General features: G+C 66.0%; 432 protein-coding genes, 5 tRNA genes, 2 pseudogenes and 1 riboswitch (1 of these 440 only partly in view). Of the genes and pseudogenes, 232 read left to right on the top strand and 207 right to left on the bottom strand.

Annotation, left to right across the window (positions count from 1 at the left end):
* From P0Y59_19800 to P0Y59_19790, 3 genes are all read left to right on the top strand, one after another.
* On the top strand, positions 1-1,012 hold the 3' portion of the coding sequence (locus tag P0Y59_19800; protein WEJ99159.1) for an efflux RND transporter periplasmic adaptor subunit. It extends 152 nt beyond the left edge of the window; 1,012 of the gene's 1,164 nt are visible here — the last part of the coding sequence; its start codon lies beyond the left edge, outside the window; its stop codon occupies positions 1,010-1,012.
* Positions 1,005-2,459, top strand: coding sequence for an efflux transporter outer membrane subunit (locus P0Y59_19795; GenBank protein WEJ99158.1), 1,455 nt, complete (start codon positions 1,005-1,007; stop codon positions 2,457-2,459). The genes P0Y59_19800 and P0Y59_19795 overlap by 8 nt, the downstream gene beginning before the upstream one ends.
* 360 nt (positions 2,460-2,819) lie before the next feature.
* Positions 2,820-4,142, top strand: a complete 1,323-nt coding sequence (locus P0Y59_19790; protein ID WEK02628.1) for a cation:proton antiporter — start codon at positions 2,820-2,822, stop codon at positions 4,140-4,142.
* 57 nt (positions 4,143-4,199) lie between these two features.
* Here the strand turns inward: P0Y59_19790 and P0Y59_19785 are convergent, their stop codons facing one another.
* From P0Y59_19785 to P0Y59_19765, 5 genes are all read right to left on the bottom strand, one after another.
* Complete coding sequence (locus P0Y59_19785; GenBank protein WEJ99157.1) at positions 4,200-5,081, bottom strand: phytanoyl-CoA dioxygenase family protein; 882 nt, start codon at positions 5,079-5,081, stop codon at positions 4,200-4,202.
* A 193-nt stretch (positions 5,082-5,274) separates the two neighbouring features.
* Entirely contained in the window at positions 5,275-5,634 is a 360-nt protein-coding gene (locus P0Y59_19780) for a hypothetical protein (GenBank protein ID WEJ99156.1), read from the bottom strand.
* Positions 5,635-5,899: 265 nt separating this feature from the next.
* Positions 5,900-6,784: an HlyD family efflux transporter periplasmic adaptor subunit gene (locus tag P0Y59_19775; protein ID WEJ99155.1), complete on the bottom strand. Its 885-nt coding sequence runs from the start codon at positions 6,782-6,784 to the stop codon at positions 5,900-5,902.
* 15 nt (positions 6,785-6,799) lie between these two features.
* Complete coding sequence (locus P0Y59_19770) at positions 6,800-7,510, bottom strand: ABC transporter ATP-binding protein (protein WEJ99154.1); 711 nt, start codon at positions 7,508-7,510, stop codon at positions 6,800-6,802.
* Between the two features lie 1,147 nt (positions 7,511-8,657).
* Positions 8,658-9,797 carry a radical SAM protein gene (locus P0Y59_19765; protein ID WEJ99153.1) on the bottom strand — a complete coding sequence of 380 codons (1,140 nt, stop codon included), beginning with the start codon at positions 9,795-9,797 and terminating at the stop codon, positions 8,658-8,660.
* Positions 9,798-10,083: 286 nt separating this feature from the next.
* Between P0Y59_19765 and P0Y59_19760 the strand changes: the two genes are divergently transcribed.
* From P0Y59_19760 to P0Y59_19715, 10 genes are all read left to right on the top strand, one after another.
* A complete protein-coding gene (locus tag P0Y59_19760; GenBank protein ID WEJ99152.1) occupies positions 10,084-10,812 on the top strand; it encodes a hypothetical protein in 729 nt (242 codons plus the stop codon).
* Positions 10,813-10,835: 23 nt separating this feature from the next.
* Entirely contained in the window at positions 10,836-12,869 is a 2,034-nt protein-coding gene (locus P0Y59_19755; GenBank protein WEJ99151.1) for a beta-ketoacyl synthase N-terminal-like domain-containing protein, read from the top strand.
* A 14-nt stretch (positions 12,870-12,883) separates the two neighbouring features.
* Entirely contained in the window at positions 12,884-16,048 is a 3,165-nt protein-coding gene (locus tag P0Y59_19750; protein ID WEK02627.1) for an LLM class flavin-dependent oxidoreductase, read from the top strand.
* Complete coding sequence (locus P0Y59_19745) at positions 16,045-19,473, top strand: amino acid adenylation domain-containing protein (protein WEJ99150.1); 3,429 nt, start codon at positions 16,045-16,047, stop codon at positions 19,471-19,473. Before P0Y59_19750 ends, P0Y59_19745 begins: the two co-directional genes overlap by 4 nt.
* The gene (locus tag P0Y59_19740) at positions 19,463-29,089 is read left to right on the top strand and encodes a condensation domain-containing protein (GenBank protein WEJ99149.1); all 9,627 of its coding nucleotides are present in this window, start codon (positions 19,463-19,465) and stop codon (positions 29,087-29,089) included. The genes P0Y59_19745 and P0Y59_19740 overlap by 11 nt, the downstream gene beginning before the upstream one ends.
* A complete protein-coding gene (locus P0Y59_19735) occupies positions 29,086-30,033 on the top strand; it encodes a TauD/TfdA family dioxygenase (GenBank protein WEJ99148.1) in 948 nt (315 codons plus the stop codon). Before P0Y59_19740 ends, P0Y59_19735 begins: the two co-directional genes overlap by 4 nt.
* The gene (locus P0Y59_19730) at positions 30,011-31,036 is read left to right on the top strand and encodes a phytanoyl-CoA dioxygenase family protein (protein WEJ99147.1); all 1,026 of its coding nucleotides are present in this window, start codon (positions 30,011-30,013) and stop codon (positions 31,034-31,036) included. The genes P0Y59_19735 and P0Y59_19730 overlap by 23 nt, the downstream gene beginning before the upstream one ends.
* Positions 31,033-32,622: an efflux transporter outer membrane subunit gene (locus tag P0Y59_19725; GenBank protein ID WEJ99146.1), complete on the top strand. Its 1,590-nt coding sequence runs from the start codon at positions 31,033-31,035 to the stop codon at positions 32,620-32,622. Before P0Y59_19730 ends, P0Y59_19725 begins: the two co-directional genes overlap by 4 nt.
* Complete coding sequence (locus P0Y59_19720) at positions 32,619-33,326, top strand: 4'-phosphopantetheinyl transferase superfamily protein (GenBank protein ID WEJ99145.1); 708 nt, start codon at positions 32,619-32,621, stop codon at positions 33,324-33,326. Before P0Y59_19725 ends, P0Y59_19720 begins: the two co-directional genes overlap by 4 nt.
* A gap of 154 nt (positions 33,327-33,480) precedes the next feature.
* On the top strand, positions 33,481-35,289 hold the full coding sequence (locus P0Y59_19715) for an ABC transporter ATP-binding protein/permease (GenBank protein WEJ99144.1): 1,809 nt from the start codon (positions 33,481-33,483) through the stop codon (positions 35,287-35,289).
* 36 nt (positions 35,290-35,325) lie between these two features.
* On the opposite strand, the gene P0Y59_19710 is transcribed toward P0Y59_19715, so the two are convergent.
* On the bottom strand, positions 35,326-36,747 hold the full coding sequence (locus P0Y59_19710; protein WEJ99143.1) for a sensor histidine kinase: 1,422 nt from the start codon (positions 36,745-36,747) through the stop codon (positions 35,326-35,328).
* On the bottom strand, positions 36,740-37,411 hold the full coding sequence (locus tag P0Y59_19705) for a response regulator transcription factor (GenBank protein ID WEJ99142.1): 672 nt from the start codon (positions 37,409-37,411) through the stop codon (positions 36,740-36,742). The genes P0Y59_19710 and P0Y59_19705 overlap by 8 nt, the downstream gene beginning before the upstream one ends.
* Positions 37,412-37,554: 143 nt before the next feature.
* On the opposite strand from P0Y59_19705, the gene P0Y59_19700 reads away from it, so the two are divergent.
* The 3 genes from P0Y59_19700 to P0Y59_19690 are packed head-to-tail and all read left to right on the top strand — an operon-like array spanning position 37,555 to position 42,985.
* Entirely contained in the window at positions 37,555-38,601 is a 1,047-nt protein-coding gene (locus P0Y59_19700; GenBank protein WEJ99141.1) for an efflux RND transporter periplasmic adaptor subunit, read from the top strand.
* A gap of 5 nt (positions 38,602-38,606) precedes the next feature.
* Entirely contained in the window at positions 38,607-41,696 is a 3,090-nt protein-coding gene (locus P0Y59_19695; GenBank protein WEJ99140.1) for a CusA/CzcA family heavy metal efflux RND transporter, read from the top strand.
* A complete protein-coding gene (locus P0Y59_19690) occupies positions 41,693-42,985 on the top strand; it encodes a TolC family protein (GenBank protein WEJ99139.1) in 1,293 nt (430 codons plus the stop codon). Before P0Y59_19695 ends, P0Y59_19690 begins: the two co-directional genes overlap by 4 nt.
* Positions 42,986-43,145: 160 nt before the next feature.
* Here the strand turns inward: P0Y59_19690 and P0Y59_19685 are convergent, their stop codons facing one another.
* Positions 43,146-43,325, bottom strand: a complete 180-nt coding sequence (locus P0Y59_19685) for a hypothetical protein (protein ID WEK02683.1) — start codon at positions 43,323-43,325, stop codon at positions 43,146-43,148.
* Between the two features lie 23 nt (positions 43,326-43,348).
* Between P0Y59_19685 and P0Y59_19680 the strand changes: the two are divergent.
* Positions 43,349-43,696, top strand: a pseudogene (locus P0Y59_19680) (amidohydrolase family protein).
* A 299-nt stretch (positions 43,697-43,995) separates the two neighbouring features.
* Here P0Y59_19680 and P0Y59_19675 read toward each other — a convergent pair.
* Positions 43,996-44,070, bottom strand: a tRNA-Thr gene (locus P0Y59_19675).
* Positions 44,071-44,285: 215 nt separating this feature from the next.
* Positions 44,286-46,082: an aminopeptidase P family protein gene (locus tag P0Y59_19670; protein ID WEJ99138.1), complete on the bottom strand. Its 1,797-nt coding sequence runs from the start codon at positions 46,080-46,082 to the stop codon at positions 44,286-44,288.
* 303 nt (positions 46,083-46,385) lie between these two features.
* Here P0Y59_19670 and P0Y59_19665 point away from each other — a divergent pair, with 303 nt between their 5' ends.
* From P0Y59_19665 to P0Y59_19650, 4 genes are read left to right on the top strand one after another with little or no spacing between them, the layout of a single operon-like run.
* Positions 46,386-46,673, top strand: a complete 288-nt coding sequence (locus tag P0Y59_19665) for a hypothetical protein (protein WEJ99137.1) — start codon at positions 46,386-46,388, stop codon at positions 46,671-46,673.
* Between the two features lie 27 nt (positions 46,674-46,700).
* Entirely contained in the window at positions 46,701-47,633 is a 933-nt protein-coding gene (locus P0Y59_19660) for a hypothetical protein (protein ID WEJ99136.1), read from the top strand.
* Positions 47,634-47,664: 31 nt separating this feature from the next.
* Complete coding sequence (locus P0Y59_19655; protein WEJ99135.1) at positions 47,665-49,725, top strand: S9 family peptidase; 2,061 nt, start codon at positions 47,665-47,667, stop codon at positions 49,723-49,725.
* Positions 49,725-50,114 (top strand): acyl-CoA thioesterase, encoded by a 390-nt coding sequence (locus tag P0Y59_19650; protein ID WEJ99134.1) that lies wholly within the window; start codon positions 49,725-49,727, stop codon positions 50,112-50,114. The genes P0Y59_19655 and P0Y59_19650 overlap by 1 nt, the downstream gene beginning before the upstream one ends.
* A gap of 26 nt (positions 50,115-50,140) precedes the next feature.
* Here the strand turns inward: P0Y59_19650 and ppc are convergent, their stop codons facing one another.
* Positions 50,141-52,816, bottom strand: a complete 2,676-nt coding sequence (gene ppc / locus P0Y59_19645) for a phosphoenolpyruvate carboxylase (GenBank protein ID WEJ99133.1) — start codon at positions 52,814-52,816, stop codon at positions 50,141-50,143.
* 89 nt (positions 52,817-52,905) lie between these two features.
* Positions 52,906-53,472 carry an HNH endonuclease gene (locus P0Y59_19640; GenBank protein ID WEJ99132.1) on the bottom strand — a complete coding sequence of 189 codons (567 nt, stop codon included), beginning with the start codon at positions 53,470-53,472 and terminating at the stop codon, positions 52,906-52,908.
* Between the two features lie 94 nt (positions 53,473-53,566).
* Here P0Y59_19640 and gluQRS point away from each other — a divergent pair, with 94 nt between their 5' ends.
* The 7 genes from gluQRS to P0Y59_19605 all read left to right on the top strand — a co-directional run bounded on the left by gluQRS (position 53,567) and on the right by P0Y59_19605 (position 59,137).
* Complete coding sequence (gene gluQRS / locus P0Y59_19635; GenBank protein WEJ99131.1) at positions 53,567-54,469, top strand: tRNA glutamyl-Q(34) synthetase GluQRS; 903 nt, start codon at positions 53,567-53,569, stop codon at positions 54,467-54,469.
* Positions 54,470-54,478: 9 nt separating this feature from the next.
* Entirely contained in the window at positions 54,479-54,712 is a 234-nt protein-coding gene (locus P0Y59_19630; GenBank protein WEJ99130.1) for a twin transmembrane helix small protein, read from the top strand.
* A gap of 19 nt (positions 54,713-54,731) precedes the next feature.
* Complete coding sequence (locus P0Y59_19625; protein ID WEJ99129.1) at positions 54,732-55,316, top strand: cob(I)yrinic acid a,c-diamide adenosyltransferase; 585 nt, start codon at positions 54,732-54,734, stop codon at positions 55,314-55,316.
* Between the two features lie 43 nt (positions 55,317-55,359).
* Complete coding sequence (gene egtB, locus P0Y59_19620) at positions 55,360-56,619, top strand: ergothioneine biosynthesis protein EgtB (protein WEJ99128.1); 1,260 nt, start codon at positions 55,360-55,362, stop codon at positions 56,617-56,619.
* Positions 56,619-57,596: an L-histidine N(alpha)-methyltransferase gene (gene egtD / locus P0Y59_19615; GenBank protein WEJ99127.1), complete on the top strand. Its 978-nt coding sequence runs from the start codon at positions 56,619-56,621 to the stop codon at positions 57,594-57,596. Before egtB ends, egtD begins: the two co-directional genes overlap by 1 nt.
* A 160-nt stretch (positions 57,597-57,756) precedes the next feature.
* Positions 57,757-58,626, top strand: a complete 870-nt coding sequence (locus P0Y59_19610; GenBank protein ID WEJ99126.1) for a 3-hydroxybutyryl-CoA dehydrogenase — start codon at positions 57,757-57,759, stop codon at positions 58,624-58,626.
* A gap of 28 nt (positions 58,627-58,654) precedes the next feature.
* Entirely contained in the window at positions 58,655-59,137 is a 483-nt protein-coding gene (locus P0Y59_19605; protein WEJ99125.1) for a hypothetical protein, read from the top strand.
* A gap of 7 nt (positions 59,138-59,144) precedes the next feature.
* On the opposite strand, the gene P0Y59_19600 is transcribed toward P0Y59_19605, so the two are convergent.
* Positions 59,145-59,600, bottom strand: a complete 456-nt coding sequence (locus P0Y59_19600) for a hypothetical protein (protein ID WEJ99124.1) — start codon at positions 59,598-59,600, stop codon at positions 59,145-59,147.
* The gene (locus tag P0Y59_19595) at positions 59,593-60,180 is read right to left on the bottom strand and encodes an NAD(P)H-dependent oxidoreductase (protein ID WEJ99123.1); all 588 of its coding nucleotides are present in this window, start codon (positions 60,178-60,180) and stop codon (positions 59,593-59,595) included. Before P0Y59_19595 ends, P0Y59_19600 begins: the two co-directional genes overlap by 8 nt.
* A gap of 196 nt (positions 60,181-60,376) precedes the next feature.
* On the opposite strand from P0Y59_19595, the gene P0Y59_19590 reads away from it, so the two are divergent.
* The 3 genes from P0Y59_19590 to P0Y59_19580 all read left to right on the top strand — a co-directional run bounded on the left by P0Y59_19590 (position 60,377) and on the right by P0Y59_19580 (position 64,523).
* Positions 60,377-62,488: a PBP1A family penicillin-binding protein gene (locus P0Y59_19590; protein WEJ99122.1), complete on the top strand. Its 2,112-nt coding sequence runs from the start codon at positions 60,377-60,379 to the stop codon at positions 62,486-62,488.
* A gap of 42 nt (positions 62,489-62,530) precedes the next feature.
* Entirely contained in the window at positions 62,531-63,532 is a 1,002-nt protein-coding gene (locus P0Y59_19585; GenBank protein WEK02626.1) for a low specificity L-threonine aldolase, read from the top strand.
* Between the two features lie 73 nt (positions 63,533-63,605).
* A complete protein-coding gene (locus P0Y59_19580) occupies positions 63,606-64,523 on the top strand; it encodes a DMT family transporter (protein ID WEJ99121.1) in 918 nt (305 codons plus the stop codon).
* Here P0Y59_19580 and P0Y59_19575 read toward each other — a convergent pair.
* Both P0Y59_19575 and P0Y59_19570 read right to left on the bottom strand, forming a co-directional pair.
* Positions 64,433-65,272 carry an NAD(P)-dependent oxidoreductase gene (locus P0Y59_19575; GenBank protein WEK02625.1) on the bottom strand — a complete coding sequence of 280 codons (840 nt, stop codon included), beginning with the start codon at positions 65,270-65,272 and terminating at the stop codon, positions 64,433-64,435. The genes P0Y59_19580 and P0Y59_19575 overlap by 91 nt on opposite strands.
* Positions 65,269-66,945, bottom strand: a complete 1,677-nt coding sequence (locus tag P0Y59_19570) for a M28 family metallopeptidase (GenBank protein WEJ99120.1) — start codon at positions 66,943-66,945, stop codon at positions 65,269-65,271. The genes P0Y59_19575 and P0Y59_19570 overlap by 4 nt, the downstream gene beginning before the upstream one ends.
* A 125-nt stretch (positions 66,946-67,070) precedes the next feature.
* Here P0Y59_19570 and pepN point away from each other — a divergent pair, with 125 nt between their 5' ends.
* Positions 67,071-69,668: an aminopeptidase N gene (pepN, locus tag P0Y59_19565; protein ID WEJ99119.1), complete on the top strand. Its 2,598-nt coding sequence runs from the start codon at positions 67,071-67,073 to the stop codon at positions 69,666-69,668.
* Positions 69,669-69,674: 6 nt separating this feature from the next.
* On the opposite strand, the gene P0Y59_19560 is transcribed toward pepN, so the two are convergent.
* From P0Y59_19560 to P0Y59_19550, 3 genes are read right to left on the bottom strand one after another with little or no spacing between them, the layout of a single operon-like run.
* Complete coding sequence (locus tag P0Y59_19560; GenBank protein ID WEJ99118.1) at positions 69,675-70,421, bottom strand: DUF72 domain-containing protein; 747 nt, start codon at positions 70,419-70,421, stop codon at positions 69,675-69,677.
* Positions 70,402-70,773: a tRNA-binding protein gene (locus P0Y59_19555; GenBank protein WEJ99117.1), complete on the bottom strand. Its 372-nt coding sequence runs from the start codon at positions 70,771-70,773 to the stop codon at positions 70,402-70,404. Before P0Y59_19555 ends, P0Y59_19560 begins: the two co-directional genes overlap by 20 nt.
* Positions 70,773-71,450 carry a glutathione S-transferase family protein gene (locus P0Y59_19550; GenBank protein ID WEJ99116.1) on the bottom strand — a complete coding sequence of 226 codons (678 nt, stop codon included), beginning with the start codon at positions 71,448-71,450 and terminating at the stop codon, positions 70,773-70,775. The genes P0Y59_19555 and P0Y59_19550 overlap by 1 nt, the downstream gene beginning before the upstream one ends.
* A gap of 41 nt (positions 71,451-71,491) precedes the next feature.
* Between P0Y59_19550 and P0Y59_19545 the strand changes: the two genes are divergently transcribed.
* On the top strand, positions 71,492-71,848 hold the full coding sequence (locus P0Y59_19545; protein ID WEJ99115.1) for a hypothetical protein: 357 nt from the start codon (positions 71,492-71,494) through the stop codon (positions 71,846-71,848).
* A gap of 66 nt (positions 71,849-71,914) precedes the next feature.
* Here P0Y59_19545 and gltB read toward each other — a convergent pair whose 3' ends face one another.
* The 5 genes from gltB to P0Y59_19520 all read right to left on the bottom strand — a co-directional run bounded on the left by gltB (position 71,915) and on the right by P0Y59_19520 (position 80,418).
* A complete protein-coding gene (gene gltB, locus P0Y59_19540; protein ID WEJ99114.1) occupies positions 71,915-76,432 on the bottom strand; it encodes a glutamate synthase large subunit in 4,518 nt (1,505 codons plus the stop codon).
* On the bottom strand, positions 76,422-77,015 hold the full coding sequence (locus P0Y59_19535) for a DUF2059 domain-containing protein (protein WEJ99113.1): 594 nt from the start codon (positions 77,013-77,015) through the stop codon (positions 76,422-76,424). The genes gltB and P0Y59_19535 overlap by 11 nt, the downstream gene beginning before the upstream one ends.
* A gap of 2 nt (positions 77,016-77,017) precedes the next feature.
* On the bottom strand, positions 77,018-78,460 hold the full coding sequence (locus P0Y59_19530; protein WEJ99112.1) for an NAD(P)-dependent oxidoreductase: 1,443 nt from the start codon (positions 78,458-78,460) through the stop codon (positions 77,018-77,020).
* Positions 78,461-78,622: 162 nt separating this feature from the next.
* Positions 78,623-79,432 (bottom strand): undecaprenyl-diphosphate phosphatase, encoded by an 810-nt coding sequence (locus P0Y59_19525; GenBank protein WEJ99111.1) that lies wholly within the window; start codon positions 79,430-79,432, stop codon positions 78,623-78,625.
* Positions 79,433-79,485: 53 nt separating this feature from the next.
* Complete coding sequence (locus P0Y59_19520) at positions 79,486-80,418, bottom strand: complex I NDUFA9 subunit family protein (GenBank protein ID WEJ99110.1); 933 nt, start codon at positions 80,416-80,418, stop codon at positions 79,486-79,488.
* 98 nt (positions 80,419-80,516) lie between these two features.
* Between P0Y59_19520 and P0Y59_19515 the strand changes: the two genes are divergently transcribed.
* Positions 80,517-80,603 (top strand) — tRNA-Leu (locus P0Y59_19515).
* A 521-nt stretch (positions 80,604-81,124) separates the two neighbouring features.
* Here P0Y59_19515 and P0Y59_19510 read toward each other — a convergent pair.
* From P0Y59_19510 to P0Y59_19500, 3 genes are all read right to left on the bottom strand, one after another.
* Complete coding sequence (locus P0Y59_19510) at positions 81,125-81,592, bottom strand: RidA family protein (protein ID WEJ99109.1); 468 nt, start codon at positions 81,590-81,592, stop codon at positions 81,125-81,127.
* An 86-nt stretch (positions 81,593-81,678) separates the two neighbouring features.
* Positions 81,679-82,302, bottom strand: a complete 624-nt coding sequence (locus P0Y59_19505; protein ID WEJ99108.1) for an HAD family hydrolase — start codon at positions 82,300-82,302, stop codon at positions 81,679-81,681.
* Positions 82,299-82,571 (bottom strand): DUF3572 family protein, encoded by a 273-nt coding sequence (locus tag P0Y59_19500; GenBank protein ID WEJ99107.1) that lies wholly within the window; start codon positions 82,569-82,571, stop codon positions 82,299-82,301. Before P0Y59_19500 ends, P0Y59_19505 begins: the two co-directional genes overlap by 4 nt.
* Positions 82,572-82,610: 39 nt before the next feature.
* Between P0Y59_19500 and P0Y59_19495 the strand changes: the two genes are divergently transcribed.
* Positions 82,611-82,973, top strand: a complete 363-nt coding sequence (locus P0Y59_19495; GenBank protein WEJ99106.1) for a response regulator — start codon at positions 82,611-82,613, stop codon at positions 82,971-82,973.
* A 95-nt stretch (positions 82,974-83,068) separates the two neighbouring features.
* Here the strand turns inward: P0Y59_19495 and rpmG are convergent, their stop codons facing one another.
* Complete coding sequence (gene rpmG, locus P0Y59_19490; GenBank protein ID WEJ99105.1) at positions 83,069-83,236, bottom strand: 50S ribosomal protein L33; 168 nt, start codon at positions 83,234-83,236, stop codon at positions 83,069-83,071.
* Between the two features lie 165 nt (positions 83,237-83,401).
* Here rpmG and P0Y59_19485 point away from each other — a divergent pair, with 165 nt between their 5' ends.
* From P0Y59_19485 to P0Y59_19470, 4 genes are all read left to right on the top strand, one after another.
* Positions 83,402-83,725 carry a hypothetical protein gene (locus P0Y59_19485; protein ID WEJ99104.1) on the top strand — a complete coding sequence of 108 codons (324 nt, stop codon included), beginning with the start codon at positions 83,402-83,404 and terminating at the stop codon, positions 83,723-83,725.
* A gap of 21 nt (positions 83,726-83,746) precedes the next feature.
* Positions 83,747-84,301: a TMEM165/GDT1 family protein gene (locus P0Y59_19480; protein ID WEJ99103.1), complete on the top strand. Its 555-nt coding sequence runs from the start codon at positions 83,747-83,749 to the stop codon at positions 84,299-84,301.
* A gap of 99 nt (positions 84,302-84,400) precedes the next feature.
* On the top strand, positions 84,401-84,898 hold the full coding sequence (locus tag P0Y59_19475; protein WEJ99102.1) for a DNA starvation/stationary phase protection protein: 498 nt from the start codon (positions 84,401-84,403) through the stop codon (positions 84,896-84,898).
* A gap of 57 nt (positions 84,899-84,955) precedes the next feature.
* Positions 84,956-85,141, top strand: coding sequence for a DUF1328 domain-containing protein (locus P0Y59_19470; GenBank protein ID WEJ99101.1), 186 nt, complete (start codon positions 84,956-84,958; stop codon positions 85,139-85,141).
* On the opposite strand, the gene P0Y59_19465 is transcribed toward P0Y59_19470, so the two are convergent.
* Positions 85,122-85,970: a metallophosphoesterase gene (locus P0Y59_19465; GenBank protein ID WEJ99100.1), complete on the bottom strand. Its 849-nt coding sequence runs from the start codon at positions 85,968-85,970 to the stop codon at positions 85,122-85,124. The genes P0Y59_19470 and P0Y59_19465 overlap by 20 nt on opposite strands.
* 64 nt (positions 85,971-86,034) lie before the next feature.
* Between P0Y59_19465 and P0Y59_19460 the strand changes: the two genes are divergently transcribed.
* Together P0Y59_19460 and P0Y59_19455 are read left to right on the top strand one after the other, a co-directional pair.
* Entirely contained in the window at positions 86,035-87,630 is a 1,596-nt protein-coding gene (locus tag P0Y59_19460) for a cisplatin damage response ATP-dependent DNA ligase (GenBank protein WEJ99099.1), read from the top strand.
* Between the two features lie 77 nt (positions 87,631-87,707).
* On the top strand, positions 87,708-88,541 hold the full coding sequence (locus tag P0Y59_19455; protein ID WEJ99098.1) for a DMT family transporter: 834 nt from the start codon (positions 87,708-87,710) through the stop codon (positions 88,539-88,541).
* Here P0Y59_19455 and P0Y59_19450 read toward each other — a convergent pair whose 3' ends face one another.
* Entirely contained in the window at positions 88,542-89,048 is a 507-nt protein-coding gene (locus tag P0Y59_19450) for a thioredoxin family protein (GenBank protein WEJ99097.1), read from the bottom strand.
* Between the two features lie 141 nt (positions 89,049-89,189).
* Positions 89,190-90,005, bottom strand: a complete 816-nt coding sequence (locus P0Y59_19445) for a cold-shock protein (protein ID WEJ99096.1) — start codon at positions 90,003-90,005, stop codon at positions 89,190-89,192.
* A gap of 199 nt (positions 90,006-90,204) precedes the next feature.
* On the opposite strand from P0Y59_19445, the gene P0Y59_19440 reads away from it, so the two are divergent.
* From P0Y59_19440 to P0Y59_19405, 8 genes are all read left to right on the top strand, one after another.
* Positions 90,205-90,999, top strand: a complete 795-nt coding sequence (locus P0Y59_19440; GenBank protein WEJ99095.1) for a TerC family protein — start codon at positions 90,205-90,207, stop codon at positions 90,997-90,999.
* Positions 91,000-91,030: 31 nt separating this feature from the next.
* A complete protein-coding gene (locus P0Y59_19435) occupies positions 91,031-91,651 on the top strand; it encodes a ribonuclease D (GenBank protein ID WEJ99094.1) in 621 nt (206 codons plus the stop codon).
* Positions 91,644-92,282 (top strand): LPS export ABC transporter periplasmic protein LptC, encoded by a 639-nt coding sequence (gene lptC, locus P0Y59_19430; GenBank protein WEJ99093.1) that lies wholly within the window; start codon positions 91,644-91,646, stop codon positions 92,280-92,282. The genes P0Y59_19435 and lptC overlap by 8 nt, the downstream gene beginning before the upstream one ends.
* Positions 92,283-92,288: 6 nt before the next feature.
* Positions 92,289-92,849, top strand: coding sequence for an LptA/OstA family protein (locus tag P0Y59_19425; GenBank protein ID WEJ99092.1), 561 nt, complete (start codon positions 92,289-92,291; stop codon positions 92,847-92,849).
* Positions 92,850-93,008: 159 nt separating this feature from the next.
* Positions 93,009-93,785: an LPS export ABC transporter ATP-binding protein gene (gene lptB / locus P0Y59_19420; GenBank protein ID WEJ99091.1), complete on the top strand. Its 777-nt coding sequence runs from the start codon at positions 93,009-93,011 to the stop codon at positions 93,783-93,785.
* Between the two features lie 4 nt (positions 93,786-93,789).
* Entirely contained in the window at positions 93,790-95,289 is a 1,500-nt protein-coding gene (rpoN, locus tag P0Y59_19415) for an RNA polymerase factor sigma-54 (GenBank protein WEJ99090.1), read from the top strand.
* Positions 95,289-95,582 carry a putative quinol monooxygenase gene (locus tag P0Y59_19410; GenBank protein ID WEJ99089.1) on the top strand — a complete coding sequence of 98 codons (294 nt, stop codon included), beginning with the start codon at positions 95,289-95,291 and terminating at the stop codon, positions 95,580-95,582. Before rpoN ends, P0Y59_19410 begins: the two co-directional genes overlap by 1 nt.
* Positions 95,583-95,635: 53 nt before the next feature.
* Positions 95,636-96,043: a hypothetical protein gene (locus P0Y59_19405; GenBank protein ID WEJ99088.1), complete on the top strand. Its 408-nt coding sequence runs from the start codon at positions 95,636-95,638 to the stop codon at positions 96,041-96,043.
* A gap of 23 nt (positions 96,044-96,066) precedes the next feature.
* Here the strand turns inward: P0Y59_19405 and P0Y59_19400 are convergent, their stop codons facing one another.
* A complete protein-coding gene (locus P0Y59_19400) occupies positions 96,067-97,065 on the bottom strand; it encodes a ligase-associated DNA damage response exonuclease (protein ID WEJ99087.1) in 999 nt (332 codons plus the stop codon).
* A 251-nt stretch (positions 97,066-97,316) separates the two neighbouring features.
* Between P0Y59_19400 and P0Y59_19395 the strand changes: the two genes are divergently transcribed.
* From P0Y59_19395 to P0Y59_19380, 4 genes are all read left to right on the top strand, one after another.
* A complete protein-coding gene (locus P0Y59_19395) occupies positions 97,317-99,731 on the top strand; it encodes a ligase-associated DNA damage response DEXH box helicase (protein WEJ99086.1) in 2,415 nt (804 codons plus the stop codon).
* Positions 99,732-99,864: 133 nt separating this feature from the next.
* Complete coding sequence (locus P0Y59_19390; GenBank protein WEJ99085.1) at positions 99,865-100,731, top strand: retroviral-like aspartic protease family protein; 867 nt, start codon at positions 99,865-99,867, stop codon at positions 100,729-100,731.
* On the top strand, positions 100,721-101,644 hold the full coding sequence (locus P0Y59_19385) for an aspartyl protease family protein (protein WEJ99084.1): 924 nt from the start codon (positions 100,721-100,723) through the stop codon (positions 101,642-101,644). Before P0Y59_19390 ends, P0Y59_19385 begins: the two co-directional genes overlap by 11 nt.
* A gap of 101 nt (positions 101,645-101,745) precedes the next feature.
* Positions 101,746-103,116 (top strand): M20/M25/M40 family metallo-hydrolase, encoded by a 1,371-nt coding sequence (locus tag P0Y59_19380; protein WEJ99083.1) that lies wholly within the window; start codon positions 101,746-101,748, stop codon positions 103,114-103,116.
* A 90-nt stretch (positions 103,117-103,206) separates the two neighbouring features.
* On the opposite strand, the gene P0Y59_19375 is transcribed toward P0Y59_19380, so the two are convergent.
* The gene (locus P0Y59_19375) at positions 103,207-105,090 is read right to left on the bottom strand and encodes a potassium transporter Kup (protein WEJ99082.1); all 1,884 of its coding nucleotides are present in this window, start codon (positions 105,088-105,090) and stop codon (positions 103,207-103,209) included.
* A 171-nt stretch (positions 105,091-105,261) separates the two neighbouring features.
* On the opposite strand from P0Y59_19375, the gene pdeM reads away from it, so the two are divergent.
* Positions 105,262-105,921, top strand: a complete 660-nt coding sequence (gene pdeM / locus P0Y59_19370) for a ligase-associated DNA damage response endonuclease PdeM (GenBank protein ID WEJ99081.1) — start codon at positions 105,262-105,264, stop codon at positions 105,919-105,921.
* Between the two features lie 4 nt (positions 105,922-105,925).
* Here pdeM and msrA read toward each other — a convergent pair whose 3' ends face one another.
* From msrA to pabB, 4 genes are all read right to left on the bottom strand, one after another.
* Positions 105,926-106,591 carry a peptide-methionine (S)-S-oxide reductase MsrA gene (msrA, locus tag P0Y59_19365; protein WEJ99080.1) on the bottom strand — a complete coding sequence of 222 codons (666 nt, stop codon included), beginning with the start codon at positions 106,589-106,591 and terminating at the stop codon, positions 105,926-105,928.
* Positions 106,592-106,655: 64 nt separating this feature from the next.
* The gene (locus tag P0Y59_19360; protein ID WEJ99079.1) at positions 106,656-106,799 is read right to left on the bottom strand and encodes a hypothetical protein; all 144 of its coding nucleotides are present in this window, start codon (positions 106,797-106,799) and stop codon (positions 106,656-106,658) included.
* Positions 106,800-106,901: 102 nt separating this feature from the next.
* A complete protein-coding gene (locus P0Y59_19355; protein WEJ99078.1) occupies positions 106,902-108,101 on the bottom strand; it encodes a pyridoxal phosphate-dependent aminotransferase in 1,200 nt (399 codons plus the stop codon).
* A 32-nt stretch (positions 108,102-108,133) separates the two neighbouring features.
* Positions 108,134-109,927 (bottom strand): aminodeoxychorismate synthase component I, encoded by a 1,794-nt coding sequence (gene pabB / locus P0Y59_19350; protein ID WEJ99077.1) that lies wholly within the window; start codon positions 109,925-109,927, stop codon positions 108,134-108,136.
* 83 nt (positions 109,928-110,010) lie between these two features.
* On the opposite strand from pabB, the gene P0Y59_19345 reads away from it, so the two are divergent.
* Complete coding sequence (locus P0Y59_19345; protein WEJ99076.1) at positions 110,011-110,670, top strand: MBL fold metallo-hydrolase; 660 nt, start codon at positions 110,011-110,013, stop codon at positions 110,668-110,670.
* Positions 110,671-110,679: 9 nt separating this feature from the next.
* Here P0Y59_19345 and P0Y59_19340 read toward each other — a convergent pair whose 3' ends face one another.
* Complete coding sequence (locus tag P0Y59_19340) at positions 110,680-111,120, bottom strand: MAPEG family protein (GenBank protein WEJ99075.1); 441 nt, start codon at positions 111,118-111,120, stop codon at positions 110,680-110,682.
* A gap of 204 nt (positions 111,121-111,324) precedes the next feature.
* Here P0Y59_19340 and rpmF point away from each other — a divergent pair, with 204 nt between their 5' ends.
* From rpmF to P0Y59_19315, 5 genes are all read left to right on the top strand, one after another.
* On the top strand, positions 111,325-111,504 hold the full coding sequence (gene rpmF, locus P0Y59_19335) for a 50S ribosomal protein L32 (protein WEJ99074.1): 180 nt from the start codon (positions 111,325-111,327) through the stop codon (positions 111,502-111,504).
* Between the two features lie 29 nt (positions 111,505-111,533).
* Positions 111,534-112,565 carry a phosphate acyltransferase PlsX gene (gene plsX, locus P0Y59_19330; GenBank protein ID WEJ99073.1) on the top strand — a complete coding sequence of 344 codons (1,032 nt, stop codon included), beginning with the start codon at positions 111,534-111,536 and terminating at the stop codon, positions 112,563-112,565.
* Positions 112,562-113,536, top strand: coding sequence for a ketoacyl-ACP synthase III (locus P0Y59_19325; GenBank protein WEJ99072.1), 975 nt, complete (start codon positions 112,562-112,564; stop codon positions 113,534-113,536). Before plsX ends, P0Y59_19325 begins: the two co-directional genes overlap by 4 nt.
* 115 nt (positions 113,537-113,651) lie before the next feature.
* Entirely contained in the window at positions 113,652-113,951 is a 300-nt protein-coding gene (locus P0Y59_19320; protein WEJ99071.1) for an integration host factor subunit alpha, read from the top strand.
* Between the two features lie 7 nt (positions 113,952-113,958).
* On the top strand, positions 113,959-114,360 hold the full coding sequence (locus P0Y59_19315) for a MerR family transcriptional regulator (protein WEJ99070.1): 402 nt from the start codon (positions 113,959-113,961) through the stop codon (positions 114,358-114,360).
* 325 nt (positions 114,361-114,685) lie between these two features.
* On the opposite strand, the gene P0Y59_19310 is transcribed toward P0Y59_19315, so the two are convergent.
* Entirely contained in the window at positions 114,686-115,345 is a 660-nt protein-coding gene (locus P0Y59_19310) for a TetR/AcrR family transcriptional regulator (protein WEJ99069.1), read from the bottom strand.
* Positions 115,346-115,469: 124 nt separating this feature from the next.
* Between P0Y59_19310 and P0Y59_19305 the strand changes: the two genes are divergently transcribed.
* Together P0Y59_19305 and P0Y59_19300 are read left to right on the top strand one after the other, a co-directional pair.
* Positions 115,470-117,815, top strand: coding sequence for a TonB-dependent receptor (locus tag P0Y59_19305; GenBank protein ID WEJ99068.1), 2,346 nt, complete (start codon positions 115,470-115,472; stop codon positions 117,813-117,815).
* A gap of 125 nt (positions 117,816-117,940) precedes the next feature.
* Positions 117,941-119,185 (top strand): MFS transporter, encoded by a 1,245-nt coding sequence (locus P0Y59_19300; protein WEJ99067.1) that lies wholly within the window; start codon positions 117,941-117,943, stop codon positions 119,183-119,185.
* A gap of 126 nt (positions 119,186-119,311) precedes the next feature.
* Here P0Y59_19300 and P0Y59_19295 read toward each other — a convergent pair whose 3' ends face one another.
* The 6 genes from P0Y59_19295 to rpmI form a co-directional block, all read right to left on the bottom strand.
* Positions 119,312-120,883: a peptide chain release factor 3 gene (locus tag P0Y59_19295; GenBank protein WEJ99066.1), complete on the bottom strand. Its 1,572-nt coding sequence runs from the start codon at positions 120,881-120,883 to the stop codon at positions 119,312-119,314.
* A 17-nt stretch (positions 120,884-120,900) separates the two neighbouring features.
* Positions 120,901-121,776, bottom strand: a complete 876-nt coding sequence (locus tag P0Y59_19290) for an aldose 1-epimerase family protein (protein ID WEJ99065.1) — start codon at positions 121,774-121,776, stop codon at positions 120,901-120,903.
* 223 nt (positions 121,777-121,999) lie between these two features.
* Positions 122,000-124,375: a phenylalanine--tRNA ligase subunit beta gene (gene pheT, locus P0Y59_19285; protein WEJ99064.1), complete on the bottom strand. Its 2,376-nt coding sequence runs from the start codon at positions 124,373-124,375 to the stop codon at positions 122,000-122,002.
* Positions 124,372-125,526 (bottom strand): phenylalanine--tRNA ligase subunit alpha, encoded by a 1,155-nt coding sequence (gene pheS / locus P0Y59_19280; GenBank protein WEK02624.1) that lies wholly within the window; start codon positions 125,524-125,526, stop codon positions 124,372-124,374. The genes pheT and pheS overlap by 4 nt, the downstream gene beginning before the upstream one ends.
* 96 nt (positions 125,527-125,622) lie before the next feature.
* A complete protein-coding gene (gene rplT / locus P0Y59_19275; protein WEJ99063.1) occupies positions 125,623-125,988 on the bottom strand; it encodes a 50S ribosomal protein L20 in 366 nt (121 codons plus the stop codon).
* Positions 125,989-126,005: 17 nt separating this feature from the next.
* Complete coding sequence (gene rpmI / locus P0Y59_19270; GenBank protein ID WEJ99062.1) at positions 126,006-126,209, bottom strand: 50S ribosomal protein L35; 204 nt, start codon at positions 126,207-126,209, stop codon at positions 126,006-126,008.
* 157 nt (positions 126,210-126,366) lie between these two features.
* On the opposite strand from rpmI, the gene P0Y59_19265 reads away from it, so the two are divergent.
* Positions 126,367-128,544: an AsmA family protein gene (locus P0Y59_19265; protein WEJ99061.1), complete on the top strand. Its 2,178-nt coding sequence runs from the start codon at positions 126,367-126,369 to the stop codon at positions 128,542-128,544.
* 16 nt (positions 128,545-128,560) lie between these two features.
* Here the strand turns inward: P0Y59_19265 and hisN are convergent, their stop codons facing one another.
* The gene (gene hisN / locus P0Y59_19260; protein WEJ99060.1) at positions 128,561-129,343 is read right to left on the bottom strand and encodes a histidinol-phosphatase; all 783 of its coding nucleotides are present in this window, start codon (positions 129,341-129,343) and stop codon (positions 128,561-128,563) included.
* Between the two features lie 473 nt (positions 129,344-129,816).
* Between hisN and P0Y59_19255 the strand changes: the two genes are divergently transcribed.
* The 3 genes from P0Y59_19255 (at position 129,817) to P0Y59_19245 (ending at position 131,793) form a co-directional block, all read left to right on the top strand.
* A complete protein-coding gene (locus P0Y59_19255; protein WEJ99059.1) occupies positions 129,817-130,842 on the top strand; it encodes a GGDEF domain-containing protein in 1,026 nt (341 codons plus the stop codon).
* 510 nt (positions 130,843-131,352) lie between these two features.
* Complete coding sequence (locus P0Y59_19250) at positions 131,353-131,481, top strand: hypothetical protein (GenBank protein ID WEJ99058.1); 129 nt, start codon at positions 131,353-131,355, stop codon at positions 131,479-131,481.
* 3 nt (positions 131,482-131,484) lie between these two features.
* On the top strand, positions 131,485-131,793 hold the full coding sequence (locus P0Y59_19245; protein ID WEJ99057.1) for an alkylphosphonate utilization protein: 309 nt from the start codon (positions 131,485-131,487) through the stop codon (positions 131,791-131,793).
* Between the two features lie 38 nt (positions 131,794-131,831).
* Here P0Y59_19245 and P0Y59_19240 read toward each other — a convergent pair whose 3' ends face one another.
* On the bottom strand, positions 131,832-132,359 hold the full coding sequence (locus P0Y59_19240) for a ferritin-like domain-containing protein (protein WEJ99056.1): 528 nt from the start codon (positions 132,357-132,359) through the stop codon (positions 131,832-131,834).
* Between the two features lie 177 nt (positions 132,360-132,536).
* Between P0Y59_19240 and P0Y59_19235 the strand changes: the two genes are divergently transcribed.
* A complete protein-coding gene (locus P0Y59_19235) occupies positions 132,537-133,220 on the top strand; it encodes an endonuclease III (protein WEJ99055.1) in 684 nt (227 codons plus the stop codon).
* Between the two features lie 32 nt (positions 133,221-133,252).
* Positions 133,253-133,954 carry a uracil-DNA glycosylase gene (gene ung, locus P0Y59_19230; GenBank protein ID WEJ99054.1) on the top strand — a complete coding sequence of 234 codons (702 nt, stop codon included), beginning with the start codon at positions 133,253-133,255 and terminating at the stop codon, positions 133,952-133,954.
* Here the strand turns inward: ung and P0Y59_19225 are convergent.
* From P0Y59_19225 to P0Y59_19205, 5 genes are all read right to left on the bottom strand, one after another.
* Entirely contained in the window at positions 133,844-134,476 is a 633-nt protein-coding gene (locus tag P0Y59_19225) for a hypothetical protein (protein WEJ99053.1), read from the bottom strand. The two genes, ung and P0Y59_19225, sit on opposite strands and share 111 nt — an antisense overlap.
* A gap of 86 nt (positions 134,477-134,562) precedes the next feature.
* The gene (locus tag P0Y59_19220; GenBank protein ID WEJ99052.1) at positions 134,563-135,060 is read right to left on the bottom strand and encodes a nuclear transport factor 2 family protein; all 498 of its coding nucleotides are present in this window, start codon (positions 135,058-135,060) and stop codon (positions 134,563-134,565) included.
* A 106-nt stretch (positions 135,061-135,166) separates the two neighbouring features.
* Positions 135,167-135,574, bottom strand: a complete 408-nt coding sequence (locus P0Y59_19215; protein ID WEJ99051.1) for a VOC family protein — start codon at positions 135,572-135,574, stop codon at positions 135,167-135,169.
* A gap of 243 nt (positions 135,575-135,817) precedes the next feature.
* Complete coding sequence (locus tag P0Y59_19210) at positions 135,818-137,314, bottom strand: tyrosinase family protein (GenBank protein ID WEJ99050.1); 1,497 nt, start codon at positions 137,312-137,314, stop codon at positions 135,818-135,820.
* Between the two features lie 158 nt (positions 137,315-137,472).
* Positions 137,473-137,925, bottom strand: coding sequence for a D-Ala-D-Ala carboxypeptidase family metallohydrolase (locus P0Y59_19205; GenBank protein WEJ99049.1), 453 nt, complete (start codon positions 137,923-137,925; stop codon positions 137,473-137,475).
* Positions 137,926-138,623: 698 nt separating this feature from the next.
* Between P0Y59_19205 and P0Y59_19200 the strand changes: the two genes are divergently transcribed.
* Entirely contained in the window at positions 138,624-139,010 is a 387-nt protein-coding gene (locus P0Y59_19200) for a hypothetical protein (protein WEJ99048.1), read from the top strand.
* Between the two features lie 60 nt (positions 139,011-139,070).
* On the opposite strand, the gene P0Y59_19195 is transcribed toward P0Y59_19200, so the two are convergent.
* Both P0Y59_19195 and P0Y59_19190 read right to left on the bottom strand, forming a co-directional pair.
* A complete protein-coding gene (locus P0Y59_19195; GenBank protein WEJ99047.1) occupies positions 139,071-139,388 on the bottom strand; it encodes a hypothetical protein in 318 nt (105 codons plus the stop codon).
* A 140-nt stretch (positions 139,389-139,528) separates the two neighbouring features.
* Positions 139,529-140,014, bottom strand: a complete 486-nt coding sequence (locus tag P0Y59_19190; GenBank protein WEJ99046.1) for a hypothetical protein — start codon at positions 140,012-140,014, stop codon at positions 139,529-139,531.
* 254 nt (positions 140,015-140,268) lie between these two features.
* On the opposite strand from P0Y59_19190, the gene P0Y59_19185 reads away from it, so the two are divergent.
* Together P0Y59_19185 and P0Y59_19180 are read left to right on the top strand one after the other, a co-directional pair.
* Complete coding sequence (locus P0Y59_19185) at positions 140,269-140,949, top strand: hypothetical protein (GenBank protein ID WEJ99045.1); 681 nt, start codon at positions 140,269-140,271, stop codon at positions 140,947-140,949.
* Between the two features lie 123 nt (positions 140,950-141,072).
* Positions 141,073-141,726: a hypothetical protein gene (locus tag P0Y59_19180; GenBank protein ID WEJ99044.1), complete on the top strand. Its 654-nt coding sequence runs from the start codon at positions 141,073-141,075 to the stop codon at positions 141,724-141,726.
* Between the two features lie 84 nt (positions 141,727-141,810).
* Here the strand turns inward: P0Y59_19180 and P0Y59_19175 are convergent, their stop codons facing one another.
* The 9 genes from P0Y59_19175 to P0Y59_19135 form a co-directional block, all read right to left on the bottom strand.
* Positions 141,811-142,230 (bottom strand): ferredoxin, encoded by a 420-nt coding sequence (locus P0Y59_19175; protein ID WEJ99043.1) that lies wholly within the window; start codon positions 142,228-142,230, stop codon positions 141,811-141,813.
* Positions 142,231-142,235: 5 nt separating this feature from the next.
* Positions 142,236-144,131: a phosphomethylpyrimidine synthase ThiC gene (gene thiC / locus P0Y59_19170; protein ID WEJ99042.1), complete on the bottom strand. Its 1,896-nt coding sequence runs from the start codon at positions 144,129-144,131 to the stop codon at positions 142,236-142,238.
* 10 nt (positions 144,132-144,141) lie between these two features.
* A complete protein-coding gene (locus tag P0Y59_19165) occupies positions 144,142-144,546 on the bottom strand; it encodes a DUF2065 domain-containing protein (protein WEJ99041.1) in 405 nt (134 codons plus the stop codon).
* A gap of 45 nt (positions 144,547-144,591) precedes the next feature.
* Positions 144,592-144,693: riboswitch (TPP riboswitch) on the bottom strand.
* A 93-nt stretch (positions 144,694-144,786) separates the two neighbouring features.
* On the bottom strand, positions 144,787-145,782 hold the full coding sequence (locus P0Y59_19160; protein ID WEJ99040.1) for a ferritin-like domain-containing protein: 996 nt from the start codon (positions 145,780-145,782) through the stop codon (positions 144,787-144,789).
* 33 nt (positions 145,783-145,815) lie between these two features.
* The gene (locus P0Y59_19155; protein ID WEJ99039.1) at positions 145,816-146,808 is read right to left on the bottom strand and encodes a ferritin-like domain-containing protein; all 993 of its coding nucleotides are present in this window, start codon (positions 146,806-146,808) and stop codon (positions 145,816-145,818) included.
* A gap of 180 nt (positions 146,809-146,988) precedes the next feature.
* Positions 146,989-147,867, bottom strand: coding sequence for a MipA/OmpV family protein (locus P0Y59_19150; GenBank protein WEJ99038.1), 879 nt, complete (start codon positions 147,865-147,867; stop codon positions 146,989-146,991).
* 70 nt (positions 147,868-147,937) lie between these two features.
* Positions 147,938-148,312 (bottom strand): DUF2141 domain-containing protein, encoded by a 375-nt coding sequence (locus P0Y59_19145; protein ID WEJ99037.1) that lies wholly within the window; start codon positions 148,310-148,312, stop codon positions 147,938-147,940.
* Positions 148,299-149,120 (bottom strand): sterol desaturase family protein, encoded by an 822-nt coding sequence (locus P0Y59_19140; protein ID WEJ99036.1) that lies wholly within the window; start codon positions 149,118-149,120, stop codon positions 148,299-148,301. The genes P0Y59_19145 and P0Y59_19140 overlap by 14 nt, the downstream gene beginning before the upstream one ends.
* A gap of 39 nt (positions 149,121-149,159) precedes the next feature.
* On the bottom strand, positions 149,160-149,738 hold the full coding sequence (locus P0Y59_19135) for a TetR/AcrR family transcriptional regulator (protein WEJ99035.1): 579 nt from the start codon (positions 149,736-149,738) through the stop codon (positions 149,160-149,162).
* An 88-nt stretch (positions 149,739-149,826) separates the two neighbouring features.
* Here P0Y59_19135 and P0Y59_19130 point away from each other — a divergent pair, with 88 nt between their 5' ends.
* From P0Y59_19130 to P0Y59_19105, 6 genes are all read left to right on the top strand, one after another.
* A complete protein-coding gene (locus P0Y59_19130; protein WEJ99034.1) occupies positions 149,827-150,441 on the top strand; it encodes a glutathione binding-like protein in 615 nt (204 codons plus the stop codon).
* A 54-nt stretch (positions 150,442-150,495) separates the two neighbouring features.
* Positions 150,496-151,686 carry a lycopene beta-cyclase CrtY gene (gene crtY / locus P0Y59_19125; protein WEJ99033.1) on the top strand — a complete coding sequence of 397 codons (1,191 nt, stop codon included), beginning with the start codon at positions 150,496-150,498 and terminating at the stop codon, positions 151,684-151,686.
* Entirely contained in the window at positions 151,683-153,167 is a 1,485-nt protein-coding gene (locus P0Y59_19120) for a phytoene desaturase (protein ID WEJ99032.1), read from the top strand. The genes crtY and P0Y59_19120 overlap by 4 nt, the downstream gene beginning before the upstream one ends.
* A 145-nt stretch (positions 153,168-153,312) precedes the next feature.
* Entirely contained in the window at positions 153,313-153,894 is a 582-nt protein-coding gene (locus P0Y59_19115; GenBank protein WEJ99031.1) for a TIGR00730 family Rossman fold protein, read from the top strand.
* On the top strand, positions 153,891-154,838 hold the full coding sequence (locus tag P0Y59_19110) for a phytoene/squalene synthase family protein (GenBank protein ID WEJ99030.1): 948 nt from the start codon (positions 153,891-153,893) through the stop codon (positions 154,836-154,838). The genes P0Y59_19115 and P0Y59_19110 overlap by 4 nt, the downstream gene beginning before the upstream one ends.
* A 49-nt stretch (positions 154,839-154,887) precedes the next feature.
* Entirely contained in the window at positions 154,888-155,103 is a 216-nt protein-coding gene (locus P0Y59_19105) for a hypothetical protein (GenBank protein WEJ99029.1), read from the top strand.
* Here the strand turns inward: P0Y59_19105 and P0Y59_19100 are convergent.
* Both P0Y59_19100 and P0Y59_19095 read right to left on the bottom strand, forming a co-directional pair.
* Positions 155,092-155,502: a hypothetical protein gene (locus P0Y59_19100; protein WEJ99028.1), complete on the bottom strand. Its 411-nt coding sequence runs from the start codon at positions 155,500-155,502 to the stop codon at positions 155,092-155,094. The genes P0Y59_19105 and P0Y59_19100 overlap by 12 nt on opposite strands.
* Before the next feature lie 55 nt (positions 155,503-155,557).
* Complete coding sequence (locus P0Y59_19095) at positions 155,558-155,788, bottom strand: hypothetical protein (protein ID WEJ99027.1); 231 nt, start codon at positions 155,786-155,788, stop codon at positions 155,558-155,560.
* A 95-nt stretch (positions 155,789-155,883) separates the two neighbouring features.
* Here P0Y59_19095 and P0Y59_19090 point away from each other — a divergent pair, with 95 nt between their 5' ends.
* Positions 155,884-157,701, top strand: a complete 1,818-nt coding sequence (locus P0Y59_19090) for an ABC transporter ATP-binding protein/permease (GenBank protein ID WEJ99026.1) — start codon at positions 155,884-155,886, stop codon at positions 157,699-157,701.
* Positions 157,702-157,704: 3 nt separating this feature from the next.
* Here P0Y59_19090 and P0Y59_19085 read toward each other — a convergent pair whose 3' ends face one another.
* Positions 157,705-157,992: a GNAT family N-acetyltransferase gene (locus P0Y59_19085; GenBank protein WEJ99025.1), complete on the bottom strand. Its 288-nt coding sequence runs from the start codon at positions 157,990-157,992 to the stop codon at positions 157,705-157,707.
* A 121-nt stretch (positions 157,993-158,113) separates the two neighbouring features.
* Here P0Y59_19085 and recQ point away from each other — a divergent pair, with 121 nt between their 5' ends.
* The 6 genes from recQ to P0Y59_19055 all read left to right on the top strand — a co-directional run bounded on the left by recQ (position 158,114) and on the right by P0Y59_19055 (position 163,554).
* Positions 158,114-159,883: a DNA helicase RecQ gene (gene recQ, locus P0Y59_19080; GenBank protein ID WEJ99024.1), complete on the top strand. Its 1,770-nt coding sequence runs from the start codon at positions 158,114-158,116 to the stop codon at positions 159,881-159,883.
* A gap of 126 nt (positions 159,884-160,009) precedes the next feature.
* On the top strand, positions 160,010-160,441 hold the full coding sequence (locus tag P0Y59_19075) for a TIGR01244 family sulfur transferase (GenBank protein ID WEJ99023.1): 432 nt from the start codon (positions 160,010-160,012) through the stop codon (positions 160,439-160,441).
* Positions 160,438-160,827: a hypothetical protein gene (locus tag P0Y59_19070; GenBank protein ID WEJ99022.1), complete on the top strand. Its 390-nt coding sequence runs from the start codon at positions 160,438-160,440 to the stop codon at positions 160,825-160,827. The genes P0Y59_19075 and P0Y59_19070 overlap by 4 nt, the downstream gene beginning before the upstream one ends.
* 9 nt (positions 160,828-160,836) lie before the next feature.
* Positions 160,837-161,802: a sterol desaturase family protein gene (locus P0Y59_19065; GenBank protein WEJ99021.1), complete on the top strand. Its 966-nt coding sequence runs from the start codon at positions 160,837-160,839 to the stop codon at positions 161,800-161,802.
* Positions 161,736-163,325 carry an FAD-dependent oxidoreductase gene (locus P0Y59_19060; protein ID WEJ99020.1) on the top strand — a complete coding sequence of 530 codons (1,590 nt, stop codon included), beginning with the start codon at positions 161,736-161,738 and terminating at the stop codon, positions 163,323-163,325. The genes P0Y59_19065 and P0Y59_19060 overlap by 67 nt, the downstream gene beginning before the upstream one ends.
* Positions 163,326-163,377: 52 nt before the next feature.
* The gene (locus P0Y59_19055) at positions 163,378-163,554 is read left to right on the top strand and encodes a hypothetical protein (GenBank protein WEJ99019.1); all 177 of its coding nucleotides are present in this window, start codon (positions 163,378-163,380) and stop codon (positions 163,552-163,554) included.
* A gap of 95 nt (positions 163,555-163,649) precedes the next feature.
* On the opposite strand, the gene P0Y59_19050 is transcribed toward P0Y59_19055, so the two are convergent.
* From P0Y59_19050 to P0Y59_19020, 7 genes are all read right to left on the bottom strand, one after another.
* Entirely contained in the window at positions 163,650-165,005 is a 1,356-nt protein-coding gene (locus P0Y59_19050; GenBank protein WEJ99018.1) for an ammonium transporter, read from the bottom strand.
* Positions 165,006-165,019: 14 nt separating this feature from the next.
* A complete protein-coding gene (locus P0Y59_19045; protein WEJ99017.1) occupies positions 165,020-165,358 on the bottom strand; it encodes a P-II family nitrogen regulator in 339 nt (112 codons plus the stop codon).
* Between the two features lie 145 nt (positions 165,359-165,503).
* Positions 165,504-165,707, bottom strand: coding sequence for a DUF2007 domain-containing protein (locus tag P0Y59_19040; GenBank protein ID WEJ99016.1), 204 nt, complete (start codon positions 165,705-165,707; stop codon positions 165,504-165,506).
* Entirely contained in the window at positions 165,707-166,258 is a 552-nt protein-coding gene (locus P0Y59_19035; GenBank protein ID WEJ99015.1) for a pyridoxamine 5'-phosphate oxidase family protein, read from the bottom strand. The genes P0Y59_19040 and P0Y59_19035 overlap by 1 nt, the downstream gene beginning before the upstream one ends.
* A gap of 45 nt (positions 166,259-166,303) precedes the next feature.
* A complete protein-coding gene (locus tag P0Y59_19030) occupies positions 166,304-167,236 on the bottom strand; it encodes a DUF5996 family protein (GenBank protein WEJ99014.1) in 933 nt (310 codons plus the stop codon).
* A 40-nt stretch (positions 167,237-167,276) separates the two neighbouring features.
* Entirely contained in the window at positions 167,277-168,707 is a 1,431-nt protein-coding gene (gene tldD / locus P0Y59_19025; GenBank protein ID WEJ99013.1) for a metalloprotease TldD, read from the bottom strand.
* Positions 168,708-168,726: 19 nt separating this feature from the next.
* A complete protein-coding gene (locus P0Y59_19020; GenBank protein ID WEJ99012.1) occupies positions 168,727-168,960 on the bottom strand; it encodes a zinc-finger domain-containing protein in 234 nt (77 codons plus the stop codon).
* Positions 168,961-169,064: 104 nt separating this feature from the next.
* Between P0Y59_19020 and P0Y59_19015 the strand changes: the two genes are divergently transcribed.
* The 5 genes from P0Y59_19015 (at position 169,065) to P0Y59_18995 (ending at position 177,417) form a co-directional block, all read left to right on the top strand.
* Positions 169,065-169,988 carry an ABC transporter ATP-binding protein gene (locus P0Y59_19015; GenBank protein WEJ99011.1) on the top strand — a complete coding sequence of 308 codons (924 nt, stop codon included), beginning with the start codon at positions 169,065-169,067 and terminating at the stop codon, positions 169,986-169,988.
* 96 nt (positions 169,989-170,084) lie between these two features.
* Positions 170,085-171,671: an L-aspartate oxidase gene (gene nadB / locus P0Y59_19010; GenBank protein WEJ99010.1), complete on the top strand. Its 1,587-nt coding sequence runs from the start codon at positions 170,085-170,087 to the stop codon at positions 171,669-171,671.
* 280 nt (positions 171,672-171,951) lie between these two features.
* Entirely contained in the window at positions 171,952-173,055 is a 1,104-nt protein-coding gene (gene bla / locus P0Y59_19005; GenBank protein WEJ99009.1) for a class A beta-lactamase, read from the top strand.
* 91 nt (positions 173,056-173,146) lie between these two features.
* On the top strand, positions 173,147-175,900 hold the full coding sequence (gene polA, locus P0Y59_19000) for a DNA polymerase I (GenBank protein ID WEJ99008.1): 2,754 nt from the start codon (positions 173,147-173,149) through the stop codon (positions 175,898-175,900).
* On the top strand, positions 175,897-177,417 hold the full coding sequence (locus tag P0Y59_18995) for a lipopolysaccharide biosynthesis protein (protein WEJ99007.1): 1,521 nt from the start codon (positions 175,897-175,899) through the stop codon (positions 177,415-177,417). The genes polA and P0Y59_18995 overlap by 4 nt, the downstream gene beginning before the upstream one ends.
* A 31-nt stretch (positions 177,418-177,448) precedes the next feature.
* Here the strand turns inward: P0Y59_18995 and purH are convergent, their stop codons facing one another.
* Genes purH through P0Y59_18975 form a run of 4 tightly spaced genes read right to left on the bottom strand, consistent with a single transcriptional unit; the run spans position 177,449 to position 182,815 of the window.
* Entirely contained in the window at positions 177,449-179,032 is a 1,584-nt protein-coding gene (gene purH, locus P0Y59_18990) for a bifunctional phosphoribosylaminoimidazolecarboxamide formyltransferase/IMP cyclohydrolase (protein WEJ99006.1), read from the bottom strand.
* Positions 179,033-179,073: 41 nt separating this feature from the next.
* Positions 179,074-180,807, bottom strand: coding sequence for a heparinase II/III family protein (locus P0Y59_18985; protein ID WEJ99005.1), 1,734 nt, complete (start codon positions 180,805-180,807; stop codon positions 179,074-179,076).
* Positions 180,804-181,466, bottom strand: coding sequence for a ribulose-phosphate 3-epimerase (gene rpe / locus P0Y59_18980; protein WEJ99004.1), 663 nt, complete (start codon positions 181,464-181,466; stop codon positions 180,804-180,806). Before rpe ends, P0Y59_18985 begins: the two co-directional genes overlap by 4 nt.
* Positions 181,467-181,507: 41 nt before the next feature.
* Positions 181,508-182,815 (bottom strand): transcription antitermination factor NusB, encoded by a 1,308-nt coding sequence (locus tag P0Y59_18975; GenBank protein WEJ99003.1) that lies wholly within the window; start codon positions 182,813-182,815, stop codon positions 181,508-181,510.
* A 63-nt stretch (positions 182,816-182,878) separates the two neighbouring features.
* On the opposite strand from P0Y59_18975, the gene P0Y59_18970 reads away from it, so the two are divergent.
* Positions 182,879-183,046: a DUF1674 domain-containing protein gene (locus tag P0Y59_18970; protein ID WEJ99002.1), complete on the top strand. Its 168-nt coding sequence runs from the start codon at positions 182,879-182,881 to the stop codon at positions 183,044-183,046.
* 328 nt (positions 183,047-183,374) lie between these two features.
* On the opposite strand, the gene P0Y59_18965 is transcribed toward P0Y59_18970, so the two are convergent.
* The 3 genes from P0Y59_18965 to tsaD are packed head-to-tail and all read right to left on the bottom strand — an operon-like array spanning position 183,375 to position 185,913.
* Positions 183,375-183,908: a DUF1697 domain-containing protein gene (locus tag P0Y59_18965; protein WEJ99001.1), complete on the bottom strand. Its 534-nt coding sequence runs from the start codon at positions 183,906-183,908 to the stop codon at positions 183,375-183,377.
* Positions 183,905-184,882: an NAD(P)-dependent glycerol-3-phosphate dehydrogenase gene (locus tag P0Y59_18960; GenBank protein ID WEJ99000.1), complete on the bottom strand. Its 978-nt coding sequence runs from the start codon at positions 184,880-184,882 to the stop codon at positions 183,905-183,907. Before P0Y59_18960 ends, P0Y59_18965 begins: the two co-directional genes overlap by 4 nt.
* Entirely contained in the window at positions 184,879-185,913 is a 1,035-nt protein-coding gene (gene tsaD / locus P0Y59_18955; GenBank protein WEJ98999.1) for a tRNA (adenosine(37)-N6)-threonylcarbamoyltransferase complex transferase subunit TsaD, read from the bottom strand. The genes P0Y59_18960 and tsaD overlap by 4 nt, the downstream gene beginning before the upstream one ends.
* 108 nt (positions 185,914-186,021) lie before the next feature.
* On the opposite strand from tsaD, the gene hemC reads away from it, so the two are divergent.
* From hemC to P0Y59_18940, 3 genes are read left to right on the top strand one after another with little or no spacing between them, the layout of a single operon-like run.
* A complete protein-coding gene (gene hemC / locus P0Y59_18950; GenBank protein WEJ98998.1) occupies positions 186,022-186,942 on the top strand; it encodes a hydroxymethylbilane synthase in 921 nt (306 codons plus the stop codon).
* The gene (locus P0Y59_18945; protein WEJ98997.1) at positions 186,939-187,610 is read left to right on the top strand and encodes a uroporphyrinogen-III synthase; all 672 of its coding nucleotides are present in this window, start codon (positions 186,939-186,941) and stop codon (positions 187,608-187,610) included. Before hemC ends, P0Y59_18945 begins: the two co-directional genes overlap by 4 nt.
* 22 nt (positions 187,611-187,632) lie before the next feature.
* Positions 187,633-188,496 carry a hypothetical protein gene (locus P0Y59_18940; GenBank protein WEJ98996.1) on the top strand — a complete coding sequence of 288 codons (864 nt, stop codon included), beginning with the start codon at positions 187,633-187,635 and terminating at the stop codon, positions 188,494-188,496.
* Positions 188,497-188,506: 10 nt separating this feature from the next.
* Here the strand turns inward: P0Y59_18940 and P0Y59_18935 are convergent, their stop codons facing one another.
* Positions 188,507-189,319: a DUF72 domain-containing protein gene (locus tag P0Y59_18935; protein ID WEJ98995.1), complete on the bottom strand. Its 813-nt coding sequence runs from the start codon at positions 189,317-189,319 to the stop codon at positions 188,507-188,509.
* Positions 189,320-189,418: 99 nt separating this feature from the next.
* On the opposite strand from P0Y59_18935, the gene P0Y59_18930 reads away from it, so the two are divergent.
* Positions 189,419-191,074: an FAD-dependent oxidoreductase gene (locus P0Y59_18930; GenBank protein WEJ98994.1), complete on the top strand. Its 1,656-nt coding sequence runs from the start codon at positions 189,419-189,421 to the stop codon at positions 191,072-191,074.
* Positions 191,075-191,081: 7 nt separating this feature from the next.
* On the opposite strand, the gene P0Y59_18925 is transcribed toward P0Y59_18930, so the two are convergent.
* Positions 191,082-191,267: a KTSC domain-containing protein gene (locus P0Y59_18925; GenBank protein ID WEJ98993.1), complete on the bottom strand. Its 186-nt coding sequence runs from the start codon at positions 191,265-191,267 to the stop codon at positions 191,082-191,084.
* A 182-nt stretch (positions 191,268-191,449) separates the two neighbouring features.
* Between P0Y59_18925 and P0Y59_18920 the strand changes: the two genes are divergently transcribed.
* Together P0Y59_18920 and P0Y59_18915 are read left to right on the top strand one after the other, a co-directional pair.
* Positions 191,450-191,740 carry a CsbD family protein gene (locus P0Y59_18920; protein ID WEJ98992.1) on the top strand — a complete coding sequence of 97 codons (291 nt, stop codon included), beginning with the start codon at positions 191,450-191,452 and terminating at the stop codon, positions 191,738-191,740.
* Between the two features lie 87 nt (positions 191,741-191,827).
* Entirely contained in the window at positions 191,828-192,379 is a 552-nt protein-coding gene (locus P0Y59_18915; protein ID WEJ98991.1) for a methylated-DNA--[protein]-cysteine S-methyltransferase, read from the top strand.
* Between the two features lie 61 nt (positions 192,380-192,440).
* Here the strand turns inward: P0Y59_18915 and P0Y59_18910 are convergent.
* A tRNA-Gly gene (locus P0Y59_18910) sits at positions 192,441-192,515 on the bottom strand.
* A gap of 174 nt (positions 192,516-192,689) precedes the next feature.
* Here P0Y59_18910 and P0Y59_18905 point away from each other — a divergent pair.
* From P0Y59_18905 to P0Y59_18895, 3 genes and pseudogenes are all read left to right on the top strand, one after another.
* A pseudogene (locus P0Y59_18905) lies at positions 192,690-193,593 on the top strand (tetratricopeptide repeat protein).
* On the top strand, positions 193,590-194,228 hold the full coding sequence (locus P0Y59_18900; GenBank protein WEJ98990.1) for an LON peptidase substrate-binding domain-containing protein: 639 nt from the start codon (positions 193,590-193,592) through the stop codon (positions 194,226-194,228). The pseudogene P0Y59_18905 and the gene P0Y59_18900 overlap by 4 nt, the downstream one beginning before the upstream one ends.
* Positions 194,225-194,620, top strand: a complete 396-nt coding sequence (locus P0Y59_18895; protein ID WEJ98989.1) for a hypothetical protein — start codon at positions 194,225-194,227, stop codon at positions 194,618-194,620. Before P0Y59_18900 ends, P0Y59_18895 begins: the two co-directional genes overlap by 4 nt.
* Here P0Y59_18895 and P0Y59_18890 read toward each other — a convergent pair.
* Positions 194,617-195,834: a UbiH/UbiF/VisC/COQ6 family ubiquinone biosynthesis hydroxylase gene (locus P0Y59_18890; GenBank protein ID WEJ98988.1), complete on the bottom strand. Its 1,218-nt coding sequence runs from the start codon at positions 195,832-195,834 to the stop codon at positions 194,617-194,619. The genes P0Y59_18895 and P0Y59_18890 overlap by 4 nt on opposite strands.
* A gap of 112 nt (positions 195,835-195,946) precedes the next feature.
* Here P0Y59_18890 and P0Y59_18885 point away from each other — a divergent pair, with 112 nt between their 5' ends.
* The 4 genes from P0Y59_18885 (at position 195,947) to ribA (ending at position 200,963) form a co-directional block, all read left to right on the top strand.
* On the top strand, positions 195,947-198,241 hold the full coding sequence (locus tag P0Y59_18885; GenBank protein ID WEJ98987.1) for a DNA translocase FtsK 4TM domain-containing protein: 2,295 nt from the start codon (positions 195,947-195,949) through the stop codon (positions 198,239-198,241).
* Between the two features lie 67 nt (positions 198,242-198,308).
* The gene (locus P0Y59_18880; protein ID WEJ98986.1) at positions 198,309-198,923 is read left to right on the top strand and encodes an outer membrane lipoprotein carrier protein LolA; all 615 of its coding nucleotides are present in this window, start codon (positions 198,309-198,311) and stop codon (positions 198,921-198,923) included.
* A 196-nt stretch (positions 198,924-199,119) separates the two neighbouring features.
* Positions 199,120-199,908, top strand: coding sequence for an exodeoxyribonuclease III (locus tag P0Y59_18875; protein ID WEJ98985.1), 789 nt, complete (start codon positions 199,120-199,122; stop codon positions 199,906-199,908).
* Positions 199,905-200,963: a GTP cyclohydrolase II gene (gene ribA, locus P0Y59_18870; protein WEJ98984.1), complete on the top strand. Its 1,059-nt coding sequence runs from the start codon at positions 199,905-199,907 to the stop codon at positions 200,961-200,963. The genes P0Y59_18875 and ribA overlap by 4 nt, the downstream gene beginning before the upstream one ends.
* 51 nt (positions 200,964-201,014) lie before the next feature.
* Here the strand turns inward: ribA and P0Y59_18865 are convergent, their stop codons facing one another.
* A complete protein-coding gene (locus tag P0Y59_18865; protein WEJ98983.1) occupies positions 201,015-201,677 on the bottom strand; it encodes an HAD family phosphatase in 663 nt (220 codons plus the stop codon).
* The gene (locus tag P0Y59_18860; protein WEJ98982.1) at positions 201,674-202,342 is read right to left on the bottom strand and encodes a YggS family pyridoxal phosphate-dependent enzyme; all 669 of its coding nucleotides are present in this window, start codon (positions 202,340-202,342) and stop codon (positions 201,674-201,676) included. Before P0Y59_18860 ends, P0Y59_18865 begins: the two co-directional genes overlap by 4 nt.
* 22 nt (positions 202,343-202,364) lie before the next feature.
* Here P0Y59_18860 and P0Y59_18855 point away from each other — a divergent pair, with 22 nt between their 5' ends.
* Positions 202,365-202,931 carry a thiamine phosphate synthase gene (locus P0Y59_18855; protein ID WEJ98981.1) on the top strand — a complete coding sequence of 189 codons (567 nt, stop codon included), beginning with the start codon at positions 202,365-202,367 and terminating at the stop codon, positions 202,929-202,931.
* On the opposite strand, the gene P0Y59_18850 is transcribed toward P0Y59_18855, so the two are convergent.
* Positions 202,904-203,611, bottom strand: coding sequence for a hypothetical protein (locus tag P0Y59_18850; protein WEJ98980.1), 708 nt, complete (start codon positions 203,609-203,611; stop codon positions 202,904-202,906). The genes P0Y59_18855 and P0Y59_18850 overlap by 28 nt on opposite strands.
* A 225-nt stretch (positions 203,612-203,836) precedes the next feature.
* Here P0Y59_18850 and P0Y59_18845 point away from each other — a divergent pair, with 225 nt between their 5' ends.
* Genes P0Y59_18845 through P0Y59_18830 form a run of 4 tightly spaced genes read left to right on the top strand, consistent with a single transcriptional unit; the run spans position 203,837 to position 208,337 of the window.
* Positions 203,837-204,274, top strand: a complete 438-nt coding sequence (locus tag P0Y59_18845) for a DUF3576 domain-containing protein (GenBank protein ID WEJ98979.1) — start codon at positions 203,837-203,839, stop codon at positions 204,272-204,274.
* A 13-nt stretch (positions 204,275-204,287) separates the two neighbouring features.
* Complete coding sequence (gene leuS, locus P0Y59_18840; GenBank protein WEJ98978.1) at positions 204,288-206,813, top strand: leucine--tRNA ligase; 2,526 nt, start codon at positions 204,288-204,290, stop codon at positions 206,811-206,813.
* Positions 206,810-207,313, top strand: coding sequence for an LPS assembly lipoprotein LptE (lptE, locus tag P0Y59_18835; protein WEJ98977.1), 504 nt, complete (start codon positions 206,810-206,812; stop codon positions 207,311-207,313). The genes leuS and lptE overlap by 4 nt, the downstream gene beginning before the upstream one ends.
* A 10-nt stretch (positions 207,314-207,323) precedes the next feature.
* A complete protein-coding gene (locus P0Y59_18830) occupies positions 207,324-208,337 on the top strand; it encodes a DNA polymerase III subunit delta (GenBank protein WEJ98976.1) in 1,014 nt (337 codons plus the stop codon).
* Positions 208,338-208,377: 40 nt separating this feature from the next.
* Here the strand turns inward: P0Y59_18830 and P0Y59_18825 are convergent, their stop codons facing one another.
* Genes P0Y59_18825 through P0Y59_18800 form a run of 6 tightly spaced genes read right to left on the bottom strand, consistent with a single transcriptional unit; the run spans position 208,378 to position 214,101 of the window.
* Entirely contained in the window at positions 208,378-209,286 is a 909-nt protein-coding gene (locus P0Y59_18825) for a ParB/RepB/Spo0J family partition protein (GenBank protein ID WEJ98975.1), read from the bottom strand.
* On the bottom strand, positions 209,283-210,083 hold the full coding sequence (locus P0Y59_18820; GenBank protein WEJ98974.1) for a ParA family protein: 801 nt from the start codon (positions 210,081-210,083) through the stop codon (positions 209,283-209,285). The genes P0Y59_18825 and P0Y59_18820 overlap by 4 nt, the downstream gene beginning before the upstream one ends.
* On the bottom strand, positions 210,080-210,694 hold the full coding sequence (gene rsmG, locus P0Y59_18815; protein WEJ98973.1) for a 16S rRNA (guanine(527)-N(7))-methyltransferase RsmG: 615 nt from the start codon (positions 210,692-210,694) through the stop codon (positions 210,080-210,082). The genes P0Y59_18820 and rsmG overlap by 4 nt, the downstream gene beginning before the upstream one ends.
* Positions 210,691-212,532 (bottom strand): tRNA uridine-5-carboxymethylaminomethyl(34) synthesis enzyme MnmG, encoded by a 1,842-nt coding sequence (mnmG, locus tag P0Y59_18810; protein WEJ98972.1) that lies wholly within the window; start codon positions 212,530-212,532, stop codon positions 210,691-210,693. Before mnmG ends, rsmG begins: the two co-directional genes overlap by 4 nt.
* Before the next feature lie 55 nt (positions 212,533-212,587).
* A complete protein-coding gene (gene mnmE, locus P0Y59_18805) occupies positions 212,588-213,868 on the bottom strand; it encodes a tRNA uridine-5-carboxymethylaminomethyl(34) synthesis GTPase MnmE (GenBank protein WEJ98971.1) in 1,281 nt (426 codons plus the stop codon).
* A gap of 8 nt (positions 213,869-213,876) precedes the next feature.
* Complete coding sequence (locus P0Y59_18800; protein WEJ98970.1) at positions 213,877-214,101, bottom strand: DUF6489 family protein; 225 nt, start codon at positions 214,099-214,101, stop codon at positions 213,877-213,879.
* Positions 214,102-214,238: 137 nt separating this feature from the next.
* Between P0Y59_18800 and P0Y59_18795 the strand changes: the two genes are divergently transcribed.
* Complete coding sequence (locus P0Y59_18795) at positions 214,239-214,940, top strand: dienelactone hydrolase family protein (protein WEJ98969.1); 702 nt, start codon at positions 214,239-214,241, stop codon at positions 214,938-214,940.
* An 8-nt stretch (positions 214,941-214,948) separates the two neighbouring features.
* On the opposite strand, the gene P0Y59_18790 is transcribed toward P0Y59_18795, so the two are convergent.
* The 5 genes from P0Y59_18790 to hemE form a co-directional block, all read right to left on the bottom strand.
* Complete coding sequence (locus P0Y59_18790) at positions 214,949-215,596, bottom strand: YjbE family putative metal transport protein (GenBank protein WEJ98968.1); 648 nt, start codon at positions 215,594-215,596, stop codon at positions 214,949-214,951.
* The gene (locus P0Y59_18785; GenBank protein ID WEJ98967.1) at positions 215,593-215,955 is read right to left on the bottom strand and encodes an antibiotic biosynthesis monooxygenase; all 363 of its coding nucleotides are present in this window, start codon (positions 215,953-215,955) and stop codon (positions 215,593-215,595) included. Before P0Y59_18785 ends, P0Y59_18790 begins: the two co-directional genes overlap by 4 nt.
* 42 nt (positions 215,956-215,997) lie before the next feature.
* Positions 215,998-217,254 (bottom strand): transcription termination factor Rho, encoded by a 1,257-nt coding sequence (gene rho, locus P0Y59_18780; GenBank protein WEJ98966.1) that lies wholly within the window; start codon positions 217,252-217,254, stop codon positions 215,998-216,000.
* A 152-nt stretch (positions 217,255-217,406) separates the two neighbouring features.
* Complete coding sequence (locus P0Y59_18775) at positions 217,407-217,859, bottom strand: CopD family protein (protein WEJ98965.1); 453 nt, start codon at positions 217,857-217,859, stop codon at positions 217,407-217,409.
* Positions 217,856-218,881, bottom strand: a complete 1,026-nt coding sequence (gene hemE / locus P0Y59_18770) for a uroporphyrinogen decarboxylase (protein ID WEJ98964.1) — start codon at positions 218,879-218,881, stop codon at positions 217,856-217,858. Before hemE ends, P0Y59_18775 begins: the two co-directional genes overlap by 4 nt.
* Positions 218,882-219,205: 324 nt before the next feature.
* On the opposite strand from hemE, the gene P0Y59_18765 reads away from it, so the two are divergent.
* The 11 genes from P0Y59_18765 to P0Y59_18715 all read left to right on the top strand — a co-directional run bounded on the left by P0Y59_18765 (position 219,206) and on the right by P0Y59_18715 (position 226,079).
* The gene (locus P0Y59_18765) at positions 219,206-220,018 is read left to right on the top strand and encodes a kinase/pyrophosphorylase (protein ID WEK02623.1); all 813 of its coding nucleotides are present in this window, start codon (positions 219,206-219,208) and stop codon (positions 220,016-220,018) included.
* Complete coding sequence (locus P0Y59_18760; protein WEJ98963.1) at positions 220,015-220,611, top strand: Maf family protein; 597 nt, start codon at positions 220,015-220,017, stop codon at positions 220,609-220,611. Before P0Y59_18765 ends, P0Y59_18760 begins: the two co-directional genes overlap by 4 nt.
* On the top strand, positions 220,608-221,420 hold the full coding sequence (locus tag P0Y59_18755) for a shikimate dehydrogenase (GenBank protein WEJ98962.1): 813 nt from the start codon (positions 220,608-220,610) through the stop codon (positions 221,418-221,420). Before P0Y59_18760 ends, P0Y59_18755 begins: the two co-directional genes overlap by 4 nt.
* A 7-nt stretch (positions 221,421-221,427) precedes the next feature.
* On the top strand, positions 221,428-222,012 hold the full coding sequence (gene coaE, locus P0Y59_18750) for a dephospho-CoA kinase (GenBank protein WEJ98961.1): 585 nt from the start codon (positions 221,428-221,430) through the stop codon (positions 222,010-222,012).
* Positions 222,013-222,029: 17 nt separating this feature from the next.
* Positions 222,030-222,722 (top strand): DNA polymerase III subunit epsilon, encoded by a 693-nt coding sequence (gene dnaQ / locus P0Y59_18745; protein ID WEJ98960.1) that lies wholly within the window; start codon positions 222,030-222,032, stop codon positions 222,720-222,722.
* A gap of 51 nt (positions 222,723-222,773) precedes the next feature.
* Positions 222,774-223,361: a ribosome-associated translation inhibitor RaiA gene (gene raiA, locus P0Y59_18740; protein WEJ98959.1), complete on the top strand. Its 588-nt coding sequence runs from the start codon at positions 222,774-222,776 to the stop codon at positions 223,359-223,361.
* A 72-nt stretch (positions 223,362-223,433) separates the two neighbouring features.
* Positions 223,434-223,901: a PTS sugar transporter subunit IIA gene (locus P0Y59_18735; protein ID WEJ98958.1), complete on the top strand. Its 468-nt coding sequence runs from the start codon at positions 223,434-223,436 to the stop codon at positions 223,899-223,901.
* The gene (locus tag P0Y59_18730) at positions 223,888-224,358 is read left to right on the top strand and encodes a PaaI family thioesterase (protein WEJ98957.1); all 471 of its coding nucleotides are present in this window, start codon (positions 223,888-223,890) and stop codon (positions 224,356-224,358) included. Before P0Y59_18735 ends, P0Y59_18730 begins: the two co-directional genes overlap by 14 nt.
* A 10-nt stretch (positions 224,359-224,368) precedes the next feature.
* Positions 224,369-224,710, top strand: a complete 342-nt coding sequence (locus P0Y59_18725; protein ID WEJ98956.1) for a DUF1491 family protein — start codon at positions 224,369-224,371, stop codon at positions 224,708-224,710.
* 155 nt (positions 224,711-224,865) lie between these two features.
* Positions 224,866-225,516, top strand: a complete 651-nt coding sequence (locus P0Y59_18720; protein ID WEJ98955.1) for a cell wall hydrolase — start codon at positions 224,866-224,868, stop codon at positions 225,514-225,516.
* 68 nt (positions 225,517-225,584) lie between these two features.
* Positions 225,585-226,079: an MmcB family DNA repair protein gene (locus P0Y59_18715; protein WEJ98954.1), complete on the top strand. Its 495-nt coding sequence runs from the start codon at positions 225,585-225,587 to the stop codon at positions 226,077-226,079.
* Here the strand turns inward: P0Y59_18715 and P0Y59_18710 are convergent.
* Positions 226,071-226,679, bottom strand: a complete 609-nt coding sequence (locus P0Y59_18710) for an ankyrin repeat domain-containing protein (protein WEJ98953.1) — start codon at positions 226,677-226,679, stop codon at positions 226,071-226,073. The two genes, P0Y59_18715 and P0Y59_18710, sit on opposite strands and share 9 nt — an antisense overlap.
* 100 nt (positions 226,680-226,779) lie before the next feature.
* On the opposite strand from P0Y59_18710, the gene P0Y59_18705 reads away from it, so the two are divergent.
* From P0Y59_18705 to P0Y59_18695, 3 genes are read left to right on the top strand one after another with little or no spacing between them, the layout of a single operon-like run.
* Positions 226,780-227,397, top strand: a complete 618-nt coding sequence (locus tag P0Y59_18705) for an SCO family protein (protein WEJ98952.1) — start codon at positions 226,780-226,782, stop codon at positions 227,395-227,397.
* On the top strand, positions 227,394-227,828 hold the full coding sequence (locus P0Y59_18700; protein ID WEJ98951.1) for a YcgN family cysteine cluster protein: 435 nt from the start codon (positions 227,394-227,396) through the stop codon (positions 227,826-227,828). Before P0Y59_18705 ends, P0Y59_18700 begins: the two co-directional genes overlap by 4 nt.
* Entirely contained in the window at positions 227,825-228,511 is a 687-nt protein-coding gene (locus P0Y59_18695) for a SprT family zinc-dependent metalloprotease (protein WEJ98950.1), read from the top strand. The genes P0Y59_18700 and P0Y59_18695 overlap by 4 nt, the downstream gene beginning before the upstream one ends.
* Here P0Y59_18695 and P0Y59_18690 read toward each other — a convergent pair.
* From P0Y59_18690 to P0Y59_18665, 6 genes are all read right to left on the bottom strand, one after another.
* A complete protein-coding gene (locus P0Y59_18690; protein ID WEJ98949.1) occupies positions 228,487-230,562 on the bottom strand; it encodes a PBP1A family penicillin-binding protein in 2,076 nt (691 codons plus the stop codon). The genes P0Y59_18695 and P0Y59_18690 overlap by 25 nt on opposite strands.
* Positions 230,563-230,717: 155 nt before the next feature.
* Positions 230,718-231,140, bottom strand: coding sequence for a peptide-methionine (R)-S-oxide reductase MsrB (gene msrB / locus P0Y59_18685; GenBank protein WEJ98948.1), 423 nt, complete (start codon positions 231,138-231,140; stop codon positions 230,718-230,720).
* 5 nt (positions 231,141-231,145) lie between these two features.
* Positions 231,146-232,276 carry an FAD-dependent monooxygenase gene (locus tag P0Y59_18680; protein ID WEJ98947.1) on the bottom strand — a complete coding sequence of 377 codons (1,131 nt, stop codon included), beginning with the start codon at positions 232,274-232,276 and terminating at the stop codon, positions 231,146-231,148.
* Positions 232,255-232,941, bottom strand: coding sequence for a methyltransferase domain-containing protein (locus P0Y59_18675; GenBank protein WEJ98946.1), 687 nt, complete (start codon positions 232,939-232,941; stop codon positions 232,255-232,257). Before P0Y59_18675 ends, P0Y59_18680 begins: the two co-directional genes overlap by 22 nt.
* A complete protein-coding gene (locus tag P0Y59_18670; GenBank protein ID WEJ98945.1) occupies positions 232,938-234,014 on the bottom strand; it encodes a type III polyketide synthase in 1,077 nt (358 codons plus the stop codon). The genes P0Y59_18675 and P0Y59_18670 overlap by 4 nt, the downstream gene beginning before the upstream one ends.
* A gap of 145 nt (positions 234,015-234,159) precedes the next feature.
* Positions 234,160-234,246 (bottom strand) — tRNA-Leu (locus P0Y59_18665).
* Between the two features lie 115 nt (positions 234,247-234,361).
* On the opposite strand from P0Y59_18665, the gene P0Y59_18660 reads away from it, so the two are divergent.
* Complete coding sequence (locus P0Y59_18660; protein WEJ98944.1) at positions 234,362-235,750, top strand: MATE family efflux transporter; 1,389 nt, start codon at positions 234,362-234,364, stop codon at positions 235,748-235,750.
* Here P0Y59_18660 and P0Y59_18655 read toward each other — a convergent pair.
* Positions 235,701-236,438, bottom strand: a complete 738-nt coding sequence (locus P0Y59_18655) for a DUF3426 domain-containing protein (protein WEJ98943.1) — start codon at positions 236,436-236,438, stop codon at positions 235,701-235,703. The genes P0Y59_18660 and P0Y59_18655 overlap by 50 nt on opposite strands.
* 176 nt (positions 236,439-236,614) lie before the next feature.
* Between P0Y59_18655 and ftsE the strand changes: the two genes are divergently transcribed.
* Genes ftsE through P0Y59_18635 form a run of 4 tightly spaced genes read left to right on the top strand, consistent with a single transcriptional unit; the run spans position 236,615 to position 239,431 of the window.
* Positions 236,615-237,325 (top strand): cell division ATP-binding protein FtsE, encoded by a 711-nt coding sequence (ftsE, locus tag P0Y59_18650; GenBank protein ID WEJ98942.1) that lies wholly within the window; start codon positions 236,615-236,617, stop codon positions 237,323-237,325.
* Entirely contained in the window at positions 237,322-238,215 is an 894-nt protein-coding gene (locus tag P0Y59_18645; GenBank protein WEJ98941.1) for a permease, read from the top strand. The genes ftsE and P0Y59_18645 overlap by 4 nt, the downstream gene beginning before the upstream one ends.
* Positions 238,212-238,748, top strand: coding sequence for a YdcF family protein (locus tag P0Y59_18640; GenBank protein ID WEJ98940.1), 537 nt, complete (start codon positions 238,212-238,214; stop codon positions 238,746-238,748). The genes P0Y59_18645 and P0Y59_18640 overlap by 4 nt, the downstream gene beginning before the upstream one ends.
* On the top strand, positions 238,745-239,431 hold the full coding sequence (locus P0Y59_18635; GenBank protein WEJ98939.1) for a lysophospholipid acyltransferase family protein: 687 nt from the start codon (positions 238,745-238,747) through the stop codon (positions 239,429-239,431). The genes P0Y59_18640 and P0Y59_18635 overlap by 4 nt, the downstream gene beginning before the upstream one ends.
* Before the next feature lie 2 nt (positions 239,432-239,433).
* On the opposite strand, the gene P0Y59_18630 is transcribed toward P0Y59_18635, so the two are convergent.
* Entirely contained in the window at positions 239,434-240,342 is a 909-nt protein-coding gene (locus tag P0Y59_18630; GenBank protein WEK02622.1) for a prephenate/arogenate dehydrogenase family protein, read from the bottom strand.
* A gap of 90 nt (positions 240,343-240,432) precedes the next feature.
* Here P0Y59_18630 and P0Y59_18625 point away from each other — a divergent pair, with 90 nt between their 5' ends.
* The 4 genes from P0Y59_18625 to P0Y59_18610 all read left to right on the top strand — a co-directional run bounded on the left by P0Y59_18625 (position 240,433) and on the right by P0Y59_18610 (position 244,375).
* The gene (locus tag P0Y59_18625) at positions 240,433-241,986 is read left to right on the top strand and encodes an FAD-dependent oxidoreductase (protein WEJ98938.1); all 1,554 of its coding nucleotides are present in this window, start codon (positions 240,433-240,435) and stop codon (positions 241,984-241,986) included.
* Between the two features lie 32 nt (positions 241,987-242,018).
* Positions 242,019-243,137: a homoserine O-acetyltransferase gene (locus P0Y59_18620; protein ID WEJ98937.1), complete on the top strand. Its 1,119-nt coding sequence runs from the start codon at positions 242,019-242,021 to the stop codon at positions 243,135-243,137.
* Positions 243,138-243,315: 178 nt separating this feature from the next.
* Positions 243,316-243,903 carry a methionine biosynthesis protein MetW gene (gene metW / locus P0Y59_18615; protein ID WEJ98936.1) on the top strand — a complete coding sequence of 196 codons (588 nt, stop codon included), beginning with the start codon at positions 243,316-243,318 and terminating at the stop codon, positions 243,901-243,903.
* Positions 243,904-243,964: 61 nt separating this feature from the next.
* Positions 243,965-244,375, top strand: a complete 411-nt coding sequence (locus tag P0Y59_18610; GenBank protein ID WEJ98935.1) for a response regulator — start codon at positions 243,965-243,967, stop codon at positions 244,373-244,375.
* Here the strand turns inward: P0Y59_18610 and P0Y59_18605 are convergent.
* The 6 genes from P0Y59_18605 to P0Y59_18580 form a co-directional block, all read right to left on the bottom strand.
* Positions 244,362-245,909, bottom strand: coding sequence for a PAS domain-containing protein (locus P0Y59_18605; protein ID WEJ98934.1), 1,548 nt, complete (start codon positions 245,907-245,909; stop codon positions 244,362-244,364). The genes P0Y59_18610 and P0Y59_18605 overlap by 14 nt on opposite strands.
* 23 nt (positions 245,910-245,932) lie before the next feature.
* The gene (gene ssb, locus P0Y59_18600) at positions 245,933-246,502 is read right to left on the bottom strand and encodes a single-stranded DNA-binding protein (GenBank protein WEJ98933.1); all 570 of its coding nucleotides are present in this window, start codon (positions 246,500-246,502) and stop codon (positions 245,933-245,935) included.
* A gap of 11 nt (positions 246,503-246,513) precedes the next feature.
* Positions 246,514-248,373 (bottom strand): ferrous iron transporter B, encoded by a 1,860-nt coding sequence (locus P0Y59_18595; GenBank protein WEJ98932.1) that lies wholly within the window; start codon positions 248,371-248,373, stop codon positions 246,514-246,516.
* 13 nt (positions 248,374-248,386) lie between these two features.
* Positions 248,387-248,635 carry a FeoA family protein gene (locus tag P0Y59_18590; GenBank protein WEK02621.1) on the bottom strand — a complete coding sequence of 83 codons (249 nt, stop codon included), beginning with the start codon at positions 248,633-248,635 and terminating at the stop codon, positions 248,387-248,389.
* Positions 248,636-248,707: 72 nt separating this feature from the next.
* Positions 248,708-249,370, bottom strand: a complete 663-nt coding sequence (locus P0Y59_18585) for a COQ9 family protein (protein WEJ98931.1) — start codon at positions 249,368-249,370, stop codon at positions 248,708-248,710.
* Positions 249,371-249,388: 18 nt separating this feature from the next.
* On the bottom strand, positions 249,389-250,318 hold the full coding sequence (locus P0Y59_18580) for a DMT family transporter (protein WEJ98930.1): 930 nt from the start codon (positions 250,316-250,318) through the stop codon (positions 249,389-249,391).
* A gap of 57 nt (positions 250,319-250,375) precedes the next feature.
* On the opposite strand from P0Y59_18580, the gene P0Y59_18575 reads away from it, so the two are divergent.
* Positions 250,376-251,464 carry an alkene reductase gene (locus tag P0Y59_18575; GenBank protein WEJ98929.1) on the top strand — a complete coding sequence of 363 codons (1,089 nt, stop codon included), beginning with the start codon at positions 250,376-250,378 and terminating at the stop codon, positions 251,462-251,464.
* A 106-nt stretch (positions 251,465-251,570) separates the two neighbouring features.
* On the opposite strand, the gene P0Y59_18570 is transcribed toward P0Y59_18575, so the two are convergent.
* The 10 genes from P0Y59_18570 to P0Y59_18525 form a co-directional block, all read right to left on the bottom strand.
* Complete coding sequence (locus P0Y59_18570; protein WEJ98928.1) at positions 251,571-252,956, bottom strand: cytochrome P450; 1,386 nt, start codon at positions 252,954-252,956, stop codon at positions 251,571-251,573.
* 46 nt (positions 252,957-253,002) lie between these two features.
* Complete coding sequence (locus tag P0Y59_18565; GenBank protein ID WEJ98927.1) at positions 253,003-253,539, bottom strand: hypothetical protein; 537 nt, start codon at positions 253,537-253,539, stop codon at positions 253,003-253,005.
* Positions 253,540-253,546: 7 nt separating this feature from the next.
* Positions 253,547-253,966 carry a 6,7-dimethyl-8-ribityllumazine synthase gene (gene ribH / locus P0Y59_18560; protein WEJ98926.1) on the bottom strand — a complete coding sequence of 140 codons (420 nt, stop codon included), beginning with the start codon at positions 253,964-253,966 and terminating at the stop codon, positions 253,547-253,549.
* Entirely contained in the window at positions 253,966-255,117 is a 1,152-nt protein-coding gene (ribB, locus tag P0Y59_18555) for a 3,4-dihydroxy-2-butanone-4-phosphate synthase (protein WEK02620.1), read from the bottom strand. Before ribB ends, ribH begins: the two co-directional genes overlap by 1 nt.
* A complete protein-coding gene (locus P0Y59_18550; GenBank protein ID WEJ98925.1) occupies positions 255,101-255,709 on the bottom strand; it encodes a riboflavin synthase in 609 nt (202 codons plus the stop codon). The genes ribB and P0Y59_18550 overlap by 17 nt, the downstream gene beginning before the upstream one ends.
* A gap of 19 nt (positions 255,710-255,728) precedes the next feature.
* Positions 255,729-256,718: a bifunctional diaminohydroxyphosphoribosylaminopyrimidine deaminase/5-amino-6-(5-phosphoribosylamino)uracil reductase RibD gene (ribD, locus tag P0Y59_18545; protein WEJ98924.1), complete on the bottom strand. Its 990-nt coding sequence runs from the start codon at positions 256,716-256,718 to the stop codon at positions 255,729-255,731.
* A 20-nt stretch (positions 256,719-256,738) separates the two neighbouring features.
* Positions 256,739-257,086, bottom strand: a complete 348-nt coding sequence (locus P0Y59_18540) for a hypothetical protein (protein WEJ98923.1) — start codon at positions 257,084-257,086, stop codon at positions 256,739-256,741.
* A gap of 97 nt (positions 257,087-257,183) precedes the next feature.
* Positions 257,184-257,855 (bottom strand): energy transducer TonB, encoded by a 672-nt coding sequence (locus tag P0Y59_18535; protein ID WEJ98922.1) that lies wholly within the window; start codon positions 257,853-257,855, stop codon positions 257,184-257,186.
* Positions 257,856-258,002: 147 nt separating this feature from the next.
* The gene (gltX, locus tag P0Y59_18530; protein WEJ98921.1) at positions 258,003-259,328 is read right to left on the bottom strand and encodes a glutamate--tRNA ligase; all 1,326 of its coding nucleotides are present in this window, start codon (positions 259,326-259,328) and stop codon (positions 258,003-258,005) included.
* A gap of 83 nt (positions 259,329-259,411) precedes the next feature.
* Positions 259,412-259,936, bottom strand: coding sequence for a YcxB family protein (locus P0Y59_18525; GenBank protein ID WEJ98920.1), 525 nt, complete (start codon positions 259,934-259,936; stop codon positions 259,412-259,414).
* A 76-nt stretch (positions 259,937-260,012) separates the two neighbouring features.
* Here P0Y59_18525 and P0Y59_18520 point away from each other — a divergent pair, with 76 nt between their 5' ends.
* Positions 260,013-260,948: a ribose-phosphate pyrophosphokinase gene (locus P0Y59_18520; protein ID WEJ98919.1), complete on the top strand. Its 936-nt coding sequence runs from the start codon at positions 260,013-260,015 to the stop codon at positions 260,946-260,948.
* 221 nt (positions 260,949-261,169) lie between these two features.
* Here P0Y59_18520 and P0Y59_18515 read toward each other — a convergent pair whose 3' ends face one another.
* From P0Y59_18515 to P0Y59_18500, 4 genes are all read right to left on the bottom strand, one after another.
* Positions 261,170-261,883, bottom strand: coding sequence for a hypothetical protein (locus tag P0Y59_18515; GenBank protein WEJ98918.1), 714 nt, complete (start codon positions 261,881-261,883; stop codon positions 261,170-261,172).
* A 25-nt stretch (positions 261,884-261,908) separates the two neighbouring features.
* Positions 261,909-262,319, bottom strand: coding sequence for a hypothetical protein (locus P0Y59_18510; GenBank protein WEJ98917.1), 411 nt, complete (start codon positions 262,317-262,319; stop codon positions 261,909-261,911).
* Between the two features lie 148 nt (positions 262,320-262,467).
* Complete coding sequence (locus P0Y59_18505; protein ID WEJ98916.1) at positions 262,468-263,184, bottom strand: sulfite exporter TauE/SafE family protein; 717 nt, start codon at positions 263,182-263,184, stop codon at positions 262,468-262,470.
* 33 nt (positions 263,185-263,217) lie between these two features.
* A complete protein-coding gene (locus P0Y59_18500) occupies positions 263,218-263,733 on the bottom strand; it encodes a sterol desaturase family protein (protein ID WEJ98915.1) in 516 nt (171 codons plus the stop codon).
* A 50-nt stretch (positions 263,734-263,783) separates the two neighbouring features.
* Here P0Y59_18500 and P0Y59_18495 point away from each other — a divergent pair, with 50 nt between their 5' ends.
* From P0Y59_18495 to P0Y59_18475, 5 genes are all read left to right on the top strand, one after another.
* On the top strand, positions 263,784-264,101 hold the full coding sequence (locus P0Y59_18495) for a hypothetical protein (protein WEJ98914.1): 318 nt from the start codon (positions 263,784-263,786) through the stop codon (positions 264,099-264,101).
* 79 nt (positions 264,102-264,180) lie between these two features.
* Complete coding sequence (gene sucC, locus P0Y59_18490; GenBank protein WEJ98913.1) at positions 264,181-265,380, top strand: ADP-forming succinate--CoA ligase subunit beta; 1,200 nt, start codon at positions 264,181-264,183, stop codon at positions 265,378-265,380.
* A 60-nt stretch (positions 265,381-265,440) separates the two neighbouring features.
* The gene (locus P0Y59_18485) at positions 265,441-266,187 is read left to right on the top strand and encodes an electron transfer flavoprotein subunit beta/FixA family protein (GenBank protein ID WEJ98912.1); all 747 of its coding nucleotides are present in this window, start codon (positions 265,441-265,443) and stop codon (positions 266,185-266,187) included.
* Positions 266,184-267,113: an electron transfer flavoprotein subunit alpha/FixB family protein gene (locus P0Y59_18480; GenBank protein ID WEJ98911.1), complete on the top strand. Its 930-nt coding sequence runs from the start codon at positions 266,184-266,186 to the stop codon at positions 267,111-267,113. Before P0Y59_18485 ends, P0Y59_18480 begins: the two co-directional genes overlap by 4 nt.
* A 134-nt stretch (positions 267,114-267,247) precedes the next feature.
* On the top strand, positions 267,248-267,793 hold the full coding sequence (locus tag P0Y59_18475) for an AAA family ATPase (GenBank protein ID WEJ98910.1): 546 nt from the start codon (positions 267,248-267,250) through the stop codon (positions 267,791-267,793).
* A gap of 110 nt (positions 267,794-267,903) precedes the next feature.
* Here the strand turns inward: P0Y59_18475 and P0Y59_18470 are convergent, their stop codons facing one another.
* On the bottom strand, positions 267,904-268,662 hold the full coding sequence (locus tag P0Y59_18470; GenBank protein WEJ98909.1) for a methyltransferase: 759 nt from the start codon (positions 268,660-268,662) through the stop codon (positions 267,904-267,906).
* Between the two features lie 31 nt (positions 268,663-268,693).
* Positions 268,694-269,443 carry a methyltransferase gene (locus tag P0Y59_18465; GenBank protein ID WEJ98908.1) on the bottom strand — a complete coding sequence of 250 codons (750 nt, stop codon included), beginning with the start codon at positions 269,441-269,443 and terminating at the stop codon, positions 268,694-268,696.
* Between the two features lie 856 nt (positions 269,444-270,299).
* On the opposite strand from P0Y59_18465, the gene P0Y59_18460 reads away from it, so the two are divergent.
* Entirely contained in the window at positions 270,300-271,466 is a 1,167-nt protein-coding gene (locus P0Y59_18460; GenBank protein WEJ98907.1) for a serine hydrolase, read from the top strand.
* A 232-nt stretch (positions 271,467-271,698) separates the two neighbouring features.
* The gene (locus tag P0Y59_18455) at positions 271,699-271,944 is read left to right on the top strand and encodes a hypothetical protein (GenBank protein WEJ98906.1); all 246 of its coding nucleotides are present in this window, start codon (positions 271,699-271,701) and stop codon (positions 271,942-271,944) included.
* 220 nt (positions 271,945-272,164) lie between these two features.
* Here P0Y59_18455 and gyrB read toward each other — a convergent pair whose 3' ends face one another.
* From gyrB to recF, 3 genes are all read right to left on the bottom strand, one after another.
* Positions 272,165-274,654, bottom strand: coding sequence for a DNA topoisomerase (ATP-hydrolyzing) subunit B (gyrB, locus tag P0Y59_18450; GenBank protein ID WEJ98905.1), 2,490 nt, complete (start codon positions 274,652-274,654; stop codon positions 272,165-272,167).
* Between the two features lie 105 nt (positions 274,655-274,759).
* Entirely contained in the window at positions 274,760-275,536 is a 777-nt protein-coding gene (locus P0Y59_18445) for an OmpA family protein (protein ID WEJ98904.1), read from the bottom strand.
* Between the two features lie 84 nt (positions 275,537-275,620).
* Complete coding sequence (gene recF / locus P0Y59_18440) at positions 275,621-276,691, bottom strand: DNA replication/repair protein RecF (protein WEJ98903.1); 1,071 nt, start codon at positions 276,689-276,691, stop codon at positions 275,621-275,623.
* 116 nt (positions 276,692-276,807) lie between these two features.
* Between recF and P0Y59_18435 the strand changes: the two genes are divergently transcribed.
* Positions 276,808-277,374: a carboxymuconolactone decarboxylase family protein gene (locus P0Y59_18435; GenBank protein ID WEJ98902.1), complete on the top strand. Its 567-nt coding sequence runs from the start codon at positions 276,808-276,810 to the stop codon at positions 277,372-277,374.
* Here the strand turns inward: P0Y59_18435 and P0Y59_18430 are convergent, their stop codons facing one another.
* Positions 277,375-278,163, bottom strand: coding sequence for a Coq4 family protein (locus P0Y59_18430; GenBank protein WEJ98901.1), 789 nt, complete (start codon positions 278,161-278,163; stop codon positions 277,375-277,377).
* A 138-nt stretch (positions 278,164-278,301) separates the two neighbouring features.
* The gene (locus P0Y59_18425; GenBank protein WEJ98900.1) at positions 278,302-279,246 is read right to left on the bottom strand and encodes a LysR substrate-binding domain-containing protein; all 945 of its coding nucleotides are present in this window, start codon (positions 279,244-279,246) and stop codon (positions 278,302-278,304) included.
* On the opposite strand from P0Y59_18425, the gene P0Y59_18420 reads away from it, so the two are divergent.
* On the top strand, positions 279,237-279,680 hold the full coding sequence (locus tag P0Y59_18420; GenBank protein WEJ98899.1) for a UrcA family protein: 444 nt from the start codon (positions 279,237-279,239) through the stop codon (positions 279,678-279,680). The genes P0Y59_18425 and P0Y59_18420 overlap by 10 nt on opposite strands.
* 341 nt (positions 279,681-280,021) lie before the next feature.
* Here P0Y59_18420 and dnaN read toward each other — a convergent pair whose 3' ends face one another.
* Together dnaN and P0Y59_18410 are read right to left on the bottom strand one after the other, a co-directional pair.
* A complete protein-coding gene (gene dnaN / locus P0Y59_18415; GenBank protein WEJ98898.1) occupies positions 280,022-281,134 on the bottom strand; it encodes a DNA polymerase III subunit beta in 1,113 nt (370 codons plus the stop codon).
* Positions 281,135-281,278: 144 nt separating this feature from the next.
* Entirely contained in the window at positions 281,279-281,884 is a 606-nt protein-coding gene (locus tag P0Y59_18410) for an outer membrane beta-barrel protein (GenBank protein ID WEJ98897.1), read from the bottom strand.
* Between the two features lie 324 nt (positions 281,885-282,208).
* Between P0Y59_18410 and P0Y59_18405 the strand changes: the two genes are divergently transcribed.
* Together P0Y59_18405 and P0Y59_18400 are read left to right on the top strand one after the other, a co-directional pair.
* Positions 282,209-282,838 carry a histidine phosphatase family protein gene (locus P0Y59_18405; GenBank protein ID WEJ98896.1) on the top strand — a complete coding sequence of 210 codons (630 nt, stop codon included), beginning with the start codon at positions 282,209-282,211 and terminating at the stop codon, positions 282,836-282,838.
* On the top strand, positions 282,835-283,326 hold the full coding sequence (locus P0Y59_18400; protein ID WEJ98895.1) for a hypothetical protein: 492 nt from the start codon (positions 282,835-282,837) through the stop codon (positions 283,324-283,326). The genes P0Y59_18405 and P0Y59_18400 overlap by 4 nt, the downstream gene beginning before the upstream one ends.
* Here the strand turns inward: P0Y59_18400 and P0Y59_18395 are convergent.
* Positions 283,263-284,192: a LysR family transcriptional regulator gene (locus P0Y59_18395; protein ID WEJ98894.1), complete on the bottom strand. Its 930-nt coding sequence runs from the start codon at positions 284,190-284,192 to the stop codon at positions 283,263-283,265. The genes P0Y59_18400 and P0Y59_18395 overlap by 64 nt on opposite strands.
* 91 nt (positions 284,193-284,283) lie before the next feature.
* On the opposite strand from P0Y59_18395, the gene P0Y59_18390 reads away from it, so the two are divergent.
* From P0Y59_18390 to P0Y59_18345, 10 genes are all read left to right on the top strand, one after another.
* Positions 284,284-285,291 (top strand): NAD(P)H-binding protein, encoded by a 1,008-nt coding sequence (locus P0Y59_18390; GenBank protein ID WEJ98893.1) that lies wholly within the window; start codon positions 284,284-284,286, stop codon positions 285,289-285,291.
* Positions 285,284-286,492 (top strand): 23S rRNA (adenine(2503)-C(2))-methyltransferase RlmN, encoded by a 1,209-nt coding sequence (gene rlmN / locus P0Y59_18385; GenBank protein WEJ98892.1) that lies wholly within the window; start codon positions 285,284-285,286, stop codon positions 286,490-286,492. Before P0Y59_18390 ends, rlmN begins: the two co-directional genes overlap by 8 nt.
* Entirely contained in the window at positions 286,485-287,243 is a 759-nt protein-coding gene (locus tag P0Y59_18380; GenBank protein WEJ98891.1) for a sulfite exporter TauE/SafE family protein, read from the top strand. The genes rlmN and P0Y59_18380 overlap by 8 nt, the downstream gene beginning before the upstream one ends.
* Positions 287,244-287,551: 308 nt before the next feature.
* A complete protein-coding gene (locus P0Y59_18375; protein WEJ98890.1) occupies positions 287,552-288,301 on the top strand; it encodes a cytochrome b/b6 domain-containing protein in 750 nt (249 codons plus the stop codon).
* 10 nt (positions 288,302-288,311) lie between these two features.
* On the top strand, positions 288,312-289,073 hold the full coding sequence (locus tag P0Y59_18370; protein ID WEJ98889.1) for a molybdopterin-dependent oxidoreductase: 762 nt from the start codon (positions 288,312-288,314) through the stop codon (positions 289,071-289,073).
* An 18-nt stretch (positions 289,074-289,091) separates the two neighbouring features.
* Complete coding sequence (locus P0Y59_18365; protein ID WEJ98888.1) at positions 289,092-290,327, top strand: cyclopropane-fatty-acyl-phospholipid synthase; 1,236 nt, start codon at positions 289,092-289,094, stop codon at positions 290,325-290,327.
* Positions 290,328-290,393: 66 nt separating this feature from the next.
* Positions 290,394-291,722, top strand: a complete 1,329-nt coding sequence (locus tag P0Y59_18360; protein WEJ98887.1) for an MATE family efflux transporter — start codon at positions 290,394-290,396, stop codon at positions 291,720-291,722.
* A gap of 41 nt (positions 291,723-291,763) precedes the next feature.
* A complete protein-coding gene (locus P0Y59_18355; GenBank protein ID WEJ98886.1) occupies positions 291,764-292,984 on the top strand; it encodes an argininosuccinate synthase in 1,221 nt (406 codons plus the stop codon).
* 82 nt (positions 292,985-293,066) lie between these two features.
* Positions 293,067-294,824 carry a hypothetical protein gene (locus tag P0Y59_18350; protein ID WEJ98885.1) on the top strand — a complete coding sequence of 586 codons (1,758 nt, stop codon included), beginning with the start codon at positions 293,067-293,069 and terminating at the stop codon, positions 294,822-294,824.
* Between the two features lie 9 nt (positions 294,825-294,833).
* Complete coding sequence (locus tag P0Y59_18345; GenBank protein WEJ98884.1) at positions 294,834-296,540, top strand: hypothetical protein; 1,707 nt, start codon at positions 294,834-294,836, stop codon at positions 296,538-296,540.
* Here P0Y59_18345 and P0Y59_18340 read toward each other — a convergent pair.
* From P0Y59_18340 to flgB, 15 genes are all read right to left on the bottom strand, one after another.
* Positions 296,434-297,579, bottom strand: coding sequence for a GNAT family N-acetyltransferase (locus P0Y59_18340; GenBank protein WEJ98883.1), 1,146 nt, complete (start codon positions 297,577-297,579; stop codon positions 296,434-296,436). The two genes, P0Y59_18345 and P0Y59_18340, sit on opposite strands and share 107 nt — an antisense overlap.
* Before the next feature lie 5 nt (positions 297,580-297,584).
* Entirely contained in the window at positions 297,585-298,985 is a 1,401-nt protein-coding gene (locus tag P0Y59_18335) for a glycosyltransferase family 39 protein (GenBank protein WEJ98882.1), read from the bottom strand.
* Positions 298,982-299,887 carry a flagellar motor protein MotB gene (locus tag P0Y59_18330; GenBank protein WEJ98881.1) on the bottom strand — a complete coding sequence of 302 codons (906 nt, stop codon included), beginning with the start codon at positions 299,885-299,887 and terminating at the stop codon, positions 298,982-298,984. Before P0Y59_18330 ends, P0Y59_18335 begins: the two co-directional genes overlap by 4 nt.
* A 3-nt stretch (positions 299,888-299,890) precedes the next feature.
* Positions 299,891-300,754 carry a flagellar motor stator protein MotA gene (motA, locus tag P0Y59_18325; GenBank protein ID WEJ98880.1) on the bottom strand — a complete coding sequence of 288 codons (864 nt, stop codon included), beginning with the start codon at positions 300,752-300,754 and terminating at the stop codon, positions 299,891-299,893.
* Positions 300,755-300,858: 104 nt separating this feature from the next.
* Positions 300,859-301,770 (bottom strand): flagellar hook-associated protein FlgL, encoded by a 912-nt coding sequence (flgL, locus tag P0Y59_18320; protein WEJ98879.1) that lies wholly within the window; start codon positions 301,768-301,770, stop codon positions 300,859-300,861.
* 8 nt (positions 301,771-301,778) lie between these two features.
* A complete protein-coding gene (flgK, locus tag P0Y59_18315; protein ID WEJ98878.1) occupies positions 301,779-303,125 on the bottom strand; it encodes a flagellar hook-associated protein FlgK in 1,347 nt (448 codons plus the stop codon).
* Complete coding sequence (locus P0Y59_18310) at positions 303,122-303,478, bottom strand: rod-binding protein (GenBank protein ID WEJ98877.1); 357 nt, start codon at positions 303,476-303,478, stop codon at positions 303,122-303,124. Before P0Y59_18310 ends, flgK begins: the two co-directional genes overlap by 4 nt.
* Positions 303,475-304,581 carry a flagellar basal body P-ring protein FlgI gene (locus tag P0Y59_18305; protein ID WEJ98876.1) on the bottom strand — a complete coding sequence of 369 codons (1,107 nt, stop codon included), beginning with the start codon at positions 304,579-304,581 and terminating at the stop codon, positions 303,475-303,477. Before P0Y59_18305 ends, P0Y59_18310 begins: the two co-directional genes overlap by 4 nt.
* A 113-nt stretch (positions 304,582-304,694) precedes the next feature.
* Positions 304,695-305,384 carry a flagellar basal body L-ring protein FlgH gene (locus tag P0Y59_18300; protein WEJ98875.1) on the bottom strand — a complete coding sequence of 230 codons (690 nt, stop codon included), beginning with the start codon at positions 305,382-305,384 and terminating at the stop codon, positions 304,695-304,697.
* 11 nt (positions 305,385-305,395) lie between these two features.
* Positions 305,396-306,184, bottom strand: coding sequence for a flagellar basal-body rod protein FlgG (gene flgG, locus P0Y59_18295; GenBank protein ID WEJ98874.1), 789 nt, complete (start codon positions 306,182-306,184; stop codon positions 305,396-305,398).
* Positions 306,185-306,196: 12 nt separating this feature from the next.
* Positions 306,197-306,940, bottom strand: coding sequence for a flagellar basal body rod protein FlgF (gene flgF, locus P0Y59_18290; GenBank protein WEJ98873.1), 744 nt, complete (start codon positions 306,938-306,940; stop codon positions 306,197-306,199).
* A gap of 26 nt (positions 306,941-306,966) precedes the next feature.
* Positions 306,967-308,229: a flagellar hook protein FlgE gene (locus tag P0Y59_18285; protein ID WEJ98872.1), complete on the bottom strand. Its 1,263-nt coding sequence runs from the start codon at positions 308,227-308,229 to the stop codon at positions 306,967-306,969.
* A gap of 24 nt (positions 308,230-308,253) precedes the next feature.
* Entirely contained in the window at positions 308,254-308,934 is a 681-nt protein-coding gene (locus tag P0Y59_18280; GenBank protein ID WEJ98871.1) for a flagellar hook capping FlgD N-terminal domain-containing protein, read from the bottom strand.
* Positions 308,935-308,936: 2 nt separating this feature from the next.
* Entirely contained in the window at positions 308,937-309,347 is a 411-nt protein-coding gene (flgC, locus tag P0Y59_18275) for a flagellar basal body rod protein FlgC (protein ID WEJ98870.1), read from the bottom strand.
* A gap of 1 nt (position 309,348) precedes the next feature.
* Complete coding sequence (flgB, locus tag P0Y59_18270) at positions 309,349-309,702, bottom strand: flagellar basal body rod protein FlgB (GenBank protein ID WEJ98869.1); 354 nt, start codon at positions 309,700-309,702, stop codon at positions 309,349-309,351.
* Positions 309,703-309,927: 225 nt separating this feature from the next.
* On the opposite strand from flgB, the gene P0Y59_18265 reads away from it, so the two are divergent.
* The 8 genes from P0Y59_18265 to P0Y59_18230 all read left to right on the top strand — a co-directional run bounded on the left by P0Y59_18265 (position 309,928) and on the right by P0Y59_18230 (position 316,320).
* Positions 309,928-310,626 carry a MotA/TolQ/ExbB proton channel family protein gene (locus P0Y59_18265; GenBank protein ID WEJ98868.1) on the top strand — a complete coding sequence of 233 codons (699 nt, stop codon included), beginning with the start codon at positions 309,928-309,930 and terminating at the stop codon, positions 310,624-310,626.
* Positions 310,623-311,156, top strand: coding sequence for a flagellar motor protein MotB (locus P0Y59_18260; GenBank protein WEJ98867.1), 534 nt, complete (start codon positions 310,623-310,625; stop codon positions 311,154-311,156). Before P0Y59_18265 ends, P0Y59_18260 begins: the two co-directional genes overlap by 4 nt.
* 44 nt (positions 311,157-311,200) lie before the next feature.
* Positions 311,201-311,746 carry a flagella basal body P-ring formation protein FlgA gene (locus P0Y59_18255; GenBank protein WEJ98866.1) on the top strand — a complete coding sequence of 182 codons (546 nt, stop codon included), beginning with the start codon at positions 311,201-311,203 and terminating at the stop codon, positions 311,744-311,746.
* 67 nt (positions 311,747-311,813) lie between these two features.
* Positions 311,814-312,101, top strand: a complete 288-nt coding sequence (locus P0Y59_18250) for a flagellar biosynthesis anti-sigma factor FlgM (GenBank protein WEJ98865.1) — start codon at positions 311,814-311,816, stop codon at positions 312,099-312,101.
* Positions 312,088-312,417 (top strand): flagellar protein FlgN, encoded by a 330-nt coding sequence (locus tag P0Y59_18245; GenBank protein ID WEJ98864.1) that lies wholly within the window; start codon positions 312,088-312,090, stop codon positions 312,415-312,417. Before P0Y59_18250 ends, P0Y59_18245 begins: the two co-directional genes overlap by 14 nt.
* Positions 312,418-312,610: 193 nt before the next feature.
* Positions 312,611-313,483 carry a lytic transglycosylase domain-containing protein gene (locus P0Y59_18240; GenBank protein ID WEJ98863.1) on the top strand — a complete coding sequence of 291 codons (873 nt, stop codon included), beginning with the start codon at positions 312,611-312,613 and terminating at the stop codon, positions 313,481-313,483.
* Positions 313,484-313,486: 3 nt separating this feature from the next.
* Complete coding sequence (flhA, locus tag P0Y59_18235; protein WEJ98862.1) at positions 313,487-315,568, top strand: flagellar biosynthesis protein FlhA; 2,082 nt, start codon at positions 313,487-313,489, stop codon at positions 315,566-315,568.
* Positions 315,565-316,320: a FliA/WhiG family RNA polymerase sigma factor gene (locus tag P0Y59_18230; GenBank protein WEJ98861.1), complete on the top strand. Its 756-nt coding sequence runs from the start codon at positions 315,565-315,567 to the stop codon at positions 316,318-316,320. The genes flhA and P0Y59_18230 overlap by 4 nt, the downstream gene beginning before the upstream one ends.
* On the opposite strand, the gene P0Y59_18225 is transcribed toward P0Y59_18230, so the two are convergent.
* Together P0Y59_18225 and P0Y59_18220 are read right to left on the bottom strand one after the other, a co-directional pair.
* A complete protein-coding gene (locus P0Y59_18225) occupies positions 316,292-316,657 on the bottom strand; it encodes an antibiotic biosynthesis monooxygenase (GenBank protein WEJ98860.1) in 366 nt (121 codons plus the stop codon). The genes P0Y59_18230 and P0Y59_18225 overlap by 29 nt on opposite strands.
* Positions 316,654-316,962 carry an NIPSNAP family protein gene (locus P0Y59_18220; protein WEJ98859.1) on the bottom strand — a complete coding sequence of 103 codons (309 nt, stop codon included), beginning with the start codon at positions 316,960-316,962 and terminating at the stop codon, positions 316,654-316,656. Before P0Y59_18220 ends, P0Y59_18225 begins: the two co-directional genes overlap by 4 nt.
* Positions 316,963-317,033: 71 nt before the next feature.
* Between P0Y59_18220 and P0Y59_18215 the strand changes: the two genes are divergently transcribed.
* A complete protein-coding gene (locus P0Y59_18215; protein WEJ98858.1) occupies positions 317,034-317,711 on the top strand; it encodes a winged helix-turn-helix domain-containing protein in 678 nt (225 codons plus the stop codon).
* Between the two features lie 123 nt (positions 317,712-317,834).
* Here P0Y59_18215 and P0Y59_18210 read toward each other — a convergent pair whose 3' ends face one another.
* A complete protein-coding gene (locus P0Y59_18210; protein ID WEJ98857.1) occupies positions 317,835-318,644 on the bottom strand; it encodes a flagellin in 810 nt (269 codons plus the stop codon).
* A gap of 249 nt (positions 318,645-318,893) precedes the next feature.
* On the opposite strand from P0Y59_18210, the gene P0Y59_18205 reads away from it, so the two are divergent.
* The 19 genes from P0Y59_18205 to P0Y59_18115 all read left to right on the top strand — a co-directional run bounded on the left by P0Y59_18205 (position 318,894) and on the right by P0Y59_18115 (position 334,812).
* A complete protein-coding gene (locus P0Y59_18205) occupies positions 318,894-320,198 on the top strand; it encodes a sigma-54 dependent transcriptional regulator (GenBank protein WEJ98856.1) in 1,305 nt (434 codons plus the stop codon).
* Positions 320,195-320,566, top strand: a complete 372-nt coding sequence (gene fliE, locus P0Y59_18200) for a flagellar hook-basal body complex protein FliE (protein ID WEJ98855.1) — start codon at positions 320,195-320,197, stop codon at positions 320,564-320,566. The genes P0Y59_18205 and fliE overlap by 4 nt, the downstream gene beginning before the upstream one ends.
* A 3-nt stretch (positions 320,567-320,569) precedes the next feature.
* Positions 320,570-322,300, top strand: coding sequence for a flagellar basal-body MS-ring/collar protein FliF (gene fliF, locus P0Y59_18195; protein WEJ98854.1), 1,731 nt, complete (start codon positions 320,570-320,572; stop codon positions 322,298-322,300).
* Positions 322,297-323,304 carry a flagellar motor switch protein FliG gene (fliG, locus tag P0Y59_18190; GenBank protein ID WEJ98853.1) on the top strand — a complete coding sequence of 336 codons (1,008 nt, stop codon included), beginning with the start codon at positions 322,297-322,299 and terminating at the stop codon, positions 323,302-323,304. The genes fliF and fliG overlap by 4 nt, the downstream gene beginning before the upstream one ends.
* Positions 323,297-324,040, top strand: coding sequence for a FliH/SctL family protein (locus P0Y59_18185; GenBank protein WEJ98852.1), 744 nt, complete (start codon positions 323,297-323,299; stop codon positions 324,038-324,040). Before fliG ends, P0Y59_18185 begins: the two co-directional genes overlap by 8 nt.
* Positions 324,034-325,362, top strand: a complete 1,329-nt coding sequence (locus tag P0Y59_18180) for a FliI/YscN family ATPase (GenBank protein ID WEJ98851.1) — start codon at positions 324,034-324,036, stop codon at positions 325,360-325,362. Before P0Y59_18185 ends, P0Y59_18180 begins: the two co-directional genes overlap by 7 nt.
* Entirely contained in the window at positions 325,355-325,774 is a 420-nt protein-coding gene (locus P0Y59_18175) for a hypothetical protein (GenBank protein WEJ98850.1), read from the top strand. The genes P0Y59_18180 and P0Y59_18175 overlap by 8 nt, the downstream gene beginning before the upstream one ends.
* Before the next feature lie 38 nt (positions 325,775-325,812).
* On the top strand, positions 325,813-326,937 hold the full coding sequence (locus tag P0Y59_18170) for a flagellar hook-length control protein FliK (protein WEJ98849.1): 1,125 nt from the start codon (positions 325,813-325,815) through the stop codon (positions 326,935-326,937).
* 18 nt (positions 326,938-326,955) lie between these two features.
* Positions 326,956-327,564 carry a flagellar basal body-associated FliL family protein gene (locus P0Y59_18165; protein ID WEJ98848.1) on the top strand — a complete coding sequence of 203 codons (609 nt, stop codon included), beginning with the start codon at positions 326,956-326,958 and terminating at the stop codon, positions 327,562-327,564.
* A gap of 60 nt (positions 327,565-327,624) precedes the next feature.
* Complete coding sequence (locus tag P0Y59_18160; GenBank protein ID WEJ98847.1) at positions 327,625-328,515, top strand: flagellar motor switch protein FliM; 891 nt, start codon at positions 327,625-327,627, stop codon at positions 328,513-328,515.
* Positions 328,512-328,802: a flagellar motor switch protein FliN gene (gene fliN / locus P0Y59_18155; GenBank protein ID WEJ98846.1), complete on the top strand. Its 291-nt coding sequence runs from the start codon at positions 328,512-328,514 to the stop codon at positions 328,800-328,802. The genes P0Y59_18160 and fliN overlap by 4 nt, the downstream gene beginning before the upstream one ends.
* A gap of 6 nt (positions 328,803-328,808) precedes the next feature.
* Entirely contained in the window at positions 328,809-329,063 is a 255-nt protein-coding gene (locus P0Y59_18150; GenBank protein ID WEJ98845.1) for a flagellar biosynthetic protein FliO, read from the top strand.
* Positions 329,060-329,926: a flagellar type III secretion system pore protein FliP gene (fliP, locus tag P0Y59_18145; protein WEJ98844.1), complete on the top strand. Its 867-nt coding sequence runs from the start codon at positions 329,060-329,062 to the stop codon at positions 329,924-329,926. Before P0Y59_18150 ends, fliP begins: the two co-directional genes overlap by 4 nt.
* A gap of 5 nt (positions 329,927-329,931) precedes the next feature.
* Positions 329,932-330,201 (top strand): flagellar biosynthetic protein FliQ, encoded by a 270-nt coding sequence (locus P0Y59_18140; GenBank protein WEJ98843.1) that lies wholly within the window; start codon positions 329,932-329,934, stop codon positions 330,199-330,201.
* Positions 330,202-330,339: 138 nt separating this feature from the next.
* A complete protein-coding gene (fliR, locus tag P0Y59_18135) occupies positions 330,340-331,113 on the top strand; it encodes a flagellar biosynthetic protein FliR (GenBank protein ID WEJ98842.1) in 774 nt (257 codons plus the stop codon).
* Positions 331,113-332,240 carry a flagellar type III secretion system protein FlhB gene (locus P0Y59_18130; protein WEJ98841.1) on the top strand — a complete coding sequence of 376 codons (1,128 nt, stop codon included), beginning with the start codon at positions 331,113-331,115 and terminating at the stop codon, positions 332,238-332,240. Before fliR ends, P0Y59_18130 begins: the two co-directional genes overlap by 1 nt.
* A 52-nt stretch (positions 332,241-332,292) precedes the next feature.
* Positions 332,293-333,729: a flagellar filament capping protein FliD gene (fliD, locus tag P0Y59_18125; GenBank protein WEJ98840.1), complete on the top strand. Its 1,437-nt coding sequence runs from the start codon at positions 332,293-332,295 to the stop codon at positions 333,727-333,729.
* On the top strand, positions 333,726-334,124 hold the full coding sequence (fliS, locus tag P0Y59_18120; GenBank protein WEJ98839.1) for a flagellar export chaperone FliS: 399 nt from the start codon (positions 333,726-333,728) through the stop codon (positions 334,122-334,124). The genes fliD and fliS overlap by 4 nt, the downstream gene beginning before the upstream one ends.
* Before the next feature lie 91 nt (positions 334,125-334,215).
* Positions 334,216-334,812 carry a response regulator gene (locus P0Y59_18115; protein WEJ98838.1) on the top strand — a complete coding sequence of 199 codons (597 nt, stop codon included), beginning with the start codon at positions 334,216-334,218 and terminating at the stop codon, positions 334,810-334,812.
* Between the two features lie 2 nt (positions 334,813-334,814).
* Here P0Y59_18115 and P0Y59_18110 read toward each other — a convergent pair whose 3' ends face one another.
* Genes P0Y59_18110 through argH form a run of 5 tightly spaced genes read right to left on the bottom strand, consistent with a single transcriptional unit; the run spans position 334,815 to position 339,420 of the window.
* Positions 334,815-335,771, bottom strand: coding sequence for a zinc transporter ZntB (locus tag P0Y59_18110; GenBank protein WEJ98837.1), 957 nt, complete (start codon positions 335,769-335,771; stop codon positions 334,815-334,817).
* Positions 335,768-336,550: an NAD(P)-dependent oxidoreductase gene (locus tag P0Y59_18105; GenBank protein ID WEJ98836.1), complete on the bottom strand. Its 783-nt coding sequence runs from the start codon at positions 336,548-336,550 to the stop codon at positions 335,768-335,770. The genes P0Y59_18110 and P0Y59_18105 overlap by 4 nt, the downstream gene beginning before the upstream one ends.
* Positions 336,535-337,797, bottom strand: a complete 1,263-nt coding sequence (lysA, locus tag P0Y59_18100) for a diaminopimelate decarboxylase (protein ID WEJ98835.1) — start codon at positions 337,795-337,797, stop codon at positions 336,535-336,537. Before lysA ends, P0Y59_18105 begins: the two co-directional genes overlap by 16 nt.
* Before the next feature lie 4 nt (positions 337,798-337,801).
* Positions 337,802-338,053, bottom strand: a complete 252-nt coding sequence (locus tag P0Y59_18095; protein WEJ98834.1) for a hypothetical protein — start codon at positions 338,051-338,053, stop codon at positions 337,802-337,804.
* Positions 338,050-339,420 carry an argininosuccinate lyase gene (gene argH / locus P0Y59_18090; protein WEK02619.1) on the bottom strand — a complete coding sequence of 457 codons (1,371 nt, stop codon included), beginning with the start codon at positions 339,418-339,420 and terminating at the stop codon, positions 338,050-338,052. The genes P0Y59_18095 and argH overlap by 4 nt, the downstream gene beginning before the upstream one ends.
* Positions 339,421-339,439: 19 nt before the next feature.
* On the opposite strand from argH, the gene P0Y59_18085 reads away from it, so the two are divergent.
* The 7 genes from P0Y59_18085 (at position 339,440) to P0Y59_18055 (ending at position 349,647) form a co-directional block, all read left to right on the top strand.
* Positions 339,440-340,024 carry a TlpA disulfide reductase family protein gene (locus P0Y59_18085; protein WEJ98833.1) on the top strand — a complete coding sequence of 195 codons (585 nt, stop codon included), beginning with the start codon at positions 339,440-339,442 and terminating at the stop codon, positions 340,022-340,024.
* Positions 340,025-340,365: 341 nt separating this feature from the next.
* The gene (locus P0Y59_18080) at positions 340,366-343,440 is read left to right on the top strand and encodes a TonB-dependent receptor (protein ID WEJ98832.1); all 3,075 of its coding nucleotides are present in this window, start codon (positions 340,366-340,368) and stop codon (positions 343,438-343,440) included.
* A 263-nt stretch (positions 343,441-343,703) separates the two neighbouring features.
* On the top strand, positions 343,704-345,080 hold the full coding sequence (locus P0Y59_18075) for an amidohydrolase family protein (GenBank protein ID WEJ98831.1): 1,377 nt from the start codon (positions 343,704-343,706) through the stop codon (positions 345,078-345,080).
* Positions 345,077-346,369: an MFS transporter gene (locus P0Y59_18070; GenBank protein WEJ98830.1), complete on the top strand. Its 1,293-nt coding sequence runs from the start codon at positions 345,077-345,079 to the stop codon at positions 346,367-346,369. The genes P0Y59_18075 and P0Y59_18070 overlap by 4 nt, the downstream gene beginning before the upstream one ends.
* Positions 346,370-346,456: 87 nt before the next feature.
* Positions 346,457-346,846 (top strand): cytochrome c family protein, encoded by a 390-nt coding sequence (locus P0Y59_18065; protein WEJ98829.1) that lies wholly within the window; start codon positions 346,457-346,459, stop codon positions 346,844-346,846.
* Between the two features lie 75 nt (positions 346,847-346,921).
* Positions 346,922-348,160 (top strand): iron-containing alcohol dehydrogenase, encoded by a 1,239-nt coding sequence (locus P0Y59_18060; protein ID WEJ98828.1) that lies wholly within the window; start codon positions 346,922-346,924, stop codon positions 348,158-348,160.
* Positions 348,160-349,647 (top strand): NAD-dependent succinate-semialdehyde dehydrogenase, encoded by a 1,488-nt coding sequence (locus tag P0Y59_18055; protein ID WEJ98827.1) that lies wholly within the window; start codon positions 348,160-348,162, stop codon positions 349,645-349,647. The genes P0Y59_18060 and P0Y59_18055 overlap by 1 nt, the downstream gene beginning before the upstream one ends.
* Positions 349,648-349,735: 88 nt before the next feature.
* Here P0Y59_18055 and P0Y59_18050 read toward each other — a convergent pair whose 3' ends face one another.
* The 4 genes from P0Y59_18050 to P0Y59_18035 all read right to left on the bottom strand — a co-directional run bounded on the left by P0Y59_18050 (position 349,736) and on the right by P0Y59_18035 (position 353,591).
* On the bottom strand, positions 349,736-350,515 hold the full coding sequence (locus P0Y59_18050; GenBank protein ID WEJ98826.1) for an enoyl-CoA hydratase: 780 nt from the start codon (positions 350,513-350,515) through the stop codon (positions 349,736-349,738).
* Positions 350,512-351,702, bottom strand: a complete 1,191-nt coding sequence (locus P0Y59_18045) for a CoA transferase (protein ID WEJ98825.1) — start codon at positions 351,700-351,702, stop codon at positions 350,512-350,514. The genes P0Y59_18050 and P0Y59_18045 overlap by 4 nt, the downstream gene beginning before the upstream one ends.
* Before the next feature lie 69 nt (positions 351,703-351,771).
* Positions 351,772-353,025 (bottom strand): MFS transporter, encoded by a 1,254-nt coding sequence (locus tag P0Y59_18040; protein ID WEJ98824.1) that lies wholly within the window; start codon positions 353,023-353,025, stop codon positions 351,772-351,774.
* 134 nt (positions 353,026-353,159) lie between these two features.
* Positions 353,160-353,591: a hypothetical protein gene (locus P0Y59_18035; protein WEJ98823.1), complete on the bottom strand. Its 432-nt coding sequence runs from the start codon at positions 353,589-353,591 to the stop codon at positions 353,160-353,162.
* Here P0Y59_18035 and P0Y59_18030 point away from each other — a divergent pair.
* The 8 genes from P0Y59_18030 (at position 353,544) to P0Y59_17995 (ending at position 361,823) form a co-directional block, all read left to right on the top strand.
* Positions 353,544-354,182, top strand: a complete 639-nt coding sequence (locus tag P0Y59_18030) for a cupin domain-containing protein (GenBank protein ID WEJ98822.1) — start codon at positions 353,544-353,546, stop codon at positions 354,180-354,182. The two genes, P0Y59_18035 and P0Y59_18030, sit on opposite strands and share 48 nt — an antisense overlap.
* Positions 354,179-356,089: a pyrroloquinoline quinone-dependent dehydrogenase gene (locus P0Y59_18025; protein ID WEJ98821.1), complete on the top strand. Its 1,911-nt coding sequence runs from the start codon at positions 354,179-354,181 to the stop codon at positions 356,087-356,089. The genes P0Y59_18030 and P0Y59_18025 overlap by 4 nt, the downstream gene beginning before the upstream one ends.
* A 26-nt stretch (positions 356,090-356,115) precedes the next feature.
* Positions 356,116-356,463, top strand: coding sequence for a hypothetical protein (locus tag P0Y59_18020; protein WEJ98820.1), 348 nt, complete (start codon positions 356,116-356,118; stop codon positions 356,461-356,463).
* Between the two features lie 57 nt (positions 356,464-356,520).
* The gene (locus tag P0Y59_18015) at positions 356,521-357,537 is read left to right on the top strand and encodes an SMP-30/gluconolactonase/LRE family protein (GenBank protein WEJ98819.1); all 1,017 of its coding nucleotides are present in this window, start codon (positions 356,521-356,523) and stop codon (positions 357,535-357,537) included.
* Positions 357,538-357,775: 238 nt separating this feature from the next.
* Positions 357,776-359,878: a PQQ-binding-like beta-propeller repeat protein gene (locus P0Y59_18010; protein WEJ98818.1), complete on the top strand. Its 2,103-nt coding sequence runs from the start codon at positions 357,776-357,778 to the stop codon at positions 359,876-359,878.
* A complete protein-coding gene (locus P0Y59_18005) occupies positions 359,875-360,375 on the top strand; it encodes a cytochrome c (protein WEJ98817.1) in 501 nt (166 codons plus the stop codon). The genes P0Y59_18010 and P0Y59_18005 overlap by 4 nt, the downstream gene beginning before the upstream one ends.
* Positions 360,376-360,552: 177 nt before the next feature.
* Complete coding sequence (locus P0Y59_18000) at positions 360,553-361,293, top strand: GntR family transcriptional regulator (GenBank protein WEJ98816.1); 741 nt, start codon at positions 360,553-360,555, stop codon at positions 361,291-361,293.
* Between the two features lie 371 nt (positions 361,294-361,664).
* Positions 361,665-361,823 (top strand): hypothetical protein, encoded by a 159-nt coding sequence (locus tag P0Y59_17995; GenBank protein ID WEJ98815.1) that lies wholly within the window; start codon positions 361,665-361,667, stop codon positions 361,821-361,823.
* 242 nt (positions 361,824-362,065) lie between these two features.
* On the opposite strand, the gene P0Y59_17990 is transcribed toward P0Y59_17995, so the two are convergent.
* On the bottom strand, positions 362,066-362,599 hold the full coding sequence (locus P0Y59_17990) for a hypothetical protein (protein ID WEJ98814.1): 534 nt from the start codon (positions 362,597-362,599) through the stop codon (positions 362,066-362,068).
* A gap of 428 nt (positions 362,600-363,027) precedes the next feature.
* Entirely contained in the window at positions 363,028-365,127 is a 2,100-nt protein-coding gene (locus tag P0Y59_17985; GenBank protein ID WEJ98813.1) for a phospholipase C, phosphocholine-specific, read from the bottom strand.
* Positions 365,128-365,425: 298 nt separating this feature from the next.
* On the opposite strand from P0Y59_17985, the gene P0Y59_17980 reads away from it, so the two are divergent.
* The 5 genes from P0Y59_17980 (at position 365,426) to P0Y59_17960 (ending at position 372,431) form a co-directional block, all read left to right on the top strand.
* Positions 365,426-368,227, top strand: coding sequence for a TonB-dependent receptor (locus P0Y59_17980; protein ID WEJ98812.1), 2,802 nt, complete (start codon positions 365,426-365,428; stop codon positions 368,225-368,227).
* 75 nt (positions 368,228-368,302) lie between these two features.
* Positions 368,303-368,941 (top strand): sulfotransferase family 2 domain-containing protein, encoded by a 639-nt coding sequence (locus tag P0Y59_17975; protein WEJ98811.1) that lies wholly within the window; start codon positions 368,303-368,305, stop codon positions 368,939-368,941.
* The gene (locus P0Y59_17970; protein WEJ98810.1) at positions 368,941-369,579 is read left to right on the top strand and encodes an aspartyl/asparaginyl beta-hydroxylase domain-containing protein; all 639 of its coding nucleotides are present in this window, start codon (positions 368,941-368,943) and stop codon (positions 369,577-369,579) included. The genes P0Y59_17975 and P0Y59_17970 overlap by 1 nt, the downstream gene beginning before the upstream one ends.
* Positions 369,576-371,483: a sulfotransferase gene (locus P0Y59_17965; GenBank protein WEJ98809.1), complete on the top strand. Its 1,908-nt coding sequence runs from the start codon at positions 369,576-369,578 to the stop codon at positions 371,481-371,483. Before P0Y59_17970 ends, P0Y59_17965 begins: the two co-directional genes overlap by 4 nt.
* A 3-nt stretch (positions 371,484-371,486) precedes the next feature.
* A complete protein-coding gene (locus P0Y59_17960) occupies positions 371,487-372,431 on the top strand; it encodes an aspartyl/asparaginyl beta-hydroxylase domain-containing protein (GenBank protein WEJ98808.1) in 945 nt (314 codons plus the stop codon).
* Here the strand turns inward: P0Y59_17960 and P0Y59_17955 are convergent.
* The 5 genes from P0Y59_17955 to P0Y59_17935 all read right to left on the bottom strand — a co-directional run bounded on the left by P0Y59_17955 (position 372,428) and on the right by P0Y59_17935 (position 378,580).
* Positions 372,428-373,213 carry a phosphonoacetaldehyde hydrolase gene (locus P0Y59_17955; GenBank protein ID WEJ98807.1) on the bottom strand — a complete coding sequence of 262 codons (786 nt, stop codon included), beginning with the start codon at positions 373,211-373,213 and terminating at the stop codon, positions 372,428-372,430. The genes P0Y59_17960 and P0Y59_17955 overlap by 4 nt on opposite strands.
* On the bottom strand, positions 373,213-374,325 hold the full coding sequence (locus P0Y59_17950) for a TIGR03364 family FAD-dependent oxidoreductase (protein ID WEJ98806.1): 1,113 nt from the start codon (positions 374,323-374,325) through the stop codon (positions 373,213-373,215). The genes P0Y59_17955 and P0Y59_17950 overlap by 1 nt, the downstream gene beginning before the upstream one ends.
* The gene (locus P0Y59_17945) at positions 374,312-375,559 is read right to left on the bottom strand and encodes a DUF5690 family protein (protein ID WEJ98805.1); all 1,248 of its coding nucleotides are present in this window, start codon (positions 375,557-375,559) and stop codon (positions 374,312-374,314) included. Before P0Y59_17945 ends, P0Y59_17950 begins: the two co-directional genes overlap by 14 nt.
* Positions 375,560-375,674: 115 nt before the next feature.
* Entirely contained in the window at positions 375,675-376,433 is a 759-nt protein-coding gene (locus tag P0Y59_17940; GenBank protein ID WEJ98804.1) for a phosphatase PAP2 family protein, read from the bottom strand.
* A 5-nt stretch (positions 376,434-376,438) separates the two neighbouring features.
* Complete coding sequence (locus P0Y59_17935; GenBank protein ID WEJ98803.1) at positions 376,439-378,580, bottom strand: phospholipase C, phosphocholine-specific; 2,142 nt, start codon at positions 378,578-378,580, stop codon at positions 376,439-376,441.
* Positions 378,581-378,727: 147 nt separating this feature from the next.
* Between P0Y59_17935 and P0Y59_17930 the strand changes: the two genes are divergently transcribed.
* The 3 genes from P0Y59_17930 to P0Y59_17920 all read left to right on the top strand — a co-directional run bounded on the left by P0Y59_17930 (position 378,728) and on the right by P0Y59_17920 (position 380,459).
* Positions 378,728-379,282 (top strand): phosphohydrolase, encoded by a 555-nt coding sequence (locus tag P0Y59_17930; GenBank protein ID WEJ98802.1) that lies wholly within the window; start codon positions 378,728-378,730, stop codon positions 379,280-379,282.
* Between the two features lie 215 nt (positions 379,283-379,497).
* Complete coding sequence (locus tag P0Y59_17925; protein WEJ98801.1) at positions 379,498-380,256, top strand: UTRA domain-containing protein; 759 nt, start codon at positions 379,498-379,500, stop codon at positions 380,254-380,256.
* A gap of 23 nt (positions 380,257-380,279) precedes the next feature.
* Entirely contained in the window at positions 380,280-380,459 is a 180-nt protein-coding gene (locus P0Y59_17920; GenBank protein WEJ98800.1) for a GntR family transcriptional regulator, read from the top strand.
* Positions 380,460-380,484: 25 nt separating this feature from the next.
* On the opposite strand, the gene P0Y59_17915 is transcribed toward P0Y59_17920, so the two are convergent.
* The 3 genes from P0Y59_17915 to P0Y59_17905 all read right to left on the bottom strand — a co-directional run bounded on the left by P0Y59_17915 (position 380,485) and on the right by P0Y59_17905 (position 386,290).
* Positions 380,485-382,185, bottom strand: a complete 1,701-nt coding sequence (locus P0Y59_17915; GenBank protein ID WEJ98799.1) for a POTRA domain-containing protein — start codon at positions 382,183-382,185, stop codon at positions 380,485-380,487.
* A 142-nt stretch (positions 382,186-382,327) separates the two neighbouring features.
* Positions 382,328-382,492: a hypothetical protein gene (locus tag P0Y59_17910; protein ID WEJ98798.1), complete on the bottom strand. Its 165-nt coding sequence runs from the start codon at positions 382,490-382,492 to the stop codon at positions 382,328-382,330.
* 27 nt (positions 382,493-382,519) lie between these two features.
* Positions 382,520-386,290: a GLUG motif-containing protein gene (locus P0Y59_17905; protein WEJ98797.1), complete on the bottom strand. Its 3,771-nt coding sequence runs from the start codon at positions 386,288-386,290 to the stop codon at positions 382,520-382,522.
* Between the two features lie 447 nt (positions 386,291-386,737).
* On the opposite strand from P0Y59_17905, the gene P0Y59_17900 reads away from it, so the two are divergent.
* On the top strand, positions 386,738-387,652 hold the full coding sequence (locus tag P0Y59_17900) for a hypothetical protein (GenBank protein ID WEJ98796.1): 915 nt from the start codon (positions 386,738-386,740) through the stop codon (positions 387,650-387,652).
* A gap of 187 nt (positions 387,653-387,839) precedes the next feature.
* Here the strand turns inward: P0Y59_17900 and P0Y59_17895 are convergent.
* Positions 387,840-387,913, bottom strand: a tRNA-Gln gene (locus P0Y59_17895).
* A gap of 157 nt (positions 387,914-388,070) precedes the next feature.
* Between P0Y59_17895 and P0Y59_17890 the strand changes: the two genes are divergently transcribed.
* Both P0Y59_17890 and P0Y59_17885 read left to right on the top strand, forming a co-directional pair.
* Positions 388,071-389,126, top strand: coding sequence for a Ppx/GppA phosphatase family protein (locus tag P0Y59_17890; GenBank protein ID WEJ98795.1), 1,056 nt, complete (start codon positions 388,071-388,073; stop codon positions 389,124-389,126).
* A 10-nt stretch (positions 389,127-389,136) separates the two neighbouring features.
* Positions 389,137-389,832, top strand: coding sequence for an RlmE family RNA methyltransferase (locus P0Y59_17885; protein ID WEJ98794.1), 696 nt, complete (start codon positions 389,137-389,139; stop codon positions 389,830-389,832).
* A 141-nt stretch (positions 389,833-389,973) separates the two neighbouring features.
* Here P0Y59_17885 and rpoZ read toward each other — a convergent pair whose 3' ends face one another.
* Complete coding sequence (rpoZ, locus tag P0Y59_17880) at positions 389,974-390,318, bottom strand: DNA-directed RNA polymerase subunit omega (GenBank protein WEJ98793.1); 345 nt, start codon at positions 390,316-390,318, stop codon at positions 389,974-389,976.
* Positions 390,319-390,433: 115 nt separating this feature from the next.
* Here rpoZ and P0Y59_17875 point away from each other — a divergent pair, with 115 nt between their 5' ends.
* Positions 390,434-391,609 (top strand): phosphatidylserine/phosphatidylglycerophosphate/cardiolipin synthase family protein, encoded by a 1,176-nt coding sequence (locus P0Y59_17875; protein WEJ98792.1) that lies wholly within the window; start codon positions 390,434-390,436, stop codon positions 391,607-391,609.
* A gap of 3 nt (positions 391,610-391,612) precedes the next feature.
* On the opposite strand, the gene P0Y59_17870 is transcribed toward P0Y59_17875, so the two are convergent.
* Complete coding sequence (locus P0Y59_17870; GenBank protein ID WEJ98791.1) at positions 391,613-392,227, bottom strand: methyltransferase; 615 nt, start codon at positions 392,225-392,227, stop codon at positions 391,613-391,615.
* A gap of 137 nt (positions 392,228-392,364) precedes the next feature.
* Between P0Y59_17870 and P0Y59_17865 the strand changes: the two genes are divergently transcribed.
* Complete coding sequence (locus P0Y59_17865; protein WEJ98790.1) at positions 392,365-392,712, top strand: antibiotic biosynthesis monooxygenase; 348 nt, start codon at positions 392,365-392,367, stop codon at positions 392,710-392,712.
* 44 nt (positions 392,713-392,756) lie between these two features.
* A complete protein-coding gene (locus P0Y59_17860) occupies positions 392,757-394,037 on the top strand; it encodes an MFS transporter (GenBank protein ID WEK02618.1) in 1,281 nt (426 codons plus the stop codon).
* 50 nt (positions 394,038-394,087) lie between these two features.
* On the opposite strand, the gene P0Y59_17855 is transcribed toward P0Y59_17860, so the two are convergent.
* The gene (locus P0Y59_17855) at positions 394,088-396,382 is read right to left on the bottom strand and encodes a CDC48 family AAA ATPase (GenBank protein ID WEJ98789.1); all 2,295 of its coding nucleotides are present in this window, start codon (positions 396,380-396,382) and stop codon (positions 394,088-394,090) included.
* A 345-nt stretch (positions 396,383-396,727) separates the two neighbouring features.
* Here P0Y59_17855 and P0Y59_17850 point away from each other — a divergent pair, with 345 nt between their 5' ends.
* Complete coding sequence (locus P0Y59_17850) at positions 396,728-397,618, top strand: LysR substrate-binding domain-containing protein (protein ID WEJ98788.1); 891 nt, start codon at positions 396,728-396,730, stop codon at positions 397,616-397,618.
* Between the two features lie 105 nt (positions 397,619-397,723).
* On the opposite strand, the gene P0Y59_17845 is transcribed toward P0Y59_17850, so the two are convergent.
* Positions 397,724-398,179 carry a peptidylprolyl isomerase gene (locus P0Y59_17845; protein ID WEJ98787.1) on the bottom strand — a complete coding sequence of 152 codons (456 nt, stop codon included), beginning with the start codon at positions 398,177-398,179 and terminating at the stop codon, positions 397,724-397,726.
* Between the two features lie 197 nt (positions 398,180-398,376).
* On the opposite strand from P0Y59_17845, the gene mgtE reads away from it, so the two are divergent.
* From mgtE to P0Y59_17830, 3 genes are all read left to right on the top strand, one after another.
* Positions 398,377-399,783 (top strand): magnesium transporter, encoded by a 1,407-nt coding sequence (mgtE, locus tag P0Y59_17840; protein ID WEJ98786.1) that lies wholly within the window; start codon positions 398,377-398,379, stop codon positions 399,781-399,783.
* A gap of 24 nt (positions 399,784-399,807) precedes the next feature.
* Positions 399,808-400,212 carry a DUF1489 domain-containing protein gene (locus P0Y59_17835; GenBank protein WEJ98785.1) on the top strand — a complete coding sequence of 135 codons (405 nt, stop codon included), beginning with the start codon at positions 399,808-399,810 and terminating at the stop codon, positions 400,210-400,212.
* Between the two features lie 1,077 nt (positions 400,213-401,289).
* A protein-coding gene (locus P0Y59_17830) for an IS630 family transposase (GenBank protein WEJ98784.1) occupies positions 401,290-402,232 on the top strand; the annotation gives its coding sequence in 2 pieces (ribosomal slippage) (positions 401,290-401,625 and positions 401,627-402,232; 942 coding nt in all).
* 219 nt (positions 402,233-402,451) lie between these two features.
* On the opposite strand, the gene P0Y59_17825 is transcribed toward P0Y59_17830, so the two are convergent.
* The 6 genes from P0Y59_17825 to P0Y59_17800 all read right to left on the bottom strand — a co-directional run bounded on the left by P0Y59_17825 (position 402,452) and on the right by P0Y59_17800 (position 408,100).
* Complete coding sequence (locus P0Y59_17825; GenBank protein WEJ98783.1) at positions 402,452-403,162, bottom strand: DUF2807 domain-containing protein; 711 nt, start codon at positions 403,160-403,162, stop codon at positions 402,452-402,454.
* 40 nt (positions 403,163-403,202) lie between these two features.
* A complete protein-coding gene (locus P0Y59_17820) occupies positions 403,203-403,952 on the bottom strand; it encodes a DUF2807 domain-containing protein (protein ID WEJ98782.1) in 750 nt (249 codons plus the stop codon).
* 127 nt (positions 403,953-404,079) lie between these two features.
* Positions 404,080-404,613, bottom strand: a complete 534-nt coding sequence (locus P0Y59_17815) for a CarD family transcriptional regulator (protein WEJ98781.1) — start codon at positions 404,611-404,613, stop codon at positions 404,080-404,082.
* Between the two features lie 229 nt (positions 404,614-404,842).
* Entirely contained in the window at positions 404,843-405,184 is a 342-nt protein-coding gene (locus tag P0Y59_17810; GenBank protein WEJ98780.1) for a ferredoxin family protein, read from the bottom strand.
* Positions 405,185-405,255: 71 nt separating this feature from the next.
* A complete protein-coding gene (locus P0Y59_17805) occupies positions 405,256-405,591 on the bottom strand; it encodes a S4 domain-containing protein (GenBank protein WEJ98779.1) in 336 nt (111 codons plus the stop codon).
* Positions 405,584-408,100, bottom strand: coding sequence for a helicase-related protein (locus tag P0Y59_17800; protein WEJ98778.1), 2,517 nt, complete (start codon positions 408,098-408,100; stop codon positions 405,584-405,586). Before P0Y59_17800 ends, P0Y59_17805 begins: the two co-directional genes overlap by 8 nt.
* Positions 408,101-408,350: 250 nt before the next feature.
* Here P0Y59_17800 and P0Y59_17795 point away from each other — a divergent pair, with 250 nt between their 5' ends.
* Complete coding sequence (locus P0Y59_17795) at positions 408,351-409,820, top strand: M23 family metallopeptidase (GenBank protein WEJ98777.1); 1,470 nt, start codon at positions 408,351-408,353, stop codon at positions 409,818-409,820.
* A 32-nt stretch (positions 409,821-409,852) separates the two neighbouring features.
* Here the strand turns inward: P0Y59_17795 and P0Y59_17790 are convergent, their stop codons facing one another.
* Complete coding sequence (locus P0Y59_17790) at positions 409,853-410,866, bottom strand: AraC family transcriptional regulator (protein WEJ98776.1); 1,014 nt, start codon at positions 410,864-410,866, stop codon at positions 409,853-409,855.
* Positions 410,867-410,949: 83 nt separating this feature from the next.
* Between P0Y59_17790 and P0Y59_17785 the strand changes: the two genes are divergently transcribed.
* Positions 410,950-411,762, top strand: a complete 813-nt coding sequence (locus P0Y59_17785; protein WEJ98775.1) for a DUF2306 domain-containing protein — start codon at positions 410,950-410,952, stop codon at positions 411,760-411,762.
* Positions 411,763-411,775: 13 nt separating this feature from the next.
* Here P0Y59_17785 and P0Y59_17780 read toward each other — a convergent pair whose 3' ends face one another.
* A complete protein-coding gene (locus P0Y59_17780; GenBank protein ID WEJ98774.1) occupies positions 411,776-413,449 on the bottom strand; it encodes a DUF87 domain-containing protein in 1,674 nt (557 codons plus the stop codon).
* 285 nt (positions 413,450-413,734) lie between these two features.
* Here P0Y59_17780 and P0Y59_17775 point away from each other — a divergent pair, with 285 nt between their 5' ends.
* Positions 413,735-415,255: a serine hydrolase gene (locus tag P0Y59_17775; GenBank protein ID WEJ98773.1), complete on the top strand. Its 1,521-nt coding sequence runs from the start codon at positions 413,735-413,737 to the stop codon at positions 415,253-415,255.
* Positions 415,256-415,328: 73 nt separating this feature from the next.
* Here P0Y59_17775 and P0Y59_17770 read toward each other — a convergent pair whose 3' ends face one another.
* Both P0Y59_17770 and P0Y59_17765 read right to left on the bottom strand, forming a co-directional pair.
* Entirely contained in the window at positions 415,329-416,048 is a 720-nt protein-coding gene (locus tag P0Y59_17770) for a TIGR02186 family protein (protein ID WEK02617.1), read from the bottom strand.
* A gap of 56 nt (positions 416,049-416,104) precedes the next feature.
* Positions 416,105-417,019 carry a sulfite exporter TauE/SafE family protein gene (locus tag P0Y59_17765; protein WEJ98772.1) on the bottom strand — a complete coding sequence of 305 codons (915 nt, stop codon included), beginning with the start codon at positions 417,017-417,019 and terminating at the stop codon, positions 416,105-416,107.
* Positions 417,020-417,207: 188 nt separating this feature from the next.
* Here P0Y59_17765 and P0Y59_17760 point away from each other — a divergent pair, with 188 nt between their 5' ends.
* Both P0Y59_17760 and pbpC read left to right on the top strand, forming a co-directional pair.
* The gene (locus tag P0Y59_17760) at positions 417,208-423,006 is read left to right on the top strand and encodes an MG2 domain-containing protein (GenBank protein WEJ98771.1); all 5,799 of its coding nucleotides are present in this window, start codon (positions 417,208-417,210) and stop codon (positions 423,004-423,006) included.
* Positions 423,007-423,141: 135 nt separating this feature from the next.
* The gene (gene pbpC, locus P0Y59_17755) at positions 423,142-425,238 is read left to right on the top strand and encodes a penicillin-binding protein 1C (protein ID WEK02616.1); all 2,097 of its coding nucleotides are present in this window, start codon (positions 423,142-423,144) and stop codon (positions 425,236-425,238) included.
* A gap of 70 nt (positions 425,239-425,308) precedes the next feature.
* Here pbpC and P0Y59_17750 read toward each other — a convergent pair whose 3' ends face one another.
* Together P0Y59_17750 and bamE are read right to left on the bottom strand one after the other, a co-directional pair.
* Positions 425,309-425,815: an RcnB family protein gene (locus P0Y59_17750; GenBank protein WEJ98770.1), complete on the bottom strand. Its 507-nt coding sequence runs from the start codon at positions 425,813-425,815 to the stop codon at positions 425,309-425,311.
* 162 nt (positions 425,816-425,977) lie between these two features.
* Complete coding sequence (gene bamE, locus P0Y59_17745) at positions 425,978-426,472, bottom strand: outer membrane protein assembly factor BamE (protein ID WEJ98769.1); 495 nt, start codon at positions 426,470-426,472, stop codon at positions 425,978-425,980.
* Between the two features lie 114 nt (positions 426,473-426,586).
* Between bamE and P0Y59_17740 the strand changes: the two genes are divergently transcribed.
* Together P0Y59_17740 and P0Y59_17735 are read left to right on the top strand one after the other, a co-directional pair.
* Positions 426,587-427,093, top strand: a complete 507-nt coding sequence (locus tag P0Y59_17740) for a ubiquinol-cytochrome C chaperone family protein (GenBank protein WEJ98768.1) — start codon at positions 426,587-426,589, stop codon at positions 427,091-427,093.
* On the top strand, positions 427,090-427,629 hold the full coding sequence (locus tag P0Y59_17735; GenBank protein ID WEJ98767.1) for a DUF177 domain-containing protein: 540 nt from the start codon (positions 427,090-427,092) through the stop codon (positions 427,627-427,629). The genes P0Y59_17740 and P0Y59_17735 overlap by 4 nt, the downstream gene beginning before the upstream one ends.
* Here P0Y59_17735 and P0Y59_17730 read toward each other — a convergent pair.
* Both P0Y59_17730 and P0Y59_17725 read right to left on the bottom strand, forming a co-directional pair.
* The gene (locus tag P0Y59_17730; GenBank protein ID WEJ98766.1) at positions 427,620-428,162 is read right to left on the bottom strand and encodes a histidine phosphatase family protein; all 543 of its coding nucleotides are present in this window, start codon (positions 428,160-428,162) and stop codon (positions 427,620-427,622) included. The two genes, P0Y59_17735 and P0Y59_17730, sit on opposite strands and share 10 nt — an antisense overlap.
* A 17-nt stretch (positions 428,163-428,179) precedes the next feature.
* Positions 428,180-430,882 (bottom strand): ATP-dependent DNA helicase, encoded by a 2,703-nt coding sequence (locus P0Y59_17725; GenBank protein ID WEJ98765.1) that lies wholly within the window; start codon positions 430,880-430,882, stop codon positions 428,180-428,182.
* A 258-nt stretch (positions 430,883-431,140) separates the two neighbouring features.
* Between P0Y59_17725 and P0Y59_17720 the strand changes: the two genes are divergently transcribed.
* Both P0Y59_17720 and P0Y59_17715 read left to right on the top strand, forming a co-directional pair.
* On the top strand, positions 431,141-432,724 hold the full coding sequence (locus P0Y59_17720) for a lysine--tRNA ligase (GenBank protein ID WEJ98764.1): 1,584 nt from the start codon (positions 431,141-431,143) through the stop codon (positions 432,722-432,724).
* Positions 432,725-432,735: 11 nt separating this feature from the next.
* Positions 432,736-433,218, top strand: a complete 483-nt coding sequence (locus tag P0Y59_17715) for a GNAT family N-acetyltransferase (protein WEJ98763.1) — start codon at positions 432,736-432,738, stop codon at positions 433,216-433,218.
* A gap of 188 nt (positions 433,219-433,406) precedes the next feature.
* On the opposite strand, the gene P0Y59_17710 is transcribed toward P0Y59_17715, so the two are convergent.
* Positions 433,407-434,300 carry an SPFH domain-containing protein gene (locus P0Y59_17710; GenBank protein WEJ98762.1) on the bottom strand — a complete coding sequence of 298 codons (894 nt, stop codon included), beginning with the start codon at positions 434,298-434,300 and terminating at the stop codon, positions 433,407-433,409.
* Complete coding sequence (locus P0Y59_17705) at positions 434,281-434,586, bottom strand: hypothetical protein (GenBank protein ID WEJ98761.1); 306 nt, start codon at positions 434,584-434,586, stop codon at positions 434,281-434,283. The genes P0Y59_17710 and P0Y59_17705 overlap by 20 nt, the downstream gene beginning before the upstream one ends.
* 103 nt (positions 434,587-434,689) lie before the next feature.
* On the opposite strand from P0Y59_17705, the gene nhaA reads away from it, so the two are divergent.
* On the top strand, positions 434,690-435,898 hold the full coding sequence (nhaA, locus tag P0Y59_17700; protein WEJ98760.1) for a Na+/H+ antiporter NhaA: 1,209 nt from the start codon (positions 434,690-434,692) through the stop codon (positions 435,896-435,898).
* Positions 435,899-436,205: 307 nt separating this feature from the next.
* Positions 436,206-437,216 (top strand): histone deacetylase family protein, encoded by a 1,011-nt coding sequence (locus tag P0Y59_17695; protein WEJ98759.1) that lies wholly within the window; start codon positions 436,206-436,208, stop codon positions 437,214-437,216.
* 1 nt (position 437,217) lies between these two features.
* On the opposite strand, the gene P0Y59_17690 is transcribed toward P0Y59_17695, so the two are convergent.
* The 6 genes from P0Y59_17690 to P0Y59_17665 all read right to left on the bottom strand — a co-directional run bounded on the left by P0Y59_17690 (position 437,218) and on the right by P0Y59_17665 (position 442,574).
* On the bottom strand, positions 437,218-437,664 hold the full coding sequence (locus P0Y59_17690; GenBank protein WEJ98758.1) for a response regulator: 447 nt from the start codon (positions 437,662-437,664) through the stop codon (positions 437,218-437,220).
* Positions 437,665-439,128, bottom strand: coding sequence for an ATP-binding protein (locus tag P0Y59_17685; GenBank protein ID WEJ98757.1), 1,464 nt, complete (start codon positions 439,126-439,128; stop codon positions 437,665-437,667).
* A 111-nt stretch (positions 439,129-439,239) separates the two neighbouring features.
* Positions 439,240-440,001, bottom strand: coding sequence for a 3'-5' exonuclease (locus tag P0Y59_17680; protein WEJ98756.1), 762 nt, complete (start codon positions 439,999-440,001; stop codon positions 439,240-439,242).
* A 75-nt stretch (positions 440,002-440,076) separates the two neighbouring features.
* On the bottom strand, positions 440,077-441,459 hold the full coding sequence (locus P0Y59_17675; protein ID WEJ98755.1) for a phosphomannomutase/phosphoglucomutase: 1,383 nt from the start codon (positions 441,457-441,459) through the stop codon (positions 440,077-440,079).
* A 66-nt stretch (positions 441,460-441,525) separates the two neighbouring features.
* Positions 441,526-441,780 carry a DnaJ domain-containing protein gene (locus P0Y59_17670; protein WEJ98754.1) on the bottom strand — a complete coding sequence of 85 codons (255 nt, stop codon included), beginning with the start codon at positions 441,778-441,780 and terminating at the stop codon, positions 441,526-441,528.
* The gene (locus P0Y59_17665; protein ID WEJ98753.1) at positions 441,780-442,574 is read right to left on the bottom strand and encodes a division plane positioning ATPase MipZ; all 795 of its coding nucleotides are present in this window, start codon (positions 442,572-442,574) and stop codon (positions 441,780-441,782) included. The genes P0Y59_17670 and P0Y59_17665 overlap by 1 nt, the downstream gene beginning before the upstream one ends.
* A gap of 101 nt (positions 442,575-442,675) precedes the next feature.
* Here P0Y59_17665 and panC point away from each other — a divergent pair, with 101 nt between their 5' ends.
* The 3 genes from panC (at position 442,676) to P0Y59_17650 (ending at position 444,368) form a co-directional block, all read left to right on the top strand.
* Complete coding sequence (gene panC / locus P0Y59_17660; protein WEJ98752.1) at positions 442,676-443,509, top strand: pantoate--beta-alanine ligase; 834 nt, start codon at positions 442,676-442,678, stop codon at positions 443,507-443,509.
* A gap of 88 nt (positions 443,510-443,597) precedes the next feature.
* Positions 443,598-443,894, top strand: a complete 297-nt coding sequence (locus tag P0Y59_17655) for a hypothetical protein (protein ID WEJ98751.1) — start codon at positions 443,598-443,600, stop codon at positions 443,892-443,894.
* Between the two features lie 69 nt (positions 443,895-443,963).
* Positions 443,964-444,368, top strand: coding sequence for an MAPEG family protein (locus P0Y59_17650; GenBank protein WEJ98750.1), 405 nt, complete (start codon positions 443,964-443,966; stop codon positions 444,366-444,368).
* A gap of 5 nt (positions 444,369-444,373) precedes the next feature.
* Here the strand turns inward: P0Y59_17650 and P0Y59_17645 are convergent, their stop codons facing one another.
* The 4 genes from P0Y59_17645 to plsY form a co-directional block, all read right to left on the bottom strand.
* Positions 444,374-444,820: a GNAT family N-acetyltransferase gene (locus P0Y59_17645; protein WEJ98749.1), complete on the bottom strand. Its 447-nt coding sequence runs from the start codon at positions 444,818-444,820 to the stop codon at positions 444,374-444,376.
* Between the two features lie 6 nt (positions 444,821-444,826).
* Positions 444,827-447,421: a type I DNA topoisomerase gene (gene topA, locus P0Y59_17640; GenBank protein WEJ98748.1), complete on the bottom strand. Its 2,595-nt coding sequence runs from the start codon at positions 447,419-447,421 to the stop codon at positions 444,827-444,829.
* Between the two features lie 141 nt (positions 447,422-447,562).
* Positions 447,563-448,657, bottom strand: a complete 1,095-nt coding sequence (gene dprA, locus P0Y59_17635) for a DNA-processing protein DprA (GenBank protein WEJ98747.1) — start codon at positions 448,655-448,657, stop codon at positions 447,563-447,565.
* The gene (gene plsY, locus P0Y59_17630) at positions 448,650-449,234 is read right to left on the bottom strand and encodes a glycerol-3-phosphate 1-O-acyltransferase PlsY (protein WEK02615.1); all 585 of its coding nucleotides are present in this window, start codon (positions 449,232-449,234) and stop codon (positions 448,650-448,652) included. Before plsY ends, dprA begins: the two co-directional genes overlap by 8 nt.
* A gap of 158 nt (positions 449,235-449,392) precedes the next feature.
* Between plsY and murI the strand changes: the two genes are divergently transcribed.
* Positions 449,393-450,187: a glutamate racemase gene (gene murI / locus P0Y59_17625; GenBank protein WEJ98746.1), complete on the top strand. Its 795-nt coding sequence runs from the start codon at positions 449,393-449,395 to the stop codon at positions 450,185-450,187.
* On the opposite strand, the gene P0Y59_17620 is transcribed toward murI, so the two are convergent.
* Complete coding sequence (locus P0Y59_17620) at positions 450,165-450,362, bottom strand: hypothetical protein (GenBank protein WEJ98745.1); 198 nt, start codon at positions 450,360-450,362, stop codon at positions 450,165-450,167. The genes murI and P0Y59_17620 overlap by 23 nt on opposite strands.
* Before the next feature lie 215 nt (positions 450,363-450,577).
* On the opposite strand from P0Y59_17620, the gene hemA reads away from it, so the two are divergent.
* Positions 450,578-451,822: a 5-aminolevulinate synthase gene (gene hemA / locus P0Y59_17615; protein WEJ98744.1), complete on the top strand. Its 1,245-nt coding sequence runs from the start codon at positions 450,578-450,580 to the stop codon at positions 451,820-451,822.
* A 335-nt stretch (positions 451,823-452,157) separates the two neighbouring features.
* Here hemA and P0Y59_17610 read toward each other — a convergent pair whose 3' ends face one another.
* On the bottom strand, positions 452,158-454,170 hold the full coding sequence (locus P0Y59_17610; GenBank protein WEJ98743.1) for a peptide MFS transporter: 2,013 nt from the start codon (positions 454,168-454,170) through the stop codon (positions 452,158-452,160).
* Positions 454,171-454,180: the final 10 nt, after the last annotated feature.

Here is a 454,180-nt window from a genome sequence, read left to right as displayed (position 1 = left end):
CCGATCGATCCCAACAGTCCATCTGGTGCCGGCGACCGCATCGTCGGCCTCCAACGCGTTGACGCTGCCGGGGACGATGGAGGCTTGGGAAGCGGCCAAGCTTTATGCTCGCGCGCCCGGTTATGTGAAGGCATGGTACCGCGATATCGGCGCGATGGTTCCTGCCGGAGCTCCGCTCGGCCTTGTCGACACGCCGGAGCTGGACGAGCAGATTCTGCAGGCCCGTGCCGACCTCACCAGCGCGCGTGCGGCAACCACGCTGTCCCGGGACACCGCCGCGCGCTGGAACGACCTCCTGACCACCAACTCGGTGTCGAGACAGGAAGCCGACGAGAAGAATGGCGACCTCGCCGTCAAGCGGGCCGCGGTACAGGCAGCCCAGGCCAATCTCGGCCGATTGCTTGCGCAAAAGGCTTTCGCCACGGTGCGCGCGCCCTTCGCCGGCGTCATCACCGCCCGCGCCGCCGATATCGGTGACCTAGTCGGCCCCGGCGCGACGAACCAGCAGCCTCTCTTCGCGCTGGCGAGCATCGGCCGTATCCGGATCTATGTCAGCGTACCGCAGGCCTATTCGGCGACGATGACCCCGGGGCTGACCGCGACGATGATGCTTCCGGAATTTCCGGAACGCCACTTCACCGCGCGGATCGTGGGTGATGCGCATGCCATCAATCCGCAGTCGGGCACGCTGCAGGTGCAACTGGTTGCCGACAATCCGGGCGGTGCGCTGAAGCCCGGCGGCTATGCACAGGTACAGTTCGAGGTGCCCGGAGGGGGCGGTGCGGCCCAGATCCCGTCGACCGCGCTGATCTTCCGGGCACAGGGGACACAGGTCGCCCTGGTCGGTCCTGACGGGCGGGTGCGATTGCAGGCGGTGACACTTGGTCGCGACCTTGGCGCGACCGTGGAGGTCAAGGCGGGTCTTCTGGCTGGCGCGAAGGTCATCGACAATCCACCGGACTCGGTCGCCAACGGCGAACTGGTTCGGGTGGGAACGACGCATCATGCCTGAGCGCGCATGGTCTGCAATTGCCCTGGCCGTACTGGGCGGTCTGGCCGGATGTTCGATGGCACCAGCTTACCGGCCCCCTGCCATCGCGGCACCACCGGCGTTCAAGGAGGCGGGCGCGTGGCTGCCCGCCGATCCGGCAAGCGGGCGTCCACAGGACGCGTGGTGGACATCCTTTGGTGACCCGGCACTCGACCGGCTCGAACAGCAACTGGTGGCGGGCAATCCGACCCTTGCGGGCGCCCTTGGCCGTTATGACGCAGCGCGGGCCTATCTCGCCCAGGCAAGGTCGAGCCTGTTGCCGACGATCGGTCTCGGGAGCGAGTTCGATCGCGATCGTCAGTCGAACGACCGACCGCTGCGTAGCGCCACCCAGCCAGACTTCTACTCCGCCGACACGATCAGCGGCAGTGTCGGCTACGAACTCGACCTGTGGGGCCGCGTCCGCAACAGCGTCGCCGCCGGCAAGGCGGAAGCCGCAGCCAGCGCTGACGATGTCGCGGCCATTCGGCTCAATCTCGGCGGCGAGCTTGCCAGCGCCTATATCGCGCTTCGCGGCCAGGATCAGCAGATCGCCCTGCTGGCGAGCACGGTCGAAGATTATGGCCAGGCGGACGCCCTGACGCAGCGGCGCTTCCGGGGCGGCATCGCATCCGGGGTCGATACCGGTCGGTCGGGATCGCAGTTGGCCGAGGCCGAGGCCCAGCTTGCCGACGTCCGCGCGCAACGGGCGTTGACCGAACACGCCATCGCAAGCCTGGTCGGCGCGCCCGCGTCGGGCTTCGCGATTGAGCCGGCACCGGACAGCCTGACGATGCCCGTCACGCCGATCGGCGTTCCTTCGACGCTGCTGCAGCGTCGTCCGGATGTGGCGGCGGCGGAACGGCGGATGATCGCCGCCAATGCCGAGATCGGCGTTGCGCGCGCGGCTTTTTTCCCGTCGATCTCGCTCGGTGGCCAGGGTGGATTTCAGAGCACCGCTCTTTCCGGCCTCATCAGCGCGCCGAACCTGTTCTGGTCAGTCGGCCCAACTATGGTCGCCAGCCTCTTCGACGGCGGTCGAAGGCGAGCGCAGGTGGCAGTTGCACAGGCGAACTGGACCCTGGCAACGGCACGGTATCGCGCGAGTGCCCTGAAGGCATTTCAGGACGTCGAGGACAGCCTGTCGCAACTGCATCTGCTCGGTGAGGAGAACGCGGCCGAGCAACGTGCTTCGGCAAAGGCGACCCAGGTCGAAACCCTGTCGCTCAACCGCTATGTGAAGGGGGCTGTGACCTATCTCGATGTCGTGACGGCACAGGCAACCGCGCTGCGGGTTCGCCGCGCGGCGATCGACCTCTCGACGCGCCGGTTGCAGGCGAGCGTGCAGCTCGTGAGGGCGGTTGGCGGCGGGTGGGACGAAGCCGCGCCCGCCCCCGCGCAACCCAACACGACAAGTCGCTCGCGGTAGATCCGGCAGGTAGCGAAAATCGATCCGATGTGGATGACCACCATCGGATCCGCCACCTCGCCCGCACGCCCTCGAGGTTCGCTCAATATCAGAAGCGAACCCCTAAATCGTCGGATCAGGTATGGAAACTCGCCTCGGGGCGGCCGCCATGTCGGCCACTCACCCGGACCGTCCCTCGGAACGGTGCTCCGCGTTGACGGGCTCCTGATTCCGGCAAGGACGCTGTTGGGCTTTGAGGTCTATGTGGCGATGCTGACTTCTGCGTCGGCTTGTCGGGATAGGTCCGCGAATGCAAAACAACGGAAAGGAAATCTCCGCCGGGTTAATCTTGCCGGTCGGCGTCAAACTGCTAATGAAGATATGCTAGGAAGGAAAAGATCTTTGACGCCTGCAGAACTGAGCATCACCTTCTTCATTCAGCTGTTCGTGATTGTTGCGGTAGCGCGCGTGGTGGGCTGGTTCTGTCAGCGCTTCCTCGGTCAGCCACAGGTTGTCGGCGAGATGATCGCCGGCGTTCTGCTTGGGCCCTCGCTCCTAGGATTGGTGCTGCCGGATCTCAGCGCGCTGCTTTTCCCCGCTCAGTCGAAGCCGATCCTCTTCGTCATCGCCCAGCTGGGAATCGGTCTCTATATGTTCCTCGTCGGACTCGGGTTCGACCGCGACCATTTCCGCAGCAACCTTGGCAGTGCCGGCGCGATTTCTTTGTCGGGGGTTACCGCGCCTTTCGTGATGGCAATGGGACTGGCGCCATGGCTCCTGAGCGAAGGGCTGTTCGCGCCCCGCATATCGCGGGCCGAGGCGACGTTGTTCCTGGGCGCCTGTATGGCAATCACGGCTTTTCCGATGCTGGCACGCATCATTCACGAACGTGGCATCTCGCGATCCCCGCTCGGCACGCTGTCGTTATCGGCGGGAGCTATCGACGACGCCTGCGCCTGGGCCGTGCTGGCGGTCGTGCTCGCGACGCTCGGCGCGGGCGCGGGCGTCGCGATCAAGGCGATCGGCGGCGCACTGGCCTTTGCGGCGTTCATGGTTCTTGCCGGGCCGCGGCTGTTCGCCCGTTTCGCACCGGCAGTCGAGGCGCGGGGCGGGGTCGACAACGGGTTGCTCGGCGCGGTGCTGATGCTGTTTCTGCTGTCCGCCTTCGCGATGGATTCGGCGGGAATGCATGCCGTGTTCGGCGGGTTTCTACTGGGCACGGCCATGCCGCGCGGCCGTTTCGTCCGGGAAATCCGTGCCAAGCTGGAGCCGGTCACCACCGTCCTGCTCGTGCCGGTTTTTTTCACCTATTCCGGGCTCAACACCAAACTCGATGTGATGAGCGATCCCGCGCTGTTCGTGATCGCCGTGGCAATACTTGGGGCGTCGATCTCGGCGAAGTTCGGCGCCTGTTGGGCGGCGGCGCGGCTTACCGGTCAGGACAATCGCACCGCGCTCGGCATCGGCGCGCTGATGAACGCACGCGGACTGATGGAGCTTATCATCATCAATATCGGCCTTCAGCAAGGACTGATCGGGGTCGAACTGTTTTCGATCCTGGCGCTGATGGCGGTCGTGACCACCTTCATGGCCTCGCCACTGTTCGAGCTGGTCTATGGACGGCAAGCGCGCGCAGCTGGCCAGTTGGGCCAGCTGGTCGACGACGCGGAGCCGCCGACAAAGGTCCCTGCGACCAATCGATAGCTCCGCAGTTCCGCGACCTACGACAGGTGCCAGCTGCCTTTCATCGCGGGTTTTTCCTCAGGTATAGACAAGACGGAGGAGCAGCCGGTCAGCCGACTCCGGGGTCGTCGCGCGATGATAGGTGGAGTTGTCCATCAAGAACCCGCTTCCCGCCTTGCCCTCTATCATCGTCTCGTTCTCGCTTCCATAATATCGCTGCAGCACTTCCACCGGTTGCGAATAGCTGAACAGCATGGGCCAGGTTTTTTTCTTATGCGAGTGCTTGAACATCACGTGTGCTCCTGACGTTCGATCGGTGTCGGTGATGTAGAAAGCGACCATTATGAAGTTGTGGCCGTGAAGATCGAAGTGATAGTCGATCGCATTTCCCTGCCTCATCTGCTCTTCCGGGCTGAGCTTCGTCGCGAAGCTCCAATACAGCTCCAGGTCGCTTAGTCGTTTGGGCGAATATCCCAGATACCGGCTGACGATCTCAAGGATCAGGGGATCGTTGACAATCCGGGAGACGCACTCATGCTTGAGAAGCTGGCGCTTTCTTCGTTTGTAAGCCGTGCCGAGGGTCACCATCTCACCGTCTGCCAGACGCCCGCCCTCCGCCACCTCGGATTTGAGGAACGGTCTCGACCGAACCGAGTTCTGCAACGGGAGCCGACCTGCCAGACTATGGATCTCCGCGACCAGATCCGCGGGAAGATCGAGGCCCAGCGAAACGCCTTCTTTTCGAAGCTCTTCGACGCTGCGATCTGCATCGAAGCCGTGGAAGATGCTATCATGCCGTGGCCGGAACGACGTTTCGCGCTCGCGGTCCCATTCCCGACCGAACAGACCGGCAGATTGGCGGAGGCGCTGCACGCGGCTGTAGGCGATACGATAGGTTCGGAAGCGGGCCAGCACGAACATCGGACCGATCCGGAAGATTCGCCGGATGATCGTGTTCATCCGGATGGCCAGCTTGGCCTTATGCTTACGCCATGACCTGGGTAGCATGGTCACCTCAATACGATCGCCGTATGCGAAGTCGATTGCCGCAGAAGAGCGACGGCCGCAAACCCGCTTCGCCGCTCTCCAGGACAATGCTCATTACATGGCGTGCCTATGGCGCGCCGCGGATCACCCACGAATGGAGCGCGAATTACCCACGAACGGCTATCCTATGATCTTGAGCGAGGCGCGCAGTGTTCGGCAACACCAGGTCCAATCGTTCCACCTCGGAGAAAAGCCTCATTATGTCGATCTCACAATCGATCTCGGTCAGCGGCAGTTCGGCGTTGCGCTCCAGGCACGCGTTCACTGCATCGGCGTCGGTGCCATCGATATCGACATAATGGAGTTTGCCAGCCAGGCGACCATTCTTGCTCGCCCCGCCAATGCTGATCTTTGCAGGCCAGCCTTTTGCCGGCATCTTCGCATCGATGAAATCCAGGATGTTCAAATCGCCAAAACCGGACACCTCCACGGTGCCGGTTTTTCCTGCTTTCGAGGAACCAGTCATTTGCCTCTCCTCTGTTATCGGAATCACACTAAGGATGCCGCAGGTTCAGTGCGGCCACACCACACGTCGGCCAAGAACAGACGCTCAATTTTGGGAGATTAGCCTATTCTCTCCAGAACTCTATCACTATACCTGCAACAGCAGCCTGATGCAATAAGACGACCTCGTTAGACTGGACCGACCCTGGCCGGCGATACGCGAACTCTCTGCTCACCGTCCTTTACCGATCCGTGTCTCCCACTGGCGCCTCGGCCGTGCCTGCGGATCATTCGAACCGCACGAGCACGCGCTGGCCGATCAGCAGATCCGTGCTCCTGGTCTGGACGATCACCTCGACCACACGTTCATCGGTGAGCTGGCTGGCCTGATCCGATTGCAGGCGACGCGCTCCGAATATCGGCGCGATCCGCTTTACCGTGCCGGAGATGCTGGCCGACCGCTCGTTCTCCGGCGAGATTTTGACTGCCTGCCCGGCGCGGATGGATCGCAAGGCCGTTTCGGTGACTTCGGCGCGCACGATGCGCGGCGTGTTCGGGACGATCGTGAAGAGGACCGATACGTTGAGGGTCGAGACCCCCGTACCTACCGATGCGAAGCTCTGTGCAACGGTTCCGTCGGCCGGGGATCTGACCAGCCTCTGATCGCGCTCGAAAACCGCTCTGCGCATAGCCGCGCGCGCCTTGGCCAGCGCGGCTTCCGATTCGCGCACGCGCAGCCGGGCCAGATTTGCGTCATCCCTTGCCAGGTCGGCGGTGACGCCGGCCACGGCGCGCTTGCCCCGCAGGCTGTCCAGTCTGGAATATTCGCGAGCCTTGGCCGTCGCTTCCAGCCTCGCCTGGTCGAGCTTCGTCCTGGCAAGCGCGATGTCGGCCTCGCTTTCGGTGACGGCGATCGCCTGTCCGTCGAATTCGAGCTGCGCCAGGGGCTGGCCTTTGGTTACCCTTTCGCCCTCCTGGACATAGATGGCGGAGACGGTTCCCGGCGTCTTGGCGGCCGCCGCGATCAATCCACCTTCGACATCGACGCGGCCATTGGCCACGGCGGCCGACCGGCCCATGGTCTTGGCCGGCACGAAAGTCTCTTCACCAGGCACCTCGTTCGAGCAGGCGCCGAGAATGCAGAGTGCCGGGAGGATCGCGAAAGCTCTCATTCTCCGACAGTGGCTTCAGGCGGGAAAGCGCTTGGTTTGAACGACTCGGCCGTCGGCCATTTCCACGATCCGGTCGGCGCTTTGCTGAAGCTTGGTATCATGGGTGACGACTATTACGGCGGCGTTGCGGTTGCGCGATGCAACGCGCAGCAATTCGATGATCCGGGCGGCATTTTCCGAGTCCAGGGCCGAACTCGGTTCGTCTGCGAAGACCAGGCTCGGCTCCTTCACCAATGCGCGCGCGATCGCCACCCGCTGCTTCTCGCCGCCGGACATCTCCGCCGGACGGAGGGCGAGCTTGCCGCTCAGGCCGACTTCGTCCAGCGCCGCGCGCGCGCGCTCGCGTGCCTCTGTCCGGCTGAAGCCGAGATACCGTACGACGAGTGCGACCTGTTCGACGGCATTCAAGGCGGGGAACAAATTGAAGCCCTGAAAGACGAAACCGCAATGTCGAAGGCGAAAGGCATCGATGCGGCTAGGCGGCATGCGCCAGAGGTCTTCGCCAAGCGCATTCACTTCACCGCTATCCGGCCTCAGCAGCCCGGACACCGCCGCCAACAGCGTCGATTTGCCCGACCCGGAGGGGCCAATCACCATCGTCATCTCTCCGGCCATGGCCTCGAAGTCGACCCCGGAAAGCACGACGGTACGCTCTCCGCCCGTCGTGTAGGACTTCTGCAGGCCGGTTGCCCGGATGGCAGGCTGCCGATCGGAATTGGCGGTCATCTCAGCAATTCCGCAGGGTCCGATCGTTTTAGCAGCTGGATCGACATAACGGCGGCAATGACGGCGATGACCAGCGACACCACGAAGATGATGAAAAACGGCCAGACGGGATAGGCCATCGGCAAACCTATCCGCTTGGCGATCAGCGACACCGCCAGGAAAATCGCCACCGCTGCAAGATATCCGAACGCAACCAACCAGAGGCTGAGCTCGATCACGATCAACCGCAAAGCGTTCATCGGCACCCCGAGCGCCAGCAGTGCTCCGAACTCGGCGAGCCGCGCGGCGATCGCTCCCTTGAGCGTCTGCCAGGCGATGACGGACCCGACGAGCGCGCCGAAGCTTACCAGGAATATCAGGACGATGCCGAGAATGCCGCCGTTCAAGAACAGGTCGGACTGATTGGCCTGCGCCAGTTCATCCTTTTCCCACGCGCGCACCGCCCCGTCGACCTGGCGCTCGATCCGTTCACCCACGGTCCTGACGTCCGTGCCCTGAGCCACTCTGACCAGCAACGCGTTGACGTGCAGGTCCGCAGGATTGAGCAGCCCGATCTCCTCCGCTGTACGGCGCGAAGCGAACACGATCGCCCTGCCGTTGGCGTTGGGGAATCCGTCCGCAATTCCGGCGACGGTCACGACCCGGCCGTTGATCGCCGCCTTGCCGCCGAGCCTGGCATCGAGCTTGCGGAAACTGGTCCGGTCGATGGCGACGGTCAGCGGCATTTGCAGCCCGGCGATCGTCCGCTCGCTGAACGATTTCGGCATCGTCAGCGAGCCGGGCGCGACATCGATCGCTGCGACCAGAACGCCGGTCCGCGATCCGCCCTGCTCGATCCCCTCGTCGGAGACGGCGCTCCAATCGGCGCCGTGCACGGGAAGGTCGGCCACCTCCGTCACACCGGACGCCGTCAGAATGGCGGGCAGCAAGCGCTTGGGTATGTCGCCTGCATCGAACCAGCTTTTCGCGTTCCGGTCCAGCACGACAAGATCGGCAGGGGTCGAGTTCGTCAGCCGCGAATACGATTCCGAGACGCCGCTGAACAGACCAGTGAAACAGATGATCAAGGCGCAGCAAAACGCTATGGAAAGTATCGCCGCAGAGTAACGCCGCCACTCGAAGGTGATCATGCGCAAGGCGAGTGTCATCAAATCCCCAAGCTCGCATATTCGCGTTGCTGCAGGCCGGCGGATCCCGCCCGATCGCCGGAATGGGCTTTTGACCGCGCATGGATCCGCGGCAGCATCTCGCTGAATTCTCCTGCCGGGATCAATCCGCACGCCCCATAGAACACCGTCATTGTCGACAGCCAGGAGAAGAAATCCGCGTGGCTGGCGAGGTGCTTCTCCATCGCCATGCCGATCCAGGAGAGATGTGCCCAGACGTCGAAGCACGTGCTGCAATCACGCGAATCACCGACGCAGCACCGCCGCGGTTCGCCAAGATCGGGGCCATAGGCGTTGAAGAAAGGGTTGTAGCTCTTGCCGTTGCGCAGGCGGCCAGCATTCTGCGGAGCATCAACCGACACGCTGCCGCACACGTCATAGCCCCAGGATTCGCCCAGCATCCTGCCGCTGGTCACGACCTCATTTATATAGCGCGACATGCAGATCGCCTGAGGATGGCGATCGATCATCCGGTCGACGAAGCGATACGCCGGATCGAAACCGCCGGCGTGGCTCAGATCGTCCCCAAGACCCTGGAGATCGCCATAAAAGTTGAATGCGACCAGCTGGCCATTGGCCACGCAGGCATCCACGACTTCCACGGTTTCTGCCGGCGGTTTCGCAGGCAGGGTAATGTACCAGCGCGCCCGGTCGTCGCCGGCGAAATTTTTCAAAGCGCGGTCGAAGATGTCGATCTTTCCATAGCCGCGCAGTTCGCGATCGGTGGCCCGGTCGCCCCACATCGAAACGGCGATCGTAATGTCTTCCAGCCCTTCGCGCGGAATCGAACGCAGGCCGTTGGTGACGACCATGATCCGAAACGCTTTGGCCAGTTTCCTCAGACGATCGGGGCGCAGGCTCGGCTCGCCGCCGATGACGGTTACGAAGTTGATACCCCTGGATTTCTCACGCTGGATGAATTCGGCCAATGTGTCGTCGTCGGCCTCCCCGACATCATCCAAGGCTTCGGCGAAGAAATAGCATCCTTTGCACCGAAGATTGCAGATATGCGTTATATCAACCGAAATGGATCTAACGGGCCCCGCCGCCTTAGTTGCGGCCCACATCCGCGCGGTCAAAGGGTCTTTCAGATACCCATCAATTGTTGCGCGGATCGACAAAAATGCCTCTAATGAAGAACAGTAATTGCAAAGCACGGCATACGCGTACGCCTGGAGTACCGCAACGGAAATTTGGACGCAGCAACGCTATCAGATGAAAAGATGATTCGCGCGCGCGTGCGCGAAGTAAACAGGCACCCTGAGGCTACGGGCAGCCACCAAAACTCTCTGCCAACCCTTTTTGCATCGGAATCTCGTCCTAAAAACGGTTGAGAGCTGACTGGATCCTTGTTACCTCAATGAAACCCACGTGATGGGTTTATCTCACCAAGCCAGGAGAGAATTTATGAGAATCAAGGTCAAAAGAAGTGTTTCCGTCTACGAGGAGCACAGAAAGCCTTTCCTCACGCTCCTTCTGAACGCGTGCGAGGGTGCCCGTGAAGCCGTGGGCGTAAATCCCCGGCCGTACGTGAAGGCGGAGAGCGACGGCAAGACGTTCGACGTGATCATCACCACCGAATTCGACAGCATGGCCGAGTATGAAGAGAAGTTCCTTCATCAGCTGCTAAAGAACGACAGTTTCCTCGATGGTGCGGAATCCGCGGTCGGCATGATTGTCGATAATCCGCGCGACGAAATGTATGTCCGCCTGGAGCCAAACGACTATTTCATGCATCGCAAGGGCGAGTTCGAGCTCGAGAGGTTGGGCGACAGCGCACCGACCGAGCAGAAGAAGTATCTCGTCGAACGGATGTTCCGCGCGAAACCCGGTAAACTGCGCGAGATCATGGCACTAAACTTCAAGTTGATGGAAGAAGAATTCAAGAAAACCGGTGTTATGCCGAAATATTACTGCACCCGCTTCACCGCTGGTCGTATCGGCGCTTCCGAGCAGGAGCGGATGTTCAACGACGCGAACGAGCTGGACCGGCAAGTGCTCGATTACGATGACAAGTTCGATCATTCGTTGCTGAACAGCCCGATCGAAGATACCTATTATCGTCGGGTGGACGCCGAACTCATCGAGAGTTTCCAGAAGGAAAAGAAACCGGAAATTCTCGTTCCGCACATCTGATAGTCGAGCCGTAATCCGCTTTCATGCCTCAGGAAATTGCAATCATCGGGATGGCATGCAAGGCTCCGAAGGCCAATAGCTATCAGGATTTCTGGCAGTTGCTCGTGGCTGGTGAAACAGCCACGGGCGGCTGGCCGGAAGATAGGCGCCACCTGTCGCGGCTCTGGTCCGGGCCGGATGCCGGTTTCGCGGGCAAGGTACGGAATTTCACCAATTCCATGCGCGGCGGCTATCTGGACGATGTCGACATGTTCGACGCGCGTCTGTTCGGCATCTCGCCACGTGAAGCCCGTCTCATGGATCCGCAGCACCGATTGCTGATGGAGCAGAGCTGGCAGGCCCTGCTCGATGCCGCGATCGATCCGCGCACGCTTGCGGGATCGCAAACCGGCGTCTTCTTCGGATTGTGCTCCTACGATTACGGCTTGATCGGTCACGAGATGCCGGACCGGGTCAGCCCGTATTCGGCGCTGGGCGTGGCGCATTGCATTGCCTCCAATCACGTTTCCTATTCGCTCGGGTTCCACGGGCCCAGCATCACCGTTGATGCAGCCTGCGCCGCCTCGGCCATGGCAATCCATCTGGGGGTGCAGTCGCTGCTCAGCGGAGAATGCGACTTGGTGCTCGCCGGAGGGGCGAACCTGGTGCTCTCTCCGGTCGTGAACGTCAGCTTCGAAATGGCGGAAATGCTCTCTTCCCAGGGTCGCTGCGCCACCTTCGATCGCGCTGCGGACGGCTACGTCCGGGGCGAGGCGATCGGCGTGATCGCGCTCAAGCGCCTGGAGGATGCCGGCAACGACCCGATCCACGCGGTGATCAGCGCGACCGCGTCCAATCAGGACGGAAGGACCAGCTCGATCACCGTCCCTTCCGGCGCGGCGCAAGAGGCCTTGCTGCGCAGGTGCTATGACAAGGCCGGCGTCACGCCCGATGCGGTGACCTTCGTCGAGGCGCACGGCACGGGCACGCCCGTCGGCGATCCCATCGAGGCGAACGCGCTTTCGCGGGTCTTTTCCGGCCGCGAGACACCGTGCAGGATCGCGTCGCTAAAGGCGAATTTCGGACATGCCGAAGCCGCGGCCGGGATGCTCTCGACGATCAAGACCGCGCTGGCCCTGCAGAACCGCTTCCTGCCTCCGCATGTCGGTGCCACCGCTCCGATCACACCCTTCACTGACGCGGGGGCATCGATTGCCCTTGTCACGGACGGCGAGCGGCTGCACGCCGCCGCCGGTTCGCCGATCTTCGCCGGGATCAGCGCGTTCGGCTTCGGTGGGACCAACGTCCATCTGCTGTTACGAAGCCACGAGGCGGAGGGCGATTGGCAACCGCCTGCCGGTGACGGGCCGGCGACGATAACATTGTCGGCACATAGCGTGGACGCCCTCGATCAAGCGAGGGGATCTTGGGCGGACTATTTCGCGTCGCTCGACGCACGGGATTTCCAGCTCGCCGCCGCGATGACGCGGCGCGCATGCGGCGGGGAACGCTTTCGGATCGAGGTGGCGGCCACGTCCGCCCTGGAAGCCGCCGCGGCGCTCCGCGACGCCCCGATCGCTTCGAACCCGCCCGATACGAAGGACGAATTCTGCGACCTGCCGATCCGCCGGCGGCCGGCCAGCCCCCCTCCGGCCTATCCGTTCATGCGCAAGCGCTACTGGGCCTATGACTACGACAAAGCCCCAAGCTCGAACGGTAGGGAACCCGCAGACTCCGCGTCGGCAGCCAGCGCTGCGTTTCCGGAGGCGATGGCGCTCGATTTCAGCGCCGATTACATCGCCAATCATCGCATCGCGCAGACGGTTATAGTGCCGGGTGCATCGATCATGATGGCGATACGCAGCGCGCTCCTGCCCTATTGCAACGGAGATGCCCTGGAAATTCGGGACATGCGTTTCCGTTCGGCAATCATCGTCGATCCGGCTGCTGCTGCCGAAGGCTCCAGCACGACCCTGCGGCTCGCGAAGGAGGCCGACGATACCTACCGCGTCACCGTCGTCAGCGACGCAGACGGCGTGGTCCGCGCGGAAGGCTTGGCAGTCAGAAAGGCGCTGTGATGGACTTCAGCATCATGTTCTTCTCGGGCGGCGCCAACGATGATCTAGCGGCGGGCCGTTACGAGCAAATCCAGCAGGCTGCGCGTCTTGCCGACCAGGCCGGTTTGAAACGGATCTGGCTGCCCGAACGCCATTTCGTGCAGTTTGGCGCGCTTCATCCCAATCCAGCGCTGCTCGCCGCCCATCTTTCGGGCATTACCAACACTATCCGGCTTGCCGCCGGCAGCGTCGTTGCGCCGCTCCACGATCCGATCAGGATCGCGGAGGAATGGTCGATGGTGGATAACCTCTCCGGCGGTCGGGTGGATGTCGCCCTCGCATCCGGCTGGCTGCGATCCGATTTCGTTCTGGCCCCCGAATGCTATGCCACGCGCAAAAGCGAATTCCGCAAGCGCGTCCGCCAGGTGCGGGAATTGTGGAGCGGTGCAAGCTTGACCCGGCAGGTCGAAGGCCGCAGCCATTCCGTCGCCATTCGCCCGGCCCCGTTGCAACCGTCGCTTCCGCTCTGGATAACGGCGGCCAGATCGATCGACACCTTCCGGTACGCCGGCTCGGTCGGCGCGAATGTCCTGACGTATCTCGTCGATCTGGGTTTCGAAGGATTGGAACCCGCCATTGCGGCTTATCGCAAGGCCCGCGAAGAGAACGGCTACGAACCGGACGAGGGCGTCGTGACCGTCATGGTCCATTGCTGCCTCGGCAACGACAGCGCCGAAGTCCGGCGAGCCGTTGCCGGCCCCTATCGCAAGTATCTGTTCGACAATCGCGAGCTGATGTTGCAGCTTGATCGCCCGGCCGATGCCATCGACGACAAGACCTTTGGCGAGATGGCCGATATCCAGTTCGAGCGGGTATTCGAAAACCTCTCCCTGATCGGATCGTTCAACGCCGCGCACCGGACCCTCGACCGCTTGGCGGCGATCGGTATCGGCGAAGTCGCCTGCCTGATCGATTTCGTGGAAGAGGATTCCATGACGATCGATGCGGTGACGGACATCGCCTCGCTCCGGCAATCCTATTGCGAACGCGTGCCCGAGCCGATGGCCGGCGGCGGCCCGGACCTGATCGCCGAACGGAGCCAGTTCTACGATTATATCGGTACGCTTGGCGGGTTTTATGGGGATGAGTTTCGCCTGGTCGAACGGGTTCGGCTCGATGGCGATCGCGCAGAAACCGAGTTGCTGGTCGAAGATGCGAGCGAACAGGGCAAGGCCATTCTGGTCGACGCCGTCATCTCCACGGCGCATGCGTTCGCGTTGCGGCCCGGCCTGCGCGCCGCAAGCGTCCCGCTTGCCATGCCCGCAGGTGTCGGCTCGATGTCGATCGGAGATGTCGAGCCCGGCGTCCTGACGGTCGTCACCGACGCACGAGGCCGCGAAGGAGACATCGATTATTTCGATGCCGTCGCCCGCGACGGGCAAGGCCGGGCGGTCGTGCAACTCGGCCGCATCGCATTCAACCGGTTCAAGTTGCCGCCGAGCGATCCGCGCGTGGTCGCGGCCAGAAAGGTCGCGCACAGGATCGCGTGGCATGAAGCGGCACCGACGGCTGCCGCGCCGAAATCGATGTCATTCATCGTCCACGCGTCGGAGCCGTCAGGCGCGTCGGCCTGGATCGAGGCATTCCGCACTGCCGGGTTCGAAGCCGCGCGGACGGGCGATGAAAGGAGCCGGCGCGCAGACGGTGCGCAGGAATGGCATATTTTCGTGGCCCAGACGCCCACCGACGGTGCCGATGCCGGACTGGCTCAGGCCGTCACCCTCGAAATTGCCAACTGGACGAGCGCGCTGCCGAAGCAGGGACGCGGCATCAAATGGGCGGTGCTGACGCGTTCGGCCCAGGCCGTCCTGAAAGATGACGGGCTTCCCGACCCGGTAGCGGCTGCGGCTTGGTCCGCCGCCGCCTCGCTCACGCAGTTCGGGGGGCAGACACCGCAAGGCGTACTCGACGTCGATGATACGGATGAGCGCACGGCGCTGGCGATAGCAGCCAGCCTCGCCAGCGAAACATTGCCGGCCGCGATTCGCGGCGGCCGCGTTTTCCGGATGGAGCTGGAGCCGTTCGGGGAGTCGTCCGGCTCCGCTAAGCCGGCTGGGGATCTGCTCGCGGGCGGTCGGGCGGTCGTGCTGGGCGGCAGCGGCGCACTCGGACGCAAGCTCGTCTCGTGGCTGGAAGAGGAAGGGGCTTCGGCCATTACGAGCGTTTCCAGAAACGGGATGCGCGGCCCCAGGGCGGGTATCGCTCGTGTGGCGGTGAAGGACTGCCGCGCGAACGTCGCTGTGGACCCGATCGAGGACGCATTGCGGGACTGCGGCCAGGACCCCGACGCTTTCGACACCATCTTTCACCTGGCGGGAGTCGACCGATCAGAAGGGGACGGCGTCACCCAGGAGAGCATCGCATCGGCCTTCGCCCCCAAATTGGGCGCGATCGAGAACCTGCGCGGTCTGCTCGATCACGCCAAGAGACCGCTGCACATCATTCTGTTTTCGAGCCTGGCGGCGTTGCGCGGGTCGCAGGGGCAGGTCGCTTATTCGGCCGCCAACGCGGCAGCGGCCGCTGCGCTCAGACGGATGGTTCGCGACACGCCGCATCGCGCGACGATCGTCCATTTCGGCCCATGGTCTGGCGCGGGCATGGCCGCTGCGCCGGAACTCGACGCGATCTTCGAATTGAAGGGGATCGAGCGCCTGGCCCCGGAAAACGCCCTGCGGGCGCTCGGGCTGGTGCTGTCCGGCGGCCATGACGAAGTCGTGATCGCCCAGTTTCCCGAACAGCGCGCGGGATCGGCACCGGCCGCAGCGGATCTGGCCGGACCGACACAGGAGGGACAGCGGAGCAAGGATCTGGACACGCTTCACCACATCCCCCCGAAAGAACGCAGGGCGGTGTTGGTTTCGCGTCTGCAAGTCCTGATCGCGAAGGCTTTGGAAACCGAAATCGACGAAGTCGGCGCCCGAACCAATCTTTACGATCTCGGCTTCGATTCGCTGATGGCGGTAGAACTGCGCAACAAGCTGTCCGAAGTATATGACATCGAGGTCGGACTGGTGGTCTTGATGGATGCGCAAACCATCGACAGCGTCGTCGATCGCTTGATGCCGATCGTCGAAAGGGCGCTGGACCAGGCAGTTCCGGAAAAACGCGAATCGCTGACAGAGGAAGCGGAAACTCTGTGAACGCCGCCCACGCGATCCTGCAACTCGACACTGCCGGCATCGACCTTGGCGTTCTCGGCGATGATCTGGTTCTCATCGGAAATACGAAATCGCTTCCGGACCCGCTCCGGACGGAATTGTCGTTGCACAAGACGAAACTCCGCCATGAACTGAACGGACTGCGCGCGCCGTCCCTCCGCGGCGAGGCCTGCGTTGAGCGGTGCCGATTCTACCTGCCGTCGCATGGGCAGCAGCGCCTGTCCTTTCTGGACGCGTTGTATCCGAATAGCGCCGCCTATATCGTTTCAGCCTCCGTTTTCTTCCGCGGCGTGACCGATCAGAACCGCCTGGTCGATGCGCTGCGCAATGTGGTGGGTCGGCACGACGCACTCTATACGCACCTGATCCGAACGGACGACATCGATCTCGCCGCGATCGACCGCAATGTGCCGATCGATCTGCCGCTGATGGACCTGTCGGACCACCCCGACCAGGCGGAGAGGCTGAGCGCCCTTCGCGAAACTATCTCGACCACCCCCTTCGATCTGACCGATCCGCCGCTGTGGCGCTGGCTGCTGGTCCGTACGGGCGAGAGCTCATTCAACCTTATCGTCGCGATCCATCATTTCATCAGCGACGGTTGGTCCCTGGCAGCGGCGTTCCGGGAGCTCGCCACCGAATATCGCCTTGGCGCGGCCAGAAGCGAGGCGCCTTCGGCAGGCTATTCGCTCTTTGCGCGCCAGCAGCGCAGGCGATTGGCCGAGCCGGATATCCCCGCCCTGATCGAAGACGCGCGCAATGCGCTCTCGGCTTGTCGCCTCGAAAGCTCGACCTTCGATGGAAAAGTCCGTCCCGAGCTGGACAGTGATCGGGCCGGCAGGCTGACGTTCAGTCTTTCGCCCGAAGTCACCCGGGCCGTGCGAGCGCTCGCCGGCGAGCTCTCGCTGACCGTCTCAAGCATTCTCGCGGCGATGTTCGCGCTCACCATCGACCGTTTCACCGAGGGGGGCCCCTTCGCGCTTGGCATCGCAGCCTCCAACCGTCCCGGCAGCAGGTTCGAGAATATATTCGGCTTCTTCGTCAACTGGCTTGCGGTTCCGGTCGATTGCGGCAGGCAGGAGACCCTCGCTTCGCTCATCAAGCGCTTCCACGAGGACAAGCTCGCCGCGATCGACCGCGTCTGCATCCCGTTTGACGAGATCGCGCGAACGTCGGGCGCGTCGCGTACGCCGTTCCTCCATCCAGTATTCCAGTTCATGTTCGTGTCCCATGTTCCGGCGCGGGCGGTTTCGCTTCCCGGAATCGAGGTCTCCCTTCTCCCGCTCCCCAACGGCAGAGCCAAGCTCGATCTCACGATGTTCCTCACCGACAGTCTGGCTGCTGTTTCGGTGGAAGGCGAAGGAGAGCTTTTTCTCGAGGTCGAATACAACGCCCAGCTGTTCAATCCCGACCTGATCGATCGTTTCTCGCAGGATTTTCGGTCACTGGTAGAAACGGCCGCCGCGGCAGGCGACACGACTTTGGCGCAGCTTGCGCCGCGACGGCAACCTTCCATCGCAAAAGGCAGGATCGTCAAAACCGCGCCCGATGTGGTGGCGATGTTCGAGCGCGTCGTCGCCCGAACCCCCCACGCGCCGGCGGTCCTTTATTCGGGAGAATCCCTGACTTACCGCGATTTGCGGGACCGCGCCGCCCAGATCGCTGCCGGGCTCCTGCAACTGGATTGCGGCGAGCGTAGGATCGCCCTCCTCGTCCAGCGTGGTTTCGAACTGCCGGCCGCGCTGATCGGATCGGCGATGGCGAATGCTACGTTCGTGACGCTCGATCCCGAGGCTCCGCCCGAGCGGAATCGGCGGATCATCGCGGATGCGAAACCGGGACTGATGTTATATTCCGGCGACTGCGCCGGCGATGTCGCAGCGCTGGCGCCGGATACGGTTTGCCGAGCCATCGAGGATTTCGGTTTCTCCCCCGCCGGTGGTGACCCGTTCGACACGCGCGTCTGTCGGCCGGATCACGCGGCCTATCTGCTGTACACCTCCGGCAGCTCGGGCGTGCCGAAGGGGGCCCTGATCCCGCACCGCGCCGTCGCGAATTTCGCGGCATGGATGGGCGACGCCCTGAACCTGTCGCAAGCGGATCGGGTGCTGGCGAAGACACCGATCAGTTTCGACGCATTCTTGCGCGAAACGCTGATGTCGCTGTGCCACGGAACGTGCGTCGTCACGGCCGATGGCCGTCAGGCGCTCGACGTGAACGCGCTCGTCGAGCTGATCGACGACAACGCCGTGACGGTCCTGCACGCGACCCCCACTCTCTACGACGAGTTGCTCGGGATAGCGGAAGGACAGGGGAGCTCGGCCTTGCGTTCCCTCTCGCGCGTGATGTGCGGCGGAGAAGCCTTGCCGCGGACGCTGGTCGAACGGCATTTCCGCTTGCTGCCCGATTGCAGGCTGTTCAACGTCTATGGACCGACGGAGTGCACAGTCGACGTCACCTGCAAGGAGATCCGGCCCGAGACCGGCGCGAGGGTCACGCTGGGACGCCCGATCGACAATTGCATGATCATCATCGCCGACGAGCAGCTGGAGCCGGTAGAGCGTGGCAGAAGCGGAGAGATCGTGATCGCCGGCACGCCGGTCGGTCTCGGTTATCTCGGCGCCGCGGCCGGGTCCGCCTTTCTTGATCCTTTCCCGCATTCCGGCGGGCAGCGGGCATATCGTACCGGCGACATGGGCCGCATGCTGCCCGACGGGGAAATCGAATATCTCGGCCGCCGCGACCGCCAGATCAAAGTCCGCGGCATGCGGATCGAGTGCGGCGAGGTCGAGCAGCAGATCGAGGCGCATCCGGTGGTGGAGCGATGCGTGGTGGTCGCAAGCGACGGTGCCGGCCAGGGCGCCGAACTCCTCGCAGCCGTCCGGCTCGTCCCCGGTGCGCGCCAGGACGCGCGGACGTTGACGCGGCTCATGCGGTCCTACCTGTCCGACTATCTGCCGCTGGCGATGATCCCGAACCTCGTCGCGCCGATGGCGGCGTTTCCGCGCACCGCGCACGGCAAGCTCGATGCGAGCGCGCTCGCGCGCGAGCTGAGAGCGTGCCGCGAGGACGCGAACGCACGCACGCACGCCCCTTCGCAACCGAACGCGATCGAAACCGAAATCATCGCGATGGCGGAGGCCTTGCTGGGACAGACGGGCATTGCCGTTCACGACAATTTCTTCGATCGCGGCGGGCATTCGCTCAACGCCATAAGATTGATCAACCAGGCCAATAAGCGTTTCGGCACCACGCTGACCGTCAAGGAGCTCTTCAACGAGCCGACGATTTCCGCGCTCGCCGCCGCGATCGCGGCAAGCGCCGGCCGGGAGACGGGCGCGGGCCCGGTCATTCGTCCGATCCGTCGTCGGCGGCGTCCGTCGGCAATGTTGACCGATGCTGACTGACGCGACGCGGGAACGCCCCGATGCCGGTGAGGCGCCCGGGTCGGGCGCGTTGCGCGCGCGCGTATCGCGCGAACAGCGGCGGCTATGGTTCCTGGCGGCCAAGCATCCCGAGGAAGCCACCTACAACATGGCGTATCGGCTCGATTTCAAGGGGCCGCTGGATGCCGCCCGGATCGAGCGGGCGATCGCCATGCTGCAGGATCGGCACGAGACGCTCCGTACGCGCTTCATCTTCGACGGCGAACAACCGCTCCAGGTGATCGAGGAAAAGGCGCCGGCTGCATTCGAAAAAGTGAGTGCGCCGGGGCGGACCTCGCAGGAGCGCCAGACCGCTGCTGCGCAGCTCGCCGCCGAATTCGCGGCCGAGCAAATTCCGCTCGATCAGGCGCCGCTCTTCCACTGCCGCCTGATCCGCATCGAACGGGATCATCACGCGCTCGTCTTCGTGATGCATCACATCGTGGGGGACGGATGGTCGCATTCGGTCCTCACCCACGATTTCTGCGAAGCCTATGAGTTGCTCGGGACGGGCGATGCCGGCCCGCTCGCGCCGCTTTCCCTGCAATTCGCCGACTTCGCGGAGTTCCAGAGCGAGTCGGCGTCGGCCGAACAGGTGCATTTCTGGATCGATCGGGTCGCCGGCCTGCCGCCGCTGGATCTTCCTATCGGCGCCCCGGCCTCGCGGCGCCGACCGGCCCGCCACCTGAGCTGGCTCGCTGGGCCGGCCGACACGCGCCTGCTGAGAGAATTCGTGAGAAGCCGCAAAATGCTGCTTTCCGCAGTGCTGCTCACGGCCTTCGAGCGCGCGCTCGGCCTGATGAGCGGCCAGAACGACTTCTTTCTCGGCACCGTGGTGGCCAATCGGAGAAATCCCGACGTCGCCGACATGATCGGCTTCTTCGCCAACACTGTCCTCCTTCCCGCACATCACGTGCTCGATCGCCCGGCGGAAATGCAGCTGGCGGACAATCAGTCGCTCATGATCGAGCTGCAGGACAATCAGGAAGCCCCGCTCGATGAAGTCATCGACGGGTTGCATCTGGAGCGGCACGAGCATGAAGACGCGCCGATCCAGGCGCTCTTCGTCCTGCAGAACGCGCCCTATCAAGGCATCCGGATCAGCGATGTCACGATCGAGCTCGAACGGCTGCGCGTCGGCGAAGCGAAAGTCCCGGTGACGCTGTTCGTGACCGAGGGCATCGAATCGGTCGAGTTCGAGATCGAATACGACCCGGCCCGGGTCGGCGCGGCATTCGCCCGGGATCTGCTGGCGCTGTTCCGCGAGGAATTGTCGGCGCTCGCCGGTACCGGCATCGCCGAGCAGGACCGCGGTAGCAGGATCGTCAGCGGCCGGGTCCGGCCCGAAAATCTCGACCGGACGATCGTAGACCTGATCTGGAACCAGGCCCGGAAACAGCCGCAGGCGGTGGCGCTCAGCCACGGGGAAGCGGAGCTGACCTATCGCGAGCTGACGATGCGGGCCGACGCCCTGGCCACGGCTTTGTCGATCCGCGGAATAGCGCCCCAGTCGCGGATCGCCACCTGCCTGCCGCGCGGGATCGAGCTTTACGTCAGCCTGATCGGCATCATGCGCGCCGCCATGATCTGGGCGCCGATCGATCCCGACGCCCCGCCCGCCTATCGCGCCGCGGTTCTCGATGCGCTGAAACCGGCGCTGGTCATCGGCGAAGAGGTCCCCGCGGAGCATGAAACGTGCGCGTTCGAAGCCTTGACCGCGAGCGGCCGTGAGCATCCCGCTGCCGCCTTCCCGTCTCTCGATCACACGGCCTATGCCATTTCGACGTCGGGCACGAGCGGCACGCCCAAAACGGTTCTGGTCGGGCATGCGGGCCTGGCCAATATCAGCCGCTGGGTCGCCGATACCCTGGAATTGACCGCGGCGGATGTCGGCATCTGGAAGACCACGATGATGTTCGACGCGGTGTGCCGCGAGCTGTTTCCGATCATGATCGCAGGCGGCCGCTTGGCGATCGCGCCGCCCGATGCCGAGCGCGATATGGAATTGCTCGGTGAGCACATCGCGAGGCACGGGGCGACGACGCTCCATTGCGTGCCGACGCAATTGCGCGCGATCATCGATCTACGCCCGCTTCCCGACACCGTGAGAGCGGTCATGTCGGGCGGCGAGCCCCTGCCGACCGACCTCGCGCACCGCCTGATCGCCGAAGCCGGAATCGCCCTGTACAACGTCTATGGGCCGACCGAGGCGACCGTCGACGTGACGTGCCACCAGGTCACCGGCACCGAAAACGGCACGAATGTCCCGATCGGCGTTCCGGTCGACAATGTCCGCTTGGCGCTGACCTGCGGCGAGCGCTTGCTGCCCATCACGGCGCGGGGCGAGATCGCGATCGGCGGATGTGCCGTCGCCAAGGGGTATCTCGGCGGCGAGGGGGGCGGGTTCGGTTCGCTCGCCGGACTTGGGCGCTCCTACAGGACGGGCGATCTGGGGACTTTCGACGCGAGCGGCGGTTTCCATTGCGAAGGCCGTCTCGACAGGCAGATCAAGGTGAACGGCGTGCGGATCGAGCCGGGCTCGATCGAAGCCGCCTTGCGACGCCACCCGCAGGTGGGCGACGCCCAGGTGGCGGTGCTGGATGGCGAGCGCAGCGAATTCGTGGCGCTGGTTTTTCCCGCGGAAGCAACGGAACAAGCGCCCGACGACGCGAGCGGGACGGCGGGCGAATGGCAGCCGGTGTTCGACGACAGCTATGCCGATCTCGATTGGAGCGTCGCACCCCACGAAAACACGCTGGGCTGGGTCGATAGCGGAACCCGCCAGCCGATCCCGTCCCGCGAGGTGCTCGCCGCTACTGACGACGCCGCTTCGAAAATCCTGCGCTGGAAGCCGCGTAGTGTGCTCGAACTGGGGTGCGGCATCGGCACGTTGGCATTCCGCCTGATCCCGAACGTGGATGCTTTCCTCGGAATCGATTTCGCCGCGAACGCCATCGAATATTGCCGTCATCATGCGACGCGGATGAAATCGGCGAACGCGCGGTTCGAGACCGGCGACATCGAATCCTTCGATTTCGGGAGCGGTCAGAGGTTCGACGCGATCATCCTGAATTCCGTCGTGCAATATCTACCCGACGAGGCGGCGCTGGACACGCTGCTCTCACGGGCTTCATCGCTGCTCAGCGAAGACGGCTATATATTCCTGGGGGATATCCGGGACGCACGGCTACGCGATCTTCACGCGTTCTGGAAACTGCGTCGGCGCAAGGGCGCCGATACGCCGTGCGAGGATATTCTCCTGGCGGCGCTCGGCGAAACGCTCGCCGATGAGGAACTTCTGCTTCATCCCGACATGCTGGCCAGATGGTCGCAGGCGAACGGCTTTGCGCCACCGCTGGTCGAACCGAATTGCGCGCAGGGCGACAATGAGCTCGTCAACTTCCGCTTCAGCGCAACCTTGTGCCGTGCTGTGGAAGTCGACGTTGCGACCATGTCGGTTAGCGATGGCGAGCTTCGCAACGCGCCGGTTGCGCGAGAGGCCGCATTGCTTGAAGCCGCGTCGCGGGCCCGGCCGAACCAGCCGATCTTCCGCTGCCTGGCCCGGCTGCCCGAAGAACCGGCTGCCGGTCAAATGCCCGACGGAGCCAGCCTCCGGACAGCTCGAGCGCTGGTTCTCGTCACGCAAGATCCGCGCAAGCTGCGGGTGCATCACCTGGACGGCACCACCGGTCTGGCGATGTGCGCGGCCGCTTTCGGCCACCGCTCCTCGGATCGATGCGATACGCTGCCGCTCCTGCCGAACCCGGGACGGCTCGATCCGCCGCGATGGAAACATTTCCTGTCCGCGGTCGGGACTATTCATCAGCAACTGCGCGGGCAGGTTCCGCTGCAGATGCTGCCCCAGCGGCTCGTCCCGCTTCCCTACTGCCCGAGACTGCCGAGCGGGAAGCGAAACCAGGGCGCCCTCGAACGGGCAGCCACCGGTGGCCGATCCGCGGAACGGTCCGAATATCCGGAACCGGGCAGCCCGGAAGCCCGGGTCGCCGCGATCTTCCAGTCACTCCTGGGCAGTCCGTTCGCACGCGACGACGATTTCTTCGCCATGGGCGGCAATTCCCTGATCGCGACGCGGGCGCGCAATCGCCTCGAACGCGAGTTGTCGATCAAGCTGCCGCTGCGAGCCCTGTTCGAGGCGGCAACCCCACGGCTGCTGGCTCGCGAGATCGCGCGGACGCAGCAGGAGGCGGAGGCCGGCCCGCGCAAGCGGACGCAAGGGACGGTTCCGATCATCAGCCACGCGCAGCGTCGCTTATGGTTCATCGAGAAGCTCGGCACCTCGGGCGCAGTCTACAACATCGCCCATGCCGTGAGCCTGGCGGGTCAAATCGATCTCGGCGCGCTCGACCGGGCGGTCGGCAGGCTCTGCAAGCGCCATGTCACCCTGCGTTCGACCTTCTATGAGCAGGACGGCGAGCCGCAGTTGCGGATCATGCCCCCCCGATCGGTCGGAAATATCGAGCTGATCGAAACGTGCCGGTCACAGGATCAGGCGATCGGTCTGCTCGATCGCGAACAGCGGAACCGCTTCGATCTCGAACAGGGCCCGCTGCTTCGCATCCTCGCCCTTCCGATCGGTCGGGACGAAACCGTTCTGTGCATGATCTGCCATCATATCGTTTCGGACGGATGGTCGATGGGCATCGCCCTGAACGAGCTGGCGGCATTCTACGAAGCCGAGCGCGCGGGCGAGGATGTCGTGCTGCCGGAGCTAGCGATCGATTATCTCGATCTCGCGCTGCATGACGAGCAACCCGAGCAGCAGCGGAAATTCGCCGATCAGATCGCCTATTGGCAGGACGAGCTGGCCGGCGCCGCGCCGAACATGGATCTGCCGTTCGACCGCGTTCTTGCCAAGCGCAAATCCTGGGCGGGCGACGTCGTGTCGTTCGATCTCGACGCAGCCACCGCGGCGCGGATCGAAACGCTCGCAGCGCAGGAACGCGCCACGCCGTTCATCGTCCTGCTGTCGGCGTTTCATCTGGTTCTGCGAACCTTTGCGCAGCAGGACGATACGGTCATCGGCACCGTGCTCGCGAACAGGAATCGATATGAGTCCGAAGGGTTGGTCGGCTTCCTCGTGAACCCGCTGCCGCTGCGCGTCAGAAGTGAAGACGGTGACAGTTTCCGATCCCTGTGCGCGCGGACCCGCGAAGTGTCGCTGCGCGGGTTCGACAATCAGGATGTCCCGTTCGATGTCCTGGTCGAGCATCTGCCGAACGGGCGCAACGCGGATTCCGAAGCCTTTTTCCAGGTTCTGTTCGCATTGCAGAACAACGCGGCGGCCCAGCTGCGTCTCGGCGGTCTGGACGCGACGCGCCTGAGCCTGCCACCGATCGGGGCCATGTTCGACCTCAGCCTCGAACTGCGCCCCCGGCCCGAGGGCTATCGCGCGGTGCTGGAATATTCGACCGAGCTGTTCGATCGCGAGACGGTTGCGCTTGTCGCGCAGCTGTTCGATCACACGTTGCAGGCGTGCCTGGCACGGCCCGATGTTCCGCTTCACGAGACCGTGTCATTGCCCGAAGGCGAGCGTCGACGACTGCTGGCTTTCGGCCGGGGCGAGCCACTGGCCGAGCTTGCGGGCGACACGATCTGCCGGCGCGTGCAATCGATCGCGGACACCGAACCCGACCGACCCTGTCTGAACGACGGCGCTATCAGGCTGACGTTCACCGATGTGCTGGAGCAGGCACGCGCGCTGGCGGGAAAACTGCGTTCGGCCGGCTGCGGCGACAAGGACGCCATCGCGATCTCGGTCTCGCGCGGTGCCTCGGTGGTGGTGGCGATGCTGGCCGCGCAATGGGCGGGCGGCGTCCCGTGCTATATCGACCCGGCCTATCCCGAGAAACGCCAGCGCCAGTTGTTCGGACTTGCGGGCTGCGTTCTCATGATAGCCGGCGATAATCGCGGCTTGCGGGTCCTCGATGCGCAGGGATCGGAGCATGCCGACGCTCTGGATGTCGACACCCCGCTCTGCAGTGCATATCATCCGGCTTTCCTCGCCTTCACCTCCGGCACCACCGGCACGCCCAAGGTCGTGCAGGTCTCGCATCGGGCGGTCTGCGCGCGGCTTCGTGCGAACGACATCGCCCTCGGCGCGCTGACGCAAGCCGACATCTTCGCCCACTGCTATTCGTTCAACTACGACGGCGGCCTGGTTTGCACCTTCTGGCCACTCACCCGCGGCACCCCCATCACCTTCGTGCCGTTGTCGCATCTGGGTGAACGAAATGCGCTGATCGCATGCTGCCGCGATGCCCGTGTGACCGTGATCGATGCGATCCCGCTGGTGATCGCGACCCTGATTCAGGAACCGACCGACCTGCCCGACGTGCGCCTGGTCGTCACCGGCGGCGACAGCTGCCCGACGGATCTGCATCGTCGGCTGCGTCAGGCTCTGCCGGACGCCGACTTTGCGAACCAATACGGACCCTGCGAAGGCGTGTTCAACGCTACCACCGCCTTCTATCCGGCGAACGCTCCGCCCGCCGAGAGCGTAACGATCGGCGAACCGATCGCCGGCTGCGACATCGCGATCGTTGGCCCGACCGGCGGGCTTGTTCCGACGGGAAGCTATGGCGAACTCTGGATCAGCGATCCCTATCTCGCCGACGGCTACCTCGACGATCCTGCAGCAAACGCGGCCAAATTCGTCGAGGCCGATTATTTCGACAGCCCGCAGCGTTTCCTGCGAACGGGAGATCGCGCGCGCTGGCTGAAGAACGGCGAGATCGAGTTTGCGGGACGCCTGGATCGCCAGGTCCAATTGAACGGCATGCGGGTCGAGCCGGACGAGATCGAAGCCGTGCTCAGGAAACTTCCCGACGTGAAGGAAGCCGCGGTCCTGATCGCCGACGAGCCATCCAGCCGGGTGTTGAGCGCTTTCATCGTGCCGGGCGACCCTTCCGACGACAATCGGACTGCGACCGCCACCCGAGAATGGGAAGACGCATTCGATGCGCTCTACCGTGAAAGCCGGAGCGACGAAGAAACGTTGCTGGACTTTACCGGATGGACCAGGACGGCGGACGGGGAGCCGATTCCCGACAATGAAATGCGCGCCTGGCTGGCCGATACCATCGCCATGCTCGAGACGGAGCAGCCGCGGCGCGTGTTGGAAGTCGGAAGCGGATTGGGGCTGATTGCGCTGTCGCTGGCGCCAGCGTCGCAGACCTATGTGGCGACGGATATATCGAAGAATGCGATCGAGGTCCTGACGGCAAAGGCGGCGGCGAACGGCATATCCTTGCGCGCGGAACGGGCGTCCGCGCGGGAAGCCGCCCAACGCTTCGGCGCGGAGCGCTTCGACCTCGTCATTCTCAACTCGGTCGCTCAGTATCTTTCCGGCTATGATGAGCTGAGCGAACTCGTCGCCGATTTGTCGCGGCTGCTTTCGCCGGGCGGATCGATTTTCGTCGGCGACGTCAGGGATCTGCGAAAGGCGGATGCGTTCTATGAGGCCGTCGAGCGCAGCAGGCATCCCGCACAGAGTCCGGAAGACTTGGCTGAACGCCTGCAACGTGCGCGCCTGCACGATGAAGAGGCGCATTTCGATCCGGGAGCCTTCAGCGCCATAGCCGAGCGGATCGGCATGGAAGCGCCGGTCGTTCGGCTCAAGCCGCTCGCCATCGACAACGAGATGGTGAATTTTCGCTACGATGTTCTGTTTCGTTCCGGACAGGGACCGGCCACGAACGATGACGGCTGGACGTTGGACTGGAGCGCGTGCGACCGATCGGCCGTGCCGAAGCTGTTGTGCGCCGCCGATGGCCCCCTGACGATAGCGAACGTCCCGTTTGCGGACGATGATCGCCCCGAAGCCAAGTCGCAGGCGTTGCAGAGCCTGCTATCCGTCGCCGAGGCCCGCGGCTGGCACAGTGCGCTTTTCCCCTCCGCGCGCGATCCCAAGCTCTGCTTTTTCGCGATGGCCGAAAGAGCGTCCGACCCTGCGCTTTGGCGTTCTTACGACTGTGCAGCCGGCGAGCTCGGTCGGCGGTCGAACTATCCGGGCTTTTCGATCCGCATCAGGTCGCTCCGGCAGACCATCCAGGCGTCGCTGGAAGCCAGCCTGCCTGCGCATATGGTCCCGGCCGTGCTCGTCTTCGTTGACGAATTGCCGACCAAGCCGGGCGGGAAGATTGACGAAGCGCGATTGCGAAAGCTCTTGTTCTCGCAGCGCGCACGGTCTCACGAGAGTTCCGAAGACGATATCCTGCTGGCCGCAATGACCGATGTCTGGCGGGCGGTGCTCGAGGTGGACGTCCTGCCGCCAGATGCCGATTTCTTCGCCTTCGGCGGTCACTCCCTGCTCGCAACGAAGCTAGTCGCGAGAATCCAGCAGGAATTCGGGGTGAAGCTGCCCGTCGTGCGCGTCTTCGAGTTACGCACCTTGAAGAATGTCACCGGGGCGTTGTTCGGCGATGCGGCTGCGCCGGATCCCGGGACGGACGAACTGCACCGGTCGGCTCTCGACAGGCTTACCACCAACCACAACCAGCTGCGGGCGTGGAATACCTGTATCGCCGGGCAGCCGGCGCATTTCGGCGCCGCTTTCGAAATCCGCATGCCCGTCAGCTTCGACGAAATCGTCGCGGCGACGGCGGCGCTTCCCGAAATCCATCCGGTGCTACGCTGGCGATTCGACGAAAACGCCGATCTCTCCGATCAGGAACCCGGGCGGCCGCTTGCCTGCCTGCATCGGCTGGAGCCGGGGCACGACGCACGCGCGCGCCTTCATATGCAGTTGGAAAGCGGCGACGGCGCGTTCGCCATCGATGCGTTCGAGCGAAGCGGATCGGTACGCGAAATCGCCGTTCGCGCACGGTCCGACCTGCTCGACGGCGCGTCCGTGCAGCAAATCTTCTCCGCCATCCTGGCAAATATCGGTCGTGATGGGGAACGGCAGACCTTGGTCGCTCGGTACCCTTCGCGGCATGAGTGGCGCAAGAGCGCCGCGGTAACCCGTCCGGCGCTTGCCGGCGAAAGTGGTGACATGCCGGAATATCCGACACAGGCCAGCTTCGTGACGACGAAGTTCGACCTGGGCCGCGAAGAAACCGCCCGGCTGGAGCGGCTTGGTCATGCGTGGGGCGTAACCACTCCGGCACTGCTGATGGGCGCTCTCGCGGCGCAGGCGCAGCAGGAAGACCGGGTCGTGCATGTCGACTGCGCAACCGACGGCCGCCTGCGGCAAGGGGACCCTGCATTCTTCCCGATCGGTCCGCACAGCGAGGAGCTGCGTTTTCGTTTTATCAGGACCGAGCTCGAAGACGTTCGGGCATATGCGGAATGCGCGGCCGACCAGTTGATGAACGCATTGCGGCAGGGCCCGGCGGATATTGCCGAGCGGGCGCTTCGACCCGCTGCGATCGCATTCTCCTACCGCTTCGTAGCGGGGGCGGAGCATGGCCGATTTCGGCATGAGGTCCAGGCCAACCACAGCTTTGCGCCCGACTGGCATCGGATCAAGCTCTCCTGCTTCCGGGGCGCGAACGGCCTGCGCATGGTTTTACGCGCAGCGGATCGCCCGGGCCCGGCGATCGACCTCCAGGCGGTCCTGAGGGACCTGCTAGCATGAATGCCCATGGCAGCTTCGAAGGGCTGGAGCGGTTGCCGCGCGACGCGATCAACGAGCTTCCGCCCCAAGACGCTCCTGCCGGCCTGATCCCGGCCCTCGATCGCAAGGGCTGGTGCGTGATGCGCAAGGCTGCCGACTCCTTGCCAGGATTCAGGCAGTTCGTTTCGTCGCTGCATGTGCCGATCGCCGAAAGGTACGGCGATCTGCCGCGATCGGGTGCGGCGGATGTTTTCCGCACGACGCCCTATCCTCCCGAAGAGGACCTGCTGTTTCATAACGAGGCTTCGCACACGTCGAAGGTGCCGAAATATCTCTTCTTCTACTGTCACCAGGCCGCCGAGACCGGCGGAGCTACGCCGATCAGCGATGGCGTGCGCGCGCTGGACCTGCTCGATCGGACGATAGCCGACACCTTAAGGCGGCATGGGCTCACCTATCGCAGGCGTTTCGTCGACGGGCTGGATGTCGCGTGGCAGGATTATTTCGACACCGACGATCCGGCGGAAGTGGAACGCCGTTGCCGGCGGGACGGACTGGTTTCGTCCTGGACCGACGACGGGGTCCTGCAGGTCGACTATTCGACCTTGGCGATCGGCTGCCTGCCGGACGGACGGCAATCCATGTTTCATCAGGTCGCGTTGCATCATCCCGCATTTCTCGCCGACGAGATCCGCGAGTATTTCAGCGCGTACGATCCGCAAGGATGCACGCCCCGCAACGTTCTTCTCGGCGATGGCACGCCTTTATCGGACGAGTGGGCGCGGCAGATCCTCGCTGCGCAAAATCGTGCCGGGCAGTATTTCGTGTGGGAACGAGGCGATGTTCTTGCGCTCGATAATCGCGTTTGCGCACATGGCCGGATGCGATTTTCCGGTTCGCGTGAGAACTATGTAATAATGAGTGCGCTGGAGGCTGTGGAAGATGTCTGCTCAACTGGGTTCTGAGGAATTGGACGTCGGCGAAGCCCTCGAACGCGATGGTTTCTGCGGCCCGCTTGATGCCGACGCTTCGCGCGAGAAATGCACCGAACTCGCGCGTTCGATCTGCGAAGGCATCGAAAACCGCGAAATCCATCCGCTTTACGGGCGCTTTTCTGTAAGGGACTGGCACCTGATCAATAGCGACTTCCTGGAACTGCTCACCGGGCCTAAAGTTCTGGATGCGGTTTCGTTGGTGCTTGGCGGTCGCTACAAGATGTGGCGGTCCAAGATATTTCACAAATCACCCGGCGAGGGCCCGCTGGGCTGGCATCAGGAATGGGGAGCCTTCAACGGGGAAGAGATCGGCAACGATCGCCCCGCCCTGATACCCGCGCCCGCGCGCAGGGATAGTGCTTGGAACGTCACGGTGTGGATGCCCCTGACCGACGTCACCCCCGACATGGGACCGATGCGGTTCGCCAGGGGCTCGCACAAGCGACGCTTTCCGATCAGGATGGGGCCCTTGGCGGAGACCGAATTCTACGTAGATCCCTTCACCGAGGTGACAAGCAAGGACGCCTTGATCCGGCGAGTGAAGACGGACAGCCTCTGCATTGACATCCACACTGCGCACTATTTTGATGACGTCTCGCTCGACGCCTTGTCTTTCGAGGAACTGCGCGAGCTGGTCGAAGCGAAGCTCCGGGAAGAGCGGGGCGCGATCACGCTCGATTTTCACGAAAGCGAGCACGAGATCGTTTCGATGCCGATGTCGGCCGGGCAGTTCGTGATTTTCACCGAGCGCTGCATGCACGGGTCTTCGGCCAACACCTCGGCCTTTCCGCGCATCGGGATCAACGCGCGCTTCACCTTCGACGACACGCAAGTCTATCCTTTCCGTCACTCGAAAGTGCCGATCGATGGCTCCAACCTCGACATAAGCCTGCATCGTACCGTCCTGATTCCGGGCTGGGAGGACGCTTCGGACGGAGCGTCGATCACCCTTGCCGACCTGAAGGCGGGATGAGACATCATATTGTGCGGAAACTCCCACACGATCCGGCTTCCTTCGGCGCCGGCGACAACTGGACAAAAGCAAGGCGGCGGGACTTTCAGGGCCGGCTCGGAACGGCGGTCGAGGCCTGCAAATTGCTCATCGCCGCAATTCCTTTGGGCATCGTCTGCGCTTGCAGTGTTTCACCGCCGTCGACCATCATGCCGCCGACGTCCCTGCCAAGCTCTTTCCCAGGCAAGCTCAGTCCTGAGGGAAATGTTTTGGCGGGACGCCTCTGTTGGCGTGATTTTCTCCCCGCGGACCTGACAATCGGGCCACTGGTCGAGCGCGCCATCGATCACAACCGGGATCTGGCAATCGCTACCGCCCGCATAGACGAAGCGCGCGCGTTATTGCGGCAACGGCGAATCGAGAACGGGTTGAACGTCCAGTCGAATGTCGAAGCGACGATCAACCGGACCACGTCCGGCGCGACCGCAGCGGGCGCGCTCCTCGAGAAACTCTTTCCGGAGGTGAGCGAGGGGATCGGGCTCCCGAACACCGCCACCTACCCGCTCTATCGGTCGACGCTGGCGATTTCGAGCTTCGAACTCGATCTGTGGGGCCGGCTGCGCAACCTGAGCGCTGCGGCGCGAGCCCGTGTCCTGGCAAGCGAATGGAACCGCAAGGCGGTGCAACTCGCGCTCTTGCGTGAAATCGTTTCCCAATCGTTGCGAAAGCTGGAAATCGGTGAACAACGGCAGGTCACCCAACGGCTCCTAGCCTTCGAGAACGAGCGTCTCGACATTCTCGAATTGCGGGAAAGAAAGGGTCTTTCCGCTCCCCAGGACGTGCTGGCCCAGCGCGAACGGATCACCGAAGTCGACATCGCTCTGTCGCAATTCGCTTTGGACGAAACCGGTTTGACCAACACGCTGGAATTCCTGACCGGCGAGAGCGGATGGACCGCGCCCGATCCAGCTGCCGGTTCGCCGTGGGCGAGCCGGGCAAGGATCGACGCCGGCCTGCCATCGCAGCTCCTGCTGCTGAGGCCAGACATCAGAACTGCCGAGAGCAATCTGCTCGCGATGCGTGCCGACCTTTCCGCGGTCAGGGCGCGCCTGTTCCCGAGCATAAACCTCACCGGCCTATTCGGGTTTGCTTCGTCGGATTTGGGCTCCCTGTTTTCCGGCAACGCTATGGTCTTCAGCGGCGGCGGGATGATCGACCTGCCGATCTTCGACCGGCCGGCGCGGCTGGCCAACATCGACTTGACGCAGGCCCGCGAACGCCAGGCCGTGGCCGAGTATCAGAAGGCCGTCGAAAGCGGTTTTCGAGAAGTGAAGGACGCTTTGGCCGCTCGCCGCTGGTACGCAGTCCACGCAGAAACTATCGCACGACAGGTCGCGGCAATCAGCGCGCAGGTCGAGATTGCGAAGGAGCAGGAGCAAGCTGGCTTGACCAGCGGCCTTGAGACCATCGCGGTCGAGCGTCGCTTGTTGGAAGCGCGCGTGCGCCAGGTCTCGAATTCCGCCCGTTTGGCCGAGGCGGATTTTGCCGTCTTTGTCAGTCTGGGCGGCGGCGATCAGATTTGTGGAAAGTCGTCGACAGGAAGATGACCCGCTCGACGCCAAATCCTTTGGATGACGAAAGACTGGCGCTTATCGACGCCATGCATGCAATCGTTCCGCACGGGATTCGGCACGATATCCGCCGCATCTCCGGCGAGTGGATCGAAGATTTGCTTCCCGAAGAGCGGGCGATCGCCGCGGACTTCACCGATGCGCGCCGGACCGAATTCGCAACCGGCCGAACGAGCGTGCGCCGCCTCCTTCGGGAGCTGGATTCGGCCGATCCGCCGATCTTGATCGGGGCGCGGAGAGCTCCGATCGTGCCGCCCGGCCTTCACGCGAGCATTTCGCATTGCGAAACCTTCGTGGCGACCATCGCATCCAAGGCGACCCATATCATGGGGCTGGGCGTCGATATCGAGTTCCACGACCGCGTGACGCCCGATCTCGCAGACGCAGTGCTGTCTCGTACCGAAAAGGCGGATCTGAAGCGTGACCGGGGTGCCCGCTCGCTCGCCTGCTATTTCAGTGCGAAGGAAGCAGCATTCAAAGCAGTTCACGGGTTGATCGGGAAGTATATAGATTTTTCCGATATCGAGCTGACGATTTGTTGCGATCGCTTCGTAGCGCAGCCGCTTTTTGTTGATCGTGCGCTTGAGGACATCCGCGTGGAGGGCCGGGTCACCGAGCGCGAGCGCTATGTCCTGGCCGTTGCGTGGGCATCGCCCTCAAGCGCGTCCGCCCAGATATGAGCGCAAGAACGAATATCGCCGGGACATTGCCCATAATGCTTTCGGTGCAGCCTGCGCCGAACCGTCGAGGTGCAGCCTGGACACGGCATCTGGATGCGGCACATTCCGGCGGTGGTTCTAGAATTCAGGACCACGCACATCGATACGAGTACATGTGATCTCCGCTAACGCTGGCCCCGCGCAAGATGATATCGGCAGCTGGAGGACGCTCAGGCGTTTTCTGCCTTACCTATGGACGCGCCGCAATCCTACTTTCAAGCGACGGATTGTCGGCGCCCTGTTGCTCGTGCTGGCGGCAAAGGCGACGAGCCTTGCCCTCCCCTTTGCATACAAGCAGGCCGTAGACGCTCTCGCCGGTCAGTCCGACGACGCGGGCACGGTCGCCCTAGCCCTCGTCATCGCTTACGGAGCCGGCCGGTTCGGCGCCGTTCTTTTCGATCAGCTGCGCAATATCGCGTTTGAGCGCGTCGGGCAGGAGGCGACGCTGCATCTGACCAGCGATGTTTTCCGCCAGTTGCATCGACTTAGCCTCAGCTTCCATCTCGAAAGACGGATCGGCGAGATCTCCAAGATTATGGAGCGAGGGGCAAAAAGCATCAACGCATTACTCTATTTTCTTCTATTCAATATTATTCCCACCCTGCTTGAACTGATTGCAGTCGCGATCATCTTTTACTTAAATTTCGGTTGGGAACTGGTGTTCGCGACAGCGCTAAGCGTCACGCTCTACATTCTCGTGACGCGGTCGATCACCGATTGGCGCACAGGGCTGCACGTCAATATGAATAGGCTCGACGAACAGGTGCTGGGCAATGCGATGGATTCGCTGCTGAACTACGAGACGGTCAAGTATTTCGGGGCGGAGGAACATGAACAGGCGCGCTACACGGCTGCCGCGCGGGCCTATACCGAAGCCGCGATCAAAAGCGAGAATTCGCTTGGCTGGCTGACCATCGTCCAGGCCCTGATCACCAACGCGCTGCTAACCGGCGCCATGGCGTGGACCGTGTGGGGCTGGGATAGGGACCGGCTGACCGTCGGCGATCTCGTCCTGGTCAACACCTATCTGATGCAGCTGTTCCGGCCGCTCGATATGATCGGCATGGTCTACCGCCTGCTCAGGCAAGGAATAGTCGACATGGCGGCGATGTTTCGCCTGCTGGATAGCACGGAGGAGGTCAAGGATCGGCCTGGCGCTCCGGCGCTGAAGATCGACCGGCCGGTCGTCACGTTCGAAGATGTATTCTTCGGCTATCGCGATGATTGTCCCATTCTGCATGGCCTGAGCTTCGAAGTACAGGCCGGTCAAAATATCGCGATAGTGGGACCCAGCGGTGCCGGGAAAAGCACCATCGCGCGGCTGTTGTTCCGTTTCTACGACCCTTGGTCCGGGCGGATCCTGGTCGACGGGCAGAATATTAGCCATGTCTCTCAGGCCAGCCTAAGACAGCATATCGGTTTTGTTCCGCAGGACACAGTGCTGTTCAACGACACGATCGCCTACAACATCGCCTACGGACGCACGGGGGCTGCTTTAGATAGCGTGGTGAAGGCGGCACGCGACGCCGCGATGACGCCCTTTATCGAAAGATTTCCCGATGGCTTCGCCACCCGGGTGGGACAGCGCGGCTTGCAGCTTTCCGGCGGAGAAAGGCAACGCCTCGCGATCGCCCGCACGTTGATCAAGGATCCGCCGATCCTGCTCTTGGACGAAGCCACCAGCGCGCTGGATACCCGCACCGAGCAGGAAATACTCGCGACGCTGCGTAAGCTGACCGAGGACCGCACGAGCATCTCGATTGCGCATCGGCTTTCCACCATCGCGGATGCGGATGCCATCCTGGTTCTTGACCAGGGCGCTTTAGTCGAGCGGGGAACGCATGATGAACTACTCCGCCAACGCGGACTATACGCGGATATGTGGATGAGGCAGCGTAACGACGAGCGGGGACCGGCGGCCTAGGAAGACGTCCAACCAGTGACGTGCCCCCCCCAACCTTCATCCAACCAAAACTAAATCCTGCGCGTCTGGGGCCGCGCCCAAGCGGAAATCCCGCGGCAGCAGCACTTCGGCGCACAGGCCGGTCGGCGCGGCGGACTGAAGCCGCAGCCGGCCGCGATGGAGCCGAATGACTTCCTTCACGATGCTGAGCCCGAGACCCGTGCCCTTTTCCGTCGGTTGAGTTCCCCGATTGAAGCGTTCCAGCACATGCTCGCGGTCTTCCTCGGCGATGCCGGGTCCATTGTCTTCGACCATGAGGCGAATGCAGTCGGCCTGAACGGACAGCCCGACCCGAACGCGCCCGCCCTCCGGGATATAGAGGATCGCGTTATCGACCAGATTGGCGACGAGCTGCTCGATCGCATGGCGGTCGCCATGGAAGAGCGTCGCGCCGGCGGCCCCATCGACGCCGATCTCAACGCCTTTGCGCAAGGCCCCGGGCACCGAGCCGGCAACGGCTTCGAGCAGCGCTTCTTCGATCGGAAACGTCTCGAAACGTTCGGGACTAGCCTCGGTTGTTTCAAGGCGCGAGAGGGTCAGTAGCTGGCCGGTGAGCCTGACCAAACGATGGCTGGCATGATCGATCTTCCCGAGCCTGGCCCGCATTTGATCATGGCTGTCCGACCGAAGGGCGAGTTCGACCTGTGTGCGAATATTGGCGACAGGCGTCCGTAACTGGTGCGACGCGTCGGCAATGAAACGCTGCTGTGCGGTCATAGCATCAGCCAGGCGCTCGATCAGCCGGTTGATGACGCCAACCTGCTCCTCGAGTTCGGCCGGGAGCGCCTTTTCCTCGATCTGGCGAAGCTTCCTCGGATCGAGCCGTGCGATGGCGTCCCGGACGCGTGCCAGCGGTGCGACGCCGCGACCGACGCCCACCCAGATCAACAGGATGACGCTGGCCAGAAAGAGAAGTTGCGGCGCGATCAGATAGGTCATGACCTCGCGCGCGAGAATCTGACGCTTCTGCCGTGTCTCGGCGACCCTGATCGCAAGCTGCCGGCCGTCCGGTCCACCAACCACGCGCTGGACGATGCGAACAGGGCGCCCTTGCACGAGCGCGTCGTAGAAGATGTTTCCATGCCCGTTGCGAGGCTCGCCCCGCGGCCCGGGCAGGTCCATGTTGCCACCGTAGCGCCGGCCCGTTTGATCCAGGAGCAGGTAGTAGATCAGGTCCACACGATCAAACTGCACCATCCGCTGGGCCGCGGAAGGGAAGTCGACAACGAACCCGCCGTTCCGGCTTTGAACCTGCCCGGCGATCGTCTCGGCCGTGTCTTCCAGCGAGCGGTCATAGGCGAGGTTCGCGAAATGGATGACGATGGAGTAGGTCCCCCAAAGCCAGATGAAGGAGAGGGCGAGCGACGCCGGCAGGAGCCAGGCCAGTAGTCGCCAACGCAGCGTGGCGCTCCTAGCCACCGCCGTGCCGCTCCATAAGATAGCCCAGCCCGTGGATCGTGCGAATGTTGATCGCATGCGGCGCCAGCTTCTTGCGCAGGCGAGACACATAGACCTCGACGCTGTTGGTGCCGACCTCGCGGTCCCAATTGCTCATCTGCTGCGCCAGCCTGGCCTTGACGACCACCTCTCCCATCCGACCGATCAAGGCTTCCAGAATGTCGATATCGCGCGCAGACAACTCAAGGACCTGACCGTGCACATAGGCCCGGCGGGTCGCCGGGTCGAACTCCAGCGGGCCGTTTGTCAGCCTGACGACTGTCCCGGTGATACGACGACCGATCGCCGCGACCCGGGCCTCCAGCTCGCCAAGCGCGAAGGGCTTGACGAGATAGTCGTCTGCCCCGGCCCGCAAGCCGGCGATGCGCTCGGTGACGCCGTCGCGCGCCGTCAGGATCAGCACCGGTGTCGCGTCCCTGCGGCCACGCAGGAGACGCAGGACATCCAGGCCGTCCATATCGGGCAGGCCCAGGTCGAGCACCGCAAGATCATAATGGCCGGCGCGAAGCGCGATCTCCGCGGTTCCACCCGAGGCAACGGCGTCGGTGCGATGGCCGGCCAGTTCGAGGGCGTGCGCGATGCTCTCGCGCAGGTCTTCGTCATCCTCGATCAGCAGCAGCCGCATTCCATCTCCACCGCCAGTCAGGACTTTGTCAGGGCCGACCAATAATCGCCTGCACGAGGCTGTCCCGCAAGACGCCAGCAATTTTGGGGTCCTGAAGGATGGTGCTTCGATCGATGTCTCGGTCTCGCTGCGTATATTCGGCGATGCTCGCTCTGTCTCTGGCGGCGTGTTCAAAACCTTCGGCAACGAATGAGACCACCACCACGCCGACGGTCGAGGCGATGGTGCGCCAGGGCTTCGTCAAGGTTGAGCGCGTCGGGGACGGCTCCGCTGGCCTTGGGCTCGCCTTGCCCGGCCGCGTGGCGTTCGAGACCGCGGCGCTGGCGGTCGTCGACACCCCGGTGCCCGCCCGCATTGTCACCCTTCATGTCCGGCCCGGCGAGCAGGTCGCACGCGGCGCGGCGCTCGTGACGCTGGCGGGAGCCGAGGTCGCGAGCGCGCGGTCAGCGGTGATCTCGGCGCGTGCCCGGCTCGCGGCGGCCGAGGACCTGCTGCGCCGCCAGAATGAGATGGTGAAACGCGGCGTCGGAACCGAGGTCGAGCGGTTTGGCGCCGAGACGGCCGCGCGCCAGGCGCGCGCCGAACTGACCAGCGCCGAGCGCGCCTCGGCGTTGATCGGCGGCGGCGCGGGCGACACCTTCACCTTGCGCGCGCCGGTCGCCGGCACCGTGCTCAGCATTCGCGGCAATGTTGGCGCCATCGCCGATGCGGGCGGAGAGTCCATCATGGACATCGGCGATCCGTCCCGCCTCTGGGTCGTGGCGGATGCCGCCGAAAGCGAGCTGGCGACGATCCGCATGGGCATGCCGGCCCAGGTCACGGTCGCCGGGGCGACGGTTTCCGCCAGGGTCGAAGGGCTCGGCTCGTTCGTCGATAGCGATCAGCGCCGCGTTCCCGTCTATCTGCGCCTCGTCGAGCGGCCCACGAACCTGACCGCCGGCATGTTCGCCGACGTCCGGTTCGCCAGCGACACCGCCATCACGGTGCCTGTAGATGCCGTGCTGGTGAAGGAAGGCGCGCGCCGGGTCGTGTATGTGCGCGACGGTCGCGGCAAATATGTGCCGCGCGACGTCCAGGTCGGCGCCTCGCGCGAGGGGCGTGTGGTCATCACCAGCGGCGTACATGCCGGCGAATTCATCGTCACCCACGGCGCATTGCTGCTCGACAGCAGCGCCGGCCAGCAGCTCTGACGCCCATGCTGTCACGCCTCATCGACCTGTCCGTGCATCGCCGCGTCGCGGTGCTGGTGCTGGCCGGCATTCTCGCGGTGCTCGGCATCCAGGCCTATCGCGGCCTCTCCATCGAAGCCTTTCCCGACGTCACCAACGCGCAGGTGCAGGTCATCACCCAGATGCCCGGCTATGCGGCGACCGAAGTCGAGCGGCAGGTGTCGATCCCGTTGGAGCGCGCGCTCAACGGTACGCCGGGCATGACGCTGCTGCGCAGCGAAAACCTGTTCGGCCTGTCGATCATCACCCTGGTCTTCGATGACCGCGCGGACCCCTTCACCAGCCGCATGGTGGTATCGCAGCGTATGGGGGACGCCGAGCTGCCCGAGGGCGTGACGCCGACGCTGGCGCCGGAGTCCACGCCGCTGGGCAAGATCTACCGGTTCCGCGTGACGAGCGATCGGCACGATCTGTTCGCGCGGCGCTCAGAGATGCAGTGGACGATCACGCGCGTGCTGCGCCAGGTGCAGGGCGTCGCCGATGTGGTGCCGTTCGGCGGGTTCCTGAAGGAACTGCACGTCGCGGCCAATCCCGGCAAACTCTATGCCGCCGGTATCACGCTTGACGACCTGCAGGATGCGCTCGGCAAGGCCAACGCCAATGTCGGGGGCGGCTTCCTGCGGCAGGGAGACCAGGAACTTACCGTCCGCGGTATCGGCCTGATCCAGTCGCCAGAGGACATCAAGCGCATCCCGCTCAAGGCCAAGGACGGCACCGCCCTAACCGTCGGTGACGTCGCCAGCATCTCCATGGCGCCAACGCCTCGGCGCGGTTCGGTCGCCTATAACGGCCAGCGCGAGGAGGTCGAGGGACTCGTGCTGATGCGGCGGGGCGAGAACCCTTCCGTCGTCCTCGAAGGAATCCATGCCCAGGTCGAGCGCCTCAACGCGTCGATCCTCCCGCGCGGCATGAAGATCGTGCCGGTCTACGACCGCAGCGATCTCGTCTCCCACACGGTCGCAACCGTGCAGGACAATCTGCTGCACGGCTTCATCCTCGTGGTGGCGATCGTCTGGCTGTTCCTGCGCAGCTTCACAGGCTCGGCGATCGTCGCCGTGGTCATTCCACTGTCGCTGCTCACCGCCTTTATCGGCCTCAGCCTGCTCGGCCTGCCCGCCAACCTCATCTCCATGGGGGCGATCGATTTCGGCATCCTCGTCGATGGCGCGGTCGTGCTGGTCGAGGGCGTGATGCACGCCATCCGGGTGAAGCGGCCAACCAGCCAGAAGGACATCGTGAAGCTGGTGATCGCGTCCGCGATCGAGGTCGGGCGGCCGATCTTCTTCTCGATGCTGATCATCATCGCCGCCCTGCTCCCGGTGTTCACGCTGCAATCGGTCGAGGGGCGGCTGTTCCGCCCGCTCGCGCTGACCTACGCGTTCGCGCTGACCGGTGCGCTGGTTTTCGCGCTGACGGTCGTGCCGGCGCTGTGCGCCGTCCTGTTCAAGCCCAAACATGCCGACATCGCCGAACCCGCCTGGATCGACGGATTGCGCGCGCGATATCGGCGCCTGCTCGACGCCATCCTGCACCACCGGCGCCTCACCCTCGCGGGCGCGGCGGCGCTGCTGGTGATCGGCACGGTCTCGGTGAATCATGTCGGCACCGAATTCCTGCCCGAGCTCGATGAAGGCGATATCGCGATCTTCGTCGAGATGCCGAACAGTATCGCCATGGAAAAGGCGCAGGACGTGCTCGGCGTCGTGCATGCGCGCCTCCTCGCCTTTCCCGAAGTCCGCGACGTCCATTCGGAACATGGTCGCCCCGAGGACGGCACCGACAATGAAGGCGTCAACATGGTGAAGACCTTCGTTCGGCTTGAGCCGCAGGGTCAGTGGCCGTCGCATCGCAGCAAGGCGGACCTGATCGATGCGATGCGCCGATCGCTCGCGGCACTGCCGGGCGTGCGCTTCAACTTCTCGCAGCCGATCAAGGATAGCGTCGAGGAGGCGGTGGCCGGCGTGCGCGGCAAGGTGGTCCTGAAAATCTACGGCACCGATCTCGACGCGATGCGCCAGACGCTCCTCAAGGCAAAGGATGCGATCCAGTCCGTGCCGGGCGTCACCGAGCTCGACCTCTACCGCGATGCGCTCAGCCCCCAGCTTCTCATCAGCCTCGACCGCGCCGCGCTCGCCCGCGCGAACGTGCCGATCCAGGATGCCGAGCGGACGATCGAGACAGCGCTCGCCGGGCGTATCGCCACGGAATATTGGGACAAGGAACGACCGGTGCCGATCCGGCTGATGCTTACCGCGCCGTCGCGTGACGATCTCGACAAGGTGGCGGCACTCCAGATCGCGACGCCGACCGGCGGTCGGGTCCCGCTCTCCCAATTCGCCAAGGTCGAGGTGGCGAGCGGGCCGACCACGATCGTACGCGAGGGCAACATCCGCTTCCTGGCGCTCAAGTTCAATGTCGAGGGCCGCGACATGGGCTCGACCGTGAAGGACGCGATCGCGGCGGTGAACGCCAGGGTGAAGCCGCCCGAGGGGCATTATTTCGTCTGGGGTGGCGAGTTCGAGAACCAGCAGCGTGCCGCCAAGCGGTTGCAGATCGTCGTGCCGATCGCACTGTTGCTGGTGCTCTGCCTGCTCTATGCCGCCATGAACAGCGGACTGAGCGCGCTGGCGATCGTCGCGACGATTCCGTTCGCGCTGACCGGCGGCGCCTTCGCCCTGCTGCTTGCCGGCGTTCCCTTGTCGGTCAGCGCTGCGGTCGGTTTCATCGCGCTGCTGGGACAGGTTTCCCTGATGGGCGTGCTGGTGCTGTCAGCCGTCGAACAGCGTCGCCGCGCCGGAGCAGAGCTGCTGCCGGCCTTGCTGGACGGCGCCGTCGATCGGCTGCGGCCGGTGTTGATGGCGTCGTCTCTGGCGATGCTGGGCCTGATGCCCATGGTCGTATCGACTGGCATCGGCAGCGAGACGCAGCGGCCGTTCGCGCTGGTGGTGGTCGGCGGCATGGTCACGACGCTCATCGTCGCGCTCCTCATCCTGCCCGTGATCTACAGCTACATCACCCCCGGCAAACTCCACACGCCCGAGGAGGCCGACGCATGATGCTGCGCGCGCTGCCCATCATCTCGCTGTTGATCGTTACTCCGGCGCTGGCGCAGACAGCCGCCGGTCCTGTCTTGCCGCAGGAGGCGGACGGGTCGCCCGTCGCCATGGTCCGTCCGCCTTCGGTGATCGACCTGCCGACCGTGCTCCGCCTCGCCCAGACCGCCAATCCCCGCATCGGTATCGAGGAACAGGCGATCGCCGGCACGGAAGCCGACCGCATCACTGCGGGGGCGCTGCCGAACCCGAGGGCCTCCTACACCGGATCCTATCAGCCTGCGGAACTGACCAACTTCTCTACCCGGCGCGGGCAGGAGGCGAGCGTGGAATTGCCGCTCCTATTGGGGGGCAAGCGCGGCGCCCGGGTCACCGCCGCCAATCGCCGCATCTACGCCGCACGCGCGCAGGCCGCCGTGACCAGGCTCGACATCGCAACCGACGCCGGGACGGCGTTCGTGACGCTGCTCGCGGCGCAGGAGGCAGTCGTCGTACGGCACCGGGCGGTCGAGGAACTGTCGCGTCTCCGATCGGTGGTGGCTGGCAGGCGATCGTCCGGCGTCGCAAGCGACTATGATCTGGTCCGGGTCGATGTCGAGGTGGAAGCGGCGCGCGCCGATCTGGCGGATGCCGAGGTCGATGTCATCTCCGCCCAGGCGGATCTGTCGAATGCCCTCGGCGTATCCGGCTGGCGACCAGAAGCAAGCGGTCGGCTCGACGGCCTCGCGCGATTGTCCGCAGGCCCGCGCCGATCGATCGATGCGCTGCCGAGCGTGGTCGCGGCGCTGGCCGACGAACGGGTGGCGCGCGCCGATGTCATAGCAGCGCGGCGCGAGCGTTTCCCTGAAGTGTCGCTCAATGGCGGCCGGTTCTGGACCACAAGCCCCTTCGGCCCGACCTATTCCCTCGGCGTTTCGCTGGAGATTCCCTTGTTCGACCGGCGTAACGGCGCTGTTCGCAAGGCGGAGTCGGACGCCCGCGCCGCCGAGTTCCGTACCCAGATCGCCAAGTCCAGGGCCGCGACCGAGATCGAGCGATATGCCGCGCAGGTCGATACCCGCAGCGCTGCATTGGCGACCTTCAACCGTCAGATCGGCGCCAAGCTGCCGCAATTGGGCCAGATGGCCGAAGATGCGTATCGGCTGAGCGGCGGCTCGGTCAACGAGCTCATCGATGCGACGCGCTCGCGTTTCGAGAACGAAGTCACGCGGATCGATTTGTCCCGCAAGCTCGCCGAGGCGATGCTGCGACTGGAACTGGCCCATGGCGAAGGCGCAGGCGACCACCCATGACGGCAGGGATCGGCGCCTGTATCGCCTTGCAGCTGATCGCCAACAGCTTGTCGTGAGGCCGAACAAGTCAGCATAGTCGCGGACGTGGGACGTGATCCGCGGCGGTCGCCGCGCAGCCGGAGGTCGACCGGCTGCACTGTCTCCCTGCCCGAAGCATCGGTCATTTCGACTTCTCCGACGACATCTTGCCGCCCCGCGTCACTCGGACGCGGTAGTTCACCAGCTCGCCGTCACCGCCGGCACCGACGACGAAGAGCGGCGGCAGGTCACTCTGTGCGATCGTCTCAGGCGCCGAGCGAAGTTCGACATGATAGGTGCGGCGATCGGTGTTGATGACCAAGTTGGTCGTCAGTCCGGGGCGGGTATATGGGACGCCCCGACGTCTCCCAAGGACCTGACGGGCCCGACATGCGCGCGTTCCGCGCTCTCATGAGCAGCAGGGACGAGATTTGGGTGAAAGACCACCTGTCCTGACCGTCTTGACAGCGCCGACCTCCCTCACCGGGACTTCGTGCGGTCAGTGCGGCCGCTGGTCGAGGATTATCCGGATCGCGTATTGTGGGGAACCGACTGCCGCACCCGAACATGGAGGAGGTTCTCCCCGACGACGGCCTCCTGGTGGACGTGATCCCGGAGATCGCGCCGACCGCCGAGCTGCGACACAAGTTGCTGGTGGCTAATCCCATGCGCCTTTACTGGCCCGACGAATGAGGTTCGGTACCTCTTCGTAGAACGACTTCGAAAATGGCGCCCGGTCACTAGTGACGGCCGCTCTGTCTGGAGACGCTATTATTCGGGCGGAAGCATCGCAATCGCGGCCGAATCGGCCCTCTGACGCTACTCGCGGAGAGCCCTCTGATACCCAATCCGTTGCTTCGGACGCCGCCGAAAGCACACCAGAGCGGCCTGCGTTTTCGTGCCGCGTGTGTCCAATACCTGTCCAACCGCCGGAGAAGGGGTCCGGGAGCCCCCGAGGGGGTTGGCCAAGCCATTGATTTATAGCGAGAAAATGGTGCTGCCGGTGAGGATTGAACTCACGACCTCAGCCTTACCAAGGATGCGCTCTACCACTGAGCTACGGCAGCATTACCGGTCCGAAGCCCTTACGGCCAACGGCGGAGCGCGCCTAAGAGACGAGGGCGGCGGGATTGTCAAGGCGAAGCGGGCATCGGATAAGGCATTATGCCCGACAAGGACGAGAAAGCCGCACGCCTCGCCGCTGCGTTGCGCGAAAATCTGCGGAAGCGGAAGGCCCAGGCACGGGCAGGCGATACACCGCCCGCACCCCGCGAGGACGATTCTAGCCGATAGGGGCGCACTTCGCCTGAAGCCATTCCAACTCCTCGCCCAGCATTTCGGGGCCCAGGATTTCCAGCACCTTGGCGTGATAGGCATTCAGCCAGTCACGCTCCGCCACCGTCAGCAGGTCCGCCACGATCAGTGACCGCTCGATCGGGCAGAAGGTCAGCGTCTCGAACCCAAGCATCGGCTCATCGCCGCCGGGGATCGCGCGTTCCTCGACTAGGATCAGATTCTCGATTCGAATGCCGTATTCGCCCGCCTTATAGTAGCCCGGCTCGTTCGAGAGGATCATGCCAGCACGCAGCGGCTCGGATGGACCACCACCCGGATAGTTCGGCTTGGCGATACGCTGCGGCCCTTCATGCACCGACAGATAGGCGCCGACGCCGTGGCCGGTGCCATGCGCGAAATCGAGCCCCGCCTCCCACAGCGGTCGCCGCGCGAACGAATCGAGCTGGCCGCCATTGGTGCCCGGCGGGAAGACCGCTGTCGCCAGCCCGATATGCCCCTTCAGTACCCGCGTGAACCGGTCGCGCATCTCCTCGCTCGGCGTGCCGATGGGGATGACACGTGTCACATCGGTCGTACCATCGGCATATTGTCCGCCCGAATCGACCAGATAGAGCTGGCCGGGCTCAAGCGGCGCATTCGATTCGGGAGTCGAATGATAGTGCGGGCTCGCCCCATGCGCGCCGGTCGCCGAGATAGTGTCGAACGAGGTGTCGCGCAGCACGCCGGTCGCCTCGCGATATGCCTGCAATTTGGCGACGCAGGACAATTCGGTCTGCCCGCCCTTGGGTGCTTCCTCCTCGACCCATTTCAGGAACCGCGCGAGTGCCGCGCCGTCGCGTACCGAGGCCGCACGATGCCCGGCAATCTCGATCGGGTTCTTCATCGCCTTGGCCAACACCACTGGATCGCGCAGCGGCAACACCGTCGCCCCGCCCGCCTCCAGCCGCCCGAAGATCGCCGACACCGCCCGCTCCGGATCGGCGGCCACCCGCTTGCTGGCATAGGCGCCCAGCGCCGACGCAAAGGCCGCGCGATCCCGCACCCGCACCGCATTGCCGAGATGCTGGAGCACCTCATCCCCGATCTTCTCGGGCGCAACGAACAGGTCGGCAGTACCGTCGGCATCGACGATCGCATAGGCCAGCGCGACCGGCGTATGCGCCACGTCCTGCCCGCGCACGTTCAGGGTCCAGGCGATCGAGTCGAGCGCCGAGAGCACCACCGCATCGGCCTTGTGCTCGGCCAGCCAGTCCGCGATCGCCGCACGCTTCTCCGCCGAGGATTGGCCGGCGCTCGCCTCGTCCTGCACGACAAGCTTCGCATCGGATGGTTGCGGGCGATCGGGCCAGACCGCGTCGACCGGGTTGGTGCCGACCGGGACCAGCGCCGCGCCGCGCCCGGCCAGAGCCCGGCCCGCCTCCTCGACCCAGCCCCCCGTGTGCAGCCATGGATCGTAGCCGATCCGGGCGCCCGCCGCCGCATGGGCGCCGAGCCACATCGAGATGCTCGTTCCGGGTACGGAGACATAGTCCCACTGCCCGCCGTCGACCTGCTCGCGCACCTGCAAGGTGTAGCGCCCGTCAGTGAAGATCGCTGCCTCCTCCGGCAGCACAACCGCGCTTCCGGCCGACCCCTGGAAACCGGTCAACCAGGCGAGACGCTGCGCATAGGCACCGACATATTCGCTCATATGCTCGTCGGTCAGCGGGACGACGAATCCGTCGAGCCGGTCACGCTTCAATTGTTCGCGAAGAGCGGCGAGGCGGGCGGCATGGGTGGACATCAGCGATCTTTCACATGGAGGCTTGAAGGGCCACGGAAACGTGACGCCCGGCATCGGCACGTGATGCCAGAAACGCCGCGGACAGGACAAGGGTGGCGCGCGCCGGCGGCTTGATTGACATCGCGCGCCCGGCGCGCCTAGCCTTGGTCCGGCGCCCGGTAGCGACAGGCACCGAGGGGAGCAGCCGTGGCGGATCTGGCAAGTCAAACCCGGCGTCCTGTAACCGAAGATCGTCGCGCGGAGGTCTTCCAGGCAGCCGGCAGACCTTCCGCGAAGAGCATGGCGCTAGCAGGCGGCGACCGTGTGACCTCGCTGGTTCGCCAGCACGAGATGCTCAACAGCGGCCCTCATGTCGTCGCCTTGCAAAGAGTCGCGACCATGCTGCGTGGCCCGCAGGCCGCGTCGCTGTCGAACCACCCGGCCGGGCCAGTCCGTCCAGCGGCTCAGTTGAAGGCTGTCGTGCCGATCAACGGCAATGCCGCAGTGGTGCAGCGAATCCAGATCGAGGCGTTGCTGGGCGAGGCCGAGAATGCCGGGCAAATCAACGCGCAGCTCGGCGACCTCATCGCCAACCGACCGGGCGACGACTAAGCCGAGCAGGGCGAATTTGCCGACGCGTTGGTGCAGGCTGCCGGTTTCTGGCAGGGGCTTGGCGCGAACGAGATTGGGGACAGCACCGCCGACCAGCGCATCAATCTGATCGCGGCCTTGATGGAAGCCGATGCGCCGGCAGGATTGGTACGCCTGATGCGGTATTTTTTCGGTCTCGCCGGGCCGCCACGCGACGCGGCGCGCGGGATCGGCACGCTCGATTTCGTCCGCCACGAGGAAGGCGGCATTGCCGGCATCGTGGGACGTCCCGGCCTGTTCGCCATACCGACGGGCGCTGCCTCCCAGGCGCGTCGCCACATCACGGCATGGCACACGTTGCGCAACTTGATGAACCACATCATCGCCAATTTCGGTCCCGACGACCTTTCCGAAATATCCAGGGGAATCGTCGACGTGGTCGATCCCGAGATCGCGCGACAGGCAACGGATATCGCGCAGCGCGAGGCCGGAGAGGACGGCGCTGAATTTCGCATTCTCTGGCTGGCGATCGTCCTCAACAACGTCCCGCACAATCTCTGGCTTGGTGCGGCGCGCGAGAATATCTCGATCAACACGCTGGCCGGGTTCATCGTGCGATGGACCGACGAGTTGCGCGCGGGAGACATCTCCATCGCGGTGTATCGCGATCGGCTTACCCGGTACAATGCCGGCTCTCCGATGGCACGGCGGATCATCCAGCAGTTGCTCCACGAGATGGACCAGCCGCATGTCACCGAGCCGCCAGAAACCAGCCACCTCGCCATCTACGAGATCGTCCAGCGCGAGATCAGGCCCCAGCTCGAGATCGACCCGCGACGGCGCGAGCATATCTCCCCCCTGCAATTGTTCCTCTACGAGGCTGGCGAGGGCGCTGTGGTCGTCGAGGAAATAGGGCATCTCTCGCGCGCGCTGCGAGACTTTGTGCGCGATCCGGCGGAAGACAATGGAGAACAGGCTTAGACAAGCCCGGCACGGGCACTAAAGGGAGCATATGACCGCACCCAAGCCTCCCGTCGCCGACCGGCGCCCCCACAGTTTCACCGCGCACGGCATCACCATCGAGGACCCCTATGCCTGGATCAAGGACCCGGGCTATCCCGAGGTCACCGACAAGCAGGTGCTCGCTTATCTCGAGGCGGAGAACGCGTATTTCGAGGCGGTGATGGAACCGCGCAAGCCGCTCACCGACCGGCTCTATGAAGAGATGAAGGGCCGCATCAAGGAAGACGATTCATCCGTTCCCCAGAAGGATGGCGACTGGCTCTACTGGACCGCGTTCGAGACCGGCGGCCAGTACCGCAAATGGTGGCGCAAGCCCGTCGACGGAGGCCCGGACGAACTGATCCTCGACGAACCCGCGCTCGCCGAGGGCAAGGAATATTTCCGCCTCGGCGCCTTTTCGGTCAGCAATAACGCGAAGCTTCTGGCCTATGCGATCGACGACAATGGTTCGGAACGGTTCGAGGTTCGCGTCAAGGACCTGGAGACTGGCGAGCATCTGCCCGACATGATCCCCGGCATGCTTTCCGAGATCGTGTGGACCGCCGACGACAGCGGCTTCCTCTATGGCCTCGCCAATGAGCAATGGCGCACCGACAATGCCCGGCTCCATCGGCTCGGCACGCCGATCGACCAGGATATCGAGCTGTTCAAGGAGGCTGACGAGGGTTTCCGCGTCGGCGTCAGCGAGACAAGCTCGCGCAAATGGATCGTGATCGCGAGTGGCGACCATGTGACCAGCGAGGTATATCTCCTCCCCGCCGACAACGTCCTCGCCGCGCCGGTCTGCGTCTCGCCCCGTAAGGTCGGCCGCGAATATGACGTGGACGAGCACGACGACACCCTGTTCATCCACACGAACGATACCGACCCGAACTTCCGCCTTTGCACGGCATCTATCGAAGCGCCGGGAGAATGGACCGAGCTGATCGGCCCGTCGAAGCATTTCTACATGACCGGCGTGGACTGTTTCCGCGATTTCTTCATCGTCGACGGGCGCGAGGACGGGCTCGATCAGATCGAGATCCACCGCTATGATTCGTCCATCGCGCCACAACGCATCGTCTTCCCCGAGGCAAGCTATGACGCCGGCCTCGGCAACAATCCCGAATATGCGATGGACGTGCTGCGCGTCGGCTATGAATCGATGGTCACGCCCGGCACCGAATATGATTACGACGTCGCGACCGGCACGCTGACCACGCTCAAGGTGCAGGAAATCCCCTCGGGATATGACGCCGGCAAATACCGTACCGAGCGGCTGAAGATCGTCGCCCGCGACGGGACCGAGGTGCCGGTCTCGATCGTCTATCCCAGTGATTTCCCGAAGGACGGCTCGGCACCGCTCTTCCTCTACGCATACGGTGCTTATGGCTATGCCATTCCACCGGGCTTCTCGACCGGGCGACTGTCGCTGCTCGACCGCGGCTTCGCCTATGCCATCGCGCATATCCGCGGCGGCGACGATCTCGGCCAGCAATGGTATCTCGACGGCAAGCTGGAGAAGCGCGAAAATACGTTCAACGACTTCGTCGACGTGGCGAAGGGACTGATCGCGGGCGGCTGGACCAGCCCGGGCAAGATCGCGATCGCGGGCCGCTCGGCCGGCGGCGAGCTGATGGGCGCGGTGGTCAATTCCGATCCCGGCCTGTGGGGCGCGGTGATCGCCGATGTGCCGTTCGTCGACGTGCTCAACACCATGCTCGATGCCGATCTCCCGCTCACCCCCGGCGAATGGCCAGAATGGGGCAACCCGATCGAGGACAAGGCGGCGTTCGAGCTGATCAGATCCTATTCGCCCTATGACCAGGTGAAGGCGCAGGCCTATCCGCCGATGTTCATCTCCGGCGGCCTCAACGATCCGCGCGTGACCTATTGGGAGCCCACCAAATGGGCAGCGAAGCTGCGCGCGACCAAGACCGACGACAATATGCTGCTGCTCAAGACCAATATGGGCGCAGGGCATGGCGGCAAGTCGGGCCGGTTCGAGAGCCTGCGTGAGGCAGCCGAGGAGCATGCCTTCGTCCTGTGGCAAATGGGCGTCGAGGGCTGATGGCCTTCAAGCTCGCCAGGACCGCGACTGACGCTGACATCGACGAGCTCGGTCACGTCAACAATGCGGTCTGGGTGAGGTGGATTCAGGATATCGCGGTTTCGCATTGGGAAGCGATCGCGTCGGCCGAGCAGCGGCAGGCCTATATCTGGGTCGTGACCCGGCATGAGATCGACTATCGCGGCAATGTCGGCCTTGGCGAGACGGTGACGGGCGAGACCTGGGTTCCCGAACCGCCCAGGGGCGCCCGGTTCGACCGGCATGTGCGATTCACCGGCGCCGACGGCAAGGTGAAGGTTGAAGCGGTATCGACCTGGGCACTGCTCGACCGCGCGACGGGCCGGTTGCTGCGGGTGCGGCCTGAACTGGCCGCGCCTTTCCTCACTTGATTCTCCCCGTGCCGGGGAGGAATTGATCAGCCCGAATTCCTGAGCGCCGTCGCGATCGCGTTGATCGACAGCAATATCCCTTCGCCGATCCGCTCATCCGTCTCGCCCGCGCGATGACGCTTCATCAGTTCGATCTGCAGCAGGTTGAGCGGCTCGATATAGGGCAGCCGCAGCCTGATCGATGCGTCGAGCGCGGGATGCTTTTCCAGCAGGCGCGACTGGCCGGTGATGTCGAGCAGCCCATCATGAGTCTGCTGCCAGCCGCCCCTGATCGCCCCGAACACATTGTCCGCCAGCGCCCTATCCTCGACCAGGGCCGCGTAACGCCCGGCGATGTCCATGTCGGACTTCGCGATCACCTGCTCCATATTGTCGAGCGTCGCCGCGAAAAACGGCCAGCCCTGCGCCATTTCCGCCAGAAGCCCCTTGTCCTCGAACCCGGCGATCGCCTGACCAACGCCGTACCAGCCCGGCAGCATCACCCGCGCCTGCGCCCAGCTGAACACCCAGGGAATGGCGCGCAGATCCTCGATCCGGTCGGACTTGGTCCTGCTCGCCGGGCGCGAGCCGATCTTGAGCCCCGAAATCTCCGCGATCGGCGTCATCTGGCGGAAAAAGGTGCGGAAGCCGTCGGTGCCATAGACCAGATCGCGATACGCCTTGAACGCGCTGCCCGACAGCGCGTCCATCGCCGCGCCGAAGCGCGCCTGTTCGGCTGGCGACAGCACGTCCGGCTCAAGGCTGGCGAGCAAGGTGGCCGAGGCCATCGCCTCAAGATTGGTCATCGCGCTTTCGCGCGTGCCGTATTTGCCGGCGATCACTTCGCCCTGTTCGGTGATGCGGATACGCCCCTGCACCGTACCGGTCGGCTGGGCACGGATCGCGGCGAAGGCAGATCCGCCGCCGCGCCCGACCGCGCCCCCGCGCCCGTGGAAAAGCTGCATGCCGACGCCAGCCTTGTCGAACACCGGCTTCAGCGCGGTCGAGGCCTTCGACAACGACCAGGTCGAGGTGATGTAGCCCCCGTCCTTGTTCGAATCCGAATAGCCGATCATCACTTCCTGGAATCCGCGCGCGCGGGTGATCGTGCCGGCCTCGGGCAGGGCGAACCATTCGGTCATGATACCCGGCGCCGCCTCCAGATCGCCGATCGTCTCGAACAGTGGGACCGCCATGATCGCCGCGCCCGGCGTCTCGCCGGGCCGGTAGAGCCCGACCTCCTTGAGCATCACGTTCACTTCGAGCAGGTCGGACACCGATTGCGCCATCGAGACGATATGCTGGGTGATGCAGCCCGGGCCGTATTTGGCATGCGCATCCGCGGCGGCGCGGACGATGGCGAGTTCGGATGCCGTCTCGTCCGAATAGGTCGCGAACTGGCTCGACAACGGCCGCGCATTGGACAGTTCGTGGCGCAGCAGCGACACGCGCTGCGATTCATCGAGCGCGAGATAATCGCCTTCCACCCCCGCCACCTTGAGCAGCTCAGCGACCACGCGCTCCAGCACCGCACTGTTCTGACGCAGGTCGAGCGTGGCGAGATGGAAGCCGAAGGTCTCGACCGCGCGGATCAGCCGCCCCAGCGCCCCGCCCGAGGCGAGCGCCCCGCCGCCGCCATCGCGCAAGGCCCGGGCGATGGTGACGAGATCGGCACGGAAACTCTGCGGATCGGGATAGGGCTCACCGTGGAGCGGGCCTGGCCGGGGCGCCGCTTTCCCGGTCAGCGCCAGATGAGTCGCCGCGAGCCGTGCGTAGATGCCCGACAGCGCGCGACGATAGGGCTCGTCCTCCCGGCTCGCCGCATTGTCGCCGCTGGCATCGGCCAGTGCCTGCACCCCCGCATCGGCCGCGGTGATGCCTGTCGAGATCGACAGTTCCGCACCCAGCGCGTTCACCGCGTCGAGATAATGGCCGAGCACCGCCTCGCACGCCTTGGCCAGTGCGATCCGCAGCGAATCCGCCGTGACGAAGGGATTGCCGTCGCGGTCGCCGCCGATCCAACTCCCAGGCCGCAGGAAGCTGGGGCTGCGCTCGCCAAGGGCACGGTCCCAGCGCTGGTAGAGCGCGGGCAACGCCGGCAGGAACACGTCGCGAAGATAGCTGAGCGCGGTCTCCACCTCATCGGCGACGAACAGCCGTTCCTTGCGGAGCACGCGCGTCTGCCAGAGGAGCGCGATCTGGCGAAGGATCGCCTCGTCCACCGCGTCGCCTTCAGGCGTCTCCGCCAGCCCCGCATCCTTCAGGCCCATCAGCTCGGAGATGCGGTTGCGATGGTCGATCATGCTCTTGCGCCGCACCTCGGTCGGGTGGGCAGTGAGCACCGGGGCGATCAGTGCATGATCGAGCAGCGCCATCACCGCTGCATGATCGATCCCCTCGTCCGCCAGCCGCTTCAGTGCGGATTCGACATCGGCGCCCTTTTCGGCGGCAACACCCTGCCGGTCCTCGGCGAGGTTGGCGAGCATCGAGAACAGCATGAAGCCGCGCACGAAATCCAGCGTCTCGTCAAGGCTCAGCCGGTCGAGCCCGAGATCGACTGAATCCTTGCCCGCGACGCCGCGATACCGGTCGACCGAGGCGGCACGGATATATTCGGTGCGCCTGAACAACGTGTCCCCGCCATAGGAGCGGATGACGTCGCCGAGCAGCTTGCCCAGGAAGCGGATGTCGGGATTGTTCGCGATGGAAGGAAGATCGGCCATGGCGCGATGCTGCAGCGCGGTATCGTTCCGGTCAACCGACGATCGACGCGAATTTCAGATCCCCCTCCCGCTGGGAGAGGGAAATTCCCTCAGGCCTCCAGCTCGACGTCCCAATAGAGCCAGTCATGCCAGGTATCATGCAGGAAATTGGGCGGAAACCGCCGGCCATGTTCCTGCAGATGCCAGTTCGTCGGCCGGATCGCGCCGATATGCAGCGGCATGCCCGCCTGTTTCGGCGTCCGCCCACCCTTCTTCAGGTTGCAGGGTGCGCAGGCGGTGACGACATTCTCCCAGGTCGTGCGCCCGCCCTGTGCGCGCGGCACGACGTGATCGAAGGTCAGGTCATGCCCCGATCCGCAATATTGGCATTCGAACTTGTCGCGCAGGAACAGGTTGAACCGGGTGAAGGCCGGAAAGGCGCTTGGCCGCACATAGGATTTCAGCGCGATCACCGAGGGCAGCTTCACCCGGTGATTGGGGCTGCGCACCTCGCGTTCATATTCGGCGACGATGTCGACCCGGTCGAGGAACACTGCCTTGATCGCGGTTTGCCAAGGCCAGACACTGAGCGGATAATAGCTGAGCGGCGTATAGTCGGCGTTCAACACTAGGGCCGGGCAGCTGTCCGGATGGCGGATCAGATCGGGATGGTACACGCGAACGACCCCCTTTGCTTCCTGGCGCGGCAATCGCCGACTAGGATGACGCCGTGATGACAGCACAGCGCGCGACTCGCGGTCAAGAGCCGGTTTGAACGAGGTGATCACCCGGTTCGCGCCCAGCCCTACGGGGCTGTTGCATATCGGCCACGCCTGGTCGGCAATCCTCTCGCACGACCGCGCGAAGGAGACAGGCGGGCGCTTCCTCCTGCGCATCGAGGATATCGACGGCACGCGCAGCCGCCCCGACTTCGTCGATGCCATTCTGCGCGACCTTGCCTGGCTCGGGCTCGAATGGGACGGACCGGTCTTGTTCCAGGCCGAACGGCTTGGACTTTATGCCCGGGCGATCGACCGGCTGAAGGCGCTTGGCCTGCTCTACCCCTGTTTCTGCACCCGCGCCGAGATCGCCGCCAGCCTCTCAGCGCCGCATGGCGATGCCGGGCCGCTCTATCCCGGCACCTGCCGACACCTCGCCGACGATGCTCGCGACCGTCGACTGGCAAGCGAGCAACATGCGTGGCGGCTGGATATGGCGCGTGCGCTCGATCTCCTCTCCCCAGCGGCGGAGGAAATGCCGGAACAATTCCGCCATGACGGCAAATTGATATGGCATGACGACATCGTCGGCGATGTCGTCGCGACGCCCGAGATGCATGGCGACGTCATCCTTGCCCGCAAGGATGCGCCCGCCAGCTACCATCTCGCCGTGACCGTCGACGATGCCGCGCAGGGCGTCACTCATGTCGTGCGCGGCCGCGACCTGTTCGCCGCGACTCATGTGCACCGGTTGCTCCAGGCGCTGCTCGGCCTGCCGACGCCGGTCTATCGTCACCACGCGCTGCTCGCCGACGAAACGGGCGAGCGGCTTGCCAAACGCAACAAGGCACCGACGCTGCAGGCGATGCGGGAGGCCGGTATCGACGGACGCACCCTTGCCGACGACCTGCGCGCGGGGCACCTGCCCATTGGCTTTCGGCTGTCGGAGGTTTAAATACCTGGCATGAACACCTTCCTCTTCATCCTCCTGATCGCGGCGATGCTCGCGACCGTCGCCATGCTGGTCCGCGGCCTCGCGGTTTTCCTGCTCAACGCGAGCAACGAGGTGAAGGGCGAGGGCGGCGGCCCGACCGCCTCAGCGTTGAAGTCCAACAAGATGATGCAGTACCGCATCTTCTTCCAGGCGATCGCCATCGTGATCGTCGTGCTGATCTTGTTCCTCGCCGGCAAGAACTGACCCTCGGGTCAGTCCGGCCATGGTCAAGCTCAACAAGATCTATACGCGTACCGGCGACAACGGTACCACCGGCCTGGTCGACGGATCGCGCGTCGCCAAGAACGATCCGCGCATGGCCGCGATCGGCGATGTCGACGAGGCGAACAGCGCGATCGGCGTGGCGATCGCAGCGTTCGGGCCCGGCGGATATGCCAGCGCGCTGACGCGAATCCAGAACGACCTGTTCGATCTCGGCGCCGACCTGGCTACGCCCGGCGAGGATTTTGCGCCGTCCGACATGTCGCTGCGCATCGTCGCCGCACAGGTTGCCCGGCTTGAGGACGAGATTGACGCGATGAACGCCGATCTCGGCCCGTTGACCAGCTTCATCCTCCCCGCCGGCACTGCGGGCGCTGCCGCCCTTCACCTCGCCCGGGCCATTACCCGCCGCGCCGAACGCACGGCGGTCGCGGCCGCACAGGCCACCCCTTTGAATCCGCTCGCCCTCTCCTATCTCAATCGCCTGTCGGACTATCTGTTCGTCGCCGCGAGGCGCGTGAACAAAGACGCGGGTGGCGACGTTCTGTGGATTCCGGGTGCGTCCCGAGACCTGACGGGACAGTAGCTTGGCTTGACTTTGGCCGGCGCGTTCTGGAAAAGGGAACAGAATGCGAACAAAATCGGATCCTCACCCCGGAACGGACCTGCTCGCGACGCGCTTCGCGACCGTTCGCGCGCTGACCGAAGCACTGGTCGCGCCGCTTTCCGACGCTGATGCCACCGTCCAGTCGATGGAGGATGCGTCACCCGCCAAATGGCATCTGGCGCACACCACCTGGTTCCTCGAGACCTTCATCCTGCGCGATTTCGTGGCTGGTTACGCACTCCACGACGACCGCTTCCCCTTCCTGTTCAACAGCTATTACGAGGCAGAGGGACAGCGCCACAGCCGGGCGCGGCGCGGCATGGTGACCCGGCCCAGCCTGGCCGAAGTGCTTGCCTATCGCGCCCATGTCGACGCCGCGATCCGCGGCGCCCTACCTAGCCTGCCCGAGACAGCGATCGAACTGGTCGCGCTCGGCTGCCATCATGAGGAGCAGCATCAGGAACTGCTGATCACCGACATCCTCCACCTCATGTCCCTGAACCCGCTCGAACCGTCGATCTGGCCAGCCGAGCGCAAGGTGCCCGTCGCGATGCCGGGGCCGATCGGCTGGATCGAAGGCGAGGCCAGCATCGTCGAGATCGGCCATGAGGGGAATGGTTTTGCCTTCGACTGCGAAGGCCCGCGCCACGCAACGCTGCTTGCCCCGCATGCCATCGCCGACCGCACCGTCAGCAATGGCGAATGGGCGGCGTTCATCGCTGATGGCGGCTATGCCGATCCGCGCCACTGGCTGTCAGACGGTTGGGCCTGGGTGAAGGCGCAGGGGATCGTCGCACCGCTTTACTGGGAACAGCAGAATGGCGCGTGGACTCGCTTCGGTCTTGACGGCCGCCGTCCGATCGACCCTGCCGCGCCCGTCACTCATGTCAGCTTCTATGAAGCGGATGCCTATGCGAGCTGGGCCGGCGCGCGCCTGCCCACCGAGTTCGAATGGGAAGCCGCCGCCGCCGCGCACGACCCGGATGGCGGCAACCAGCTCGATACGGCCGGTCCGGTCGAACCGCGTCCCGCAGCTGACGGCCCGGCCTTTTTCGGCGATGTCTGGCAGTGGACCGGCAGCGCCTACCGCCCTTATCCCGGCTTCAGGCCGGCCGAGGGCGCGGTCGGCGAATATAATGGCAAGTTCATGAGCGGGCAGTTCGTGCTGCGGGGCGGCTCCTGTGCGACCCCGCGCGGCCATGCGCGCGCGAGCTACCGCAACTTCTTCTATCCCCACCAGCGCTGGCAGTTCACCGGCGTGCGTCTGGCGAAGGATCTCTGATGCTCAAGCCCGAAATCGAGGACGGCGACGTTACCCTCGCCGATCCGGCCTTCCGCGCCGACGTGCTGCGTGGCTTCGAGACGCGTCCGCGCGCCATTCCCGCCCGCTGGTTCTACGACCGGCGCGGATCGGAACTGTTCGAGGCGATCACCGAACTGCCTGAATATTACCCCACCCGGACCGAGACCGAGATATTGCGCCACGCCTGCCCCGAAGTCGCGACGCTGGCGGGCGAAGGCCGGGCGGTCGTCGAATTCGGCTCGGGCTCCTCGACCAAGACGCCGATCCTGCTCCGCAGCGTTGAACCGGCCGCCTATGTGCCGATCGACATCTCGGGCGATTTCCTGCGCGAATCCTCGGCCGGCCTAGCCGCCGCCTTTCCCGGGCTGCCGGTGCTGCCGGTCGAGGCCGATTTTCTCCGCCCGATCGCCTTGCCTGCCTCGGTCGCGAGCCTCCCGAAGCTCGGCTTCTTCCCCGGCTCGACCATCGGCAACATGATCCCGCACAGCTCGGTCGACCTGCTGCGTGCGATGAAGGCGTCGCTCGGCGAGGGATCGATGCTGCTGATCGGCATGGACCGGATCAAGGACGAACGCGTGCTCGTCTCAGCCTATGACGATGCGCAGGGCGTGACCGCCGCGTTCAACCTCAACCTGCTCGAACGGGTCAACCGCGAGCTCGATGGGACCATCCCGATCAATGCCCTGCGCCACCGCGCGATCTGGAACGACGACCGGTCACGGATCGAAATGCACCTTGAGGCGCGCGAGGATATCGCCTTCACCATCGAGGGACGTCGTTTCTCCATGGCGGCGGGCGAGACGATCCACACCGAGAACAGCCACAAATATGGCCAGCGCGACGGTCGCATCCTGCTCCGCGCGGGCGGCTGGACTCCCATCGCCGAATGGACCGATCCGCAAGGCCTGTTCGCGGTGATCCTGGCGGAAGCACAGCCGGCGCGGCACGCGCCGTGACAGGCTCTCCCCTCACGTAAAGCGAGGGGAGCCAACTTCGGCAAACCCGCGTTGCCCGCCAGATAGTCAGCCAGCTGTTCAACCTGCAATCGCGATCCTAGCCCAGCGGCTTCCAAGTCGATAGGAGCGGCGCGACTTTGAAGAACAACGGAGCAGGGCAATGCAGACGGTAGGCGTGATCGGGGCGGGGCAGATGGGCGCGGGGATCGCACAGGTCTCGGCGCAGGCGGGCTTCCACGTCCTGCTCACCGACGTGTCGAAGGAACGCGCCGAGGCCGGCAAGGCGGGAATCGCCAAGGCGCTCGATCGGCTCGTCGCCAAGGAGAAGATCGATCCCGCCGCGCGCGATCAGGCGCTGGCCCGGATCGAGCCGATCGAGGGCGTCCATGGCATGTCGTCCTGCGGCCTGGTGATCGAGGCGGCGACCGAGCGCGAGGAGATCAAGCGCTCGATCTTCGCCGAGGTCGGCAAGGTGCTTGGCCATCAGGCGGTGCTCGCCTCCAACACCTCCTCGATCCCGATCACGCGCCTGGCCCAGGCCTCGCCCGACCCGAAGCGCTTCGTCGGCGTGCATTTCTTCAATCCAGTGCCGGTCATGGGCCTGATCGAACTGATCCGCGGCCTCGCCACCTCGGACGAGACGGTCAAGCTGGTCGAGGACTATGCGAAGGCACTCGGCAAGAAAGTGGTCCGCGCCAATGACGCGCCGGGCTTCATCGTCAACCGCGTGCTGATGCCGATGCTCAACGAAGCTTGCTTTGCGCTGGGCGAGGGTGTCGCGACCATCCCCGATATCGACCTCGCCTGCCAGCTCGGCCTCAACCACCCGATGGGGCCGCTGACCCTGGCCGACTTCATCGGTCTCGATACCTGCCTGGAGATCACCCGGGTACTGTTCGAAGGCACGGGCGACCCCAAATTCCGTCCCGCCCCGCTACTGGTGAAATATGTCGAAGCTGGCTGGTATGGCCGCAAGACCGGCCGGGGCTTCTACGATTATACCGGGGACGAGCCGGTTCCGACACGATAGGGTTGGACGAATCTTTCGGGGGAATATGATGCGCCTGCCTGCCACGTTGATCGCAGCTTCGTTGTTCTTCGCACCGGGGATTGCCGCCGCACAATCCGCGATCACGCTCAAGGATCCGAAGGCCTTCGAGCAACAGCTAACCGAGATGGGCTATGCCCCTGAACCTTTCGGTGCGGGCACGGACACAGTTGAGACGGTGCTGCATCTGCCCAACGAGACGCTGGGTGTCGTCCTTGCCGGTTGTACCAACGGCAAGGGTTGCACCTATGCGGTGTTATTGGGATCGTTCAGCGACCTCCACGAGGTGCCAGCGGACTGGGTCACGAAAATGAACGTCAACTTTGACCTGATCAAGGTCTGGGTCCGCGACGACAAGAAGCTCGCTTATTCGGCCGGGGCGATAATCGAGGGACTGCCCCGATCGACCTTTCGCGCCTGGGTCGAGAACATCGTGGATTCGAGCAACAGCCTCGCAAACGAGGCGATCAAGGCAGGGCTGATCGCAAAATAAGAACCCTTCACGCCGCCAAAGCCTCCAGCCATTTCTGGTGCCATCGTTCCATCCGCGTCGGAAACAACAACCGCCCGGCGCGCGAGACCAGTCCATATTGCGTTTCCTCGGTGAGGATCATGCATCCGCTCGCGGTCGGTACGATCAACCACGCGTGATAGGCGGTAACCCCGATCCCCTTCGCCAGCCACGCGATGCGCGTCTCGGGCTCGAATTCTCTCACCTCGCTCCTCAACGCGACGCCAAAGGTCTTCCAGGTGAAGAGCGCGCCGGCGAACAGATCGGCACCACCGCCCTCGATCGCCACGTCGCTGGCATTGGCATAGATCGCCGGCCAGCCAGCCGCGTGGATCAGCCGCCGCCACACGATCTCCGGCGCGGTCGCGCTGTCGAGTCGATTGACGACATGGATCGGCGCCTCGGCCGGCCCGAAGCCTTTCGGCCAGTGGATCTGCTCAGCCATCCTGGGCGATCGGCGCGAAGCGCGCGACCTGGCGACCGACGAGGCAGAGCTGTTCATGCACCGCCGGGTCGCTGCTTCCGCCGTCATCGTCGAACTTGGTGAGCTGGGTATTGATCGCCGCGGCGAACGGCGTCGGCCAGCCGCGCAGCGCATGGACGATCGACCTGAGCGCCGCGATCGTGCTGCCGGTCGCCTGCCAGCCATAAGCCGTGGCGATCAGCCCGACCGGCATGTCGGCGAGATAAGGCCGTTCGTCCTTCGCCGTCTCCTCAAGCAGGTCGAGCGCGTTCTTGACCACGCCCGAGATGCTGCCGTGATAACCGGGGCTGGCGATGATCAGCGCCGATGCCTGGCGCACGGTATCGACGAATTCGCGCTCCTGCTCGGTCCGGCAGGTCGCGCGCGGATCGTAGAGCGGCAGGCGCGCCATGTCCGCGCCGCCGAACATGCGCGTGCGGAATCCCTCCTTGCACGCAGCATCGAGCGCGATGCGCAGCGCCCGCTCGGTCGAGGAGGTGCCGCCGATCGTGCCACCGATCCCCACGACGAGGGGCGTAGCGGCGGTGGCGTTATCAGTCATCGGGGGTCCTCGTACGTGCGGTGCTGCACCATATCCAGATAGACGCTGCACGGCATCGCCTCAATGCCTCGCGGTCTCCGCTCGCATGGCGACCCCGCGCCTGCTAGGACGGAGACATGTCAAATGCTTGCGGCAACTGGTATAGCACGCTAATACACCTCCGGGCGGCGTAACCAGGGACGGACTGACAGGAGCCATGCGTCCTTATCCTTTCGAGCCCGCCACGTCGCAGGGCAGATCTCCCCTGGATCTGACCGAAGGCCTGCCGCCGCCGGCCTTTTCAGGCCGCTTCGACCATGCGCCCGGGCCGCCCGAACCCTATACGACCAACCTGCCCGTGGTGCGACGGCGCAATTACTGGCGTTGGCTCACGCGCGGCATCGGCATCCTCATCATCCTGTTCGTGCTGGCGGTCGGCTGGCTCGCGGTGACAGCGCCCCTGTCGCAATCGCTCAAGCCGCTGACCCCGCCCAGCATCACCCTGCTCGCCGACGACGGATCGCCGATCGCGCGACGCGGCGCGATCATCGCTGCGCCGGTCGATGCGGCGAAACTGCCCAAGAACGTCACCAATGCTTTTCTCGCGATCGAGGACCGGCGTTTCCGCTCGCACTGGGGCATCGACCCCAAGGGCATCACCCGCGCCTTCTTCCACAATATGAGCCGGGGCCGGGTGCGCGAGGGCGGCAGCACCATTACGCAGCAGCTCGCCAAGAACGCCTTTCTCGATTCGGACCGGACCGCCGCGCGCAAGGTGCGCGAGGTGATGATCGCCTTCTGGCTTGAGGCGTGGCTGTCCAAGGACGAGATCCTCTCGCGCTACCTGTCGAACGTCTATTTCGGCGACAATGTCTATGGCCTGCGCGCCGCGGCGAAGCATTATTTCAACCGCGACCCCGAGGAACTGTCGATCGGCCAGGCGGCGATGCTGGCGGGTCTGGTCAAGGCGCCGTCAAAGCTTGCGCCGACCGTCAACCTGAAGGGCGCGCGCGACCGGCAGAAGCTGGTGGTCGGCGCGATGGCCGCCGCCGGCTTCATCGACAAGGGCACGGCAGAGGATGTCAGCCCCGCGCGGCTCGCCGTGGACCGGATCAAGTCGCTGCCCGACGGCACCTATTTCGCCGACTGGGTCCTGCCCGAGGCTCGCGACCGCGCGGGCGAGATCGCCACCGAGACGACGGTCAAGACCACGCTCGACCGCCGCCTGCAGAACGCCGCCGAACGCGCGGTGAGGCGGGCTGGCCTCCGTCAGGCGCAGATCGCCCTGGTCGCGATGCGTCCCGACGGTCGAGTCGTCGCGATGGTCGGCGGCAAATCCTATGCCGACAGCCCGTTCAACCGCGCCACACAGGCCCGGCGCCAGCCAGGATCGGCCTTCAAGCTGTTCGTCTATCTCGCCGCGCTGCGCAGCGGCATGACCCCGGATTCGATGATCGACGATTCGCCGATCACCATCGCCGACTGGTCGCCGAAGAACGCCGATGGCCGCTATCTCGGCGAGATCACGCTGCGTCAGGCCTTTGCCCGGTCGAGCAACGTCGCCGCGGCACGGCTGATCCAGAAGGTCGGCGTGGCCAATGTCATCAAGGCAGCGCGCGATCTCGGCATCACCACGCCGATCCCGAGCGAGGCGACGATCGCGCTCGGCACGTCGAGCATGTCGCTGCTCGAGTTGACGTCCGCCTATGCGGCGGTGGCAGCCGAATCCTATCCGGTCGCCGCCCGCGGGCTGGAGGAAGTGCGTGACCAGAGCTGGTATGCGGCGCTGACCACGCGCTCCCGCCCGCTGACCGGCCGAATCCGCGACGACATGCTCGACCTGCTCTCCGCCTCGGCCGAATCAGGCACGGGGCGCCAGGCGGCGCTGTCGGTCGACACCTATGGCAAGACCGGCACGACCCAGGACAATCGCGACGCGCTGTTCCTTGGCTTTGCCGGCGGGCTCGTCACCGGCGTGTGGGTCGGCAATGACGACAACACCCCCAATCCCGGCCTGTCGGGCGGCGGCATTCCCGCGCGAGTGTGGCGCGACTTCATGCAACAGGCTCTGAATGTCGGTCCCGCTCACGCGGCCGAGCCAGCAGCGGTGGAAGTGGACCCGGATGCGGAGAACATGATCGACCCCGACGCGGTCAGCCTTCCCGTCGAGGGCGACCTGCAGGGACTTGGCCTCAACCTCCATATCGGCCGGGACGGCAGCATCGAGATCAACCGTTCGAACCGTGACGGCCCGGATCCCCGGCCCGATCCCCGGCCCCGCCGCGACGACCGCGCCCCGCCACGCGTCCCGGCCGGCGAGGAGCAATAAGGCGAGTTGACGTTCGCCGCGACGCGCAGCAAGGCGAATCGCATGCGCTTCTTCTCCGACAACGCCGCCCCGGTCCATCCGGCCGTACTCGCCGCGCTGGCCGAGGCAAATGTCCTCGATACCGCCTATGACGGCGACGCCTGGAGCAAGCAGCTCGACGGGTTGTTCTCGGACCTGTTCGAGACCGACGTCAGCGCGCTGTGGGTGCCGTCGGGCACATCGGCCAATTGCCTCGCGCTCGCAGCGCTCTGCCCGCCCCATGGCGCGATCGTCTGCCACCGCGAGGCACACATCCAGAACGACGAATGCGGCGCGCCCGAATTCTATACGCATGGCGCCAAGCTGCTGCTGGCGGAAGGGCCGGGCGCGAAGCTCGATCCCGCCGCGATCCGGGCGGTGCTCGATGGCACGCGCAACGACGTGCACCAGGTCCAGCCGCACGCCATCTCGATCACCAACGCCACCGAATATGGCCTGGTCTATTCACCCGACGACGTCGCCGCGATCGGCGACCTGGCGAAGGCGAAGGGCCTCGGGCTGCACATGGACGGCGCCCGCTTCGCCAATGCCGTCGCGCATCTCGGCTGCTCGCCCGCCGATGTGACGTGGCGCGCCGGCGTCGATGCGCTCAGCTTCGGCTTCGTGAAGAACGGGGGGATGAGCGCCGAGGCGCTGATCTTCTTCAAGCCCGATCTGGTGGCCGCCACCCTCTATCGGCGCAAGCGCGCCGGGCTGCTGCTGTCCAAGGGGCGCTATCTCGCGGTGCAGATCCTCGCGCTGCTCGATGGCGACCGCTGGCTCGACAATGCCCGCAGCGCCAATGCCGGCGCGACGCTTCTCGCCAGCGCGGCGGGGGATCGCCTGGTCAATCCGGTCGAGGCGAACGAGGTGTTCCTCCGCGTCTCGCCCCAAGAGGCAGCAAGCCTGCGCGCGCTCGGTTTCGACTTCTACGACTGGGGACCGGGCGAGGCGCGACTGGTGATCTCGTGGAACCAGCGCGAGGAGGATATCCGCCCCCTCGCCGACGCGATCGCGGCGCTTTGATAGGCTCAGCTTATCATCCGACAAGGAAATCGCCCGTCCCGTCCCGTGCCGCCCGGCGCTAGGGCGAAGGCTGATGTCCGCCCAGCCTGCACCGCCATCGACGCGCCTTGCGGTGCTGATCCCGTTCGGCATCGTGACCCTGATCTGGGGATCGACCTGGATCGTCATCACCGGCCAGCTCGGCGTGGTGCCGCTCAACTGGTCGGTCGCCTATCGCTTCACGATCGGCGGACTCACCATGCTCGCTTATGCCGCGTGGAAGCGCGAGACAGTCACGCTCGACCGGCGCGGCTGGCTGTTCGTGCTCGCCCTGGCGTTCACCCAGTTCTGCCTCAACTTCAACTTCGTCTATCGGGCTGAGACCTACATCACGTCAGGCCTTGTCGCGGTGGTGTTCGCGCTGCTGCTCGTCCCCAATGCGATCTTCGGCCGCATCTTCCTGGGCCAGAAGCTTGGCGGGCAGCTGATCGTCGGATCGGTGGTGGCGATGGCAGGTGTCGCGCTGCTGTTCATCCATGAGGCGCGCTCCGATCCGCACGGCCCCCAGGCAGCGCTCGCCGGGGTCGGCGTCACCTTGCTCGCGGTATTGTCCGCCTCGACCGCCAACGTCCTGCAGGGAACCCAGACAGCGCGTCGCTATCCGATGGCGCCGACGCTCGGCATCGCCATGCTGCTCGGCGCGGCGATGGACGCGACGATCGCCTGGACGATTGCCGGCCCGCCGATGATCGAGCTTCGGCTCGGCTATATACTCGGCCTGCTCTATCTTGGCGTGATCGCCTCGGCGCTGGCGTTCACCCTCTATTTCGGGGTGCTGCGCATCATCGGCCCGGCCAAGGCAGCCTATTCCAGCGTGATCATCCCAGTGATCGCGATGCTGCTGTCGACCATCTTCGAAGGCTATCGCTGGTCGTTGCTTGCCGGTGCCGGCGCTGCGTTGACTGGCGTCGGGCTGGTCATCGCACTGAGGGCACGCAGGCCGGCCCGGTAATCCGGATAAAAGGGCCGCCAGCCGAGCACCCGCTTCGCCTTGCCGTTCGCAACCCGTCGATTCTCGTCGTAGAAGGCGCGCGCCGCCGGCGACAACGCCTCAAGCGGAACGAAGGGAGGCGGATCGCGGCCGAGCAGGCGCGCGGCGCATGCCATCACCGCATTCTGGCCGGCCGGCAGATCGTCCGAGAGGTTGTACGCCCCGGCCGGCGCGTCGAACCCGGCGATCACGCCCGATACAAGATCATCGACATGGATTCGGCTGAATACCTGCCCCGGCAGGTCGATGCGATGGGCGCGCCCTTGCGCGATCCGGTCGAGGGGCGACCGGGCCGGGCCATAGATACCCGGCAGGCGAAACACCCGCGCGCCCATCGCCAGCCAGGCAGCATCGGCCTCTGCCCGTGCGCGCCGTCGTCCGCCGCCGGTCGGGGCGCTCTCGTCAACCCATGCCCCTCCGGCGTCGCCATAGACACCCGTCGAGGAAAGATAGCCGCACCACGCATCCGTGGCCGCGAGCGCCGGTCCGTATGTCGCCAATACCGGGTCGACCTCCCCCTCAGGCGGCACCGAGGAGAGAATATGGGTCGCCCCGGCGATCGCGGCCGTCACGGCGGGCCCATCACCGAACGCGATCGTGCCGGGCCTGCCGTCGCGGCTGGTGCCGGCCACCCGCCAGCCCTCGCCCCGCAGCCGGGACGCCAGCGCCCGGGCCGAATAGCCCAGGCCGAAGACGAGCAGATCGGTTATTTCGCGCCGTACCCGTTGTAGAGCAAGCCGAAGAAATCGCCCTTGTTCCAGCGCGGCCGCGCGTCGCCGTCGGCGATCTCCCGCGCGATGGCATAGTTCGCATCGACGAAACGGATGCCCTGGCTCCAGTCGATCGGCTGCGACAAATCGTCCGACGGCTGGTGATAGCGCTTGGCGAAGAACTCAGCCGTCGCGGCCTTGCCGGGCCCGGCCTGGCCCGGCCACAGGAACACCGATGGCACGCCCTGCTGGACGAAGCGATAATGGTCCGAACGGACGAAGATGCCCTGCGCCGGATCGGGATCGGGCGACATGGTCACCCCGAGCGTCGCGACCGCCTTGCTGACGATAGGCCCGAGCGTCGAACGGTCGGCGCCGAACACCGTCATGTCCTCGAACCGGTAGCTCAGGATCGGCATGTCGAGATTCACATCGGCGACGATCCGGTTGATCGGCACGGTCGGATGTTTCGAGAAATAGTCGGAACCGACCAGCCCCTTCTCCTCGCCGGTGACCGCCAGGAACATCACGCTGCGGCGCGGCGGCTTGCCGCTCGCCTTGAAGCGCCTTGCCTCCTCGATCAGCGATGCGATGCCGACCGCATTGTCCTCCGCCCCGTTGTAGATATTGTCGCCTTTCATGTCGGGGCGCACGCCGAGATGGTCGAGATGGGCCGACAGCACCACGACGTCCGACCCGAGCTTCGGGTCGCTTCCGGGGATCATGCCGGCGACATTGCTGCTCATCCCCTGCCGGAACGTCGTCCTGACCGCGACCGCCAGGCTGCCGGGGAGTTGCTCCGCCTTGAACTTCGCTTCGGCATTAGTCGCGCGCTTCAGGACACTTTCCCACGGCGTCTTCGCCCCGGCGAACAGCTTGGCCGCACCGATATCGCTGATCGTCGCCAGCTGTGGCGCACCCGGAGAATCGCCGGTACCGTCTGGCCTGGCCCAGGTCACGCGCGGGCGATCCCAGCCTTGCACCGCGTTGCCGAGCGGGCGCGGCTGGATCAGGATCGTGCCGACGGCGCCGCGCGACTGGGCGTAGATCGCCTTGGTCGTACCGCCCGAGAAATGCGCGCGCTCCTCGCTCTGGAAGCTCGACGGCGCACCGCCGAGATAGGCGACGATCTTCCCCTTCACATCGACCCCGGCATAGTCGTCGCGCTTGTATTGCGGCGCGACGATACCGAAGCCGACGAACACCACCGGCGCGTCGATGACCGTCGAGGCGGCGCCGGCATGGGCGCCGGGGACATAATCCTCCCCGAACACCAGGCGCTGCGGCAGCGCGCCATCGCGGGTCACCACGAGATCGCCCTTGTCGCCGGCGCGATAGGTGACCAGCGGCACCTTCTGCAGATAGCCGCCGTCGTCGCCCGCCGGGCGCAGGCCGGCCGCGTAGAATTGCGCCGCGACATATTCGGCCGCGATGTCATATTCGGGGCTGCCAGCCTCGCGCCCGCGCATCGCATCCGAGGCGAGGAACATGACATGCGCCTTCATCGCAGCCTGATCGTCCGGCAGCACCGCGTTGACGAGATCGTTGATGGCCTTCGTATCCTTCGCCACCGGCGCGGTCGGGGCCGGGGCCGAGGTCGGGGCTGGAGCCGTCTGGGCCAGCGCAGCGCCCGCGAAACTCATCAGCGCGATCGCGCCAACCGAACGAAACATGCCTTTTCCTTGTGCAATCCGGATCATGGCGGACGGCGTAGCATCGCCGCGCGCGCGCGCAAGTGCGGCGACCGGGGCGGCGATTTCGGTGGCACGAGGGGAATCTCCACCCTACATCCATCGACATGCTCGACGTCCAGACCGCCACCGCCCAGCCCCATGTCACGCGTCGCGAAGACTATGAGGCGCCCGACTGGCTTGTCCCGGAGATCAGGCTCGATTTCGACCTGGCGCCGGAGGCGACACGAGTCCGGGCGGTGCTGCACATCATCCGCAACGGCGCGCATGATTCACCGCTTCGTCTCGACGGCGGCGGCCAGACCCCGCTTTCGGTGAAGGTCGACGGCGCGGCGATCAACGACTGGTCGCTGGAGGACGATGCGCTCGTCATCCCGCTCACCGGATCAGCCCATGTGATCGAGACCGAGGTCGAGATTACGCCCGATCGCAACACCCAGTTGATGGGTCTCTATGCGTCCGGCGGCAATCTCTGCACCCAGTGCGAGGCGGAGGGTTTCCGCCGGATCACCTTCTTCCCCGACCGGCCCGACGTGCTCAGCCGCTACAGGGTGCGCATGACGGCGGACAAGGCGCGCTTCCCCGTGCTCCTCGCCAATGGCGATCCGGTCGGCGAAGGCGATCTGGGCGACGGGCGCCACTGGGCGGAGTGGCACGATCCCTTTCCCAAGCCCTGCTATCTCTTCGCAATGGTCGCCGGCGACCTCGTCGCCAACCGCGGCACCTTCGTCACCGGATCGGGCCGCGAGGTCGCGCTCGGCATCTGGGTCCGCGCCGCCGACGTCGCCAAGACCGGCCATGCCCTCGAAGCGCTCAAGACCAGCATGGCCTGGGACGAGCGAGTCTATGGCCGCGAATATGATCTCGACGTGTTCAACATCGTCGCTGTCGACGATTTCAACTTCGGCGCGATGGAGAACAAGGGCCTCAACATCTTCAACTCGCGCTACATCCTGGCCGATCCCGACACAGCGACCGATTATGATTTCGACGCGATCGCGGCGGTGGTGGCGCATGAATATTTCCACAACTGGTCGGGCAACCGGGTCACCTGCCGCGACTGGTTCCAGCTTTCGCTGAAGGAAGGTTTCACCGTCTTTCGCGACCAGAGCTTCTCCGCCGACCAGGGTTCGGCGGCGGTCAAGCGGATCGAGGACGTGCGTGGCCTGCGCGCCGCCCAGTTCCCGGAAGATGCCGGCCCGCTCGCCCACCCCATCCGCCCGGACGAATATCTCGAAATCTCGAACTTCTACACCGCGACGATCTACAACAAGGGCGCCGAGGTCATCCGCATGATGGCGACGATGCTCGGGGCCGAGCGCTTCCGCGCCGCAACCGACCTGTATTTCGAGCGGTTCGACGGGACTGCGGCAACCTGCGAGGATTTCGTCACCTGCATGGAGGAAGCGGGCGGGATCGACCTCACCCAGTTCCGCCGCTGGTACAGCCAGGCGGGCACGCCGCGCGTCACCGCCTCGCTGGCGCATGAGCCCGGCAGTGGCCGCGCGATCCTGACCCTGTCGCAACGGATTCTGCCCACCCCCGGCCAGCCCGAAAAACTGCCGATGGTCCTGCCGCTCAAGCTGAAGCTGTTCGGCGCGGACAGCGCCAGCCCGATCGGCCCGGAGCAACTGATCCTGCTGACCGATGCCGAGGAGCGGATCAGCTTCGAGACGGTAACCGAGCGTCCCGTCCTCTCGATCAACCGCAGCTTCACCGCGCCTGTCGTCATCGAGACCGATCGCTCTGCGGCCGATCTCGCCTTCCTGTCGGCGCATGACGACGATCCGTTCGCCCGGTACGAGGCTATGCAGCAGCTGATGCTCGACACGCTGGTCGGCGCGGTCAGCCTCGGGCGCGCCGACCATGCGCCGGTGATCGCCGCCATCGCGAACACGCTCGACGACCCCCATCTCGACCGCGCCTTCGTGGCGGAGGCGGTATTGCTGCCGTCGGAGAGTTTCATCGGCGACCAGATGAAGGTCGTCGATCCTGAAGCGATCTACACCGCACGCGAGGCGCTGCGCCGGGATATCGGACGCACGCTCGATGCGAAATGGCGTGCCGAATATGAAGGCGCCCGGGCTGCCCATTTCGAATATTCGCCGCTGGCCAAGGGACTGCGCCGGCTCCGCACCGTCGCGCTCGGCTATATCGCGGCGAATGGCGGCGACGAGGCCGCGGCGCTCGCCTTCGCCCAGTTCGAGACCGCGGATAACATGACCGACCGCCAGGGCGCACTGACCACGCTGGTCAACGGCAATTCGGACCGGCGGATTGCCGCGCTCGACATCTTCTACAACCGCTATTCCGACAACGGCCTGGTACTGGACAAATGGTTCTCGACCCAGGCGCTGTCGTCGCGCGACGACACGCTGGCCAGCGTCAGCGAGCTGGCACGGCATCGCGACTTCACCCTGGCCAACCCGAACCGCGCACGATCGCTGGTGGGCGCGTTCAGCGTCAACCAGCGGGCGTTCAACGCCGTCTCGGGCGAGGGCTATCGCTTCGTCGCCGACCAGCTCATCGCGCTCGACAAGCTCAACCCGCAGACGGCGGCGAAACTGATCCCGCCGCTCGGCCGCTGGCGCCGCTTCGACGAAGCCCGCGGCGGCCTGATGCGCGCCGAGTTGCAGCGGATCGTGGCGACACCGGGCTTGTCGAAGGACATGTTCGAACAGGCGACCCGAAGCCTGGACGGCTGATCCTGGTCAGTTGCGGATCGCGTTGACGCGATCGAGCATCTCCAGCGCGTTGCCAAGCGCTGCGCCCGACGCGGTATTGTCGTAGATCGTCCAGTTCTCGACCTGCGCTGCACCCGCCGCCGCAGCATGCCGTTCGATCGCCGCCGCGTCATAGTGCGACCAGTAGATACGGGGCGATCCGTGGAGCCGGGCGTAGCGCAGTCCAGGCCAGCCGCCCGGATCGGCCGCACCCGGCACTGGCGCCGGATCGGCGGCAACGCGTGCCACCTGATGCTCCACAAGCAACGCATCGGCCTGGGCCGTGAACCAAGAGGCGTGGCGCGGCTCGCACACCATCATGTCGCCCAATATTTCACGGGCGAGGCCGAAGAACCGGTCGGCGCGCGGCAGATCGAAGACAAGACTGGGCGGCAACTGGATCAGGACCGGCCCGCGCTTCTCCCCGAGATGCACGACCTCCCCGGCGAAACGCTCGACCAGCTTCTCGCAGTCGACCAGCCGGTGCTCGTGCGTGATCGTCCGGGGCAGCTTGACCGCGAAGCGGAAACCCGCCGGGGCGCTCGCTGCCCAGCGTGCGTAGGTTTCGGGCTTGTGCGGGCGGTAGAAGCTGGAGTTGATCTCGACCGCATCGAACGTCGCCGCATAGCGCTCGAGATGACTGCCCTTGTCGGGGAAGCGGGCGGCCGGCGGCTTGTACAGCGACCAGCCCGCCGTCCCGATGCGAATCCGCTGCCTAGAAGAGTCTGCCGCCATTGGGGACGGTAACGCTCGGGCTGATCAGAACGACCCGGCCTTCGGCATCGGGAAAGCCGAGCGTCAGAACCTCGGACATCATCGGCCCGATCTGGCGCGAGGGGAAGTTCACCACCGCGGCGACCTGTCGGCCAGGCAGTTCCTCGAGCATATAGTGATCGGTGATCTGCGCCGAGGAACGCTTCACGCCGATGACCGGCCCGAAATCGATCGTCAGCCTGTAGGCGGGCTTGCGCGCCTCCGGAAACGGGAGCGCCTCCAGAATCGTGCCGACACGGATGTCGACCGCGAGAAAATCGTCGAAGCCGATCTGCGCGGCAATGTCCTCGGCCGGATCAGGAACCTTGTGCATCAGAAGTCGAAATCCACATCGTCATATTCCTTGGGCGGCGTGATCCCCGTCATCCGTTCGGACAGCAATGGCCGGAAGCTGGGCCGGCTCTTGAAGCCTCGATACCAGCGCGCGGTCTGTTCATGCCCCTTCCAGTCGATCCCGCCGAGATAATCAGCGACCGAGATCTGCGCCGCGGCGGCAAGATCTGCGAGACTCATCGTCGCGCCGGCCATCCAGTTGTGATGGTCGAGCAGATAGTCGGTATAATCGAGATGGCGCTCAGCCGCCTTCATCGCCTCGCGCAGCACCTTGGCGTCGGGCGAATCCCGGGTCACGATCCGCTTCATCATCCGCTCGCCGAGCAGTGGCGCCGTCACGTCCTGGAAGAATTGCGTGTCGAACCAGGCGACCAGCCGGCGGATCTCGGCGCGGTTGACCGCGGTGCCGTTGATCATCGCCGCCTTGTCGACCGTCTCCTCAAGATATTCGCAGATCGCCATCGAATCCATCAACAGGATGTTGCGTTTGGGATCGGCCATCACCGGCACCTGGCCGGCCGGATTCATGTCGAGGAACTCGTCGCGACGGTCCCATGGGTTCTCGCGCACAAGGTCGTACCCCACCCCCTTTTCACCGAGCAGGAGACGGACTTTGCGCGAGAAGGGGCACAGGGGGAATTGATAAAGCTGCCACATAAGGCTCTGTTAGGCTGAGCGGGCGAGCGGGGGAAGGCATGATGGCGGACGATTCGTTCGAGACGGTGGCAATCGTCTACAATCAACCCGAGACGGCCGTGATGCTGTCGATGTTCGCCTTTTACGGCATTCCCGCAATCCCTATCGGCCTCGCCCATAGCCAGATCGCGCCAAACCTGATGGTCGCCCTTGGCGGCGTGCTGATCCGCGTACCCGACTACGCGGCGAACGAAGCCCGGGAGTTGCTGGCCGAGGTCGCCGAGCGACCGCAGGCAGTGCGGCCGCGGCTGATCGACAATGCCATCCTCAATGGCGTTGCCGTTGTCCTGTTCTGCATGATCGGCGGTCCGGTACCGCCGACCCGGACCGGATCGACCTTCTTTCTTGGGAAGGACTGAGGCTAGCTCACCCACAACGTCATGCTGGGACACGTTCAGCGTGGCGTCGTATTTATAGGCGCTGCCCTATTCGGCCGCGACCATCTCCGACCGGTCATCCAACGGGTGCGCCAGACGTGTCAGCATCTCCTTGGGCACGACCTGCCAGAAGCGATCGATCACCCGCCCCCAGTCGTCGAGCAACGCCGCCGACCATTTGCTGTCGGTCGCGGCATGGTGGGCCCGGACGAGGTTGAGCAGCACCGCCTCCCAGTGCATTGAGGACAGACGCTGCCACACGATGTTCTCCGGGTTGGCGCGGCGTTCGAAGCTGCCGTCCGCGTCATAGACGAAGGCCATGCCGCCGGTCATGCCGGCGCCGAAGTTCGCGCCGACCGCCCCGAGCACCACGGCGGTGCCGCCGGTCATATATTCGCACCCGTTCGCGCCGCAGCCTTCCACCACCACGGTCGCGCCCGAATTGCGCACGGCGAACCGCTCGCCCGCCTGGCCGGCCGCGAACAGGCTGCCAGAAGTCGCGCCGTAGAGCACGGTGTTGCCGATGATCGTGTTGTCCTGGCTGGCGAGCGGCGAGCTGACCACCGGGCGCAGCGCGATGATGCCGCCCGACAGGCCCTTGCCGACATAGTCGTTGGCGTCGCCGAACACCTCGAGCGTGATGCCCTTGCACAGGAACGCGCCCAATGACTGGCCGGCCGAGCCGCGCAGGCGGACATGGACATGCCCGTCCGCCAGCTTCGACATGCCGAACTTGCGCGTGATCTCGCTCGACAGCCGCGTGCCGACCGCACGGTGCGTGTTGCGTACCGAATAGGTCAGCTGCATCTTCTCGCCGCGCGAGAACACCGCCGCCGCGTCCTTGATCATCTGCGCGTCGAGGCTGTCGGGCACTTCGTTGCGCCACGCCGACAGGCTGAAACGCCGTTCGGCATCGTCCGCGTCGACCTTGGCGAGGATCGGGTTGAGATCGAGATCGTCGAGATGCTCGGCCCCGCGGCTGACCTGACGAAGCAGCTCGGTGCGCCCGATCACCTCGTCAAGGCTGCGGAAGCCGAGCCTGGCAAGGATATCGCGCACTTCCTCCGCGATGAAGGTCATCAGGTTGATGACCTTTTCCGGCGTGCCCGTGAACTTCGCGCGCAGGCGCTCGTCCTGAACGCACACACCGACCGGGCAAGTGTTGGAATGACATTGCCGCACCATGATGCAGCCCATCGCCACCAGCGAGAGCGTGCCGATGCCAAACTCCTCCGCGCCGAGGATCGCGGCGATGACGATGTCCCGCCCGGTCTTCAAGCCGCCATCGGTACGCAGCTTGATGCGGCCGCGCAGCCCGTTGAGCGTCAGCGTCTGGTTGACCTCGGAAAGGCCCATTTCCCACGGCGTGCCGGCATATTTGATGCTGGTCTGGGGCGAGGCGCCGGTGCCGCCGACATGGCCGGAGACGAGGATGACATCGGCATGCGCCTTGGCGACGCCCGCCGCGACCGTGCCGATGCCGGCCGAGCTGACCAGCTTCACGCAGACGCGCGCGACCGGGTTGATCTGCTTCAGATCATAGATGAGCTGGGCCAGATCCTCGATCGAATAGATGTCGTGGTGCGGCGGCGGGGAGATGAGCATCACCCCCGGCGTCGCGTGGCGCAACTTCGCGATGAACTCGGTCACTTTGAAGCCGGGCAGCTGCCCGCCCTCGCCGGGCTTCGCACCCTGAGCGACCTTGATCTCGATCTCGTCACAGGCGTTGAGATATTCGGCCGTCACGCCGAACCGGCCCGACGCGATCTGCTTCACGCCCGAATTGGCGTTGTCGCCGTTCGGATAGGGCGCGTAGCGTGCCTTGTCCTCGCCGCCCTCGCCCGACACCGCCTTGGCGCCGATCCGGTTCATCGCGATCGCCAGCGTTTCATGCGCCTCGGGGCTCAGCGCGCCGAGCGACATGCCCGGCGTGACGAAGCGCTTGCGGATCTCCGTGATCGCCTCGACCTGGTCGACCGCCACGCCTTCGTTCGGGTAGTTGAACTGGAACAGGTCACGCAGATAGACTGGCGGCAACGCCTCCACCCCGCGCGAGAATTGCAGATAGGTCGAGTAGCTGTCGGTCGCGACCGCGGTCTGCAACAGGTGCATCAGCTGCGCCGAATAGGCATGAGTCTCGCCGGTGTGGCGCTGGCGGTAGAAGCCGCCGATCGGCAGGTTCACCACGACGTCGTCATAGGCAGCTTCGTGGCGCAGCGCCGCATTGAGATGAAGCGAGGCATAGCCCTCACCCGAGATCTTTGCCGGCATGCCCGGGAAAAGATCGTTGACCAGGCTGCGCGACAGTCCGACCGCCTCGAAATTATAGCCGCCGCGATAGCTGGAGATCACCGCGATCCCCATCTTCGACATGATCTTGAGCAGCCCCTCGTCGACCGCATGGCGGTGATTGGCGAGACACTTCTCCAGGGTCAGATCACCGAACAGGCTGCGCTGGTGCCGGTCGACGATCGACGCCTCCGACAGATAGGCATGCACCGTCGTCGCGCCGACGCCGATCAGCACCGCATAATAATGGGTGTCGAGGCATTCGGCAGTCTGGATGTTGATGCTGGCATAGGAACGGAGGCCACGCCGGACGAGGTGGGTATGCACCGCTGCCGCCGCGAGCACGCCGGCAATGCCGACGCGGTCAGGACCGATGTTCATGTCGCTCAGGAAGATTTCGCTCTTGCCCTCGCGTACCGCCTGTTCCGCCTCGGCGCGGATTCGCGCGATCGCGGCGCGCAGCGTCTCGGGCCCGCCACCGTTTTCGAAGGTGCAATCGATATCGGCGACCTTGTTGCCGAAAAACGCCTTGAGCCGAGCCCAGTCGGTACCGGCCAGCACGGGCGATTCGAGCACCAGCACGCCGTCGCGCCGATCCTCGGTATCGAGGATATTGGCGAGATTGCCGAAACGTGTCTTGAGCGACATCACATGCCGTTCGCGCAAGGGATCAATCGGCGGATTGGTGACCTGGCTGAAATTCTGCCGGAAGAACTGGCTGATCAGCCGGGGCTTGTCCGAAATGACCGCGAGCGGCGTATCGTCGCCCATCGATCCGATCGCTTCCTTCGCGCCCTCGACCATCGGAGACAGGATCAGTTCCATGTCCTCGAGCGTCTGCCCCGCCGCGACCTGACGGCGGGTCAGGTCGGCACGGTCGAAACACACGGTCGCGTCGGCCGGCGCGTCCGGCAGGTCGTTCACGCCGAGGAAATTGCCGATCATCTTGGCATAGTCGGCTTCGCCCGAAATCCGGTCCTTGATCGCCCGATCGTCGAGCAGCACGCCCTCATCAAGGTCGACGGCGATCATCTGACCCGGCCCGAGTCGACCCTTTTCGATGATGGTCGATTCGGGGACGACGACCATGCCGCTCTCCGACCCGACGATCAGCAGGCCATCGCTGGTGCGGGTATAGCGCAGCGGGCGGAGCGCATTGCGGTCCATGCCGGCCACCGCCCAGCGACCATCGGTCATCGCGAGCGCGGCGGGGCCGTCCCACGGCTCCATCACGCTGGCGAGATATTTGTACATGTCGAGATGCGCCCTGGGCATCTCGCCCTTCGGCCCCCAGGCCTCGGGCACCAGCATCAGCTTCGCGGTCGGCGCATCGCGGCCTGAGCGGCAGATCGCCTCGAAGGTGGCGTCGAGCGCGGCGGTATCGGACGCGCCGGCCGGGATCACCGGCTTGATGTCCTCCGAATATTCGCCGAACGCGAGGCTCGCCATCTTGATCTCGTGGCTGAGCATCCAGTTCTTGTTGCCGCGGATCGTGTTGATCTCGCCATTGTGCGCGAGGCAGCGGAACGGCTGCGCCAGCCACCATTGCGGGAAGGTGTTGGTCGAATAGCGCTGATGGAAGATCGCGACCCGGCTCTCGAAGCGCTGGTCGGTCAGATCGGGATAGAAGACCGACAGGCTCTCCGCCAGGAACAGGCCCTTGTAGATGATCGAACGGCACGACAGCGAACAGATGTAGAAACCCTGAATCTGCGCCGCGATCACGCGCTTCTCGATCCGGCGGCGGACGAGGTAGAGATTCTTCTCGAACTCGGCGGCGCTCTGCTCGTCCGGCAGCGGGCCGGCGATCATGATCTGCTCGATCTCCGGGCGAGTCGCCTGCGCCTTTTGCCCGATCACCGAGACGTCGACTGGCACCTGGCGCCAGCCATAAATGGTATAGCCTTCCTCGATGATCACGCTCTCGACGATCGTGCGGCAATCCTCCTGAGCGCCGAGATCAGTGCGCGGCAGGAAGATCATGCCGACCGCGAGCCGGTTCGGCATGGTCTTGTGACCCGAGGCGCTGATCGCGTCGTCGAAGAACTTGACCGGCAGGTCGACATGCAGGCCGGCGCCGTCGCCGGTCTTGCCATCGGCATCGACCGCGCCGCGGTGCCACACCGCCTTCAGCGCATCGATCGCCGACTGGACGACGCGGCGCGACGGCGTGCCGTCCGTCGCGGCGACCAGGCCGACACCGCAGGCATCGGATTCGAAGCCGGGGCGATACATGCCGACCTCAGCGAGGCGGATACGTTCGGATTCAGCCACCATTGGAAGCACCCTTGTCGTCGAGAGCCTTGAGTTCAGCCATCAGCTTGGCAATCTCTCCCGGGGTCCGGTTCATCGAGGTCCGCATGAGATCGCCCATCCAGGCAGCGACGTCGGGATCCCCCATGATCGTCGGCGCCTGGACCAGATACACCTGTCCGGTAGGTGTCGCGAAGAACGTCGCCATGTCCCGTAACTGCGGGAGCGTGAAACGGCGCGCATAGGCATGCGCCATCGCTTCGAGCATGCCCGGCAGATTGGCCTTGAGCTGCTCGGTCGCGAGTGCCTGCTGACGCGCCATGAAGCGTTCGAACACCGGGCGCGCCTTGGGATTCTTTTCCAGCGCCTTGGAAAGATCCGGTGCCTGCCTCAGCCCCTGCAGCATGGTTTGAGTCATCGACGCCATCATCGACGACACCACCTGGTCCCGGGTCGCGGGCGGCATGATCTGTTCCATCAACGCGCGCGCTGCGGCGAGACGCTCGGGATCGACCGCCACCGCAGCGGCAGCCGGCGCAGCGACCTGGCCGATCGCCGCCACCGGCGACAGCGCGACAGATGCCGCAAGAACGAGAGGCTTCATCATCCTCATGCTGCCTTCTTCCCCGCCTTGGCCTTCGCCTTCAGCCAGCCATGCATCGTCGCCGCCACATCGCGGCCGTCGCGGATCGCCCAGACCACCAGGCTTGCGCCGCGGACGATGTCGCCCGCCGCGAAGACGCCGTCGAGCGACGTCATCAGCGTCTTGTTGTCGACCAGCAGCGTGCCCCAGCGCGTCACGCCAAGCTCCGGCGCGCCGAACAGCACCGGCAGTTCCTCGGCGTCGAAACCGAGCGCCTTGATGACGAGGTCCGCCGGGAGCTGGAAACCGCCATCCGGCTCAGCCTCGGGCGCGCGGCGGCCGCTGGCGTCGGGCGCACCTAGCCGCATCTTCGTCGCATGCACGCTTGTCACCGCCTCGCCCGCATCGAACGCCTGAGGGGCGGAGAGCCAGACGAATTCGACGCCTTCCTCTTCCGCATTGGCGACCTCGCGCTGCGATCCCGGCATGTTGGCGCGATCGCGGCGGTACAGGCACTTCACCGAACTCGCACCCTGGCGGATCGCCGTGCGGACGCAGTCCATCGCTGTGTCGCCGCCGCCGATCACCACGACATTCTTGCCGGCAGCGTCGAGCTTGCCATTGTCGAAGTCAGGCACCGCGTCGCCAAAGCCCTTGCGGTTCGACGCGGTGAGATAGTCGAGTGCTTCGACCACGCCGGCGCTGCCGACGCCCGGCGCCTTGATCGCGCGCGGCTTGTACACGCCCGTCGCGACCAGGATCGCATCATGCCGCCTCCGAAGGTCGTCGAGCGTCGCCTCGCGGCCAACCTCGAAGCTTTCGTGGAAGACGATGCCGCCAGCCTTCAGGCGGTCGATCCGGCGGGTGACGATATGCTTTTCCAGCTTGAAGCCGGGGATGCCATAGGTCAGCAGGCCGCCGGCGCGATCGTGCCGGTCATAGACATGCACGTCATACCCCATCGTCCGGCAATATTCGGCGGCGGAAAGCCCAGCCGGCCCGGCGCCGATCACGCCGACCGACTGGCCGCGCGCCGCGCCCGGCACCAGCGGCTCGACCCAACCCTCTTCCCAGGCGGTGTCAGTGATGAACTTCTCCACCGAGCCGATCGTCACCGCGCCATGGCCGGAGAATTCGATCACGCAATTGCCCTCGCACAGCCGGTCCTGCGGGCAAATGCGGCCGCAGATCTCGGGCATGGTCGATGTGGCGTTGCTGAGCTCATAAGCCTCGCGCAGCCGGCCGTCAGCGGTCAGGCGCAACCAGTCCGGGATGTGGTTGTGCAGCGGGCAATGCACCGAGCAATAGGGCACGCCGCATTGCGAACAGCGCCCGGCCTGTTCCTCGGCCGCGATGGGCGCGTAGCGATCGGCGATTTCGCGGAAATCCTCGGCGCGCGGCTTGGCCGCGCGCTTGCCCGGATAGGCTTGCGCCCGATCCACGAATTTCAACGTGTTGCCGTCAGCCATCGTCGCCCGCCTCATGAAATCGAGGGTGCGCTAGCGTTTTTGCCGAGGGTTGTCACGTCGAATCCGCGATATAGGTAAGCATCACTTACCTATATCGGCGTATTTATGTCTCGAGCTGCCCTTGTTCGCTGCTCATTCTTTCATATTGGTGCCGTATCGGTCCTATATAAGCAGCCACGCCAGCGCCGCAGCGCCAACGATGATTCGGTACCAAGCAAAGGGCGCAAAACCGTGCTTGCCGATAAAGGCGACGAACCAGCGGATCACCAGCATCGCGACGATGAAGGAAATGACGAAGCCGATCGCGATCGCGGTCAGGTGCGCGTCGCCCAGTTCGTGCCGCCCCTTGTAGAGCGCCAGCGTGGTTGCGCCGAGCATGGTCGGCACGGCGAGGAAGAAGCTGTATTCAGCCGCCGTCTCCCGATCGACGCCGAGCATCAGCGCGCCCATGATCGTCGCGCCGGAACGACTGACCCCGGGGATCATCGCAAGGCACTGGAGTACGCCGATGCCAAGCGCGGTGCGCCAGCTGATCGCCTCGACCGAGTTGGCGGTGATTCGCTTCGACAGCCGCTCGATGACCAGGATCAGCACCCCGCCGACGATCAGCGCGATCGACACCACGATCGGCGCGATCACCGGTGCCTCGAGCACTGCCTTGATCGCGCCATAGGCCAGCGCGCCCACCACCGCGGACGGCAGGAAACCGAGCAGCACGTTGCGGGTGAAACGGATCGCGCCGGGATCGCGCTTCAGCAGGCCTCGCAGCACGCCCATGAAGCGCCCCCAGAACAGCACCACGACCGCCAGGATCGCGCCGAGCTGGATCACGATGTCGAAGGTCGCGTCCGCCTGGGGCAGGCCGAACAGCCGGCCGGCGAGGATGAGGTGCCCGGTCGAGGAGACGGGCAGGAATTCGGTCACCCCCTCGACGATGCCGAGCAGGATGATGATGATCAGGTCCACGCGCATTCCCCTTTTGCGGCGGAGTGCCGCGACTGATTATCCGGCGATACCGGACGAGATCACGCGGCGGCGCGCGTCCCGAAACGTCCATGGCTGCGATACTGGACCAGCCAGCCCGGCGCGACCGCATCGAGCGGCGTCGGCGACATGCCGAACGCCGCCAGCCCGTCTGCGCCGGCAGCGACGATATTGTCCGTCTGCAGCATACGCCACTGATCGAGCGTGATCGGCGCGCCAGACAGGAAACCGCCCATCGCGATCAGTCCACCGATCGCGTCGGGAATCTCCACGATCGACGGCTCCCGCCCGATCGCGCCCGCGATCCAGCGGATCAGCGCGCCCATCGACAAAATATCCGGGCCACCCAGTTCGAACGCCTTGCCCTGCGCGGTATCGTCGCCGAGTGCCTTGACCACCGCCTGAGCGACATCCGCGACATAGACTGGCTGGAATTTCGCGTTCGCGCGCAGCACCGGCACCAGAGGCGCCGACGCGATCATGCCGGCAAATCGGTTCACGAACCGATCCTCGCGCCCGAAGATGATCGACGGCCGCAGGATCGTCGCGGCGGGGAACGCCGCACGCACCGCCGCTTCGCCTTCACCCTTGGAGCGCCCATAGGCCGACGGACTGCCGCGATCCGCCCCGATCGCAGAGATATGCACCAGGGCCGGAACTCCGGCAGCCGCAGCGGCCTGGGCGACCGCGCCGGCACCATCGACATGGACCGCCTGGAAATTGCCCTTGAGCACGCCGGCAAGGTTGACGACAGCGTCCGCACCCTGGACCGCCCGCGCGATGCTGTCGGGCTTGCGCACATCGACCGCGACGAACTGAGTCTGGCCGAGACCGCCAAGCGGCTTCAGGAACAAAGCCTCGCGCGGATCGCGCTGGGCGATTCGCATGCGCGCGCCGGCCGCGAGCAATTCCTGCGCGACATATCGGCCGAGAAAACCCCCGCCGCCGATCAGCGTAACCAGCCTGTTCTTCATGCCTGCGTGCCTTGCCCAACGTGAGCCGCCCCCTTGCCGCGCGACGCCCGTGTTGACAAGCCGCACAAGCGTCCCCTAAGGGCCGCCCCCTACCCCGTGCCCAGATGGCGGAATTGGTAGACGCACCAGCTTCAGGTGCTGGCGGTCGCAAGGCCGTGGAGGTTCGAGTCCTCTTCTGGGCACCATTTTCTGCCTCTGGATTCGTCCAGAGGTATCCAGCAAGCGTCTGGTTTCAAAGCACAATTTCATCGACCATCGCTGGCAACCGTCCGGGTTGATCCAGCTGTTTCCAGCAAAAGAGTCACAAAAAGAGGCTCATTTTGTGTCTGCTGGGTGGACCCGGGGGAAACCGGGATCACGACGATGCCAATACAACTCCACATCACCTCCGCCAAACCGACGGCCAAGCCGTACAATTTCTCCGACGGACAACGGCACACCGACCGGTGCCGGCACCACGGCGACGATGCTCGATGGCCCTGGGTGGGGGAGGGCGGTACGCTTCATCGCAGGACACGCCGCCAGACGCCGCATGCCGCCGATGCCGGGCCAGTGGATCTCGACCGGTGCCATCGCCGGTGTTCACCGCGTCGCGGCGGGCGACCGGGTTGAGACAATCTTCGGAGGCACCCTTCTCGGATGCACGATCGTCGCCGCGGAGAAATCAGGTCGGTGACGGTGGGCAAGCCGGCCTGACGATATCGCCTCAGGCAGAGGCGATCTGGATGATCGCATCGATCTCCACGGCGGCACCGAGCGGGAGCACGGGCACGCCCACCGCGCTGCGGGCATGACGGCCGGCTTCGCCGAACAGCTCGAACATCAGGTCCGACGCCCCGTTCGCAACCTTCGCCTGATCGGTAAAATCACCGGCGGAACTGACGAACACGCCGAGCTTCAGGATCCGTTCGACCCGGTGCAGACCGCCCAGCGCCGCCTTCACCTGCGCGACGATCATCAGCGCGCAACGCTGCGCCGCCTCCTGTCCGAAGGCCAGGTCGACATCCTCGCCGAGCCGCCCGGTCATCACGCCGCCGTCCCTGAAGGGAAGCTGGCCCGAGACGTAGAGCACGCCGTTCGATTCGACCGCCGGCACATAGGAGGCGATAGGGGTCGCCGGCGCAGGGAGGGTGAGGCCAAGCTGCGCGAGCTTGCGGTCGATTCGGTCGGTCATGGGCAGGGCTTCCATTCGTGCTGGGCTTCGTTTCGCTTCGGATGGCGTAAAGACGCCCCCGCGACAAGCGCGTCCGGACGGGGTTGCTATGCGGCCGGCAGCCCCGCGGCGAATCGCGCCGCGATCCAGGCTTCCGCCTCGCGCCAGTCATCGATTCGCGCATGCGCCGCAGGCGCCCTGGGTACATTGGGCGCCAGCGCCGGTTCCGACACCATGTGCAGCCGATGAACCTGCGGCGCGTGCTTCGCGACCGATTCGTGGTGGACGCCCAGATCATCGACGAAGACCGTGACGGGATCGCCATATTCGGTGACCAGCCGCGCCACCGGGCCGCCCTTGCCGCCCTGATTGCATTCGACGCGGTGCTCGATCCCGAACTTCGCCAGCTGCTCGATCCGCGGCTGCCGACAGGTCTCGCTCAGATTGGTGAGAATCACGATGTCGGCGGTTCCGGCCAGCGCCGCCAGTGCCTCGCGAGCGTGCGGCACCAATGTCTGCCGGTCCATCTCGGCGGGGAAGAACTGATCCAGCATCCCCCACATCTCCTCGCGGCTCGGCGCGGGCGTACCGTCGCGACGCTTCATGCTCGTCGCGAAATCGGCGCCGTTGGGGGTGAAGTCGATATCGTGCGTCTCGCCCAGCCACACGCCGAAATGACGGACCATGTGGAGCAGGACTTCGTCGCAGTCGCAGATCAGCAGGGGCTTCATTCGGACTCCAGGGCATGTCGCGCCGCGACGATCGCTTCGGGTTTCACCTGGAGATCAGCCGCGCAGGCGACAAGGTCGGGCTCATAGGCTTCGAGAAAAATGAGCGCGGCCGCCAGCACGGCCGGATCGGCCGCCCGGGCCCGCAGTTCGGCCGGGTCGAGCCCCGTCGTGTCCAGCAGCCGCTCAGCCCGTGCCGGTTCGCCAAGCGTCCAGACGAGCGCCTGCAGCGCAAGCGCGGCGGCATCGTGATTTGTCTCTGGCGCGCGCATTGCCTATCAGCGATCCGGAACAGTGGGGAATGCGCGGACGTGGCAAAGAAGGTGCTCGTTGTCGAGGACAACGAACTCAACCTGAAGCTTTTCTGCGACCTGCTCCGCGCGCACGAATATGCCGCCGAACCGGTCCGGGACGGGCGCGAGGCGGTGGCGCGCGCCCGGGATTTCATGCCCGACCTGATCGTGATGGATATCCAGCTGCCTCATGTCAGCGGTTTCGAGCTGATCGGCCAGTTGAAGGCCGACCTGGCCTTGCGGGCGATCCCGATCATGGCGGTGACCGCCTATGCCGGGCGCGAGGACGAGGAGCGCATCCGGGCGGCGGGGGCCGACGCCTATGTGTCCAAGCCGATCTCGCTGGTCCGCTTCGTCGATGCCGTGGCGGCGCTTCTGTAAGCCACGCACGGAAAAAGCCGCGAAGGCACCCCTCGCGGCTCAGGATCCCGGCCCATGCCGGGATGACCGTTCGGCGGCTCAAGCCGCCGGCAAGATCACTTGATCTTGGTTTCCTTGAACTCGACATGCTTGCGCACGACGGGATCATACTTCTTGAAGCTGAGCTTCTCGGTCTTCGTGCGCGGGTTCTTCTTCGTGACGTAGAAGAAGCCGGTGTCTGCCGAGCTGAGCAGCTTGATCTTGACGGTGGTCGGCTTTGCCATGACCTGAAATCCTGTATGCTGAAAAAGCAAAAGCGGCGAACAAGCCGCCGCTCTCAAGCGCTGCCCGATGGCGAAGAGTCGCCCTTATGTCAACCCTGAGAGGCCAGTTAACGCGCTGTTTACCGTGGAGGGCGCAGCTTTCTCGCGCAGGCGGGAGATGAGAACATGGCAAAGGCACAGGTCTCGATCGATCGGATACAGTCCGAACTGGCGGCGCGAATCGGCTTGATCGGCGCGCGAGCGGGCGGACAACGCATCGGTGACATCGCCATGGAGATCGATTCGATCCGGCGAATCGCCCATCGCCACGGCCTGTTTCCGGCGGTCGCCGTGACACAGGCACTCGAATCCGCCCTGGCGCGCGGCGAGCGCGGCGCGCTGCTCCAGGGCTGGCTTTCGATCCTCGGCGACGCGGTCGGGTGCGACCGGCACGACCGCGCTGCCTGCGAGACCTTCGCCGCTGCCTGCTCCGTCCGGCTCCAAAGCTAGAATCGGCCGATGGATGCGCTGATGGCCGCCTTCGTCGCGGCGATCCTCGCGCAGGCGAGCGACCGGACCCCCTGGCTGACCGCCATCCTGTCGACGCGATTCGCCCGGCCCGGCGCGGTGATCGCCGGCACCGCCATCGCCCTGGCGATCATCAACGCGATCGGCGCGATCGGCGGCGCGATCATCGGCCCGCGCATGGTGCCCAACGCCCAGACATTGCTGCTGGCGCTCGCGCTGATCCTCGGCGGAGGATCCGCGCTGTTCCCGATCAAGCCGCCCGACCGCCTGTCGGGCTGGCGGATCGGCGCCTTCCTGACCAGCCTGTTCGGCGTCGCGATCCTGGGGTTCGGCGACCGGACCCAGTTCATCACCGCGGCGCTTGCCGCACGCAGCCCGACGCCGGCCCTGGCCGCGGTCGGGGCGACGATCGGGGCGATCGTCGTCAACATAGCCGCGATCCTCATCGGCGAGGAAGCGCGCAGGAAGCTACCTCTGGCGGCGATCCGAATCACGATCGGCATCCTGTTCCTCATCGTCGGCGCGATCCTGGGATTCTCGGCGCTGCGTCTTATCTAGCGGCTCGATTGCGGTGATCGGGACAAATCCCGAAGCGATGACGGAGCCTTTGCGCTATCGAACCGTTCTCGCAACGAAACCAACCCGAGGACTTGCACCATGGCCGATCCCGCCGCACCGCTGAAAACCCCCACCGACATCAAGACCAACGCAGCGAAGACTGTGGCCGAAGCGCTGAACGGCATCCTCGCCGATTCGTTCGCGATCTACTTCAAGACCAAGAATTTCCACTGGCACGTGTCGGGCCCGCATTTCCACGACTATCACCTGATGCTCGACGCGCAGGCAGCGCAGATCTTCGCGACGACCGACGCGATCGCCGAGCGCGTGCGCAAGACCGGCAACACCACCCTGCGCTCCATCGGCGACGTCTCGCGCCATCAGACCATCAAGGACAATGACGCGCCCTTCGTCTCCGCGGCCGACATGCTGGCGGAACTGCGCGACGATAATCTGAAGCTGGTCGAGAGCCTGCGCGAAGCAAAGGACATCGTCGACACCGCCAAGGACAATGCGACCAGCGGCATTCTCGACGAATGGACTGACCAGGCCGAGGAGCGCGCCTGGTTCCTGTTCGAGGCGAGCCGCAAGGGCTGATCCGCGGAACAAGCCGGCCCGGCGCGTCGTTCCACTCCCATATCTCAGGAGAGTGACATGATTCGCTGGGCCATCATCTTCCTCGTCGTCGGACTGGTACTCGCGCTGCTTGGGTTCGGCGGCCTTGGCGGCGCCTTTATCGGCATCGCCAAGCTGCTGTTCTTCATCGCGATCGCCGCCTTTGTCGTGTTGCTGGTGCTCGGCCTGCTCGCGGGCAAGGGCATCAGGAACGCGATCGACTAGACGCCTGCCCCGCCGGGCCAAGCGTGAGAAGCCACAGGTCCGGCGGCGCCCCCAGGCGAAACGACGCCCCGCTGGTGCCGAGCCCACCCGTCACGACCGTCGTCCTGCCACCCTCGCGCACCATGCCGCATCGATAGCGCGGCTGCGCGACCTCGCTCACCGGCCCCAGCAACGGTAGCACGACCTGCCCGCAATGCGTATGGCCGGCCAGCAGCAAGGTGAGATCGGGCGGCAGGCTCGACGCCAGATCGGGCGAATGGGTCACCATCATACGAGCGCCCGGCAGAGCCTCCACCGCGGCCATTGTCGCGCGCAGGTCGGCGTGATGGCTGAACAGATCGCCCACGCCGCCAATCGCCAGCGGCCCGCGCGCCACCGCCTGATTCTCCAGCACGGTGACATGCGCCCGCTCGAGCGCGCGACGGATCAGCGCCGGCTGAGTCCAGTGATCGTGATTGCCGAGCGTCGCGACGACCCCCAGTCGTGCCCGCAGGCCGGACAGGGGCTCGACCAGCATCTCCGCCATTTCCGCCGCCGGGGCCGGATCATGTCCGAAGACGAAATCTCCGGCGAGCACGACAAGGTCGGGAGACAGCGCATTGATCTGGCCGACGATCCGGGCCAGCCGGCCCTGCGTCATCGCGGCGCTGCCGATATGCACGTCGCTGACCAGCACGACCCGCACCGGCGCAGCGCCCGCCGGCCACCCGGGCAGCGCTACATCGGCGCGGCGGACGATCGGGTCGGCACGGGCGCTGAGAAAGGCCAGCAGCAGCACCCCGCCCAACGCGACGATCAGGGCGACGAGAAGAGAGAGAAGGAAGCGCATCGTTTCCGCATAGCCGCGTGATCGCGCTGGCGGAACCCGGGCGGCGGCGCCATGTTCAGTCGTGATGCGTGCCTTTGCCGACCTTCTCGACCGGCTGATCTACACCCGGTCCCGCAACGCGAAGCTGAAGCTGATCGCAGACTATCTGCTTGCCGCGCCCGACCCCGATCGCGGCTGGGCGATGGCCGCGCTGACCGGCGATCTCGATCTACCGGCGGTCAAGCCAGCGATGATCCGGGCGCTGATCGAGGAGCGGGTCGATCCCGTGCTGTCCCGCATGAGCCGCGATTATGTCGGCGACAGCGCGGAAACCGTCGCCCTGCTCTGGCCCGCCCCGGAAACGCCGCCGGCCGATGGCGAACCGCTCACGGTCGCGCAGGTCGTCGAGCGGCTGGGCTCGCTGTCGCGATCCGACGCCCCGGCGGCGCTCGCCGGCATGCTCGACCGGCTCGACGCCGACGAACGCTTCGCCCTGCTCAAGATGGCGACGGGGGCATTGCGCATCGGCGTTTCGGCACGCCTGGCCAAGACGGCGCTTGCCCAGGCATTCGCCCTCGACGTCGAGGCGGTTGAAGAAGTGTGGCACGGCATCGCGCCGCCTTATGCCGCATTGTTCGCCTGGGCCGAGGGGCGCGGCCGGCAGCCGACCGCCGCGGACGTGCCGGTCTTCCGCCCGTTCATGCTCGCCCATCCACTCGCTGATCTGCGCGTCAGTCTCGACGATTATGCGGCCGAGTGGAAATGGGACGGCATCCGGGTGCAGATCGTCCATGTCGGCGGCGAGACCCGACTCTACAGCCGCGCCGGGGACGATATCACCGGCAGCTTTCCCGACGTCGCACGCGATTTCACCGTCCCCGGCGTGCTCGACGGCGAATTGATGGTGAAGGGGACCTTCCAGGGCGGGACGCTGGAGGAAGGCGGGGGCGCCGCGAGCTTCAACGCTCTCCAGCAGCGGCTCGGGCGGAAGACCGTCTCGGCGAAGATGCTGGCCGACTACCCTGCCTTCGTCCGGCTCTACGACATATTGTTCGAGGAGACCGAGGATCTGCGCGAACTCCCCTGGTCGGGTCGGCGCCCTCGGCTTGAAGCCTTTGCACGGCAGCTCGACCCCAACCGCTTCGATGTCAGCGAGGTGATCGACGCAGCCGATTTCACCGAGCTTGAAGGCATCCGCGCCGGCGCGCGCGATGCCTCGATCGAGGGCGTGATGCTCAAGCGTCGCGATTCGCCCTATGTCACCGGCCGGCGGGTTGGCCTCTGGTACAAATGGAAACGCGATCCGCTCACCGCCGATTGCGTGATGATGTACGCCCAGCGCGGCAACGGCCGCCGCTCCTCCTTCTATTCCGACTATACCTTTGGCTGCTGGACCGACGCAGGCGAGTTGCTGCCCGTCGGCAAGGCCTATTCGGGCATCACCGATGAGGAACTGAAGATGCTCGACGGCTTCGTGCGCGGCCACACGCTCAACCGCTTCGGCCCGGTACGCGAGGTCGAGAAGACTCTGGTGCTGGAGATCGCATTCGATTCGATCCACGAATCGAAGCGTCATAAATCGGGCGTCGCGATGCGCTTCCCCCGCATCGCCCGAATCCGAACCGACAAGCCGGCGGCCGAGGCGGACATGCTGGCCGCATTGAGGAAGCTGATCACCTGAGGTCGGCCGGATTGCCGAGGTCCAGTTTCGACAGTCCGGCGCTTGCCCTGGCCGATGGGGCCCTTCATGCCGTTCGCATGCCCGCCTACGCCCTCGCCGCGCTGATGATGATCGCCTCGGGCTCGATCCATGCAGTGGTCAACGCGATCGTGAAAGGCGGCCGCGACAAGGCGGCGGGTCGGGCCGTCACCGACGGCACCAGCGCGCTCATCCTGCTGCCCGCCACCCTGTTCGTGCCGCTGCCGCACGGCGCCTGGTTTTATCTCGCGGCCAGCGCGCTGATCCATGGCCTGTACCTTTATGCGCTGGTCCGTGCCTACAAGGTCGGCGATCTGTCGGCGGTCTATCCCGTCCTGCGCGGCACCGCGCCGCTGGTCACGGCCGGCGTGACCATCGGCCTTCTTGGCGAGCACGCCACGGCCGGCCAGATCGCCGGAATCGCGCTGATCGGAGCGGCGATGTTCATGATGATCGCCGGCCGGCATCTCGGTCGCGCCGCGCTTGGATGGTCGCTGCTCACCGGGCTGTGCATCGCCGGCTATACCGTGGTCGATGCGACCGGCGTGCGCGCGGCGCCGAGTGCCGCCAGCTATATCGCCTGGGTCTTCGTCCAGATGGGCGTGGTGGTGGTCGCGATGTTCGGCCTTCTTTCCCGCGGCGCGATGTTCGCGGCGGCGCGGGCTCAATGGCGTCCGGGCGCAATCGCCGGAATCCTGTCGATCCTGACCTATGGCCTCGCGCTCACCGCCTTCTCGCTCGGCCCGACCGCACCGCTCGCGGCGCTCCGCGAGACGGGCATGGTCACCGCCCTGCTGATCTCGATACTGTTCCTGAAGGAGCGTGCGACCGCCGGACGGATCATCGGCGTATTCGGGATCCTTGGCGGTGCCACCCTTATCCTTGCCGGCTGATCATTTCGTCCAGCCCGCCAGCCAGTCGGCGAGCGCCTGGGGCGTCATGCTGCGCGCATCGGCCAGGGCCGCGGTGCGCCCCTGGTTGATCAGCCGGTCACTGCGCGGATCGACGATCAGCACGCTCGGCACGCCTTCCATGCGGCCCTTGATGCCATACCGTGCCGGGATATCGAGATTCTTGTCGAATCGGCCGACATCGACGATCGCCACCTCATAATGGGCGGCAATGAATTTGCTGAGCTGGGGAAGGTCCATCGTCCCGGCGAGCAGCCTGCAGTCGAGGCACCAATTGCCACCCAGATCGATCAGCAGCAGCTTGTGACGGGCCTTCGCGCGCGCCTTGGCGGCGGCGACTACTGCCTGCCCATTGGCCTGTTCGTCGTAGGGAAGCGGCAGGGGCTTCGCGAGTTGCTCGAAGCTGGAGATCGCCAGGCGCGGCGCGGGGGCGGCCGTGGCGGGGGCTGTCAGCGCGAGTGCCAGCAGGACAACAAACAGACGATGCATGAACCGGCCTCTTCAACGTCCACTACCTAGCGGACGTTGTGCGCCTTCGACTTCGGGCCGGCAGCAAAGAAAAACCCGACATGCCCTAAAGCATGCCGGGTCTTGATCTTCTCGCCTCGGGAACAGGCTTGTGGCCTGGCCTTACGCGATAGAGGTGAGGTTCACCGCCGCATACTTGCCGCGCCGATCGACCTCGAGCTCGAATTCGAGCCGGTCGCCCTCGTTGAGGCTGGTCATGCCGCCGCGTTCGACCGCGGAGATGTGCACGAATGCATCAGGCTGTCCGTCGTCGCGCTGAATGAAGCCGAAGCCCTTCATCGCGTTGAAGAACTTGACGGTGCCCGTCGCCTTCTCACCGGTCAGCTGACGCTGCGGGCCGGCACCGCCGGCACCCGCGCCACCGCGCGGGCCGCCCGGACCAGCCGCGTCACGCTCACGCGGCGGACCGCGATCGGTGACCGGGAGGGGCTCGCCCTCGATCTTGAGGTCGGTTGCCGAGATGCGGCCGCCACGATCGACCAGGGTGAAGCCAAGCGGCTGCCCCTCGGCCAGACCGGTCAGGCCCGCCTGCTCGACCGCTGAGATGTGCACGAACACATCCTCGCCGCCGTCATCACGGACGACGAAGCCGAAGCCCTTTTGACCGTTGAAGAATTTGACCACGCCGGTGCCTTCGCCGACAACCTGGGGAGGCATGCCGCGGCCACCGCCACCGCCGCCACCACCGAAGCCGCCACCGCCGCCGCTGCGGAAACCACCGCCGCCGCCGCCACCGCCGCCAAATCGATCACCGCCACCGCCGAAACGGTCGCCACCGCCACCGAATCGATCACCGCCGCCGCCGAAACGATCGCCACCGCCGAAGCCGCCGCCACCGAAATCATCGCCGCCGAAACCGTCGCGCTTATCGCGGCCACGCCCACCGCGATCCCCGCGGCGTCCTTTATCGAAACTCATGCCCTGTTCGTCTTCCCGGCCTCGCCCAAATCGCCATATCAACACGCCCGCGCTGGACGAAAGCGCGGTTGTTCGGACGCCAAACCTATCGCGCCACCGAGTCGGTGTAGCGTAAATCCGGTCAAGCTGCGAATAAATTCGTCTTAATTGCGGCACAGCTTGCTTGCGTCGGCTCAGGTGAGGCGGCAGAGCCACACATATGTCCATCCTCTCCATCTTCTCCGACCCCGCGACATGGGCTGCGCTGGCCACGCTGATCGTGATGGAGGTGGTGCTCGGGATCGACAATCTGATCTTCATCTCGATCCTGTCGAACAAGCTGCCCGAGGGCCAGCGCATCCAGGTTCGGCGCGTCGGCATCAGCCTGGCCCTGATTCTGCGCCTCGGGCTACTGTCGACCATCGCGTGGATCGCCAGCATGACCGTCCCGGTGTTCGACCTGGGGCTGAGGGGCGGCCTCGATTCGCATGGCGTGCCCAGCTTCGAGACGGCCTTCTCGATTCGCGACCTGATCCTGATCGCGGGCGGCCTCTTCCTGCTGTGGAAGGCGACCAAGGAGATCCATCACAGCATGGACCCCCATGAATCGGGCGAGGCCCTCGACAAGAAGGGCCGCGCGGTGATGGGCTTCTGGGCGGCGATCATCCAGATCCTGCTGCTCGACATGGTCTTTTCGATCGATTCGATCCTGACCGCGATCGGCATGACCGACGATCTGCCGGTGATGATCATCGCGGTGGTCGTCGCGGTCGGCGTGATGATGTTCGCGGCGAACCCGCTCGCCAATTTCATCGAGCGCAACCCGACGGTGGTGATGCTGGCGCTCGGCTTCCTGCTGATGATCGGCGCCGTGCTGATTGCCGACGGCTTCGGCGTGCATGTGCCCAAGGGCTATATCTACAGCGCCATGGCGTTCTCGGCCGGGGTCGAATCCCTCAACATCTGGTCGCGAAAAGCGCGCGAGCGGAAAAAGGCTCCGGACGGCGGGCATTGAGCGCGGGCCAGTTCGCGGCTAGGCGGACCGGATGACCGTTCATCTGCACGAAGAAGACACCCCCGCCGGCCTGTTCGAGGCGGGCGCCGATATTGCCGTCGACACCGAGACGATGGGACTGATCACGCCGCGCGACCGGCTGTGTGTCGTCCAGCTTTCCGATGGCGGCCCGGACGAGCATCTCGTTCGCTTCTCCCCCGGCAGCGACTATGCCGCCCCCAATCTGCGGGCCCTGCTCGCCGACCCGGATCGGGTGAAGCTCTATCATTTCGCGCGCTTCGATCTCGCGGCGATCAAGCATTATCTGCATGTCGACGCCGCCCCGGCCTATTGCACCAAGACCGCGTCGCGGCTGGTGCGCACCTATACCGACCGGCACGGCCTGAAGGAGCTGGTCCGCGAGCTGCTCGGCCAGGATATTTCCAAGGCGCAGCAATCGTCCGACTGGGGCGGTCCGATTCTCTCCGACGCGCAAAAGGACTATGCGGCGTCCGACGTGCGCTATCTCCACAAGCTTCGCGAGGAACTCGACCGTCGCCTGGCCCGCGAAGGCCGGGCCGCGCTCGCCAAGGCCTGTTTCGATTTCCTGCCCTCGCGGGCCGATCTCGATCTGGCCGGCTGGCCGGAGGTCGACATCTTCGCGCATGTCTGACGTCGCGGTCAGCGTCCGCTCGGCGCGGCAGATCTGGGCGGCGCCCGGCAGCAGCCACGACCGCGTCATCGGCGTCCTGCGCATCGTCCTGCCGCTGCTGATCGGCGTCCTCTCCGCATTCCTGGTGATGATGCCGCTCGCCGGCAGCGGCGACGTCAGCTTCCTGCTCGACAAGAACAAGGTCGACGTGGCCAAGGAACGGCTGCGCCTCCAGTCGGCGATCTATCGCGGCGAGGACGGCAAGGGTCAGCCCTTCCAGCTTAATGCCGGCTCGGCGGTGCAGAAGACGTCGGCCGAACCGATCGTGCAGCTCAACCAGCTTTCGGCCGAGATCGGGCTTCGCGACGGACCGGCGCGGCTGGTGGCCGATCGCGGCCGCTATAATATGGACAACCAGCAGGTCATGGTCGACGGCCCGCTTCGCTTCAGCACCACCGACGGCTATCAGCTCGACACGCGCGATGCGACGATCGACCTGAAGACGCGGCAGCTGCAGAGCGGCGGGGCGGCCACCGGCAAGGTGCCCCAGGGCACGTTCAGCGCGGCGCGCCTCAATGCCGACCTCGAAAACCATATCGTCAGGCTCGACGGCAACGCACGCTTGCGGATCACGCCGCGAAGGACGAGATAGGCGGCCATGGCTCACTCGACCCGCCTGTTCGCGCTCGCCGCCTTCTTCCTCGCTTCGGGCGCGGCCGCGCAGAATCGCCACGATTCGGCGGCGCCGATCGATTTCGGCGCCGATCATATCGAACTGCAGGACAAGGCGAATCGCGCGATCCTGACCGGCAACGTCTCGGTCCGTCAGGCGGAGATGACGCTGAACTCGGCGCGGATGACGGTCGCCTATACCGGGCAGGTGGTCGACGGCTCCCCCCAGGTATCGCGGCTCGACGCGGCAGGCAGCGTCGTCGTCACGCGGCCGCAGCAGACCGCGCGCAGCCAGTTCGCCGTCTATGATCTCAACCGTCGGGTCATCACCATGCTGGGTGCCGTGTCGTTGCTGCAGGGCGGCAACACCGTCAACGGCGCGCGCCTGACGATCAACCTCGATACCGGGCGCGCGGTAATCGACGGGTCGGCGGTCAGCGGCGGCGCGAGCGCGCCGGGCGCCACCACCACGACACGCGGTGGCCGCGTCACCGGCACCTTCTCGGTACCGAAACGAACTCAGACGCCTCAGACCCCCACCCCCTGAGCCGACGCCATCGGCCGTCTTTTTCGTCGGGCTCGCCGCGGGGCCCTTTCCTTGCCGACGCGTCTGGTGCAGGGTTTCGCTCGCAGCCATGCACGAAGCCTGCCAAACGCGGTTGGGGCGAGCTCCTCTTAACCATATGATGCGAGCACGGGACGCAGAATGACCGATGTGACCACCCTCGACGACGTCGAACCGATCACCGAAGCGCCGGTGATGAAGGGCCTGTCGGTCGTCTCCATCGCCAAATCCTATGACAAGCGCGTCGTGCTCTCCGATGTCTCCGTCTCGGTCGGACCGGGCGAGGTGATCGGCCTGCTCGGGCCGAACGGCGCGGGCAAGACGACCTGCTTCTATTCGGTGATGGGCCTTGTGAAGCCGGATTCGGGCCGGATCATGCTCGACGGCGACGACATCACCGGCCTGCCCATGTACCGGCGCGCCATCCTTGGCCTCGGCTATCTGCCGCAGGAGACATCGATCTTCCGCGGGCTGACGGTTGAGAAGAACATCCTGACCGTGCTTGAGCTCGCCGAGCCCCATCCCGCCGCGCGGCAGAAGCGGCTAGACACGCTGCTGGACGAATTCGGCCTGACCCGGCTGCGCGACGCGCCGGCAATGGCGCTGTCGGGCGGCGAACGCCGCCGCGCCGAGATTGCACGCGCGCTGGCGGCCGATCCGTCGATCATGCTGCTCGACGAGCCGTTCGCCGGCATCGATCCGCTGTCGATCGCCGATATCCGCGACCTGATCTGCGAGCTGCAGAAGCGCGGCATCGGCGTGCTGATCACCGATCACAATGTGCGCGAGACGCTCGAGATCGTCGACCGCGCGTACATCATCTATGACGGAAGGGTGCTGTTCACCGGCTCGCCCGCTGAACTCGTCGCCGACGCCAATGTCCGCCGGCTGTATCTCGGCGAAGGCTTCTCGCTCTAATCCTATGAGTCTCGCCCCGCGCCTCGATCTGCGCCAGTCGCAATCGCTGGTGATGACGCCGCAGTTGCAGCAGGCGATCCGCCTGCTCGCGCTGTCGAACCTCGAGGTCGAGGGCTTCATCGCCGAGGAGATCGAGAAGAATCCCCTGCTCGAATCGGGAGCCCCCGACGATGACGGTCCGACTCTCGAGCGGGAAGCCCCGCCCGAGCCACGGGACGAGCCGGCGACCGCGGACGAGCTATTGATGGGCGGCGACAGCACGGGCGAAGCATCGCTCGACGTCGATTTCACCGTTGAGAGCTTTCACCATGACAGTGTCGCTGACGGCGGCGGCATGGACGGTTCGCTCGGACTGAACGGCGCCAGCAGTGGCGCGATGGGGGAGGATGGCCCCGATCTCGACGGCTTCGCCGATACCAGCCTGAATCTCGCCGACCATCTGCTGGCGCAGGCCGGCCCCGTGGTCGACGGGCCCGATGCCTTCATCGCCGCGCATCTGATCGACCAGATCGACGAGACGGGATACCTTACCGTGCCGCTGCTCGAAGTCGCCAACCGGCTCGGCGTCGCGCTTGCCCGGGTCGAGCACGTGCTTGGCATCATCCAGACCTTCGATCCGACCGGGGTCGGCGCGCGATCCTTGTCCGAATGCCTCGCGCTCCAGGCGAAGGAGGCCGACCGTTACGATCCGTGCATGGCGCGGCTGATCGACAATCTCGACCTCGTCGCGCGGGGCGACATGGCGCGGCTGAGGCGGATCTGCGATGTCGACGACGAGGATCTGGCGGACATGATCCGCGAGCTGCGCAATTACGATCCCAAGCCCGGCTGTCGTTACGGCGGCGAGGCGATGCAGGCGGTGGTGCCCGACATCTTCGTCGCGCGGCGCAAGACCGGCTGGGCGATCGAGATCAACGCAGCGACCCTGCCGCGCCTGCTGGTCAATCGCGGCTATTATGTCGAGCTGTCCGGCGGGCACCAGGACAAGGCAAGCAAGGCCTGGCTGTCGGAATGCCTCGCCAGCGCCAACTGGCTGGTCAAGGCGCTCGACCAGCGCCAGCGCACCATCGTCAAGGTCGCGACCGAGATCGTGAAGCAGCAGGAAGCCTTCTTCGTCCACGGCGTCTCGCAGCTGAAGCCGATGACGCTGCGGCAGGTGGCCGACGCGATCGAGATGCACGAATCGACCGTCAGTCGCGTGACCAGCAACAAATATCTGAGTTGCGCGCGCGGGCTCTACGAACTGAAATATTTCTTCACCTCGGCGATCCAGTCCTCGGACGGCGGCGACGCGGTGTCGGCCCAGGCGGTGAAGAGCGCGATCCGCGCGCTGATCGCGGCGGAGGAACCCAAGGCGATCCTGAGCGACGACACATTGGTCGAACTGCTCAACGCCAAGGGCTTCGACATCGCCCGACGCACCGTCGCGAAATATCGCGAGGCACTCGGCATCGGCAGCTCGGTGCAGCGGCGACGGCAAAAGGCGCTTGAGGGGGTCAGCTGATGATTATCGTCACGGGAAGCGTGACCGCACGACCCGAAACATTCGAAGCGCTACGCCAGGCGAGCCTCGATCATGTCCATCGCTCGCGTACCGAGCCGGGCTGCATCAGCCATTCGGTGCAGGTCGATTGCGAGAACCCGTTGCGGCTGTTCTTCTTCGAGCGCTGGGAAGACATGGCGGCGCTCAGGACGCATTTCGTCCAGCCGGGATCGACCGCTTTCATCGCGGCGGTCCGCGACCTCGCCGCCGCCAGCGAGAGCATCTCGATGTACGAGGCAAGCCCGACCGGCTGAACGAGCGGCCCCGCGTTCAGCTTTTTTCAAACAAGTCGCGGTAGTTGAGAGGAATGAGCGCGACTTTCCATGTTGAAGCCGACCCGGTCCGCGATCTCGTGCGGATCAAGCTGTCGGGGTTCTTTTCACCGGACGATATCGAGGGATTTCTCGAAGCGCGCCGGGTGGCGCATGCCAGCCTGCGGTGCGGGCCGAACCAGCATCTGACGATCAACGACGTCAGGGAGATGAAGATCCAGTCGCAGGAGATCGTGGCCGCGTTCCGCGATATGCTGTCAGCGCCTGACTATCGGTCGCGCCGGCTGGCGTTCGTGACGGGGCCGACCCTCGCCCGGTCACAGCTCCTGCGGGCGCTGGAGAATCGTGCGGCCCGATGCTTCGACGATCATTTCTCCGCCGAGGCCTGGCTGTTCTCCCCCGATGCCGGGGAAGCATCGTCGGCGGGACGGGCAGCTGCCTGAATACTGCCGCGCAACCGGACGGATCAGTCATCCTCGTCCTCATAGCCGATCAGGGCGAGCGCCCGTGCCTTGATCTGGCGAGTCATGCACCAATGGACCAGGGCCTCCTCCCGGCCATGTGTCACCCACACTTCCTTCGGTGCGATTTCGGTCAGGGTATCGGTCAGCTCGTCCCAATCGGCATGGTCCGACAGGATCAGCGGCAGCTCGACATTGCGCTGCACGGCGCGCTGGCGGACGCGCATCCAGCCCGATGCCATGGCCGTGATAGGATCGGGCAGCCGCCGCGACCAGCGATCGTTGAGCGCACCAGGCGGCGCCAGGACGATCCGGCCCTTCAACTCGGCCTTCGGCACGCCCGTCGCCGGGCGCAGCTCGCCAAGGTCGACCCCATGCTCGACATAGAGATCGCATAGCCGCTGGAGCGCCCCGTGAATGTAAATCGGGTCGTCAAAACCCCGCGCGCGCAACTCCGCGATCACCCGTTGCGCCTTGCCCAGCGCATAGGCGCCGACCAGGACGCAGCGATCCGGATTGGCGTGGAGCGCGGCGGTGAGCTTGTCGATCTCGTCGCCGGTTTCCGGGTGGCGGAACACGGGCAGGCCAAAGGTCGCCTCGGTGACGAAGATATCGCATGGCACCGGCTCGAACGGGGCACAGGTCGGGTCGGGGCGGCGCTTGTAGTCGCCCGAGACGACGATCGTCTCGCCGCGATACTCAAGCACGATCTGCGCCGACCCGAGCACATGACCCGCGGGCACGAAGCGGATGTCGACATCGCCCAGGCGCATCGTGTCGCCATAGCCGACCGGATGGCCGGCCTGGAGCCCGTAGCGTGCCTCCATGATCGCCAGGGTCTCGGCCGTCGCCCAGACCGCGTGGTGCCCGCCCCGCGCATGATCCGCATGGCCGTGCGTGACCAGCGCCCGTGGCGACGGGCGCGACGGGTCGATCCACGCGTCGGCGGGCTTTACATGAATGCCGTGCGGTTGCGGATCGATCCAGTCGCCGAGTTTCGCCATGATGCCTATATGGATGGGATGCCGCCTAGTTCCACTTCTTTACCTGAACCACCTCCACCCGGGTCGATCGTGCGAAGTGGGTGGAGACGGCTGCCCCCATTCGGTCATGCCGGACTTGTTCCGGCATCCACCGTTCCGCACCTTCGCCGACCGCTTGGTTTGCGGATCCGTGGCCCCCGGAACAAGTCCGGGGTAACGGAGCGGGTGATGAGTGGGGCTCACCCGCAGAATCGACCTTCCGCTGAGCCTCAGTGTTGAGCCCTTCCCTTCCCGCTCCCCTTGCCAACTGGTTCGCGTCGCGCGGCTGGGTGCCGCGCTCGCACCAGCTAGACATGCTCGAGGTCGGGCGAGCGGCGCGGCACGGGCTGCTCGTCGCCACTACCGGCGCCGGCAAGACGCTGGCCGGCTTCCTGCCGACGCTGGTTGAGCTGATCGAAACCCCCACCGATGGCCTGCACACGCTCTACGTCTCGCCGCTCAAGGCGCTGGCGGTCGATGTGCAACGCAACCTGCTGACCCCGGTCGAGGAGATGGGGCTCGACATCCGCATCGAGACGCGCACCGGCGACACCCCCAGCGACCGCAAGGCACGCCAGCGCATCCGCCCGCCGCAGATCCTGCTGACCACTCCGGAATCGCTCAGCCTGCTCTTGTCCTATCCCGACAGCTTCCTGATATTCGAGGGGCTGAAGACGATCGTAGTCGATGAGGTCCATGCCTTTGCGACGGGCAAGCGCGGTGACCTGCTGTCGTTGTGCATGGCGCGGCTTCAGCGGCTCGCGCCCGGGCTGCGCCGGGTCGCCCTGTCGGCCACCGTCGCCGATCCCGACGGCTATCGCGCCTGGCTCGCGCCTGACGGCGACATCGATCAAGTGACGCTGGTGCGAGGCGAGCCGGGCGCCGATCCGAACATCGCCATCCTGCTGCCCGAGGGCCGCGTCCCCTGGGCCGGGCATTCGGGGCGCTACGCCGCCGAGCAGGTCATGGCCGAGATCGAGACTCACAGGACGTCGATCATCTTCTGCAACACCCGCAGCCTGGCCGAACTGATCTTCCAGGATCTGTGGAAGGTCAACGCGATGCAGCTGCCGATCGGCATCCATCACGGCAGCCTCTCGCTTGAAGCACGGCGCAAGGTGGAGGCGGCGATGGCGGCGGGCAGGCTGCGCGGGCTGGTCGCGACCGCGAGCCTCGATCTCGGTGTCGACTGGGGCGATGTCGATTGCGTGATCCAGATGGGCGCGCCCAAGGGATCGTCCCGGCTGCTGCAACGGATCGGACGATCCAACCACCGGCTGGACGAATCGTCGGAGGCGGTGATCGTGCCGGGCAACCGCTTCGAATATCTCGAGGCGCGCGCGGCGCTGGACGCGGTCGTGGCGGGTGAGCTCGATCCCGACCTCTTCCGTACCGGCGCGCTCGACGTGCTCGCCCAGCATGTCATGGCCTGCGCCTGCGCGGCCCCCTTTCGGCAGGAGGAGATGCTCGACGAGATTCGCTCCGCCCTGCCCTATTCGGCGCTGGAGACGGAGACGTTCGAACAGGTGCTCGGCTTCATCCGCGACGGCGGCTATGCGCTGAAGGCCTATGAGAAGTTCAAGCGGCTGACCCGGGACCCGGACGGTAGCTGGCGCGTCAGCCATCCGAGCTTCGTCGCCCAGCATCGGCTGAACGCCGGCATCATCGTCGAGGCGACGATGCTCACGGTGCGGTTCCGGAACGGACGGACATTGGGCAAGGTGGAGGAGGCATTCGCCGCCTCGATGAGCCCGGGCGACACCTTCTTCTTCGCCGGCACCAGCCTTGAAGTGGAGAAGATCGATACCGAGGACCTGATCGTCCGCGCGACCGCCCGCCCCGCGCGAATCCCGACCTATGGCGGCGCGCGCATGCCGATCTCGACCAACCTTGCCGACCGGGTACGCGGCTTCCTGGCCGACTCGACTGAATGGCCACGGTTTCCCGCTGACGTTCGCGAATGGCTCGAGGTGCAGTCGCGGCGCTCGAAGCTGCCGACCCCGGGCCAGTTGCTGGTCGAGACTTTCCCGCACGAGGGGCGGCACTTCATGGTCGCTTACAGCTTCGAGGGGTGGAACGCACACCAGTCGCTCGGCATGCTGCTGACGCGGCGGATGGAGACGCAAGGGTATCGGCCGCTCGGCTTCGTCGCCAGCGACTATTCGATCGCCTGCTATTCGCTCGATCCCGTCACCGATCCCGCGACGCTGCTGTCACCCGATATCCTCGAAGACGAGTTCGTCGACTGGGTGCAGAGCTCGGCCCTGCTCAAGCGGGCCTTTCGCGAGGTCGCGGTGATCGGCGGGCTGGTCGAGCGCCAGCATCCCGGCAAGCGCAAGACGGGACGACAGGTCACCTTTTCCACCGACCTGATCTACGACGTGCTGCGCCGCTATGAACCGGGCCATTTGCTGCTCCAGGCGGCCTGGGCGGATGCGCGCGCCAAGATGACCGATGTGGGGCGCCTAGCCGACCTGCTCGACCGCGCGGCCGAGACGATGCTGCATGTCGACCTGCCCCGAGTCTCGCCTCTTGCCGTACCGGTGCTGACCCTGATCGGGCGGGAACGGATCGCGATGGGGCTCGCCGACGACGCGCTGCTGATCGAGGCTGAATCGCTGGCGGCGGAGGCGATGCGGCTCGACTGATCCATTTCAGGCTGAACGTCGGTTTTCTGCGGTCGAATAGCCCCTTGTTGAAGGTCCGCAACGGGCGTAACTTCGTCTCATGCGCGGAATAACCGCCCTTGTCATCGCTATTGCGGCCGCCGCTCCCGGAGGGTTGTCCGCGCGACAGGGCGAGGTGCCGCCCGCCGCCGAAAATACCCTGGCCTTCGATGATTCCGCCCAGCGCATGACGGTGCCCGTCACCATCGGCACCACCGGCCCGTTCCCTTTCATCATCGACACCGGCGCCGAACGAACGGTGATCTCGCGCGAGCTCGCCGCGACGCTTGGCCTGTCGCCCGGGCCCGACGTGCGAATGACGGCAATGACCGGCACGAGCAATGTCGGGACGGTGGTGATCCCGTCACTCAATGTCAGCAACATCATCAGCCAGCCGATCGAAGCGCCCGCGCTCTATTCAGTCAATCTGGGCGCACCCGGCATGCTGGGCATCGACACGCTGAGCGGTCACGCCCTCTCGATCGATTTCGAGACCAACAGCATGAAGATCCGGCCATCGACCAAGCGCAACCGCGCGCCCGTCCTGAACGGCGACATCGTCGTCCGCGCCAGGAGCGTCTATGGCCAGCTGATCGTCACCCAGGCCTATTACAAGGGCCGGCGGATCAGCGTGATCGTCGACACCGGATCGTCGGTCAGCATGGGCAATTCAGCCTTGCGCGCCAGGATGCGCGGCGAGTTGAAGGCGTCCGAGCCGATTACCCTGACCAGTGTGACGGGCGACAAACTGACCGCCGACTATACCCAGGTCACCAGCCTCGACATCGGCGGGGTTACCTTCAATCACCTGCCGATCGCCTTTTCCGACGTCGCGCCGTTCCGGCGGTTCGGGCTGAGCAAGGAACCGGCGCTCCTGCTGGGCATGGATGCGCTGCGCCTCTTCCGGAAGGTCGAGGTCGATTTTGCCAATCGCGAAGTGCGCTTCGCGCTTCCAAGGGGGAGTCGTCCAGATGCCTTCTGACACGCCCGCCATGCGCGGCTTGATCCTTGTGTCGCTTGCAATGGCTGCCGTCGCGCCCGGCGCGTCGGTGGCGCAGGATCCGACGCCGCCACCCGCGCCGACCGTGCTCGATATCGGATCCGCCGATGATCGCATGACCGTGCCGGTTTCGATCGGAAATAGCGGCCCGTTCCATTTCGTCGTCGATACCGGCGCGCAGCGCACGGTCATCTCACGCGAACTTGCCGGCAAGCTCGGCCTTGCGTCGGGCAGGGACGTCCGGCTGACCGCCATGACCGGCACGTCCAACGTCGCGACGGTGATGATCCCGAAGATCAGCGTGAGCACGATGGGCGGCACCAGCATCGAGGCGCCTTCGCTCGAATCGCGCGACCTCGGTGCGCTGGGCATGCTCGGGCTGGACACGCTCCAGGGCCATGCCCTGACGATCGATTTCGCGAAGGAGACCATGACCCTCGCGCCATCCGTCAAACGACGGCGGAGCATGAACGCGATGCCCGGCGAGATCGTGGTTCACGGGAAGAATCTCTACGGCCAGCTCATCGTGAGCGACGCCAGCTATCGCGGACAGAAGATCCGGGTCATCCTGGATACCGGATCGGGTATCACCATGGGCAATATGGCGCTGAAGCGCAGCGTCGCGCACGGCGCGAAGGCGGTTCGGCCGATCGCGCTCTGGGGCGTAACCGGCGAATCGATGGAGGTCGGCTACACGCAGATCGACAAGGTCGACTTTGCGGGCATCACCTTTTCCCATCTGCCCGTCGCTTTCTCCGACGCCGAGCCGTTTCGCCATTTCGGCCTGACCGATAAGCCGGCCCTGCTGCTCGGCATGGACGCATTGCGGCTGTTCCGGCGCGTCAAGATCGATTTCCCGAACCGCGAAGTCCGTATTATGGTCATGGACGGCTAGGCCGGTACCGTCGTCACCGTCGATACCACCGGCCGCTGATCTTTTGGTCCAACTCGGGGGTGCACGCCATCATTAGAACGATATCCATCTGCTCGGCGGCCGTGATCGCCTTGCTTCCCGTCGCCGCATCGGCTCAGGCGCTTCGCCCCGATCAACAGGCATTTTTCGGGCTCTACAAGGAGTTGATCGAGACCAACACGACCCTGTCCTCGGGCAGTTGCACCCAGGCGGCGGCACAGATCGGCGCCCGGTTGAAGGCGGCGGGCTTCCCCGACGGCGACATCACCTATTTTTCGGTACCCGAACATCCCAAGGACGGCGGCATCGTCGCGGTGCTGCCGGGGTCGGACAAGCGTGCCAAGCCGATGCTGCTGCTCGGCCATCTCGACGTGGTCGAGGCCAAGCGCGCCGACTGGATCCGCGATCCCTTCAAGCTGATCGAGGAGGACGGCTATTATTATGCGCGCGGCGCGGTCGACGACAAGGCGATGGCCGCCGTGTGGGCTGACAGCCTGATCCGTTTCAAGACGAGCGGCTACAAGCCGAAACGGACGATCAAGCTCGCCCTCACCTGCGGCGAGGAAACGACCTTCGCCTTCAATGGCGCGCAATGGCTTGCGGCCAACAAGCGCGATCTGATCGCGGCTGAGTTCGCGCTCAACGAAGGCGGCGGCGGGCGCTACGATGCGAACGGCAAGCCTCAGTTGCTGGCGATCCAGGTCGGCGAGAAGGCAGCGCAGAACTACACGTTCGAGGCGACCAACCCCGGTGGCCACAGCTCGCAGCCCACGCCCGAGAACGCGATCTACGAACTCGCCGACGCGCTCGAGGCGGTGCGGGCCTATGAATTCCCGGTCAAGTTCACCGATACCACCCGGGCCTTTTTCGGCGCGACTGCGGCGGCGATGCCGGGGCCGGTGGGCGACGCGATCAACCGCCTGCTCGCCAATCCGGAGGACAAGGCGGCCGACGCGCTGATCAGCCGGGACAAGGCGATGCATTCGACCCTGCGCACCACCTGCGTCGCCACGCTGGTGAATGCCGGCCATGCGGAGAACGCCCTGCCGCAACGCGCCACCGCCAACGTCAATTGCCGCATCTTCCCCGGCGAGACGGTCGAGGCGACATTCGCGAAGCTCAAGGAACTGGCGGGTCCGAAGGTGAAGGTGACCATCAACCAGCCGATCCGGCCCACCGCGATCCCGCCATCGCTCGACCCGAAGATCGTCGACCCGGCCAAGGCGGTCGCCGCGAAGCACTTCCCCGGCCTGCCGATCCTGCCGCTGATGTCGACGGGCGCGACCGACGGCATCTTCCTCCAGGCGATCGGCATCCCGGTCTATGGCGCGCCCGGCATCTTCGTCGATACCGACTTCAACGGCATTCACGGGCTGAACGAACGGATCCGGACCAAATCGCTCTATGAGGGCCGGGACTATCTGTACGATCTCGTAAAGGCCTATGCCGGATAGGATCGACGACGGGACTCCGGGGATCGGGCGACAGCGCCCGAGGCCCTGGATTTCCGCCTGCGCGGGTGATCGTTCAGGCGCGTTCCGTGCCTAGACGGTCACCTGCTCACCCAGCTCGAGCACCTTGCCTGGTGGGATGCGCAGGAAATCCGTCGGGTCGCTGGCGTTGCGCTGCAGGAACATGAAGATCCGGTCCTGCCACAGCGGCATGCCCTGGTTCGCGGCGGGCTTCAGCGTATTGCGGCCGATGAAATAGCTGGTCTTGGCCGGGTTGAGCAATTTGCGCGAGCCGGCTTGCTCAAGCCCCAGGTCGCGCGGCACGTCAGGCGATTCCATGAAGCCATATGTGAGGACGACCGCCTTGAAATTGTCGTCGATCCGAGTCGTCTTCATGCGCTCTTCGGCCGGTACGACCGGGCGGTCAGCGGTGCGGATGCTGACGATCAGGTTGCGCTCGTGAAGCACCTTGTTGTGCTTGAGGTTGTGCAGCAGCGCGCCCGGCGCACTTTCCGGATTGGCGGTCAGGAAGACCGCCGTGCCCTCGACCCGTTCCGGCGGGCGGCGGCTCAGGGCAGCCGCGAGATCGGCGAGCGGCACGCTCTGGCGCTGCTCGAACGCGCGCACGATGCCCCGGCCGCGCACCCAGGTGTAGATCAGCAGCGCGATCATCGCACCGACCAGGAGCGACACCCAGCCGCCCTCGATCACGCGCAGGATATTGGCCCCGAAGAACACCAGGTCGAGTGCGAGGAAGGGCAGGATCACCGTGATCGCCAGCGGTCGCGACCAGTTCCAGCGATGACGGGCGACGATATAGGCGAGGCAGGTGGTGACGACCATCGTGCCGGTGACCGCGATGCCATAAGCCGCGGCCATCGACGAGGAGGTGCGGAACTGGATCACCAGCACCAGCACGCCGATCAGCAGCAGCCAGTTGATCGATGGCAGGTAGATCTGCCCCGAATGCTGTGCCGATGTCTGGCGGACGCGCAGGCGCGGCAACAGCCCGAGCTGGATCGCCTGCTGGGTCAGCGAAAAGGCCCCCGTGATCACTGCCTGGCTGGCGATGATCGTCGCCAGCATCGCGAGCGCGATCAGCCAGGGACGGACATTTTCGGGCGCCATCAGGAAGAACCAGTCCTGGTTGCCGAAATTCTGATGGGTCGCCGCCGCCGTTTCCAGCGCGTTGAGCGCGAAGGCGCCCTGGCCGAGATAGTTGAGCGTCAGCGCCGGGAAAACGAGGAAGAACCAGCCCATCCGGATCGGGGCCGGGCCAAAATGCCCCATGTCGGCGGTCAATGCCTCGGCACCGGTCACCGTCAGGAACACGGCACCGAGCACGAACAGCCCGATCGTCCCATGAGTCGCGAGGAACACGCCGCCATACCAGGGGGAGAAGACGCGCAATATCGAAGGCTCGTCCCAGATGTGCCAGAGGCCGAGGCCGCCGATCGTCAGGAACCAGAGGATGCAGACGGGCCCGAACAGCTTCGAGACATGCGCGGTGCCGCGTGCCTGGATCAGGAACAGCGCGATCAGGATCGCGATGGTGAGGAACAGGATGGTGTGCTCGCCGATCGCGGTGCCCGCGCCGGGGATCGTGCGCAGACCCTCGACCGCCGACAATACCGACAGCGCCGGCGTGATGATCGCATCGCCATAGAAGAGCGAGGCGCCGGCGGCACCGAGGACGAGCGCGATCATCGATCGCCTGCCGAGAGCGCGCCGCGCGAGCGCGGTCAGCGCCAGCACGCCGCCTTCGCCCTGATTGTCCGCGCGCATCAGGAACCCGACATATTTGACGCTGACGACGAGGATCAGCGTCCACAAGGCAAGGCTCAGGACACCGAGAATCTCGCTCGGATCGATCCCGTCCTGCGCCGACTGCGCCAGCGCCTCGCGAAACGCGTAGAGCGGGCTGGTGCCGATATCGCCGAAGACGACACCGATGGCGCCGATGGTGAGCGCAAGCATCGCTGGATGGGAGCGACGCGGCTGCCCCGTCGTTTCAGGGACTGAAGACATGAAAATCTGGCCTGCCGAGGAGGACGGCGCGCTTTACGCCTGTTGCTGAGCAGCGCAAGGCCTTTTGTTGCGCTGCCGCAAGCCGTTGATCTGGGGGGCGGATCGCTGCATAGCAAGACCATGGTTCCCTTTTCGTTCGCTGGCCACGATCTGCTCGTACTGTCGCAGGGCGCGCTTTTCTGGCCCGCGCGGCGTGCTTTGCTGGTTGCCGACCTGCATTTCGAGAAGGCGAGCTGGTTCGCGATTCGCGGCCAGATGCTGCCCCCTTATGATACGATCGCGACGCTGGCCGAGCTTGCCGAGCTCGCCGACCACACCGGGGCGGCCGAAATCTGGTGCCTGGGCGACAGCTTCCACGATTCGGCGGGGTGCGAACGCTTGCCCGGCGAGGCGCAGGAAATGCTGCGCGCCCTGACCGTCGCGCGGCGCTGGGTCTGGATCACCGGCAATCACGACCGGACGATCGACCGATGTGGCGGCGAGGTGATGGACGAAGCGCTGGTCGATGGGTTGATGTTGCGCCACGAGGCCGATCCGCGCGAGCCCCGTCCCGAACTGTCGGGGCATTTCCACCCAAAGCTGCGGGTGCGGGTGCGGGGACGCCAGGTTTCGCGCCGCTGCTTCGTCGCGAGCGGGACGAAGCTCATCCTGCCGGCGTTCGGGGCGCTGACTGGCGGTCTCGATGCTGACCACCCTGAAATCGTCCGCGCGGTGGGCGCCGGGGCCGAGGCGCTGATACCGGTCGAGGACCGGCTGCTGCGCTTTCCGCTGGCAGCCTGAAGGCTCAGCCCGGCTTGGCCAGCGCCGGGAAAGCCGCCTTGAACGCAGCCACCTTCGGCTTGTCCCACTGGACGATATAGGGGTGGCGCGGATTCCGGTCGTAGAAATTCTGATGATAGGCCTCGGCCGCGAAGAAGCGGCCGCTTTCCAGCCTCGTCACGATGGGCTGGGGGAAGGACCGGGCCTTGCCGAGCTGGGCGATATAGGCAGCCGCAACGTCGCGTTGCGCCGGGTTCTGCGGGAAGATCGCCGAGCGATAGCTGGGACCGGTATCCGGCCCCTGACGGTTGAGCTCGGTCGGATCGTGCGCGATCGAGAAATAGACGCGCAGCAGCGTCGCGTAGCTGACCTGCGCCGGATCGAAGACGATCTTCACCGCCTCGGCATGGCGCGTGGTTTCGGTGCTGACCTGATCATAGGTCGCGTTCCCCGCGGTGCCGCCGGCATAGCCAGCAGTCACGGCGCGCACCCCCTTCACCCGCTCGAACACCGCCTCCATGCCCCAGAAGCAGCCGCCGGCAAGGATCGCGGTCTGGGGCCCCGGCGCCTTGGGTACGTCCTGAAGCGCGGCCGGAATCGGCACCGCGCGTTCGGCGTTGGCGGCTCCGCCGGACAAGGCAGCGAAGGCCACCCCGGCGACAGCGGCAGCGGCTAGCATAGTCCTCAACATGGATCGCCTTTCGATGGGCATCCACATGAATATAGGAACTCCCGGTCGAGCCGGAAGTGCCCGGTCAGGGAAGAGCGTGCAGGACGCTCGCCAGATTGTCGACGAGCCCTGCCGCGTTGGCGGGCTGGAGGATCAACAGGCCGATGGCGCCGATGACGAAACCGCCCGCGAATCGCCAGAAAAACGCTTCCTTCAGAATAGCGCGCATCGCCACTCAACCTTCACATCTATTCTACGCCGAACCGGCACAGGACCGATTCGTTACGGTGCCCGCTTTTGCCTTGTCCGGATGAACGGGAGCTTGCTGTCCCTATCGCAGCGCGGCGCAAGCCGTCTGGATTCGCTCGCATGCCTCCCGCAACAGGTCCTCGGAAGTCGCATAGCTGATCCGCATCGCCGGCGAGAGACCGAACGCCGCCCCCTGCACCGCCGCGACCTTCGCCTCGTCGAGCAGATAGGCGACCATCGCCTCGTCGGTGTCGATCAGCTGGCCCTTGGGGGTCGACTTGCCGATCAGGCCAGAGAATTCAGGATAGACGTAGAAGGCGCCCTCGGGCCGCGGGCAGGTAATGCCGTTCGCCTGGTTGAGCATCGACACCACCAGATCGCGGCGCGACTGGAACAGCGCGGCATGATCCTTGAGGAAGGCCTGGTCGCCGGTCAGCGCCGCGACCGAGGCCGCCTGGGCGATCGAGCAGGGATTGGAGGTCGACTGCGACTGGAGCTTGGCCATCGCCTTGATCAGCCAGGGCGCGCCACCGGCGAAGCCGATGCGCCAGCCAGTCATCGCATAAGCCTTGGAACAACCGTTCGCGGTCAGCGTGCGATCGTAGAGCGAGGGGCAGACCTGTGCGATCGTGGCGAATTCGAAACCGTCATAGATGATATGCTCGTACATATCGTCGGCGAAGATCCAGACATGCGGGTGCCGTTCGAGCACCTCGCCCAGCGCCTTGAGCTCGGCGGCCGAATAGGCAGCGCCGGTCGGGTTGGACGGCGAGTTGAGGATGACCCACTTGGTCTTCGGCGTGATCGCCGCCTCGAGCTGCTCGGGCAACAGCTTGTATCCCTGCGCCGGCCCCGCCGCGACGAACACCGGCGTGCCGCCCGCGAACAGCACGACGTCAGGATAGCTCACCCAATAGGGCGCGGGCACGATCACTTCGTCGCCGGCATCGACCGTCGCGACCATCGCGTTGAACAGGGTGTGCTTGCCGCCCGCGTTGATGGTGATCTGGTCGGGCGCGTAGGTCAGGCCGTTGTCGCGCTTGAACTTGGTGATCACCGCCGCCTTCAGCTCGGGCGTGCCGTCGACATTGGTGTATTTCGTCTTGCCGTCGCGGATCGCCTTGATGCCCGCTTCCTTGATGAATTCGGGCGTGTCGAAATCGGGCTCGCCGGCGCCAAGGCCGATCACGTCGACGCCGGCCCGCTGCAGCTCCTGCACGCGCGAGGTGATCGCGAGCGTGGGCGATGGCTTGATACGGGCGAGCGCGGCGGATGGTTGCATGAATTGGGCGCCTTTGTCTGGAAGCGGCGCGGCTATAGACCCGGGTCGGTTCCGTTCGCAACCGCAACAATGGCGGGAATCAGCCCTCGCAGCGCATTTCCGATGAAAAAACCGCCGACGAGATCGGCCGGGGTCAAATCACCCTCAACCGCGCGGCCAGTGGCGATCAGATCGGCGCGCAACACGCCCGGCAGCAGGCCTCGCGCAAGCGGTGGCGTGACGAGGATCCCGTTGCGTTCGACAAACAGCGAGGTGAAGCTGCCCTCGGTCAGGAATCCATCGGGATCGATGAAGACCATCTCGAAACAGCCAACCGGCGGAGTGCCGTAAAAAGCACGGTCGCTGGTTTTGTGGCGAAGACGGAAATCGGAGGGATCGACCGGCAGCGGCACGAGAGCGACGACCACAGGTTCCGCCGGCGAACCCGGCATCGGCGACACCTCGACCGCGATCGCCCCGCTCTTCGCCAGCACCAGCCTGATGCGTCGCGCCCTGCGCAGGCGGAAGGTCGCAGCCTGGAGTTCATTGCGCACGGCATGGCGATCGAACGGAAAGCCGAACAGGTCGGCGCTCGCCTTCATCCGCGCGAGGTGGCGCTCGAGCAGGGACATGCCCGTCTCCGGATCGAACGCCATCGTCTCGATCAGGTCGAAAGATCCGTCGCTGGTCAGGAAATCACCCTTGGCAAGGCATTCGTCCCATTCCTCATGCACTTTCGAATCGGCGACGATGCCGCCGCCCACGCCGAACGATCCCCCGGGCAAATCATGCGCGTCGCCGCGCCGGATCGCCAGAGTCCGGATCGCGACGTTGAACATCGCATCACCCCCCGCGTCCAGCCGGCCGATCGCCCCGGTATAGACGCCGCGTGGCGGGCTTGCCTGCTCGACCTCGGCAATCGCCTGCATCGCGCGGATCTTCGGCGCGCCCGTCACCGAGCCGCACGGGAACAGGGCAGCAAGCACGTCGATCGCGTCGCGATCCTCGGCGAGATCGGCGGTGACGGTCGAGACCATGGTATGCACGGTCGGATAGGTCTCGACGGTGAACAGGGCGGGCACCGCGACGCTGCCCGGCCGGGCGATGCGCGAGAGGTCGTTGCGCATCAGGTCGACGATCATCAGATTTTCCGCGCGCTGCTTGGGATCGGCGCTGAGCGACGCAGCGAGGGCGCGATCCTCGGCAAAGGTCGCGCCGCGGCGCACCGTCCCTTTCATCGGGCGGCAGGTGAGCCGGCGATCGTCAAGCGCGAAGAAGAGTTCGGGCGACAGCGACAAGAACAGGTCGGCACCCGTATCGATCAGCGCGCCGAACCCGGCCCGCGCCCGGGCACGAAGCTGCGCGTAGAGAGCGAGCGGGTCGCCGGCGTGGCGCACGGTCGCGCGGTAGCTGAGGTTGATCTGGTAGACGTCGCCCGCCGCGATCAGATCGAGGACCCGCGCGAACTGATCGTGATATGCCGCCTGGTCGATGCCCGGTCGTGGTGGCGCGATCCAGGCCCCGGCGGGATCGGGCAGCAGCGCCGGCACGTCGGCCGCAGCCATCTCCTCATACCCTTCGAACAGGCCGAACCAGAGCAGCGGCGCATCGGTCGCCCGCGGCATGCCCAGCACCGGCTCGAAGGCGGCGCCGGCATCGTAGGAGAGGAAGCCGGCGGCATGGAATCCTGCATCCCGCGCCGCGCGGAGCATGTCGAGCGCGGGCAGCACCTCGGCGACGGTGCGCGCTTCCACCACGCGCACCGGCCGGCGATAGAGGCGCGCGGGAACGGCATCCTCTCGGGCATCGTCCAGCAGAACGAACGGGGCGGTTTCACGGGCGAGCATCGACAGCCCGCCAAATGCAACCCGAATGGGCGCACGGCAACCCCGCGCTTGCCCGGAGACGCGGCGAGGCTTACCTCCGCGGCATGGCACTCCCTCCCCTTCGCGCGGCGATCGTCCCGGTCACGCCGCTCCAGCAGAACTGCTCGCTGATCTGGTGCACCGCGACGATGCGCGGCGCGTTCGTCGATCCGGGCGGCGACCTGCCCAAGCTGCGCGCCGCTGCCGCGCAGCACGGCGTGACGGTCGAGAAGATCATCCTGACGCACGGCCATATCGACCATTGCGGCGAGGCCAAGCCGCTTGCCGAGGAGTTCGGCGTGCCGATCGAGGGGCCGCACGAGGCCGACCGCTTCTGGATCGCGCGACTCGACGAGGACGGGAAGAATTACGGCATCCGCGGCGTCGTGTTCGAGCCGGACCGCTGGCTGGTCGAGGGCGATACCGTCACGATCGGCGACCTGACGCTCGACGTCTATCATACCCCCGGCCACACGCCGGGCCATGTGATCTTCCACCATGCGCCGTCGAAGCTCGCGCTGGTCGGCGACGTGCTGTTCCAGGGATCGATCGGGCGGACCGACTTCCCGCTCGGCAACCACCAGCATTTGCTTCAGTCGATCGTCGGGAAGCTCTGGCCGCTCGGCAACGACACCGCCTTCATCCCCGGCCACGGCCCGCCAAGCAACTTCGCGCATGAGCGGGAGCACAACATGTTCGTCAGCGACCGGGCGATGGCGGCCTGAGAAAGGGGATCACCCCGCGGCGGGGATCGTCTCGATCACCGTCGGCTTCGCCTCGTGCTTCGCGAGGAGCGGCAGGCTGATCGCGTAGAGGCCGAGGCCGGCGAGCAGCAGGAAGGTGATCAGGATCCCGACCGGGCGGCCGTATTTCATGCCGTCCATACCCAGCGGATGGAGGATTCGCGCGACAAGGAAGGCGACGCTCGCCACCCAGAGCCAGGTCGAGGTGCCGGCGCTATATTCGATCAGCGCGATCAGGATCAGGATGAAGGGCGCATATTCAGTGAAGTTCGCCTGCGCGCGCATGCGGCAGATCAGCGCCGCGTCGCCGCCGTCGCCGATGCTGACCTTCGCCTTCTGGCGCACGCTGCCGGTGCGGATCGCCAGCCACAGGGCGATCAGCGCGGTCGCCCCCGCGGTCGTGAGCGTGATCGGCAGCATGATCGGATTCATCGTGTCTCTCCCCCGGAAATATGTGCCGCCAGCGTGCCAGTCCTTCGCCGCGCTTGCAACGTGCGCCCGAATCGCTATAGGCGCACGCTTCGCGATGCGTCCGGCCGCAGGTGCCTACCGCGGCTGACGGAAGCGTCGGTTGCGCTGGCGTCCGTCCGGGCGTACCGCGCTTATTGACCCAGACAAGAACAAGGTTTCGCCGAAATGGCCGTCCCCAAGAGAAAGACTTCGCCGTCCAAGCGCGGCATGCGTCGCAGCCACGACTCGCTGAGCATCGACTCCTTCCAGGAGTGCCCGAACTGTGGCGAGCTGAAGCGCCCGCATAACCTGTGCGGATCGTGCGGCCATTACAATGGCCGTGAGATCGTTTCGGTCGAAGGCTGAGCCAGACAGTCCAACAGGGGGCCAGCCGCGTGTCGAACAGCTCCCGGATCGCCGTCGACGCAATGGGCGGCGACGAAGGCCTTGCTGTGATGCTGGCCGGCGTCGCGCGCGCGCGACGGCGCTTCGAGGATATGCGCTTCATCCTGGTCGGGGACGAAGAGCGGATCCGCGAAGGCCTGAAGACTCATCCCAACCTGACCGCGCATAGCGAGATCGTCCACGCCCCCGAGGTCGTCGGATCGAGCGACAAGCCGAGCCAGGCGATTCGCCGCGCCAAGACGACGTCGATGGGCGTCGCCATCGACATGGTGAAGCAGGGCCGCGCCGGCGCCGCCGTCTCGTCGGGCAATACCGGCGCGCTGATGGCGATGGCGAAGCTGTCGCTGCGCATGCTGCCGGGGATCGACCGGCCCGCGCTCGCCGCGATGCTGCCGACGCTTGGCGAGAACGACGTGGTCGTGCTCGACCTCGGCGCCAATACCGAATGCGATGCGCGCAACCTCGTCCAGTTCGCGGTGATGGGGGCCGCCTATGCCCGCACCAATCTCGATCTCGAATCGCCCCGCGTCGCGCTGCTCAACATCGGCAGCGAGGACCAGAAGGGCACCGAGGAAATCCGCGATGCAGCCCAGGCGCTCCGCGATGCGACTCACCTGCCCATGAGCTTCACCGGCTTCATCGAGGGCGACCGGCTGTCGCGCGGCGATGTCGACGTGATCGTCTGCGACGGCTTTTCCGGCAACATCGCGCTGAAGACGGCCGAGGGCACTGCCCGATTCGTCGCCGACCTGCTCAAGCGGGCGTTCCGCAGCTCGACCCGGTCGAAGATCGGCTTCCTGATCTCGAAGCCGGCGACCGAGCTGCTGCGGCACCATCTCGACCCCAACAACCATAATGGCGCGGTATTCCTCGGCCTCAACGGCATCGTCGTGAAGAGCCATGGCGGCGCGAACGAGCTGGGCGTGGCGACCGCGATCGCCGCCGCCGCCAAGATGGTCCGTGACGACCTGACCCGGCGGATCAGCGAAGACCTGGGTAATTTCGAGGCCAAGGCAGCGTGATTCGATCGATCATCACCGGCACCGGATCGGCCCTGCCGGCACGGCGCGTGTCGAATGCCGAGCTGGCCGAGACCGTCGACACCTCCGACGAGTGGATCGTCGAGCGCACCGGCATCCGCTTCCGCCATATCGCCGGCCCCGACGAGACAACGGGTACCCTCGCCGCCGATGCGTGCAAGGCAGCACTGGCGGCCGCGGGGCGCTCGGCGCAGGAGATCGACCTGATCGTCCTCGCCACGGCGACCCCCGACCAGACTTTCCCGGCGACCGCCACCAAGGTGCAGGCGATGCTGGGCATCAACGATTGCGTGGCGTTCGACGTCGCAGCGGTCTGCTCCGGTTTCCTTTATGCGGTGCAGGTCGCCGACAGCATGATTCGCGCCGGCGCCCATCGCCGCGCGCTGGTGATCGGCGCCGAGACCTTCAGCCGTATCCTGGACTGGGAGGACCGCACGACCTGCGTGCTGTTCGGCGACGGCGCGGGCGCGATCGTGCTCGAAGCCAATGAAAGCGACGGGGCTGGCGCCGGCGAGCGCGGTATCCTGGCGACCAGGCTCCATGCCGACGGCCGCCACAACGAGCTGCTCTATGTCGATGGCGGGCCCTCGACCACCGGCACCGTCGGCAAGGTGCGGATGAAAGGGCGCGAGGTTTTCCGCCACGCCGTCGTCAACCTGGCCGCCGTGATGACCGAATCGCTCGCCGCCGCCGGCCTCGAATCCTCCGACGTCGACTGGGTCGTGCCGCACCAGGCCAATGCCCGAATCCTCGATGCGACCGCGCGCAAGCTCGGGCTCGATCCGGGGCAGGTCGTGGTGACCGTCGACCAGCACGCCAACACCTCGGCTGCGTCGGTGCCGCTCGCGCTCGACACCGCGGTGCGCGACGGCCGCATCAGGCCGGGCCACCTCCTCGTGCTCGAAGCGATGGGCGGCGGCTTCACCTGGGGCGCCGCAGTCGTTCGACTCTAGGGCGTTTCCACCGAATGCCGGGCGTGCGCGCCGTTTTCATAGTGGAACAAAGCCCTTTCAGTCCGCAGCATCATTGTGTTAGGTTAACTTCTTGCCACTCTGGGGAGGGTAGCGGATGGCACCTGCGGGGACGTTGACACGAGCTGATCTGGCGGAGGCGCTGCACCATCAGGTGGGGCTGTCCCGTGCCGATTCCTCGAAACTGGTTGAGCAGATCCTCAGCCATATGTGCGAGGCGTTGTCCAAGGGCGAGAACGTCAAGATATCCGGCTTCGGAACCTTCGTGCTTCGCGACAAGGGCGAGCGTGTCGGCCGCAATCCGAAGACGGGCATCGAGGTGCCGATCGCACCCCGCCGCGTGCTCACCTTCCGCGCCAGCCAGATGATGCGCGATCGCATCGTGGGCGCGGGCTGACCCGATCATGGCCGGCGTGCCCGACAAGGCGGCTGGCGCGTTCCGGACGATCGGCGAGCTTTCCCGCGAGACCGCGCTGCCCCAGCATATATTGCGCTATTGGGAGACCCGCTTTCCCCAGCTCAGGCCGCTGCAGCGCGCCGGCAAGCGCCGCTATTACCGGCCGGAGGACGTCGCGCTGGTGATTCGGATCAACAGCCTGCTCAATCACGAGGGCTATACGATCCGCGGCGTGCAAAAGCTGCTGTCCGACGAACGCAAGCGCGTATCGTCGGCGAGCCAGGCACCGGCACCGGCGCCCGCAGCGACTTTCGGTACGGGATCACCCGGCGGGGCGGATATCGGCGCGATCCGCAAGGTGCGCGATTCGCTAGCCGAGGCACTGGCGGACGATTCGAGCAGGGCCTGACGGCCGCCAATGCCGGTCCGACATGATGCGGGACTACCCCGCATTTTTTCTTCCGCTGTTATGTTGGATTTTCGGAGCGGATTCGTGCCGGTTTTCCAGAGGCTTGGCCACCATTTTCCCTGTTACGGATAACAGCGGAAAAATACCCGCCGAAAAGCGCAATATCGCCGGTTCATGCCGCGTGAGCGGACGAAAACCCGCCAATATTCGTCACGATGAGAAGGAGCGGATCGGGGCTCCGGGAGGAGCCTCGACCGCGTCATGATGTCACGGCGGGAGACGGGGTTGAATCGAAAGGCGAGCCAACAGGCAATACACCCGGCGCTCAGCGCGCGCCGATTCCCCGGGCGAGCATCTCCGCGATCATATCGGCGACTTCATCAGGCGAGGCATCGTCTTCCCACACACCGTAGCGCAGACCGAGAAAGACATTCATGCCCATGATCGCCCAGGCATGGACCTCCGACACATCCGCGCGGATCTCCCCGCGCGCCGCCCCTGCCTTGAGCCGCGCGGCGATTCGATCGGCGGTGACGGCATAGTGAAGGCGAAAACTTTCCGGATCGACGAATTCGGATTCGTCGATGATTCGGTAAATTTCCTTGTGGCCCCGCACAAAAGCGATGAATTCGCGCAGTCCGGCGCGCTCCGCCGCGATCTGGTCAGGCGCGGCGCGGATCGCGGGTGCGACATGGTCGCGGACCTGATCCGACATGTCGCGCACCAGCGCGCGGAACACGGCGTCCTTCGAATCGAAATAGGTATAGAAGCTGCCCAGCGCGACGCCGGCGCGGCGCGTGATGCCGCTGACCGAGGCTTCGTGGAAACCCCGCTCGCCGAACTCGACCGCCGCGGCGTCGAGAATCGAGCGCAAGGTCTTGCGCCCCCGCTCGGTGCGCGGCGCCTTGCCCTCGCTCGCGGCCAGCGCCGCATCCCCCCTCGAAAGCCCTTCAACCGTTGCCGGTTGGCCACGCTCACCCGCCATTTTCGGCATCCTCCCATTCCCAAGTTGAAACCTGGTTCATGTTTCAGTATAGCGCCTTCGACTGGCGCACAACCCGGTAACAGACCGGGCGCATCCAAGCGGCGCCGCAGGAGGGGAGATCTTCATGACACGCCTTTATTCCATGCGCACGCTGCTCAACGCCGGCGCCGCGATCGCCGCGCTGACCGCCGTGCCCGCCATGGCCCAGGAAGCGCCTGACCAGCAACAGACGGCAGATGCGCCCGCCGCCGACGATTCGGAGATCGTCGTCACCGCCCGGCGCCGCGAGGAGACGCTGCTCAACGTACCGGTCGCCGTCACCGCCTTTTCCGCCGCCAAGCTGGAGCGGACCGGCGCAGTCGACCTGACCGACCTGCAGAATGTGATCCCCAACACCACGCTGAAGACCGCGCGCGGCACCAATTCGACACTGGCAGCCTTCATCCGCGGCGTCGGCCAGCAGGACCCGGTCCCCGGGTTCGAGGCCGGCATCGGCATCTATCTCGACGATGTCTATCTCAACCGGCCCCAGGCGGCGGTGCTGGACATCTATGACGTCGAGCGGATCGAGGTGCTGCGCGGGCCGCAGGGCACGCTCTATGGCCGCAACACCATCGGCGGTGCGGTGAAATATGTCACCAAGCGGCTGCCCGATCATTTCGAGGCGAACCTCAAGGCAAGCTATGGTTCGTACAACCAGGCCGACGGGATCGTCAGCGTCTCGACCCCGATCAACGACATGATCCGCATCGGCGTGTCGGGCGCGCGGCTGACGCGCGACGGGTTCGGCAAGAACACCTATCTCGGCATCGACAATTACAACAAGGATCTCTGGGCTGGCCGCGGCACGATCGAGTTCGAATCGCCCGACAACCGGTTGTTCGTCCGCCTCACCGGCGACTATACCGAGGACACATCAAGCCCGCGCAACGGGTACCGCCTGATCCCGGGCCTGCTGTCGGGTGCGCCCGTCCAGTCGAACGTGTTCGACACGCGTGCCGGCCTGAACAACCCGAAGCAGAACATCCAGGCCGGCGGCCTCTCCATGACGGCGAGCGCCGAGCTGACCGAGCACCTGACGCTCAAGAGCATCAGCGCCTGGCGCAAGGACCGGTCGTTCACGCCGATCGATTTCGACGCGCTGCCCTCAGTCGATGTCGACGTGCCGGCGGTCTATCGCAACGAGCAGACCAGCCAGGAATTCCAGCTTGCCTACAAGAGCGACAAGCTGAACGGCATCTTCGGCTATTATTACCTCGGCGCGAAGGCGAGCACGACGTTCGACGTGCTGCTGTCCACGACCGTCCCGAACTTCAACGCCAACACCAAGGGCGACGTGCGGACCGAGACCAGCTCGATCTATGGCGACTTCACCTATGATTTCACGCCGCAGATCAGCCTGTCGCTCGGCGGCCGCTACACCTGGGATCAGCGCGAATCCTACGTGTTCAAGGCGAGCTATTTTGGCGAGAGCAGCGAGTTTGGTGGTCGCCCGACCATTATCGGCGCCCCTTCCACGGATTTCCGCGGCAAGGCGACGTTCAAGCGCTTTACCCCGCGCGCATCGCTCAGCTTCAAGCCGGTCGAGGGCCACATGCTGTATGCGTCCTATTCGGAAGGCTTCAAGGGTGGCGGCTTCGATCCGCGCGGATCCGGCACCTCGGCGCCGATCAGCAATCCGGCAGCCGGGCGCACTTACCAGGACATCTACAACTACCTGCTGTTCAAGCCGGAAACGGTCAGGACCTATGAAATCGGCTGGAAGGGCTCCGCGCTCGACCGTCGCCTGACCTGGTCGCTGGACGGATTCTATTCGGACTACAGCGATGTGCAGGTTCCCGGCTCGGTCGGTTGCGTGATCGGCGGTGTCCAGTCCTTCTGCGGCATCACCACCAACGCAGCCAAGGCGACGATCAAGGGCGTTGAACTGGAGACGAACGCGACGCTTGCCCGCGACTTTGCCGGCCCCGGATCGTCGCTCTATTTCGCCGGTACGCTCGGCTACATAAAGGCCAAGTACAAAACTTTCATCGGCCCGACCGGCGTCGACGTCGCCAAGGACCGCGTATTCCAGAACACGCCCGACTGGACTCTGTCGGGCACGCTGGGCGGCAATCTCCCCGTCGGTTCGGGATCAGTCAATGCCTCCACCGTGCTGTCCTATCGCAGCCTGACCCATCAGTTCGAGACGGCGAGCCCGTTCCTCGACCAGCCGGGCTATGCCCTTTGGGATGCTCACCTGACCTACACCTTCGGCGGCGGGCGCTATTCGATCGGCGTGCATGGCAAGAACCTGACCAACAGGGTCTACAAGACGGCGGGTTACCAATATATCGCCACGACCCTCGCCGGCGTGCCGATCCTGAACGGCTCGGGTGGCTATACGCCGACGCTGGGCAAGGAAGGCATCGCCACCGCCTTCTACGGCAATCCGCGGCAGGTGTTCGGAACGCTGACAGCGCGGTTCTGAACCGATAGACGAAGACGGTATCGAGACCGGGCGCTCCCAGAAAAGAGCGTCCGGTCTCGTCATTTTGGGAGACGGCACCTCGCATTGCCCGTGGCGCCCAAATGATCAAAGGCAGGATGAGGCGCATGACCGACAATCAATCCCGCGGATATCGCGCACTGGCGCTGGCCATGCTGCTGCTCGTCTACACCTTCAACTTCGTCGACCGGCAAATCTTCAGCATCCTGGTGCCGGCGATCAAGGCGGACCTCGGCCTGACCGACACCCAGTTGGGCGTGCTGGGGGGGCTTGCCTTCGCCCTGCTCTATTCGACGCTGGCGATCCCGCTTGCCTGGATCGCCGACCGGACCAGCCGGACCTGGACGATCACCATCAGCCTGGGCGTATGGAGCGGCTTCACCGCCCTGTGCGGCTGGGCGGGGAATTTCGCGCAGCTGTTCGGCGCTCGGCTCGGCGTCGGCGTGGGCGAGGCCGGTGGCGTCGCACCTTCCTATGCGGTGATCGCCGACACCTTCCCACCCGAAAGCCGGGCACGGGCGCTGGCGGTCTATTCGCTTGGCATCCCGCTCGGATCGGCGGCGGGCGTGCTGCTTGGCGGCTATATCGCGACGACGGTCGACTGGCGCGCCGCCTTTATCGTGGTTGGGCTGGCCGGCGTCGCCATCGCGCCCCTGTTCCGGCTGCTGGTGCGCGAGCCAGTGCGCGATCGAGCCATCGCCGCGACCGAGCCGGTGCGCCGCGTCTTCGCCATCCTCGCGCGCAAGCCAAGCTTCTGGCTGCTGGCCTTCGGGGCCTCGGCCAGCTCGATGCTCGGCTACGGCCTTGCCTTCTGGTTGCCGTCGCTGCTCAAGCGCAGCTTCCTCCTCGACTTGCAGGACGTATCCTATTTCTACGGCGCGATCCTGTTGCTGGGCGGCGTGCCCGGCGTGCTGCTGGGCGGGATGGTCGGCGACAAGTTCGGCACGAAGGACCGGGCGGCCTATGCCCGGGCGCCGGCGATCGCCTTCGTCATCGCGGTGCCACTGTTCGCGGGGGGAATCCTGTCGTCTTCGGTGACGGCGGCGTTCCTCTTCTTCCTGGTTCCGCAGGCGCTTGCCTATGTCTGGCTGGCGCCGGTGATCACCGCCGTGCAGCATCTCGTGCCGCCGCACATGCGGGCCACCGCATCGGCCAGCTTCCTGTTCATCAACAATCTGATCGGGCTGGGCGCGGGCAGCTTCGCGCTGGGGGCGCTATCCGACGGGCTTACGAAGCGGCTGGGCGACGAGGCGCTGCGCTATTCGATGCTGATCGGACTGGTGCTGTATCTGGTCGCCGCGCTGCTGATGTGGCTGGCGGCGAAGCCGCTGCGCAAGGATTGGGTGAACTAACCTGTTCTCCCCCCTCCCCTTGACGGGGGGCTTGGGGTGGGGCCTTCCGCCAACCCCAAGCGTATCGTTCGCGGTGCGCGGCGTCCCCCACCCCAACCCCTCCCCTGAAGGGGAGGGGCTTTTGGGTCAGCGCTCGCGCGTCGCGGCGAATTTCACTTTCGGATAGCGGTCGGCCACATAGCCGACGTCCCACGCCGTCTTCGCCATATAGACCGGGTTGCCGTCGCGATCCTTGGCCATCGATGAGCGGTTGAGATCCATGAAGGCCTTGAGGTCGGCCGGGTCCTCCGCCGAGACCCAACGCGCGGTGTCGAACGGGGCCATCTCTAGCCCGGCATCGACCTTGTACTCGGCATCAAGGCGCGAGAGCAGCACCTCGAGCTGGAGCTGGCCGACCACGCCGATGATCCAGTTGGAGCCGATCTCCGGATAGAAGACCTGAGTCACGCCCTCCTCCGCCATGTCGTCCAGCGCCTTGCGCAGCTGCTTGGTCTTGGTCGGATCCTTCAGCGCGACACGGCGCAGGATTTCGGGCGCGAAATTGGGCAGGCCGGTGAAGCGGATCGTCGCTTTCTCGCTCAGCGTGTCGCCCACCCGCAGCGTGCCGTGGTTGGGGATGCCGATGATGTCGCCCGGGAACGCTTCATCGGCAAGTTCCCGGTTCTGGGCGAAGAACAGGATCGGCGAGTGAATCGCGATCGGCTTGCCGTGGCCGGTCGGCGTCAGCTTCATGCCGCGCTTGAAGGTGCCCGAGCAGAGCCGCATAAAAGCGATTCGGTCGCGGTGCTGCGGATCCATGTTCGCCTGAACCTTGAACACGAAGCCGGTGACTTCTGCATTGTCCGGCGCGACCGGCAGCGGTTCCGCCGGCTGCGGCCGAGGCCCGGGGGCATGCTGGCCGAGCGCCGCGATCAGCTCCGCCACGCCGAAATCCTTGAGCGCCGAGCCGAAATAGACCGGCGTCAGGTCGCCGTGGCGATAGGCCGCCGCGTTGAAGGTGGCGTAGCCGCCCTGCGCCAGCTCGGCCTCGTCGCGCAGCCGGGTCAGGCCGTCCTCCGACAGGATTTTCTCCAGCGCCGGATCGTCAAGGCCGGTGAAGTGCAGCGGCTTGCCCATATATTCGCGCGAGGGGCCTTCAGGCTGGCTCAGCGTGTTGGCGTGGAGATCGTACACGCCTTCGAAATCGCTGCCCATGCCGACCGGCCAGCTCATCGGGCAGACATCGAGCTGGAGGATGTCGGCAACCTCGTCGAGCAGTTCGAACGGGTCGCGCCCTTCGCGATCGACCTTGTTGACGAAGGTGATGATCGGCACTGAACGCAGACGGCAGACCTCGAACAGCTTGCGCGTCTGCGCCTCGATGCCGCGCGCCGCGTCGATCACCATCACCGCCGAATCGACCGCGGTCAGGGTGCGATACGTGTCTTCCGAGAAATCCTCATGGCCCGGGGTGTCGAGCAGGTTGAAGGTCAGCCCGTCCTTCTCGAAGGTCATCACCGAGGAGGTAACCGAGATGCCGCGCTGCTGCTCGATCTTCATCCAGTCGGAACGGGCACGGCGATTCTGGCCGCGCGCCTTCACCTCGCCGGCGAGATGGATCGCGCCGCCGAAATAGAGGAGCTTTTCGGTGAGCGTCGTCTTGCCCGCGTCGGGATGGGAGATGATCGCGAAGGTGCGGCGGTCGGAAATTCCAGTCATCCGGCGCCCCTAGCGGTTCAGGAGCGCAACGTCACGTCCAGCGCGCAAGACCAGGTGGCGCCGGGCGCGATCTCGACGATGCCGGACTTGTCGCGGACGTCGCCGCCAAAGCCTTCCGGATCGGCGATGCCGTGCCACGGCTCGATGCAGATGAAAGGCGCACCGGGCTTGGTCCAGATGCCGAGCTTCGCGGTGTCGGGAAAGGCGATGTCCAGTTGGGGGCCGGCGGGTGCGCCATAGGTGACCCGGCGGGAGCGGACGGGATCCCAGACAAGCGCGTCATTGGTGAAAAGGTCGTCGCGAAGGTGGAGGGTTCGGCCGTCAAGCGGCGACGGGCGCGGCGCGGGGCCGATCAGGCCGCCCGGGACGATCTGCCTCAGCGGATCGGGTTCGTCGGTGTCGAAAAGGATTCGGTGGTCCTCACGGGGCCGACCATAAGGCAGTGGCCAGGCAAAGGCGGGATGCCACCCGAAGCTGGCGGGCATCGGGGCGGTGCCGCGATTCCGAATGCTCGCCTCGATCCGGAGCGTTGCGGCGTCGAGCGTGAAGGCGATGTCGAGCGCGAAGGCAAAGGGATAGGCGGCGCGGGTCTCTTCGCAGTCGGTGAGGCGGAAGACGGCGCGTTCGGGCGCCCGATCGACCACCACGAAGGGCATCCGCCGTGCAAAGCCGTGCTGCTTCATCGGATAGTCGTTGCCATCGATGCGGAGCAGATCGCCGTTGAGGCGGCCGACGATCGGGAACAGGATCGGGGCGTGGCCGGTCCACCAGGCCGGATCGGCATCGGTCATCAGCTCGCAACCATCGGCGTCGCGCAGATGGGTGAGCTCGGCGCCAAAGGGGTTGATCGCGGCGGAGAGGCCGGAGGACGCGATGTCGATCAGGTCAGCCACTTACACCTCCCGATTTCAGGGTCGCCGGCAATCAACCGCTATCGTCATGCCGGACTTGTTCCGGCATCCACCGACCCGCAAATTGCCCAGCCCCTGGTTTGCGGCCCGGTGGACCCCGGGACAAGCCCGGGGTGACGACATGAAGCAGCTTCACAGCGCGGCGACAACGCCTCTGTCGAAACGAACGGCGGGGAGACACGGGCCCCGGCACCCGTCCCAAAAATCAGCCACGCAGACTCGCGCCAAGCTTCGCCGCCGCAGCCACCACCTTGTCGGCAACCGCCTTCAACTCTTCGTCGGTGAAGCTCTTCTCGCCCGGCTGGAGCGTGATTTCGAGGGCAAGGCTCTTCCTGCCCTCCTCGACGCCGGCGCCGGTGAAGACGTCGAACAGACGCACCCCGGTGATCGCCGCCTTGTCGGCGCCCTTCACCGCGCGGAGAAGGGTGTCAGCGCCAAGCTCGGCGGGAACGAGGAAGGCGAAGTCGCGACGGACTGCCTGCAGCGCGGGCGGTGCATAGGCAGGACGCATGAAGCCAGCCGACCGCTTGCCCGGGATCGAATCGAGATAGAGCTCGACCGCAGCCACCGGACCGTCGAGATCGAACGCGCGAGCAGTGAGCGGATGGACCATGCCGAACGCGGCCAGCACCGTCTTCGGGCCAAGGCGCAACGTGCCTGACTGGCCGGGATGCCAGGCATCGCCAGCCCCTCCCTCCATTGGCCCCATCACCTGGAGGTTCTCGACCGGGGCGCCGGCCGCGGCGAGCAACGCGAGCGCCTCCGCCTTGGCGTCGAACGCGTCGAACGGCGCTGCCTTGCCCTGCTGCCAGCCACGGGCGCGGCCTTCGCCGGCGAGGACCACGCCGAGCGTCGGGCGTTCGGCATCAGCCAGATAGCGGCGGCCGATCTCGAACAGGCGAACCGTTTGCGCGCCACGCTTGATATTGCGTTCCGCCGCGGCGAGCAGGCCGGGGAGGAGCGACGGGCGCATGACCTTGAGGTCCTCGCTGATCGGGTTGGCGAGGCTCCAGGCGCCACCACCGAACGGCGCTGCCTCGGCCTCGGACAGGAAGCTCCACGTCACCGCTTCGTTGAGGCCGCGCGCGGCGGCGGCGCGGCGGGTGCGGCGCTCGAGCTTCTGTTCGGGCGTGGCAGTCGGCGTCGCGACGCCCGGGACACGATCGAGCGGAACAGGCGGCACCTTGTCGATGCCCTCGATCCGGATGACCTCCTCGACCAGATCGGCCGAGCCGTCCACGTCACGACGCCAGCTCGGCACCGTCACGTTCCAGGACCCGTCGACCGTGAAGCCAAGGCTTTCGAGGATCGCCTTTTGCCGGTCGGCCGCGATGGCGAGGCCGCCCAGCGTCTCGGCGCGGTTCGTGTCATAGGCGATCGTGCGGAGCGTCACCGGCGGGGTACCAGCGCGCGTCACGCCGCTTGCCCTGCCGCCACAGATGTCGGTGACGAGACGCGTGGCGATGGCCAGGCCGTCCTCAAGGAAGGCGGGATCGACGCCGCGCTCGAACCGGGCGCGGGCGTCGCTGGTCAGCGCCAGCTTCTGGCCGGTACGGGCGATATGGTCGGGATCGAAATAGGCGCATTCGATCAGCACGTCGGTCGTACCGGCCGACACGCCCGACTCCTCGCCGCCCATGATGCCGCCAATGTCGTGGACATGGGCGTCGTCGGCGATGACCGTCATCGTTTCTTCAAGGGCATAGGTCTTGCCGTTGAGCGCGAGCACTGTCTCGCCAGCCTTCGCCCGGCGGGCGACCAGGCCACCCGAAAGCTTTGCGCGGTCATAGACGTGAAGCGGACGACCGAGATCGACCGAGACATAGTTGGTGATGTCGACCAGGGCCGAGATCGGCTTCTGCCCGATCGCGATGAGGCGGCGGCGCATCCAGTCGGGCGCCTCGCCATTGGTAACACCGGCGACCGACTGGCCGAAGAACGCCGGGCAGCCATCGGCATCGTCAGTGCGCACATCCGGGCCGGGGCCCTCGCCCGCCACCGGATCGACCTTCAGCGGCCTGAGCGTGCCGAGGCCGGCAGCGGCGAGATCCCGCGCGATGCCGCGCACGCCCATGCAATCCTGCCGGTTGGGCGTGATGGCGACGTCGATCACCGGATCGTTGAGACCGGCATAGTCGGGAAAGGCGGTGCCGATCGGCGCATCGACGGGCAGTTCGATGATGCCGTCATGATCCTCGCCCAGTTCAAGCTCGCGGGTCGAGCACATCATGCCGTTCGATTCGACGCCGCGGATCGCCGCGACCTTCAGCACCATGCCGTTGGACGGCACGACCGCGCCGGGCAGGCCGAACACGCCGACCAGTCCAGCGCGCGCGTTTGGCGCGCCGCACACGACCTGCAAGGGGCCGTCGCCGGCATCGACCGTGAGGACCTGAAGCTTGTCGGCCTGGGGATGCGGCGCGGCGGTCAGCACCTTCGCCACCTTGAAGGCAGCGAGCTTCTCGCCCGGATTCTCAACGCCCTCGACCTCGAGGCCGACGCGCGTCAGCGCCTCGACGATGGTGTCGAGACCGGCGGTGGTTTCCAGATGCTCGTTGAGCCAGCTCAGGGTGAACTTCATGCCCCGACTCCCCCGGACAGAGTGGGCACGTCGAGTGCCGCGAATCCATAATGTTTCAGCCAGCGAATATCGCCGTCGAAGAACGCCCGCAGATCGTCCATGCCATATTTGAGCATCGCCAGGCGATCGATGCCGCAGCCGAAGGCGAAGCCCTGCCATTCGTCGGGATCATAGCCGCCGGCCTCGATCACCGTGCGGTGGACCATGCCGCTGCCGAGCACTTCCATCCAGCCGTCCGACCCGCCGATCACGCGCTTGCCGTTGACCAGGCTGAAGCCGACATCGACCTCGGCCGACGGCTCGGTGAAGGGGAAATAGCTGGGCCGCAGGCGCAGCACGATATCGTCGCGCTCGAAGAACGCCTTGAGGAAGGTCTCGAGCGTCCATTTGAGATGGCCGAGCGTGATGCCCTTGTCGATCACCAGCCCCTCGACCTGATGGAACATCGGGGTGTGGGTGGCGTCGCTGTCGGAGCGATAGGTGCGGCCGGGCGCGATGATGCGGATCGGCTTGTTGCCACCGGCGGCCTTCATCGCGCGGATCTGCACGGGCGAAGTATGCGTGCGGAGCAACATCCGCGAGGAACCGAGCGCGGCCCGCGGCGAGCCAAGCTCGCCGTCGGACGACGGGCTTTGCCCGTCGCCGGCCGTGCTCGCCTCCGGCTGCGCCGGGAAGTAAAACGTATCATGCATGGCGCGCGCCGGATGGGTCTCCGGGATGTTGAGCGCGGTGAAATTGTGCCAGTCGTCCTCGATCTCCGGCCCGGTGGCGACCGCGAAGCCGAGATCGGCGAAGATCTCTGCCAGTTCGTCCATCACCTGGCTGACCGGGTGGACGCTGCCCGCACCGATCCCATCGGCCGGGAGCGTCATGTCGAGTGTTTCGCGGGCGAGGCGCGCGTCGAGATCAGCGCGGTCGAGCGCTGCCTTCCTGTCGGCGATCGCCGTCGTCACCGCCTCGCGCAGCCCCTGGATGCGCGGCCCTTCGACCAGCCGCTGTTCGGGCGACATTCCGCCGAGCGTCTTGAGCAGGGCGGTGATGCTGCCCTGCTTGCCCAGCGCCCCAACGCGCACCGTATCGAGCGCGTCGAGCCCGCCCGACGCCTCCACGGCGGCGAGCAGATTGTCACGCATCTGGTCGAGATCGTTCATGGCATCCTCAAACTGGCCGGGCATGAGGCCCGATAACGAAAAGGGCGCGGGTGGAAAACCACCCGCGCCCCATGTCTTTCGGTCGCTACAGGTCGCTCAGGCGGCCTGGGGCAGAGCCGCCTTCGCCTGCGCGATGATGGCGCTAAACGCGGGGCCTTCGTGCATCGCGATGTCGGCCAGGACCTTCCGGTCGAGTTCGACGCCGGCGAGCTTCAGGCCGTGCATGAAGGTGCCATAGGTGAGGCCTTCGACGCGGACAGCCGCGTTGATACGCTGGATCCAGAGCGCCCGGAACGAGCGCTTCTTCACCTTGCGGTCACGATAGGCGTATTGCCCGGCCTTTTCGACGGCCTGGCGGGCGATGCGGATCGTGTTCTTGCGACGGCCGTAATAGCCCTTCGCCTGATCGAGGATCCGGTTATGCTTTGCGCGGGTGGTTACACCCCGTTTTACGCGTGCCATTCTCTATATCCTCCAGTTCAGCTCAGACCGTAAGGCGCCCAGGCCTTCACGGTTGCGGTGTCTGCCTTGGACAGGACCGAGGTGCCGCGGTTCTGGCGGATGTACTTGCCGTTGTGGCTGATCAGGCGGTGGCGCTTGCCGGCGACGCCATGCTTCAGCTTTCCGGTGGCGGTGAGCGTGAAGCGCTTCTTCACGCCGCTCTTCGTCTTGAGTTTGGGCATTTTCGTCTCCTCAATATTCGCGACGATCTATGAACGGCCACGGCAGCCCATACCGGCCGGGCAGTTCCTCTTACTCGCGGAAAGGCGGGCGCATAGCGGCACCCGCCCTCAAATGCAACCATTGGAACCCCCGGCCTGCACGAACGGTTGGGGTGCGATGGATTTGCCGCCTGAAACCGTTCGTGCCGAAGAAACGGCCAGCGCCGATGCCGAAGAACGGCCGGTCGCGAGCGAATCGGCAACGGAGCCGCCAAGTACCGCGCGGCGCCTGTCGAAGCCATGGCGAATCGCGCGCAACATCGTGCTTGGCATCATCGGCGCGATCTTCATCGCCTGGCTGATCCTGTACATCACCAAGGGGCGATTCCTGAAGCATCCGTTCGAGCGGACCATCGCCGCGATGACTCACCGCGTGGTGAAGGTGCCGGGCGACTTCCAGCTTTATTTCGACCCAATCACCATCCATTTCGTCGCCGAGGGCATGACGATCTCCAACCCGGCCTGGGCGTCGAAACCCCATCTGTTCGAGGCGAAGCGAATCGATACGCGAATCGCCACCTTCCCGCTGATCTTCGGCAACCGGCGCGTGCGGTGGCTCGACATGCTCGACGGCGCGATCGACCTCGAATGGAGCAAGGACGGGCGGACCAACACCTGGACCTTCAGCGAGAAGAAGGGAAAACCCTTCGAGATGCCGCTGATCCGCCGGGCGACCGTCGCGGGCACGACCTTGCGCTATGTCGATCCGAAGCTGAAGCTCTCGGTCGACCTTGCCTTCCAGACGATCAAGGCAAGCGACACGCGGTTCGAGAATTCGATCCAGTTCACCGGGAAAGGCGTCGAGCGGACGACCCCCTTCACCCTGTATGGCGCGATGCTGACGCCGAACGCGACCGTGACGAACGGCAGGAACCAGCTCGACCTGCACATCAAGGCCGCCCGCACCGCGATCGACGTCGCGGGCACGCTCGACGCGCCGACGCGGATCGACGGGGCGGACCTGAACGTCACCGCGCGGGGCGCCAACATCGCCGACCTCTTCAGCATCATCGGCGTGGCGGTACCCGAGACCCGGTCCTACCGGCTCCAGTCGGCCCTGACCAAGACCGGGGACGAATATCGCTTCACCGGCCTGCACGGACGCTTCGGCGACAGCGACATTGCCGGCAAGCTGACCGTCGCGATCGTCGAGCCGCGCCTGAAGATCGACGCCACGCTGGCGACGCGCTCGCTCGACATCGTCGATATCGCACCCTTTATCGGCTACAACCCGGATGCGGTGGCGGCGAAGGGCAAGGGCGCCGTAGTCAAGCAGATCAACGGCACGCCGCGCCTGCTGCCCGATGCGCCGCTACGGGTGGAGGCCCTCAGGAATTTCGACGCCACGCTTCACTATACCGTGCGGACAGTGCGCGCGCGCAACCTGCCGGTATCGAATATCGACCTCACGCTCGGGCTCGACAACAGCCTGCTCACTCTCTCGCCGCTGGCCTTCGACATGGCCCGCGGCCATGTGACATCGGACATCAGGATCGATGCGCGGCGGCCGGTCGTCCATACCGATTACGACATCCGACTGTCGCCGACGCCGATGGGCGTGCTGCTCGCCGGCTACGGCGTCGACGAAGCCGGCACCAGCGGCACGGTAAAGGCGCGCATCCGGATGGCCGGTGACGGCAATACCGTTCACGAATCGCTATCGACCGCCAATGGCCGAATCGCGATCATCATCCCGGCCGGCAGCTTCTGGACACGCAACGTCCAGCTTGCCGAGCTCGATATCGGCACCTTCGTCCAGAAGATGTTCCAGCATAAGCTCAAGGAGCCGGTGCGGATCAATTGCGGCCTGATCGCCTTCACCGTGCGCAACGGCATCGCCGCCGCCGACCCGATCCTGATCGACACGCAGAAGAACGTGATCGTCGGGCGCGGCGGATTCAGCTTCAGGAACGAATCGCTCGATTTCGCGGTGCGCGCCGACGCCAAGAAGTTCAGCCTGTTCTCCGCCCAGTCGCCGGTCGGCGTGAACGGCTATTTCGCGAAGTCGGGCATCAGCGTGATCAGCCCCGAATTGCTGACCCGCGCGGGCATCGGCATCGGGGCGGCGGTGATCGCGAGCCCGATCGCGGGCATCCTGGCCTTTGTCGATATCGGCGATGCCAAGGCCACCCAATGCGGCCCCGTCCTATCGGGCGCGACGGCCAGGGCTCAGCGCACGACCGGCGGCAAGCCGCGCGATGATGTGGGCCACGGCACCACCGCCAAGGCGAAGAACGGCAAGACGACGCGCGGCGAACGCACGGAGCAGCGCAAGAAATTCCTGGGCGTTTTCTGAAGCCCGGCCGGGGCGATCAATGCCCCCGGCAGGCAAGCGCCTCGAGAATGTCCTCGATCCGCGCCGGATCGCCGGCGGCGACCACCTCGCCGATGCTGTCGGCGGTGAGCGGATCGCCGGCCCAGTCGCACATCCGGCCACCGGCCCCCTCGACCACGGGGACGAGCGCCGCGAAATCATGGAGCTTCAGCCCGTCCTCGACGACGATATCGAGCCAGCCCGAGGCGAGGCAGGCATAATTATAGCAATCGCCGCCAAGCACCGTGCTCATCACCGCCGCGTCGAGATGTTCGAAGGCGTGGAGCTGATCGTCGCCGAACAGAGCGGGCGAGGTCGTGGCGAGCAATGCCTGGGACAGTTCGGAACAGCGACGGGTCGCGGCGGGCTTGCCGTTGAACAAAGTGGGTCGGCCGACCACCCCAACCCAGCGTTCGCGCAGGATCGGCTGGTCGATCACGCCCATCACCGGCCAGCCATCGGCGACCAGCGCGATCAGCGTGCCGAAGATCGGGCGGCCGGAGATGAAGGCGCGGGTGCCGTCGATCGGATCGAGCACCCAGGCGCGGCCGCTGGTCCCCTCGCGCACGCCATATTCCTCGCCGATGATCGCATCGTCGGGAAAACGCGCCTCGATCGCCGCGCGCATCGCTGCCTCGGCCGCGCGATCGGCAAGGGTGACGGGCGAGGAATCGTCCTTCGCCTCAAGGCCATGGCTGTTGCGGAAATAGGGCCTGATCGCTTCCCCGGCGAGGCCGGCGAGCGTTTCGGCGAAGGCGATTTCTGCATCGGTAACACGCATTGCCATCGCCTAGCCGCGCCGCTCGCCCGGCGCCAGCCCGTTCAACCCATCGGCTCGCCCCCAACCGAACAGGTCACCGCCGGATTCGTCGGGCGGAAAGACGGCTTCAAGCTTTCGATGATGGGGACCTGGCAATCCAGGCACCGGAAAAGGTGCGGCCGAAGCACATATATCATATCCACTTGCATCCATTCCGGGTGATTGCCGCCTGTCTATTTCCTCGGACAGATTTTTACGGGATATGGCGCGGGATTAAGTGGCTATAATCAGCGCGATACCCATGCGCGGCGTGGCATGGCCTTCATCCGCCAAGTAACGCGGCAGTATCGCTTACCCTTTCGAAATGCTACGGTCACGGGATATTAGCAGTTCCCCACTATCCTTTTCTACCATGGGGCTGCCCGGTGTGCTGATGCGCCGGCTTCGGGAGACGACGGATCGTGAGGGCGGGAACAGGCGCAACACGGTTGGCGATGGCCGAGGACACGATGGCCGAAGCCAATAATGCCCTGTTGTTCGAGCGTATCGGCGCGTTCCTTTCCGAACACCGGCTGAGTCCCGATCCGCGCCATTATGCCTTCGCCTATCGCGTCTGCACCGAGCAGGCAGGCCCCCTGGCCCAGGCGGTCGCGTCGCTGACCGAAGGCGGTTTCCGCCTGTCGGGCCGGGACATCGAATCGCTTGGCGGCGAGATCGGCGTGCCGGCAGGCACCCAGGATACCGGCGAAAAGGCCGCGAAGACGGCAGAAGGCCTTGTCGCGCAGACCCAGATGCAGGTCGACGGCTTCACCGACATGATGCACGCGATCCGTGCCGAGACTCAGGATTTCGGCAGGGACCTTGCCGCGAGCGCCGACGCGATCCGCCAGTCGCGCGACGCGCTGGGCATCGACGAGGTGGTTCGCCTGACCGGCGTCATGCTCGGGCGCGTGCGCAACGCCGAGACGAAGCTGGAGGAGGCAACTCACGAAGCCAGCGAGCTTCGCGCCAAGCTGGAAGAGGCGCGCGACAATGCACGGCGCGATCCGCTGACCGACCTGCCCAATCGTCGCGCCTTCGAGGAAGCCTATGCGGCACAGGCCACCGAAGGGGCGCGGCTTTGCGTCGCGGTGTGCGACGTCGACCATTTCAAGCTGGTCAACGACCGGTTCGGCCATGCGGTGGGCGACCGTGTCCTGAAGGCGATCGGCGAGGCACTGGTGAAGGCGTGCGAGGGCCATATGGTCGCGCGCTATGGCGGCGAGGAATTCGCCGTGCTGTTTTCCGGCGTCGGCCTCCAGGTGGCGCGAGCCACGCTGGAGGAAGCCCGAAGCGCGGTCGCGGCGAAACGATACCGGCTGCGCGAATCGGACGAGCCGCTCGGCGCCGTCACCTTCTCCGGCGGATTGACCGAGGCATCGACCGAAGAGGGACTAGACACCGCTTTCGGCCGGGCCGACCGCCTGCTCTACGCCGCAAAGCACGCCGGGCGGAACCAGTTGAAAACGGCCCATCCATAAGACGCCAGATTATGGCGTAAAATCCCAAATTCATCGTGGCGTTTTTGCCAATTCAGCGATGGCGACTCCCACCAGGCAAGCAATTTCAATGCTTTGCGAGTTTGGCACGCTCCCTGCAATTACCCTGGCATCGGCGGCCGGATGGTCCGGAACGCCAAGATCAGGGAATGAACATCATGTCGATCCGCTTCCAGAACGCGCAGAACCTCGCCCTTTCCTTCTTCGGTGCGCTGCTGTTCACCGCGCTGATGGTCAGCGCTGCCGTCCCCGTCGTCCCGGTCGTCTGAACCGCGACGCCTTCTCCATCGAAAGACCGTTGAAATGACCCGCTCTCTCACCATCGGTTTCGCATCCTTCGCGACGACCGCTATCTTCCTCCTCGGCCAGTACGCCGCCGTCGGCGCGATCGGCTGAAACACCCGCCCCGCCGCCCGCAGCGATAATGCGGGCGCAGCGGGCGCGAAGCGTGTAGCGTTCCCCCGGGCGACCCGCCCGCAAGGAACCGCCGCCATGGCCAAGGGCCAGAAAAAATCGAACAAGGAAATCCGCAAGCCCAAAGCGGAAAAAGCCCCGAAGCAGAACGCCTCGAACCCATCGAGCAAGGGCAAGGCAGTCGAAATAACCACGCTCAAAGGCTGATCCATGGCCAGTGACGACGACGCCTTCGTCTATGACGAAGCCAGCGGCGAATGGATAAGCGCTGCCGATGCGCTGGCGAGTGCCGCCAGCGCGGAGACGATCGAAGTCCGCGATTCGGTAGGCAACCTGCTCGCCGATGGCGATCAGGTCACCCTGATCAAGGACCTGGCCGTCAAGGGCGCGGGCCAGACGCTCAAGCGGGGCACGCTGATCAGGTCGATCCGACTAACCGGCGATCCGCAGGAGATCGACTGTCGTTACGATGGCATCAAGGGCCTGGTGCTGCGCGCCGAGTTCGTGCGCAAGCGATAGGCGCGGACCGGCAACGCCGGCCCGCGCCCCCGCGCCTGTCAGGCGTCGGCCGGCTCGGCCCCCATTTCGGCCTGGGCGTTGATCCTGCTCTCAGCGATCCTGGTGAGTTTCTCGTCAGTCGCCTTTTCTTCGGCGAGGGTCTCGGCGAGCACGCCTGCGCAATCGGCGCGGCCGAGTTGCTTCGCCCAGGCAATCAGCGTGCCGTAGCGCGTGATCTCGTAATGCTCGACCGCCTGCGCGGCCGCGACCAGCGCCGCGTCAAGCACTACCTTGTCGGTGATATCGCCGGCGATCTCGTTCGTTTCCTTGATGATGCCGTCGATCGCCGGACAGGTGACTGCCCTGGGCTCGTGACCGTGCATCCGGAAGACCTGTTCGAGCCGCGCGATCTGCCCCTCGGTCTCGCGCAGATGCGTTTCGAAGCCAGTCTTGAGATCTGGCGCGCTAGCCTTCTCGATCATCTTCGGCAACGCTTTGGTGATCTGGTGCTCGGCATAGTAAATGTCCTGCAGCGTGTGCACGAACAGGTCGTCGAGCGTCTCGATATCCTTGGTGAAGAGTCCCATGCTGCATTTCCTCGATACTGGCCTGTCCGGGCGCGGGATGCGATGGATCGGCAGCACAGGAACGTGACCCGAGTGGCAAGGTTGCACAGTATATCAACAACTTGATCTCGATCAGCATGATTCCCGAATGGCGCAACGCCCTTTCATTTGTTCATCATATGTTTCATATTGAGCACCATGCAGCAGAGCTTCGACTTCGTCGCCGGAGACATTGCGCAGTGGCGTGACAAGCTTGCGCCACTGCTCGACGGCGTTGACCTGACGACACGCCGCAAGCCGATCGGGCAACTGGTGAAGTCGCTGATCAGCGGACGGACGCGCGATGCCGTCTCGCTCACCGCCTATCATCGGCTGCGCGCGCGTTTCGGGTCAGCCGCCGGCATCGCCGCAGCCGAACCAGGAACGGTCGAGGCGGTGATCGCCGACGTGACCTTCGCCCGCGCCAAGGCGGACTGGCTGGTCGCGGCGTTGCGCCGGATCGGGCGCGAGCGGCCCGACTTCAACCTCGACTTTCTGGGCGGCCTGCCCCTCGCCCCGGCACTGGCATGGCTTGAACGATTGCCCGGCGTCGGCCGCAAGGTCGCCGCGTCGACCCTCAATGCCAGCACGCTCGCGCGGCCGGTGCTGATCGTCGACAGCCATGTGCTGCGTGTGCTCCACCGGCTCGGTTTCGTGCCGGCGTCTGCCGACGCGCGCACCGCAAGCGAGGCGGTCACCGCGGCGATGCCGGCCTGGCGCGGCAACGATTTCCTGCTGCTGCATTTCGGCATCAAGCGGCTGGGACAACGAATCTGCCGGTTCGATGCGCCGGTTTGCGCCGCCTGTCCGATCGCCGACGACTGCCCGTCACGCGGCGATTGACAGGTCCCGCCGCGTTCGGACATGCCGGGCCGATGAGCGACGGCGTCAAACTCCATCCGAGCTGGCTCGAGCCGCTCAAGCCCGAATTCGACAGCCCCTATATGGCGGCGCTCAAGACCTATCTGGTCGCCGAGAAGGCAGCCGGCAAACGCATCTTCCCCAAGGGCAAGGAGTGGTTCCGCGCGCTCGACCTGACCGCGCTCGAGGATGTCCGAGTCGTGATCCTTGGGCAGGACCCCTATCATGGCGAAGGACAGGCGCATGGCCTGTGCTTCTCGGTTCAACCCGGCGTCCGGCCGCCGCCGAGCCTGGTCAATATGTACAAGGAAATGGCGAGCGATCTCGGCATCCAGCCCGCGCGCCATGGCTTTCTCGAACATTGGGCGAAACAGGGTGTGCTGCTGCTCAATTCGGTGCTGACGGTGCAGATGGGCATGGCGGCCTCGCACCGCGACCGGGGATGGGAGAAGTTCACCGACGCCGTCATCCGCCTGGTCAACGCGAAGCCCGAACCGGTCGTGTTCATCCTGTGGGGCAGCTACGCCCAGAAAAAGGCCGCCTTCGTCGACAGCGTGGATCGCGGCGGGCGGCATCTCGTGCTGAAGGCCGCCCATCCCTCCCCGCTATCGGCGCATAACGGCTTCTTCGGATGCCGGCATTTCTCCAAGGCGAATGCTTTTCTCGAAAGCCATGGACAGAAGCCGATCGACTGGGCGTTGCCGCCCCTGGATTGATGACGCGCCGGCCAGCGGCCACCGATCGAGCACGACATGCTCCGTCAGGCCGACCTTGCTGTGCACCAGCAACAGTTCTTCCACCCGCCAGCTAATCGGTTCGATCTCCCAGTCGAACGACTCGCCCTTGCGATAGGCAAGCGTGATATGCGGCTTGAAGCGATAGGCATGCCCCCGCAGCCGATCGACGCGCGCCATTGCCGCGGCGATCCGCCCCTGCAGAGCGAACAATGCATCGATCCGTTCGCTCGGACGGAGCAGGACAGATTTCTCGCTGCCAGTCATTCGATCCACCGCGATCCCGAAAGGGGAAATCAGGATCGAATCGCCGATCGATCGCATCAGCGGAACGACCCAGCCCGGCAGGCGGGGGAAATCCAGCTTGCACAGCGTTATGTGGAGATAGTCGGTCCTGACCGGTTTCCCGAGGGCGAGGAGCCGCCGTTCCCGGTCGATATGCCGGGCGACCGGCGCGGGTGGCCGGAGCAGAAAAAGCAGGCGATCCGATCGTTCGAAAAACATACCACGCGACTCGCATAGGAATGTTCTTCTTATGTTCCAGTTCAAAAGCCTTGTCGAATCCCGATTCCGTCAGCCGATGTCGCTCGTCACATGGGGACGAGGGGATGGGGCGTAAGCTGGTCTGCGTGCCCGACCTGATCCGGGGCGGCCCGACCGGTGCCCCCGACCAACCCGCTGAGGCGGGCGAAGCCGAGCGTATCGTACATCTCCATCAGGCTGACGCATTTGCCGCCCTGGAAATGCCATATGTCGACCTTGGGCGTCGCGATCTCGCGCCCGGTCCTGCGATCGCGCCAGCGACAGCTCCCCACCCAGACGATCGTGTCGCCGTCGACGATCAGTTGATGAGTCGGGGAATCGATCATTTCCATCGTGACGGTCAGCGAGGTCAGATAGTCGCGCGCGCGATCGATCCCCACGCGCGCATCGGCCAGGGGATGGAGCTCGGGCGGATTGAGCACCGAACGCAGCCGCACATCGTCGGCGAGCAGATCAAGGAAAAGGTCAGCACTTTGCCCCCGGGTCTCGTGCCATTGTTCATAGGCGTAGAGCAGGCGATCGGCGATGCTGGGCGCGGCGCTCATCGACTTCGTTCCCCCGGGTCCGTCTTGGCCCCCTGATCCAAACGCGATTAGACAGGATTGCTGTCGCGATGGTGCGGGAATTGAACGGATTCGGTGGTAAATCGAGTCAGGGTTTCCGGGCGAACTCGATGAGATCCCAGAGATTGCCGTACAGATCGCTGAACACGGCGACGGTACCATAGGCTTCCACACGGGGCTCCCGCACGAACACCACGCCCTTTTCCAGCATCGCTCCGTGATCCCGCGCGAAATCGTCAGTCGCGAGGAACAGGAAGACCCGCCCGCCAGCCTGGTCCCCAACGAACGCGGCCTGTTCAGGCGTGGCGGCGCGGGCGAGCAGCAGGGAGGTGTCACCGGGCGCGGCACCGGGCGGCGCAACGACGACCCAGCGCTTGTCCTGGGCTGGCTGGTAGCTGTCCTCGACCAGCGTGAATCCAAGCGTGCCGACATAGAAAGCGAGCGCTTCGTCATAGTCGCGAACGACCAGGGCGATATGGGCGAGGGACTGGTGCATCGGCTGATTCCGCGGCTGGGGGCTGTTCCCCGATCCTGTGACGGCCATGGTCGCCCGTGCCAATAATTACCGCCGATCCGGAGCAGGATTCTCCATGGGCCGCGCTTCCTGTCCACGCGGAAAGGGGGTTTCCGCCGCCGACGGGGCTCGGCGGCAAAGAATCGGGGCCGGCGAACATGCGCCGGCCCCGCCCCCCTCCAAACCCGATCAGGCCGCCCGATCCATCGAGCCACCCGTCATCCGCTATTCGTCCTCGAGCAGCAGCCGCGCGTTGATCGTCGGATTGCCTGCCTGCGACAGCGGGAATTCAGTTCCGGCCTCGTGCTGCGACGGAACGGTGATCTCGACCGTCAGCTTGCGATCGAGAATCTTGTCCTGATCGACGCGGAAATTGACGTTGATCAGGCCGTGATCGCGGCAATTGGCGCAGTTGCGTGGCGTCGCCGGCTGGAAGAAGGCCCGTGTCGCGATCGTCTGTCCATCGGCAAGCAGGTGGACCTGGAACGAGCCGGGGATGTTGAGCCGGTCGATATCCTTGACCCGCACCGAGACCGGCGCGGAGCTCCTGATGGTGAAGCTGCGCTCCGCGTCGATGCTGCCGACCCTGTTCTCGAGCTGGGGCGGCGCCGCCGCCTCGGCACCGGTGTCGAGCGTGTCATAGCTGATGTCGGTCTGCTCGATCGTCTGATCCGCCGTCACCGACCAGGCCGGGGTCGCGGGAAGCGTGCTGAACGGCGGCGAGAGCCAATATTGATCCGACGACGACATGGTCGATTTGAAGCCAGCGAGCGTCGTCGCACCCACCAGGGTCTGCCATTTCCACCACAGCCGGTCGAGGTTGCAATGGTAGAACCAGAAGATCGGATCGAACGACGCGACATTCTGATCGGCCATCGTATCGCCGACCGACATGTGGCCGCCGTCATGCGCGGCGATCGAGAAATCCTGATAGCCGTCGACGCCGTAATGGCCGAACCGGGTCTGCTGGAGCGAGGTCGCGGTGTTCCCGAAGAAATCATTCTCCTGCAGGTTCGAGGCGATCGTCGCATCGGGATAGCGCGTGGTGGTGTAGTTCGCGCCGTAGCCCGGGCCGAGATTGACCGGCACGACATATTGGTCGAACGGCGGCTGCTTGAGCAAAGCGGGCACCGGTGTCGACATGTCCCAGTATGGAATGGTGACGTCGCCACAGCCCGGCACCGACCGCAGCGCATCCTCGAACACGCGCAGATATTCGCGGTGCCAGGGGTTGAATCGCGGCTCGTGATGCAGGCAGTTGGTCTGCGGCAGTCCGTGGATGCCGGCCAGCGCATAATAGCTGCCATTGGTGCCCGGATCGATCGCCATCAGGCCCTTGAAGGCATTGGTGAGGGCGGTCACCTCATCCGGGCTCAGGCTGTCGACATTCTTGCGGACGCGGCCGGTGGCGCGCTCGCTCAGCACCCGCACCGACGGGGCGGCCGCCACCGCGGCCCCCATCGGATAGCCGTTCATGATCCAGTTGTAGAAGGTCGCCGACATGTCCGCCGTCCATTTCGGATAGGGATCCGGCGGCATGTCGCCATCGGGCTGGCGGGTGTGGATATAGATGGTCGGCGCGTTCTTCTTCACGCCGTCATAGGAGGAAAGATCGATCCCCTTGGGCCCCATATGGGCGATGTCGTAATCAGTGAAGAACTGACGGATATCGGCCATATAGGTCGGATTCTTCACCGGCCCGTCCGCGCTGCTGTTGTCCATGACGCTGCCCCTCCACGATGGCGTTCCCGAAGCCGAGGACGGCGACTCAGCGCGCCATTCCGTCGACTTCCCGCCCGCGCTTCATGCTGCAGAATCCGCCCGCGCCGATAGCGGAACCGGCGCCGATTCGGCGCCTTCGCGCATGGCTGTTCCAGGCCCTATCGCAGGCCGTCGACGATCGCCGTGCCCGGTCCACCGGCCTGTGTCTTCACCTCCCCGCGCAACCGGGGATCGAACGAGACATGGACGACGGCACGGCTCGTCTCGAGGATGAGCTGATCGAACTTCAGCCCGCTCGCCGCGAGCGCCCGGGCGACGGCGGCAGGACTCAGCCCGGCAACGCGGATATCGGCGGCATAGCCCTTTGGGTGCGCCGAGGTGGCGGTGCCCCCGACGATCCGGTTGATCGTCGGATTGCGATAGGCCGAGGTGATGACGATCGCGCGCGCGCCCAGGATCGACCGCGCCTTTTCGAGACCGGGCGCCAGGAGCTTGCCGATATTGGCGAGATGATCGGCGGTCGGCGTGTTGGCGATGCCGCATCGATCAGCAGTGTCGGACACGAGGAATTCGTCGAGGAAGAAATGTTCGGTCAGTCTCGTGCGCGCCATGTCGGTTTCCCCGGGTCAGTGAACGGGATGATCCGATCAGACGGCCAGCCTGGCCTTCGACCCCATCCCGTCACGGTGATGGACCGGATTGGAGCGCCGTTGAATCAGGACGCCCCCCGAGATGTGCTCAGAGGCCGAGAGTCAGCTTGCGCAGCAATGCGGCAAGATGATCGCGTTCCACCCAGGCTGGTCACCGGCCCCGGCAGCACCGCCGTCGCCCGCGAATCGCTTTCCGCTGCCCGGCGGGATTATGGCGCAAGAATCCTGCAGGATTCAGGTGTTTGCGCATGAACTTCACGCGCAAGGGCCTCATGTCGCGCTCAATTGATGAGAAACGGCAATCGCGATCTGATATCAACCATCGCGCCCGGCCTGTTCGGCACGGGATTGAAGCATCGCGGGGCAAGATGGGGAGACACCATTATCTGGAGCAGGATGAGCACCCGCATCCTATAGTATATTGTGAGTTTATACCGGATAGCCGGAGTTCTTTACGGGACCTGCGCCGGCTGCGCTGCAACAATAGTGTATAGATAAGCTGTCATAACTGCAGTATGTTTCGGAGAGGTTTGCCGGGGGAGACATGCCCCCTCGATAAGGTCGGAATGTCTTCCATCGGATGCGGCGGCCACCGCGTTCTGGAGGGCGACGAAACCGGGCCCGCCCAGGGCCGACGACATTCTTCGAGGAACGACATCATGCAGCGACGACCCGAAATGTGCATCGTCAACCGCGAACTGGTGGAGGATCTGGAGCCGCTGGTCGGATCGCAGGCGGAGGTGATGCAGCGGCTCGGGATCAGCTGGAACAGCTGGATCAAGATCGTCGCCGGCCTGCCGGTCCGCAAATCGGTTGGGCAGCGCCTGAAGGAGCGCGCATTGGCGCAGGCAGGCAGCGTCCAGGGACTGAAAGCGAAATTCCCCTGCAGCTCGGCACCGGACGGCATCAATCGCGCGGCACTCGACAATGCCTTCATGTTTCCCGCAGCCAATGATGCCGAACCGGCGCCCCGGCCGGCCGGATATGGCCTTCGCGGCGTTCGGCGCGCGCGGTCGTTCGGGATGTGCGAAGGCGCCGCGCACTGACAAGCCTGATTTCCTTCGGGACAGCGGACCTCGCCGCCGCCCCGAAGGTATCATTTCGGTTTATCGCGGGCTCGCCGATCCTTTCTTCGGCGTCGAGCTTGGCTTGGGTGTCGGGCTTGGACTGGTCGTGCCGTCGTCTCTCATCGCCTCGTTCAACTGCTGCGCGCGGATTCGGATGCCGGCATCCTGCTCGGGCGTGATCTTGCCGTTGCCATATTGCAGCGATCGATAATCCTTTTCGGCCTGGCTCTGGTCCGAGGACGCCGGACCGCTCGTGTCGCCCGAGGCCTGCTGAGTGGTGCCGGACTGGGCGAGGGCACCGCCTGCGAGCAGCAGGCCGGCCGCCGAGGCGAGGAAAAGCTGGGTGATCGTCTTCATGGTACATCCCTTCCGGTTCCGGCCGGTCGATCGGCCATATGGCCGGCGCCGACCGGCACCGGTGGGAGCATCATGCGATTCCCGCGGCGGCGTTGCGCGTGACAGGCGTCACGCCGTCGCGGCATGCTATCGCCGGGCCGTCACCGCGACGCCGGTCGCCTGACCGCCAGCACGCCGGCGGCGATGAAGGCGATCAGCACCAGCCCCTGGACGATCACGAAAGGCGGCTCAGTCCCGGTCGGGGCGAAGGCATTCAGGAAGGGAATCTTCTGGAAGGCCTGCACGACCCCGACAAAGACGTTGAAGTAGAGCGCGATGACCGCGGTGACGGTATAGACCACACGCCACACCCCGGCCCGTTTGAACGCGTAGAGGGCGACCAGCGCGATGGCGAGATCGACCAGCGAGATCATGCCGACGACATGCGGCGGACCGATGGCCTTCGACGGGAAGAAGAAACCAGTGACGCTGGTCAGGATCGTGAAGACGAGAAAGGCGAGGTTCCAGCCGCCCAGCCACCGCCCCCGCAGCAGGGCGACAAGAAAAACGAGACCGGTCGCGATGCCGATCAGGCTGATGATCGTGTGAAGTTGCGTGAACGCCGCTACCGACAGGCCGAGAATCATCGTCCGTCTCCCCGTTGTTCGTACAGGCTATACTTCGCGGATAGTCGCGGCGAGCGGATTCGTAACCGTAACGAAACGATCGCTTCGCGTGGCTTGCTGGTGATTGGATGCGGCCAGCAGACCGGCGGCACTCGCCGGGACGCGGAGAAGACACGGCCGACCGGCTTGCCCGGCAGGCGCGCGCGCCCTCGATTGACGCCCGCTGGGCGCGAGACCATAGGCTGGCCGCGCTTCGGCAGCGGGAGAAGACGCGGATGGGTGCTATTTCGGCCGTCTTCTATTTCCTCACCCAGCATTCCCTTCTGGCATTGCCGCTTTATCCGCTGGTCGCGCTGGCGATCGGGGCGTTGCTGGCCAGGGTAACCGGCCGGCGCTGGTGGCTGTTCCTCGGCGTGCCGGGACTGGCGATGGCGGCGGTCAGCCCGTTCTTCGCATCGGCGGTGAACGCCCTCTTCCTCAATGCCGCCGGCACGACGGGCAGCGCGGTGATCGTTCATGCCGAGGAGACAAGCTCGACGCTGAACGACAGCCCGATCTGGTATTATGAAGCCGTGGTGCGGACCGCGGACGGCCGCGACGTCGAGACGAGCTTCGACACCATGTCAGCGTCGATCTACCCCTGGCGCAACGAGATCCTGATCCCGCCGGAGGGCGAGCGGTTCGTGGTCAGCTATGTCCCCGGCTTTCCGCGTAACATCGCGATCATGGTCGACCAGTCGCCCTATGGCCGCAAGCGGCTGATCAGGCAGGACCGGGAGCCGGTCGAGACGGCGGCGGCGAAGCTCGCGGCGGCGCCCGGCAATGCGGATTTCCGCGAGGCGTACCGGAAGGCGCTGACCGGCTTCATCGCGCGGCACGGGGCTGATGCCGATCCCGCCCTGCTGGCCGACTATCGGGCTAAACTTGCCGGGCTGGAGGTTCAGCCGTCGCGATAGGGCGCGAGGACGACGGCGCAAGCTCTGGAAATCGCGCACCGGCACTATCATTATCGGTGCCGAGCCGTCGTCCCGGCACCCGCCAAGGCGCCGGAAACCAGTTGAGCAGTCAGGAAGGACCACATGAAATCCCTGTTCGATCGCCTGTTCGGACGCCGCGAGGCAATGACAACGGCCGCCGAGGTTGCGCAAGCCGCCAGCCCCGACGCCGATGACAAGATCGACTGGCTGCGCGATTCGATCCGGCGCGATGTCGCCACGGGTTTCTATGACGAGGACGCCATCCTGGTGCAGGCGGTCGCTTCTTTCGAGGACGAGGTCGATCCCCCCTTGCTGCGCCGGGAGGCGCAACGGCTGCTGCGCGAGGCACTGGCAGAGCATCGGGAAGCTGAACGCGACTGGCCTGAGCGGACCGACTGCGACCGGCTGGACGATGCCTTCGCCGCGCTGGAAGCCAGAGGCATCATCTCGCGCCAGCACTTCACCTGCTGCGGCACCTGCGGTTCAAGCGAGATATGGTACGAGATCGATGCGGTTCAGCAAGCTGGCCGCCCGACGCGCGGCTATGCCTTTTATCATGCGCAGGACACGGAATCCGCCGCGGAGGGGCATGGGCTCCATCTGAATTATGGCGCGTGCGAGGAGGGCGAGGATGCTGCGCTGGCGATAGCGAAGGATATCGTCACGCACCTCGAGGCGCATGGGCTTCGAACGGAGTGGGATGGGAGTTGGGGGCAGCGGATTGGCGTGTCGCTGGATTGGAAGCGGCGGCGTTAGCGCGAGAAGAGAAAACTGATTCGAGGCCACTCGCTGGGGGAGAAACCGCGAAACTGTGCCCGCACCCGCATTCCGTCATTCAGTCTAAGTCGTCGAGTGGCGAGCCTCACCCGGATCGATCTGCCAGCCCAGATCAGCCTCTCGCAAACGATGCTCCCAATCCGGTCTGCAATTCTGCACTCGAATGCAATCGACCTCTGCTGCAGACATTGCAGCCATCATCTGCTCGAATTCCTTGTCAGTCTCTGGCTGGCGGGCAACGTAGCAATGGGGAATTTCAGCATCAGCCAGCCAAGCCAGAAGGCCTGGCGCCTCCATTTCCCAGACGCCACATGCAATGCAACAGCCGGCCTCGACATAGAAGGGCCCAGGCACATTTGCGGGATGGCGCGTGCGAACGGGCTCAGCCAACGAGTCCGCATCGACGGATGGCCCGCCATCCATCGCTGATCGGGGGAACGCTTTCCAGCGAAAGAACCGCATCGCAACCCCGATCAGCGACATGCTGGCTACTCGGCAGCCGGCAGGTAGATTTCCCCGCCGGTTTGCCGGAACTTCTCGCTCATCTCGTCCATGCCCTTTTCGGCATCGGCATTCGCGAACCGAGCACGCGCCGCATCCCCGTCCTGCGCAGGCGTCGCCGCGAGGAAACTATCCACGCCGCTATTCTGCTTCGCCGCGAAGTCGCGCACTTCCTGCGTGATCTTCATCGAGCAGAATTTCGGCCCGCACATCGAGCAGAAATGGGCGGTCTTGGCACCTTCGGCCGGGAGTGTCTGGTCGTGATATTGCTCAGCCGTGTCGGGATCGAGCGACAGGTTGAACTGGTCGCGCCAGCGGAATTCGAAGCGGGCGCGGGACAGGGCGTCGTCGCGGAGCTTCGCGGCCGGGTGGCCCTTGGCGAGATCGGCGGCGTGGGCGGCGAGCTTGTAGGTGACGACACCCACCTTCACATCGTCGCGGTCGGGCAGGCCGAGATGTTCCTTGGGCGTGACGTAGCAAAGCATCGCCGTGCCGTACCAGCCGATCATCGCTGCGCCGATGCCGCTGGTGATATGGTCATAGCCCGGCGCGATATCGGTGGTGAGCGGCCCGAGCGTGTAAAAGGGGGCCTCTCCGCAGACCTCGAGCTGCTTGTCCATATTCTCCTTGATCTTGTGCATCGGCACATGGCCGGGGCCTTCGATCATGACCTGGACGTCTTCCTTCCAGGCGCGGTGGGTGAGTTCGCCGAGCGTGTAGAGCTCGCTGAACTGCGCCTCGTCATTCGCATCGGCGATGCTGCCCGGGCGCAGGCCGTCGCCGAGGCTGTAGGCGATGTCATACGCCTTCATGATCTCGGTGATTTCGTCGAAGCGTTCGTAGAGGAAGCTCTCCTTGTGGTGCGCCAGGCACCATTTCGCCATGATCGAGCCGCCGCGGCTGACGATGCCCGTGACTCGCTTCGCCGTCATCGGGACATAGGCGAGGCGGACGCCGGCATGGATGGTGAAATAATCGACACCCTGTTCGGCCTGCTCGATCAGCGTGTCGCGGAAGATGTCCCAGGTCAGGTCCTCGGCCACGCCGCCGACCTTTTCCAGCGCCTGGTAGATCGGCACGGTGCCGATCGGCACGGGCGAGTTGCGCAGGATCCATTCGCGAGTGTCGTGGATGTTGCGGCCGGTCGACAGGTCCATCACCGTGTCGGCGCCCCAGCGGATCGACCAGACCATCTTGTCGACTTCCGCCGCGACGTTCGAGGCGACGGCGCTGTTGCCGATATTGGCGTTGATCTTCACGAGGAAGTTGCGGCCGATCGCCATCGGTTCGGATTCGGGGTGGTTGATATTGTTGGGGATGATCGCGCGGCCACGGGCGACCTCGTCCCGGACGAATTCCGGCGTGACATGGTCCGGGATCGACGCGCCCCAGGACTGGCCGTCGCGGATCAGTTGTTCCCTGGCGGCGGCGCGACCCATATTCTCGCGGATCGCGACATATTCCATCTCGGGCGTGATGATGCCGCGGCGGGCATAATGCATCTGGCTGACATTGGCCCCGGACTTCGCCCGGAGGGGGCGCTTCACGACATTGGGGAATTGCGGCACGCCGGCCGAGCGATCCGGGCCGGACAGGCCGTTATCCTCCGGCCTGATCTCGCGCGCGTCATAGGATTCGACGTCGCCGCGGCCGAGGATCCAGTCGCGACGCAGCGCCGGCAGGCCGGCATTGATGTCGATGATCGCCTTGGGATCGGTATAGGGGCCCGACGTGTCGTAGACCCGGAGCGGCATTTCGCCGCTCGACGGCTCAAGCATGATCTCGCGCATCGCCACGCGCCATTCCCCGACATGGATCTTGCGAGAGCCGCGGATGGGACCGGTGGTGACGCCGATTTCGGTGCGGGCGGGGATGTCTGCCATGGGTATTTCCTCAGTAGATAATGGGTTTGGCGGTGACGCCGGCGATCAGGAAGGCGAGGCCGAGCGCGAGCACGACGATCGCCCAGATACGGGTGGCGGTGGCGAGCGGACGAGTCAGGTGAAGGCCGCGATCCTGCAGGACGATCAGCCCCATCCCCTTGGCCATCGCCGCCCAGCCGACCAGCGAGACGGCGACGGCGAGCGGATCGGACCAGCGATTGTGGACCCCGACAATCGCGGCGCCGGCAATGAAGCCGACCGCCCCGGCGACCAGCAACAGCGCGGGAGAGGCAGCGAATTCATCAAATGCGCGACGCCACCGATCCCCGTTCGCCAGCCCGCCAAGGCCTGTGCCGGCGAGATAGACGCCGATCAGCATCGCGAGCAGCGCGGTCGCTGGTGTATGAATCGTCATGGCCACCTCCTCACGCAGTGCGGAGGACGGGCCACGGATTTCGGGTGAAAGCCGCTCCCTCCCTCCGCCGGTTTCAACCGGATCAGGTTCGGCGGGTCGGGGGCTGCAGCCCCCCTCTCAGGCGCGCATCAGCGCCCCCCCGGGGAAGCGGGGACCCTAGGCGTATCGGCTGACAAAGAAAAGGCCGCGCGACCCTGGTCGCGCGGCCTTTTCAGCATGCTTCGCAGCGAGCCGGTCCGGTCAGTTGGCGCCGCTCGTCTTGAAATAGGTGCTGATGACGCCGTTCGGATAGAAACCGCCACCCGTCACTGCCGCGCGATTGGTGTAGAGGACGTTGAGCACCTGCGCCGGGGTGCGGCCGGCGACAAGGCCGTCGATCGTGGCCGGCGTGATGTTCGAGGTCGTGGCGTTGCCCGTGACGCCCTGGTCGAGATCAGTCGCGCCGTCGAGCGCGTCCCGCGCACCGCTGAGCTGATCGGTGGCGGTACGCGCCGCCGTGCCGCGGCCATAAAGCTGCGACCGGATCAGCGCCGCCTCGTAGGACTTTGCCGCAAGGGCATCGGCCGCCACATTGACGAGAACCAGGTTCGTGATCGCCGGGGTCGCGCCGATATAGGCAGTGACCACGACATCCTGGAGGATGAACGCGCCAAGCAGGAAGTTGAGATCGCTGGAAAAGGCGTCGAACGTGTCGGCCGGGCCGATCAGCCCGCCGGCGCGCGCCAGGCGGGTGAAGCCGCCGGTGACCGCGCTGGAAAGATCGATCGACGGCTGTGCGGACACCGCCGCCGAGCCGATCGCCGAGCGCAGGATGCCGAGCTGGGCCAGTTCCCGGGTCGCGATCTCGCGGGCATATTGGCCGAGCAGCGCATCGCTGAAGGTGATCTGCGCGCCACCTGACACGGTGCCCTGGGTACCCGTGCCGGTGAGCAGCGACGCGGCGACGCCGCTACCCGTCGTCGCCAGCGCGAAATATTGCGCCGTGAGATACTGAAGCTGAAGCGCGAAATTCAGATAGTCGACGTCGAGCGCGACGGTCGAGGTGGAGGTGGGCGTCGGCGTCGCGGTGCCGGTCGGCGTGGGGGTCGGCGTCGGGCTGCCGTCGCCACTGCCGCCGCAGGCAGCGAGGCCCATCGCGATCGTGGCGCCACCAGCGAGTTGCAGGAAGCGGCGCCGCGCGCCGGCGCGATCATTGTCCGCGCCGGGTGCCGTCATCGGGGTATCGGTATCGATCATCGTGAAATCTTCCCTTTGGGGGCAATATTGCGATCAGTTGACGGCGCTGGTCTTCACGGCGCCGTTGAGGCCTGCCGTGAAGAAGCCGCCCGAGCTGACCGCCGCGCTGTTCAGGTAGAAGATGTTCAGCACCTGACCCGCACTGCGACCAAGCACGATACCCTCGGGATTGGCCGGCACGATATTGGACACGAGGTTGCCGTTGACCGTGGTCGGCGAGATGCCGTGATCGAGATCCTTGCTGGCATCGCTGCCGACGCCATCTAGAGAATCGCGGACGTCGGAAATGCTGTCGGCGTTCGTGCGGAGCGCGGGGGTGGCAACCCCCTTTGCGTAGAGCAGCGAGCGGATCATCGACGCATGGTGCGCATGCGCCGAGAGCAGGCCGAGCACCTGGCCAAGGATCGTCCTGTCGGTGATCGACGCCGCGGCGGCGGCATAGCCGGTGACGATGACGTCCTCGATCATGAAGGCGCCGAGCAGGAAATTCTGGTCGCTGGCATAGACGTCGAACGCGGTCCCCGCCGTGACGACGTTGGCCGCGCCGGCCAGCTTGGAGAAAGCACTGGTGGCGGTGACGCTGAGGTCGATCGCCGGCTGCGCCGTCACGCCGTCGCTGCCGAGCGTGGTGCGCAGGAATGCGACATGCGCCGCCACATCCTGCGCGATTTCCTGCGCATATTGCGAGACCAGCGGATCAGTGAACGTCACCTGGCGCGCGCCGGTGGCGGCACCGGCGGTGCCGACCCCGGTAAGCTGAGCGGCGGGCAGGCCGACGCCCGACACGGCAAAGCTGTAATATTGCGCCACGAGATATTCGATCTGGAGCAGGAAATTGCCCATGTCGTTGTCGGCGATCGTCGCCGCCGACGCCGAGGTCGCGATCGACAGCGCGCCGGCGCCGGCCACCGTGGCCGCCGTCGCGCCAAGCGCCGCCTTGAAGAATTCGCGGCGCTCGTTGCGCAGTTCGGGTTCCGGCTGGAGGGCTGATTCGCTACTCTCGATCAGCTGCTGGTCGTCGGTCAAAATGACCTCTCCTTGAGATGATTTCCCGCACGCGCGAGAAGAATTTGGCCACCGGCCCCAACCATTTGCAGCGGTCGGGCGAACCGATTCCAGCCGGTTTCTGCCCCCCGGTAGCCGATCTACCGGGCCGACATCAACAACCGTTAACGGCCAATCCCGCTCAAGCCGGCTCAGCCCGCCTCAAAAGGTGTAACCGAGCCCGATCGCGCCAAGCCATTGATTGGGGCTGCCGGCAATGCTGGTCACCGGGCTGGCGGCGAAATCGTCCTGCATGCGGGTATAGGAACCCGTCACGTAGATGCCGAGACCATGAAGCAGATCGCCGGTGAGCGAACGGCCCGCGACGAGCCCCACATTGAGATCCTTCCAGCCCTTGCGTCCGCTGAACACCGGCAGGCCGCTGCGCGCCGATCCGGCGGCGTCCACGTCGAAATAGGCGCGGGCATAGCCAGTGCCCGCATAATCGGCCGAGACCGAGAGAGCGACGAACGCCTTGCGGCTGAGCGGCGTTGAATATTCGATCGACGGGGTGATCACATAGCTGCGATAGATATTGCTGAGATCGTGGACATAGGCGACGCGGACGGTGAGATTGTCATAGTCGCTGGTGATCAGGCCGGTCTTGCCGATGCCGACGAACCCGCCGGCCTCGAGCGCGACCTTGCGGCTGCCGAGCGCCTTTACCTGCGGATCGACGATTCGGCCGACGCGGTTGAAGTTGAGACCGGCAATCGGCCCGAGCTGGAAATCGAAGGACGGACCGGGGGGATTGGGGATCAGGTCGACATACAACTGGGTGTTGCGCGTGAAGAAGCTGAACCCGTCGAGCTTGCCCCGCGCCGCGAACGCCGGCGTCACGACATAGTCGTTCGACCCTTCATAGCTCGGCATATAGGCGACACCGCCGCCGATGGTGAGACTGTTGCGGTTCTGCTCGACCGTTTCGGCGGGCAACGGCGCCGGAGAAGGCGGGCCGGCCGAATCCTGCGCGAAGGCGGGGGCTGCGGTGCAGGAAAGCAATGTCGCGAGCGAAAGGGCGATACGGTTTTGCGATATCACGAAAATACTCCAGGCCGGGTCTCGGACCGGGGAAACGCCGCCTGCATCGCTTTGGGTCCGCCGCGTGATCCTAGAGAAGGTAAAGCATCTTCACCTGTTGCGCATCGGCATCACCCGATACGGTGAAGCGTGCCGCCTTGAAGCTGGGCGGACCGAAGGTGATGACCGGGTTGCGCGAGAAGCCGAACCCCTCGCGCGGGATGCCGGCAAAGGTATCGAGCTTGCCGTTGCTATTCTCGTCATGGATCACCGCGATGGCATAGTCGCCGCGCGGCAGCCCGTCGAAGCTGATGTCGTGGGTGGTGGCCGGAACGGAGCGCGTCACGGCGCGCCGGTCGTCGGTGCATTTGGGGAAATTGGCGGGATCGGCAGTGAGGCAGATGCGGATCATGCCGCGCGTCGAACGCAGCTTCGCCACGTCGAGCGACAGATCAGAGACCGGCATCGCCCCCGGCAGCAGCGCCATCGCCGTGAGCGCCAGACCCAGGCGCTTTGCCCAGAACCGCCTTGCTCCTGGCCCGGGCATGGTCGCGCGCGAAATCGCCGACGCCGCGATCGGTGCCGCACAGGCGGTCCCAGAACCGGAAATAAAGCCCATAATTCCCCCCATATTGCTCATGGTGGCGTTGATGATGGCTCGCGGTGATGAGCCACGCCCCCATTCGCCCCCGCCACATGAACGCAGGGAAAACCTCCCACCCCATATGGTTGGTAACCCCCATAAGCGTCATGACCGCAAGCACCACCGCCAGCGCGCCGGCATGAATCGGAATCACGAACACCAGTAGCGGAATTGCCACAGCGCCGGTGACCGCCTCGATCGGGTGGAACGCCATCGCCGCCCAGGCAGTCGGCGGGCGGCTGGCATGGTGGACGGCATGGGCGATGCGGAACGGCCGGGGCAGGTGCATCCAGCGATGAGTCCAGTAGAACCAGGTATCGTGCGCCATCAGGTACAGCAGCACCGACAGTGGCAAATACCAGAGCGGGAACGCGTGGAGATCGTTATAGATCAGGGTCCAGCCACGATTCTGCCAGCCCCAGGCGATCACGCCGGCCGGTACGCCGTAGATCGCGGCTGAAGCGAGACTCCACCCGATCTCTCGCCTGATCTGGGGATCGAGCCCGGCATAGAGGCCAGGGTGCCTGGCCCTGGTCGCCATGGCGAAGGCGCCGCTGACGATCAGGTAGCGCACCCCGACGATCACCGACATCGCGACGGCGGAGAGCAGGATGGCGATGGCGACGGTCATGCAGCGCCTTATACGCCGAACGCCCGGCGCGTCATGCGTTCAGACGATCATCGCAGCGCAATCGCGCGCGATACGGTCAAGCGATTCGCGCGATTCCCCGGCGCGGGCACGGACGCTGAGCGAGTGGAGCACCGAGGCGACGATCGCCGCCGATGCAGCCGGCCGGGCACTGCCGGCGGCCGTAAGCAGCTCCTCGATGCAGCGATCCTCCATCGCCAGGAAGGTGCAGAGCGCGGCGCGGACTTCCGGATCGGCCGCGGCCTCCGCCGTGGCGGTGCCGATCAGCAGGCAGCCCGAAGGCCCCTTCTCCCCCGACATATAGCCCTGGATCGCGCCGAGCAGCATGCGTTCGACCATCTCCCGCAGCGGCAACGCGAAGCCGCCGAGCGTGGCGAACGATCGCTCGACCCGGTCGGTGAGCCGCGCCAGCGCCGCGAGGTACAGGGACCTTTTGTCGCCGAACGCAGCGTAGAGGCTCGGCCGGGCGAGGCCGGTGGCCTCAGCCAGGTCGTCGAGCGAGGTGCCGGCAAAACCATGCGTGCGGAACCGTTCCGACGCGGCCTTGAGGGCGACGTTCGCGTCGAAGCTGCGCGGCCGGCCGCGGGGGCGCTGTGACAAATTATGTACCGTTTCGCAAAGAATCGTTGACTTGGATTTATATTATGCGAAACGGTACGGAAATCAACCAAGGCCCAGGGAGTTCCCCATGAAGCTCTATTTCATTCCCTTCGCCTGCTCGCTCGCGACGCGGATCGCGATCGAGGAGGCAGAGCTCGACGCCGAGTTCGTCCAGGTGCTGCCGGGGGGCCGCCTGCCCGACGGACGCCCGTTCAGCGCGATCAGCCCGATGGGCTATGTCCCTGCGATGGAGACGGCGGGCGGCCTCGCGCTGACCGAGGGGCCTGCCGTGCTGACCTATATCGCCGATCTCGCCGCCGAGGGCGTGCTGGCGCCCGCCCCCTATACGGAGGAGCGCTATCAGATGATGCGCTGGCTCAACTTCATCTCGACCGAACTGCACAAGGCAGTGTTCGCGCCGCTGATGAGCAGCGCGCCGCCCGAGGGCGCCAAGGCCTGGGCGCACGAGCTGGCCGCGAAACGGTTCGACCTGCTGTCGGCCCGCCTCGACGGCAGCGACTATCTGCTCGACAGCTTCAGCGTGGCCGATGCCTATCTGCTCAGCGTGCTCAACTGGTGCGAATATGCCGGGGTGCCGATCGCCGACTGGCCGGTACTGCTCGGCTGGCGCAGCAGGATGCGCAAACGCCCCTCGGTGGCGCTGGCGATGGCTACTGAAATGCCGCTGCGCGAAGCCGCCTGAAACATCTCTCCTGCCCGATTTGCGGAGCGGCGCGAATCGGGTAGGCACGGGCGCATGCCAGCCCTCCTATCCTGCGATATCGCGATCGTCGGCGCCGGGCTGGCCGGCGGGCTGGTGACGCTGGCGCTAAAGAAGCGTCATCCCGGCCTCGATATCAGGCTGATCGAGGGATCGGACGGGGTCGGCGGCAACCATGTCTGGTCCTTCTTCGCCAGCGACGTGGCGGATGGCGACCGGTGGATCGTGGCCCCGTTGATCAGCTATGGCTGGAAGAGCTACGACATCGCCTTTCCGGCGCACCGCCGCACGCTGGGCGCGGCCTATTATTCGATCGAATCCGAACGGCTCGACGCGGTGGTGCGCGCCGCCCTGCCCGACGGCGCGCTGATGACCCGGCGCAAGGTGCTTGGCGCGAGCCCGACCGCGGTGGTGCTGGCCGACGGCGACCGAATCCAGGCCAAGGGGGTGATCGATGCGCGCGGGCCGGGCGATCTGGGCCTGCTCGAGCTTGGCTGGCAGAAATTCCTCGGGCGCGAATTCCACCTGGAAGAACCGCATGGCGCGCCGAATCCGATGGTGATGGACGCGACCGTCGAGCAGATCGACGGCTATCGCTTCGTCTATTGCCTGCCGTTCGCCGCGACCCGGATGTTCGTGGAGGACACCTATTACAGCGACACGCCCGAGCTCGACCGGACGATACTGGCCGGGCGGATCGACAGCTATGTCGGCACGCGCGGCTGGCGGGTCGACCGTGTCGCGCGCGAAGAGGCCGGCGTGTTGCCGGTCGCGATGGGCGGCGATTTCGAGGAATATTGGCGCAGCGGCGGCAACAAGGTCGCCAAGGCGGGCATGCGCGCCGGGCTGTTCCACCCGACCACCGGCTATTCGCTGCCCGATGCGGTGCGGACCGCATCGCTGATCGCCGGGACGAGCGACCTGTCGGGCAAGGCGCTGCACGACCTGACCTATGGCCTGGCCCGGTCGACCTGGCGCCGGCGCGGCTTCTACCGCATGCTCGACAAGATGCTGTTCAAGGCAGCCGAGCCAGCCGAACGCTATCGCATCCTCGAACGCTTCTATCGGCTCGATCCCCGTCTTATAGGCCGTTTCTATGCTGGACGTTCGACCCTATCCGACAAGGCCCGTGTCCTGATGGGCAAGCCACCCGTACCCATCCGCCGCGCGTTTGACGCCATCACCGGCCCGGCGATCCGCCCGATCGCCCGGCGGAGCCCGACATGAACCGTTCGGCCATCGTCATCGGCGCCGGCTTCGGCGGCCTCGCGCTCGGTATCAGGCTTCAATCGGCCGGCGTCGAGACGACCATCGTCGAGGCGCGCGACAAGCCGGGCGGGCGTGCCTATGTCTGGGAGAAGGACGGCTTCACCTTCGATGCCGGGCCGACCGTCATCACCGATCCGGCCTGCCTGCAGGAGCTGTGGGCGCTGACCGGGCGCAGCATGGCGGACGATGTGACGCTTGCCCCGGTGCTGCCCTTCTACCGGCTCACCTGGCCCGACGGCACCAGCTTCGACTATACCAATGACGACAGCATCCTGATGGCGGAGATCGCCCGGCTGAACCCGGAGGATGTCGCCGGGTACCGCAAGTTCCTCGACTACGCGGCCGGGGTCTATCAGGAAGGCTATGTGAAGCTCGGCCAGGTCGCGTTCCTCGACTTCGCCTCGATGATCAGGGCGGCACCGGCGCTGGCGAAATACCAGGCGTGGCGGTCGGTCTATTCGATCGTGTCGAGCTTCGTGAAGGACGAGCATCTGCGCCAGGCGCTGAGCTTCCACACCTTGCTCGTCGGCGGCAATCCGATGACGACCAGCGCGATCTACGCGCTGATCCACAAGCTCGAGCGCGACGGCGGCGTATGGTTCGCAATGGGCGGCACCAACAAGCTCGTCGCCGGGATGGTCGCGCATTTCGAGCGGCTGGGCGGCGTGCTGCGGCTGGACGATCCGGTGACGAGCATCGAGACGCTGGGCGACAAGGCGACCGGCGTGGTCACCGCGTCGGGCTGGGAAGGCAAGGCCGACATGGTCGCGTGCAATGGCGACGTCATGCACGTCTATCGCGACCTGCTGAAGACGTCGCGCAGCGCGCAGCGGACGAAGAACCGGCTCGAGCGCAAGCGCTATTCGCCGTCGCTGTTCGTGGTGCATTTCGGGATCAAGGGCACCTGGCCGGGCATCCCGCACCACATGATCCTGTTCGGCCCGCGCTACAAAGGCCTGCTCGCCGACCTGTACGACACCGGCGTGCTGCCCGAGGATTTCTCGATCTATCTGCACCACCCGACCGTGACCGACCCGTCATTGGCGCCGGAGGGGCATTCATCCTTTTACGCGCTGGCGCCGGTGCCGCATCTCGGCAAGTTCCCGGTGGACTGGGCGGAGATCGGGCCGATCCTTGAAAAGCGCATCCTCGACGAGGTCGGGCGGCGGCTGATCCCCGATATCCATGACCGGATCGTGACCAAGTTCCATTATGCGCCAAGCGATTTCGCGCACGACCTGAACGCGCATCTCGGCAGCGCGTTCAGCCTTGAGCCGATCCTGACCCAGAGCGCCTGGTTCCGCGTGCACAATCGCGACGACGAGATCGCGAACCTGTATTTCGTCGGCGCTGGCACGCATCCGGGCGCGGGGATCCCGGGGGTCGTCGGGAGCGCCAAGGCGACGGCTGCGTTGATGCTGGAAGGACCATTGCGATGACTTTTCAAATCCTCCCCGGCACGGGGAGCGAGACCATTCGCTTCTTCAGCGAATGGTGGTGGGGGAGCGCCACCAGCGCTTCGCCTGCGGAAGCCCCGTTCCACCATGCTTCGCATGGTTCCCCTCCCCGTGCCGGGTGGGAACTGTGAAGCGTCTCGCCGTCTATTGCGGGTCAGCCTCGCCGGCTGACCCGGTCTATATCGACTCAGCCCGCGCCGTCGGCCGCGCCCTTGCCGGACGCGGCATCGGCGTCGTCTATGGCGGTGGCCGGCTTGGGCTGATGGGCGCCGTCGCCGATGGCGCGATCGAGGCGGGCGGCGAGGTGATCGGCATCATCCCCACGGCTCTCGTCTCAGCCGAGGTGGCGCATCGCGGGCTGACCGAGCTTCATGTCGTCGACACGATGCACCAGCGCAAACAGGCCTTCACCGACCTGTCCGACGGCTTCATCAACCTGCCCGGCGGCACCGGCACGATGGACGAATTGTGGGAGGCGCTGAGCTGGGCGCAGATCGGCTATCACGCGAAGCCGGTCGGGTTGCTCAACGTGGCCGGCTATTACGATCATCTCATCGCCTTTTACGCGAAGATGGGCGAGGTCGGCTTCCTGCGGCCGCAGCATCAGGGAATCCTGATCATCGACGACGGGCTCGACGGTCTCCTCGCCAAGATGGCGGCGCATGTGCCGATCGAGACCATCACCAAGATGCGCAAATCGGACCTGTGAGCCCGGCGCTGCCAGGCCGCGACGCGATCGTCGCGACGGCGGCTGAATCGATCGCCCGCGGATCGAAGAGCTTCGCCGCGGCGAGCCGGCTGTTCGACCGCAGGACCCGGGAGCGGGCCTGGCTGCTCTATGCCTGGTGCCGGCAATGCGACGACATCGCCGACGGCCAGGACCATGGCCACGGCATGACCCGGGTCGACGACGCGCCCGAGCGTCTCGCGCGCATCTCGGCGATGACCGAGGCGGCATTGGCTGGCCACCAGGTCGGCGACCCGGCTTTCGACGCGCTGCGCATCGTGGCGGCCGAGACGGCGATGCCGCCGCGTTTCGCGCGCGACCTCATCGCCGGTTTCGCGCTCGACGCGGAGGATTGGCGGCCGCGCAGCGAGGGCGACCTCTATACCTATTGCTATCATGTCGCCGGCGCGGTCGGGTGCATGATGGCGGTGGCGATGGGGATACCGCCCGGGGACGAGGCGACGCTCGACCGTGCCTGCGACCTCGGCATGGCGTTCCAGCTCGCCAATATCGCGCGCGACATCGAGGAGGATGACCGCGTCGGGCGCTGCTACCTGCCCGTGGAATGGCTGGTGGAAATGGATATCCCGCCGGGCCAGCATATGAAGCCCCCCTTTCGCCAGCGGCTCGCGGTGCTGGCGAAACGGCTGGCGGCGCGCGCCGAGGCGTTCGAGGCAAGCGCGCGGGCCGGGACGCCCGCCCTGCCGCTGCGGTCGGCCTGGGCGGTGCTGGCGGCGGCAGGAATCTACGGCGCGATCGGCCGGGAGGTCGCCGCGCGGGGCGAGCATGCGTGGGATCGACGGGTCACGACCTCCACCGGCGCCAAGATCGCCATGATCGCCCGCGCGGCGCGGGAGGCGATCGGGCGGCGGACGCTGTATCCGCCGGTGCCGCGCGACCCGAACTTGTGGACAAGGCCGCGCTAACCTTTTCCGGTGACCGTCACGATACCATCCTGGCTTAGGCCGTTGATGCATGACCATGCTCTCCCACCGCTTCTCCCGTGCGCTTGCGCAGGGACGCGCCAGGCCGGCTGAACCGCCGAGCCGCGCGTCGCTGCTCGCGACGCTGCTGCAGAAGCGCGCCACGGCGCACCAGATGGGCGCGGACGAGCTTGAATCGCTGCTGCGCGACCAGATCCGCTGGTCGTTGCCGATCGTGCGCGAGCCCGGGAACGGATCAGCCGAGTAGCGGCTCGCCCGGATAGGGCTTGCGATGCGACCATATCCCCAGCGCGCCGCCCACTATCGGCAACAGCACCGCGCAGGCCTGCATCCAGAACGGATGGGGCAGCATCACGATATTGGCGATGCTGCCGGCGAGCACCACCGCGGTGACGATCCGGCCCGCCATGCGCCAGTCGCTGATGCGAAGCGCCAGCCAGGCGCCGGCGAGCGGACCGGCGAACCAGCCGGCCGCGACGAGCAGCTTGGCCGCGATCGGCATGCCGGCGACCACGGCCGCGAGCGCCGCCGGATCGTCGCTTTCCAGCTGGGGCATCGGATAGAGATAACCGGCAAGCGAATCGAAGGCGGAAACGACCAGCATCGCCGCCAGCGCGCCCAATATTATGCTCAGAATCTTGCGCATCTACCGTCCCGCCACCTGTAGCCGATAGCGTAACAGGCATAGAGCGACGGCGCTATCAACCGCCCCGGCGCTGCGGATCCAGCTGGACGAGTTGCGGGCGATTCGAGCGGCATGCCGCGCTGATCACCGGATAGTCGATATCGGTGTTGCGCTGGAGCATGACGGGCATCGCCGCCTGGCACTGGGCGGCCGTGGCATAGTGTACCGGCACGATGCGCGCCTCGGCACATTGGGCCGAACCGTCAGCACATCCCATGATCGCCATGACGAAGTAGAACGGTTCCATGCTTCGGCTCCCAGTCAAGGCATCAATCGACGAGACGAGACTCTTGTTCCGTGAAATGCTTCTGATCGGGGGCCGGCCGCCTATATGGGGACGCAATGCCGCCCATGACCGAACCAACCCGCATCGAGCGCCCGCTGATTCCGACGCTGCGGCGCTTCCTGCCCTATCTGTGGCCGGCCGATGCGCCGATGCTGCGACTGCGCATCGTGGTCGCGCTGTTGCTCGTGCTGGCGTCGAAACTGGTCCAGGTCTATGGCGCGCCCTTCGCGCTGCAGGGGGCGATCGACGGCATGGGCGCCGGCGACAGAAGCGCGACGACGCTGATCCTGCTGCTGGTGATCGGCTATGCCGCCGCGCGGTTCGGATCGGTGGTGTTCGACAATCTGCGCAATGCGGTGTTCGAGCGCGTCGGGCAGGAGGCCACGCGGCGGCTTGCGGCGGCGGTGTTCCGTCATCTCCACCGGCTGTCGCTGCGTTTCCACCTCGAGCGGCGCACCGGCGCGGTCACCAAGGTGGTCGAGCGCGGCACCAAGAGCATCGACACGATGCTCTATTTCCTGCTGTTCAACATCGCCCCAACGGTGCTTGAGCTTGGCCTGGTGCTCGGCATCTTCTGGACCAAGTTCGGTCCCGGGCTGGTCGTCGGCACCGTGGTGATGGTCGCGGCCTATATCGTCTTCACCCGGATCGTGACTGACTGGCGCGCTGCGTTGCGGGCGCGGATGAACGATCTCGATACCGGCGCGGTGGCGCATGCGGTGGATTCGCTGCTGAATTTCGAGACGGTCAAATATTTCGGGGCCGAGGAGCGCGAGGCCAAGCGGTACGACGAGGGCATCGCCGCTTATGCCAATGCAGCGGTGATCAGCGAGAATTCGCTCGCCTGGCTCAATATCGGCCAGGCGCTGATCACCAACCTGATGATGGCGGGCGGCATGGCGCTGGTCGTCTGGGGCTGGAGCGAGGGGCGCTATACCGCCGGCAATGTCGTGCTGGTCAGCACGCTGCTCTCCCAGCTCTTCCGGCCGCTCGACCTGCTCGGCATGGTCTATCGCACGATCCGCCAGGGCGTGATCGACATGGGGGCGATGTTCGACCTGATCGACACGCCGTCCGAGGTTGTCGACGCGCCCGGCGCCAGACCGCTCGTCGTCGGCGCGGGGCATGTACGGTTCGAGGATGTCCGCTTCGGCTATGACGATGGCCAGCCGATCCTGAAGGGCATCGACCTGGATATTCCCGCCGGGCACACGCTGGCGGTGGTCGGCCCGTCGGGCGCCGGCAAATCGACGCTCGCGCGGCTGATGTACCGTTTCTACGACCTGACCGGCGGGCGGATCACCATCGACGGACAGGATATCGCGGGCGTCACGCAGGATTCGCTTCGCGCCGCGATCGGCATCGTCCCGCAGGACACGGTGCTGTTCAACGACACGATCGGCTACAACATCGCCTATGGCCGCGAGGGTGCTGGCCAGGAGGAGATCGAGCGCGCGGCGCGCGGCGCCTCGATCGCCGAGTTCATCGAGCGCCAACCGCTCGGTTACGAAACCCGGGTCGGCGAGCGCGGGCTGAAGCTATCGGGCGGCGAGAAGCAGCGCGTGGCGATCGCCCGCACCCTGCTGAAGAACCCGCCGATCCTGATCCTCGACGAGGCGACCAGCGCGCTGGACAGCCGAACCGAGGCGGAGATCCAGGCGACGCTCGAGGATATCGGCCGGGGCCGATCCACCATCGTGATCGCGCACCGGCTCTCGACCGTGGTGGATGCCGACGAGATCGTCGTGCTTGAGGCGGGCCGCGTGGTCGAGCGCGGCAGCCATGCGACACTGCTGCGGCAGGACGGGCTCTATGCCGAGATGTGGAACCGCCAGGCCCAGGAACGCGAAGAGGGAGCGCTGGCGGCGGAGTGATCCTCAGGCCGGTGGTTCGGCCAGCAGGTCCTGCCATTCAGGGTGGCGCTCGATATAGGCCTTCACGAACTTGCAGACCGGCCGCACCTTCAGCCCGCGAGCGCGGACCTGAGCGAGCGCGCCGGAAATCAGCCGGCTGGCCACGCCGTGCCCCTCAAGCGCGGGCGGGACGATGGTATGGGTGAAGGTGATGATATCGCCGTCGAGCGTATAGTCGCTGAAAGACAAATGGCGGTCGACCACCAGTTCGAAACGGTGGGCGGCGGTGTTGTCGCGGACATCTTCGGTCATGCGCCCGTGCTAGCAGGAAAATGGCGATGGGCCACCTGTCGCGGGTCCGCCTGACCGCCGGGCGCGATATATCCCGAAGCCCCGCATGGCTTTTTGATGCGGCGAGGCTATTTGGGACAGCGTGATCGATCCACTTCCCACATTGCAATCCACCTTCGGCTTTCCCGAGTTCCGCGGCGTCCAGCGCCAGGTGGTGGACCGCGTGCTGGCGGGCGAGAACACGCTGGCGGTGATGCCCACCGGCGCCGGCAAGTCGCTCTGCTACCAGCTTCCCGCGGTGATGCTCGACGGGACCTGCATCATCGTCTCCCCGCTGATCGCGCTGATGCACGACCAGCTGCGCGCGGCCGAAGCCATCGGCATCCGCGCCGCAACCCTGACCTCGGTCGACACCAACCAGATGGAAACCATCGGTCGATTCAGGGCGGGCGAGCTCGACCTGCTTTATGTCGCGCCGGAGCGTGCCTCGGGCGAGAGTTTCCGTAACCTGCTGTCGCAGGCGCCGCTCGCCCTGTTCGCGATCGACGAGGCGCATTGCGTTTCCGAATGGGGGCATGATTTCCGGCCCGACTATCGGCTGCTCCGGCCGCTGCTCGACCATTTCCCGGATGTGCCGCGCCTCGCGCTGACCGCGACCGCCGACGCGCATACCCGCGCCGACATTCTGGAGCAGCTCGGCATCCCGCGCGACGGGAAGATCGTCGCCGGGTTCGACCGCCCCAATATCCGCTATCTGATATCCCCCAAGGACAACACGACCCGGCAGATCGCCGACCTGATCGCCGAGCAGCCGGGCCCGGGCATCGTCTATGCCCAGACTCGCAAGGCGGTCGAGCAGCTTGCCGAAAAGCTGGCGGCGACCGGGCGTTCGACCCGGCCCTATCATGCCGGGCTCGATCCGCATGTCCGCGCGCGCAACCAGGCCGATTTCGTCGCGTCCGAGGACATGGTGATGGTCGCCACGGTCGCATTCGGCATGGGAATCGACAAGCCGGACGTGCGCTTCGTCGCGCATGCCGGCATGCCCAAGTCGATCGAGGCCTATTATCAGGAGACCGGCCGCGCCGGCCGCGACGGCGACCCGGCGATCGCCCATCTGTTCTGGGGGGCGGAGGATTTCGCCAAGGCGCGCCAGCGAATCGCCGAGGTGGAGCCGCATCGCCAGGCGGGCGAGCGCACCCGGCTGACCGCGCTTGGCGCGCTGGTCGAGACGGCGGGATGCCGGCGCCGCATCCTGCTCAAGCATTTCGGCGACGACAGCCCGGAGACCTGCGGCAATTGCGACAATTGCCTGAACCCGCCGAGCGCGGTCGATGCGACCGAGGTGGCGCGCAAGTTCCTGTCGGCGGTGTTCCGCACCGGACAGAGCTTCGGCGTCGGTTATATCGAGAGCATCCTGACCGGCCAGTCGAGCGAGCGCAGCCTGATGAACGGGCATGAGGCGCTTGGCGTGTTCGGCATCGCCTCAAGCCCCGAAGAGGCGGCGCTGATCAAGCCGGTGGCGCGCGCGCTGCTGCTGCGCGACGCGCTGCGCGCCAATGATTTCGGGGGCCTTGAATTCGGGCCCGAAGCGCGCGCGATCCTGAAGGGCGAGTCCGGCATGGCGCTGATCCTGCCGCCGAAGCGCGAACGGCGCCGGCGGGGCGGTGGAAACGCCGCGGCCAACCCGACCGGCGATCCGCTGTTCGAGGCGCTGCGCGCCAAACGCCGCGAGCTGGCGCAGGAGGCGCAGGTGCCGCCCTATGTGATCTTCCACGATTCAGTGTTGCGCGAGATGGCGACGATGAAGCCGGCGACGCTTGGCGCGATGGGGCGGATCACCGGTGTCGGCACCCGCAAGCTGGAGGCATATGGCGATGCCTTCCTCACCGTGATCCGGGACGGGGCGTGACGCGCAGTCTCTCTCCTTTCAGGAAAGCGGCTGGGGTGAGCTTGACCCCGCCCCCGGCGTCTGGTCGATAGCGGATCACCCTCCCACCGCGCCGCGGCGGGAGACGGTCCTTGGAGCAAGTTCGGCATGCAGATTCGCCCCGTTGACGACACTATTGCGGTAGCCCCGCAGATCCTGCCCGGGGACATGGCGGAGATCGCCGCCGCCGGTTTCACCGCGATCGTCAATAACCGGCCAGACGACGAGGAAGGTGGCCAGCCCGAGGGCGACGCGATCCGCGCAGCGGCCGAGGCGGCGGGGCTCTCCTATACCGCGATCCCGATCACCCATGCCGGTTTCTCGGGCAATCAGGTCGATGCGATGGTCGATGCGCTCGAAGCGGCGGACGGCCCGGTGCTCGCCTTCTGCCGGTCGGGTACGCGCTCCTGTAATCTCTGGGCGCTGGCGCGGGCAAAGATGGGCGACCAGCCCGACCGGCTGATGGCGAAGGCGGCGGCGACCGGATACGACCTGACCGGCATCCGGCCGATGCTCGACGCGCTCGCGGGCGGCAGATGAACTGGGCCCAGCTCGCCGGATCGATCGCGGCGATCCTGGCGCTGGCCGGGGTCGCGCGGTGGCTGCGGCTGGGCGAGAGCCGGATCGGCAGCCCCGCCGAGGCGCGCGAGATCGCCGAGGACATGCTGGCCGGCTTCTATGCTCATGCCGCCCTGGTCAGCCAGGATGGCGGCGCGGCGATCGTCGCGGGCAATGGCGCGATCGCGGTCCTGAAACGACATGGGGCCCAAGTCGCCGCACGCCGGCTGCTCGCGCCGCTGACGCTTGGCCCAGCGGTGGAGGGCGTGACCGTCAGAACCGGCGAGAGGCTGTTCGGCGACGTGACCCTGCTCGGCGTGCTGGAGACTGATGTGCGTGGGCTGGAAGCGTCGCTGACAAGAGTGTAAGCAGGTGGCATGAACCTGCCGAATCCAGTCGATTACGCCGTACCCGCCTTCGTTCTGCTGGTGCTGGCCGAGATGCTGGTCGCCTGGGCGAAGGACCGCAAACGCTATGAGCCCAGGGACACGTTGACTTCCCTTGCGCTGGGCACCGGCAGTACCGTGGCGGGCGTGCTGACCGGCGGGTTCGTGTACATGCTCGCGGTGTGGCTCTCGCAATACCGGCTCTTCGACATAGGCTATGCCTGGTACTGGTTCGTCCTGTGCTTCGTACTCGACGATTTCGCCTATTACCTGTTTCACCGGTCCGCACACCGGGTGCGGTGGTTCTGGGCAAGCCATGTCATCCACCATTCGAGCCAGCATTATAATCTGTCGACGGCGCTGCGGCAGACCTGGACCGGCTTTATCAGCGTCGCCTTCATCTTCCGCCTGCCGCTGTTCCTGGTCGGCTTTCCGCCAGCGATGGTGTTCTTCGTCGGCGGACTGAACCTGATCTACCAGTTCTGGATCCACACCGAGGTGATCGGGCGGATGCCGCGCTGGTTCGAGGCGGTGATGAACACACCGTCGCACCACCGCGTCCATCACGCGACCAATGCGCGCTATCTCGACAAGAATTATGCCGGCGTGTTCATCGTATGGGACAAGTGGCTCGGCAGTTTCGAGCCCGAGCGCGACGATGATCGCCCGCGCTACGGCATCGTCAAGAATCTGGGCAGCTTCAACCTCGTCTGGGCGGCGTTCCACGAATGGGTGGGCATCGCGAAGGACGTGTGGGCGGCACCGGGATGGCGTGCCAAACTGGGCTATATGGTGATGCCGCCGGGGTGGAGCCACGACGGCAGCCGGGATACGTCCGAGACGATCAAGGAATTGTGGCTCGCGAAAGAACGGGCACGGGAGGGGGCGCAGTGGAAGAAGCCGATATCGTCGTCGTCGGGGGTGGATCAGGCGGAGCGGCAACAGCCGGCCGGCTGAGCGAGGACGGCCGCTACAGCGTCGCCCTGCTGGAGGCGGGAGGCCGCAACACCGGGTTCCGTACGCGGATTCCGGGTTTCATCGCCTTCCAGACCCCGAAGACCAACTGGCAGTTCGAGACGGTGCCGCAGGCGGGACTGAACGGCCGGCGCGGCTACCAGCCGCGCGGACGCGGGCTGGGCGGATCGAGCGCGATCAATGCGATGCTCTATCTGCGCGGCAACAAATGGGACTATGACAATTGGGCAGCGATGGGTTGCCCTGGCTGGTCCTATGACGAGGTCCTGCCCATCTTCAAACGCTCCGAGCATAATGAGCGCGGGGCCGATGCCTGGCATGGCGGCGACGGGCCGTTGAACGTCAGCGACCAGTGCGATCCGCATCCGGGATCGATCGAGTTCGTCGAGGCCGCACGGCAGCTTCAGATTCCGCTGAACGACGATTTCAACGGCGCCCGGCAGGATGGCGTCGGCGTCTATCAGGTGACCCAGAAGGGCGGCGAGCGCTGGAGTTCGTCGCGCGCCTATATCGAAAGCGCCGGCAAGCGCGCCAACCTGGAAGTGCTGACCGACGTCATCGCCGAGCGGGTGCTGTTCGACGAAGGCCGCGCCTGGGGCGTCGCCTATCTGCAGGACGGCGAGGCGAAGGTAATCCGGGCGCGCCGGGCGGTGGTGCTGGCCGGCGGTGTGTTCGGCACGCCGCAATTGCTGATGCTGTCCGGCATCGGGCCGGGCCGGCATCTGCGCGAACAGGGCGTGGCGGTGCGGATCGACCGGCCGATGGTCGGCGCGAACCTGCAGGACCATGTCGATTATGTCGCCGGGTTCGAGGTGAAGGGCAGCTATTTCATCGGCCAGTCGCTGAAGGGCACGCTCAAATCGGCCGGCGCGATCGTGCAATGGATGCGGCACCGACGCGGCGCGATGACGACCCCCTATGCCGAATCGGGCGGTTTCCTGACGGTCGACCCCAATTCGCCGGCCCCGGACATCCAGCTGCATTTCGTGCCGGTGGTGCTCGAGGATCATGGGCGGACCAAGGTGAAGAGCCACGGTTTCTCCTGCCACACTTGCGTGCTTAGGCCGGAAAGCCATGGCACCGTCCGCCTTCAATCGATCGACGCGCGCGCCGCGCCACTGATCGACCCGGCGTTCCTCAGCGACGGGCGCGACATGGAACTGCTGAAGAAGGGCGTGCGGGCGATGTATCGGATCCTGGAGGCGCCGCCGCTCGCCGACCACAAGGGCCGCGACCGCTATCCGATCGACCTGAACGACGACGATGCGCTCGAACGGCTGATCCGCGCCCGGGCCGACACCATCTATCATCCGGTGGGCACCGCGCGGATGGGATCCGACGACATGGCCGTGTGCGACCCAAGGCTACGCGTGCGCGGGGTCGAGGGGCTCTATGTCGCCGATGCCTCGATCATGCCCAAACTGATCTCGGGCAACACCAACGCCCCGTCGATCATGATCGGCGAGCGCTGCGCCGATTTCGTGAAGGCCGATCTCGCCAGCTGATCATCCAGATTCATATGGCGCGCGTTCAGCTTTTCGCGTGTAGCGCGGCGTCATGGACAGAAAGACGCTCAACCGCCTCGGCCTCGCGGCCGCCATCCTGCTCGTGCCGGGCGGCTTCATCCTGGGCGCGACGCTCGCCGCGCAACGCTATCGCAAGCAGCAGGCAGAAGGCGAGGCCGTGACGGAAGAGGACGAAGCCGCCGAGGGCGATACACGCCCAATCGCCTGACATAAAAAGGGCCGGTGCGTTGCCGCACCGGCCTAAGGTCGTCCGCAGGAGGAACATGATGGGGGGCCGACCGCATCGGGCCGGCCCCGATCTGGTCAGTAGTTGTAGGCGCGCTCGCCATGCTCGCCGACGTCGAGGCCTTCCTGCTCGACTTCGGGGGAGACCCGGCCACCAGTGACGGCCTTGGCGATGAACACGGCGACGGTGGTGCCGATCGCAGCCCAGATGATCGTGACGCCAACGGCCTTGAACTGGACCACAAGCTTGGCGATCATGTCGTAATCGGCAGCACCCGGACCACCGAGCGAGGGGGCGTAGACGATGGCGGTCCCAATAGCGCCGATCATGCCGCCGATGCCGTGCACGCCGAACGCATCGAGCGAGTCGTCATAACCGAGCTTCGGCTTCACCTTCGTCACGAAGAGGAAGCAGACGATCGAGGCCACCGCACCAAGAACGATCGCCCCGAACGGGCCGGAATTGCCGGCCGCCGGCGTGACGGCAACCAGCCCGGCGATGATGCCGGAGCAGAAGCCGAGGGCCGATGCCTTGTGACCCGAGGCACGCTCGGCCAACATCCAGAACAGGCCCGCCGAGGCGGTCGCGACGAAGGTGTTGATCATGGCGAGAGCAGCGGAGCCATTGGCTTCGAGCGCGGAACCCGCGTTGAAGCCGAACCAGCCGACCCACAGCAGGCCGGTGCCGACGCCGGTAAGCGTCAGCGAATGCGGTGCCATGCGCTCGGTCGGATAACCGACGCGCTTGCCGATGATGAGGGCGAAGACCAGCGCCGAGACGCCGGCGTTGATGTGAACGACCGTACCGCCGGCGAAATCGAGGGCTCCCGCCTTGAAGAAATAGCCGCTCGACGCCCAGACCATGTGCGCGATCGGGAAATAGACGATCGTGAGCCACACCAAAGCGAACACCATGACCGCCGAGAATTTGACGCGCTCGACGATCGACCCGAGCACCAGCGCGACGGTGATCGCCGCGAAGGTCATCTGGAAGCAGACGAACACATATTCAGGGATGCCGACGCCGGCCGTGAAGGTCGCCGCGACGCTCGAGGCGTTGACCCCCTTCAGGAACAGCTTGTCGAAATTGGATACGACGTTGCTGAGGCCGCTGGTGTAATCGGGCCCGAAGGCCATGGTGTAGCCCCACACCACCCAGACGAGCATCGCCAGCGCGGCGACCGCGCCGATCTGGGTCATCACCGACAGCATGTTCTTGGTGCGGGCGAGGCCGCCATAGAACAGGGCGAGGCCGGGGAGGATCATCATTAGCACGAGGACCGTGGCGGTCATCATCCAGGCGGTATCGCCCTTGTTCACCGTCGGCACCGCTGGCGCCGCGGTAGCGGCGGCCTGTGCCCAGGCGGGGAGCGCGGCGAACAGTCCGAGCCCGAGGCCAGCCCCGAGGCCGGCATATTTCAAAACATGCTTCATCACTGCCCCCTTACTCACAGCGCGGTTTCGTCGGTTTCGCCGGTGCGGATGCGCACGGCCTGTCCGACATCGAGAACGAAGATCTTGCCGTCGCCGATCGCGCCGGTGTTGGCCGAGGCCTGGATCGCCTCGACGACCTTGGCCGCGAGGTCAGCCGCGCACACGATCTCGATCTTGATCTTGGGCACCATGTTGGTGCTGTATTCGGCACCCCGGTAGATTTCGGTCTGGCCCTTCTGGCGGCCAAAGCCCTTCACTTCAGTCACGGTCATGCCCGCGACGCCGATCTCGGTAAGGGCCTCGCGGACCTCGTCGAGCTTGAACGGCTTGATGATGGCAATGATGAGTTTCACCGGCGCCCCCTGTTGAGATTTAGTCCCGGGGGATGATCAGCAATGGTCGTGCCAGAGTCGAAAACACGCGTTTCCGCGCGGTTTTCCGAAAGAAAATGTTACCGACAGGTAAATTTTTGTGCAGCTGCGAACAGCTGCACAAGAATCAGGCAGTATCCGACAGGATTTTCCGCGCGGCCGCCAGATCCTCGTCATCGACCATCACGCGGACCGGAATGAACAGATAGCTGCCGTCGGCGATGCTCGAATTGCCATCCAGCGCGACCGCATCGATCCCTTCGGAATCGAGCCGGCCGATCACGATATGCGCTTCGTTGCGATTGAAGCGGCCCAGTTCAACCAGTGCCATTATCGAGCCGCCCGTGTCGGGTTGCGGACCGGCAGGCCGTCGATGCTGCGGGTGCGCCGGGCATATTTGCCGAAGCGCTCCTCGTCGCTCGATTTCGCGTGATATTTGCTGAGCGTCTCGCGCTCGCGGTCGAAGCTCATATGCGGCACGCCCCAGCCGCAGCTCGTCTGTATCTGATCGATCGCGATCTCGAAGATCTGGCGCGTGCCGGGGAGCAGGGTGAAATGGCCGGCCAGTTCCGCCCAGCGATCGTCCTGCGGCAGGACCGGCATGCCGCGCCCATAGATGCGGAAGATCAGGGCGGGGCTTTCGAAGGCGCAGAACATGATGGTGATGCGGCCGTCGGCAAGGAGATGCGCGTTGGTCTCGTTGCCGGAACCCGCGACGTCGAGATACGCCACGCGCCTGTCGTCCAGCACGCGGAAGCTATCCATGCCCTTGGGACTGAGATTGATCCGCGCCCCGGCCGCGGCGGTCGCGACGAAAAAGACCGGCTGGCGCGCGATGAAGGCGCGGTGATCATCGGTGAGGGCGTCGAAGAACTCGGCCATGCGGCTGCCGTATCACACACCTCCCATGAGAGGGAGAGGCGACCTCTATACCACGCGCGGCACCCGTGGCCGGCCGAGCGGGCATTCCAGCGCGTCACGATCCCAGGCTGCAAGATCGGCGGCGGCATCGTACGTTGACCGGCAGAAGGCGAGCAGCACCGAATGGGGATCGGCGGCGGTGCGGACGGCGTCATAGGGAAGGAGGAACTCGCCCATCTCGACGCTGTAGACAGCCTCACCCGGCTCGACTTTCGCCTCGGCATAGCCGGCCGGCGCGGGATAGGCGTAGGCATAAAAGGCAGCATGCGGATACGCATCGCTGCCGGGCCAGAAGCCGACACTCGCCTCTTCGTGACTATACGCCTCGCACGTCACCGCATCGGGCAGGCCGGGCAAGCCGCCCGGATGGCGGGGCGCCGCGCGGCCCGAGAAGCGGGTCAAGGCGAGGTCGAAGCTTCCCCAGAAGAAATGGATAGGGCTCGCCTTGCCGAGAAAGCCGGTGCGGAACCGGCCGAACACGCTCTGCACCTGGATCAACGCACGCCAGAATCGGCGCACCGCCTCCGCGTCATAAGGCCGGACTTCATGATCGTGGGCGAAGGGTAGCGCACCCGGCATCTCGCTCGGCTTGCCGTCGAACGACGTCGTGACGCCAAGGCTCCGAAGAGCCGCCACCACCGCCACATGGAAATCGGCGATGCTGCCGTCGGCGAGCGGGACGGTCTTCACTCCGCCGTCGCTGCTGGCGAAGACGACCTCGTCAGCGATCAGATCCATATCGATCTGGAGGATATGGTCGCCGCAGGGAATCGCGGACGTGCTCAACCCGCGCGCGGTAAGATAGAGCGGGACGTGCCAGCTATGGTTGAGCCATGGCGTCAGCGCGAGACGGATCTTGCCGAGGACCTGGGTGCGGAGCTGGAGGCCGATCGCGGTCTCGCGCCAGGAAAGCCAGTCGAGTTCGGGCCAGGCAGACATGCTCAGTTCCCTCTTCCACCCTCGCTCCACAGAAGGGCGATCACACCGCCGTGCCGCCCACCGTCAGTCCGCTGACCAGCAAGGTCGGCTGGCCGACGCCGGCGGGCACGCTCTGGCCACCCTTGCCGCACATGCCGACGCCTTCGTCGAGCGCGAAGTCGTTGCCGATGCCGGTTACCTTGGTCAGCACGCTGGGCCCGTCGCCGATCAGGGTCGCGCCCTTGATCGGGGCGCCGAGCCTGCCGTTCTCGATCTTGTACGCCTCGGTGCAGGAGAAGACGAACTTGCCCGAGACGATATCGACCTGGCCGCCGCCGAAGCTCTTGGCGAAGATGCCGTTCTTCACGCGGCTCAGCAGCTCGGCCGGATCGTCGTTGCCGCCGCGCATGAAGGTGTTGGTCATGCGGGGCATCGGCGCATGGGCGAAGCTTTCGCGCCGGCCATTGCCGGTCGGGGCGACGCCCATCAACCGCGCGTTGAGCCGGTCCTGGATATAGCCGCGCAGGATGCCGTCCTCGATCAGGATATTCTCCTGGGTCGGGGTGCCCTCGTCGTCGATCGACAGCGAGCCGCGCCGGTCCGCGATCGAACCATCATCGACCACCGTCACGCCGGGCGCGGCGACGCGTTCACCGATGCGGCCGGAAAAGGCCGAGGTGCCCTTGCGGTTGAAATCGCCTTCGAGCCCGTGGCCGATCGCTTCGTGCAGCAGGATGCCGGGCCAGCCCGGGCCGAGCAGCACGGTCATCTCGCCGGCGGGGGCGGCGACCGAATCGAGATTGACCAGCGCCTGGGCCAGCGCCTCGTCGATCGCGCGGTTCCACGTCTCAGGCCGCATCAGCGCATCATAGAGATAGCGGCCGCCAAGGCCGAAATTGCCCGTCTCGCGCCGGCCATTCTGCTCGACCACGATCGAGACGTTGAGACGCACCAGCGGGCGGATGTCAGTCGCGACGAAACCGTCTGCGCGGACGATCTCGACCACGCTCCAGGTGCCCGACAGCGCGACCGAGACCTGGGCGACGCGCGGATCGCGCGCCCGTGCGGCGGCATCGATCGTCTGGCAGAGATTCACCTTGTCGGCGAAGGGGATGAGATCGAGCGGATCGGCAGCGGTATAGAGATGGCGGTTGGTCGCGCGCGGCGGCGGGGCCTTGGCCGATGCCGAGGGATCGATCAGCGCCATCGTCTCGGCGGCGCGGCCGATCGCCGCGGCGCTCAGCTCGTTCGCATGGGCGAAGGCGGTGGTCTCGCCCGAGACGGCGCGCAGGCCGAAGCCGGAATGGGTGTCGTAGCTGGCTGTCTTCAGCCGGCCGTCGTCGAAGCCGAACGCCTCGGACTTGCGGTACTGAAGGTAGAGTTCCCCGTCGTCGGCCTTGGCCAGCGCCGACGCGGTGAGGCGCTGCGCCTCAGCCGGATCGAGCTGGCCATCGTGATAGAGGAAGGAGCGGGGGTCTGAAAGGCTGATCATGCCCCGCAATATAGGGGCGTTAAAGGCTCGCGCCAGCCGGATGATCGGGGAGGGTCGATTGATCGACCCCGTCGGCCGGTCCGCCGATCAGCACGAAACGCCGGTCGCAATAGCCGCAATCGACATAACCATGCTCGTCGATCTCGAGGAACACGCGCGGATGGCCGAGCGCGGCGCCGCCGGGAATATCGGTCGCGCCGTCACAGGCGTTGCGGCGATGGGAGACGCGGAGGGTTTCGGGCGGGGCGATCATGAGGTGGCGCGATAGCAAGCGCAGGCGCGAGGGGCAATTCTTCCTTTCCCTATCCCGCCGGGAGAGGGGTTGGCGCGCGCTTGCCGCAAGCTTAAGGGCCAAGCATGACTGAAGCCGCCATCGTCATCGACTCGCTCTGCAAGACCTACAAGGGCGGCAAGCGCGCCCTGGACGATGTGTCCTTCGAGGTGCCGCGCGGGCAGATCTTTGGGCTGCTCGGGCCGAACGGCGCAGGCAAGTCGACCCTGATCAACATCCTGGCGGGTCTGGTCAACAAGACCGACGGCAGGGCATCGATCTGGGGCTTCGATATCGACCAGCACCCGCGCAACGCCAAGGCATCGATCGGGATCGTCAACCAGGAAATCCTGTTCGATCCCTTCTTCACCCCGTTCGAGACGCTCGAGATCCAGGCGGGTCTCTACGGCGTGCCCAAGGCGAAGCGCCGCTCGATGGAGCTGCTCCGCGCCGTGCACCTGGAAGACAAGGCCAACGCCTATGCCCGCACCCTGTCGGGCGGCATGAAGCGACGGCTGATGGTGGCCAAGGCAATGGTGCACACGCCGCCGGTGCTGGTGCTCGACGAGCCGACCGCGGGCGTCGATATCGAGCTTCGCCAGCAACTCTGGGCCTATGTGCGCGGCCTCAACGAGCAGGGCGTGACGGTCGTGCTGACCACGCATTATCTGGAAGAGGCCGAGCAGCTCTGCGACCGCATCGCGATCATCAACCATGGCAAGGTGATCGCCAACGAGCCGACCCGCGAGCTGGTCGGCAAGGCGACCGAGAAGCTGGTCGAGGTGACGGTCGACCGTGACGTCAAGGCGACACCCCAGGCCGATTGTTTCCAGAAGATCGAGCTGAAGGGCACGCGCACGCTCGCCATCACCTATGCCAAGGACCGGGTGAATGCGGGCGAGGTGCTCGCCGCGGTACAGGCCGACGGCTATGGCATCGTCGATGTTTCGACCCGCGAGGCCGACCTGGAGGATGTGTTCCTGAACCTCACGCGCGCGTCGAACGGATAGCGACCGCTTGTTTTCCCGTTCGTTTCAGGCGTAGTCGCGGGAAACGCGGATCGAACGCCCCTGGTCTCGACTTCGCTCGACACGAACGGAGTGGGTGTGCCGGACTCTCATATAAGCGACGTTCTGATCATCGGTTCCGGCGCGGCCGGGCTGACCGCAGCGCTCAATCTCGCCGACCGGGTCAAGGTGACGGTGCTTGCCAAGGGCGGGTTGAACGAGGGTTCGACCGCCTGGGCACAGGGCGGGATCGCGGCGGTGCTGGAGCCGGGCGACACCTTCGAGAGCCATATCGAGGATACGATGATCGCCGGCGCGGGACTGAACAACCGCGAGACCGTTGAATTCGTGGTCGAGCGTGCCCCGGCCGCCATCGCGCGGCTCGAGGAACTTGGGGTGCCGTTCGCGACCGACGGCGATGCGCTTCACCTGACGCGCGAGGGCGGACATAGCCATCGGCGGATCGTGCATGTCGCCGACGCGACCGGCTGGGCAGTGCAGGAGGCGTTGCAGCGCGCGGCCGAGGCGCACCCCAATATCACCCTGATACCCGACATGGTCGCGATCGACCTGGCGACCGGACGGCATGAGGAGCGCTATTCGGGATCAGGCCATGTCTGGGGCGTCTATGCCGTCAACCGCGCGACGGGCCGCGTCGAACTGTATACGGCGCGCGCCACGATCCTGGCGACCGGCGGCGCCGGGCGCACCTATCTCTTCTCGACCGCGCCGCGCGGCGCCACCGGCGACGGCATCGCCATGGCGTGGCGCGCCGGATGCCGGGTGTCGAACATGGAATTCATGCAGTTCCATCCGACCTGCCTGTACAATCTCGAGGTCAAGAACTTCCTGATCACCGAGGCGGTGCGGGGCGAGGGCGGCCATCTGCTGATCCCCGACACCGGCTATCGCTTCATGCCCGATTTCGACCCGCGCGCCGAGCTGGCGCCGCGCGACATCGTCGCGCGCGCGATCGACCATGAGATCAAGCGGCTCGGCTTGGACTATGTCCATCTCGACATCAGCCATCGCGGCCCCGAGTTCGTGAAGGAGCATTTTCCGAACATTTATGAAAAGCTGCTCGGCCTCGGCATCGACATGACAAAGGACCCGATCCCGGTCGTCCCGGCACAGCATTATACGTGCGGCGGGGTCGTCATCGACCTGCACGGCAAGACTGATCTGCCCGGCCTCTATGCCGCGGGCGAATGCAGCGAATCCGGCCTGCACGGCGCCAACCGGCTCGCTTCCAACAGCCTGCTGGAATGTTTCGTGTTCGGCGAGGCAGCGGCGGACCACATCCTCGACCATTGGGACGAATTGCCCTCCCCGCCCCCGATCCGTCCCTGGGACGAAAGCCGGGTCGAGGATTCGGACGAGGAAGTGGTCATCAAGCAGAACTGGACCGAGATCCGGCGCTTCATGTGGAACTATGTCGGCATCGTCCGGACGACCAAGCGCCTGGAACGGGCGCAGCACCGAATCCGGCTGCTCACCGACGAAGTGAACGACTATTACGGGCATTTCCGCGTGACGCCCGACCTGATCGAGTTGCGCAACCTGCTCCAGACCGCCGAATTGATCGTCCGGTCAGCGCTGCACCGCCATGAATCGCGCGGGCTGCATTACACGCTCGATTATCCCGACATGTTGCCGGAAGCGGTCGATACGATCCTCGTACCGTAAACAGGCGGCGCCGCGCCGTTCCGGGATCGGCAGCGCCTCTTGCCGCAGACAAATCCGCTGCCGCGTCGACTTTCGGGAGCCTGTAAAACTCCTGAATGGATTCAACCGGCTGGCCTGCGATGCTGCGACAACCGTTTCACCTTGTGTCAGCCGCGGTTCGTCGCAAGGCTTGCATGCCGGGGATTCCTCAAGGAGAATCCGTGTCTAAGGTCGCGAACCGGGGGCGGGGCTTTGATTGGTGACACAGATTCTACCATTTGATTTTCCGAGGCCTGTAGCGGTGACACTTCTCGCCGCAGCGCTCTGTGCCTGCGGGCATGACACCAGCAGACACCTGACCCTGATACCCGCTGCGGCTGTTCAGCCGCCCTATCAGGTCGTCGTTCCCGTCCCGCCACCCACACCCAGGCCGCAGCCGTCCCGGGCGCCCGAAGCACTGGTCGCGAATGTCACCGCGCTCGGTCGCAACTTCAACGGACGGGTCGGCATCGCGGTGCGCAGCATCGACCAGGGATGGACTGTATCGAGCAACGGCGACGCCCGCCTGCCCCAGCAAAGCGTGAGCAAGCTGTGGGTGGCGATGACCGTGCTGGACTATCGCGACAGCGGGCGGCTGACGCTCGATGATCCGATCACGCTGACCAAGGACGATTTCACCCTGTTCCATCAGCCGGTCGCGGCGCTGGTCAAAGATGGCGGCTATCATACCACCGTCGGCGAGCTGCTGCGGCGCGCGCTGACGATGAGCGACAATACCTGCAACGACCGGCTGCTCCGCTATGTCGGCGGGCCGGCCGCGGTGCGCGACTTCATCCGGCGCAAGGGGCTGGGCGATATCCGCTTCGGCCCGGGCGAGAAGCTGTTGCAAAGCGCGACCGCGGGCCTCCAGTGGAAGCCCGAGTTCGCCTTCGGCAATGCCTTTACCCGCGCCCGCGCCCGGCTGCCCCAGACAGCGCGGATCGCGGCGTTCGAACGCTATGTCGCCGATCCGCCGGACGGCGCCGCGCCGTCAGCGATCGCCGGCGCCCTTGCCAAGCTCAAGCTCGGCCAGCTCCTGTCCAGGCAGTCGACCGATTATCTGATCAGCACCATGGAATCGTCCAAGACCGGCCGGCAGCGGATGCACGGCGCGGTGCCGGCCGGCTGGGACTTCGGCCACAAGACCGGCACCGGCCAGGATCTGGCCGGGCGCACCGCGGGCTATAATGATGTCGGCCTGCTGATGGCGCCCGACGGCCGCAGCTATGCCGTCGCGATCATGATCGGCGATACGCCCCGGGCCATCCCGGAACGCCAGGCGCTGATGCAGGCAGTGGTCACCGCGGTGGTCGCGAGCCATCGCGGCCAGGGCGATTCGCTGGCGGGCCGCGCCCCGATTCCCTGATCGGGCAACGCCGGTCAGTGGACATCCGATCGCAGCACGCGCGCTGAGATTTCGCCTCGCCCCCGCCGCGCACCACTGCTATCCCGCGCCCATGCCGCACCTCTATCTCGTCGACGGATCGGGTTATATCTTCCGAGCCTATCATCGCCTGCCGCCGCTCACCAACGTGCACGGCGAACCCGTCGGCGCGGTCTATGGCTATACGACCATGTTGTGGAAGCTCGCCGACGAGCTGCACAAGGCGGATGGGCCGACCCATATGGCGGTCGTGCTCGACAAATCGAGCCATACCTTCCGCAACGAGCTGTACGACAAGTACAAGGCGCAGCGCCCGCCGCCGCCCGAGGACCTGGTCCCGCAATTCCCGATGATTCGCGACGCCACCCGCGCCTTCTCGCTGCCCTGCATCGAGGAGGACGGGCTCGAGGCCGACGACATCATCGCCAGCTACGCCAAGGCAGCCCTGCGCGAGGGCTGGTCAGTCACCATCGTCAGCTCCGACAAGGACTTGATGCAGCTGATCGAGCCAGGGCTCGATCTGTACGATACGATGAACAACCGCCGTCTCGGCGCCGAGCACGTCATGGAGAAGTTCGGCGTGATGCCCGACCGGCTGGGTGACGTGCTCGGCCTTATGGGCGACAGCGTCGACAATGTGCCGGGCGTGCCGGGCGTCGGCCCGAAGACCGCCGCCAAGCTGATCCAGGAACATGGCGATATCGAAGGCGTGCTGGCGGCCGCCCCCTCGATGAAGCCCGGCAAGCTGCGCGACAATCTGATCGAGCATGCCGACAATGCCCGGCTCTCCCGCGTGCTGGTGACGCTGAAGGACGATGCGCCTCTGGCCGAGCCGCTTGAGGACCTGGCGCTTCAGGGGATTCCCGAGGCGCCGCTCCGTGCGTTCCTGGAACATCACGGCTTCAAGTCGCTGCTCGCCAAGCTCTCCGCCGTGGCGGATGCGCCGGTCGAGACGCCGAAGAGCGTGCCGCAGGAGGAAGACCCGCCCTGCGATCACGACGGCTATGTGACGGTGATCGACGAGACCGCGCTCGACGACTGGATCGCGAAAGCGCGACACCAGGGCTGGATCGCGATCGACACCGAGACGACCGGCATCGACGCGACACGCGCCGAACTGGTCGGGGTCAGCATGGCGCTCGAACCGAACAAGGCATGCTACATCCCGCTTGGCCATGGCGGCACGGGACTGTTCGCCGAAAAGCCCGACCAGATCGCGCCGGCCACGGCGCTGGCGAAGTTCAAGCCGCTGTTCGAGGACCCAGGCGTGCTCAAGATCGGGCATAATCTGAAATACGACATGATCGTGCTCGGTCGGCTTGGCATCGACGTCGCGCCGCATGACGACACGATCCTGATGAGCTTCGATCTCGACGCGGGGCTGCACGGCCACGGCATGGACGAGCTTGCCGCGACTCACCTCTCGCACAGCTGCATTGCGTTCAAGGACGTGGTCGGAACGGGCAAGAACCAGCTTCAGTTCAACGAGATCGACCTGGCCTCGGCCACGCGCTACGCGGCCGAGGATGCCGACGTCACGCTCAGGCTGTGGCGCCGGTTCAAGCCGCGCCTGCCGGCAGAGGGCGCGACGCGAGTCTACGAGATGGTCGACCGGCCGCTCGCGCCGGTGATCGCGCAGATGGAGCGGCACGGCATCAAGGTCGACCGCGAGAAATTGTCGCAGCTCTCGACCGAATTCGCCCATTCGATCGCCGCGCTCGAGACCGAGATCCATGGCCTTGCCGGCGGCCCCTTCACCATCGGCAGCCCCAAGCAGCTTGGCGATGTGCTGTTCGAGCGCATGGGCATCAAGGGCGGGCGCAAGGGCAAGTCCGGCGTCTATTCGACCGACGTCAATGAACTGGAGCGGATCGCGGCGGACAAGGATTCGCCCGGCAAGGAGATCGCGGCGCGCGTGCTCGACTGGCGGCAATTGTCGAAGCTGAAATCCACCTATACCGACGCGCTGCAGGCACAGATCAACCCCGAGACCGGGCGGGTCCATACCAGCTATTCGCTGACCGGCGCGCAGACCGGGCGGCTGTCCTCGACCGACCCGAACCTGCAGAACATCCCGATCCGCACCGAGATCGGCCGCCAGATTCGCGACGCCTTCGTCGCGGAGTCGGGCAATGTCCTGCTCGCGGCCGATTATTCGCAGATCGAGCTGCGGCTGGCCGCGCACATGGCCGATGTGCCCGCGCTCAAACAGGCATTTGCCGACGGCGCCGACATTCACAGCCTGACCGCGCAGGAACTGTTCGGCGAGGTCAACCGCGATACCCGCGGGCGGGCCAAGACGATCAACTTCGCCATCCTCTACGGCATTTCCCGCTGGGGCCTGGCCGGGCGGCTCGACGTGACCGCTGACGAGGCACAGGCGATGATCGACCGCTATTTCGAGCGCTTCCCCGGTATCAACCACTATATCGTCGAGACGACCGAAAAGGCGCGCGACAAGGGCTATACCGAGACGCTGTTCGGCCGAAAGACGCATTTCCCGCGGCTCAAGTCAAAGATCCAGCATGAGCGCCAGGGTGCTGAGCGCGCCGCGATCAACGCGCCGATCCAGGGGACGAGCGCCGACATCATCAAGCGTGCGATGGTGCGCATGGGGCCGGCGCTGATCGAGGCCGGCCTGCCGAACGTGCGCATGCTGCTCCAGGTGCATGACGAACTGGTGTTCGAACTGCCCGAAGGCGATGTCGAGGCAGCGAGGCCGGTGATCGAACGGGTGATGGCAAGCGCAGCCGAGCCCGCCGTGGTCCTCAGCGTGCCTCTCGGCATCGAGATCGGCGTCGGTCCGAGTTGGGGAGCCGCGCATTGACCGACGCGGCCGCCGCCGATGATGGGGGCACCGAAGACCTCAAGGCCCTGGCCAAGGGCGGTCGTACCAACATCATCGGTTTCCTGTTGCGCCTCGCCGCACGACTGCCGTTCCTGTTCATCGCCGGCCGGGTCTATGGCCCGGACATCGTCGGCCGGTTCGCGCTGGCGGTGGTGGTGGTCGAGCTCGCCGCCCTGCTCGCCACGCTCGGGCTGAAGCGCGGGCTTGCCCAGGCGCTGTCCTCCTCCGACCGGCCGCATGTCCATGTGGTGTGGGATGCTATGGCGGTGGCGTTCCTCGCCTCGCTGATCGCCAGCGGCGTGCTGATCGCCCTGCCGCAGATCATGTACCCCAACAGCCCGATCGAGGGGATGGACCGCTGGCTGCCGTGCATCGTGTTCGCGGTCGCCTGGTCCGATGTCAGCCTCGCCGCGCTCGCCTATCGCCGCAACGTCAAGGCGACGGTGACAGCGCGCGCGATCGTCGAACCCTGGACGATCAGCGCCGCGGCCTGGGTCTTCTCCTTCGTCTCGCTGCGCGACGGCCTGATCTATTCCTACATCCTGTCGATGGCGGCGGCACTCGTCGCGTCGCTGGTTCCGTTCATCCGCAGCTATGGCCTGCCGCACGGCTGGCGGCCACGCATCGTTCACCTGGTCGCGCTGGCCAGCCGCAACGCGCCGCTCGCCGGCGCCGACGCGATCGAATGGGGCACGCGCAATGTCGACCGGTTCATCCTCGGGGTGATGTTCGAGCCCAAGATCGTCGGCATCTATTACATGGCGCAGCAGGTCGCCTCGATCCCGGCGAAGCTCAAGACCAGCTTCGATCCGATCCTTGGCCCCGTGATCACCGCGAGCCTGGCCAAGAACGACCGCGAGGCGATCGCGGCGCAGGTGCGGCAGGTCGGTTTCTGGATCATGGCGGCGCAGACCGGCCTTGCGCTGATGGGGTCGATCCCGGGCGAGGCGGTGATGGGCGTGGTGGGGCCGCAATTCGTCTCCGGCACCGCCGCGCTCGCCTTTCTGCTGACCGCCGAAGCGGTGGCGTCGACCGGTGCCGTGTGCGAATCGGCTTTGGTCTATATCGCGCGGGTGCGGAACCTGATGATCTCGCTGGGGACCCTGTGTTTCCAGATCGCGCTCAGCTTCACGCTGATCTTCGCGATGCGCTGGATCGGCTGGCCGATCAACTTCCAGGCCGCAGGGCCAGCGGTGGCGCTGCTGGTCGCGCTCGGCCTCGCATCCGTCGTCAAGTCGAACCTGCTTGCCCATCTGCTCAAGGCGCGCGTCTCGGGTTTCCGCATGCCGATGCTCTGGGCGATCGGCGCGGCGGTGGTCGTCGGGACGGCGTTCACCTCCCTGCCCAGGCGGTATGAATGGGCCGAGCTGCTCATCGGCCTGCCGGCCATCGCCGCGACCTATTTGTTCGTCCTGTCGCGCTTGGCGTTCAGCCCCGAGGACCGGGCGCTGTTCGGCAAGATACCGTCAGTGGACGAAGCGACGCTGCCGACCTGAGGCAGCCCCCTTCAACCCGCCTGCCCGTTCATCAATGCCGGAAGTGGCGCATCCCGGTGAACACCATCGCCAGGCCAGCCGCATCGGCCGCCGCGATCACCTCGTCGTCGCGGATCGAGCCGCCCGGCTGGATGACGGCGGTGGCCCCCGCCTCGACCGCGGCAAGCAGGCCGTCGGCGAAGGGGAAGAAGGCATCCGACGCCACCGCCGAGCCGATCGTGCGCGGCGTGGCCCAGCCTGCCTTGTCGGCGGCGTCCTTCGCCTTCCAGGCAGCGATGCGGGCTGATTCGAGCCGGTTCATCTGGCCCGCGCCGATGCCGGCGGTGGCGCCATCCTTCGCATAGACGATCGCATTCGACTTGACGTGCTTGGCGACCGTCCAGGCAAAGCGGCAATCGGCAAGCTCCGCCTCGGTCGGCTGACGTTTGGTCACCACCTTGAGATCGGGCGCTGCGCCACTATCCCGGGTCTGGACCAGCCAGCCGCCCGCGATCGACTTGGCCATAAGGCCGGTACGCGCCGGATCGGGCAGGTCGCCGGTGAGGAGCAGGCGAAGGTTCTTCTTCGCCGCGAAGATGGCGAGCGCGGCTTCGTCGGCGCCGGGAGCGATCACCACTTCAGTGAAGATGCCTGAAATGGCGCGCGCGGTCGCCTCGTCCAGCGCCCGGTTCAGCGCGATGATGCCGCCGAACGCCGAGACGGTGTCGCAGGCGAACGCCCCGGCATAGGCCTGCTCGATCGTCGCGGCGGTGGCGACGCCGCAGGGATTGGCATGCTTGACGATGACCACGGTCGGCTGCGCATCGCGGAACTCGCTGACCAGTTCGAGCGCGGCGTCGGCGTCGTTGTAATTATTGTAGCTGAGTTCCTTGCCCTGCATCTGGCGCGCCTGGCCGATGCCGCGTGCGTGCGGGCCGGTCGCTGTATAGAATGCAGCTGACTGGTGCGGATTCTCGCCATAGCGGAGCGACGCCCCGCGCTTCAGCGTGATCGGCAGCGTTTCCGGGAAAGCCTCGCCCTGGTCGGCGAACCCGAACCAGCTCGCGATCATGCCGTCATAGGTAGCGGTCGCGGCGAAGGCGCGCGCGGCGAGGCGCTTGCGCAGATCGAGCGTGGTAGCGCCGCCCGATGAATCCATCTCGGCGACCAGCGCATCATAGTCGGCGGGATCAGTGACGATCGCGACGAAGGCGTGGTTCTTGGCGGCAGACCGCACCATCGACGGGCCGCCGATATCGATATTCTCGATGATCTCCGGCCGGTCGGCGCCCTTCATCACCGTCTGGAGGAAGGGATAGAGGTTCACCACCACCAGATCGATCGCACCGATGCCATGCTCCTCCATCGAGGCGACATGGGCCTTGTCGTCGCGCACCGCGAGCAGGCCGCCATGGACCTTGGGGTGCAGGGTCTTCACGCGACCGTCCATCATCTCCGGGAAGCCGGTCAGGTCGGAGATGTCGCGCACTTCCAGGCCCGCATCGCGCAGCGCGGCGGCGGTGCCGCCGGTCGAGACCAGCTCGACGCCGTGGCGAGCGAGTGCCCGGCCGAGATCGACGATGCCGGTCTTGTCGGATACCGACAAAAGGGCACGGCGGATGGTGATGGCGGTCATGGGCACTCCGGGGGTGAGGGGTCGCGCGTCCCTCTGCCGTCTCAGGTCGCGCGCTTCAAGGCCCAGCTCACGCTGGCGCCGCCCGCGGGGGATTCTCCCGACACGACAAGCTGGTGAGTCGGTTGCGGCCGGCCGTCGCCGTCGATCCAAAGACTGTCCTCGACCGCCAGCGTGCCGCCGCGGCAGCGGAACTGCCACAGCACCCCGCCGGGCAGGCGAAGCAGCGCGGCCATGCCGTCCGCCGTCGGCGAGACCGATACGCCCTGGCCGAGATGGAAGCGGATCGCGAAGGCGGTGGCCGCGAGCTTGCGCTTCTTGCTGGCGGGCAGCAGCATATCCTCGCCGCGGAGCTCGCGACCGTCGCCGGCAAGCACGAGCTGGCGGCGGTGGACGAAGCCATAGCGTCTGGCATAGCCGTCATGGCTCGCCTCGATACGGCTCGACGCCTCGCTTTCCTGCCGTGCCAGCTCGACCTCGGCGACGCCGCGCCCGAGCGTGCCGTCGGCATGGATCGCGGTCGAATTACTGTCCCCGACGATCAGGGTCGAATGCGCCGCGGTAGTGCGCAGTCCGTCGGCAAGGGCGGCGGGAAGCTGCGCCACGGCCGAGCGGGCGCCGCCGCAATTGACGACCAGGCGATGCCCGCCGTCGGAGAGTTCGAACGCGAGGGTGGAAGCACAGCCGCCCTCGACCAGCCGCGCGATCGGCGGCGGCGCCGCGTCCATGATCAGGACGGCGGTGCCGGCGGCGAGGCGCTGATAGCCCCAGTCGCGCGCCTGGCGGAGCGGCCGGGCACGCACGCCGGTCGCGGCGATGATCTGTTCGAGCGCCTCGCCTGAGACAGGGCCGCCGCCCTGCCAGCTCGAAAGCCCGCGATCGCCGTGGCACACGCCAAGCAGTGCCGGCACCATCCGCGCCAGCACCGCAGCGATCGCCGGCGGTTCGACCAGGCGGCGCGCGGCGTACACTTCCTTCAGGCCGGTGAGCAGCATGATGATGTCGAGCTGCGCCATCGGCGAGCGCGCCACGCTGCCGCCATCCTCGAACACCGAGACCGACAGCGCCTTGGCCAGGGCGGCTTCGGTGGCGCCGCGCCGCGCATCGCCCCCCGGGATCAGCAACCCCGCCGCGACCACGCCGCACAACGCCGCGACGCGCGGGGCGCCCGGCGGCAGCTTGTCGGCGCCGCGATCGATATGCCGCGCGCCCCGCGCGAGCGTGTTGAGCACCAGGCTGCGATAGACCAGGTCGGTGCTCGACAGGATCAGCGGGGCGTGCGCGGTCCAGAACAGGATCCGCCGGCCCCAGAGATCGGCCCGCCAGGCAGGTTCGCTGACCGTATCGGCATGCGCCGCGAGCCAGCGGCGTATCAGATCCTCGGCGATCGGGGTCGCCTGCCCGCGTGTCGCCACGGTCGAAAGATCGCGCAGCCATAGAAAGCTGTGGAGATAATCGCCGAACGCCCGCGAGAAATCGGGCCTGGCGAGATTGAGATCGGCGATGGCGCGGGTTTCCCCGCGCAGATTCAGCTTGCCGTCGAGCAGCGCGTTGCCCCGTCGCGGATCGCCCAAAAACGGATCGTCCGGCACCGCGATCAGCTTAAGCGGATGCCGGCCCTTCAACCGCATGCCGTGGATCGGCGTCCGCCAGGTCAATCGGTGAAAATATTCGGTGAGACGGTCAGCCAGCGACAACCCCTTGTCGCCCCCCAATCGAATCAACCGTTTGCCCTCTTCGATGCCGTCGGCGCCGGAATCGCGACCGCCGTCGTTCACCCGCCTCTCAGGGCGAGGATGTTGGCCGCATAGGCCGAAGGGCCACCGCGGAAGGTGGCCGTGCCGGCGACCAGCGCGTCAGCACCAGCGGCGATCGCCTCGCGCGCCGTCACCGCGTCGATGCCGCCATCGACCTCGAGATCGACGTCGAGCCCTGCCTTGTCGATCATCTTGCGGATGCTTTCGATCTTGCGCAGCGCGCTGGGGATGAAGCCCTGGCCGCCGAAGCCGGGATTGACGCTCATTACCAGCACCAGATCGACCTCCTCGATCAGATAGTCGAGCGCCTTGGCCGGCGTCTGCGGCGTCAGCACCACGCCCGCGCGCTTGCCGAGCTTGCGGATGTGCTGGAGGCTGCGATGCGTGTGCGGCCCCGCCTCGACATGGATGCTGATGATGTCCGCCCCGGCTTCAGCGAACTGATCGAGGAACGAATCGACCGGCGCGATCATCAGATGCACGTCGAGCGGCTTCTGCGTATGCGGGCGGAGCGCCTTCACCACCGCCGGGCCGATCGTGATGTTGGGGACGAAATGACCGTCCATCACATCGACATGAATCCAGTCGGCGCCGGCCGCGTCGATCGCGCGCACCTCCTCGCCAAGGCGCGCGAAATCGGCGGAGAGGATCGAAGGGGCGATACGGACAGGCTGTTGCATGACCGATTCCTTAGCATGCGTGAGTCGCGCGGCAAGGCGACTCAGGTACCGCGGCGCAATCTCGCGATGAAGAAGCCGTCGCAGCCGCCCTCTTCGCCGAGCATGCCGGGCAAGGTCCGGACCCAGCCACGCTGGTGCGGGACGATGCCAACCGGCAATTCTTCAGCGCTGACCGGATCGATCGCGAAATCGGGCTGGGCGGCGAGAAACGCCATGAGCTGCTCCTCCCCCTCGGCACGTTCGAGCGAACAGGTGGCATAGATCAAGGTTCCGCCGGGCTTGACCCATTTGGCGGCGCGGGCGAGCAATTGCGCCTGCACCCGGGACATTTCGGCGATCACCTTCGGATTCACGCGGTGGAGCACGTCGGGGTGGCGGCGGAAAATGCCGGTGGCGCTGCACGGCGCATCGAGCAGCACGGCGTCCGCCGGCACGTCCGGCGACCATTTGAGCAGGTCGGCGGCAATCACCGTCGCCTCAAGATGCGTGCGGGTGAGATTCTCGCGAAGTCGCGCCAGACGACTTTCCGAGGAATCGATCGACGTGACGGCCCAGCCCGCGCTGGCGAGCTGCATCGTCTTCCCGCCGGGTGCGGCGCACAGATCGAGCGCGGTGCCACTTCCCTTGCCGATGAGGCGCGCGGGGAGCGAGGCGGCGATATCCTGGACCCACCAGTCGCCTTCTTCGAAACCCGGCAGTTCACGAACGCTGGCGCTGGCGAGCCGGATATGGCCGGGGAGCAGCGAGGTGCCGCCCATCTCTTCGGCCAAAGCATCGGTCGCCGCCGAGTCGGCCAGGGTCAGATCGAGCGGCGGCGGCGCGGCAATGGCGCGTTCCGCCGCGGCGACCCGTTCCTCGCCCCAGGCATTCTGCCAGCGTGCCTCCGCATCCTCAGGAAGAGTCGGGAATTCGGGCAGGCTCTTGTTGGCGCGCATCAGCGTGCCGAAGACGCCATGGACAAGCTTGCGCGGACCGCCATCGACCAATGGCAGGACGGTCGAGATCGCGGCATGCGGCGGCGTGCCCAGCGCGAGCGCCTGAACCAGCGCGATCCGCAGCGCGAAGCGTGCCTTGGCGTCATCGGGCAAGGGACGTTGAGTCGCCGAATCGATCAGCGCGTCGAGATCGGGCAAGCGGCGGAGGGTCTCAGCGGCGATGGCATGGGCCAGCGCGCGATCGTCGCCGCGATCGATCCCCTGAGTCGCACGGTCGAGCGCCGCCTCAAGCGGCAAGCCCTGGCGGAGCACCGCATCGAGCAGCTTAAGCGCGGCACGACGGGCGGGAACGCCGGGCGGATCGGCGGGACGGTCTGGGGATCGGCCAGCGGATCGAGATGGGGGTCGGGTCAAATCGCTTGAACTCGTGTCGTGACGGGTGGATGGGGTGGCAAGCAGCATCCGGAAAGAACCGCCATGGGCCGCCGCCCGCCACATGTGAAGCCGCCAGCCTATCTTTCCAAGAGCCCGCCGGTGCCGAAACCCGATCCCAAGCCAGCGGCCGAAGCGGAAAACGACCCGCTCGGGCTCGACCCGACGCGTTATGGCGACTGGACGCTCAAGGGCATCGCAGTCGATTTCTAGACGGCGGGCCGGCAAGCGTTCCTGACTTTATCCCCGTTCTTCCCCGTTAAACCTGGTTTCTTTTTTTCGGGGGCTTTTTTCCTCTGTTATGTTGGATTTTGCGCCCGGATTTTTCTTTCCCAAACAGTGACTTGAAGACCCCTTTCCCTGTTACCGGATAACAGGGGAAAGTCGCGCCGTTAACAGGGGAGGTTTTTTGCCGAAACAGGGGACGCGCCCTAATAAATACCGACGATGCGAAAGAACGGGACCATGCCGAAATGGTCTGGTCATGATGCTATCGCCGGTTGCCGGCGTTTGAATCGACCGCCGCGCACCGGAGGGGAGATCAGGCCAGCAGGTCCCGCAGCTTGCCCACCGTATTCCAGTTGCGCATCGTCGCGATCTTCGGAAATTTCAGCTTCGCCATCGCCGGGAGCAGCTTCGAGTTCCCGACGTCCACCGGGAAATCGATATAAAGCTCCCGATCGATCGCCTCGAGTCGTTCGGGGCCGTCATAAATGCCGGGGATCTTTCCGATCAGCCCGTCCGGCACGGGATCGCGGTGGAACGCCACCATCAGGTGACCTGGATGGTCCTTCGCGGCATCGGGGAAAGGATTGGCCGCGATCACCGCCTCCAGTTCCGCCAGGTTGCGCACGACCACATCGGTCCTGAGGCCCCAGGCGGCGAGCGCTTCTTCAAGCGCCTTTTCCAGCGCGGCACCGTCAGTCTCCCTGGCGGTGAAGACGACATTGCCCGACGCGAGCAGCGTCTTGACGTCATCATGGCCGAGTTTCTCGACCAGCGCCTTCAGCTCGGTCATCGGAATCCGCTTGCCGCCGATGTTGATGCCCTTGAGCAGAGCGGCCCAGCGCGTCACTGATCCTCCCGCGTCAACGGACGCGCCAGGAGCGCACCGACGACCTCGCGCACATCGGCGCCATCGAGCAGCGCGCAGACCGCTTCGGTGACCGGCATGTCGGCGCCGACATCCGCCGCGGCCTCACGCAGGACGGGCGCGGTGAAAGCCCCTTCAGCGACGGTGCGGCGGTCAGCCATCAGGTCGCGCGCCGATTTGCCCTGGCCAAGCCCCATGCCGAGCGAGAAGTTGCGCGAGCTGGTCGAGGAGCAGGTGAGCACGAGGTCGCCGAGGCCGGACAGCCCAGCCAATGTCTCGGCCCGTGCCCCGCGCGCCATGCCGAAACGCGTCATCTCAGCAAAACCGCGTGCGATCAGCGCGGCGCGCGCATTCTGGCCGAGCCCTGCCCCCTCGACCACGCCGCAAGCGATGGCGAGCACGTTCTTGACCGCACCGCCGATCTCGGCACCGATGACGTCGGAAGAGAAATAGGGACGGAAGGCCGGGCCGGCGAGGCGATCGGCGAGCCGGGCGCCCAGATCCTCATTGTCGCAGGCGAGCGTGACCGCTGTCGGCTTGCCCTGCGCAACCTCGAAGGCGAAGGTCGGGCCGGAGATCACCGCGATCGGTGCCTCGGGATGCACCGCGCGGGCGACTTCGCCGACCAGCAGGCGAGATCCCGCCTCGATGCCCTTGGCGCAGAGCACCAGCGGCGTGGTGCCGACGGGCATCGCGCTCAGGATGCTCCGGATATGCTGGGCAGGAACGACGACCAGCAGCGCATCGCAGGCCGAAACCGCATCAAGCGACCCGGTCGCCTCGATCGAGGCCGGCAAGGGGATGTCCGGCAGGAACAGCGGGTTTCGGTGAGTCGTGTTGACCGCCTCGACCACGTCGGGCTCGCGTGCCCATAGCAGGACGGGCTCGCCCTCGCGCGCCGCCACGCTCGCAAGCGCCGTGCCCCAGGCACCGCCGCCGACCACCCCGATCTTCATGCCTTCACTCCCGCGCCGCGCACAGCCTCCGCCCCCGGATCCAGCGGCCAGCGCGGGCGCGCGGGCACATCGAGCTGATCGGTGAGGCCCGCGGCGAACCGTTCCGCCCCCGCCCAGGCGATCATCGCGGCATTGTCGGTGCAGAGCCACAAAGGCGGCGCCACGAAACGCAGCCCGTTCGCCGTTGCCAGTTCCTGCAGTGCCGTGCGCACCGCGCGGTTGGCGGCGACACCGCCCGCTACCACCAGTGATGTCACGCCGTCAGCCCGGCCAAGCGCCCGGGTGGTGCGATCGATCAGGCAATCGACCACGGCCGCCTGGAAGGAGGCGGCGATATCCTCCGCGCTCCACGTTCCGGCGTCGCGGGCGCGGGCAACGGCGCTCTTCAGGCCGGCGAAGGAGAAATGCGGCTCGGCCGATCCTTTCAGCGGGCGCGGCAGGGGGACGGCCTTGGGATCGCCCGCTTCCGCGGCTCGCTCGACCGCTGGTCCGCCGGGGAAACCGAGGCCAAGCAGTTTCGCGGTCTTGTCGAACGCCTCGCCCGCGGCATCGTCGATCGTGGTGGCGAGGCGGCGATAGGTCGCGACGCCCTCGACCAGCAGCAACTGGCAATGCCCGCCCGAAACGAGCAGCAGCAGATAGGGGAAATCGAGATCCGGATCGGAAAGACGCGGGGAAAGCGCATGGCCTTCCAGATGGTTGACCGCGACCAGCGGCTTGCCGACCGCATGCGCCAGCGCCTTGCCGGTGACGAGCCCCACCATGACGCCACCGATGAGGCCGGGCCCGGCGGTGGCGGCGATCGCGTCGACATCCGCGAGCGTCACCCCGGCATCGGCCAGCGCGCCTTCGACCAGCGGGATCAGTGCCTCGACATGAGCGCGCGCCGCGATCTCGGGCACGACGCCGCCATAGGGACGATGTTCCGCCTCCTGCCCGAGCAGGCGATGGGCGAGGACTCGCCGGTCGCTGGTCACCAGTGCCGCCGCCGTTTCGTCGCAGCTGGATTCGAGGCCGAGGATCAAACTCATGATGGTCGCCCCCTACCCGTTCGCCCCGCGCTTGTCGAAGGGCTGTCCTTTCTTCTAGGTCGCAGCAAGTGGAGGGCCTCGACAGGCCCGGCCCGAACGGAGTTTGTAGTGCCCGACCCTCTTCTTCGCCTCGGTACCCGTGGTTCCCCGCTTGCGCTGGTGCAGGCCGGCATGGTGCGGGACGCGCTGTGTGCCGCACATCGCTGGGACGCCGCGGCGGTCGAGATCGTGCCGATCAGGACGACCGGCGACCGGGTGCAGGATCGCGCGCTGGCCGAGATCGGCGGCAAGGCGCTGTGGACCAAGGAGCTCGACCGCGCCCTGCTCGACGGCGAGATCGACTGCGCGGTTCATTCGATGAAGGATGTCGAGACGATACGCCCCGCCGCGATCGCGATCGCGGCGATGCTTGAGCGCGCCGATGTGCGCGACCGGCTGATCGGAGCGGACAGCATCGAGTCGCTCAGGCCCGGCGCGCTGATCGGCACCAGTTCCCCCCGGCGCAGCGCGCAGCTCAAGCGGCTTCGGCCGGATCTCGCGACGATATTCTTCCGGGGCAATGTCGATACGCGGCTCGCCAAGCTGGCGGCCGGCGAGGTCGATGCCACCCTGCTTGCCGCCGCAGGGCTCGACCGGCTGGGACGCGCGGAAATCGGCGCGCCGATCCCGAATGACGTCATGCTGCCAGCACCGGCGCAGGGCGCGGTCGGGATCGAGGCACGCGCCAACGACGAGCGGATGCTGACCTTGCTTGGCGCGATCGATCATGCCGAGACGCGCGGATGCGTGCTGATCGAGCGGGCGCTGCTCGCCGCGCTGAAGGCGGATTGCCATTCGCCGGTCGCCGCGCTCGCCACGGTCGACGGCGCGCGGACGACGATCCGCGCTGAGCTGCTGGCCGAGGATGGCAGCGCGCATGTTTCCGGCGAGGCGTCGGGCGCGGCGGGGGACCCGGCCATCGCCGACCGGCTGGCACGCGACCTGCTCGACCGGGCGCCGCCGGCAGTAAGACGGCTGTTCGCGGCATGACACCGGCCTTCGCGGTGCTGCGCCCGGAACCGGGCAACGCCGCGACCGCCGGACGGATCGAGGCATTGGGCCTGCGCGCGATCCGGCTGCCCCTGTTCGAAATCCGCACGCTCGACTGGGCGGTTCTCGATCCCGCCGCGTTCGACGCCCTGCTGCTGACAAGCGCCAATGCGGTGCACTTCGGAGGGGTCGGGCTTGATTCATTACGGCATCTGCCAGTTCTGGCGGTGGGCGCGAGAACCGCGGAAATCAGCCGCGCGGCCGGGTTTGACGTCATGGCGTTCGGAGAATCCGACGCAGCGGCGCTGCTCGCGCGGGATCACGGCATTGCCCGTGCGCTGCACCTCGGCGGAAGGGAGCGATCCGTCGAGGAAGGTGGCTGGATCACCCGGGCCATCGCCGTCTATGCCAGCGAGCCCTTGCCAGTGACGGCGGCCCAGCTTGGGCCGCTGGAAGGATCGATCGCCCTGCTGCATTCGGCGCGGGCAGCCATCCGGCTTGGCGAACTCGCTGAAGAACATGGCCTGGCGCGGTCCTCGATCGCCATCGCCGCGTTCAGCCCTGCCGTCGCGTCGGCCGCCGGAAGCGGCTGGAAGTGGGTCGCCATAGCCGCCGCACCCAATGACGCCGCGTTGATCGAGGCGGCGCGCACGCGATTGACCGGGTGAGCATGCGCGGAGATAAGACGGCATGAGCGACGAGCAGCCGACCCTTACGGCGCCATCCCGCAAGCTGGGCTGGCGCACCGCGGCGATCCTGGGGGCAGTCGCCTTCATCGCCGGCCTGTGCGCGATGGCGCTGGGGCTCTATGCCTTTCCGCAATGGTTCGCCCCGAGGCCGGTCGCCACCGTGACGCTGCCGATCGCTTCCACCGCCGACGGCCAGCGTACGCCTGTGGTGATCGTACCGGGCAGCGGTACCGCGGCGGCCCCGGCGATCGACCTGGATGCGCTCTCGACCCGCGAGAACGAGCTGGCCGCGCGCCTTGCCGAACTGGAGGCCCGAACCACGAGCGTGAGCGGACAGGCGCGCCTCGCCTCCGGCTATGCCAATCGCGCCGAGGGGCTGATGATCGCCTTCGCGGCGCGGCGCCAGATCGATCGCGGCCTGCCGCTCGGCTATATCGAGGAGCAGCTGCGCCAGCGCTTCGGCCCGATCCAGCCCGAGGCGACCGGCACGATCATCCAGGCGGCGCAGCAGCCGGTGACGATCGAGGATCTGCGCGTCGGGCTCGACGCGATCTCATCCGAGCTGAGGACCGGCGCGGCGAGCGACGGCTGGCTCGCCAGCCTGAGGCGCGAGCTGGGCAACCTCATCGTCCTGCACCGCGCCGACACCCCCTCGCCACTGCCCGCCGACCGGCTCGCCCGTGCCCGGCGGACTCTCGAAGCCGGCCATGTCGAGGCAGCGCTGGCCGAAGTGGCGCGCATGCCCGGCGCGCCCCAGGCGGAACGCTGGACGACCGCCGCGCGGCGCTACATCGGCGCGCGCCAGGCGCTCGACACGATCGAGACGGCGGCGATCATGGGACAGGGCGGCGCGGCGCCGCGCTGACCGGGGCTGATCAACCGGCCGCGTTGATCCGTTCGAGCAGCGCCATCGCGCCCGCAGGGGCCCGGACCTTCGCCCCGTTGATGAAGAAGACGAAGGTATCGCGCGGCGTCTTCGCCGGCGGCTCGGACGAGGCATAGGGCAAGGCGGCATCCGCCGGCTGGCCGCCTGCTGCCCAGCTCTTCGCGATATCCAGCCAGCGATCGAGTTCGGCGGGCGTATAGCCTGTAGGAACCGACTCGACCGCCTTTTCCAGCCGGGCGTAGACGAAATCACCGGTGACATCGGCAATCGCCGGGTATTCGGCCGAATCGGCGAAGACCAGGGCGACACCAGCGGCGCGCGCCATCGCGACGAATTCCGGTACATGGAAACTGTCGTGCCGCACCTGGATCGCGTGGCGGAGCGCGACACCTTCATGCGACGCGGGCAGCAGCTTCAGGAAAGCGGCGAAATCATCCGGCTCGAATTTCTTGGTCGCCATGAACTGCCACAGGATCGGGCCGAGCTTGTCGCCCAGTTCGACGATGCCCTGGCCGACGAACTTGGCGATCGAGTCACCCGAATCGGCGAGGACCTTGCGGTTGGTGCAGAAGCGCGAGGCCTTGAGCGCGAAGACGAAACCGTCGGGCGCCGTCTTCGCCCAGGAAGCGAAGGTCGCCGGCTTCTGTGACCCGTAATAGGTGCCGTTGACCTCGATCGCCGTCACCGCGCGCGAGGCATATTCGAGCTCACGCTTCTGCGACAGGCCATCGGGGAAGAACACCCCGCGCCAGGGTTCGTAGGTCCATCCGCCGATGCCGGTGCGAATCATGCCGTTGCTCATGCCATTGCTCCTGAGGCGGCAGTTCTAGGACGGGAAGCCGCTTTCGCGAAGACGCCCGACGCTGCTAGGACCATGAGCGACATGGCGGGGGGAAGACCGATGGCGACGGACCGTAGCGAGATCGATCCGAGCGACCCGTATGAGCGCAGCGCCCAGACCTTCCCGGTCCTCAGCGAAGCGATGGTGGCGCGGATGATGTCCTATGGTCGCGAGGAAGCGGTCGAAAAGGGCGTGGCGCTCTACACGCGGGGCGAGCGCAGCGTCGATTTCTTCGTGGTGCTGGCCGGATCGATCGAGGTGCTGGACACCGACGAGCACGGCGTCGCCAACATCTTCACGACGCATCGCGAGCGCCAGTTCACCGGGGAGCTCGACCTGTTCAACGACCGCGAGATTCTCGTCACGGGCCAGGTCGGCGAGGATGGCCGGGTGCTGCGGATCAGCCGGGCGAATTTCCGCAGGATGGTGTCCACCGAGGCGGATATCGGCGAAATCATCATGCGCGCCTTCATCCTGCGCCGCGTCGGGCTGATCCGCCATGCGCATGGCGGCGCGACGCTGATCGGATCGGGACATTCAGGCGACACGCAGCGGCTGCAGCGCTTCCTCGAGCGCAACGGCTATCCGCACCGCCTGCTCGACATCGATACCGATCCCGATGCCGGCGGCTTCCTCGACTGTTTCTCGCTCACACCCGAACAGCTGCCGGTGGTGATCGCCTCCAGCGAACGCGTGCTGCGCAATCCGCCGACCGGCGAACTGGCCGACGCCCTGGGACTGACCGAGACGCTCGACCCGGCACGCGTCCATGACGTCGTCGTCGTCGGCGCCGGCCCCGCGGGGCTCGCCGCGGCGGTCTATGCCGCCTCGGAAGGACTCGACACGATCGTGATCGAGGGGCTGGCACCGGGCGGCCAGGCCGGCACCAGTTCCAAGATCGAGAATTATCTCGGCTTTCCGACCGGCATCTCCGGCCAGGCGCTGGCGGGACGGGCTCAGGTACAGGCGCAGAAATTCGGCGCGAAGCTCGCCATCGCGCGGCCGGCGACGGCGCTCGACTGCAGCGGCGATCCCTATGTCGTGACGATGGAGGATGGGCAGCGCGTGAGCGGCCGGTCAGTGATCGTCGCCAGCGGCGCGCGCTACCGCAAGCTCGACGTGCCCGACTATGCTCGGTTCGAGGGCCAGGGCATCCATTATGCCGCGACCGCGATGGAGGCCAATCTCTGTTCCGGCGAGGAGGTGCTGGTGGTCGGCGGCGGCAATTCAGCCGGGCAGGCAGCGGTGTTCCTGTCGCGCACCGTGCGCCATCTCCACATCCTGGTCCGCTCGCGCGGGCTGGCCGAGACGATGTCGGACTATCTCGTCCAGCGAATCCTGTCGTCGAGCCAGATCACGCTGCACACCCATTGCCAGGTCACCGGCCTGGAGGGCGACGAGTATCTGCGACACGTGACCTGGACCGACGTGAGGAGCGGCGAAGAACGACGCCATGACATCAGCAACATGTTCGTGATGATCGGGGCCGAGCCCAACACCGACTGGCTCGACGGCTGCCTGGCGCTCGACGACAAGGGCTTCGTGAAGACCGGCACCGACGCGGCCGGATCAACATCGCCCTATGCCACGAGCAAGCCCGGCATCTTCGCGATCGGCGACGTGCGCGCCGGATCGGTCAAGCGGGTCGCCTCCGGCGTGGGCGAGGGATCCGTCGTGGTCTCAGCGGTCCACCGGTTCCTGCATCCGATGGACTGACCTCGGCTCAGCCATGTTCGACATAGGGATAATGGTCGCGGATCCGGCGGTTGAAGAAACCACCCTTCGAGGAGACCCGGCGCATCGCGTCGACCACCGATTCGGGCACGTCGAGATAGGAATAGCGCCGGCCGCTGACGAACTCGAGGTCGAGCCGCCTCTCGGCCGGGTCGTAGTCATAGGAGCGGATCACGCTTGAAGGCATGCAACACCAACGCGGCGACCGGCCCGGCGGTTCACGCGCATGCCGACAGCAAGGCACGGCGAACACGGCGATCCGCGCAAAAGATTGAAGCCGAGGGACACGTCCGGCGTCTCATCCGTTTCCCCCTGGGCGTGCCTCTCATCACGAGACGCCGCGCGAAGGGAATTGGCATGAACGAGGATACGCTCAAGGGAGAAGGCCGCAATCTTGGCGGCAAGGTCACTGAAGCAGTCGGCAAGGTAACGGGCGACCAGGCCACACAGGCGCAGGGCGTCGCCGACCAGATCACCGGCAACCTCCAGCAGAGCTATGGCGCCGCGAAGGATGCGGTCGCGCAGGGCGTTGGCCCCCTGGCGGACAAGGCCAGGACATTCGCCAAGGAACGCCCCTGGGCCACGGCCGCGCTGGTCGGCACGCTCGCGCTGGCGGTGATCAACACGCTGCGCGGCAAAAAGGCCTGACATGAGCTTCTGCCTGTAGCTGAAAGCTGGCCCGACGGCGCTTGCTTCCCTATCTTCGATAGGGACCAGTCCAAGCAGGGTGAGGCCGTGGCCGACTATCAGCTTTTCGACACGAGAAACGGCGTCGCCGCGATCGCCTGGACCGAGGCCGGCGTGGTGGGGTTCCGCCTGCCCGCTGATTCTGCCGATGCCACGGAACGGTCGCTGCTTCGCCGTTTTCCCGGTGCGGTGCGTCGCGCGCCACCGACGCGGATCGCGGAGACCATCGCGGCGGCGCAGCGTTATTTCGACGGCGAGGAAACGGATTTCTCCGCCGTGAAGGTCGATCTGGGCGAGCAGGCGCCGTTCTTCGCGCAAATCTACGAATCGGTGCGGCGACTCGGCTGGGGCCAGACCACCACCTATGGCGCGGTGGCGAAGGAACTCGGTGCCGGCCCCGAATCGGCGCGTGACGTAGGGCAGGCCATGGCATCCAATCCGGTACCGCTGATCGTGCCGTGCCACCGCGTGCTGGCGGCGGGCGGCAAGGTCGGGGGCTTCTCTGCTCCGGGCGGTTCAGAATCGAAGCTGAAGATGCTGGCGATCGAAGGAGTCGATTTGCGGCCACCCGAACCGGCTCAACAAGGGTTCGGCTTTTAGGCGCACATGAAAAAGGCCGCTTGCGCGGCCTGTTCCCACTCTCGTGATCCGCACGAGAAACTGGAGCGGGCGAAGGGATTCGAACCCTCGACCCCAACCTTGGCAAGGTTGTGCTCTACCCCTGAGCTACGCCCGCTCTGGCGCCTGACCGGTCGGCTGACCGGGCGGGTAAGGGGGCGGCCTCTAGCATCGGCTTTTGGGTCCGGCAACCCCCTGATGCGCATCAAACGAAAAGGGTTGGCTTGAGGGCCCGCACACCCACATAAGGCGCGACGTAGAAACACGGGAGCGACACTTGGCCAGTTTGGGAATGACCGCCGCGGAACGCGAGGCAGTCGAGGGTTTTCGGCGCGACGTCGTCGAGCCGTCGATGACGAAGCTCGTCGATCATCGATTTCTGGGCTGAATGGTGCGGGCCATGCAAGGCGCTGACGCCGGTCCTGGAGAAGGTCGCCGCCGACTATGCCGACAAGGGCGTGGTGCTGGCCAAGGTCGACACCGACAAGAACCAGTTCATCGCCGCGCAATTCCAGGTCAAGTCGATCCCCACCGTCTATGCGATGTTCCAGGGGCAGCTGGTCGCCGACCTGACCAGCGCGCGCACCGAATCGCAGCTCAAGGCGATGCTCGACCAGATCCTGCGCCAGCTGCCGGTGGCCAGCGAGGAGGCTGAAGCCGAGGCCGAACTCGAGCCGCTGATCGCGATGGGCGAGGAGGTGCTGGCGGAGGGCGATGCCGAGCGCGCCGCTATCCGATGTTCGGCCAGATCGCCGAGATGGCGCCGGAGCATCCGGCCGTCCTGTCGGGCCGGGTGCGGGCGCTGGTCGCGGCGAATCGGATCGACGAAGCCGAATCGGCGATCGCCGCGCTGCCGGAAGAACTGGCCAAGCTGCCCGAGATCGAGCGCGCGAAATCGGCGCTCGCGCTGGCGAAGGACGCCAAGCCGGTCGACGACCTGGCCGGCCTGGCGCGCCGAGGTCGCCGCCAACCCCGACGATCTCGACAAGAGATTCGAGCTCGCCGGTGCGGCAGATGGCGGCGGGCGAGCGCGACGCGGCGGCCGCATTCGCTGCTGCGGCATGGTCGCCGCCGACAAGGGCTGGAACGAGGGCGCGGCACGCCAGCAGCTGCTGAAGCTGTTCGAGGTGGTCGGCCTTGAGGATCCCTGGGTCTCGGCGCAACGGCGGCGGCTGTCGGCGATCCTGTTCGGATGACCGACGCGCCGACCACGACTCGGCTCTCCATCTTCCCGCTGCCCGGCGCGCTGCTGTTTCCCGGCATGCACCTGCCGCTCCACATCTTCGAGCCGCGATACCGCGCGATGGTATCCGATTCGATGGCGCGCGACCGGCGCATCGGCATGATCCAGCCACGCCCCGGCCCGCTGGCGCCGGGCGAGGCACCGGCGCTGTTCGAGATCGGCTGTGTCGGCCGGATCGCCGAGTTCGAGGCAAGCGAGGACGGCCGCTACAATCTGGTGCTTGAGGGCCTCTCGCTGTTCCGCATCGTGCGCGAGCTCGACGTGACGACGGCGTTCCGCCAGGTCGAGGCGCTGTTGCTGCCGGTAGCGGGCGAGCCCGAGATATTGTCGCTCTCGCGGCGATCGTCGCTTGAAATGGAATCGCGCCGTTTCGCCGATACGCAGGGCTATGCGGTCGACTGGGAGGCGGTGAACCGGCTCGACGACGAGGCGCTGGTCAACGGCATCGCGCAGATCGCGCCGTTCGACGTCGCGGCGAAGCAGGCGCTGCTGGAAGCACCAGGAATCGAGGACCGTGCCGAGCTGATCATCCAGCTAATGCAGTTCTTCGGCCGCCACGACGGCGAGGATTCGGTAACGCTGCAGTGAGCGGTAGCGATAGTCTCAGCGGCGAATGGGACGGTATCTTCAACTATCCCTCTCACTTGCCGCCCAAGACCTTCACCGCGGTCCTGCGCGAGGAAGACGGCGCCTTGACGGGCGAGACGACCGAATCGAGCGAGGCTCGCCTCGACCCCTCTATTTTGCATGCCTGGCTGGAAGGGCGACGCAGCGCGGGTAGCGTGCGATTCGTGAAATCCTATGATGCATCATCGCGCGCGCACTATGTCGTCCACTACACCGGAACGATCGCGTCCGACGCGAACGAGATCACCGGGCAATGGCATGTGCCCGGCGCCTGGTCCGGCACGTTCATCATGGTGCGCAGAGCAGCCAAGACTGAGTCGATCGAACGCAAGGTCGCGGAAACGATCCGCTAGACGGTAAGCCCCTGGAGCAGCTTCGGCACCTCGCCCGATTCGCCCCGCGCCTCGGCCATGAAGCGGTCCTTGAGTGGCGGGAGCTTCTGCACCGCCGACAGGCCGAAGCGGCGCACGGCGGAGGCTGTTCGCCCGGGAATGCCGAACAGCCGGGTCAGCCCGTCAGTGGCGGCCGCGACCATGAAGGTATCGAGGCTGCGCCAGCGCTCATAGCGGGCGAGAAGCTGGGGATCGCCGAGATCGAGGCCAAGACGCTTGCCCTCGACCAGCACCTCGACCAGCGTCGCGACGTCGCGAAAGCCGACATTGACCCCCTGACCCGCGATCGGGTGGATGCCGTGCGCCGCGTCGCCGACCAGCGCCAGCCGGCCGGACGTGATCGTCGCTGCGTGGTGGAAGCCGAGCGGATAGCTCGACCGCGCGCCGAGCGGGCCGAGCCGCCCGAGGAAACCGCCCATCTTCTTCTCCGCCTCGGCAAGGAAACCGCGATCGGACAATTTCAGCATGCCCGGCGCCTCGTCCCGGCGTACCGACCAGACGATCGCCGAGCGATGGCCCTGCGCGTCGTCGTTCAGCGGCAGGATCGCGAAGGGCCCCTGCGGATAGAAGATCTCGTAGGCGATGTTCTCATGGGAATGCTCGTGATGCAGCGAGGTGACGAGCGCGGCGTGATCATAGGTCCAGCGCGCGACCTTCAGCCCGGCCGATTCGCGCGTCGGCGAGTTCCGGCCCTCGGCGGCGATCAGCAACGGGGCGGTGACCACCGCGCCCGAATCGAGCGTGACGGTGACACCGTGCGCACCGCGATCGACCGATATGGCGCGCGTCTTCATCCTGACGTCGACGCCGGCAGCCGCCTCGGCCGCTTCGAGCAGCGCCCCGCGCAGCCGGCGATTCTCGAACATATGGCCGAGCGCGCCGCTCTCGGCATCGGGCTCGAAATCGAGCGCGCCCGGCTCGAGCCCGTCGCTGACCCGGATGCCCTGGATCGGGCACCCGAAACCCGCCAGCCGATCGACCACGCCGATCGCTTCAAGCATGCGATAGGGGGCGCTGGCGATCGCCGAGGCGCGCCCGTCGAAGCCGGCGGCCAGGATCACCTCCGGGTCGGCGATGTCGATGACGATCGCGGTGAGGCCGTGCGCGTCGAGCGCCACCGCCAGCGCGCTGCCGACCAGGCCACCGCCCAGAATGATGACGTCCGCTTTGTCCATGGGCTCGCTCTAGCGCGCCCGACGGATGGTGCCAATGCGTCCGCCTTGACGCCGGACTCGCCAGGAGCGATGATTCCGCGCGTACAGACAGCGAACAATCAAGGACCAGATCATGGCTAGCCGGGCGCAGCCGCCCTTGTGGCGCGAGACGGTGAAGGCGGGCGCCGCGCGCAGCGGCGCGCTGATCGGCGCGATCGCGATCGTGGCCGCCGCGATCCTCGTGCTGATCGCGCTCGTCACCTATCATCCGGGCGATCCCTCGCTGAACACCGCGTCAGGCGGGCCAGCGGAGAACTGGCTGGGGACGCCGGGGGCCTGGACCGCCGACCTGCTGTTCGCGCTGTTCGGCCTGCCGGTCGGCCTGGTGCTGTTCACCGCCCTGATGATCGCGCTGCGCCTGTGGAACGACGTGCCGGTCGGGCGCTGGCGATTGATGCTCATCGCGGCGCTGGGCGGCATCGCGCTGATGGGCACGACCGGCGCCCTGATCCGCGGTTCGGCCGTGCACTGGCTGCCGGCGGGCTATGGCGGCATGATCGGCATGACGGTTGCCGACCTGCTGCGCTGGGCGACCGGCTTCATCGGCGACGCGGCCATCCGGCTGTGGACGGTGCGCGGCGTCGCGGTTCTCACCGGCCTGGCAGGCGCCGGCGTCTGGGCGCTGAGCTTCGTCATCGATATCGGCGACAGGCCGCGCCGCCTGCCCAGGCCCCGGCCGGCAAAGGCGGAACGGCGCACGCCCGAACAGGAGGTATTCGCCCCCGAACCGGCGCGAAAGCCCACCCCCCGCGCATTGGCGACCCCCGATTCGCGGCCCGGCCCGGTCATTGCCGAACGCACGCTCGCGCCGTCCGTCGCCAAGCCAAAGGCCAAACAGGCGTCGTTCGACCTGGGCGACAATTCGCAGCTTCCCCCGCTCGACCTGCTGAAACCCGCGCCACCCGCCCCGGGCGGGCCAGTCGACAAGGCAGCGCTTGAGCGCAATGCCCGGCTGCTCGAATCGGTGCTCGACGATTTCCACGTCAAGGGCCAGATCATCAACATCCGGCCCGGCCCGGTGGTGACGATGTACGAACTCGAACCGGCATCGGGGATCAAGGCGAGCCGGGTGATCCAGCTCGCCGACGATATCGCGCGCAACATGTCGGCGATCTCGGCACGCGTCGCGACGATTCCGGGGCGCACCGTGATCGGCATCGAGCTGCCCAATGTTCGGCGCGAGACGGTTGGGCTGCACGAACTGATCGGGTCGCAGAGCTTCGACGACCAGTCGGCCTCGCTGCCGCTGGTGCTGGGCAAGAACATCGCCGGCGACCCGGTCATCGCCGATCTGGCGCCGATGCCCCATCTGCTCGTCGCCGGCACGACCGGTTCGGGCAAGTCGGTCGGCCTCAACTGCATGATCCTGTCGCTGCTCTACCGGCTGCGGCCGGACCAGTGCCGCATGATCATGATCGATCCCAAGATGCTCGAACTGAGCATGTACGAGGACATTCCCCACCTGCTCTCCCCGGTCGTCACCGACCCCGCCAAGGCGGTCCGTGCGCTGAAATGGGCGGTCGAGCAGATGGAGGAACGCTATCGCATGATGTCCTCGGTCGGGGTGCGCAGCCTGGCCAGCTTCAACGAGAAGGTGCGCGCGGCACGGCAGAAGGGCCAGCCGCTCGGCCGCCGCGTGCAGACCGGTTATGATGCCGAAACCGGCCAGCCGGTCTATGAGGAGGAGACGCTCGACTTCCAGCCCTTGCCGCAGATCGTGGTGATCGTCGACGAGCTCGCCGACCTGATGATGACCGCGGGCAAGGAAGTGGAATTCCTGATCCAGCGGCTCGCGCAGAAAGCACGCGCGGCGGGCATCCACCTGATCATGGCGACTCAGCGCCCCTCGGTCGACGTCATCACCGGCGTGATCAAGGCGAACCTGCCGACTCGGATCAGCTTCCACGTCACCTCTAAGATCGATTCGCGCACGATTCTCGGCGAGCAGGGCGCCGAGCAGCTGCTGGGCAAGGGCGACATGCTCTACATGCCCGGCGGCAAGGGCATCGTCCGTGTCCATGGACCGTTCGTCAGCGACGACGAGGTGCGCGCGGTCGCCGATCACTGGCGCGCCCAGGGCCGGCCCGACTATATCCAGTCAGTCACCGAAGAGCCCGAGGATGGCTTCGCGCTCGACGGCGCGCCGGATGGCGAGGATTCGGCCGAGGACCAGCAATATCGATCGGCGATCCAGCTTGTCGTCGAAAGCCAGAAGGCCTCGACCTCCTGGCTCCAGCGCCAGCTCCGCATCGGCTATAATTCGGCGGCGCGGCTGATCGAGCGGATGGAGAAGGACGGCGTCGTGAGCCGGCCTGACCATGTCGGCCGGCGCGACGTGCTGCGCGACCGCGACGGGAACCCGTTGTAAGGTTTACGGTTCAGAAGGGGTTCAACCCGGCGCGCCTAGCGCCCGGAACCTGTCTCGGGAGAATATCGTGATCCTTCGCAATCTGTCCGTGCTCGGGGCGCTCGCCGTTCCAGCACTGGTCGCGGCGGCCCCGTCCACCGGCGATCTCGCGCTCGTCCAGAGCCATCTCCAGTCAGTGCAGAGCCTGACCGCGTCGTTCAGCCAGACCGATCGCGCCGGCAAGGTCCTGACGGGCACGCTGACCCTGAAGAAACCCGGCAAGATCCGCTTCCAATATGAGAAGGGCGTGCCGATCCTGATCGTCGGCGATGGCAAGGCGCTGACCTTCATCGATTATTCGGTGAAGCAGGTGCAGCGCTGGCCGATCGGCAATTCGCCGCTCAGCGTGCTGCTCGACCCCACCAAGGACATGACGCGGTTCGCCAAGGTCGTGCCGGGAGCTGACCCACGGATCATCTCGGTCGAGGCGAACGACCCCAAGCATCCCGAATATGGCCGGATCACCCTTGTCTTCATCCGCGACGAGAGCGCGCCTGGCGGGCTGATGCTGCAAGGCTGGGTAGCCCTGGATTCCCAGAACAACAGAACGACGATCCGCCTGTCGAATCAGCAGTTCAACGCAGCCGTGAGCGACAGGACGTTCAATTGGAACGACCCGCGACGGACTTTGGGGAGAAACTGATCCTTCGTTCATAGTGGCGACAGGTTAGTCCCCCTAGAAAGACATTGCGGATGTGGGGCGGATCGGGATTTTCCCCCTGTTGCTCGAACGGCCCATTTCCCGCCTGCGTGACGAACGCTAGGTCGGCCCTCGCTCCATGCCCCCGGAGCGAGGGCCTTTCCTTGTCGGCACTGATTCCCCCCGCTACATCGCCTTGATGACGCTGAAGATCGTTTCCTGGAACATTAACTCGGTACGGTTCCGTATCGAAATCGTCGAACGTTTCCTGCGCGAGGTGTCGCCCGACATCTTGTGCCTTCAGGAAACCAAGGTCATCGACGGGGACTTCCCCACGGCGCCATTCCGCGCGCTGGGGTACAAGCACATCATCCTGCACGGGCAACGCATGCACCACGGCGTGGCGATCATCAGCCGCGTGCCGCTGGTCGAGGACGACCGGTTCGACTGGCAGGCCAATCGCGAGGCGCGGCATGTCGGGGTGCGACTCGAAAACGGGGTGCGACTGGAGAATGTCTATGTGCCCGCCGGCGGCGACGTGCCGAATCGCGAGGTGAATCCGAAATTCGGCCAGAAGCTCGATTTCGTCGAGCGCATGACTCACTGGTCAGCCGGGCTGACCGTCCCGTCGATCCTGGTCGGCGACTTCAACATCGCTCCGCTCGAATCCGATGTGTGGAGCCACAAGCAGCTGCTCGACGTGGTGAGCCATACGCCGATCGAGGTCGCCGCGCTCGACGGCCTGCGAACATCGAACGACTGGGTCGATCTCGGCCGGCATTTCATGCCGGCACCCGAGCGGCTGTTCACCTGGTGGAGCTATCGGGCGAAGGACTGGCTAGCGTCCGATCGCGGGCGCCGGCTCGACCATATGTGGGCGACCGCCGACGTCGCGAAGACAGCCACCAGCCACAAGGTGTTCGAAGATTGCCGGAGCTGGCTGAAACCGTCCGACCATGTCCCGATCATGACAGAGTTCGCCCTGTGAGCGCGCGCACGACGGCGAACGCGATCGACGCGCTGCGGCGGGGCTGGCCGATCGCGATCGCGGGGGCGGACGGCACCCTCGCCTTGCTTCCCATCGAGACGACCGATCCCGAACGGCTGGCTGCGTTCGATCCGGAGGGCCAGGCTTCGGTCCTGCTGACCTCGGGCCGTGCCGCGACCCTGAAGCTTGCCAACCAGCGCGACGCCGCGGCACCCGATTCGCCCGTGATGGTGGAGCGGGCGCCCTGGCTCGATTTCGCGGCCGCGACAGCGCTGGCCGATCCCCAGTTCGATCTGCAGACGCCGCTGAAGGGCCCGTTCCGCGCGATTCCGGTGGCGGCACCGGAGGCAGCGGCCGCCGCGCTTCGGCTCGCCCGGATCGGCGGGGTGCTGCCCGCCTTTTTCGCCGGCGCCGCCGCGACGGTCGACGTGACGCTCACCCCGGCCGATATCGATGCGCATGAGGATGCTGCCCGGCTGACCATCGCGACGCGCGCTCGCCTGCCGGTATCGGGTGCTGAAGATACCGAGATCGTCGCTTTCCGTACCCCGGAAATGCCCGGCGAGCATGTCGCGCTGCTGATCGGCGCGCCCAACGGACAGCCGCCACTGGTCCGCCTGCACAGCGAATGCCTCACCGGTGACGTGCTCGGCAGCCTCAAATGCGATTGCGGGCCGCAGCTCGACGCCGCGATCCGTGCCATCTCCGCCAGCGGATGGGGCATATTGCTCTATCTACGGCAGGAAGGGCGCGGGATCGGGCTGATCAACAAGCTGCGCGCCTATGCGCTGCAGGACCAGGGATTCGATACGGTCGACGCCAATACGCGGCTTGGCTTCGCGGTCGATTCGCGCAATTTCGCGGTCGCGGCGCGAATGCTCGACCTGCTCGGCCAGCGATCGGTACGGCTGCTGACCAATAATCCCGAGAAGGTGGCACAGCTCGAGGGGGCGGGCATCAAGGTGATCGAGCGCGTGTCGCACATCCTGCCGGCAAACCCGCACAACGAACGCTATCTGGCGACCAAGCGCGATCGCACCGGGCATCAATTCTAGGGGTAACCGGAGTCGCTCCCCGGGCCAGATTCGGAACGACCGAAAGCGACTCTAGGCGATCAGCCGGGCAACCTCGTCGAAATTGCCAGCGATCTCCTGCACGCCCAGCGCTCTCAGCGTAGCGGCATGATCCGGCCCGCAATGGCGGCCGCCGCAATAGCCGATGACATAAGCGCCCGAGGCGACCGCGCCGGTCACCCCGACGGGCGAATCCTCCAGGATCACGCAGCGCCCGATATCGACGCCGAGCGCGGCGGCGGCGTGGAGATAGAGATCGGGCGCCGGCTTGCCGCGCACGACATGGTCGCGGCCGGAAAAGATCTTGTCGCCGAACGCGTCGCGGATGCCGAGATGATCGAGGTGACGCTCGATCCAGCGAGTGGGACTCGACGACGCGATCGCGCGTGGGAAATCGGCGGGCAGGCTCCGAACGAAGGCAATGGCCCCCGCGATCGCGTCCAGCCCCTCGCGCATCGCCCGGTCGTCCTCGGCCTGGCGGGCGACATGGAAATCATCCGGCAGCATCCGCCCGATCCAGCGCTCGATCGCCGCGAGGAAATCGGCGCCGGCCAGGCCCATGAAGTTCGCCATGGATTCCTCGGGCGTGGTCGGATGGCCGACGCCGGTCAGATAGTCGGCAATCTGCTTGTTGCCGGCATATTCGCTGTCGAGCAGCACACCATCGAAATCGAAGATGATGGCCTCGAACCTCATCGGCGCGCACCGAACAGCGCGGTACCGATGCGGACATGGGTGGCACCCAGCGTCACCGCCGTCTCGTAATCGCCCGACATGCCGATGCTGAGCCCCGCAACGCCATTGTCGCGCGCGAGCTTCGCCAGCAGCGCGAAATAGGGCGCCGGCTCCACATCGGCCGGTGGTACCGCCATCAGCCCGGCAACCGGCAATCCGGCCGCGCGGGCCTCGGCGAGCAGATCCGGAAGGGCGTCGATCGCGCAGCCGCCCTTCTGCTCCTCGTCTCCGATATTGACCTGGAGGAAACAATCGGGCCGCCGGTTCTGCCGCTCCATCGCCCGCGCGAGCGCCGCGATCAGCGAGGGCCGGTCGACCGAATGGATGGCGTCGAACAGCGCCACTGCTTCTTCCGCCTTGTTGGACTGGAGCTGGCCGACCAGGTGCAGCACCGTATCGGGCCATGCCTCCCGCAGCGCCGGCCATTTCGCCTGGGCTTCCTGCACGCGATTCTCGCCGAACACGCGCTGACCGGCGGCGAGCAGAGGCTCGATCTCGTCGGCGTCTTTTGTCTTCGATATCGCGATCAGGGTGACCGCTTCGGCCTTCCGGCCGGCAAGGCGTGCGGCATGGGCAATCGCCTCGCGCGCTGTCGTGAGACGGGTCTCGGGGTCGTCGGGCTGCATCGGCAGCGCTATAGGCAGGGCCGTGCCGCACCGCCACCCCAAGCGCCCGCCGATTCCGACGCTGTGGCTGATGACCGACGAGCGGATGGGCGACGGCCTCTGGCACGCGATCGATTCCCTGCCACGCGGCGCCGGCATCGTGTTTCGCCATTATTCCACCGAGCCGGGCAAACGCCGGGCACTATTCGCCCGGGTCGCGCGGATGGCACGACGCAAGCGGTTGATACTCGTCCGCGCCGGACCGGTGCCGCTGGCGAAGGAGGCAGGCACCCATGGGGGCGGCACGCTCCGGCCGGGCGGCATCCGCACCTGGGCGGCGCATTCGCGCAAGGAAGCAGTGGCGGGCAAGCGCGCCGGCGCCGATGCCCTGTTCGTCTCGCCCCTCTATCCGACTCGTTCGCATCCGGTCGCGGGAACGCTTGGTCCAGTCCGTGCCGCTGCAATCGGGCAGACCCTTGATATCCCTGTCATCGCGCTGGGCGGGATGAACGCGGCGCGATTCAGGAAACTACGAGGACTTGGGTTTCACGGCTGGGCGGCGATCGACGCCTGGCTACCGGATCAGAAGCGGAAAGCGGTTCCGATATAGACTGCCTGGCTGTCGCGGCGATCGTCGGGCGCTGGCTGGAGACGATAGTCGCGCTCCGCCTTGTACCGGATTCCCGCGGTCACATCGAGGTTGCGGGTCAGGCGATAGGAGCCGCCGACATCAAGCGAATAGGCCGGAGCCTCCTCGACCAGCTTCGGCGCGCCCGCCAGCGGGCGATCCGCCACTGCCTTCACCCGGCCGGTGAACCGCTGCCCGGAATAGCTGACACCGACATCGACCGCCTCGCGGCTGCCTGGCAGCCCGGCGAGATCGACCTTGGCGACATCGCCCGACAGCGCGAAACGGCGCCAGCCGACCGCGACGCCCAGATTATAGGCGATCGGCGCGATGCTGACCGAGGACGGCATATCGATGAGCGACCTGCCCCGCTCGGCGGCGAGCGCGGTGCGCGTGGAACGCGCGCGGACCGCGACGGTGACCGCGCGGTTGCCGCTATGCCGCGTTTCGGTTGGCGTGAAGCGGAAGCTGCTGGTGTCGAGCCCGCTCCGCGCGAAGACCGCCGCGAGCTTCGGGTCGGCCGCAGCCGGGGTGAAGGAGCTGATATCGCCGATGTCCAGCGGCGCGCGCTTTGCCGTCAGCCGCGACTCGCCGGGTGCGCCGGTCGCCGGTGCCATGGCGAAGCCGGCGGCGACCAGCGCCCCCACTCCGATTCCTGACATCCAACGCCCTGAAAACACGTGCGACCCCTTAGCAGTGCCTGGATTCGGCACTTCACTCCAATTCGCGCCTATCACGATTCGATCCAGCCCTGCCACTGTCTTGACGCATTTTCCCCCGAAGTGTTGCCCGCGGCACACAGGCCGCGCGCGTGCGCCGCGCTTGCGGCAGGCGCGAGACCATCTATAGATGCCCGAGATCTCATGAAACCGTCCAGGAAACCGCCGATGAACCGCCTTTTGCGTACCGCGATTGTGGTTTCGCTTGCCCTCCCGCTCATGGCCTGCGGCCATCGCGGCAAGGACCGCGCCACCCCCGATCTGGCCGCCGCCAAGGTGACCACCATCGGCGTGAACTCCTATCTCTGGCGCGCCAGCCTCGACACGCTGAGCTTCATGCCGCTGCTTCAGACCGATTCGAACGGCGGCGTGATCGTCACCGACTGGTATGTGAACCCCGCCGCCCCGACCGAGCGGATGAAGGTGACCGTGACGATTCTCGACCAGGATCTGCGCGCCGACGGCCTGCGCGTCGCCGCGCTGCGCGAGGTGAACCAGGGTGGGCAATGGGTCGCATCGCCGGTCGCGGCGGCGACCGTGCAGAAGCTCGAGGATATCATCCTGACGCGGGCGCGCGACCTGCGCCGTACCGCCATCGCCAACTAAAGGCGGTCGACATATGGCGTCACGCTTCAACGCGCTGAAGGCGGACGCGGCATGGCAGGCGGTGTGGGACGAGCGCCGCACCTTCGCCGCGCGCGACGATTCGGCCAAGCCCCGCACATATGTGCTCGAAATGTTTCCGTACCCGTCGGGGCGGATTCATATCGGCCATGTCCGCAACTACACGATGGGCGACGTGCTCGCGCGCTATCGCCGGATGACGGGCCATGAAGTGCTCCATCCGATGGGCTGGGACGCCTTCGGCATGCCCGCCGAGAATGCCGCCATGGAAAAGGGCGTTCATCCGGGCGGCTGGACCCGCGCCAATATCGCGACGATGAAGGCGCAGCTCAAGCGCCTCGGTTTCGCGCTCGACTGGACCCGCGAGCTCGCTACCTGCGAGCCCGATTATTACGGGCACGAACAGGCGCTGTTCCTCGACCTGTTCGCTTCGGGCCTGGTCTATCGGAAGGAATCCTCGGTCAACTGGGATCCGGTCGACATGACCGTGCTCGCCAATGAGCAGGTGATCGATGGCCGCGGCTGGCGATCCAACGCGCTGGTCGAACGGCGCAAGCTGAGCCAGTGGTTCCTCAAGATCACCGATTTCGCCGACGAGCTGCTTGAGGGCCTGGACAGCCTTGAGCATTGGCCCGGCAAGGTGAAGCTGATGCAGGAGAACTGGATCGGCAAGAGCCAGGGCCTGACCTTCCGCTTCAACCTGTCAGACGGTGAGCAGGTCGAGGTGTTTACCACCCGGCCCGACACGATCTTCGGATCGAGCTTCGTCGCGGTCGCAGCTGACCATCCGATCGCGCGCGCGCTGGCGGAGCATGATCCGGCGGCGGCCGAGTTCGTCGAGCTGTGCAAGCGCGGCGGCACCACCGCGGCCGAGATCGAGACTCAGGAGAAGCTCGGCTTCGACACAGGGCTCCGCGCGGCACATCCCTTTGATTCGGAATGGAAACTTCCGGTCTATATCGCGAATTTCGTGCTGATGGACTATGGCACCGGCGCCGTGTTCGGCGTGCCGGCGCACGACCAGCGCGATCTCGATTTCGCCCGCAAATATGATCTGCCAGTGCGTCGTGTCGTCTCAGACGGTGACGTCACCGATCCGCTCTTCACGGGCAACGAGGCCTATACCGGGCCCGGTACCCTGGTGAATTCGCACTTCCTCGACGGAATGGATGTCGAGGATGCCAAGCGCACCGTGATCCGCCGCGCGGAGGAAGAAGGCTGGGGCACGGGATCGACCGTGTTCCGCCTGCGCGACTGGGGCGTCTCCCGCCAGCGTTATTGGGGCACGCCGATCCCGATCATCCACTGCGACGCGTGCGGCGCGGTGCCGGTACCGCGCGACCAGCTGCCGGTGGTGCTGCCCGAGGATGTCAGCTTCGACATCCCCGGCAACCCGCTCGATCGCCATCCGACCTGGAAGCATGTCCACTGCCCGAGCTGCGGCGGCGCGGCGCGGCGCGAGACCGACACGCTCGACACCTTTGTCGATTCTTCCTGGTATTTCATTCGCTTCGCCAGCCAGCCGGGCAATGCGCCGTTCGACCGCGCCGTGGCCGAGAAGTGGCTGCCGGTCGCCCAATATATCGGCGGCGTGGAGCATGCGATCCTGCACCTGCTCTATGCGCGCTTCTGGACCCGCGCGCTGCGCTATATCGGCATGCTCGACGTGGCCGAGCCCTTTGCCGGGCTGTTCACCCAGGGCATGGTCACGCACGAGACCTATTCGCGCGGCGAAGGCGGCGAGCGTGTCTGGTACGGACCCGATGACGTCATCCTCGGCGGCGGCAAGGCGACGCTGAAGGCCGATGGTGCCCCGGTCGCGATCGGCCGAGTCGAGAAGATGTCGAAGTCGAAGAAGAACACCGTCGACCCGACCGGCATCGTCGACCAGTATGGCGCCGACGCGGTGCGCTGGTTCATGCTCTCCGACAGCCCGCCCGAGCGCGACCTGCCGTGGAGCGAGGCAGGCATCGAGGGATGCTGGCGCTTCATCCAGCGGCTGTGGCGGCTGTTCGACGGCCTGGCCGGGGCCGAGCCGAGCGATGCCCGCGACACGCCGCTCGACCGCAAGACTCACCAGACCATCGCCGGCATCGCCGCCGATATCGAGGCGCTGTCGTTCAACAAGGCCGTCGCCAAGCTGTACGAGCTGGTCAACGCGATCGAGCGTGCGGGCCCTTCCGCCTCCCGCGTCGATGCGATCCGCACGCTGATGCGGCTGGTGTCGCCGATGGCGCCCCACCTCGCCGAGGAAGCCTGGGCCGCCAATGGCGGCGAAGGCCTGATCGCCGATGCGGCCTGGCCCGAGGTGAATCCGACCCTGCTGGTCGAGGACGAGGCGACCATCGCGATTCAGGTCAACGGCAAGCTGCGCGACACCGTGACGGTCGCCAAGGGCACTCCGCGCGAGGCAATGGAGACGATCGCCTTGGCCAATGCCAATGTGCAGCGTATCCTGGACGGCGCCGCTCCCAAAAAGGTGATCGTCGTGCCCGACCGTCTCGTGAACATCGTCGCATGAAGCATCTCCCGCTGATCGCCGCCCTTGCGCTGATGCCGGCACTGGCAGGATGCGGGCTGCATCCGCTCTATTCAGGCGGTGGATCGGGCACCGTGGCGACGACGCTGACCAGGGTCGAGGTCGGGCCGATCGAAGGCAAGGCTGGCTGGCTGATGGCCAACGCGTTGAAGGATCGGTTCGGCGCGAGCGGTGCGCCGCTCTACCGGCTTGAGGTCAAGCTTGACGACCAGATCATCGGTCTGGGCGTGCGGAGCGATGACAGCGTCTCGCGCGAGCGGCGGACGCTTCGCGCGCGCTATCAGCTGATCGACTTGTCGAAGGGCACGGTATTGCTTGACGCAACCGCCGGGTCGGACGCCGGGCTCGACGTGGTCAATTCCGAATATGGCACGATCGCGGCCGAGAACACCGCCCTTGAGCGGCTGTCGGAAATCGTCGCCGACCAGATCGTTTCGCGTGTCGCGCTGTATGCGCAGCGGACGGCCGCATCGGCGAAATGAGCCCCTGGCTGTGAAAGCCAACGCCAATCAGATTCGCGCCGCGATCGACGCGGCGAACCCCGATATCCGACTTTATCTTCTCCACGGCCCCGACGAATCCGGCGCGCAGGAGATTGCGGCGCGGCTGGCGCGGACGATGGGACCCGATGCCGAGCGGGTCGATCTCGAATCCTCGACGCTCAAATCGAATCCAGGCCGGCTCGCCGACGAAGCTGCGTCAATGTCGCTGTTCGGCAGCGCGCGTCACATCAGAATCAGCGGCGCGGGCGACGAGTGTCTGGAGGCCTTCACCCTGCTGCTCGATGCCGAGCGTGCAGGCAACCCCGTCGTCGCCATCGCACCGTCGCTCAAGGCGACCTCAAAGGCGGTGAAGCTGGCGCTTGGCGCCCCTCGCGCAATGAGCTTTGCCTGCTATCTGCCCGAGGGTGGCGATGCCGAGAAGCTCGCCACCGCCATCGCCCGCGAACAGGGCCTGCGCACCACCGGGGACACTGCGGCCCGGCTCGCCAATGCCACGGGGGGCGACCGGGCGGTGATGACGCGCGAGCTTGAAAAGCTGGCGCTGTATCTCGACGCCTCGCCAGAACGGCCGCGCGAGCTGGACGATGCCGCGCTCGACGATGTCGGCGCTGACCTGGGCGATTCCGAGATGAGCCGCGCGATCGACGCCGCGATCGACGGCCGCCCCGATTCACTGGGTGGCGAGCTCGCCCGGCTTGAGGAAGCGGGCGTGTCGCCGATCCCGGTGCTGCGCCAGCTTGTCCGGCGCCTGATGACGCTTGCGGAGTTGCAGGCCGAGATCGATGCCGGCGCAAGCCCCGGGACGGTGATCGAACGAGTCTTCTTCCGCGAGCGTGCCTCGACCGGGCGGGCGCTGCGTACCTGGTCGGGCCCCAGGATCAACGAGGCGATCCAGCGCGCGCGGCTTGCCGAGCGGGCGATCATGAGCTCAGCGACAGCCGGGACGGTCCTCGCCCAGTCAGCGATCGTGGCGGTCGCCCGAATGGCTGCCCGGCAGCGTTAAGCTGCCGACCAATCCGCCTTTAATATCAATGGATTGCTGGCTAGATTCGCTCGCCGGTCAGACGCTGGCAAACCATGTCGAGCTGATCCAGCGTCGAATAGGACAAGGTTAGCGAGCCGCCCTTGGGGCCATGCGCGATCCGCACCGCGAGCCCGAGCAGATCAGCGAGATGATGTTCAAGCGCGGCGAGATCAGCGTCCCGGCCGGTATCGCCGCTGCGGATCCGTGCCGTCTCCGGCTTGGCCTCGCGCGCGAGCCGCTCGGTGTCGCGGACCGACAGGCCCTTCGCGACGACCTGATAGGCAAGCTGCTCGATATCCGGCGCGCCGATCAGCGCGCGGGCATGGCCCATGCTGAGCTCGCCCTCGACCACCTTGTCCTGCACCATCTTGGGCAGGTCGAGCAGGCGTAACAGATTGGCGATATGGCTGCGCGACTTGTGGACCAGCTTGCCCAGCGCTTCCTGGGTGTGCCCATAATCCTCGATCAGGCGATGATAGGCCTCCGCCTCTTCGATCGCGTTGAGGTCCTGGCGCTGGATATTCTCGACCAGCGCGATCTCGAGCGTCTCGGCGTCGTCGAACTCGCGGACGATCACCGGTACTTCATGCAGCCGTGCCCGCTGTGCCGCGCGCCAGCGGCGCTCGCCGGCGACGATCTGATATCCCTTGCCGTGCGGTCGCACGACGATCGGCTGGATCAGGCCACGCGCAGCGATCGACTCAGCCAGTTCCTCAAGCGCCGCTTCGCTGAAATGGCGACGCGGCTGGCCGGGATGCGGCGTCAGTGATCCGACCGGCAGCGTGCGCACGCCGGTCGACAGGGATTCACCGCCGGCGACTGGTTCTTCGCGGGCAATGTCGCCCATCAGGGCATTGAGGCCACGGCCGAGGCCCGAGCGGGGCTTGGGCCGGAGATGTGGCGTCTGATCGGCGGCTTGGTCGGTCATGCGGCCCTGGTGACGGCTTCTTGAGGGGCGGGTCTGGTGGGCAGGCGCACGATCAACTCCCGCGCCAGCGCGATATAAGCTTCCGAGCCGGCGCAGCGATAATCATAGATCAGCGCGGGCAAGCCGTGACTGGGCGCTTCGGACAGGCGGACGTTGCGCGGGATGACCGTGTCGAAGACAACACGGCCGAGCACAGCGCGAACATCAGCCGAGACCTGGTCGGTCAGGCGATTGCGACGATCATACATCGTCAGGGCGACGCCGAGGATCGAGAGGCCGGGATTGAAACGCTCGCGAATGCGTTCGACCGTGTTCAGCAACTGGCTGAGACCTTCAAGCGCGAAGAATTCGCACTGAAGCGGCACGAGCAGCGAATTGGCGGCCACCATCGCGTTGAGCGTCAGCAACCCAAGCGACGGCGGACAATCGATCAGCACCACGTCCCAGCGCTCGTCGGAACGCGCAAGCGCCCGGTTCAGGCGGTGAGTGCGCTCCTCATAGTCGACCAGCTCGATCTCGGCACCGGAGAGGTCGACCGTCGCCGGCACGATCTCAAGCTTGGGCACGCAGGTGGGAATCGCCGCGTCGGCCACCGCCATCTCCCCGAGGAGGATATCGTAGCTCGATTTCTCCCGCTCGGCGCGATTGATGCCGAGGCCAGTCGACGCATTGCCCTGCGGGTCGAGATCGATAATCAGCACGCGCGATCCGGTCGCGGCAAGCGCGGTACCCAGATTGATCGCGGTGGTGGTCTTGCCCACCCCACCCTTCTGATTCGCGATGGCGATGACATTCATCGGCGTGACACCCCTTTGGCGAGGACGATGAGAGATTCGGGATCGGTGATGCTCTGTTCCACGTGAAACACACCATGCCATGTCTGCTCGGCGACCGCCACCTCTTCACGCGCGGTTCGTCCCTTTGGGAGAATCCATAGCGTCTTGCGACGGCTACATTGAACCGCCGATGCGAGCAACGCATTGAGCTGAGCGACGGCCCGGGCGGAGATCACCGCCACTGGCTCGCTGACCGATTCCACCTTGCCGGCGATGACTGACACGCGATCGGCGATGCCCAGCGCTTCTGCCGCCGCTTGAAGGAATTCGACTCGCCGTTTGCGTGGTTCGACCAGCACGGTACGCCGCTCGGTCAACGCCGCCACGACAAAGCCAGGAAAGCCCGCGCCGCTCCCGATATCGAGCCAGTCACCCTCATTCTCCGCCGCGAGGCCGATCAACTGGGCGGAATCGACAATGTGGCGCGACCAGATTGAATCGAGCGTCGAGGGTGCAATCAGGTTCTGGCGGGCGGATTCATCAATAAGGAGCCGGGCGAATTCAGCCATGCGCCCCTCACCTTTCGCGCCGAAGCGCTCGCGAATCCACCCCCTGGCATCGTCCTCGGTCATGCAGCGCGCCGCCGGGCATGAAGCAGAATCGCGGTCAACGCCGCCGGCGTAATGCCGCGAATCCGACCCGCTGCGCCAAGAGTCGCCGGTCGTACCTGAGTCAGCTTCTCGACCATCTCGGTCGAGAGCCCCGGGATCGCGGCATAGTCCAGATCATCGTGCAGCGTGATCGAATCATTCGCGCGGAGTTGCGCTACTTCCTCGTCCTGGCGCCGCAGATAGGGCGCATAGCGGGCATCCTCAGCCATCTCCATCACCAGCGATGGATCATATTTCGCCGCCAACCCTGGCGCCACATGGCCGATTCCCACTCCGGCAAAACGCAGCCATTCAGCGCCCGAGCGCTTCTGACTGTCGAGCGGCCCAGCGGCGCCGTTCGCCAGCACCACGGCAGCCGGTAGCTGCCGGGCAAGCTCGACCTCGATATCGCGACGCTGCGCGGAGCGTTCGGCCAGACGCCGGGAACGCTCAGATCCGAGGCACCCCAACGCTTCAGCGATTGGGCCAAGCCGGGTCTCGGCATTGTCGGCACGAAGCCGCAACCGATATTCGGCCCGCGCCGTCAGCATACGATAGGGTTCGGTGATGCCCTGAAGCACCAGATCATCAATCATGACGCCAAGATAGCTGGTCGCCCGGTCAAGTATGATCGGATCAGCGCCGAGCGCCGTAGCCGCGGCGTTAAGGCCGGCGACCAGCCCCTGCCCCGCTGCTTCTTCATAACCAGTCGTGCCGTTGATCTGCCCGCAACAGAACAGCCCGCGCATCGCCCGAACCTCCAATGTCGGGTCAAGCGCACGCGGATCGATATGATCATATTCGACCGCATAGCCCGGCGTAATGATCCGCGTCGTCTCAAGCCCTGGGATCGAGGCGATCATCGCCGTCTGGACATCCGCCGGCAACGAGGTCGAGATGCCATTGGGGTAAATGGTCGCATCATCCAGCCCCTCCGGTTCGAGGAATATCTGGTGACCGTCCCGGTCGCCGAAACGGTGGATCTTGTCCTCGATCGACGGGCAATAGCGGGGACCCGGCCCGGCAATCGCACCGCCGAAGAGCGGCGACCGGTCGAGCGATGCGCGGATGATGCCATGGGTTTCTTCGGTCGTGCGAGTGATCGCGCAGAAGAGCTGAGGCAGGCTTCGGCCCGGTGTGACCGGCGACATGGTCCAGGGCTCGCTGTCGCTACGCTGCTCGGCAAGGCGGCTCCAGTCGATGGTCCGTCCGTCGAGGCGGGGCGGCGTGCCTGTCTTGAGCCGGGCCATCGGCAAGCGCGCATCACGCAACTGATCGGCCAGCAGCGAGGCGGCTGCCTCGCCGATCCGGCCGCCGGTCAGCCGCTCCTCCCCGCAAAATATCCTGCCGCCCAGGAAAGTACCGGTCGCCAGCACCACCGCACGAGCGTTTAACCTACCCCCATCGGCAAGCGTGACACCGGCAATCGCCCCCGCCTGATCGAGCGAAAGCGCTGCGACTTCGCCTGAAACGACCGTCAGGCACGGCTGTGCGGCCAGCATCTGCTGGATCGCCGCAGCATAAAGCCGCCGGTCTGCCTGGACTCTGGGCCCCTGCACTGCCGCGCCCTTGCTGCGATTGAGCATGCGATAATGGATGCCCGCCGCATCGGCCGCACGGGCGATCAGGCCATCGAACGCATCGACCTCACGGACCAGATGTCCCTTGCCGAGCCCCCCGATAGCCGGGTTGCACGACATGGCACCGATCTTCGTCGGGTCGAAACTGACCAATGCCGTGCGGGCCCCGCGCCGAGCCGCCGCGGCCGCAGCCTCGGTGCCGGCATGGCCTCCGCCAACCACGATCACATCGAAATCCATGACGCCCCGCTAAGTCTGCCACAGCGGCCTGTCAAAGCTGTTCCACGTGGAACGTTTATTTGCCGAGGCAAAATCGGGTGAACAGCGCGTCGAGCATTGCTTCGACATCGCTCCGGCCGACAAGCTGATCCAGCGCCTTCATCGCTAGGCGGAGGTCCTCGGCGAATAGGATCAGGTCAGTGTGGCTGGCCCCTGCCTCAAGGCTAGCCACACACGATGCCAGCAATTCCCGTTGGCGGCGATTGACGGCGATCGCATCCTCGCATGGCAACAGGGCGCGAGCACGCTCGCCCAGCAGTGCCCAAAGTTCATGCATGCCCTGCCCCGTTGCCACAGACAGCGCGAGGTCAGCCTCCGCTGGCACCGTCGCGCGTTCGGCGATATCGGCGCGCGCATGCACACGGATCGCCACGGGCCCTGGTGCTTCTTCATCCCCAAGCCACAGGATCAGGTCGGCTGTCCTGATCGCCTCTTCCGCTCGGGTGATACCGATCCGCTCGATCGGGTCAGGCGTCTCGTCAAGCAGCCCTGCCGTGTCGGTCAGCACATAGGCGATCCCGTCGCGGACCACCGGTGCCTCAATCCGGTCTCGCGTCGTTCCCGAGATCGGGGAGACGATCGCAGCATCGCGTTCCGCCAGGGCGTTGAGCAACGTCGACTTGCCGCTATTGGGTGGGCCGGCGATCACCACGCGCAATCCGTCACGCAGCCGCTCCACCGGCGGCACCGCCAGAAGCGCGTCGATCTCTCCGGCAAGCTCGCTCGCCTCGGCTGCGAACCTCAATGCGGGCGTTTGGTCGACCTCATCCTCTTCAGCGAAATCGAGTTGCGCCTCGACCTGAGCGGCCAGCGCCAGCAACCGGTCGGTCCAGTGCTCGGCACGGCGCCGCACCGCACCCTCGGCCATGGCCAGCGCGACGCGGCGCTGCCCCTCGGTTTCCGCCGCGAGCAGGTCGCCCAGCCCCTCGGCCTCGGTCAGATCGATCCGTCCATTCGTCAGCGCGCGCCGGGTGAATTCGCCCGCCTCGGCCCGGCGCATGCCCGGCAACATCGCCAGCGCCGCCTCGACCGCGTGCACCACGGCGCGTCCGCCATGGACATGCAGTTCGACCAGATCCTCCCCGGTGGCGCTATCGGGACCGGGAAAGACAAGAACGAGCGCCCGGTCGAGCAGCAGGCCGTCCTTGTCCCGCAAGGCGCGCAATCCTGCCTGACGTGGCGACGGCAACGTGCCGGCAAGCATACGCGCCGCGGTAATCGCCCGGTCCCCACTGAGCCGGACGATCGCGATGGCAGCCGGCGGGGCACCGCTCGACACGGCAAAGATCGTATCCATGGGAAACGCTATTTGGTCGAGGTATCGAACATCTTGCGCCAGAAGTTCATGCCGGCCTCCCCCATCGGCGACCAGCTCTTCATCATGTTCTCGATCATCTCGGGGGCGACCGCACCATCCATCGCGCCCAGCACGCCCTGGATATATTTTTCATGCACCGGGGTGAAATCGGGCAACCCCATCACGCGCCGCGCTTCTTCGGGGGTGCAATCGACTTCGACATTGATCTTCATAGGCCATCTCCGCTTGAGCGGGCGACGGCCGCGCTGCATAAGCTTGAGTCACATATGCGCGCGACACGGGCCTGATCGCAACGCCCATTGGCGCGGCAGGAATTTCGGGCAATCAGCCAGCACAGCCGAGGACAGCCATGACCGCAACGATCACCATCGACACGCTCGACGGCACCGGCGATTTCACCGCTTATTGCGCGCAGCCCGGCGGTACCCCACGCGCGGCGATCGTGGTGATCCAGGAAATCTTCGGCGTGAATGCCGGCATCCGCCGCAAATGCGACCGGCTGGCCGAGGACGGCTATCTTGCCATTGCCCCTGACCTGTTCTGGCGACTTGAACCCGGCGTCCAGCTCGATCCCGACATTCCGGAGGAATTCCAGCAGGCGCTCGCCATGATGGGCAAGTTCAATCAGGATGCCGGCATCCGCGACATCGAGGCGACGATCCGAACCGCCCGCGCGATGCTGGGCCCCGAAGGCAAGGTCGGCGCGGTCGGTTATTGCCTGGGCGGGCGCCTCGCCTTCATGACCGCCGCCCGCACTGATGTGAATGCCAGCGTCTGCTATTATGGTGTCGGCATCGACGGCCTGCTCGGTGAGAAACACGCGATCGCTCATCCCGTGCTGCTTCACGTGCCGGAAGAAGATCATTTCGTCGACAAGGCGGCGCAACAGCGCATGCATGCCGGGCTGGACGATCACTCAAAGGTGACGATCTTCGACTACCCCGGCGAGGACCATGGTTTCGCAACCGAGTTCGGGCTGCGGCGATCGGATGAATCGGCCAGGCTGGCTGATGAGCGGACTGCAGCGTTCTTCGCGGAAAACCTGGGTTAAGGCCTGGATCAGATCAGCAGGTGCAGGATTCCGACGTCGTTATCGACGATTCCATGATAAATCATTGATCCTGAAACATAAAGGATCACCGCCAGACCGATATAGGCGATCCAGTGATAGCGCTCGATCAGCCGCGCGATGAAGTTCGCGGCGACCGCCATCAGGGTCACCGAGAGGATCAGGCCGAACAACAACACGGTAGGGTGCTCGCGCGCGGCGCCGGCCACGGCGAGGACATTGTCCAGGCTCATCGACAGATCGGCGATGGCGACCTGGATCGCCGCCTTGAGGAAGCTCTTGCTCGGCTTGCCGCCCTCGACGTCCGAGGTTTCGGAATCATCGACCTGAGCTGCCGCCGGCGCGGGATGAAGCTCCCGGAACAGCTTCCAGGCAACCCACAACAGCAACAGCCCGCCGCCGAACAACAGGCCGACAACGTGGAGCAACTGAGTCGCGATCAGCGCGAAACCGATCAGGCAGACCATCGCGATGACGACGCCGAATCCGAGCACCTGCTTGCGCTGCTTGGCCGGCAGGCCCGCCGCCAGCGTGCCGAGAACCATGACGTTGTCGCCCGCCAGCATCAGGTCGATCATAATCACCTGGCCGAGCGTGGCGAGCCCGGCTGCCGTGAACACATCGGCGAAATTGATCACAACGGCTCTCCGAAATAGCTCACGATCGGCATCGACTCATAGAAAGGATGAAGCAGGGTACGCCATTCGCCATAACGCTCGGAGAGACGAAAACCGTCGCGATGGCTGGCGATATCCTCCCACTCAACGATCAGCAGATACAGGTCGGGGCTCTCACACGCTTTTCGCACTGCGATCGAGCTGAAGCCCGGTGAGGCGGCGATCAACGGGCGGGCCTTGGCCATCGCTGCTTCGAAGGCAGCTGACTGGCCGGGTTTGATGGCGAGGAGGGCGTGTTCGAGGATCAAGCGACTGCTCCAGATACACGAGCGGCGCGGGCAAGGCCCGCGCCGTCGACCGGGACGAACCCCGTCGGCCATGCTTGTGCGAGTCCTGCAGCAGCATGCCGCAGGCCGCACTACTCACTGATTCATCGAATCGAAGAAATCCTCGTTGGTCTTCGAATCCTTCATCTTGTCGAGCAGGAACTCCATCGCGTCGATGGTGCCCATCTGCATGAGGATACGACGCAGCACCCACATCTTGGAGAGCTTGCTCTTGTCGACCAGCAGCTCTTCCTTGCGGGTGCCGGACTTGCCGACGTCGAGCGCCGGGAAAATGCGCTTGTCGGCGACCTTGCGATCGAGGACGATTTCCGAGTTGCCGGTGCCCTTGAACTCTTCGAAGATCACTTCGTCCATGCGGCTGCCGGTATCGATCAGCGCGGTGGCGATGATCGAGAGCGAGCCACCTTCCTCGATGTTGCGGGCGGCACCGAAGAAGCGCTTCGGGCGCTGGAGCGCATTCGCGTCGACACCACCGGTCAGCACCTTGCCCGAGCTCGGGACGACAGTGTTGTAGGCGCGGCCGAGACGGGTGATCGAGTCGAGCAGGATCACGACGTCCTTCTTGTGCTCGACCAGGCGCTTGGCCTTTTCGATGACCATCTCGGCGACCTGGACGTGGCGTGTCGCCGGTTCGTCGAAGGTCGAGGAGACGACCTCGCCCTTCACCGAACGCTGCATGTCGGTGACTTCCTCGGGCCGCTCGTCGATCAGCAGAACGATCAGGAACACTTCGGGGTGGTTGTCGGTGATGGCGCGCGCGATGTTCTGCAGCAGCACCGTCTTGCCGACGCGCGGCGGGGCGACGATCAGGGCGCGCTGGCCCTTGCCCTGCGGGCTGATGATGTCGATCACCCGCGCCGACTTGTCCTTGATCGTCGGATCCTGCGGGTCGAGCGTCAGCTTTTCTTCGGGATAGAGCGGGGTGAGATTGTCGAAATTGACACGGTGACGGACCGCGTCGGGATCGTCGAAGTTGACGCTGGTCAGGCGGGTCAGCGCGAAATAGCGTTCGCCGTCCTTGGGGCCGCGGATCTCGCCCTCGACCGTGTCGCCGGTGCGCAGGCCGAACTTCCGGACCTGGTTGGGCGACATGTAGATATCGTCCGGGCCGGCCAGATAGTTCGCCTCCGGGCTGCGCAGGAAACCGAAGCCGTCGGGCAGCACCTCGATCGTGCCAAGCCCCATGATCTGCTCGCCATTTTCGGCCTGGATCTTGAGGATGGCGAACATCAGGTCCTGCTTGCGCAGGGTGGACGCGCCCTCGACGCCGAGTTCTTCGGCCATCGCGACCAGTTCGGCCGGGCTTTTCTTCTTGAGGTCTTTGAGATGCATGGATGGCGTCCGGACGTATGATGGTCGGGGGAGAGCGTCGGTCGGCGAAGGACACGCGACGATGCTGGAGGAAGGTGCCGCGGCACGGAGCTCAGGACCCCGCGCGCTTCGACGCCATGGGACCTAGGTCTCGCCCCCCGTCAAGTCAAGCCTCAGAAGGGGCGGACGATCACCAGAATCACGATGAGCACGGCGATGATGGCGGGAAGCTCGTTGATCAGCCTGAGCTGCCTGCCGGTCAGGGTAGGCATGCCCCTCGCCAGCTTCTTCGCATAGCCGACCGCCCAGCCATGATAGCCGCTGAGGATCACGACCAGCAGCAGCTTGGCATGAAGCCAGCCAAGCCCACCGATCCCGGCGAACAGCCCGGCATTGACCGCGAGCATCAGCCCGAGCACCCACACCAGGATCATCGACGGTGTCAGGATGATGGCGCGCAGCTTGTTCTCGCGCTCGACCCATGCCTGCGCCTCGGCCGATCCCGGCTGCGCCTCCTGATGATAGACCAGATAGCGTGGCAGCATGAACATGCCCGCCATCCAGAAGATGACGAAGATGACGTGTCCCGCCTTCACCCACAGATAGGCGTCTCCCAGAAAGTTCATCGCGCTCTCCGCACATGCGCCAGCAGGCGCTCGACATGGCTGATCGGCGTGTCCTGCAGGATGCCATGGCCCAGGTTGAAGATATGCGGCCGATCGGCGAGCGCCTCAAGGATTCGTGTCGCCGCGGCATCGAGCTGTTCGCCGCCTGCGATGAGGGCCAGCGGATCGAGATTGCCCTGGACCGGCAGGCCTTCGGGAAGGCTGGCATGCGCCCAGACGGGATCGACGGTCTCATCCAGACCGATCGCGTCGGCACCAGTTTCCCGCGCATAGGCCGGCAATTTGCCGCCGGCACCCTTCGGAAAGCCGATCACCGGCGTATCCGGGTGCAGTTCATGGAGAGCGGAGACGATCTTCGCGGTCGGCGCGATCACCCAGCGCTCGAACTGTGCAGGCGAAAGGCTGCCGGACCAGCTGTCGAACAGCTGCACAGCCTCGACGCCCGCCTCGATCTGGCGGGACAGATAGGCGATCGTGCTGTCAGCGATCGCATCGATGATCTCCGCAAAGGCCTGCGGATCGGCATAAGCGAAACGGCGCGTCTCCCCCTGGTCGCGGCTGCCATGGCCGGCGACCATATAGGTGGCGACCGTCCAGGGGCTTCCCGCAAAGCCGAGAAAGGTGGTTTCCACCGGCAGCATCGCGGCCACGGTCGCGACGGTCGCATAGACCGGATCGAGCCGCTCAGGAGCCGCCTGGAGCCCCGCCAGCGCGTGATCCACCAAGGGTGGGGCCAGTGCTGGTCCCTCGCCCGCGCCGAAGCTCAGCGCCTGTCCCAGCGCCCAGGGAATCATGAGGATATCGGAGAAGAGGATCGCGCCATCGAAGCCGAAGCGGCGGATCGGTTGAATCGTCACCTCGGCCGCGGCGTCCGGATCAGTCGCGAGCGCGAGGAATCCTCCCTTTTCCGCCCGGAGCGCGCGATATTCGGGAAGATAGCGTCCGGCCTGGCGCATCAGCCACATGGGAGGGACGTCGTGCCGCTTGCCCTTCAGGGTCGAGAGCAGCCGTTTTTCGGGCATCGGAGTCGGGATCGCGAGAGTCCTTCTATCTAATAAGAAGAGAATCTAGAAAGGATGTAGCAGTCGTTGGCGCGTGGATGCCGGGGCTTATGCGTTCGTCCCGAAAATGCCAACAGCTTGACGGGCGGGGAGCGCCTGACTCCGCTGAGTCGTTGCGGCGATCCCCATTATCCACAGCCTGTGCACTGAATCATGGGGCTGTGAACGGGATTGTGGGAAACTCCCGACTTTTCCACGCTCGCCGATCGCTTTGCGTCCGGGCGAAGTTGCGCTAGCGATTTTCCCGATGTTCTCCACAATTTCATCCCCACGCGGCAAAACCGCCTGATGCGGCTGCATCTCCACCTCCTGTCGGATTCGACCGGCGAGACGCTCGAGAATATCGCCAAGGCGGCGCTAGCCCAATATGACGATGTGGAGACGATCCGTCATTTCTGGCCGATGGTCCGCACCGAGACTCATCTCGAACGAATCCTCCAGGAGATCGCGCAGAATCCCGGGCTGGTGCTGTTCACCCTGGTCAACAGCGCGACGCGACGGACCCTGGAGACGCGATGCCGCGCGCTTGGCCTGCCGGCGGTCGCCCCGCTCGATCCGGTGACCGATGCGCTGTCCAGCCTGCTCGGGCAGCAGGCCAAGGCCCGGCCGGGGCGGCAGCATGTGCTCGACGCAGCCTATTTCGCGCGGGTCGATGCAATCCAGTTCACCATGGCGCATGACGACGGCATCAACTGGGAGGATTGGGAAGAGGCGGATATCGTCCTCGCGGGCGTCTCTCGCTCGTCCAAGACGCCGACCTCGATCTATCTCGCCAATCGCGGCTTCAAGACAGCCAATATCCCGATCGTGGTGGAAAGCCCCCCGCCGTCGAGCCTCTATTCGCTCAGGCATCCGCTCGTCGTCGGGCTGACCACCAGTGCCGACCGGCTGATCCAGGTGCGGCGCAACCGGCTCCTCTCGCTGAATCAGGCGCCCGAGACGGCCTATGTCGACCAGGAAGCGGTGACGCGCGAGGTCGCCTATGCCCGGCGGATGTTCGCCGATAATGGCTGGCCGGTGATCGACGTCACCCGCCGCTCGATCGAGGAGACTGCGGCGGCGATCGTTCAACTGGTCAATGAACGGGATTCGGCATGAGGTTCGTGCTCGCATCGAAAAGCGCGTCGCGCCGGGCGATGCTGGCTGCTGCCGGCGTGCCGTTCGAGGCGGTATCGGCCAGTGTCGACGAGGATACGGCCAAGGCCGGGCTGCGAGCGGACGGAGTTGCGCCGCGCGACTTGGCGGATGCGCTGGCCGAGCTGAAGGCGCTGCGTGTGTCGCATCGCGACCCCGAGGCGCTGGTGCTGGGCAGCGATTCGATCGTCGCGCTCGAGGATGGATCAATGCTCGACAAGCCGGTCGATCGAGAACAGGCGGCGGAGCATCTCCGCCGTTTGTCAGGCAAGCGGCATGAACTGATCAGCGCCGCGGTGATGGCGGTCGATGGTCGTCCGGTCTGGCGGGTGGTCGACCGGGCGAAAATGCATGTCCGCACGCTTTCCGAAGCGTTTATCGAGAAGTATCTCGATGGCGAATGGCCCGAGATTTCGGGCTGTGTCGGCTGTTACCGGATCGAGGGGCCGGGCGCGCAACTGTTCAGCCGGATCGAGGGGAGCCAGTTTACCGTGCTTGGCCTGCCGCTTCTGCCGGTGCTCGATTATCTGCGGGTCCGGGGAGTTTTGACGTCATGACGACTGCTTATGCCGAGGTGATCGGCGATCCGATCAGCCACAGCAAATCGCCGCTGATCCACCGCTTCTGGATCGATGCGCTGGGCATGGACGCCGATTATCGCGCGCATCATGTAACGCCAGACCGGCTGGCCGCCTATTTCGAGGAACGGCGCGCCGATCCAGCCTGGCGGGGGTGCAACATCACCCTGCCGCACAAGGAAGCCGCCCTCGACCTTGTCGAGGATCGGGGCGGGGTGCGCGCGACGATCGGTGCGATCAACCTGGCGATGCGTGCCGAGGACGGCGTCCTGATCGGCACCAATACCGATGCGGGCGGTTTCTACGCGCCGATCGCCGATCTGCCGCTGGCCGGCGCGCCGGTGGCGGTTGTCGGAGCAGGCGGTGCGGCGCGCGCGATCCTGTTTGCGCTGTCGCGGATCGGTGTCGGCGAGGTGACGATCCTCAATCGCAACGTCCTGAAGGCTGCCGCGCTGCTCTCCGCCTTCGGGCTGAAGGGCAAGGCGCTCCCGCTGAGCGCGCCGCTGCCGCCCGCGGCGTTGCTGGTCAACACAAGCTCGCTGGGCATGACTGGCCAGCCCGCGCTCGAGCTCGACCTGTCGCCATTGCCCGAGGACGCAGTGGTCTATGAGATCGTCTATGCGCCGCTCGAAACGGGCCTGTTGAAGGCGGCGCGCGACCGCGAGCTCGATACGGTCGACGGACTCGACATGCTGATCGGCCAGGGGGCCCTTGCCTTCGAGTTGCTGTTCGGTGCCGAGCCGCCGCGCGACCGTGACGAGGAGCTTCGGGAGCTGCTGACGTCATGATGGCGCGATGCTGACCTTGGGTCTCACCGGCTCGATCGGCATGGGCAAGTCGACCGTCGCGGTGATGTTCGAGGAGCTGGGCGTGCCGGTGTTCGATTCGGATGCGGCGGTCCACCGGCTGCAGGGGGAAGGCGGGCGGCTGGTCGCCGCGATCGAGGCGATGTTCCCCGATACCACCGGACCGAAGGGAGTCGACCGGACGTTGCTGGGCGAAGCGGTGCTTGCCGATCCCCGCGCGTTGAAGCGGCTCGAAGCTTTGGTCCATCCGGCGGTCGGCGAGGAACGGGCTGCCTTTGTCGCCGCGCATGCCGATGCACCGCTGGTCGTGTTCGACGTGCCCTTGCTGTTCGAGACGGGCGGCGAGACGCGGGTCGACAAGGTCGTCGTCGTCTCGGCGCCGGCCGATATCCAGCGTGTTCGCGTGCTGGCGCGGCCGGGCATGACCGAAGCGCGGTTTGACGCCATCCTCGCGCGCCAGATGCCCGATGCGGAGAAGCGTGCCCGGGCCGATTTCGTGATCCCGACCGGGGGTAGCATCGAGGAAACGCGTGCTGCCGTCGGGACATTGGTCTCTTGCCTCAGGGGCTCGTAATACCGATAACATATGTAATGCGTGAGATCGTTTTCGACACCGAGACTACCGGCTTCAGTTTCGCCGACGGCGACCGGATGGTGGAGATCGGCTGTGTCGAGGTGGTCAACCGGGTCGAGACCGGGCGCACCTTCCATGCCTATTTCCATCCGGAGCGGACCATGCCCGCCGAGGCCCAGCGGGTGCACGGGCTGAGCGACGCTTTCCTGTCGGACAAGCCGTTGTTCGCGCATGGTGTGGACGATCTGCTCGAATTCCTCGGCGACAGCCCACTCGTCGCGCACAATGCCAGCTTCGACTTCGGCTTCCTCAATGGGGAACTCGTCCGCTGCGGGCGCAAGCCGATTCATCTCGACCGGATGGTCGACACGATCGTGCTCGCGCGCACGCGCCATCCGGGTGCCAAGCACAGTCTCGACGCTTTATGCTCCCGCTATGGCATCGATCGCAGCCACCGCGTCGTGCACGGGGCGTTGCTCGACGCGCAGCTTCTGTCTCAGGTCTATGTCGAGCTGACCGGCGGGCGCCAGATCGGGCTGACCCTGGTCACCGAGACGGTCGAGGTGCAGGCCAGCTTCGCGCCGGCCGCGGCGCCGGCGGTCGTGCGGCCGGCCCGGCTCTTCGAGGCAAGCGCCGAGGAACTCGCACGCCATGCCGCGTTTATGGAGAAGATCAAGAATCCGCTTTGGGGGGTCGAGGCGTCCGGTTGACGCAGGTACCGGGCCGGGCCAAGTTGGCTGGTCCATCATAGGAGAATGCTCATGGACATCCGGATTTCGGGCCATCAGGTCGCCACCGGCGACGCACTGAAAAGCCATGTCGAGACTCGGCTCCAGGGTATCGCCGCGAAATATTTCTCGCGCGCCATCTCGGCGCAGGTCACCTTCGGCAAGGGGCCGCATGACAATGGCTTCACCTGCGATATCGTCGCGCACGTGATGCAGGGCCTGGTGCTCAAGGGCAGCAATGACGGCACTGACGCGCATGGCGCGTTCGATGGCGTGGCCGACAAGATCGAAAAGCAGCTGCGCCGCTACATGAGCCGCCTGAAGAACCGCAATTCGGGCCAGGCCAATGCCGTCGTCGCCAACGGTGCCGATGGCGTCGATAATGCGGGCTATACCGTCTTCCGCGAGAGCGATGACGAGGTGGCGGAGGATTTTCCGCTGATCGTGGCCGAGACGAGGGTGGACGTGCCCGACGCGACCGTCTCCGATGCGGTGATGATGCTCGACCTGCGCAACACGACTGCCCTGCTGTTCCGCAACGCCGGATCCGGCGCCTATAACATGGTCTATCGCCGCGGTGACGGGACGATCGGCTGGGTCGAGCCGCACCGCGCGGCCTGATCGATATGCTATCGCGCGCCGCCAAACGGCGCTATGGGCGCGCGCCGGGGTTGGCGTGGCCCAAGGATGACGATGACCGATCTGAGTGACCTGCTGCTGCCCGAGACCGTTTTCGAACGGCTCGCGGCAGCCAACAAGAAAGCCTTGTTCCAGCAGCTCGGGGCGGCTGCGGCGACGGCATACGGAATCGATTCCGTGGCCGTCGCCGAGGGTCTGGCCAAACGCGAGAAGCTCGGCTCGACCGGTTTCGGCAGCGGTGTCGCGACGCCGCATGCGCGGATTCCGGGCCTTGGTCATGTCGTTGGCGTGTTCGCGCGCCTGGCGCAGCCGATCGATTTCCAGGCGGTCGACGATCTCCCGGTCGATATCGTGTTCATGCTGCTGTCGCCTGTCGATGCCGGCGCGCTGCATCTGAAAGCGCTGGCGAAGGTGTCGCGCCGCCTGCGCGAACGGGGATTCGTCGACAAGCTGCGTGGTGCCGGGTCGCGCGACGCGATGTATGCGCTGCTGACCGCCGACGAGGCCCGTGACGCTGCCTGATTGCCCGGCGCAGGGCGAGCAGGCCCATTTCCGGGCGCTTGAATCGCTCTATGCCGCGGCGCCGATCAACCGGCTGTTCGAGTCAACGCTTGAGATCCCAACGGCTGGGGTCGCGCGAATCCATTTCATGATTGATGAGCGCTATTTTCATGCTGGCGGCGCGGCGCACGGCACGAGCTATTTCAAGATGCTCGACGATGCCGCGTTCTACGCCGCGAACAGCCTGGTCACTGATCGTTTCCTGCTGACCACTGCGTTCAACCTGCTGTTCACCAAGCCGCTCAAGGCAGGTCCCGTCGTGGCGGAGGGGCGCTGGGTGAGCGGCCAGCGTCGCGTCTTCGTTGCGGAGGCCAGGCTGATCGACAGCGAGGGCGAGGAAGCCGCGCGCGGCACCGGCACCTTCATGCGCAGTCGCATCGCGCTGGCCGGCCTGCCCGGATATCGGGTGGCACCCTGAGCATGGGCCGGTGAGCGAACGGTTGCCGAGCGGGCTGCTGGTCAGCGCCCTGCTCAGGCGGGTGAACGACGCCGGCGGGATTGGCATGGTGCTCGCGCGGGGCGATGCCCAGGCCGGGGCGATATTGGTCGTCGCGCTGGAAAAGGGAGTCAATTCAGGCGTCTACGAACGCGGAATCGGACCCGAGGGAACCGTCCAGCTTGTCCGCGTTGGCCCGCAAGATATTGCAAATGCTATTGAAATTACCGAATATTGGCGGCGCAGGCGCGGCCGCGATCCCGATTTATGGGTTATCGAGCTGGATATCGCGTCGGCGGAACGATTCGCCGCAGAAACGATAGTGGCAGGTTGACTTGGCTGCGCTGCACAACGAAAGCCTCCGCACAGTCACGCGCGTTGTGCCGTGCCGGGTGCGATCCGGCTAGGTTACGCAGTCGGGGGGAAGTCCGGCTGATCGTTGTTCGATACGATCAGGTCCGCACGCCAACCGCATATTTTGAAGTCTTAATGACGTTTTTCACTCGCGCCGCAGCCATCGCGGCGATCTCTCTGACCATCACGAGCCTGATCGGCGCCAGCACCCCTGGCTTCGCTTTCGATCTCGACAAGTCTCTTAAACTCCCGACCGCCCTTCCGGTTCCCGTTTCCAGCCCAACGCCTGAGGCCGCCGCAACGCAGGCGCCCGCGGAAGCTGCCAACGCCGTGGCGAAGGCCGATACCGATATTTCCTCCGCCCAGGCGGACGATGACTATGACAGCCTCGCCGAGGCAGTCGCCGCGCAGGACACCAATTCACTCGATAGCGACCTCACCTGCATGGCGGGCGCGATCTATTTCGAGGCGAAGGGTGAGCCCCTGTCGGGCCAGCTCGCCGTCGGCGAGGTGATCATCAATCGCACCAAGTCCGGTCGCTTCCCGAAATCCATCTGCTCGGTGGTGACTCAGCCGGGCCAGTTCTCGTTCGTTCGCGCCGGCCGTGTGCCGGTCATCGCCAACAACGCGGCCTATCGCACCGCCGTGGCCGTCGCCCGTGTCGCGATGGCCGATGCCTGGGACAGCCCGGCGCCGGACGCGATGTATTTCCACGCCCGCCGGGTTTCGCCGGGCTGGCGGATGATCAAGGTCGCCGCGATCGGAAACCATGTATTCTATCGCTGAGGCGACGGGACGGGTTTTCATCGTCCGCTGATTTGACCATCGTTCGCTAAATGTTCTAGATCGGGAGGATGCTGCAGCGTCCTCCCGATTCGTGTGTCGATGCCCCCGGATCGCCGCTGTGCGCGGCGGATGTGGCGCGGGGCACGGTGCGCATGCTGCTCCGACACGATCTGGTCGCGATGGCCGAGGTGCCGCTCGACGACGGGCGCCGTGCCGACCTGATGGCGCTCGATTCACGCGGAAACATCATCATCGTCGAGATCAAGGTGTCGCGGGCCGATCTGCTCGGTGACGCGAAATGGACTGACTATCTCCGCTCCTGCGACCGCTTCTACTGGGCGATCCCGGCCGGGTTCGACGCGTCGCCGCTCGATGGCGAGGCGTTCCTGCCAGCGCGAACCGGGGTGATCGTGGCCGACCGCTACGATGCGGCGATCGTGCGCGAGGCGCATACCGATCCACTGTCAAGCGCCACGCGCAAACGCAACACGCTCGCCTTTGCGCGGCGGGGCGGGCGAAGGCTTATCGGACTGACTGACCCGGAAGCCGGCGCTCTATCTTAAGGTTGGCCCGGAAATGGCGCGACGCGCCTTTTTCGGGGTTTCCGCCATCAGCTTGGCCATGGCGGTCGACCGCGCATCTTCCACCGCATAATCGCGCGCCGATTTGCCGGCGATGACATCGGCCTGGTCGGGATCGCCGCCAGCGGCCAGCAAGGTACGGGCCATGCCCAGGTCGCGACGCTGGACAGCGCGGATCAGCGGCGTCTCCCCGCTTGAATTGGCCAGGTTCACATTCGCATTCTTTTCGATCAGCACCTGCATCAGGTCGATCTGGCCGAGCCCGGCCGCGACCAGCAGCGGCGTGTTGCCCTTGTCGTCCTTGATATTGGGATCGGCGCCCTGGGCCAGCAGATAGCGCAGATAGGTGCCGTCGCCCCGCTTGACGACAATGTGCAGCGCACCCTCGCCGGTCGCATATTCGCGCGTGTTGAGCACTGTCGTGCCCGGTACCCGCAACATCTTCTCGACGTCGGAGCCCTTGGCGTCCTTCACCGCCTGGAGGAATTTATACCCTTCCGACTGGTTCTGCGCCTGAACTGGAATGGCGGTTGCGCCGAGCAACGCGGCGGTGAGCGCGATGCCGAATGTACGTGCGATCATCTGGTGGACAGGCCCTTGTGCTTCCGAGGACGTGGTTTCCGAAGATGGCTTCGGCTCGACCTTGCGCCAAGTCCCTTAACAGATCATGGCTGGTCGCGCCATGAACGAGATAGCCCGCGCGCCCGCCCTTCTCATCCGTCGAGCCCTTGCCGCCCTGCTGGTGGCAGCCCTTCCCGCCGCCTGCTCCGGCCCGGCCGCCCCTGCCCGGCCACCGCTTGAAGGCGCGCGGATCGGCGGTCCGTTTGCGTTGACCAACCAGGATGGCAGGCAGGTCACCAATCGCGATTTCGCGGGCAAATATCGCATCGTCTATTTCGGCTATACCTTCTGCCCCGACGTCTGCCCGGTCGACGCGCGGAATATCGGTGCCGGGCTGCGCGCGGTCGAGACGAGCGACCCGGCGATCGGGGCCAGGATCGTGCCGATCTTCATCTCGGTCGATCCGGCGCGGGACACGCCTGCCGTGCTCAAGAGCTTCGTCGCCAATTTCCATCCGCGGATGGTCGGCCTGACCGGCAGCGCCGCCGCGATCGACGCGGTCGCGAAGGAATATGCGGTCTATTACAAGAAGGGCGATGTGACGCCCGGCGGCGGCTATATGGTGGATCACAGCCGGGTCGCCTATCTGATGGACCCGCAGGACAAGCCGATCGCGCTGCTGCCGCAGGACCAATCGCCCGAGGCAATCGCGACCGAGATCAAACGCTGGGTGAAATGAGCGACCGTTTCTGGGAAACGACCCCGATCGATGCGCTTGACCGCGGCCAGTGGGAGGCTTTGTGCGACGGCTGCGGCAAATGCTGCGTCCACAAGCTCGAGGATGAAGACACCGGCGAGCTGATGGCCACCAATGTTTCGTGCCGGCTGCTCGATCGCAAGACGGCGCAATGTTCGGATTATCGCCACCGCCACGCCTATGTCAGCGAATGCGTTCGCTTGAGCCGCGACAATGTGCGGGAAATCGACTGGCTTCCCTCGACCTGCGCCTATCGCCTGCGCGCCGCTGACGAACCGCTGCCGCGCTGGCATTATCTGGTCTGCGGGGATCGCGATGCCGTCCACCGTGCGGGTGAATCGGTGCGCGGCTGGACCATTTCCGAGGACGATGCCGGGGACCTCGAATATCATCTGGTCGATCGCCGGCTGTGACCGGGTCCGGTCAGGCGCCGGTCGAGGTCGTCCGCAATGCCCGTGCCCGCCGGGCCAAGCTGTCGGTCGATCCGGCGAGCGGGCGAGTCAGGCTTACCCTGCCGCTACGCGCGCCGGTCAAACCCGCCCTGCTCTGGGCCGAGGGGCAGCAGGCATGGATCGAGGCGCAGCGTGCCCGGCTGCCGCGGCCGCGGCCACTGGTGCCGGGCGGGACGGTGCCGTTCGGCGACGCGCTGCTGACGATCGACTGGCGCGAAGGCTCGACGCGACGGATCGTCCGTGAAGGCGACGTTCTGCATTGCGGCGGTCCCCGCGACGGCCTGTCGCGGCGGATCGAATCCTGGCTGAAGCGTGAGGCGCTGCGTATCCTGAGCGCTGAAACCGCCGAATTTGCCGCGCGTGCTGGGGTCGGCGTGACCAGGGTCGCGATCGGCGATCCGCGCGGGCGTTGGGGAAGCTGCGCGTCGAGCGGGGCGATCCGCTATAGCTGGCGGCTGATCCTCGCGCCGGATTTCGTGCGGCGGGCGACCGTCGCGCATGAGGTGGCGCACCGGGTCCATATGAATCACGGCCCGGATTTCCACGCACTGGTCGAACGGCTCGACGAAAGCGATCCGGCGCGATCGCGGGCCTGGCTTCGCGCCAACGGCGCGGCGCTTCACTGGGTCGGTCGCGAATCCTGAGAGCGTTCGGCTGGCCGGTCCGGCGGCGGCGCGGCCGGCACCCGCTCGCGCGGCGGCGCTTGTCGGCCGGGCGGTGGCGTGCGGCCCAGCACCTGATCCATCCAGTCCTGGTCGAGCCGTTCGGGCCGCGCGGGTTGTGGCACCGGATTGCCGTCGGCGTCGACCTGGGGCTGCCCGGCGTCTGACGGTGCCGTCGTGCCCTGGGGGACCGGGTTGCCGTTCTCGTCGACGAACATGCCGTTGTCGGGCTCGCCGAAATAGGATTCCTGGTCGGGTTCGAGCTGCCATTCGGGCAAGGTTACCTGAGTCTCGAACTGCTCGACCGGACGATTGGCGACGGCGGGTTTCATGAAGGCGGCAAAGGCGCGTGCCGGCGCGGTGCCGCCCTGCAGGCCGGGCACGGTCTGGGCATCGTCGCGGCCCATCCACACGCCGGTGGTCAGCCCGCTCGAGAAACCGAGGAACCAGCCGTCCTTGTTCGAGCTGGTGGTGCCCGTTTTGCCGGCGACCGGGCGGCCGATCTGCGCTGCCTTGCCGGTGCCGGTGTTGACCGCGGTCTGGAGCAGGTCCGTCATCTGCGCCGCGACATAGGGGGCGACCAGTACATGGCTGCGATCGACCTGCTGGGCATAGATCGTCTCGCCGTTCGCGGTGACCTTGGTGATTCCGTACGGCGTCACCGCGACGCCCTTGTTGGCGACGCTGGCAAAGGCACGGGTCATGTCGATCAGCCGCACGTCGGAAGTGCCAAGCACCATCGCCGGATGGGTGTCGATCTTGGTGGTGATGCCGAAGCGGCGCGCCATGTCGGCGACGGTGGCGAAGCCGACCTGCTGGCCGAGCTTGGTCGCGATGGTGTTGACTGAATAGGCGAAAGCGGTGCGCAGGGTCATCTCGCCGCGATTGGCGCCGGAACTGTTGCGCGGGCTCCACCCGTTGATCGTGACGGGCTCGTCGACCAGCGTGTCCTCGGGCTTGTGCCCGGCCTCTAGCGCGGCGAGATAGACGAACAGCTTGAACGCCGATCCCGGCTGGCGGACCGCCTGGGTCGCCCGGTTGTAGATCGACGAGACATAGTCCTTGCCGCCGACCATCGCGCGCACCGCGCCGTCGCGGTCGATCGCGACCAGCGCGCCCTGCGCGTTCTTCGGCGCATTGGCCCGGATCGCCGCGTCGGCATCGCGCTGCATGTTGAGGTCGAGGGTCGTCCATACTTCGAGCGGGCGGCTTGTCTCGTCGATCAGCAATTCGAGCTGGGGCAGTGCCCAGTCAGTGAAATAGCGGACGCTGTTCTGCTTGGGCTCGGGCGCAAGCGCCACGCTCTTCGGGTCGGCGGTCGCTGCTTCGGCCGCCGTGATCTTGCCCGTTTCCTGCATCAGCTGGATCACGACCCCGGCGCGGCCCACCGCGGCCTCGGCATCGGCGGTCGGCGAATAGCGCGACGGGGCCTTGACCAGTCCGGCGATCACCGCCGCCTCGGACAGGGTCAGCTTGTCGGCGCCATGCCCGAAGAATTTCCGGGCGGCCGCATCGATGCCGTATGCGCCGCCGCCGAAATAGACCTTGTTGAGATAGAGTTCGAGAATCTGGTCCTTGGTGAACTTGCGCTCCATCGCGAGCGCCAGCAACGCCTCGCGCGATTTACGGCCGACATCATATTTGTTCGACAGGAAGATCGTCCGCGCGACCTGCTGCGTGATGGTCGAGGCACCCTGGATCCGCCTGCCGCTGCCGCGATTGACGATGACCAGCTTGGCCGAGCGCAACAACCCGATCGGATCGATGCCGATATGCGAGCGGAAGCGGCGGTCCTCCACCGCGACCATGGCGTCGCGCATGACCGGCGGGATCTTGTCATAGGACAGCCACTCGCCATAGCTTGGCCCCATCGAGACGATGACGGTGCCGTCAGCCGCATGCACGCGGATCATCTGGCCGTTGGGCGAGGATTTCATCTCCTCGAAGCTCGGCAGCTGCGCGCGCTGGACATAGACAGCAACGACCAGCCCGATCAGGCCGAGCACGGCAAGCACGCCCGCGATGCGCAGCATCAGGGTTAACCGGCGGCGCCAGATCGGCGGCGAAGATGTCGGGGAGCGGCGGGCCATGGGGCTGGGTGGGGATAAGCTCTATTGGTTACGCAAACAAGCGGCCTGCGCGTGAAGATGTGGTGCAGACGCGGTGAAGCGCCGGTGAACGGATATGGTCAGGCGGCTGCCTCGCCGGCGCTTTCGGTGTTGCGCGCCCGGAAATCGAGGCTGAGCGAGTTCATGCAATAGCGCAGCCCGGTCGGCGGCGGCCCGTCGGGGAAGACATGGCCGAGATGCCCGTCGCAGCGCGCGCAGCGCGCCTCGGTCCGGGTCATGCCATGGCTGATATCGCTATGCTCCGTCACCCGCTCCGGCGCGATCGGCCGGGTGAAGCTTGGCCAGCCCGATCCTGATTCATATTTGTCGGCGCTGTCGAACAACGGGCTCGCGCAACCGCCGCAGCGATAGATGCCGTCGGCCTTGTTGTTGTTGTAGCGGCCGGAAAAGGCTGGCTCGGTGCCGGCCTCGCGCAGCACATGATATTGCTCGGGGCTGAGCCGCTTGCGCCACTCTGCTTCGGAGAGGGTGAACAGATCCATGAGCGTCAGCTTTCCTGCGCCGTGGCGGGCTGGTCAAGGTGCGAATGGTCGATGCGGGTCAGCCGCGCGATAACATCGATCAACAGTGGCAGGTTGCGCGCGACCGGCAATACCGCCCTGGCGATGGCGGGACGTTCGGCCGCCGCGCGAATCAGGCCGGCGATGCCGATCGGCCGCGCAAGATCGCGGGCGAGACGACGCTGGAAAGGAATCGCTGCTCCGGCCCCGCCCCGCGCAAAGGCGCGGGCGGCACGCATGCCGCTGGCAATGGCGATGCCCATGCCCTCCCCCGCGAGCGAGGGAATCACGCCTGCCTGGTCGCCAAGGCGGAACAGGCCGCTGGTGCCCGCGCGCGCGCGCCAGCCATAAGGGACGTTGGCGACCGCATCGATCGCCTCGCCGCCCCGGCGCCAGGCGAGGCGCTCGCCCAGCCGCGGCGATTCGGCCGCAAGCGAATCGAGCAGGCGATCCGGGTCACCGGCTTCGGCCATGCGGGATCGATGCACCGCCATGCAGCAATTGGTGCTGCCGTCCTCCTGCAGGACGACGCCCATATAGCCGCGATCGAACAGGTGCAGCTCGATCGCGTGACCAATCAGCCGGTCGAGCGCTGGCGCCGGCGCAAGGCGGATGCGCAGGCCGAGGGTCGGGTCGGCCCCGCGCGCCTCGGCCGGGCGCGCCAGGCCCCGAATGTCGTGCTTGCCGCTCGCCAGGAACAGCGCATCGGTTTCGATCGCGCCGCCATCCTGCAGCCGGGCGGTGGTGCCGTCGATCGCCTTCACCACGACGCCGCGCTCGATCGCGGCGCCGGCGCGTTCCGCCCGGTCGAGCAGCAGCGAATCGAGCAGTCGGCGTGACACGCCATGCGCGGGGCGCGGCAATACAGCCTCGGCCATCCGGTCGCCGGCGAACAGCCGGACATGAGTCACCCGTGCCGCTCCGAGGGAATCCGGCTCGATACCCAGGCTGCGCAGCGATTCGAGCGTGCGCCAGCTGAGGAAGCCGCCGCACAGCGAATCGCCGGTTTCCCGGGTGCGCTCGATCAACAGGTGCGGTGCCCCCGCGCGGGCGAGCAGGATCGCTGCGCTCGCCCCGGCCGGCCCGCCGCCGACGATCAGCGCAGGTGTTCGACGCACAGCCGGAAGGGGAAGGCACGATAGACCTTGGCCTCGACGCCCGCCTCGGCCAGGATCTCAGGCCATTCCGACGGCCGATAGGAGCGGGCGATCGACAGCGTGCCGTCGAGTCGAACGATCCGGTGCCAGCCAGCAATCCGGGCGAGGATCGGGAAACCCCAATGGGCGAAGCCATGGCGATGGAGGTCGTTGACCAGCCAGCCGCGTCGCGACTCGACCTCCATGAAGCGGAGGAAGGCGATGAGCTGGGCGTGAGTCATATGGTGCGCGACCAGGCTCGAGACGATGAAGTCCCATTCGCCGCCGGCAAAGTCGGCATAGTCGCCCGTGACGTAGCGGATACCCATATCGGCGGGCGTATGGGCGGTGGCGGCAAGCTCGCTGCGCGGATTGAGGTCGACGCCGATCAGGTCGGCGGCGATCCCTCGTTTCTTCGCCCAGCGCGCGATCCTCCGCAGCATGTCGCCATCGCCGAAGCCGATATCGAGCAGGCGGAAATGACGGTTGTCCCCCATGCCCCGCGCGAGGAAATCGAGCGTCGGGCGCGCCGCCATGGTCACGACATTCACCTTGGCGAGATCGCCCACGACCTCGGCATAGGTCGCGGCATCGAGATCCTCGGCGTCCATCAATTCATCGGCGATGGCGCGGATGGCGAGGTTCATCCCGCGCTCCGGAAGCCGAACCCTTCGGCCGCCAGGCCGGGGCCGAAAGCCAGGGCGACACCGTCCCTGACCGGTGGCCCCGCGAGCAGCCGTGCCAGGACGAACATCAGCGTCGCGGACGACATGTTGCCATTATCGGCCAGCACCCGGCGGGAGGCGGCCAGCGCTTCGGGCGCGAGATGCAGGCTGTGCTCGACCGCGTCGAGGATCGACCGGCCGCCGGCATGGACCGCCCAGCCGTCGATCTCGTCCGGGGCGCGGCCGCCGGTCGCGGCCGATGCGAAATGGGGATCGGCCAGGCCGGCGGCGATCCGCCCCGGCACTTCCCCGGACAGGTGCATGGCGAAGCCGCTGTCGGTGACATCCCAGCGAATCAGTTTCTCCGAATCGGGCAGGGTGGTCGCGAAGGGCTGGCCGATCGCGAAGCCGCCCGAGTCGGCGGTCACCATCGCCGCCGCGGCGCCATCGCCGAATTGCAGCATCGCCAGCAACGGTTCGATCTCGTCCACGGCCTGGAGATGAAGCGTCGACAGCTCGACGCAGAGCACGAGCACCCGGGCATCCGGGTCGGACCGCACGATATGGCGCGCCGTGCGGAGCGCCGCGACCGCCGCGTAGCAGCCCATGAAGCCGATCAGCAGCCGTTCGGTCGATGGCGGCAGGCCGATCTGCCGGGCAATGATCTGGTCGACGCCCGGCGCGACGAAGCCGGTGCAGCTCGCCACGACGAAATGGGTGATATTGTCGATCGGAACCTGCGCGGCGAGCGCCCTGATCGCGGCAATGCCGAGCTTCGGGGCTTCCTTGGCATAGAGCTGCATGCGCGCGGCGGTGCCTGGCAGGTGCGGCTTGGCGTAGAAACCCTCAGCCGAGACGGGCGATCCGCCGCCGCTGGTGCGCCTGAGCACCGACCAGCGATGCTCGATACCGGAACGTCCCGCCATGCGCGCGAACAGCTTCGCGGCGCGGTCGTCCTCGATCCGGCCCTGCGCCCAATCGATAAAGGCGTGATGGATATCGTGATCGGGAACGGCGGTGCCGATCGCATTCAGATAGGCGGCTACTTCGGGCAAAGGCAGCTTTCGGGGCAGCTTTCAGTCTGATCCGGCGGATGCCGATCAGTTGCAGAACGCCACTGTAGCGCGGACGATCCCCGCTTGCCAAAGCTTTGCTTCCGCGGTCGCCCGAAGGCGTGTCCTGATCCGGAAGAAGAAAAAGTGGTGCGGCCGAGAAGACTCGAACTTCCACGGGCTTTCGCCCACAACGACCTCAACGTTGCGCGTCTACCAGTTCCGCCACGGCCGCACGTGAAACACCACCGGATAAGCCCCGGCAGCTGGTAGGCGAGCGCCCCTAGCAAGGCATTGCGACATTGGCAACTGCTCTATCCGTGCCGTCGATCCATCGTTAGCAGGGCGGCATGCCCGTTGCCTCCCCCTCCTATCCGATCGGTGACGAGACCAGGCGCATCCTCGGGCTGGCCTGGCCGGTAATGCTGACCAGCCTCAACTGGACGATCCTGCACGTCACCGACGTGGTCGTGGTCGGGCTTGCCGGCACTGAGGAAGTCGCGGCGCTCGGGGCCAGCCGGTCGCTGACCTTCGTCGCGATCGTCGCCGGGCTCGCCGCCCTGTCGGGCGTGCTCGTCCATACCTCGCGTGCCGATGGCGCGGGCGACCTGAAGCGTACCGGTGCCGTGCTGCGGGAGGGGCTTGCCCTTGCGCTTGTCCTCGGCAGCGTGGCCGCGCTGGTGCTGCTGTTCTTCGCCGCGCCGATGCTTGCCGGCATGGGCGTCGCCGACGAGCTTGTCCCGCGCGCGTCGCGCGTCGTGCAGGTGATGGCGATCTGCTTCCCGTTCCAGCTCGTCATCGTCGCGGCGAGCTTCTTTCTTGAAGGGGTCAGCCGCCCGCGCCGGGTGGCGACGGTCAATCTCGCGATCCTGCCGCTCAATGCCGTTCTCGCCTGGGCGCTGTCTGGTGGCCATTTCGGGTTGCCGGCGCTCGGCGCCGTCGGCGCGGCGACCGCGACGGCGATTGCCTCGGCGTTGGGTGCGGCGGGCATGGTCGGCGCGGCATGGACCCTGCCGCGTGCCGGACTGCGCGGGCTGCACGATCTGTCGCGCGCCACCTGGCAAAGCGTTCCCGCAGGCGCGGTGCGGCTCGCTGCGTTCGGCACGGTGCCGGCGATCGCCTCGGGGCTCGAGCTTGCCGGCTTCTCGATCCTGATCGCGCTTTCCACCCGGTTGGGCGACGCGGCGGCGCATGCCTTCCAGATCGTCTTCTCCATCCACAACGTGACCTTCTCCATCGCGCTGGGGCTGGGGTCGGCGGCCGGCGTGCGAGTCGGCAATGCGGTTGGGGAAGGTATGCCGCAACGGGCCTTTCCGCGCACGATGATCGCCGTGTCGGTCGCGGCGATCCTTACCGGGCTGCTCGCGCTGCTGCTGGTGGTCGGGCGCGGCGGCATCGTTGCGCTGTTCCCGGCCACGGCAGAGGTTCACCTGCTCGCGCTGGCGATGGTGCCGCTATGGGCGCCGTTCATCCTGTTCGACGGGGCGCAGGTGGTGTTCGTCTATGCGCTGCGCTCGCTCGGCGACCAGGTGGTGGCCGGGGGCAACAGCATCATCGCCTTCTTCCTGGTGACGGGCGGGGCTGGCTGGTGGCTGGTCCATATCGGGGCTGGGCTGACCGGGCTGGTCTATGCCTCGGGCATCGGCATGGTCGCGGCGACGCTGCTGCACGGCAGCCGCTTCGCGCTGGTCAGTTGGAGGATTCGCCGGAAAAGCTCAGCACCAGCTGTTTCGAATTGACCGGCACGTCGAGTTTCGCACTGTTGAATTCGACCGAGCCGCGCGGCGGCAGCGCCATCGTCTCGGGGCGGATCGTCCAGCTATAGACCAGCCGGTTCTGCGCGTCCTTCAGCTCGACCCGGATGTCCGGGACCTGCTGGCGCTGGTCGGTCGGGTTCACCACCTTGCCGCTGATCGCGAACATTTCGCTGCCATTGGCCAGGTCGCGGCGATCGATCGGGTTGTTGACGATCTTGAGCGGGGTCGCAGGCGCGCCGATCGGCAGGCCGAATTGCTGGGCCAGGCCGGGTGCGCCCGAATAGAGGATGGCCGCGGCCCCCACCAGCATGGCGAATCCGGCGGCGAAGGCGGCCATCGTCCAGCGTCGCGCCGGGTTGCGGCGCGGGCGGAAGGGCGGCTGGTGCGCGAAGGCGTCATAGTCGGGCGCGGTGCCGGGCGGCGCGATCTCGACATCGGGCGCCGTTACGGGTGGCGGTGGCGACGCTGGCGGCGCTGTTGTGGGGGCGGGGACCGGAGCCGAACGAGGAGCGGGAGCGACGGCTTCGGCCTGGGCCACCAGATCGAGCACCTGGCCCGGCTGGAACCAGCTATGCTTGCAGCTCGCGCATCGCACGGTCCGTCCTTCGGACCCGATTGCCGAATCGGGTACGAGGTAACGAGTCCGGCATTGAGTGCATTCGAGGATCATCTTGGGCCGCTTCCGGCGCCGCGGGCCGCGCCACGCCTGTCCCGAATCTAAGCACGTGCCGACCGCTCGTGGCAAGTCTTTCGGGTCGAAGCACTTACGCGCGCGCTTGTGGCGCGCGCCCCGAACGTGCGATGGCGGGGGCGGGGCATCAGTGAGAAGCGAGCGTTGCGCCGGTAATGGCGAATATCGTCCAGTTCGAGAATGTGGGGCTGCGCTACGGCACGGGTCAGGAGACTCTGTCCGACGTCAGCTTCACGCTGTCGACCGGCTCCTTCTATTTCCTCACCGGTGCCAGCGGTGCGGGCAAGACGTCCCTGTTGAAGCTGCTCTATCTCTCGCAACGCCCCACGCGCGGCATGATCCGCCTGTTCGGCGAGGATGCGGTGACGCTGCCGCGCAAGCGGCTCCCCGGCTTTCGTCGCCGGATCGGGGTGGTGTTCCAGGATTTCCGCCTCGTCCCGCACCTTTCGGCCTATGACAATATCGCGCTGCCCCTGCGCGTCTCCGGCGTGTCGGAAAGCGATGTCGAGGCGCCGGTGCGCGAGATGCTCGCCTGGGTCGGCCTGTCCGACCGAGTCGAGGCCAAGCCGCCGACCCTGTCGGGCGGGGAGCAGCAGCGCGTCGCGATTGCCCGCGCGGTGATCAGCCGGCCCGAGATCCTCGTGGCGGACGAGCCGACCGGCAACGTCGATCCCGACATGGCGGAACGGCTGCTCCATCTGTTCGATTCGCTCAACCGGCTTGGCACCACTGTCGTTGTCGCGACTCATGATTTCCACCTGCTCGGCCGAATCCCGAACGCGCATATGATGCGGCTCGACAAGGGGCGGCTGCTCGATCCCACCGGGTCGTTGCGCTTTCCGCCGCCACAGGCGGACGCCGAATGAGCGTCCGGCTGATCGCGTCGGCGGCCGATCGCCGCCTGCTCGACGAGAGCCGGGGCACGCGCGCGATGATGTGGATCATGGCGATCATGCTGTTCCTGACGGTGCTGGCCGCCGCGCTTGGTCTCGGCACGCTGAGCGCGGCGACCTTGCTCGACCGGCAACTTGCCGGGCGGCTGACGGTCCAGATCGTCGAGCCGGCCGATCGCGCGCGGGCCGACCAGACGGCGAAGGCGCTGGCGCTGCTGCGCGGCCTGCCCGAGGTGTCGCGCGCCGTCGAGGTGAACCGCGCGGAACTCGTCAAGCTGCTCGGCCCCTGGCTCGGCCCTGACGGCGCCGATCCCGATCTGCCAGTACCCGCGATGATCGACGTCGACCTCGGCATCGCCAGCGCGGCCGCCGTCGCGCGGGTGACTCAGGCGGTGCAGGCGGCCGTGCCCGCGGCGCGGATCGACCGGCACGAAAGCTGGATGTCGCCGGTCAGCAACTTCATGAACATGGTCACCTGGCTTGCGGCAGGGCTGGTCGTGCTGATGGCCGCAGCCACTGGCGCCGTCGTCATCCTCGCTGCGCGGGCCGGGCTCGAGACTCACCGCGATACGATCGAGGTGCTGCACATGCTTGGATCGACCGATCTCCAGGTCGCGCGGCTGTTCCAGCGGCGAATCGCGCTCGATACCCTGTTCGGCGGCGCACTCGGCACGGTGGTCGCGGCCGGCATGGTGGTTCTGGTCGGCCTGCAACTCGCGACGCTCGGCTCCGACCTGCTCGGCGGGTTGCAGCTGTCGACGCGCGACTGGCTCCTGCTCGCGATGCTGCCGATCGGCTTCGCCCTGCTCGCGACCTATGCCGCGCGGCTCGCGGTGCTCGGCGCGCTGAGGCGCATCCTGTGATCCTGCGAATCCTCGGCGGTGCCGTGCTGCTCTGGGCGCTTGGTTTCGTGCTGTTCCTGCTCGCCATGCCCGGGCCGCTTGACAATGCGAAGACCGACGCGATCGTGGTGCCGACGGGTGGGGCCGGGCGGATCGACCGGGGCATCGCGCTGCTCAAGGCGCACGCGGCGAAGCGCATGCTGGTGACCGGGGTCGCGCCCGAGGTGCGGCCGGTCGAGCTGGCGCATGAATATCGCGAGGCGCCGTCGCTGTTCGCCTGCTGCATCGATCTCGGCCGGGAGGCGGTCGATACGCGCTCAAATGCCGAGGAGACGGCCGACTGGGTAAAGCAGCACGGCTATAAATCGGTGCGGCTCGTCACCTCGGACTGGCATCTGGCCCGCGCCCGGATGGAACTCACCAACGCGCTCGACAGCGATGTCCAGGTGCTTGACGACGGCGTGCCGAGCAGCCCGCGCTTCAGCCTGCTGGTCGCCGAGTACAACAAGCTGCTGCTCCGCCGCGTCGTGCTCTGGATGGGGATCGGCGCATGACCAGGCTCAGGACGATCCTGTTCATGATCGTGTTCTACGGAATCTCGATCCCGATCGTGCTGCTGACGCCGGTCACGGCGTTGTTCGGCAGGAATGCGCTGATCGTTCACACCCATATCTGGACGAAATTCCATGGCTGGGCGACCGAGGCCATTCTCGGCATCCATCGCCGGGTCGAGGGAAATCTGTTCGCCGACGGTCCGGTCATCTACGCGGCCAAGCACCAGGCGATGTACGAGACGCTTGAGCTCGGGCGGCTGCTCCGCACCCCGGCGATCGTGATGAAGCAGGAACTGGCCTCGATTCCGGTATGGGGCTGGGCGGCACGACGCTATGGCGTCATCGTCGTCGACCGCGAGGCTTCGGCCGCCGCGCTCCGGCGCATGGTGCGCGAGGCCCAGACTGAACTTGCGCTGGGCCGGTCGATCCTGATCTTCCCGGAGGGCACGCGGGTGTCCCCGGGTGAGCAGCCCCCGCTCCGCGCGGGTTTCGCCGGCCTGTACCAGATGCTGAAGATCCCGGTGATCCCCGTCGCGATCGACAGCGGCAAGGTCTGGCCGAAGCACGGCCCCAAGCTCCCGGGTGTCGTGACCTTTCGTTTCGGCGAGCCGATCCCGCCGGGCCTGCCCCGCGCCGAGGTCGAGCGCCGGGTGCATGCGGCGATCAACGCGCTGGATAACTGAGATTAGTCGTGGGTGCGGCCGAAGTCCGGGGCCGGATCGTCCTGGCCCTGCTCGATGATGTTGCGCCGGATCGCGCGGGTCCTGGTGAACAGGTCGAACAGTTCGTCGCCCTTGCCCCAGCGGATCGCGCGTTGGAGCGCCGACAGGTCCTCGGAAAAGCGCTGGAGCATATCCAGCACCGCCTCGCGATTGGCCAGGAACACGTCGCGCCACATGGTCGGGTCGGACGCGGCGATGCGGGTGAAGTCACGGAAGCCGCCAGCCGAATATTTGATCACCTCGCTGCGCGTCACTTCCTCCATGTCGGAGGCGGTCCCGACGATGGTGTAGGCGATCAGATGCGGCAAATGGCTGGTGATGGCGAGGACGCGGTCGTGATGGCCCGGCTCCATCGTCTCGACCTCGGCGCCCAGCCTGCGCCAGAATTCGCTGACCCGCTCGATCGCGACCGGATTGGCGCCCTCGGGCGGCGTCACGATGCACCAGCGCTTGTGGAACAGGGTGGCGAAGCCCGCCTCGGGGCCGCTCCGCTCGGTACCAGCGACGGGATGGGCCGGGATGACCGTCGCGCCGGGCAATGCCTCGGCCAGCGCGCGGACCACGTCCTCCTTGCACGACCCGACATCGCTGACCACCGCATCGGCCGGCAGGTCGGCGGCGATCTCGCCCCCGACCGCGCCCATCGCGCCGACCGGCACGCACAGGATGACGAGATCGGCATCGATCACCGATGTGCCGGCCGTGTCGGTGACGTCGTCGAACAGCTGGAGGCGATCGGCGACGGCGCGCACCTCGGCATCGGCATCATAGCCGGTCAGCCGCACCGTGGGCATTTGCGCGCGCACCGCGCGGGCGATCGAGGAGCCGATCAGGCCGATGCCGATGACGGTGACGCGGGCGAAGGGAAGCATGGTCGTCCGCATGGCTCATGGCTTTCGCTAAGGCAAGCTGACGCTCTGCCGTACTCCTGCTAGGAAGCGGCAAAACGGGGGATGGGCCGAATGCGGGGCAGTGCGACTTTCTGGGAGGCGCTCGAATCGGCGCGCCGGATGAATCTGGCGGCGGCCGGCGAGAAACCGCCGGTCGCGGGCCCCCAGGGGCTCAGCCGCCGCGCTTTGCTCAAGGCGATCGGTGCGGCCGGCCTCGTCACTGCCATGCCCCGCCCGCTGCGCGCGGCGCCGGTCCGGGGGCCGGTGGCGATCGTCGGTGGCGGCATCGCCGGGCTGACCGCCCTGTGGCATTTGACCCAGGCGGGGATCGACGCCCGTATCTACGAGGCGCGGCCGCGGCTCGGCGGACGCATGTTCACCCACCGCCCGACGGGCGGCGTGCCGATGGAGATTGGCGGCCAGCTCGTCAATTCCGACCATGACGACATGCACAAGCTCGCCGCCGCATTCGGTATCGGCCTGATCGACCGCAAGGGGGAGGCGCACCGCACGATGGTGCTCGCCAACGGCGCGGTGCTGCCCGTGGCGGCGCTCGCCGAGGCGTTGCGACCGATCGCGGCACAGATTGCTCTCGATTCGGACCGGCTGGACAAGGATTACGCACGAACGGCACGGGAACTCGATCGGCTCTCCATCCGCCTCTATCTCGACAAACACGCCGACAAGCTGCCCCAGCCCTGGGTGCGCCAGCTGATGGAGGCGACCAGCCGCACCGAATATGGCGTCGAGCCGGGCCAGGCCTCGGCGATCGAACTGGTCTTCAACCTGCCCACCGTGGACGGCGAGCGAGTCGATGTGCTCAGCCGCAGCGACGAACGCTATCTGATCGACGGCGGCAGCGGCGCGCTGGTCGCCGCGATGCGGGCGAAGCTCGGCGACCGGATCGAAACCGGCAAGAGGCTGTTGCAGATCGATCCGCACGGCGCCGGCGTACGACTCTCCTTCCTTGACGGCACCGTGGCGGATGCCGGGGCGGTGATCGTGGCAGTGCCGGCGCCGCTGCTGCGCCAGATCGAATTCCGAGTGCCGCTGCCGCCCTTGTGGCGCCGCTTCATCGCCGAGGTCGATCTGGGTTATAACGAGAAGGTCCAGGCCGTCATGACGTCACGCCCCTGGGAAGGGCCGATCGGGCGCGGCGGCGAGCTGTGGCAGACCGATGTTGCCGCGGGCGCCGCGCTCGGCTGGGACGGTGGGATTCGCCCGGCGAGCGATGCCGGCAGCGTCTGGACCTGGTTCCTCGGCGGGAACGAGGTCGAGGCTGCGGCCGTGGCCGATCCAGTCCGGCTCGCGCGCGGTTTCGCCGGCATGGCCGAGGGGGGCGTGCCTGGGTTCGGCGCGGCGATGAGCGGGGTGGTGCGGCGCACCGGCTGGCACCGCGATCCATTGACACTGGGCGCCTATGTCAATTTCCGACCCGGCCAGCTCACCCGCTTCGGCGAGCTGATCTGGGTCGAGGGCGGAAACGGGCCGAAGCATCGCGCGCTTTCCGGCCTGGTCCAGTTCGCCGGCGAGCATCTTTCCGATGCTTATCCAGGCTATATGAATGGTGGCGCGCAGACCGGGCGGATGGCCGCCGCTGCGATCATGGCCGCTCACCATGCTTGAACCACGGCGTTTCGCGGCCTAACGCCGCGTCAATGTCGGACGACACGCGCTTCGGGCTTGCTCGCCATGTCACCCTGCCCGGGCCGTTGAAGCTCGACGGCGGCGCGCTGCTGTCGCCGGTCGACATCGCGTACGAAACCTATGGCACGCTCGACGCTGACGGCGGCAACGCGATCCTGATCTGCCACGCGCTGACCGGGGACCAGAATGTCGCGAGCAACCATCCGATCACCGGCAAGCCCGGCTGGTGGACCCGGCTGGTCGGGCCAGGCAAGCCGGTCGACCCCGATCGGCACTTCATCATCTGCAGCAATGTGATCGGCGGCTGCACCGGGTCATCGGGCCCGGCGACGGTCAATCCGGCGATGGGCAAGCCCTGGGGCATGAGCTTTCCGGTCATCACCATCCGCGACATGGTGCGCGCCCAGGCGATGCTGCTCGACCATCTCGGCGTGGCGACGCTGGCGGCGGTGATCGGCGGGTCGATGGGCGGCATGCAGGCGCTGAGCTGGTCGGCGACCTTTCCCGACCGGGTCCGCGCGGCGATCGTCATTGCCTCGGCGGCGCGGCACACCGCGCAGAACATCGCCTTTCACGAGGTCGGCCGCCAGGCGGTGATGGCCGATCCCAACTGGCGCGGCGGCGATTATTACGAGACGGGCGATCCCCCTGCCGCGGGCCTCGCGGTGGCGCGGATGGCGGCGCACATCACCTATCTGTCGGAAGCGGGGCTGACCGAGAAATTCGGCCGCCGCCTGCAGACGCGCAATGCCAAGAGCTTCGGCTTCGACGCCGATTTCCAGGTGGAAAGCTATCTGCGCCACCAGGGGATCAGCTTCGTCGACCGGTTCGACGCCAATTCCTATCTCTACATCACCCGCGCGACCGACTATTTCGATCTGGCCGAGGAACATGGCGGCCTGCTCGCCAACGCCTTCCGGGCAAGCAAGGCGCGTTTCTGCTTGGTCAGCTTCGATACCGACTGGCTATATCCCACCTCGGAATCGCGCGCGATCGTCCATGCGCTCAACGCGGCGGGCGCGCCGGTCAGCTTCGTCGAGCTCAACAGCCCGTTCGGTCACGATGCCTTCCTGCTCGATTCGCCCGGCATGAACCGGGTCATCGACGGTTTCCTGAGGGCTGGCGCATGAGCGCATGGCGCGACCCATTCTATGTCCCTCTCCCGGCGGGAGAGGGAAGGGCCCCGTCGCGAAGCGATGGGAAGGGTGAGGGTGATCGTAGCCTTCACTCAGTCACCCTCACCCTTCCGCAGCTTCGCTGCTCCCTCCCTCTCCCGCTGGGAGAGGGATTTGTCGGTGAGGCAATTTAATGACTCTCCGCGCCGACCTCGCCGTCATCGCCGACTCTGTCGCGCCGGGCAGCCGAATCCTCGATGTCGGCTGTGGCGACGGCGCGCTGATGGCGGCGCTGCGTGACGGCAGGGGCGTCGACGCGCGCGGGCTCGAGCTCGATGCGGGCAATGTCGCCGCGGCCGTCTCGCGCGGCCTGTCGGTGATCCAGGGCGATGCCGATTCGGATCTCGCCGACTATCCCGACGCAAGCTTCGACTATGCGATCCTCAGCCAGACGCTGCAGACGACCCGGCGGCCCGACATGGTGCTCGACCATCTCCTCCGGATCGGCCGGCGCGCCTTCGTGTCCTTCCCCAACTTCGCGCACTGGCGCGGACGGACCTCGCTGATGTGGGGCGGAAGGATGCCGGTGACCCGGCTGCTGCCCGAACAATGGTATGACACGCCCAACATCCACCACCTCACGATCGACGATTTCCGCTCCTTCGTGAAAGGGCGCGGCATCACCGTCGAAGGGGCCTGGTTCCTGTCAGGGGACAAGCGCACGACCTCTGCTGCAGCAAACTTCTTCGCCGAACATGCGGTGTTCCTTCTGAAGAGCTGATCTCGATCAAGGAACCCTGACCCCCTTTCGCGGGTTGGCGGCAGGAAGATTTGAGGAATCCATGCCCACTACCGCCCTTATTGTCGAAGACGAGATTTTCGTGGCGCTCGATCTCGAGCGAATCCTGACTGACGCCGGCTACCGCGTGAAGGCGATCGCCGCCGACCGGAGCGGCGCGATCGAGGCCGCCGAGGATTGTCATTTCGCGCTGGTCGACGTGAATCTGCGCGATGGCGCGACCGGTCCCGATCTCGCCGCGACGCTTGCCCGGGATTACGGCGTGAAGGTGATCTTCGTCACCGCCAACCCAGCGCAGATCGGCGCCGCCAGGGGGGCGCTGGGTTATATCCGCAAGCCCTTCTCCGAGGCCGCGATCCTGGCGGCGGCGGCAATGGCCAGTGCCGGCAACCCGCACGGCGCGGCGGCCAATGACGATCTGGTACTGCTCGGCCGCGAGATCAGCGGCGGCTGAACGCCCGCGACGGCACGTCGATCGTCACGATCAGTCCGTCCGAATGCCAGTCGCGCGTGATATTTCCGCCCAGCTGCCGGACGGCGCTCATCTCCATCAACTGGGAGCCGAAGCCCTTCATTGCCTCGGGTGACGTCACCATCGGCCCGCCGCTTTCAGCCCAGCGCAGGACGACACCGCTCTCCGATGCCGTGACATCGAGGACGATTCGTCCCGAATCGTTGACCAGCGCGCCATATTTGGTCGCGTTGGTGGCAAGCTCGTGGAACAGCAGGGCAAGCGGCGTCGCTGAGCGGTCGTCGATCTCCACATCCACGCCGCCGACCGTGATTCGCTCGAGGTCGGCCGACTGATAGGGGCGGAACAGTTCGCCCAGCAGCCCGTGCAGGCTGTTCTGCGACGCCGCCGGTCGCGAATTCGCGCTGTGCGGGCGGACGAAATCATGCGCGCGGCCGAGCGCGGTGATCCGCTCGCGCAGATCTTCGGCGACGCTCGCCAGCTCTGGCTTGGTCCGTGCGGCGAAACCGACAAGTCCCGCGATCACGGCGAAGATGTTCTTGATTCGGTGGCTCAGCTCCTGCGCGATGACCTCGCGCTCCTCGCTCGCCTCTTTCTGTTCATGGATGTCGGTGCAGGTGCCGAACCAGCGGACGATCGTGCCGGATTCGTCATGCAGAGGGAGTGCCCGGCCCAGCGTCCAGCGATAGGCACCGTCGGCGCGGCGCAGGCGATATTCGATCTGATAGGGCTCGCCCGTGACGAGGGAATGCCGCCAGGTCTCCAGCGCGCGGGCCTGGTCCTCCGGATGGAACATGCGGTTCCATCCCTCGCCGTCGGTCGACCCTTCGGGCATGCCGGTGAATTCGTACCAGCGCGCATTGTAATAATCGTTATGGCCGTTGGGCGGAGTCGACCAGACCATCTGCGGCATCGCATCGGCGAGCACGCGGAAGCGGTTGTCGCTCTCGGCCAGCGCGCGGTGGCTGGCGTTCTCGGTCGCGCGCCATGCGGCTGCGTCCCGGCTGTCGCGCAACCGCGCCATCACGGCCTCGGCCAGTGTCGAAAGGCCTTGGCGCTGGAGCGGGGTCAGTCCGTCGCGCGGCACCGTGTCGATCACGCAGAGCGAGCCGAGCGGCACGCCCTCGTCGGAGACGAGCGGTGCGCCGGCATAGAAACGGATATGGGGTTCGCCGGTGACCAGCACATTGTCGGCGAAGCGCGGATCACGCGTCGCGTCGGGCACGACCATGATCTCGGTCCCGCGCATCGCGAAGGCGCAGAAACTGGTCTCGCGCGGCGTTTCCGTCGCGTCGAGGCCGGTTCGGGCGATGAAGGTCTGGCGACATTCCTCGACGAGGCTGACCAGCGCGATCGGGGCCGCGGACAAGGCCGCGGCGAAATCGGTGATCCGGCTCAGCCCGTCATTGTCGCGGAGCGATTCGATGTCGTGCGCGGCGATCGCGTCGGCACGCACGGCCTCGTCGATCAGCCAGCCGGATGGCGCGGCCGATCCGGCCGGGAAAGTCTCGCTCATGGGCGAATGAACGCGCGAAACGGTCAGAAGGGCACGTCGTCGTCGAGATCGTCGGCGAAGCTGCTGCTGCCGCGATTGGCCGGGGCACCGCCGCCACGGCTGGCGCCGCCGCCGAAGCCGCCGCCCGATCCACCCGAGGATCCGCCGCCATAGCCACCGGAAGAGCCTCCGCCGAAATCGTCGTTGCCGCCGAAATCGTCGCGCTGGCTGCCGCCGCCTCCGCCGCCACCCGAACCGCCGCCGGGGCCGTCGAGCATGGTCAGCACCGAGTTGAAGCCCTGAAGCACGATCTCGGTCGAATATTTATCCTGGCCCTGGGCATCCTGCCACTTCCGGGTTTGCAGCGCGCCTTCGATATAGACCTTGCTGCCCTTGCGTAGATAGCGTTCGGCGACGTTCGCGAGACCTTCGTTGAAGATCGCGACCGAATGCCATTCGGTCTTTTCCTTGCGCTCGCCGGTGTTCTTGTCCTTCCAGGTGTCGGACGTGGCGATGCGCAGGTTCACCACCTTGCCGCCATTCTGGAAGGAACGGCTCTCGGGGTCGCGCCCCAGATTGCCGACGAGAATGACCTTGTTGACGCTGCCCGCCATATATTTAGTTCCTACAATCCGAGTCCGATAGCGGCCCAGTATGTAGCGCCCGCGGCGACGTATGCCAGTACGAAGAGATAGCCGATCATGAACATCGGCCATTTCCATCCATTGGTCTCGCGCCGCGTGACGGCGATGGTCGAGATGCATTGCGGCGCGAAGACGAACCACATCAGGAAGGCGAGCGCGGTCGGCAGGCTCCAGCGGCCGCGCAGGCGGTCGGCCAGCTTGATCTCGTTCGCCGAATCCTCGGGATTGTCGATCGAATAGACCGTGGCGATCGCGCCGACCGCCGCTTCGCGCGCGGCCATCGCCGGCAGCAGCGCGAGCGCGATATCGTGGTTGAAGCCGATCGGCTTCACCACCACTTCGATGCCGGAGGCGATACGGCCGGCGATCGAATATTCGCTCTGCTTCTGGCCGGCGGGCGCGACCGGATAGCTTGCCAGCGCCCAGAGCAGCACCACGGTGAGGGCGATCGTCGTACCGGCGCGCTTCAGGAAGATGAGGGCACGGCTCCACAGGCCGATCAGCACGTCGCCAAGCCGTGGCCACTGATATTTCGGCATCTCCATCATGAAGCCGGACGAGGCGCCCTTGGTCACCGTCCGGCGCAGCACGAGCGCGGCGAAGAACGCGCCGACGATGCCGAGCACATAGAGGCCGAACATCACCAGTCCCTGAAGCCCGACGAACGGCAGCACCCGGGTATTGGGGATCAGCGCGCCGATGATCAGCGTATAGACCGGCAACCGCGCTGAGCAGGTCATCAGCGGCGCGATCAGGATGGTGGTCAGCCGGTCCTTCTCGTCGTCGATCGTGCGAGTCGCCATGATGCCCGGCACGGCGCAGGCGAAGCTCGACAGCAGCGGGATGAAGGCGCGGCCCGACAGCCCGACATGCGCCATCAGCCGGTCCATCAGGAAGGCCGCACGGACCATGTATCCCGATGCCTCGAGCACCAGGATGAAGGTGAACAGGATCAGGATCTGCGGCAGGAACACCACCACCGCGCCGACGCCGGCGATCAGCCCGTCGACGAGAAGCGAGCGCAGGAAACCGTCGGGCAACTCGCTGCTCACGAAGCCGGAGAGCGAGGCCATGCCCGATTCGATCCAGCCGATCGGCGCCTGCGACCAGGCGAACACCGACTGGAACATAATGAACAACAGGCCGAGCAGCAGGATGGGGCCGACGATCGGATGCAGCGCGATCGCGTCGAGCGCATGGCCCCAGCGCCGGGTCGGCGTCTCGGACACCGTGGCCGCCACCGCGATGGTCCGGGCGCGGCGCTGCAGGGTGACGATGTCTTCCTGCACGCTGCCGTCGCTCGCCCGCAGCGGCCTGGCGGCGCCATGGACCAGGATGTCGGCGAGCCGCGCCTTGAGGTCCTCAAGCCCGCGGCGGCGAACCGCCACGGTCGGCACCACCGGCACGCCGAGATCGCGCGACAGCCGCTCGGGATCGAGGATCAGCCCGTCGCGTTCGGCCAGGTCGAACATGTTGAGCGCGACTACCACCGGCAGCCCAAGCGCGATCAATTGAAGGGCGAAACGCAGGTGATTGTCGAGATTGGCGGCATCGACGACCACGACCAGCGCATCGGGCAGCCGTTCGCCGTCCTGGGATCCGCTCACCACGTCGCGCGTGACGCGTTCGTCCGGGCTTGAGGGATCGAGGCTATAGGCACCGGGCAGGTCGACCAGTTCGACCGGCCGGCCGTCAGGCAGCGCAAGCCGGCCGGAATGACGCTCGACCGTCACGCCGGGATAATTGCCGACCTTCTGTCGTGCCCCGGTCAGCGCGTTGAACAGGGCGCTCTTGCCGGCATTGGGGTTGCCGACCAGCGCCACCAATGGCGCGGCATTCATTTACGGTACCAATCTAACCGGCGATGGGGGAAACGTGGATCGCGCCCGCCACGGCGCGGCGAAGGGCAACGGTCATGCGGCCGATGCGGCAGGCGATCGGGCCCTTGCCCAGCGTCGCGCGGTGCAGCACCTCGACACCGACACCCTCGTCGAAGCCGAGCTCGCGAAGGCGTCGCGCCTCCGGCACGCTCAGCTCGCTCCAGGCGATTCCGGCGACGGTCGCGCGCTGCCGGTGCGGCAGCGATTCGAGGCTGAGGGGCATCTGCACAGATTGGCAATAAGCTCCTTGCGATTGATTATCAATAACCGTCCGGCGATTTGCCGCAGGATCGATTCACACCACCGGATAGCGCAGCCGGCCGATGAAACGCGACAGGCTCGGCCTGTGCTCCGTGCGCGATAGGAAGCCGGCCTTGGCTTTTTCGAATTGCATGATTCCCTCGATCCGCCTGGCGAGAAAAGCGCGCGTATCCGCCCAGTTCTCGCTCTCGTCGTCGAGGAAGACGGTGATGGTCGCGGCATAGACCCCGGCAAGGATCGTGCGCTTGGTATAATGGTTATAGTCGGTCGCTGTGTCGCCCGCCGCGCGCCACATCAGGTCGGCCGCGCGCCAGCCGAGCTTCGCGCCGCGCACCACATTCTGCGGCATGGCGAGGATCGCCAGCGCGCGGCGCAGCGCCTCGCGATTGGGCGCCACCTCGGCGAGCCGCGACTCGACCAAAGCGGTTATCTTCTCGCGGATCTTCATCGTCGCCAGGCGTTCGGGCGGCAGGGCCGCCGCCATTGCCGTATCGACCTGGGTGAACCAGGCGTCGATCATGTCGACCGCCCCGCCGGGAAAGGCGACCGCGGCGACATCGCGGTCGACGCCGGCCGACTCGGCGGCGGCATCGCGCGCGGCGTCGTTCCAGCCATCGAACGCGGCGTTGGCCGCGATCAGCGGCGCCAGCGCTTCGCGCACTTCGTCGAGCGTCGGATCCTGGGGCAGGGCGGACATCATTCGTCTCCTCGCATCCTATCTAGCCTCGGCCCCGGTCGGTGCAAGCGGCGCCGGCTTGTCGCGCACCAGCACCAGGGCGACGGCGACGAGTACCGCCCCGATCAGGTCCGGCAGGCCGAGCCGCTCGTCATAGACCATCCATCCGACCGTCGCGGCGACGACCGGCTGCACCAGCAGGGCGATGCCGACGACCAGCGGCGAGAGCTTGCCGAGCGCGTAGATCAGCAACCCCTGCCCGACCACCTGGCTGACCAGCGCCAGCGCGATCAGCGGGGCCCAGTCATACGGCCAGATGCGCTCTCCCAGCAGGATCGCGAGCAGCAGCAGCGGCAGGATGCTGGCCCCGGTCGCCAGGCCGAGTGCCGGCAGCGCCTCCATCCGCTCGCGCACGCGCAGCATGAAGATGAAATAGAAGGTGTAGAGCAGGCCGGCGAACAGGCAGAGCAGGTCGCCGGTCAAGTTCTTCGGGTCGAGCTGATAGGACCGCCCCATCAGAAGCGCCGCGCCGATCGCCGCCAGGGTCAGCGCGATCCCCTGCATCCGCGTCGGCAGGGCCCGCGCCGCGAGAAAGCCGTAGATCGGGAAGAACAACGTCGCCGAATTGCCGAACAACGTGGCATTGGCCAGGGTCGTCTTCAGGATGCCGACATGCCAGCTGCCGAGATCGGCGGCGAAGCAGATTCCCGCCAGCGCGAACAGGAACCACAGGCGCGTGCCGATCCGCCCCGGTCGCCAGCCCCCGGCCATGGCGGCGGCAAGCAGGATCGGCGTCGCCAGGGCGATGCGCCAGAAGGCGGAGGCGACGGGTCCCGTATCGGCCAGCCGCACGAACCAGGATCCGAAGGCAAGCATGATGTTGGCGGCGATCAGCGCGGCAAATGCCGTCCGCCGAGAGCCCAGGCTTTGCAGCAAGACAGTTTTTCTTGAAGGTACGGACTGGTGCATGCGGCCCCTTAGCGCTCTATGTCTCGGCCGTCAGGTAGCAAAAGGAAACTCAGTTTCATGCCCAGCCTCTTCGATCCGATCCAGCTTGGCGCGATCCACGCGCCCAACCGCGTGCTGATGGCGCCGCTCACCCGGGGCCGCTCGACGCGCGATCATGTGCCACAGCCCCTGATGGGCGATTATTATGCGCAACGCGCCAGCGCGGGGCTGATCATCTCCGAGGCGACCGGCATCTCCCGCCAGGGTCTTGGCTGGCCGTTCGCGCCGGGCCTGTGGACTGATGAACAGACCGAAGCCTGGAAGCCGGTGGTGGCCCGGGTGCATGCGGCTGGCGGGCGGATCGTCGCGCAGCTCTGGCATATGGGCCGTATCGTCCATTCGAGCCTGGGCGGCGCACAGCCAGTCTCCTCCTCGGCGACGACCGCGCCTGGCCAGGCGCATACCTATGACGGCAAGCAGGATTATGAGGAGGCGCGGCCGCTCGCGCTCGAGGAATTCCCCGGCCTGCTCGACGACTATGAACGCGCGACTCGCAACGCGATCGCGGCGGGCTTCGACGGGGTGCAGATTCACGCGGCGAACGGCTATCTGATCGACCAGTTCCTGCGCGACAATTCCAACTTCCGCGACGATCGATATGGCGGCCACCCGGAGAATCGCGTGCGCCTCCTGCGTGAGGTGACCGAGCGTGTCGCGAGCATCGCCGGCGCTGATCGCACCGGGGTGCGCCTCTCGCCCAACGGCAATTCGCAGGGTACGAAGGATAGCAACCCCGAGGCGGTGTTCGTGCCCGCGGCGAAGATGCTGTCAGAGATCGGTATCGCTTTCCTCGAACTGCGCGAGCCCGGTCCCGACGGTACGTTCGGGCGGTCCGACCAGCCGAAGCTCTCGCCGGAGATTCGCCAGGCCTTTTCCGGCCCGCTGGTGCTCAACTCCGATTATCTCGGCGGGGATGCGCAGGCAGCGCTCGATTCGGGCGTGGCCGACGCGATCAGCTTCGGCCGCACGTTCCTCGCCAACCCCGATCTGCCGGTCCGGCTGGAGAAGGGCGCGCCGCTCAATCCGGACAATATGGCGACTTGGTACAGCCAGGGGCCCGAGGGCTATACCGACTATCCGGCACTGGAAGACGTCGCGGCCGAATAGCATACCCTGCTACCCCCGGACTTGTTCCGGGGGCTCCCTTCTACAGCCGCGGTGATCGGGGCTGTGGATAGCGGGACAGGTGCGGCATGGCGGAAAAGAGCCGGCCCTATCCCAGCGGCACGAACCGCACCGGCAGCCCGTCCTTCGGCCGGGGGATTGGCCAGGCCTGCCATTCGGCCCCCGATCCTTCGTCGAGCTCGATCCGGTAGCGGCTGAGCAGGTGCGCCATCAGGATGCGGATCTGCATCGTCGCGAAATGCAGGCCGATGCACATATGGGCGCCGCCGCCGAACGGCACCCAGGCATATTTGTGCCGGCCCTTGCTCTCCTCGGGGGAGAAACGCATCGGGTCGAAACGCTGCGGATCGGGCCAGTGCTCGGGCATCTTGTGGGTATAGGCCGGGCTAATGCCGATCATGGTGCCGGCCGGGATATGATATCCGCCGAATTCGAAGTCGCGCACGGCCCGTCGCGGCAGCGACGGTACCGGCGGCACCAGCCGGAGCGCCTCCCTGAAAGCATATTCGGTCAGGACCAGCCGGTCGAGCTGGCCATAGGGCAGGCCGGCATCGTCGTTCAGGCCAAGGCCGGCGATCTCCTCGCGTAGCCGGTCCTGCCATTCGGGGTTGCGGCCCAGCAGCATGACCAGGCTGGTCGCCGACGAGGTGATGGTGTCGTGCGCCGCCATCATCAGGAAATTCATATGGTCCGCGATCGCGTCGTCGCTCAGCGGCTGGCCCGCCTCATCGGTCGCGCGGCAGAATTGCGAGAAGAAATCATGACCGCCATTTTCATCGGTGCCGGCCCGCCGCTTCGGAATCTCGCGCTTGAACAGCTCGATCAGATAGGCGCGCGCCTTTACCCCCTTGCGCATCTGCGTGCCGGGCAGCGGCACGCGGACAGGCGCGACCGACGCCTGGACCTCGTCGACGAAGGCCTGGTTGATCCGGTCGGCCTCCGGGCCAAGCGGCATGCCGAGAAAGCTGTCGGCGGCGAGATCGAGCGTCAGTGCCTTGATCGAGTCGTAAAAACGCATCGGCTTGCCCGACCAGCCGGAAACGGTGCGCGAGATGCCCGCGTTCAGCGCCTCGGCATAATGGCGCATCGGTTCGGGCTTGAACGCGACCGACATCACCTTGCGGTCGGCACGGTGCTTCTCGAAATCCATCAGCATCAGTCCGCGCGGGAACAGCAGGTTGAGCATCGGCCCCCAGCCCTGTTCCGACGAGAAGATCCGGTCGCGGTCGAACAGCACGAGCTCGTTCGCCTCGGGGCCCATCAGGCTGACGGTCGGCCCGCCGAATGCATGGTTGCGGAAGACCCGGCCATAGTTGGAAACCATGTGCTGCCCGAACGCGATCGGGTCGCGCAGCATCTTCAGCGTGTTGCCGACGAATGGCAGCCCGTTCTCGCCTGGGATGGCCGCGATGGCGCTGGGTCGCTGCCGCGGCAGCCAGTGCGGATTCGCCTTGAAACTATGCGCCAGCGCCATGCGAGGTCTCCTTACTTACATCAGTATAAGTAAGGGCGCGCGCGGGTCAATCGACCGGCAGCTTCTCAAGCCTGTCGACCCAGCGCGTGCCGATCGCGGGGATATTCTTGCCGACCACCACGAACAGGAAGACGGGCACGAACAGCGCCTCGAACCCGATGGCGAAAGCCAGGATGGCGATGAGGCCGATGAAGATCAGAAAGGCCAGCACGGTGCCGCCGAGCCGTTCGACCCCCGACCGGCCAAGGCTGAATTCGCGTTTTGCCTTGCTGTCGAACCATGATGCGCTGGTGAAGATCGGCCTGCCTTCCGCATCCTCGGCGCCGGCACAGGCGGCGAGGGCGAGCTGGCGAAGGAGCGTGCCCCCGTCTTCGCCCGCCCGCGCAATCCGATTCGCCGACCCGCCGGATGTTCGCGGCAACAGGTCGCGCCCGGAGGGTGACGGCGTTGGAGGAAGTGACGCCGTTGGACGAACCTGGGGAAAAGAAGAGGGGGGCGTCTTGTCGCCTGCCCAGTTGTCGATGACGATCAGCCGCCGGTCCCGCTCCACGATGCGATAGCGCGGTGGCGGAACCTGGCTCATCGGCGCCTCAGCCGAACCGGTCTTTCAGCGCCAGCATCGCCAGCGCCGCCTTGGCCGCCTCGCCGCCCTTGTCCTTTTCGCTGCGACGCGCCCGGGCCAAGGCCTGGGCCTCGTTCTCCACGGTCAGGATGCCGTTGCCGATCGCCACGCCGTCCATCGACAGCGCCATCAGGCCGCGCGCGCTCTCGCCCGCCACGATCTCGAAATGATAGGTCTCGCCGCGGATCACCACGCCCAGCGCGACGAATGCGTCATAGTCGTCGCTCTCCGATGCCAGCGCGACCGCGCCGGGAATCTCCAGCGCGCCGGGAACGGTGATCGTCTCGTGACGATGCCCCGCTTCCTCGATCGCGGCGCGCGCGCCTTCGAGCAGCAGGTCGTTCAGATGGTCGTAGAAGCGTGCTTCCACGATCAGGACGTTCGCCATTATTCGCCTCCAGTGCCGGGGATCGGTCGTTCGCCGACGATCGACAGGCCATAGCCGTCGAGCCCGATCAGGGTGTGATGGGTATTGGTCAGCAGCACCATGTCCTGCACGCCCAGTTCGGCCAGGATCTGCGCGCCGACGCCATAGTCGCGCAGCTCGGCGGCTTCCGGCGCGTCGACCGCCTTGCCCTCGGTGCGCAGCTTGATGGTCCGGGTCATCGAATCCTTCATCGGCCGGTTGATGACGACGATGACGCCAGTTCCCTCGGCCGCGATCGCCTCCATCGAGCAGGACAACAGCCCTGACCGGGGCGATTCCTCGCCAAACGCGTCGGCGAACATCGACAGGCTGTGCATGCGCACAAGGGTCGGCTTTTCGGGGTCGATCTTGCCCTTGACCAGCGCGACCTGCTCGTCGCCGGTCGCCTTGTTGAAGAAGGTCATCGCCTTCCAGTCGCCGCCCCATTTGCTGTGGAACACCGTCTCGGCGCGCTTCTCGACAAGATGGTCGTGGCGCCGGCGATAGGCGATCAGGTCGCGGATCGTGCCGATCTTGAGATTGTGGAACTGCGCGAAGGTGACGAGATCGTCCATGCGGGACATGGTCCCGTCCTCGTTCATGATCTCGCAGATCACGCCCGACGGGTTGAGGCCGGCAAGGCGCGACACGTCGACCGCCGCTTCGGTATGGCCGGTGCGCACCAGCACGCCGCCGTCGCGCGCGACCAGCGGGAAGACATGGCCGGGGGTCACGATCTCCTCGCGGCCCTTGGATGAATCGATCGCCACCGCGACGGTGCGCGCACGGTCGGCGGCGGAAATGCCGGTGGTGACGCCGTCGCGTGCCTCGATCGAGACGGTGAAGGCGGTCTCATGCCGCGTGCCGTTGTGGCGGCTCATCAGGTCGAGCCCGAGCTCGTCGACACGCTTCTTGGTCAAGGCGAGGCAGATCAGCCCGCGGCCATGCTTCGCCATGAAATTGATCTTTTCGGGCGTCGCCATCTGGGCGGGGATGACCAGGTCGCCCTCATTCTCGCGGTCCTCGTCATCGACCAGGATGAACATCCGGCCGTTGCGCGCTTCGTCGATGATCTCCTCGGGGGAGGAGAGGAAGCCGTGGCGCAGACGCGCGAGTTCAGGCTTTTGCACGATAATGCTCCATGCGTTGGAGGTAGCGGGCGAGCACGTCGATCTCGATATTGATCGGATCGCCGGCCGCGAGGCTGCCGAAAGTGGTGACCGCCGCGGTATGCGGGATGATGTTGACGCCGATCGTGACGCTGCCGGATGAGTCCTCGACCTCGTTGACGGTCAGCGAGACGCCGTCGAGCGTGACCGATCCCTTGGGCGCGATGAAGGGCGCGATGTCGGGCCCGGCCTTGATCCGCACGCGGTGCGATCCGCCTTCCTCGATCACTGATTCGACCTCGCCGATGCCGTCGACATGGCCGGTGACGATATGGCCGCCCAGTTCCTCGCCCAGCTTCAGCGCGCGCTCGAGGTTGAGCCGGCGTCCCTCGGTCCACTGGCCCTGGGCGGTGCGCGAGATAGTCTCGCCCGACACGTCGACGGCGAACCAGTTGGGGCCCTTGTCGATGACGGTGAGACACACGCCCGAGCAGGAGATCGAGGCGCCCAGGTCGATGGTCGCCGTGTCGTAGCTGGTGCCGATCACCACGCGCGTGTCGGCCAGCGCCTCTACTCGCTCGATGATTCCGATGTCGGTAACGATTCCGGTGAACATAGTGCCTTCCGTTGTCGCCTCATCCGGGCGGAAAACCAGTTCCCACTTTTCCTGATGAGACGGGGCTTTTGGCGCGCTCGTAAACCTCGACGCGGTCGCTGCCAAGCCGCCGCGCATCCTGCAACGTCCAGCGATCATGCGCATGGGCAAGGTCGGTCAGACCGATATCCGGCAGGGTGCGGCCATTCCCGACCAGGATCGGGGCGCGATAGAGTAACAGCCTGTCGACCAGATCATCCTTCAGGAAAGCCGCTGCCGTCCGTGCGCCGCCCTCGACCAGGAGATGGTCGACGCCTTTCAGGCGGCCGATCTCGCCCGGGTCGTGGAGTATTTCCCAGCCGTCCGGCGCGTTCCCGCTGGACAGGACCAGCCGTCGCGGACTTCGACTTTCGAGCCCGGCCAGCCGGACGTCGAGCGTCGGTGAATCGGCGTCGAGCGTGCCGCGCCCGACCAGGATCGCTTCGTGCCGCGCCCGTTCGAGATGCGCGTGTGCCCGCGCCCCGGCACCGGTGATCCATTTGCTGGTGCCGTCGTGCATCGCCACCGCGCCGTCGAGCGACATGGCCAGCTTCAGCGTCACCTGCGGCCGTCCCAGTGCCTGGCGCGTCAGGAACCCGGCCATCGCGCGCCGCGCGTCGCCGTCGCGGACATCGGTCACCACCTCGATTCCGGCGGCGCGGAGCCGCGATATGCCGTCGCCATCGGTGCGGGGATCGGGGTCGTGCAGCGCGATCACCACGCGCGCCACGCCGGCGGCGATCAGCAGGTCGGAACAGGCCGGGCCGCGCGGCGATTCATGAGCGCAGGGTTCTAGGCTGACATAGCAGGTCGCGCCGCCGGACGCTGCACCGGCCTCGGCGAGCGCCATCGCTTCGGCATGGGGGCGCCCGTTGGGCTGGGTCCAGCCCCGACCGACCACCTGGTGGCCGCGCACGATCACACAGCCGACATTGGGGTTGGGCGCGGTCAGCCCCTTGCCGCGCTCGCTGAGCGCGAGCGCCGCTCCCATCCAGCGCGCGTCGGCGGTCGTCAGAGGCCGTACTTCTTCAGCTTGTCGTCGAGGCGCTTATAGGCTGCCTGAGTCTCGGCATCCTGCCGCCTGACTTCCTCGGCGGCAGCCTTTTCCTTGGGCCCGTCGATCTTCTGCTGGGCGATGATCTCCGCATCGGTGCGGTTGGCCGACCATTGCTCCACATAGACGATGTTGGGGCGATAGACCTTCTCGACCGTCGAATTATTGGCGATCGCGAACATGATCGTCCAGGTCACCACGATCGACAGCACCAGGAAGACCAGCTCATAGGTCTTGCGCGTCGCCAGGAACTGCCGGAGGTCGCGGTAAGCCCGCAGGGGGGAGATGGCGCGCAGGAAACTCATGGCAGGAAGATAGGCGCATGGACGGCGCGATGCCAGTCCGGAGGTCTCCCGATCGCGCCGGAGGTCCAAGGCAAAGCCCCGGCGCGATCGGAAGCGGTCATTCCTCGGTCATCACGAACCGCACCGCCATCGTCTTCCATGTCTCCATGGGGACGCCATCGCGGGTGCCCGGCTTGAAGCGCCACTTCTCCAGCGCGCGACGGCGGGTCGCCTCGAAGAAGCTGCTGCTCGGCGAACTGACCATCTCGACCTGCTTTACCCGGCCGTCAGTGCCGATCAGCACCTTGACCACGACCCGGCCCTCATTGCCCAGCCGGCGCTCGCTTGACGGATATTCGGGCTGGTAGTTGGCGGCATAGCGCGGATCGACCACGGCATCGACGACGACGGGAGCCGGTTTGGTGAGGATCTCGCCCCCACCGCCGCCAATGCCTGTCCCTGTTCCTTCGGTGATCTCGACGGCTTTCGGGCCGGGATTCACCACGAAGGCTTCCTGCTTGTCGATCGTGACATGCTGTATCGGCGGGATGATATGCGTCTGCGTATCGAGTTGCTTGACCTCCGGTTTCTTCGGAAGGGGCTCGGGATTTGGTGGTGGCGGTGGCGTCAATTCGATGTTGCGGATTATCAGGCCGGGATCTTTCAGAACCGTCCCGATATTGGGTGCCGAGAAGATCATCCCGGTCATGATTCCGCCGACCAGCAATGCCGAAAGGCCAAGGCTGCCCGGGTCCAGCTTCTTCTGTTTCGCGTAACGGTCTGCGTACATTGCCTGCCTCCATCACTCTCCTTGGTGGGCGGTCGAGTCTTGCGCTCGATCTCGACAGGGATGTTACAACATAACTATTGAGATACAAGATATCATTTCAGCCCGCGAAGAAGGCGCGAAGGTTCGCCGCCACCCTGCCCGAAGGCCTCAGGCCGTTAGCCGCGCCAGCGCCCGTTCGCGTCCGATCAACGGCAGCAACGCCTTCATGTCCGGCCCATGATCCAGCCCGGTCAGCGCCCGCCGCAGCGGCAGGAACAAGGCCTTGCCGCCGCGCCCGCTCGACGCCTTCAGCGCGGCGGTCAGCGCGTGCCACGGGTCGGCCGACCAGTCGATCGAACCCGCCACCTGCGCCGCCTCGGCCAGGAAACCGGCATCGGCCGGGTCGGTTTCCGACTCGACCGGCCCCTCGATCACCCGCCACCAGTCAGCCGCCTCGGCGACGATGGTGAGGTTGGGGCGCACCGCATCCCATTCCACCCGGCCCATGCCGTCGGGCAGCCGCGCCGCGACCGAGTCGAAATCGAGCTGGTGGACGATCCGCGTATTGACCGCGCTCAGCTCCGTCTCGTCGAACCGCGCCGGTGCCCGTCCGAACCGGCCGAAATCGAAGGTATCGACCAGCCTGGCGGTATCGACCAGCGGCTCGACCGGATCGCTCGTTCCGATCCGGGCCAGCAAGGCACGCACCGCCTCGGGCTCGATCCCGGCTTCGCGGAACTGGTCGACGCCGACCGAGCCGAGTCGCTTGGACAGCTTGCCCTCGCTCCCGACCAGCAGCGCCTCATGCGCGAAAGCCGGCGGGGGGCTTCCCAGGGCGGCGAACATCTGCAGTTGCAGCGCTGTGTTGGACACATGATCCTCGCCGCGCACGACATGAGTCACGCCCATCTCGGCATCGTCGATCGCCGAGGGCAGCATATAGAGCCACGATCCGTCGGCGCGGCGGATCACCGGGTCGCTCATCGTCGCCGGATCGAAGCGCTGGTGCCCCCGGATCAGATCGTCCCATTCGATCGCGGCGCCATGGTCGAGCCTGAAGCGCCAGTGCGGCGCAACACCCTCGGCCTCAAGCGCCGCGCGCTGGTCGTCGCTCAGTGCCAGTGCCGCGCGGTCATAGACCGGCGGCAGCCCTCGCCCCGCCGCGATCTTCCGCTTCAGGTCAAGCTCCTGCGCCGTTTCATAGGCGGGGTAGACATGGCCCGCGTCGCGCAACGCGGCGAAGCGCGCCTCGTACAGCGCGAAACGCGCCGATTGCCGTTCCTCGCCATCGGGGTTCAACCCAAGCCAGGCGAGGTCGGCACGGATCGACTCGACATAATGCTCCTCGCTCCGCTCCTTGTCGGTGTCGTCGATACGCAGCAGGAATCGTCCGCCACGCTTCTGTGCCCACAACCAGTTGTGGAGCGCGGTGCGGATATTGCCGACGTGCAGCCGGCCGGTCGGGCTCGGCGCGAAACGGGTGAGAACGGTCATGGGTGCGGCTGTAGACGCCGCGCCCGGCGGCAACAACCGGGACGCTCGATCGCGATCACGATGTCGGCGTGCCAACGGTCTGTTTAGCGAGGTTCCGGCCCGAACCTGACGGCGGTCATGTGCAAATCCTCTTGCTGCGCGCCGCTCAGCGCGCGCGTCGGCAAGAGCAGCATGAGACGGTCGCTGAGCAGGAAGACGAACGAGCTTTCGTCGCTGAACCACCGGTGGAGATCTTTCCAGTCAATGGTGGAATTCCCACTCTTGCCTGAAAAGGTGATGGCCTCGTTGCTCCACTGGCACTGCACCGGACTAAGAAGCGCCTTGTTCTGCGCCAGCATCTTGCGGACCTGACGTGGAATCAGAAGGCGGTTCACCGGCCCATGCGCCAGGAAGATCAGGAGTGCGGCAAGCATAATAGCTGAATCGCTCACGGCATCCATCAGCGACAGCCCTCTTGCGAGAGAGAGCAGGATGCTGCCGGTCGTCAGCACGCCCAACGCCAGCGTCAGCCAGAACAGCCATCGTCGATGGGGCGCACGCGCCTGCCATGCGAGATTGGCCGCGATATAGTCGCCCTCGCTGGGCGTGAATGTTACATCGCGCGTCATGTTCTGCCCCTGCACCCTTTTCGAAGCCCTACGGCGCCTCTAAGGAGGCCGCAATCGGCGGGGGTAAGGACCACACATGAAACTGATGACCGGCAACTCGAACCTGCCTCTGGCGCGCGCGATCTCCGATTATCTGGAAATCCCGCTGACCAACGCCAGCGTCCGCCGCTTCGCCGACGAGGAAGTGTTCGTCGAGATCCAGGAGAATGTCCGCGGCGAGGACGTGTTCGTGCTCCAGTCGACCGGCTACCCCGCCAACGACAATCTCATGGAACTGCTGATCTGCATCGACGCGCTCCGCCGTGCCTCGGCCAAGCGCATCACCGCCGTCATCCCCTATTTCGGCTATGCCCGGCAGGACCGCAAACCCGGGCCGCGCACCCCGATCTCGGCGAAACTCGTCGCCAACCTGATCACCGTCGCCGGTGCCGACCGCGTTCTTTCGGTCGATCTCCATGCCGGGCAGATCCAGGGCTTCTTCGATATCCCGACCGACAATCTCTACGGCGCGCCAGTGATGTCGGCCGATATCCTGACCCGCTTCGGCGACCGCAACCTGATGGTCGTGTCGCCCGACGTCGGCGGCGTGGTCCGCGCCCGTGCGCTGGCCAAGCGGCTCGACAACGCCCCGCTCGCCATCGTCGACAAGCGCCGCGAGCGCGCCGGCGAATCCGAGGTGATGAACATCATCGGCGAGGTCGAGGGCCGTTTCTGCATCCTGATCGACGACATCGTCGATTCGGCCGGCACCCTGTGCAACGCCGCCGCCGCGCTGAAGGAAGCGGGCGCGGAGGGCGTGGTCGCCTATGTCACGCACGGCGTTCTTTCGGGCGGCGCGGTCGCGCGGGTCGAAGGATCGGCGCTCGAGGAACTGGTCATCACCGATTCGATCGGCAGCCATGAAGTAGTCGAGAACGCGAAGCGCATCCGCCATCTGACCATCGCGCCCCTGCTCGCCGAAGCGATCAAGCGCATCGCCGACGAGACATCGGTGTCGTCGCTGTTCGACTAGGTCGGATCGCCGTTCACGTCATTTGGCGCGGTTGCAACAAGGAGGGAGGGTTCGCGCAGGGAACGCGGAGGTCATTTCCGACCTCGATCCTCCTGCACTGGCAAGCTCCGTGTTCGTGGACATATCTGTCATCGCGAACCGCCCGTGCCGCTTGCGGTCCCTCTCAGCGCCTTTCGCGCCTCCGCGCGAACTATCATCTTGTGCTGCCGACGCCTTTTCCCTCAGAATTCCATCCCGACACGCCCGATCACCGTGGCACCGGCATGATCGGCGGCGGCGCGATCGATACTGCTGTTCGCATAGCGCAATCCGGCCAGCCACCGTCCCTTGCGATAATCCAGCGCAACGCCGTGATCCCAATAGTGTCCGTCGGGCCGCAGGCGCCGGGCGCGGAAAGGATCGCTCACCGCGCCCGATGACCGTCCGACATGGCCGGAAAGCGTGAGCGGCGTGCCGGGAATGCCGAATGACGGCGCCATCCCGAGATAGAGATTGTCGCCCCCGATAGCGCGCTGCCTGGGCGCGTAGCGCGCGAAAAGCTCGATCGTCGCCGGACCGATCAGGAATCCGGCAACGGTGCCCAGCTCGACATAATCCTGGCCGGAGGCACCGGGGAAAAGGCGATAGGTGGCGTCGGCGGAAAGGCGCCACCCGCCCAGCTGGCGCGCATAGCTGGCCTGGACATCGACAACCGCGCCTGCCCCGCCATGACGACTGCTTCCCCATAGCGAAACGGCTGTCGCCTCCACCGCGAGCTCCTGCGTGACGGGGATCGCGGCGACCGCGCGCACGACCGGTTCGCCGTCGCTCCAGCTCAGCCCGCGCCTGCGCTCGTCGGTGGCGGCCTCAAGCGACAGGGATGGTCCTGTATCGAGTTGCGCAACGGCAGGGGCAGCGATTCCCAGCGAGGCGATGCAGGCAAGGAACGGCGTCATGCCCGGCGTCAAATAGTGTCGCACCCTAGTTGGACGCCATGTTCCTGACGGTATCCAGCTCGGCGAGCAGGGCGGTCCGATCCTGCTCGGCAGCCGCGAGGAGATGGGCACGGATCACGCCGTCGTCCCGCGCCACCTCGCGCTCGATCGCCCTTGAGCCGCGCGCGCACGGGCCTGGCAGATTGCCGGAAAGCGCCCGCTCGCCCGGCACCGGCCGGGTCAGGGCTGGTCCATCGGCCAGCCGCCGCTCCACCAGGATGGTTGCCGTCCAGGTGCAGCGCCGGCCGTCCATCCGGTTGGGCGTATGTGCGCCGATCGTCCGTGTGCGGATGTCGGTTCGTGCGCTGTACACCGCCTCGACCGGTGTGCCGTGATGATCGATGTGCACGCTATGCGTCGCGATGGCTGCCGCGATCGCCGCCAGAGCCAGGCTCATGCTCATCTCCTGCTGGATGCCGGGCCATTCGCCCGGTCGTCACGGGCAGATGTAGAATCCATTCATTGCCGGTATTTTGCTGATGAATGACAAAAGCCGGTTCGACCCGTGGTGAGGGCCACATCTCCGCCCGGACCGCCGGCCTTCGTCACGCCACCCCGTCCCATACCAGCTTCACCCCGACCAGGATCATCAGCACATAGATCGCGGTGTAGAAGCGGGTCGGCGACACGCGCCGCACCAGCCACACGCCCCCCAGGGTCGAGGCGATCGCCACCGGCAGCAAGGTCGCCGCCGTCATCAGGTTTTCGCGGCTGAACTGGCCGAGCGCCCAATAAGCCGGCACCTTCATCCAGTTGGTGACGGCGAAGAAGATCGCGGTGGTGCCGACCAGCACGTCGCGCTCGAGCCGTTTCGGCATCACCCAGATCTGGAAGGGCGGCTGCCCGGCATGGGCGATCTGGCTGGTGAAGCCCGAGGCGATGCCGAGCAGGGTGCCGACCCAGCCCGGCGAGCGTGCGGGGGCGCCGATCGCCCCGCGCCGGTCGACCCACAGCCGATAGGCGCCGAACAGGATCGAGATCGCGCCGACCACGCCAAGCACCGCGCGCTCCGAAACCTGCGCGGCGAAGAACCAGCCGAGCGCGATGCCGATGACGGAGCCTGGCAGCATCCAGCCAAGCACATGCCCGTCCCATTGCCTGCGAAACGCCCAGACGCCGACCACGTCCTGCACGATCAGGATCGGCAGCAGGATCGCTGCCGCACGCACGGGGGAGATCGCCAGCGCCAGGATTGGCAGCGACAGGGCGCCCATGCCGACGAACCCGCCCTTGGACAGGCCGATCAGCGTCACCGCCGGCACCGCGAGCGCATAGAAATACCAGTCGGGAATGGTTCAGCTCCGCTCGACGCTTTCGCCGGCCGGCGCGCGGACTCCGGCATGGCCCCGCCGCTTGAGCTCTGCCTTCAGTATCTCGGGTTTCGGCGCCCAGAGAAAGCCGAAGCTCACCGTGCCCGCCTTTGTCTCCACCACATGGTGGAGCCGGTGCGCCTGGATGATCCGCTTCATATAGACGGATTTCGGCAGATAGCGGTGGTTCAGCCGCTTATGCACGATGATGTCGTGGAACCCGAAATAGATCGCGCCATAGGCAGCGATCCCGGCGCCGATCCAGGTGAAGCCAGACCACCAGCCGAGCTGAACCCCGCCGAGCAGCAGCACGATCGACGGCAGGGCGAAGATCACCGCATAGAGATCGTTCAGTTCCCAATGCCCGGTGCGCGGGCGGTGATGGCTCTCGTGCAGGAACCAGCCCGGCCCGTGCATGATCCAGCGGTGCGCGACATAGGCGAACCCCTCCATGCCCGTCACGGTCAGAGCGAACAGGATAAGGCCGGTTGTCCAATGCATGGCTGGCGATATAGCGGCCCGGGGGCTGGGTTGCACGATAGGATGGTCGCATGCGGATGATTTTGGCGCTCGGGATTTTGACAATGCCCGCGTTGCTGGTGCTGGCTGCCTGTTCCTCTCCCGAGTCGATGACGCGCGACGGTCTTGTCAGTGCCGGCATCTCGAAACCGGTCGCTGCCTGCATGGCCTCGCGCATGGTCGATCGCCTCTCGATCCTTCAGCTCCGCCGCCTCGCCGGACTCGGCAAGGCGCAGCAGTCGCACGATCTCGACCAGCTCCTCCACCGCGTGCGCTCGCTCAGGGACCCGGAGATCGTCGGCGTGACGGCCAGCTCGGCCGCCCTCTGCGCGACCGGCCTGGCGCGATGACGCTTGCAGGGGTGGATTCGCCGCCCACCCTGTGCTTAAGGCTCCTGCATCCCCGATCTTCGAAAGGCATGTGAGCCCCATGAACATCCACGAATACCAGGCCAAAGAGCTGCTCGCGAAATTCGGCGTGCCCGTTCCCGCGGGCTTTGCAGCGCTCAGCGTGGATGAGGCAGTGGCCGCGGCAGGCAAGCTGCCCGGGCCGCTTTATGTGGTGAAGGCGCAGATTCACGCCGGTGGCCGCGGCAAGGGCAAGTTCAAGGAACTCGGCCCCGACGCCAAGGGCGGCGTCCGGCTGGCGAAGACCGCTGATGAGGTTCGCGCGGCGGCGACCGACATGCTCGGCAACACGCTCGTCACGGTGCAGACCGGCGAGCATGGCAAGCAGGTCAACCGCCTCTACGTGACCGACGGCGTCGACATCGCCAAGGAATTCTACCTCGCCTTGCTGGTCGATCGCGCCACCGGCCGGGTCGCCATGGTCGTCTCGACCGAAGGCGGCATGGACATCGAAACCGTCGCGCACGACACGCCGGAAAAGATCCAGACCTTCGACGTCGATCCGGCGACCGGCTTCATGCCGCATCACGGCCGCGCCGTGGCGAACGCGCTCGGCCTCAAGGGCGATCTCGCCAAGCAGGCAGCCAATGTCGCGTCGAAGCTGTACGATGCGTTCCTCGGCACCGATGCCTCGCAGATCGAAATCAACCCGCTCGCCGTCACTGATGACGGGAAGCTGCTGGTGCTCGACGCCAAGGTTGGCTTCGACACCAACGCCCTGTTCCGTCACAAGGACCTGATGGAGCTGCGCGACGAGACCGAGGAGGATCCTTCGGAGCTCGAAGCGTCGAAATACGACCTCGCCTATATCAAGCTCGACGGCGATATCGGCTGCATGGTCAACGGCGCCGGCCTTGCCATGGCGACGATGGACATCATCAAGCTCAACGGCATGTTCCCGGCCAACTTCCTCGATGTCGGCGGCGGCGCCAACAAGGAGAAGGTGACGGCGGCGTTCAAGATCATTCTCGCCGACCCGGCCGTGAAGGGAATCCTGGTCAACATCTTCGGCGGCATCATGAAGTGCGACATCATCGCCGAGGGCATCGTCGCCGCGGCGAAGGAAGTGAACCTCTCGGTGCCGCTGGTCGTTCGCCTTGAGGGCACCAATGTCGAGGAAGGCAAGAAGATCCTTTCGACATCGGGTCTGGCGATCGTTCCCGCCAACGATCTGGGCGATGCCGCCCGCAAGATCGTCGCCGAGGTGAAGGCCGCGGCGTAACGCGCTAATCATACCCGGCCTTCCTCCCCAGGGACTGGTTTGGACGCAGGAGAGTTTGCGATGAAGGTGGTGGTCCCGGTCAAGCGTGTGCTTGACTATAACGTAAAGCCCCGGGTGAAGGCCGATGGGACGGGGGTCGACCTCGCCAACGTCAAGATGAGCATGAACCCGTTCGACGAGATCGCGGTCGAAGAGGCGATCCGGCTCAAGGACAAGGGCGTCACGGAGATCGTCGTCGTCTCGATCGGCGAGGCGAAGGCTCAGGAAACGCTGCGCACCGCGCTGGCAATGGGCGCCGACCGCGCGATCCTCGTCGTGTCGGACGACAAGGTCGAGCCGCTCGGCGTTGCCAAGCTGCTGGCGAAGATCGTCGAGGAGGAAAAGCCCGATCTGGTCATCCTCGGCAAGCAGGCGATCGATGACGACAACAACCAGACCGGCCAGATGCTGGCCGGCCTGCTCGGCGTGGGTCAGGCGACCTTCGCGTCGAAGGTCGATCTGGCCAGCGACTCGGTCACGGTGACGCGCGAAGTCGATGGCGGCTCGGAGACCGAGACGCTGAAGCTCCCGGCGATCATCACGACTGATCTGCGTCTCAACGAGCCGCGCTATGCGTCGCTCCCGAACATCATGAAGGCCAAGTCGAAGCCGCTGGCGCAGAAGACTCCGCCCGATTACGGCGTCGATGTCGCCCCGCGCCTGACCACGCTCAAGGTGGTCGAGCCCGCCAAGCGCTCGGCCGGCGTGAAGGTCGCCGATGTCGATGAACTGGTGGCCAAGCTAAAGGCGATGGGAGTCGCGAAATGAAGACGCTCGTCTGGGTCGAACATGACGGCAAGGCCGTCAAGGACGCAACGCTCGCCGTGGTCACCGCCGCGTCGAAGCTCGGCGAAGTTCATCTGCTCGTCGCCGGCCAGGGCGTCGACGGCGTTGCGGCCGAAGCCGCGAAGATCGCTGGCGTGGGCAAGGTCCATGTCGCCGACGACGCTGCCTATGCGCATGTGCTCGCCGAAAATGTCGCGCCGCTTGTCGTCGAGCTGATGGGGCATCATGACGCGGTGCTGTTCCCGGCCACCTCGAACGGCAAGAACATCGCACCGCGCGTCGCCGCCCTGCTCGACGTGATGCAGATCAGCGACATCCTGTCGGTGGAAAGCGCTGATACCTTCACCCGCCCGATCTATGCCGGCAACGCCATCGCGACCGTCCAGACCAGCGACAAGAAGCTGGTGGTCACCGTGCGCGGCACGGCGTTCGAGAAGGCAGCGACCGAAGGTGGTTCGGGCACGATCGAAGCGGTCACTTCGACCGGCGATACGGGTCTGTCGACCTTTGCCGGCGCTGAGATCGCCAAGTCAGAGCGTCCGGAACTGACCAGCGCGAAGATTATCGTGTCGGGTGGCCGCGCGCTGCAGAACAGCGAGAATTTCCACTCGATCATTGAGCCGCTGGCCGACAAGCTTGGCGCCGGCGTCGGCGCGTCGCGCGCCGCAGTGGACGCTGGTTATGTGCCCAACGACTATCAGGTCGGCCAGACCGGCAAGATCGTCGCTCCAGAGGTCTATATCGCGATCGGGATCTCCGGCGCGATCCAGCATCTGGCGGGCATGAAGGATTCCAAGACGATCATCGCGATCAACAAGGACGAGGACGCCCCGATCTTCCAGGTCGCTGACATCGGCCTGGTCGGCGATCTCTTCAAGATCGTGCCGGAACTGACGGAGAAACTGTAGGCGCGCAGCGAAGCTGCCTGCCGGTGCGAGCGGCGAAGCCCGCTCGCAACAGTTCGACCGGCCGGCGCGGCCAGAGCCGCGACCGACGAGACGCGGGATTTACTCCCGCGTCGCCCCGCCCTTATGTTCTGCCCATGGATAGCGACCGCCTCTTCGTCCTCACCGGCGGTCCCGGATCAGGCAAGACGACCCTGATAGAGGCGCTCGCCGCGGCGGGCGTCGCGACCAGTCCCGAAGTCGGCCGCGCGGTAATCCGCGAACAACTGGCGACCGGCGGCAACGCCCTGCCCTGGGCCGACCAGCAGGCCTTTGCCGAATTGATGGTGGTGCGGGACATGGCGGCCCGCGAGGCTGCGCTGGCGGGTGGCGTCGTCACCATGCTCGATCGCGGCGTACCGGATGTCGCCGGCTTCCTGCGGGTCTCGGGCCTGCCGGTCCCCCCTCACATCGACGAAGCGGCGCGGACCTGCCGCTACAACCCCCGCGTCTTCATCGCGCCCTTCTGGCCGGAGATCTTCACTGGCGATGCCGAGCGCAAGCAGTCGCCGGACGTGGCGGAAGCGACCTTCGCGGTCATGGTCGCGACCTATCGCAGCTACGACTATGAGCTGATCGAACTGCCTCGCACGAGCATTGCCGAACGGGTAGCGTTCGTGGTCGACCGGATCGGTTTCAAATAAACGTCACCCCGGACTTGTTCCGGGGTCCACCGTTCCGCAAGAGCCTCGGCTGCGATTCCTGCCGCACGGTTGATGCCGGAAAAAGTCCGGCATGATGGTGGGTCCCGTGCCTAACCCGGCCTGCGGAACTTGTAGATGAACTGATCGGTCTTCCCGCGGATCGTCTTGTCGAACACCGGCAGGTGATGGTCGTCCGCCGGATTGGCGAGCAGTTTGTTCTCGCCGACGAATTCGAAACCTGCTGCCGTCACCTGCCGCTTCACGATCGCCGGGTCGATCCGGTGGAGCGTATCGGTATCGCGCATGCCCGATCCCGCCGCCGCTGCATGGTCGATGATCAGGAAGATGCCGCCCGGCTTCAACGCGGCGAACGCGCCCTTGTTGAGCACCGCCGGATCGAGCGATCCCATGAACTTGTCAGGATAGTCGTGGTAATTCTGCGAGGTGAAGACGAGATCGGCCTTGATCGGTGCGGTGATCTCGGTCGCCGGCTTGATCGATCCGCTGACATTGCCGAACTCGGGGGTGGCGGCGAGCTTGCCATAGGCAACCACATCACCCCGGGCTTCCAGGGCATAGGGCTTGGGCCAGATGCCATAGACATGGCCCTTGGGCCCGACCGCCCGGGCGAACAGCCGGGTCCAGTATCCGCCGCCGGGGATCAGGTCGATCACCACCCCGCCTTTGGACAAGCCGGAAAAGGCCAGTATCTCCGGCCCATGCCGGCGTGCGTCCTGCCCGACATCCTGCGCGCGCGCTGGATCAGCGGCGGTCGCGGCGACGTCGACGGGTTTGGGAGGACTGGCCTGTCCACACCCTCCGATCACGCATCCCGCAAGCAGCAGCGCGATTGTCGATCGAGCGATCATTCCCATCCTCCCTCTTGTCTCCGGTACCGGATCAGCCCGGCTTGCGGAATTTGTAGATGAACTGGTCGGTGTGGCCGCGAATCGCCGGGTCGAACACCTTGAGGCTGTGGTCGTCGGCCGGATTGCGCAGCGCGTCGCTCTCGCCGACAAAGGTGAATCCGGCGGCGATCACCTGCGCCTTCACCGCCGCGGGATCGATCCGGTGCAGCGTGCTGGTGGTGGTGATGCCGGTGCCGGCCGCGCTGGCGTGGTCGACCACGATATAGGTGCCGCCCGGCTTCAGCAGGTTGAACACGCCCTTGTTCACCGCTGCGAGCGCTGCCTCGCCGCCGGCATTGGCGACGTCATGGTAATTCTCGACCGTCCAGAACAGGTCGACCGGCTTGTCGCTCGCCGGAATATCGACGGTCTGCACCATCGGCGTGACGTTCGCCAGCTTGCGGCCCTTCAGGTCATCGACGGTCGCGGTGGCGCGGCTGGCGGCGACGGCCGGCCACATCGGATAGACATGCCCCTTGGCACCGACGACGCCAGTGAAGATGCGCGTCCAATATCCCTTGCCTGGCAGGTAATCGATCACCGTGTCGCCAGGGCCGACGCCCGAGAAGATCAGCGTCTCGGCCGCCTTGCGGCGTGCATCGTCGACCGCCTGGTCGGCGCGCGCGGGATCGGCAAGAGCGGCGGAGACGGCCTTCCGGGTCTGGGCGGCGGGATGGTCTTTCGCGACCGCCGCCGTCGCCATCAGCGCCACGATCGCGACACCTGTCAGTGCAACCCTCATGCCCGTCTCCTTTGCTTGGTCTGCCTTACGGCGATTGTTGCAAATGGGGGCCACAGAAAATCGCCGATTACAACCGATTCCTTAAAGCGATTGTGCTGGTTGGAAGGTCAGCGATCCCGCGGAGGCGGATCGGAGACCTCTCAACCAGTTCGGGCACATGTGAATCGGTGATTTAAGATTCGAGAAGGCCGCCTTGCCCCGGTCCCGAGATCTGAAATCTCCGCAATATCAGTGCGTGCTGACATGCTCGACTTTCAAATGCGGCATCGCGGATGGGAAGATCGCCTGATAACGTCCGGGTGCTTCGTCCTGCGCGGTGGGGCCGGGGTGCCGTTCGTTCCTGGATACCGGCCGTTGAGCCAAGCCTCCGATGAAGCAACCCCGGCCACATACGGGACGCGCGCGCGCGAATCGGACGGGGCATGGCCAATGAATCGTATCCGGATTTCCCGGCCTTGAGGATCGATAGAATCTGAAATCGGGCGGCAGTCGCTGAACGCCGGGCTGGCCCGAGCCGCCGCGCCACGGCAGAGTTGCCAAGAGCTATTCCGGGCTTGCGCCGGGGACATGCATTCCATCAGGAAGAAGGTGAAGAGCGGGATTTGCCACATGCGTTCCCTCCAGATTGCAACTGACCGAGACGCGCCACCATTCACCGATGAAGGGGTGCCATTGACCGAGCCATGGTAGCGGAGCGCGCCGCAAACGGCTCAACCGATGGCATGAACAACACATCGCTCAATCACCGAGACGAACGCGCCGCCGCTCATCCCGCTTTGGCGACCGCAACGCCGCATAGATATTTCAACACACAATAGCAGCCGCTGTATTTCTCACGCTTCGGGATCACCAACTAATGCTCGACAAAATTTCCGCCGCAATCGGCCTGATTGCAGCCATGGGCGGCCTTCCCGCCAGTGCGAACGCCCGCACATCGTCGTTGGCGGAGGCAGATAACAAGACCGTCGCAATCGAACAGTTGGTCCAGAGCGAGATGGCCGAGCGCGGCATTCCGGGGCTCCAGTTGACGGTCGTACGGCATGGCAAGATCATATTCACCGGCGCTTATGGTCAGGCGAATATCGAAACCTCGACCCGCGTAACCAAACAAACCGTCTTCCCGGTCAACTCGATGAGCAAGGCCGTTGCCGGTGTCGCGGCGATGCAGCTCGTCGAGGCCGGAAAGCTGGATCTCGACGCGCCGATCCGAACCTATCTCGAAGCGCTTCCGGAATCGTGGAGCGGCATTACCGTTCGCCAGCTTCTGAGTCACATGTCGGGGCTGCCCGAGATTTCGGACGACAACCTCCGGCTGCTCGACGGCGCCGAACCCGAAGCCGCCTGGGCAAAGGTGCAGGCGCTTCCCCTCAAGCTCTCACCGGGGACGAAATTCGACTATACCCAGACCAACTATGTCGTGATGGGGAAGATCATCGAGAAGCTCACGGGGAAGTCCTATGCCGACTTCGTGCACGATCGGCAGTTCGACGCCGTCGGAATGGAACGGACGCGCTTTGCCGATGTGACCGGCGCCACAACCAAACCTCAAGAAGCGCAACTCTATACGCATTTGACGTTGAAGATTGATGGGATGAAGACCGTCGGCGTCGAACGGAGCAAGCTTCCGTTTGTGCGCGGTGAACCGTGGACAGAAATCCTGTTCCCGGCCGGTGGCGTCCGAACCACGTCGACCGATTTGGCAAAGTGGGTTATCGCGCTGCAAAAACAGAAGCTTGTCAACAAGGACAGCCTGGAACAGCTCTGGAAACCGCAGCCGCAGAAAGACGGAACCTATCGCGGCTTCAGCTCCACCATAAATGGCTATGGACTGGGATGGCCATCCGCCCGGCGTGCCGATCATCCTGCGATCACACCCGTCGGCGGAGCCCGCGCCGCCATATTCATCTATCCCCAGGACGATCTCTCGATCGTCGTTCTGACGAACCTGATGGGCGCTTCGCCCGATAAGTTCGTCGACAGGATTGCCTCGCTCTATATTCCCGGCTTCTCCGTCGAAAAGTGACGGCAGCGTCTCGCAGCGAGGCCATCTACATCTTCAACACCCGCAACAAAGCGACCGACTACAGCTCGGGCGACCTGTTTCACTTCGAACATTCGGCCAGCTACCCAGTCGCCAGGAAGCTGCGGCTCGGCGTCAACGGCTATTCTCTGGGACAGACCGTCGACCATCGCCAGTTTGGCGTGGCCGTAAACGGCGATGGCAATCGCGGGCGCGTGGTCGCCATCGGCCCGGGTTGCACTATGACTTGGGCGAGGTGGGCTTCGACCTGAAGGCGCTCGAGGAATTCGACGCGCGCAACCGCGCCGAGGGGACGAGCTTGTGGCTCAAGATCGTCACTGGCTTCCGATCTCAGCGCAGGCCGTGCACGGCGCCGCGGAGCGCCACCCCCGCACGACTCATCGGCGCGGCAATCATGATCTACGGAGTTCTGCTCGCGCTCTTTGGTGATCGCTTCCCGCGTCTCTCCGTGGCGGGGTAATGACGGCAAGACCCTTCGCTTCTCGCGCACGAACGAGGGCATATCCAGACGATCAGAAGCGCGCGCTTCGAAATCCGGAAGACGCATCGTTCCGGCTATTTTACGTCCATGTGGCCGCTATGCCGCGTTTCAGCCGACGTCGCTGCGGGCAACCAATCGGCTAAAACGAACAGTGTATTGCTATAAAATAGCAACGTATCACCTTACTCCAGAGTTTCTACTACACGTCCAGGTTCACCACGCTCAGCGCATTGTCCTGGATGAACTCGCGGCGGGGCTCGACGACATCGCCCATCAGCCGGGTGAAGATCTCGTCGGCCACATCGGCCTGCTCGATCTCGACCCGGAGCATCGAGCGGTTCTGCGGATCGAGCGTGGTTTCCCAAAGCTGCTCGGCGTTCATCTCGCCCAGGCCCTTGTAGCGCGAGATCGCCAGGCCCTTGCGCCCCGCCAGCAGGATCGCATCGAGCAGCTGGCTCGGCCGCGCGACCATCGTCTCGCCCTTGCCGACCGTGACGGGGGCGTCATCCTCTTCCTCCGCCGCGTCGGCTTCGGCCTGCGCGGCGGCGGCCGCCTTGGTCGATACGAGCTTGGCTGTCTGGGCGAAGGCATCACCCTGTTCGACCGCCAGCGTGTGGAGCTTGCGCGCCTCGGCCGAACCGAGGAACGCCGCCTCGATGATGTGATGATCGGTCACGCCGCGCCAGACACGCTTGAACTGGATGCTGCCTTCCTCGGTGACCGAGGCCGACCAGCGTGCGTCCGCGTCGGCCGCGTCGAGCCCGCGCACCACCGTTTCGAGCAGCACGCCGCGTGCCTCGTTTGACAGGGCCGGGTCGAGCACGCCGCTCATAGCCAGCGCCTCGACCATGGTCGGGTCGTAACGGCGCGGCACGTACCGCATGAGGGTACGCATCCGCCGCGCATGGTCGACGAGCGACCGCAGGTCAGCGCCGTTCCGCGCCCCGCCGGCGCCTTCAAGCACGGTCGACGCGACGCCGTTCTCGACGAGATATTCGTCGAGCGCATTGTCGTCCTTCAGATACACTTCGGACCGGCCCCGCGTCGCCTTGTACAGCGGCGGCTGGGCGATGAAGAGGTGCCCGTTGCTGATGATCTCGGGCATCTGCCGGTAGAAGAAGGTCAGCAGCAGCGTGCGGATATGCGCGCCGTCGACGTCTGCGTCGGTCATGATGACGATCTTGTGGTAACGCAGCTTCTCCACGTTGAAATCGTCGCGGCCGATGCCGGTGCCCATCGCCTGGATCAGCGTGCCGATCTCGCGGCTCGACAGCATCCGGTCGAAGCGCGCGCGCTCGACGTTCAGGATCTTGCCGCGCAGAGGAAGGATCGCCTGGAAATGCCGGTCGCGGCCCTGCTTGGCGGAGCCGCCGGCCGAGTCACCCTCGACCAGGAACAGCTCGGACTTGGCCGGATCGCGCTCCTGGCAGTCGGCGAGCTTGCCGGGCAGCGAGGCGATGTCCATCACGCCCTTGCGCCGGGTCAGCTCGCGCGCCTTCTTGGCGGCTTCGCGCGCCGCGGCTGCGTCGATGATCTTGGCGACGATCGCCTTGCCGTGCGCCGGATTCTCCTCGAGCCATTCGGCCAGCTTGTCGGCCATCAGGCTTTCGAGCGGCTGGCGTACCTCGGACGAGACCAGCTTGTCCTTGGTCTGCGAGCTGAACTTCGGATCGGGCAGCTTGACCGAGACGATCGCGGTCAGGCCCTCGCGCATGTCGTCGCCGGTCAGCGTCACCTTCTCCTTCTTCAGGAGGCCCGATTTGTCGGCATAATTGTTGAGCGTGCGGGTCAGCGCGGCGCGGAACGCCGCCAGATGCGTGCCGCCGTCACGCTGCGGGATGTTGTTGGTGAAGCAGAGGACGTTTTCGTAATAGCTGTCGTTCCATTCGAGCGCGACGTCGATCGTCACGTCATCGCGGGTCCCGGCGATCGCGACCGGATCGGGCATCAGCGCGACCTTGTTGCGGTCGAGATATTTCACGAACGCGGCGATGCCGCCCTCGTAATAGAGCTCGACCGTCTTGGTCTCCTCGTGCCGCGCGTCGCTCAGGAACAGGCGCACGCCTGAATTGAGGAAGGCAAGCTCGCGATAGCGATGCTCGAGCTTCTCGAAGTCGAATTCGGTGATCTTGAAGGTGGCGGGCGACGGGAAGAAGGTCACGCGCGTGCCCTTCTTGCCCTCGGCGGGGCCGACGACCTTCAGCGGCGCGACCGCGTCGCCGAACGCGAAGCGCATGTAATGTTCTTCATTGTCGCGCCAGATCGTCAGGTCGAGCCATTCGCTGAGCGCGTTGACCACCGAGACGCCAACGCCGTGCAGGCCGCCGGAGACCTTGTACGCATTGTCGTCGGAGGTGTTCTCGAACTTCCCGCCGGCATGGAGCTGGGTCATGATGACCTCGGCCGCCGACACGCCTTCCTCGGAGTGGATGCCCGTCGGGATACCGCGGCCATTGTCGGTCACCGAGACCGAGCCGTCCGGATTCAGCGTGATGTCGATCCGGTCGCAATGGCCGGCCAGCGCCTCGTCGATCGCGTTGTCGGAAACCTCGAACACCATGTGGTGGAGGCCCGAACCATCGTCGGTATCGCCGATATACATGCCGGGGCGTTTGCGGACCGCGTCGAGGCCCTTGAGCACCTTGATTGAATCGGCGCCATAGTCGTTCTTGTTGGGATCTTCTGCCATGCCGAGCATATAGGGATTCGGGCACGGAAACGGAAGCAAAATGCCAAGGCCGGACGGCCGCCCGCTCCCGGCGGACGACCGTCCCGCGGTATCCGGTTCTCCGGCTCAGTCGGCGCGGGCGAAGCGATCCGCGCGCTGGCCGAGCAGGGTCACCTCGACCCGGCGGTTCTGGCGCATGCCGGCCGGCGTTGCATCGGTCGCCACCGGATCGGCCTTGCCATGCCCGACCACCGAGAAGCGGGCGCGCGTCACGCCCAGATCGTCGAACGCGGTCCGCACGCTGGCGGCGCGGCGTTCCGACAGCGCCTGGTTGTGTGCGTCGGTCCCGCGGGAGTCGGTATAGCCGTCGATCGCCACCCGCACGCCCGGCTCGGCCCGCAGATAGCCGGCGAGGGGCCGCAGTTTCTCGATCGCGCCGGGGCGAAGTTCGGCGCTGTCGGTGCGGAACAGCACGTCCTCCTGCAGCCGCAGGGTCGCGCCGCGTGTGGTCTGGCGGAAACCATAGCTGCGCATTGCGCCATGGTCCCATCCGCCGCCGCGGCCCTGGTCGACCACCACGACGCGGTCATGCGATTCCCAGTCGAACCGGTCGCGGCGCTGGCCGGCGATCCGGGCGAAGGCCCGGTTGGCGGCATCGGCCTCGCGCGGGCTGATCCGGCCGTCATGGTTGAAATCGAAATTGCGCATCACAAAGGCCCGGCCGCGATTGGTCCGGCGCAATTCGGGATAGAGGATCGGCACGCCCGCGCCCGTCAGGCCATAATCGCGGTCGCCCGCGCGCCCGCCGCCCCAGTCCCAGCGGTCCTGCGCCAGCGCTGGGGTGGCCCCTGTCACGACGGCGATCGCGGCCAGCGCCGTGGCTATCATCGGGTTCTTCGTCATTGGTCTTCTCCCATGGCCCCCGCCATGGCAGGCGTCTGCCGCCCGGCGCTTGAACGCCCAATGAGCCGCTTCGACAGTCGAGGTTCAGCGTTGCGCCGGTCCAAGCGTCAGGCGGAAGGCATCGGGACCGATCCCGTCGAACAGGGCGGATTCGGTGCCGGTCATCCATATCTGTCCCTTGCCGGCAAGCCGGTCGAACAGCGCGGCGCGGCGCATTGGGTCGAGATGCGCCGCGACCTCGTCGAGCAGCAGGACAGGTTCCTGCCCGATCCGCTCGGCGACCAGGTCGGCATGGGCGAGGATGATGCTGAGTAGCAGGGCCTTCTGCTCGCCGGTGGAGCACAGGGCGGCGGCCTGCCCCTTGGCGAGATGCGTGACGGCCAGGTCGGTACGGTGCGGGCCGGCCAGCGTTCGGCCCGCCACGGTATCGCGGCGGCGACCCTGGGCGAGGTCGGCTGCGAGAGTCTCGCCTGCCCCGGTCCAGCCCTCAAGCATGAGGCCGGCTCGCGCGAACGGCCCCTCGGGCTGCTCCGCCAGCCGCGCGGCGAGCGCCGCCACCGCCTCGCGCCGGGCCGTATCGATCGCTGTGCCATGCTCAGCCATCTGCGCCTCGAGCGCGCTCAGCCATTCCGGATCGGCGGCGCGGATTCCCTCGTTCGCCTCGGCCAGCAGGCGATTGCGCGCCCGCATCGCCGCCTCGTAGCGGTTCGAATGGACCGCATGGCCCGGGTTCAGCGCAAGGGTCAGCCGGTCGAGGAAGCGCCGCCGCTCGCTCGCCGGCTCGACGAAGAGGCGGTCCATCGCTGGCGTGAGCCACAGCACGGTCAGCCATTCGGCCAGCGCGGTCGCCGCCGCCGGCGCGCTTTGGACACGGACGATCCGGCGTTCCGGCGCGGTCGGCTGAGTCCCGGTGGCGATCTCGACCTCGCCCGCAAGGGCCGCGGCCACCCCGAATCCCCCGCTTCCCCCCTGCCGCGCCATCTCCCCCAGTGCCGCGCGGCGAAGCCCGCGCCCCGGCGCGAGCAGCGATACCGCTTCGAGGATATTGGTCTTGCCCGCGCCATTCTCCCCGGTCAGCACCACGAAGCCCGGGCCGGGCTCGATCACGGCATCGGCATGATTACGGAAATCGGTAAGGACGAGGCGAGACAGCATTGCGGCAGCCTTAGCGCGTTTCCCGTGCTGTCGCGCCGTTTTCGCGAAGTGCCGCTATAGCGGGGTCGGGCGCGCCGCTCGCCATGCGCCCGAGTCGTCCGCAAAGGATATTGCCCATGCGCCTCCCGCTGATCGCCCCCGCCGACCTGACCGATGCCCAGAAGCCGCTTTATGCCGACATGAAACAGGGCATCGCGTCGAATTTCAGCGATTTCAAGACGCTGGCTGACAACGGCGCCCTGATGGGCCCGTGGAATCCCTGGCTGCACGAGCCGGTGATCGGCAAGGCGGTGTGGGATCTGACCAAGGCGATGTCGATGCAGGCGACCCTGCCGGACCCGGCGCGTCAGGTCGCGATCCTGGTGACCGGGGCGCATTTCGACGCCGCCTATGAACTCTACGCGCACATCGCCGTCGCCGAGCGCGAAGGCATGCCGCCCAAGCGCTTGTCCGAGCTTTGCGCGAACGTGAAGCCGGCCGATCTCGATGCGGAAGAAGGCGTCGCCTATGACGTCGCCTTCGCGCTGGTGAACGGGGGTGTGCTGCCGGAACCCTGCTACCGGCTGGCGGTCGACACCTTCGGCCAGCACGGCGCGAACGAGCTGATCTATCTCGTCGGCCTTTATGCGCTGGTCTCGATGACGCTCAACGGCTTCAACGTGCCGGTGCCCGAACGCGAATGATCAGGCGGCGAGCTGTTCCGGAACGGCGCTCTTGTCCTTGCGCGCGCTGAGATAGGAGGCAAGCTCGGCCCCAAGCTCGCGCTGCGCGTGCAGATAGGCGGTCGGCGTCGGGATGCCGAGCCGCGCGCGCGCGGCCTCGATCGGCTCGTGCATCAGCTTCTCGTAATCCTCGCCGGCGACCCATTTCGCCTTGCGGCCGTTGCGATACCCTTCGATCACCGCGCGGGCGAACAGGGTGCTGCCGGTGACGCGGATGCTCTTCAGCGCGGCCGCCCCGCCGATGAACGCCCAGCCGAGACCGCCGACCTGGGCATAGCTGAACGCGACCAGCGCCGCCTCGCCCATGCTTTCGTCGGCCTTGTATCCCGTCAGCACGTGCCAGATGTCGTGCGTGTCGCGGATGCGCCGGCCGAACCAGGCATAGGGGTGCGGCATGTCCTCTTCGCGGTTGATCTTGCTGATGTCGGCAAGCCCGTCCGCCGAATAACCGGTCGTTTCGAGGAAATGGCGATAGGCGGCACCGACCGTGCCGGGCGCGAACGACGCGACATAGGCCCTGTCGACGAAGCGTTCGGCCAGCTCGATCCGCTCATAGGCCATGCGCCCGCCCTCTCCGGTGGCGATGAACTTGCCGTAATTCGCTGCCGTGCTGCCGACGTTGAGCGCGTGCATGATACGGAACACCTGAGTCGTATCGTCGCCATCGGCGAGCAGCTTGCGGATCGCATCGAATGCGGTCCGCCAGTCGCGACGTCCGGTCGTACCGGGGAGGGGAGGAAGCTTTGCCATCGACTCGATCCTTACTGACAATCATGTTAATAAGGCGCTCGCCACGGAAATGCAAGACCGAACGTGCGACAGGGTCGCAATCTGTCCCTTCCCCGACATCCGCGCCGGATCACGCGGCGCGAATCCGGGGGGCGCGAATCAGGCAGACTGTGTCGGGCCGGGATCGGGCAGCGGCACGAGGATGCCGTAGGGATCGTCCCCGGCCGCGCGCCTGACGGCATCGAGCAGCCAGTCGCGCAGGGCGCGGACCTTCGCCATGTTGCGCTTGTGCTCCGGGTACACCAGCCAGAAGGCGTTGCCATAGGTCGCCACATGCGGGAATGGCTGGACCAGAAGGCCGGCGTCGATCGCCGGCTGGAACATCGGCGGGCTCAGGACAGCAACGCCGTGGCCGGCGATCGCCGCATGACCATCGAGCACCTGCGATTCGAAACGGATGCCGGTGGGGCCGGCCCCTCCCCCATCGCCGACCTCCTGCGATTCGAACCAGAGATCCCACCAGTCGTCGTCCGGTGACAGGCGCACGGTCGACCGCAGGTCAGCGAGCGTTTCAAGCGGGTGGCTCGCCAGGAAGGAAGGGTTCACCAGCGGCGTCACCGGCATCCGCATCAGGAAATGCGATACCAGGCCGGGCGCGGGCGCCGGCAGACCCCGAATGGCGACATCGAATTCGCTCGACTCGAGATCCACCATCTGGTCGGTCGCGTCGAGGCGCACCGCGAGATCGGGGTGGGCGATGTGGAATTCGCCGAGCCGGCCGGCGAGCCAGTTGGTGGCAAGGGTGCGGGGCGCCGTGATGCCGAGGATCGTATCGCTCTCGGCGCGCGCGATGGCGAAGGCGTCGCCTAGCGCCTTGAACGCATCGGTGACCCGCGGCGCGATCCGGCGGCCGAGATCGGTCAGGATCATGCTGCGGCCCTTGCGGATGAACAACGGTGCGCCCAGGCGCTCCTCCAGTAGCTTCATCTGATAGCTGACCCCGGCCTGGGTCATCGCCAGCTCCTCGGCCGCGCGGCTGAAATTCTCGTGGCGCGATGCGGCCTCGAACACGCGGACAGCGGACAAGGGCGGGATTGGAAGCATCGATCACCTATAAGGACAGCTTGCAGATGGCGTCTGTCGCTTTGTTGGTATCTGCCACGGCGTGGAGTCAAGACGGACGGCGTCGATCACGACGAACGAAGGACGCTCCCATGCTGAAATTGTTGATCCCGGTTGCTCTCCTGAGCGCCATTTTACCCAACGCCGCCCACGCGATCGAAAATCCCGCCGATGTTCATATCGCCTATCGCGACCTGAACCTGAAAAGCCCGTCCGGCGTGCGGATGCTTGACCGCAGGATCGAGCGCGCCGTTTCCCGAATCTGCGTCGAGGACGGGGCGCTGGACATGCAGCGCAGGCTGGCCGTCTTCCATTGCCGGCGGGTAGCGCTTGAGAAGATCGCCGGCCAGCGTGCGGCGGCACTGGAAAACGCGGCGCGCGGGAATGTCGAGCTGGCGGCGCGCGCTGATCGATAGCTCGGGTGACGACGCGCTCAAGCGCCGGGGCAACCTCATACCGCCCCGGCGCGTCCGCCTTTGTCGATGTGCAAGTCAAGCTGATATATGATAGCGATCGCGAGGCTCTGCCCGGCGCGCGCCATGATTGATCGGGCGCACGCCGCGACTGAAAATGAAGCGTAGCGGCCTTGTAGGCATTCCCTGTGCTTCGGCCGGAAATCCGGCACGATGCCCCGACGTACCGAAATCGGCCCGAGGCGACTGACAGGGGCGCCGCATTCGCGTGGAGCTTCTTCCGCCCGGCATTGCCATTGCGGATGGCGATAGGACGATGGCGAGGCCAATCAGGCCTCAGCGCATCACACCCGCATCGGCATCAATACGTAAAGCGCCGACGACTTGTCGTTCTCGCGGATCAGCGTCGGGGCGGCGGCGTCGGCGAGGTGGACCTCGATCGTGTCGCCTTCGAGCTGGCCGAGGATGTCGAGCAGATAGCGGCTGTTGAAGCCGATCTCGAACGGCATCGCGGCATAATCGCCCGGGACTTCTTCGGCGGCGGTGCCGTTTTCGGGGCTCGTCACCGACAGGATGATCTTGTCGCGGTCGAGGCCCATCTTCACCGCCCGCGTCTTCTCGGTCGCGATGGTCGACACGCGGTCGACGCCTTCCTCGAAGCTGCGCGGGTCGATCTTCAGGATCTTGTCGTTGCCGGTCGGGATCACGCGGCTGTAATCCGGGAAGGTCCCGTCGATCAGCTTCGACGTCAGCAGCGCCTGGCCCAGGTCGAACCGGATCTTGGTGGGCGACAGCGACACGCCGACCGAGCCGTCGATCTCGTCGAGCAGCTTGCGCAGTTCAGCCACGCATTTCCGCGGGATGATCACGTCGGGCATGCCCTCGGCGCCGTCGGGGCGCGGCATCGTCACGCGGGCGAGGCGATGGCCGTCGGTCGCGGCTGCCTTCAGCACCGGCTGGGGATCGTCCGACACGTGCCAGAAGATGCCGTTGAGATAATAGCGCGTCTCTTCAGTCGAGATGGCGAAGCGCGTCTTGTCGATGATCTGCTTCAGCGTCTCGGCCGGCAGCTCGAAGCTGACCGGCAGCTCGCCCTCGGCGATCACCGGGAAATCGTCGCGCGGCAGGGTCCCGAGCTGGAACTTGGCGCGGCCCGCCATGATCGTCATCTTGCCGTCGGCGGCGGCAAGGCTGACCTGGCTGCCCTCGGGCAGCTTGCGCGCGATGTCGAACAGGGTGTGGGCTGAAACGGTGGTCGCGCCGGGCTGGTCGACGGCGGCCGAGACGGTCTCGTTGATCTGGAGATCCAGGTCGGTCGCCATCAGCTTCAGCCCGCCATCGGCGGTCGCCTCGATCAGCACGTTGGACAGGATCGGGATCGTGTTCCGGCGCTCGACCACCGACTGGACGTGGCTGAGGCCCTTCAACAGCGTTGCGCGTTCGATCGTCGCCTTCATCTCGTTCCCCCGGGCCGCCGCCCATTTCTTTCCCTCCGAGCATGCGCACCGGGGGCAATTCGCCGTCTCCTTTCCTTAACGATAAAAGGGGCCGGGGCAAGCGCCCCGACCCCTTGTTTTACGCCTGTTAACAGACGATTCGGCTCAGAAGCGGTAGCCGATGCCGCCCAGCACCTGATTGCGGTTGGCGTTGATGTCGTAATTGCCGGCTTCGCCGTAATGCGAGTAGCGGTATTCCGCCTTCACATAGGCCTTCGGCGTGACGTTATATTCGATGCCGCCGCCGACACGGTAGCCGTCGAGGTTGGTGTGGTCCTCGATCCGCGCGGTACCGACCGCATAATCGGTGTTGATCCGGGCGTTGGTGTAGCCGGCCTTGGCGTAGATCAGCGCGCGCGGCGAGACGGCATAGCCGATGCGGCCACCGACATAGAAATCGCGGCCCGCGCTGACGCGGAGGCGGTCGCCGGCGGTCAGCACATTGGCTGCGCGGATCTTGGTGGTGGAACCGGTGACTTCGCCCTCGACGCCGAGCACGACGCCGCCGACCTGCGCGTCATAGCCGAGCGCGCCGCCATAGGTGAAACCGTCCTTGCCGGTCGAATTGGAATCGCCGTCGCTGACATGATCATAGCCGCCCAGGGCTTCGACCCGAACGCCGGTGAAGGGTGCCTGGTCCTGCGCGAAGGCGGGGGCGGCGAGACCGAAGCCGAGAGCAGCAGTGGCGGCGGTGATAACAAGCTTACGCATAACGATGACTCCGTTGAACATTCCCGACAGTGTTGGGCCGGGAAGCGGGAAATAGGCGTGCGCGCTCGAAGTTGCATGAACCTCAGATAAACAAGGAAAAGCGTTGCTTTTGCGCCACACGGGCTTGAAACCGGGACAGGCAATTCCAAGGCGCGGGCCCCCGGTCGGTCGGACATCATCGCTTGCCATCGGGAAACATTGTCGAACGTCTTGCGCTCATTGCAGGGCACCCGCTGAACCTTGGGCAGTGAGGAAAAGCGTTGCTTTTGCCCCGCCCGGGGACGAAGGCCCGGAGGAATTTCAAGGGCAGGGCGGGGGTGTCGCATGAGGCTGGGTCGGGACTTCATCGCGCGTCATGGCGAGACGGTGTTCAACGCCGCGCACCGGCTCCAGGGCGATCATCCGCATACACCGCTGACCCGCGCCGGATTCATGCAGGCCGAGGAAATGGGCCGCGCGCTGCGCGCTGCCCTCGGCGCGAAGCCGATCTTGACGATGTGGGCCTCGCCGACCGGCAGGGCGCTGCAGACGCTCGCGGTGATCGCCGAACATCTCGAGCTCGACTGGCACCAGGCGAAAACCGACGCTCGGCTGGTCGAGATCGGCATGGGCAGCTGGGGCGGGCGTTATTACGCCGATGTCATCGCAGAGGTCGGGCCGGTGTTCGATCCGGTCCACGCGATGCTCACGCCGGCACCGGATGGCGAGATTTATCCCGAGATCGCGGCGCGTGTCTCCTGCTGGCTCGACGACACGGATCAGGATCCCGGCGACCGGCTGGTGATCATGCATGGTATCTCCAGCCGCGTGCTGCGCGGCGTGATGACCGGGGCTGCCCCGATCCCGGCGATTGGTGCGCCTGCCGCGCCGGGCCTGACTCAAGGCTCGGTGGTGATGATCGAGCGCGGCGTCGAGACGGTCGTGCATGTCGGCACAGGTTATTCCCCGGCATGAAACGGGCGCTGCCCCTGCTGGTGCCGGCATCGTTGCTGGCGGCAGCGCCTGTGGCGGCGCGCGATTCGCTCGGCGTCTTCGATAGCTGGGGGGCGTTCAGCGATGCCTCGCCCCGCCGGTGCTTCGCTATCGCCGAACCGGTCAGGCCGGGCCGGGCCGCGGGCTGGCGGCCCTTTGCCAGCATCGCCACCTGGCCCGGCCAGGCGGCGCGCAACCAGCTCCACATCCGCCTCAGCCGGGAGCGTGACCCGCGCGCCCGTGTGACCCTGTCGGTCGGGGAGCGCCGCTTCGAGCTGGTCGCGGGCAATGCCGATGCCTGGGCGCCCGACACGCGCACCGACGCGGCGGTGGTCGCGGCGATCCGGTCGGGCCGGAGCATGAGCGTCGAGACATTGGGCAAGGGCGGTCAGCCCTTCGCCGACGTCTATCCCCTGCGCGGCGCGGCGACCGCGATCGACGCCGCGACGCTCGGCTGCGCGCGAAGATAGTCGGTCAGTCCCCCTGCCAGATAGTCGAAGGTCGTCTTGATCCTGGCAACGCCGCGCATGTCCTCGTGCATCACGACCCAGGTATCGAGATCGATGTTGAAGGTGTCCGGCAACAGGCGGACCAGCGCCGGGTCGCGTGCGGCCAGCGGAACCTGGCAGATGCCGATGCCGATCCCGGCCCTGATCGCGGCGACCTGGGCGAGGTCGCTGTCGGTGCGGAAGATGAAGTCGGCGAAGCTGATGGCATAGCGGGTCTGAAGGGCGCGCAGCACGGCATTGTCATGCTCCACGCCGATGATGCCGAGTGCCCGGACTTCCTCGAATGTCTTTGGTGTGCCGTGCGCCGCCAGATAATCCGCCCGGGCATGCAGGCCGAGCGGCACCGCGCCGATCCGCCGCGCGACCAGCGCGTTCTGGGTCGGCCGGACCATGCGAATCGCGATATCGGCCTCGCGCCGCAACATATCCTCGTTGCGATTGCTCGGGGAGAGTTCGATCACCAGCGCGGGGTGCAGGCGGCGCAGCGCCGCCAGCATCGGCGGCAGGACCTCAACCGCCACCACCTCGCTGGCGGAGACGCGCACCGTGCCGGCGATTTCCCGGGCGCCCGCCGATCCGGCGCGGACAAAGGCGTCGGCCGCCATCGCCATCGCCTCGGCATGGTCGCGCAGCGCGAGCGCCGCCTCGGTCGCGTTCAGTCCCCCCGACGAGCGGGTGAACAGGGGGGTGCCGAGCGTGGCCTCGAGCTCCTCGATCCGCCGCCGCACGGTCGGCTGCGCGACCGACAGCGCGCGCGCCGCTGCCGACAGGCTGCCCTCGCGCAGCACGGCGAGGAAGGCGCGTTGTCGTTCCCAGTCGATGCTCATCAAAAATGTATAGGCGGACTATACATGCCTGGCAATTTTAACTCAGGCCACATCGCCGCATAATCGCGCCATCAATCGATGGAGGCGACCCATGACGAACGGAAAAATTGCCCTGGTGCTCGGTGCGACTGGCGGAGTTGGCGGCGAAACGGCCCGCGCGCTGATCGCCCATGGATGGCAGGTCCGCGGCCTGACCCGCACACCCCGTAGCGATGATGGCCGCCCCGGTGACGGCATCGACTGGATCGTCGGCGACGCGCTCGATGGCGAGGCGGTCCTGCGCGCGGCGCAGGGTGCCTCGGCGATCGTCCACGCGGTCAACCCGCCCGGCTATCGCGACTGGGAAAAACTGGTGATGCCGATGCTCGACAACAGCATCGCTGCGGCGGAAAGCGTCGGGGCGCGGCTGGCGCTGCCGGGCACCATCTACAATTACGATCCCCGCTCGGTTCATGTCGCTGCCGAGAATGCGCCGCAGCGGCCCAATACGAAAAAAGGGGCATGGCGCGTCGAGATGGAACGCGCGATCGAGGCTGCGTGCGATCGCGGCATGCGCGCCCTGATCCTGCGCGCCGGCGATTTCTTCGGTCCCCGGCCGGGCAATAGCTGGCTGTCGCAGGGCATGATCACGCCGGGCAAGCCGGTGAAACGAATCATGTATCCCGGCGCGGCGGGCGTCGGCCATGCCTGGGCCTATCTTCCCGACGTCGCTGAGACCTTTGCGCGCCTGCTCGATCGCGATGCCGCCCTGCCCGCCTTCGCCCGTTATCATTTCCAGGGAATCTGGGACGCCGATGGCAGCGTCATGGCTGATGCGATCCGCACCGCCACGGGCAATCTCGGCATCAGGGTCGGCGGCTTTCCCTGGGTGCTGCTGCCGCTGATCGCGCCGTTCAACGCGACGATGCGGGAGATGATCGAGATGCGGCCTTTCTGGCAGAATCCCTTCGCGCTGGACAACCGCGCCCTGGTCGAAATACTGGGCGAGGAGCCGCATACGCCGCTGGTCTGGGCGATGGCGACGACGCTCGACGCCCTTGGTTGCGGGGGCACAGTAGAAAAAGGCGGGGAAATCGCCTATGTGCGGGGCCATGCTTGATACCCCGACGCATTCAATGCCCATTCCCGGGCACATCGATCCCGTGCCCGTTCCGCGTGCGCCGACGCTTCGCGAGGATGGCAAGGTCGATCTGATCGGCCTGCCCCGGGAAGCGATTCGTGCCGCGCTCGAAGAGGCGGGCATGGAACCGAAACAGGCCAAGCTGCGCGCCAAGCAGCTCTGGCACTGGATGTACAATCGCGGCGCGACCGATTTCACCGCGATGACCGACATCTCCAAGGCGCAGCATCCGTGGTTCGCCGAACGCTTCGTCATCGGCCGGCCCGACGTGGTCGAGGCGCAGGTCTCGACCGACGGCACGCGCAAATGGCTGCTGCGCTCGCCGGACGGGCAGGATTACGAGATGGTGTTCATCCCCGATGCCGATCGGGGGACCTTGTGCGTGTCGAGCCAGGTCGGCTGCACGCTCAATTGCCGCTTCTGCCACACCGGCACGATGCGTCTGGTGCGCAACCTGACCGCGGGCGAGATCGTCGGCCAGGTGATGCTCGCGCGCGACGGCCTTGGCGAATGGCCGAGCCAGCCCGAGGGCCGAATGCTCACCAACATCGTGATGATGGGCATGGGCGAGCCGCTCTATAATTTCGACGCGGTGCGCGATGCGCTCAAGCTGGTGATGGACGGCGACGGCCTTGCCTTGTCGAAGCGCCGTATCACGCTCTCGACCTCGGGCGTGGTGCCGATGATGGCGCGCGCCGGGGCGGAGATCGGGGTGAATCTCGCTGTCTCGCTCCATGCCGTCACCAAGGACGTCCGTGACGAGATCGTGCCGATCAACCGCAAATACGGCATTCCCGAACTGCTCCAGGCGTGCGCCGACTATCCGGGTGCCAACAATGCGCGGCGCATCACCTTCGAATATGTCATGCTGCGCGACAAGAACGACAGCGACGAGGACGCGCATGAACTGGTCAGGCTGATCCGGCATTACCGCCTGCCCGCCAAGGTGAACCTGATTCCGTTCAACCCCTGGCCCGGCGCGCCGTACGAATGCTCGACGCCGGAGCGGATCCGCAGCTTCTCCAGCATCATCTTCGAAGCCGGCATCTCGGCCCCGGTGCGTACGCCACGCGGGCGCGACATCGATGCGGCCTGCGGCCAGCTCAAGACCGCGTCGGAGAAGAAGAGCCGCGCCGAGCTCGATCGCCAGGCCGAGGAAAAGCTGGCGGCGCTTGGCTGATCTCGCCGGGCTGGCGCTGGCGGCCGGTGCCGGGCTGCTTGCCGGCGCGATGAATGCGCTTGCCGGGGGTGGCACCTTCGCCACGATGCCGACCCTGATCGCGCTTGGCCTGCCTAGCCCGGTCGCCAACGCGACCAGCAACGTCGCGCTCCAGCCCGGCCTGGGGGCCAGTGCCTGGGCCTATCGCAAGGATCTGGCGCCGCTGGCGGGATTCGGCATGCCGCTGCTCGCGTCGATCACCTTCGCGGGCGGTCTAGCCGGCAGCCTGTTGCTTGTCGCGACGCCGGCGCGGCTGTTCGATATCGTCATCCCCTGGCTGCTGCTGCTTGCGACGATCGTCCTTGCCTTCGGCCGGCGCGCGGCGGCGGCGCTGCACCGGCGCGTGGCGATCGGGCCGAGGACGCTGGTCGTCACGCAGATCCTGCTCGGCATTTATGGCGGCTATTTCGGCGGCGGCGTCGGGCTGATGATGACTGCGGCCTTCGGCCTGCTGGCGCATCAGGAACCGCACGAGATGGCCGGCGCGCGGACCCTGATGGTCGCCACCGCCAATGCGGCGGCGGCGCTGATCTTCATCCTTGCCGGCATGGTGCGCTGGGTCTTCTGTATGCCGATGCTGCTCGGCGCGATCGTCGGCGGCTATTTCGGGGCCCGGCTCGGCCGTGTCCTGCCGCCGCTCGTGATCCGCCTCTGGACCCTGCTGGTGACGGCCGGCACGACGGCGGTGTTCTTCTGGCGCGCCTATGGCTGAGCGCCCTGATTCACTATCGGGGCGGATCGTGGCAGCGAGGGGGCGGTCGGGGCCTCCTGGGGCCCTGCCGGCTCTTTCACATGACCGTATCGTGTCGGGCGATTCTTTCCGGTTGCAGCGGACAGATCGCCCCGTTTTTCCGCTGTTTCAGCCTGGTTTTCCGCTGTTATCGGATAACAGGGAAAAATTCGTTCAAGTGTTTGATAATACTTATGTAATTTGACCGAAAATTCCACCATAACAGCGGAAGAAAAAAAGATATCCCGATATCCGGCTCGTTGTTGGATGCCGTCATGATATGCAGGGTCATGAGTGAGGCAATCGCCGCCGTTCAGGATGCCGCGCCGACGCTGCCGCCGCCAGCGCGGGTGATCTATCGCCACCAGCTCGCGACTCGGCTGTGGCACTGGGTCAATGCCGTCACGATCTTCATCCTGCTCGGCAGCGGGCTGATGATCTTCAACGCGCACCCGCATCTCTATTGGGGCGTGTACGGCGCCAATTACGATCATGCCTGGCTCACCCTGCCGCAATGGCCGGGCTGGCTGACCATCCCGGCCAGCTACAATCTAGCGCTGGCGCGGCGCTGGCATCTGCTGTTCGCGCTGGTGCTCGGTTTCGGCCTGCTGTTCTTCATGATCGCGAGCCTTATCAACCGGCATTTCCAGCGTGACCTGCGTGTCGGCGTCGCCGAGCTGAAGCCGGAATCGCTGCTTCACGACCTGCGCGAGCATATCGCGCTGCGCTTCCACGATCGGGAGAATCCGGGCGCGTTCAACATCTTCCAGAAACTGTCCTATGTGCTGGTGATCTTCGTCCTGATCCCGTTGATGATCCTGACCGGCCTCACCATGTCGCCGGGCATGAACGCGGCATGGCCCTGGCTGCTCGACCTGTTCGGCGGGCGGCAATCGGCGCGGTCGATCCATTTCATCGTCGCGGCCGCGCTGACCGGCTTCGTCATCGTCCATCTCGCCCTCGTCATCATCGCGGGGGCCTGGAACGAGGTACGATCGATGGTCACCGGGCGCTGGACCGTGCCGGAGGACGCTGAATGAGCGGGCGGGCATGAACCGGATCCTCACCAGGCGCGCGCTGATCATGACCGGGGCGGTCGGCGGCGCCAGCCTGCTCGCCGGGTGCGACAAGGTGGCCAATGATCCGACCTTCCGGAAGATCCTGTTCTCGGGCGAGAAGATGAACCTGGGGCTTCAGCGCGCCTTGTCGAACCGCAATGCGCTCGCGCCCGAATTCCGCCCCGACCAGATGTCGCCTCGGTTCCGCACCAACGGCACGAACAATCCCAACACGCCTGACTATAATGCGATGCTGGCTGAACGCTTCGCGCATTGGCGGCTCCAGGTCGGCGGGCTTGTCGCCCGCCCGCTCAGTCTGTCGCTCGCGCAGATCAGGTCGATCCCGGCGCGGACCCAGATCACCCGGCACGATTGCGTCGAGGGGTGGAGCGCGATCGGCAAATGGCACGGGCCGATGCTCGGCACGATCCTGAAGGCGGCGGGGATCAGGCCCGACGCGCGCTATGTCGTGTTCACCTGCGCCGACCTGTTCCGTGGTCACAATTATTATGAATCGATCGACGTGATCGATGCGTTCCACCCCCAGACGATCCTCGCCTGGGCGATGAACGATGCGGTGCTCGGCGTCGGGCACGGTGCGCCACTCCGCCTGCGGGTCGAACGCCAGCTCGGCTACAAGCACGCCAAATATGTCATGCGAATCGACGCGGTCGCCTCGCTCGCGGGGATAGGCAAGGGCAAGGGCGGCTATTGGGAGGATAATGTAGATTACGATTGGTATGCCGGCATCTGATTGTTAGGTGGGCAGAATATGGCTCTGATCGATCGATTCCTCGCCGCCCGCGTCAAGCGGGGTCAACTCACAGTCCATCACGCCAACGGCACCGTCCGAATATTCGGCACGCCTGATCCCGATCCCGATTTTCCGAACGTCGTGATCCGTTTCACCGACAATGGCGCCGCGAACTTCATCGTCCGCAATCCAAGCCTGGGCGCGGGCGAGGCCTATATGCAGGGCCGGATGACGGTCGATGGCGAGGACGTCATGGGCCTTGTCCGGCTGATGACCGCGAACGACCTGTGGGAAGGCGGGGGCGGCGCTCTCCACCCCAGCCGGGCCAGGCGCGCGGTGGCGGCGATCACGCACCGGATCAACCGGGTCAACATGGCGCGCCGCTCGAAGAGGAATGTCGCGCATCATTACGACCTGAGCGACCGGCTCTACGATCTCTTCCTCGACGCCGACCGGCAATATAGCTGCGCCTATTTCACTGATCCGTCGAACAGCCTCGAACAGGCGCAGGACGACAAGAAGGCGCATATCGCCGCGAAGCTCGCGCTGAAGCCCGGCATGAAGGTGCTGGACATCGGCTGCGGCTGGGGTGGCATGGCGCTCTATCTGCACCGGAAGACCGGGGCCGAGGTACTCGGCGTCACGCTGTCGGAAGAGCAGTTGAAGGTCGCCCGCCGCCGTGCCGAGGAAGCGGGCGTCGCTGACAAGGTGAGGTTCGAACTGATCGACTATCGCCACGTCACCGGCACGTTCGACCGGATCGTCTCGGTCGGCATGTTCGAACATGTCGGTCCGGCGCATTACCGCACTTTCTTCAGGCAATGCCGCCACCTGCTCGCCGAGGACGGGGTGATGCTGCTCCACACCATCGGCCGCGCCGGCGCGCCCGGCGTCACCGACGACTGGACCGCGAAATATATCTTCCCGGGCGGCTACAACCCGGCGCTCTCGGAGATTGTCAGGGCGAACGAGGGACTCCGCTTCTTCCTCACCGATGTCGAGGTGCTGCGGCTGCACTATTCCTACACGCTTGATCATTGGTACGACCGCACCGTGGCCGCGCGCGCGGCGATTGTGGCGCTGTATGACGAGCCCTTCTACCGGATGTGGCAATTCTATCTGGCCGGCGCGTCCTGTGCTTTCCGCTATGGCGGCATGGTCAACTACCAGCTTCAATATGCCAAGAACCGCCATACCCTGCCGATCACCCGCGACTATATGATCGAGGGGGAACGGGTGCTTCGGACGTCCTGAGTCGCCGCCGCCGGATCGCGCCGCCGCCGGGCTGGCGCGGCGCCGCGCCGCCGCCTATCCGGGCCCGTGACCTCGACCTCGCTCACCCGCCGCGCGATCTTCGCCCAGGCCTGGCCGATCATGCTCGGCCAGACGACGGTGCCGCTGGTCGGGCTGGTCGATACCGCGGTGATCGGGCGGACCGGGGATGCCGCGGCGCTTGCCGGGGTCGCGCTCGGCACCGTCGTGATCAACATGATCTTCTGGACCTTCGGGTTCCTGCGCATGGGCATGACCGGGATGACCGCCCAGGCCGAAGGGGCGGGCGACGCGCGCGAGGTCGAGGCGATGCTGCTGCGCGGTGTCGTGGCCGGGGTTGGGCTGGGCGTCGTGCTCTTCGCGCTGCAGATCGTGCTGATTCCGCTCGCACTGGAGACGATGGCGGGCGGGGGCGCGCTCGACGACGCGGCGCGCGGCTATGTCAGTGCGCGCTTCCTTGGGGCGCCGGCCAGTCTCGCGATCTTCGCGATCAACGGATGGCTGTTCGGCCGGGGGCGCACGCGCGCGGCGCTGGCGCTGCAGATCGTCATGAACCTCGTCAACATCGCGCTGAACCTGCTGTTCGTCTGGCATTTCCACATGGGCGCGCGGGGCGTCGGCCTTGGCACCGCCTGTGCCGAATGGATCTCGCTCGCGGTCGGGCTGGCGATAGTCGGGCGCGGCGTCGACTGGCGTCGTATCCTCTCGCCGGCGTTGTTCGGCGGCGGTGCGCTCAGGCGGCTGTTCGCGGTCAACGTCGACATCATGGTCCGCACGATCGCGCTCCTGTCGCTGTTCCTCTGGTTCACCAATGCCGGCGCCCGCCTCGGCGCGACGGCGCTCGCCGCCAATTACGTGCTGATGCAGTTCGTCAGCGTCTCCGCCTTCGTGCTCGACGGCTTCGCCTTCACGGCCGAATCACGTGTCGGCCAAGCCATCGGCGCGGGGTCGCGGCCTGCGATGGTCAGGGCGATCCGGCTGACGGGAGAGTTCTCGCTGCTGGCCGGGATCGGTTTCGCGCTGTTGTTCTTCGCGCTCGGCCCGGCGCTGATCGCGTTCTTCGCGAGCAACCCCGCCGTGCGCGCGCAGGCAGGGGCGATGCTGCCCTTCGCCGCGATCATTCCGGCGATCGGCGTGCCCGCCTGGCTGCTCGACGGCATCTTCATCGGCGCGACGCGGGGCAAGGCGCTGCGCAACGCCGCGATTCTGGCGACCGCGCTCTACATCGCGACCGACCTGCTGTTCCGGCCCTTCGGGGAGAGCGGCATCTGGTGGGCGTTCATGGCGAGCTATCTCTATCGCGCGGTGTCGCTTGGGGCCTATCTGCCCGGGCTGCTCCGGACCATCGAGGTTGCGGAACCCGCCAACGGACCCTAGAGCGCGGGCCGATTCCCCCGTACCTTCTCGGAGCCTGCTTCATGACCGACAAGATCAACCGCGTCGTCCTCGCCTATTCGGGCGGACTCGACACCAGCGTGATCCTGAAGTGGCTCCAGCAGACCTATCAGTGCGAGGTGGTGACCTTCACCGCAGATCTCGGCCAGGGCGAGGAGCTTGAGCCGGCGCGGCGCAAGGCGGAAGCCGCCGGCGTGAAGCCCGAGCATATCTTCATCGACGACCTGCGCGAGGAGTTCGTCGGCAACTACGTCTTCCCGATGATGCGCGCCAATGCGCTTTATGAGGGCCTGTACCTGCTCGGCACCTCGATCGCCCGGCCGCTGATCGCCAAGCGCCAGATCGAGATCGCGAAGCTGGTGAATGCCGATGCGGTCAGCCATGGCGCGACCGGCAAGGGCAACGACCAGGTCCGCTTCGAGCTCGGCTATTACGCGCTCGCGCCCGATATCAAGGTGATCGCGCCATGGCGCGAATGGGATCTGACCAGCCGCACCCGCCTGATCGAGTTCGCCGAACAGCACCAGATCCAGGTGGCGAAGGACAAGCGCGGCGAAGCGCCCTTCTCGACCGACGCGAACATCCTGCACACCTCGTCGGAAGGAAAGGTGCTCGAGGATCCGTGGGAAGAAGTGCCCGACTATGTCTATTCGCGCACCGTCAATCCCGAGGACGCGCCCGACCAGCCCGAGTTCATCACGATCGATTTCGAGCGCGGCGACGGCGTCGCGGTCAATGGCGAGGCGATGAGCCCGGCGACGCTGCTGGCGAAGCTCAACGATCTCGGCCGCAAGCACGGCATCGGCCGGCTCGACCTGGTCGAGAACCGCTTCGTCGGCATGAAGTCCCGTGGCATGTACGAGACGCCGGGCGGCACCATCTACTATCTCGCGCATCGCGGCATTGAGCAGCTCACGCTCGATCGCGGCGCGGCGCACCTCAAGGACGAGCTGGCGCCGCGCTATGCCGAGCTGGTCTATAACGGCTTCTGGTTCTCGCCCGAGCGCGAGATGCTCCAGGCGGCGATCGACCATAGCCAGGAGAAGGTGGCGGGCACCGTCCGACTGAAGCTCTACAAGGGGGGCGTCTATGTGGTCGGCCGCAAGTCGCCCAATACGCTCTATTCGGAGAAGGTCGTGACCTTCGAGGACGATCAGGGCGCCTATGACCAGCGCGACGCGGCTGGCTTCATCAAGCTCAACGCCCTTCGCCTGCGCCTGCTCGGGCGCCGCGACCGCGATTGAGGCCGGCTGCGGGTAGTAACTGCCGTTACGAACCCGTTCCTGCCCTAACCCGGCCTTAACCCGGCTCCGCTACGCCCCTGTCATGGGGACGGCGATCGAACGGCGGCTGGTCTATGGCGACGCGCTGGTGGCAATGCTGCTGGCAGTGCTGCTTGCTGCCGCCTGGGCGTTTCGCGACTGGCACCAGCTTTCGGCGCTCCGCCTGCCCGATACCGATGATGTCATGCGGCTCCAGCAGATTCGCGACTGGCTGGCGGGGCAGCGATTCAACGATCTTTCGCAGCATCGGCTGGGCGAGGCGCCCGGCCTGGCGATGCACTGGTCGCGGCTGCCCGATCTGGTGCCGGCGGCGATCATCGCGCTGCTGACCCCGCTGGTTGGAACTCACCAGGCGGAACTGGTCGCCGTCATCACCTGGCCGACGGCGCTGTTTGCCGCGGCGCTGTTCCTGGTCGGACGCATCGCCCGATCGATCGGTGGGCCGGGCGTCGCGCGCACTGCCATCGTCGTCGCGGCTATCGCCTATCCGGCGACGACCATCTTCCTGCCCGGGCGAATCGACCATCACGGCCTTCAGATCGTGCTGTTGCTGCTCGTGGCGCGCACCCTCACCAGCCCGCCGACGCTCGGCCATGGCCTTACCGCCGGCCTGGCCGCCGCGGCGAGCGTGGTGATCGGCATGGAGACGACCCCCCTGCTGGCAGCGGCCGGCCTCGCCATGGCGCGCGAATGGCTGTTCGCGAAGCACGCCGCCGACGATCGGATGATGGGCTTCGGCATCGCGCTCGCCGCCGGGTTGCTCGGCGCGTCGATCATCTTCAAGACAAGCCAATGGGGCTATCCGGGTTGCGACGGCTTCACCGCGACAGCCTGGCGCGGCACGGTCATCGCTGCCTTCGGGCCGATGATGATGGCGCTGGCGGCGCGCGACTTCACCAGGCCGGCGATGCGCCTGATGCTCGCGATACTGGTCGCGGGCGTGATTGGCGGCGGGGTCATCGCGGTCGCCCCGCAATGCCTGGAGCCCTATGCCATGGTCGATCCGATGCTGGCGCGGCTGTGGTTGGGCAAGGTCGGAGAAGCGCAGCCGCTGTTCACGGCGCCGGTCGGCGTGGCGATCGGCTATGCCGGGGTGATGGTCGCCGGCATCCTCGCGACGGCCTGGCGGTTATATGTGACGCGCGACTATCGCTGGGTCGCGCTGCTCATCGTCCAAGTCGCGGCGCTCGGCCTGACCTGCTTCCAGCTGCGCGGCGCCTATGCCGGGGCGATCCTCGCCGCGCCGGCGCTTGCGGCGGTGATCGCCGCTGCCCGCCGCCGGGGCAGCCTGTGGCTCACCGGTGCCTGGATCGCGTCGGCAGGCATGCTCTATCCACTCGCTGCCGATGCGCTGACCCCGCGCCAGACGGTGCGCACCAGCGATCCCGCGGAAGGGAGCTGCACCTCGCCCGAGGCGCTTGCGGCGCTTGCCGCGCTGCCGCCGGGGAGGTTGCTCGCCCCCCTCGATCTCGGCGCCTTTGCGCTGGCGGCGACCCGGCTCGACGTGGTCGGCGCGCCCTATCACCGTAACAATGCAGGCAACCTCGCCGTCTATCGCTTCTTTCTCGGCACGCCGGAGGATTCGGCGACGATCGCGCGGGACTGGAAGGTCGGTTACGTCGCGCTCTGCCAGGACAGCTTCACTGAACTGGGCGACAATGCGGCCGGCGATATCCAGCTCGTGAACCAGCTCCATCGCGGCCAGGTACCGGCCTGGCTCAGTCCCGTGGCGGCTGCTCCTGCCGGGCTCGCCTTGTATCGCGTCGAACCCGGCTTGTTTACGCAGGCCCCATCGCGGTAAAGCCCTCCCATGCCGGGGGATATCGAAAAACTGCATTGGTGGCAGACGCGCTGGTTCGTGGCGCTGGCCGCGTTCGTCGCGATCATTCCGCTGCTTCGTCCGGAAATCCCGCCACTGGTCGACCTGCCGGGGCATCTCGGGCGCTACCGGGTTCAGCTCGACATCGGCAATGCGCCGTGGCTCGCCGAATGGTATAATTTCAGCTGGCAGCTGATCGGCAATCTCGGGATCGACATCCTCGTCATCCCGCTCGCCAAGATTTTCGGGCTCGAGCTCGCGGTGAAGCTGATCGTCATGACCATACCGGCGATGACGGTGACGGGCCTGTTGTGGATCGCGCGCGAGGTGCACGGCCGGATTCCAGCGACCGCGCTGTTCGCCCTGCCGATCGCCTATAGCTATCCCTTTCATTTCGGCTTCATCAACTTCGCGCTGTCGATGGCGATCGCCTTCAACGCCTTCGCCCTGTGGCTGCGGCTCGCGCGGCTGGGCAGGTTCAGGCTGCGCGCGATCGTGTTCGTGCCGCTCTCCTGTGCGCTCTGGCTCTGCCATACCTTCGGCTGGGGCGTGCTCGGCGTGCTCGCTTTCTCGGCCGAGATGGTCCGCCAGCACGATGCCGGCCATCGCTGGTTCAACGCCTGGGTGCGCGCCGGGCTGGGCTGCGTGCCGCTCGCCTTGCCGATGGTGCTGATGGTGATGTGGCGCAGCGGCCATCATGTCGGCGGAGAGACCGGCGACTGGTTCAACTGGCGCGCCAAGGCCATGTGGCTGACCATGGTCCTGAAGGATCGCTGGCAGCTCTTCGATATCGCCTCGGCGGCAATATTGTACCTGATCCTGTTCAGGGGCTTTCGCGATCCGACGATCGAATATTCGCGCAACCTGGGCCTGTCGGCGCTGTTCCTGCTTGCCGTGTTCATCCTGCTGCCGCGGATCGTGTTCGGATCCGCCTATGCCGACATGCGGCTCGCGCCGTTCGTGATCGGCATCGCCCTGATCGCGCTGCGGCCGCGTCCGGGCGTTCCGATCCGGCACGCGGCGGTGGTAGCCGTGCTTGGCCTCGCCTTCTTCCTCGTCAGGATCGGTGCCACGACGGTGAGTTTCTGGATGTACGACCAGTCCTACGAGCGTGAGCTGAAGGCGCTCGATCACGTCCCGGTCGGCGCCAAGGTCGTCAGCTTCGTCGGCGCTGAATGCCGGCCGTCCTGGTTCATGACCCGGCTCGAGCATCTGCCGGCGATCGGGCTGGTGCGCAGGCTCGCCTATACCAACGATCAATGGTCGATGGCGGGCGCGCAGTTGCTGACGACGCGCTATGCGCCCGCGCGGCGCTTCGCGCACGACGCATCGCAGATCGTTACCGAGCAATATTGCCGTGGCGAATGGTGGCGCACCATTTCGCTCTCGCTGGCGCGCTTCCCGCGCGATGCGTTCGATTATGTGTGGCTGATCAAGCCGCCGCCCTATGATCCGAAATACAATGCCGGGCTGGTGGAGATCTGGCGCGACGGTTCAAGCGCGCTGTTCCGCGTCGACCACAATGTCACGCCCCCGACCGTGCCGTTGTTCCCGGAAGAGATCAGGGCGATCGAGTTTCGGGCGCGGCGCCTCAGGGCGCTCGGTCTCGACGAAACGGGGTCGTCTCTCCCAGCCACTCCCGATCCGACGTCACCGCCTGCCGCTCCTGCTCAAGGAACTGGGCGACCGCCCTCCTGAAGCCGGGGTCTGGGATGTAATGCGCCGACCAGGTCGGCTCCGGCACATAGCCGCGCGCCAGCTTGTGCTCGCCCTGCGCGCCGGCCTCGACCGTCCTGAGCCCGCGCGCGATCGCTGCGTCGATCGCCTGATAATAGCAGAGCTCGAAATGGAGGAAGGGCACTTCCTCGGTGCAACCCCAATAGCGCCCGTAAAGCGTATCGGCACCGATCAGGTTGAGCGCGCCGGCGATCGGCCGGCCATCCCGCTCCGCCAGGATCAGCAGGACCTTGTCCGCCATGCGCTCGCCCAGCAGCGAGAAGAAGGCGCGCGTCAGGTAGGGGCGGCCCCATTTGCGCGCGCCGGTGTCCTGGTAGAAAATCCAGAAGGCATCCCAATCGGCCTCGGTGATCTCCTTGCCGGTCGCGTGGCGGATGGTCAGCCCCTCGATCGCGCCGGCCCGCTCCTTGCGGATCGCCTTGCGCTTGCGGCTGGCCAGGTCGCCGAGGAAATCGTCGAACGCGGCATAGCCCTGATTGTGCCAGTGGAACTGGTTGCCGGCGCGAATCAGCCAGCCGGCCGCCTCGAACAGCGGCAACTGGTCGGGCGCGACGAAGGTGGCGTGGGCGGAAGAGAGATTGTGCCGGTCGGCGACCGCCTCGATCGAGGCGATAAGGGCGGGCGCCAGGCTGTCGTCGCGTAGCAACAGGCGCGGGCCCGGTGCGGGGGTGAACGGCACGGCGAGCTGGAGCTTGGGATAATAGCGTCCGCCGGCCTGTTCCCAGGCGTCGGCCCAGCCATGATCGAAGACATATTCACCCTGGCTGTGGCTCTTCCCATAGGCGGGGGCGATCGCGGCGGGGCGACCATCGGCGCCATCGATGACGATCGGGATCGGCTGCCACCCCGTTTCAGCCACGGCGCTTTTCGAATCTTCGAGAAGAGCGAGGAAATCATGCGTGACGAAGGGATTGCTCGTGCCCGAGCACGCATTCCAGTCCTCCGCCCTGATCGACGAGACGCCGTTGGCGATTCGGGCGGTAACGGCGGCGTTGCTCACACCGCCTAACTAGGCGTGGACTCTCCGCTTTCCAACCGCGGTGCGATCATTCCGCACGCGAGCAGCAGCAGGAACGGGGTGACGAACTCGCGGTGGCGCTCGCCGAACTCGAACCACACCCCGAACAGCAGCAATTGCACGCCGCATGCGGCAATCAGCAGCAGCAATGTTCCGGTGCCGGGCACGCGGCGCACGCGCACCGCAACCGCGGACGCGCCAAGCAATGCGACATGGGTAAGATGGGACATGGGCAGCAGCGCCGCCGCGAACGCCGCGGGCAGGGGCGGCTGCATCGCCACCAGCCGGGTGATGCCAAACGATGCCACGCCGCAGGCACGAAGGAACTTGGTGATGGTGAGCCTGACAAAGGCGCCCGGATTGGCCTTGATCCATTCCATCGCGATCGCGCCGATGCGCTTGCCATAGACGATTTCGGGAAGGCCACGCAGATGTTCGGGCGGTGGCATCCAGTTGCCGGTGGCGTCGGGATTATTGCCGATCCACAGGCTCGCGCCGCCCGCGCTGGTCAGCGGCACGAACACGCCGAAGATCAGCCAGTTGCGAATCCACCAGGGCAGCATCACCAGCAGCGCCACGCACAGCGCGCGCAGGCCGGCGGCCATCGTCGACAGCGCGCTTGCCCGACCGATCAGGCACAATCCGAACAGCGCGGCGAGCGGCGCCAGGCCCGGCTGGGTCAGGGCGAGCAAGGCCGCCGGCACGCCGATCTTGATCGCGTCGCGCCAGCCCCTGTGGTCGCGGTTCAGCCAGGCCAGCGCCAGGGCCAGGATCAGGAAGGCGCACAGTCCTTCCTTCTGCGCGAGCGGGGCCGAGAACAGGACGGAAGGCCAGACGAGATAGAGCCACGCGGCAGCGCGTCCGGCGCCTTCATTTCCTAGGCGACGGCCCAGCCGGAGGATCAGCGACGCAGCACCGAGATCGATCGCGGTGCCGAGAAACAGGACTGAGAGGGTGGAGAAACCGATGATCGCGCCCCACCCCGCCAGCAGGAAGGAATAGAAAGGCGGGAAGAGGGCGCGCCAATACCCACCGAAAAACGGTTCGTAGATTCCGTATTCGTCCCTGATCAGCAGGCCCTTGGCGAGCAGGAGATAGGCATTCGGGTCGCCGTTCGATCCTCGATGGACCGAGAGCAGGGCGAAGGCGAGGCGAAGTGCGATGGCGACCCCCGCAAGCATCGCGAGCCGCCGGCGCGATGGCTCGGCACGCAACAGGGGCAGCCCGAGACTGGCCACCGCGACCCACAGCAGGAGGATTCCGATCGCGGCGAACGACAGACCCCATTGGCCCAGTAGCCCGGGAAGGGACGCAAGGCCGTAGAGACAGAGAACCGCGAGAACCGCCTGGACGCCGATACCGGCGAACCTGCCGGGCGCCCGGGTCATTCGCCGAATGCGGTCGCGCGGTAGAGCAGGGTGATGGCGACCCGCCGGTTGCGCGGATCGGTCGGGTTGTTCTGGATCATCGGCTCGCGATCGGCGACGCCCTCGATCCGGTTGAAACGGGCTTCCGGAATACCGCCGGTGGCCAGGCGCCGCCGCGTCGCCTCGGCCCGGCCGCTGGACAGCATCCAGTTGTTCATCGCCAGCGGATCGCCATAACCCAGGCTGTCGGTATGGCCGCGGATCATGATCGGGTTGGTCATGCCCTTGATCGTTTCGGCGATCAGCCCGATCAGCTTCGACGCCTCGGGGTCGAGCATGGTCGTACCCAGGCCGAACATCGAATAATCAGCGTCGTCGATCAGGTCGACGCGCAGCCCGTTCTGGGTGCGGACGAAGCGCACATGCGATCCCAGCTTCGACAGTTTCGGGCTCGACGACATCGCGAAGGCGACCTGGCGTCGTATCAGCTCGAAATTCTTGCGATCCTCGGCGTTGAGCACCGCCTTGTCCTTCAGTGTGCCTTTCTGCCCGGTGCCGACCTGGTCGCCCCCGCTCGCTTCGACTGGAATGGTCATCGACCGGGTACCGGTCTGCGAGGCCTTGTGCGGGTAATTATCCTTGTCGGTGATCGAGGAGCCGCCGAACATGCCGTTGGAGCCGGCGCTGTTCTGCTTCATCTGGACCAGAGTCGGCGCGAAATAATCGGCCAGCGCCTTGCGCTGCTTCTCGTTGGTCGCCCCGAGCAGCCACATCAGCAGGAAGAAGGCCATCATCGCCGTCACGAAATCGGCATAGGCCACCTTCCAGGCGCCGCCATGATGCCCGCCATGCCCTTCGACATAGATCTTCTTGTAGATGATCTTCGGCGGCTGGTTGCTGCCATGGGGAGCACGCGCTGCCATCCTTTATCGCCCGCGCAGGCCGTCGAACACTTCGGCGAAACCGGGCTGGTTCGAATGCGCGATGCCTGAGCGCGCGGCCTCGATGACGAGTGGCTGCGGATGGCCGTGGAGCGACGCGATGATGATCTGCTTCACGACATGATAGATGGCGGCATCGGCATCGATGACCTGCTTCAGCCGGCTGGCGAGCGGGCTGACGATGCCATAGGCAAGCAGCACGCCCATGAAGGTGCCGACCAGCGCCGAACCGATCATCGCGCCCAGGATGGCGGGCGGCTTGTCGATCGAGCCCATGGTCTTCACCACGCCGAGCACGGCGGCGACGATGCCGAGCGCGGGTAGTGCATCGGCCAGGCTCGACAGCGTGGTATGCGGCCCTTCCACCTCGTGATGGTGGGTCTTGATCATGTTGTCCATGACGTCCTCGACCGCATGCACGTCGAGCGTGCCCGACGAGACGACGACGAGACGCAGCGTATCGGCGATCAGGTTGATCAGCGTATGATCGGCGAGCAGGCGCGGATATTCAGCGAACAGCGCGGAGGATTTCGGATCCTCGACATGCGGCTCGAGCGCGATCGGCCCCTCGGTGCGGAGCATCTTCATTAGCTTGGACACGAGGAAGATCGTGTCGAGATAATCCTGCTTCTTGTATTTCGGGCCCTTGAAGATCTTGGCGAAGCTGCCGCCCAGCGCCTTCAGTTCCTTGCCCGAATTGCCGATGATCAGCGCGCCTGCTGCGGCGCCGCCGATGATCAGCATCTCGTGCGGAATCGCTTCCATCACCGGGCCGAGCGCACCGCCGGTGATCGCGAAGCCGCCAAAGATCATGACGAGCAGGACGACGAGGCCGATCACCGGAAACATGAACTTCGCATTCCCCTTCTTGGTCGCCGCCGTCTCAAGGAACGGTCGCGATCATCCCCGGTTAACCGGATTTCGTAGCCAACCGGTTACCAAGCGGCCCCGGTTCAACGCAGATAGTCGAACAACGAAAGCTGGCTCAGCTTGGTGAAGCTCGCCTGGGTCGCCGACAGGATCGTCATGGTCTTCTGCAATTCGGTGAGCGTCTCGGTAATGTTGGTGTCCTCGATCGCGCCGCGCGCGGTCTCGCGATTGGCCGCCGTGTCAGTCAGCTGGTCGGAAACCAGGTCGAGCCGGGCGGCGCGGGCGCCGACCGAGCCGCGCACGCTGCCGATCTGGGTCAGCGCGCTGTTGATGCCGTTCGTCGCTTCGCCGGCCGCGTCCTTGACGCTGCCGCCAGCATCGAGCGCGGCGGCGAATTTAGAAAGGATCGCGAAGACGTCGCTCGTTCCGCTCGCGGTCGGGATCCCGCCGAACACGCGCGCGGCCGTATCGGAGGCGGCAATCGACTGATCGTCGCCGATCGGGATCGGCGGCGGGGTGCCGGTGCCGGTGAAACTGACCGAGCCATCGGCGTTGACGGTGACCGCGCTGTCGCCGGTGGCGGCACCGAACAACGGCTGGCCGCGCGCGTCGGTCGTGTTGGCCAAGCTGACCAGGTTGCTCAGCACGCCTTTCAGCTGAGTCGCGATCGTCGCGCGATTCGCGTCGGTCAGCGTGCCGTTATTCGCCTGCAGCACCAGTTCGGCTGCCTGCTGCAGGCCGGTCTGGACCGAGGTCAGCGTGGTGTCGGATTGCTGGAGCAGCGACTGGGCGAGCGAGACATTGGCCTTGGTCGCCGTATCGTCGGCCTTGCCCTGCTTGAGCGTGGCGAGGCGCTGATACGCGACGACGTCGTCCGACGGCGCCTGCAGGCGCGTTTCGGACGAGACCTGGATCTGCAGCTTGTCGGCCTTCTGGCTGAGCTTCTGCATGAGGCTCGATGACCGGTCGTAAAGCTGGGAGGTGCTGATCTGCATGATGCTGCTCAACGAATATCGAGGATTGACTGGAGCGTTTCGCGCGCGACCTGGATCACGCGGCTCGACGCCTGATAGGCCTGCTGGAAGCGCATCAGGTCGACCGCCTCGCTATCGAGGTTGACGCCCGATACCGCGTCGCGCGCGGCGACCGCGCCGTCGCGGATCGCGCTCTGCGCCTCGGCGACCTGCTGGCGCGAGGCGAGGGCGGCGGCGTTGCCGGAGATAAGGGCGGTCGTCTTGCCTTCGAAGCCGGCCGAGCTGCGCAGGGTTGAGAGCGCCTTGAGATTGCTGTTGTCGCGCGTGCCGCCGCCGACGGCGGCTGCGGCCACGTCGCGCGGATCGGTCAGCGTCATCCGGATATCGGTCGGCGTCGTGCCCATGGCGAACATCGCCGCACCCGGGTTGCCGTCGAGGTCGCGGCCCTGGGCCTGCACTGTATTGATGCCGTCGACGAAGCTCGTCGCGATGCCGTTGAGCTGCTCGCGCGCCGCGGCGATTCGCTGCGCGCCGTCGACGATCCCGGCAAGCGCGCCGCCCGACGGGGTCAGGGTCGTGACGTCGCCGGCATGGTTGACCGCGAAGGAGACGCTGCCATCCTGGTTGCGGGCATAGGTCACGGTGCCCGCATCGCTGCCGGAAACGAACGTCGGGCCAGTAGTGCCACCCAGGCGGACGGCGGCGCGGCCGGCGACGTCGATGGAGACCGACACGTCGCTGATCGCGCTCATCTGTTCGAGCAGCTGGTCGCGCTGGTCGAGCAGTTGCGCGGCGCTGGTGCTGCCCGGCGTGGCCCGGCCAAGGCCGTCATTGACCTTGGCGAGCGCCGCCCCGAGGCTGCCAAGCGTGGCCACGGCATTCCCGGCGGTGCCGTCGAGATCGGCCGCGACGCCGTCGAGCGCCTTGCCGGTGGCGGCAAAGGCGCTCGCGGCGGAGGTGCCTGCCTCAAGGAACACAGAGCGCGGTGCGCTGGCGGTCGGATCGGCGGCGATCGCCTGGGCCGAGGTGAAGAAGCTGGTCAGCCGGTCACCGAGCTGGTTGCCGGTCAGCGCGCCCTGGATTCGATCGAGCCAAGTGATGCTTGTCTCGCTGCGCGCCAGATCGGCGCTTGAGGCACGGACGTCAGCGGCGCGGAAGGCGTCGGCCGAGCGCACGATGCCGTCGACGACGACGCCCATGCCCGATGCGACACGACTGGTCGACGAGATGCCCGCCCCGGCATTGACCTCCTTGAGGTTGACGGTGCGGCGCGCATAGCCGGCGGTGCCGGCATTGGCGATGTTCTCGGAGACGGTGGTCAGCGCGCTCTGATACGCGCGGACCCCGCTTGCGCCGGTCGCGAGGAGATCGCTCATGGCGTCTCACCCGCGGGTTTCGCCGTCGATTCAGGCTGGAGATTGGCCTGCGACTTGGCGAGGAAATCGGTCATCGCCTTGCCGATGCCGAGCGGGGCGTGATCCGCCATCGACTGCGCGACCTGCTGGTCCTGCATGTCGCGAAACGTGTCGAGTCCCTTGGACGAGAACAGCTCCTCGGCGAGATGGGCCTGACGCATCGACTTCAGCATCATGCCGGCAAAGACCGACTCGAATTGCTTGCCGGCCTTTTCGAGGTTGGCACGCGAGGCGAGGCGGCTCGTGTCGACGCCGATGCCGGTGGTCGGGCCGGGCGTAGGACGGGATGGGGGAAGGGCTGGGATGTCGGTCACAGGACGATCAGCTCCGCTTTCAGCGCGCCGGCTTCCTTCAGCGCTTCGAGGATGGCGACCAGGTCGGCCGGCGACGCGCCGATCGCGTTCACTGCCTTGACCACATCGGCGAGCTTCGGGCCGGGTTCGAGCAGGAACATCGGGCGATGCTCCTCGTCGACCGCGACGCCGCTCTTCTGCTCGGTCGCCGTCTGGCCCTGGCTGAACGGCAAGGGCTGGCTGACATGCTGCTGCTCGTCGATGCGAACGGTGAGCTTGCCGTGGCTGACCGCGGCGGGGCCGACCCGGACCGCCGAGTTGATCACGACGGTGCCGGTGCGGGCGTTGACGATCACCTTGGCCGAAGGTTCGGCCGAGACGACGTCGAGATTCTCGATCTCGCTCATCAGGGTCGCACGGACGTCGCCGCCCATCGGCGCGCGGACCGAGACCGAGACGGCGTCGATCGCCTGGGCGGAACCGGCGCCGAGCCGCGTGTTGATCGCGGCGGCGACATTCTGCGCGGTGGTGAAGTCGGCGCGGGTGAGGTTGTAGGTCAGCACCGGCGACGTTTCGAAACCGGTCTGGACCGCGCGCTCGACCGTGGCACCTTCGGGGATGCGACCGGCGGAGGGAATGTTGACGACGATCTGCGATCCGTCCTTGCCCTCGGCGCCAAGCCCGCCGACGGCGAGGTTGCCCTGCGCCATCGCGTAGATCTGGCCGTCGGCGCCGAGCAGCGGCGTCAGGATCAGCGCTCCGCCGCGCAGCGACTTGGCCTTGCCCATCGAGGCGACGGTGATGTCGAGCTTCTGGCCCGGCTTGGCGAAGGCGGGCAGGTCGGCGGTGATCATCACCACCGCTGCGTTCTTCAGCCCGGGATTGGCGTTGGGTGGAAGCTGAAGCCCGAATCGCGAGGCGACCGCCTTCATCGACTGGATGGTATATTCGAGATTGTCGTCGCCCGTGCCGGGCAGGCCGACCACGATGCCATAGCCCGTGAGCTGGTTCGAGCGGATGCCCTGGAAACCGCCAAGGTCCTTGACCCTGTCGGCGTGTGCCGGAGTGGCCGCGAGGAAGATCGCAGCTACCGCCAGAAGAGCCGCACCAGCCCGCTCCCCCACCCGGCCTCCCACACGGTATCCTCGATGGGAGGCCGGGTGGGGGAGCGGGCTGGTGCGGCGGCCCAGCGCAGCGTGGCAAAGAGCTACCAAACGGAACATCGCGGGCGCTTTCATCAGAAGGGGCTGACGACGGAGAAGAATCGGCCAAGCCAGCCCTGGCGGCTGGCGCGGGCCACATCGCCCTTGCCGGTATAGGCGATCTGCGCATCCGCCACGCGGGTGGAGGGCACGCGGTTGTTGGCGTCGATGTCGGCGACGCGGATCAGGCCCTTGATCTGGACGAACTCGTCGCCGCGATTGAGCGTCACGCGCTTCTGGCCCTGCACCAGCATGGTGCCATTGGGATAGACGGCGGAAACGGTCACGCTGACCTCGCCCGACAGGGTGTTCGACTGGTCGGTCGCGCCGCTGCCGGTGAAGTTGCGGGTGTTGCTCGCGCTGGCGTCCGTGTTCTTGAACAGCGAGAGGGCGCCGGTGGTGGGCGGGGTGATGCTCAGGCCGCCGCCGCTGTCGAGCTTCGAGCTCGCCGATTTGGAGGCGACGGTGCGCTCGACCAGCAGGATCGTCAGCGGATCGCCGACCCGGCGCGCGCGCGCTCCTTCGTGAAGCGCAGCATAGCCGTCGCTCGCCTGGAAGATCGATCCGTTGGCGGGGGCCGCGACCGGCATGGGAAGGGGGAGCGCGGCGGAGAAATCGACCGGCTCCTTCTTCTTGCCGAACAGGCGCGCGTCGGCGGGCGACGGCGCGAGCGCGACGGCGGCGGGCAGCGCGATCAGGGCGATCAAGGTGGCTGACGGTTTCATGAAATTAACCATCAGATATTTTGGTTAACATATTTCAGCATGTCGTCGGTCGCCGAGATCATTTTTGAATTTACCTCGTACGCACGCTGAGTCTCGATCATGTCGACAAGCTCCTCGACGACGTTGACATTGGACGCTTCGAGCATGCCCTGGCGGATGTTGCCGCGACCCTCGAGGCCGGCGACGCCGAGATTCGCCGCGCCCGATGCCGCGGTCTCAGTCAGGTAATTGTCGCCCTTGCTCAGCAGGCCGGCCGAATTGGCGAAGCTGGCGACCTGAATCTGGCCAAGCTGGCTCGCCTCGGTCTGGCCGGGCACGGTCGCCGAGACCGTGCCGTCGGTGCCGACGGTGATCGCGGTCGCGCCCTCCGGCACGGTGATGCCGGGCATCACCTGATAGCCTTCCGAAGTGACCAGCAGGCCTTCCGGCGAGCGGGTGAAATTGCCCGCGCGGGTATAGCCCAGCGTGCCCCCCGGCATCTGGACCTGGAAATAACCGTCCCCGTCGAGCGCGAGATCGAGCGCGTTGCCCGTGGTTTGCATCGCGCCCTGGGTGTCGATTCGCGCGGTGCCCTGGATTCGGACGCCGGTGCCGAGGTTGAGCCCGACCGCATATTTGGTCTCGGCCGTGCTCGGTGCCCCCGGCGCGGTGACCGTCTGATAGGCGAGCGTCTCGAACGCCGCCCGGTCGCGCTTGTACCCGGTGGTGTTCACGTTCGCGAGGTTGTTCGAGATCACCCGCATGCGCATGTCCTGGGCGTCGAGCCCGGTCCGCGCGATGTGCATGGCTGCGCTGGTCATATCCTGTCGTCCTTATGAAGGCATCCGCATCAGCGATGCGGCGCTCTCGTCCATGTCCTTGGCCTGCTTCATGAGATTGGCCTGGACCTCGTAGCTGCGCTGGTTCTCGATCATGTCGACCAGCGCCTGAGTCATGTTGACGTTCGATCCCTCGAGCGCGCCCGACTGGAGCTTCGCTTCCATGTCCTCGGGCAGCACGCCGCCGCCGCGGACATGGAGAAGATTGTCGAGCCCCTTGACCGTGTCCGAGCCCTTGGTGCTGACGAGCTTGAGCTTGTCGAGGATCTGCGGGTTGCTGGCGTCGCCGCCGATCGGCACGATCGAGATCGATCCGTCGGCTGAGATCTTGATCGATTCGGCGGGCGGCACGGTGATGGGACCCCCCGATCCCATCACCGGGAAACCGTCGCCGGTTTCCAGCGCGCCCGTGGGGGCGACCTGAAGATCGCCGCGCCGGGTATAGGCCTCGCTCCCGTCGGGAGCCTGGACGGTCAGCCATGCGTCGCCGGTGATGGCGACGTCGAGCGGACGGCCGGTCGACATGATCGCGCCCGGACGGCGATCGGCATCGACCACCTCTTCCGACGCCGGCGAGCGCGTGTCGAAGCCGGAGCCCGACACTTCCAGCCGGCTGAACACCACCCGGTCGGCGCGGAAGCCGATCGTCGAGGCGTTCGCCATGTTGTTCGCGATCGCGGCCTGCGACGCCATGTGCGCCTTGAGCCCGGTTGCCGCGGTATAGACCAGCTTGTCCATTCAGTGTTCCCGTCCGCCCGTCGAGATCAGCGGATGTTGAAGATGGTTTCGGAGATCTGGCTCGCGGTATCGAGCGCCTTGGCGTTCGCCTGGAAATTCCGCTGCGCCGCGATCAGGGCGACCAGTTCCTCGGTGATGTCGACGTTGGAACCCTCGACGGTGCCCGACATCAGCGATCCGTAGCCATTGTCGTTGGCGCTCCCGAGCGTCGCCGAGCCGGAGATGCCGCTGGCCGACCAGTAGCTGTTGCCCATCTGGCGCAGTCCCGACGGATTGGCGAAGCTGGCGAGCGCGACCTTGCCCAGCGCCCTTGTATCGCCGTTCGAGAAATTGGCGGTGACGACACCCGATTCGTCGACCGTGACGCCGGCCAGCTGGCCGACCGACTTGCCGTCCTGGCTGCGCGCCTCGACCTTGAAGGCGCTCGCTGCCTGGGTCGTGCCGGTGAGGTCGAAGCTCAGCGCCTGGGCAGCGGCCCCGCCCGACGAGGTGAAGGCATCATAGCTGACGGGGGCCGCCGGCGCGGTCATCGTGCCCGCGGCGTTGAAGGCAAGCTGCACCGGATTGGTCGAACCGCCGACACTCAGCTGCTGGTTGCCGACATAGGAATAGACCGACCAGCTATTGGCGCCCCCGGGGCTCGTCGCACTGTTGCGGACATAATAGTTGGTCAGCGTCATCGCGTTGCCGCTGGCGTCGTAGATCGTCGTCGCGGTCGAATTATTGTAGGACGAGGCGTTGGTGCGGTCGAACGCGGTGCCCGGCGGGGTCGCGTTGGCCGACAGGTTCACGTCGAGCGCGACCTTTGAGGTGGCGACCGGGACGCCGCTGGTTTCAGGCAGGGTCAGGTTGGTCAGGCCGTCCGGGCCGGTCGCGGTGACGTTGCCCTGGGCGTCGACCGGATAGACCTGAAGCGCGCTGCCCTGGGCATCGACGACATAATGACTGACCGGATCGACCTGGAAGCTGCCGTTGCGCGTATAGGCGGTCGAGGCGTTGATCCCGTTGGTCTTGACCGTGAAGAAGCCGTCGCCGGAAATGGCGAGGTCGAGCGAGGAACCGGTCGACTTCAAATTGCCCTCGGTGAACAGCTGGCGGTTCGCCTTCACGACCGTGCCCGATCCGACCACCTTGGTGGGATCGGCCGAGACGCTTGACGCGATCACGTCGGCGAAATCGGTCCGGCTCTTCTTGAAGCCGTTGGTCGAGACGTTGGCGAGGTTGTGCGAGATGGTCGACATCTCGGACTGGGACGCCTGCAGGCCGCTGAGCGAAGTGTAGAAGGACATTCTGATCTACTCCTGGTGATTAGGTCAGCCGATCTGGCGAACGGCGGAAATGGGAACCTGGCCGAGGCCGGGAAGCGTGAGCACGGGCGAGCCCGAGGCGGGCATCGACACAGCGGCGACCGGCGACCAGACAAGGCCGCGGCTACCGACGCTGGTGCCGGCATTGGCGGCTGTCACGGTGACCTTGAACGGGCCCGGGCCGGCATCCGCCCCGCCGTCGGTCTTGCCGTCCCAGTCGTAATTGACCGTGCCCTTGGGCTGGGCGCCAAGCTGCTGCGTGGTCAGCACCTGGCCGTTGGCATTCTCGATCGTGACGGTCACGTCGGTTGCCGCGCCATCGAGCTCGACGGCGCCGGCGATCCCGCCCGAGGTGCGGCCATAGGCCACCTTGCCTTCGGTCAGCACGGTCCGGCCGACATAGGCGAGCGCATCGCTGGCGCTGGTGCCCGACAGCTTGTCGGAGATCGCCTTCAGCGTCGTGTTCATGTCGGTGATGCCGGCCAGCGACGAGAACTGGGCCATCTGGGCGACCATCTGGGTGTTGTCGACCGGCGAGAACGGGTCCTGGTTCTTGAGCTGCGCCGTCATCAGCTTCAGGAAATCCGCCTGGCCGAGCGAGGTCGAGCCCTTCGACGCGGTCGGCGCGCTGTTGGTGGTGCGGTTGATGCCCAGGTTGTTGAGCGTGGTATCGAAGGCGGAGCTCATGATCAGCGTCCCAGCTTGAGGGTATCGAGGATCAGCGACTTCGCGGTCTGCATCACCTCCACATTGTTTTGGTAGCTGCGGGCGGTCTCCATCATGTCGACCAGCTCGCGGGTCTCGTCGACCGCGCTGACGAAGACGTTGCCGTCCTTGTCAGCCATCGGATGCGAGGGGTCGTAGAGCTTGGTCGGATCGCCGCCGGCGGTCACGATCTGCTCGACATTGACGGTCGCAAGGCCCGTCGCCTTGTCATATTCGGTGCGGAACACCGGCTTGATCGTGCGGTAGGCGGTGTCAGCGCTGCCCGAGATCGCCCCGGCATTGGCCAGGTTCGACGCCGTGGTGTTCATCCGCACGAGCTGCGCCGACATCGCGCGACCTGCGACCTGGAAGATGTTGAGGCCGTTGTCAGCCATCTTATTCGCCCTTCAGCGCGCGGGTGATCTGGCCGATCCGCCCGTTCAGAAAGGACAGGGTCGTCTGATACTGGACGGCGTTCTCGGCAAAGGCGGTCTGCTCGGTCGACAGCTCGACCGTGTTGCCGTCGAGCGAGGCCTGGCTCGGCACGCGGTAGCGCACCGAGTTCCCGATGCTGCTGCTGCCGGTGCTGTCCGACTGCTCCATCGCGGAAAGCGCGGTGCGGAAGTCGATGTCCTTGGCCTTGAAGCCCGGGGTCGACGCATTGGCGATGTTCGATGCGAGCAGGCCCATCCGCTGCGAACGCACCTGGAGCGCCGCACCGTGGATCCCGAAAAGCATGTCGCTGGCCATTGGCCTTCTCCTGCGCAAGATTGCGCGAGGGAACACAGCAAAGGCCGTGCCAAACGCGATCGGCGGGGTCCTGCATCTCCTTCCTGCCTCCTGTCGGCAGCCGGGGCGGCAAGGTCTTGCCGGTCCGGCGGCAATCTTGCCGGCCGCCTGCCGGCTGTCCCGGCATGGTCGGGTGTCGCGACGTGGCGACCGGCATTTGGCCCACCCCTTGCAACGGGCAGGCGGATGACGACCGCACCCGATATCGCCCAGCAACTGGGCCCCTTTCTCGATCCGCTCGCGATCTCGATCGTCGGCGGCGGAACGTTGCTCGCCGTCGTGCTCCGCACGCCGATGCGCGATCTGTCGCGCGCCGTCGCGGCACTCGGCACGATCGGGCGCCGCCGGTTCGATGCCGGGCCGCTGCTCGACCAGATCGGCGCGCTTGGCCGAATCGCCCGGCGGCACGGCGTGATGGCGCTCGATCGCTCGGTCATCGCCGATGCCGATGTCGCCGCCGCGATCGCCGCGATCGTCGATGGTCGGCCCGCCGCCGATGTCGAGGTGCTCGTCCGGCACTGCCGTCGCGCGCGGATCGATCGCCATGTCGCCGCCGCCGACGTCTGGGCCGGCATGGCCGAGGTCGCTCCGGCGATGGGGATGGTCGGCACGCTCATCGGTCTGGTCGGCATGTTCGTGAAGATGGATGATCCGGCAGCGATCGGCGGCTCGATGGCGATTGCCCTGCTCGCCACGCTCTACGGCGCGCTGCTCGCCAATCTGGTTGCGATGCCGGTGGCGGCACGCCTGCGCCGCCACGCCCGCGAGGAAGCGGTCGAACGACTTCGACTCGAAGCACCGCTTGTCGCGCTCGCCGCCCGCGAGCAGCCGCGCGCCGCGGCGCCCCCGCTGGGCGTCCCCGTGCCGATGGCCGACGTCGTATGACCGAGGATTTCCCGGAAGCGGCGCCCGGCCGTCCGATCTGGCTGATGACGCTCGCCGACCTGGCACTGCTGCTGGTCGGCTTCTTCGTGCTGATCCAGGCGAGCCAGAATGTCGACCGCAAGGCGCTGGCACGGGGTATCCGCGAAGGCTTCGGTGTGTCGGCAGCGCCGACAGCCGCGCCCGATCCGATTCCCGTGGCCGCGGCCGCGATGATGAATTTCATGCCCGGCTCCGCCGCGCTGCCCTCGACGCCTGCGGGCCTGATCGCCTGGGCGCGGGAGGCGGTGCGCGATCCCCGCGTCGTGCTGAAGATCAGCGGCAGTGCTGACGGCTCGCCCCGGGACGTCGATGCCCTGACGGGCAGCGGCGCCGTGCTTGCGGCCGATCGTGCCCGAGCCGTCGCGGCCGCGCTCGCCACGGCGCATGTGGTGCCTGCCGGGCGCATGACCATCGTCAATGCGCCGGAGAATCCGGGCCGCATGCACCGCACCGTCGTGATCACCATCGGCTTTGCCGGGGAACGGCAATGATGTGCCGCCCGACAACCCGCATTTGCCGCCCTGAGGAGAAAATCATGTCCCCCTTGTTCGTGGCACGCCTGCTCGTGCCGCTCGCATTGCTCGCCGGTCCCGCTGTCGCGGCGGCGCCCTTTCAGGATACCGTGGCGATCGACCGCGCCGTCGCCGCCTTTACCGGCAAGGCGATCGGCGAGGCCGGGGGCGCGCGCAGCATCGTCGATACCAGGCTGAAGCTCGCCGCCTGTCCGATGGTCTCGATGGCGTGGCGCGGTGCCGGCCAGGATGCGGTAGTGGTGACCTGCACAGGCCCGGCATGGCGGATTTTCGTTCCCGTCCACACCGTTGCGAAGCCAGTCCCGGCACCAGCGCCGGCTGCGCCGGTCGCTGTCGCGCCGGTCAAGTTCGCGGCCGTGATCAAGCGTGGCGATCCGGTGACGATCGCGGCCGGATCGCCCGGCTTCTCGATCACGCGCGAGGGCATCGCGATGGCGGATGCCGCGCCGGGTGCCCGCTTCCTCGTCAAGGTCGATAGCGCCAAGGCGCCGGTACAGGCGGTGGCGATCGAATCGGGCCGTGCAACGCTGCCCGGCTGGACGGAATAATTCCTTAAGGTGTGGACGAAACGGTCGTTACTCCTCCTGTCAGCGTAACCCCAAAGGTGCAGACGTGGTGGATTCGATCAGCTCAAAGCCAGTGCCCGGACGCGATCGGCAGGTCGTGCCGGTTGCGCGTGCCGCGCCGGCCGCCAAGGCGACGGGTCGTGAAGGCGTGGTCGCCGAGCAACTCGAGCTGTCCGCCATGGCGTTCGGCTTTGCCGACCAGCCGCCGGTCGATGTCGAGCGGGTATCGCGTATCCGCAACGCGATCCGCAACGGCACCTTTCCGATCTACCCTACGACGATCGCCGACCGGCTGATCGCGCTCAAACTCGAATGGAATCCGCATGACGCCGACTAACACCAGGCGCGACGCGCTGATCGGCGTGATCGAATCGCTCCACGCCGAGATCGCGGCGCTGAAGGCGAACGACGTCGAGGGGCTGGAGCGCGCGACCCAGGCCAAGCTTGCCGGCATCAACGCCATCGCCGCACTGGGTACTGGCCCGGCCGGCCCGGAACTGCGCGATCTCGCCGAGGAGGCCAACCGCCTCAACGAGACCTGCCGCATCTATGTGAACCTGATGGCGGCAAATGTTCGCCGCCGCCTGCAAAGTCTGACCGGCGATGCCGGTTCCGGCTACCGCCCGGGCATGGGGCTCAAGGTCTACGCCTGAGAATCGGGTGGCCCCACCCAGATCGTCCCGAATAGCCGCCGAGCCTGACGAGACGGCGTAGCGAGGGACAGGCGCCGGACGTCCCGATAGCGTCTCGATACGGTCGATCCCCCCTCGCCACGACCTGGCGGCGAGAACTGGCACGCTCCTTGCTGTTTGTGGCCCTGAATAAGGGCAAAGCAGCCAGGGATCGATGACCTTCAATCCGATTGCCAATCTCGTGGGGACGAAATCGACCGGCTCGGTGCAGTCGGCGATCGCGCTTGCCAGCCAGAAGACCGGGATCGATTTCAACTATCTCATGGGTCAGGCGCAGCTCGAAAGCGGCATGCGCGCCGATGCGCGCGCCGGCACGTCGAGCGCTTCGGGCCTTTATCAGTTCATCGAACAGAGCTGGCTGCGGGTGGTGAAGCAGCACGGGGCGGAGCATGGCCTCGGCTGGGCGGCTGACAGCATCTCGACGACCAGTACAGGCCGTATGACGGTCAGCGATCCCGGCCTGCGGCGTTCGATCCTCGCGCTACGCAACGATCCGCAGACCGCCTCGCTCATGGCCGCGGAGCATGCGTCGGACAACAAGGACGCGATCGAGAGCGCGCTCGGCCGCGACGCCAACGGCACCGACCTCTATATGGCGCATTTCCTGGGCCTGGGCGGCGCTCGATCCTTTCTCGGCGCGATGCAGGACAGCCCCAACCGCAGCGGCGCGGCGATGTTCCCCGCTGCGGCGCGCGCCAATCACAATATCTTCTACGCCTCGAACGGCCAGCCGCGCACGCTCGCGCAGATCTATGACCGGTTCACCGCCAAGCTCGAAAACGGCGCGGCCGGCGGTGCGGCAAAGGTTGGCGGCGTTGCGCTTGCCTCGACCACGCTCGGTGAATCCGGCGCGACCGTCATTCCCGGCAATGGCGAGACCAGCACCAGCGACGCCGCCGTCTGGGCGCAGGCGACGCTCGACCAGATCAACGGAGGGGCCGCGCGCGCGCAGACCGCCAATCTCATGCGGCCGACGCCGGATACGGCGCGGCTGGCGTATATGATGCTCGCGACCCTGGGGGCCTGACGCATGGCTGTTGCTCTCAAGCGTGGCGGCATGGCGCCGCTGTTCCGCTCCGCCGCGCTGCCGGTCGCGATCCTGCTGCTGGTCGTGCTGATGGTCGTGCCGATCCCGCCGGCCCTGCTCGACCTGTTCTTCATCATGAACATCACGATCAGCCTCGCCGTGCTGATGGTATCGCTGAACGCGCAGAAGCCGCTCGACTTCTCCGCCTTCCCCACCGTGCTGCTGTTCGCCACCTTGTTCCGCCTCAGCCTCAACGTCGCGTCGACCCGTGTCGTGCTGGTGCACGGTCATGAGGGAGAGAGCGCGGCCGGCCATGTCATCGAGGCGTTCGGCACCTTCCTGATCGGCGGCGACTATGTCGTCGGCCTGTTCGTCTTCGCCATCCTGGTCATCATCAACATGATCGTGGTGACCAAGGGTGCGGGCCGCGTGTCCGAAGTGTCGGCGCGTTTCACCCTGGACGCGCTGCCCGGCAAGCAGATGGCGATCGACGCCGATCTGAACGCCGGCCTGATCACGCCCGAGGAAGCCAAGGCGCGCCGTATCGAGGTTGCGACCGAGGCCGATTTCTACGGCTCGATGGACGGCTCGTCCAAGTTCGTGAAGGGCGATGCGGTCGCGGGCCTGCTGATCCTCGCCGCCAATATCATCGGCGGCCTGATCCTCGGCCCGGTCAGCCACGGCATGACGATCGGCGACGCCGCGCACAATTACGTGCTGCTCGCGGTCGGCGACGCGCTGGTCGCGCAGATCCCGTCGCTGATGCTGTCGATCGCCGCCGCGGCCATCGTCACCCGAGTGACGTCGAGCATGGACCTTGCCGGCCAGATCGGCAGCCAGTTCGGGTCGGCCCGTACCTGGACGCCGGTCGCGATCATCCTCGCCCTGCTTGGCCTCATGCCCGGCATGCCGCATCTCGTGATCCTGCCTGCCGCCGCCGCCGCCGGTTTCGCCGCGTGGAAGCTGCGCGAGATCGCCCGCCGCCCGGCCCCGGTCGAGGTCGTCGCGGTCGAGCCGGTCGACCAGTCGAGGATCGGCTGGGAAGAGGTGACCGACGGGATGCAGGTCAATATCGACATCGGCTATGGCTTGGTGCCGCTGGTCGACGAACGCCGCGGCAGCCCGTTGATGGCCCGGATCACCGGTGTCCGCCGCCAGCTGTCCAAGGAGCTCGGCTTCGTCGTGCCGCAGGTGCGCGTGCGCGACGACATCAATCTTGCGCCCTTCACCTATCGTATCATCGTCGGCGGCGTGACCGTCGGCGAGGACAGCGTCTCGCCCGACGAGATGCTCGCGCTCGATACCGGCCAGGCGTTCGGCGAGCTCCAGGGCAAGAAGGCCAAGGACCCGACCTTCGGGCTCGACGCGGTCTGGATCGCCGCCGGCGATACCGATGCCGCCACCGGTGCGGGTTATCTGGTGGTCGATCCGGGCACCGTGGTCGCGACTCATCTCAACCATCAGCTTGGCGCGCATGCCAGCGAATTGCTTGGCCCCGACGAAGTCCAGAGCCTGCTCGACGGGCTGAAGGATCGCGCCGCGAACCTCGTCGCGTCGCTGTCGCCCAGCCCGTTGCCGCTGACCACGCTCACCCAGGTGCTGCGCGGCCTGCTTGCGGAGAATGTGCCGCTGAAGGAATTCCGCCGCATCGCCGCCGCCATCGCGGTCGCCGCCCAGCGGACGCTCGACGCCGACGAGATCATCGAGATGATCCGCCCGGAGCTTGGCGGGCTGATCATCCAGAAACTGTGCGGCGTGCGCGAGCCGCTGCGCGTGATGACCCTGGAAGGCCAGCTCGAAGGGCTGCTCGGCCAGGCCGTCCGTTCCGATCCGTCGCGCCGCCACACCATCGAGCCCGATCTAGGCCGCCGGATCGTCGACGCGCTTCAGCGCGCCGCCCAGCCCCTGGTCGATGAGGCGAAGCCCTTCGCGCTCGTCGTCCAGCCGGCGATCCGCGTCGCCATCCGCAAACTCGTCCGTACCATCTTGCCGGATACCCCAGTCATGAGCTTCTTCGAAGTACCCGAGGACAAATCTGTCGAGGTCGTCGCCGTGATCGGCGCGCCCGGAGCGCTGCCGGCATGACCGCGCAGCCGCACCCCGCCGCCTTCTCGGGCGCGATGCCGCTGGTCTATGGACGGACCTCGGCTGCCTCGGCGCCCGACATGGCGACGCTCGCCAGGAAGCATATGCCGCTTGTCCGCCGCCTCGCCTGGCACATCCATGGCGGCATGAGCAGCGCGATCGAGGTCGAGGACCTAGTGCAGATCGGTCTGGTCGCCCTGGTCGAGGCGGGCTCCAGCTTCGAGGATCGCGGCCAGGTCACCTTCGAACAATATCTCGTCACCCGTGTGCGGGGATCGATGATCGATGCGTTGCGGCGCCAGGCAACGCTGACCCGTGGCGCGATGCGCCGCAGGCGCGCCTATAATAACGCGATCGCTGCGCTGACGACCGAGCTTGGCCACGCGCCGACCGAAGCGGCGATCGCCGAAAAACTCTGCGTCACCGTTGAGAAGCTCCGCCTGGAATATGCGACGGCTGAGCCCGTGCGGTTCGAGGCGATCGACCAGGTCTATTCGGACGACAAGCCCTGGTTCGCCAGTGACGAGCCTGACGCCTTCGAGCAACTCGCCGAGGCCGATCTGCGCGAGGCACTGATCAGCGCGATCTCCGCCCTGCCCGAACGCGAGGCGCAGGTGATCCAGCTTTATTATGTCGAGGAACTGAACCTGGAAGAGATCGGGCTTGTCCTCGGCGTCGGCGCGGCGCGGATCTGCCAGATCAAGAAATCGGCGCATGACCGCCTCAAGAAGGCGCTGATGCGGCGGGGCTGAACGCCACCCTGCTGTCGTCGGGCGCTTCGTCGCGATCGGCCATGCCGTAATCCCGCACGACCGCCGCGATCCGCAGGCGATAATCCTCGAATACCGAATCGCGGCCCTGCGCCTGTGTCGCGCGGTGCGAGGGGCGGTTGCGCCATGCCGCCACCGCCGCCTCGTCACGGAAGAAGGACAGCGACAGCAGCTTGCCTGGCTCGGTCAGGCTTTCGAAACGTTCGATCGAGACGAATCCGTCGATCGCCTCAAGCTCGGGGCGTAGTGCCGCGGCCAGATCGAGATAGCGTGCCCGCTGGCCGTCGGCCGGCCTGACCTCGAAGATCACCGCGATCATTGCGTGTCGACCCGGCGCAGGAACAGCCGGTCCTCCCGGCGGATGAAACGCTCCGCCTTGGCAAAGGCAAAATTCTCCCGGCCGAGCGGATCGGCCATCAGTCGGGCGCGATAGGCTTCGTACGCGGCGAGATCGGCGATCGAATAGACGCCGTACGCCGTGGTCACCGATCCCTCGTGCGGCGCGAAATAGCCGATCAGATCGGCGCCGCAGCGGGGAATGGCCTCGCCCCAGGTCCGTGCATATTGCTCGAAGGCGGACAGGTTGAAGGGATCGATCTCGTAGCGGATGAAACAGGTGATCATGGTCGGCTCCGTTGTTGCGGACCTTGTCCTACACCTTGATATGACGCTGATGGTTCGGCTATGATCGAACCATGAAGGACGGGCCAAGCATTGCCGCCATCGCCGCGCTGATCGGCGATCCGGCGCGCGCCAACATGTTGACCGCGCTGATGGACGGCCGCGCGCTGACCGTCAGCGAGCTGGCCCAGGCAGCCGGCGTCGGGTTGCCGACCGCGAGCGGGCATCTGGCGAAGCTTGATGCCGCGGGGCTGCTCGTCGCGCGACGGCAGGGTCGCCATCGTTATTTCCAATTGTCCGGGGCTGATGTCGGCGAGGCGCTGGAAAGCCTGATGAGCCTGGCGGCGCGGACCGGGGCGATGCGCGTCCGGACCGGCCCGAATGATGCTGCGCTGCGCGAGGCACGTATCTGCTACGATCATCTCGCGGGGGAGCGGGCCGTGGCGCTGATGCAGGCCTTTACCCGGAACGGCCTGATCGCCGGCGGGGATTCTCCGGCAGTGACGCCTGCGGGCGCCGGCTTCCTCGGCCGCCTGGGCATCGACGTGGCGCGGCTCGGCCGGGCGCGGCGGCCGCTGTGCCGGGCCTGTCTCGACTGGAGCGAGCGGCGAAGCCATCTCGGCGGCGTGCTGGGTGCGGCGATCCTCGACCATGTCATCGCGGCCGGCTGGGCCCGCCGGGGCGAGGGGCGCGCGATACGGTTCGACCCGGCCGGCGCGGTGGCGTTCGACGCAGCGTTCCTGGGCGGCTGAGTCGCGACAAAAACCCCGGCGGTCCTGCGACCGCCGGGGTTCCTGGTTGCTCCGCCCTTGCGGGAAGAGCCCGGTCGGCCCCGACACCCGATGGGGGGCGGTGCCGGGGGCCGTTTCCCGATATTAACGGAGCAGGGAGAGCACGCCCTGCTGGCTCTGGTTCGCCTGGGCGAGCAGCGCCGTCGATGCCTGGCTCAGGATCTGAGCCTTGGCGAGGTTGGTCGTCTCGGTCGAGAAATCGACATCCTCGATCCGGCTGCGCGCGTCGGTCAGGTTGGCGACGTTGCTGGTCAGGTTGTTGACCACCGACTCAAGGCGGCTCTGGCCCGCGCCGATCGACGAGCGGGTCGTGTTGACCGCCAGCAGCGAGGTGTCGAGCGTGTCGAGCGCGCTCTTGGCGCCGGCGGCGGTGGAGATGTCGATGCTGCCGACGCTGGTGAGGTTGAGCGCGGTGATCTTCAGCGCGACCTGGTCGGCCGAGCCCGAACCGGTCTGGATGTTGATCGTGACGTCGCTCGCGCCGAACAGGGTGACGCCGTTGAAGTTGGTCTTCGACGTGATGTCCGAAAGCTGCGACGCCAATTCCTTGACTTCGACCTGCAGGTTCTTGCGGTCGTCGTCGGAATAGGTGCCCGACGCCGACTGGACCGACAGTTCGCGGACGCGCTGCAGGATGTTGGTGACTTCACCCAGCGCGCCGTCGGCGGTCTGGGCCAGCGAGATGCCGTCGTTCGCGTTGCGGATCGCCTGGGTCTGGCCCTTGATCTGCGAGGTCAGCGAGGAAGCGATGGCGGACCCTGCCGCGTCGTCCTTCGCGCTGTTGATGCGCTTGCCGGTCGACAGGCGCTCGATGCTGGTCTGCAGCGCCTTCGACGCCGCGTTCGACGCGTTGGTCGCGCGCAGCGCGGCAACGTTGGTTCCGATAACAGTCATTGTCCGAACTCCATTGTGATCTGACGATCCCCGCCGCCCCCAAGCGGAGGGCCGAGCCGTCATGGAAGGTAACGACCGGCAACGACGCCGATTAAGTAAATTCGCACGGCACGGCCGGAAACCGTGCATTTCCGGGGCCTGTGGTGGCGCATTCCTGCCGGGCGGAAATAATTTGCCGCCATGGCAATATGCTTAACTCCGCGTTTACCATCCGTGCGGCATTTCCCTTCCTATCGAAGGGGGAATTCAATGCGTGCCATCGTCCCGTCAGCTGCGGTCCTGCGGCAGAAATATACGCTCGTATCGTCGCTCCGCGCCCAGGGGTTCGCGGTCCGCTCGTTCGAGGATGGGCGGCCGCAGCCGGGCGACATCTATCTCGTCGCCGATGGCGAGACGCCGCCCGCACCGGCCCGCACCGTGATCATCGGCGATGCCGTCGGCTCGGCCGGCCGCCATATCGTCCCGGCCCGCGACGGCAGCCCCGCGCGGATCGCCTTCGGCCCCGAGGACGCGCATGTCGGCAACGGCTTCGTCCGCGCACTCGTCGCCGAACAGGAAACGCCGACCGCCGCCGACCCGGAGAGCCTCGCGCTCTACGCCCTGGCAGAGCGGGTCGCCGCCGCCGACATCAGCGTGCTGATCAATGGCCCGACCGGCACCGGCAAGGAAGTGCTTGCCCGCTCGATCCATCTCAACTCAAGCCGCCGCGATGGCCCGTTCATCGCGATCAATTGCGCCGCGCTGCCGGAGACGATGCTTGAGGCGCTGCTGTTCGGCCACCAGAAGGGTGCCTTCACCGGCGCTTCCTCGGGCGGCGAAGGGTTTTTCCGCGCCGCGCATGGCGGCACGCTGCTGCTCGACGAGATCGCCGAGATGCCGCTCCAGCTCCAGTCGAAGCTGCTCCGTGTGCTGCAGGAGCGCGAGGTCGTGCCGATCGGTGCCTCGACGCCCGTCTCGGTGGATGTCCGGATCATCGCCTGCGCCAACCGCGATCTCCAGGCCGAAGTCGCCGCCGGCCGGTTCCGCGCCGACCTCTATTACCGCCTCTCGGTCTTCCCGCTGAGCACGAAGCCGCTTGTCGAGCGCCGCCAGGATATCCCAGCGCTCGCCGCGACCCTGATCCTGCGCCATGCCGGCAATCGTGCGACGACCCCCTGGCCCGATGCCTCGGCGGTTGAGGCGCTGATGGGCCATGACTGGCCGGGCAATGTCCGCGAGCTCGAAAACGTCATCCAGCGCGCCTTGCTGTTCGCGGCGGGCGATACGATCCAGGCCGAGCATATCGTGTTCGATCGTCCGTCGGCGCCGGTCCCGGCCTTCGCCGCGCACGCCGCCAACGATCAGCCGGCGACCCAGCCCGCAACCCTGGGCAACATCGTCCAGATGAGCGAGTTCGCGGCGATCCGCGAGACGCTCGCTGCCTGTGGCGGCAGCCGGATCGAAACCGCGCGGCGGCTGGGGATCTCGGAGCGGACGCTGCGCTATCGCCTCGCCAAGGCCCGCGAGCAGGGTGACGACATCACCCGTGCCCCGAACAAGGCGGTGTCGGCATGAGCGGCGTCGGCGGAATCGGCGGCGCGATGAGCGTCGACCGGGTGATGCAGCTTCGCGCGCAGATCCTCGAACGCAACGAAGCGCTGTCGCGGGCCAATGCGACGGCCGGCACATCGGCTCCGGCCCAGGGCGTCGGCTCGTCCAAGCCGACCAGCTTCGCCGCGACGATGGAAGAGGCGCTGAAGAGCGTCAACGAAGGCCAGAACAAGGCCGGCGAGCTCTCCGCCGCGTACGAGCGCGGCGAGAATATCGACATCGCGAAAGTGATGCTCGCCCGGCAGCAGGCCTCGGTCGGCTTCGAGGCGACGCTTCAGGTCCGCAATAAACTCCTGTCCGCCTACAAGGACATCATGAGCATGCCGGTGTAAACCATGAGCAACGCCCTCACCCCGTCCGCCACGCCCGCCCTGCCGGAGCGCTTCGCCAACCCCCTGCGGCAGATCCAGGATCTGCTCGCCCAGCCGGCGGTGCGCCGCAGCCTGCCGATGGTGCTGATGATCGGGCTGATCGCGGCCGCCGCGCTTGCCTGGGTCATGCTGTCCACACCGACGCAGAAGACCCTGTTTTCAGGGCTCAGCGACGTCGACAAGGGATCGGTCACCCAGGCGCTCCAGCAGGCCAAGATCACCGCGCGGATCGACGAGGGCACCGGCGCCCTGACGGTGAACGAGGACGATTATTCCCGGGCGCGAATCCTGCTTGCCGGGCAGGGCCTGCCCAAGGGTGCGCCCGGCGGGTATCAGATTCTCGACAATCTGCCGATGGGCGTGAGCCGCGCGGTCGAGGGCGAGCGCCTTCGCCAGGCACGCGAGACCGAACTCGCCCGGTCGATCCAGGAGATCGATGCGGTGGCCGAGGCGCGAGTCCATCTCGCCACGCCCGAGGCATCGGTATTTGTCCGCGATAACGCCGCGCCCTCGGCCTCGGTTATCGTCAAGCTTCAACCGGGCAGGTCGCTGGGCGATGCGCAGGTCAGCTCGATCATCAATCTCGTCGCCTCGTCGGTTCCGGGCATGAAGCCCGAGGCGGTCACGATCGTCGACCAGATGGGCGGCCTGCTCACCAAGGGCTCCGACAAGAGCGCGCTCGGCATGGCCAGCGACGAACGAATCGCCTTCCAGCGCCGCATCGAGGAAAAGAACCGCGCGCAGGTGGTGCAATTGCTGACGCCGCTGGTCGGCGCCGGCAATTTCACTGTCGAGGTCCAGGCGGATGTCGATCTCGACGAGACCCAGGCAACCCGCGAAAGCTACGACAAGCAGGGCACGCTACGCGCCGAACAGGGCAATTGGACCGGCAACCAGAAGGACGGCGCCGGCGCCCAGCCCGGCGGCATCCCCGGCGCGCTGTCGAACACGCCACCGCCGGCTTCGACGCTCAACGCACCGAAGCCGACGCCGACGCCCGCCCCCGGTACGCCGCCGGTCGCAGGTGCCCCCGGCGCGCCGTCCGCGGCAGCCGCCGTGGTCGGCGCGGTCAGCGATGCGATGAAGCAGAGCGACCAGTATAGCCGTGCCTATGATCTGGGTAAGGAAGTCTCGGTCACCCGGGCTGCTCCCGGCGCGATCAAGCGGCTGTCGGTCGCGGTGCTGCTGCGCGAGCCGGAGGCCGGCAAGCCGCGCAGCCAGCTCGAGATCCAGCAGATCACCCAGCTCGTCCAGACGGCGGTTGGCTATAACCAGGGCCGCGCCGACCAGGTCACCGTGATCAGCCGCAAGTTCGCCGGAGCGACCGCGCTCGACGACAAGCAGCCCTGGTACGAGGCTGGCTGGCTGCCGGTGGTGGCGCGCAACGTCACGGCCATCGTGATCGCGCTGCTGGTGCTGTTCCTCGGCGTGCGCCCGCTCGCCAAGGCGATGCTGAAGAAGCGCGACGACGCGGCGCCGCGCCTGGCGCTCGGCCGCGACTATGGCGGCGCGACCGGGGGCGCGGGCGGCGGTGGAGCCGGGAGTGCCAATGGCGTCCCGGTCAGCATCGACGCGCTCGAAAGCGCCCGTAACTATGACGACCGAATTGGTATGGTACGGGGCTTCACCCGGGACAATCCGGCGCGCGCCGCGCTGGCGGTGCGTGACATGATCAAGGCGGACGCCAAGCCATGACCGCGCCTTTCCGCAACTATACCGGCGTCGAGCGCGCCGCCGTGCTGATGATGCTGGTCGGCGAGGAAGAAGCCGCCGCGATCCTGCAGAAGCTCGATCCCGAGGAAGTGCGCCAGCTCGGCAAGGCGATGTTCGCCGTCGCCGATGTCAGCGAGACCGAGGTCGAGTTCGTGCTCGACGATTTCGTCGGCAAGGCGCGCGAGCGTACTGGTATCTCGTTCGATCCGCGTCCGCAGATCGAGACGATGATGACCCGCGCGCTCGGCCAGGAAAAGGCGGACAGCGTGCTGTCGCGGATCATCCCGCCCGAGGATGCCTGCCAGATCGACCTGCTCGACTGGCTCGACTCGACGGAGATTGCGGGGCTGATCGAGAAGGAGCATCCCCAGATCGCCGCCGTGCTGATCGCGAACCTCGATCCGACGGTAGCGGCGCAGGTGCTCGAATTGCTGCCCGACGCGGTGCAGCCCGATATCCTTCACCGCGTCGCGCGGCTCGGACCGATCACGCCCGAGGCGGTCGAGACGCTGAAGACGGTGCTCGCCGGCCGGGTCGGCACGACCCAGCAGCCGGCCGGCGTCACGCTGGGCGGCACCAAGGACGCGGCGAAGATCCTCTCGAGCGGCCGCAAGGCAACCGAGCTTCGCGTCATGCCCAAGCTGTTCAAGATCGACCGCGACGTGGCCAAGGCAATCGAGGAGGCGATGTTCGTCTTCGACAATCTGCTTGAGCTCGACGACAAGAATCTCGGCACGCTCATCCGCAACATCGACGGCGACATCCTTACCCGGGCTCTCAAGGGCGTGGACGAATCGATGCGCGCCCGCTTCCTTGGTTGCATGTCCAGCCGCGCCGCCGATGGCATCCGCGACGAGATGGAGGCACGCGGCCCGATGAAACTGTCCGAAGTGCTCGAGGCGCAAAAGGTGATCATCCAGATCGCGCGCAACCTCGCCAAGGACGGCACGATCCAGATGGGCGGCGGCGAGGACGATTATGTCTGATTTCACCGCGGGCTTTGTCGCCCGCCACGAAGCGATAGCGCAGGCGCTTCACCAGGCGTTCGAGGTTCCGCCCGAAGGGTTCGCGCCGGCCGATCTCAGGGCATGGGCCACGGGCCGCGCCGGTCCGGTATCCTTCTCGCCGCAATCGGACGGTCCGAAGCATTTCCATCCGGCCGATCCGGATGCCAAGCCGACCGAGGGCTGGGATCCGTTCGCCGCAGTCGAGGCCGCGCCGGCCCCGGCGCCCTTCGTCGATCCGCTCGCTTCCGCTCACGCAGCCGGCTTTGCCGAGGGCATGGCCGCGGCCATTGCCGAGATCGGCGAGACCGGCGATCGTGATCGAGCGCTGCTGACCGCGCTAGGTGAAGCACTGCGCAACGAAGGCAGGCTCGATCGCGAACTGATGGCCCGCCAGTTACGCCAGACCGTGATGTTCCTTGTCACCAGGCTGATCGGGGAAGCGGGCATTTCGCCCGACATCCTCGCCCGCCGGATTGATTCGGCTGCGGAGATTCTCGCGGACAGTGCCGAATCGGCGCTCCTGCGCGTTCATCCCGACGATGTCGCCTTGCTTGACGGCAGGCTGCCCAAGACAGTGTTCGCGGTCGGCGACGCGGATGTCGCGCGCGGCAGTTTCGTACTTGAATCGGCCTCGACCATTGTCGAGGACGGCCCGGAACTCTGGCTTGAACAGCTCACCCTGGCGATCGACCGGGTGGCCGTGCCGCCATGCTGAACCGTTTCACGAGCGATTATCTCGAATCGCTGGGCGTGCCCGATTTCATACCGGCTCCGAAGATCTCCGGCCGGCTCGCCTCGTTCGACGGCCTGTTGATGGAGGCGGTCGGCCTGACCCTGCCGGTCGGCACGGTCTGCCAGGTCGGCACCCGCGGGGTCGGCGTGGAGGCCGAGGTGATCGGTTTCCGCAACGGGCGGACCCTGCTGATGAACCTGGGCGGCCCGGCGCCGCTGCTCCCGCAAATGCCGGTGCGGCCGCTCGGCCCTCCGGGCGAGGCTGAGGTCGGGGCGGCACTGCTGGGCCGTGTCGTCGATGGCGCGGGCAAGCCGATCGACGGGCTCGGTCCGATTCGCGGGGCGGATCACTGGCCGCTCGCCGGCAAGCTGCAAAGCCCGCTCGATCGCGGCCGCGTGCTTCAGCCGCTCGATGTCGGCGTTCGCGCGATCAACGGATTGCTCACCGTCGGCCAGGGCCAGCGTATCGGGATCATGGCCGGTTCGGGCGTCGGCAAGTCAGTGCTGCTCGGCATGATCGTGCGCGCGGCCGAGGCCGATGTGATCGTGATCGGCCTGATCGGCGAGCGCAGCCGCGAGGTTGCCGATTTTCTGGAGACCAAGGTCGCTGGCGAGGCGCGCCAGCGTGCCGTCGTCGTCGCGGTCCCCGCCAATCATTCGCCGGTGCTGCGCATCCGCGGCGCGTTGCGCACTCATGCCATTGCCGAGGCGTTCCGCGCCCAGGGCAAGAAAGTGCTGCTGATCATGGACAGCCTGACGCGCGTCGCTCACGCCGGCCGAGAGATCGGCCTCGCGCTCGGCGAGCCGGCCAGCGCGCGTGGCTACCCGCCGTCGGCCATCGCCATGCTGCCCAACCTGATCGAGCGTGCCGGCACCGACGTCGCGTCGGGCGGCTCGATCACCGCGATCTACACCGTGCTCGCCGATGGCGATGACGGCAACGATCCCGTTGTCGACAGCGCCCGTTCGATCCTGGACGGCCATATCGTGCTGTCGCGCGCGCTGGCCGAACATGGCGTCTATCCGGCGATCGACATCGGTCCGTCCGTCAGCCGCGTGATGACCGACATCGTCGACAAGCCGCACCAGAAGGCGGCGCGCGTGCTGCGGCGTCATCTCGCGACCTATGAGGAGAATCGCGACCTGGTGCTGATGGGCGCCTATCGCGCCGGCACTGATCCGGCGATCGACGCTGCCATCGCCTGCCACCCGGCGGTGATGGAATATATCAGGCAGGACCCTGACGAGATCGTATCGCTCGGCGATGCCGTGATGGAACTCACCGGCGTGTTTGGAGATGGCTAAGCCGGCCAAGCTCGACCGGCTGCTTCGTGTCCGCACGCTGCAGCTTGGGCTGGTCCGTGCCGAGGAGGTGCGGGCGCAGGAGCGGTTCAACAGCGAGACGGCGCTCAAGGGCAGGATCGCGCAGCTCGCCGAAGCGGTCGCGCCGAGCTCGACCGCGACCGAGGGCTTCTCCCTCATCGCCACCGCCCATTTCCGCGACCGGCTCCAGCAGTCGGCCGAAGCGGCGGAGGGGCGGCTCCGCGCCGCTGAACGCGTGGTGGAGCGCGCCGTCGAAGCCACCCGCGAAGCCAGGCGGGACCAGAACGCGATCGAGAAGCTGATCGCGCGTGCCGATGCCGACGCGGCGCTCAAGGCGATCCGCGCGCTCGAAGCCGCCCCGCCCACCCGGAAGATCCGGCACGATCCTTGCTGAAACCCTGAGCGGCGGAATGTGCCGAACGGGATATATGGATGATCGAGCTCTCGACCCAGTTGCCACAGACGACAGTACCGGTTTCCGGTCCAGCCGCGCCGGGGGGCGCGGCTGGCGGATTCGTTCAGCTTCTTGCGGCGTTTCTGGACGCGGGTGCCTCGGCCGCGCCCGACGATCCGGCCGATACGGCGTTGCCGGCTCACCGGCAGGGTCTTGCCGATGACGGCAAGGTCTTGCCTGTCACTCTTGCCGATGACGGCAAGCCGATCGATCCGGCGCTGATCTGGCTGCCGGTCGGATTGCCGATCCCGGCGCCGGCGGCCCCGCCGCTCATGCTGCCGCCAGATCCCGGCGCACGCGCGCCCTTTGCCGGCGCGGCTGGTATCGATCCCGGTCCGGCGGCAATTGCCGCCGCCGTTCCGTTGATGCTGGCCCCTGGCGTCATGGAGGCAAAGACCGACGCCACGATGAAGGAACTGCCGGCCCCGGCCGCCGGGCTCCCGGTGAAAACGGATGTCGGCGTGACGGAGCCTTTGTCGAAGACCGTCGCTGCCGCTCCGTCGCCCATGACCGCGGTTCCCACCGCGCAGCCGGCCGGCCAGACCTTCGCCGCGGCGATCGCGGCGGTCCTCGCCAATCACGAGCGCCCCGCGCGCGCCGATGATCGCGCCGATCCGCGCAATACCGGCGCGCTGGTGGCGATGGCGCAGGCCGATGCCGCGGCGCGGCCCATCGTGCAGGCTGCGGGCGGCGCGCAGAATCCCGCGCTCGACCTGCGCGACGATCGCGGACTGCACGGCATGATCGACCGCATCGAGATGCTGCGCGACGATGCCAATGCGCGCGACACACGGATTCGCCTCGTTCCCGATGCGCTGGGTGGCGTCGATGTCGCGCTGCGCAAGGACGGGGATACGCTCCATGTCCGCTTCACCGCCGACACCCAGGCGACGCGCGCGCTCCTGACCGAAGCACAGCCGCGCCTCGCCGAACTGGCCGACGCGCGCGGCGTGAAGCTTGGGCAGACCAGCGTCGACACCGGCGCTGGCGGCGGCGGCGCGAACCACGCGAATCACCAGTCGCGCGCCGCCCCGCGCGTGCCCGCGCCCGTGGCGGTGCCCGCTGCCGATGCCGATTTTTCCACCGATCAACGACTAGCCTGACATTGAAGGAGCCTGACAATGAGTGACACCGAAGACGCCAAGGCTTCCGGGAAAAAGAAGAAGGGCAAGGGCAAGCTCCTGGTCATGGTCCTGGGCCTGCTGGTGCTCGGCGGCGCTGGGGGCGGCGGCTATTTCGCCTGGAGCAGCGGCATGCTGGGCGGTGGCGCCCATGGTACTGAGGGCAACGGCCCGCGCCTCGTCCCGAAGCGCGAGCAGAAACGCGTCAGCGCGTCTGGCGAGGGCGGCGGCCATGGCGAGGAAGGCGGCAGCGCCGGCTCCAAGCCGCCGAGCGGCTCGGGCGGCGAGAAATATGCGTCCAACTATTATGCGATGGAAAAGGAGTTCACCTCCAACCTGCAGGACAGCGTCCATTTCATCCAGGTCGGCCTGGCGATCTCGACGCCATACGACGATTCGGTGATCGAGAACATCAAGACAAACGAGATCGCGGTCCGATCGGCGATCCTGATGACGCTCGGCGACACGACCGAGGAGCAGGTGTTCACCAGCGACGGCAAGAAGCTGCTTGAACGCCGCCTCGCCAAATCGATCAACGACACGCTGAAGGAAAAGGAAGGATTCGGCGGGGTTGGTAACGTCTACTTTACCAATTTTGTTGTTCAGTGACCTGGCATGGTTAACGGCTCTTCACCACAATCGGGCGAACGGCGGGAACGGCCCCGGCATGTGGCGGAACACGCCACGCTGGGGGTCGCGAACCTCAATCCGTTCGGCGATCTGCACACGCTGCAGCATCTCTCGGCGCGCCTCGCGCGCGGGATGCGCGGCGTGTTCGAGCCGTTGCTGCGCAAGGAAATCCGCACCTTCGCCGAGCCGCTGGTCGTCCAGCGCTTCGCCGATTACCGCGCTGAGCGGCCCGACGGGCTGACCGCCTGGCTGCCGCTGGCGATGACGCCGGCCACGGGCCAGGCGATGGTGGTTCTCGACGGGCGCTTCGTGATGGAACTGCTCGACCTGTTCTTCGGCGGTACCGGCGCCGTCCCGCACGATATGCCGTCCGAATTCACGCCGGCCGCCGAGGCTATGATCGGGCGGCTCGGCATGATGCTCGCCGCACCGCTCAAAGCCGCCTGGGAGCCACTCGCCCGGATCGAGTTCAAGCCCGGTCATGTCGAGGCGAATGCAGCGCTGATCGCCGGCCTCGACGGTGACGATGCAATGGTGATCACCCGTTTCGGCATCGCCGCGGGCAACGCCAAGCCCGTGTTCGTCGACATCGTCTATCCCGTCGCGGCGCTCAAGCCGCACGCCCCGTCGCTGACCGGCAAGGTCCATGCGAAGACGGCCGAGCCTGATCCGGCATGGCGCAACAGCCTGACTCGTGCCGTTATGGGTGTCCGTTTCCCGATCCGATCGGTGCTGGCCGAACCGATGGTCCCGCTCAGCATGCTGATGAACCTGAAGCCTGGTGACGTCATTCCGATCACGCTCGGCGCCGACGTCCCGGTGATGGTCGGCAGCGACCGGTTGGGTGCCGGCACCGTCGGCACGTCCAACGGCCATGCGGCCATTCGTCTCAATTCGATCTCGCACGAAAAACTAGAGGAACTCCAATGACCGACATGACCGGGGGATTCCCCGTCGATTCGTCGCTGGCGGCCAATTTCCGGCTGCTGCAGGACGTCGACGTCAAGCTGACCGTCGAGATCGGGTCGACCTCGCTCACGTTGCGCGAACTGCTCGCCCTGGGCGAATCGAGCGTGATCGAGCTCGATCGTCAGGCGAACGAACTGCTCGACGTGCTGGTCAACGGCACGCTGATCGGCCGTGGCGAGGTGGTGATGGTCGGCGACCATTTCGGCGTGCGCATGACCGAACTGGTCAACCCAGAGAAGCGGGTCTGATCCGCCATGATGTGGTCCTATGTCCTGAAGCTGGTCGTGCTGCTGCCGCTCGTCTGCGGCCTGATGATCGGCTGCCTCTATCTCTGGCGCCGGCTTGAATCGCGCCTGCCCGGCCAGCCCGCCAACCGCATGATGGCGGTCAAGGAAACCATGATGATCTCGCCCGGCCTGCGCCTGGCGGTGATCGAGTTCGAAGGGCGCAAGCTGCTCGTCTCGGTCGGTCGCGGCGGGGTCACCCTGATCGACAAGGGCGACAAATGACCGTCACCGTTACCCGCAAGGGCACCGGCCCGGCGCTGATCAGGACAGCGAAGCCCCGCAACGGCCTCTCATGGGGCAAGGTCGCGCTGCTGGTCCTCGGCATCGTCTTCGCGGTGATGATGGTCCATCCCGCCTTTGCCCAGGCTGCCGCCCCTGCCGTGCCGCCACCCGCGGCACCGGGCGCCGGGGATGCGGTCGATCGCGCGCTCGGCGATCTCGGCGGCGGCAACGCGCCGCTGGCGTTGTCGCTGCAGGTCCTCATCATCATGGGCCTGCTCACGATCCTGCCGGGCATCCTGCTGATGATGACCAGCTTCACCCGGATCATCATCGTGCTCGCGATCCTGCGCCAGGCGCTCGGGCTGCAGCAGACCCCGCCCAACCAGGTGCTGATCGGCCTGTCGCTGTTCCTGTCTTTCTTCGTGATGGCCCCGGTGGTGAACCAGATCAACACGGTCGCGATCCAGCCCTATGCCGAGAACAGAATTGGCGCGACCGACATGATCAAGAACGCATCGGTGCCGCTGCACAGCTTCATGACCAAGCAGACGCGGGTGAAGGACATCACCATGTTCGCCGGCATCGCCAAGTCAGGCCCCTATGCGAAGCCCGCCGACGTGCCCTTCTCGATCCTGCTCCCGGCCTTTGTGACCAGCGAACTCAAGACAGCGTTCCAGATCGGCTTCCTCGTCTTCCTGCCCTTCATCGTCATCGATCTGGTCGTCGCGACCGTGCTGATGTCGCTCGGCATGATGATGATGTCGCCGACGATGATCTCGATGCCGTTCAAGCTGCTGCTGTTCGTCCTGGTCGATGGCTGGGCGCTGACGATGGGCAGCCTCGCCAACAGTTTCGTGAGTTAGCGGCCATGGACGCGGACTATTTCCTGACGATCGCCAACCAGACGATGTGGGTGCTGGCACTCGCCGCGGCGCCGATCCTGATCCCCGCGCTGTTCGCCGGGCTCATCACCGGCATGATCCAGGCGGCGACCTCGATCAACGAGCAGACCCTGTCGTTCGTGCCGAAGCTGATCGTCGTGGCCTTCTCGATTCTGATCTTCGGCGGCCTGATCCTCGGCCTGCTGAGCGACTTCACGGTCAGCATCTTCGAGCGGATTCCGGATCTCGTCCGGTGATCCCGGTTGCGAATCTTTCCCTCTCCCAGCGGGAGAGGGAGGGAACCGCGCAGCGGCGGAAGGGCGAGGGCGAGCGATCCTGCTTGTCGCCCTCGTCCGGCGCCGCGCGCCGCCTTCTCCCGCCGGGAGAGGGATAAAATGCTCGGCTTCGGCCTTTCCGTCGAGCCGCAGCTCTGGGCGCTCATGTTCGTCATGGTGCGCATCGGCGCTGCGTTCATCGCGGCACCCGTGTTCAGCGCTGTGTCGATCCCGGTCACGGTGCGTGTCACCCTGTCGGGCGCGATCGGGGTTCTCGTCCTCGCCGCCCACCCGATCACGCCGCCGGCCGAGATCTTCGCTTTCGCAACGTTTCTCGCGGTCGCGTCCGAGGCGCTGGTCGGCTTCGCGCTTGGGTTCATCCTGCAGATCGCCTTCGCCGCGCCGATGATCGCGAGCGAGGTGATCGGCACGTCGATGGGTATCGGCTTCGCCTCGGCGATCGATCCGCAGAACGGCCGCTCGACGCCAGCGCTCGGCCAGTTCTTCTCGATGATGCTGACGCTCTTGTTCCTGTCGATGAACGGGCATCTCGTGCTCGTCGAGATGATCGTCAAAAGCTATGACGCGCTGCCGGTCGGTGCCTCCTGGCTGACCGCGCAGCAGTTGAAGGACATCGCCTTTTTCGGCGGCTATATCTTCCTCGCCGGCCTGCTGCTCGCGCTGCCGGTCGGTTTCCTGCTGCTGTGCCTCAACCTCGTCGTCGGCATGCTGTCGCGTTCGGCGCCGGCGCTCAACCTCTTCGCGATCGGCCTGCCGACCAGCCTCGCGGTCGGCGTGGTCGCGCTGGCCTTGGCCTTCCCTGCGATGGGTGACTATATGATGGTCATCGTCACCCAAGGGCTCGCCGCCACCCAGAGCCTGGTGCTCGGCTGATGTCGGAGGAATTCGGCGAAAAGACAGAAGCCCCGACGCCAAAGCGCAAGAAGGACGCGGCGGAAAAGGGGGATGTTCTCCGCTCAAAGGAATTCGCGACCGCCCTGGTCGTCATGGCCGGCTGCGCCTGGCTGGCGCTGGCCGGGCCGTCGCTGATCGGGGCGTGCAAGGCGGTGATGGCGTCGAGCTTCCAGTTCGGCCGCGCCGATATCGAGGATTTCTCGCCCTTCCGGCCATTGCTCGATTCGGGCTGGAAGCTTGCCCCGTCGATCATCTCGCTGTTCGCGGTGACCCTCGCCGCCGCGATCCTCAGCCAGGCTGGCCTTGGGTCGTTGAGCTTCAACAGCAGCCTGCTCGCGCCCAAGGCATCGCGGATCAATCCGGCATCGGGGCTGAAGCGAATCTTCGGGCCGCAGGGCTGGATGGAACTGGGCAAATCCCTGCTCAAGGTCATCCTGCTCGGGTCGATCGGCGCCTATATGCTGTGGAAGGCGTCGAAGGCGTCGATCGGGCTGGTGTCCTCCGACATCAACGGCGCGATCGGCGCGCTGGGCGACAGCCTGATGACCATATTGTTCGTCATGGCCGGTGGGTTGCTGATCATTGCCGGCATCGACCTGCCGATCCAGATCCTCCGCCTGCTCGGCAAGCTGCGCATGACCAAGCAGGCGGTTCGCGACGAGCACAAGGAAACCGAGGGTTCGCCCGAGGCGAAGGGGGCGATCCGCCAGCGCCAGCGCGACGTGATGAAGCGCGGCATGCGCAAGGCAGTCGCCGGGGCCCATGTCGTGCTGACCAACCCGACTCATTTCGCGGTGGCGCTGCGCTACGATCGCGGCAGCGATCAGGTGCCGGTCGTGGTCGCCAAGGGGCGCGGCGTGATGGCGCTGGCCATTCGCGAACTGGCCGGCGAATCGCAGGTGCCGATCCTGGAATATCCGGCGATCGCCCGCGCGCTCTATTATACCAGCCGCGAAGGACAGGAGATACGCGACGACCTGTACCAGGCGATCGCCACGATCCTTGCCTTCGTGTTCGGCATCAATGCTCAGGCCGGCGGCAGCCCGCCGCCCGTGCCGGTGCCGCAAACCGCCCGGTTCGACGAAAACGGGGTCAAACAAGCCTAAAGATTGGCCCCGAACGGCCGATATCATGGGTGAAGCTTCCGAGGATAGAATCATGGTCAGTACATCTATCGCGGGTACGCTCGGTACCGGTTCCGGCGTGGACTTCACCGCGCTCGCCAACCAGCTGGTCGACGCGCAATTCGCGACCAAGCTCAAGAACCTGACCGCCACCAACACGAAGCTCACCGCGCAGATCTCCGGCGTCGGCCAGATCAAGAGCGGCATCACCGCTTTTTCGACCAGCCTGACCGCGCTGATCAAGGGCGGTTCGCTGGCGACTCAGCCGACCAGCTCGAACACGTCACTCGTCACCACGAAGGCGCTGCCTGGCGCCAAGCTTGCCGGCTTTACGGGATCGATCGAGGTACGCCAGCTTGCCGCCGCCCAGTCAGCCGCCACCGGCCCGATCGCCGACAAGTCGGCCCCGATCGGGACGGGCATGCTGACCCTGACGCTCGGCACCGCGACGGTCACCGATGGCGCGATGACTGATTTCACCGCCGGCAGCGGCAGCCCGATCAACATCGCGATCACCTCGACCAATTCGAGCCTCACCGGGATCGCCGCGGCGATCAATGCGCGAAACGCCGGCGTAACCGCGTCGATCGTCAGCGATGCGGATGGTTCGCGCCTCGTGCTCAAGGGCCCGACCGGCGCGAGCCAGGCCTTCACCATGACCGCCACGGAAAATCCCGGCTTCGAGGGTCTGTCGGCGCTCAATGTCGGCGTCGGTGCGACCGGCACGACGATCGGCAGCACCGCGAAGGACGCGATCGTCGCGGTCGACGGCGTCGCGGTCAAGCGATCGACCAATTCGATCAGCGACCTGATCGACGGTGTGCAAATCAATCTGGTCGGTGCATCGGTCGGCACCAAGGTCACGCTCGGCACCAGTTCGCCGAATGCGAACATCACGCAATCGGTCAACGATTTCGTCGACACCTATAATCAGCTGCTGGCGGTGGTGAAGCAGGAAACGGATGCCAAGACCGGTGCGCTCTCCGGCGATCCGGTGGCGAAGTCGCTCACCCGGGCACTTGCCCAGCTTACCGTCACCAGGCTGGTGCCGGGCAGCGGGACTGACGCGCCGGCGACGCTGGCCAATATCGGCGTGATGACCAACAAGGACGGCACGCTTTCGGTCAATGCCGCCAAGCTCACCGCGGCGCTGGCCAAGGATCCGGCGGCGGTCGAGGCGATGTTCGCCGACGGCACGGGCGCAAGCGGCAATGGTTTGGGCGCGGCGCTCGCCGCCATCACCGACAATGCGGTCAGCACCAAATATGGCCTTGGCGCGAGCGCTGACCGCTATACCAAGGCCCAGTCGTCCATCGCCGACGACCAGGCGAAAATATCCGACCAGGAGGACAAGCTCCGCACGCGGCTGACCGCGCAGTTCGCCGCGACTGACGCGCGCGTCGCTGCCTACAAGGCCACGCAGGACTATCTGAAGCAGCAGGTCGCCGCCTGGAATGCGCCGAAGGGATGATCAAATACGCAAGCGCGTTGCGCGATCCCGATGCCACCTATCGCCAGATCGACCTTGTCGGCCGCACCGCCGAGGCTGATGGACCGGCGCTCGTCCAGCTCCTCTACGAGGAGGCGATCCATGCACTCCGCGCCGCTGCCTGGGCGGCCGAGAACCAGCAATCCAAGGCCAAGAGCGACAAGGTGACCCGCGCCACCGCGATCCTGTTCGCGCTTGAGGCCAATCTCGATCACGAGGCCGGCGGCGAGGTCGCGCAGACACTGGCGCGGCTTTATGCCGGTGTGCGGCGCATGATCATCGATGCAAGCATCGGCAATGATCCCGCGCCTTTCCGTGAGGTCGCGACGATGCTCGACGAGATCAGCCAGGCCTGGCGGACCGCCCGCACGAGCTGAATAGTGTTGCTGGCCATGGTTGCGGGGTGATTAACCAAATCGTGACCGGCCCGTCCTAGGGTCGCCCTCATCAAGGACGGGACCTCGCCAGATGGATGTTTTCGGCAAGCTGGAATCGGTGGCGCAGCGGCGCGGCCCGGTGCGAACGATCCTCGCGGTCGACGACAGCCGGACCAACCTGGGCGTATTGGGGCGCCGCCTCGGGCATCTCGGCTATCTGACCGTGCTCAGCGACAACGGTGCGGAGGCGCTCGACCTGATCGCCGCGCGCGGCTTCGATCTGGTCCTGCTCGACATGGTCATGCCCCGCATGACGGGCGTGCACGTGCTGGCTGAAATCCGCGGCAGCCGGGACACCGCCGATCTGCCGGTCATCATGCTTACGGGGCGCAGCGATCCGTCGGCCGCGGTCGAGGCGCTGGCGGCCGGTGCTGACGATCATGTGGCCAAGCCCTTTGCCTTCGAAGTGCTCGCCGCGCGGATCGAACGCGTGCTTGCCCGCGCCCGGCGCATCGCCGAGCTAAAGCGTTCCAATGCGACGCTCGACGCGCGCATCGCCGCGCGCGCGATGGAGCTTGGTGAAGCGAAGAGCGCGCTGGCGGCAACCCGCGCTGATCGCCAGCGGCTGATCGCGTCGATCCAGGCGCTCAATGACGAGGTCGAGCGCCTCAGCGCCCGCGCCGGATAGGGTCAGCCGTGCCCGAACCAGTGGCGGCGCACGAAATAGATGATGATTCCCGCCGAGATCACGGTGCAGGCAGCCGTGATCGCATCGAACGCCCATGGCGCCTCGGCATAGGGCAGTCCCTTGACGTTCATGCCATATAGACCGGTGATGAAGGTCAGCGGCAGGAAGATCATCGCGGCGATCGAAATGATCAGGGCGCGACTGTCGATCTGCTCGGCGCGAAGATCGGTCAGCGCCTCGTGCATCAATGCCGCGCGTTCGCGAATGCTTTCCAGCTCTTCGGCCATGCGCGCTGCGCGGTCGGCCGCCGCACTGAGATGCAGCCGGTCGTCGTCCTGCAGCCAGTCGCACGGCAGCGCGGCCAGCTTCTCGATCGCGGCCCGCTGCGGCGCGAGGAAGCGACGATAGCCGATTGCCGCGACGCGTACCTTGGTGACGTGACGACGCAGCTCGAACACCTTGTCGGCATCGAGATCGGCCTCGCAATCGTCAAGCGTGTCGCCGAGATCGGCGACCTCGGGATCCAGGTTGCGGGTGATTGCCGATGCGAATTCGGCGATCAGGTCGCCGGGATCGCGGATCTTGCCGCCCTCGATCGTCTCGACCACATCGTCGACCGCGACCAGCGCACGCCGCGTCACGGAGATCACCCGCCCCGCCGTCGCCCAGATCCGCACGGAGGCGAGCGGCTCGGAGGTTGGGGTTTCCTCGCTCGACCGGCCGCGCAGGTTGAGAAAGGCGCCATCGCCCACGGCGTCGCAGCGCGGGCGAGTCTCGGTCGCGGTCAGCGCATCGACGATATAATCGGGTGCCTTGGCCTCTTCGACCAGCCAGGCCTGGGCATGTTCGTTGTTGGTGGTCAGATGGACCCAGATCAGGTCGGCCTCGCTTGCCAGCGCCTGCTTGATCTCGACCCGTTCGGCCTTGCCGCCCGATACGCGATAGGCAAATCCGCTCATGCCAGCTCCATATAGATTGCAAGTCCCGGACCGGGCTCAACCGGCGACATGCTGCAAAGGGTCCGTGGCGCATCAGCCCGTGCGCGGTCGAGGATCGCGATTGGCACGTCGGCGCGATGATAGACATGGTCGGCCAGGCCGATCAGGCGCGCTTCCCCGATGGTCAGGTCCTCGGGATCGGTCGAGCGAAGGCGGATCGTGACGAACCGGTCGCGTTCAGGCGAGTCCAGGTCGGCCAGCCATGCCGCCGCCATGTCGGCGGTGGCCGTCAGTGGATCCAGCGCGCCGCCGGGGGCGAGCGCCTTGCCGAGCGCGCGCCTGCGATCGTCGACCGCCGGCAGCTTTTGCCGCAGTGCAGCCCGGGCTTGATACAGCGCGTTCGCGAGTCCGCCGAGACTCGCCGGCAGGATCGTTTCCAGCCGCTGGCGCAGCGCCGCGGCGAGCCCCGCGGAAGCGCCGCCCGTTCCGATCGCAACTAGCACGGGCGCGCGGTCGACGATCGCGGGCAAGGTGAAATCGCACCAGTCCGGCCGGTCGACGGCGTTGACCAGGATGCCGCGCGCCCTGAGCCGGGCGACTGCCTCGCCGGCAAGCGCCTCGTCGGCGATCGCCACGATCGCCAGCGCGGCATCGGCATCCTCGTCGCCGATCACCGCGCCCGCGCGCTCGAGCAGGCGCCGTTTCGCGTCGGCCGCGTCGCCGTCGCCCAGCAGGATCACCGGCCGGTCCGCCAACCGCACGAAAAGCGGCAGGCCGTGCAGGCTCACGCGGTCAGCCACTCCGGCAAGCGCTCGGCGGCGATGATCGTCTCGGGCTCGATCCGGTCGGCGACCACCGCGAACCTGTCGCCATCCACCATCACCTCGGGCACCAGCGCGCGACTGTTGTACGTGCTCGCCATGGTCGCGCCGTACGCGCCGGCGGTACGGAATATCGCGAGATCGCCGGATTTCACGGCATCGATGTCGCGTGCCATCGCGAAAGTGTCGCCGCTTTCGCAAACCGGGCCGGCGATGTTGGCGATCATGCGCTCGCCGGTCGGGCGGACCGCCGCGAAATCATGCCATGCATCGTACAGCGCCGGCCGGGCCAGGTCGTTCATGGCCGCGTCGACGATCACATAGGGATTGGTCACGCCGGGCTTCACCCAGATCACTTTGGTCAGCAGCACGCCGGCATTGCCCGCGATGACCCGGCCGGGCTCGAACATCAGCATGACGTTCCAGCCCTTGGTCACCCGCGCGACCATCGCGCCATATTCGGCCGGGCTTGGCGGGTTGTCGCCGGCCTTGTACGGCACGCCCAGGCCTCCGCCGAGATCGACCCGCTCGATCGGATGGCCGGCGGCACGCAATTGGGCGACGAGCTCGCCGACACGGGTATAGGCCGCCTCAAGCGGGGCGAGATCGAACAGCTGGCTGCCGATATGAATGGCGATTCCGCGCATCGCGAGGCCGGGCAGGGCGGCAAGCCGGCCGAAGATTGCGGGGGCCTGGTCGATCGGCACGCCGAACTTGTTCTCGCTCTTGCCGGTCGAGATCTTGGCATGGGTGCCGGCATCGACATCGGGGTTCACCCGGAGCGTTGCATTGGCGCGGATTCCCATCGCCGCGGCCAGGCCGGACAGGGCTTCGCCTTCCTCTTCCAGTTCGAGGTTGAACTGGCCAAGGCCGGCATCGAGCGCCCGCAGCAACTCGACCCGGGTCTTGCCGACCCCGGAAAAGACTACGTCCTCGGCCTTCATGCCTGAGGCGAGCGCGCGGGCCAGCTCGCCGCCCGAAACGACATCGGCGCCATAGCCCTCGTCAGCCAGCACCTTGAGCACCGCCAGATTGGGGTTGGCCTTGATCGCATAGGCGAAATGGGCGCGTTCGACGCCTGCCAGCCCCTCGCGGAACACCCGCGCATGCCGGGTCAGCGTCGCGCGTGAATAGACATAGACCGGTGTACCCACCGTGCTGGCGATGCGTTCCAGGGGAACGCCCTCGGCGTGAAGAGCGCCGTCGATGATTCTGAAATGGTCCATATTCTCAATTCGGCGGCGGGAGGTCGAAATCGTCGCTGCGGCGATTCTCGGAAGTCTTGAGAAGCTCGTCGCTGCGGGAGGGGCGTGCCTGGGTGCTTGGTTTGAGCAGGTCCTGGGCAGGTGGCGGTGCCTTGGCGCCATAGGGCGCCACCGGCAGGGATTCGCCTTTTTTCGGCCTGATGTCGTTCCGTGCCCCGCAACCGGCGAGGGCCCCCGATACGGCCAATGCCATGACCATCACGATCGCGCGTTTCATGATCCGCTTTCCTTCCTCGCCGCCGCGATCGCCGCGCGCACCCGCTCAGGTGCCGTGCCGCCGAAGCTCGTCCGGCTGGCGACCGACGCATCGACGCTCAGCACATCATAGACGCGTTGGTCGATCCGCGCATCGATTGCCTGCAGGTCGCCGAGTTGAATCGCGTCGAGGGCGATCCCCAGCTCCTCGGCCAGCTTCACCGCGCGGCCGGTGATGTGATGCGCCTCGCGGAACGGAATACCCGCCTCGCGCACCAGCCAGTCGGCCAGGTCGGTCGCGGTCGAGAAACCGGCTTCGGCCAGGCCGCGCATCCGGTCGGTGCGGAAGGTCGCGCTTTCCACCATGCCGGTCATCGCCGCGATCGACAGGCCGAGCAGGTCGTGCGCCTCGAACACCGGCGGCTTGTCGTCCTGCATGTCCTTCGAATAGGCCAGCGGCAGGCCCTTCATGGTGATCATCAGCGCGGTCAGGCACCCGATGATCCGTCCGGAATGACCGCGCACCAGTTCGGCAGCGTCCGGATTGCGCTTCTGCGGCATGATCGACGATCCGGTGGACCATTGATCGGACAACGACACGAAGCCGAAGGGCTGCGACGCCCAGAGGATGAATTCTTCCGCCAGCCGCGACAGGTGAAGCGCGCATTGTGCCGCCGCCGTCAGATACTCGATCGCGAAATCGCGGTCGGACACGCCGTCCAGCGAGTTGCGCATCGGCCCGTCGAAGCCGAGCGCCGCCGCGGTCATCTCCCGGTCGATCGGGAATCCCGTGCCGGCGAGCGCCGCCGAGCCGAGCGGCGAGCGGTTCATGCGCGCGCGCGCATCGGCGAACCGGCCGCGGTCGCGCGCGATCATCTCGTGATAGGCCATCAGGTGATGGCCCAGCGTCACCGGTTGAGCGCTCTGCAGATGGGTGAAGCCGGGCATCACGCTCGCGGCATGGTCTTCAGCACGGGCGAGCAGGGCCTGCTGGAAATGCGCAAGGCCGGCATCGACCGAGTCGATCGCATCGCGCACCCAGAGCCGGAAATCGGTCGCGACCTGGTCGTTGCGCGATCGCGCGGTGTGCAGCCGGCCGGCGGCCGGGCCGATCGCCTCGGCAAGGCGTGCCTCGGTCTGCATATGGATGTCTTCGAGGACGAGATCCTCGGTAACGCCGTTCGCCTCGTAATCGGCCGCGACCAGGTCGAGCCCGGCGATGATCGCCGCGATGTCCCCGGCCGAGACGATGCCCTGGGCGCCGAGCATCGCCGCATGGGCTTTCGATCCGGCCACATCCTGGCGCCACAGCCGCTTGTCGAACGGGATCGAGGCATTTATCTCGCGCATCACCGCCGCCGGCCCTTCGGCGAAGCGGCCGCCCCACATGGCATTGGATCGGTCCGACATGTCCTTCCGCTCGACGATCGTCTCTCTCCTGGCCACCGGGCTGCTGATCGGCGGCTGCGATAGGCAAGTCTCCGCGCCGGAGCAAGCAAAGGCCTCGCCGGCCGTACCGGCAGCGACCGGCCCGAACCAGGGCGGCAAGGCCGCGGCGGGTGCAATCGGCACGCTCGATCGCAGCCATAAGGGCGAGGCAGCGCCGAAACTGGCGTTCCAAGACCCGGCGGGCAAGCCGGTGACGATCGCTGCCTTTGCCGGCAAGCCGTTGCTGCTCAATCTCTGGGCAACCTGGTGTGCGCCCTGCGTCGCTGAGATGCCGACGCTCGATGCGCTGGCAAAGGATATGAAGGTGGTGGCGGTCAGCCAGGATCTGGGTGGCGCGGAAAAGGTCGCGCCTTTCTTCGCGAAGGCCGGCCTGAAACATCTCCAGCCCTATCTCGACCCCGCCATCGGTCTTAGCGTCGCGTTGAACGCTGAACTGCCGACCAGCATTCTCTATGACTCGACCGGTCATGAGGTCTGGCGAATGACCGGGGGCATGGACTGGACGACCCCGGCTGCCCGGCGATTGCTCGCCGAGGCGCGCTGACCAGCCGGGCGTTCGCACCTCCCGTCGAGCGGGCGCAGTAGAAGCGTTCGATAGTTTCGGCTGACCCTGGGCTCTGCGCTAGCAGCGCCATTTCGGCCTTGTCCGGCCCGTTCGCCGGATAGGATCGAATCCCTGCCCTTTTTGCATCGGCCTCCCCTCGGCTGACCCGACCCGTTTCGGACTCGCTTGACGCCCGTCCGAAGCGGCCGTAGGAATGCCTCGATTTTCGATCATATATCATATCAAATCATAAATAAGATCAGATCGAGAGTTGAGAGGATAACCAGTCTGAAAGGGGGAGCGGGATGCGATTCTCGTCAAAAATCAAAATAAGCGGTTCGGTGATTGCGTTGACGGCGGCGATGGCGCTCGTTCCGGGCATCGCCTCCGCGCAGAACGCGCCAGCGGCCGGAGAGGCCAGGCCGGCACCAGCCGACGACGCGACCCTGCCCCAGGAAACCCTGACTGACGGTTCAGCGGCTGACATGAGCAAGGACATCGTCGTCACCGGCACCAGCATCAAGGGCGTGGCGCCGATCGGGTCGAACCTCGTCTCCGTCGGCCAGGCGACGATCGAGAAGGTGGCGCCGATCAACGTATCGCAGCTGGTCAACACCGTGCCGGCGATCACGACATCGGGCTCATTGGCCCAGGGCGAGAATGCCTATTCCTATTATTCGCCGCAGATCCACAGCCTTGCCGGCTCGTCGTCCAACACGACGCTGGTGATCATGGACGGCCTGCGCCTCCCGGGCGGCGGCACGCAGTTCGCCCAGACCGATCCCAACATCATTCCGGTCAGCGCGGTCGAGCGAGTCGAGGTTCTCGCTGACGGCGCGTCCTCGGTGTACGGTTCGGACGCGGTCGCGGGCGTGGTCAACTTCATCACCCGCCGTACCTATGACGGGCTCGAGGTGAATGCCCGCTACGGCTTCGCCGACGCCTATCACAACTACGATATCAACGGCATCTGGGGCACCAAGTGGGATACCGGCGGCGTGTACATCGCCGGGTCGTACAGCAAGGCCAGTACGCTCTATAACCGCGATCGCTCCTTTGCGAGCCTGGGCGATTTCCGTCCGGTCGGCGGTACCAATACCAACGCCTATACGTGCAACCCGGCGACGATCCAGGTGACCAACCGGTCCGATGGCGGTGCCGTATCCGGCGTCTATCTCTCGCCCGGCGCGACGACGACCGTGGCCAACACCGCGGTCAACGCGCCATGCAATACCTCCGTATATGGTGTTCTGGTGTCGGGCCAGTGGCGCGCCAACACCATGATGAAGGTGTATAACGAGTTCGGCGACAAATTCCGCATCACCGCGATGCTGAACTACAATATCCAGAAGACGACATCGCCGAACGGCCCGGGCACTCTTACCAATGCGACTGCCTTCGGCCCCGGTCGCGGTATCGCTTCATACACTGCGCCCAACGGTACCGTGACGGCATTTCCTCAGGTAAACCCGTTCTTCGTCGCTCCGGCCGGTTCGCCGACCGCGAACCAGGAATCGTTGAGCTGGCTCGCGCTGCGAGACGACGGCAAATATGGCTATGGCGAATCCGAAGCGGATTCGATCTACGCCACCTTCGTCGCTGAATATGATCTGAGCGACAGCTGGACCGTGAAGTTCAGCGATGCCTTCGGACGGAACCGCTCGGCGCTGAACACGATCGACGGTTTCTGCAGTTCCTGCGCGTTGCTGGCATTGAACGGCACCGCCCAGCTCAGCGGCAGCACGACGACGACCGACGTCGCCGGCCAGAACGTGATTGCGCTGAACCTGCCGCTCACCACGGCAAATGCGCTCGACGTGTGGCGGACCGGCTCGGCCAACCGCACCTCGGCGGCGGTTCTCCGCTCGCTTTATGGTGCCGACAGCCAGAACACCAATTTCAACACCTTCAACCAGATGAAACTGGATTTCCAGGGCGGCATCTTCAACCTGCCCGCCGGCGAAGTGAAGGTGGCGTTCGGCGGGGAGCATTACTGGGCCGACGAAACCCAGAAGATCAACGGCTCGAACGGCACCGGCCCCTCGGTGACCGGCGCGACCTTCCGGCAATATATGTACAAGCGCACGGTCAACTCGGCCTATGGCGAAATCGTCATTCCGGTGATCTCGCCCGACATGGGGATTCCGTTCTTCCGCCGGGTCGATCTGGATATCTCCGGGCGTTACGATCACTATAGCGACGTCGGCAGCACCACCAACCCGAAGTTCGCCGCGAACTGGGAAGTCTTCGAGGGCGTCAAGCTTCGCGGCAACTATGCGACGGCTTTCGTGGCGCCGCCGCTCGCGGTCATCGGCGATCCCAGCCAGGGCTATCTCTATGCCTCGGGCAGCGTCGGCAACCAGGGCCAGCTCGTCGTTCCCGTCGCCAACTATCCGAGCGTGGTGAACGTGCCCGGTGCGGTGGTCACCAACACCAGCACTGCCTGCACGGCGACGGCGACAACCTGCACGATCGGCCTGGCGGCGAATCCCGGCATGCGTCGCCAGCTCGGCGGCGGCTTCTCGAACATGGTGCCGCAGAAGGGCACGAGCTACTCGTTCGGCCTCGATCTGGCGCCACGCTTCATGCCGGGCTTCACGGCGGCGGTGACCTGGTTCCACAATCAGTTCATCGGCGGCGTCAGTTCGCCGAGTCCGACGGCGATCGTGAACTCGGCCGGTCTGCGCAACCTGCTCACGATCTGCCCGGGAACCCCCGGCGCGAACTCGGACGGAAGCTGCAGCCAGGCCCAGATCGATACCTTCGCCAACATCGCGAACGGGTCGACCATCTCAGGTGCGATCCCGGACAAGATCTACTTCTTCCTGGACCAGAGCTCGCGCAACGCCCTGAACCTCACGGTCGAGGGTATCGACTTCCAGGCAAGCTACCGTACGTCGATCGGCGATCTGGGCAACTTCACCGCCGGCATAGGCGGGACGTACTTCACGAAGTTCACCCAGAACTTCGGCGGCGGCACGTCGTTCAGCATCCTGAACACCTCGGGCTACAACACGACCTTCCCGTCGGTTCAGTACAAGCATCGTGCGCAGCTCGGCTGGGAGCTGGGTGGCATCTCGGCCGACCTGTTCTGGAACCACACCGGTTCGTACCGGAACTGGATCAGCACCTCGGTGATTCCGATCACGACCAACTCGATCGGCAACCCGACTGGCGGCGGCGACAAGGTCAAGGCGGACAACACCTTCGACCTTCACCTCCAGTACACGGTCAAGAGCGAGGGCATGTTCAACGGCTGGCAGGCTTATGTCGACGTGAAGAACCTCTTCGACAAGGATCCGCCTTTCTACAACGGCAACACCGCCGGCATCATCGGCGGTGCCTGGGGTTACAACGGCTTCGTCTCGAACCCGCTTGGGCGCCAGATCGCGGTGGGTCTGCGGACGAAATTCTGATCCTCCATCCGCTCGCTCCTTTCCGGGGAGCGAGCGGACCCTTTCTCTACCGGGCGGAACAAGACGGCCATGACGATCAGCAAGCGGGAACGGATGCGAGAGGGGTTTCTCCCCGGCGCCGGCCTCGCGGCCGTACGACCTCGCGCTGCGGATATTCTTTCACCTTCAGCGCGTGCCGGTCGCGGATGGAGATCGGCCGGATGACGCCGATCGAAACGACAAGACGGACGAAGAACGTCCCCGGACAAAATGGAGCGGGTCCTATGCGTGCATGTAGCTTGATGAGCGTGGCGGCGATGATGGCGGGGGCGCTGACCGCGGTGCCGGCCTTGGCGAAGACCGTGGCGCTGTCTCACTTCACGCTGATCGACGGCACCGGCCGGGCGCCGGTCAGGGACTCGGCGATGATCATCACCGACGGCAAGATCAGCTGGGTCGGCCCGGCCACGAAGCTGAAGGTACCAGCGGGCGTCGCGGTCACCGACCTGACCGGCAAGTTCGTCATGCCGGGGATCATCGACAGCCATGTCCATCTGGGGCTGGTCGACGGCATCACCCAGGACCTGAAATATTATACCCGGGAGAATGTCGAGCGGCAGCTCAGGCTCTACGCGGCTTACGGCGTCACCTCGGTCCAGGTGCTTGGCACCGACAAGGACGAGATCCACGCTATCGTCAGCGATATCCGGGCCGATCCGGCTGGTCGGGCGCGGGTGTGGACGGCCGGTCGCGGCGTCGTGTTCAAGGGGTCCTATGGCGGTGTCGCCGGGCTCGACGCCCAGGTCGCGACGCCGGCCGAGGCCAGGGCGATGGTCGATCGCGAGGCGGCCAAGGGCAGCGACTTCATAAAGCTGTGGGTCGATGACGAGTTCGGCGATATCGCCGAACGCATGCCGCCGGCGATCAGCAGCGCGGTAATCGCGGAGGCGCACAAGGACGGCAAGAAGGCCGTCGCGCACATCTTCTACTACGACAATGCCAGGGAGCTGACCCGTGAGGGCGTGAACGGTTTCGCCCACTCGGTTCGCGACCGTGCTGTCGATGTCCCGCTGCTCACCGCGATGAAGGCGAAGGGCGTGTGGCAGATCGCCGCGACGCTGAGCCGCGAGGCGAGCTTCACCTACGATCTGCTGCCCTTTGTCGACGATCCCTTCTTCTCGCGGGGCGTGACCCCGGCGGTGATCGAGGAGCTCAAGAGCCCGGCGCGGCGCCAGCGCCTCGCCGCCGGGCCACATTTCGCTCAATATCCGGGCGTCCTGAAAGTCGCGATGGAGAATTTCGGGCGCGAGGCGAAGGCCGGCATTCCCTATGGAATGGGCACCGACAGCGGCCCGACGGCACGCTTCCCTGGCTATTTCGCCCATTGGGAGCTCGAGCTGATGGTCAAGTCGGGCATCACGCCGCTCCAGGCGCTGACCGCCGCGACCAGCCGCAACGCCAGCTTCATGGGCGCGAGCGGCATCGGCACGATCGCGCCCGACAAGGCGGCCGACCTGCTGGTGCTCGACAAGGATCCGACCGCTGATATCCGCAATACCCGCGCGATCGACAGCGTCTATCTTGCCGGCGAGCAGGTGCCGACGATCTGGCAGACCTGCACCGGCCGCGCCGCCGACGCCTGCACGGGTGGCCCGAAATGAGTGACGGCGCGGAGCCAACCCTTGTCCGGCACCCCACTCTTGTCCGGCACAAAATACTGTGGCTGACGGTGCTCGCTTATCTCATCACCTATATGGACCGGGTCGTCATCTCGACCGCGGCGCCGTCGATCCAGAAGGAATTCGGCTTCCATGACGTGACGATGGGCTGGATCTTCGGCGCCTTCTCCATTTCCTATGCCCTGTTCCAGATTCCGGGCGGCTGGCTTGGCGACAAGTTCGGGCCGCGCCGCGCGCTCACCGGCGTCGTGCTCTGGTGGTCGACCTTCACCGCCGCGACCGCGCTGACCTGGTCGGCCGGATCGATGGTCGTCACCCGGTTCCTGTTCGGCATGGGCGAGGCGGGGGCCTTTCCCATCGCCACCCGCTCGCTCTCGCGCTGGATGCTCCCGGCTGAACGCGGCTGGGCGCAGGGCCTCACCCATGCCGGCGCGCGACTGGGCGGGGCGGTGACACCGGTGTTCGTCGCATTGCTGATCGTCGATTTCGGCTGGCGCATGCCCTTCATCGCCTTCGCTGCGGTCGGCATCGCCTGGGCGGTCTTCTGGTTCTGGTTCTACCGCGACAGCCCGCGCGAGCACGCGTCGGTGAACGAGGCGGAGCGCGCGATGATCGAGGAAGCGCTCGGTGAGGGCCGCGCCAGGGCAAGCGTTCCCTGGGCGAAGCTGCTCGCGCGGCCCCAGCTCTGGCTGCTGTCGGCGATGTATTTCTGCTACGCCTATTGCATCAACATCTTCCTGACGTGGTTCCCGAAATATCTCCACGATGCGCGGGGATACGACATCGCGTTGATGGGCCTGTTCGCCAGCCTGCCGCTGATGGCGGGCGTTGTGGGCGACCTCGCCGGCGGATGGTTCTCCGATCATCTGGTCAAGCGCGGCCGCGGCCTGCGGCTCGCGCGGCGCTGGGTGTCGGTGGCTGGTTTCGCGATCGCGGCCACGATGATCCCGCTCGCCACCGCGTCGGACAATCATGTGGTCAGCATCGCCTGCTTCTGCCTCGCGCTGTTCGGGCTCGAGCTGACGGTCGGTGTGTCCTGGGCGGTGACGCTCGATATCGGCGGCGCGTTCGCCGGCTCGGTCTCGGCGGTGATGAACACCATCGGCAATCTGGGCGCGTTCGTCGCCGCGACGCTGACCGGCTATATCGTCTCGGCGAGCGGCTGGGGCTCGGCGTTCGGCGTGCTGGCCGGCCTGTGCGTGGCGGCGGCCCTGCTGATGTTCACGATCGACGCGTCGCGCCCGCTCATTCCCGAACCCGCGCATGAGTGACGACGGCATGGACGGTCACGGGCGTATCGACACCTTCGGCAACAGGCTCGGGGCAGGGGCTGTAGTCCTGCTCGCAGGAGTATCGAGATGAGATATATTGCAGCACTGACAACGTTCGTCATGATGGCGGGAGCAGCCGCCACGATCTCGGGTGCACCGCCGGGGAACGCCGCGAATGGCGCCGTGATCTTCAAGAAGTGCGCCTCGTGCCACAGCGTCGACCCTTCGGGTAAGAACGGCCTTGGCCCCAATCTGCGCGGTGTGGCCGGGCGCAAGGCAGGCATGGTCGCCGGCTTCACTTATTCGCCCGCGATGAAGGCATCGGGGCTGGTCTGGAACGACCAGACTCTCGCGCGCTTCCTCGCGGCCCCTCGCCAGACGCTCCCGGGCACCCGGATGATCTTCATCGGTCTGCCTAGGCCCGAAGATCAGGCTGATGTGATCGCCTATCTCAAGCAGAACAGCGCGAAGAAATAATCCCTTGGGAATCAATCAGATGAATATCCTCTCACTCTCTCCTTCAGCAGGCATCTCATGACTATCTTCGGCACCATGCGCCTTCCCCGCTCGGTCCTGTTCGGTGTCGGCCAGCGCCGCGCCATCGGCAAGGTGACGGCCTCGCTCGGCAGGCGCGCCCTTATCTGCACCGACGCGCGCCTGGCCGCGGACCCGGCGTTCGGGACGATGCTCGCCGATCTCGAAGAGGCAGGGGTCGAGACTCATGTCTATGACCAGACCCAGCCCGACCTGCCCGTCGAATCGATCCTTGAATGCGTGGAGCAGGTTCGCGGCTTCACCGCCGATGTCGTGCTCGGCATCGGCGGCGGCAGTTGCATGGACCTGTCGAAGGTCGTTGCGGTGCTGCTCGCGCATGGCGGCGGCATCAGCGACTATTATGGGGAGTTCAAGGTTCCCGGGCCCGTCCTGCCGCTGGTCGCGGTGCCGACCACCTCGGGCACTGGTTCGGAGGTCACGCCCGTCGCCGTGGTCTCCGACAACGCGCTCGGTGCCAAGGTCGGCATCGCCAGCCCCTATCTGATCCCGATGGCGGCGATCTGCGATCCGGAACTGACGATCACCTGCCCAAAGGGCCTCACCGCCTGCTCGGGCTCGGATGCGATGACCCATGCGGTCGAGGCGTTCACCGCGCTCGCCCGCCCGATCGATGCGATGCTGACCCAGGATCATGTCTTCGTCGGCAAGAACGGCTTGTCGGATCATTTCGCCAGGCTGGCGGTGAAGAGCGTGTGGGACAGCCTCAAGGCGGGATATGACGACGGTAGCAACATGGTCGCGCGCGAGCAGCTCATGCTCGGCTCGCTGGCCGCCGGCTGCGCGTTCGGTGTGGCGGGCACGGCGGCGGCGCACGCGCTGCAATATCCGGTCGGCAATTTGACTCACACGGCGCATGGCGACGGGGTCGCGGCGCTGCTGCCCTATGTCATGCAGTTCAACCGTCCGGCGGCAGTCCCGGCCTTTGCGGAGCTTGCCCGCGTCGTCGGCCTCGGGTCACCGGACGACAATGAGGATGTGCTGTCGCAGCTCTTCATCGACGGCATTGCCGACTTGTTCGCGTCGGTCGGTATTCCCACCTCGCTCAGGCAGCTCGGCCTGGCCGAAGACATGCAGGACTATGTCGCGGAGAACGGCCTGAAGGCGCAGCGCCTGATCAAGAACAACCCCCGTCCCCTCGATCTCGACGCGATGCGCAGCATCACCGCCGCCGCCTATGCGGGCGACCGTTCGTTGCTGCTCGATCGCGTGAATCTGAACTTCCAGAAGGCAAAATGATGGAATCCCTGAACAGTTACGCCGCCCCCGCCGCCGGGGAGCATGAAGCGCCGTTCAACATCCCGACCGATTTGCTGATCGGTGATGCCTGGGTCGAGGGTCATGGCCGTGGCCGTATCGAGGTGGTCAATCCCTCGACCGGCGGCGTGCTGACCGCGATCGCCGACGGCACGGTCGAGGACGGCATCGCCTGTGTCGACGCCGCCGAGGCCGCCGCGGCCGCCTGGGCCGCCACCGCGCCCCGCGCCCGCGCGACGATCCTGATGGCGTGCTGGGAAAGGATGATGGCGAACGCTGAATGGCTCGCCCAGCTCATCAGCCTGGAAAATGGCAAGTCGCTGCCCGATGCGCGCGGCGAGGTCGGCTATGCCGCCGAATTCTTCCGCTGGTATGCGGAGGAAGCGGTGCGCATCAACGGCGAGCTGTCCGTCTCGCCGGCCGGCAACAACCGAATCCTGGTCCAGTATCAGCCGATCGGCATCTCGGTGCTAATCACGCCGTGGAACTTCCCGGCGGCGATGGCCACGCGAAAGATCGCCCCGGCGCTCGCGGCCGGCTGCACCGTCATCCTGAAGCCTGCGGCGGAAACCCCGCTGACCGCGCTCGCGGTGGCGCAGATCATGCTCGACGCCGGCGTGCCCGTCGGTGTCGTCAATGTGATCAACACCAGCGACGCGCCGGGCGTGTGCCGCGCGATGCTGCACGATCCGCGGGTGCGGAAGCTCAGCTTCACCGGCTCGACCGAGGTCGGCCGGATCCTGTTGCGCGAATGCGCCGACCAGGTGCTCAGCGCGTCGATGGAGCTAGGCGGCAACGCACCGTTTCTGGTACTCGACGATGCCGATCTCGACCCGGCGATCGAAGGCGCGATGGTCGCTAAGATGCGCAATGCGGGCGAGGCTTGCACGGCAGCGAACCGCTTCTATGTCCAGCGCGGCATCTACGAGGCGTTCACGCGGAAGCTGGTCGAGCGCATGGGGGCGCTGAAGGTCGGCCCCGGTTACGACACGGCCACCGAATGCGGCGCGATGATCAACCAGGAAGCGATCGACAAGATCGAGATGCTGGTCGAGGACGCAGAGGCGAAGGGCGCGCGTGTCCTGCTCGGCGGCAAGACCCCGCGGGGCGACGGTTTCTTCTACCCGCCGACGGTCATCGCGGACATCCATCCGGACTCGCAGATCCTGACGACCGAGGTGTTCGGCCCCGTCGCCCCGATCACGGTGTTCGACGATGTCGAGGACGCCATCCGCCTCGCCAATGCGACCGAGTTCGGCCTGGCCGCCTATGTCTTTACCGGCGATCTTAAGAAGGGTCTCGCCATCTCGGAACGGATTGAGGCGGGCATGGTCGCGCTCAACCGCGGCCTGGTGTCGGATGCGGCGGCGCCGTTCGGCGGCGTCAAGCAGAGCGGCCTCGGCCGCGAAGGCTCGCACCACGGCCTGCACGAATATACTGAGGCGAAATATATCGCTGTAAGCTGGTAGTGGCCGGCGGATCGTAGAGCGGCCGCTCCCGTAAGGGGGCGGCCGTTTTCGTTCGGCTATTCCAGATCGAACAGACCGAGCGCCTCGGTCAGTCGCCCGTCCAGATCGGCGTCTTCTTCGTCTTCGCCAGGAAATCATGCACGCCGCGACGGAAATCGTTGCTGCCATAGACGTCGGAGATGAGCTGCTGGATGTCGGGCAGCCCGTCGAAGGTCAGTCGACGGATCGTTTCCTTGGTCGCGCGCGTGGTGAGCGGCGCATTCTCCGCCGCGCGCTGCACCAGCGTATCGACCACGGCATCAAGCTCCTCGGGCTCGGCGATCTTGTAGAGGAAGCCGTTGTCGAGCAGTTCCTGCGCGGTGATCATCTCGCCAAGCAGCACCATGCGCTTGGCGATCTGCACGCCAACCGCGCCGCCGACTCGCGCCACGCTGCTGGCTGACAGGCAATTGCCGATGGTGCGGCCGATCGGCGATCCGAACGTCGCATTGGGTGTCGCCACCCGGAAATCGCAGGCTGAGGAGATGTTGATCCCGCCGCCGACCGCCCAGCCCTCGACCACCGCGATGGTGACCGCCGGTATCCTGTCGATCGATCCCATGAACAGGTCGATTTCGTTCTCATAGTCGAGCCCGTCCTGCCCGCCAGAGAAATCGGCGAAACCCGAGATGTCGGTGCCCGAGATGAAGGCCCTGCCGCCGGTGCCGCGGAAGGTGACGACGCGCACCGACGGATCATTGGCCAGCGTCACGCAGATATCGTGCAGGTCGACCCACATCCGGTGAGTCAGCGCATTGTGTGCCGGGACATTGTCGAACCGGACGCGCGCGATCGCGCCGTCGCGCTCCATGATGGTCTGGCCGCTCATTTGGCAGCCTCCGTCGAAGTCTCGGGCAACAGGCCGCGCTTGCGCAACTCGCGGCGGATCTCATCGGCATGTTCGTTGATCAGCGGTGGCGGCAGGCGCACTTCCTGCGGAGTGCCCATCATCTTGACGGGGAAGCCGAGCGACTTGAACGTTCCCTCGACAGGGTGGGCCACCTCCATCACCATGTTGCGCGCGATCGCCTGCTCGCTCGCCATCGCCTGTTCATAGTCGAGGATCGGGGCGGCGGGCACGCCGGCGCCGAGTAGCGCGTCGATCCATTCCTGGCTGGTGCGCGTCAGGAAGGTCGGGGCGAGCTCGGCGATCAGTTCGATCCGGTTCGCCACGCGCGCGGCATTGGTCGAATAATCGGGCACGTCCTGCAGTTCCTCGCGGCCGAGGATCTTGAGGAAGGTCAGCCACAGGCCCTGGTTGGCCGCGCCGATCACGAACCAGCCGTCCTTGGCCAGCACTGCCTGATAGGGGCCGGACATTCGATTGGCCGAGCCGATCGGGGTCGGCGACTTGCCGGTGCCCCATAGTTCGGTCGTCTCCCAGATCGACAGGCCCATCGCCGCCTCGAGCAGCGAGGCGTCGATATACTGGCCCTGGCCGCTCTTCTCGCGGCCGATCACCGCGCTCAGGATTGCATAGACCGAGAACAGCCCGGCGCCGAGATCGGCGACGGCGATCGAATTCTTGGCGGGCTCCATGCCGGGGAAACCGTTCGAGCTGAGCACGCCCGACATCGCCTGCGCGATCAGGTCGAATCCGGGGCGCTGCGCCCAGGGACCGGTCTGGCCGAAGCCGGAGATGCTGGCATAGATCAGCCGCGGATTGATCGCGTTGAGCGTCTCATAGCCCATGCCGAGCCGAGCCGCGACGCCGGGCCGGGCGTTCTCGACCACCACATCGGCGGTCTTGACCAGGGCATAGAGCACCTCGCGATCGGCCTCGTTCTTCAGGTCGAGCGTGATGCTGCGCTTGTTGCGGTTGAGCGCGAGGAAGCCGGGGCTGTCCTCGCCCTTCAGGCGGAAGCCCATCGAATGCCGCGTCGAATCGCCCGTCTTCGGCGGCTCGATCTTGATCACGTCGGCGCCCATGTCGCCCAGCAGCATGCAGCAGAACGGGCCTGCCATGACCTGGGTGATATCGAGCACCCGGATGCCGGAAAGCGGCAGCGTCGTCATTCAATGTCTTCCTTCATACGCGCCGCCCGCCGGCGACATTTTCAGTCAAGTGCTTGCCCGTCGGCGATATCAGGCGGCGACCGCGAGATCGGCCGATGCCGGCCGCTCGGCGACGATCAGCCGATCCGGCTTCACGAAACACCAGGCAACGGCCCCGATGATCGCCAGGGCGGCTGCGGTGCCGAAGGCAGCGATCCAGCCATATTCCTGGGCGATCCAGGGTGTCAGCGACGCGGTGATCGCGCCGCCGATCTGGCATCCCATGTTCATGAAGCCCGATACGACGCCGGTATGCGGCCCGGCGATGTCGGCGGTGACCGACCAGAACGAGCTCTGCGAGAGGTACAGCGCGCCCGCGCCGCCGGCCAGTATCACCACGGCCAGCCCGGTGCCGGTCACCTGCGATCCCGCCGCCAGGAACCCGGCGGTCAGGATGAACGCGACCACCGCCAGGCCGCTACGGCCCCAGAACAGGCCGTATTTCTTCGCGATCCGGTCATTGGCGACGCCGCCGCCCAGGCAGCAGATGGTCATCGCGATGAACGGCATCATTGAATAGAGCGCGCTCGCCTTCAGGTCGACATGGCGCGCCTCCGCGAGATAAATGAAGAACCAGCTGAAGAAGAGCCAGGCGACATAGCCGAAGCAGAAATAGCTGACGAACAGGCCCCAGACGTTCCGGTCGGTGAGGATCGTGGCCCATGGCGTGGCCGGCGCGGCGCCGGTCGAGGGCACGGGCAGGCCGGCCCGGATATGAGCGAGTTCGGCTTCGGAGACGGCGGGATGTTCTTCCGGCCGGTCGCGCGCGAGCAGGTACCAGACGGCACCGACGACGATCCCGATCAGCGCACAGGCATAGAAGGACAGGCGCCACCCGCCAAAGGCGATGATCGCGGTGATCAGCGGTGGCGTCAGGCCGGCGCCGGCGCCCACGCCCGCGAAGATCCAGCCATTGGCCTTGCCCCGCTCCTGGATCGGAATCCAGCGCGAGAGGAACTGGTTGCCGGCCGGATAGATCACCGCCTCACCGGCGCCGAGCAGGAAGCGGACGACGATGAGCTGAAGCACGGTGCTGCCGAGGGCCGGGGAAACGAGCGCGGTCGCCGCCGAGAGGATGCCCCACCAGATCACGCCATAGGTGAGGACCTTGCGCGGCCCGATCCTGACCGCCAGCCAGCCTGCGGGAACCTGGAACGCGGCATAGCCGATCAGGAACGCGCTGAAGACCCAGCCGAGGTGAATCTGGTCGATGCCATATTCCTGACGCATCTGCACGCCCGCGACCGAGATGTTGGTCCGGTCGAGAAACGCTACCGTGCTCAACAGAAAAAGCAGGAAAATCAATAAGACCCGCACTCGCGAGCGCCTCGCTATCGTCATCACGGCCTATCCCCTCGCTATACCCCGCCCTGCGGCCAATGGCCTCAGGATCATATTGTATATGATATTGCACCCTGCTAGCATCCGTCGAAACAAAGAACAACGTCTGTGCCGGACCGGTAGCGAACGGCCGTGACGTCGAGGGGAGATCCGGGTTGAGGAAGCATCTGTTGGCGTGCGCGGTCATCGGGCCGATGTTCGTTTCGGCGGCCGCGCATGGACAGTCCGCTGGTCCGGTTCAGCCCGGCGCCCGGCCGGCGAAGACGCTGGCGCAGCGCATCGGCCATACCGACCCGACCAGATACCGCCACAGCGAGGGCGTTCATGCCGGCGCCGGATCCATGGAATTCGCCCCAATCTTCGGCGCCGATGCGCTCAGCACCAACCTGATCTTCGTCCACCGCGGCGTGATCGCGCCCAGAAGCGGCATCGGCGAACATTTCCACAACAATTGCGAAGAGATGTTCGTCATCCTGGACGGGGAGGCGCAGTTCACGATCAACGGCCATACCTCGCTCATCAAGGGCCCGGCCGCAGTGCCCGATCGGATGGGTCACGCGCACGGCATCTACAACCCCACTGACAAGCCTGTGCAGTGGGTCAATATCAATGTTGGGCTGACCAAGACCTACGACGCATTCAACCTGGACGACCCGCGCACCGATGTGACGCTCGACCCGATTCCCCAATTCATCTCAGCCCGCTTCGATCCGGCGCAACTTCGGCCCGTCGCCGGCATGGATGGCGGCACCGGCACGGTGCAATATCGCCGGGCGTTCGAGCCGAGCGTCTTCTCGACGCCCTGGTCCTATGTCGATCACCTGCGCATTCCGCCGGGTGCGTCGGTCGGCACGCGGACCATGGCTGAGATGAGCGAGGTTTATCTGGTCATCTCTGGCGATGGTGAGGTCGCCATCGGTTCGGAGACGACACCCATTCACATTGGGGACGTCGTCCCCGTCGATCTGGGACAATCCCGGTCGATTCGGTCAACAGGAGCAACTCCCCTCGATATGATGGTGATCGGTGTAGCGAAGGATCTGGCGTCCAAGGCGTCGTATATGGCCGCGCAGGCCGCTCGTCCGAGGGCTGCCCGTTGAGGCTCGCTCTGCTGCTCGCGGGCGTCGCGACGATTGCCGCTTCGGCGCATGCCACCCCCGCCGGAAAGGATTGGCCGAGCTATGGCAACGATCAGGGAGCGACGCGCTATTCGCCGCTGACCCAGATCACGCCGCAGAATGTCGCCACGCTTCAGGTCGCCTGGACCTATCATATGAAGCCGTCCAATTTCGTTGTGCCGAGCTTCCCGGTAAATCCCGAGGCGCCGGCCAACATGCCGCCCCCGCCGCGGCCGCGCTTCTCCTCGTCGCAGGCCACGCCGATCGTGATGAACGGCGTGATGTATTTCCCCTCGCCCTACGGCAAGGTCGTCGCGCTTGACGCCGATACCGGCAAGGAAATCTGGTCGTACCAGATGCCTGAGCGCGACCAGGCCTCGACCCGCGGCGTCCAATATTGGCCCGGTTCGAAGCAGGCGAAGCCGGAGATCGTGTTCGGCACCCGTTCGGGTCGGCTGATCGCGCTCGATGCCGCCACCGGCGTGCCGGTGCCGGGTTTCGGCGTGAATGGCGTGGTCGACATGAAGACGCCGGAGATCATGAACGGCAACCCGAACGGCCAATACGGTATGACCGGGCCGCCAGCATTCTATGGCGACCTGATCATCACCGGATCGCGCGTGCAGGAAACGCCGTCACTCGGCGCCAGGGGGGATGTCCGCGCCTGGGATGCGCGCACCGGCAAGCTCGCCTGGACCTTCAACACCGTGCCGGGCCCGGGTGAGCCCGGCCACGAGACCTGGGAAGGGGACAGCTGGAAGAACCGGTCGGGCAACAATGTCTGGACGCAGATCGTCGTCGATGAAAAGCGCGGCATCGCCTATCTGCCGATCGCGGCGCCAAGCTTCGATCGCTGGGGCGGCGATCGCAAGGGCGACAATCTCTACGGCAACTCCATCGTCGCGGTCGACGCGACCAGCGGCAAATATCTCTGGCATTTCCAGGTCGTCCATCACGACATCTGGGACGTCGACCTGCCCGCCGCGACATTGCTCGACGTGAAGAAGGATGGCCGCACTATCCCCGCCATCGCGGTGATGAGCAAGATGGCGATCATGTTCATCCTCGACCGTGTCACCGGCAAGCCGATCTACGATGTGAAGGAAGTGCCGGTCCCGACCGACACCGATGTCCCGGGCGAGGCCCCGTCGCCGACCCAGCCGATGCCGTCGGCGCCGCCGCCGCTCACCCGGCTGTCGTTCGAGATGGCGGACATGGCGGCGATGACGCCCGACATCAAACAGCGCTGCCAGAAGGTGGTGGACGACTACAAGATCGTGCCCAGCAAGATGTTCCAGCCGCTCCGGGCGGATTCGGCGATCGCCTTCTTCCCGGGCAGTCTTGGCGGCATCGACTATGGCGGTGGGGCCTTCGATACGAAGCAGGGCCTCTACATCACCAACGTCAACTCGCTCGCCAGCCCGCAACAGCTCGCCAAACAGGCAGACGGGTCCTGGGGGCTTGCCCGCGGCTATGTCTATTTCTGGGATCGCGAGACGCGAACGCCGTGCGGCCCGCCGCCCTGGGGCGAGATGGTCGCGGTCAACGTCAACAGCGGCAAGATCGCGTGGCGCGTGCCGCTCGGCACGACCGACAGCCTGCCCGAGGGAATGCGCGACACCGGGCGGTTGAGCTCGGGCGCGCCGATCGTCACCGCGACCGGCCTCGCCTTTTTCGGCGGGACTGACGAGAACAAGATGCGCGCCTTCGATACCCGCACCGGCAAGGTCCTGTGGACCGCGACGCTGCCGGCGGCGATCTATGGCTCGGCGATCACCTATGCCGGCAAGAGCGGCCGCCAATATGTCGCGGCGGTCGATACCGGCGGATTCAACGGGGCGCCGGTGTCGAGCGATGCGGTGCTGGCGTTCGCCCTGCCGAAAAAATGAGCGTGTAACGGGAGTATCGGGTCGAGATGTCTGCACGGAAGATAGCGTTGAGCGTGATGGGCCTGGCATTCGCGGTCGTGGCGACCCGCGGGCTGGAGGCGCAGAGCGCGCCTGCCGTTTCGGCGCCCGGGGCGGCAAGCGGCGCCCCGGTGCCGCCCCCCGGCCCGGCGCTCGTCGTGATCAACGAACGCTGCAGCACCTGCCATTCGACCGCGAGCGTGTTCAACCAGCACCGCAGCGCCGACGACTGGGCCGCGACGGTGCAGCTGATGGTCGATCGCGGGGCTGATCTGACGCCCGACGATATGAACATGGTGATCGACTATCTGGCGGCCAACTTCGGCCCGGAACCGGCCAGGCCTGCCGCGAAATGAATAGCTGTGGCCGGGAATCCTGGCCGAAAGAGAACAATCCTGGAGAGGGATAAAGCGATGAAGTCCGTACTGAAATACGCGCTTGTCATGAGTGCCGGGATCGCTGCCGTCAGCGCCGCGACCGCGCAGACGTCGCCGGCCGCACCGGCCGTGTCCGAGGTGGTTCGCGTGGACCCCGCGCTTGATACCCTGATCGCGCCCGGAGCGCTGGTCGAGAAGGTCGCGACCGGTTTCAAGTTCGTCGAAGGCCCGATGTGGCGCGAGGGGCGGCTGTGGTTCTCCGATGTCGGTGGCGAGGAGATCAGGGCGGTCACGCCGGATGGCAAGGTGGAACTGCTGGTGGATCACGCCGGCGGCTATCCCAATCCCAAGCCTGGCAAGACGCTCGGGCCGAATGCGATGGCCACCGACAAGGACGGCACGGTCGTCTATGCCCAGCAAGGTGGCCGCAACCTTTCCCGGCTCGATGCAAAGCTTGCGATAAAGCCGTTCCTCAGCACCTATCAGGGCAAGAAGATCAACAGCCCCAATGACCTCGTCTTTGCGAAGGATGGTGCCCTGTGGTTCACCGATCCGCCGTTCGGCCCGATGAATATGGAGCCGTCCCCGCCGCTCGATCAGCCCTTTGCCGCGGTCTATCGCTACGCCGGGGGCAAGCTGACCCCGATGGTCACTGACCTGGCGCTGCCCAACGGCCTCGCCTTCTCGAACGACGGCAGGACCTTCTACGTCAACAGCTACGGGCCGGAGATGTTCACCCGTGCCTATGACATGGGCAAGGACGGGACGTTGTCGAACCCGCGTGTGCTGTTCACCTATGATCGCGGCATGGGCCGGGGCGGCCCGGACGGACTCAAGACCGACATTGCCGGAAATGTCTGGAGCACCGGCCCAGGCGGCATCCGCGTCATCACGCCGCAGGGCAGGCTGCTCGGCCAGATCACGCTGCCGGAAGTCGCGGCGAACCTCGCCTGGGGCGGGGCCGACGGCAAGGACCTCTATATCACCGGCTCGACCAGCATCTACCGCCTGCGGACTAAGGTTGCGGGCACGCCGCCGCTTTACAGGCGCTGATCGGCTTGGGCGATTACCCTACCCCTCCCGTTGCTCCCGAGCACGGGAAACCTGGCGGGGCGTTGCTTCGGCGCCGCCCCGCCTTTTTCTCTCACCTGCCATCTTAAGCGCCCTCCTCGCATCTTGCCGGTTTCCGATAAAACAGAGGCAGTGTGAGATATCATATAGGATAGACGATTCCACTGTGGTAGCCGGCATTCAGGGCAGCGCAAGAGTGCCCGACAAAGGGAGTGATTGAATGTCGAATCTGTCCAGACGTACGCTTCTGCTGAGCACCGGGGCGACGCTGCTGCTGGCGAAGACCGGCGCGTTTGCGCAGGGCAAGGGCGGCTGGACACCGCCGGTAATTCCGCCACACGATCCCAGGGTCGATACCGAGTGGCGCCATTATGCCGCCGACCAGGCGAATACGCGCTACGCCCCGCTCGACCAGATCAACGCGGCCAACTTCAACAATCTGGAAGTCGCCTGGCGCTTCAAGACCGACGCGCTAGGCACCCGCAAGGAATATCAGTTCGAGGCGACGCCCCTGCTCGTGAAGGGACGCCTGTTCCTGACCGCCGGCGCGCGCCGCGACTGCATTGCGCTCGACGCTGCCACTGGCGAGATGCTGTGGATGTACCGCCTCGACGAGGGCAAGCGCGCGCAGAATGCGCCGCGCCAGCTCTCCGGCCATGGCTGCTCCTATTGGACCGACGGCACGAAGGAGCGGGTCCTGTTCGTCACGGTCGGCTATCAGCTCGTCTGTCTCGACGCGGCGACCGGCTATCCCGACACCTCGTTCGGCGTGAATGGCATCGTCGACCTGAAGAAGGATTTCGACCAGGAGATCGACCCGGTCACCGCCGATGTCGGCCTGCACGCGACGCCTTTGGTGGTGAAGGACATGGTCGTGGTCGGCGCCGCCCACACCTCGGGTGACGTGCCGACGACGCGTTTCAACGTGAAGGGCTATGTCCGCGCGTTCGATGTGCGCACCGGCAAGCGCAAATGGATCTTCCACACGATCCCGAAAAAGGGTCAGTACGGGTACGACAGCTGGCTGAACGGCGATGCCGACCAGGCCGGCAATACCGGCGTCTGGGCGCAGATGTCGGCCGATGAAGAACTCGGCCTGGTCTATCTGCCGGTCGAGCTGCCCACCGGCGACGAGATGGGCATGTATCGCCGCGGCAATGCGCTGTTCGGCGAATCGCTGGTCGCGGTCGACGTGAACACGGGGGAGCGGCGCTGGCACTATCAGTTCGTGCATCACGGCCTGTGGGACCGCGACCTGCCCTGCGCACCGATCCTGTGCGACATCCCGGTGGCCGGCAAGATGGTCAAGGCGCTGGCGCAGCCGAGCAAGCAGGCCTGGCTCTATGTGCTCAACCGGGAGACCGGCAAGCCGATCTGGCCGATCGTCGAGCGCAAGGTGCAGGCGGGGGAGGTGCCCGGCGAATGGTATTCGTCGACCCAGCCCTTCCCGACCAGACCACCGGCCTATGATCGCCAGGGCACCGGCCCGGAGAATCTGATCAACTTCACGCCCGAGCTCCACGCCGAGGCGCTCGAGCTGGTCAAGAATTATGTCACCGGTCCGCTGTTCACCCCGCCGACGCTCAGCAAGGAAGGCGGGCCGTTCGGGACGCTCGTCGCGCCGGGCCTGCAGGGCGGCACCAACTGGCCCGGCGGCTGCTACGATCCGGAGACCTGCAAGGTCTATGTCTATTCGAAGACGACGATCGGCCTGATCGGCATCGTGCCCAGCACCGACAAGGATGTGTCGGACTTCGCCTATGTTCACGGCGTCACCGGCATTGCGCCCCAGCCGCAATTCTCGATGGGCGCGGCGGCTCCCGAAGGCGCTCGTCCGCAGCGTCCGCCCGCTGCGCCGCCCAGGCCCGGCGTGCCGCGTCCCGGGCCGCTCACCGTGCAGGGCCTGCCGCTGATCGCGCCGCCCTATGGTCGTATCACCGCGCTCGACCTGACCAGGGGCGATATCGCCTGGCAGGTCGCGCATGGCGAGACGCCCGACAATATCCGCAACCATCCCGCGCTGAAGGGCCTGAAGATCCCGCGTACCGGGCGCGAGGGCAATCTCGGGCCGCTCTGCACCAAGTCGCTGGTGATCTGCGGCGAAGCGGGTTTCTTCACCAACGAACAGGGTATTCGCGGCGCGATGCTGCGCGCCTATGACAAGGCGACCGGCGAGGAGAAGGGGGCGGTCTATATCCCCGCCCCGCAGAGCGGTTCTCCGATGACCTATATGCTTGGGGGCAAGCAGTATCTTGTCGTCGCGATCGGCGGCGGCAACTACAGCGGCGAGCTCGTCGCGTTCAAACTGCCCAGGGAGGCATGACCATGAAGTTCGGCTGGATGATCGATGGCGAGGCAGGCCCGCGCACTGGCCTTCCTGGCGGACGTGCGGCGCTTGTTGCCGCGGCTGCCCTGCTGACGACGGCGATCGCGTCGGTCGCCACTCATGCGCAGGCGCCGGCCGGTTCGGTATGGACGGGTGCCTTTACGACCGAGCAGGCGGTTCGCGGCAAGGCAGCCTATGCCGACAATTGCGCGGCCTGCCATGGCCCGACCCTGACGGGCGGCGATTCAGCTCCCCCGCTTGCCGGCAGCAACTTCCTCAACAACTGGAACAACACCAGCACGGCCGACCTGTTCGCGCGCATCCACGATACGATGCCGGCGCAGGATCCCGGCAGCCTGAGCGGCAGGACGGTCTCGGATATCGAGGCGTTCATCCTGCAGGCCAACGGTTTTCCGGCTGGCACGACGGCGCTTGCGACCGATCCTCAGCTAATGGGCAACACCAGGATCCTGGGTACCAAGCCTGGCCAATAATCCCGTCCGCAGAGGGGCGCCAACTGTGGTCGAGTCCAGTGCCGGCGGATAGGTCCATTGTTAATCTATCGCCCGGCGATCGTCCTTTCCCGCGACGATCCGATATCCTATAGGTGTTACATAGACGCCACGGCGCCGTTGCATGTCGAGACCTAGATGGAAAACCCTGATTCCCCAGTGACCTTCCCGCCCATGGGCTATCGTTCGCCCCGCCCTGCTCCCGTTCCTACCCTGGTCGCCTGGGCGCATGAGCATCTCCTGTCGATGCTGGTTTCGATGGAGATCGCGCCGGGCACCCGGATCGGCATCGACGCGGTCGCGCGCAAGCTCGGCATTTCGCAGACCCCGATCCGCGAGGCGCTGAGCCGGCTCGAGGCCGAGAAACTCGTCATCAAGGTCCCCAATGTCGGCTATCACGCCAGCGCCCAGATGACGCCGGCCGAGGTGAGCGACCTTTATGCGCTGCGCCAGCTGATCGAGCCCTATGCCGCCGCCCGCGCGGCGGAATCGATGAATGATGAGATGCTCCGGCAATTGGCGGCGATGGAAGAGGAGATGGACCGGATCCAGGCTGAAACTGGTGTCGCCTATGCCCGTTTCGCCGAGGCGGACGCGATGCTTCACAGCCTGGTCGCCACCGGCAGCGGCAATTCGCTGATCGCCGAGACGATCGAGCGGCTGCACATGCATCTTCATATCTTTCGCTTCCTGTTCAATACCAACGCCCCGCAGGAGGCAGCGGAAGAGCATGCCCGGATCATCCACGCGCTGATCGCGCGCGATCCGGCGGCGGCCGAAACGGCGATGCGCACCCATCTGGAGCGGTCGCGCATCCGCATGGAGGAAGCATCGGTCCGGATCGCCCAGCGCATGCCGTCCGAGCCGCGTACGGTCGGCGGTCCGCGCCGGGAGGGCTGATGCCTTCCCACCGGCGGGCGATACCGGCGGATGTCGTAAAGTGTTTTGCCTTCCCCGTCGTGAATGCTTGCCCGGGATGAATCCCGCCCGGCGGGCATCGATCTTCTGTCATGCCGGCATTGTTCCGGGCGCGTCCCTATGGGATTTACACGTCTGGTCGCGCCGTCGATCCTTGAATTAGCACGGTTGATATTGGCTGATCCGGCTCGCGACCGATCTCTTGCATGAAAAAAATGTCATGATGATCGCAAAAGATTGCGGTTATCGATGTATATTGATCTCCATCAAGCGGCAGGACCACTTGTCACTTGCCAGAACGCCTTAATGAAACCTAGCGTCCTGCGATACGAATTGGGGGATTCGTCAGCACGATGCGACATGTTCTCGGCCTGGCTACTATCGTCTTCGCTGCAGTGGCGATCATTGCGGGGATCGTCTTCGTGCGGCGCAGGTTCGGCTGGGGAAAGCGCGAACGCCGCCGCGCGCGTGCCGACCTGACGGGTATCGTCCGTTCGGACCGTGGCGAGTGAAGAGCCACAAGGGCGCGGCGGCTCCACGACCGTGTCCGGCGACGGTGGATGGATGCCCCGTCAACCAATACGAAGCCCAGGGCGATGTAGCGACCACAAGGGTTTGAAGATTGGGTGGTTTCAAACCGCGCGCAACCCGGACACCGTTGTCGTCCGGGACGCCTGGCTCAATGCACCCCAGCGCCGCCGCCAATAGTGCAGCGGCAGCTGAAGGTTCGCGTCGATTTCTGGTGGCAGGTGAATCAGGGACTGGTGATGCTCAGCGACGAGCCCGAAACCTGGTAGAGGGTGCCGGTGATCGTGCAAGGCTCCGACGTGCCGCCACCCGGCAGGGACGCGTTGTTGAAGTAAATGAACCTTTGGGGAGTATTGTTGCCGCCCCAGGTGCCGCTGAGCGCCCCACTACAACCGCCCGGGGTAAGGGTGTTTACGACGACGTTGGTGATGGTCAGAAACGTCCCGTTGAACGAGACCGCATATGGCGCGCCGCTGAAGGTCGTCGAGGAGCATGGGAAGTCGCCGGGCGCCGCCAGTATCGGTGTCGCCCTCGCGGAGTGCCCATGCGAGAAAGTGCCATCGCTATCCGGTGCGGCTTGAGGAATGGTAATGACGAGCTTGAAAGTACAATTGGAGCTGAGGCCTCTCTTGAATAATACTGAACCCTGGAAGATAAGACTGCTTACCCCTGGCGTAGCCGGTGTGTAGGTGTCCGCCAGAGTGGGAGTAGGGCTACCGAGTGCCAATGCAGTTACACAGATCGCAGAAAAGAATTTCATCTGAGCTCTCCTCTTCTTTAATTTTCTTTGGGGATACGCGATCCACACATAGTCATTTTAGCAAGCTCGCAATCTGAAATTCCTGGCTGAAACTGAAAATGCGAGGATCGATGTTAATGCGTTGGAGGAAGGCTCCTCATCAGCACCGCCGGAAAAAATCTAAATGTCGCGCCAATCTGGCGGTGGCTACCTTTGCGTTACCGAATTACCTCCTGACATCCTGGGCGTTCGCCCCGCCGCCTGAAAGCAGCGCATCGCAATAGCGCAGTGCTGGTATACGGTGGCTCCGCGCGGAGCGCTGCCTTCAATGCCTTGCCACTAGCTCACGATGCTTCGTACGGCGCATGAGAGCGATTCCCCGGGTCGGGCGGTGGCGAACCATCCCCGGCGGTGTCGTCCCCTGGAGTGCTCCGGTTCGGAGGGCCCCGCTACGCCGACCAGGCCAGGGGGCCGGGCCCACCGGCGGCGGGATCTGAATAGGACGCGCTGCCATTCTCGATATGGCCTGCGATGCGCCAGGACTGGCCTGCCGCCACGAATTGCCGGTCATACCAGCCATGGCTTGTCGTGAGGTTCAGCGGGATACTGCGCGCTTCTCCGCCCGCGAGCATGATCACATCGGGAGACGCGCCATAGGCCCGGTCAGTCATGGCGATGGACTGGGGCATCGTGGTGAGATTTTCGAGAAGGAGCGAGGGGGGAGCGGCATTGCGGCCCTTGACGCTGACCGAGAAGATATCGCCCCTCCCGGTCAAGCGTCGATGAAAGCCGTTGGGCCCAAGGGCGAAGATGTCCAAGGCTTTGCCGGAGACGGGCAGGAGGTGAGCCAGTTCCCGACCTGCGCCAACCGTATAGCGCGCGGGAACCTCGCCCAGCTGCGTGACGTCATAGACATGGAAAACGGCCGCCCGCTCGGCCGAATGGTTGGCGAACATCAGGGCGCGGCTTGTGCCCTTGACGCGCAGTCGGGCGTCGAGCGCATAGGGTGTCGCGCGTCGCCGTCGCAGGCCGGTTTCCTGCACGGGGGCGACCGCATGATCGGGAAGTGGCGGCCGGATTTCCTTCAGGCTGGCGGCGCGCTCCGACAGGGCGGCGGTGGCCGGAAGTGCCCGCATGAAATCGACCGCGTCGGGCGCGCTGAAATCGAAGCAGGACGTGAGGTCGCCGCACACGGCCCGTCGCCAGGCGCTGATATTCGGCTCATGGAAGCCAAAGCGGGCTTCGAGGAAGCGCAGGATGCTTGTGTGATCGAAGACCTCGGATGCGACATGCCCGCCCTTGCTCCAGGGCGATATCGCGTAGAGCGGCACGCGCGGGCCAAGGCCGTAGGGCCGGTCAAGATAGACCGCGTCTTCGGCCGCCTGCGAATGGACATGATATTCGTCGTCCGCCGGGATGTTCGTCGCGCCGACCGTGCGCCCGGACACGCGCGCCGGCGGGGCCGGCGGGGGCACATGGTCGAACAGGCCATCATTCTCGTCGAAATTGATGAGCAGCACCGTGCGCGCCCAGATCTCCGGATTGGCGGTGAGCGCGTCGAGCACTCTTGCCGCATAATCCCCGCCCTGGAGCGGCGTTGAAACGCTCGGGTGCTCCGACAGGGCTGCGGGAGCAACAATCCATGAAACCTCCGGCAGCCGCCTGGCCAGCACGTCCTGCCGCAGGTCGTCGAGCGAGCGGGTCGTCATCGTCCGGCGTGAAAGCAGGGCCGCGGCTGCCGTGGCCGCGCCATGCGCCTGGCGATAGCGACGGAAGCCGACCAGCGGATTGTCGGTGAAATTGTCGGCCATGTCCTGGTAGATCTGGAAGCCGATCCCTGCAGCCATCAGGCGCTCGGGATAGGTCGTCCAGAGATAGCCGCCGTGGCGCAGCGGATCAGCGTCGAGGCTATCATAGCCGTTGTCGATGGCGGGGCCGTTGCCCCGGGCCAGCGGATCGTGCGTGCCGGTCCAGATGTAGAGCCGGTTGGGGTTGGTGCACAGGTGCATGGCGCAGTGATAGGCGTCACACAAAGTGAAAGCCTCGGCGAGGGCATATTGGAACGGCAGATCCTCGCGCGTGAAATGCGCCATCGCGTGATTTTGCTTGGAGCGCGGCCACGCGCCCATCCGTCCATTATCCCATGCGGCCTGGCTGTCGGTGAAGCCATGGGGTGTGCCGAGCGGACGATAGAGGCGGAAATCGACGGACGTATCGAGCCGGAATGGGGCAATCAGCGCCGGCTCGGTTCCCGGATGCTCGTTCGGCTGGAGGAGCACGGTGCGATTGGGCGCGGCAGGAAGCGGCGGGGCGGGAATGGCGAAGCGGTCGCCATAGCCCCTGACGCCGCGCATCGTGCCGAAATAGTGATCGAAGGAGCGGTTCTCCTGCGTGAGGATGACGACATGATCGACATCCTTCAACGTCCCCGTCCGGCGATCGGCTGGGATCTCCAGGGCACGGGCGATCGAGGGAGCCAAAGCCGCTGCCGCGCCCGCTGTCGCCATCATGCTGCGGATGAAGCTGCGACGATCCTGCATCGTTACCATGCCCGGCCTCCCGATCGACTGCGACAAACGATAAAGGGAAGAGCTCCCACGGGAATATCATTTGTCATAACGCAGAGGTCTAGACCACTGATATGGCGGTTGGATGACGGCAAACGGGGATGCGGCCGGCGGTCGCCGCCAGGGCCCGGTCGCGGCATGCTTACAGCGCGACTGCCCTGTGGAATCAGTGCCGGCAGAAAATTCGGCTCGGAATTGGTTTCGGTAAAAACTGTCACAGAGGTGTCTCCGCAGTCTGCTTTAGACCTTCTGGTTCATACCAGTTGGCGGGGGATAACCAATGACGAAATCATATTCGGTTCGGGCCATGCGCCTGAGCTTCAAGAGCTTTTTGCTGGCAACCGTTGCCGCGGTGGCCGCCGGCGCGACTCCGCGAGTCGCTCTCGCGCAGGAGGCCGCCGATCAGCCGGCCTCCACCAGTTCGGGTGCCGACATCGTCGTCACCGGCTTTCGGAAGTCGCTGAGCGATGCGCGCAGGATCAAGAAGGATTCGACGATCCAGGTGGATGCGATCGTCGCCGAAGACATGGCGAAATTCCCGGAGCTGAACCTGGCCGAATCGCTTCAGCGTCTGCCGGGCGTGCAGATCACCCGTGAGGCAGGGGAGGGCCGGCGCATTTCGCTGCGTGGCCTGGGGCCGGATTTCTCGCGCGTGCAGCTCAACGGCATGGAAGTGCTGGGCAATGTCGACTCTGCGCAGGACAGCCGCGGCCAGCGTACCCGCGACCGCGCCTTCGACTTCAATATCTTCGCCTCGGAATTGTTCTCGCGAGTGGAAGTGGAAAAGACCTTCCAGGCGGCGCAGAACGAGGGCGGCATGGCCGGCACGGTCGGCCTGTTCACCGGCAAGCCATTCGACTACGCGCCAGGCAACAAGGGTGCGCTGGTGGGGAAGCTGGGTACGAACGAATATACCAGGGACGCTCAACCGCGCGTCGCGGCGTTGCTCAGCCATAATTGGGACAATGAGTTCGGCGTCCTGGTCTCGGCCGCCTATTCCAGGCGCCAGACCACGGAGCAGGGCCACAACACCTATAATTACGACCGGCCCAGTGCGGCGACGTTGCGGAGCCTGGTCGACAAGGGGTTGAACATCTCGAAGCTGACCGCAGCGCAGCAGGCCAAGTTCCTGTCTGGCGACCTGTATTTCGCTGATGGCAACCGTCTCTCCTCCTGGAATGCGAGGCAGGAACGTCTCGGCATCACGGCCGCCGCGCAGTGGCGACCGGCGGACAATTTGCTGCTGACGCTCGACGGACTGTACGGCCAGCTCACCACGCATCGCGACGAACTGCACCTTGCCACGCGACCGCTCAAGTCCGACGGTTCCATCGCGTTCGACACTCCCGCCGGCGCGCCCTGGCCGGCCATGTTCCAGACGGCTTCGACCATCAACGACCTGAGGTGGGACGGCAGCAACTACGTCACCAGAACCGACGTCACCGGCACGACCTTCGGTAGCGAACACCGCCGGTCGCTGAACGAGACCCGCTTCCGGTCGCTGGAGCTGACCGGCAAGTGGGACGTCTCCGACCGGTTTACGGTCGACGGGCATGTCGGGTATCAAAAATCGACCTACAAGACGCCGTATGACGACAAGTTCTACATGCGCGCCAAAGGGAATCTGATCGCCGATTACGGTACCGACGGCCGTTCGGCTTCGTTCGACTATCCGGGCTGGGATCCAACCAACCCGGCCAACTACACGATGGACGATTTCTACTATCGCGCCTTCAACAATGAATCGGAGTTGCGGGAAGGCGTGCTCAACCTGCGCTACAAGATGAACGACGCGCTGACGTTGCGCGCGGGCGGCGCCTATCATCGCTTCAAGCAGGACGGCAGGGATCTCTTCTATGACAGCAACGTCAACGGCACCCGGTCCAAGACGCGGGGTACATCGGTCAGCGACATCACCACTGTGTTCAAGAACGAATTCGGTTCGTGGCTGATCGGCGACTATGACAAGGGTTTCGCGAAATATAAGGAATATCACCGGCTCGAGCCCAACAAGGACGGAACGGGCGGGACGATCCAGGACATCGAGAATGTCTATACGACGACTGAGGAGACCTTTGCCGGCTTTGTCCAGATGGACTGGAGCACTGAACTGTTCGGCAAGCATTTCCGCGGCAATGTCGGTGCGCGGGGCTACCACACTGACACCCGCAGCATCGGCTGGATCCAGGGCGACAGCTATGCCTATCTCGGCACGGCTGACGTAAAGGGCAGCTATTCGGGCGTGCTGCCTGCCATGAACGCGGTGCTGGAACTGACGCCGGAGGTGCTGCTGCGGTTCGCCGCCTCGCAGAACCTGAACCGCCCGGGGCTTGGCTCGATCGCGGCCGAGGGTAGCGCGTTCCGGAACGACGATACCGGCGCGATCACCGCATCCCGCGGCAATCCCAACCTCAAGCCCTACAAGGACACCACGCTGGACTTCTCCGCCGAATATTATTTCGGCAAGGTGGGCCTGCTTTCCGCGAGCGTGTTCCACAAGCGGATCACGAACTTCATCGGCTCGCAGACTCTCAGCAATGTGACCTTCGACGAGGCGGGCGTGCCGATCAGCTCGATTCCCGGCGCGACGGGCAGCACGGTCATCAAGGAGTTCTCGATGCCGATCAACGTCGCGGACACGAAGAGCCTGACCGGCGTTGAACTGGCGGCACAGGCCCAGTTCTCGTTCCTGCCGGCACCCTTCAACGGCCTGGGCGTGACGGCGAACTATACCTATGTTGACGCGCCCAAGGAGATCACGGGCATCTCGAAGACCAGCTACAACGCCACGCTTTACTACGAAACCAACCGCTGGGGCTTCCGTGGTTCACTGAGCCACCGCACCCGTTACTACACGGGACGCAGCGAGGACATCATGAGCGCCAACACCCGTGGTTTCGAGGGGACGACATATATAGACGCTTCGGCCTTCGTGAACGTGACCGATGGCATCCAGCTCACGCTGAACGCGATCAACCTGACGAACCAGAAGGACACGCAATTCTGGGGCCAGAACCGCTATCTCTACAACCAGACCCAGAGCGGCACGACCTACATGGCCGGCTTCAGCTTCAAGTTCTGAGGCCACCGCATAGGCTAAACCGCGCCCCTTCCTTCTCCGGAAGGCGGGGGCGCATTCTTTCGTGTGACATCAGACATGATCGTTTCCCATCGCCACCGTTTCATTTTCGCCGCGGTGCCCAAGACCGGCACCCATTCAGTGCGGCAGGCCCTGCGCGAGCAACTGGGCGACGGGGACGTCGAACAGGTGGGGTTGTTCGTCAACAAGCGCTTCCCGTGGGAGGATCTGGCGGCGATCCGGCATGGCCATTTGTCGCTGCGGCAGGTGCGTCCCTATCTCGGCGAGGACGCTTTCGGCAGCTATTTCAAATTTGCCTTCGTGCGCAATCCGTTCGACCGCTTCGTCTCCTACTGCGCCTTCATGTTGCGTGGTGGCGATGTCTTCCGGCAGCGGCCGCGCGACGCGATGCGCCATTTTCTGTTCGTCGAGCCGCCGGAAGACCATATCCTGTTCCAGCCCCAGGCATCGCTGCTGGTGGGTGAGGATGGCGAGACCCTGCTGGCCGACAAGGTCGGCCATGTCGAGGACATGCAGGGTTCGTACGATGCGATCTGCGCGCGCCTCGGCATTGCCTCCCGCCCGCTCGACCGAGTCAACGGCAGCACGCGCGGCGACTATCGCCATTATTACGATCAGGCTTTGATCGACGGCGTCGCCGCACGCTACGCACAGGATCTGGAACTGTTCGGCTACACTTTCGAAGGCATGCGATGATGCCCGTTCATCCTGGCGCTCATCACGGCCCCACCGCCAACCCGCGCAAGACCAGGACCGTTCGCAAGCTCGGTCCGGTTGACATCGTCGCCCTGCGAGCCGCCGTGCTGGCAATCCCCGAGCATGTCTGGGACGCTGAGAACGCCGGCAAGCCGAACAAGTTCGAGGTTCTGGACGAGACCCGCCACATCGTTCTCCGCTTTATCGACAGCCCCCGCGACTGGCGCGGCTCGCACGATCGCGCAGCCTGGCCGCAATGGCGGGGTTTGCTTGAGCCGGTGCTGGCGCAGGCCGTTCGCGGCTATGGTTATCAGCGGGGGGTGTTCCCCCGGGTGATGCTTGCAAGGATGGCGGCTGGCGGGGTGATCCACCCCCATGTCGATGCCAACCCCGCGGCGAGGTGGCCGCACAAGATCCATCTGCCGGTGTCGACCAATGCCGGTGTCGTGTCGTTCTTCGGCGGCGAGGAGCATTATTTCCCGCCGGGCGAGGCGGTGGAGGTCAACAACCTCGGCCCGCACTGGGTGCGCAACGGCGGCGATACCGACCGGGTCCATCTGATCTTCGAATATTACGACGCCGACCAGCCGGAACCGAGCTGGCTGGAGCCGTTCCTGCTTTCCGGCGCGGCGCGATGAATTTCTCCGAGCGTGAGACCCTGCTGGAGGAAGCCAGGGACCTGCGCTCCCGCCAGCATGTGCCCGAGGCACTGGCCATCCTTGCGCGGCTCCAGGCCTTGGATCCCCTGTTCAGTCGCCTGTACCAGGAGCGCGGCCATTGCCACGTCCTGCTTCGCGACGCACCGGCCGCCATCGACGCACTGTGCGAGGCGGTGCGCCTCAACCCGACGCTGCCGGCGAGCTGGGACATGCTGGAACAGCTTTACCGCATGCTGGGGGACACGGCCCAGGCGACCATGTCGGCGCAGCGCCTGGCCATATTGAGACAGCTGCCTCCGCAGGTGGTGGTGGCGAACAGCCTGTTCGCCGATGGCGACCTCTCGACGGCGGAGGAGGTCATCCGGGATTATCTGCGCGAGGACGGCGACAATGTAGGCGCGCTGCGCCTCCTGGCGCGCATCCGCAAGGACCGCGATGCGTTCGATGAGGCCGAGGCGTTGCTGAAATCGGTGCTCGATCGCGCGCCGGACTATCACCCGGCGCGCCTCGACTATGCCATGGTGCTGTTGCAGCAGCAGAAGCACCTGCAGGCGCGGCAGGAGGCCGGGCACCTGCTCGGGCACGACCCGGACAACCGCGAATACCTCAAACACTATGGCGCTGCCTGTGTCGGCCTGGGCGATCATGAGCCGGTGATCGATCTATATGAAAGGCTGCTCGCCGGGCAACCGCAGTCGGGGGCTGAGGTCGCCGACCTGCGCCTGTGGCGGGCAAATGCCCTGAAGGTCACCGGCAGGCAGCAGGAAGCCGTCGTTGACTATCGCGCCTCCCTGATGGCCCGCCCCGACTATGGCGTGGCCTGGTTCAGCCTCGCCAACCTCAAGACCTATCGCTTCGCCGATGGCGAAATCGCGCGCATGTGCGCCGCGGAATCCGGGCCCGCCGTCCAGGACATGGACCGCATCTATCTATGTTTCGCGCTGGGCAAGGCGCTGGAGGACCGGGGCGATTACGTATCCTCATGGCATTATTACGAACGCGGCAACGCGCTTCGGCGTGTCGCCGGCCGCTATCGTCCGGACGTCGCGGAATCCTGCGCGCGCCGAATCAAGCGGACGTTCACCGCCGAATTCTTCGCGGCGCGCGCCGACTGGGGCATGGACGATCCGGCGCCCATCTTCATCCTGGGGATGCCGCGGTCGGGCTCGACATTGATCGAGCAGATACTGGCATCCCATTCCCGCGTGGAGGGCACGCAGGAACTGACTGAAATCGGCCGATATGCGAGCGAGCTTTGCGATGCCGATCCGGATTGCGGCCTGCCATTGCACCCCGAAAGGTTGCAGCGCCTGACCGCCGAGGACGCCCGGGCGCTCGGCGAGCGCTTCCTGGCCGAAACCCGGACTCATCGCCGATTGGGCCGGCCATTCTTCATCGACAAGATGCCGAACAATTTCTGGCACATCGGGCTGATTCACCTGATACTGCCCCGATCGACCATCATCGATGTTCGACGCGAACCCATGGGCTGCTGCTTTGGCAACCTCAAGCAACTGTTCGGCACGACCAACCAGGAATTCAGCTACGGCATCGGCGATATCGCGCGCCACTACCGCCTTTATCTCGATCTCATGCGACACTGGGACCAGGTGCTGCCGGGGCGGGTGCTGCGGGTGCGGTACGAGGACGTGGTCGAGGATCTCGAAGGCAGCGTGCGGCGCATGCTGGAGCATATCGTGCTACCCTTCGAGCCTGACTGCCTCTCGTTCCACGAGACCCGGCGCAGCGTGCGCACGCCCAGTTCCGAGCAGGTGCGCCAGCCGATCGGCCGGGAAGGCCTTGCGCAATGGCAGCATTATGCGCCCTGGCTGGCACCGCTGCGGGACGCGCTGGGTGACGCATTGACCGGCTACAGGGACTGAACCATGCGGCTGTCGCGTCCTTTCTTCCAACTTCCCGTGCTCTTCGAGATCGAGCATCTGCAAGCGGAGCTTGCCGCGTTGCCGCCCGAATCCTGGGTGCCGCATCCGGACGGCCTGCCCGGCAACAGCGCGGTGCGATTGATCAGCGCCGGCGGCGGTGAGACGGATTCAGTCCACGGGCAGATGCTGCCGACGCGCTGGCTGGCGGCCATGCCCTTCCTGCGCCAGGCGCTTGCGGGTTTCGGGGTGGTATGGGGCCGTTCGCGGTTGATGCGCCTCGCGCCGGGCGCGCATGTGCCCGAGCATGCCGATATCAACTATCACTGGCACACGCGGGTGCGGCTGCACATTCCGATCTTCACCCGGCCGGAGGTGCGCTTCCATTGCGACGGGCAGTCGGTGCACATGGCCGCGGGCGAAGCATGGATCTTCGACAATTGGCGCCGACACCATGTGGAGAATCAGTCCAGCGCCGAACGCATCCATCTCGTCGCTGACACCACCGGCACGGCGGCGTTCTGGCAGTTCGCTTGCGGGCAGGCGCCGCCGCGGGGGCAATGGCGGACGATAGGCCGGAACCCCGATGCCGGTCAGCAATTGCTGACCGAGGGCGACCAGCGTTCGCCGGTGATGCCCGCCGCCGAAGTGCAATGGCTGGTCGACGATCTGCGCGCCGAGCTGGCGGTCGCCATCGATACCGTGGAAGCCAGGGCCCGCGCCGCGCAGTTCAGCATGTTGCTGGAGAGCTTCGTGTTCGACTGGCGCCAGCTCTGCGCGTTGCACGGCATCGGCGGACAGGGGCGAGCGGACTTCCTTCGCCTGGCCGGCGCCGTGCGCAAGGCCGCGAAGCCCCTCGCCGATGGGCTCGTCATGCGCACCAACGAGGTCGGCGCGCTGCTGGTGCTCGAAAAGCGCGTGCTGCAGCACCTGCTCGCTGAAATGTCCTAGCCGATCGGCAATTCCCGCAGCGCGGCCGGCAGGTCGGCGACCGTGTCGATCACGACATGCGCTCCGGCGCCAGTGAGGATGGCCCTCGCCCGCGCGATGCGTTCGGCCCGATCCTCGGGCGCGAGCGCGGCCAGCGCCTCGCGCGACAGCCCCAGGGCGTTGCCGCTGGCCGCGACGCCGACCGTCCACACGCCCGCCGCGCGGCCCTCGGCAATGCCGACCTCCGCATCATCGACCTTGACGCAGGCGCTCGCCGGCCAGGCGCCCAGCTCGACCAGATTCTTCCACAGCATCAGCGGGGAAGGACGCCCCTGCGGCGTCTCGCCCGCGCAGACGAGCATGTCCGGGCGATAGCCCTGCTCCGCGGCGCGGGGCAGAATGTCGACCATCATCTCGCGCGTATAACCAGTGCAGGATCCCACCGCGACGCCCCTGGCCTGGAGCCGTCCGGCAATGTCCGCCGCGCCTGGAATCAGCTCGGCGCAGTCGCGTGCCGCCTCGCGCATCATCGGGCCGATGCTCCCGAACAAGGCCGCGACGTCCTCTTCGCTCGCCGCCGCGCCATATCGCGCGGCCCAGGCCTTGGCGACCCGGGGGTTGCCCAGAAGCGCGCGGATATGGTCGCGCTTCGCCATGCCCATATCGGCGCGTGCTTCGGCCTCGCGGATCGGCACCCCGGCTTGTTCGAACACCCTGCACAGCGCAACCACCGGCGCGCGGCTGCCGAAATCGATCATCGTGCCCGCCCAGTCGAACACTATTGCCTTGAGTCCCGGATGCATCAGTTCCTCCCGAAGAGATCGGCGATCACGTCCTCGGCCAGCGCGAAGCTGGTCGACGCGCCGGTGCCGCTGGTGACGACGACCAGTCGCACGCCCTCCGTCGGCGCGCGGACGATGCTATGCCCCGCGGCCGAAGCATAGGTGCCCGTCCAGCGCCCGATCACCGCCGGTGGCGCGCCAAGGACCTGGGCATAGGCGTCGAGGATCGCGTCATCGATCACTGCCGTGGAAAAGGGGTCGGGGGTCGGCGCATAGTCATGGCTGTCCCCCACCACGAGCGATCCGTCAGCGCCCTGCACCGCGATCAGATGGACGCCGTGCGCCAGCGCTTCCGCCGCCTCGGCCTCCAGCCGCGCGCGCAGCGCCGCCGCCTCAGGCAGAGCGACATAGCCGAGATAGCGGACCATGCTCAGGTCGCTCATCACCGGCGCGGCCAGCCGCCACCCCGGCGGCGCGAGCCGCAGCATCTGGAGCTTGCAGCGAGTGATGCCGGCCTCTGAATAGATTTCAGGGAAGAGGGTTGCCCAATCGTCTCCCGGGCAGACGATCACAGCCTCCGCTTCGTGCACGCCGATGTTCGACCGGACGCGGCCGGTCTCGACGGCATTGACCGCGACGCCATAGGCGAAGTCGACTCCATGCGCGACGCTGAGCCAGGCGGCGAGCTTCGGGATCGCCAGCGGTGAATCGACACGCAGGTCGTGCGGGCTCTGCAATGCGGCCGTCCCGCCGCGTACCATCGGCCAGCGCGCCGCCAGCTCCAAAGCGCCGAGGCGGGTGCAGTCCCGGCCCATCTCGGTCGCGAGGAACGCATCGATCACCGCTACGGCCTCGGCGCGCTGGGCGACCAGCAACAGGCCCTCCTGCTCGATCGCTATCCCTGCCGACCCGGCGACGTCGCGCCAGATCGCGGCGCTGCGCATCGCCAGCTCCCGGATCCGGCCGCGCTCCTGCCCGGTGACGGTGACGAAGCCGAAATTGCGGATCGAGGCGCCGTTGGCCCGGGCATCGCGATCGAGCACCAGCACGTGCTTGCCCCGTCGCGCCGCGGCCAGCGCATGGGCAAGGCCGACAATGCCCGCGCCGACGACGATCAGGTCATGCTGTGGCATGGGCGTTCCTTGAGCGGCCGCGCATCGCGAAGCCGAGCGCCGAGAGGATCGTCAGCGCCCCCACCATGATCGCCGTCGCATAGGAAACATGGATGAAGAAGGGCAGCCAGTCCATCTTCGGCGCCGCCAGGCTGCGGAACAGCAGCAGTGCGACGCTGCCGGCATAGCCCGAGGCATCGGCGACATAGATCAGGAAGCCGGCATTGCCCGCCTTGCCGATCGCCGCGATCATCCGGTCGAACAGCATCGCGTTGAACGGGGTATAAGCAAGATAGAGTCCCGCGCCGGTCAGGATCATCCAGGGGAGCGGCGCGAGCAGCCCCGCCTGGAACGCCAGCGTCGACAGGCCGAGCAGCAACGCGCCGACGATGATCACGCCGTGCATCGCCAGCAGCGCGCGCATATTGTCGCGCACCAGCATCAGCGCGGCGAGCCCGCCCAGGCTGATCACCGCAACCGGCAGCTCGCTCGCGGAGAACATCGCCGCCTTCCCGGCATATCCCATCGCGGTCCACAGCTCGGCGGCGAAATTGTCGCGGAAGTCGCGGATCGCAGTCAGCAGTACATAGCCCGCGACCAGCAGCAGCAGCGAAAGCCCGTGTTCGCGGAGGAAGGCCGCCCGGTCGGCGCGTAGCATCGGCACGCGCGCGACGCGCTCGGCCTCGTCGCGGGCATCGGGCGGCGGCATTCGCTCGAGCCACCACAGCGACACCAGCAGCACTGGCAGGAACGCCGCGCCCGTAACCGCCGGCATCCAGATTTCGGGCACTCCCGCATGAAGGAACAGCACCGCGACCGACTTCACCACGCCCGAGGAGAGGATGAAACTCGCGCACAGCATCGCGCCAAGCAGTTCCGACGCGCGGCGACCCTCGACATAGCTGAACACCAGCCCCCAGATCATGCCCAGCGGCAGCCCATTGAGGAACAGGCAAGCGACGCTCAGGGGCGGCGGGACCAGTGCGAACAAGACCAGCGCCAGCCAGGATGCGCCGATCAGCGCAAGGATCAGGGCCGCGCGCCCGCGCCGGCCGAATTCGGCGATCACCCGGACCCCGATCAGTTTTGACAGCGCATAGCCGAACACCTGGGCGATCAGCAGCGCGCTCTTGTAGTCGATCTCGAAATGCCAGCCGCCGATATCGGCGAAGGTCGCCGCCGCGAACGGCTTGCGGAAGGCGTACATCGCGAAATAGGCACCAAAGGCGGCCAGTCCCCCGAGCAGGAGCGTCAACGGAGGGGTAGCGCCAGGTGCGGGTTTTGCGGGCGGCATTGAAGTCCTGCGAATTGTCAGGATTGGTATGGACCAGATTGGCGTCGATTTTGTGACGCTGGCGGGGTGCCTTTCCTCACCAGGGCCGTGCGGCCAGTGCCACCTGTTCAGCTTTGCATTGCCCCGGATCGGGCGCGGGCACATTTGAGCCGATCGAGACCAGCTCGTCACGAGCTGCCTTCAGGTCGCGCTGGAAGCCGGGAGCACCGCCGAGCATGGCGAACATCGCCGATCCCGCCATCCAGCCTGCTTGTACCGCGCTCGCCGAATGCGAGCCGCATACCGCGCGACTCTCGCCATAGGCCCGGGCCCGGGCGAGGATCGCCGTCGCGCGTTCAGGCGCCAGTTCGGCCAGGATCAGTCCCTCGAGCCAGCCGTTCGCAGCATGGCCGGAGGGATAGTCGCCATTCCCGGCGAGATGCGCTGTCCTGGGCTCGCAGATCGGCGAGTCGGTGCCGAGATAGGGGCGGGGCACCCGGTAATGTTGCTTCACCGGGTTCACCAGGTCGCCGGTGCCCGCCCGGTCGAGCAGGCGGGTCAGCGCCGGGGCACTCGCCGGTGTGAGCTTCATGCCGAGCGCGCAGGCATAGCGGTCGAGCGGAGCGTTGCTGACGTCCTCGGTCGCGAGCCGCCAGCGCGGCGTGCCCCGCAACGTGCGCGTGGCGACGAAGATCGCGTGGTCGGCGCGCGCGGCGGCGCTGCCGGGGGCGGGCGGTGGCGGCAGGATCGCCACCCCGTCGGGCACTCGGTCGGGCGCCAGATAGGGGCCGGTATCGGCGGCCTGGCTCGTCGCGGTCAGCGCCAGCCATGCGGCGAGCAGCAAGGTGGTGCGCATCGCGGTCAGGCCGTGACGCGCATCGGGCCGATGCCGGGATCGGTGCGCCCGGCGTGCCCGGTTTCGACCTTGCCGGCGAAGCGGCGAAGGAACGCAGCGTCGTCCACCAATGTGACGGTGAGATCGTACCAATGGTCGCTGGTCGCGAGCCGCCAGATGTCGCCGACCTGCTTGCCCGGCGCCACGGAAATGCGGCGTGTCCGCGCGCCTTGCGCGGGATAATGTCCGTCGAGCGCGATCGCGAAGACCATGGGCTCGCTGCCGCCGTTGCGCAGCAGCAACTCGAGTTCGCCCTCCGACGGACGCTGGAGCAGGACCACCTCGGCACGGGGCGCCTGCACTGCGAGCGATCCGGCGAAGCGGCGCCACAGGCCGTTCGGGCCCCGCAGCGTCAGGTCATAGGCGGCGAGCGGCCCGGCATCGTGCCATTGCTCGCTGGCGAAACGGTCGCCCGCGCCGATCGTATAGTGCCAGGGTTCCTGCGCATCGCTGTTGTCGTGCACGGTGAAGGCCGCCCCGACGGCACCGCGGTTGATCATCTCGATTCGCAGGCGCCGCTCGGGTGTCACGCCTGCGATCACGTCGAGCTTGTAGGGCAGCGGACGATGCGGGCGCTGGCCCGGCATCTGGGTGGCAGGCGCCTGCGTCGGGGGAATCATGTTGACCGGCCCCGCGAGAGATTGCGCGATGCGCTCGCGGAAATCGTCGGTGGTCGGCAATTTGAGCGCGGCGGCGCGATCCGATTCGCTGAAGTCGAATACCGATATCAGGTCGCCGCACACCGACCGCCGCCATGCGCTGATATTGGGCTCCTGCACGCCGAAGCGTTTCTCGACGAACTGGAGCACCGATGTGTGGTCGAACAGCTCCGAACAGACGAAGCCGCCGCGGCTCCAGGGCGAGACGATGATCGCCGGCGTGCGGATGCCGAGCCCGATCGGGTGCTTGCCCGGGGCCTGGGCGTCAAGCGCGCCATAGTCCTTGGTCTCGCCATTGAGCGGCACCGTGCTGTGGCCGCGATAATCGCCCACCGGGGGTACCGGCGGCGGCGCGTGATCGTAAAAGCCGCCAGCCTCGTCATAGTTGAGGATGAACACGGTCTTGGCGAACACCTCCGGATTGTCGACCAGCGCCTCGATCAGCTTGGCGGTGACATGTTCTCCCCTGGAAGGCTCGGCCGTCGGATGTTCGGACAGATCGGCGGCGGTGACGATCCACGAGACCTGCGGTAGCTTGCCCGTCTCCACGTCGCGGCGGAATGCCGCGACGAGTTGTTCGCCATCGGAGCGCTTGCGATCCGCGCCCTCCTTATGCTCGCTCACCCAGGAACGGCCGCGGCGATACAGCTCTGACTCCCTGGGGGCCGGGCGGAAGGGCGGGAAGATCGACAGGAGATTGTCGCCGAAATTGTCGTATTCCTGATAGACCTTCCAGGCGATCCCCGCCGCCTGGAGCCGTTCGGGATAGGTGGTCCAGCGATAGGCCCCGTCGCGCAGCGTCCGGTCTTCGGCCATGTCGGCGCTCGGCGTCTCGTCCTCGCCATAGTTGCTCATCTCTGGATCGCCGCCCACCGTGCCGCCGCCGTTGCACCCGGTGAACAGATGCATCCGGTTGGGATAAGTCTGGGTCATCGTCGAGCAGTGATAGGCGTCGCACACGGTGAAGGCGTCGGCGAGCGCGTAATAGAAGGGCAGGTCGCTCGCGGTATAGTGAAGCATCCGGTTCTGGAGCGCGCCGTTATGTCCCCAGCGGTCGTAACGGCCGCGATTGAAGATATGGACATTCTCCTGGTGCGACTGGTCGGCGCCATCGACCTTGAACGAGCGCGTCGTCTTCGAATCGCCGTGGAAAGGCAGGACATAGCCATCGGGATGCTGCTCCGACGGCTGTGCCCATACGCTGCGCCCGCCCGGCAGTCGCAGCGGCCGCGGGTCGCCGAAGCCGCGCACGCCGTTCAACATGCCGAGATAATGGTCGAAGGAGCGGTTCTCCTGCATGTGGATCACGATATGCTCGACATCCCGGATTGAGCCGGTCCGCTTGTTCGCCGGGATCGCGAGCGCCCGGTCGATCAGGTTCGGGAGAATCGATCCGGCCGCGCCCGCGCCCGCCATGCGCAGAAAATGCCGTCTCGTCGTCCGATCCATGGCTTTACCCTTTTCTTGGTCGCGCGAACGCGCTACTTCGCTGTTGAAATTGGTATAGTCCAGTAACGCTACAATCTTACGACAGCGAAACAGCTTGAACGGGCAGGTCCCGGTGCCGTTCGCCATCACGCAAACCAGCGAGGAAGCATGACCGCGAACGTCATCGACCGGATTTTCGAGCTCTTCAATCGTTTCGGAACGCTCTATTATGGCGAGGACGCCACGCAGCTCCAGCACGCGCTCCAGGTGGCCGAGCTGGCGCGCCGCAATCGCTGTTCGGACATGATGATCGCCGCTGCGTTGTTGCACGATGTCGGTCAATTCATGGATGATGCCGGCAGCGCCGCCGAAACGCTCGGGATCGATGCACGGCATGAAATCTCCGGCTCTTCGTTTCTTGGCGCCTATTTCCCGCGCGGGGTCACCGAACCGGTCCGGCTCCATGTCGCCGCCAAGCGCTATCTGTGCGCGATCGATCCCGCCTATCTCACCGGACTCAGCAGTGCCTCGGCGATCAGCCTGGAACTGCAGGGCGGCCCGATGTCGGCCGATGAGGTGCGGGCGTTCGAAGCCGAGCCCTTTTTTGCCGACGCGGTGACGCTGCGCCGCTTCGACGATATGGGCAAACACCCCGACTGGCGCCCGCCCGATCTGGCCAGCTATCGCCCGCTGCTCGAATCGCTGCTCATGGCAAACACCTGACAAGGTTGCGGACGCGCCGTTTTACAACTGGCATAGACCAATTGGGCCGTGAGTGAATTCGGCAAGTCCCGAAAAGCCTGTAGCAGCAGGTCTCCGAGCCTGAAACATACGGTGTCGAACTGAATCCGATCAAGGATTTCGGGGCTTTGCGTCGCTGCTCGGCGGCTTCGGCTTGACCTGCCTCCGCACCCACTGTCATCTCCAGTCCAGGCACCATGCGAAGCGAACTCGAACTCACTCCGATCGCCAAGGGCGACACCGCGGATGGTCCGCAATATCTGGCGCTACGCGACCAGATCGCGCTCGGCATCGAGATGGGCAAGCTCGCACCGGGATCGAAGCTGCCGTCCGAGCGTCAGTTCCAGGGGGACAGCGGAGCGGCACGCGGCACCATCCGCGAGGCCCTGTTCCAGCTCGAGGCCGAAGGGCTGATCTACCGGCGCGACCGCAGCGGCTGGTTCGTCTCCCCGCCGGCGGTGACGTACAATCCCACGCGCTGGTCGGGCTTCATGACCTATGTCGCTGAGCAGGGGCGAATTCCGGCGACCGAGACGCTGAGCAAGGATCTGGTGCCCGCGCCGCCCGCGGTTGCCGATATCTTCCGCACCGCGCCCGGCACGCCGCTCTACAACCTTCATCGCCGCCGCTCGATCGACGGCCGCGCCGTACTGGTCGAACGGATCATCGTCGATCCGTCCATGGCGCCCGGCCTCGTCGATCGTTCGCTCGACGGCTCGCTCACCCAGATCCTCACCGGCGACTATGGTCTTACGGTGGTGCGCAACCGGGTCGACATGCGGCCCTGCGCACTGGTCAAGTTCGCCGCCGACGCTCTGGGGGTGAAGCCCGGCACGCCGGGCCTGCTGGTGGTGCGCACCAGCATCGCGGCGGACGGGCGCGTGGTGGAATATGATCAGGAATATTGGCGGCACGACGCGATCCGCGTGCATGTCGATCTCGACGTCCGGGGGTGATTCACCCCGGCCGATGACAGGCCGTGGTTCCGGTTCCGACCCTTGTCGCCTGGGCGCATGAGCATCTCCCGTCGACGCTGGTTACCATGGAGATCGCACCGGGGACCTGGATCGGCATCGACGCGGTCGCGCGCAAGCTCGGCATTTCGCAGACCCCGATCCGGGAAGCGCTGAGTCGACTGGAGGCCGAGAAGCCCGTCTGAGGCCGCCGCTGGCGAAGCATGTCGCTCAAAAAACCGTCGAAGCGGATATCGCGACCCGATCCACATCATTGAACTGCTTCACCGCAGAAACACCCCGCGCATATTCCAGCGAGAATCCCAGTCCGGTTTTGGGAATCGCGCCACGGAGGCCAGCGCCCAGATTGACTGCGGTAAGGTCTGGGCGTTCGACCGCCGTCGCTCGCTCGATCCAGCCTTTGCCGGCAGCGCCGAACAGAAAGGGCGATAGTCGCAACCATTTGCGTCGGCCGAATGCGAAATGCCGCGCAAGTTGTGCCCGCGTGACGATCCCCGCATCGACAGCCGTTTCGCCGCCGACATAGGCGGACAGCCCATCGTTTCCCTCAAGCGCCGTCTGTTCCGATCGGAACAGCGGCCGGCCGAACGATGTCTGCCCCGTGGCCGCAAGGCTGAATTCGAATCCGGCACCGATGGGCATGGCGAGGCGGTATGCCAGTGTCGCTTTGGTGAAATCGGTCGCCGCGCCCTGTCGCGAGGGAAGCACGCCGGCCGGCAAGGCATCGCTATCGAGTCCCCCGAGCCCTTGGCTGACCTGCACCGACGCCGCCACCCTCCCGCCACCGGACAGGGCCGCTGAATAGGTCGCGCCCAGCCGGCCGACCATGAAGCGATCGAGACTTAGGCGAGCGCCGAACTCGATCGCGTCATTCGATTCCCGAATCTGTTCGATCGCGCCGCTCAGTGAAAGATTTTGCCGGCGCGACTTCTCGACCACGAAGCCGCCGCGCAGCGACAGGCGACGCAGATTGCCCCGCGTTGTCGGCACGCCCGGCCGGGTCCGCGGCTGGGTGCGCGAAAAGGTGACTTCCGGATTGATCGAGAAACGCGCTTCGCCGGGCGCGAGATTGATGCCACCGCCCAGCACGCGAACCGGGGCGTCCCCATAGAAATTCCCGGGCAGGTCGTATCCGCCAACCGCGAAGCCGTAGATCTGCTCGCCAAGCCCGAAGACCGAATTGAGGGACGCCTGGGCCGTCACGCCAAACCGGCCCAACGCAGGCGCAAACCCGTTCTCCACTGACAGGCTGCCCGAAGTGATCCTTTGCCGTCCGCTTAGCAGCAATCGGGTGCCGCCCTGTTCCAGGCCGCGCGTCAGCGTCGATGTCAGTGTCAGGCCGGGTGTCTCGCCTGCCAGCAGCAGGGGGCGCTCGATCTCGCCGATCTTCAGGTGGCGTCGCCCGGTCAGCGCCGCCGCCCGCGCCGCGACGCTATGGCGGACCCGCTCGGGCACGGCGGAGACATCGATACTCTCGATGAAACCGTCGATCACGAGGATACGGAAGCGCCCGCCATTGGTGATCTGCTGGGGCGGCACTGCGACGCGCGCCAGCACATAGCCAGCCCGGGCATGTGCCGCCTCAATGGCCGACGCCACGGCATAGAGTCGAGCCAGCGTTACTTGACGGCCGACGACCTGAGCGACGATCGCCTCCGTTTCCCGCGCTACATCGGCAAAGCTGCCCTCGGCATCGATACCTTCAATCAGCACGGTCAGGCCTTCGGCACCCTTCGGGGCGGTCAGCCCTTCGGTCTGTTGGATGATGGTCGCATTGTCGTTGACAGGCGGTGGCGGCTTCAGGGTCGGTGGGGTGATCGAACTCGGCGCGGTCGATTGCGACAGTGCCGGACATGCGGTGACAAAGCCTGCGATACCCGCGGCCGACAGGATGAGACGCGTGCGCCGCACTAGCGAAACTCCCCCTCCCCCTCCGCCACCGGCGCTCCTATGCCCGCGACGACGGATCAAGCCGTTGTCCCAAGCGCTGAAACACGCTTCCCGCCACGGTATCGATCGCGATCGTCTTCATTCACGAAGGGTGGCGTATGGTTCAGGAAGCGTGGAGGCTGGGCGATGCCGATCCGTCATTGGGTGGCTGGGTGGCATCCAGCATGGTGTCGTTCATGCTGCCGAGCGTTTCGAGCCTGGGCGTCGTCCAGGGCCGCCTGGGCGCCGGTGCTGCGTCGGGGATGTGGTGATTGTCGTGGACGGTCATCGTTTCGGTCTCGCGAAAGGAGGGGGGTCAGGGGCGGAGTGCCGGAGGGGCGCTAGCGACGGGAGCATTCCAGATCGTGACAAAGTCCCACCCGGCATAGCTGAGGGGGGACTGCATCTGCGTCGTGGTCAGGCCGGTGCCTCCGGCACTGGTCGCCTGCCCGCTGGTCAGGATACTCCAGTAGGAACTCGTGACGGTTGCGCCGTTCGTCCCCTGCCCGATCAGTCCACCTGCGCCTCGCGGGCCGATCACCAGCCCGGTCGAATAGCTATTGGTCAGGCTGCCGCCATAGAGATAGCCGATCAGCCCGCCCGCGGTATTGGTCGATGCACCGACCTGACCGGTGGTATAGCTGTTGGCAGTGGTCGAATTATACTGATAGCCGATCAGCCCGCCGACATAGTTGGTGCCCGCCACGGTGCCGGTCGCGAACGACCGCGTGATCGTCGCGCCCGAAGCATAGCCGACCAGTCCGCCGACATTGTTGACGCCGCTGACCGTGCCGCTGGCGCTGCTTCGGGTGATGCTCGATCCGTCATTCTGGTTGCCGACCAGGCCGCCGACCAGATTGTTGCCAGTGACGTTGACCGCGCTATTGCTCCCGCTGACGCTGCCGCCATTATAGAGCATCCCGACCAGCCCGCCGACGCCGTTCAGGCCGCTGACGCTGCCGCTCACATTGAGATTGCTCAGCGTGCCCGAAGACAGGCCGAACAGCCCGACATTCTTGATCGAGGAACGGTTGATGCGCAGGTTGGACAACGTGAAGCCGTTGCCGTCGAGCGTACCGGTGAAGCCGTAGGTGCCGCTGGCGATGCTCGCGAGCAGGGCATGGCCGGTGCCGTTCCAGACATTGCCGAGGCCATCGGTACCGATCGGCACGAAGCCGGCGCTGGACCACATGCCCGAATAGGAGCCCGGGGTCCCCGCGACGACCGCACCGGTTTCAGCCAGGTCGATAGTGCCGGCCAGGCTGTAGCTGCCCGACAGGCGCGCCTGATCATAGCCGATCAACTGCAACTGGTGGCTGTTGGAGATCAGCAGACGCCCGCCGGCATCCGTTGTCGTGGTGAAGCTGGTCGGCACTTCGAAGGCAAGGAACGGCCGCGTCGAATTGCCCGCCAGGAACACGAAGCCGGTCGGGGTCGCGGTGCCGATACCGGCCGCCGCCGCAAGATTGGCATAGGCGCCTGCCTTGTAGGCATAGTTCGCCGCGCCCGACTGGTTCGGATCTGAAGTGATCGCGGACACGTTGCTCGCGGTGCCGGTGGCTGTGGTGAAGGCGTTGTTTTGCCGCGTCGAATAGTTGTCCCAGTAGGCATTGGCGACCGAGCCGGCGACCAGCCGGGCGACCACGCCGCCGACCTGGTAGCCCACCATCGATGTCGATACTTCGCCAGCGGCATAGGCGCCGTTGATCGAACTGGACGCGCCGATCACGTTACCGACCAGACCGCCGACATTCTGGCCTCCGGCGACGGCGCCAGTCGCATAGGCGTTCTGGATGCGGCTCGCGTTGAGCGTGCCGACCAGCCCGCCAGCACCGACATTGCCGTTGATCGAATTGCTCGACACACGGCCGGTGGCGTAGGAATTATTGACAAGGCTGTTCGACGCGACGTTCCCGACCAGTCCGCCCGCGCTGCCGTTGTTACCAGTGCTGGCGAGTGTCGCCGTGCCGGTGGCGTAGGAATTGCTGACGGTACCACCCGTCAATTCGCCGATCAGGCCGCCGACAAAGGCGCCGCCACCCGATCCGGTCGCCCTGGCAGTGCCGCTGGCCCAGGAATTTGTCACCGTGCCGGTGACCGTTCCGATCAGGCTGCCGACCCGCGCGACGCCGGATACATTAACGGCGGAGGACGAATTGCTGGTTGTACCGCGGAGCTGCTGGCCCACGAGGCCACCGATATTGCCGGCGGTGCTGCCCACGCCGGCAACGGTGCCGGCGACGTGCACGTTGGTGATCCGGTTGTTGGTCGACCCCATATAGCCCGTCAGGCCGGCAGTCAGGCTCCGACCGGCGATATTCAGGCCGGTCAGGGTAAGATTGCTGATCGTGGCCGAACTGTCGATGCCGCTGAACAGACCGACATAATCGCTCGTCGGGCGGTTGATCGTCAGGCCCGAGATGACGTGGGACCTGCCGTCAAAGGCGCCGGTAAAATAGACCGGTGCGGAAAGCGCAATGGGATCGAAACCGGCGCCATTGTTCCACAGCGCCGTGCCGCTGGCGTCGATGTCGGCGGTCAGCACGAACTGGCGCGCGAGCTGGTTCGCCGAGGCGATCCCCTGCAGGCCATAGACGTCCTCGATGGTGAATGGCGTGTTCGTGGTGCCATCACCGCCGGTCACGCGCCGGAAACTGGCATTGGCGAAGCTGAAGCGGAAATCGGTCGCGTGGAAGAATGGCAGCGCCGCGCTGTTCTGCGACCAGCCGCCATTGAGGAGATTGAACAGCCCGACATCGACCGCGCCGGTCGCGTTGATCAGGCCCATGCGGGGAGAGGCGTTGCCGGCACTGAGCGCCAGCCCGCCATTGGTGCCGGTGATCGCGGCGTTGATGTTGATATTGTTATAGGCGCGTAGCGTGAAGCTGTTGGTGCTGGTCCAGGTGACGGCGCTGTCGATCGTGATGTCGCCCGCGCCGGGTGTCTGATTGCCCGCGCCGGCCGCGCTGCTGCCAGTGGTTTCGAGCGTGACGTTGTTGCTGGCGAGATTGGCGCTGATCGTCGCGGCGGCGCCCGCATCGACGGTCAGGTCGACCGGGTCGATCAGCCAGGTGCCGGTCATGCCGCCGGCCGCCGAGGTATCGACGCGCAGGCCGGTGAAGAAAATGTTCGCGCCCGACGTCTCGATGAAGCCGCCATCACCCGTCGTCCCGGTGGCGCGCGCCGAAAGTGTGCCGGCGAAATTGACTGATCCACCGTCGCCGCCATGCAGGATGATCGTGCCCCCGTTGCCGATCGCGCTATCGGCATTGATGTCCCCGGTCAGGTTGATCACGTTGCGAACCGCATCGCGCACCGTCGCCGCCCTGAGCTCGACAATGCCGCCGCTGGCGTTGATCGTGCCCGCCATGTCGATCAAGGCGGTGCTGCCGACGGCGGTGGTCGGCACCGCGACCTGCATGAAGCCGTCGCCGTTGAGATCGAGCGTGATGCTTTCGCCGGAGGCAAGGCCGACACGGCCATAGGCCACGCTGATCGTTCCGCTATTGCCGACCGATCCGCCAAGCAGCGCGACATAGCTTCCCTGCCCCGCATCGATCGTTCCGCCGTTCGCCACGCGGGCCGATGCGCCGGATCCAGTGAAGTTCAGGCGCCCGGCCTCGAAGTCGGCATCGCTGATCGCCAGCGTCGAGGCGACGAAGCCACCACCGGTACTGACGTTGCCGGTCGAGGTGATTGCGATGCCGTTAGGATTGACGAGATAGACCGAACCGTTGGCGCGAACCTGCCCGGAGATTTCCGATCCCATCGTACCTGTCACTCGGTTCAGGGTCGCGCTGCCCGCATCGGGCTGGTGGAACACCACGCTGTTGCCTGACGCGACGTTGAAACTGTTCCAGTTGACGATCGCGCGCGCCGTCGTTTGCGTTATCGTGACGCTGTCGGGGGCGGTCGCGATCGTCGCGGTGCCCGACGCCACGACCCCGCCCGCGGGCAGCGCCGTCTGTGCCTGCGCACCCGTTGCGCCCACGCCGTTTACGCACGCGCAGATGGCCGCACGCACCAGAATGCTTGTCGCGAGCGCGCGGCTACGTCCAGCCGAGCGGACCAAGGAATGACGCTGCATGAATCCCCCACCGGAAAGCCGGGCGCATGCCTGGACCTTAGGGGAGCCTTAACTATTCTAACCTCGGCGCCACTCAACGGAACACAAGCGGACTATTCCGGCGCGGCTGATCCGACCGGATCATGGCGGGTTGAGCAGCGTCCGCGATGGCCCTTCCGATGTGGAGGAAAAAACCGGGCGTTGTGCGCATTTCCGTGGGGAACGATCCCGGAGAAGACATCCCTGGCCATCCAGCGGCCGTCCTGATCGAGTGCCTCCGTCACCCCTCCACATGACCTGCGTGACACTCATCGGTCGCACGTGGCGGGCCTGGCGAAACGAATCCGTGATATTATTCAACCATTTTGGTTGTGTTGGCATCCGCGCGATCCGATGATCGCGGGAGATTCACGTAACAGGGCAGCCCGGTCTCTCGCCGTGCGGCACGGCTCGTAGGAGGTCAGCAGCTTGAAGACATCGCCAATCGAGCAGTCGATCGACCCGGCTGTCGCCATTCCTTCTTTCCACACCCCGGAGACACTGCGCGCACATCCGCGCTTCTCGGAGGCTGTGGCCTGCCTCGTCGACGGGCTCGTGTCATTGTTCGGCCATGATCACCGGCTGCGGTCATTGATCGAATATGATCGCGGCGTGACCTTCATGTTGATCGTCTGCCTCGCCGCGGGGGAGCGAAGCGACCGGCCGGAAACCTGGCTGACCATGAAACGACTTAACGCCTTGTTGCCGCGTCTGTGCATCGAACCGGGGCGCGGTATCACCGACTTCGTCACCAGCCTGCGGGATGAAGACTTCCTGACCACGCGCCGCTCACCGCTCGATGCGCGGGTCCGCATCCTGCAGCCGACCGAGAAGATGCTCGCCGCGGATCGCGAATGGCTTCAGGTGTTCCACGCACCGCTCGCCCTGCTTTATCCCGACGGCGACTATCACGGCGCGATGCGGCAGGACCCGGTCTATCAGCGCGCCTATCGCACCGCCTCGCTCACCACGCTCGAGATTGCCGACCGCATCGTCGGCGGCAACCCGCCTGCCGACTATTTCATCCGCGAAAGCGTCGGCACGCGCCTGTTGATGGTGCTGATTCAGGAGGTGCGCGACGCGCCGGACCATCGCACCGGACCGGGCTTCTATACTCGCGCGGCGGCGCTCGGCGGCGTATCGCGCACGCATGCGCGCAACGTGCTGCAAGGCGCCGCCGACCGGGGCTGGCTGCGATCGAGCGATCCACCGGGCCTCTTCATCGAAGTGCGGGACGAGCTTTGGGACTCGGTTCAGCGTTGGGTGGCCGAATCAGTGGCGGGCGTTGATATCGTCCACGGCATGGCCCTCGCACTCCAGGAGTCCGCGCAAAAGAGCGCGTGAACCCGATGGGGAAAAACGGGAGCGCGGTGTAAATACCCGAAGGCTTGCTGGAAGGGCGGTACGCCTCGCATGCCAGCGCCTGCGCCGCCCGATCATCGAGACTCGTGACGGGATGGGGAATGATGCGGGAATGCATTCCGCCGTCCGGAAAATTATCCGGCTACTTCTCATGGATGGCTGGTGGAGATGGATGCCCCGTGAGGATTCGAACCTCAATAGACGGAGTCAGAGTCCGTAGTCTTACCATTAGACGACGGGGCAACGTGGGGGGCGATCTAGGGGGCGAGGCCGGGGCTGTCAACCAACGCCGCGCGCTGCTTGCCGCACGGCACTGCCTGCGCTACCCTTTGCTTCAAGCACCGAACGGCGGCCTTTCCGGTCGCCGCGACGGCAGAACATAAAAGCGAGTACACACGGCATGGGGGATCATTCGCCCAAGATGCCGTACCGGCAGGAAAGACCTGCCCGTTCGGCGCCGATCCCCGGCAAGGTCACCGGGGCGGGACGCGCGCGTTGGCCGGAGGCGCGCCATTTCGCGGCGCTTGACCTCGGCACCAACAATTGCCGCCTGCTCATCGCGCGGCCGCAGGGCAACGGCTTCGCGGTGGTCGACGCCTTTTCGCGAATCGTCCGGCTGGGCGAAGGGCTCGCCGCGACCGGAAGGCTCAGCGACGCGGCGATCGATCGTACCCTGGCCGCGCTGAAGGTCTGTGCCGACAAGCTCAAGCGTCGCAACGTCGCCCTGTCGCGTTCGGTCGCGACCGAGGCGTGCCGCCGCGCCAGCAACGGGCCTGAATTCATCGCGCGCGCCTATGACGAAACGGGCATCCATCTCGACATCATCTCGGCGGAGGAGGAGGCGCGGCTCGCCGTGCTCGGATGCCACGCGCTGATCGAGCCGGGCGAGGACCCGGCGCTGGTGTTCGACATCGGCGGCGGCTCGACCGAGCTGGTGCTGGTCGATACGCGACCCAAGGTACCGGTCGTGCTCGACTGGCACAGCGCGCCCTGGGGCGTGGTGTCGCTTACCGAGTTCGCTGGTGGCGGGACTGGGCCGGACGGGCTTGCCGCCGCCTACGCGGCGATGCGCAGCCTCGTCGCGGACAGCTTCGCCGGCTTTGCCGGGCGCTTGCCGCGCGGCATGGAACGACCGCGGCTGCTCGGCACCAGCGGCACGGTGACGACGCTTGCCAGCGTGCATCTCGGCCTGTCGCATTATGATCGCTCGGCGGTCGACGGGCTGATCGTGCCGGCTGCCTCGATGCGGCGGATCAGCGCCGACCTGTCGCGGATGAGCCTGGCCGAACGCGCGACCCTGCCCTGTATCGGCAACGAGCGCGCCGATCTGGTCGTTGCCGGTTGTGCGATCCTAGAGACGATCCTCGATCTGTGGCCCGCCGAACGGCTGGGCGTGGCCGATCGCGGTATCCGCGAAGGCATTTTGCGCCGGCTGATCGGTGGGAAGGCGCTATGAAGGTGACATTGTGAGCAAGGACGGCGGCGGGCTTCGAGTCCGCGTCAAGACGGCGCGGCGGCGCACCGCGCAATCGACGCGCTGGCTCGATCGCCAGCTCAACGATCCGTACGTGAAGCGTGCCAAGGCGGAGGGCTATCGCAGCCGCGCCGCCTACAAGCTGATCGAGCTCGACGAGCGCTTCGGCTTCCTCCGGGGGGTGAAGCGCGTGGTCGATCTCGGCATCGCGCCCGGCGGCTGGAGCCAGGTGGTGCGGCGGCGCTCGCCCAAGATCGCGATCGTCGGGATCGATCTGCTGCCGGTCGATCCGATCGACGATGTGACCATCTTCCAGATGGATTTCATGGACGATGCAGCGCCCGCGGCGCTCACCGAGGCCCTGGGCGGTGCGCCCGACCTGGTGCTGTCGGACATGGCGGCCAACACGGTGGGGCATCCCCAGACCGACGCGCTCAGGACGATGGCGCTGGTCGAGGCGGGCCTTGCTTTCGCGATCGACGTGCTCGAGCCGGGTGGCGCCTTTATCGGCAAGGTGTTCGCCGGCGGCGCCGATGCATCACTGGTCACCGAGCTGAAGCGCAACTTCAGGACGGTGAAGCACGCCAAGCCGCCCGCCAGCCGCAAGGGCTCGTCCGAATGGTATGTCGTGGCGCAGGGCTTCAAGGGCCGGCGTGAAGCGGTGCCTCAGGAGCCTGTGGATCAGTAGGACGTCACCTCGCGACGTCTCGGTCCTGTCGAGAGGGCCAGGGTGACGGCGGGATCACCCGGCCGGGCGGGAGCATCAACAAGCATGAAAAAGCCCGCGGATCGCTCCGCGGGCTCTTCATATCGGTAAAGACTGCGGGGCTCAGCCCTCGTAGTCGCCGCCCAGATTCTGGTTGCGCGGCGGCGCGGCGGCGGTGAGGCGAAGCGCCTCCGCCGATGCTGCCAGGCTGCCGATCTCGTCGGGCGTGTCCTCGTCGTCGACCTGGACCCGCTGAAGGCCGGAAACGACTGCTTCCTCCAGGTGATTCGGACGCACCGTCTCTTCGGCGATCTCGCGCAAGGCGACGACCGGGTTCTTGTCGCGATCGCGGTCGATCGTCAGGTCGGCGCCGCCGGAAATCTGCCGCGCACGCTGGGCCGCGAACAGCACCAGATCGAACCGGTTGGGAATCTTGTCGACGCAATCCTCGACAGTGACGCGCGCCATGAATGGCTTCCTTCGCAAACAACGATAGAATGAAGACCGGCGATCTAGGGCCCGCACCGCCAAGAGTCAAGGAATCCGGCTTGCCCCCGTCCCGATGCGCGGCCACATCTGCAAGATGACCGAACCTGCCGTCCAGCCGAGCTTCACCGTCGACGGCAACACGCTCACCATGCTGGATACCGGGCCGCGCCGGCTCGAGGCGCTGATCGCCCTGATCGCCGGGGCCAGGCGCACGCTTCGGATCATCTATTACATCTATGTCGACGACGACGCTGGCGCGCGGGTGCGGCAGGCGATGCTCGATGCGGCGGCGCGGGGTGTCGCCGTGTCGCTGGTGGTCGACGGGCTGGGTAGCGAGCATGCCGAGCAGAATCATTTCTTCGAGCCGCTGCGCCGGGCCGGGGTCGATGTCTGCCGCTTCGTGCCGCGCTGGGGCCGCCGCTATTTGTTGCGCAACCATCAGAAGCTCGCGCTGGCGGACGAGGCACGCGCGATCATCGGCGGCTTCAACGTGCAGGACAGCTATTTCGGCACGCCGGCCGAACAGGCATGGCGCGATCTCGGGCTCCTGGTGGAAGGCCCCGCCGCGGAGCATATCGCCGGCTATTTCGATGCGCTGTCGCGCTGGTCGAAGCAACCCAGGGCGCCGCTACGCTCGCTCCGCCGCGCGCTCGGCACATGGAGCGAGCCAGAGGGCAGGACGCGCTGGCTGTTCGGCGGACCGACACGGCGGCTGTCGCCCTGGGCGCGGGCAGTGAAGCGGGATCTGGAAAGCGCCCAGGCGATCGACATCATCGCGGGGTATTTCGCGCCAAGCCCCGGCATGCTCAAGCGGCTCGACCGCGCGGGCATGCGGGGCCGGGTGCGAATCGTGCTGCCGTCGAAGAACGATCATGGGGCTGCGATCTGGGCGTCGCGCTTCACCTATGCCGGGCTGCTGCGCAAGCGGGTCGAAATCTACGAATATCAGCCGACCAAGCTCCATACGAAGCTCTTCGTGATCGACGACGTGGTCTATATCGGCTCGGCCAATTACGACATCCGCAGCCTGTTCCTCAACCTCGAGATGATGCTGCGAATCGACGACAAGGTCTTCGCCGCCCATGTCCGCGCCTATGTCGACGGGGAGGTCGCCCAGTCGGAACGGATCACCACGGCGCTGTACAAGGCCCGCACCAACTGGTGGGTCCGCACGAAGCAGGCGGTGGCCTTCTTCGTGATGACCGTGCTCGACTATAATGTGACGAAGGGGCTCAATTTCGGGCCGCGCCGACGGCTCCGCAGGCCCTGATCTTTATTCCTTCCAGGCCCAGTAGAGCTGGGCCGGCGGTACATTCCACCATTCCATGTCGTGGTCGACCTTCGGGATATAGGGCTCGATGAAGTCGCGGCACTTGGGCGAGAACTGATAGACCAGGAAGGCGCCGCCCGGCCGGAGCACGTCGGCGGTCGCCTGGCCGATCGCGTCGCCGACGCCGGCGGGAAGCGTCGAGAAGGGCAACCCCGACAGCACATAGTCGGCATGGTCGAAACCGTGATCCTCGATGATCTGGCGCACGTCGGCCGCCGATCCGCCGACCGCCAGGAAGCGGGGGTCGGTGATCTCGTGGCGCAGATAGCGGATGAAATCGGGGTTAGTGTCGATCGCGAGATAGGTCGCGTCCGGGGCGAGCCGTTCAAGCACATGCGGGCAGAAGGTGCCGACGCCGGGGCCGTATTCGACGAACAATCTGGTGTTCTTCCAGTCCACCGGCCCAAGCATCTTGCGGATCAGCTTGCCCGAGGAGGGGACGATCGATCCCACCATCACCGGATGTTTCATGAACCCTTTCAAAAACATGGCCCAGGGTGAGGACACTCCGGCGGCGGCCCTGCGCTGGCGTCGCGCGGCAGTGGTTGAAACGGTCACTGGCGATCCTTGTTTTCGTGATTCACGGATATCTGTCGCAATCCTGTAACGAACATTCAAGTCTTAGGGTCCGCGCCCTGTCCCGCATGCGTCCCGTTCGGGGTTGCGCATGGACCCGAAGCGTTTAAGCGAGGCGCATGCGCGACGACCGGACTGGCCAGATCGTGGTGATCTTCCTTTCGCGCCGGACTGTCGCGGACGATGCCGGCTATGCCGAGGCGGCCGGGGCGATGGATTCGCTCGCCGCGACCCAGCCGGGCTATCGCGGAATCGAAAGCACGCGCGGGCCCGACGGGCTCGGCATCACGCTCAGCTTCTGGGCCGACGAGGCTGCGGCGCTCGCCTGGCGCGACCATCCCGAGCACAAGGTGATCCGCGATACCGGGCGTGCGCGCTGGTATGAGAGCTATGAAGTGATCGTCTGCGCGGCGCAGCGCTCCTACGCCTGGGAAAGGGCCGGGGAAAAGGCCAGGGACCGGGCTTGAAGACGCCCGCGGTCAACCGCGATTTCGCGTTGCTGTTCCTGGTGATGCTCACGATCGCCGCCGGCAACACCGCGCTGCAATCGGTGCTGCCCGCCCTCGGCCGATCGTTGAAAGTCCCCGACAGCGCCGTTGCGGCGGCATTCTCGGTATCGGCCCTGCTCTGGGTGATCGCGGCGCCCTATTGGGCCAACCGCTCGGACCGGCATGGCCGGCGCGCGATGATCCTGCTCGGCGTCGGCGGCTTCTGCGTGTCGCTGCTGCTCTGCGGCATCTTTCTCGCCGCGGGGATCAATGGCTGGATCAGCGGCACCGCGGCGTTCATCTGCTTCATCGGCGGCCGGCTGATTTATGGAACATTCGGGTCCGCCGCGCCGCCGGCGGTCCAGGCGCTGGTCGCCGGGCGCACCAGCCGCGAGGAACGGACCCGGGCGCTCACCCTGCTCGGCTCGGCCTTCGGGCTCGGCACGATCCTCGGGCCAGCGATCGCGCCGTTCCTGATCCTCGGCAGCATCGGCGCGGTGGAGATCGGCCTGTCCGGCCCCGCCTTCATCTTCGCGCTGTTCGCGACCGGCATCTATGTCGCGGTGCTCAAGCGCCTGCCCAATGACCGGACGCCGCAACCGGGCACGCACGGCGCGGCCAATGCCTATCCCTCGATCGGCGGGCAGAGTTCAGGCGCGAGCATCACCGCGGCGATCGAGCCGAACAGCGAGCGAGTCGGCTATTTCGATCCGCGCGTCCGCGCCTGGATGGTCGCCGGACTGGTGATGGGCCACGCCCAGGCGATGACCAGCCAGGCGGTCGGTTTCCTCGTGATCGACCGGCTTCACCTCGCGCCGGCCGACGCGCTCCAGCCGACCGGGATCGTGCTGATGATGGGCGCCGGCGCCGCATTGCTGGTCCAATGGGGCATCATCCCGCTGCTCGACATGCGTCCGCGCCAGCTGATCCTGGTCGGCCTTGTCGTCGGCGCGGCGGGCTGCGCGCTGACCGGACTCGCGACCTCGCTCTATGGCATCGCGACCGCTTATGCGCTTGCCTCGATCGGCTTCGGCTTTACCCGGCCCGGCTTCACCGCAGGTTCGTCGCTCGCCGTCGGCCATGCGGCGCAGGGCTCGGTCGCGGGCAAGGTGACCTCGATCAACGGCGCGTCTTTCGTGCTCGGGCCATCGATCGGGGTCGGCCTGTACGAAGCGCAGCACGCGCTGCCCTATCTGACAGCAGGTGCGGCGCTCATTCTCCTGTTCGGCTATTGCTGGGTCGCGTTGCGGGATTCGGCCGGGTCGAGACTCGATCCGCCCTCCGTGCCCGTTCGTCCCGAATAACCATCGACGCGAACGGCTGAGTTCGACCCGGGCAATGCTTGGATTGGCCTTCAGTCGGCTCCCTTCGGCCCGTGCGGACGGAGCTGGCCGGGGGAGATGAAGCCGATCGGCTGGATGGCCGATGCTTCCTGCTTCAGCCGCGCCGCCATCTGCTCATATTCGCGCTCCATGTCCGGCGTCACCGAGGCGCGGGAATCCTCCAGCGCTTCCTCGAAATGCGCCATGGTCACCTCGGCGACCGACAGGGATTGACGCAGCGCGACCAGACCCGCCCGGCGGACTAAATCCTCCAGGTCGGCACCGGTGAAGCGTTCGGTCCGGCTGGCCATCTCATCCAGATCGACATCGTCGGCGAGCGGCATCCTGCCGGTCTGGATCGCCAGGATGCGCCGCCGCCCGGCCTTGTCGGGCACGCCGACATAGACCAGCTCGTCGAAGCGGCCCGGCCGCAACAGGGCCGGGTCGATCAGGTTGGGGCGGTTGGTCGCGCCGATCACCACGACCGACTGGAGTTCCTCCAGCCCGTCCATCTCGGCCAGGATGGTGTTGACCACGCGTTCGGTGACCTGGGGCTCGCCCAGGCCGCCGCCGCGGGCGGGCACCAGCGAATCGAGCTCGTCGATGAAGATCACGCACGGTGCCACCTGCCGCGCGCGGGCGAACAGCCGGGCGATCTGCTGCTCGGATTCGCCATACCATTTGCTCAGCAGGTCGGACGATTTGGTGGCGATGAAGTTCGCCTCGGCCTCGCGCGCGACTGCCTTGGCTAGCAAGGTCTTGCCGGTGCCGGGCGGGCCATAGAGCAGGAAGCCCTTAGCCGGACGGATGCCGAGCCGGCGGAACGCGTCCGGGTCCTTCAGCGGCAGCTCGACGCCCTCCTTGAGGCGCGACTGGGCCTTGTCGAGCCCGCCGACATCTTCCCAGCGCACGCGCGGCGCTTCGACCATCACCTCGCGCATCGCGCTTGGCTGGACGCGTTTCAGCGCATCGAGGAAGTCCTCGCGCGTCACCGCCAGCGTATCGAGCACTTCGGGCGGGATGGTGCCCTCGGCGAGGTTGAGGCGCGGCATGATCTTGCGCACCGCCTCGATCGCCGCCTCGCGGGCCAGCGCCGCCAGATCGGCGCCGACGAACCCATAGGTGGTCCGCGCCAGCTCGTTCAGGTCGACCTTGTGGCCAAGCGGCATGCCGCGGGTGTGGATGCCAAGGATCTCGCGCCGGCCGCGCTCGTCGGGCACGCCGACGACGATCTCGCGGTCGAACCGGCCGGGACGCCGCAGCGCCTCGTCGATCGCCTCGGGCCGATTGGTCGCGGCGATCACCACGACATTGGCGCGCGCTTCCAGTCCGTCCATCAGCGTCAGCAGCTGCGCGACGAGGCGCTTCTCTGCCTCGCCGGAGACCTGCCCGCGCTTTGGTGCGATCGAATCGATCTCGTCGATGAACACGATGGAGGGTGCGTTCTTGGCCGCCTCCTCGAACACCTGGCGCAGCTTGCCCTCGGATTCGCCATAGGCCGATCCCATGATCTCCGGGCCGTTGATCAGGAAGAACTCGGCCGCGCTTTCATTGGCGACGGCGCGGGCAAGGCGGGTCTTGCCGGTGCCGGGCGGCCCATGGAGCAGCACGCCCTTGGGCGGATCGACGCCCAGCCGCTGGAACAGCTCGGGGTAGCGCAGCGGCAGCTCCACCATCTCGCGGAGCTGGTCGATCGTCTGTCCCATGCCGCCGATATCGTCATAGGTGACGTCGGCGCGGCGGGCCTCCTTCGGCTCCTCATATTCTGGGCGAAGCTCGATCTCGGTATTCTCGTCGACATGGACGACGCCCTTGGGCGAGGTTGCGATCACCGCGAGCCGGATCTCCTGCAGCGCATAGGCCGGCGCGCGGAGGAATTGCTGAACGCCCGGGGGCATGTTGTCGACGCGCTGCTGCCCGGCGGTCGCGACCACGTCGCCCTGGGTGACCGGCCGGCCGAAAAAGGTGCGCTTCAGCGCGTTGGACGACCCTTCGAGCCGAAGATTCTGCTGTGCGGGGGCGAAGACGATTCGGGTCGCCGGCTTGGATTCGACCTTGCGCACCTCGACGAAATCGCCCGAGCCGGCGCCGGCATTGGCGCGCTGCAGGCCATCGATCCGGATGATCTCAAGCCCCTCGTCCTCGGCATAGGGCGCGACCGCGCGCGCCGGGGTGGTCGACTTGCCGACGATCTCGATCACATCGCCTTCGCCGATGCCAAGCGCCGCCATCAACGCGCGCGGGACATGCGCCAGCCCGCGGCCGCTGTCTTCGGGCCGGGCATTCGCCACCTGCAATTTCCGAATCGGCGCTTCGCCATCGGCCATGTGAGATCCCCTCGAGAACGCAATGTTGAGCGCGCGAGATAGGATGGTGGTTCCGAAGATACGAGGGGCAGATAGAGGGGAGGGTTGCCTGCTTCAGGTAAGCCACTGGAAGCAGGCAAAAAAAGGGCCAGCCCCAAAGGGCCGGCCTTGAAAGTTTTAGGAGAGGATGCCTGAAAGGCCTCGCCTATATGCGGCGCAGCGGATTATGCTGCAAGTGCGAAACGAGTCTATGCAATTGCGTTCGATGCAATCATTGCTGGCAATCCTGCGAGGGACGATGATAGATTTGGAACGCAGGGTATATGATGCAGCGCACAATGCGCGTGTGAAGGGAACGCTGACACCATGCGCAGATTGCCGCCTCTGACCGCGATCGAGGCGTTCGTCCAGGTTGCGCGCCTCGGCTCGATCAAGGCCGCGTCGCAGGAGCTTGCGCTGTCGCCGCCAGCGCTCAGCCGCCGGATCCAGGCGCTCGAGCGCTTCATCGGCAAGCCCTTGTTCGATCGCCGCCACCAGGCGGTGGTGCTGAATGCCGATGGCGAACGCCTGCTCCAGCAGATCGCGCCAGCGCTGGACAGTCTGTCCGATGCGGTCGAGATGATGACCAGCGGCACCGACGTGCTGCGGCTTCGGCTCGGCATCCTGCCGCTGTTCGCGTCGCAGCGCCTGTTCCCGCGCCTGGCCGAGCTGCGCGCGAAGCATCCGGAACTGCATCTCGACATCGACACGGCCGCGCATGGCCTTGCCCGGCTGGGCGACGGCCTCGATGCGGTGATCGCGCTCGCGCGGGAGATCGATCCGGCCCTGTACGGCAAGCGGCTCGACCGCAATTCGGTCTATGTCATCGGTGCGCGGGCGCTGGTCGAGGGCGCTAATCCGGTTACCCGGCCTGAACAGCTCGCCGGGCTCACCGCGCTCGTCCACCGCGACATGCCCGATACGTTCACCGCGTGGCGCCGTGCCGCGAAGCTCGACGATCTCGAGCCGCTGGCGATCGACCATTTCGATTCGGGCGCGCTGATGCTCGAGGCGGCGGCGCAGGGGCTCGGCATCGCCTTCATGCACGAAAGCCATTTCGAGGACGCGCATGACGACCGGCTGGTGAAGCTGTTCGATATCGCGGTGGAGAGCCCGTACAGCTACTGGTTCGCCTGCCGACCCCGCTCGCTGGCGCAGCGGCCCGTGCGATTGTTCCACGACTGGCTGATCGAAACGATCGGCGACCCGGAAGTGTGACCCTCCTTAAAAGCCCCTCCCCTTCAGGGGAGGGGTTGGGGTGGGGGACTAATCCAGACGTTCCCCCACCCCCTTACGGCTCCCCTGAAGGGGAGAGAATCAGGTTCAGGCAGCTCGTGCCTTGACGATCTTGCCCGGCTCGCGCGGCGGCTCGCCCTTGGGCAGCGCGTCGACATGGTCCATGCCGGACGTCACTTCGCCCCAGACGGTGTACTGGCCGTCGAGGAAGCGCGCATCGTCGAAGCAGATGAAGAACTGGCTGTTCGCGCTGTTCGGGCTCTGCGCGCGCGCCATCGAGCAGACACCGCGGACATGCGGCTCCTTCGAGAATTCAGCGGGCAGGTTCGGCTTGTCGGAGCCGGACATGCCGGTGCCGGTGGGGTCGCCGCCCTGGGCCATGAAGCCGGGGATCACGCGGTGGAAGACGACGCCGTCATAGAAGCCGTCATTGGCCAGCTCGACGATGCGCGCGACATGCTGCGGCGCCAGGTCGGGGCGCAGCTTGATCGTCACGTCGCCGCCGTCGAGCGTCAGAGTCAGGGTTTCGGGGGAATCGGCCATGTCGGGCTCCTGAAGAAATAAGGTCCCCGCACCTAGGGACCGTCTTCGATATCCGCAATGGCAGGGAACGCCGAATGGCCATGGGCCGGCCAGTCGATGCGGCGGTTTTCGATCGCATCGCAAATGCTGTCATGGCGATTTGGCTTTGGCCGCGCGGGAGGTTAGAGGCTGGCGTCGTACGGCTATGGGAGGTCAGGATGAACGAGACCGAACTGAGCCACGCCGAGGATGAAGCCGAGACCGGCCAGCTCGACGAGGACGACCGGCTGAAGCCCGAATTCGTCCGTGCCGTGCTCGATGCGGTCGATGCCGGCGATACCGAGGCTGCACGCGCGCTGGTCGAGCCGCTCCACCCGGCCGACATCGCCGACCTGTTCGAGCTGACCCCGCACGAAGAACGCGCGGATCTCGCCAAGGCGATCACCGACCTGCTCGACGCTGACGTGTTCGCCGAGATGAACGATTATGTCCGCGAGGACCTGATCGACGCGCTCGAACCGCACGAAGTCGCGGATATCGCCTCGGAGCTCGATACCGACGACGCCGTTGCGATCATCGAGGACATGGAGGAGGACGACCAGAAGGCCGTGCTCCGCGCGCTCGATCCGGACGACCGCGCCGCGATCGAGGAGGCGCTGTCCTATCCGGAGGAATCCGCCGGCCGCTTGATGCAGCGCGAGCTGATCGCGGTGCCGGAACATTGGAGCGTCGGCGACGCGCTCGACTATCTGCGCGGCCATGAGGAACTGACGACCGATTTCTGGGAGATCTTCGTGGTCGGCCCGTCTCACAAGCCGGTCGGCACCTGCCAGCTCTCCTGGATCCTGCGCGCGCCGCGCACCGTGTCGATCGGCGACGTGATGAAGCGGGAGCAGACGCTCGTCCCGGTCGACATGGACCAGGAGGAAGTCGCGCTCCGTTTCCAGAAATACGCGCTGATCTCGGCGGCGGTGGTCGATTCGGGCGGGCGGCTGGTCGGCATGATCACCGTCGACGACATCGTCCACATCATCTCCGAAGAGGCTGGCGAGGATATCCTGCGCCTGTCCGGCGCGGGTGAGGGCGACATCAACGAGCCGATCCGGCTGACCGTGCGGACGCGGATCACCTGGCTGATCGTCAATCTCGGCACGGCGATGCTTGCCGCTTCGGTGGTCGGGTTGTTCCAGGGCGAGATCGGGCGCTTCGCCCTGCTCGCGGTGCTGATGCCGATCGTTTCCGGGATGGGCGGCAATGCCGGGACCCAGACGCTCGCGGTGGTGGTGCGCGCGCTCGCCACCAACCAGCTGACCAGTTCCAACACGCGGCGTATGATCTTCCGGGAATTCAGCATCGCGGCGGCCAACGGCTCGATGCTCGGCCTGCTGATCGGGCTCGGCACCTATCTCGTCTTCGGCAATGGCGATCTCGCCATCGTCATTGCGATGGCGATGGTCATCAACAACGTGATCGCCGGCCTGTCGGGCGTGCTGGTGCCGGTCGGCCTCGAACGCGCCGGGGTCGATCCAGCCGTGTCGTCGGCGGTATTCGTGACGATGATGACTGACGTGATGGGATTCTTCTCGTTCCTCGGCCTCGCCACCTTATGGGGCCTTGGCGGCTGACCCCCGGCTTCCCAGATCGCTGAAATGGCACTGCATATTACCAAGGTTGCGTTCGGCGCCACCGGCGTCGACCATCTCGCCGAACGGCTGCTTCTCCGTGCCGAGGCCGGGCCGGTGTTCCTGACCACGCGCTATCTTCCCAAGCGTCACGAGGAGATTGCAGGGCAGGGGTCGCTGTTCTGGATCATCAAGCATCAGCTCATCGCGCGCTCGCCGATCCTGCGATTCGGTGAGGCGGAGGGCGGCCGGGTGGCAATCCATATCGATCCGAAGCTGATCCTCACCCAGGCAAGGCCCAAACGTGCGCACCAGGGCTGGCGCTATCTCGAAGATGCGGATGCGCCCGCCGATCTCGACGGCGACATGGTGGTGGGCGATCAGATGCCGGCGGCACTGATGGGCAAGCTCGCGGGGCTTGGGCTGATCTAGATTGGCCTTCCGATGGGTTGGGGAGATATGGATGTCGCCCTGATATGCTTGGCAGTCCAATATATCTGACAAGCGCGAACCGGACCCGTATTGTCACAAAGCATGGACGATGCTGACGAGATCCCCCCAGTTTTCGCTGCTTCTTCTATATGCCGAGCCGCTATCCATCGCATAGGCGAAACGGGCATTGCCGGTGTTGCTGTGCGACGTTCTCGGTCGGCCATGTGGCGATAAGCCCGCTGCCTGTCGGGTCGTACGGATCGATTCCGGCTTCCGGGCCAGGTTGATTGCTCGCAGCCAAGTTCAGGGGGGATTCCGTGGGACGCAGGGCTAAATATTTTTCAATTTGTACATTGATGCTGTTTGCGCAGCCCGCATCAGCGGGAACGGCAAGTGCTGGATTAATTACGCAAACCATATCATTCCCAGCGGGGCAGTTTATATTTTCTCAAAATGGCGCGCGAACCTCAGCGCCATCCTGTGCATATCTGGGTCGATGGGCTGTCGATGTCAGTACGGCCGGGGGGCAAGCAACCCAAGCGAATATCCTTACCGCTTTTGCGACGGGTAGACCGGTTTATATTGCTGGAACAGGAACTTGTTCGGTTGATTCAGGAAGTGAGACCGTGTTGTATATAGTGGTGAATCCCTAAAAAGTTTCGGTGCCGCGCCGGCCGATCTCGACGGCGACATGGCGGTGGGCGATCAGATGCCGCCCGCGCTGATGGGCAAGCTGCCGGGCTGGGCTTGATTTAGGGTGCGCGTCCTGGGTCGGATCGACATTCGGAACTGGCCCGTCGGCGGCGCTGGTGCATCGAGCGCTAAATCAGAACCACCTCCCCGTTCGTGCCGAGTAGAGATCGAGTAGGCGCAGCCGTATCGAGAGCTCGTATCGAGGTACAATTGAAGTGCGGAACAGCTGCCCCTCGATACGCCATCTCGACACGCTCGACAGCTACTCGGGGCGAACGGATCCGACGATCTAGAGCGGGATGACGTGAGACTGAATCTTTGTGGATTCCGTTTTGGGTATTTTTCTGATTCAAGATGCTTGCTGGGATTTGGAGGCCAGCAGGCATGGCACGACCTTATTCGATGGACCTGCGGAAGCGGGTGGTATCAGCGGTGATAGAGGAAGGGATGACGCGCCCCGCGGCAGCGGCGCGTTTTGGCGTGGCCCCGAGTTCGGCGATCAAATGGGTTCAACGCGTGCGTGAGACAGGCAGCGTGGCGCCGGGACAGATGGGCGGCCATCGTGTGGGTATCCTGTCGGGCGCCAACCGCGACTGGCTCCTGGAGAGAGCCGCCACCGACTTCACGCTGCGCGGCCTCGTGGCCGAACTCGCCGAGCGCGGGGTTCAGGTCGATTATGTTCAGGTCTGGCGCTTCGTCCATGCCGAGGGGTTGAGCTTCAAAAAAAAGCGTACTGCCGGCCGAGCAACTCAGGCCGAAGATCGCCAGGCGGCGCGAGCAGTGGAAGAAGTATCAGGGCCGGCTTGACCCCACCCGGCTCGTCTTCATCGACGAGACCTGGGCGAAAACCAACATGGCACCGCTCAGGGGCTGGGCTCCCAAGGGGCAGCGGCTTCATGCCAAGGTGCCTTATGGACATTGGCGAACCATGACCTTCCTGGCGGCCCTTCGCTGCGACAGGATCGATGCGCCCTGCGTGCTCGATCAGCCCGTCAACGGCCAGAGCTTCACCGATTATGTCGAGCAGTGCCTCTTGCCCACACTCTCGCCCGGCGATGTCGTCATCATGGACAATCTGAGCAGCCACAAACAGCCGGCTGTTCGAAAGGCAATCCGCGCCGCAGGCGCCCGCCTCTTGTTCCTCCCGCCATACTCGCCGGATCTGAACCCGATCGAGCAGGTCTTCGCCAAGCTCAAGCATCTCATGCGCAAAGCCGCCGAGCGAACACATGAGGCAACATGGCGACGTATCGGCACTCTCCTCGACGCCTTCAGCCCCGCAGAATGCCGCAACTACCTCGTCAACTCAGGATACACGTCAACGTAACGTCATCAGACTCTAAGATGGTTCGCGCAGAGGCGCGGAGGACGCTGAGAAGGTCCGGTCAGCCGCATGGGCGGTTTGCGATGACAAACACATTCACAAATAGGCTGCTTGCGGGTGGATGGCGATCGAGTCCGGGAATGAACTCCGCGGTCTCGGCGCCCTCCGCGCGAACCCTTCTCTTCGCTGCCATCGTCCCGATAACGTGACTGTCGATTCGGCCTAGGGGGCGGCCTGCTTGCCGCAACTCACCGGGCCGCCCGCGATCGCCTTCACCGTGCAGGCCGGCTTGCCATAGACGGTAACCGATCCCAGGCCGGTCGAGGTGACGTTGGCGGTGAAACGGGCGGTCGCGCGTATTTCACCGGGGCCGTCGAGCAGCAGGATGAGATCGTCTGCCCTCAGCGGTACGGCGTCGATCCCGCCCGTCCCATTGGTCATCAGCCGGACCTTGGCCGCCCGTCCGCCAAGCTTGATGCCGCCCGATCCGACCAGGGTGGCGTTGAGTTGATCGGCATCGAGCGCTGCCGCGTCGAGCGTGCCGCTGCCCGTCACCTGCAGGTCGATCCGCTGGCCCTTGACCGCGCCGGCGACGCTCAGCCTGCCGCCGCCGATAAGGGTCGCACTGCGGATGGCCAGCGTCGAGATGCTGATCACCGGTGCGCTCACGCTCCTCCCGCCTGATTGTTCGCCCCAGCCGTTCGCGCTGGCCCGGACGATCAGGGTTGTCCCTTCGACGCGGACATCGAGCGTATCGACCGCCCGGGTGTCACCATCGGCGCGCGCACCCGGCGACTTGCCCGTCATAAGCTTGACCTCGAACGGCCCGTCAACGCGGACTCGGTCGAAGCTGCCGATCGCATAGACTCGGTTTGCCGCGCCCGCCGACATCGGCAGAAGCAGCAGGGCCAGCGCGGACAGATGACGGATCATCCGCCCGGCATCGGCCCAATCGCGGTTTCAGGCAAGAGGCTCAGCTACCGCATTTCACCTCGCCGGACCCCTTCTTGGAGGTTGCGCAGCGGGCTCCCGGCCCAAGATCGACATCGCCCGACCCAACGACCGATACCGCCGCGCCGCCCTTCACGGCGGCGCGCACGCTGCCTGATCCGGCGACCGATACCTCGGCGCCCTGGGCGGTCAGTCCCGGCGCGTCGACATCGCCCGATCCGGTGACGTCGATCGTCAGCTTCCTGGCGTTGCCTTTCAGCTTCATGCTGCCCGATCCGGCGATCGAGAATTTGCCGGTCTCGACGTTGACCGCTGCTACATCGAGATTGCCCGATCCGGCGCTTGAGCCGCTGAAGCTCTGGCCCTCGACCCGGTCGACCGCCAGGTTGCCGGAACCGGCAATGCTCGCTTCGGCGATGCGTGGCATGGTCACGAAGACCTTCACGCCCTTGTGGCTGCCGCCCCAATTGAAGCCGTCGCGGTTGATCCGGCCGATCCGAAGCGTGTCGCCGACTTTTTCGATCTTGAGTCGATCGAGTTCCTCCGAAGGCCCTTCGGCGCGCACGGAGAAACCGGTGCCGACGCGCACGTCGACATCGTCGGATCCGCGTAGTGCGACTCCGGTGAAATTGGCCACTGAATAACTGCGCGTGGTGCCGCTGCCCGATCCGGTGACGCCGGGCTTGGAATCATTGCCGCCCGATGTGAACGAGCAGGCCGCCAGTGGAATGGCGGTCAGCGGCAGGGCCGCGATCAGGGCAATGAGACGCATGATATCCTCCGTGTGTGTATTGTTTGAATAACACACCCATAAAGCGTGCGCAAATGAAAAGGGTCAACGAAAAAGGGGCGGCCGTTGCCGGCCGCCCCTCTTGCTGGTTCCGGATCGGACGCCGCGATCAGGCGGGCGTCTTGTCCTTGTTGTGGATCGCCGCGGCCTTGCGCAGGATCTCCAGGATCTTTTCCTGAGCCGTCGGTTCGTCGACCTGCTCCATCGCGGCGAGTTCGCGCGCGAGGCGGCTGGTTGCCGCTTCGAAGATCTGGCGCTCCGAATAGCTCTGCTCGGGCTGGTCGTCGGCGCGGAACAGGTCGCGGACCACTTCGGCGATCGACACCAGGTCGCCCGAATTGATCTTCGCTTCATATTCCTGGGCGCGGCGCGACCACATGGTGCGCTTCACGCGCGGCTTGCCGGTCAGCGTGTCGAGCGCCTCGCGCAGCGTCTTGTCGGATGACAGCTTGCGCATGCCGACGCTCTCGGCCTTGTTGGTCGGTACGCGGAGCGTCATGCGCTCCTTCTCGAAGCGGAGAACATAGAGTTCGAGTTGCATGCCGGCGATTTCCTGCCGCTGCAGCTCGATGACACGGCCAACGCCGTGCTTGGGGTAAACGACATAATCGCCGACGTCGAAGGACAGCGCCTTGGCAGCCATTCCGTTGAGCCTTTCCGTGGACTGGTTCCCCTGAGGGTGCGCGTCAGCAGCGTTGCTGCGTGCGCGCGATAAGGGGGTGTTGATTTAAACGTCTCCAGCCGGATGACGCGAATCCGCGCCTCCGTCCTACCTCATGTAGCAGAGTCGTAATAAAATTACCAGCCGCACTAGGCCCGTTCCGGGCCGTGCGTGCGAAAAATAGTATGGATGCGACGAAAAGAGCCGCTGATCAGTCGCCCTTGCCGGCCTCCGGCGAGAAGTATTTGTCGTACTTGCCTTCTTCGCCCTTATGCTCGTCGGCGTCGGCGGGAGTCTGGTCTGCCTTGCGTGTCACATTGGGCCATTGCGACGAGAAGCTGTTGTTCAGCTCGAGCCATTTTTCCAGGCCGCTCTCGGTATCGGGCAGGATCGCCTCGGCCGGGCATTCGGGCTCGCATACGCCGCAATCGATGCATTCGCTGGGGTTGATCACCAGCATGTTCTCGCCTTCATAGAAGCAATCGACCGGACAAACCTCGACGCAGTCCATGTACTTGCAGCGAATGCAGGCATCGGTGACGACGTAGGTCATTGCAAACTCCCCAGCTCGGAACACACGGGTCCGACGAAACGCCCGTCTGCTATGCCCCGTCGCCGCCGTCGTCAATCGCCCGAAGCCTGATGCGAGACGTTCTCAATGACGAGGTCGGTGTAGCAGGCGCGTGCCTCGGGTGCGGGGCCCCGCCGTGGCGGCAGCGCCTCCACCCGGATCGCGCGTACCCTGTCGCCCTGGACAAAGGCCAGCACGCTGCCGATGCGAACGCTTGCATGGGCGCGGTCGATCGCACGCCCGTCGAGCCGGAGCCGGCCCTCGCCGGCGATCTTCTGGGCGGCGCTGCGCGTTTTTGCGAGCCGCGCGAACCAGAGGAACCGGTCGAGCCGCATCGTCTGGCCGCCAGCCCCGATGCTAGTCCCGACGCTAGCCCCGATACTAGCCATGCGTCGAGCGAAGCCCCGCCAGCGCCGCAAAGGCATTGTCGCGTGGCGGCGGCGCCACCTTGGCACGGGTGAGTCCCCGCCATACCCAGCGCGGCGCCCCTGCCTGTACCGGTTCTTCCCGTGCCGGGGCCATGCGGAAACCAAGCGCCGCCATCAGCCGCGCGAGCGTTTCGGGCGTCACGCCGATCGAGGTGGCGAGCGCAGGGTCGGGGGCGAAGGGCTTCCGCCCGGCGCGCGCCTCATGCGCGGCCCGGGCGATCCGCTCGGCCAGATCGACCCGTACCGCCTGGTTGCCGAGTGGGCGAAAGCCGTCGGCGAGCGTCGCGCCCGGGGCGCCGCGGGCGAGCACCGTCGCGCCATCGGGCGGTGCTGCCCCCGGTGCGCGTGCCGCCTGCGCCGCGATCAGCATCCGCCGCCATCGCGCCGGGCCGGGCTTGAGCAGCCGCTGGTCGAACAGGTCGAGCGCCCCGATCGTCACGCCGACCGCGCGCAGCCTCTTGCGGGCCACCGCGTCGAGCGAATCCACCGCGGCGTCGATCCCGCCCCGCGCGACGATCCCGCCCGCCCCGACCAGGGCGGCGGCCACGGCGCGGAGCGGCGGCGTCGCCGAAGGATCGCGCTGCGCTGTATCGAGCGCGACCAGCCCGGGCAGGCGCCGCTCTATCTGGCCGGCTATCCAGTCCTCAAGCCGGGCCCGCACCCTGGCCTGCAACCCGCGTTCGAGGCAGTCGAGCGCACGGTCCAGCGTCAGGCGCGGCCGGGCGAGTGACGGTCCGGTCGCCAGTCCGGCGACTTTCAGCCCGTTCCACAGAATTGCCGGCGGTCCATTGTCGTCGATCGCCAGCGCCGTATCGGCGGCGGCAGCCAGCGCTTCGCCCCGCCGCGCCCGCTCGTCGCCCAGGCGGCGTTCGGCCGCGGCGAGCAGCAGCCTCTTGTCGGCATGCCGCGCGTCGGCGGCGACGGTGAAGCGGAAGCCGTCGAGCCGCCCGATCGCATGCTCCTCGACCATCACCTCGCCTTCGGGCCCGATCGTCACCGGCAGGGCGCCCTTGTCGGCGCCGATCTGGCGCAGCAGCATCGTCGTCCGCTTGTCGACGAACCGCTGGGTCAGGCTGAGGTGCAGCGCGTCGGACAGCCGTTCCTCGACCGCTGCCGCCCGGCCGGCCCAATGGACGGGGTCGGCCAGCCAGTCGGGCCGGTTGGCGATATACGCCCAGCTCCGCGCCGCCGCGATCCGCCCGGCCAGCGTCTCGACATCGCCCGCGACATTGTCGAGCTGCGCGATCTCCTCCGCGAACCAGGTGTGCGGGATATGGCCATGTCCCTCGCTGAGATGCCCGAACACCCGTCCGGCGAAGCGGGCATGCGGATCGACGCCGAGCTTGCGGAAATCGGGCAGTCCCGCCGCCGCCCATAGCCGCCTGACCATCGCCGGGGAGCGCACACGGTCGCGCACCCAGTCCTCCTCGGCCAGCCGCTTGAGCACGGCGAGGTCGGTCGCCTGCGGCGCTGCGCGCAGCACCCGCTCGGCAGGCCGAGCCTCCAGGCTGGCGACGAGCGCGTCGATGCTCGCCATGTCGGGGTCGCCGTCGCGCCAGTAGAGGAAGTCGAGCCCCGGGAAGCGATGCTCCTCGATCGCCAGCACTTCCTCCGGCGTAAAGGCGCCCGGCCCTTCCTCGACCAGCGCGCCGAACGTCCCGTCGCGCTGGTGCCGTCCCGCGCGGCCGGCGATCTGCGCCATCTCCGCCACGGTCAGCCGGCGCTGGCGATGGCCGTCGAACTTGTCGAGACTGGCGAAGGCGACATGCGCCACATCCATGTTGAGGCCCATGCCGATCGCGTCGGTCGCGACCAGATAGTCGACCTCGCCGGCCTGGAACATCGCGACCTGGGCGTTGCGCGTGCGCGGGGACAGCGCGCCCATCACCACTGCGGCGCCGCCGCGCAGGCGCCGCAGCATCTCGGCCACGGCATAGACCTCCTCGGCCGAGAAGGCGACGATGGCGGAGCGCTTGGGCAGCCGGGAGATCTTTCGCGCGCCGGCATAGCTGAGCGTCGAGAAACGCGGCCGGTTGAGGATGTCGATCCCCGGCACCAGCGCCTTGAGCATCGGCCGGAGCGCTTCCGATCCGAGGATCATCGTCTCCTCACGGCCCCGCGCGCGGAGGATCCGGTCAGTGAAGACATGGCCGCGCTCGGGATCGGCGCCGAGTTGCGCCTCGTCGATCCCGACAAAGGCCAGGTCGCGATCCAGTGGCATCGATTCAGCGGTACATAGGAACCAGCGCGCGTCCTTCGGGACGATCTTCTCCTCGCCGGTGATCAGCGCGACCTGGTTCGCGCCCTTGATCCTGACCACCCGGTCATAGACCTCGCGCGCCAGCAGGCGCAGCGGAAAGCCGATCATGCCGCTCGAATGGCCGCACAGCCGTTCGACCGCCAAATGGGTCTTGCCGGTATTGGTCGGGCCCAGCACAGCGGTGACCGGACGTTCGGTGTCGCGACTCATCGTGAAGGCAACATCGCGTGCCAATCGCCCCTGCGCAACCTGCCAGCGTCAAAAACAACGCTAACCATATCGAATAGCTGGCGGATTCGGTTGATAACCCCTTGTCGCAGGGCCGCCACGCTTCGCCGCGCGGGCCCCGCCCCGGGACATTCCTTAATTTGACTTTAGGAGAATGTCGCCACAGTCATACGACCTCGCGCCGGGGGGTTCTTTTTTTCAGACGGCGCCGCGATCTGGGGGCGGACAGCCTTTGTTCTTGCGCAGCGATCATGGCTCAGATCAGGCGGGGGGTACCGCTACCCTGTCGTTCGGCCGGGCCATCGTGCCGATGGCGGAGCCGAGCACGCTCGAGCGGCTGCGCGACGCGATCGCCCGTATCGACTGGGCACCCGATCTCGGATCGCAGATCGGCTCGCTCGACTGGTGGCGGGGTGCCGCGACCTGCGCCGCGCTCTGCACCGCCGGCTGGATGCTCGCCCCGGGCTTCGACACGAAGATCATCGGCGCCGCGCCGGCCGCGCTCGACGGCGATGCCTGGGACGAGGCGCGCGCCCAGTCGATCGCGCCGCTTGCCTGGGGTGCCGATACCGGGCGCCATATGGCGGCGAATGACCTTGTCGCGCCGCTCAGCCAGACGCCCGAACGCCCGATCGTCGATATCACCACCCTGTTCGGCAATGGCGACAGCTTCACCCGCGTCCTGCAGCGCGCGGGTGTTTCGGAAGGTGACGCCACCGCCACCGCCCGGCTCGTCTCGGGCGCGGTCGGCCTTGGCGATATCAAGCCCGGCACGCCGATCGACATGACGCTCGGGCGACGCCCGAACCGCAATGTCGCCCGTCCGCTCGATCTCCTGTCCTTCCGCGCGCGCTTCGATCTCAACCTCAGCGTGTCGCGCGTGAACGGCGCGCTCGCCCTGGCGCGCCATCCGATCGTGATCGATCATACGCCCGCCCGCTTCCAGGGCCTGGCCGGCCGAAGCCTCTACCGCTCGGCCAGGGCTGCAGGCGTTCCCGCCAAGATCGTCGAATCCTACATCAAGGCAATGGCGACGCGCCTGTCGGTCGGCCGCGACGTCGGTGCCGGCGACACCTTTGACATCATCGTCGAACAGGCTCGCGCCGCGACCGGCGAAGTCCAGATCGGCAACCTGATGTTCGCTGGCCTCGACCAGGGCCGCAAGAAGACCCAGCTCCTCAAATGGAATGACGGCCAATGGTATGAGGCGTCGGGCCAGTATGAACGGCACGGGACGATGGGCATGCCCGTCGCCGGCCATATCACCTCGACTTTCGGCTTGCGCCGTCACCCGCTGCTCGGCTTCACCCGGATGCACAAGGGGCTCGATATCGGTGCGCCCTATGGTTCGCCGATCCATGCCGCGATGGGTGGCGTCGTCGCCTTTGCCGGGCGCAACGCCGGCTATGGCAATTTCGTGAAGCTCGCGCATGGCGGCGGTATCGGTACCGGCTATGGCCATATGAGCCGAATCGCGGTGCATACCGGTACGCGCGTCTCGGCCGGCCAGGTCATCGGCTATGTCGGCTCGACCGGCCTGTCGACCGGCCCGCACCTTCATTGGGAGGTGTGGAAGAACGGCGTCGCGGTCAATCCGCGCTCGATGTCCTTCTCAAGCATGGCCCAGCTCACCGGCGAGGCATTGCGCGCGTTCAAGGCGCGCTATGCCGGCCTGATGGCGGTGAAGCCCGGCGCGCACTGATCGGCGGTCGGGCCAGGTTTCCGCCGCCGCGGTCAGCCGGTTCTGCGTCCGCGCGGGCTCGATCCGGTCCAGCGCTTGAACGCCCTTGAAAAGGAACTCGGGTCCGAGAAGCCGACCAGATAGGCGGTTTCGTTCACCGACGCCTTCCTGCCGCTCAGATAATGCAGCGCCATCCGGCGGCGCAGATCGTCGATCAGCGCTTCGAAGCGCACATCCTCTTCCTTCAGGCGGCGATAGAGCGATTGCCGGCTCATGCCGATCTGCCGCGCGATATCCTCCATGGTCAGGTCGCCGGTGTGCAGCAGCGGGATGGCGAGGCTTTCCACCCGGCCGCGCATCGTCGTCGCCTTCTCCAGGCTCTTCAGCAGGCGCTCGGCATGTTCGCTGAGCACCCCGAAGACATAAAGGTTCGGCTGGTGCAGCTCGATCGACAGCCAGGATGGGTCGATCATGATCGCGTTCCTGTCGCTGCCGAACGTCACCGGCACTTTCAGCACGCGCTCATAGTCGGCGGCATGGTCCGGTGCCGCATGGGTGACATGCACCGCCTTGGCAAAGGCTGCGTCGGGGAAATGCCGCATGGTCTCGGAAATGAAGCGCGACCAGGTCGATTCGGTCATTTCGGGAAAGGCGTTCGGGTCGCTGCGCATGTCGACCAGCCACAATTCACCGTCGATCGGGGTCAGCTGGAACCGCCCGCCGCTCACCGGGATATCGACCTCGGCGGTCAGGCGGCTGAAGCGGTTCAGCTCCATCAGCGCTGCGCCCATGGTCGGCGCGGCATAGCAGATCAGTCCGACGACCGAGATTTCCTTGAAATCCTTCTCGGCGCCCAGGTCGAGCGCCAGGGCGGGCGCGTCGCACAGCTCCTTGGCCGCCTTCATCAGCGCGACGTAGCGGGCCATCGGCACGCGACTATCGGGGTCGGCCAGCGCGTCGGGCACGATGCCGGATCGTTCGGCAAGCAGCGTCGCGCTGGCGCCCTTCGCCACCGCGAACTGCATCAGATTATGGGCATACCCCCCTGATACGGTCGGTTCGGGCACGCTTCTCCCCCTGCAACGCAAAGCCATGTTTTTGATCGTTCGCGTCATGTGCCCGGAATCCGGCGCGGACTAAAGCCCGGAGGATGGAAGAACCGAAGACGATGCAGATCGCGACCGCCGCCAGAGCCTTGCGGGCATCGGGCATGTTCTGGTTCCTGACGGCGCTGGCCGGCCAATGGCTGTTCGTCATCTATATCGCGGCATTCTACGGCGGGGCCGCGGCACGGGGCGCCTTTGCCGAGTGGAACGACGTGCTGGTCGGCGGCTATGTCGCCGGCGGTACCGTCGGCAATGTCGTGCTGGCGGCACATCTGCTGCTGGCTGCGGTCATCACCATCGGCGGGCCGCTCCAGCTCGTGCCGTGGATCCGCGCGCGGTTCCTGCCCTTCCATCGCTGGAACGGGCGGCTGTACATCCTCACCGCGATCGTGATCAGCCTTGCCGGACTCTATATGGTCTGGACCCGTGGTACCGCGGGCGGCCTGGCGATGTGGGTCGGGATCAGCATCAACGGGGTGCTCATCCTGGTCGCCGCCGTCACCGCGTGGCGCCTGGCCTTGGCGCGCCGGATCGCGGCGCATCGCCGCTGGGCGTTGCGCAGCTTCATCCTGGTCAGCGGGGTATGGTTCTTCCGGGTCGGGCTGATGTGCTGGATTCTGCTCAACCAGGGCCCGGTCGGCATCGGCAAGGATTTCGACGGGCCGTTCGTGCGTTTCTGGGCATTCGGCTGCTATCTCGTGCCGCTCGCCGTGCTCGAACTCTATCTGCGCGCGCAGGATCGCGGGACGCCGACCGGTCGATACGCGATGGCGGGCGGGCTGGCGGTACTGACGCTTGGCACGGGGATCGGGATCGTCGGCGCCGCGATAGGGATGTGGCTGCCGCGGCTGACCTGAGGCGCCCCGGCGATCAGCGTCCCTGGGATCGCCAGCGCTTGAGCGTGCGCCCGATGATCAGGTCTTCCTGGCCGACTTCGCGCCACAGTTCGGAGAAGAGCGGGTCCTCGGATGCGGGGCGCCTGTTCTCCTCGAGCCCGTCGAACGACACGCGGATCGGGATGGCGACGCCTTCGCCGCAGATGATGCACTCGCGGTTGCGCAGCGCCGGGATCGAATCGAGGAAGCCGCGCGCGCCTTCCGGCATGGCCGCGCGGACGAATGCCTGGTCGCGATCGTTGTTCAGGCGCATCGAGATGATCGTGCCGAGCTGCGACAGCACGCCTTCGGCAAGATCCGACGGCCGCTGCGTGATCAGGCCGAGCGACACGCCATATTTGCGGCCCTCCTTGGCGATCCGGCTGAGGATCCGGCCGACCGAGCTGTCGTCGGCATTGCGTTCGTTGGGGATGTAGCGATGCGCTTCCTCGCAGACGAGCAGGATGGGGCGCTGGGCCTCTCCGCGTGACCAGATCGCATAGTCGAACACCATGCGGCTGAGCACGGCGACCACGACCGAGGTGATTTCGGACGGCACGCCCGATACGTCGATGATCGAGATCGGCTTGCCGTCGCCCGGCAGGCGGAAGATCCGCTCGATGAAACCCGCCATCGTGTCGGCGACCAGCATGCCGGAGAACATGAAGCTGTAGCGCGGATCGGCCTTGATCTCCTCGATCTTGGTCTTGAGCCGAAGATAGGGCGCGGTGTCGCCGGCCCGGTCCATCTTGCCCATTTCGAGCTGGATCAGGTTGGTCAGGTCGCTGAGCAGATAGGGGATCGGCGCGTCGACCGTCAGCTTGGAGATTTCCTGCCCCAGCCTGCTCTTGCCGCGCGCCATCAGCAGGCATTTCGCCAGGATGTCGGCGTCGATCTGATGCTCCGAACCGCTCGAGGTGACGAACACCTCGCAATGCTCCTCGAAATTCATCAGCCAGTACGGCATCTGCAGGTTGGACACGTCGAAGGTCGCGCCATTGTCCTTGAACGCGGCGCCATATTCGCCGTGCGGATCGACCATCACGATATGGCCTTGCGGCGCGAGCTCGCAGATCCGGTGAAGGATCAGCGCGGCGGCGGTCGACTTGCCGGTGCCGGTCGATCCCAGCAGCGCGAAATGCTTGCCCAGCATCGCATCGACATACAGCGCGGCGCGGATGTCGCGGGTCGGATAGACGGTGCCGATCTCGATATTGGCGCGGTCGTCCGCGGCGTAGATCTGCTTCAGGTCGGCGGTCGTCACGGGGAACACGCGGCATCCCGGGGTGGGGTAGCGCGTCACGCCGCGACGGAATTTGTAGAGCTTGCCGGTCAGCTTCTCCTCGTCGCCCTCGCCGAGGAAATCGACCTGCGCGGCGATCCGGTCGGTTGATCCGTCCATGAGCTTCAGTGAACGGATATTGGCGATCAGCCAGGTGCTGCCGACACGCATCTTGATCTGGCTGCCGACCTGCCCGGCGCTTGCCGCCACCGGGTCGCTGTTCTGCGCGGCGGCGTCGAGCGCGCGCGCGTCCAGCATCACCTGGCTGCTCGATCCGGCGATCTCGAGCACGATGCCGATGCCGCCCCCCGCCGCGTCCTGCGGGGAGATTCCGGCACTTGTGGGAGCTGCTCTTTCGAAAGCGTTGCTGCCCAGCATTTCGGTCATTCCTCGGTTCCCCCGGGTGTCAAGAACCGAGCTATGCCGAGTGACTGGTAAATATTGGGTGTGCCGGGACATGGGGCGCATACGTAGGCCATATCCGATGGGCCAATCCCTTTCCGTCCGGGGCAAGCCTTTCGAGCCATTTGCCAGCTCGTGGCTCATATTATCTGAAATCGAAATAAAAACCTGATCAGGATAAATGCGTCTTCATTGGGTTGCAAATAGGCGTGGTTTCATCAATGATACGCGTCATAAAAGAGAGGGCACATCATGATCTCGATCGCGCGAATGAAGCATGTCGTTCTGTCCGCAACGGCATTGGCCCTGATCGCGCCCGCGATCCCGGCCCTGGCGCAGACTGCAGCCCCGGCACCCGCAGCATCCGCTGCCCCTGCAACCCCGGCCGCGCTCGCGGGGCTCGATGCCTATATCGAGACCGCCCGACAGACCTGGCAGGTGCCCGGCATGTCCGTGGTGATCGTGAAGGACGACAAGATCGTCTATTCCAGGGGCTTCGGTGTCCGTGAGGAAGGAAAGCCCGGAACGGTCGATGCCGACACGGTCTTCGCGATCGGCTCGACGACCAAGGCATTCACCGCGGCGGCGCTCGGCATGCTGGTCGACGAAAAGAAGATCGCCTGGGACGGTGCGGTGCATGATTACATGCCGTCGTTCGAGATGGACGATCCCTATGTCACCCGCCACGCCACGGTTCGCGACCTGCTGTCCCACCGGACCGGCGTGGTCACCAATGGCAACCTCTGGTACGGCTCCGGCTTCGATCGCAAGGAGATCATCCGGCGGATGCGGTTCCAGACCGAGTCGCTCGGTTTCCGCAACCAGTTCCAGTATCAGAACGAGATGTTCATCGTCGCGGGTGAGGTCGTCTCCTCCGTCGCCGGCATCAGCTATGACAGGTTCATCGCCAGCCGGATCTTCGAACCGCTCGGCATGCGCCGAAGCTACACCAGCATCACCGATCTCAAGGGGCTGGCCAATGTCGCGACCCCGCACGTGCTGGTCGATGGCAGGATGGTGCCGATCGGCTATCGCATGATCGACAATGTCGGCGGTGCCGGCGTGATCAATTCAACCGCGCGCGACATGGCGCAGTGGGTGCGCCTGCAACTGGGCGGCGGCATGTTCGAGGGCAGGCAGCTGATCGCCCCCGCCACCCTGGCCGAGATGCACACCGGCCAGATCGTGCCGCGCGGCGGGGCCAGCGCGACCTTCAAGTTCAGCGAATATGGCCTTGCCTGGGGCATCCAGGAATATCGCGGGCAGAAGGTCGTCGCGCATACCGGCGCGATCGACGGCATGCAGAGCGTCGTCGCGATGATACCCGACAGGAAGCTCGGCGTGGTCGTGCTGACCAATGGCTTGCGGACGATGCTGCCCACCGCCGTCGAGATGCGCGTGCTCGACGCTTTTCTGGGCGGTCCGGTGACCGATCACAGTGCTGTCCTGAAAAAGGCAAGCGACGACGCGGCCCGGGTCGCGCGCGAAAAGACGCCCCCGACGCCGGCAACGGTGTCGTCCCCCACCCTGCCGCTCGATCGCTATGTCGGCACCTATTCGAGCGCCATGCTGGGGGACATCGCGATCACGGTGGCCGACGGCAAGCTGGTGCTCGCGCGTCCGGTGGAGTCGGCGGTGCTCGATCATGTGGACAAGGACAAGTTCAAGGCGCTGTGGAACAGCCCCGGCCAGGCGACCATTTTCGGCCAGACCCCGGTGGGCTTCACCTTCGGGTCGGCGGGACAGATCACCGCGCTGGAGCTGGGTGGCGACAGGTTCGCGCGCAAATAGGGGGCGGGAGTCTGTTTCAGCAACGCTGGAACCGCGGCGGTCTGGCACCGATTCAGCGACGCTGAAAACGACTCTAGAACCGTCGCGCGACCCATCCCGCGGTCCAGCCGAACAGGATCGACAGCGCGACGGCGGTCAGGCCATAGGTGAAGGACCAGCGATCGGCGGAGCGCGCGACGAAGCGCTCGAACCCCGATTTGCGGATGTCGATATTGCGCGTCGCCGCCGCCAGCACGCGGCCGTCGCGGATCAGGAAGGTCTCGGCGGTGAAGCGGCCGACCGGCACGCGCGCCGGGATGGAGACGCGGGCGCGATAGAGCACGCCGTCGGTGATCTCGACCGCGCCCGGTGCCTCGTAATACAGGCCGGAACGGCGCTTGAGATCGACCAGCCCGCGCGCGAAACGATCCTGCTCGGCGGTCGGCGCGCTGCTGGCGGGCGACAATTGCAGGCTGTTGAGGCCCAGCTCGTAGATCGCCTGGGTCCGGCCGTCGACCAGCCTGCCGATCGGCCGCGACGAGGCGATCGCGTAGAAGCTTGGCGCTGAGCGGTAGCGCAGCCTCGCTGCGTTGACCCAGATGCCCGCCACCTTCTCCTTCTCGCGCACCAGGATCGACTGGACCGGTCCCTTCACCACCACGACGATGTCGGTCGGCTTGTCGTCATCGGGCAGCCGGCCGCCGGGATAGAGGATCGCGCCGAACAGCAGCAATTCGGCACCGGTGAAGCTGTAGGCGATCTCGATGTCGCGCTGGGAGACGTCGGGCACCAGGACAGGTTTGGACTGCCCCATCAGGAGCGGGACGAACAGAAGAAGGAGGCGCCGCCTTCCCGATGCAAGAACCCACTTCACGACAGCTCGACCGAATAGATTTCATCCGGCCGCCAGCCCAGACCCAGGCCGATGCGGAAGGCGACGAGCAGCACGATGACCGCCAGCGCGAGGCGGAGATATTCCGGCTTCACCTTGGCGGCGAAGCGCGCGCCGACCTGAGCGCCCGCGACCGACCCGAGCAGCAGCAGCGCCGCCAGCACGATATCGACCGCCTTGGTGGTGGTGGCATGGACCATCGTCGCCATCGCGGTGACGAACAGCGTCTGGAACAACGAGGTGCCGACCACGACCTGGGTGGTCATGCCGAGCAGATAGAGCATCGCCGGTACCAGGATGAAGCCGCCGCCGATCCCGAGCAGCATGGTCAGGATGCCGACGAAAAAGCCGAGCAGCAGCGGGGCGAGCGGCGAGATGTACAGCCCCGACCGGTAGAAGCGTGTCCGCAAGGGGAGCGCCGCGACGAGTGGATGGTGCCGGCGCTTGCGCGGGCGCGGCGGCGCGCCGGTACGGCTGGCATGGATCGCGGTCCAGCTTTCATGCGCCATCAGCCCGCCGATCGAGCCGAGCATCAGCACATAGACGATCGCGATCACCGTATCGATCTGGCCGCTCGCCTGGAGCAGCTTGAACAGCCAGCCGCCGAACAGCGAGCCGATCAGGCCCCCCGCGACCAGCACGCCGCCCATCTTGGTATCGACCCCGCCGCGCCGGATATGCGCGAACACGCCGGAGACGCTCGCGCCGGTCACCTGGCTCGCGGCCGAGGCGGCGGCGACGGTCGGCGGGATGCCATAGACGATCAGCAGCGGCGTGGTCAGGAATCCGCCGCCCACCCCGAACATGCCGGAGAGCAGCCCGACACCCCCGCCGAGCAGGACGATGACAAGCGCGTTCACCGACAGGTTGGCGATGGGCAGATAGATGTCCATTGACCAAGGCGGATATCCTGTTCGGCGCGTCGCGGAAAGCGCGACGCGGAGAATTCGGCAAGATGCGGGCGGTTCGCGGCAACGCGCGGCAAGGATGTCCAGTTATTGCCGTCGTCGGGCGGCCACTTCCGGCTGGACTTGAACCCGTATCGGGCCTTAGCGTGTGGCCGACTTTCCGGGAGAGTTCGATGAAGCTCGCACTGCGTCTGGCACTGCTCGGACTGGCGCTCGCGCCCGTCGCCGCGCTCGGTGACAACAGCCCGCAGGTGGTGATGGCGACCCCCGGGGTCGGCGATGGCGGCTCGATCAGGTCCTTCACCGCGCGGTTCAGCCAGCCGATGGTCCCGCTCGGCGATCCCCGGGCGCCGTCGCCGTTCGGCGTCACCTGCGCGGTCGATGGCGAAGGGCGCTGGGTCGATCCGCAGACCTATGTCTACGACTTCAGCGGTCCGCTCCCCGGCGGCACGACCTGTAGCTTCAAGCTCAAGACCGGGCTGAAGAGCGTGTCGGGCTATGCCGTCACCGGCCAGCAGGATTTCAAGGTCGATGCGGGCGGCCCGGTCGCCCGCGCGATCCTGCCGGCGCAATATGACGGGGAGATCGAGGAGGATCAGGTCTTCCTCGTTGCCGCTAACATGCCGGCGACCGCCGCGTCGGTCGGCGCCAATGCCTATTGCGCGGTGGACGGGATCGGCGAGAAGATTCCAGTCGACGTGCTTGCGGCCGATGTGCCGGGAAAGCTGCTCGGCGAGATGGGCACCGGCAACTGGAACGTGCGCAGCTTCCTCGAAAATGCCGGCCTCCCGGCGGCGGTGCCGGCCGATGCGGCCGATCGGCAAAAGGCTTATGCCGCCGTCACCGCGCTCAAATGCCGCCGTCCGCTGCCCCCGGGCCGCGACATGGCGCTGGTCTGGGGCGCGAATATCGCCGGCACTGGGGGCAAGCTTGCCGGTGCTGAACAGCGCTTCGACTATACCGTGCGCAAGCCCTTCACAGCGCGCTTCGAATGTTCGCGGGTCAATGCCCAGGCCGGGTGCAGCCCGGTCGAGAAGGCCTATGTGCGTTTCACCGCGCCCATTCCGATGAGCATGGCGGAGCAGATCCGCGTGACCACCGCCGACGGCAAGGCGATCGCGCCGGTGTTCGACAAGGACGAACAGAAGAAGGCGACGATCAGCAACGTCACCTTCTCCGCGCCGCTGCCGCCCGCGACCGCCGCGAAGCTGACCCTGCCCGCCGGGATCAAGGACGAGAGCGGCCGGACGCTGGCCAATGCCGAGCGTTTCCCGCTCGATGTCCGCTTCGACGAGGCGCCGCCGCTGGTGAAGTTCGCCGCTCCCTTCGGTATCCTCGAGGCGAAGGAGCAGGGTGTCCTCCCCGTCACCGTCCGCAATGTCGAGCCATCGCTGCAGGGCCTGAGCGTGCCGGTCGCCGGCCAGTCGCTGCGCGTCGACGGATCGGACGGCAAGGTCGCCGAATGGCTGCGCACCGTCGACAAGGCGGGCAGCTATGAGAGCCATCAGGTCAAGCAGGGCACCGAGACGGTCACCGTCAACGACACCGGATCCAGATCGATCCTCGCCGGAGCCGGCGGTGCGCCGCTGCAGGTCGGCTTGCCCGGCAAGGGCAAGGATTTCGAGGTGGTCGGCATCCCGCTCGGTAAGCCCGGATTCTATGTGGTCGAGCTGGCCAGTCCGGTGCTCGGCCAGGCGCTGCTCGGCCGCAAGGCGCCGCGCTATGTCGCGGCGGCGGCGCTCGTCACCAACATGGCGGTGCATTTCAAATGGGGCCGGGAACGCAGCCTTGCCTGGGTGACTCATCTCGACACGGGCAAGCCGGTCGCCAATGCCGTGGTGCGCATCACTGACAGCTGCACCGGCGGCCTGCTCGCGCGCGGCATTACCGACGCCAGCGGCGGCGTGTTCGTGCCGCAGGGCCTGCCCGAGCCGGAGACCTATGGCAGCTGCGAGAACGGCAGTTCGCATCCGCTGATGGTTTCGGCGCGCGAGGGCGACGATTTCAGCTTCACCCTGACTGCCTGGGGCGACGGCATCCGGCCGTATGATTTCGACTTGCCCTATGGCTATCAGGCCAAGGGCGATATCCTTCACACCGTGTTCGATCGCGCACTCGTCCGCCAGGGCGAGACGATCAACATGAAGCACATCCTGCGTACCTCGATCGGTGCCGGCTTCGGCATGGCGCCCGCGCTCGAGGGGGTCCTGCGCCTGTCGCATCGTGGCTCCGACACCCAGTTCGACCTGCCGCTCAAGATCGACGCGAACGGCATCGGCGAATCGAGCTGGACCGCGCCGCAGGGTGCGCCGATGGGCGATTATGATCTGCAGGTGATCGTCGGCGACAAGACGATCTACACCTCCCAGTCGTTCAAGGTCGACGTCTACAAGCTGCCCACCATGCGCGCGACGGTGACCGGGCCGAAGGAAGCAGCGGTCAGGCCGAAGACGCTGCCGCTCGACCTGTTCGTCGGTTATCTCTCGGGCGGCGGTGCCTCCAACCTGCCGGTCGACCTGCGCGTCGGCTATTTCGGGCGGAGTTCAACGCCCGAGGGGTATGACGGCTACAGCTTCGGCGGCACCGCGATCCAGGAAGGGACGCGCCCGCTCAACGGCGATGGCGAGGAGGAGCAGACCCCGCTTCCGCCGACCCAGACCCTGCCCGCCACGCTCGGCGGCGACGGCACGGCCAAGTCGGTCATCGAGGTGCCGCAGGGCCTGGACGGCGCGACCGACATGCTGGTCGAGATGGATTATCAGGATGCGAATGGCGAGGTGCTGACCGCATCGCGCCGAATCCCGATCTTCCCCTCGGCGGTGCAGCTCGGCATCAAGACCGATGGATGGCTGATGAAGCAGGACGATCTGCGCCTGCGCTTCGTCGCGCTCGATACTTCGGGCAAGCCGCTCGCCAACCAGAAGATCTCGGTCGCGCTCTACAGCCGCAAGATCCTGACCGCGCGGCGCCGGCTGATCGGCGGCTTCTATGCCTATGACAACCAGATGAAGACGGAGAAGCTGGCCGGTACCTGCACCGCGACAACCGACTCGCTCGGCATGGCGCAGTGCAAGGCCGACCCCGGCGTCTCGGGCGAGGTCTATGCCGTCGCGACCACGACTGACGCCAACGGCAATGTCGCGCGCGCGACCCGCTCGGTCTGGCTCGCCGGCGACGATGACTGGTGGTTCGGCGGCGACAATGGCGACCGGATGGACGTCGTGCCCGAAAAGACCGCCTACAAGGCGGGCGAGACAGCGCGCTTCCAGGTGCGCATGCCTTTCCGCGAGGCGACCGCCCTGGTCACCGTCGAGCGCGAGGGCGTGCTTGCCTCCTATGTGACGACCCTGTCGGGCACTGATCCGGTGGTCGAGGTGAAGATGCCGGGCTCCTACGCGCCCGACGTGTTCGTCTCGGTCATGGCGGTGCGCGGTCGCGTTCAGGGCGGCTTCTGGAGCTGGCTCCACGGCATCGCGCAGAGCCTCGGCCTCGCAGGCGGTCCGCCTGCCGCGCCGGAGCCGACCGCTCTCGTCGATCTCGCCAAGCCTGCCTACCGGCTCGGCATGGCCAAGGTGAAGGTCGGCTGGGAGGCGCATCAGCTCCAGGTCGCGGTCAAGGCCGACAGGGAGAAATATGCCGCGCGCGATACGGCGCAGGTCGATGTCCAGGTGAAGACCCCCGACGGCAGGCCCGCGGCCACTGCCGACGTCGCCTTCGCGGCCGTCGACGAGGCGATCCTGCAGCTCGCCCCCAATGAAAGCTGGGACGTGCTGACCGCGATGATGGGCGAGCGCTCGCTCTCCGTCCTCACCTCGACCGCTCAGATGCAGGTCGTCGGCAAGCGCCATTACGGCCGCAAGGCGGTCGAGGCGGGCGGCGGCGGCGGCAACGACATGTCGGGGCTCAACCGCGAGAATTTCCAGCCGGTGCTGCTGTGGAAGGGCCGGGTCGCGCTCGACCAGAACGGCCATGCCAGGATTCCGGTGGTGATGAGCGACGCTTTGTCGTCGTTCAAGCTTGTCGCCATCGCCACCGACGGCGCGCAATTGTTCGGCACCGGCATGGCGAGTGTCAGGACGGCGCAGGACCTGTCGATCTTCGCCGGCCTGCCGCCGCTCGTCCGCACCGGCGATTATTTCGCGGCCGGCTTCACGCTGCGCAATGGTTCGGACAAGCCGATGAAGGTCACGGCCACGGTCGACGTCACTCCGCGCGTCGCAGAGGGCAAGCCGTTGACGGTGGTCATCCCGGCCGGCGGCGCGACGCCGGTGGCCTGGAACCTCACCGCGCCGGGCAATATCGCCAACCTCCGCTGGCATGTCAGCGCCAAGGCGGAAAACGGCAAGGCGGTCGACCAGCTCACGGTCAATCAGGACGTGATCCCGGCCGTGCCCGTCGAGATATGGGCCGCGACGCTCGCCCGGGTCGGCACCGACACTTCGATCCCCATCGCGCCACCCGCCGGCGCGCTGCCGGGCCGCGGTTCGGTGGATATCAGGCTTGACGACACGCTTGCTCCGCCGCTTGCGGGCGTCCGGGCCTTCATGTCGGCCTATCCCTATGACTGTTTCGAGCAGCGCCTGTCGCGCATCGTCGCGCTGGGCGATTCAGCTGGCTGGACCGCGCTGGCGGGGGCTATCCCCACCTATCAGGCGCCTGACGGGCTGTTGCGCTTCTGGCCGTCCGACACGCTGCAGGGGTCGGAGATCCTGACCGCCTATGTCCTCTCGCTGACGGCCGACGCCGGCCTGCCGATCCCCGAGGCATCGCGCACGCGCATGATCGAAGGGCTGAAGGCAGTGCTCGACGGGCGGCTGCGGCACGAAACCTATGGCGATGTCCGTCTCGAAAAGGTCGCCGCCTTCACCGCGCTGGCGCGGGCCGGTGTCGCCACCCCGGCGATGCTCGGCCAGATCAGCATCACGCCGAAGGAGATGCCGACCGCGAGCGTGGCCGATTACCTGATGGCGCTCGACAAGGTCCCCGGCCTCGCCAACGGCCCGGCGCTGAAGGCGGCGGCGGAGGCGGTGATCCGCTCGCGCATCGCCTATGAAGGCACGCGGCTCGACCTGACCGACGCGTCGAGTTCGGCCTGGTGGCTGATGTCGTCAAGCGACGAGGCGTCGATCAAGGCGCTCCTCGCCACGCTCGGCCGGCCCGGCTGGCAGGACGATGCGCCGAAGATGATGGTCGGCGTCGCGCTGCGCCAGGTTCGCGGCCATTGGGATACGACAACGGCCAATGCCTGGGGCAGTGTCGCCGCGCGCAAGTTCGCGACGCTTTACCCGGCGGAGGCGATCGCCGGCACGACCTCGCTCGTGCTGGGCAGCCGCACCGTGTCGAAATCATGGCCGCTTTCGGTCGATCTGCGCCAGGCGAGTTTCCCGCTCCCCGCCGCGCAGACCCCGCTCCGCCTGTCGCAATCGGGTGGCGCTGGCCCCTGGGCGAGCGTCTCGGTCTCGGCGGCGGTGCCGCTGACCAAGCCGCTCAATGCCGGCTACCGGATGTCGCGCAAGATGGACGTGGTGCAGGCGCGCACCAAGGGCGTGCTGACCCGCGGTGATGTCGTGAAGGTGACGATCACGGTAGAGGCGACTGCGGAACGCAACTGGGTGGTGATCGACGATCCGATCCCGGCCGGTGGCACCATCATCGGCGATCTCGGCGGCCAGTCGAAGATCCTTGCCGACCAGGGCAGCAATGGCGGCGGCTTCGATTTCGTCGCGCTCGACGGCGACGGCAAGCTCTGGAACGTCGAGGTCGGCGCCCAGCTCGCCTATGTCGAGCGCGGCAATGAATCGTGGCGCGCCTTCTTCTCCTGGCTCCCCAGGGGCAAGCTGACGGTCAGCTATCTGGTTCGCCTCAACGGCGCCGGCCGGTTCAACCTGCCGCCGTCGCGGGTCGAGGCGATGTATTCGCCAGCGATCCGGGCCCAACTGCCCAATGCGCCGATGACGGTGGCGCAGCGGTGACGAGTCGCTGCCTTGCCTGATCCGGGGAGATTGCTCTCCGCGGGCGCGGAAGCGGTGAAGGCTGGCGGGCGGCTCTGGATGCGCGCGGAGTCGCTGCTGTTCCGCTGGTGGGCGGCGCTCCGCACCAGAAAGGGCATGACCTTCGCGGGCGTAGGCCTGGTCGCGCTGGCCTATGCCGTGGTCGACTATGCCACGCTTCCCCCGCCGCTCCCCGGCTATGCCCGGGTCCGCGCCGCCTGGCATCCGTCCGAGGCCTGGCTCTACGACCGCGACGGCAACCTCATCGACAGCGCCCGCGTCGATTTCGCGGCGCGCCGGCTCGGCTGGACGCCGCTCGACAAGGTCTCGCCGGTCACGCGCGAAACGCTGGTCGCCGCCGAGGATCGCCGCTTCCTCGGCCATGGCGGGGTCGACCTGCTCGCGCTGGCCGGCGTGGCGCGCGACAAGGCGCAGGGGGAACGCGCGCGGGGCGCCAGCACCATCACCATGCAGCTTGCCGGCTATCTCGCGCCCGATCTGGCGGCGCCCGGCTCCCGCCGGTGGTGGGACAAGATCCGCCAGATGCGGGCTGCCTGGGCGCTCGAACGCGGCTGGACCAAGGATCAGATCCTCGAGGCCTATCTCAACCTGGCGGGTTTCCGCGGCGAGGCGCAGGGCATCGCCGCCGCGGCGCTTGGCCTGTTCGGCAAGACCCCCGATGCCCTGGCCCGCGACGATGCGCTGTTGCTGGCGGCCTTGCTGCCCGATCCCCAGGCGACCGCGGACCGGGTCGCCCGCCGCGCCTGCGCCCTTGCGCATGAGGCGGATTGCACGCGCTTCGCCGGCGAGGCCGCGTCGATGCTCGGCCCGGCGCGCAGCCTCGCGCTCGACCCAGGCCTCGCGCCGCATCTCTCCGACCGGCTGCTGCGCAAGCCCGGCCTGCGCGTCAAAACGACGCTCGATCGCCGCATCCAGCAACTCGCGATCACCGCGTTGAAACGCCAGCTCCAGGGCCTTGGCGGCGCCCGTGCCCGTGACGGGGCGGTGGTGGTGCTCGACAATGCCAGCGGCGAGGTGCTCGCTTATGTCGGCGGCATCGGCGGCGCCTCGACCGCGCCGTCGGTCGACGGCGCCAACGCCTATCGCCAGGCCGGTTCGACCCTGAAGCCCTTCCTCTACGCCCAGGCGATCGAGAAGGGCTATCTCACCCCGGCCTCCATCCTCGACGATTCGCCGGTCCAGCTCGACACCGCCTCGGGCCTCTATGTCCCGCAGAATTACGATCGCGGCTTCAAGGGGCCGGTCTCGGCACGCTCTGCGCTGGCCGGGTCGCTCAACGTGCCCGCCGTCCGCACCCTGTTGCTGGTCGGGGTCGATCCATTCCGCGATCGGCTATGGGATACCGGCTATCGTGGTATGACCGAGGACGGCCAATATTACGGCTTCTCGCTCGCGCTCGGCTCGGCCGAGGTGACCCTGCTCGAACAGGCCGATGCCTATCGCAGCCTCGCCAATGGCGGCCGCTGGTCGCCGCTCCGCCTCACCGCCGACGCCCCGCACGATGCGCCGCGCAAGGTCACCACACCCCAGGCTGCCTGGATCGTCGCCGACATGATGGCTGATCCCAATGCCCGCGCCGCGACCTTCGGGCTGGATTCGGCGCTTCGCCTGCCCTTCTGGGCTGCGGTGAAGACCGGTACGTCGAAGGCGATGCGCGACAATTGGTGCATCGGCTTTTCGGATCGCTACACCGTCGCGGTTTGGGTCGGGAATCTGGAGGGGGATCCGATGCGCGCCGTCTCCGGCACCAGCGGCGCCGCGCCGGTCTGGCGCGATCTGATGCTGGCGCTGAACGCCGATCGCAAGGTCACCGCACCGCCGCGCCCGCCGGGCATCGAGCAGCGCGCGATCCGCTTCGCCAACCATGTCGAGCAGCCGCGGCTTGAATATTTCCTCGCCGGCACCGCGCAGACCGAGATCGCGTCAGCACCCCCGGCTGCCCGCCGGCCGCGCATCACCAATCCGGTTGCCGGCAGCGTCTATGCGATCGATCCGGATATCCCGCCCGATCGCCAGCGGCTCGCGATCGGCGTGTCGGGAGAAGTGACCGCGCATCGCCTGCTGCTCGACCGGCGCGATCTCGGCGCCGCCGATTCGCAACCCCAGGTCCTCGCGGCGCCTGGCCAGCACCGGCTGAGGCTGGTCGATGTCGGCGGCCATGTGGTCGACCAGGTGCTTTTCACCGTCCGATAAAGATAAAAAAAGCCGCGCCCGCTGGGTGCGGACGCGGCCATGGCGCGGGACGGCATTGCCGCCCGTGCGGTTACCAGTAGAAGTTGCGGATCACGTCGACCACGACGCCGCGACGCGTGTCGATCAGCAGCACGTCGTTATAATGCCTCACCCAGCGCTGGTTATACCCCACTTGCGGCAGGCGATAGCGCCACGGATCGGCGATGAAATAGCGTGGCCCGTAATAGCTCGGCGCGATGCGCACGCCGGGGCGGAACGCGTAATAGCGGAACGGCGCGTTCCAGTTGCCGCGTGCGTACAGCGAGCGATTCCGGTCGCGCCAGCCGCTCCAGTCGTTGCGGCCCCAGCGGCGGTCGCGGTCGCGAATGTCCTCGCGCAGCTCCTGCCGGGCGTCGCGGACGTCGCGGCGCTCGTCGCGAATGTCGCGGCGGTCGCCATGGCGGCGCGCCTGGTCTAGCTCGCGCTGCTCCTCGCGCAGGTCGCGCCGGTCCTGGCGGACCTCGCGGTTCGACTGCGCCATGGCCGTGGTCGGCAGGACCGTGGCGGCCATCAGCGTCAGGATGATTAGTTTACGCATCGTCGATTCTCCATCTTCTCCCGGAGGCGCCTGAAAAGGCGCCGCGGCCCCTCCTTGTCGCCGGCTCGCGCTGAACGGGGCGCGAACCAGCCAGTCAGGTGATAGAAAGAATGACGCATGGGCGACGGCCTTCCGCCGCGCCACCGCGATTCGTGGCGACGATTACGGGGTGTCGCGTCCGCCGCCAGTCCCGCTGCCCGGCGAGCCCAGGCCCGCCGCGCCAACCGTGCCGATATTGCCGAACAGCTCGTCGAACAGGCTGCGCTTGCGGCCAAGTGTCGGCGTCTTCTCGCCCGACGGCCTGATCTTCGCGATCTCCTCGGCGCCCGTGCGGGTCACGGAGGTCACATTGCCCCTGGCGTCGAAGCTGATGCGCAGCGTCGTCTGGCTGGTCACCTTGGGGTTGTTATAGGCGAAATTGCGCGTGTCGCGGGCGATATAATACCATTCGCCCTGGTTGAACTGGCTGGCGAAGCTCGGCTTGCCGAGCACCTGGAGGACCGACTGGCGGTTGTCGACACCCGGCTGGACCGAGTTGATCAGATCGACGTCAAGCACATAGCCCTGATGCGCGCGCAGCGGCGTGCAGCCAGCGGCGGCGATTGTCGCGAGGCCCAGGGCGGCGCCCATCAGAAAGCGGGCGGAAATCACACTCATCATACTCTCCAGGCACGCCAGCGCGGCAACGCGAGTGCATTGCATCATGCGCCGTCAGCCTCAATATGCGGATGAACGCGGCCAAACAAGGGCACGCGCGGGAGACCTTGAGACGTGCAATGGATCGCGAAGCTGTTCGGTAGCCGGGATGAGGAGACGCTGCCGCTCTATACCGCGATCGTCGCGCGTGCCCGGGAACCTCATTGGTACGAGGCGGGCGCGGTGCCCGACACCATCGACGGCCGGTTCGATATGGTGGCGACGGCCCTGTCCTTCGTGCTGCTCCGGCTCGAGGACGATCCCGTGGCGGCCGGCCCAAGCGCGAAGCTGACCGAGCGTTTCGTCGAGGACATGGACGGCCAGCTTCGTGAAATCGGCATCGGCGACATCGTCGTCGGCAAGCATATCGGCAAGATGATGAGCATGCTCGGCGGCCGGCTGGGCGCTTATCGCGATTCGGCGACTCCCGCCGCGCTCGACGCTGCGCTGGTCCGCAACCTCTATCGCGGGACGCCGCCTGGTCCGGCGGCGCTGGCCCATGCGCGCGATTCGCTGATGTCTTTCCGCGATTCGCTCGCCGCCACGCCGACGGCATCGCTGCTCGCGGGAACCCTGCCATGAGCGTTCCCGAATTCTCCCGCCCTGAACGAATCGACGCGATCGGCGACGGCGAGCGCGAGGTCGCGGTTTCCGCCAGCGCGGAGGAACGGGCGGCACTCGCCGTCCGCTTCGGGCTGAAGGCGATCGACCGGCTCGAGGGCAGATTCCGCATCCGGCGCGATGCCGCAGGCATTGTCGCGCGGGGCAATGTCCAGGCGGATGTGGTGCAGGCCTGTGTCGTTACCGACGATCCGATTCCCGTCTCGGTCGACGAACCCGTCGCGCTGCGCTTCGTCGCTGACGACGAACCCGCGGGCGAGGAAGTCGAGCTCAGCGAGGACGCGCTCGATACGATGAGCTTCGACGGCGCCGCGATCGATCTCGGCGAGGCGGCTGCCGACACCATGGCGCTTGCGCTCGATCCCTTCCCGCGCGGGCCAAATGCCGCGGCGATGCTGAAGCAGGCGGGGGTGATCAGCGAGGAGGAGGCAAAGCCGCTCGGCGCGCTGGCCGGGCTCGCGGCTCTCAAGGCCAAGCTGGAAAAAGGTCAGTCCTGATCGGGGCCAAGACTCGGGTCGAGATCGCGGGGCCTCACGAACAGCGCCAGCGACGCACCGCCCGCCGCGATATCGCGCCATGATTCCACGGCGAACCGCAATTGCGCGGTACTCGCTGTCGGAAACTTGGTCTCGACATCGTCGCGCAGCGGCTGCTCGTCCGAATCGGGTACCAGCAGCAGCACCAGATCTTCCAGCCCCGGATTATGCCCGATCAGCAGCGCGTCGTCGGCGCCCTCGGGCAACTCGTGGATCACGTCGAGCAGCGTCGTGGCCGAGGCGAGATAGATTCGCCGGTCCCAGGCGGGCGCCAGCGCGGCGCCATAGCCGGTGGCGACCTGCTCGATCGTCTCCATCACCCGCACCGCGGGCGAGGCGACGACCTGGTCGAATTTCAGGCCCATCGTCCGCCAGTTGCGCCCGACCAACTGGGCCGCGCGCTTGCCCTTGCCGTTGAGCGGCCGATCGAAATCGCGCAGCACCGGATCGTCCCAGCCCGATTTGGCATGGCGCAGGAGCGTCAGCGTCTTCATCCCGGCAAGCGTCTCCGTCAGGCTTCCTCGCGCGCCTCATGCCCCACCTTCGTGAAGGAAGGAAGACGGCCCGCACGGAGCACCGCCTCGTCCAGGGTCACGCGAGACACCGATACGCCCGGCGGAAAGGCGGTGAGCAGCCGCGACGGCATGGCCGCGGAGAGCAGGACGAAGATGCCATGGTCGTCGGCCCGGCGGATCAGCCGCCCGAACGCCTGGGCCAGCCGGGCCCGCACGATTCGGTCGTCATAGGCGCTGCCGCCCCCGGCAAGCCGTCGCGCGGCATGCAGCACGGTCGGCTTGGGCCAGGGCACGCCCTCCATCACCACCAGCCGCAGCGACCGGCCCGGCACATCGACTCCGTCGCGCAGCGCATCGGTGCCGAGCAGCGAGGCGGAGGCGTCGTCGCGGAAGATATCGACCAAAGTACCGGTGTCGATCGGGTCGACATGTTGGGCATAGAGCGGCAGGCCGTCCCGGGCGAGCCGGTCGGCGATCCGCGCATGCACCCCGCGCAGCCGCCTGATCGCGGTGAACAGCCCGAGCATGCCCCCGCCCGAGGCGACGCCGAGCCGGGCATAGGCGTTGGCCAGCGCCCCCATGTCGCCGCGCTTCACATCGGTGACGATCAGCACCTCGGCCTGCGCCGCATAGTCGAACGGGCTCACCGCCTCGAACCGGCTCGCGCCGCGCACCAGATGCTGCGCCCCGGTCCGCGCCTCGGCCACCTCCCAGTCGCCGCCGCCGCGCAGCGTGGCGGAGGTGACGAGCGCGCCATGCGCCTGTTTCAATACCGTTTCGGCGAACGGCTTGCTCGGGTCGAGCCAGTGGCGGTGAAGTCCGATATCGTACTCGCGCCCCTCGATCCGGTCGACCGCCAGCCAGTCGACATAGTCGGGCGTGGCCGGCCCGCCGATCCGGGCGAGCAGGGAGAGCCATGCCGCCACCGTCTCGGCGCGCCAGCCGATCGAGGCGATCGCGCCCTCGATCCGCGCGCGGGCGGGGCCGTCCATCCAGTCGGGTGCCTCGGCCAGCACTGCCTCGAGCCGTCGCCCCAGGGTGACGAGCGGACGGACCAGCGTATCGAGCGCCTGTGCCGCCGGCGCGGCCGCTTCGATCAAGGCCGGATCGGGTTCGGCCAGCTCCGTTTCCAGGCCATAGCCGGCATCGCCCGCCGCCTCGGCGCGTGCATAAGTCAGCCCGCGCACCGCCGCGAGCAGGGTCTCGACCGGGCCGAACGGCGCTCCCTCGCCCAGCCGCTGCAGCCACCCGTCGCTCGCCAGCGTCCCCGCCGCCTTGATCGCGTCGGCAATGGCGATTCCGCCGCCTTCGTCATAGCTCGCCACGTCGGAAAGCCGCGCCGCCAGCCCGCGCCGCCGCCCGCGCGCGCCCGATTCGGGGCCGAGGATCCAGCGCCTGAGCTCGATCGTCTCCTGCCCGGTCAGCGCGGTCGAGAACATCGAATCCGCCGCGTCGAAGATATGGTGACCCTCGTCGAATACGTATCGGGTCGGCCGTGTCGCCAGCTCGCGGCCACGCGCCGCATTGACCATCACCAGCGCATGGTTGGCGATGACGATATCCGCCTCGGCGCTTGCCCGGGCGGCGCGCTCGATGAAGCATTTCCGGTAATGCGGGCAGCCGGCATAGACGCATTCGCCGCGCCGGTCGGTCAGCGCGGTCGATCCGTTGCGGCGGAACAGCGTCGGCAGCCAGCCGGGCAGGTCGCCGCCGACCATGTCGCCGTCAGCGCTATAGGCCGCCCAGCGCGCGACCAGTTGCGCCAGGATTGCCGCGCGCCCGGCGAACCCGCCCTGCAGGGCATCCTCAAGATTGAGCAGGCAGAGATAATTCTCCCGGCCCTTGCGCGTCACGACCCTGGCTTTGCGGATTTCCGGATCGGGGAACAGCCGCGCGCTTTCATGTCCCAGCTGGCGCTGCAACGCCTTGGTGAAGGTCGATACCCACACCGCGCCCCCGGCCTTTTCCGACCAGAGTGAGGCGGGGGCAAGGTAGCCAAGCGTCTTGCCGATGCCCGTGCCTGCCTCGGCCAGCACCATGTTCGGCTCATCGCGCACCATGCGCGGGCTGAACGCCTCCATCGCGGCCTGGGCGAAGGCGCGCTGGCCTGGCCGCTGTTCCGCGCCGTTGCCGGTCAGGCGCGCGAGCCTTGCCTGGGTCTCTTCGGGGTCGAGCGAAATGGTACGTGGCGCGGGTCGCGGTGCGCCTTCCGACCATTCCGGTAGCTTCGAGAACAGCCAGCGTTCGGCGGTCGCGGGTTTGCGTAGCCGCTCGGCGATGACCGGCGCCCAGGTCCAGCGCAGCCGGAATAGCGATTGCGCCGCGGTCCAGGCGCCCTCGCGCTCCGGCCAGTCGCCAGCCGGCATGTCGAGCAGCTTCGCGGTCGCGGCGCGCAGGAATGCGGCGACGTCCGCATCGTTGGGCGGCGGCTCAAGCTCGGTCTCGCGCGCCAGTCCGCGCGGCGTCGGCACCATGAAGCGCGCCGGGCAGAGAAAGGCGAACAGTTCGAGCACGTCCAGCCCCGACAGATCGGCATAGCCGAGCCGCTGCCCGATCAGCGGCGCGTTGAGCACGATCACCGGCGTATCGGCCGCAATCCGGATCGCCTCGCCGCGCCCGATCGGCCGCGTGCCCTCGGCATCGGCGATCCAGATGCCGCTATGGCTTGCGTGGAGGGCGGGATAGGGGAGTGGGACCACGCCCACCCATCGCCCGAATGGAACGAATTGGCAACGGCGACCCGTCGCATTCGGGGACTTTCCACCCATTCCCTTCCCCGGCGGAGGCCGGGGCCCCGGTTGGGGCACGTCTGGGAATTTGCGTTGCGCGCAATCACTCAAGCCTTCCCAACTGGGCCCCGGCCTTCGCCGGGGGAGATAGAAGCGGAAGGCTGCGTCTCGAAAAGCAGGCTATCAGGCTATGTTGTCGCTCAGCCGCCACCGCGCTACTGCGCCCGCATGACTGCACCCGAACTCCACCCCGCCGACCTCAGGTCTGCCGCCCTCGAATCCAAAGCCTGGCCGTATGAGGAAGCGCGCAAGCTGCTGAAACGCTATCCGGACGGCAAGCAGGGTGCGCCGGTGCTGTTCGAGACTGGCTATGGCCCCTCGGGCCTGCCGCATATCGGCACCTTCAACGAAGTGCTGCGCACGACGATGGTGCGTAACGCCTTCCACGCGCTCAGCGACATGCCGACCCGCCTCGTGGCCTTTTCCGACGACATGGACGGCCTGCGCAAGGTGCCGGACAATGTCCCCAATCGCGCGATGCTCGCCGAATATCTCGGCAAGCCGCTGACCAGGGTGCCCGATCCGTTCGAGAAGTTCGAAAGCTTCGCGCATCACAACAACGCGATGCTGCGCGATTTCCTCGATCGCTATGGCTTCGATTACGAATTCCTGTCCTCGACCACTGAATATGCCTCGGGCCGGTTCGACCCGACCTTGAAGCTGATCCTCCGGCGCTACCAGGCGATCATGGATGTCATGCTGCCGACGCTCCGGGCGGAACGTGCCGCGACCTATTCGCCGATCCTGCCGATCAGCCCGAAATCGGGCATCGTGCTTCAGGTGCCGGTTGAGGTGGTCGATGCCGATGCCGGGATCATCGCCTTCATGGATGAGGGCGACCGGATCGAGCAGTCGGCGCTCGGCGGCATGGCCAAGCTGCAATGGAAGGTCGACTGGGCGATGCGCTGGACCGCGCTTCAGGTCGACTACGAGATGTCGGGCAAGGACCTGATCGACAGCGTCACCCAGGCGTCGAAGATCACGCGCGTGCTCGGCGCCCGCCCGCCCGAGGGACTCACCTATGAGATGTTCCTCGACGAAAAGGGCGAGAAGATTTCCAAGTCGAAGGGCAACGGGCTCAGCCTCGACGAGTGGCTGACTTACGGGCCTGAGGAGAGCCTCGCCTTCTACATCTATCGCGAGCCGAAAAAGGCCAAGTCGCTTCACATGGGCGTCATCCCGCGCGCGGTGGACGAATATTGGCAGTTCCGCGGCAATTATGCCGGGCAGGAACTGAAGGAGAAGCTCGGCAACCCGGTCCATCACATCCATGACGGCAAGCTGCCGACGGGCGAATTGCCGGTCACCTTCGGGCTGTTGCTCAATCTCGTCAGCGTGATGGGGGATGCGACCAGGGAACAGGTATGGAGCTATCTCTCCAACTATGTGCCTGACGCCACGCCCGAGGCTTATCCCGAGCTCGACCGGCTGATCGGCCATGCGCTCGCTTATGGTCGCGATTTCGTCGCGCCCACGCTTCAGCGCCGCGCGCCCGAGGGTGTGGAGGTCGCCGCGCTCGAACGGCTAGACGCCGATCTCGCCGCATTGCCGCCCGAGGCGAGCGCCGAGGACATCCAGAACATCGTCTATGAGATCGGCAAGACCAGCGGGTTCGAGACTCTGCGCGACTGGTTCAAGGCGCTCTACGAGACGCTGCTCGGTTCATCCCAGGGCCCGCGCATGGGCAGCTTCATCGCGCTTTACGGCATCGAGAACAGCCGCAAGCTGATCGCCGAGGCACTGGCGCGCTGATGGGAGGCGCGATGTCGATACGGCCCGCCCGGGCTGACGATGCCGCTGCCATCTGGTCGATCATCGGCCCGGTGATCGGGGCCGGCGAAACCTATGCGCTCGACCGCGACATGGCCGAGGCCGGGGCGATTGCCTATTGGATGGGCCCCGACAGGGAGACCTTCGTCGCCGAGGAAGACGGTGTCGTGCTCGGTACCTATTATATCAGGGCAAATCAGGCCGGTGGCGGCAGGCATGTCGCCAATTGCGGCTATATGACTCATGCTGCGGCAACGGGTCGTGGCCTGGCGCGACGCATGGCGGAGCATTCGATCGATCACGCGCGGCTACGCGGCTTCCGGGCAATTCAGTTTAACTTCGTGGTGAGCAGCAACGACCGGGCGGTGCGCCTCTGGCAATCGCTCGGCTTCGACATCGTCGGCACCTTGCCGCGCGCGTTCGACCATCCGGCCCATGGCTTCGTCGACGCCTTCGTGATGTTCCGGGAGCTCTGAAACCTCCTCTCCCAACCTCCCTCTCCCCTTGTGGGAGAGGGAAGGGGCCCGCGCCGAAGGCGTGGGAAGGGTGAGGGGGACACTCGTCACTGAGTATCTCGAACCTCACTCCCCCTCGCCCTCCCGCCGCTTCGCTCCAACTCCCTCTCCCGCAGGGGAGAGGGAGTTGGAGGCGAAATGCGGCCCCTCTACTTCGCCCCGATAAAGGGCAGGGGTGCGCTCGCGCCGGTATAGGTCGGCAGCTTGCCGTCCCATTTCTCGACCGCGCGAAGGTTCACGATTTCCGGATTGGTGCGGATCGCCTGGGCCTCTACTTGGATCGCCCTGGCATCGCCTTCCGCCTTGGCGACCCGTGCCTCAGCGTCGGCCCGCGCGGTCGCGACATTGGCCTGGGCGGCTAGGGCCTGCTGTTCGTTGGCGATCTTCGCGTTGATCTGCTGGAGCACTGCGTCCGGCACGACGATATTCCCCGCCCAGTAGAGCTGCTCGACCTGAAGGCCGACCGGCGCGAAATAGGCCTGGACGTGGCGCAGCGCCGTCTGGATCAGCTCGCTCTTGTGCGGGCCATATATCTCCTCGACGCCAAGCTGCGCGCCGCGCTCGACAATGGCGTTGCGAATGGCATTGCGCAGCGGCCCCGCGATGATCGCGTCCATGTCGGTGCGATAACGCTGGAACAGGATCGGCGCGCGGCTTGCGTCCACATGATAGGCGACCGCGACGTCGGCCGACAGCGCCAGCCCGTTCTTGTCCTGGAAGTTGAAGGCCTCGTCGACCCGGGTCTGTTCGGTCGCCGAACGAGTCCAGCTATAGGTGCGGGTAAAGACGGGGTATTCGTAGATGTTGGTGCCGGGAGGGGCGAAATACCAGCCGACCGGCAAAGGCTGAGAGACCACGCCGGCGTTGCCGCCGATATTGTTCACCCGGATGCCGACATAACCCGGCAGCACGCGCGCGAACGCATTGGTCAGGAAGATCGCCGTGATCGCCAGTGCCATCATCCCCGCGATCAGCGCGCCACGGCGCCGCGTGAAGCGGCCAAGGCTGCGGGCTACCGGGACCTCATCGAATGTGTCGTCCATCGTCTTTTCCTGTTGCATGCAGCGCGCGCACGATGCGCGTCAGCATTGCCGCAAGAACAAGCGGACTCAGCAGGAACAGGAAGATCGATGACCAGAGGCCGGTCGACGTATGCGCGTTGAAGAGCGCAGGCGCGACGAAAAGCAACAGCCAGAGGGCGGCGGCCATCACGATGACCGTCTCGATCCAAGGGCTCACGCCAATCCGTCTTATGTCTCGCTCCAATCCTCGAACGCTGCACTGCACAATGTAATCATGCTGTGAACGCAACGAAACGAAAATCGCCATGATGCAGGTCGTGCACTGTCGATTGCACGGCGCTTCCGTTTCACCGGCTTTGCTTGCAACGACATGCCACAAACCGGCATAGCGGACGCGAAAGGGGACGCGCATGAGCAGCCCGAAACGCCGCGGTTACGCCTCGGCCCTGCGTGCCTTCCTCGCCAATGAGGCGCTGGGCGGAATCCTGCTGATCGCTGCGGCGGCGCTGGCGATGGTCGCGGCCAACTCGCCTTTCGCCCAGGATTATTTCCACCTGCTGCACGTCGAGACGGGGCCGGTGCTCGCCCCCGCGATCGGGCCGATGACGGTCCATCTCTGGATCAACGATGCCCTGATGGCGGTGTTCTTCCTGCTCGTCGGGCTCGAGATCAAGCGGGAGCTGGTCGACGGGCAACTCGCCTCGCCCGAACGGCGGCGCATGCCGATCATCGCCGCGGGGGCCGGCATGATCTGTCCGGCGATCTTCTATCTCGCCATCACCGGTGGCGCGGCGGACTTGCGTAGCGGCTGGGCAATCCCGGCTGCGACCGACATCGCCTTCGCCATCGGCGTGCTGGCGCTGCTCGGCCCGCGCGTGCCCGCCTCGCTCAAGCTGTTCCTGACCACCGTCGCGATCGTCGACGACATGGGCGCGGTCGCGATCATCGCGGTCTTCTACAGCCACGGCCTGTCGCTGCTGGCACTCGCCGGCGCGGCGATCGTCGCGGGCGGCATGGCGGCGATGAACCGGTTCGGCGTGGTACGGCTCTGGCCCTATCTGATCGGGTTTGCTCTGCTGTGGCTGCTCGTGCTGATGTCGGGGGTGCACGCGACCATCGCCGGCGTCGTCGCGGCGATGACGATCCCGATCCGCCGGTCGCCGGGCGCGCCCGATCATCGTGATTCGCCGCTCCATATACTCGAACACGCGCTTAATCCCTGGGTTGCCTATGGCGTGGTGCCGTTGTTCGGGTTCGCCAATGCCGGGGTGTCGCTTGCCGGGCTGGGGCCGTCGATCCTGGTGGAGCCGCTGGTCCTGGGCATTGCCCTCGCGCTTTTCTTCGGCAAGCAGCTCGGCATTTTCGGCAGCATCTGGCTTGCGGTTCGCTTCGGCATCGCGCAGGTGCCGCGCGGCGCGAGCTGGGCGCAGATCTATGGCGTCGCGCTGCTCGCCGGGATCGGCTTCACCATGAGCCTGTTCATCGGCGGGCTCGCCTTCCCAGGTAATGCCGCGATCATGGACGAGGTGAAGATCGGCGTGCTGACCGGCTCGATCTTGTCCGCGGTGGTTGGTTTCGTCGTGCTGTATCTTGCCGGCTCCCGCACCAGGTCGTCCTGATTCAACCGGGGCAAGGACCATGGCAGCGTCGAAGCGCCGGCCCTCCGGCCGGCTCTTTCTCACGGTCGATTGATGTTGAAGGGTTTTTTACGGTGCTTCAGCGGAAAATCCGGCGCTTTTCTCCGCCGTTTTTCCGCTGTTATGCATAACAGGGAAAGGCTGACCCAAGTAACTGTAAATGCTGGTGGAATCCGGCACGAAAATCCAACATAACAGCGGAAGAAAAATAGGTGTCGGCTGATCGCGGAAAAGCCGAGTCGCTGCTGGATCTGGTTGCGCCGGTCTCAGCGCCGCGCGACAAGGCCGGATGCGCTGTTTCTTCGACCCCCGTCAGCTCGCCCATGCTCCCCTGAAGGAGCTGCACAATGGCGGCTTCGCCGATTATGCTGAAAAGCCGGTCCGGGCCGAGGCGATCGCGGAGACGCTGGGCACGCTGGAGGCGCCCGTCGATCATGGCGATACCGCGATCCGCGCGGTGCACGATGCAGGGTATCTCGATTTTCTCAGGACCGGGCCGGCGCGCTGGGCGGCGGCCGGGCGTCCGGGGGACGTGATCGGCTATATCTGGCCGATCGTCGCCCGGCGGGCGCTGAAGCTCGACCGGATCGACGCGCTCGCCGGCCGCTACAGCCTCGACGCCTCCACCCCCTTGACCGGGGAGACCTGGGAAGCCGCTTATTGGAGCGTCCAGTCGGTCCTTTCTGCGCTCGACGCGGTGCAGGGCGGGGATCGCGCCGCCTTCGCGCTGTGCCGTCCGCCGGGTCACCATGCCGGTGCCGACTATCTCGGCGGCTATTGCTATCTCAACACCGCCGCCATCGCCGCCCAGGCCGCCCGCGATGCCGGGGCGAGGCGGGTCGCGATCCTCGACGTGGACTATCATCACGGCAATGGCACGCAGGATATCTTCTGGACTCGGGGCGACGTCTTCTATGCCTCGATCCATGCCGATCCGGCGACTGACTATCCCTTCTTCTGGGGCCATGCCGAGGAAACGGGCGAAGCGGAGGGGGCGGGTACCACGCTCAACCTGCCCTTGCCGCAAGGGGCCGGGCTCGATGCGTTCAGGGCGGCGCAGGCGTCGGCGCTGGACGCGATTGCCCGGTTCGGGCCTGACCTGCTGGTCGTCAGCTTCGGGGCGGATACGTGGGACGGCGATCCCATCTCCTTCTTCCGGCTCGCGACGGAGGACTATGCCGTGCTCGGTGGTGACATCGCCGCGCGCGGCTGGCCGACGGTGATCGCGATGGAGGGCGGCTATGCGGTGGACGCGCTCGGCGCCAATGTCGCCAGCCTTCTCGCTGGCTTCGCCGCCTGATTCAGAAGTTCCCTTCGGCCTCGGGAACCTTGATCACCGACAGGAACAGGCCAAGCTGGCGGATCGCCTGGGCGAAGCTTTCGTAATTGACCGGCTTGGTGATGTAGACGTTCGCGCCGAGATCGTAGCTGCGCTCGATCTCCGCCTTGTCGTCGGTGGTGGTCAGGACCACGACCGGGGTGCGCCGCAGTGTCGCATCGCCCTTGATCTTCGCCAGGATGTCGTTGCCGTTCATGTCGGGCAGGTTGAGGTCGAGGATCACCAGGGCCGGGCCGCCCAGCGCCGGCCCCTTCTTGTCGTTGAACAGATAGTCGAGCGCCCGGGTCCCGTCGGTGAAGTGGACGATGTCGTTCAGAATGCCCGCCCGCCGGATATTCTTCTCGATCAGCCGTGCATGACCTTCATCGTCCTCGATCATCACGATGCTGACTGAGTGGTGATCGTTCATCTAATGCCCCTGTGCATCGGAGAGCGTGGTGGGAAGCGAAAGGCGGAAAGTCGCGCCTTTGCCGAGATCGGAACGCACATCGATAACGCCGCCGAGCCGATACGCCAAGGCACGGACGAGCGCCAGGCCGATGCCTTCGCCCGGCTGGTCCTGATTGCCGGCCCGGCGGAACAGGTCGAACACCCGGCTGTGATCCGCCGGCGCGATCCCGCGGCCGTTGTCGCTGACCTCGAACGTCACGCGCCCGCCATGCCGCACACCGCGGATCTCGATCACGCCGGGACTGCCCGGCTTGAGATATTTCACGGCATTCTCGATCAGGTTCGAGAAGATCTGCTCGATCGCCAGCCGGTCGCTGACGATCTCCGGAAGCGTGGCCTGGATTGCCAGCCGGGTCTGGTTGCCGTCGATCAGGTGCTGCAGCGTCGCGCCGATCGTCGCGACCAGGGCGGTCATGTCGATCCGCTCCGGCACGATGACGCGCCGACCCTCGCGCGACAGCTTGAGGATCGCGTTGATCAGCCTTTCCATCTTCTCGGTTGAGGTGCGGATGAAGCGAATCGCTTCGGGCATCTCCTGGCGCGCGGCGGTACGCGCTTCCTCGGTGACGATGGCGGGCGCACTGGTCTCGGCGCGGTCGATCAGCTCGGTGATCGCGCCGATCGCGGCATCGAGCTCGGCGGTGAAGCCCATGACGTTGACCAGCGGCGCGCGCAGGTCGTGGCTGACGATGTAGGCGAAGCGCTGAATTTCCTCGTTCGCACGGGTCAGGTCAGCGGTGCGCTCGTCGACCAGCTCCTCGAGCGATTCAGCGAAATCGCGCAATGCGTCGCGCGACGTGGCGAGGTCCCGGGTGTAGCGCTGGATGGTCAGCAGGGACGCTATCGCGACGAACAGCAACAGCGCGCCGGCGACGCCGATCGTCACGTAAAAGGTCCGCACGCTGGCTCGCTGCTCGGCATCGCGGAAGGTGAGCAGCCGCTGTTCCTCGCGCTCCATCGACTTGCCGAGATTGCGGATGCCGCGCATCCGGCGTGCGGTGGTTTCGTCGGTGAAGGCGTCGATCGCCTCCCCGATCCGCCCGGCCTCGACCAGCCCGTTGGTGATGTCCCGGCGTGTCTCGATCGCCGCGACCAGCCGCCTGAGCCGGGTGAGATTGGCCCGTTCGCGGGGATTGTCGTCGGTCAGCTCGTCGATCTTGCCCAGCGCGCCCGGGATCTGCGCGGCGATCTTCTTGTAGCTGTCCAGATATTCCTGCTCCCTGGCGATGATGTAGCCGCGCCGTACCGACTCGGCCTGTTCGATCAGGACGACCGCGCGCGAGATGGCCAGTTCCACCTCATAGGTGTGGTTGACGGCGCGGATATGTTCCTGGTTGCGCCCGGTCGACCAGATGGCGGCTGCCCCCGCGGCGACCAGGCTGGCGAAACCGATGACCATGCATCCGATGAGGAAACGGCCCATCGACTGTTCCGCCCATCCGAAGCGCCGGGCGATTCCTCGGAATATGGGCCTGTCGAGCATGGGCGTTTCTAGATTCGCCCGTCCGGAAACGCCAGCGTGACGGGCGCAGGCCTAGAACAGCGCGCCTTGCAGCGTGGTCCGTCCGACGGCACCGCCGCCGCGGCGACGCGCCAGCTCCGTCTCGGCGGTGAAGCGCACGTCGATGTCGCGGTCGCCCAGGAAGCGCGCGAGCGATTCATCCTCGATCTCGCGCCAGTCCTTCCCGCGATCGGGGCCCTGGCGGACCCGCGGGAGCAGGCCGGGCAGGTTCGACCATTCGATCAGCTGGGGAAGGCCGACCTGGTTGAGCATGTCGCGCAGATGGAAGGCGGTGACATAGGCATCGGGAAAGGCCCGGTGCGCCGGCAGGCCGCGCTCATGCTCGATGCCCTCCGGCTTGCGCCAATAGCGCAGCACCTGGTTGGAGAAGCTCGGGCAGTCCGGCCAGAGCCGCATGGCGCATTTCCAGGTGCATACCCAGTCGGCATTGCGGGTGAGCGCGGGCGTGCAATATTGCTCCTCGAAATCGGCGCGGTGCGCCGCGAGCGCGACGCGGCGCGGCCACGGGTCCAGCACGGCACGGGCGACATCATGCCAATAGGGTGCGTCGGCGACCTGCTCGTCGAGGATATGGTGGATCGCCTGCGTGATCGGCGGAATCTGCCGGCCCGGATTGACCAGGCGGCTCCCGCCCTCGCCGTGCAGTTCCCACCGGCCATCGGCGCCGAGCGCAACGTCCTGCCACCCGATCTCGCACACGCCATGCGCGGGCGGCGCCGGACCGGTTGTCTCTAGGTCGACGACGCGGATAAGCTGGGGCTGAGGGGGAGGCATGCCCTTACGTGGCGGTTCGAGGCGCGGAATGCGAGTCCCTAAAGCCTCTCCCCCGCAGGGAAGGGGCCATCTCCCTCAATGGCCCGCCTGCTCGCCCCGCACGATGCCGCTTGCCGCAAGCTGCGCGTCGATCATCGCCATCAGCCGGTCGAGCCCGGCCTGATCCCTTGCCTCGGCGCGCGCGACCAGCACGTCCTGCGTGTTCGACGCGCGCAGCAGCCACCAGCCGTCGGGCGTGTTGACCCGTGCGCCGTCGGTGCGGTTGATGTCGGCACCCTCCGTCTCGAGCCGGTCGAGCACCTCGTCGATCACCGCGAACTTGCGGCTCTCGTCGACCTGGAACCGCATTTCCGGGGTGTTGACCATGGCCGGCATCGCGCCGCGGATCTCGGTCATCGACTTGCCGATCATATGCACCGCGCGGATCAGCCGCACGGCCGCATATTGCGCATCGTCGAACCCGTAATATTCATGCGCGAAGAAGATGTGCCCGCTCATCTCGCCTGCCAGCGGCGAATGAGTCTCCTTCATCTTCATCTTGATCAGGCTGTGGCCGGTCTTCCACATCAGCGGTTCGCCCCCGAGCTCGGCGATCCGGTCGTACAGCGCCTGGCTCGCCTTCACATCGGCGATGATGGTCGCGCCGGGCACCTCCTTCAGCACCGGCTCGGCCAGGATGGAAAGGAGCTGGTCGCCCCAAATCACCCGGCCCTGGCCGTCGATCGCGCCGATCCGGTCGCCGTCACCGTCGAATGCCAGGCCGAAATCGAGCTGCTTCTCGGCGACGAGGCGCTTCAGGTCGGCGAGGTTCTTCTCGTCCGTGGGATCGGGATGATGGTTGGGGAAGGTGCCGTCGACCTCGGTGAACAGCAGGTGATGCTCGCCGGGCAGCAATTTGGTCAGCTTCTCGATCACCGGCCCGGCCGCGCCATTGCCTGCGTCCCAGCCGATCCGATAGGCGCCACCGGCATAGCCGGCGAGCAGCCGCCCGACATAGTCGTCGACGATATCGGCTTCGGTGACCTCGCCCGATCCCTCTTCCCAGTCCCCCTCTTCGGCGAGCCGGCCGAGATCCTGGATGTCAGCGCCGAAAAAGGGCAGGTGCTGGAGCACCATCTTGAAGCCGTTGTAATCGCCCGGATTATGACTGCCGGTGATCTGGATGCCGCCGTCGACCTCGAGGATCGCCTCTGCATAATAGAGCATCGGCGTCGGCCCCATGCCGACCCGCACGACGTCGACGCCGCTCCCGGTCAGGCCGTCGATCAGCGCCGCTTCCAGCTCGGGCGAGGAGACCCGGCCGTCATAGCCGACCGCGACCCGCGTGCCGCCGGCACGCCGTACCCGTGTCGCGAAGCCGCGTCCGATCGCGGTCGCATCGGCTGGGCCGAGCGTCTTTCCGACGATGCCGCGAATGTCATATTCACGTAGCGAGGTGGGGTCGAACCGGTGAGTCATCGAGGCTCCTGTGGGTAATGTCCTGCGCCCAATCGGCGAGCGCCGGGAAAGTTCATTGGAGAAGGGTCAGTCGCGCCGCTTCAGCAACACGTCGCGCGCCGCGTTGATCCGCCGCGCCAGCTCGACCGATCCGCCGCGATCCGGGTGGACCGCGGCGACCAGGCGGCGATGCGCTGCCCGGATGGCATCGGCATCGGCGGCATTGCTCACGCCGAGGATGGCGCGCGCTTCCTTCTCGTCGATCGGCGGGGTGGGGGCGTTCCGGCGCAGGTACAGCCACAGGCCGAACAGCGCCAAGCCGATGAAGAGCAGCTTCGCCATCAGGCGAACAGCGGCATCGCTGGCTCGGGCAGGCCGAGCGCCGCCATCATCTCGCGCAGTTCCTGCCGGGCCGCGACATGGGCCAGGCCCATCTCGCCGAACTCGCGCGCGTCGAGCATGGTGAGGCCCTTGGGGAAGAGCTCACGGTAGATCACGCGTTCGCCCAGCCCCGGAATGATCCGGAAGCCGACCCGCTTGGCGAGCTGGTCGAGCGCCTCGGACACGCGGCGCATGTTGCGTGCCTCGATATGCTGGACCCGGTTGCGCAGCACCACCCAGTCGATCGTCGATCCGTCGGCCTTGGCGCGCGCCTTGCGCGCGTCCCAGATCAGCTCGGCATAGAAGCTCGGCCGGGTCACCTTGTAGGTGACGGGATCGACCTGGCCGATCAGGTCGAAATCGACGAAGCTGTCGTTCATCGGCGTCACCAGCGTGTCGGCCTTCTGCGCCGCGATGCGCGCGAAGGGGTCGTCGCGGCCCGGCGTGTCGATCACCAGGAAATCGGCGCCCTCGGCGAGGGACGCGACCGTTTCGGTGAAGCGGTCGAGGCTCTCGCCGTCATGCGTCGCATGGCGCGGGATATTCAGTTCGCGACCGGTGCGCTTGGCGGTTGCCAGTCGGTTGTCGAGATAGCGGCCCATGGTCCGCTGGCGATGGTCGAGATCGAGCGCCGAGACCTTGGCCCCGCGCGCTTCGAGTGCGATCGCGACATGGACGGCGGTCGTCGATTTGCCGGTGCCGCCCTTCTCGTTGGCGAACACGATGATATGTGGCTTCTGTGCAACCGTCGACAAGTCGCTCGTGTCCCTGATGATTGGCCGTATTGATCGGTCGCGTCACGCCCCATAGAAGGCCCGCCCCGTCCTTACCCGTCCTTATCGAAGGCCCATCAAGCGTGCAAACCATCCGTCAACTCGATCTGCTCCGTGGCGGGATTGCCGAATTCCGCGAGCAGGGGGCGACGATCGCGCTCGTCCCGACCATGGGCGCCCTGCATGCCGGGCATATGGCGCTGATCGAGGCGGCGAAGCGTCCCGGCACGCGCGTGGTCGCTTCGATCTTCGTCAATCCGAAGCAGTTCGGCCCGAACGAGGACCTGTCGCGCTATCCCCGCAAGGAGACCGCCGACACGCGCATGTTGAAGGAGGCGGGCTGCGACCTGCTCTGGATGCCCCCGGTCGAGGCGATGTATCCGGACGGTTTCGCGACCAGCGTTTCGGTCGCCGGAGTCAGCGAAGGACTCGACGGCGCGGCCCGGCCTGGCCATTTCGACGGGGTCGCGACGGTCGTTGCCAAGCTGTTCAACCAGGTGCGGCCCGATATCGCGTGGTTCGGCGAAAAGGATTTCCAGCAGCTCGCGGTGATCCGCCGCATGGTCGCCGATCTCGATTTCGGGATCGATATCATGGGCCTGCCCACCCAGCGCGAGGATGACGGCCTCGCGCTCTCGTCGCGCAACATCTATCTCGACGACGACCAGCGCAGCCGGGCAGTGGCACTGCCGCGTGCGCTCGGCGTCGCGGCGAAGGGCATCGGGAAGGGCGACGATGTCGAGACGGTGCTGGGCGCCGCGCGGGATTCGCTGGCCGCCGCCGGGTTCGAGATCGACTATGTCACCCTGGTCGATGCCGAGACGCTGAAGGAGGCGCCCGATCCCGAGCGTCCGCGCCGCCTGCTGGCTGCCGCGCGGATGGGCGGGACTCGCCTGATCGACAATATCGCGGTCTGAGTGGCGGCATGCCTAACCGGCGTTAACCATTTGTTGAAATCTTGACTCCAAACTCACCCGACAGGGATGGTTAACAGGGGTTAAGAGCATGGGCAGCAGCCTGAAGAGTGCGCAGTTCCTGATAGACAGCCGGCTCGCCGACGCGGCCCGGGGCGACATGGATGCGTTCTACGATCTCGGCATGGTCTATTCGAGCGGCGCCGCCGGCATCGATGTCGACCTGATCGAGGCGCATAAATGGTTCAATCTGGCGGCGGTCGCGGGTAGCGACGCAGCGCAGGCCTGCCGCAGCGAGATCGCGGAGGACATGAGTGCGCGCGAGATCGCCGAGGCGCAGAAGGCGGCGCGTGCCTGGCTCAGCGTGACGGCACGCCGCGCTGCCTGATCCGGATCGACGCCAATCGACGCAGGGCAACAAAAGGAATAGAACCGCCTCCGCAACAAAGGAGGGGGTATGCAACTCACGATCACCGCGCTCGCCGCGGCCGCGCTCGCGCTGCTGCTGGTCTTCCTGTCGGTCACCACGATCCGGATGCGCATCAAGCACAGTGCTGCCTATGGCGATGCCGGCCAGCATGACCTGAATTGCGCGATTCGCGCGCACGGCAATCTCGCGGAATATGCCCCGACCGGCATCATCCTGATCGCGCTGCTCGAAAGCGACGGCGCCAACACCACCATTCTTTCGATCGTCGCTGCCGCCTTTGTCGGCGCGCGCCTGCTCAACGCCATCGGCCTGTTCAACCCGCCCGGACCGCCCAAGCCCGCGCGCTCGATCGGCATCGTGGTTACGCTGCTGACCCTGCTCGGCATGGCGGTCTGGCTCTTTGTCAGGACGGTTCTGCCCCTGCTGGGCTGAATCGTTCAATCGCCGAGCGACAATTCCATGTCGATGCGGTGCATGCCGGGACCCCAGCCATTCTCGATACGGCCGAGGGCATGGGCGCCGTGGCGCAGGAAGAACGGTGCGCTGTGCTGGCTCGCCGCGATGTCGAGTATCGTGGCGCCCTGATCCGCCGCGCGCGTCCGCGCCGCGCCCATCATCGCGTTGCCGATACCCCCGCCCTGTGCCGCGGGATCGACCAGGATCCAGTTCAGATGCGCCCGGCCTGCCGTGCCGCGCGCCACCGCAAAGCCGGCGACGATCGAGCCTTCCCGCTCGCAAACCGCATAAAGGCCGGCGTTTCCGTCGAGATAGCGGACGAAATCCGCCCGCTCGTTGACCGCGAAGAATTGCGGCGTGTTGGCGTCGAAGATCGCCAGCATGCGGTCGCGATCCGATGCGACATAGTGCCTGATGGACAGGGCCATGGGCTATTATCCCGCCTTTGCCCCAGTCTTCGTCGCAGTCTTCGTCGCAGTCTTCGTCGCGGTCTTGGCCTTACTCGGTGCCGGTTTCTTGGCCGGGGCTTTCTTGACCGCGGCCTTCTTCGCCGGTGCCTTCTTCTTGGTCTTTTTCGATGGGCCGGCCGCCGCGCGCGCGTCGAGCAGCTGCGCTGCCTCCTCTAGGGTCAGGGCATCCTTCTCGATCGACTTGGGCAATGTCGCGTTGGTTTCACCATCGGTGACATAGGGGCCGTAGCGACCCTCCATCAGCTTGATCTCGGCTTCGGTCCGCGGGTGCTTGCCCAGGATCTTGAGCGGCGCCTGCGCGCCCCGCTGCGGGCGTCCGCCGCCGGCCGCAGCTTCAGCCAGCCTGACCACCGCCGCGTTCATGCCGGTTTCGAACACCTCCGCCGTCGAGGTGAGCCGGGCATATTTGCCGGCATGGGCGAGATAGGGCCCATAGCGTCCGATCGACGCGGTAATCGGCTCGCCGCTTTCCGGATGCGTGCCGATGGTGCGCGGCAGGCTCAGCAGCTTCAGCGCCCATTCCAGGTCGAGCTCCGGAATATCCTTGGGGATCGAGGCGCGCTTCGCGTCCTTGCCCTCGCCCAGCTGGATATAGGGGCCGAACCGCCCCGCCTTGCGCTCGACGGGAAGGCCGGTTTCCGGGTCCTGGCCGATCGCTTCGGGACCGGCATCGCCGCCCTCGTCGCTGCCGCCCTGGCCGAAACGCCGGGTATATTTGCAGTCGGGATAGTTGGAGCAGGCGACGAACGCGCCGAACTTGCCGCCGCGCAGCGCCAGCTGGCCCTGGCCGCAATTGGGGCAGAGCCGCGGGTCGCCGCCGTCAGCCTTGGCCGGGAAGAGATAGGGCTCGAGGAACTTGTCGAGCGCGGCGGTCACCTCTGACGGCTTCTGCTCCATCACCTCGGTAGTGCGCGGCTTGAAGTCCCTCCAGAAGGATTCGAGCACTGCCTGCCATTGCGCCCGGCCGCCCGACACCTCGTCGAGCTCGTCCTCCAGCCCGGCGGTGAAATCATAGCCGACATATTTTTCGAAGAAGCGTTCGAGGAATGCCGTCACCAGCCGGCCGCTCTCCTCGGCGAAGAAGCGGTTCTTCTCGACCCGCACATAGGCGCGGTCCTTCAATGTCTTGATGATCGAGGCATAGGTGGAGGGGCGGCCGATGCCGAGCTCCTCCAGCCGCTTGACCAGCGAGGCTTCGGAGAAGCGCGGCGGCGGCTGGGTGAAATGCTGCTCCGCCTTGACCGCCTTCTTGGCGGGCGCGTCGCCTTCGCGCAGGCGCGGCAGGCGGCGGCTGTCCTCGTCGGCGCTGTCGTCGGTGCCTTCCTCGTACAGGGCGAGATAGCCTGGGAAGAGCACGACCTGGCCGGTGGCGCGCAGGCCGGTCTGGCCCGATCCGTCGGTCAGCTCGACCGTGGTGCGCTCCATCCGCGCCGACGCCATCTGGCTGGCAAGCGCGCGCTTGAAGATCAGGTCGTAGAGCCGGGCATGATCGCCGCCGCCGGCCTTGTCCCTGGAGAAATCAGTCGGGCGGATCGCCTCATGGGCTTCCTGCGCGTTCTTGGCCTTGGTCTGATAGAGGCGCGGCTTGTCCGGGACATAGCCGGCGTCATAGCGGTCGGCGATTGCCTTGCGCGCGGCCGAGATGGCCGATCCGTCCATCTGCACGCCATCGGTTCGCATATAGGTGATCGCGCCGTCCTCGTAGAGGCCCTGCGCGATGCGCATCGTGTGATCGGCGGAGAAGCCGAGTTTGCGCGATGCCTCCTGCTGAAGGGTCGAGGTGGTGAAGGGTGGCGGCGGGTTGCGGGTGGCCGGCTTGACCTCGATCGTCTGGACGCTGAAGCGCCCCGCCTCGACCGCGGCCTTGGCACGGAGTGCGGTGCCTTCCTCGCCGATCGACAGCCGGTCGAGCTTCTTGCCCTCGAAAGTGACGAGCCGGGCGGTGAAGGGCGTGCCGTCCTGCTCCATGTCGGCGGTGACCGACCAATATTCCTGCGCGCGGAACGCTTCGATCTCGCGCTCGCGATCGACGATGATGCGCAGCGCGACCGATTGCACGCGCCCGGCCGATTTCGCGCCGGGCAGCTTGCGCCACAGCACCGGCGAAAGCGTGAAGCCGACGAGATAATCGAGCGCCCGTCGCGCCCGATAGGCGTCGATCAGGTCGGTATCCAGCTCGCGCGGATGCTTCATTGCCTCGGTCACCGTCGCCTTGGTGATGGCGTTGAAGGTGACTCGTTCGACTTCCCTGGGCAGCGCCTTGCGGCCGCGCAGCACTTCCTGCACGTGCCAGCTGATCGCCTCGCCCTCGCGATCCGGATCGGTCGCGAGGATCAGGCGATCGGCCTTCTTCGCCTCATCGGTGATCGCCTTGAGCTGCTTCGACTTGTCGGCGTAATTCTCCCATTCCATCGAGAAGCCGTCGTCTGGATCGACTGATCCGTCCTTGGCCGGCAGATCGCGGACATGGCCGTAGCTCGCGAGAACGCGATAGTCGGAGCCCAGATATTTCTCGATGGTCTTCGCCTTGGCCGGCGATTCGACAATGACAAGCTGCATGGGTTTTTGAAGCGTCCTTACGTGTACGCGCGAGGATGGAGAGGTGTTCGGGGCGGCGTCAAGCGGGGGGAGAGCGATCCCGGGATAGCGTGATTCCCCATCGTTTGAATCGAACGAAGCGAATCTGGTTGGATGCCAGCGTCAAATCAAGCTCACCCTCCCGCCGGCATGACGTTCAAGCCGCCCGGCCAGTTCAAGTTCGAGCAACACTGTCTGGACGATCGCCGGGGCAAGCCCGGATTGTCGGATCACCTCGTCGATCGCGACCGGCACCGGGCCGAGCAGCCCGGCCACGTCGCGCCGTTCGATGTCGCTTGCATCCTCGGGCGGCGGTCCTTCGAAGCGCGATCCTGGAGCCCGCACCATGCGCGGGTCGATCGGGCGGATCAGCTCGAGGATGTCGGCGGCCGACTGGATCAGGGTCGCGCCGTCGCGGATCAGCCCGTTGCAGCCCTGCGCGCGGGGATCCAGCGGGGACCCGGGCACCGCCATCACGTCGCGGCCCATCTCGCCGGCCAGCCGTGCGGTGATGAGCGACCCGGATTTGGGGGCTGCCTCGACCACCACGGTGCCTTGGGCAAGCCCGGCGATGATGCGGTTGCGATAGGGAAAATGGCGCGCGCGAGGTTCCGTGCCGGGGGATTGTTCGGCGATCAGCAGGCCGCGCATCGCGATCGCTTCCTGCAGGCCGGCATTCTCGGGCGGATAGGCGATGTCGATGCCGCCGGCGATCACCGCGATCGTGCCGCTGTCGATCGATCCGACATGCGCGGCCGTGTCGACGCCCCGTGCCAGCCCCGATACGATCGTGACCTCCTCGCGGCCCAGCTCGGCCGCCAGTTGCCGCGCGAAGCGGCATGCCGCGGCAGACGCATTGCGCGCGCCGACCATCGCGATCGTCGGGCGGCGGGCCAGGGCGATGTCGCCGCGCAGCATCAACACTGGCGGCGCATCGTCAAGCTCGGCCAGCAGCGCCGGATAGTCCGGATCGTCGACGAACAGATGGCGCGCGCCGAGTTTCGCCGCATCCGCCAGTTCCCGTTCGGCGATGCTGGCCAGGGCGATGGCCGGCGCCCGCCCACCGCCGCGAGCCGCCAGATCGGGCAGGGCTTCGAGGGCGGCGGATGCGTCGCCGAAGCGCTCGATCAGCTGGCGATAAGTGACCGGGCCGATCTTCGGCGTGCGGATCAGCCTGAGGCGCGCGATCGCCCGGTCGCGCGCCGGATCGTCACGCACGTTTGGCGCCGACTTTCGGCTCGGTACCGTTCAGCAGGCGCTCGATATTCTCGCGATGCTTCCATAGCACCAGCAGCGCCAGCGCGAGCAGGGGCAGAACGATGTCGAAGGCGGAGAAGAAGGCGGCGCTGACCGGCGCGCTGAACGCCGCGGTCATGCCGGCCAGCGAGGAGAAGCGCAGCGCGGCGAGCAGCCCGAGCCAGACCACCGCGAAGACGACGGCGCATGGCCAATGGAGTGCCAGCACGATACCCATCATCGTCGCGACGCCCTTGCCGCCGCGGAACCCGAGCCAGACCGGATAGAGATGGCCGAGAAAGGCCGCCGCCGCGGCGAGCACGCCGTTGCCCGGCCAGATCGCCTCGACGATCGCGACCGCAGCGAAACCCTTGGCTGCGTCGAGCAGCAACGTTGCCGCGGCCAGGCCCTTGCGGCCGGTGCGCAGCACGTTGGTCGCGCCGATATTGCCCGATCCGATCTTGCGCAGGTCGCCGGCCCCGAAAACGCGGGTGAGAATCAGCCCGAACGGAATCGAGCCCAGCAGATACCCGAGCAGCAGCGCGCCAGCCGGCGCCATCCAGACAGTTTCGGTCGGCAAAATGGATCAGCCCCCACGCGACGCCAGCATAGCCCGATATGGGATTGCCGCCAACAACCTCTGTTAGGTTGGCAAGCCCCGGCCCAGGTTCAAGGGCGGGACATTGTCAAACCCGGCAAGCGCGCTACATCGCGCCTGTGACGGACACGCGGCCGATCCTGTTTTTCGATTCCGGGGTGGGCGGGCTTTCCGTGCTCGCGCCGACGCGCGCGCTGCTGCCCCATGCTCCTTTCGTCTATGTCGCCGATTCGGCTGGCTTTCCCTATGGCACCCGGAGCGAGGCCGAGATCGCGGCGCGGGTGCCGGCGCTGCTCGGGCGGCTGGCGGAGCGGTATCGGCCGCGCCTGATCGTGATCGCCTGCAACACCGCCTCGACCATTGCGCTCGCCGCAGTGCGTGCCGCGCTCGATCTGCCGATCGTGGGCACGGTCCCCGCGATCAAGCCAGCCGCCGAAGCCAGCCGCACGCGCGCGATCGGTGTGCTCGGGACCGATGCGACGGTGCGCCAGCCCTATGTCGACGATCTCGCGGCGCGGTTCGCCGGCGATTGCCTGGTGCTGCGTCACGGATCGGCCGACCTGGTCCAGCTCGCCGAGGCGAAGCTGCGCGGGGAGGACGTCCCGCCCGCCCGGTTCGAGGCGGCGCTTGCCGGCCTGTTCGGTCAGCCGGGTGGCGAGCGCATCGACGTGATCGTCAATGCCTGCACGCATTTCCCGCTCGTGGTCGATGAACTGGCGGCGGCCGCGCCGCATCCGGTGCTTTTCGTCGATGGCTCGGAAGGGATTGCGCGCCGAGTCGCGTTCCTCACCCAGGGGCAGTCATGGCCGGACAGCCCGGGCGAGGGAGTCGCGGTGTTCACCGGCGACGCGGATCACGCCGCGCTCGCGCCGGCGCTCGCCCGCTACGGCCTCACGCGGGTAAAGGCGCTCTAGGCGTTTCCGCCTGGACCTCGGCCGACTCGGCGGCCAGCACGGCATAACGACTCGCCAGCTCGCGATGCACGCGGCGCGCCGACCGGTCGGCAGTCCGCCCGGCAAGCTCGCGCTCCTGCGCTGCCCTGTGTGAATAATAGACCTGTTTTCCGTCAGTTGGCACATCGTTGGCCATGATCATAAGCTCCATGCTGCTGCGGGAGCGCATCGCGTCTCTCGATCGCGGCGGGTGCTTTCGGCACGCGGCCGGCGACGGCGCATCATAGCATGAATGGGCGGGCGGCGCTTGAGCGAAGCTAAGGAATGCGATTCTTTTTCCAACCGGTTCGGGCGCATTCGGGGTGAGTAAAACACTGGAAATCCTTGGCGCCGCGCGCTAGGGCGGCCCTTATGGAAGCGGACGGCACGGCGCTGCGGGGAGTGGATTACTCGCGCATCTTCACCCAGGCGATTGACCGCCTGCATGTCGAAGGCCGTTATCGTGTCTTCATCGACATCCTGCGCAACAAGGGCGCGTTCCCCAATGCCCGCTGCTTCGCCGGACATAACGGGCCGAAGCCGATCACCGTATGGTGCTCGAACGACTATCTCGCCATGGGCCAGCATCCGGCGGTGATCGCCGCGATGGAAGAGGCGCTGCACGATGTCGGCGCCGGCTCGGGCGGCACGCGCAATATCGGCGGCAACACCCATTACCATGTCGACCTGGAGGGTGAACTCGCCGATCTCCACGGCAAGCAGGGCGCGCTGCTGTTCACGTCGGGCTATGTCTCGAACGAGGCGACGCTTGCGACGCTCGCCAAGATCCTGCCGGGCTGCATCATCTTCTCCGACGAACTCAACCATGCCTCGATGATCGCGGGTATCCGCAATTCGGGCTGCGAGAAGCATGTCTTCCGGCACAACGACGTGGCGCATCTGGAAGAGCTGCTCGCCTCGGTCGATCCGACCGTGCCAAAGCTGATCGCGTTCGAGAGCGTCTATTCGATGGACGGCGACATCGCCCCCATCGCCGAGATCTGCGACCTGGCCGACAAGTACAGCGCGCTGACCTATCTCGACGAGGTCCACGCGGTGGGCATGTATGGCGAGCGGGGCGGCGGCGTTTCGGAGCGGGACGGGGTCGCGCACCGGCTGACCATCATCGAGGGCACACTGGGCAAGGCGTTCGGGGTGATGGGCGGCTATATCACCGCCGACCAGACGATCATCGACGTCATCCGCAGCTATGCACCGGGCTTCATCTTCACGACGTCGCTGTCGCCCGTGCTGGTCGCCGGCGCGCTGGCGAGCGTGCGGCACCTCAAGGCGTCGAGCGTCGAGCGCGACGGCCAGCAGGCCGCGGCCAAAATGCTGAAGGCCATGATGGCCGAGGCAGGGCTGCCGGTGATGAACTCGACCACGCATATCGTGCCGCTGATGGTCGGCGATCCGGTCAAGGCCAAGAAGATCAGCGACATCCTGCTCGCCGAATATGGCGTGTACGTTCAGCCGATCAATTACCCGACCGTGCCGCGCGGCACCGAGCGGCTGCGCTTCACCCCCGGCCCCGCGCATGACGAGGCGATGATGCGCGAGCTTACCGGCGCCCTGGTCGAGATCTGGAGCCGGCTGGAACTCCGCAAGGCCGCCTGAGCGCCCACCATTTCCAGCGATTGGCGGTTTCGATTTTTCTTCCGCTGTTATGGTGGATTTCGGGTCAGGAATCCGGGCCTGTTTTCAGTGCTTTGAACGGTGTTTTCCCTGTTATCGCATAACAGGGGAAAATCGCCGGCTTTCGGGCGAAAACCGCCCTGTTTCTACCGCTGCTCCGGCGGAAAAATCATCCAGCATTTTTCGGTCATGTCAAAGAGCCGGACAGGACGCGAGCAGCTCCTATCCGGCTTCAGCGTGCGGCAATCGGACGACGGGTTGAATCGAGGCCGGTCCCGTTCCTCCCTCGCGCCGCGAGGGAGGAAAAGGGGCAGTCGTCAGGTTACCCCGTGCATCCACTTCTTCAGCGGCCAGGACAGCAGGAGCAAAAGTAGGCCAAGCCCGATCGCGATGTAGGAAATCGTCGTGAACACGCCGGTATAGGTTTCGAGGCTGACCTTGAGATTGGTCACCTGGCCGCCCACCGTCTCGACGCTCGCCACCTGTGCTACGGCGCCCGCGACATATTGAGCGACGGAGATGGACAGGAACCAGACGCCCATCATCATCCCGACGATCCGCGCGATCGACAATTTGGTGATCATCGAGAGGCCGACCGGCGAGATGCAGAGTTCGGCGATCGAATGGATCAGGTACAGGCCGGCGAGCCAGGCCATGCCGACCTTGAAGTCGCTGCCGACGAACTGGCTGCCCCAGACGAGGAACAGGAAGCCCGCGCCAACGCCCATCAAGGCGATGGCGAACTTGATCGGGATCGAAGGCTCAAGCCCGCGTCGGGCCAGTGCGTTCCACAGCACGCTGAAGATCGGCGCGAAGATGACGATGAACAGCGCGTTGAAGATCTGGGTCTGGCCGGCGGGCATGACATAGACAGCCTGGCTGCCGAAGCCATTGGTCCGGGCGACATGCATGCCGACCAGGCCGGCGACCGCGACCACGGCGAAGCCGATGGCCATGATGCGGCGGGTTTCCGGCTGCTCGCCGGAGGCGAAGAACCAGAAGGCAAGCCAGGCGACGCCGCCGATCACCGCGGCGAAGAAGAGATAATAGGTGATGGGGGTGGCCTGGAACATGGCGAACAGCGGGGCCGTCCAGCCGATTTCAAGCACGGTGTTGCGCGCGGCGAACAGCGTGAGGGATGACCCGGCCTGTTCGAACAACGTCCAGAAGACGACATTGAAGATGATCAGCACCATCGCCGCCATCATCATCTGGAACTCGGCCTTGCTCCCCTTGACGAACGACCAGACGAGAATGGCCGGCACGCCGATCAGGAAGGTTCCGAACAGCGCCTTGCCCATGACTGGGAGGTTGAGGACATAGCCGATGACGCCCGACCCTTCCGGCGGGGCGACATAGTTCATCAGGTTCCAGAACAGGAAGATGACCAGCGGCACGGTGACGAGCGCGCCGCCATAGATCCACCAGTCCCTGTCCGCCCTGGCATCGGCCGGGCGCTCGCCATAGCCGTCGAGCCGGCCCCCATCGAACTGGAACAGCAGCCACGAGCATGCCATGCCGATGGCGGCGAGGCCGAAGCCGGCCCACCAGCCAACGCTTTCGGCAAGGATCGGGCAGAAGAATTGCGAGATGAGCGAGCCGAGGTTGATGCCCATGTAGAACATCGTGAAGCCTGCATCGCGCCGGCGGTCCCCGCTTGCGTATAGTTCGCCGACCATCGTCGAGATGTTCGGCTTGAAGAAGCCGTTGCCCACGGTGACGAGCGACAGGCCGAGCAGGAGGATGAAGACGAACAAGGGCGAGCGTTCGCCGTCGGATTTGAAGCCATTGGCTTCGATCTTGCGGACTTCGTGGCCATCCTGGGCGAGAAGCGAGACGCTCTTGTCGTCATTGCCGCGGATCTGCAGCTTCTGGTCATGGTCGATGACGAACTGCTTGCCCGCATCCCCCTTGCCCTCGACCACCACTTCGTAGCGCTGCCCGTCGATCGTCGCGAACGGGGTGGCCCCGTTGCCGCCGAAGCAGAGCGTGAGATAGCCGAGCGCCATCATGATCGCGCCGAACTTCACGGTCCGTTTCGAACCGAGATACTGGTCGGCGATCAGGCCGCCGACCAGTGGCGTCAGATAGACCAGGGCAGTGAAGCCGCCATACAGGCCGGTCGAGGTCTCGTCGTTGAACAGGAAATGATGGGCGAGGTAGAGCGTCAGGATCGCCCGCATGCCGTAATAGCCGAACCGCTCCCACATTTCGGTGGTGAACAGGCGTTTGAGCTGTGGCGGGTGGCCGAACCAGACCGCGTCGCTTGCGGGATTTACATGAGTGATATCGGGTTCTCGCGGGCTGTCCGCGGTCGGTGTGTCCACCATTTTTTTGGTC

Source organism: Candidatus Sphingomonas phytovorans, from assembly GCA_029202385.1.
Taxonomy (GTDB): Bacteria; Pseudomonadota; Alphaproteobacteria; order Sphingomonadales; family Sphingomonadaceae; genus Sphingomonas; species Sphingomonas phytovorans.
Note: the sequence above shows the minus strand (reverse complement) of the source record. Positions and strands in the feature narration are given on the sequence as shown.

Excerpts from the sequence above, each read along its gene's own strand:
- fliE (WEJ98855.1), top strand. The coding sequence starts at position 320,195 with ATGAGCGGCGTCGGCGGAATCGGCGGCGCGATGAGCGTCGACCGGGTG.
- pheT (WEJ99064.1), bottom strand. The coding sequence starts at position 124,375 with ATGAAGTTCACCCTGAGCTGGCTCAACGAGCATCTGGAAACCACCGCC.
- P0Y59_18265 (WEJ98868.1), top strand. The coding sequence starts at position 309,928 with ATGACGACCGCACCCGATATCGCCCAGCAACTGGGCCCCTTTCTCGAT.
- P0Y59_18030 (WEJ98822.1), top strand. The coding sequence starts at position 353,544 with ATGTTCGTCATCCTGGACGGGGAGGCGCAGTTCACGATCAACGGCCAT.
- P0Y59_19265 (WEJ99061.1), top strand. The coding sequence starts at position 126,367 with ATGGATTTGCCGCCTGAAACCGTTCGTGCCGAAGAAACGGCCAGCGCC.
- P0Y59_17875 (WEJ98792.1), top strand. The coding sequence starts at position 390,434 with ATGACCGAACCTGCCGTCCAGCCGAGCTTCACCGTCGACGGCAACACG.
- raiA (WEJ98959.1), top strand. The coding sequence starts at position 222,774 with ATGGACATCCGGATTTCGGGCCATCAGGTCGCCACCGGCGACGCACTG.
- P0Y59_18565 (WEJ98927.1), bottom strand. The coding sequence starts at position 253,539 with ATGAGCCAGGTTCCGCCACCGCGCTATCGCATCGTGGAGCGGGACCGG.
- P0Y59_18220 (WEJ98859.1), bottom strand. The coding sequence starts at position 316,962 with ATGATCACCTGTTTCATCCGCTACGAGATCGATCCCTTCAACCTGTCC.
- P0Y59_18820 (WEJ98974.1), bottom strand. The coding sequence starts at position 210,083 with ATGAATGTCATCGCCATCGCGAATCAGAAGGGTGGGGTGGGCAAGACC.
- P0Y59_18660 (WEJ98944.1), top strand. The coding sequence starts at position 234,362 with ATGCCCGTTGCCTCCCCCTCCTATCCGATCGGTGACGAGACCAGGCGC.
- P0Y59_18690 (WEJ98949.1), bottom strand. The coding sequence starts at position 230,562 with ATGCTGCGCATCGCGGGCGTGCTTGCCGTGCTCGGCCTGATCGGGCTG.
- P0Y59_19315 (WEJ99070.1), top strand. The coding sequence starts at position 113,959 with ATGGCCGGCGTGCCCGACAAGGCGGCTGGCGCGTTCCGGACGATCGGC.
- P0Y59_17610 (WEJ98743.1), bottom strand. The coding sequence starts at position 454,170 with ATGGTGGACACACCGACCGCGGACAGCCCGCGAGAACCCGATATCACT.
- P0Y59_19690 (WEJ99139.1), top strand. The coding sequence starts at position 41,693 with ATGATGCTGCGCGCGCTGCCCATCATCTCGCTGTTGATCGTTACTCCG.
- P0Y59_19120 (WEJ99032.1), top strand. The coding sequence starts at position 151,683 with ATGAACCGTTCGGCCATCGTCATCGGCGCCGGCTTCGGCGGCCTCGCG.
- P0Y59_19465 (WEJ99100.1), bottom strand. The coding sequence starts at position 85,970 with ATGCGCTTCCTTCTCTCTCTTCTCGTCGCCCTGATCGTCGCGTTGGGC.
- egtD (WEJ99127.1), top strand. The coding sequence starts at position 56,619 with ATGCTCAAGCCCGAAATCGAGGACGGCGACGTTACCCTCGCCGATCCG.
- P0Y59_19795 (WEJ99158.1), top strand. The coding sequence starts at position 1,005 with ATGCCTGAGCGCGCATGGTCTGCAATTGCCCTGGCCGTACTGGGCGGT.
- P0Y59_17835 (WEJ98785.1), top strand. The coding sequence starts at position 399,808 with ATGGCACTGCATATTACCAAGGTTGCGTTCGGCGCCACCGGCGTCGAC.
- crtY (WEJ99033.1), top strand. The coding sequence starts at position 150,496 with ATGCCAGCCCTCCTATCCTGCGATATCGCGATCGTCGGCGCCGGGCTG.
- P0Y59_18390 (WEJ98893.1), top strand. The coding sequence starts at position 284,284 with ATGACGAACGGAAAAATTGCCCTGGTGCTCGGTGCGACTGGCGGAGTT.
- hisN (WEJ99060.1), bottom strand. The coding sequence starts at position 129,343 with ATGCGTGTTACCGATGCAGAAATCGCCTTCGCCGAAACGCTCGCCGGC.
- P0Y59_18110 (WEJ98837.1), bottom strand. The coding sequence starts at position 335,771 with ATGAGCGGATTTGCCTATCGCGTATCGGGCGGCAAGGCCGAACGGGTC.
- P0Y59_17645 (WEJ98749.1), bottom strand. The coding sequence starts at position 444,820 with ATGGCCCTGTCCATCAGGCACTATGTCGCATCGGATCGCGACCGCATG.
- P0Y59_19090 (WEJ99026.1), top strand. The coding sequence starts at position 155,884 with ATGCCGCCCATGACCGAACCAACCCGCATCGAGCGCCCGCTGATTCCG.
- P0Y59_18345 (WEJ98884.1), top strand. The coding sequence starts at position 294,834 with ATGCCGGGGGATATCGAAAAACTGCATTGGTGGCAGACGCGCTGGTTC.
- P0Y59_18485 (WEJ98912.1), top strand. The coding sequence starts at position 265,441 with ATGAAGGTGGTGGTCCCGGTCAAGCGTGTGCTTGACTATAACGTAAAG.
- flgB (WEJ98869.1), bottom strand. The coding sequence starts at position 309,702 with ATGGCCAGCGACATGCTTTTCGGGATCCACGGTGCGGCGCTCCAGGTG.
- P0Y59_17965 (WEJ98809.1), top strand. The coding sequence starts at position 369,576 with ATGAATTTCTCCGAGCGTGAGACCCTGCTGGAGGAAGCCAGGGACCTG.
- P0Y59_17765 (WEJ98772.1), bottom strand. The coding sequence starts at position 417,019 with ATGGACATCTATCTGCCCATCGCCAACCTGTCGGTGAACGCGCTTGTC.
- P0Y59_18375 (WEJ98890.1), top strand. The coding sequence starts at position 287,552 with ATGAGTGAGGCAATCGCCGCCGTTCAGGATGCCGCGCCGACGCTGCCG.
- P0Y59_19735 (WEJ99148.1), top strand. The coding sequence starts at position 29,086 with ATGAATGCCCATGGCAGCTTCGAAGGGCTGGAGCGGTTGCCGCGCGAC.
- thiC (WEJ99042.1), bottom strand. The coding sequence starts at position 144,131 with ATGGCAGACATCCCCGCCCGCACCGAAATCGGCGTCACCACCGGTCCC.
- P0Y59_19590 (WEJ99122.1), top strand. The coding sequence starts at position 60,377 with ATGCGTCCTTATCCTTTCGAGCCCGCCACGTCGCAGGGCAGATCTCCC.
- P0Y59_19190 (WEJ99046.1), bottom strand. The coding sequence starts at position 140,014 with ATGATTCTCGGCCTGTCGGTAGCGGCGTTCACGCAACTTCACACGATC.
- P0Y59_18785 (WEJ98967.1), bottom strand. The coding sequence starts at position 215,955 with ATGGCCGACGGGGTTCGTCCCGGTCGACGGCGCGGGCCTTGCCCGCGC.
- flgK (WEJ98878.1), bottom strand. The coding sequence starts at position 303,125 with ATGAGCGATCTCCTCGCGACCGGCGCAAGCGGGGTCCGCGCGTATCAG.
- P0Y59_19625 (WEJ99129.1), top strand. The coding sequence starts at position 54,732 with ATGGTCAAGCTCAACAAGATCTATACGCGTACCGGCGACAACGGTACC.
- P0Y59_17865 (WEJ98790.1), top strand. The coding sequence starts at position 392,365 with ATGCGCGACGACCGGACTGGCCAGATCGTGGTGATCTTCCTTTCGCGC.
- P0Y59_18550 (WEJ98925.1), bottom strand. The coding sequence starts at position 255,709 with ATGTTCACCGGAATCGTTACCGACATCGGAATCATCGAGCGAGTAGAG.
- rsmG (WEJ98973.1), bottom strand. The coding sequence starts at position 210,694 with ATGACCGAGGACGATGCCAGGGGGTGGATTCGCGAGCGCTTCGGCGCG.
- P0Y59_17770 (WEK02617.1), bottom strand. The coding sequence starts at position 416,048 with ATGGGGCAGTCCAAACCTGTCCTGGTGCCCGACGTCTCCCAGCGCGAC.
- P0Y59_18225 (WEJ98860.1), bottom strand. The coding sequence starts at position 316,657 with ATGATCGCGGTGATCTTCGAGGTCAGGCCGGCCGACGGCCAGCGGGCA.
- P0Y59_18150 (WEJ98845.1), top strand. The coding sequence starts at position 328,809 with ATGATGTGGTCCTATGTCCTGAAGCTGGTCGTGCTGCTGCCGCTCGTC.
- P0Y59_17930 (WEJ98802.1), top strand. The coding sequence starts at position 378,728 with ATGACCGCGAACGTCATCGACCGGATTTTCGAGCTCTTCAATCGTTTC.
- P0Y59_18170 (WEJ98849.1), top strand. The coding sequence starts at position 325,813 with ATGATCGAGCTCTCGACCCAGTTGCCACAGACGACAGTACCGGTTTCC.
- P0Y59_18445 (WEJ98904.1), bottom strand. The coding sequence starts at position 275,536 with ATGACGAAGAACCCGATGATAGCCACGGCGCTGGCCGCGATCGCCGTC.
- P0Y59_17695 (WEJ98759.1), top strand. The coding sequence starts at position 436,206 with ATGCGCTGTTTCTTCGACCCCCGTCAGCTCGCCCATGCTCCCCTGAAG.
- P0Y59_18075 (WEJ98831.1), top strand. The coding sequence starts at position 343,704 with ATGCGTGCATGTAGCTTGATGAGCGTGGCGGCGATGATGGCGGGGGCG.
- P0Y59_19165 (WEJ99041.1), bottom strand. The coding sequence starts at position 144,546 with ATGACGATTCATACACCAGCGACCGCGCTGCTCGCGATGCTGATCGGC.
- flgG (WEJ98874.1), bottom strand. The coding sequence starts at position 306,184 with ATGACCAGCGCAGCCATGCACATCGCGCGGACCGGGCTCGACGCCCAG.
- P0Y59_19770 (WEJ99154.1), bottom strand. The coding sequence starts at position 7,510 with ATGACCGCCAATTCCGATCGGCAGCCTGCCATCCGGGCAACCGGCCTG.
- P0Y59_18755 (WEJ98962.1), top strand. The coding sequence starts at position 220,608 with ATGACGACTGCTTATGCCGAGGTGATCGGCGATCCGATCAGCCACAGC.
- bamE (WEJ98769.1), bottom strand. The coding sequence starts at position 426,472 with ATGAGTGTGATTTCCGCCCGCTTTCTGATGGGCGCCGCCCTGGGCCTC.
- P0Y59_17720 (WEJ98764.1), top strand. The coding sequence starts at position 431,141 with ATGACTGCACCCGAACTCCACCCCGCCGACCTCAGGTCTGCCGCCCTC.
- tldD (WEJ99013.1), bottom strand. The coding sequence starts at position 168,707 with ATGATCAGCCTTTCAGACCCCCGCTCCTTCCTCTATCACGATGGCCAG.
- P0Y59_19560 (WEJ99118.1), bottom strand. The coding sequence starts at position 70,421 with ATGGCGGCAGACTCTTCTAGGCAGCGGATTCGCATCGGGACGGCGGGC.
- fliN (WEJ98846.1), top strand. The coding sequence starts at position 328,512 with ATGACCGACATGACCGGGGGATTCCCCGTCGATTCGTCGCTGGCGGCC.
- P0Y59_18035 (WEJ98823.1), bottom strand. The coding sequence starts at position 353,591 with ATGGCCGTTGATCGTGAACTGCGCCTCCCCGTCCAGGATGACGAACAT.
- P0Y59_17680 (WEJ98756.1), bottom strand. The coding sequence starts at position 440,001 with ATGCCTCCCCCTCAGCCCCAGCTTATCCGCGTCGTCGACCTAGAGACA.
- P0Y59_19145 (WEJ99037.1), bottom strand. The coding sequence starts at position 148,312 with ATGCCGGTCTCTGATCTGTCGCTCGACGTGGCGAAGCTGCGTTCGACG.
- P0Y59_19610 (WEJ99126.1), top strand. The coding sequence starts at position 57,757 with ATGCAGACGGTAGGCGTGATCGGGGCGGGGCAGATGGGCGCGGGGATC.
- P0Y59_19200 (WEJ99048.1), top strand. The coding sequence starts at position 138,624 with ATGCAGCGACGACCCGAAATGTGCATCGTCAACCGCGAACTGGTGGAG.
- argH (WEK02619.1), bottom strand. The coding sequence starts at position 339,420 with ATGTGGGGCGGCCGCTTCGCCGAAGGGCCGGCGGCGGTGATGCGCGAG.
- P0Y59_18720 (WEJ98955.1), top strand. The coding sequence starts at position 224,866 with ATGACGTTTTTCACTCGCGCCGCAGCCATCGCGGCGATCTCTCTGACC.
- P0Y59_19245 (WEJ99057.1), top strand. The coding sequence starts at position 131,485 with ATGGCCAGTGACGACGACGCCTTCGTCTATGACGAAGCCAGCGGCGAA.
- P0Y59_18070 (WEJ98830.1), top strand. The coding sequence starts at position 345,077 with ATGAGTGACGGCGCGGAGCCAACCCTTGTCCGGCACCCCACTCTTGTC.
- P0Y59_17750 (WEJ98770.1), bottom strand. The coding sequence starts at position 425,815 with ATGCGTAAACTAATCATCCTGACGCTGATGGCCGCCACGGTCCTGCCG.
- P0Y59_18165 (WEJ98848.1), top strand. The coding sequence starts at position 326,956 with ATGAGTGACACCGAAGACGCCAAGGCTTCCGGGAAAAAGAAGAAGGGC.
- P0Y59_19100 (WEJ99028.1), bottom strand. The coding sequence starts at position 155,502 with ATGCGCAAGATTCTGAGCATAATATTGGGCGCGCTGGCGGCGATGCTG.
- P0Y59_19505 (WEJ99108.1), bottom strand. The coding sequence starts at position 82,302 with ATGAAGCCCCTGCTGATCTGCGACTGCGACGAAGTCCTGCTCCACATG.
- P0Y59_19530 (WEJ99112.1), bottom strand. The coding sequence starts at position 78,460 with ATGGCTGACGGCAACACGTTGAAATTCGTGGATCGGGCGCAAGCCTAT.
- lptC (WEJ99093.1), top strand. The coding sequence starts at position 91,644 with ATGTCTGACGTCGCGGTCAGCGTCCGCTCGGCGCGGCAGATCTGGGCG.
- P0Y59_18850 (WEJ98980.1), bottom strand. The coding sequence starts at position 203,611 with ATGTCAGGAATCGGAGTGGGGGCGCTGGTCGCCGCCGGCTTCGCCATG.
- P0Y59_18115 (WEJ98838.1), top strand. The coding sequence starts at position 334,216 with ATGGATGTTTTCGGCAAGCTGGAATCGGTGGCGCAGCGGCGCGGCCCG.
- P0Y59_18655 (WEJ98943.1), bottom strand. The coding sequence starts at position 236,438 with ATGATCCTCGAATGCACTCAATGCCGGACTCGTTACCTCGTACCCGAT.
- rlmN (WEJ98892.1), top strand. The coding sequence starts at position 285,284 with ATGCTTGATACCCCGACGCATTCAATGCCCATTCCCGGGCACATCGAT.
- P0Y59_19425 (WEJ99092.1), top strand. The coding sequence starts at position 92,289 with ATGGCTCACTCGACCCGCCTGTTCGCGCTCGCCGCCTTCTTCCTCGCT.
- rpmF (WEJ99074.1), top strand. The coding sequence starts at position 111,325 with ATGGCCGTCCCCAAGAGAAAGACTTCGCCGTCCAAGCGCGGCATGCGT.
- P0Y59_18885 (WEJ98987.1), top strand. The coding sequence starts at position 195,947 with ATGGCTAGCCGGGCGCAGCCGCCCTTGTGGCGCGAGACGGTGAAGGCG.
- P0Y59_18240 (WEJ98863.1), top strand. The coding sequence starts at position 312,611 with ATGACCTTCAATCCGATTGCCAATCTCGTGGGGACGAAATCGACCGGC.
- rpe (WEJ99004.1), bottom strand. The coding sequence starts at position 181,466 with ATGCAACAGCCTGTCCGTATCGCCCCTTCGATCCTCTCCGCCGATTTC.
- pdeM (WEJ99081.1), top strand. The coding sequence starts at position 105,262 with ATGGTTCCCTTTTCGTTCGCTGGCCACGATCTGCTCGTACTGTCGCAG.
- lysA (WEJ98835.1), bottom strand. The coding sequence starts at position 337,797 with ATGGACCATTTCAGAATCATCGACGGCGCTCTTCACGCCGAGGGCGTT.
- P0Y59_19760 (WEJ99152.1), top strand. The coding sequence starts at position 10,084 with ATGAGAATCAAGGTCAAAAGAAGTGTTTCCGTCTACGAGGAGCACAGA.
- lptB (WEJ99091.1), top strand. The coding sequence starts at position 93,009 with ATGACCGATGTGACCACCCTCGACGACGTCGAACCGATCACCGAAGCG.
- P0Y59_17655 (WEJ98751.1), top strand. The coding sequence starts at position 443,598 with ATGGGCAGCAGCCTGAAGAGTGCGCAGTTCCTGATAGACAGCCGGCTC.
- P0Y59_18140 (WEJ98843.1), top strand. The coding sequence starts at position 329,932 with ATGGACGCGGACTATTTCCTGACGATCGCCAACCAGACGATGTGGGTG.
- P0Y59_19670 (WEJ99138.1), bottom strand. The coding sequence starts at position 46,082 with ATGTCCACCCATGCCGCCCGCCTCGCCGCTCTTCGCGAACAATTGAAG.
- P0Y59_18570 (WEJ98928.1), bottom strand. The coding sequence starts at position 252,956 with ATGGCGCTGGCGCATAGTTTCAAGGCGAATCCGCACTGGCTGCCGCGG.
- P0Y59_17810 (WEJ98780.1), bottom strand. The coding sequence starts at position 405,184 with ATGACCTACGTCGTCACCGATGCCTGCATTCGCTGCAAGTACATGGAC.
- P0Y59_19785 (WEJ99157.1), bottom strand. The coding sequence starts at position 5,081 with ATGAACACGATCATCCGGCGAATCTTCCGGATCGGTCCGATGTTCGTG.
- fliD (WEJ98840.1), top strand. The coding sequence starts at position 332,293 with ATGGTCAGTACATCTATCGCGGGTACGCTCGGTACCGGTTCCGGCGTG.
- P0Y59_17685 (WEJ98757.1), bottom strand. The coding sequence starts at position 439,128 with ATGGGCCGTTTCCTCATCGGATGCATGGTCATCGGTTTCGCCAGCCTG.
- P0Y59_18920 (WEJ98992.1), top strand. The coding sequence starts at position 191,450 with ATGAACGAGGATACGCTCAAGGGAGAAGGCCGCAATCTTGGCGGCAAG.
- P0Y59_18800 (WEJ98970.1), bottom strand. The coding sequence starts at position 214,101 with ATGAAGATCAATGTCGAAGTCGATTGCACCCCCGAAGAAGCGCGGCGC.
- P0Y59_19520 (WEJ99110.1), bottom strand. The coding sequence starts at position 80,418 with ATGAAGAACAGGCTGGTTACGCTGATCGGCGGCGGGGGTTTTCTCGGC.
- fliS (WEJ98839.1), top strand. The coding sequence starts at position 333,726 with ATGATCAAATACGCAAGCGCGTTGCGCGATCCCGATGCCACCTATCGC.
- P0Y59_19535 (WEJ99113.1), bottom strand. The coding sequence starts at position 77,015 with ATGATGAAGCCTCTCGTTCTTGCGGCATCTGTCGCGCTGTCGCCGGTG.
- mnmG (WEJ98972.1), bottom strand. The coding sequence starts at position 212,532 with ATGGATTTCGATGTGATCGTGGTTGGCGGAGGCCATGCCGGCACCGAG.
- P0Y59_17990 (WEJ98814.1), bottom strand. The coding sequence starts at position 362,599 with ATGAAATTCTTTTCTGCGATCTGTGTAACTGCATTGGCACTCGGTAGC.
- P0Y59_19240 (WEJ99056.1), bottom strand. The coding sequence starts at position 132,359 with ATGGGACTCTTCACCAAGGATATCGAGACGCTCGACGACCTGTTCGTG.
- P0Y59_17710 (WEJ98762.1), bottom strand. The coding sequence starts at position 434,300 with ATGGACGACACATTCGATGAGGTCCCGGTAGCCCGCAGCCTTGGCCGC.
- P0Y59_19585 (WEK02626.1), top strand. The coding sequence starts at position 62,531 with ATGCGCTTCTTCTCCGACAACGCCGCCCCGGTCCATCCGGCCGTACTC.
- motA (WEJ98880.1), bottom strand. The coding sequence starts at position 300,754 with ATGTTTCCGGTGATCGGCCTCGTCGTCCTGCTCGTCATGATCTTTGGC.
- fliR (WEJ98842.1), top strand. The coding sequence starts at position 330,340 with ATGCTCGGCTTCGGCCTTTCCGTCGAGCCGCAGCTCTGGGCGCTCATG.
- dnaN (WEJ98898.1), bottom strand. The coding sequence starts at position 281,134 with ATGAAGGCGACGATCGAACGCGCAACGCTGTTGAAGGGCCTCAGCCAC.
- P0Y59_18705 (WEJ98952.1), top strand. The coding sequence starts at position 226,780 with ATGAACGAGATAGCCCGCGCGCCCGCCCTTCTCATCCGTCGAGCCCTT.
- P0Y59_19185 (WEJ99045.1), top strand. The coding sequence starts at position 140,269 with ATGGGTGCTATTTCGGCCGTCTTCTATTTCCTCACCCAGCATTCCCTT.
- P0Y59_19650 (WEJ99134.1), top strand. The coding sequence starts at position 49,725 with ATGGCCTTCAAGCTCGCCAGGACCGCGACTGACGCTGACATCGACGAG.
- P0Y59_18395 (WEJ98894.1), bottom strand. The coding sequence starts at position 284,192 with ATGAGCATCGACTGGGAACGACAACGCGCCTTCCTCGCCGTGCTGCGC.
- P0Y59_19480 (WEJ99103.1), top strand. The coding sequence starts at position 83,747 with ATGGCCGCCTTCGTCGCGGCGATCCTCGCGCAGGCGAGCGACCGGACC.
- ung (WEJ99054.1), top strand. The coding sequence starts at position 133,253 with ATGAGCGACGGCGTCAAACTCCATCCGAGCTGGCTCGAGCCGCTCAAG.
- flgC (WEJ98870.1), bottom strand. The coding sequence starts at position 309,347 with ATGGCTGACAACGGCCTCAACATCTTCCAGGTCGCAGGTCGCGCGATG.
- P0Y59_18620 (WEJ98937.1), top strand. The coding sequence starts at position 242,019 with ATGTCGGACGACACGCGCTTCGGGCTTGCTCGCCATGTCACCCTGCCC.
- P0Y59_18175 (WEJ98850.1), top strand. The coding sequence starts at position 325,355 with ATGGCTAAGCCGGCCAAGCTCGACCGGCTGCTTCGTGTCCGCACGCTG.
- topA (WEJ98748.1), bottom strand. The coding sequence starts at position 447,421 with ATGCAGCTTGTCATTGTCGAATCGCCGGCCAAGGCGAAGACCATCGAG.
- P0Y59_18260 (WEJ98867.1), top strand. The coding sequence starts at position 310,623 with ATGACCGAGGATTTCCCGGAAGCGGCGCCCGGCCGTCCGATCTGGCTG.
- P0Y59_17690 (WEJ98758.1), bottom strand. The coding sequence starts at position 437,664 with ATGAACGATCACCACTCAGTCAGCATCGTGATGATCGAGGACGATGAA.
- P0Y59_19510 (WEJ99109.1), bottom strand. The coding sequence starts at position 81,592 with ATGACCGACCGAATCGACCGCAAGCTCGCGCAGCTTGGCCTCACCCTC.
- P0Y59_17735 (WEJ98767.1), top strand. The coding sequence starts at position 427,090 with ATGAGCGTTCCCGAATTCTCCCGCCCTGAACGAATCGACGCGATCGGC.
- P0Y59_19305 (WEJ99068.1), top strand. The coding sequence starts at position 115,470 with ATGACACGCCTTTATTCCATGCGCACGCTGCTCAACGCCGGCGCCGCG.
- tsaD (WEJ98999.1), bottom strand. The coding sequence starts at position 185,913 with ATGAGTTTGATCCTCGGCCTCGAATCCAGCTGCGACGAAACGGCGGCG.
- P0Y59_18500 (WEJ98915.1), bottom strand. The coding sequence starts at position 263,733 with ATGCATTGGACAACCGGCCTTATCCTGTTCGCTCTGACCGTGACGGGC.
- lptE (WEJ98977.1), top strand. The coding sequence starts at position 206,810 with ATGAAGCATCTCCCGCTGATCGCCGCCCTTGCGCTGATGCCGGCACTG.
- P0Y59_17935 (WEJ98803.1), bottom strand. The coding sequence starts at position 378,580 with ATGGATCGGACGACGAGACGGCATTTTCTGCGCATGGCGGGCGCGGGC.
- P0Y59_19345 (WEJ99076.1), top strand. The coding sequence starts at position 110,011 with ATGGCACTCCCTCCCCTTCGCGCGGCGATCGTCCCGGTCACGCCGCTC.
- P0Y59_18055 (WEJ98827.1), top strand. The coding sequence starts at position 348,160 with ATGGAATCCCTGAACAGTTACGCCGCCCCCGCCGCCGGGGAGCATGAA.
- P0Y59_18540 (WEJ98923.1), bottom strand. The coding sequence starts at position 257,086 with ATGAGTTTCCTGCGCGCCATCTCCCCCCTGCGGGCTTACCGCGACCTC.
- P0Y59_18795 (WEJ98969.1), top strand. The coding sequence starts at position 214,239 with ATGACCGCAACGATCACCATCGACACGCTCGACGGCACCGGCGATTTC.
- P0Y59_19235 (WEJ99055.1), top strand. The coding sequence starts at position 132,537 with ATGCAGCAGAGCTTCGACTTCGTCGCCGGAGACATTGCGCAGTGGCGT.
- P0Y59_19175 (WEJ99043.1), bottom strand. The coding sequence starts at position 142,230 with ATGTCGCTGATCGGGGTTGCGATGCGGTTCTTTCGCTGGAAAGCGTTC.
- P0Y59_18215 (WEJ98858.1), top strand. The coding sequence starts at position 317,034 with ATGAAGGACGGGCCAAGCATTGCCGCCATCGCCGCGCTGATCGGCGAT.
- P0Y59_19295 (WEJ99066.1), bottom strand. The coding sequence starts at position 120,883 with ATGACTGGAATTTCCGACCGCCGCACCTTCGCGATCATCTCCCATCCC.
- msrA (WEJ99080.1), bottom strand. The coding sequence starts at position 106,591 with ATGTTGAGGACTATGCTAGCCGCTGCCGCTGTCGCCGGGGTGGCCTTC.
- P0Y59_19750 (WEK02627.1), top strand. The coding sequence starts at position 12,884 with ATGTTCTTCTCGGGCGGCGCCAACGATGATCTAGCGGCGGGCCGTTAC.
- P0Y59_17975 (WEJ98811.1), top strand. The coding sequence starts at position 368,303 with ATGATCGTTTCCCATCGCCACCGTTTCATTTTCGCCGCGGTGCCCAAG.
- P0Y59_18675 (WEJ98946.1), bottom strand. The coding sequence starts at position 232,941 with ATGAACCTCGCCATCCGCGCCATCGCCGATGAATTGATGGACGCCGAG.
- P0Y59_18435 (WEJ98902.1), top strand. The coding sequence starts at position 276,808 with ATGCGCCTCCCGCTGATCGCCCCCGCCGACCTGACCGATGCCCAGAAG.
- P0Y59_18535 (WEJ98922.1), bottom strand. The coding sequence starts at position 257,855 with ATGTACGCAGACCGTTACGCGAAACAGAAGAAGCTGGACCCGGGCAGC.
- P0Y59_19220 (WEJ99052.1), bottom strand. The coding sequence starts at position 135,060 with ATGAGCGCCGCGCCCAGCATCGCCGATCGCCTGCTCTACGCCTATGAA.
- P0Y59_18580 (WEJ98930.1), bottom strand. The coding sequence starts at position 250,318 with ATGCACCAGTCCGTACCTTCAAGAAAAACTGTCTTGCTGCAAAGCCTG.
- P0Y59_18430 (WEJ98901.1), bottom strand. The coding sequence starts at position 278,163 with ATGGCAAAGCTTCCTCCCCTCCCCGGTACGACCGGACGTCGCGACTGG.
- P0Y59_18700 (WEJ98951.1), top strand. The coding sequence starts at position 227,394 with ATGAGCGACCGTTTCTGGGAAACGACCCCGATCGATGCGCTTGACCGC.
- P0Y59_19705 (WEJ99142.1), bottom strand. The coding sequence starts at position 37,411 with ATGCGGCTGCTGCTGATCGAGGATGACGAAGACCTGCGCGAGAGCATC.
- P0Y59_18945 (WEJ98997.1), top strand. The coding sequence starts at position 186,939 with ATGACACCGGCCTTCGCGGTGCTGCGCCCGGAACCGGGCAACGCCGCG.
- P0Y59_19550 (WEJ99116.1), bottom strand. The coding sequence starts at position 71,450 with ATGTGGCAGCTTTATCAATTCCCCCTGTGCCCCTTCTCGCGCAAAGTC.
- P0Y59_18735 (WEJ98958.1), top strand. The coding sequence starts at position 223,434 with ATGACCGATCTGAGTGACCTGCTGCTGCCCGAGACCGTTTTCGAACGG.
- P0Y59_18410 (WEJ98897.1), bottom strand. The coding sequence starts at position 281,884 with ATGCGTAAGCTTGTTATCACCGCCGCCACTGCTGCTCTCGGCTTCGGT.
- P0Y59_19055 (WEJ99019.1), top strand. The coding sequence starts at position 163,378 with ATGGACAGAAAGACGCTCAACCGCCTCGGCCTCGCGGCCGCCATCCTG.
- P0Y59_19455 (WEJ99098.1), top strand. The coding sequence starts at position 87,708 with ATGCCCGCCTACGCCCTCGCCGCGCTGATGATGATCGCCTCGGGCTCG.
- P0Y59_19405 (WEJ99088.1), top strand. The coding sequence starts at position 95,636 with ATGAGCGCGACTTTCCATGTTGAAGCCGACCCGGTCCGCGATCTCGTG.
- P0Y59_18520 (WEJ98919.1), top strand. The coding sequence starts at position 260,013 with ATGAAACTGATGACCGGCAACTCGAACCTGCCTCTGGCGCGCGCGATC.
- P0Y59_19180 (WEJ99044.1), top strand. The coding sequence starts at position 141,073 with ATGAAATCCCTGTTCGATCGCCTGTTCGGACGCCGCGAGGCAATGACA.
- P0Y59_19630 (WEJ99130.1), top strand. The coding sequence starts at position 54,479 with ATGAACACCTTCCTCTTCATCCTCCTGATCGCGGCGATGCTCGCGACC.
- mgtE (WEJ98786.1), top strand. The coding sequence starts at position 398,377 with ATGAACGAGACCGAACTGAGCCACGCCGAGGATGAAGCCGAGACCGGC.
- P0Y59_17715 (WEJ98763.1), top strand. The coding sequence starts at position 432,736 with ATGTCGATACGGCCCGCCCGGGCTGACGATGCCGCTGCCATCTGGTCG.
- P0Y59_19140 (WEJ99036.1), bottom strand. The coding sequence starts at position 149,120 with ATGACCGTCGCCATCGCCATCCTGCTCTCCGCCGTCGCGATGTCGGTG.
- hemA (WEJ98744.1), top strand. The coding sequence starts at position 450,578 with ATGGAAGCGGACGGCACGGCGCTGCGGGGAGTGGATTACTCGCGCATC.
- P0Y59_17800 (WEJ98778.1), bottom strand. The coding sequence starts at position 408,100 with ATGAGTCGCGACACCGAACGTCCGGTCACCGCTGTGCTGGGCCCGACC.
- P0Y59_19105 (WEJ99029.1), top strand. The coding sequence starts at position 154,888 with ATGACCATGCTCTCCCACCGCTTCTCCCGTGCGCTTGCGCAGGGACGC.
- metW (WEJ98936.1), top strand. The coding sequence starts at position 243,316 with ATGACTCTCCGCGCCGACCTCGCCGTCATCGCCGACTCTGTCGCGCCG.
- P0Y59_19210 (WEJ99050.1), bottom strand. The coding sequence starts at position 137,314 with ATGGACAACAGCAGCGCGGACGGGCCGGTGAAGAATCCGACCTATATG.
- P0Y59_17860 (WEK02618.1), top strand. The coding sequence starts at position 392,757 with ATGCTCACGATCGCCGCCGGCAACACCGCGCTGCAATCGGTGCTGCCC.
- P0Y59_18480 (WEJ98911.1), top strand. The coding sequence starts at position 266,184 with ATGAAGACGCTCGTCTGGGTCGAACATGACGGCAAGGCCGTCAAGGAC.
- P0Y59_18510 (WEJ98917.1), bottom strand. The coding sequence starts at position 262,319 with ATGAGCCTGGCTCTGGCGGCGATCGCGGCAGCCATCGCGACGCATAGC.
- P0Y59_18900 (WEJ98990.1), top strand. The coding sequence starts at position 193,590 with ATGACCGACGCGCCGACCACGACTCGGCTCTCCATCTTCCCGCTGCCC.
- P0Y59_18405 (WEJ98896.1), top strand. The coding sequence starts at position 282,209 with ATGAGGCTGGGTCGGGACTTCATCGCGCGTCATGGCGAGACGGTGTTC.
- P0Y59_19195 (WEJ99047.1), bottom strand. The coding sequence starts at position 139,388 with ATGAAGACGATCACCCAGCTTTTCCTCGCCTCGGCGGCCGGCCTGCTG.
- P0Y59_18050 (WEJ98826.1), bottom strand. The coding sequence starts at position 350,515 with ATGAGCGGCCAGACCATCATGGAGCGCGACGGCGCGATCGCGCGCGTC.
- P0Y59_18515 (WEJ98918.1), bottom strand. The coding sequence starts at position 261,883 with ATGACGCCGTTCCTTGCCTGCATCGCCTCGCTGGGAATCGCTGCCCCT.
- P0Y59_19075 (WEJ99023.1), top strand. The coding sequence starts at position 160,010 with ATGCAGATTCGCCCCGTTGACGACACTATTGCGGTAGCCCCGCAGATC.
- P0Y59_17675 (WEJ98755.1), bottom strand. The coding sequence starts at position 441,459 with ATGACTCACCGGTTCGACCCCACCTCGCTACGTGAATATGACATTCGC.
- P0Y59_18775 (WEJ98965.1), bottom strand. The coding sequence starts at position 217,859 with ATGAACTTTCTGGGAGACGCCTATCTGTGGGTGAAGGCGGGACACGTC.
- P0Y59_18645 (WEJ98941.1), top strand. The coding sequence starts at position 237,322 with ATGAGCGTCCGGCTGATCGCGTCGGCGGCCGATCGCCGCCTGCTCGAC.
- P0Y59_17705 (WEJ98761.1), bottom strand. The coding sequence starts at position 434,586 with ATGGCGATTTTCGTTTCGTTGCGTTCACAGCATGATTACATTGTGCAG.
- P0Y59_17825 (WEJ98783.1), bottom strand. The coding sequence starts at position 403,162 with ATGATCCGTCATCTGTCCGCGCTGGCCCTGCTGCTTCTGCCGATGTCG.
- flhA (WEJ98862.1), top strand. The coding sequence starts at position 313,487 with ATGGCTGTTGCTCTCAAGCGTGGCGGCATGGCGCCGCTGTTCCGCTCC.
- P0Y59_18370 (WEJ98889.1), top strand. The coding sequence starts at position 288,312 with ATGAACCGGATCCTCACCAGGCGCGCGCTGATCATGACCGGGGCGGTC.
- P0Y59_19065 (WEJ99021.1), top strand. The coding sequence starts at position 160,837 with ATGAACCTGCCGAATCCAGTCGATTACGCCGTACCCGCCTTCGTTCTG.
- P0Y59_18760 (WEJ98963.1), top strand. The coding sequence starts at position 220,015 with ATGAGGTTCGTGCTCGCATCGAAAAGCGCGTCGCGCCGGGCGATGCTG.
- pheS (WEK02624.1), bottom strand. The coding sequence starts at position 125,526 with ATGAACGATCTCGACCAGATGCGTGACAATCTGCTCGCCGCCGTGGAG.
- P0Y59_19580 (WEJ99121.1), top strand. The coding sequence starts at position 63,606 with ATGTCCGCCCAGCCTGCACCGCCATCGACGCGCCTTGCGGTGCTGATC.
- P0Y59_18890 (WEJ98988.1), bottom strand. The coding sequence starts at position 195,834 with ATGGACAAAGCGGACGTCATCATTCTGGGCGGTGGCCTGGTCGGCAGC.
- P0Y59_18715 (WEJ98954.1), top strand. The coding sequence starts at position 225,585 with ATGCTGCAGCGTCCTCCCGATTCGTGTGTCGATGCCCCCGGATCGCCG.
- gltB (WEJ99114.1), bottom strand. The coding sequence starts at position 76,432 with ATGGTGGCTGAATCCGAACGTATCCGCCTCGCTGAGGTCGGCATGTAT.
- P0Y59_17950 (WEJ98806.1), bottom strand. The coding sequence starts at position 374,325 with ATGCCACAGCATGACCTGATCGTCGTCGGCGCGGGCATTGTCGGCCTT.
- P0Y59_19085 (WEJ99025.1), bottom strand. The coding sequence starts at position 157,992 with ATGACCGAAGATGTCCGCGACAACACCGCCGCCCACCGTTTCGAACTG.
- P0Y59_19605 (WEJ99125.1), top strand. The coding sequence starts at position 58,655 with ATGCGCCTGCCTGCCACGTTGATCGCAGCTTCGTTGTTCTTCGCACCG.
- P0Y59_19020 (WEJ99012.1), bottom strand. The coding sequence starts at position 168,960 with ATGATCGCCCCGCCCGAAACCCTCCGCGTCTCCCATCGCCGCAACGCC.
- P0Y59_18495 (WEJ98914.1), top strand. The coding sequence starts at position 263,784 with ATGCGGATGATTTTGGCGCTCGGGATTTTGACAATGCCCGCGTTGCTG.
- pabB (WEJ99077.1), bottom strand. The coding sequence starts at position 109,927 with ATGCTCGCCCGTGAAACCGCCCCGTTCGTTCTGCTGGACGATGCCCGA.
- P0Y59_17970 (WEJ98810.1), top strand. The coding sequence starts at position 368,941 with ATGCCCGTTCATCCTGGCGCTCATCACGGCCCCACCGCCAACCCGCGC.
- P0Y59_17780 (WEJ98774.1), bottom strand. The coding sequence starts at position 413,449 with ATGACCGAAATGCTGGGCAGCAACGCTTTCGAAAGAGCAGCTCCCACA.
- P0Y59_18860 (WEJ98982.1), bottom strand. The coding sequence starts at position 202,342 with ATGCAGCCCGACGACCCCGAGACCCGTCTCACGACAGCGCGCGAGGCG.
- P0Y59_18180 (WEJ98851.1), top strand. The coding sequence starts at position 324,034 with ATGCTGAACCGTTTCACGAGCGATTATCTCGAATCGCTGGGCGTGCCC.
- P0Y59_19015 (WEJ99011.1), top strand. The coding sequence starts at position 169,065 with ATGACTGAAGCCGCCATCGTCATCGACTCGCTCTGCAAGACCTACAAG.
- P0Y59_18590 (WEK02621.1), bottom strand. The coding sequence starts at position 248,635 with ATGCCCCTCAGCCTCGAATCGCTGCCGCACCGGCAGCGCGCGACCGTC.
- P0Y59_18330 (WEJ98881.1), bottom strand. The coding sequence starts at position 299,887 with ATGGCAGCGCGTGCTCCCCATGGCAGCAACCAGCCGCCGAAGATCATC.
- P0Y59_19525 (WEJ99111.1), bottom strand. The coding sequence starts at position 79,432 with ATGCGCGTGGACCTGATCATCATCATCCTGCTCGGCATCGTCGAGGGG.
- P0Y59_19775 (WEJ99155.1), bottom strand. The coding sequence starts at position 6,784 with ATGAGAGCTTTCGCGATCCTCCCGGCACTCTGCATTCTCGGCGCCTGC.
- P0Y59_18010 (WEJ98818.1), top strand. The coding sequence starts at position 357,776 with ATGTCGAATCTGTCCAGACGTACGCTTCTGCTGAGCACCGGGGCGACG.
- P0Y59_17855 (WEJ98789.1), bottom strand. The coding sequence starts at position 396,382 with ATGGCCGATGGCGAAGCGCCGATTCGGAAATTGCAGGTGGCGAATGCC.
- P0Y59_18825 (WEJ98975.1), bottom strand. The coding sequence starts at position 209,286 with ATGACCGACCAAGCCGCCGATCAGACGCCACATCTCCGGCCCAAGCCC.
- P0Y59_19410 (WEJ99089.1), top strand. The coding sequence starts at position 95,289 with ATGATTATCGTCACGGGAAGCGTGACCGCACGACCCGAAACATTCGAA.
- P0Y59_17940 (WEJ98804.1), bottom strand. The coding sequence starts at position 376,433 with ATGCGCACCACCTTGCTGCTCGCCGCATGGCTGGCGCTGACCGCGACG.
- rpoZ (WEJ98793.1), bottom strand. The coding sequence starts at position 390,318 with ATGGCGCGCGTCACTGTCGAGGATTGCGTCGACAAGATTCCCAACCGG.
- rho (WEJ98966.1), bottom strand. The coding sequence starts at position 217,254 with ATGCATCTCAAAGACCTCAAGAAGAAAAGCCCGGCCGAACTGGTCGCG.
- P0Y59_17925 (WEJ98801.1), top strand. The coding sequence starts at position 379,498 with ATGCGAAGCGAACTCGAACTCACTCCGATCGCCAAGGGCGACACCGCG.
- P0Y59_19725 (WEJ99146.1), top strand. The coding sequence starts at position 31,033 with ATGAGACATCATATTGTGCGGAAACTCCCACACGATCCGGCTTCCTTC.
- P0Y59_19255 (WEJ99059.1), top strand. The coding sequence starts at position 129,817 with ATGGCCGAGGACACGATGGCCGAAGCCAATAATGCCCTGTTGTTCGAG.
- ppc (WEJ99133.1), bottom strand. The coding sequence starts at position 52,816 with ATGGCCGATCTTCCTTCCATCGCGAACAATCCCGACATCCGCTTCCTG.
- fliF (WEJ98854.1), top strand. The coding sequence starts at position 320,570 with ATGAGCAACGCCCTCACCCCGTCCGCCACGCCCGCCCTGCCGGAGCGC.
- P0Y59_19485 (WEJ99104.1), top strand. The coding sequence starts at position 83,402 with ATGGCAAAGGCACAGGTCTCGATCGATCGGATACAGTCCGAACTGGCG.
- P0Y59_19475 (WEJ99102.1), top strand. The coding sequence starts at position 84,401 with ATGGCCGATCCCGCCGCACCGCTGAAAACCCCCACCGACATCAAGACC.
- P0Y59_19385 (WEJ99084.1), top strand. The coding sequence starts at position 100,721 with ATGCCTTCTGACACGCCCGCCATGCGCGGCTTGATCCTTGTGTCGCTT.
- P0Y59_19215 (WEJ99051.1), bottom strand. The coding sequence starts at position 135,574 with ATGCACCAGTCCCTCGCCCATATCGCCCTGGTCGTTCGCGACTATGAC.
- P0Y59_18575 (WEJ98929.1), top strand. The coding sequence starts at position 250,376 with ATGCCCAGCCTCTTCGATCCGATCCAGCTTGGCGCGATCCACGCGCCC.
- P0Y59_18930 (WEJ98994.1), top strand. The coding sequence starts at position 189,419 with ATGGCGACGGACCGTAGCGAGATCGATCCGAGCGACCCGTATGAGCGC.
- P0Y59_19030 (WEJ99014.1), bottom strand. The coding sequence starts at position 167,236 with ATGTCTGCCTGGCCCGAACTCGACTGGCTTTCCTGGCGCGAGACCGCG.
- P0Y59_18470 (WEJ98909.1), bottom strand. The coding sequence starts at position 268,662 with ATGATCGCTCGATCGACAATCGCGCTGCTGCTTGCGGGATGCGTGATC.
- P0Y59_18095 (WEJ98834.1), bottom strand. The coding sequence starts at position 338,053 with ATGAAACGCGCGATCGTGATGGTCATGGCATTGGCCGTATCGGGGGCC.
- P0Y59_19440 (WEJ99095.1), top strand. The coding sequence starts at position 90,205 with ATGTCCATCCTCTCCATCTTCTCCGACCCCGCGACATGGGCTGCGCTG.
- P0Y59_17775 (WEJ98773.1), top strand. The coding sequence starts at position 413,735 with ATGAAGCATGTCGTTCTGTCCGCAACGGCATTGGCCCTGATCGCGCCC.
- P0Y59_18245 (WEJ98864.1), top strand. The coding sequence starts at position 312,088 with ATGACGCCGACTAACACCAGGCGCGACGCGCTGATCGGCGTGATCGAA.
- egtB (WEJ99128.1), top strand. The coding sequence starts at position 55,360 with ATGCGAACAAAATCGGATCCTCACCCCGGAACGGACCTGCTCGCGACG.
- P0Y59_18365 (WEJ98888.1), top strand. The coding sequence starts at position 289,092 with ATGGCTCTGATCGATCGATTCCTCGCCGCCCGCGTCAAGCGGGGTCAA.
- P0Y59_19160 (WEJ99040.1), bottom strand. The coding sequence starts at position 145,782 with ATGATCGATACCGATACCCCGATGACGGCACCCGGCGCGGACAATGAT.
- P0Y59_18475 (WEJ98910.1), top strand. The coding sequence starts at position 267,248 with ATGGATAGCGACCGCCTCTTCGTCCTCACCGGCGGTCCCGGATCAGGC.
- P0Y59_18285 (WEJ98872.1), bottom strand. The coding sequence starts at position 308,229 with ATGTCCTTCTACACTTCGCTCAGCGGCCTGCAGGCGTCCCAGTCCGAG.
- P0Y59_19250 (WEJ99058.1), top strand. The coding sequence starts at position 131,353 with ATGGCCAAGGGCCAGAAAAAATCGAACAAGGAAATCCGCAAGCCCAAA.
- P0Y59_18610 (WEJ98935.1), top strand. The coding sequence starts at position 243,965 with ATGCCCACTACCGCCCTTATTGTCGAAGACGAGATTTTCGTGGCGCTC.
- P0Y59_19445 (WEJ99096.1), bottom strand. The coding sequence starts at position 90,005 with ATGAGTTTCGATAAAGGACGCCGCGGGGATCGCGGTGGGCGTGGCCGC.
- P0Y59_19500 (WEJ99107.1), bottom strand. The coding sequence starts at position 82,571 with ATGCGCGCGCCAGAGACAAATCACGATGCCGCCGCGCTTGCGCTGCAG.
- pbpC (WEK02616.1), top strand. The coding sequence starts at position 423,142 with ATGACCTTCGCGGGCGTAGGCCTGGTCGCGCTGGCCTATGCCGTGGTC.
- fliP (WEJ98844.1), top strand. The coding sequence starts at position 329,060 with ATGACCGTCACCGTTACCCGCAAGGGCACCGGCCCGGCGCTGATCAGG.
- P0Y59_18425 (WEJ98900.1), bottom strand. The coding sequence starts at position 279,246 with ATGCTTCCAATCCCGCCCTTGTCCGCTGTCCGCGTGTTCGAGGCCGCA.
- coaE (WEJ98961.1), top strand. The coding sequence starts at position 221,428 with ATGCTGACCTTGGGTCTCACCGGCTCGATCGGCATGGGCAAGTCGACC.
- P0Y59_18940 (WEJ98996.1), top strand. The coding sequence starts at position 187,633 with ATGAGCGACGAGCAGCCGACCCTTACGGCGCCATCCCGCAAGCTGGGC.
- fliG (WEJ98853.1), top strand. The coding sequence starts at position 322,297 with ATGACCGCGCCTTTCCGCAACTATACCGGCGTCGAGCGCGCCGCCGTG.
- mnmE (WEJ98971.1), bottom strand. The coding sequence starts at position 213,868 with ATGGATACGATCTTTGCCGTGTCGAGCGGTGCCCCGCCGGCTGCCATC.
- P0Y59_19470 (WEJ99101.1), top strand. The coding sequence starts at position 84,956 with ATGATTCGCTGGGCCATCATCTTCCTCGTCGTCGGACTGGTACTCGCG.
- purH (WEJ99006.1), bottom strand. The coding sequence starts at position 179,032 with ATGACCGCCATCACCATCCGCCGTGCCCTTTTGTCGGTATCCGACAAG.
- P0Y59_17805 (WEJ98779.1), bottom strand. The coding sequence starts at position 405,591 with ATGGCTAGTATCGGGGCTAGCGTCGGGACTAGCATCGGGGCTGGCGGC.
- P0Y59_17730 (WEJ98766.1), bottom strand. The coding sequence starts at position 428,162 with ATGAAGACGCTGACGCTCCTGCGCCATGCCAAATCGGGCTGGGACGAT.
- P0Y59_18960 (WEJ99000.1), bottom strand. The coding sequence starts at position 184,882 with ATGAAGATCGGGGTGGTCGGCGGCGGTGCCTGGGGCACGGCGCTTGCG.
- nhaA (WEJ98760.1), top strand. The coding sequence starts at position 434,690 with ATGAGCAGCCCGAAACGCCGCGGTTACGCCTCGGCCCTGCGTGCCTTC.
- P0Y59_19730 (WEJ99147.1), top strand. The coding sequence starts at position 30,011 with ATGTCTGCTCAACTGGGTTCTGAGGAATTGGACGTCGGCGAAGCCCTC.
- P0Y59_17650 (WEJ98750.1), top strand. The coding sequence starts at position 443,964 with ATGCAACTCACGATCACCGCGCTCGCCGCGGCCGCGCTCGCGCTGCTG.
- P0Y59_18255 (WEJ98866.1), top strand. The coding sequence starts at position 311,201 with ATGTCCCCCTTGTTCGTGGCACGCCTGCTCGTGCCGCTCGCATTGCTC.
- P0Y59_18005 (WEJ98817.1), top strand. The coding sequence starts at position 359,875 with ATGACCATGAAGTTCGGCTGGATGATCGATGGCGAGGCAGGCCCGCGC.
- ribD (WEJ98924.1), bottom strand. The coding sequence starts at position 256,718 with ATGGGAGCGGCGCTCGCGCTCAGCGAGCGCGGCAAGGGGCTGACCGCG.
- P0Y59_18585 (WEJ98931.1), bottom strand. The coding sequence starts at position 249,370 with ATGTCCGCCCTGCCCCAGGATCCGACGCTCGACGAAGTGCGCGAAGCG.
- P0Y59_18185 (WEJ98852.1), top strand. The coding sequence starts at position 323,297 with ATGTCTGATTTCACCGCGGGCTTTGTCGCCCGCCACGAAGCGATAGCG.
- rpoN (WEJ99090.1), top strand. The coding sequence starts at position 93,790 with ATGAGTCTCGCCCCGCGCCTCGATCTGCGCCAGTCGCAATCGCTGGTG.
- flgF (WEJ98873.1), bottom strand. The coding sequence starts at position 306,940 with ATGGACAAGCTGGTCTATACCGCGGCAACCGGGCTCAAGGCGCACATG.
- ftsE (WEJ98942.1), top strand. The coding sequence starts at position 236,615 with ATGGCGAATATCGTCCAGTTCGAGAATGTGGGGCTGCGCTACGGCACG.
- P0Y59_18710 (WEJ98953.1), bottom strand. The coding sequence starts at position 226,679 with ATGATCGCACGTACATTCGGCATCGCGCTCACCGCCGCGTTGCTCGGC.
- P0Y59_19050 (WEJ99018.1), bottom strand. The coding sequence starts at position 165,005 with ATGAAGCATGTTTTGAAATATGCCGGCCTCGGGGCTGGCCTCGGGCTC.
- P0Y59_19460 (WEJ99099.1), top strand. The coding sequence starts at position 86,035 with ATGCGTGCCTTTGCCGACCTTCTCGACCGGCTGATCTACACCCGGTCC.
- P0Y59_17815 (WEJ98781.1), bottom strand. The coding sequence starts at position 404,613 with ATGGCTGCCAAGGCGCTGTCCTTCGACGTCGGCGATTATGTCGTTTAC.
- P0Y59_19790 (WEK02628.1), top strand. The coding sequence starts at position 2,820 with ATGCTAGGAAGGAAAAGATCTTTGACGCCTGCAGAACTGAGCATCACC.
- P0Y59_17955 (WEJ98807.1), bottom strand. The coding sequence starts at position 373,213 with ATGCATCCGGGACTCAAGGCAATAGTGTTCGACTGGGCGGGCACGATG.
- P0Y59_18205 (WEJ98856.1), top strand. The coding sequence starts at position 318,894 with ATGCGTGCCATCGTCCCGTCAGCTGCGGTCCTGCGGCAGAAATATACG.
- leuS (WEJ98978.1), top strand. The coding sequence starts at position 204,288 with ATGGCGTCACGCTTCAACGCGCTGAAGGCGGACGCGGCATGGCAGGCG.
- P0Y59_18230 (WEJ98861.1), top strand. The coding sequence starts at position 315,565 with ATGACCGCGCAGCCGCACCCCGCCGCCTTCTCGGGCGCGATGCCGCTG.
- P0Y59_19595 (WEJ99123.1), bottom strand. The coding sequence starts at position 60,180 with ATGACTGATAACGCCACCGCCGCTACGCCCCTCGTCGTGGGGATCGGT.
- P0Y59_17785 (WEJ98775.1), top strand. The coding sequence starts at position 410,950 with ATGGAAGAACCGAAGACGATGCAGATCGCGACCGCCGCCAGAGCCTTG.
- P0Y59_18595 (WEJ98932.1), bottom strand. The coding sequence starts at position 248,373 with ATGAATGCCGCGCCATTGGTGGCGCTGGTCGGCAACCCCAATGCCGGC.
- P0Y59_19435 (WEJ99094.1), top strand. The coding sequence starts at position 91,031 with ATGACCGTTCATCTGCACGAAGAAGACACCCCCGCCGGCCTGTTCGAG.
- P0Y59_19755 (WEJ99151.1), top strand. The coding sequence starts at position 10,836 with ATGCCTCAGGAAATTGCAATCATCGGGATGGCATGCAAGGCTCCGAAG.
- P0Y59_18300 (WEJ98875.1), bottom strand. The coding sequence starts at position 305,384 with ATGAAACCGTCAGCCACCTTGATCGCCCTGATCGCGCTGCCCGCCGCC.
- P0Y59_18085 (WEJ98833.1), top strand. The coding sequence starts at position 339,440 with ATGTCCTTCCGCTCGACGATCGTCTCTCTCCTGGCCACCGGGCTGCTG.
- P0Y59_17890 (WEJ98795.1), top strand. The coding sequence starts at position 388,071 with ATGGGGGATCATTCGCCCAAGATGCCGTACCGGCAGGAAAGACCTGCC.
- P0Y59_18060 (WEJ98828.1), top strand. The coding sequence starts at position 346,922 with ATGCGCCTTCCCCGCTCGGTCCTGTTCGGTGTCGGCCAGCGCCGCGCC.
- P0Y59_17820 (WEJ98782.1), bottom strand. The coding sequence starts at position 403,952 with ATGCGTCTCATTGCCCTGATCGCGGCCCTGCCGCTGACCGCCATTCCA.
- P0Y59_18465 (WEJ98908.1), bottom strand. The coding sequence starts at position 269,443 with ATGAGGGTTGCACTGACAGGTGTCGCGATCGTGGCGCTGATGGCGACG.
- P0Y59_19095 (WEJ99027.1), bottom strand. The coding sequence starts at position 155,788 with ATGGAACCGTTCTACTTCGTCATGGCGATCATGGGATGTGCTGACGGT.
- P0Y59_17985 (WEJ98813.1), bottom strand. The coding sequence starts at position 365,127 with ATGGTAACGATGCAGGATCGTCGCAGCTTCATCCGCAGCATGATGGCG.
- P0Y59_17850 (WEJ98788.1), top strand. The coding sequence starts at position 396,728 with ATGCGCAGATTGCCGCCTCTGACCGCGATCGAGGCGTTCGTCCAGGTT.
- P0Y59_19400 (WEJ99087.1), bottom strand. The coding sequence starts at position 97,065 with ATGGCGAAACTCGGCGACTGGATCGATCCGCAACCGCACGGCATTCAT.
- rpmI (WEJ99062.1), bottom strand. The coding sequence starts at position 126,209 with ATGCCCAAACTCAAGACGAAGAGCGGCGTGAAGAAGCGCTTCACGCTC.
- P0Y59_19130 (WEJ99034.1), top strand. The coding sequence starts at position 149,827 with ATGAAGCTCTATTTCATTCCCTTCGCCTGCTCGCTCGCGACGCGGATC.
- P0Y59_19205 (WEJ99049.1), bottom strand. The coding sequence starts at position 137,925 with ATGGCGCGCACGAGACTGACCGAACATTTCTTCCTCGACGAATTCCTC.
- sucC (WEJ98913.1), top strand. The coding sequence starts at position 264,181 with ATGAACATCCACGAATACCAGGCCAAAGAGCTGCTCGCGAAATTCGGC.
- P0Y59_19355 (WEJ99078.1), bottom strand. The coding sequence starts at position 108,101 with ATGCAACCATCCGCCGCGCTCGCCCGTATCAAGCCATCGCCCACGCTC.
- P0Y59_18875 (WEJ98985.1), top strand. The coding sequence starts at position 199,120 with ATGACGCTGAAGATCGTTTCCTGGAACATTAACTCGGTACGGTTCCGT.
- recF (WEJ98903.1), bottom strand. The coding sequence starts at position 276,691 with ATGCTGTCTCGCCTCGTCCTTACCGATTTCCGTAATCATGCCGATGCC.
- P0Y59_18935 (WEJ98995.1), bottom strand. The coding sequence starts at position 189,319 with ATGAGCAACGGCATGATTCGCACCGGCATCGGCGGATGGACCTACGAA.
- rpmG (WEJ99105.1), bottom strand. The coding sequence starts at position 83,236 with ATGGCAAAGCCGACCACCGTCAAGATCAAGCTGCTCAGCTCGGCAGAC.
- P0Y59_18625 (WEJ98938.1), top strand. The coding sequence starts at position 240,433 with ATGCGGGGCAGTGCGACTTTCTGGGAGGCGCTCGAATCGGCGCGCCGG.
- P0Y59_17960 (WEJ98808.1), top strand. The coding sequence starts at position 371,487 with ATGCGGCTGTCGCGTCCTTTCTTCCAACTTCCCGTGCTCTTCGAGATC.
- P0Y59_18525 (WEJ98920.1), bottom strand. The coding sequence starts at position 259,936 with ATGACGCGCGATGTAACATTCACGCCCAGCGAGGGCGACTATATCGCG.
- pepN (WEJ99119.1), top strand. The coding sequence starts at position 67,071 with ATGCTCGACGTCCAGACCGCCACCGCCCAGCCCCATGTCACGCGTCGC.
- P0Y59_19310 (WEJ99069.1), bottom strand. The coding sequence starts at position 115,345 with ATGGCGGGTGAGCGTGGCCAACCGGCAACGGTTGAAGGGCTTTCGAGG.
- P0Y59_18280 (WEJ98871.1), bottom strand. The coding sequence starts at position 308,934 with ATGAGCTCCGCCTTCGATACCACGCTCAACAACCTGGGCATCAACCGC.
- P0Y59_18020 (WEJ98820.1), top strand. The coding sequence starts at position 356,116 with ATGTCTGCACGGAAGATAGCGTTGAGCGTGATGGGCCTGGCATTCGCG.
- P0Y59_18605 (WEJ98934.1), bottom strand. The coding sequence starts at position 245,909 with ATGAGCGAGACTTTCCCGGCCGGATCGGCCGCGCCATCCGGCTGGCTG.
- P0Y59_19340 (WEJ99075.1), bottom strand. The coding sequence starts at position 111,120 with ATGAATCCGATCATGCTGCCGATCACGCTCACGACCGCGGGGGCGACC.
- flgL (WEJ98879.1), bottom strand. The coding sequence starts at position 301,770 with ATGCAGATCAGCACCTCCCAGCTTTACGACCGGTCATCGAGCCTCATG.
- ssb (WEJ98933.1), bottom strand. The coding sequence starts at position 246,502 with ATGGCGGGCAGCGTCAACAAGGTCATTCTCGTCGGCAATCTGGGGCGC.
- P0Y59_19655 (WEJ99135.1), top strand. The coding sequence starts at position 47,665 with ATGACCGCACCCAAGCCTCCCGTCGCCGACCGGCGCCCCCACAGTTTC.
- P0Y59_18635 (WEJ98939.1), top strand. The coding sequence starts at position 238,745 with ATGACCAGGCTCAGGACGATCCTGTTCATGATCGTGTTCTACGGAATC.
- P0Y59_18045 (WEJ98825.1), bottom strand. The coding sequence starts at position 351,702 with ATGACGACGCTGCCGCTTTCCGGCATCCGGGTGCTCGATATCACCCAG.
- P0Y59_18065 (WEJ98829.1), top strand. The coding sequence starts at position 346,457 with ATGAGATATATTGCAGCACTGACAACGTTCGTCATGATGGCGGGAGCA.
- P0Y59_19720 (WEJ99145.1), top strand. The coding sequence starts at position 32,619 with ATGACCCGCTCGACGCCAAATCCTTTGGATGACGAAAGACTGGCGCTT.
- P0Y59_19570 (WEJ99120.1), bottom strand. The coding sequence starts at position 66,945 with ATGTTTCGTTCGGTTGGCGCGATCGCGCTGATGAGTTTCGCGGGCGCT.
- P0Y59_19740 (WEJ99149.1), top strand. The coding sequence starts at position 19,463 with ATGCTGACTGACGCGACGCGGGAACGCCCCGATGCCGGTGAGGCGCCC.
- P0Y59_19780 (WEJ99156.1), bottom strand. The coding sequence starts at position 5,634 with ATGACTGGTTCCTCGAAAGCAGGAAAAACCGGCACCGTGGAGGTGTCC.
- P0Y59_19555 (WEJ99117.1), bottom strand. The coding sequence starts at position 70,773 with ATGCACAAGGTTCCTGATCCGGCCGAGGACATTGCCGCGCAGATCGGC.
- P0Y59_19300 (WEJ99067.1), top strand. The coding sequence starts at position 117,941 with ATGACCGACAATCAATCCCGCGGATATCGCGCACTGGCGCTGGCCATG.
- hemE (WEJ98964.1), bottom strand. The coding sequence starts at position 218,881 with ATGCCCGAAAAACGGCTGCTCTCGACCCTGAAGGGCAAGCGGCACGAC.
- P0Y59_19375 (WEJ99082.1), bottom strand. The coding sequence starts at position 105,090 with ATGCTTGCGCTCACCATCGGCGCCATCGGTGTCGTCTTCGGCGATATC.
- gltX (WEJ98921.1), bottom strand. The coding sequence starts at position 259,328 with ATGACCGTTCTCACCCGTTTCGCGCCGAGCCCGACCGGCCGGCTGCAC.
- P0Y59_17845 (WEJ98787.1), bottom strand. The coding sequence starts at position 398,179 with ATGGCCGATTCCCCCGAAACCCTGACTCTGACGCTCGACGGCGGCGAC.
- P0Y59_18400 (WEJ98895.1), top strand. The coding sequence starts at position 282,835 with ATGAAACGGGCGCTGCCCCTGCTGGTGCCGGCATCGTTGCTGGCGGCA.
- P0Y59_18845 (WEJ98979.1), top strand. The coding sequence starts at position 203,837 with ATGAACCGCCTTTTGCGTACCGCGATTGTGGTTTCGCTTGCCCTCCCG.
- msrB (WEJ98948.1), bottom strand. The coding sequence starts at position 231,140 with ATGGATCTGTTCACCCTCTCCGAAGCAGAGTGGCGCAAGCGGCTCAGC.
- P0Y59_19450 (WEJ99097.1), bottom strand. The coding sequence starts at position 89,048 with ATGCATCGTCTGTTTGTTGTCCTGCTGGCACTCGCGCTGACAGCCCCC.
- P0Y59_19035 (WEJ99015.1), bottom strand. The coding sequence starts at position 166,258 with ATGGCCGAGTTCTTCGACGCCCTCACCGATGATCACCGCGCCTTCATC.
- P0Y59_17670 (WEJ98754.1), bottom strand. The coding sequence starts at position 441,780 with ATGGCGAAGCTGCTCTTCATCGGCTTGGCGCTGTTCGGCCTGTGGCTG.
- P0Y59_19360 (WEJ99079.1), bottom strand. The coding sequence starts at position 106,799 with ATGCGCGCTATTCTGAAGGAAGCGTTTTTCTGGCGATTCGCGGGCGGT.
- plsY (WEK02615.1), bottom strand. The coding sequence starts at position 449,234 with ATGGCGCCGGCTGGCGCGCTGCTGCTCGGGTATCTGCTGGGCTCGATT.
- P0Y59_19040 (WEJ99016.1), bottom strand. The coding sequence starts at position 165,707 with ATGGCACTGGTTGAACTGGGCCGCTTCAATCGCAACGAAGCGCATATC.
- P0Y59_19070 (WEJ99022.1), top strand. The coding sequence starts at position 160,438 with ATGAACTGGGCCCAGCTCGCCGGATCGATCGCGGCGATCCTGGCGCTG.
- P0Y59_17620 (WEJ98745.1), bottom strand. The coding sequence starts at position 450,362 with ATGGCCAACGATGTGCCAACTGACGGAAAACAGGTCTATTATTCACAC.
- P0Y59_19600 (WEJ99124.1), bottom strand. The coding sequence starts at position 59,600 with ATGGCTGAGCAGATCCACTGGCCGAAAGGCTTCGGGCCGGCCGAGGCG.
- P0Y59_17905 (WEJ98797.1), bottom strand. The coding sequence starts at position 386,290 with ATGCAGCGTCATTCCTTGGTCCGCTCGGCTGGACGTAGCCGCGCGCTC.
- P0Y59_18015 (WEJ98819.1), top strand. The coding sequence starts at position 356,521 with ATGAAGTCCGTACTGAAATACGCGCTTGTCATGAGTGCCGGGATCGCT.
- P0Y59_18130 (WEJ98841.1), top strand. The coding sequence starts at position 331,113 with ATGTCGGAGGAATTCGGCGAAAAGACAGAAGCCCCGACGCCAAAGCGC.
- P0Y59_18355 (WEJ98886.1), top strand. The coding sequence starts at position 291,764 with ATGACCGACAAGATCAACCGCGTCGTCCTCGCCTATTCGGGCGGACTC.
- P0Y59_18630 (WEK02622.1), bottom strand. The coding sequence starts at position 240,342 with ATGCTTCCCTTCGCCCGCGTCACCGTCATCGGCATCGGCCTGATCGGC.
- dnaQ (WEJ98960.1), top strand. The coding sequence starts at position 222,030 with ATGCGTGAGATCGTTTTCGACACCGAGACTACCGGCTTCAGTTTCGCC.
- P0Y59_17995 (WEJ98815.1), top strand. The coding sequence starts at position 361,665 with ATGCGACATGTTCTCGGCCTGGCTACTATCGTCTTCGCTGCAGTGGCG.
- rplT (WEJ99063.1), bottom strand. The coding sequence starts at position 125,988 with ATGGCACGCGTAAAACGGGGTGTAACCACCCGCGCAAAGCATAACCGG.
- polA (WEJ99008.1), top strand. The coding sequence starts at position 173,147 with ATGCCGCACCTCTATCTCGTCGACGGATCGGGTTATATCTTCCGAGCC.
- P0Y59_18865 (WEJ98983.1), bottom strand. The coding sequence starts at position 201,677 with ATGAGGTTCGAGGCCATCATCTTCGATTTCGATGGTGTGCTGCTCGAC.
- gyrB (WEJ98905.1), bottom strand. The coding sequence starts at position 274,654 with ATGGCAGAAGATCCCAACAAGAACGACTATGGCGCCGATTCAATCAAG.
- P0Y59_18970 (WEJ99002.1), top strand. The coding sequence starts at position 182,879 with ATGGGCCGCCGCCCGCCACATGTGAAGCCGCCAGCCTATCTTTCCAAG.
- P0Y59_18460 (WEJ98907.1), top strand. The coding sequence starts at position 270,300 with ATGCTCGACAAAATTTCCGCCGCAATCGGCCTGATTGCAGCCATGGGC.
- P0Y59_19700 (WEJ99141.1), top strand. The coding sequence starts at position 37,555 with ATGCTCGCTCTGTCTCTGGCGGCGTGTTCAAAACCTTCGGCAACGAAT.
- P0Y59_18210 (WEJ98857.1), bottom strand. The coding sequence starts at position 318,644 with ATGACTGTTATCGGAACCAACGTTGCCGCGCTGCGCGCGACCAACGCG.
- P0Y59_18335 (WEJ98882.1), bottom strand. The coding sequence starts at position 298,985 with ATGACCCGGGCGCCCGGCAGGTTCGCCGGTATCGGCGTCCAGGCGGTT.
- P0Y59_19545 (WEJ99115.1), top strand. The coding sequence starts at position 71,492 with ATGGCGGACGATTCGTTCGAGACGGTGGCAATCGTCTACAATCAACCC.
- ribH (WEJ98926.1), bottom strand. The coding sequence starts at position 253,966 with ATGGCGAACGTCCTGATCGTGGAAGCACGCTTCTACGACCATCTGAAC.
- P0Y59_19695 (WEJ99140.1), top strand. The coding sequence starts at position 38,607 with ATGCTGTCACGCCTCATCGACCTGTCCGTGCATCGCCGCGTCGCGGTG.
- P0Y59_17980 (WEJ98812.1), top strand. The coding sequence starts at position 365,426 with ATGACGAAATCATATTCGGTTCGGGCCATGCGCCTGAGCTTCAAGAGC.
- P0Y59_17910 (WEJ98798.1), bottom strand. The coding sequence starts at position 382,492 with ATGACCGTCCACGACAATCACCACATCCCCGACGCAGCACCGGCGCCC.
- P0Y59_19320 (WEJ99071.1), top strand. The coding sequence starts at position 113,652 with ATGGCACCTGCGGGGACGTTGACACGAGCTGATCTGGCGGAGGCGCTG.
- P0Y59_19225 (WEJ99053.1), bottom strand. The coding sequence starts at position 134,476 with ATGTTTTTCGAACGATCGGATCGCCTGCTTTTTCTGCTCCGGCCACCC.
- P0Y59_17760 (WEJ98771.1), top strand. The coding sequence starts at position 417,208 with ATGAAGCTCGCACTGCGTCTGGCACTGCTCGGACTGGCGCTCGCGCCC.
- P0Y59_18350 (WEJ98885.1), top strand. The coding sequence starts at position 293,067 with ATGGGGACGGCGATCGAACGGCGGCTGGTCTATGGCGACGCGCTGGTG.